We start from the raw sequence: 461,373 nt of genomic DNA, 5'->3' as shown, positions 1-461,373 counted from the left end.
TAGGATTAGGAAATACTTTTCCTACACTACTTTGCGTATTAGTTACAGCAGTTCTGGCACCTAATCCATCCAAGTATGCTCTATGACTTGAAGAGAAGGTAGAATTATTTACCAAATCCCAATTTATAGACCAGGTCATTAAACCTCTAAAACTAGGATATGTAGAACTGGTTGTATAGGTTCTTCCAGGATAAGAGGTTCCTTTAATCAAATAATCCAGTGCTTGTTGTACAACAGCTTCAGAAGTATATCCGCTTCCTGCTGCTTGTGTAGTAGCAGGTAATCCAATAGCAACCTGATCTGCTCTAAGACCAGGGAATGTAAGCCCCGTTTGAGCAACTGGGAAACCTGTAATTAACATTTCTGCCATCGCCACATGAAAATCTGCAGTAGCTGGCTGGTATATTTTTCCATCTCCCCCAAACATAGAACCTGTATTATAGTGCTGTACATGAATATAATCCATTTCATTACGTAATGCATGAATTACAGGTAAATATGCTCCAAAAATTCCAGAATAATTTCCATAGGCACCTTGTACATATGCTGTTTCCGGAGCCATACTTAATATAAATCTATTTGCACCAATATTGGTTCTAATTGCTTTTGTTGCAGCAATAAGATTCTTAATCTTTGTTGTAGTCGGATTCCTGAAATCTGAATCCCCGCTACCTAATGAAAGAGAACTTCCTTCTAAATCTATATCCAACCCATTAAAACCATAAGTATTGATAATATTGGTCATAGAACTTATGAATAAATTCTTTTCAGTATCATTATTTAATTCTACTCTGGCATTGGCGCCTCCTATAGAAATTAGTACTTTCTGTCCTCTACTTTTTACAGTAGCAACATCATCTATAAAAGCTTGAGTGTTTCCATTATAAATACTATATGGACTAAATTGCATATCAGAAGTACTTCCTCCTTTAGGCTCTGCAAATGCAATACAAATCACATCCCAGTCTCTGGATACTTCACTCAGTCTTGGAGTGGTAGATCCATTATCAAAATTATGCCAGTACCCTACCAATATTTTTCCTGGCAAGTTATTATTTCCACCATCTACTCTTTTTCTTACAGTAACAACTTCTGAAGTGGTTTGGTTATTCTCATTATCAGTTGCTACGGCAGTTAGAGAGTAACTTGCGGATTGTGCATTGGAAATTGTAAAAGAATACGGATTAGTAGTATCTTCTCCTAGTTTTGCAGTTCCATCAAAGAATTCTACTTTAGTAACAGTTCCATCATCAGTTGCTGTAGCATTAACAACAACAGAACTACCAGCAGTATATGTTGCTCCATTTGAAGGAGATGTGATATTTACTACAGGAGAGCCTCCTGTTCCTCCTCCGCAATCGCCTGTTTTTGACCAGGCATCCTGCCAATGAGCTCCAGTACCAGGTGCATAAGCCCATCCTGCTGCTGAAGAACACCATCCCGGAATATTACATTTAAATTTTTCGCCTTCATTTTGTACTTCCTGATCTTTGCTATACGAAGTACCTGCTACATATTGTGGTAATCCTTCGCAATTACCATTTCCTCCTGGGGTAGTAACCGAAATTGATACTACAGAAGAAGTTGCAGTAGCTCCACTATTATCAGTAGCTTTGGCAGTCAACGTATAATTTCCTATAGACGCATTAGAAATTGTATATCCATAAGGGCTAGAAGTATCTTCTCCTAATTTTGTAGCTCCATTATAAAATTCAACTTTAGAAATAGTTCCGTCACTATCAGAAGCATTTGCAGCGATAGAAACTGAAGCCCCTTCATTAAAAGAATCATTATTATTTGGAGAAGTAATTGCAACCGTTGGAGGAGAGTTATTAATCCCATTGACCGTAATGTTTATTACAGAAGATGTGGTTGATGCTCCTTGGTTATCGGTTGCTTTGGTAGTTAGTACATAATTTCCTGCAGAAACATTTTGCCAAACATATTCATAAGGGCTAGAAGTATCTTCTCCTAGTTTTGTACTACCGTTATAGAATTCAACTTTGGATACTGTACCATCTGCATCTGCTGCATTAGCAGTTATTGTTACAGACGCTCCTTCTTGAAATGAGCTATTATCGCTTGGTGAAGTAGTACTTACAGTAGGACTCGCATTAGGAGTACCGCCACCGCAATTACCTGTTTTTGACCATGCATCTTGCCAATGAGCTCCTGTACCAGGTGCATATGCCCAAGCCGCTGCAGAAGAACACCATCCTGGAATATTACATGTAAATTTTTCTCCTTCATTTTGTACTTCCTGATCTTTGCTATAAGAAGTTCCTGCTACATATTGTGATATTCCTGCACAGTTTCCTCCTCCGGTATCAGGAAGTGTAGTTGCAGTTGTGGTATTACTAAAACCAGATTGATTATTTGCAGCATCCTTCGCTTTTACTCTAAAAGAATACGAGGTGTTTGCTGTTAATCCAGTTACTTGATATGAAGTGCCAGTTACGGTAGCAACGACAGTATTTCCTTGGTATATATCATATCCCGTTACAGCTACATTATCGGTAGCAGCATTCCAGGCAAGATCGGCTGTAGTTTGTGTAGCATTTGATGCCCCTAAACCAGTAGGGGTAGAAGGTGTCTCTGTATCAGTACCTCCTCCATCAAAATTGATGTCACTAGTCGAATAAAATGCCTCTGGACTGTCTGACCTTTGCCAAATACTATAAATAACATGTCTACCTGTTCTAGCAGGAAGTGTTACCGGAATATTAACAATCCTTTCGGGTGCACTAGGAGATGTTCGTACCAAAAGTTCAAGACTATCCCAGGTTAATGGTTGATCAGGTGTCCAGCTTGCTTTGGTTATATAAACTTCATAATAAGCAGTTGCATGAGGAGCATGATTTGTCCAAGTAACTGTAAATGGGCCTGGAGAAACTTGTGTCGACACCCAATCAGATCTAACTTGATCCATGCCTCCATATTTATCAGGCCTGCCACCACTAGCCAGGTTTCCATCCATCACATATTGCTGATGATTACCATTAGCATTAGCTTGATTAATTTCACTCCAATCATATAATGGCTGCGTGCCATGAGAGGCTACTGCTGCAACACAAGCAGCAGAATCTGGGCTTTCGGGGTTTTCCTGAAAACAATTCCAAACACGACTTGGCGGGTATGTTACTGTGCCATGGGGGAAAACAGATAGAAATACTGTTAGAAATAAGGTCGTACAAATTAACTGCCTCCATGAGCAATTAATTGTAATAAAGTTTACTGAGTTTGTTCTTTTTTTAAACATGGTTTTAGTAGTATTTAAGTGTTATATTGAAATATACAAGCACTCGAATTGACGAATTTTGAGATTCAAAAACATCAATACGCACAATGGGTTGATAAATAGTATTCTATTCAACCCATCAAAAAATCTGTAATCGTAATTTATATAATAAGATTCTTAATAGTAACCATAAAAGGGTAGAAGAAACTCCCTTTTATGGTTTCAAAAACTATTTTAAATTAATTTGATACTTTCATCTTACCATATTCCTTTTCATTTCCTATAGTAATCGTATATAAGTACAGACCAGACTTTAAAGAACTAATATTAAATGTTTTACCATTCCGTCCATTCATCACATTATTTTCAAAATCTAATAATGTAGCTCCGCTAAGGGAATGTACTTCAAATCTAAAATTAGAGTTAGACTTTCCAGAATTTATCATCACATTTATGATACCATTTTCAGTAGGATTCGGAAATACTCTAACCGCAGAATTTCTTACTGCACAATCTCCTGTTTTAGACCAAGCTAATTGCCAATGAGCTCCTGTACCAGGTGCGTAAGCCCATCCTGCTGCTGAAGAGCACCATCCTGGAACATTACATTTAAACTTTTCGCCTTCATTTTGGACTTCCTGATCTTTGCTATATGAAGTACCCGCAGCATATTGTGGTAATCCTCCACAATTACCATTTCCAACTGCAGTTACCGAAATTGATATCGCAGAAGAAGTTGAAGTAGCTCCACCATTATCAGTAGCTTTAGCCGTCAACGTATAATTTCCTACAGATGCGTTAGAAATTGTATATGCATAAGGACTACTAGTATCTTCTCCCAGTTTTGTAGCTCCATTATAAAATTCAACTTTAGAAATAGTTCCGTCACTATCAGAAGCATTTGCAGCGATAGAAACTGAAGTCCCTTCAGTAAAAGAATCATTATTATTTGGAGAAGTAATTGCAACTGTTGGAGGAGTGTTATTAACCCCATTAACTGTAATGTTTATTACAGAAGATGTGGTCGATGCTCCTTGGTTATCGGTTGCTTTGGTAGTTAGTACATAATTTCCTGCAGAAACATTTTGCCAAACATATTCGTAAGGGCTAGAAGTATCTTCTCCTAGTTTTGTACTACCGTTATAAAATTCAACTTTGGATACTGTACCATCTGCATCTGCTGCATTAGCAGTTATTGTTACAGATGCTCCTTCTTGAAATGAGCTATTATCGCTTGGTGAAGTAATACTTACTGTAGGACTCGCATTAGGAGTACCGCCACCGCAATCACCTGTTTTTGACCATGCATCTTGCCAATGAGCTCCCGTACCAGGTGCATATGCCCAAGCTGCTGCAGAAGAACACCATCCCGGAACATTACATTTAAATTTTCCGCCTTCGTTTTGTACTTCCTGATCTTTGCTATATGAAGTACCTGCAGTATATTGTGGTATATTGGTACATCCTCCTGTATCACTAGTAACTGTTATAGAAATAGTAGTAGAAGTTGTCGTTGCATTCTCATTATCTGTTGCTTTGGCAGTTAATGTATAATCACCTGCTAGTGCATTAGAAATTGTATACCCATAAGGGCTGCTGGTATCTTCTCCTAATTTTGTGGTTCCGTTATAAAACTCGACTTTAGAGATCGTTCCATCACTATCTGATGCATTAGCTGTTATAGCTATTGATACTCCCGCTGTAAACGAATCGTTATTATTAGGTGAAGTAATATTTACTGTTGGTGGTGTATTTGTACTATTACCAACAGATATAGAAACGGCAGAAGAAGTCGTACTAGCATTACCATTATCTGTTGCTCTGGCCGTTATTGTATAACTCCCGGCAGGAACATTAGACCACGAATACTCGTATGGTGATGTAGTGTCTTCTCCTAATTTTGTGGTTCCATTATAGAATTCAACTTTAGAGATGGTTCCATCACTATCTGCTGCATTAGCTGTTATAGCTATTGTTGCGCCTTCGGCAAAAGTAGAATTATTAGCTGGTGCTGTTATACTAACAGTAGGAGAAACATTTCCTCCTGTACCGCCATTGGCAAATACTTCATTTATTTTGTTAACTAATGGAGATTTCACATTTGACCATCTTTTAAGTTTTCTACCAAAAGAAGTAGCTGTACCTCCAAGTTCCAAGTCGCCATAAACTGTCCATACTATAGTCCCGGCAAGCCCATTATCATTAATAAATTGAGCTTTAATAGCAATAGATTCTTCATCATCATAGCTTAAAAAATATTTACCATTTACCAAATAAGGAACCTTAGCTTCATTATCCCATTTTCTGGTCCAACCACTATTAGGAGATAAGGCTTTTTGTTTGATAAAAAAATAATTAGGAGTACCATCATACACTTCTTTTGGCCAATTTGTATAATCTGCAGCGGTTTGTATTGGTCCATCGGGTTGTACAGTTTCTGATCGTTTTACTGTTGTTGCATTAAGATCAGCTGTTCCTTCTGTTACTACACCTCTACCATAGAATGGAGCTCCAAAACATATTTTGTTTTTAGGAACACCTACTTCAACAAGTTTTTCTAATGTAGATTGCCAGTTAAAGAAAGGTACTTCTGCTCCTGTATACGGATATACTGGTGCATTATGTCCTGCTTTATTAGACCAACCACCATTATAGTCATAAGTCATCATGTTAAAATAATCCATATTAGCAGCAACTCCAGACCAATTAAATCCATCCAGTTTTCTTGGATCTGCAGCCATAGCCGATGTAATTAATTTTGAAGGTCCTATAGCATTACGAATTTCTTGTAGTAAAGATTCAAAATTCGCGAAATCTGCCTGACTACCTGTAAAATTCATTCCTGAAAATGGTCCTGGATATTCCCAGTCTAAATCAATTCCGTCGAAACCAATATTGATTAATCTTTTACAGTCTTCAATAAATTTTGCTCTTTTTACAGGATCGGCAGCCATCTCTGGGAAATGTTTACACATACTCCATCCACCTATAGATGCCATTACTTTTACTCCTTTTTGGTGGGCAAGATCTAATAATCCTAGTGCTCCATTTTCTTTTTTAAGAGGTAATGGCAATCCACCACTTAATCCCCAGACAGGATGTGTCCATGTACTAGCCCCTACTTCTACTTGAAAGCCTTGAGCTTCTGCGCGTGCTTTTATATCAGCATTTACATAGTTTACATATTCTAACTCCCCGAATAAGAGGTGTAAATCCCAGCTACTATATAAGTCTGTAAAAAACAGATCTGCTGGTGCTTGTGTTGCTCCATCCTGATAAATATTTTTATTTCTGTGATCTCCACTATGTAATGAACCATCTCTGGCTACTCCAAAAAATGAATAGTTAAGAATCGTGTATTTAGAATAATCAATATTAAGATGAGTCAAAGCTCCCGGAGCAGGAACTCCAGCTGTGGTGGTTTTCCATGCATCCCAGTTAGTTATATAGCCAATAACTTGTTTTTGATGATCAGAAGTCGTAGCGCTCCCTCCAGTGTTCACTTGTGCAAAAGCAATGCTCGAAATGCACATAAAGATCAAAAGCAAAGACGTTTTCAAATGCAATTTTTGAAAACACCAGGCTTTAAAAGTTTGGTTTAATTTTCTCATAATTTTTACCTTTAGTTATAAATGGTTTGTGTTATTATTTACGAAAACGATGTAGTTTTCAATGAAAAAGTAGAAATAACTAAGGGTTTAAAAAAACTAATTAGCTGAATGACTTAAAATTGTAGATTTTCAGAAGGAAAACGGGAATAAGATGCAAATTGATTATATTCTATAATTTCTATAGGTAAAAGAGGTTATTCTATAAAAGCCTTTGTAAAAAGAAACAATAAAATAGAATAAATCCGGTTACATACCCAAATAGAAAGTATGATTTATTCATTATAAAAAGAGTAAACTACATCCATTTAACCATAGAATAATTGCTAAAAAACCTATAGAATGAAAGTAAAATGTTTACTTATTGATGATGATCCGCTGGCTATCACTATTTTAAAAAAACACTTAGAATATTTTGAGCATTTTGAAGTGGTTTTCTGTTGCTATAATGCCGTCGATGCATTTGATTTTATTCGTGAAAACACAATTGATTTAATATTTGTTGATATTTACATGCCCATGGTTAATGGGTTAGAGTTTATTAAAAGTATAGACAATCCTCCTTTAATTATTATAACTTCTTCTGATGAAGATTATGCTGTACAAGGTTTTGAATTAGGAGTTATAGATTATTTAATAAAACCAATCTCTTTGAAGCGGCTAGTAAAATCTTTACATAAAATATCCAGAACATTAAATAATATAAATAAGCTATCACATTCATCTCAATTAGAAGATCACATTTTTATTAAAGTAGATAAAAAAATGATCAAAATTTATTTTGAAGACATTTTATATATAAAGAGCCTTAAAGATTATGTAATCATAAAAACGGGTCATAAAGACTATGTAACACACTATAATCTATCTGCAATTACCAGGTTACTACCAGAGTATCTTTTTATAAGAATCCACAGATCATATACTATTGCCATTAATAAAATTAAGGCTATTGATAAAAACTGTATCGAAATCGCTGATAAATCACTTCCTATAGGAAGAAACTATATAAAAAAGGTTAAAGGTAAAATCATAGATGGCGTTACCATTTAAGCAAAAAAAATCCGGGATATATACCCCGGATCTTTAGTATGTATAAATGACTAGCATCTATTCACAACATAACAAACAAAATTTTAAACGGTATACCTTTTAGTACTGTATTTTCTAGCTAAATCTTCATTTTTATCACCAACTAAATTTGCAATAAATCGAACTGTTGTTTTCATAATAATGAGGTTTTAGAGTTTATATTACAATCAATGGATCTGCCAAATCAGGGCCTTAGAATACGCTGATAAAAAAAATGCTGAGTTTGTGTTAGCCAATCAATGCTTCAAGACCCTTTATTTGGCAATTTTCTATTATTCAATACATTTCTGAGGTTCTTTAACCGCTTTTTTGGATTTATTTTTTAATTATTTTTTTGGTGATTACCTCTCCACCGATATTAATTTTATAGATATAAATTCCACTTTTCAGAGTCGATAAATCTTGTGTGAAATCTCTACTTCCACTATACTCTTTTAAAGATTTTGTATCCATTAATTTACCATAGATATCATATATATCAATTTTCACCCATGATACTTCTGGAACTGTTATCTTATACTTTATAACATCATCCACCAATGTTTGAAATGCAACAGAAGACATATTTGGATTATTATTGACACAATCTGAAACAAATTCCCAAACAGAACTACTACCTGGAGTTTCGCCTTCTGTCCACCATTTGGCTTTATAAATTTTTTGGCTATGGTATATTTGATCTCCACTATTATAAGCAATAGATGCTATCCATTGTGAAGATCCACAAAAATCTCCACCACCAGAGCCTCCGCCACAACTAGAAACAAACCCCCATACAGAACTGCTTCCCGGAGTCTCTCCTTGTGTCCACCATTTATTGGTATAGAGATTACCGTTATAACTTACTTTTTGTCCCGCTGTCGCATATATTTGATCAGATCTCCATTCTGCTATCCCATCACAGCTTCCTCCTATCACTTTTTCTTTCACAGTAAACATAACAACTGTCTCTGTAGATAATCCTTCATTATCTGTAGCTGTAATTTTATATGATACATCACCAAAAGCACCAGGAGTCCAAGCTGTAGTGTATTGAGTACCATTTGCAGATGGAGTAATTTCAACATTATTTACAATAAACTTAACAGAGCTAACCTGGGTATCATCGGTTACGGTAGCTTTTAACTGAATTGATGACAGTGCTGTTTGTTCTATAATATCTAAATCTTTTGGTTCGATTAGAGTTATTGATGGAGGTGTATTACCTCCTACTAACTTTTCTTTTACGGTAAAGACAATTGTTTTTTCTGAAGTTGCATTTTTATTATCTGTTGCAGAAGCAATGAGAGTTACTTCACCAAATGCTGCAGGAGTAAAACTGGCTGTATAACTACTCCCGTTTGCTGTAGCACTAATGTTAGTATTGTTATGCTTAAACGTAAAAGATTGAATGGTCCCGTCAGAATCTGTTGCATTAGCTTTCAATGCTATCGCAGACAATTCGGTTAATTCAATAACTTGTCCATTTGTAGGAGCTTCCCATACTACTGTTGGTGAATTGTTTATAGGATCTGTATTTCCTGCAGCTTCATTTACAGCTTTAAGAATACTTGAAGACGAATTATAATCGGTGTCTTGTGTAAGCTCCCATATAATTAATCCCTGATGTCCATATTGCTTAGAATATTTAATTTTTTCTGCGGCTAATTTTGGTGTGTTATAATATATTTTTTTTCCATTTTCTCCTATATACCCTCTTAAGTTTTTAGGATCTTTAGGGTCATAACTTGTAGCTGCATTAGCAAAATCTTTCACTATATCTTTATAAGGAACAAATTTGGCTCCGTTACCTCCATTAGGCTTCTTTTCAGAAAAATCATAACCATAAACAGGTAGTCCAAAAGCTAATTTAGATTTTGGCACATTAAATCCTCCAGAATGATTCCAGGCTGGTGGAGCAAACCCCATCCAATATTCTAATGCATCTTGTGCAGAATAAATTGGATTATCTGCTGTTTGTCCTTGATAAGTACCTTGTTCTACTTTATAAAGAGAAGAATGAGGTCCTTCTGGTGATTTATCCCATGATCCTGTAAAATCATAAGACATAAGTCCAATCCAATCCATATAGTCTACCATACCATCATCATAGTTATTTCCATACCAAGATGTTCCGAATACGGCAGATGTAATTAGTTTATTAGGTATTTTAGCTCTTAATTTCTGGCTTAATTTTCTTAATCCAATACCTGCTGGGTGAGGTCCTTTATCAGCATCTCCCCATTTGCTTCCTCTTACTCTTCCTCCCTGATCTGAGGTTCCGCTAATGGCTGGATCTGCCCACCAGCATTCCATATCCAAATCAATACCGTCCAGATCATTCTGAGTAACATAATTAGCAATTAATGTTGCAATTTCATCTAGTTTACTATCGTTGTTTTGGTATTTGGTCATTAGCCATAAAAATGCATAATCTGTAGCTCCACCTAATGCAACAGATACTTTTACTCCTTTGGCTTTAGCTTTTTGAAGAACTCCCAAATCATTAAGAACAGAATCTACTTTTCTAGATTGAAACTCATCAAAAGATACAGAAGCAAAATTTGAACTATTATAATCGTTATTATTCTGTTTAAACATTAAAAAAGAAATGTTCAGATGTGTTACTACCTCTGGATTAAATTTATTTTTGATATCATAATCGGCAACCCAGGTAGGTAAATACCCAATAATTCGCTGTTTACCAGAATAATCCGGCCCTAATCCTCCATCACCACATGGTCCTATTAGTTCCCAGGAACCAGCTCCCGGAGCATCACTGGTATAATATTTACACTTATAATTAATACTATTATAAGAAACTTCTTGCCCTTGTGTATAAGGAACTTTACTTGCATCCCATTCTGTAGAACAAGTAGGGAAATTGTATTGTGCCTGAATATACAGCGCACAAAAAAACATTAATAAAAATGTATAAAAATTTTTCATGATTAGTGTGATTAATTAATTCGAGTTTGTATATATATAATCGGGTAGTTAAGTCACAAGTAAATAACTACCCGAAAAGTTCCTTAGCAGTTAATTTTTAAGGATTTTCTCAAAATAAACGTCGTCATTTATATATATTTTAAATACATAAAGACCGTTTTTGAGATTTGACAGATCGTGTGTAAATGATTTTCCTGACTTTGTCTGGATTCCATTAAATGATTGTGTACTTATTAATTTTCCAGAAAGGTGGTATAGATTAATCTTAATCCAGGATGTATTATCTGTTTTTATCCTAAAGTTTACAATATTCTGAGTTACAGTAGGAAAAACAGAGTAATCATTTGAATTTATTTCAGAATTACTTTTAGTACAAGTTCCTGTTTTTGTCCAGGCAAGTTGCCAATGAGCTCCAGTACCAGGTGCATATGCCCAAGCAGCAGCAGATGAACACCACCCCGGGATGTTACATTCAAATTTTTCTCCTTCATTTACTACTTCATCATTTAATCCATAAGAAGTACCTGCTACATATTGAGGTACATTCGCGCAGTTACCATTACCAACTGTAGTAACCGAAACTGAAATTGAAGAAGAAATTGAAGAAGCGCCATCATCATCTGTAGCTTCAGCTGTTAGCACATAATTTCCTTCTACTGCATTAGCAATTGTATATGTATAAGGGCTACTTAGACTTTCTCCTATCTTATTTCCACTATTAAAAAAAGTTACTTTTGTAATCGTACCATCATTGTCAGACGCACTTACCGTGATAGGAATCGAAGTTCCTGCTTCAAAAGAAGCATTATCTCCCGGAGACGTTATACTTACAACTGGAGCATTATTATTTCCTCCAGTCGTTTTTTCTTTCACAGTAAAAGAAATTGCTTTTTCTGAAGTATTATTCTGATCATCTGTAGCAAATGCTGTAATTGTAATTTCTCCAAATGCAGTTGGCGTAAAACTAGCTGTATAGTTATTTCCCGAAGAGGTAGGATTAATACTAGTATTATTATATTTAAAGACAAAAGATTGAACAGTTCCATCGGTATCGGTGGCACTGGCTTTTAAAGTAATTGGTGTAAGTTCGTTTTGTTCTATGACCTGTCCATTACCTGGTGATTCCCATGTTATTACAGGATTAGTTCCATTAGAAGCGCCACATTCTTTTACAAACTCCCATACGGTATCACTTCCTGGGACATTACTACTATCTGCATACCATTTGTTTTTATAGACGCTGTTATTGTATTTTACATAGTTGTTCTTGTCTTTATAAATCCTTGAGGCATTCCATTCGGGTACTTCTTGACAATCAAGATTCACTCCATCCCAAATAATAACCTTTATTGTTGAAGTTGCTGTAATACCATTTTCAAATACAGCATTAGCGGTTAAAACGTGATTTGTATAACTAGATGGTGTCCAACTGAATGTTACTCCATCAAAAGTTTGATTTTCTACAGATGTAGTAACGCTTACTAATTTTGTGTTTTTTTCGTCTATAGATAAGCTTACTGAAATTGGAGAAAATGTAGTTTGCTCAAACATTTGATTATTCTTCGGACTAGCAAATGTTACCTGAGGTTTTTGTGCACAGGGTTCTGCTGTGAGATCAGCAGCATCTCCACCATATCTAGCCATATCTTTACATCCACAATCAGAAAGATCATGAACTCCATCCATATCGGTTCCTATATTATAAATATCAGTGAATCTTTGGTAGTACCCTATTCTATCTACTACCTGAGGTTTTTCTGTACCTTGTCCACATTCTACGCCTCCATTAATAATATTTACAGTCATCCCAAGTCCTGGAATTCTATTTTTGGTTTTATCCAACTCATTAGGGGTCCATTTGTTTACCATCACATCATGAGCCGATGGCTTAGGATATTGAGGTGTCATCCAAAACCAAATAGCAGTCTGAAAAGCTAAAGCAGCATCTTCGATTACTTTTTCCGGATTATCCAAAAGTATTTGTTTGTCTCCAAAAATAAATTCACTGGCAGGACCATAGTTATAATTGTATGATAACTGTATTGGTCCTCTTCCTTTATATGATTTCCCTGGAGTCGGAGGATAATTTGTATCTGGAGAAGCATAAGAAGCATCTGTAGGTTCTTCACGAAAGTGTAAACCCCAAGAAAACTGTCCACCCGGAGCAGTTGACCATCCCCCGGTAGTCTCGTGAGAGATATTAGCAAAAAAAGCGGTAATCTCTCTTTTTCTGGTTTCCAGACTTCCTTCTCCTAAAAAAGATCCATAATCTACTTCTTTAATAACAATTTCTTTTTCAGCATTTCTTGGTGCATCAAAATCTACATCTGTTCGAATCACTTTTGATACACCTGTAGTCTTATCTGTACGTGTAACTCTATAAGCGTTCGTACCACATCTTCTCTCAAAGGTCACTTCAATTTTACTCATTCTATTAATAGCCTCGATAAAAGATTCATAAGTATAAAAATCATCTTTAGGATCTAATACCCAAACGCCGCCTCCTGTGTCTTTGGCGCCAAAACGGTACGGAAACAAAGTATCCCATAAGTCTTTATTTATCAAGTCATTAACTTGAAATAATGGTTTTACAGTCAAAGATTTATCCGGAGTAAAAGAATAATCTGCTTTTGATATCCCGGGATATGCACTATCATTGTTAGAAAACGTTGGATTAATAGCAAAAAGTAATACAGTAAAAATCATTATCCATAATTTCCTGCATAAAATCCAATGGATTTTTGGAGTAGTGAGCTTGTGTGTCATTGTTAAGGTTAATTTGTGTTAAGTCGTTGGTTTTCTTTAAGTTATTCAAAAACTTAATTATAAAGTACTGTATTTAAGTTCTTTTGAAGAAATAAAATATACGAGTAACACTTTTTAGCACACAAAAGCCATCAGATTGGCAATAAGTGAAATTTTGTATTAATCAATTATACAATTCTATAATTATTCGTTATTGAAGAAAAAAAAGGATTGATTAATTCGAGATATTAGAACTGGATAGTTTTATTATTTTGGTATAACTATTTGGATCTGTTCCAGTAGTGTTACGGGTTCGAAAGGTTTATTTATTACTTTAGTAATGCCAGCATCTACAAAATTTTCTTTGTTTTCTGATTCAGAAATAGCTGTTAAAGCAATAATTGGAGTTTTTTTATCCGATTTACGTATTCGTTTTGTAGTTTCAAACCCATCAATCCCCTCCATCATTATATCCATAAAAATAAGGTCATATCCATTTTTCTCTGTCATTTTCAATGCTTCATAACCATCTGAAGCAATTTCACAATGATAACCGAAATTAGTTATGATTTTTCGTGTAATTAATTGATTAATCTTATTATCCTCGACAACCAAAATTTTTACATCTTTCTTTTTTTTATCGTTAAATTCTGCCTGCCCTATTTTCTGCTCTATGTGTTCGAAAGGTATTTGAAAACTAAAAATTGTACCTTCTTTTTCGTCCAATATAAAATCTAGCCTACTATTACACTGAAGAAGTAATTTATTAGCTATTACCAATTCGAGAGTAGGTAAGTTATTTTCATCTGATAAGGAAGTGAAAATTGCAGATTCGTTTTCTATAAAAGCTTTATTTAATTCTTCTTGCTTTTTCTTAGAAAAATATAAATTTTTACTCTTTAATGAAAATAAGATAGTGTTTATCTTTTCTCTTGAAAAAAGATGTTGCACAGAAAACTCTATAACACCCCCATTTACGTACCTAGACATATTTGAAAGAATACTTATTATAATTCTTGACAAATGATCAGAGTCTCCCAAAAGTTGCTTGGGTAATTTGTCATCTAATAGAAATTTAAAATCATTATTGTTTTCTCCAATAATAAAAAAATTAAGAGATTCTTTAATTGTATTAACCAACTTAACAGGATCAAAAGGGTGTTTCTTTAAAGAAGTTTTATATGCTTCGTCAGACCTGTTTAATTCTATAATATCATTAATAAATCTCAATAGATATTTCCCCGAAAACTGTAATATATTTAACTGCTTTTTTCGTTGATTTTCATTAGATTCCTTATTCTCCAATAAATGTGCAATGCCATTTATTGCATGAAGAGGAGTTCTTAATTCATGAGTAATATTATTGATAAACAATGTTTTCTGTTTATAAACTTCTTCTACCCTATTTTTTGCCTTTAATAATTCTTGATTTTTCTGTTGTAAGAGTACGTTATTTTCTGTTTTTAATCTAGAATTTTTATATTGAAGTAAGACCAAAAGAACCAGAATAACTATAATCACAATTCCAGATATCAAAAGAGATTCATTCAGTTTTAATTGAGCTTGTTGATATTTATTTTCTGCAAGAACTCTTTCATTATCCTTCTGTTTTAACTGAAGTTCTTTGTATGCTTTTATGTCTTGGGCATACTTTTCAAGGAAAATATTATTCTGTTTTGCCTGTTCTTGGATATAATCTTTATAATAATCATTAGCTAATTTATATTCTTTTTTTCGATCATATACATCTGCAATCCCAGCAAGATATAGTGTATGATTTGCATAATTACTTGTCTTTGTTGAGTCCATTTCTCGTTTGGCAATCTCTTCACCTTTTCTAAAAAAGTTAAGCGCTTCATCATACCTATTTGTTTTTGAACATGCCGTCCCGATTCGATAATATAGATATATTAACCTTATATCTTTATGATATTTTTTTGCAAGTTCAATAGCTTTTTGAGAGGCCTCATAACAGTTTTTCCAATCCGCATTTCGATAATAAATAGAAGTTAAGTTTACCAGCATATCAATACTCTGCTCCTCATACTTGTGTTTCTCTGCTCCGTCTATCGCTTTTTTTAAGAAAAAAATCGCCTTATCATTATCTTTTGATATTCTTTTATGATATAAACCCCAGAGGTTATTTATGTACATTTCACCGTATTGATCCTGTATTTGCTTTTGTAAAATAGTCGCTTTTTCGAGATAAGTTTCAAATCCTTCTAAATCCTGAACGGATATATACAACCCACTACGTAATCTATAGACTCTAGCAATATACTTTTTATTATCACTCTCTAAAGCTAATTTTTCGGTTTCATCAATTATACTAAGAGCCTTACTTATATAGCTATGATCTATCCAATATTCTATAGAATCTAAATTTTGTTTTAAAACACTTTCTTCTTCCTGTAGAGAGGGGAAATCATAAGTCTCTTTGGCATTAGCACATAAAATCAGTAATGAAATAAGAATTATTGAGGTGAATACATTTCTTTTCATAAAACGTCTTGTTTCATCTTTTAGCTTAGAGTACAACTTTATTACCTAGTATTTAAAGTCAACTTAGATATCATTAGATCATGTTTAAAAATTACATTATTCTCGATAATTGTAATCATAAATGACAAATCTTAAGTATTTTTTATGAGGCAGATATAAAACAAGAAGGGGTAATTATTTGTATTATAATTTGCATTAAGCTTGTTTACAATTAAATTTTTAACAAAAATAAGCTTTATTTTTTTAAAATTTTAACACAACCAATTTTTAAAAAATGTCTTTTAAGTAAAAGCACTACAAGAATTATTTTAATTTCTTGTAGTGCTCTTTATAGTATCTTATAATTGTTCTTATTAAAATTTTAGACTTTAATAAATATCTTTTTCTTGTATAAGAAATATGCCAATAGTGTATAAAAACCAACGACAATCAATGCATAGAAAAACGAAGATAATGGTTTGTCAATCGATGGGTATACAAAAAACGTTTCAAAAAGAAATTGATGCACCGAGGTTTGCGAATCTATTTTAATTAAATAAAAAGATTTAGCTAGTATCATAGAAGAGAAATAGATAATGATTGCATTAGCACCTACATATTTCACAAGACTACCAAAATCACGCTCTTTATAATCCATAAAATAATGAAATAACACTAAAAACAAAGTAGCATAGCCTGATGTGACTAATACAAAACTACTACTCCACAACACTTTATTGATTGGGAAGAAAATACTCCATAAATACCCTATAAGGATAAAACATGTTCCTATTATGGTCAATACACCAAGTTTCCGTTTTGTTGCACTCACTAAAATCTCGCCCACAACGATTCCCGTAATTGTGGTTACTATAGCCGGTATTGTACTAAGAATTCCTTCAGGATCATAATCCGGTTTCCAAATATGCCCTTTAAGTAATAGATAATCCAGATAATTTGCCCAGTTATTTGGGCCTCTTTCTAGTATGGGAGAGGCCCCATCGGGTAATGGAATATATGCCAACCATATCCAATACCCTATAAGAATCGTAACAGCAATAAAAATCAATTGTTTTCTAGTACAATTCAAATACAATATAGATGCTATACAAAATACAATTCCTATTCGCTGTAGTACTCCCGGGAGACGTACCGATTCTGTTTCAATGAAAGGAAAATAGGGTAAAAACACATTGATAAGTAATCCCAGTGCTATTAATTTTATACTACGCTTTACGATTTTCTTATAAATTGCCCTTTCTCCTTTTTTATGTTTGTATACAAACGATATAGATATCCCAACAATAAATAAAAAGAAAGGAAATACAAAATCTGCCAAAGTAAGGCCATTCCACTCTGCATGTAATAATGGTGTATATACATAAGACCAATCCCCTGGTGTATTTACCAGAATCATAAGCATTATAGTAAGTCCTCTTAAAAAGTCTACAGATTGTATTCGTTTAGTTACACTCACGACATTAAATTCTTTCCTATTGATTTCCAAACTCTCACCAATAAGAAACCAGAAACTACAGCTAATACTCCTATAATTGCAGCCATGACGTACTCTCCATAAAGTAAGTTACCTACAGAAAACAAACAACTATATACTAATACGCAACCTAATAACATTGCTAGAATTCCAGAAGGTACAGACCATTTCTCATTAGATTCTACTATTTCTACTCCCTCGGCATCAGCTTCATCAACAATTTTTTTCCAGCCTGGTCCACCGGGTTGAATACTTTTATAAAAAGATCGTAAAGTCTCTTTTGATTCTGGTTTAGTTAGATAAGTTGTCACAATCCAAACGATTGAAGTTATAATCACCATAGCTATAAATCTAAACCAGGAAGGAAAAACTCCTGATATTATTTCTCCAGCATCACTGGTATATCCAAATAATGAGTCACCAAGTGGTGTAAAAGTTAAAATTAATGGGATAAGCATTGCAGAGAACATTACAGATATCTCACTCCATGCATTTATACGCCACCAAAACCAACGTAAAATATATACTAATCCTGTTCCTGCTCCAAACATTAAAATAATGTCAAAAAGCTGCTTGGCATTAGTAAGATAAAGTGCAAATACAGCACTAGCCACCATAAGAACTATAGTAGTAATTCGCCCAACGTTCACCAGCTCTTTTTCGCTTGCATCTTTTTTAATTTGTTGCTTATAAAAATCATTAACGATATAAGATGATCCCCAATTAAGATGTGTAGATAATGTTGACATAAATGCAGCACCCAGAGAAGCTAAGACAAGTCCTAATAGTCCAGCCGGGAGTTTTGTTAACATCGCCGAATAAGCCAAATCATGTCCTAATTTACTAGATTCAACATTAGGAAAAGCTTCTTGAATACTAGCGATATCTGGATACATTACTAAAGATGCTAATGCTACCAAAATCCATGGCCAAGGTCGTAGTGCATAATGCATAATATTAAAAAAGAAAGTAGCACCTATTGCATGGTTTTCATTTTTTGCAGCAAGCATACGTTGTGCAATATATCCACCACCTCCTGGTTCTGCACCAGGATACCATGAACTCCACCATTGTACTGCTAACGGTATAATTAAAATCCCAATTAATGCTTCTGTATTAGAAAAATCTGGAAAAAACGAAAGTTTATCAGATACATTTGGGTGAGAGACCAAATTGCTCAACCCTCCCACTTCAGGAAGATTAACCAAATAATAGGAAGCTCCTACAGCGCCTACTATTGCGACAAAGAAAAGTACAAAATCTGTATAAATCACTCCTCTAAAACCTCCTAAAGAGCTAAAAGCAGCTGTTACCACGCCACCAATCAAAACAGTCTGTATTGGTGAAAGTCCAAGCATAATTTGCCCTATTTTGATTGCAGCAAGGTTTACCGCAGCCATGGCAATTATATTAAAAACTACTCCGAGATATATCGACCTAAACCCTCTTAAAAATCGAGCAGGTTTACCACTATATCTCAATGTGTAAAACTCTAAGTCTGTCGTAACGTTTGATTTACGCCATAATTTGGCATACACAAATACGGTTAGAAGACCTGTCAATAAAAAGGCCCACCATACCCAATTCCCGGCAACACCGTCCTGTCTTACAATATCAGTAACTAAATTTGGAGTGTCGGTAGAAAATGTAGTTGCTACCATCGAAAAACCAAGTAACCACCAGGGCATATTACGTCCTGACAAAAAATACTCTGCTGTATTTTTTCCAGATCTTTTAGACACCACAACACCAATAATAAGTGTGGTTAAGAAAAATGAGGCTATGATTATGTAGTCCAATGTTGTTAAAACCATTATTTTTATTTTAATAAATTTGATTTGTTTTTTAATATTCGTTGTTTAGCGTGAGCTGCATAATTTCTCCCTATAGGAATTCTTTTTTCTCCCACCTCAGCAAGATTCCCTTCTATAGATTTAACTTTATCTATAGCTATAGTATACGATTTATGAATTCTTATAAAATTTTCTGAAGGAAGCTCTTCACTAATACTAGTTAAAGATTTATGTGATAGAAATGTATCTTCAAGTGTACTCACCCTGATATAATCTTTAAGACTTTCAATAAAGAGTATATCGGTTAAAAGAATTTTCACCAATTTCTTATCTACTTTTAAGAAAATGTGAGCCGGTTGCACCATATTCATAGAAGGCTCATGTTTCTTTATAGCAACAAGTCTTGCTGTTAATTTATTTATAGATTTCAGAAATCGATTAAAAGAAATAGGTTTTACAAGATAATCGAGAACTTCTAGCTCATAACTTTCTAATGCATATTCCTTATATGCAGTGGTAATAATAACCTGTGGATATTCCTGTAAGCTTTTTAAAAATTCTAGGCCATTCATTCTAGGCATATTAATATCTAAAAAGACAGCGTCAATATCTCCTTGTTCTAATATAGATAATGCCTCTATTGGGTTTTTAAAAGTATCAACGATCTGAATGTTTTTAAATTCTTTTAAAAAAGATTCAATAACTTCAATTGCTAAGGGCTCATCATCAATTATGATACATTTAATAGTCATTATATAGGGATTTTAAGCAAAATCGAATACTCATTATTTTTTTGTGCTATGTTTAGTGTATATTTTTTTGGGTATAGTATTTCTAACCTTCTTTTTACATTTTTTATTCCAATTCCATTAAGTCTTTTAGTTTTAGATTCATCTTCATAGTTATTTTTAGATATAAATATCAGTTCATTTTCAAATCTTTCAAAAGAGATTAATAACTCCATTCTGTCATTATTTTTTAGCCCATGTTTAAAAGCATTCTCAATAAACGGTAAAAACAGCATAGGAACTACTTTAACATCATCAATATTACCATTTATATCAACCCTCGAATCAACTCGATCACCATAACGCATTTTTTCGAGCTCAATATAATTATCGATATGATCAATCTCCTGTAAAAGAGGGAGCTTTTTTTTACTGGTATCATAAATCACATATCTCATAAAGTTAGATAGTTTTAATACAAGATTAGGTGCCAGATCCGATTTTTTTATTGTTAGTGCATATAAACTATTAAGTGTATTAAAAAAGAAATGGGGTTGTATCTGCGCTTTTAAATATTTTAATTCTGTTTTATATTGCAATTCACTTAAGTCTCTATTCTTATTTTGCATTATCAAAAAATCGACTGTATATTTTATTGCAGAGGTTAACCCTACAACATACAATTCGCCTATAGCCACTGCTACAATATGATTAAAACCAAATGGATCCAGTCTTCCTTCTACTTCTGGCCAGATATCCTCGGTAACCAACAATAGATTAAGACCAGACCTTAATATATAATGAACTCCAAGAGACATACATAAGAAAAGTACGTAATACACATACTTTTTTTTGAATATGTATTTAGGAACCAAAAAATAAATATTAAAATAAACTAAGATGATGTGTAGAGGAAATTCTACAAGGTTCGATTTTAACGAATACCAATAATCATTAAAATAACTCCCCCATCGAATTACATTAAATAAAAAATAGATAATCCAAAAATATAGATGATATTTTCGTTTAATAGTCCTTTGCACGTTACCCCTCTCTTTTTTTAAAAAATCATTAAATAATACTAGTTAAAATCACTTTTTTAACAAAAATTTTTGAAAAATGTAAGGCTATTTGTAGAGAAAAACAAAAAAAATAAGAATATCGAATTTTAAAAAAACCGTTATCTATCAATGCATGTCGATTGTTATTGAAACGATGTCGTTTGTCTAAAAAAAATTTTGTTAAATAATTAAAATACTACTTTGAGATCATTCAAAAAACACTTATTAATATGAAACAAAAAATTTTAACCCTTACCACTCTATTATTTTTTTCTTTTATGAGTTTTGGGCAGGGAACCCAAATAACGGGTACAGTAACAGGGGCTTCAGATGGTGTACCACTACCTGGAGTTAATATTATTGTAAAAGGAACTACAAACGGAGTACAGACAGATTTTGATGGAAATTACACAATTACTGCAACTGCAGGAGATGTAATTCAGTTTTCCTATTTAGGAATGTCAAATAAAGAAGTCACTGTAGGTAGTGATACAGTAATAAATGTTCAGTTACAAGAAGATGCTGAACAATTAGAAGATGTAGTAGTAACTGCACTGGGAATTCAAAAAACCAGGAAATCACTTACTTATGCTGCACAGGACATCAAATCTGATGAGCTAACAAAAATCAAAGATGCCAATCCTATTAACAGCCTTTCTGGTAAAGTATCAGGACTTGTTGTAAACAGAAGTGCTTCTGGTGTTGGTGGATCAGTAAAGGTAACTCTAAGGGGTAATACTTCTACCAGAAACAACCAACCATTATATGTTATAGATGGTATTCCTTTATTAAACAATTCTGCTATTCAACCTAATAGTACATTTGGTGATATTGAAAACGCAGGAAACAGAGATGGTGGAGATGCATTATCTCTTATCAATCCAGATGACATTGCAAGTATTAGTGTCCTAAAAGGAGCTTCTGCTTCTGCTCTATATGGTAGTCAGGGATCTAATGGTGTTATATTAATTACGACTAAGAAAGGTAAGTCAGGAAGTTTTAGAACAAATGTATCTTCTAGTTTCACAGTAGATAACGCTGCTTATTTACTTGATTATAATGATCGTACAGAAAAAAACATAGATGACTTTTTAGAAACAGGAACAACTGCAATTAATTCATTGTCAGTATCGGGAGGAACAGAAACTGCTCAAACTTATTTCTCTTATGCAAATACACAAGCATCAGGAGTACTTCCTACTCATAATGTAAAAAAGCATACACTTAATATTAGAGAAACAGCTAAACTATTTGATAACAAGTTAACTGTTGATGCAAACATTTTGCTTTCAACTCAAAAAATACATAATAAGCCCGTTTCTGGTCTATATTATAATCCATTAGTAGGAGCAACAGCATTTAATTCAGATACAGAAACCTTAAGTAACTATAGAGTTTTTGAAGAATTTAATGTAGATAGAAATTTAATGGCGCAACGTTGGTTTAGAGGAACTTCTGATATCGAACAAAACCCATATTGGATAATCAATAGAAATGCCAGTGATGATCAAAATCAAAAAGTATTAGCCTCTGTTTCTTTAAAATATAGGTTTAATGACTGGTTATCTGTGCAAACCAGAGGAAGTTATGATAAAAACTTTTATAAATTTGAAAGAAAAATCTATGCAACTACCGATGGAACCCTATCTGCATCAAACGGTCGTTATTTATTAAATGATGTAGAGGATACTCAGATCTATGGTGATATCATAGCTACAATTAATACTCCTCTTTCAGAAAATTTAAATTTAACAGCTAATATCGGTACCAGTATCAGAAAATCTGATTTAGGAGAAAGTACCTTATTAGATTCTGGTGTTGGAGGTAATCTAAAAATACCAAATATTTTTACGCTTTCTAATTTTGTCGTTGGTACAGTAGGAGTTAATCCAATATTAAAAGAAACTAAAGCTGAGCAAAAAGAAGTACAATCTCTATTCGCTAGTACAACATTAGGGTTTAAAGATATGTTATACCTTGATCTAACTGCAAGAAATGATTGGTCTTCAACTGTTTCAGATTCTTTCTTCTATCCATCTTTTGGTATTACAGGAGTAGTATCTGAGATGTTTGATTTACCTGAAGTAATTTCTTTTGCAAAAGTAAGAGCTTCTTATGCAGAAGTGGGTAATGATATACAAAGTTTCGCCAATAATCCAATCAATACTATTGGTACTGGTCCAGGAGGGTTAAATCGTCCTACGATAAGACCGCTTACAGAGCTAAAGCCAGAAACTCAAAGATCTTTTGAAATAGGTACAGAATGGCAATTTTTTAATAACCGTCTAGGGTTTGAAATTGGATATTACAAAACCAATACTATAGATCAGTTTATGACAGTCCAGTCTGCTAGTGGTCAAACAAATGCTAACGGTCAAACAGCAGATCAATTTGCTATTAACGCAGGGGATTTTGAAAATAAAGGTATTGAAGTTTCTATTACAGCAGACCCAATACAAAATGAAAACTTTTCCTGGAATACAACTGTAAATCTAGCTAGTAATAAAAATACTATTAAGGAATTAGATTCTAGATTAGATAGAGATTTTCTAGAACTAACCCCTATAAGTGTTAACTCGTATGCCTTATTAATTGCAGAAGGTGGGTCTTTTGGTGATATTTATGGAAAAAGACTTAACAGAAATGCAAATGGATTGCCGATTCGAAATACAGATGGTAACTTTACTCAAGCAGCACCTGATGCAAATACCAGAGGTGGTTTTGATTTATTAGGAAATGCAAATCCTGATTTTTCTTTAGGATGGAATAATTCTTTTACCTATAAAAACATAACATTATCCTTTTTAGTTGATGGAAAATTTGGTGGAGAAGTAATGAGTCTTACTGAAGCTATCGTTGATGGTTTCGGAACATTAGACAGAACAGGTAGCGTAAGAATTTTTGATGAAGTTTCTGGCTCAGAAACTTCAATACCAGCTACAGAATATTATCAGGCAATTGGAGGAAGAGATAAATTTAGTGGTGAATATGTATATGACGCTACTAATATCCGTTTAGCAGAATTATCTATAGGGTATAACTTTAATCTTGGAGAGAATAGTTTCTTTAATTCGATCAATACTTCTTTAGTCGGTAGAAATTTATTTTTCTTTTATAAAGATGCACCTTATGACCCAAATATATCTTTAAGTACAGGAAATGGACTTCAAGGTGTTGATGTATTCGGATCGCCATCTACCAGAAGTATCGGTTTGAATGTTGGCTTATCATTTTAATTAAAAGGAATAGAATATCATGAAAAATATAATTAAAAAAACAATTATTACTGTTTTTATCTCGGTATTTGTACTCTCATGTACAGACGATTTCGAAGCATTAAATACAGATCCTAATGGGTTAACGGATGCACAAAGTGAAGCCGATTTTATTAATGTAGGTGGACCATTTAATCCTATCTTTTTAAATCTATATAGGTATGATCCTGCATGGCATACGCAACTACAACATAACCTAAATGCAGATACCTTCTCTGGATATATGGCTCCACCAAGACCATTTGCAGGAGGAGCAAATACCACAAACTATAATTTTATTGATTTTTGGGATCAATTCCCTTGGGATATCCCATATTCTTCTACAGGAGTTATGCAAAATGCTGCATTAGTCAAAGAGCGTGGAGAAGAAAAATTTCCATTAATCTATGCAATTGCAAAAATATTAAGAGTTGAAGGTATGCATAGAGTAACTGATGTATATGGACCAATTGTGTATTCAAAATTTGGAGTACCTGGAGCATCTTTTCCAGAATATGATACTCAACAAGAGGTATACAACCAGTTTTTTACTGAACTTGATGAAGCAATAACCACTTTATCTACAGATCCTACCAATGAGCAATTCACCAATTTTGATCTTGTATATGGAGGGAATTATGCGCAATGGATAAAATTTGCCAATACACTTCGATTACGTTTAGCTATTAGAATTTCGAAAGCAGATGCTGCTAAGGCTCAAATTGAAGGAGAGAAATCATTAGCACATAGTGGTGGACTTCTGGAAACTAATGCTGATAATTTCATCATTAAAGGTGGTGCAAAACATCCACTAACTGTTTTTAATTCTGAGTGGAATGACGTTCGTATGAATGCTTCTATGGAATCTATATTAGTTGGATATAACGATGCCAGAGGCCCCGTTTTATTCGAAGAATCTACGGTAACACCTGGATCACTAAAAGGATTAAGAAGTGGATTACCATTATTAGATGGATATACTGATGATATCGATCAAAAAGGAGATTATGTTGGATTTTCAAGATTAGGAAATTCTTATATCATTGATAAAACTCCAACTACAAATATTCAATTAATGACTGCTGCAGAAGCATATTTCTTAAAAGCAGAAGCTGCCTTAAGAGGATGGGCTGGTGCCGGTGATGCGCAATCAAATTATGAAATGGGAATCACAACTTCTTTTGATCAACATGAAGCTGGAGGAGCATCAACTTATATTACTGATAATGCCTCTACACCTATTGATTATGTTGATCCTGTTGGATCTAATAATATTGCTGCATTAAGTACGATCACTATTGCCTGGAATGCCGGAGCAACGAATGAAGAAAAATTAGAACGAATTATTACTCAGAAATGGATTGCTATGTTCCCTGACGGACAAGAAGCATGGAGTGAATTCAGAAGAACGGGATATCCAAAAATATTCCCTTCGGTAGCTAATAATAGTGGAGGTACTGTCGATACTGATATTCAGGTTAGAAGATTACCTTTCCCTGCTAGTCAACGAAGTACTAACCCACAAGGTGTAGAACAAGCAAGAACACTTCTTGGTGGTGCCGATAATGGAGGTACCCGATTATGGTGGGATATTGCTGGTGGAAATTTTTAAAAAATTTGAGTTAGCCAAATAATACTTATGAAAGAGATGGATAGAGCATTATCTCTCAACTCCATCTCTTTTCATAAAAAGCCTTAAAATAAAAAAACAATTAAAACAATCAAACTCTTGAGGAAAAATGATCCAGGAAATTGAATATAAACAGGTAGGACAGTTTGAAAAAACGAAGTTTGAGAAGATTCATAATGAAATATTCCCCGATTCGTCGATAGCTTCAAAGCTTGTTGCACACGAAATTGCAACATTAATTAAACAAAAACAACAAGAAGGTAGCCCTTGTGTACTAGGTCTGGCCACAGGTTCTTCTCCTATAAAAGTATATGAAGAATTAGTAAGCTTACATCGTTCTGGAGAGTTAAGCTTTTCAAACGTAATTACTTTTAATCTGGATGAATATTATCCAATGGATACTGCACATCAGCAAAGTTATTATCACTTCATGCATCAACACTTATTTGATCATGTAGATATTAACCCAGAAAACATCAACATTCCTGATGGCACCATTCCTGTTACAGAAATGGATCAATATTGCATTGATTACGAAATGAAGATCAAAAAGTACGGCGGACTAGATTTTCAACTCTTAGGAATTGGTAGAACAGGACATATCGGTTTTAACGAACCAGGATCACATCCCAATTCGGGTACGCGAATCATCACATTAGATCATGTCACCAGAACTGATGCTTCTTCTGATTTTAATGGTTTAGAAAATGTTCCCAAAAAAGCCGTTACTATGGGAATAAGTACCATAATGAAATCCAGAAGGGTATTACTATTAGCTTGGGGACATAAAAAGGCTACAGTGGTTAAACAGACAATAGAAGGTGAAATTACATCTAATATTCCTGCATCTTTTTTACAAGAACATAAAAATACCACTATTATCCTTGATTCTGAAGCTGCTTCTGAACTTACACGAATCAAAACACCATGGCTTGTAGATCAATGTATCTGGAAAGAACAATTAAAATTTAAAGCTGTTACCTGGTTGAGTCAAGAACTCAATAAACCTGTCTTAAAACTTACAGATAAAGATTATAACGACAATGGAATGTCTGGTCTCTTGGCTGTTGAAGGGTCTTCTTATGATTTAAATATTAAAATTTTTAATAACGTTCAACATACCATCACAGGGTGGCCAGGAGGAAAACCAAATGCAGATGATACAAACAGACCCGAGAGAGCCCTCCCTGCAAAAAAGAGAGTTTTAATTTTTAGTCCTCACCCAGATGATGATGTAATATCAATGGGAGGAACATTCTTAAGATTAATTGATCAAGGACATGATGTACATGTTGCTTATCAAACTTCGGGTAATATAGCGGTTACGGATGATGAAGCCTTAAAGTTTGCTGAGGTAGCCAATAGTGTTCATCCTAATAAAGAAGAAGATACTTTTAAAAAGGTAATTACATTTCTTAAATCAAAAAACCCAGGTGATATCGATATACCAGAAGTTCGGTTAATCAAAGGATTAATTAGAAGAATGGAATCTTTGGGTGCTACTCGGTATTTTGGATTAGATGATGATAAGGTTCATTTTTTAGATCTTCCTTTTTATGAAACCGGAAGAATCAAAAAAAATCCGTTAGGAGAGGAAGATGTAACTCTTACAGCTAGTATTATTGAAAAAATAAAACCACATCAAATATATGCTGCAGGTGATCTTGCCGATCCCCATGGAACTCATAAGGTTTGTCTAGATGCTATTTTCGAGGCTATCAACAACCTAAAAAGTAAAACCTTCATGGATGATTGTTGGGTATGGTTATATAGAGGTGCCTGGCAAGAATGGGACGTTTCTGAAATTGAAATGGCCGTACCTCTAAGTCCACACGAAGTATCCAAAAAAACTAATGCCATCCTATATCACCAATCTCAAAAAGATAGAGTGATGTTTCAAGGAGAAGATTCAAGAGAATTTTGGCTAAGAGCTCGTGAAAGAAATAGAAATACAGCGATATTATATGATAAGCTTGGTCTCGCAGATTATGAAGCGATAGAAGCTTTTAAGAGATATCTATTTTAAAATTAATTGCATTGTTTGTTAGATAAATTTTTGCAAAAAACAACCTTCCCTCAACATATGAGGGAAAGTTGCTTTTAAAAAGAATCTCTTCGCTATGCACCAGCAATAAGACAATACATAAATGATAAATAAACTAATGACTAATGATATTATTTGCAGATAGCGGTTCTACCAAATGTGATTGGGTTCTTGTTGATAATGATGGAGAACTCATTGATAAGACTAAAACCGATGGTATAAACCCTCTTTTGCTTTCTGACGATGCTATCATAAATATTGTTCAAAAAGCAGACTCTATACTCCAAAAAAGAGATCTCATACATAAGATTTATTTTTATGGTGCAGGGTGTGGTGAGGCTGATGCTAAGAAAAAAATAGCTCTCGTGCTGCAATCTATATTTAAAAATGTAACATCTACTGTTATAGAAGAGGATATCATTGGAGCCGTAAAAGCCACAACAGAAAAGCCTAGTGTAGTATGCATTTTGGGAACAGGAGCAAATTGCTGTTATTTTGATGGAGAAAAAGTTATTCAAAAATCCCCTGCTTTGGGGTACCTATTAGCAGATGAAGGTAGCGGTAATTATTTAGGGAAAAAATTGATTAAAGATTATTTCCTAGGTAAAATGCCATCCGATACAGCCTCATTATTTAAGAATGAATATACTACCGAACTTAATCAAATTCTTGATGAATTATATTGTGCTGATCATCCAAATAAGTACTTAGCTTCTTATGCAAAATTCATTTTTAGAAATCGAGGGAATGCTTATCTCGAAGGAATTTTACATCATGGTATTTCAAAATTTATAAGTACTTACCTTTTTCAATACAAAGAAGAATTATCCAAACATCCTATACACTTTGTAGGTTCGGTAGCCTACTACTCTCAAGATATTATAAAAAAATTATTAGATGACCATGGTTATCGGGTTAGAGGTTTTGTAAAAAAACCAATAGACCATTTAGTTAATCGCCTGATTATCCAAAGAATTTCTCAAAAAACAAGTCAGTAATGAGTTTACGAATTATACCTTTCTTTTTTTTAATTTTCATGACCTGTAAAAGTCCTGATTCATCATTCCCTGTTAATCAATCTTTGAGTATCACCCCCATACCTTTCAAAGTAGATCAAAAACAAGGATATTTCGAAATCAATAAAAAAACTACTTTTCTATGTAATAATAATTCTTCTGCAGTTATCGCAAGTTTTTTTATCGGAAAAATGAAGACTTTCACAGGTCATTCTTTTTCAATAGATAATGAAAATAACACCAAAAACAGCATTCAATTAATCAAAGAAAGTACGCTAGATTTTGGTGAAGAAGAATATCGTCTGTCTATATCAAAAGATGAAATAAAAATAAAAGCAAAAACCGATCAAGGATTGTTTTATGGAATGCAGACTTTTATGCAACTTCTTCCGTTATATGATGCTAATTCAAAAAATCAAATGCATCTTCCTGTTAAAATCCAGGCTCTAGATATAGAAGATAAACCTCGTTTCGGTTGGAGAGGGATGCATCTGGATGTTTCCAGGCATTTTTTCTCAATTGATTTTATCAAAAAACAACTTGATCTATTATCTCTTTTCAAGATCAACAAGTTTCATTGGCACTTAACTGATGATCAGGGATGGCGAATAGAAATAAAAAAATACCCTAAACTTACAGAGGTTGGATCCAAAAGAAAAAATGCTGATGGTTCTTTTCATCAAGGATTTTATACCCAAGAAGAAATAAAAGAAGTCGTAGAATACGCCAAAGAAAGATTTATTGATGTAATTCCAGAATTTGACACACCCGGGCATGCTATAGCAATTTTGGCAGGATACCCAGAGCTTTCTTGTAGTAAAGAAAAATATGAAGTAAGAAATTTATGGGGTGTCGAATCTAGTATACTCTGTCCAGGAAAAGAAGAAACTTACACTTTTATAGAAGATGTAGTCCAAGAACTATCGACTCTCTTTCCTTATGGATATTATCATATGGGAGGAGATGAAGTACCAAAAGATCAATGGAAAAATTCTGCAGAATGCCAAAAATTAAAAAAACGCGAAGGCCTGAAAGATGAAAAAGAAATTCAAAGTTATTTTATGGCTCGTGTAGAAAAGATCTTATCAAAATATCATAAAAAAATGATTGGATGGGATGAGATTCTGGAAGGTGGTATTACTCCCACAACAAATATTATGTCATGGCAAGGAGAAGAAGGTGGAATCAAGGCTGCTAACAAAGGGCATGATGTTATCATGACTCCTGCAAAGTATTGTTATTTTAATTTTTATCAAGGAGATTTTAAAGCAGAACCTTTAGCTTTTGGAGGATATATCCCACTGGACAAAGTATATCACTATGATCCAATACCAAAAGAAATTGAAGAAGATAAAAAGAAACATATTTTAGGCGCACAAGGAAATGTCTGGACAGAATATACATATAAAGAAGAAACAATTGAGTACCTGTTATATCCACGTATCATAGCATTAGCAGAGACTACATGGTCACAAAAAGAAAATAAAAAATTCGGTGATTTCTTAAATAGATTGAATAGTGTTTATGATGTATTAGAACATTACAATATCAATTACCATATTCCTCTTCCCGAGGGGCCTACTTCAAATAAGATCGTATTTACTGATAGTGTAAGTATTCCTTTTTCTACTACACATCCGGTTAAAATGGTATACACCACAGATGGAACAGATCCAATAGCAACTAGCACAGTATATACCGAACCATTAAATTTTAAGGAAAATACCGAATTGCGAATTGCTTCAATATTGAAAAGTGGAAAAATGAGTAGTATTCGAAAATTGAACATCACAAAAGAAACTCCCATTCCTCCTTCTGATACTGCAGAATTATCTCAAGGACTTATCAAGAAAGAGATAAAAGGTTATTTCAAAAGTATCAGTGATGTTAATGATAGTACTAAAAGTCATATATCTACTATTAAAAATATCAAAGATGCAAATACAACATATCACTGGGGTCACGAAGTAAATGAAGATAATTTCAAGGCAGTTTTTCTTGATGGGTATGTTTACATCCCAGAAGATGGGGTTTATTATTTTTCTAGTACACAAGATCAGATATGGATAGCAGATCAGCTCGTTATTGATTATAAAACTCCGTTAAAAAAACATCCAAAAGAAAGCTCAATCGCTTTACAAAAAGGAAAACATAAACTTAAGATAGTGTATCTAAACAACATAGCAAAAGGTTGGGCAACAGATTGGAATACTGTAGAATTAAAATATAGAAAAGCTTCTGAGGTTGATTATAAAGAAATAGATGAACATATGATTTTTCATTAACTGTATAATGGCCTCGCAATATTCACAAACTCTTAATTTAATACACAATGAAATTACTTAAAAGATTATCAGTCCTCTTATTCATACAGGTCTTCTTATTTTCCTGTACAAATGAAAGTTTTTTAGAAGAAGGAGCCCCGGAGGCTCAAAATTCTGAAACAAATCTAACAGACAAGGCAGCACTCACAGAGCCTATTGTTTTAGGATATTTCCCTTCTTGGTCCGAAAGCTGGGCCGGACCTGGGCAAGGATCAAAACTAAGAGATATCCCAGAACATATCACTCACGTTTTTTTGGCATTTGCAAAGCCTAATCTTCGTTATCAAAAAGGTACTTTAGATATTACCAATACAGGTATTCAAACTCCTTACGGAGGGGATACTTTAAAAGAATCTGTAGCCGCTCTAAAATCAAAAGGCATTAAAGTTATTTTATCTGTCGGTGGAGAAACGTATTGGGGTACAGATGCTGCTTATGATATAAATTATCAGCAGATCAAAGATCTGGTAGATGACATGGGATTTGAAGGCATCGATTGGGATTTTGAACCTAATGGTAGTTTTGCCACTATAGGAGAACCTATAAATGTACAACGCTTCATCGATTTCTTTACAAATTCAAGAGCTATTATGCCAAAAGGACAATACCTATTAGCCTGTGCTCCTGCCGGAGTTGGAGCTTTAGGAGGTGCAAATAATGATGATCCCTCTTCTCCTTTCGCCTATAGCAAAAGAAACACTGTAACAGGAGAGTCTGATACCAATCTATTTAATGCTACTTCTCCTAATCAAGCCATTAGCTTATTTGGTTTTGCAACTACGGGACATATGATCCCCGTAATGGAAGCTGTTGGTGATAAAATCGATCTTATTGCATATCAAGGATATAATACAGGAGCTGCCAGTAATAGAAAAGTTATGTATGATGCATATAAACACTACTCAAATCAGTATGGTTTTTCTATTGCAGCCGGAGTTCATTATCCTAATGAGCCTTGGGGACCGTATTATGAATATACCTATCAAAATATAGCAGAGCTATCTAACCATATTTCTGTAAATAACAACTCTAATGATGGAGTTATGATATGGCAATTATTACTCGGTAATACGACTTCTTCTGCATATGGATATCTTCATGTTGCAAGTCAGGTATTAAATGGTGTATCACAATCTCAGGCTATAGCTAATGCAGAAAACTATCCAGAATCTCCATACTCTGGCGATGGCGGTGGAGGTACTGGATCAGGTTGTGAATCTGCTCCATGGAATGCTTCTGCTACTTATAACACTGGTCAGGAGGTTGTGCATAACAATAAATTATATCGTGCAAAATGGTGGTCGAAAAATGATAACCCAACATCAAATTCTGGAGCAGGATTGCCATGGGAATTTGTTCAGGATTGTAATGGTACCGGAGGAGGAAACAACCAATCTCCTTCTGTATTTATCACGTCTCCTACAAATAATCAATCTGTAACCCAGGGGCAGTCTATCAATATTACAGCAAATGCTTCTGATACTGATGGGACAATTACTAAAGTTGAATTTTTTCAAGGAACTACTAAACTTGGAGAAGATACAACAAGTCCATATAGCTATTCATGGAATAATGCTGCTGTAGGAAGTTATAATCTAAGCGCGGTTGCAACAGATAATGCTAATGCAACGTCTACATCAGCAACAGTATCTGTTACAATTACTTCTGGTGGTGGTAACGGTGGTTCTTGTAGTGGGATTGCAAATTGGGCAGCATATCCAACAGTATATAATGTGGGAGACAAAGTAGTATATCAAGGTACATTATACGAAGCTCAGTCAGGGCCAATATGGGTAACCCCAGGTAGTGGTGAACACTGGTGGAAAACTATAGGAACCTGTAACTAAAAATAGTTTTTGATTGTTTAAAGTCCTCCGACACAATGGATCAGTGAAGGAGGGCTTTTTTTATATATTTATAGTATCAAAATAATTGGTTCCGTAATCAACTAATGTTTTTGCTACGCATAGAATTGAATCCGCTGTTCCTACTTTTCCTATACTTGCATTTCTATTCTTCAAATATGACGCTCCTATTTTAGGAAAATAAGTACTATTATCATTTCCCATATCCTCTACTTCAACCCATACTTTTTTAGTATTACGAAAAATCGGATACCTACTAGTCGTGATTCTCCTGTTTTTTGATTTTGATTCTGCAAAATGAAGCATCGTACATCGATTGAACCCTACTCCCAATAGAAGTATTTCGAAATTAAAATCATAAACTTTTTCGTAAGGCGTATTTTCTCCTTCTGAAATTTCTAAAGTATGAATTTTTATAATTTCAGCTGATAATTTTCCCCAGGCAGATACTGAGCTAATGGGGTGATCGCTTCGTAAAGTTTCGGGCCAGTTTCTAAATGTTTCTGGTATTGCACCCATTGTTGTTGGTGTTGTATTAAGGTCAAACACAGGTAAATGTTCTACTATTTTTGGTATCCAATTTTCTGGGATTTTGGTTTCGCCCCAATCATTAGGATGTAAACAAAATGGGGTTGCAGCAGGCATAACAATAGTTCCCTCTTTACCAATGATATCAATTAGCGCGCTCACCACTGTTTGTGCTCCTCCAATTACCCACCCTATCTTACTTAACGAAGAATGAAGCATTAGGTTCATTCCAGTCTTAATTCCTATTGCCTGGAAATCCTTAATCAATTCACTTTTAGAAATTGGCTGAAGTTCTGTCATAAAAGTTTTACTATCTAGTTATCTATCTATTGTTAATACAGTAGTAGTTAATTGAAGTACAATCTAATCTAAATATAATGTTACTTATATCTTTCCATTTAGGTTTTTAAGTCTTCCCAATTCATCAAATTCTGCAACTAATACTTTATCATTTTTTAATCCCTCAATCGTATTTTCTTCGTTCTTTATTTGAAAATCCTTGTCAATCAAATAGTTTAGAAACGCATTTTTATGATTTATCTCAATACTACTAATAAGTTGAGGAAAATTGGTTACCACTTTTTCAAGCCAGTTATTGTCTATTCGAGGTATGTCTTTACTTTTTATAGTAACAACCATTGTTCCTTGCCCATAATTTGCACAAAAGTAAGCATCAGCATTTAGCATACCACTTACAATAAGTCCCATTTTATGCTCGAACCCCTCCTCTACAGAAAAATGTCCGTTCACAAATTCTTCTATATTATTTTGCTCTCCAATACTTTTTAATTTTAAAGAGCTTTCTAATAAATTAGCAGGTATACCACTCTTTTCATTTGCCCATCCCCACATCCAGGAGAAATCATTAAAAGACAAAGAACCAATCACTTCAAAAGGAAAATTATATTCTCCAAAGGTAATAAGACCTTCATTTAGATTTATATTCCAGGAATGTTCACCTGTTATTTCGCTAAAATTCTGTTGTTTTTCAAAAGACAAACCTCCATGTAGCTCAAGCAAATCAACGAAGTTATCAAAATTTGATTTTGATAGTTTTCTAAATCCATCGGTATTCATACTTGATTCAACTTTTGATTCCTGTTTATTTCCAAATAATTTTTTGAAGATGCTCATTCTTTATTTTTAGTATTCATCTCTCAAAAATACGGTTTATTATAATTTTTACGGATATTCATTAAAATATAAGAACCTGCAACGCTACCAAATAGTAGTCATTCTGATGTTAACCTGTTTTGTATTTGGTCTTGTTTATAATTAGTACATCTTCACTAAACTCATAAAATATTTTATTAAACAATTGTTAAACTAGATTTATAGTTCTATAACTATATTTATAGTTATTACATTTACTCGATCACCATAAATCAATCATCATGAAAAAAATGTTATTATTAGCAATCATCATGCTATGCTATTCTTGTTTTACAAAAAAATCTGATGAAGGGAATTTAAATCAAGAATTAACCGAAAAAGAAATTGCTAGAAAAACCTTTTCTGATATTGAAAGTTTATTAAAAATTGACAATGGTAAATTTTGGAATAAACAATTATATGGGCCAATAATTTTGGTTAATCCTAAGACTAGAGTTTTCTTTTCTAATGAAAATAACGCAACAAAAAAATTCAAGCAAATCAATTCTATATTTTCAGATACTTTACCCAAACATATAAATATTGCAAACACTGCTATAAATTGGGATAACAAAAGATGGTCAATGGTAATCTTACCCCTTCCCGATGATAAAACGTCAAGAGATAATTTAGTAATTCATGAATTGTTTCATAGAGTCCAACCCGAAATTGGGTTCGATAGTCTTCAAGAGCAAAGTAATGGGCATTTGGATACTTATACTAATCGGATATTACTAAAACTTGAATTGGAAGCCTTAAAAAGTGCTTTGTCATCTAAAAATGAAATAAAACAACATCTCAAAAATGCATTAACATTCAGAAAAATCAGACAAAACGATGAACAAAAGAAAGAAGCCGAAAATTCACTAGAAATAAATGAAGGGTTAGCAGAATTTACCGGAATTATGCTTAGTGGGAGAGATAAAAACGAAATGAAAATTCATTTGATAAATAGCATAAATCAATTTTACACAAATTCAACATTTGTAAGGTCTTTTGCATATCAAACAGTACCGGTTTATGGTTATTTACTTTCTAATCAAAAAAATAAATGGCATAAAGATATTTCAAAGAATACTAAGCTAACAGATTATTTTATTGAATCTTTTGGGATAGATATAAACAGTAATTCCTCTTTTGAACTAATTGCACAAGAAAACAATTACAATTATAATGAAATATTAAAAGTAGAGAGCGTTAGAGAGGATAAGCGTTTGGCAAAAATTTTACAACTAAAAACAAAATTTCTTGAACAACCTACTTTAAAATTGAATCTTGAAAAAATGAAGATTTCATTTGATCCAAGAAACATAACTCCTCTAGAAAATTTTGGGACGGTATATCCAACAATGAGAATAACTGATAATTGGGGGATTTTAACAGTAAATAATGGTGCATTATTAGCTTCAAATTGGGAAAATGTAATCGTTACCCAACCAGTCGATATTGATAGTGAAATTATAATAGGTGATGGATGGTCTTTAGAACTAAACGAAAGTTGGAAAATAGAAAAAGTAAAAGATAAATTTGAATTGAAAAAGCATTAGAACCTGACTCTTTTAAACCCAGAGATATTTATCAATTTTATATGGCGTTGGACAATAGTTATTTTATTCTTTTGACATTAGTTATACTGCTTTCTATTTTAATATTGCTTAATTTTTCATAAAGGCTTTCGATGTTTTTATTTTCATTGTGTACATTTATTAAATTTTCAACTTTGTTTTTGTCAGAAGTATCATATATTATTTTTAGAATTGTTGAAGTATCACATTGTAAAAAATAATTTTGTCCATCAATAGTCATATAATCAAAAGTAGAGTTTGGAGGTATTGATATGAAATGCATTCTATCTCTTTCAGCAAGTATGCTAGGTTCTCCCTCATCTACATCCCATACATACTCAACGTCACAAGGAAAGTCTAGAGAGAAAAAATCTATATCTATTTTAGAATCCCTTTTAGAGTCTAAAACAAACAAAGAGTCACTAGAGTTATTCACTAACTTGAAAAAAACTTTAAAGTTCTGACCTTTTATTAGGTTAGTTTTTATCGTGTCAATCTCAAAATAAACTAATGGTTTAGAATTTGAAGAAGTTTTTTTTACTTGTGTAACTTTACATGAAAATAAGATTCCGAAAAAGGTAAATAATAATAAGGTATTTCTCATTTTTTTGCTTTAATTATTGCCAACAATGGAATATAGGATACATGTCCTATATTATACAAAAATAGGAGCTTTACTCTCCATTTGAGTAGTGTTTTTTTAAGAAAATTTTATAATTGTTTACCAAAATCATCTAAGACTTTTAGCACAGGAATAAGCTCTTTTCCTTTTTTTGTTAAAGAGTACTCTACTTTTTTGGGATACACTTCATAATCTTTTTTTTGAATAATACCATCATCTACCAATTCACCTAGCTGTTTGGTTAAAGCTCTTTTAGAAGCTTCGGGATTGTATTTTTCTAAATCTTTGAGTCTACAATTCCCTCTATTAAGTTCACATAATAGTGCAAGTTTCCATTTCCCAGAAATAACATGTAATGTTCTCTCCATCGGACAATCAATTTTTAAAGGTGTTTTTCTGGTGTAGGTTCTCATCTATTATGTTTCTTTAAAGTTACAATAAACATAGTGTATATGGTTAACGAAAGTATAAAAAACAGCCCTTTTATCGTGCTAAAACTAATCGTTCTCTATATTTTAGTTTTAACACCATTTACGATTTGAATTTTCTGTAATAAAATATTCTTTTTTCGCCTCTGCATCCGAATAAAGAAACCCTTTACAGAGCCTCAAAAAGGGGGAATCCTATTTAATTTTCTTCCTGTTTTTATCATAGACATTTTTATAGTACTCATAGGTCCCCTCATATTCAAAAGTATCTTTTTCCTTTTCAATTATATTTAGAGCCAAGTCAAAATACTCTTTTGCCTGCTTATTATTTTTAGTTTTCACAGAATTCTCCCCTATTTTATTGTACAATTGAGATTTTTGGGGATAATTTTTGACAGCTTGTTTATAAAACGCTACCGCTTCAGTATACAGTTCTTTTTTCTCCAAAAAATAACCAAAATCATAAAGATCATCGAGCGAAGGTGTGTTTGTATACTCTGCCCAGTTCGAAAGGTTTTTGTAAAAGTTATCAAAGTTTGTTAATACGCTTCCTGCATTCAGCATATTTTCTTTTTGTTGTTCTGACACCTCCCACTTTTTAGACAACTTTAATAATCCTCTATGTATACTTTCTGTTGGTATAGTAGCATGAGTAAAGCCATCGTATACAGAGAATTGCCAACTAAAAGTTTCTGAATTGTGATCTCGTACTAATGCATCTAATTTCTTTACTGGTGGTAAAAAATCAACATCAGGTTTTCCCTTGTTTCCTATAGTAGTAAAAACGAATTTATTCAGTTTTTTAATCTTTTCGATATTTTTCTGAATTTTTAAAATGATTTCTTCATCATCAATTTGAAGATTAGGGCTTATTGCGATGTACGCATTAAAAAGTTTTGGGTTATCTACAATGCTATTGAGAATAAAAGTTCCTCCCAAAGAATGCCCAATAGCTGTTTTAAATGAGGCAGGATGATATAAACTATCTATCATAGGGATCACTTCATGAGTAAGATGATTTTCTAAAAACTTTGCGCCGCCTAGACTTGGCATCTTCCAATCTTCATTTACCGGCTCTGGAGTCAATTCATATTGTCTATTATTCGAGTTTATCCCGACAACAATACTCTTAGGGAGTTCTTTTATTTCTATGAGGTAATCAATAATAGAAGTTGTTAGTTTAAAATACGGACTCCATTGAGCGTCAAATACATATATTACTGGTAACCGTTCTGTTGTATCATTTTTTTTGGGTAGGTGAACTTTGATCTCTCTTTGTTCTTTAAAATATTCTGAATTGATTTTGTGTGTTACATCATTTTGGTGTTGGGCTTTAAGGTTTAGCATAAAACCAAAGCAAAATAGTATACATAGTAGCTGTCTCATCTTGTTAAAAAATTTCAACAAAAATAAGACCTCAACTTATAGTTAAATTGGTGAAATGGGACATCTCATGATCAATTAAAAGTCCAAAAAGTATCTTCTGTTCCAAGGTGTTTTACATTTTTGAAAAAAGATTTAGGGTTAAACCCTGTAAGTTTCTTAAAGTGATTAATAAACTGAGACTGGTCGTAATATTCGTTTTTTAAAGCTATTTCGGTAAGTGAAGCATTATTATTTTTTAATAAATAATCAGTAAGAGATTTTCTAAACTGAATAATATCAATATACTCTTTAACTGTACAACACATATGTTTGTTAAACAACCTTAACAAGGTCTTTCTGCTCACATCTAATTCGTTTGATAGTTCTTTTACGGTAAATTTTTCTGATGATTCTATAATAATATAAATGCATTTTTTTAATACTTCTTCTTTAAAATCACAGAATTTATCTTCAAAGAACTGATCCAAAAGTGTCACTTTGCTTTCAATATTTTTTTCAATATAAATAGATTCACAGCATGCTATTAAATCATTCCCAAAATAAGTAAATGATTTATCAATAGGGTCACCAGAAATACTAGATAAAGGGACTTTTATAAAATGATTAATTCCTGTTTCCTGAAAAACAATTCCTATTTTATCAAAAGGAGCTTGGATTTCGGCTGTTCTACACTGTTTTTGTACTCCAGAATAGAGAAAACTAAAATCTGTTTCGATATCGGGTATAGTTCTGGAGTGATTACAACTGTATTCTACTTTTGAATTTCTATATATTGTTAATGCATTTTTGGAATTAGGATAATACATAAACCTATTTTGTAATGAATTATCTACAGAACAATGAAAATAGTAATATGAAATATGCTCTTGTAAAAAAGAACTATTGGGTTTATGGGTAACAAATTCTTTTTGTTTCATTATTTATACTTCAGCTCTCGGATTACTACAGAAGGTTAAAAATAAGTAATCTTTAGAAATTAAGTACTGTTACCTTATGAAGTATCATGAGTAACTATTAGCTATCCTATTACATTGTACGATATGTCTTTGATTGTGATAAATAAGTACTCTAAACGTATCTCCCAATTTTAATTTTATCCATTTCGAAATACTGATCGATGTTTTAATCTTACTTAAATCTTTATTTCTTGCTATATCTAATAATTCTAACGTCTTGTGTTGTTGCGCTATAAACCTGTCAATACATTTTTTATCCAGATCACTGTTAATAGGATTTTTATCTTTGAATGTTTTCATTTTATTCAATTTTTCTTTTGGAAGCATACTCTTTGCAAAGTAATTCCCCAAAAGGCCTGATTTAAAAACAGATGCATTTTTCCTTTTCGACCTTAGCATTCTATCTTCAATCTCGGGAAGATAATAGTCTCCATATAAATTTAAATGTTCTAAACACTCTAAAATACTCCAACTCTCTGGTGTATTTTTCCAGTTGAGTTTTTCTATCGGCAACTGATTATATTTTTCTGCTTCATTTATATTTTTTCGTGTTCTTTCTACCAAATCCTGTAGTACATCTTTTGATATCATCTTTATTTGTTTTTTATACAAAATTCCATGATTTGAAATTTTAAAACATTGATCGAAATTAAGATTTTTTAATTCTAGAAAGTGTTTCAGGTGTCATTCGTAAGTAGGAAGCAATATATTTGTTTGGTATTTCCTGAAAGAGCTGAGGGCTACGTTTTAAAACCCTGTTATATCTTTCTACAGGAGAAGTAGTCAAAATATCTCTTTCTCTTTCCATTTGTTGCAATACAAAATTTTCTAAAATCAAGTACCATGTTTTAGTATGTTCTGGAGAGGACAACACAAAGTTCATAAGATTAACTTTTTTAATCACTTTTAAAGTCGTCTTCTTTAAGGCTTGAATATAAAAATCAGATGGTTTTTCGTTTATAAATGAATCGAGAGCGGCAATAAAATTATTTCTGTAGCCAAACCTAATGGTGTGTTCTTCAAACTCGTCTATCACAAAAATTCTTAAACTACCATCTACAACCAAATATCCATTGGTGTCAACACTTCCTTTTACTTTTAAATATTCATTCCTATCCAATTTCAACTCTTTATCCCATAAATCTTGGTTATTTATTTCTTCTAATAAGGTCGAAATTGGATTCATATTTTACACACAGGTATTAGTCTATATAAAACAAAATATTCTTTAGTATAGAGATTCTTTGATTTTGTACTAAAGTAGCAAAAAGACATAAACCTATTGTCTGGTAGTGATAATTTTCTGAAAGGGAAATCAGATATTATATGCTATTTATTGTAGTTTTATTCGGGTATATATTTTTTTCCGTTTATGAATATTTCTCCGCCAAGTTCTTCTATGTCATATCCAAACCAGCCTTCTTCATTGTTTTTCCAGGTTTCTTTATGCTTCTGTGTAGTTAGTACAGTATCTGTTGTTATACCGTCTCTTTGAAACATCATTCTTTTCCATCGTTGAGATGTAAAAACAATTACACTGTCTTTTTTTAAAAATTGTATACTATCAATGTCCATTTTTATACTCAAAGTGGTATCGATTATTGCCCAATCTCTCAATGCATATTCTTTTTGTTTATCTCTTAAAATAATTTCTCCACTTTCATCATAAATTACAAGATCCTGTGGTAATCGGCTCATATAAGTTTCAATATCTTTTACCCGTGTAGCTTCAATACCTTCATCAATATTCTTTTTGACTAATTTACCAATAGTAGCTTTTTCAGATTCGGTTAGTTCTGTTGATTTTTTGTTTGAATCGCAACCAGTTGATACAATTAAAAGCAAAAATCCTATTACAGAAACAGTTTTCATTGGTACTTATTTATGGTTTAGTTCTTATCATATTTTAAACTAGCAATGCCTCCATTTGACACTAAAAACCCAGAAATTACACCATTTGGGTTTCTAAGGAATTCAATTTTCTTAAAATGTCTGTTTGATGATGTAAACACATCTTTTTTAATAGCTTTTAGTTTAATCGGATCTCTTTTAAATAGTTTTATAAAAACTGAGTTATTGTCATTGTAAAGTTGAATTGAACTATTAAGCTCTTCACTACCAAAATTACCAGTATACTCACTAATATCGAATGGGTTATATTTTAAAAACTCAATGTTTTGATTGCTATTGATATTTAATCGCATCACTTTTTCATTGTTTTCGTTTTCTTCAAAAATGACACTTACATCGTTTGTATCCGCCAACATCTTAAATTCATTATTACTAATTGGCAACAGCTTTGTTTGACTTTCTTTGGATCTATAATATATAAGTGTATCATTAACAATTTTTATTTCTCTATCATACCACTCTTTGGGTTCCCAATATTTACCACAAAATTTTGACATCTGATTTTTTGATAGCTTGATAGATTTTTTAATCCTTTTTTCATTCTTACTCTTCTTTGCTTTTCCTTTTGATTCGGATTTATAATATTCATTCAAAAAAATATCGGCGGTTTTTAATGCCAGCGTAGAAGCACGTATTGGTGTTGTATTTGCTAATATTACTACAGCCGAATTATGCTCTGGAAATCGAGAAAAATAGGCTCTAAAACTAGCATCAGAACCGGTATGATCGAACCATTCTAATCCTTTATATTTAACTCCTGTCCATTGTCCCATTGCAGCTTCGGTGATTTGACCATTATTTAAATAGGCCTGTTGATTCATTTTTGTTATTATGCCTTTACTTTCTGGAGTTGGAGTATTTAGGTAAATAGCCCATTTACATAAATCATGTACGGTAGTAAATAAATTGGTAGCCCCTACAGTAGAGAAGCTAAGTTTACTTTTTTTAATGATATTTTCCTTATTCTTGTAAGAGTACGCCCTGTTCTTTACTATTTTTTCGTAATCATCATAGAATTGTGAATTGCTCATTTCTAATGGAACAAAAATGTTATCTTTTGTATATTCAGCAAAAGATTGACCCGATACACGTGCCACAACTTCTGCTAATAAAGTAAACCCCGTATTTGAATACGATAGTTTGGTACCAGGATCAAAATTTAAAGAATTCTGTTTAGATACTAAATCCAAAATATCCTGATTAAGAATAACATCATCTTTTTTCCATCCTGCTAAATACAGGAGTCGCCACTGATCTCTTATACCACTTGTATGACTAGCGAGATGTCGTAAAGTAATCTTTTTGCCAAAATTTGGGACTTCTGGTATGTATGTTCTTATATCATCATCTAGTGATAGTTTTCCTTCTTTTTCAAGAAGCAAAATGGCATAAGCGGTAAATTGTTTTGATAATGAAGCTGCATGAAATATAGTGTTAGTCGTATTTGGAATATTATATTCTAAATTGGCACTTCCGTATGCATTACTAAAAACAACTTTTCCGTTTTTAATAACTGCAATTGCTGCACCACCAGAATCTACTGAATTCCATGCTTTAAATAATGAGTTAGCTTGCTCGACTTTAGTCAATTTACTAGTTGTAGTATGATCTTTATTGATCTGAGCGTGAATTGAACTAAATAGAAAAATAAATAAGCTACATATATAAAGAGTCGATAATCTTTTTGGATTTCGTTTCATTTCTTTTTGGTTTAACCTACTATTTTTGGGTAGTCTTTGTTTGTATTACCCAATTTTTTCAAAAAGGTTACATAAAAAGTAAAGAATGTTCTTTGTTTTTGTTTTTAGCAGCTTTCAAAAAATACAATAAGCATACATTTTTCAGAGAAATATTTCTATGAATTAGTGACAGAAACTTCAATAAAACATCAGTATCACACTTCTTGATTTTGGATATACAGTACAATTATCGGTTTCGCTTCCCATTTGATACTAAAGCAGTTCTGGATCCAACAGCAAGGCTCTCTATTTTTTTATTCTCATTTATAGTAAAGTCAATCCACCAATCGGGATCGGATTCAAAAATAAATTTGTGTTCGCTAATTGGTACAATAACAAACTTTCTTCCCTGATCTCGTTGCGAATTAAGCTGTCCGTTTTCTAATGTGATATTACGAATGGTTCCATCTTCATGAGTATAGGTCCCCGTAAATTTATTTAATACACTCTCATCAAATAATTTAACCTGTTCTAGATTAGGTAAAATTCCTAAAACATCTGAAGCTAATTGTACGGTGAGTGCTCCGGGAGAACTTCTATTTAGGTTTGATAACACAATAATTTGTAAGTCCTCTTCAAAAACCCATAACGAGTAACATTCTGTGCCGTGTACGTTTCCTCCATGCTCAACTGTGGTGTACTTACCCAGAGTTGTAGTCCACCAACCTAATCCATATTTAGTTTTTCTATCATCGTGCAGGCTTTGAGAAGTGAAAGCGTTCTGTTTTTGTTTCTCGCAAATTAATGTGTTGTTTTTTAAAGCGTCGTACCAAATGGTTATATCATCGATAGTAGATATGATACCACCATCTGCAAGTGTTCCTGGTTTTACAGCTTTTGCATGAACAATTTTATGAGGTTCTTCCTCGGCTACTTCATATCCCTTAGACAATTGCGGAACGATTTCATAAAAATCATAGAAGCTTGACTGTTTCATATCTAACACATCAAAAATATGCTCTTGAACATATGTTCTAAACTCCTGTTTGGAAACATTTTCTACAATTTTGCCTAATAAAACATATCCCGAGTTTGAGTATTTCCAGGCGGTTCCGGGTTTAAAATCAAGTGAAACAGTATTGATCACATTTACAATAGTGTCCATAGTTACCCGATCTGTACCATGATGATCATAAGAAGGTTCTACTTCTGTGTATTCTGGAATTCCTGCGGTATGCCCTAATAATTGACGAATAGTAATTTTGTTATCATGTGATTGTTTATACTCAGGAATATACTCTCTAATATCATTATCAAGAGATAGTTTCCCTTGTTCTTCTAACATCAAAATACAAACCGCAGTAAATTGCTTTGTAATAGAAGCGATACGGAATTTCATATCGGTTTGGGCTTCTACCTTATGTTCTATATTTATGTTTCCGAATGCTTTTTTAAGCAATGTTCTTCCACCTTTACGAATTAGAACAACTGCTCCTGCTCCATCGGACGGATAATATAGATTAATTTTCTCCTCTAATAACTGGTTTAATGTAGCTTTTTCTTTTGTTTTTGGAGTATCGGATTTTCTATCGGTTACACATGCTGTAAAAAATAAAATTGATACTACTACAATACTAAGGAGCGCAAAAAAATTTGATCGAAACAGGTTCATATACATATATTTTGTACTTAAGACCTTCGTTTTTTAGAAAGGTTACATTGAACTATCTATTTTATTAGATCATAATGGGCCGTATGTCTCTAACATTTAACAACGAATTGATTGTCTCCTGTTATGCCTTTTTATTTTTAGTGTAGAGTGTTCGTTATCGAGTAACTTAAGTTGTCTAAGTATCAATTCGATAATCATGTTTTTTGATTTTTATAATTTGTGATACTACAAGTTTATTTGAAACTAAATTGCTCTGATCTCATATATAATGTGGTAAATAGTTTTTTTAATTTATCATCTAAATCAGGGAACATATACTTATTCTTTTTCAGATCATAATTAAATTGATACTCGGGTAAATCAAATCCAAAATGTTCAGATGCCCAAAATGCAATTCCGTAAAACATTCCTTCAACTTGATAGTCACAATGATTTAGCTCTATTTCATTTAGAGTTATTTTGGTTGGAGTACTAATTTTCTTTTCAATTATTGAACTTACCCAGGTAAGACCTTCTTTTAAAAGTTCAATTTCAACATCTGTTAAATGTGTGGTATTAGCTTTATATTCAAAAAACAGATTGTCAGATATTTTATCTCCTTGATTACTGTTTTCAACACTGGCCGAAATTTGTACCCAAATTCCCCAACTTGTTTTTCGAATTCTATAAAGAGATGTAGATGATTTCTGCATATTATTAAGTGCTTATGTCAACTATTTATAGGTATATGTCCTAACCAGGTAAAATGTTACTTAACCAAGTAAATTAATTTGTATTTATTTTATGTCATTCACTATGGAAAAGATGGTATTTTCAGTTTAACACAGATTCTAATCTTACCATACTGCTTTTAATCAAAAGTAAGTACATCAGGTTCTAAAAATTCTGTTTTTGCTTTTTCCGAATTAAAAATATCAAAACTATAATGACTACTGATGAGTTGTTTAAAGTTGGTTTTTAGCTGCGGAAATTCAACTATAAAATCTTTAAAATTATCAGATTTTGATTGATTCATAAAATGATTCACCGCTTTGGTCGCGACAATCGTTAGTGTTTTGTTGTATTTGCCTTTTTCGCCTACAAATTCGACAAAATTCTGTAGCTGAGTTTGTATCTTTTTTTCAGCTTGATCAACTCCATGGTTACTAATATTTATCCAAGCCAGCCGTAAATGTGCTTCATGACTAAAAATTTCGGGATTTAGTGTACACTGTGTAAATTGATTTTCAAATACTTCATCTGCTAGTTCAAAATGCTTTTCCATATTGTATTTCTTTTATATCATTACTTGATACAAAGGAACGAATATGTAATTTTTTTCTCATTTACATTTGTCGATAAATTGTTTTCGTGCTCTACTTAATTGTGTTGGTGTAATGCCTAAGTAGTTTGCGATGTAGTAATGCGGAATTCGATTGATTAAACTAGGATATTCTTTTAAAAAGAGTTCATACTTCTCTACAGAATTCAAATTTAAAAGAGATACTAATCTTGATTGTAATTGATTATTGAGTTTTTGGAACTCGTTTGTTATTATTTCGGTGATATTTTTGTCTTTATTGACCCAAGACATCACTTCTGAATAATCTGCTACAGAAATTTCACATCTTTCTAAAGCTTCAACATACATTACTACATTTGTTTTTGGTATATAACTACCAATAATCATATCTCCTTCCTTATAAAAATGAGTAGTAATTTCATTCCCATCATTATCATATACAAAACCTCTCATCACTCCATTAATCAGCATACCAATTTCTATACAGGGTTTGCCATATTGAAGAAAAAAACCGCCTTTTTCTAATGATATAGTTTTATGTAAAGAATCGCTAATTGTTTTCTTTTGAGACATTTTGAGTTTTAATTGCACACAGCGTTACTTGCTTTTTTTTAATTCATCGATAATTTTAGTACTTACCCAGTAAATATCTTGATTACTTGTATAGAAGAAATATTTTCCATCTTTTGATACAAAAGGACAGAGTTCATGGTTTTTTGTATTGATTTTTTCTCCCATATTGATAGATTTTGTCCACGTACCATCAGTATTTTTGAAACTAATGTAAAGATCACCTCTACCTAATCCCTCTGGTCGTCTTGCACAAAAAATAATGTAGCTTTCCTCTGGATCAACAAAAACATCGGCTTCGTAATTTGAAGTGTTAATTGAATCTCCTAGTGTAATCGCTTTCTGAAATTCTCCATTAATACTTTTAGAGGAGTATATATCAAAATCACCCTGCTTTTTCTCAGCTGTTATTTTATTTGATGAAAAATACATTGTTCCGGTTTGTGTAAATGAAATATAGTATTCATTTTTATTGGAATTGATATTGGGTCCGGCATTGATAGGTTCTGACCATTCGTTACCTTCTTTTTCTACATACCATATATCATGATCTTGTTTGGCACCTATACCATCTAATGCTTTTTCTGATATAAAGTATAATCTCTTTTCGTCTGGAGAAAGGAATGGGTCATTAAATCCATATTTATCATGGGATAAAATAGTTCTGGGTTTGCTCCATCTGTTCTCCATGAATTCAGAATATCGTATTTCAGTTTTTCCATTTATATCTACTCCATAGAAAAATTTCGTCGCTTCGGTATTAAAAACTGAACCAAATTCTGATTCAGTATTTTTAGAAATAAGACCAGGTGCGAATATCTCCGGGTTTACAGATGGAGGTTTTTGTTCAAGATACTTAAGACGATCATCTACTTTCTGACTACAACATATTAGAGGAGTTAATAAACACCAGAAAAAACAATTAATTAGTAAACGCATATGTTTTTAAGTTTTATCTATTGCAGGTAATCTTCGGTATAAGAAACATAAGGCAGATAATAAGCAATACGTTTCAGATTGGTGCTAACCCAAATATAAATATTTTCCTCTTATCATTTTTTGTAAACGTCAAATTTTACATTTGCAAACTTCTTATTAGCTATAATCAATAAAGGGATTTGTAAAGAGCATCTAATTAATTTAATGAGTGATAAACATTTCTTCGGCTTAAAAACTACCTTTTAGTGTAGCACGATTATAAACTGTTAACTTTTAATTTGTATTTCATTTGATATGGAGTACATATGAAACAAGGTGCTAAACAAATGCATTAAAAACCTTGTTGAATGGACTAATATTTATAAACAACTTTAATTTTAATACTTAATGAAAACATTAACCCATTGGAGAGATTTTTTTCAATTTCTGAAAAAACCTGATTATTTAAAACAAACTGAAGGAATAAAAAACAAATCTATTTTGGTATTTAATTCACTATTGTTAGAAATAGTGTTAATTCTTCCTTTACTCTTAATATATGGTGTATATACTTATTATACCGGAAATATTAATGAAAGTATTACAGAAAATATCGAAACATTATACAATCCCTTTGTTTTGTATATTATGGTAGCGATTTTTGAAGAACTTTCTTTTAGAGGTTTTTTGACAAAATTTAACCCCATATTGTTTTCTACATCGGTTGCAGGAATACTATCCCTTTATTACAAAAAAATAGTGTTTAGTAACATGTTCTTTGAACCAGATGGGCTAAAAGAAACAGCTATACTATTTTTAGTATTGTTTTTTTTAGTTTATTTAATTGGAACAAAATATAAAAAGGAATTAACTGTATTTTGGAATAAAAATTTTGGTTATATCGTATATATTAGCGCTTTTATCTTTGCTTTTGCTCATTTTTTTAACTCTAAAGGTTTAGAGTTAGGATATCTAAAAACTATTATTTTTCAACTCATAGGAGCTTTTATTATGAGTTTCGTTAGAGTTAGAGCCGGAATACTTTATGCTATTATAATTCATTTTGTTTGGGATATTTTTTTATAAATAGCGAGTACATATTAGTAAGCTTTTCAGATCATATAAGTGTCCTAAAAAAGCGCAAACTTATATGATTTGCGCTTAAATATTTATTTTTCATTATAAAGTTCCATTGCCATATCAAATATGCTATGAATTTTCTCTATTGGAATATCTTTATTTGGGTCAATCATTAATAATTTTGTAAAAGTCCTTTTCCCCTGAATTAAATCTGGATGGAAAATTTTTATACCTTTTCCAATTGCTATGTAAGGAAATTGTGTTTTCTTATCTACCCATAGATAACAGAAAATTTGATTTTTATACATAAAACAAGGTAAGCTGTAATACCACCTCGATTCAAACTCAGAATTATAATCAGTTATTATAGTTTTTAAAACCAAAAGGCAACTTTTAATTGGTTCTTCTTTATCAAAGTAAAAACTGTCTATCGCTTTCATACAAATTATTTAATAGCATTACACTACCTAAACTAGGTTCAATAAAAATAAAATTTTCATACCTACTACTCTTTGGTTCTTTGATAATACATCACTATGCTAGCTTTAGCTAAAGTATTATTCCAAAGATAATAGCCTACAACTGCAGGGTTTGTATTTGCATTAAGTCCAAGTTTATCGGTTTTTAAAGCATGAACAGTAATAATATATTGATGTATACCATGCCCTTGGGGAGGGCAAGGTCCTCCATATCCACTTACTCCAAAATCTGTCATACTTTGAATTGCTTCTTTTGGAGTTAAATTTAATTTCATATTACCCGCATTTGATACTAATTCTTTAATATTTGCAGGGATATCAAATACAACCCAATGCCACCATCCGCTGCCAGTTGGTGCATCTGGATCATACATAGTTATTGCAAAACTTTTCGTGCCTTTTGGTGCATTCTTCCATGAGAGTTGAGGAGATTCATTGTTTCCGGTACAACCAAATCCGTTAAATTCTTCATTAATGGTGGCTTCTCCGCCTATAGAATTGCTCGATAATGTGAACGTTTTTTGTGCAAATGAAGAGGTTGATATTGTTAGTAGTATGCCTAAAATAAAAATTGATTTTTTCATAATGGTTTATATTTAATTATAAATACAAAATTATGAGTTATTGAGGAAGAAACTATATTTAATTTAGGTCAAAAAGTAGTGCTAAAAGTTCAATCTAGTTGATACTGTTTTGGGGTAACACCAAATTTTGTTTTAAATGCATATATAAAATTTGAAAGGTTTTCATAACCAATTTCCTGATAGATTTCTGATGGTCGTTTGGAATTATTCTTTAACATAAAAGCTGAATATTCAAGCCTCTTATCCAAAAACCATTTACTGGGTGATTGGTGAAAGTGTTTTTCAAATTCTCGTTTAAATGTTGATACACTCATATTCGATAAAAAAGCCAACTCTTTTAATGTCATTTTTTTTAGCTTATTATTTTCAACGACATTGAGGAAGTTTTGAAAGGAATTCCTCTCTTGAATCATCATTGAATTTATAAAATCTGTCCCTTTAGTTTCTACCAAATAGATCATAATCTCTTCAAATTTTGTCTGAATCATTTTTTCCTGAATACTCGGGTCTAGTCTTGAAATATCAACTAAACTATTTACATAATTTTTGATAAATTGATCATATTGAAACGAATACGCAGATTGTGGTAATGAAATTTTAGAAGTTTTAATGTCAAATTTCTGAACGAATTGCTGTATCTCTTCATTTGAAAAAAATAACAATACACTTTTATAACTTTTATGTAAAGGCGAGAGTTTTTCTGTCATTAAACAGTGTCCTGATTTCATCAATAGAAAACTAGAATTCTTGATTAAGAAAGATGAATTATTTGTAAAAATCTCTTTTTGACCTTCAATCAAAAAACTGAAGACATTTTTTGTGAGTTTTATTTGTTGCTTAGCAAGCTCTTTCGTTGATTGATAATAGTATAAACTGGTAAACATATGTTTACCAGAGTTTAAATCAATAGGAAGTGTTACTGTTTTCATAGGGTCCTTCTTACCGTCAAAGGTTTTTCATAAACCATGTATCTTATCAGAGAAATTACCTCATCATTGATATCTTCTACGCTTATTTCTATTCTTTAATGCTATTAATTTTTTCAATCATTTTTACGGCGTTCTTATTTTTCGGATTTAGCTCGAGTGACTTTTTATAATTGATTAATGCTAAATCATATTCTCTGTTTACGAAATAAGCTTCTCCGCTGCTGTCGTATAAATTTGCATTTTCCGGGAATTCAGAAATTGCTAATTCAAAAATCTTAACTGCCTCTTTAGGTTTTTCTGCACGAATTAATTCGTAGCCCAATCTATTTAACTCATTTGGGTCATCAAAAGCATAATCACCGGAGTCTATTTTCTTTAGGTTATGATAAGCTTCAATTCCTTTTTCCACATCTTCTAAACAGTCTTTTCTAATAAACTGAAATACAGATCTTTTAGGAATATTAAATTCCTTACGCAACATTATATTATATGCTTCATGTCCTAAATCCCAAACTCGATTTTTATTATTGGAAACGATGATAATGATAATATCATTTTCAAAATCATTTAAGAAAATAGATTCAAATTTGTAGCCTACTCCATTGTGTCTTTGCAATTGTTTTTCTTTAAAATATTCACCTAAAGACGATGTTTTATCTTCGGCATACGGGTTTTGAAGTAGTATATTAAAAGATTCTTGACTAATTAATTGATTTGAATTCATCGCTTTAATCCATTTGTAAAGGTCATTAGAGTCTACCCATAACCAACCACTAATGAATTCTAGCTCTGGACAAGGATTTTTTTCAAAATCATAACAAGACGTTCTATGTTTTGTGGTAGCCGGTGGATCAAAAACAGAATTTGTCATATTTAATGGCTCTATGATATTCTCTTTTACAAAATCCTGAAATGTCTTCCCTGTTACTTTCTCTAAAATTCTTCTTTGTAGAAAAACATTACTGTTGTCGTACCTAAAATTTGTTCCTGGTTCAAAAAGCAAGGAATCAGTTCCTCTAATAATTTCCCACGCTTCATTGTCATTTGGAGGTAGTTTTGGATCTATAGGAGGAATACCTCCTGCATAATTTATTAAATGATTTACTGTTACTTTTTCGGACCAAGCCGGAAGATCTAAATCGAACTTTGAGATTGGGTCATCCAATGAAAGTAACCCTTTTTCGACCAGTATCATTATTGCAACACCATTAAATTCTTTTGCTATTGAACCAATATTAAAAATTGATTTATCATCTAATTTTATTTGTTGAGTAGCATCTGTATATCCAAAAGATTTTTTATAAACGATAGTATCATTTTTAGCTATAAGAACATTTCCATTAAATAACTCCCTTTCGAATGATGTTGACATTAGAGAATCTATTTCTTTAACATATCTCGCTGTAGCTTTCTTTTTAACAGGTTTCGTATTACAACCAATATTCAATAGTATTACTAATAAAAGACTTGCTCTTGTTACGGTAATCAATATTTTCATAAATTCTATATTTCTTCTAAATGACTAATTAAACTATAACGGTTTATGTATGAAACGTAGCCTTGTACATAACAACAAGCTTTACAGATCGCATAAATGTATTAAAAAAGCACAAATTTTTATGATTTGCGCTTAATTAGCTATTCTGTATATACGCTTTGCGATAGTTTTATGTATTCAATTATATGTTTTTCTAAATTCTATGGGAGACATATCTGTTTTATTTTTGAAGAGCTTTGTAAATGATGCCGGATGTTCAAAACCCAAATTGTAAGCAATTTCACTTACCGAAAGCAATGTTGTTGATAGCTGTTCTTTGGCCTTTTCTACTAATTTATTATGAATATGTTGTTGCGTACTTTGCCCGGTTAATGATTTGAGCATACTGCTCAAGTAATTCGGAGTAAGGTTTAAACAATTAGCCACCCATTGAACAGTAGGCAGGCCTTTTTCAACTAAGCTATCAACTTTAAAATAATCTGATAAGATTTGTTCTAGCTGACTTAACACCTGGTGGTTAGAAATCTTACGAGTAATGAACTGTCGTTCATAAAAGCGTTCTGCATAATTGAGAAGCAACTCTAACTGTGAAATAATAATTTTCTGACTAAACTTATCCATATTTGATTGATACTCGCGTTGGATATTCTTCAAGAGATCCAGCATCATTTGTTCTTCTTTTTCAGAAAGGAAAAGCGCTTCATTTATCGTATATCCAAAAAAATCATAATGTGTTATTTGCGTAGCCAACGGTGAATTCCATAAAAAATCGGGATGAACTAATAGTAACCAACCTGAAGGTTTATGATCTTTAATATTAGGGTTATTTCCTAAACTCATCACCTGCTTTGGTGCTACAAATGTCATGACACCTTCATCAAAATCATACTCTTGTTGTCCATAAAAAAATTTATGTGCTACGTTTCGTTTTAATCCAATAGTATAATAGTCTTGTTTCCATTTTAGTTCTTCAATATTCGATGGATACCTAACCTGACTATAATCCACTAGACTTATTAATGGATGTTCGGGAGCGACAATATTAGCTAATTTATGATAATCACTTACTTTTTTAAAATACTTTAAATCTTTCATTATACTAAATTTATGATTTTTTTTTATGCCAACATACCTCCTGAAACTTCAATACGTTGTCCATTAATCCAGCCCGCTTTATCAGAACATAAAAAAGCAACGATTCCTCCAATATCTTCAGCTTCTCCAACACGCCCTAATGCAGTAATATTAGAAATTAAAGCTGCTTTTTGTTCATCTTTATTACTTCCTCCTGCAAAATCAGTTGCAATGGCTCCTGGTGCGATAACATTAGCTGTAATTTTACGTTGTCCTAATTCTTTTGTTAAATAGCGTGTAAAAACTTCTATACCTCCCTTCATCATTGCATATGCAGACATACCTGGCAGACTAAAACGGGTTAATCCACTAGAAATATTGATAATTCGCCCTCCTTTATTAAGAAAAGGTAATGCTGATTGGGTTAGGAAATAAGCACTTTTAAGATGTACATTCATCATTTCATCAAATTCTTCTTCTGTTGTATTTGACACCAGGTTATGTACTCCTGTTCCGGCATTATTGATTAAAAAATCAAAATTAAGATTTCCATTTTCTTGTTTTAAATAGTTGGTTACTTCGTTTATGAATTCTTGTCCGTTTTTATAGTTGGTAGCATCAAAAGGAAAAGCTACAGCTTTCTGCCCTTGTGCCTCTATTTCTGAAATAACTTCTTTTGCTTTGTTCTTATTTTTATGGTAAGAAAAGATAATATTCACACCTTCTTTTGCTAGATTGATTGCCATATCACGACCTAATCCACGACTTCCACCTGTAATAACTGCAGTTTTTTGACTCATTTTTATTGTTTTTAATTTACAATACAAAGTTGAGTTTATAAAGCAACTAGTTCTTTTCCAAATCTACTTTTATCTTGTTCTAATCTATGATATAAAGGGAAACCATTTCTAACAACAATATAAATGTAATGATCAATTACATTCGTTTGTCTAATATTACGCCTGAAATCAAAACTCTTTATCTAAAAGCAAAAAGCTACCAGATAGGTAGCTTTTTGTAGTATGATTAGAATCAAATTTATCTTACTCTCATATCGATAAAACATCTATATGACCATAGTAAGTATATTGATTATCGTTTTTTAAATATTAGATTGAGCAAAAACAGAATGATTATCGCTCCGATAGCCCCAGTAAGTATCGCACCGATCCAACCGGTACCCAGGCTAATTCCCAATCTTCCCAAAAGCCAGTATCCAACATAACTACCGATGATTCCAACTATAATATTTCCGATGAGACCTAAACCACCACCTTTATAAATGGTACCTCCTAGCCAACCTGCTACTGCTCCAATAACAATTGTTACAATTATTTCCATATTGTTAGTTTTAAATTATTAATAAAGTGTTAATATATTAAAAAAATACGAACTTATCTGATATGTTTAGCTTTTCAATGTTATAATATGATCGACCTCTTCTTATTGATAAGTCATTTTTTTAGTATTATTTTATTATCAGTCATAATAAAGATTATCAACAACTTAAGAATAAAAAAACTATTAACGACACTGTAAAATCCAGCTATATACGTGTTTTAACAGTATAACTTTTTAGTGTTCCATCGGTTATAAATCCAATTTTAGAATAAATTCCCTCACCAAATCTAGATGCTACTAAAACAACGATATCACTTAGATTTCTGTACGCTTCAAATAATAGCTTATCGGTCATAATTTTACCTAATCCCATTCCTCTATATTCTGGTAGTGTTCCTATCATATGTATCCCAGAACATCCATTTTTATCATGATATATAATTCCGCAACTTACATATTCACTGTTATGTTTACCCAAAAAAAGATGTATGTTTTTTTGGTGTTTAACTAATGAAGTTATAGTCTCGGGTAGTATCTGATATCCAAACGATTTTGACGAAACTCTTGCAAATACTATTGCCTTGTTATCATCATCAACGGGTTCTATTGTAGCAAAATCTTCTATAGGTGCAGTATGCTTAGAAGTTTCTAAAAACATTGCCTTCACTACCGATTTTAGTTCAAAATCATATTGTAATAATCGTTTTTCTATGTTTTCATTTTCAGCTACTCCTAATGAATTTGGTAAAACCCCATTCTTCATTTTTGCATGAAGTTGATCCATATTTATTATCTCTGGATCTATCCCAAAAATTTTACTGGGCCATGATTTTTTTTCGGGCTTCGTATAGGTATATCCATCTCCTCTATTTAAAAAGTTTCCTTGTATTCCTATATATCCCCAAAACTCAAAAAGGTGGTTTATTATGGTCTCATTCATGAAATTTAGTTCTGTGAAGTTTTTACAAAAGCTGCCGAATCTTCATAAAATCTATACTCTTTAATTTTTCCATCTTCAATTATGCTTATCTGGGCCCAATCACTTATAAATAATTTGCCAGTTGCTTTTACTTCGTGTGAAAATTTTCCATTTGCAAAAACGACATTTCCTTCAGAGATTACTCTTTCTACACTAAATTCTTTGGTCGTAAAAGAATTAACTATGTTGGCAATAAACTGCTTTGCTTCTTCTTTGGTTCTATATGTACCATGAAGTTGATCTTTTTTACGTTCCTGGTCACGTACGCTCACGATCAGGCAATTTTCGTGAAACAAATTTACTACTTTATCCATATTGCCATTTTGAAAAGCATTAAAATAATCATATACTACTGTACTACTGTTTTCTGTATTTTTCATATTTTTTGTTTTTATAGAGTGAATACTTATTTATTGCATTAATGTCTTAACTTCTTTGTCTAGTTTTGCGTTCTCTGATGCATCCAGAATTGATGAATTGTTTACATCAAACTTGTTATTAAAATCTCCTAAAGAGTATACACCAGATAGGTTCCCACCCCATATTGGCAAGAGTTTTTCTAAAACCTGAAGATGCGATGCTCCTCCTGTTACTCCAGGAGAAGTACTCATTAACACTACAGGTTTGTCTCCAAAAAATCGTTGATCGATTCTTGATAGCCAATCAATTATGTTTTTGAAAAAAGATGAAGGAAGTCCGTTATGCTCTGGTGAAGCAATCATAAACCCATCTGCCTTTGTAAAAAGCTGAAAAAGCTCTTTTATTGTTTTTGGAATACCTTTCTCTTCTATGACCGGACTATAAATAGGAACGATATAATCTGATAGTTGTATGAGATGTATATTAGTATGCTCATCGATTTTATTGACTGCTGCAATCAATAATTGTTGATTGATCGATTTAGGATTATTACTTCCTGAAAAAGCAAGGATTTTTTTCATTTGTACTATTTTTTAAATTATTTAGTACAAACTAACTCCTATTTGACGTTAAAAACCTTAAGGTACCTTAAGAACGGCTCATGTTGTAGTTTTTTTTCTTAATGCGCTTAAAAACTCGGGAGTCATTCCTAAATATGAAGCGATCATGTATTGCGGTACACGCTGTTCGATATCCCTATATTTTGAACGAAACTCAAAATATCGTTCTTCTGCTGTTTTACTTAAAGTATTAAGTGTACGATCTTGCAAAGCAACATATGCTTTTTCAAACTTAAACCTAAAAAAACGTTCTATTGCAGGTACCTGGTCATATAATTGGTTTAATGTATCCCGATGAATTTGAAGTATTACACTATGTTCTAATGCCTGGATAAAGTGTCTGGCCGGAGTTCTGGTAAGGTAACTATACAGATCATTAACCCACCAGCCTTCTATTCCAAATTGAATGATATGTTCCCGTGCTTCTTCATCCATATAATAACTTCTTAGAGCTCCTTCTGTTATAAATCTCATATGTAAAGAAACCTCCCCCGTATACAACAGAACTTCTTTCTTTTTTAAAGTTACCACATTAAAACATTCACTAACGCAATTGGCATCATGATCTGTAAGAACAATACTTTCTCTAAAATGTTGTATTAATTTATCAATTGGATCCATATCTACAACACTGATTTTTTCATATCAAAAGCAAGCCCGATATACGAATTGTTATTAAACTCGAATTCATCTATTATTTTCCAGCCCAATTTCTTAGTATGCGCTTTTTCAGAAATAACATTCACTTTATTTATAAATGTTATACTAATAGGATATTTTTTTATGAATTCGATTCTCATTTCTTCAAAAATCAAATTTAGCAGTCCTTTACCACGGTAATCTTTATCAATACAAACCGGCCCGTATTGAAAACTGTTTTCTGTTGAAATTTGATATCCTTCAAATGATAATTTTGGAAAACGAGATATCATAACATTAAAAATTTCCCATTGCTCAAAATATTTCCAGTTTCCGGCAAAAGCATAAGCCACAATTACATCATTATCATTTTCTGCAATAAAAATTCCGTTTTGCTTTATAATCTCTTCAATTTGATTAGTAGTAAACGGGGTGGTCACAAAACCTGTTTCTCGTTCTTTTTTGGTTAAATTACTAAACAGATTCTTTTCCTGAAGTGAAAGAATTCCTTTTATATCAGCTACTGTACCAATACGTGTTCTCATTATTTTTTATACTATTTTACTAAAGAATACTAAATCATTATTTAGGTATAATTGTCCCTGGTGAGTATATTTCTTATCCAGGTAACTAAGGTAGTTAATCTTTTATGTTTTTGAAGTAAGACGAATCTAGATTTACACGATAAATCAATTAAATTTTGAAGGTATTGTAAGTGTGTGACCTGAAACCAGGGTTTAAGAATCTATAGGAAATAATTTTAACCCTTCATTTTTACATTGCATAAGGATATATTTTTTATCACCGATTATTATACGTTCTGCAGCTTTTATTTGTATCCCATGTAGTGCAGGCAATCTCGCAGAAAAACTTAGAGGAGTTTCCTGGTTTCTATACAGAAGATATCCTTTATTGGCATCGTAGCGTATTGTTTCTACTTCGGCTTCATATAATGAGCCTACTCCAAAAATGTCATTTATTCCGTCCTTATTAAAATCTTCAACAACAAAATCTGTAGTCGGACCAAACTGAGCTTGCATAGGTAGTGATGTTATAGTAAAATCGCCTTTTCCATCATTAATTAGGATAACAGTATTAAAATCGGTAGCCGTATAATGAGTTGCTTCTTTCAGATCCTGATCTCCATAAATATCAGACAGTGATGCGTTTGCAAACTCCCCATAGGTTTTAAACTTATTCTTTAACATGGGTAATTGCTCAGAGGAGCATTGTTTCCCTCTCACGGGCAATAGTAATCCTGTTTTAGATTCTTTACTCAAAATAATATCCAAACTTTGGTTTTGATCAAAATCTTTGGTGTAGATATGCAGTGGTTTGTCTTTTGTAGGGTGAAACTTTGTATTCTGACCTATGTTTCCTATCAAATAATCTGCATCCCCATCACTATCAACATCTGCAGCTTGTATCGTAAAATACCAACCCGAGGTATTTTGTAGTGCGTCTATATCTTTCTTGATCAATATTCCTTTATCATTATCAAAAATGGTAATTGGCATCCACTCGCCTATCACTAAAAGATCTTCGTCTCCATCCTTATCATAATCCGAAAAAACTGCTCCATTTACCATGTTTACTGGTTCCAATCCTTTAATCATTTGATCAGTTACCTTTGTAAAATTCCCGCTGTCATTTCTTAGTATATATGAAGGTGATGACATAGGATATTTACCTGGGACTACCCCTCCACCTATAAAAAGATCGAGATCGCCATCCTGATCAACATCAGATGCAGCCACGGCAGAAGATATCGATTTGATCTTAGGAAATGTAGTATCTCTGGTAAAATTACCTTTCCCATCATTGGTATAGACTCTATCGATAAGCCAATCACTATTTTCCTGATCTTCATAACTTCCACTCGCTACATATAAATCCTGATCTCCATCATTATCTATATCAAAAAATAATGCCTGGTTATCTTCAAATTCTTTATCATTCTGAAAAACGGAAATACTAGAAGTCCTAAATGTGCCATCTTCTTTCTGAACATAGATTGCAGCAGGTGCTCCTTTGGCATTTCCCACAAAGAAATCATCTTTTCCATCGTTATTTACATCACCAACGGTAAGTGCTTTCCCTTTTTCGCTTTGTTTTTGCGGTAATAATAACTGAAGTTTGTAATCATCGAAATTGCGTTCGGTATTCTTGTAATGAATCCCAAATTGGGAAGCATCAATCACAGTTGAGATATTTGTATGTTGCTTTTTATTTTTCTCTACAGTTGATTGCGCATCTTTTTGATTGATCTCGAGCAATTGATTCCCTTTTATATCCTGAAGTGTAGTATATACTCCTTTAGGCCATTGTACTTGTATACTATCTATCATTGTTATATCTCCTAATCCAAAATGTATTCGTTGACTTACAGAAGATTGAAATCCTCTTACAGGATAATGCGTTTTTGACTGTTGTTGGTCTTTGGTATAGATATTAACTTTTGCTCCAATACCATTGAGGTTCTTATCACCACCAGAAAGTATAATCGATATATAGTTATTGTCCTGATTATTTTTATAGATACTTGCAGTTTCCATCTGATTGTTGAGGATAAGATCAAGATCTCCATCATTATCAAGATCAGCATAGGCAACCCCATTCGAATTTACTTTTTCTTGTAGTCCCCATTCTTTGGTAACAGGTAAAAACGTTAAATCTCCATTATTAAGAAACATTTTGTTACTTAATTTGCTAGAAGGCATCATACCAATTGCTTCGTCTAATGTTACTTTTTTTCGATTACGGATATTAGTCTTCATTCTATTTCTAAAATCCTGGTTAGAAAGATCATGAAGGATACCATTAGTCACAAAAAGGTCATTAAATCCATCATTATCAAAATCTGCCAATACAGGAGCCCAACTCCAATCTGTATTTGAAATACCAGACAATTGTCCTATTTCACTATACATACCATTCCCCAGGTTTAGTTGTAACGCATTAGACATGTATTGATGATGATACCCTGCTTCAACCAACTCGTTGAAATTTTCGGTACTCATCGATGCCATATTTTCTTTACTTCTTTTATGATCATCAGACATCATATCCAAAACCACCAGGTCAGGTTTTAAATCATTATTAATATCAGCAAAATCAGATCCCATACTATTTGCAGTGATATGGTCAAAAGTGTTAAGGATGGTATTGGTAAATGTGCCATCGTGATTATTGATATAAAGAAAATCAGATTCTAAAAAATCATTAGCTACATAAACATCGGGCCAATCGTCTTCATTAAAATCGCCAATAGAAGCACTAAGTCCCCAGGCTTTATTTAATAGTCCCGATTTTTGAGTAATATCGGTAAACTTTCCTTCGTTATTTTCAAAAAGCTGGTCGCTACTTTCGGGAAGATAATTAAATTGGATTCTTGGATCTATCGTTACATTATTATTAAAATCCGGTCTGTGATTTAAGAGGTATATATCTAAATCTCCATCTTTATCAAAATCCAAATAATAAGCCTGAGTTGAAAAAGCACTGGATGCCAAACCATATTGATCAGCTTGCTCTATAAATGTTCCATTTTTCTGGTTGATATACAGTTTATTCTTTCTTTTACCCTCATCTTTAAGTGCTCCTGATTTACATACATAAATATCTAACCAACCATCGGTGTTGATATCTATCATAGAAACACCAGTAGACCAACCTTCCTGATCTGTAACTCCTGCATTTTTTGTGATATCATCAAAGACAAAATCACCTTTATTAAGGTAAAGTTTATTAGTCCCTTGATTAGAACTAAAATATATATCTTCTAATCCATCATTATTAATATCTCCTACTGCTACTCCCCCTCCATTATAGATATATGAGTAATTAAGAAAATTGAAATATAATGTTTCTTCGATCTTATTTTTAAAACCAATAGTACTATGAGTTTCTGAAACTTTTTCAAATAGTGTTGTAATTTGCTTCGTTTCTATAACAGTAGTATCTTCTTTTTGATGTTTTGAGCAACCAGAAAAAATCAAAATTAGCACTATGAGGTAAAATATGTTCTGCATAATATTTAAAAAAATTAAGCCCTCATTTTTCGAGGGAATTTGAAAATAAGGAACATTTTTTTTTATTGTAAACTTATCCTCTAAACAGCATGCTTTCATAGACAAACAACTTGAATTAATTTATCAAATGACGACACTACACTATACATTTCTTATCATAAATAAATCTCTAAAACGTCGTACTTGGGGATATTATACAAATTATTGTACTTTGCCCTAAATATACCTTTTTGTAACGAAATGCTAAATACTTCTCGAATTATAAAATTTACCGTTTTTGCTTTATTACTATTTGTTTTTGGATGCAAGGATACTCCATCAAAAAATGACTATGCATATACCAATAGGTTGATTGATGAAACAAGTCCCTATTTATTACAACATGCACATAACCCTGTTGATTGGAGACCCTGGAGTGATAGTGCTCTTGAGGAAGCAGTAGCAGCTAACAAATTATTAGTTGTAAGTATTGGATATTCCTCTTGCCATTGGTGTCATGTAATGGAAAAGGAGACTTTTGCAGATCAAGATGTCGCCCTGTTAATGAATGAGCATTTTATAAACATTAAAGTTGATAGAGAAGAACGCCCCGATCTGGACCATATTTATATGACTGCTGTACAATTAATGCAAGGCAGTGGCGGGTGGCCTCTTAATGTTATTCTTCTTCCGAATGGAAAACCTGTATATGGAGGTACTTATCATACCAATGAACAGTGGAAAGAGGTACTAGACAAAATCATTAATTTATACCAAACTAATCCTCAAAAGCTAACTGAATATGCTGATAAAATTTCATCTGGTATACATGCTACAAATGTAATTGAACCCAAAAATGATGATACACATTTGACTAAAAACACGCTCGATCTAAGTGTGAAAAATTGGCAAAAAAACTGGGATTCTAAATGGGGAGGAGATCTCGGGGATCAAAAATTTATAAAACCTCATAGTTTGGATTTTCTTATGGACTATGCAGCGTTAACAGGTAATGACACCATTAAAAAACATGTTGAAAACACATTAGATAGAATTGCATCCGGAGGTATTTATGATCATGTTGGTGGAGGCTTTTTTAGATACAGTACTGATCCACATTGGGAGGTTCCCCATTTTGAAAAAATGCTCTACACTAATGCTCAATTAATTAGTCTCTATTCTAAAGCATATAAAGTTTATAAAAAGATACGGTATAAAACAATAGTGAAAGAGACCATCAATTTTTTAGAACATGAAATGAAAGGTCAAAATGGAGGGTATCATTCGGCGATAGATGCTGATAGCAAAGGTAAAGAAGGTGGCTATTACCAATGGAAAAAAGAAGAGCTAAAACTTCTTTTAAAAGAAGAGTATTCTCTTTTCTCTACATATTATAATTTAGGAGCTTCTAATAGTTCAGAAAAGGAAGCTTCTCTTATTATAAAACAATCTTCTAACGATAGTTTATTTAGTATTCAAAATGATATTTTGCCTGAGAAGCTAGTACACCTAAAAACTAAATGGCAAGAATTACTCTTCAACGAAAGACAGAAAAGAGTATCCCCTGCTATTGATGATAAAGTTATTACTTCATGGAATGCCTTGTTGATTAATGGGTTTATTGATGCTTATAAAGCTTTAGGAAATAAAGAGTACCTCACCAGAGCTATCGCACTTTATGATTTTATTGATACCAATAATACCAGAAATGATTTTTTGATTCATACCTATAAAAAAGGTAGTACGCAGCAAGAGGGTTTTATTGAAGATTATGCTTTTCTTATTGATGCAACAATTAATTTATATAGTATTACCGGAGAAAAAAAATATCTTGATCGGGCAAATAATTTACACACTACTACCTCTACACATTTTACTGATTCGGTTACTAAAATGTTTAAGTATACCAAAGAAAGTAAATTGATATCGACATTAATTAAAGTTGATGATGGAGTGATACCATCACCAAATGCTATTATGGCGCATAATCTCAAAAAACTTGGTATTCTAAACTATGATAACAAGCTTACAGAAAAATCAAAACAAATGTTATCTTCTATGGCGATTTACTTAACCGATAATGCTAAAGATTTTTCTAAATGGAGTGCTTTACAACTTCATACCGTTTATCCTTTTTATGAGATTGTAATCGTAGGGGAAAAAGCAGATTCTATAGCAGATATTTTTAATTCTCATTACATTCCTAATGCTATAGTTGTGGCAAGTACTCAAGAAAGTTCACTTCCTGTATTTAAAAACAAGTATATCGAAGATGAAACTTTTATTTACGTCTGCCAGGAAGGAGCGTGCAAACTTCCTGTTCAGAGTGTAGAACAAGCTCTCAAACAATTATAAAATAAAAAAGAGATCCTATATCAAGATCTCTTTTAGTGTCTGTGTCGGGATGACAGGATTTGAACCTGCGACCACACGGCCCCCAGCCGTGTACGCTAACCGGACTGCGCCACATCCCGAAAAATCAGAGTGCAAATATAACTTTTTATTCTAATTTTTGAGAATCGATTATTAACTAAAATTTTTAAATTTTTATAACGATTGCACTTTAACCTCAGCCATATTTAAGCTTTTTTTGAAGGGATATTTGTAACAAAAAAAGGCTATCAAGTTATTTTGATAGCCTTTGTGAAATTATCTTATTTCAATGAGATCCAGACAAACAAGTTTTGCCGTACACGCTTTCATATCAATATGCCAGTTACATCCTGGCGGTGGTGGTGCTAAAGGAAACATGCAGTCATCAATATCACCAATTGAAATTCTTGCTGCTCCTCCTTTTATTTCCTTTTGTTGAGTCTTACTCAAAGGCTTTCCTAATTTTTGTAAATCTTTCATAGTTGAAAATTTTATATCCAAGTATACACAATACTAGTTATGTATATCATCAGTAGTTCCTGTTAATGTTCCTAATTTCTTAATCGCCTCCATTTGTCTTGCTATCTCAGCCAAAGCTGCAGCTAAACCATCTATTCCCCCGTTAGTTTCTCTTAATTCCTTACCTGTTAAATTTCTCATTTTTTGATTGAATTTTAATTAAACATTATTTCTTTGAGTTGCTTCCTATTGAAAACTTTGGTAAAACTAATGTGCAATGATCTCAAATTATGAGACTCCAAAAAATAAGTTTTAAATAGTTAGATTTTATGACCTCTTCTTAAATCCACTACACTAGGAAACACCTATGTTTTAGGGTAAGAAATCAGTATAGAAATACAGGAAGTAATTTAAATCAAGTACCTTTAAAAGGTTGTCGGGTGATATGTATACTTATTAATCTCTTTCTAAAATCTTGATCATTTTAAATGATTTTAATAGGTGAAACAACCCTGGTAAAATAACGGTTCCTCCAATAATTAGAGTTATTCCTAAGACTTTAATAACACTATCCGGAGCTATGTTCTCTATTAAACTAATACTCCCAGTTTGGGTAATTATTATATCTGGGTAATGAGAAATCATAACTGCAAGTAAAATTAAAAACACCTGTAACCCAGCAAAAAACCTACTCCATATGGTGTCTCCCTTGGTAATAGTTTTCCACAACGGAAATAATAAAAGTGCAGAAAGTACAACAGAAATTATAGCAAAAGGACTCTTTATAAACCCTTGTACGAATACATTGCCTGAGATGTATCCATATCCAAAAGTTAACAGCCCTACAACAAAAACAATAATTGTAGCAATAGCAGATTTTCTAATATAGATATTTTCATGTCCCTCTTTAGACTCTCCTATTAATAATACTGAAGATAAAAATGCGCAAAGTGATGCAAAAAACACCCCTACCAATATGCTAAATACATTAAACCATGGCCCTACAAATGCTTCATAAAATGTTAAGGAACCAATGTCGTCTACTATACGTATTTCACCACTAATTAACGCCCCGAATACCATTCCCAAAAATATCGGAGTTATTAAACTAGAGATTTTAAACATGTTATCATATAATATTTGAGAGTTGTCAATAATAGCATCGTAATGTCTAAAAACAAAAGCTACTCCTCTTAATGTAACTCCTAATAGTATTATCGTAAGTGGAATATGTAAACTCACTACCATAATATTATAATAAACCGGAAATGCTATCCATAGAATTACAATCAAAATAATGATCCAAATATGATTAGCTTCCCAAACAGGTCCCATCACACGATAAATAGTTTTCTTAGTTATTTTCTGGTTTTCTTTTGATGAAAAAAGCTCTACAATACCGGCTCCATAATCTGCTCCTCCCAAAACTACATATAGATACAAGGAAAAAATCAAAAAGAATAATACAACGTACAACATATTTAGTGATTTGAATTATTTAACACCTTTATTTGCCTAAGCATTAACCACGTAACAGCGACCGATAAGGTAAGATATACTGCAACATAGGTATAGAAACTAAATACAATACCAGGCATAGGAGTCACCGCATCTTTAGTTCTCATTATTTTATGAATTATCCAGGGTTGTCTTCCTACTTCTGTAACAATCCAACCAGCTTCTAAAGCAATAAATCCCATTGGGGCCAGTATCACAAATAATAGCCAATACTTATGATTAGCAAACCATTTTTTCTTTTTTAGTGATATAAAATATAGGATTCCTGCAAATAATAAAAGGGTACCGATTCCTACCATGATCTGAAATGCATAATGTACCATAGGTACATTAGGTCGTTCATCTTCAGGAAAGTCGTTTAATCCTTTTACTTCTGCATCAAAATCTGAAAATGCCAAAAATGACAACATTCCAGGGATTGCAATTTTATAGTTTACTTCTTGTTTTTCGACATCTACTATTCCTCCTATATACAATGGAACTCCCTTTTCTGTATTATAGTGGGCTTCCATCGCTGCTAGTTTCACTGGTTGTCGTTCTGCAATATCTTTAGCAGAAATATCACCGCTTATAGGCTGTAATATTGCTGCTATCGCTCCGAATGTTATTGCTATCTTAAATGCTTTTTTATGTAATTCTACTTTTCTTTTTCGATATACCTGATATGCATGAACTCCCGCAACGGCAAAACCAGTAGCTGTAAAAGCAGCCAATGTCATATGCAAAGCCTGTGTAAACCAGGCAGGGTTTAACATCGCCTGAATCGGATCTATATTCAGGAATTCCCCATCTATATAGTCAAATCCTGTTGGAGCATTCATCCATCCATTAGCAGCTACTACCAAAATACCAGATGCTACTCCAGACAAACCAATAATAACTCCAGTTATCCAATGAAATTTTTCTGGCAGTTTACCCCATCCATATAAATAAAATCCTAAGGCTACCGCTTCAACAAAAAATGCTGCTCCTTCTAATGAAAAAGGCATCCCAATAATAGGACCGGCGTGTTTCATAAACTCAGGCCAAAGCAGTCCCAGCTCAAAAGATAATGCTGTTCCAGAAACTGCACCGGTAACAAAAAAAATGGCAACGCCTTTTTGCCATGATCTGGTTAAGATTAAATACACCTTATCTTTTGTTTTCAACCATTTATAGTGTGATACCACCATAAAAAAAGGCATGACCATACCAATACAAGCAAAAACAATATGAAATATTAGGGTAAATGCCATTTGGAGTCTTGCCGCATCAAGGTTTTCCATAGAATTTGTCTTTTAAATCTTCAACGTTATAAAGATACTTTTCAGGATAACAAAAGTTAGTAACATTGGTTACAAATGCGAAAAAAAATTGTTTTCCCGTAAGCTTCTTTTGGTCGTATAAAGATACGATCTAGCTCTGGTTTAATAGTTATACAAAGGCTTTATTTTTTCATAAAAATCATGCTCATAAAAGCGTTAACACCTATACATCTATAATATATTTTCTTCTAATAAATTCGGTGCGTGACAACTATTTCAACCCCGATCTCATCATAACTGTTCTACTCGGGAAAAATTGACAAGGGTTAAGGGAAAAACTACATTTTCTGGCAGCAATGATCACCGCATCTTTACACCATCAAATAATAAGCAATAATTAATCTAAAAAAATAAACATGGAAAATACAATTGAAAAAAACCTTAAACACGTTCATGAATTATTATCAAAAGGAGCTTTCATCGAAGCTATGGATACCTATTTACATGATGATGTAGAATTAAAAGAAGCAAATGATGCTCCCAAAAAAGGGAAAGCATTCAACATTAAGTTTGAGCAAGATTTTATAGATAATCAACTTTCTGAGTTTATTAGATATGATGTAAACAATTATGCAGTTAATGGAAATCATTCTTTTTATGACGCTGTGATGGAATTAAAATTAAAAGATGGTAGTACTATGCTTTCAGAACAGACTGTTGTTACAGAGTGGAAAGATGGAAAAATTTACAGAGAACGTTATTATCACGCATAATAGTGTACCCCCATACCTATATAAAACCCTTTTTATGTCTAGGCACAAAAAGGGTTTTTACTAGTTTTTAAAACAAGAATAAAAAAATTCTTTACTTTATAACTTAATTTAGTTCTATTTTAAATGATTTGTCTATATTTGCACCCTCAAAAGGGAAATATACACCTCGGGGTGTAGCGTAGCCCGGTTATCGCGCCGCGTTTGGGACGCGGAGGTCGCAGGTTCGAATCCTGCCACCCCGACTTTTAATGAATCAATTAATAACAAAAACTTGATAATCGTATGATTATCAAGTTTTTTTGGTTTTAGGACTATCATCTAATTTGAATTGATTTGTTTAAAAATGTTACCTATTCGGTTACCAAACATCAAATTATATAAAAAAGGTAACCGAGACAACTGACTTGACTTTTGTTTTTAATGTTTAATTCTTAAAACAAAAAAGTATGAAAAATACGCACACCTTCAGTATTCTGTTTTGACTAAAACTAGCAAATACCAAAAATGGAACAGCACCGCTCCATGCTCATATTATAAGCTAATGGAAAACGAGCTGAACTTTCTTTAAAAAGAAAGGTGTTAATTTCTCATTGGAACACTCATAAGAATAAACTTAAAGGATTGAGCGATGAAACTCGATTAATTAATACATATCTGGAACAAGTCCATCGTAAACTGTTTGATTACTATCAAAAATTACAACATGAAAATAAATTAATTTCTTCTCGTATTATTAAAGCACACTTTTTAGGAACTAATGAAAATCGTTTTTAAAGTGATGGATTCAGAGGCCGGATATTATTAATAATATCTATATTATTTCTTATAAAACCTAGGAGAATCCATTACTTTAAAAATGAATCAAATCCGCCAAGTGGATACGGTAGTTTTAACATTCTCATTTCGACACAAAAAGCAACAAATTTTATGGATTGTTACAATTTTGTAGTTTATTATCTATTTATTTTTTTTCACTTGCTTAGCATTTTCGATTTTACTAATGTATTCAGAAGGAGTAATTTTTTTAATCTCTTTAAATGCCTTGTAAAAGGTAGACTTGGAATTGAATCCAACTTCAAGCGCAATAGAAATTAAGGTCAACTCTTTATAATCCTTGTTATCTACTCTTTGTAAGAAATCTTTAACTCTATATTCATTGATTAATTGGTAAAATGTTTTTCCGTAAACGTTGTTCAAAAGCCATGATAAATTATTTGATGTTGTGCCAATTTGGTTAGCCAAAATTGGCAGGCTTAATCTTGGTTCTACATATCCTTTTTTATCTTCCAAAAAAGAGTTCATTAGTTTTTGAAGTTTATTTATTTCATCCTTACCTAATTTGTTTTTCTTAACAGATTTATTTTGACCATTTTCAGGTAAACGAATCTTAAATATTTTTGGTTGCTTTAGACTATAATATCCAATAACATATGCTTGAGCTCCAAATAGTAACCAGATGAGGTCTGTAAAAAAATCACCGTGAAATTTAGAAATATATCTATCAATTACGCTAATTGACCATGCAAACATGCAAGCAGACATAATAAAAAGAATTCTATTAATATATTTTGAAATTGTCTGATTAAATGACAACTCTAGTTTTTCACTTATTTGAAAATAACGCGATAATCGATAAGATTTGTAACAATAAATTGAAATAGAGATGATTGCAAATAATTCAAATAAAAAATAAGAAGCAATTAAAAATCTTTTATACTCTCTCAAATAGTCATATGTAATAATTATTAACACAGAATAAAACAGAAATATAATTGCCGGTAAATAGTGCAAAACAGTAAGATTGTAAGACCCGTTTTCAGAAAAAAGAAGCCTTCTTAAATAAGTATAAATTAATGGCCCAATGATAAAGTAAATTGCAGTTGTAATACCTCTGTAACGCATTAAGACATCCAAATCTTTTATTTTAAAAACTAAAACGCCTTCCAACAAAATACAACCATATATAATTAATAAATATTGTAAGATTTTGTTTGCACCTTTATTTCTTTGAGGAATCGACTTGAATGACAAAATTAAGTAAAGACAATGACCAATAATGATTATTAATAGCAAATCGAAACCAGTTATTTCCATTTATTAAAGAGGTTACAGTTTTGGGTTATGTTTGTATTAGGTCAATTTCTAATTATAAAGATAGATTTAAAATGTGCTCTATTTTAATAATGAGCAATATTATTTAATAATAATTCAAGAATTCTAAATGGATGAATATTCAAAAGCTCTTTACTTAAAAAGTTTAGAAAATAATTAGTCCGAAAGTATATTTTAGGACTGTTGACAATGAAAAATTGTGTTTTTTTGTATTCTCATTATCAATTAAAACCAATTTTATATTAAAGAAAATCTGTTATTTGATTTTCGTTTAATGCTTAATTTCTTGTAGTGCTCAAAAAATCGAGATTAGTAATTGAGATTATCATTATACCCAAGCAGATTCTATTCATCAATCAAATATAATTTAACTTGAAAAAATCAATCATTTTCCTACTCGTTATTTCTTTGTTTTCTTGCAAAGAATCAAAAGAAAACAATGACCAAAAAAGCACTATACAAGACCCTTCAGTCGCACAACGGGAAGCCGTGGTCAATAACTTGACACCCTTTTATTATTTAAAAGGAAAGGCCAACGTACAAACCGTTGAAGACCTGATGTCGAAATATAAGGTGCCAGGACTTCGCATTGTTTTTGTAGATAAAGGCAAAATTTCTTGGTCAAAGAATTACGGATATGCAAACCTTAAAGATTCAATCAAAATTGATGATAAAACAGTATTCACAGGAGCTTCATTAGGGAAGCCTATAACAGCTATGGCAGCCTTGAATCTAGTAGAACAAGGCATTTTAGACCTAGACGAAGATGTTAATAACAAACTTAAAGGATGGAAAGTACCGACCAATGAATTTACCAAAAAAGGAAAAGTTACGCTGAGAAGACTTATTGGTCATACTTCGGGATTTAATAGATATTATGGCGCTAATTATATGCCCTATGAAGCTTTACCGACCATTGAGCAAACATTACGAGGAGAAAACCCTTCTAAACATCCAGCTGCTAAATTAGTTTCCGTTCCTGGTACAACATATAGATATTCTAATCCTGGATATTTAGTTCTAGAAAAACTGTTGGAAGATGTTACCAATGCCAAGTTTGAAAATATCATAGATGATTTGGTTTTTGTACCGTCTGAAATGAAAAGCAGCTCATTTGAACAACCGATCTCTAAACGATTTATGGCTAGAAAAGCTACTGGGTATTCAGAGAATTTACAACCGCATCCTTATAATATTATTACGTTTAAAGCTGCTGGAGGTATATGGACAACTCCAGATGATTTAGCGAGATTTACATATACATTGCTTAACGATCATGCCAAAGGGACTCATAAACTCATCTCTCAAGACATGACCAATAAGGTATTCAATAAAGGGGGTAACCTTGAGAAACTTGGATTTACACTATTGAATTGGAATAATGATGTAGATGATATTGCTTTTAGGCATACAGGACAAAATTATGGCTTTACCTCGGTCATTTTTGGATCTGTGAATAAAGAACAAGCGGTGATTATCATGGCAAATGGCGTAAATACAGAAGACTTGTTTAATCATATACAAAGAGCTGTAGCAAAAGAATATGATTGGGATTATTTTCAACCAACAGAGTATAAGTCCTTTGACATAGGCAACAAGAACCTTAATGGATATGCAGGTCAATACGATTGGAGAAATCATTTCGTGGTGATTACCAACGAACACAATGTATTGTTTATTCAAATTGATAATGAAAGACACCAGCTTATTCCTGTGGATGAAAATACTTTTTTAGCACCCGATATTTCTCTTCTTATAATATTTCCAAAGAAACCTGGAGGAAGCTCAGTTTTCTTAGATAGCAATGGTGATTACTCACGAGTAAACAAATCGTACAAATAGCACGTATTATTTTTAATCAACAACATTATGAAAAACTTAAAAACCAAAATATTTTTCTACATCGCTAGTTTTTTTTTCTGCTTTGTAGCATCGGCACAAGTAAAATCCTATTCTTTGGCCATAGAAACGCATACTTACGACAAAAAAGAAAAATTGAAAATTTATTGTATTCGTCCTTTAAATTTTAATCCAGAGAAAGAATATCCAGCCATCGTAATATTCCATGGTGGTGGATGGTCTATGGGAGAAGCTGCTTGGGGATTTAATAGTGCCAAACATTATGCAAGTAAAGGTATCGTAGCATTTTCTGTACAATACAGATTGCAAGATTTAGATAAAAATATTACGCCGTACGAATCGGTACTAGATGCACAAAAAGCTATACGGTGGGTTCGGAAAAATGCAACTCAATTCTCTATCAACGAAAATGAAATAGCGGCTTACGGTTGGTCAGCAGGTGCTCATCTTGCTGCCTGTGCTACCGTTTTTGACAACTTGAATATTCCTGATGAAAAAATATCTAGTGCGCCCAATTTATTACTTTTAAAATCACCAGCCCTTTCTTTGCTTCATTATAGAAATTTTCAAAAAAGATTATTGGGAAAAATCAATGTAAAGAATATCTCTCCAGCAGAATTTGTATCTAAAAAAACTCCACCCACAATAATCGTAATTGGAAGAGATGATACCGTTACACCACTAAAAGGTTCTGAACTATTTAAGAAAAACATGGTTAAATATTCAAATGAATGTGAATTAGTTATCTATGATGGAGTAGGTCATTTATTTACACCATCATCAGAACCTGATGATGGATGGCCAAACCCAGATGAAAAAATAAGACTTGATGCTCAAAAGAAAATGGATAACTTTTTAAGAAAGCACAGTTATATTAAATAACGATGAAATATTAGGTCAATCAAAAACTAAATAAATGAACACTAAAATAATATACATATTAATAATTAGCATTGCATTATCCTCATGCAAAACGAGTCAAAAAGTAGGAGGAGAAGTATTTATTAGATCCTTTAATGGGAATCATATTTCTAGTTCTAAAATAGATGCTTTTATCAAACATCAAATGGACTCGCTTAATATGCCAGGACTTTCTATAGCGTTTATCAATGATGATAAAATTGTGTATCATGATGTATTAGGAGTTAAAAACATTGAAACCCAAGAAAAAGTAGATGATGCTACAATGTTTGATGCCGCTTCTATGTCTAAAACTGTATTTAGTTTTTTTGTAATGAAAATGGTAGATGATGATCTTCTCGATTTGGATACACCACTATACACATATATGGAATATCCAGATATTGATTATGATGAGCGGTATAAATCTATTACAGCAAGAATGGTATTATCTCATACGAGTGGATTTCCTAATTGGAGATATCTAGATAATCAAGGAAATTATAATCCAAAAGGTAAGCTTAGGATAGAATTTGAACCAGGAACTAAATTCCAATATTCCGGTGAAGGGTATGAATATTTGGCCAAGGTAATTGCTTATCTAAAAGGAGTTAAAAAAAATGAATTACAAGGTTTAATAAAAGCAGCCATTTTTGACCCTCTGGCAATGAATAATTCTAGTTTTGTATGGAACGACTATATAGAAAAGCATCGTGCTGATGGTCATTTTAAAGGCAAATTAAACAAAGGCTATAGCAGCAGTGCAAAAGATCCAAACTTTAAAGCATCTGCAAGCTTACAAACAGAATCTAAAGAATTTTCAAATTTTTTAATAGCACTTATGAATGCTAAAATAGTGTCAGAAAAGAACCGTAACGAGCTACTAAAAATACAATCAAGGAAGCTAGCAACTAAAAGAGCAAAAGAGCAAAAATATGGATTAGGAATTGGGATAGAAGAATCTGATTATGGTACTAATTACGCTCACGGTGGTGATAATAAAAGTCATACAGCACTTTATGTTTTTAACCAAGAAAAAAAAGTGAGTTATGTGTTTTTTACCAATTCAGAAAACAGAAATAAGTTCAATAAAAATTTACTTAATTTCCTTTTAACTAATTAGTTAAACCAAAATCAACATTCATGAAAAGAATTTTTTATTTTCTTATCCTAGTGTTAGTTCTCTCAAAAACGACCTATGGGCAACATGAGAGAATCACTAATAATTGGAAAACCGTAAGCATCAATGACAGTCGTCTAGGCGAAATTAAGTATCATGTTTACAAAAATAAAATTATTGACCATAAGCCTTTAATTGTATATCTACAGGGTTCTAAGAACTTCCCTTTGTATTGGCTAAACCCAAATGGGGGATATTCCACTAGTACCACTCTGAATTTTAAATCAATAAGCAACGATTATCATATTGTTCTTATTAGCAAACCCAACACACCTTTTGTTGACAGTATCACAATAGCTCCGTCAGGCAGAAAGTATTATCCTTTGAATGAAGAATATCGTGAGAAGTATAGTTTAGATTGGAGAGTAAATTCAGCTGACAAGGTCATTAATGATGTATTAAAAAAACTGAATATAGATAGCTCTACAATCATAGTTTGGGGGCATTCAGAAGGTTCACAGGTGGCATCAGCAGTAGCAGTAAAGAACAAAAACATTACCCATGTCATCTCGATGATGGGCAATTCACTCAATCATTTGTATGATTTTATCCTTAATGAAAGGGTTTCTGCCTTAAATGGTGAAAAATCAAATGAAAAAGCACAGTCAAATATCGATTCTTTATATACTGAATATGAAAAAATATACAATGACCCTAAATCCACAACAAAAGAATGGTTTGGAGAAACCTATTATAAGTGGAGTAGTTTCACCTTGAATTCCCCACTAGAAAATATGTTGAAGCTTGACATCCCCATTCTTTATATTGCTGGAGGAAATGACCACCATAGTATCTTGAATATGGATTACGCGAAACTTGAGTTCTTGAGGAAAGGAAAAGACAATTTGACCTATAAAGTATTTCCAAACTACGACCATTTTTTTATGGAAACCAAGACTGATGAATCAGGCAAAAAAGAATGGATTGACCATTTGAATGAAGTCAATGACTTTACTTTAGAATGGGTAACTAAAAATTTATAAATAACCTATACACCAAACCGAAGCAATTTATATGACTTTACATGTCATTTTTTATAATGTGTAAGAATTGATTATCCGTAGGCAACTAATTCTAAAAATAAATTAATAAAATTCATAGTATATTATGACACGGCACAAACAATACTTAGTCCTTTATCTGATTTTAATACCATTATTAGCTTTTTCTCAAAAAACTATATCAGACAATGAAAAAGATGCCGTGATTGAAAATATCAAAGTATTAATCGATTCAAATTATGTTTTTATTGAGAAAGTTAAGTATATAAATAACTCGTTGGATAGTTTAAATTCATCAGGAAAATATGATAATATAAAAGACTACAAAACCTTTGCTAAGGTCTTAACCGATGACCTTGTAGAGGTTACGAAGGATAAGCATTTCAAAGTTCAATACAATCCTGAATTTGTAAAAAATAGTCGTGAACAACGCAGACGACAGGCTGAACGTGAGAATGAAGAAGAACTTGAAGAAGAAGAAAAAATTGATTGGGACTTATGGTACGCAAAAAAAGAGAATTTCGGCTTTGAGAAAGTTGAAATACTTGGAGGAAACATCGGATATATAAAATATAACTTGGCACCCCTTAGAGTGGGTAAAACCAACTATTGATGCTACAATGAGATTTGTAGCCAACACAGATGCTTTAATAATCGATTTAACTGAAAACGGAGGTGGATATAGTCCTACGGATAGCTATTTAGGAAGTTATTTCTTTGATGAAGAATCCGTACTATGGTCATCGAGCTATACTAGACCAACAGGAGAGACAGAAACTGAACACACCTTTAAAGATGTTGGAGGAGAACGCTATCTAAATAAACCTGTATTTATTTTAGTAAGTGAGAGAACTTTTTCTCTTGGAGAACAATTTGCATATTGTATGAAACATTTCAATAAAGCAAAAATAGTTGGACAAACTTCTGCTGGAGCAGCACATGGAATTGATTATATAGAAGTAAACGATAATTTCATGATTCAACTTCCACTAACACATAATATTCATCCAGTAACTAAAACAGACTGGGAAGGAACAGGTGTAATTCCTAACATAAATACTAACAGTAATAGTCAAGCTATAAAAACAGCACATCTTAACGCATTAAATATACAAATCGAAAGTTTGAAGAAACAAACAATCGTTGGACCAATATTAAAGAGATATAATAAAATTAAGGCTGAGATAAACAACCACTAACACCGTGTATAATTAATTGCTTCTGCTGGCTAAGATGACGGTCCTTCCCTGCTTTTTACTGTATTGTATTACGGAATATAAATCGTGTACTTTTACGCAACTAACCATACACAAACACGTTGTAGCAAATTAAAACGAAATGAGTTTATCCAAATTAATCTTTACAGTTATCATTTCTATGACTTGTTTAAGCTGTGAATCACAAACATCAGTATCTCGAATTAAAATAGTTCAACCAAATATTGAACAAGAGGCCATGTCAATTTGGCGAACAATCAATGATATTACTTTTTTTGAAAAGCAAGGATATACTATCAATTTACCAAAACATTCGTTAATCGACTCATTGATAACAAAATCAAAGAATGGAACTTTTGGAAATAAAGACTTTGCTGCTATTTACACACTTGTAGAAACCAAAGTTTTTGACAAAAAGAATTATGAACTGGCAATACAAAAAGTTACAAATCAAACTGAACTTATTAATAATCTAATTTATGCAATAGATTCTTCTAAAAGCGAATGGGATTGGAAGTTCAATATGTTTGATAAATACCGAATTATATTCACTTTATATGGAACAGGAGGAAGCTACGACCCAGATGAAGGAATTATCACTTTATTGACTAACAAAGAGGGGAGCTTTATGAATTATAAGAACCCTGCCAACACAATAATTCACGAAATTACACATATGGGAATGGAATATTCAATTGTACAGAAATATAAACTTTCTCATGGCAATAAAGAGCGTATAGTTGATAAATTCGTTTATCTAATGTTTAATGACAAACTTCCAAATTATAGAGTTCAAAGCATGGGAAATACAAAAATTGATGACTATTTAAATAAACAAGAACATTTAAATACATTAAGTTCAATAATCTCAAAATTTGTTGACTAAAATCTTATTATTTAATTTAAATCCCTATATCATTTATCATTGTATCTGAGAATACTCAAGGTTTATATTTTTAAAGAATTACACTTTTTATATAAAGGATAACTTGTATAGATTTAAAAAAAATGAAAACAAAAGTTCTTATTATACAAGTTACCTATTCGGTTACCAAGTGAATCCAACAAAATGTAACTCTTTGATTTTCAAAAATATAATGCAACCAGATAACATTCTACCACCCCGACTAAAGAAATCCAATCACAATAGTGGTTGGATTTTTTATTCACTTTGAAAATTTCAACTTTCTATTCTACGGAAAGGGTTTTCCTGTTTTGCAGGAATTGACAAGCTTTGGAGTTGTTAGCTTTTTTACTCTATCCATTTTCTAAATTCGCTTGTTGCAGATGCGCTTGTAATTAAATGTTGTTTGTAGTTTTTGATTGAAATTGCCAATCTGTCTCCAAAGTAAGGCTCAATTTTTTTGATGAAATTGATATTTACAATTTCACCACGATTAATTTGAAAAAACTCTTTTGGGTTTAACTCTTTTATTAAATCAGATAACTTGTAGCGAAATTCATTTTCTTTTCCGTTTTCATCAATCGCGATGCATTTTCCTGAATTAGATAAAATTGCTCCCGTATTTTTTATGCTTAAAATTTTTATTTCTGTTTTTGTTTTTATGATGATGCGTTCTTTGTAATCGTTGTTTAATCCGTGAATGGTTTCTGATATTTTCTCCCAATCAATCTCTTTGTTTTGTAGGTTTTCAAACTTTTCCATTGCTTTACAAAACTTGTTATAGCTAATGGGTTTTAGTAAATAAGCTATTCCATTTACATCGAAAGCATCTTGGTAAAAAGTGTTGTAGGCGGTTGTAAAAATAATTGGGGATTTTATAATATTGGTTTTCAATAGAGAAAACACATTTCCGTCTAACAATTCAATATCAGAAAACACTAAATCTACTTGTTCATTGGTTTTATACCATTTTTCAACTTCTTCTTTGCTTTGTAACGAAGCTACAATTTCGATTTTGCCCTTGTATCGAAGAATATGGTCTGAAATGATTTCAATATTTATGGCTTCGTCTTCTATGATTAGTACTTTCATATTTCTGAAATTAAAGGGATTTCGGCAATAAATTCAGTATCAGTTTCTGTAAAAATAACGTCTTTGTTAAAATTGATTTGATATTGACGTTTTAAATAATCATTTCCCGTTCCTGTTCCGAGCGTAAAATCTACTTTGTTTAGTTTGTTTTTTATGGCAATTGTATCCTCTTTCCGTGAAAGCGAAATCAACAGTGGATTTTTTTCACTCGCTTTATTGTGTTTTATCGCATTTTCTATGCACAGTTGTAATGAACACGGAATTATAAATCCGTTTGTATTTTCAATACTATTTTCAATTTGATAAGCATTCCCGAAGCGTTTTTCCATTAAATTCATATAATTTTTCAAGAATGAAAGTTCATCTTTCAACTCGACTAATTGCTTTTTTCCGTGTTTTAAATAATAGCGATATACATCCGAAAAATCATCGACAAAACCTTCAATTTGTTCTGGTTTTTTTCTTGCTAATCCTGATAAAACACTCAAATTATTGAATAAAAAATGAGGCTCTAAATTCTTTTGTAGCATTTGAGATTGTAAAGTTGCTTTTTCTTTTTCGGTTTGTTCTAATTCTAGTGCGATTTTTTGAGATTGTCTGAAATATAAAAATGCAGAAGTAAGTGCAAAGATATCAACAAGTGCAAAAGCGACTGACAGCATATTTAAAAACCTAACCATAAAATCATATTCTTGACTACTAAATGCTATCCAAAGAACAAAATCGATAATAAGACCTAAGCTATTGAATATAAAAAAAGATAAAATATAGACCTTTACAAATTTTAGGATTGTATTTGTATTATCTATTTTGTTAATGAGTTTCCAAGAAACCAGAACCGATATTAATGAAACTATGGCGAATATTAAAAGAGAAAAGTGATCGAAATAACTATAAAAATCAATATCACCTTTAATTCGTACATTATATAAAATAAAGATTTTAATACCATTGCCTATTAACAATAGTGCAATTACTATTAAAACTTGTTTTAGATTTATTTTTTGATTGAAGACCTTCACTTCTTTGTAATTTTTAGATTTACAAAATACATTTTTACTTTAAAACAAAGCTGTTTAAAGTATCTAATTCTTTAAACAGCCTTATTGTAGATTGGTTATTTTTTTGCTCTGTTTTGCTCTTCTTCGTTTCCAGAATTACGTTGCTTAACTTTTATTTTTTTATTACCAAAGCTATAGTTTAGACCAATCTTCACACTTCGGGTATCGAAATAATTATAGTATGTTTGGTCTATTCCGTTAGTTTTGGTGTTTACACTCGTTGCCTTACGCTTTAAAATATCGTTTACGGCTACTGTACAATTTAGTTTTTTGTCTAGTAACGAAAATTTTAATCCCAGGTCTAGACTCACCATTTCAGATATTGAAAAATACATCAATTTTTGTGGCGAGGCATAAATAAGCGTGGTTTCTGCTTGTATTGTTTTTGCTTCGTTTAAATGGAATGTATTTCGGTTATACAATTGAAAATTCCATCCGCTTACTAATTCAGCGTCTAAATTAAATCCATCTTTGTATTGTGTGTCCATTTTTGATACCGTTGCTTGAGTTGTTGTATTCCACCATTTTGTTGGGTTGTATATAAAAGTTTCAGTTAACCCGTAATTATAAGCTGTATAAAAATTGTCAAATGTTACTACTATTCTTTGTTGTGCTCCATCTTCTGCTTTAATAATGTTGAAATATCCATTATCTACATAACTTACAAATGCTTTACTTATCAGTTTTCCTTTGTAAATGTGCTTTAATTCTAAATTCTCAGAAATTTGTGGTTTTAAAAACGGATTTCCTTCTTGATACGAAATTGAATTAATATAAAATCGAAACGGATTTAAACGCTCAAAACTAGGACGTTGAATTCTTCTGCTATAACTCAAATTAAACATATTTTTGCTACTTGGATTATACCCTAAAAATACAGATGGAAATAGTTTGTTATACGAATTGATATCGGTTTGATCGTTTGTTTTTGAAACTCCTTTTGTTCGAGTGTTTTCAAAACGAAGTCCGATTTTTGCTTGCCATTTTTCACCTAATGGTTTAGACATATCTGCATATATTGCATTAATATTTTCAGAATACATAAACTCATTACTTTGTGTTGGGTCAAAAATTGGTGTACCTGTAGTGGCATTGTAAAACGCTACATCGCTATCTGTTTTTGTAATTGTGGTTTTAACTCCGTAAGAAAAATTAGCCCACTTGCTTGGGTGTTCCATATCTATTCTTCCGCTATAATTTTTAATGTTTTGATGGGTGCTATTTTCCGCTTCAAAATAACTTTGGTCTGTAATAAATTGTTCACTGCTAAAACTCCTATTAGAAGAATTATTGAAATTAAAGTAATCAACATCAATAGATAATTTTCTACCAAGCGTATCTAATTTTTGAATGTAATGAGCATTTATTGAGTGGTTTTTATTTGTTGTCTTGGCATTACCTTCATTAATAGTGTACGTTCCATTACCATCATTTGTCAATGTTCTTCCACCATCGTTTATACCTTTATCTTCAAACAAACCTGTGTATAAAATTCCGACAGTAGCGTTATTTGTTAAATTGTAATCTAAACCTAGCCTGCCCGAAATCATATTTTCTTTATTTTTCATATCAAGATTTGATACGGTTGAAGCCGATGGGTAAATAATATCAAATTGATTAAATTGTGCTGTATGTCCTTTAATTCCATTTAACGAAGCAATTAAACTTACTTTGTTTTTATTGTAGTTAAATGTGTTTCCAAAATTAAATAACGGATATGTTGCTTGGGTGTAAGAAGTTCTTATTTGATTATTCCAGCTATTTTCTTTTGATTTTTTTAGAACAATATTAATAAGTCCACTATCGCCTTCAGCATCGTATTTTGAGGGTGGTGTGGTAATAACTTCAATATCTTTAATATCATCGGATGCAATGCTGTTTAAATAAGCCGTTAGTTCATTACCTGATAATTGTACAATTCTATCATTAACCATTACTCGTACATTTCCTTTCCCTACAATGGCTAAATTGTCAGTTTCTACATTTACACTTGGTGTAGCTTTTAGTGCATCAAGCGCGGTTCCACCAGTACCAGCAACTGTATTTTCTACGTTAAAAACTAATCTATCTACTTTTTGTTGAATGAGTTTTTTACGAGCAGTAATAACCACTTCTTGTAGTTGTTGTCCTTCTTCCTCTAAAACGATTGTTCCGATAGTAGGTTGAATGGGATATATTTTTTTGGTGGTAAATCCAACAAAACTAATTTCTAAATATATGTCTTCTTTAATTGGATTGATAGAAAACACACCGTTTTCATCAGAAATTGTACCTGTAATTAGTGAATTATCAGTTTTGTCTTTTGCTACAATGTTAGCAAATGAAATAGGTAGATTTTGTTTATCAATTATTTTTCCTGTAAAAGTCTGTCCGAAACTAATTGAACAAATAAAAGCGATTAAAAATGTAGTTATGATTTTCATAGGGTATAATATTTCAAGATTAATAACACTCCAAAAGTATTTTGAGAATGCAGGTTTTGAAATAGCTATGCAATGAATTGAGGGAAAAATGAAATGAATTAGGGGAAATAAAAAAGGCCTTCAACAAAATTGTTCAACACCTTTTTAATATTGCCACAACAATACTGGAAATCATCGTCTGATTTTGTCATTCACAGAATTCATAAATGACTGCTTAATCATATCAAAAAGGAAACTGAAAACAAAGAGTAACGCACCACAATAAGGTGTCCGCAATTACGGCAGAATTTCATAATAAAAAACATCTTTACATAAAAAAGCATCTAGTCTTTCGCGTAAGTCAACATAGATTTGTTACTACGATAATAGTAACTCTAAACAATAATACTAACAGGTTAGGTACTCTTTGTTTTTGATGAAGAATCAGAATTTTATGATAGAGGTATGTATCGTAGAAATAAACATTAATCAATACTATTTTAAATAGGATAAGATCAATATTGACGTATCTCTATTATAGTTTGTTTTTATCTCTCAATTCTTCAATCAATTGAGCCATTTTTTCTAATTTCTGTTTAATGACAGGTTGGCTTACCGAAGAGAAGCCCATAACCAATCCATTTTCTCCAGATTCGTTTAAAAAATACTTACTATAAGGAAACGCCACAATTTCATTTTCTCCCAAAAAGTTTGAAATTTCTAAATCATTTGTATGTTTTGGTAATTTTGCTATCAAATGCAACCCATTACTAATAGGATGAAGCTTTATGTCATTGCCGAAATGTTTTTCAAAACAATCTATAAAATATGATTTTCGTTCATTAGACACCTGTATTACTCTTCGCAAATGCTGACTTAAATAATCTTTTTCAATAAAATCAGATAACACTTTTTGAAACACAGGAGAAACAAATCGTAAAGATTGTTCATACATAGCTTTAATATCATCTATATATTTGGGAGGAACTATTAAATATCCTAATCGTATTGATGGATGTAAAAGTTTATTAAAAGTTCCTTGGTAAATAACTCTGTCTCCTTTATCTAAACCAAAAATAGAAGTAATTGGATTATCCCAGTTGCTAAATTCATGATCATAATCATCTTCGACAATTAAGCATTTTTTTTCATTAGCCCAATCTAAAAGCTCTAAGCGTCTTTTAAGACTCATTTGAACACCTGTCGGATATTGATTAGAAGGTGTTGTATAGATCAATTTGGGTTGTTTTAATTCGATATTTTTAACACTGTCTACAGACAAGCCTTCATCATCTATTTTTGCAGGAATAATCTTAGCATTTAAACTTTTAAATACTGCTATTGCATTGGCATACGTAGGATTTTCTATAATTACCTCATCTCCTTGATCTAAAAGTAAATCTCCTAAGATAGAAAGCGAATGTAAAGATCCGGTTACAATGATCACTTGCTTATAATCACATTGGATATTTCTGTAAATTTTTAAATAGTTAACTATATTCTGTCTTAAACTATCTAACCCAAGTGTATCCCGATATGATAAATCAGAAAATGTCACATCCTTCCAATAATTATTGGTCAAATTTTGCCATTGTCTTACAGGAAACACATCAAGTGGAGGTAATCCCGGTCTGAAAGCAACCCCTTTATACTCTCCTCGGTTCATTATACTCACATGCTTACTAAACAGCTTAGCTCTTTTAGAAATTTCAGGATAACCATTTAGTTCGCTACTTGAATTTGGACTATATTCTATCTTTTTTTCTTTTATTTCATTGACAAAATAACCCGAACCTTGTTTTGAACTAATATATTTTTCTAAGCAAAGTACTTCATAAGCTTTGATTACAGTAGTTCTTGATAATTTTAAATCTTGAGCTAATAATCTGGTTGGAGGTAACTTATACCCTTCTTCCAATTTTTTATTTACAATAGCTTTTGCTATAGAATTTGATAACTTCATATAGATACTTTGATCACCATCTTGATAATCAAAGCCATGAGAAAAAAGGATACTGTTTAACTTATTCTTCAAAATTGTTATACGTCAAAAATAAAAATTGGTATACTTCAAATAGTAAAGCATGTTATAATTTGCAAGGTAATAAATCATAACAATGATTTGATTACTGAATAAAAAATTAAGCAAATACGTATAAACGCAAATTTATGATCAATGTAATTCAAATAGGGCTGGGGCCTCTAGGTCAGCAGATTGGTAGATATATCGCTGATAAAAACAAAATACAAACTGTAGCTGCAGTTGATATTAACGAAGCGTTAATGAATCAGGATTTTGGACAACTCATTAACGGAAAAACGACTAATGTATCTATCAAAAATAGTATTAAAGATGCGCTTATCAATCTTCGGGAAAAACCAGATATTGCTATCTTAACAACAGTATCCAGTATACAAAAACTAGAATCACAAATAGAAAATATTGCTAAACATGGCATACCCATAGTATCAACTTGTGAAGAACTATCGTATCCCTGGGAAGAGAACCCAGAAGTAAGTGCTAAAATCGATACTATCTGTAAAAAATATAATATTGCCTGTTTAGGTACAGGAGTAAATCCTGGTTTTTTAATGGATTATCTTCCTTCTGTTTTAAGTTCGGTTTGTAAAGATATAGAGTCTATTACTGTAGAACGTATTCAGGATGCAACTCCCAGAAGAATCCCTTTTCAACAAAAAATAGGTGCAGGTCTTGATTTAAAAGCTTTTAAAGCAAAAGAACAAACGGGTACACTAAGACATGTAGGATTAAAAGAATCTGTTTATTTTTTAGCCGGAAGTATCGGTCTCAAGCTAGATAATGTTACTGAAGAATTAAATCCCGTTATTGCCGAAGATACTATAAGTATTACATCAATGGATATTAAGAAAGGTGATGCTCGCGGTGTAGAACAGATATCTCATGGATATGTAAACGGAATTTGTAAAATTAAAATGCATTTTAAAGCAGCTATCGGAGAATCTAGATCATATGATCGTGTTTCTATAAAGGGAGTACCGTCATTTACTTCAGAAATTGATACAGGTGTTAATGGTGACATTGCAACTTGTGCTATTACAATAAATAGTGCTAAAAGTATAATAAATGCGTCCCCAGGATTACATACGATGGCAACAATAGCGGTTCCTGGCTATATCAACTAGTACTACTTATTTTTGAATAAAAACTTTAACTCTAAATTCGAGAATGAACAATTTCCCAAAAAAAGTCTATTTAAATGGTAAAATAGTAGACTATAAAGATGCCAAAATATCTGTATTTGATAGAGGTTTTTTATTTGGTGATGGTATTTATGAAGTAATGCTTAAAATTAACGGAAGTTTTTTTTACGGAAAGGAACATCTCGACCGGCTCTCAAACTGCCTTCAAAAAATTAGGATAGATTTTGATATTTCAATTTTGCCGGATACGCTTATCAATGTACTTGAGGCTTCTAATTTAGAAAATGATGATGGTTTGATTTATATTCAGATAACCAGAGGAATGGCTCCAAGAAAGCATGCTTTTCCTGCTAATACCGAACCGACATTAATGATATATATGTTACCATTTGAGGTACCCGATATTAATAAGACCAATACCAAAATTATAACGATGCCAGATTATCGCTGGCATCGTTGTGATATAAAAATGACATCCTTATTAGGCAACGTAATGGCAAATGACAATGCTGTTAATCTGGGGTATCATGAGTCTGTTTTTGTTAGAGATGAACATGTGACAGAAGGTTCACACAGTAATATCTTTTTTGTAAAAGATACTATCGTTTATACACATCCTGCCAATGAATATATTCTTGATGGTATTACAAGACAAATTGTTATAGCACTATGTTCTGATTTAAACATAGTCGTTAAAGAAAAAGCGATATCAAAAAAGGATATTACTTTTATGGATGAAGCATTTTTAACCGGAACTACAACTCAAATTGCAGCTATTAAACAAATTGATGATCATTTTTTTTATAAGGATGATCAGATTGGGCCGGTTACCCAAAAATTGCAGAACGCTTTCTTATATTTAAAGAAGAAAAAATCACCGGAGCATTTTTATCCGACAGAAGAGTAATAAATCTTTGATTTGAAAAGTAAAATAAGCAAGTATTTCAAATTATTAATCTAAAGTATCATGATCAGACACGCTATTCTTTTTATAGTCCTTTTAAGTTTTTTTTCAAATTCTCATGCTCAAGACCAGCGAAAAAGAGCTAGAGATTTTGGTATTGAACCGGGTATTCTTACACCAGGTAAATGGAATGCTATCACAGACGTAAAAGGTGTTTCTGTTGGTCAAAAAACACTTATAGTTGGAGATTCAATCCGTACAGGTGTCACAGTAATTATGCCGCATCAAGGGAATATTTTTCAAGAAAAAGTACCTGCAGCAGTATTTGTAGGCAATGGATTTGGAAAAGCACTTGGTTTTACACAAATTGAAGAGCTGGGAAATCTAGAAACCCCAATAGCTTTAACCAATACGCTTAATGCTTTTCTTGTTGCTAACAACCTGATTGACTATACATTATCAATTCCTGAAAATGCCAAAATCAGATCTGTCAATCCAATAGTAGGTGAAACTAATGATGGTTGGCTTAATGATATTAGAGGGCGGCATGTAAAATACAAACATGTAATAGAAGCTATACATTCTGCTACAACTTCTAGTGTAGCCGAGGGAAATGTAGGTGCCGGAACGGGAACAAGATGTTTAGGTTTTAAAGGTGGTATCGGGACCTCTTCTCGCGTACTTCCTAAAGAAAAAGGAGGCTACACTATTGGAGTTCTTGTTCAAACCAATTTTGGAGGTATCTTAACTATAAATGGAGCCCCCGTGGGTGAGGAACTCAACAATTTTTATATGGCCAACGATGTTCCTTATGTAGTGGATGGATCATGTATGATTGTTATTGCTACCGATGCTCCTTTATCTGCCAGAAACTTAAAACGTTTGGCAAAACGTTCCTTTTTAGCTTTTGGAAAAGTAGGATCTTTTTCTTCTAATGGTAGTGGTGATTATAGTATTGCTTTTAGCACACATCCGCAACTACGTATTCCGTATAACACAAAAGACATAGAAAAAACCACCTCAGAAGTTTCCAACGACCGTATGTCTCCTCTTTTTTTGGCTGTAGTTGAAGCTACAGAAGAAGCCATTTATAATTCACTTTTTATGGCAACCGATATAAAAGGGCAAAAAGGAAGAACTATGAAAGCACTTCCTATAAAAAAAACCCTTAAAATAATGGATGCTTACAATGCTCGTAAAAAGTAGATATACGAATAAGTGACAAGTTTTAAATTCTTTAAATACACTTAAAAAATGTTTAGTAAAAAAATAGTATGCTATAGTTTGATGTTACTTATATCTTCTATTGGTATAAGCCAGGACTATCTTCCGGTAAGCAAAAACCTCTCTGAAGCCTTACAAAAAAAGTCTCGTACTACTAAAGGAATACCAGGAATAAAGTATTGGCAAAATAGTGCTTCATACGACATCACAGCAGAGATTGTTCCTAAAGAAAGAAAACTTATCGGTACAGAAATAATCAGTTATAAAAACAATAGTCCTGATTCTCTTTATCAACTTGTTTTTCATGTTTTTCAAAATTTATATAAGAAAGGAAGTCGTAGAGATCTACCCGTTCATCCAGATGATGTACATCAAGGAGTTTTGATCAAAAGCCTTAAAATAGATAATACATCCATCACAGAGTATACAATTGCTGATACACAATTAATAGTACAACTTACCAAGCCTATTCTTACTTCAGAATTGATTACTATAGAAATAGCATGGAGTTTTACGATCCCCGCAAAGAGTGATATACGCATGGGGGCTAAAGACGAAACCTCTTTTTTTCTAGGGCAATGGTATCCAAAAATTGCGGTATATGATGATATAAGTGGTTGGGATAGAAATATTCATACCGGAGGTCAAGAATTTTACTATGATTTGGGTAACTACAAATACAATATTAAAGTGCCTGATGGTTATATGGTTTGGGGTTCTGGATTGTTACAAAATGCTAAAAAAGTATTATCAAAAAACATATATGATAAATACATGCAAGCTCAAAAAAGTGATAGCGTTATTCCTATAGTAAGTACAGATGATTACACATCAGGAAAGGCAATAACGCAGGATAATACCTGGATATTTAAAGCGAATAATGTCTCGGATGTAGCTTTTGGGGTTAGCAATCACTTCCATTGGGATGCTACATCAATAAAGGATATTACTAGCAATACTATTTTTATAGAAGCTGTATATCCAGCTGAATCTCAAGATTTTACCGAAGTAGCTCTTTTGGCAAAAAAATCTATTCACTATTTCTCAACAGAATTACCATACCCATTTCCTTTTCCTGCAATGACCATATTTAATGGTACAAATGGAGCTAGTGGTATGGAGTATCCAATGATTGCAAATGATCCTACAGCAGATAACAGAGGCCGTACAGTTGATGTAACAGCTCATGAAATTGCACATAATTATTTTCCTTTTTATGTGTTGACAAATGAAACTGAATATGCCTGGATGGATGAAGCATTTGCAGCAATGATTCCTTATCAATATCAATTGAACAATGAGCCTACATTAAATCGTTTGACACGTTACGCTAAAAACATGAGTGCTTATGCCAATACAGAAAGAAATATAGCGTCTATTACCAAATCGACTATGTTAAAAGATAGGATATCATACTTCAATTTTTATATGAAACCTGCTGTAGGATTATATGTGTTGCAAGATATGTTAGGCAAAAAATTATTTAAAGAGTGTATAGCAGCTTATATAAATACATGGAAAGGAAAGCATCCCACTCCACAAGACTTTTTTTATAATGTAAACGAAACCTCTCATCAAAACCTGAATTGGTTTTGGAAAAAATGGTTTTTTGAAAATGGATATCCAGATTTAAGTATTCATCATGTTAAGGTGAAAAGCAATATGTATGAAATTACCATTAAAAAAATTGGGGATCTTCCTATTCCTATCGATCTTACTGTAATATTCAAAGATCAAACAGTACAAAACATTCATCGTTCAGCGGCTGTTTGGCAAAAAAAAGACAGTATCATTATTCCGATAAAAACAACTAAAAAAATTGAAAAGATATCTTTAGGCAACGCATATATCCCGGATACAAATCCAAAAAACAACATAACTATTATCGAATAAAATTATCTACACAAAAATAATAGTGTTGTTGCACGTTTTTTTCAAAACCAACTCCAGTTATAAGTTATACCATTTACACTTTGAATTTACTGTAAAAGAAAATCAGCTATTTTTTGTTTATGCAAACAAGAAAAGTTCAGCATAGCCATAGCTATGGTTAATTTTTATTTTGAAGCATAAGCGGAAAAGAGAATTTTATTGCGGTAAATTCAAAGTGTAAATGGTATTATTTGTCTTTACTTTTTTCACCAGGGTGATAAACGGTTTTGGCTTTTTTCTCTACATCCTCCCGATAATAAGCAACATCTTTAAAATTAACATCTACATACCGTTGTGCCTGATCATCAAAATGTGGTGAATTTGGATCTCCGCTTTGGCCGCCTGCCAGCATACTTTTGGCTTTTACTTTATCTCCAAATTCTACTACTGCTACAAAACTGTTACCTGATGTTCCGTATATTTTTTTAGTGCCATTATAAGACCTAGCTCCATACGAAGCTAAAGCTCCCCACCTACCTGAAGCCAACCCTACAGGCATACTTGGTTTTTGGTCATTAAAAGGTTGTTTGATATCTCCATTAAGTCGTTGATAACGGTTAATCTCTCCCCAGGGAATGTTCCAACTACCAAAATCATCTGTTAGTCTGGATACAGCTTCTTTAAAGATAGCGATGCGTTCTTCTATAGGTGATTCTGAACCAAAATAATTGATTCTTTCCATAAATTTTAACTGCTTGGGTGTGTTTCCCTTTCGTAAATAAATAGTACCATAGTAATGTGCTAATGACATAGCTACTGATTCTTTTGACACGGCAAAATCCCAATTTCTTAATATTTCAATAGGTTCTTTTAAAGATTTTTCTGGATTTGGAGATTGATCATATGCTGCTATTAATCCTGGAATCAATCCTTCAAAAGCTGGTAAATAGGGATCGTACGCTATTTCAATTAGCTTTTCTAATGTCAATCCATTTGCTTTTTTCAATAATCGTATGGCATGAATACCTCGAAAATTTTCACTATTTCTTGACATATACCGAGGGTAATCTTCAGTTTTAGGGCTGTATTCTGCAGCACTTGTAAAAGGCGTAGAATTACAATTTTGTATCCAACCGTTAGCTGGATTCAACAAAGTAATAGCTTCATCCACTGTATGCAATCCTTTCCAGTCGGTATCAGTATCACTTCCGTCTACCGGTTTTGTATAATCAAATTTTGTATTCCTTTTCGGGATAAAATTGCCATGATAATATGCAATATTTCCTTCGGCATCAGCATAGACGGTATTATTAGAAGAATTAGTGCGTATATCCATCATTTCTCTAAATTCTTTGTGATTGTCTAATTTGGTTCTGGTAAAAGATTGCGTTAAAGCTTTTACCGGATCCCACATCATGGCCGTTGCTACCCATTTATCATCCATCTTATGTGTAATTGGGCCATGATGTGTACGATACATTTCAAAATTCCGTTCCTTAACTTCCCCTCCTTCTTTGTATTTGAGTGCTACACCCAATGTTTCTACTGGTCGAAGTTCATCACCGTATTTATAGTGTAGTCCATCTTTATTTTTGGTTACGGTTTCAACAAAATCATCTATAATATCTGTATATGTAGAGGTATGCATCCACCCTGTCTTTTCATTAAATCCTTGATAAACGAAGAATTGTCCCCAAGTTACTGCGCCATATGCGTTTAAACCTTCTTCACTTACCACATGTACTTCTCCGCGAAAGAAAAATGATGTATGTGGATTAATGAGCAACATAGCATTACCAGAGGCTGTCAATTTTCCTGAAATGGCAAACCCATTAGAACCTCTGGGCTCATTATCAGCAAGACGTATGAGTCCGTCATTTACTTTACTGATTGAAAGTGATGGTTCTTGGTTGTCATAAAAAGTTTTGATTCCTTTTGTGGATACGCGTTCGATATCCCCCCCTATAGACCCTTCACTAAAATACATAGGCATCCAGGGTTCAAAATGTGTTAGCAATTTTGGTTTAACTTCGGGATGTGTATGCAGATAATAGTTAATACCATCTGCAAAAGCGATACAAAGTTTTTTTAACCATTCTGGGCTCTTCTCATAGTTTTCTATAGCTTCTTCTTTGGTCATAAACAATCTTGCTCTAAGGTCACTATAAAGTGCTTCTTCACCCTCAACCTCTGCCAGTCGACCGATAGCCCAAATATAATTTCTCTCCACACGATTAAAATCATCTTCGCATTGTGCATATAACAAACCAAATACAGCATCGGCATCTGTTTTTCCATAAATATGGGGAACCCCAAAATCATCACGAATAATCTCTGTATTAGTGCTATGATTTTCCCAACGGGATAATTCTGTTTCCGGTTGCTTAGTACATGCGGTAACAACAATGATTAGTATAAGATAAAAATATTTCACGAGTTTCTATAGTTTAATTGAATTTCTGAACTAATGTAAGGTTATAAATAGCCTTGTCTACGAAACTATCTAAGATTTTGTAAAGTATACCATACCAATTTTTAAAATCATATCATACCAATGTGGTATCATTTTTAACTATTCAAATAATTTAGAATTTCTTAACATTTTATCTACACATTATTTGTTACGTTTGTTTCTTATGAAAATTGGGGATTTAAAAAATTATATTACCTATATTTTTATTGTCATTTTTCTTTCTCTGAAAGTGGCAGGCTTGCATGTACTTACTCATAATGATGATGGTATAGAGCATTGTGAAGTTTGCGATCTCGTTTCTATAACCAATTTTACTCCGGCTGCTGTTAATGACACTAGCCAAAACTATGTAAGTAGTACTTTTGAGTTCTATACTCAAAAAAATGTAATAAGTCACTACAACTTCGTTTATAGTAGTGATGTAAATATTACAAATCAATTTTCGAGACCTCCTCCTTTTTTAGCATAGTTATTTTACTCTATTTTCATTTTTAACAATTAAACTCTTTCTTTTAAGTGATTACTCATCAGGTTTATGCTTGAGGTTTTTCTTTAATCAATGAGATAAAGCTACCTATAAATGCTAATTCTCATAGCTTTAAAAGATAATTAGGTTTATGTTTTCATAAGCTTTGACTTTCTTTTGTTACTCATGTTTTTAGGAGCTAAAACTTAACGATTTCCAATTTTAAGTACTCTAATTAGACTGTAATTGCATATAACCTTATGGTTATAAACATTTGGATATAAGGAATGGTTATTTTCTTATTTAAAATCTCAATTTAATTACTACCCTTAAGATTATACCTCTATTTATTAATACGGTCTCTTTTTAGAGATACAATAATACTTTAAACACAATGCTTAGAGCAAAAAACTTGTCAAAAACCTATAACGGAAAAAAAGCAGTAAACAATGTTTCTTTTCAAGTAGAACAAGGTTCTATATTCTGCCTCCTTGGTCAAAATGGGGCGGGAAAAACCACAACCATTAATTTATTTCTTGGTTTTATAAAACCCGATAGTGGGCAAATCTTAATCGGTAATGAAGAAATTAAATCCAACACTACAGCTATAAAGAAAAAAACAGCCTATATCCCAGAGACAGTTCAGCTATATGGAAACTTGTCAGGAATAGAAAATTTAGATTTTTTCAGTCGCTTGGCGGGGTATAAATACTCTCAAGAAAAATTACGCGAATTTTTGACTAAAGCTGGATTGCAAAAAGACGCACATCTCCAACGTTTATCTTCCTATTCTAAAGGGATGCGACAAAAAGTAGGTATTGCTATTGCTGTTGCAAAAAATGCTGATGTTATTTTTATGGATGAGCCTACATCTGGCCTTGATCCTAAAGCAACAGCAGAATTCACTACAACCTGTAAAGAACTTGTTAAAGAAGGTAAAACCATATTTATGGCCACTCATGATATATTCAACGCAGTACATGTAGGTACTACTATCGGAATCATGAAAGAAGGTTCTCTGGTTCAACAGATTAAAACAAGCGGCATCGATGCCAACCAATTAAACGAATTGTATTTAGAAACCATTTAAAAATTACCCCATGAAAAAATATATTTTAATTATTTTATTTGCTCTTATTTGTCTACAAAGTTTTGCTCAAATCAATATTAAAGGTAAAATTATTGACGACAAACAAAATAGTATTCTTGGTGCTACTATTTCTTTTACTACTGAAGAAAAAAAAGAAGGAACTATTTCTAATGAAAACGGAGAATTCAACTTTATTTTGCAAGAAACAGGAACTTATGAAGTTAAGATAAGTTATGTTGGTTTTTATGTGATCACCAAGACCTATGATTTTCTAGAAAATAAAGAATATGATCTCGGCACGATAACGCTAATAGAAGATGTACAACAACTTCAAACCGTAGAAGTAGTAGGGCGTACAAAACGAGATTACAATAGTGACTATTCGTTCTCTGCTACCAAAATAGCTATTGCAAATAAAGAATTACCGCAGGCTATTGCCTCTGTAACAAAGGAACTGATTGCCGATAGGCAAGCCTTTCACTTAGCAGATGCCGTTAAAGTAGTTAGTGGTGTTAGTCCATCTAGTTTTTATAATCAGTACAATATAAGAGGTATAAGCCAAAACGAAGAAGGGCAGATCATTAATGGTATGCGTACTCGGCAGTTTTATTTCTTACAGCCACTTACTTCTAACATTGAAAGAGTAGAAGTGATAAAAGGGCCTGCGAGTGCAACTTTTGCCAGTGTTGATCCCGGTGGAAGTATTAATATGGTTACTAAAAAACCTTTATCGGTAGATAGAAAAGAAGTGAGTTTGAGTGTGGGTAGTTTTAGTACTATGAGAGGGACTTTAGATTTTACAGGGCCACTTAACGAGTCAAAAACGTTGCTATACCGTATAAATGGAGCATACCAATCAGCGCAATCTTACCGTGATTTAGTAAGTAATAAATCAATCTTAATATCACCATCGTTCAGTTATATTCCTAACGAAAAAACCGCCATCAATGCAGAATTCATATTCAATAACATGAATGGCAATTTAGACCGTGGGCAACCTATTTTTGGTGCTGTAGCTGGCCAAACAAACCTTAACAGCACACCGATAAGTCTCAATTTAGGAGCCTCTAGCGATTTCTTCAAATCAAAGGAAGTAATTATTATGGGAAATATTTCTCATAAATTCAGTCCCAATATCACTTTCAATACCTCCTACATGAAACAAACCTGGACTGAAGATTTACAGGAGCATCGTACTACAAATGCATTTGCTGTAGATATTGCAAACGAGCCTATTCCCAGTTTGGTCTCTATGCGATTTGTACAACGAAAGCAGTTTTGGAGCATTGATAATGTAAACAGTTATTTCAATTTTGATTTCAAAACAGGGTCAATAGATCACAAATTATTGGTTGGATATGATTTGCACTACTGGAAAAAACTTAAAGGAGGTGGTCAAAACTCAGCAAGAGGTTATTTATTAAATGATGGTAGTGTCACCAGATCTTTTGATCCAGCAAATGCATCAGATTATCAAACCATTACTATTGGGGGGCTTACATTACCCAAGCCCAATGTTAATCATTTTGATTTGGCAAACCCATCATACACCATACAAAATATTCAAGATTACACCATCAACTCACGTATCGCAGTTCCTTCTGCATTAACCATGAGTAATGCCGTCTATATTCAGGAGCAGTTGAAATGGAACAAGTTCTCTTTATTATTGAGTTTAAGAAATGAGTGGTTTGAGGATATAACTCATTATAAGACGACCAATGAATCTTCTTTCACAAACCAAAGGCTTATTCCAAGAATCGGTATAACCTATGCTGTAAATAAGAATATTAACGTATACGGAACTTATTTAGAAGGTTTCCAACCTCAATCCAATACCGTTACCCTATTGCCTAGTACAGGTCAATTTTTCTGGGCTGATGAATCAGCTTCACGATTTAAGCCTTTGATTTCCGATTTAAAAGAAATAGGGATGAAAGCTGATTTGTTTAATAAAAAGATAACAATGAACATGGCTTTCTATGAAATTAATCAGAAAAACATTCTAATGAGTGCCAATGACCCTTCGCAACCTGATTTGTTAGTACAACGTGGAGCCGACCGTAGTAGAGGATTTGAATGGGATATAGCAGGCTACTTACTACCCAACTGGCAAATAAACGCTTCTTACAGTTATATCGATGCCGTTATCGTAACCGATGCTGATGTAACTTTGAACGGTGCCAGAAAAGAGAACGTACCAAAACATAGTGCAAATCTGTGGACACGTTACAATTTCGACAATGAGTCTATATTGAGAGATTTGGGCATTGGTTTTGGCGTACAACATCAAGGAAGTAAAGTCCCTTGGTTTACACGTGATTTTGAAGTGCCAGCATCTACCATTTTTGACGCAGCATTGTATTATAGTCCTACAAAAAGTAATCTACAGGTAGCTGTAAATGTGGGTAATTTATTCGATACAACCTATTGGCTGGGTGCACAAACATATACGCGTTTGTTTCCTGGAGCTCCTAGAAATATAACGCTTACAACAACTTATAAATTTTAAATCTATGAGAAGGTCAGTAATTATATTATTCGCCAAACAATTATGGCAAACCACTTTTAGATCCAAAGTATTACATGTTACTATGATTTTGGTGACTGTTTTAATTGCATTTGCAGCCTATAGCGGATGGGATAATTATAATACTCAAAACCGTATTCGTAATTTTTATCAGGAAGAAGCCAGACATAGTTGGGAGAGTAATCCAGATAAGCACCCGCATCGTATGGCACATTATGGATCTTTTGCTTTTCGTCTAAAACACAAACTAAGTTTGTTTGACTTTGGAATGGAAAACTATACAGGGAATGCTGTTTTTTTAGAAGCTCATAAACAAAATACCATAAATTTCTCAGAAGCAAGCCTATCTACAGGCTTGCTTCGCTTTGGAGAAGTAAGTTTGGCTATGTTGTTAAAAATCATTTTCCCATTACTCATTTTTTATTTAGGCTTTGGAGCTTTAGCTAGTGAAAGAGAAAATAACATCTTAAAAATAATGATCAATCAAGGGGCCACTTGGAGAGAAATATTTTTTGGTAAATTTCTTGGTTTAATGAGCCTTGCCATGTTTTTCTTTATCCCGGTAATTATCATCACTCTATTATTTATGGTTTTTGCAGAAGGCACTCCCATAACATCTTCTGAAATAACAAGATACTTTATACTAGTATTGAGTTATGTACTTTTTTTTGGTATCATTAGTAGTATAACCATTCTAGTTTCTGCCATAAGTAAAACTGCCAAAGATTCTTTAATAAAACTCTTAGGAATCTGGCTATTCTTTATCATTATCCTTCCCAAAACACTTCAAGCTTTTGGGCATTACCTTTATCCAACTCCTTCAAAAATAGAGTTCGAATCTATTGTAGAAAACGATTTGATAAAAGAAGGAGATAGTCACAATCCAGATGATATTCATTATAAAGCAATTAAAGATTCTGTACTTCTGGCAAATAATGTTGAATCTGTGGATCAATTACCTTTTAACTACGGAGGTTTTATCATGAGTCAAAGCGAAAAAATCAGTGCTTCAATTTACAATCAACATTTAAATAATTTACTGGCTACATATAAAAGTCAAAATGCCATCGAAAGGCTCTCTGCTTTACTTAATCCATATACAGCAATAAAACATATTTCTATGGCTTTTTCGGGAACTGATTTTGCATCCTATATTCATTTTCAGCACCAGGCAGAACGCTATCGTTATCAACTTGCACAAGAAATGAATTCGTTACAAATGAAACTCATTTCAAACAAAAAAACAGGTGCCTCTACTATTATAGATAAAAGTCATTGGGAAGCGTTTCCTGATTTCGAATATGATCATTTGTCCACCATATCTATTCTGAAAAACGAAGCTTTATCCATTTTCTCACTGATTCTTTGGAGTATGCTCTCTGTTATAATCGTAAGAAGTTTATCTAAAAAAACAAAAGTCATATAACTATGTATTCCATATTATTCAAATCGTTTATTCGAACCAAAATAGCAGCTATTTCTCTTGTGCTTCTTCTAGGGGTGGGTATAATAAGTATTTTCATCGGAAAACAATTTACCCAAAAGCAAGAAAAAGCAATTATTGAAGCCGAGTCATTTCAAGAAGAGAGTATTAAACGAAATGTAAAATATCATAATGATGATTTGGGTCTGTTACTTTATTATTTGCGTTTCTCTCTAGTCAAGAAGTCAAATAATTTAACAGGACTTTCTATTGGTCAACGAGATGTAAATCCATCGATATTAGCTGTGACCATACGAGGTCTTGAAGGGCAAAAGTATGATACCGATTTTGAGAATCCATCTCTTTTACTATCCGGAAATTTAGATCTTGGATTTGTAATCATTTACTTGTTTCCGTTACTACTTATCGCATTAACATTTAATTTGTATTCTGAAGAAAAAGAAGCTGAAACATGGCGATTGGTAACTGCTCAGACCTCCTCTCCTATTAAATTTTTATTTAAAAAGTTATCTATTAGAGTATTTTTTCTATACACAGTATTAGCTATACTTTTTTTATTGGCCATTATTATTTTACAACTACCAATTAACGAAGCTCTTCTGGCTTTTATAAGTGTTAGTATTTTGTATTTGGCATTTTGGACTTCTTTATGTTTTATTGTTATTTCTTACCGAAAAAATTCGAGTTTTAATGCGTTGACATTACTTTCATTATGGATACTACTTACCATATTACTTCCTGCCTCGGTAAACAATTATGTCATAAATAAATACCCTGTACCAGAAACACTAAAAACCATGGTAGAACAACGAGATGGGTATCATAAAAAATGGGATATGGCAAAAGAAGTTACTATGGATAAATTTTTTGCTCACTATCCACAGTATAAAAAATATCCTGTTCCCGAAGACAAATTTAGCTGGCTCTGGTATTATGGAATGCAACAGATGGGTGATGACGAATCTCTAGAATCCAGTAAAATAATGAAGGAGAAAATAAAACTACGAGAAAACGTAAGCCATGCAATATCCCTAGCAATACCTACGATGCATACTCAATTAACCTTTAATCAAATTGCGCGATCCGATTTAAATAACCATTTACTCTTTTTGGATCATTTAGATAAGTACCATGAAGAATTAAGACTATACTTCTATCCCAAAATATTCGAAAATTATCCAGTTAAAAATGAGAAATGGAAGAAATTTAAGCCCAAATATGCATCTATTTCCCACACCATTAATTGGGCTAATTCTATGCTTCCACTAGTACTAATTACAGTAATTATTTCATTAATAAGTTTTTTTAATTTGAGAAAAATCTAACAAAAGCATAGGTACAGCATATAAAATGTACTTCTATTCTTTTACATACCAGTATCTCTTCAAATATAAAGTTCAATCACAAATGTGATTGAACTTTATTATTTGTTTGCATTTTCTAAAATCTTAAATAAATAACCAATACCTTACTTATCTTAGTGAATATAAAAACCTAGCAATCAATTCAATTTTGACATAAAAATAAATTATCTGTGATTTTTTATAATTCCAAACGAATAATAAGGTAAACAACAGTTAATATGCTTTTGAATGAAGAAACATTTACTAAAACTTTAAGAAGCAATAAAGGCATTCTTTATAAAGTTGCAAATTCTTATTGTAAAAATATAGATGACAGAGAAGATCTTATTCAGGAGATAATCATACAATTATGGAAAGCATGGCCAAAATATGATGACACCTATAAAGTATCTACCTGGATGTATCGAATAGCTTTAAATGTTGCCATCTCTTTTTATCGTAAATCAAATTACCAAAGAAACAAATCTGATACATTCAATGAGGATTTAGTTTCTACATCGTATAAACAAAACCCAGAAAACTCAGAAAATATAGAACAACTCTATTATTTTATCGCACAATTAAGCGAATTGAACAAAGCTTTGATTCTTCTTTATTTAGAAAAATATAGCTATGAAGAAATTGGTCAAACCCTAGGTATATCTACTACCAATGTTGCTACCAAAATATCAAGGATAAAAAAACAGTTGAAAGAAAAATTTAATAAAAACTAAAATGAATTTAGATAATATACAAGAAGAATGGGGTGATCATTATAATACTTCAATTAACGACGAAAATTTAGTGATCCAATTATTTAAAGAATCTAAGTATAAAAAAATTGATTCTAATCTAAAACGAATGAAAGCACAAAGTGTTCTCTATATGGTTTTTAATCTATTGGTCATTATATATGCCTGGATTGTTTTGGTAATGAACTTTAAAAGTATTGGTATTTCTGTTTCTGCTGCACTACTAATATTACTATCCAAGATTGTATTTTATAAAAATGTAGCGCAACTAAATTCGATGTCCAAAATTAAGTATACAGAACCTATTGTAAAGCTTCAAAAAATTATTGAACGTCTTAAATTAAAAAGATTAAAACACAATCAGTTTATCTTCATTCTATCAAATATTTATTTCTGGTTACTTATGATTGTCTTTTTTTCTATGGATCCATTAGTTTTGATCCCAGAAATATGGAAAAAAGCGGCTATTGTTATTATTATACATGTAGGATTTTCTATATTGTGGTTTCCTCTATCATTCTGGATTTTGGGTAAATATGGTGCTCTAGCACAACGTTCTACTTTTTGGACTCGACTTGGTAAAAACTCTTTACTAACTGACGAATCAGCAAATTCTTCTTTAAATAGAACATTATCTTTTTTAGTTGAAATAAAGAATTTTGAAAAGCAATAACTACCGAATTTATAAAGTATCTCAGTTTTGTTTGTTAGTCCCAGTAAAACAACTATAAAATGACCCTATTTATAAAATAGATGTCTTACCTATAAGGGTTTTACCCAAATTGCGAATTTAAAAAACACAATCAAACTCTATAGCTGTGTGCTGAAAAATAACCTCATAAGAATAGACTACTAATGAATACATATTTTTTAATCGAAGGAACTTTATGCTTTCATTTAGGGATTGCCCATTCAATTCTTGGAGAATATTTGATTTTCAAAAACAAAAGAAGGAAAGGAAGTTTGATGCTATCAAAAAAAAGTTCTGAATTAGAAGAAAGAGATTTACGAATACTATGGGCAATTTGGCATTTGGCCTCAGTTTTCGGTTGGTGTATAGGGACAATATTAATAATTGGAAGATAATATATCTAAAAGAACATGATACTATATTACCTAAATCCCTATCCTGTCCATTATCACATCAATATATACCCATATTCTTAGAATACTTAAAAAAATAGAATATATTGTTTCTGTATTTTTGACTTTGCTTTAGTGATAAAAAATGATATACATAGCTGGTATTAGTATTGCTTTATTTATTTCTGCATTACTTCTTAATAAAAAGAATAAATCAAAATCAGATATGATTCTTTTGGGATGGATGATCCTGATCGCGGTTCATTTATATCTTTTTCATATTAATTTCACAGAGCACATTTATCAATCTCCTCACTTATTAGGGTTACATTTCCCCCTTCCTTTATTTCATGGCATATTTTTATATTACTACGTATCTGCTGTTACCAATCAATTTCCAAAAAAGAATTGGTGTGTTCTATTGCATTTAGCTCCAATTATTTTGTCTTACCTCTATTTGATTCCGTTTTTTCTCCTTTCGGGTGCGCAAAAAATAGAAGTGTTTGAAAATGAAGGTAAGGGTTATGAAACATTTATGGCTATAGGCATATCGCTAATTTATATATCGGGTATCATCTATGTACTATGGTCTAGTATTTTATTAAAAAGGCATAAAAAAAATATCCTGATACAGTTTTCTAATATAGAAGAGATTGATTTAAGATGGTTACAATTTTTGATATATGGCTTAGGTATAATATGGAGTATCCTGATTTTCACAAATAATGACATCTATATCTTCATGGGAGTTTCTGTTTTCGTAATTTTAATTGGTTTTTTTGGAATACAACAAAAAGATATTTTTAGCAGTCAAAATTTGGTATTAAAAAGAAATCAAAGAAGAATATCTAAAAAAGAAAGTAAAAAAACAAAATATATAAAATCTGGTCTTACCGATAAATTAGCCGAAGATACATACAAGAATCTAATGCAATTAATGACTGAGGAAGAGTATTACAAAGAAAATAACCTTTCATTGAATGATCTGGCTTCTAAACTAAACATACATCCTAATTATTTATCTGAGATAATTAATAAAAAGGAAGAAAGGAATTTTTATGATTTCATCAATGATTTTCGGGTAGAAGAATTTAAAAGGCTAATTAATATTCCAGAAAATCAACAATTCACATTATTAGCTCTAGCATATGATTGTGGATTCAATTCTAAGTCATCATTCAACCGGTATTTTAAAAAACATACCGGAAAAACACCTTCAGAATACCTCAAATCGGTCGTAAAATAGTTATAACGTACACCTTTCTTAAGTACCTTAAAGAAAAACAAGTGTCAGATTACAAGTTGAAGCGTGATACCGTTTTGATACCTATATGTTTGCCTTAAAAATTCAATTAAGCAAACTTTTGTAAATGAAAATCTATAACATTATCCAAACGATCATCATTGCGTTATTAAGTAGTATTCTTCTTTCTTCTTGTGCTTCTAAAATTCCGGTTTTTGTTAAAAGCAAGACTTTGAAAGAAGGTGATATTACAATAAAACGAGGGACATTTAAAAATAAGAATACTAAAAAATACCCAAAGAAAATTAAGGCCGATTACTTTTCATTAGCCGTCAAAGAAAATCGAAATAACCCCAATAGCCGTATCATTACTATACCAGTAATCAAATTACATTCTACAAGTAATAAACCAAAAGAACCCATTTTTTTATTGGCCGGAGGTCCAGGAGCTTCAAACCTATGGAAAAACCCAAGATTATGGTTACTTGATAATCATGATATAATTATGGTTGGATATCGCGGGGTTGATGGCTCTGTGCAACTTGATTCTGAAACATTTGAAAAAGCACTGATACATCATACAAAGGTCTTTTCTCCAGAACACCTAAAAAAATTAGGTCGTGTTTTAAAAAATCAATTAAAGCAGTATAAGAAAAACGGTGTTGATATTAATGGCTATACCATGATCGAAGTTATAGATGATATTGAACTTGCCAAAAACAAACTAGGCTATGACAAAATAAACCTATTTGGCGCTAGTTATGGAACACGATTAGCATATATATACGGATTAAGATACCCAAATAGCATTTATAGAAGTGCAATTGGAGGTATAAACCCTCCAGGGCATTTTGCCTGGGATCCACAAGAAATAGATAATGTTCTTGTTAAATATGGCGAATTGTGGAAAAAAAATCCTTCGAACCTTAAAAGATCACCCAACATAATTCGGACCATTCAAAATATATTTTCTGAGTTACCCGTAAAATGGAAAAAAATTAATATTGATCCAGGAAAAGTTAGGGTAGCCATGTTTAGTATGTTATACACAACAGCAGGAACAGCACAAGTATTTGATGCATTTATTGCTGCAGAAAGAGGAGATTTTAGTGGGTTAGCTTTTTTGGTTATGATGTATGATCTTCTACCTAATGTAAAAAAACTCTATTGGGGAGAATTTCTTGCAAAATCCATTACCGCTGATTACCAATCAGAAAGAAATTATACTACTGCAATGGATTCTAAAAGCAATTTACTTGGTGCCCCCCTATCAAAACTATTTGAAATAATCAATCACTCTGAATGGGATATACAAATGATCCCTAAACAATATAGAACATTCAAAACTTCAGATGTAACTACTTTACTAATCAATGGAAATCTGGATGTAAGTTCTCCCATAGAAAATGCAAAAGAATTAATTAACTATTTACCTAACGGCCATTTGGTCGTTATTACAGATAGTGGGCATCACGATTTTTATGAAAAACAAGAAGAAATCGTAAACACTATGATTAAGAAATTCTATTTAACAGGGCAGGTACATGACGAAAGAATTAAACATATTTCTGCAGATCTTGGAAAACCAAAACAAAGTCTACAGAAATTAGGGAAATCATTGTACACTTTAAAAAAATTAGGCCTGTTAAAAATAATCGTAAAATTATTCATGTAATGCTAACATTAATAATTTCTTGCCTTTTGTCAAGAAGAATTAACTAAAAATAAAATAAGTTTGAAATTGGTTCTAATCAAAGATTAATGATAAAATTATATTCATCGATCAAATAAAAACGGACAAGGAGTAAATAATTTATTTTGTACAATCTATTACACAAAAAGGATACAGATCGTATTTATAGGTATTGATATTCTTCCTGTATTTTATTTTTATAAGTGTTGATACAAGAAATGGAGTAACTTTATGGAATTTGTTGAAGGAAATTTAAATTGAAAACAATTATAATTATAAATGATTTTATAGCATGAACAGTTTAGTAGCATTTATACAACAAATTATTCCTATTACCGAAGCAAACGCTACAGATATTGCAAAATCTTTTGAATACAAAGAATTAAAAAAAGGAGAATTCATTGTTCAAGAAGGTAAAATTAGTGATGACTACTACTTTTTTGAAAAAGGCCTGTTACGAACGTATCTATATGATATTGAAGGTAATGAAGTTACTACTGATTTTTACACTTCAAATTCTGTTGTTTTTGAGGTTACTTCTTTTTTTCAAAGAGTACCTTCACAAGTAAATATACAGGCGATTACCGACTGTCAAGGATACCGATTTTCATACAAACAATTAAACACTCTTTTTCATAACAAACCAGCATTTAGGGATTTTGGAAGAGCTATCCTGGTTAAAGAATTTATTGCCTCAAAGAAAAGAACTATCTCAATGATAAATCAAACAGCAGAACAACGATACAAGGCTCTTTTACAATCAAATTCAGAAATTATTATGAATGCTCCCTTAAAATATATTGCTTCTTATTTAGGAATAACAGATAGTACTTTAAGTCGTATTAGGAAGGATTTTGCTAAAAGATAGGTATTGAATTCTTAAAACTGCTATCTTTTAAAAATAGTAGTATTACTTTATATATTTCATCTTTTTTAAGAATTCTTCTTTATATGTTTTTCCAACAGGGATTTTTTCATCTGCTATATACACCAAGTTTCCAGATACTTTATTTATTTTCTCAAAATTTACAATATAAGAACGATGAGTTCTTACAAAATTATAGTCATACAGTTTTTTTTCCCAATTGTGTAAACTGTCTAACAGTAAAATAGACTTTTCTTTAGTAATCACTTTTACATAATCTACCTCGGCTTTTAAATATAAAATATCATCAATAGTAATTTTATAAATCGTCTTGTCTGCATATAGAAAAAGCTGTTTATTGGTTTCGTTATTTGTAATCTTTATTTGATTTCTAACTCGGGTAATTGCTTTAAAAAAGCGTTCATAAGAAAATGGTTTTACCAGGTAATCCAATACATTTTCTTCAAAAGCATCTACTGCATAATCTGGATAAGCAGTGGTTACAATTACTTTTGGAGGATTGATAAGTGTTTTCAAAAATGATAAACCATTTAACTCTGGCAGTTGAATATCTAAAAACATAAAATCGACTTCTTTTAGTTTTTCTAATCTAATATCCAATCCGCTTTCATAAACTCCTAAACAGTTCACAAATGGGGTCTTTTCAATATAATTTTGCAACACCTCTTGTGCGCCGTGTTCATCTTCTATAATCAAACAATTTATCATAATGAGATAGTGAGTATTACTTTATACACATTATTTTCTTTCTTAATCTGCAATTGATATTTCTCTGGATATAATAACTGTAGTCTATTTTGAGTGTTTTTTATCCCAATACCACTTTCTTGCCAATTTGTATCAATCTCTGGTTTTTTGTTTTCATTATATGGATTTTCACAATAAAAAGAGAAGTGATCCTTTTCTAATACAGCTTTAATTATTATCTGATGGTTTTTACCTTTTAAAATACTAGTATACTTAAATGCATTTTCTACAAAAGGAATTAAGAGTAACGGAGCTATTTCTTTTTTAGAGTTATCAATATCATCAAAAAAAGTAGCTTTTATTTTGGTAGATAATCGCTCTTCCTGCAAGCTAATATAGTCTTTCACATGAGTGATTTCTTGAGACAAACTTACTTTTTCCTTTTGCCCTTCATGCAGTACATATCTAAAACTATTTGATAGCTTTAAAATCAAATCCGGAGTTTTTTCATCTTTTTTTAAGGCATTTGCATAAATATTATTTAACGTATTAAATAAGAAATGAGGATTTATTTGTGCTTTTAATGCGCTGAGTTCTGCTTGTTGTTTTTCTTGTTTTGTAGTATCTAGTTCAAGCTGTTTAGCATATAACTTTTTAATAGAATACAAAGCAAAAAAAGCCAAACTAAAGGAGAAATACGTCACCCAGCTAGAAACTACATATTTCCAGCGATGATCTTGATGATCTTTATGATCTTCTGTAAGGTGAAAAAGATTATCCGCATAATAGTGGATTAAAGCATTACTACTAAAAACAAACAGTACTAAAAAAATATACTTCTTCTTATTTTTTAAAGGAAAGAACCACAGATACATGATATATGTAGGTATCATATTGAATACCAATGTAACTAGCTCATGCATAAAACTCATAGGGTACCCTCCTTCTCTTCCCAGATACTTTATATATGGAAAAAAAAGTACCACTCCCCAAAAAAGCAGATGCAATACAGGTTCTGCTTTTTTTAGTTTTGAATACATAGAATTATTATTCACACGTTCTTTTATTAAACCTTACTAAGGTATTACTTTTATTGATGATAAATCATCAAATCCTTTATAGATGCTTTTGCTAGAATGGTTTCTTCTTGGGTGGTAGCACCACTTATTCTGAAAAGTATATGCCCTCCTAGAAGTGGATTATAATCTGTACGTTCGAAAATAATACTATCATTAAGAGAAAACCACACTTCATTTTCTTTTTTACCAATTTCTACACTAATCCATTGATTATCGTTCATTATATTTTCTTGTTTTCGGAGATGGAAATCTCGCTCCAAAGAAGAAATATTTTTGTAAAAGAATGGAGTATACCCGTGAGATTTATTATTAAATGTTACATTATAATGATTCATTTCTCTTCGCCATTCCCAAATATCTTCGGTATTAGCATTCTTTTCAGGTAACATTAATTGTATTGTTTCTGCGGTATCAGATGCAGAAAATAGTACAATTAGTACTGATGCTTTTGACAAAGCCTTTATTTTATATTGTACTATCATATCTCCCTGGTAGCTTTTAGGACTTACTAAAAAGAAGCCATCAGAGCTATCAATTTCTTCAAAAACAAATTCATGATCTTTAATCGAGGTTTTACCTTTTCCTATTGTTCTCCATTGAGAAAGTTCTTGAGAAGAGATTTTTTCTTCAACAAAATCATTTGGTTTACAACCGATTATCGTTAACATAAAAATCATTATTACCGTTGACATAAAAGAATTTATCTGCATTGCGTATAGTTTTTTACTTGTATTATTTTTTAATTGCTAGAATCGTTGTGTCTATATTCTCGCTCCTTTCTGTTTCTTGCTCTATCCTCATTTTTAAAGAGTGTATACTTAAGACTAAATAGAAATCCCAGTGTTTGTGATTGAAACTTCCAAACGGTACGTTGGCTAAATTCGGTAGTACGTGTATTTCGTTTCATTAAGTTATTGTCTAATACATCTATGACTCTTAAATTGGCTGTTAATTTATTATTCAAAAATTTTGCTCTTACCGCCCAATCAACTCTATGTCTTGGTTCTATATAATTAAAAGCATTTTGTCTCTTGGGTGTATGTCGATATGTTATATCTGTACTCACCTTTTTAGTGATTTTAAATGTATTTTTTAATTGTAGATTAGATGAGTATAATTCATCCCAGGTAACCAGATTGTTCTGATCTGTCATTGTGTAATAATAATTCCCGGTAAGTATGGTATTCCAATACTTAGTAAACTTATATTTTACAGTAGCTTCAATACCTAATGAATGATTTATTCCAATATTTTGAAATGAGATCACCTGTACATTATTATCTTCTATAGTATTTACCCAAAGAATAACATCTTTCCTGTAGCGATAAAATGTGGTAACAGACCAATTTAATTTTCTCTTATTATTTTGGTAGTTAAGTTCAATATTATCACTTGATTCTGGTCTTAATCCTGGGTTACCATCAAATCTAAAAAAAGGGTTCCCTAACTGAAAAGGATTAATATGATGCAAATTTGGCCTGGAGATTCGTTTACTATATCCTAAACCCAGTGTATTACCTTCGCTAAATGTATAGCCCATGTGTATCGATGGAAAAAGATTAGAAAAATGTAAATCTGTTGTTGATGAATTGAGTGTATTTTGAGATTTTGATGAGAAATATTCATATCGCAATCCAACTTGCCAATCTAATTTTTGAATACTAAATTTTGTAAGCCCGTAGATACCTAATAGTTCTTCTTCATAATCAAATGTGTTTAAAGTAGATATCTCATTATTTGGTCTAAAAAACTGTTGGTTTTTTGTATCACTTCTATTCCAGGATGCTCCTGTCTCTATTTTAATCTTTTCTGAAACAGGTAATGCGTAGTCTAATGATATGGCATGGATTTTATTATCTTCTTCTATTATTTGGTCAAACAAAAAAGCACTGTCTTCAAAATCAGAGGATGGATACTCATTTTTATTATCATTAAGATTATAGTCAATCTCTAAAAAATGCCCTTCCTTATTAAATCCTCTGCGATAATTAGCATTAAAAACAGAAGTAAAATGTGAATGTTCAGAGTTACGAGTATATGTAAAATCATCACGATCGGTCACATCAAAATATTGTGAATTATTATAAAAACTATGATAATCATCGGTATAATCAAATCCCAAAGAGAATTCATTATGTTCATCCACAAAAAAGTCTAATCCAATTATTCCTCTTTTTATTTTGCCATTAAAATCGTGAGGAGTAAAAATTCCCTGAGTATCGCCATTTATGAAAGATCGATTAATAGTTTGTTTACTATCCATTTCTCTTCCAGATTGCGAGACATTAAATCTAAAATTCATAAATGAGAGATTATAGTTTCCATCAATGCCATAACTATATCGTTTTGTTCCTAGTGCGCTATTGAGGTTAAGGTTGAACCCCTTATTTACATTTCTTTTTAAAACAACATTTATAACTCCTGATAATCCATCTGCTTGATATTTTGCTGATGGAGAAGTTATAATTTCTACAGTTTTTATAGAAGATGATGGGATTTGCTCTAATAACTCCACTGCGTCAAGGGAAGAAGGTTTTCCATTGATTAATAATTTCACATTATCACTACCTCTTAATGAAATATTACCAGTTCCCAAATCGGTTTGTATATCTGGGATTTGATCAAAAGCTTCGAGTGCTGTAGTGCCTGATTGTTGAAGATCTGCTCCTATATCAATAATTTTTCTATCAATTTTAAGCTGTGTGGTAGTTCGATCAGCTTCAATAACAATTTCTTCAAGAGTGCTTGCCATCGATTCTAATTGGATAGAAATATTCGTTGGATCGTCAACTTCAGAAAATTGAACCAAAGAAGTTTGATAACCAATAAAACTAACTTCAAAATAGGTAAATATCTTATCTGTTTCTAACAGAAATAGACCATCATCATTAGTCGAAATACCATCAACTAATTCTTTTTTATTATTATAAACTGCTACTGTAGCATAAGGGATAATCTCCTGGGTTATCTGATCTCTTACCGTTCCTTTCAATATTTTTATTTCCTGACCAATCATAATGGAGAATCCCATGAAAAAAAATAGTATAAAACTTACTGTTCGCATCATTTTTTTGAATTTGATATTTCAAAAGTGATACTCCTATCTTTTTTAGAAAATTTTAATCTGTGAAAGCTCTCAGTTCATCTGTTAACTGTTTAAAAGAGTTTTAAAAACAAGAAAACCTTAGAAATCATACTATTACTTTTATTTTTTACTTAAATTAAGGTTTCAAAAATGTTTTTTGAACTCTTTTAAACCTTCACTCAAGCCCCAAAGATTGGTGTTTTTGGATATTTAAATACCATAAACACATCGCTTTAAAACAAATCATAACAGAGGTACCGCAATCACTTTGAAATAAAGAAATAAATTAAAAGTGACTTTTTTAGATACGCTGTGTCTAAATTATTTAGAGGGATTATATGTAATAAAAATACAGGTTGAAGAAGACAGAACTGGATGAAAATTTAGAGGATAAAGAGCTTGTTTACAAAATAGCCAAAAGTAAGGATACTAAGCTATATGCAATTCTTTATGACAGATATGCAAAAACTATATATAATAAATGCTTGAGTTTTGTAAAATCTAATGAAGAGGCGCAAGATTTAACACACGATATTTTTGTTCTTTTATTCGCCAAGCTAAAGACATTTAAAGGAAATTCTAAATTTTCTACCTGGTTGTATTCATTCACCTATAATTTCTGTGTGAATTATGTACAGAGGGTTCAAAAAAAGAAAAAAGAGAAAATCGTATCAATCGATGATATTATCGTTGATTACCCATCAGAAGAAATAGATGATGAAGATATGATGAAATTAAAGTCCAAAAAACTAGCAATGGCACTAAAAAAAATTGAACCCGAAGATAAAATCATTTTAATGATGAAATATCAGGATGATCTCACTATAAAAGAAATTGAAAAAACTCTAAATATTGGAAATAGTGCTGTAAAAATGAGATTAAGCCGAGCCAAATCTAGATTAGTGAATTTATATAAAACCTTATAACACCTTTTAAACCTAATACCCCACAAAAAATGAAAAATCCATTTAAAAAAATTATTCAAAATGAAGAATTACCTGCTTCTATCAAGGAAAAGGTACTCGATGATGTCGAAATAGTAAAGCTATCACTAGATCTGGCTGATTTATTTGCTATAAAATATCCAAATTCTCTTGAAGAACTTTTTAAAATAGTAAGTCGTTCTAACAAAAACTAAGGACTAACCTCCAAAAATCGTATGGAAAAATTTCTAAATTTTAAATTGATTGAAAATATATTTAATGAACTATATGAGATTATGCCTAATATAATTGGCGCCATTTTGTTCATTTTAGTCGGGTGGATGATTGTAAAATTCATTCTTTTTATATTAAAAAAATCCTTGAAGCTAACCAAAATTGATACTTTGGCATCTAAAATTAGTGATAATGGGACTCTTTTTAATTCTGCTACCAAAATCGAACCTACCAAAATAATTCTAGCTTTTGTTAAGTGGTTTCTAATTCTTGTATTGGTTATTGTCGGAGCTGATATGTTTGGTTTAAATATGGTTTCGAATGGTGCAGGAAGATTAATCGATTATTTACCCAAAATATTCAGTTCGATTGTAATTTTAGGATTAGGATTATACCTGGCTTCTTTAGTAAGAAAATCTGTTTATGCTTTGCTAAAATCTTTGGATCTTAGTGGATCTAAAATAATAAGCTCTATCCTCTTTTTTAGTATTGTAGCAATTGTTTCTATTACGGCTTTAAATCAAGCAGGTATCAATACTAGTATCATAACAAACAACCTTTCTCTAATTCTGGGAGCTTTTTTAGCCACTTTTGTACTTGCATTAGGTTTAGGCTCTAGAGATGTTGTGTATAGATTATTACTAGGTTTCTATTCTAAGAAAAATTTTGAAGTAGGACAAAAAATTAGAATCGAAGGTGACGAAGGAGTTATTATTTCTATCGATAATATTAGTATGATAGTAGAAAGTAATGATAATAATAGAGTAGTCTATCCTATTAAACTTATAGTGGATAAAAAAGTTGAAATTATAAAGTAATGAATCTAAAGTGACTTTTCTTTTTTTTATGTGTCAAAACTATATAACGGATAAAATAGAAGTTTCATACTTCTTGTAAAAAGGGAAAGATGATTGTATTGATTGCTGTTCAAATCATAATACTAATAGTACTAATTATACTAATAGTTCGTAATTGGTTTGAATATACGAAGGATAAGAGACGATTACATAGTATAAATAAAGAAGAAGGAAATATTTAGGGGGTCCAAAAATGACACTGTTTCTTTTTTGGATAATTCTGTTTTTTATAGCAGGTCAGTTGATAAGGGGAATTTATATAACAACTGGCCTCTATAAAAAATGAATACTTTTTACTTCATAGTACAGCTGTATATTTTCTTCGGTATAAGAATTACTCTATCTGATCGTTAAAAAATCATAATATTCATCAACACAATCATGTTTTTTAAACCCAATTGCCTCTAGTTTCCGATATTTGAGGAAAAACAAATCTTGAAAAGAATATTTTTATTTTTAGTACTCGCTTGTCACTTTTCTGTATACTCACAATTTGACACTAAAGGAATTGTCATAAATAGTTCAAATAAACTTCCAATAGCCAATGTAAGCGTTCTTGATACAGGTAGTAATATCAAAGTTTTTACTGATACTGATGGCAAGTTTTCTATAAAATCTTTAGGCAAAATAAAGTTTTTCAAAGATGGTTATACTGAAACTTCTATAGATATTAACAAACATAACCATATTAAGAATGAATACATTGTAATAGCATTAGTTCCCATTACAAATTTAGTTGAGGTTGTGATAGAAGATTATTTTCGTCCACAAAAACATAAGTATGCAACAGAGGCTGTCTCTTCTATTACAGCTAATGATATTAATCGTGGAAACTCAATTGAGTTACACCCTGTTCTCAATAGAGTTGCTGGTGTTTTTATGCAAAACGGTACTTTAAACACCAATAGAATTACAATTAGAGGAATCGGGGCCAGAAACTTATTTGGTACAGCTAATATAAGAGCCTATTTTGGAGATATCCCATTAACCGATGGAAATGGAGAATCTTCTATAGAGGATTTAGAACTCGGTGCTTTATCCAGCATAGAAATTCATAAAGGACCTTCTTCAAGCAGTTATGGTGTAGGATTAGGAGGAACTATCTTATTTCAACCCGAATTTGCAAATACAAATACTTCTGAGAGTGAATTAACTACATCACTTGGGAGTTATGGACTAAGAAGAATTCTGGCTAAAGCTGCTATATCCAAAGAAAAATCTAATATTACAGTACTGTATAGCAATAATCATACTGATGGCTATCGAGATAATAATGAATATGATCGAAATACAGTAACACTGGCCTCTGGTTTTGATGCTGGAAAGAAAAATAGCTTTTCTATTTTAGGTAGCTATGTTAACCTTAATGCTGGTATTCCCAGTTCATTAGATCAGGAAAATTTTGAAAACAATCCAAGACAAGCCGCATTTACCTGGGGGCGTGCTCAAGGTTCGGAAGATGTAGATTATGGACTATTAGGAGTAACCTGGAAACATAAATATAATTCAAAAACATCACATAACACCAGTGTTTTTAGTTCTTTTAGAAACAATGACGAGTCTAGACCTTTTAATATACTAAAAGAAAATGCAACAAGTTTTGGTATTAGAAACCGAGTTTTAGGGAGTCATCTAATCGCCAGTAAGGAATTAAACTGGACTGCAGGTGGGGAATTATTCTTTGATTATTATACTGGTAAGACTTTTGAAAATCTATATCAGGATTTCCCTGCTGGAACAGGTAGTGTACAAGGCAATCAACTTTCTGATCTCGATGAAAAACGATACTATTACAACATTTTTGCTGAAGCAAATTATAAGATTAATAAGAAGTTTAGAGTAAATGTTGGTATAAATCTCAATCAGACTTTTTTTGATATCGATGATCAATTCTTATCTGATGGAGAAGATAGCTCTGGCAAATTCGATTTTGACCCCATATTCTCTCCCAAAATTGGAATAAATTATTCTCTAAATTCTCAATTTACGCTCTACGGAAACATTGCCCACGGTTTCTCTACTCCTACTACTTCAGAAACACTATTGCCTGATGGTCTTTTTAATCCCGATATAAAACCCGAAATAGGTTGGAATTATGAGATCGGTACCCGATATAGTCTATTACAGGATATGCTCTATGGATCTTTATCATTATATCAATTTAGAGTTAAAGACCTTTTGGTTTCAAGAAGAACTATCGATGATAATTTCTTTGCTATTAATGCTGGAAAAACCATACATAATGGTGCCGAATTAGAATTGAATTATGATATTATAAAAGTAAAGTCTGGAGTATTAAAATTCTTTTTCAATGCATCAATATATGACCATAAATTTGATGACTTTGTAGATTTGGATACTGATTTTTCGAATAACGATCTTACCGGTGTTCCTTCTGAAGTTACCAATTCAGGAATCGAATTTATAGCTCAAAAAGGGTTCTATGGTAACCTTAGTTTTCAGACTGTAGGTAAAATACCTGCAAACGATGCAAACACAACATTTAGCAAAAACTATGAATTACTACATGGCAAAATAGGTTTTAAAAGTAACATTGGATCTCACCTTAAGTATGACTTATTTTTTGGCGCAAATAATATTTTAGATACTAAGTATGCGTCTCAATTACAAATCAATGCCAGAGGGTTTGGTGGTAATTCTCCTAGATATTTCTATCCCGGTTTACCATTTAATGCATACACAGGGATTAACATAAAATATAGATTATAACTAATATTTCTTTGTATTTTTCGGGAATCAACAAAAAATCTATGAAATTCTCGTCATTTCTTATCTTTCTAACCATTGTGTTTTCGGCTTGCGCACAGCAACAAAAAGAAAATGACATTACCTTAGAAGATGATCCTAAAAACTATACAACAGAAGTTGTTGTTCCTGATTTGCAAATCCCATGGGGAATGGCTTGGTTGCCTGATGGCAGTATGCTCATTACAGAAAAAAGTGGAGAATTGATCCATTTTAAAAATGGTAATAAAACCTCGATTGGCAATGTCCCAGAAGTATATAATCGTAATCAAGGCGGGTTGTTGGATATAGAGCTACATCCTAAATATAAAGAAAACGGATGGCTATACATCACTTATTCCTCTAAAGAAGGTACCGAAAAAGGTGGTAACACAGCTTTGATTAGAGCCAAACTAGAAAACAATCAACTGACCAATATAGAAAAACTCTATAAAGGAACACCCAATACTACAAAAGGGCATCATTTTGGATCACGAATAGAATTTGATAATGAAGGATACCTATATTTTTCTATTGGAGATCGTGGTAATAGAGATGTAAACCCTCAAGATATTACTAAGGACGGAGGAAAAATATACCGCCTTAATGATGATGGATCTATCCCTAAAGACAACCCTTTTGTTACCAAAAATGGAGCAAAAAAAGCTGTTTTTTCTTATGGCCATCGCAATCCACAAGGAATGGCAATACATCCCGATGGTACAATCTGGGTTCATGAACATGGTCCTAAAGGTGGTGATGAAATTAATCCAATCATAAAAGGTACAAACTATGGGTGGCCAGTAATCACTTATGGTATTAATTATAGTGGTACATCTATTACAGATATCACTAAAAAAGAAGGAATGAAACAGCCAATATATTATTGGGTTCCTTCTATCGCTCCTAGCGGAATGGATTTTATTACAAGTGATATCTATCCCCAATGGAAAAACAACCTATTAGTAGGTTCATTAATATTTCAATATCTTGAACTGGTAGAATTAACCGATACTAAAGTTACAGGACGAAAAAAATTACTCGATGGTATGGGGCGTATTCGTAATGTAAGGCAAGGACCAGATGGATTTATCTATGTCGCAGTAGAAAATAAAGGTATTGTGAAAATAATTCCTAATTAAATTAGAAACATGTAAACGCATGAAAAAATATTTAAAACGTTTCTTCATAATAGAAATTACCATATTGATCATAAGTATTTCACTTGTTGCACAACAAGAAAAATCAGATATCGAGTATGTTCTATATCCTGTATCAAAAATTCAAGACGCAAAATTATTAGAAAGTATCGCTCGCGGAAACGAGATTTATACTGATTTCTGTATGCAATGTCATCTTCCTGATGGAAAAGGATCTCCTAATGTATTTCCGCCTTTGGCAGGATCAGACTGGTTAGTTAATAAACGAAAAGAAAGCATCTATTCTATCAAATATGGGTTAAATGGTCCTATCAAAGTTAACGGAAAGACTTATAATAGTGCGATGACGTCATTAGGTCTTGAAGACGAAGAAATTGCAGATGTAATGAATTACATTATGAATAGTTGGGGTAATACCCAGAAAAAAATGGTTACCGTTGAAGAAGTTGGTAAAGTTGAAAAATAACATCAATTATTTTTCTTTATCATCCTCTTACTCTGTATTTCTTGTTATGGGATTACAGCTTTTGATGTAACAATAGTAATCCGTTTGTGAATTTTGAATAAATAAGGTTATCTGAAAAGTAAATTTGTTGTGAAATTTCACGTTTTTAACACCAGCTATTGATGATAAAATTTAAACAATACGTTAGTTTTTGATTTAATTTTCAGATAACCTTGTTTTAATTAAAAAAATAACAACAATTATCTAAATAATGATGATTAAAGTTTAACGATAATATGCATTGATACAAGCAATATCACCACTACTTAAATAGTTTCTACCACTTTCTATCGCATTATTAAAAGGTCTACCCGTACTGATGCTTACCATATCAGATACTCCATTTCTAGTTCTAGAAGGATATAACATAATCGAATTCCAGTCAAAACGCCCATAATTATTTCCAGTTTTTCTAAAGTTACTACGGCTATCACTAGGAATTGCATTCCAATTTATACGAATATGTCGATCTCGATCTGGTCTTGAATGCTCATGGTGTAAACCAATAGTATGTCCTAATTCATGAATAGCTACACCGAGATTATTTCTACCTAAAGAGAAACTTTGTCTTCCACCAGCCATACCAACAGTAGCATAATTACCTCCTCTTGCATCGGTAAATATGTTAACATAATTACCACGACCACGACCTTGAACGAATCTAATTCGCGTTCTGCTCGAAATGTGTCTCATAGCACTTAAAACAGTATTTCTTTTGGATGAAGAAAAACCTGAAGCAAACTGATAATATATGGTACGATTAGCCCATCTCCTTGCTCCTGCCCAATTTGCCTTTACCCCCTCTTGATCACTTAAAAACTCAGATAGGTCTGTTTCAGAAACTACTATATCTCCATTATAAAGATATTCTCCATTTCCTAAATCTCCTACTGCCACTTCTTCTCCATTAACTTTTAAAATAGTTGTAGGAACATGATTATTAAACAAGACTTCTTTAGCCTCGGTATCTTCCCCTATTGCCGTTTCTACGGGAGCTTCATTCTCTTCTTGTTTTTCACAAGAAAAACAAAGAGTAGCCAAAAAGGCCATTGATAAAATTAATTTAATTGATTTCATTTTTAGTTAAGTTTGTGAGTTAAAAAAAATAATTATTGTTATTTTCTTAATATTTGTGTTAAATCGCAGTAAAACTATATGAACAAAAAACCAAATAAAAGGTAAATGTCGATATAAAAATGGTAAATATCGAAATGATGTAAATATTGGATTTTGAAATTATTTGGAGTCAATCCTATCTATTTTTTGAAATATTCTACAAAGTTAGTAGGCTCTTTAAAACCAATTAAAAAAGTTAGCTCTGTACTTTTAACAGAATGTATTAGTTTTCTTTTTGGTTCTAAGATCACAAATCCGTCAGCAAATAGCTCTAGTATCAAGTCCAACGTCATTACACTAAGAACTTAAACTACTGATTTAGAATTTATTAATAACTAACTCTGGCCTACGCCGGAATACAAAATGACTAAAAAACAATGCTTTTTGCTTGTCATTCCAGCGTAGGCTGGAATCCTTGGTCAAAGTATAGGAATGTTTTTTTACAGATACTTAACTTATACCATTTCTTATATGAAATTACTGTAATCTGAATTGAATTATTTTTGGTTCAGGTAAAAAAGAAAATTCAGGTATAGCATAGCTATCGATGCATTTTATTTTGAAACATGGAGTAAAAAGAAACAATTTTAGCAGGTAATTTTATATAAGAAAGGTATTAATAACCAAAAAGATACAGCTTAACGAAAGAACATTGGAAGAAAGCCTTCGGAGTATTTTGAAACTTCACGTTTTCAAACTTTAAACATTTACTGATGCGATCAACACCCTGTATATCAATATTTAAAAAAACAAAAAAAATAGCTGTCTAAAGAATAGATTTCCAATCTCAAACTAAATGTTCGATTTTTAGGTCTACTTTTCAGACAACTATTTTTAAAAAAAACAATAATTATTTATATATAAATAATTATTAAAATTTAACGGTAATATCTATTAATACAAGCAACATCTCCACTACTTAAAGTAGCACTATTTGAGAATAATGAAGTAGTAATAGGCTGACCATTACTTCGTCGAACCATTTCGTATCCACCACCTCTACTAACCGTAGGATACAGCATAATTGATCTCCAGTCAAAGCTTCCGACATTTTGCCCTTTTTTACGATAATCGCTGTGAAAATTTTGAGGAATATTATTATAATTTACTGTTACGTAACTATCACGATCTCTTCTTTGATGTTCATGATACAAACCAATAGTATGCCCCAATTCATGAATTGCAATACCAAGTCTATTGGTTGATATAGAAAGGCTTTGTGCCCCTCCCCTCATACCAACAGTAGCATAATTAGTTCCATTTCCTGAGGTGAAAATGCTAACATAATTACCACTACCACGGCCTTGAACAAACCTAACACGTGTTCTGCTAGAGATATGTCTCATAGCTCTTAGCATAGTACTTCTACGTCCTGAAGACAAACCTTGGGCGAACTGATAGTAAATCGTATTGTTAGTCCATCTTCTTTGGCCTCCCCAATTCGCTTTTTCATCATCACTTAAAAAACTAGACAATCCTTCTTTTGTAAATGCCATATCTCCATTAAAAAGATATTCTCCATTACCAAGATCACCTACTCGTACTTCTTCTCCATTAATTTTTAAAACAGTAGAAGGTACATTATCATTAGTTATTAGACCATGTTCTTGATCTGTTGTTGCCTCTACAGGCATAGTATTAGTTTCCTCTTGTTTCTCACAAGAAATAAACAGGGTAGTTAACAAAGCCCCTGATAAGATTAATTTAATTGATTTCATTTTATTCTAAAGTTGAAGGTTAATAAATAATTATTGTCATTCTTTGTGTTAAATCGTTACAAAACTAACCAACGTAACAAACAAACAAAAGGTGGATATTGGCATAAAAATGGTAAATATTAATAAAAATGATAATACGAGTATTGGCTCTTAAAGTTATTTGAGATTAAGCCTATCCATTTTTTAAAATTATACCAGTTCTGATTTGAATTTGCTCATAAGAAAAATATCAGATTTTTAGTTTAGGCGAAAAAGAAAAAACGAGCATAGCCTTAGTTACGGTTATTTTTTATGTTGAAGCATCAAGTAAAAAGACATGTTTTTATTGGGTGAATTCAAGTTAGAAATGGTATTAGTAGCCTCTTTAACGCCGATTAAAAAAGCTAGCTCTGTACTTTTAATACAATGTATTAATTTTCTTTTTGCTTCTAAAATCACAAAATCGTCAAAAAAATAATCCTAGAGACAAGTCTAGCGTCATTAAATTAAAGATTTAAGCTATTGATTAAAGTATAGGAATATTTTGCAAACAGTGACTTAATAATCAAGAGGATAAAGCTCAACAAAAGGATATTGGAGGCAAGTTCACGAGACGTTTAGATGAATATTGATGTAAAAATGGTGAATATTAAATAAGATGGTGGTATGAATATTGGCTCTTAAAGTTGTTTGGGGTCAAGCCTGTCAATTTTTTAAAATATTTCACAAAATTAGTAGCCTCTTTAAAACCTATTAAAAAAGCTAACTCTGTACTTTTAATATTAGAGTTTATTAATTTTCTTTTTGCCTCTAGGATCACAAATCCGTCAATGAATTGTTTTGCAGTAATCCCAATCGTTTCTTTACAAACGATATTTAAGCGCATATAGGTTATATTTAAATGTTCTGCATAAAAATCAGCGTTTCTACTAATTATATAATCTCTTTCTAAAGCCGTTATAAACTTTAGAAATAGCACTATACTCTCAGAATATTTTCCAGAAAAAGTCTGACCCCTTTTTATTTGTTCTACTTTAGAAAGTATGATAGTATACAAAGAAAATATAGTATCACTCTTATTATAACCATCTGCCTCTTTATAATATTCTTTATATAAGAGTTTTATATAATCCCCAATATTAGAACTTTCATTAACTTGAAGTATTGGCTTAAATAGATGAGGAGCAAATAAACGTATAATAGTTTCCTTAGATAAATCATTAAGTCGCATCTCAAAAAAGTCTTTTGTGAAAAGCAAAATAAAACCTTTCACATTTTCTTTAAACCTAAATGCATTTACCTGACCTTTAGCCAAATACACCAAGTTGTTTTTTTCAACCTTATGCCATACATAATCTACTAAATGTTCTGTTTCTCCTTCTGTATAATAAGCTAATAAATAAAATTCTAATTTATGTGGTGTTTCTGGAAAAGAAGATATCACACCACGATACTTTTGTATTAGATCTTCTATTAATAAGACTTCAATTCCATTTGCCCTAGGGTAACTAGGCTCGTATTTTGCGTATGGTATCTCTTCATTCATAATCATTAGAAGGTTTAAAATAACATTCTAGGCTAAGAGTAAATCACTGTATTTTAGCTAATACCGCTATAATTGATCAAACCCGATTAAAAATAAATTTTCTTATTTAGGAAATAACCCCTAAATGTATAAAACTACAAGTCTATTGTGTATAACATAACAATCTAATCATATGCTACGTTAGTATTACTTTATTATATTGCAACTCAAAAAAAGCTTTTACTAATTAAACATGACATATGAAATTCTTAGCATTCATTTCTGTATTTCTAATCATGTCCCATGGTAATGCCCAAGAAAATCCCAACACATATAGGTTTAGTTATAAATCAGAACTTTATAAGGGTACCAGATTTGATATCACTACAAAATTAAGAGCGCTAAAGAATAACTCATGGTTTACAAACATCCCTGAAGAAAAACAGGTAGAACTTGCTGGCTTATTTAAAAGAGTAAAAGATCAACCAATACCTAGATTATACCGAAAGGATGCCATTGTATTTCTTGATGCATTGTATGCGTATGAAGAGTTCTTAACCATATATGATAATGCACTTTATGAAGTAATCCAGCACCTGAAACACGATATGCGTCGTCTTGATTTTAAATTCGAAAGGCAATTTACCAAAGCTAAAATACAATTAAATCGTACACAGAAGGAAGCAAAAAATAATATAGAACGCATAGACCTCCTAAGGAAAGATTTTCATGATACTCAAATAAAACTAGTTAGCCATAGATGGATGAAGAAAAAAATGGAAAAGTATAACGGTATGAGTGCAGTTAAAAAGCCAGATAAATTAATCAAAGAGTTTAAAAAGGCTGAAGCAATGAATATCTTCACTATGATTGAAGAAAAAAAAATGGACAAAATCAATTCGTATCTTGTAGATCAAATCATTGATTTCTTTTATAAAAAGTCGCTCCCAGAGATAGATCTGGATAAGCTAGAACTAGATTATATCGATAAAATATAAATCAGGTATTACTAATAATTTATAAGTATCTTTCTTTCCTTAATAACAATTCATGACAGAACCTAATAAAGACAAAAACGCCTGGGCTTGGGTGCCTTCATTATATTTTACAGAAGGATTACCATATGTGATTATCATCACGTTTTCTGTAATCATGTATAAAAAACTAGGAATTAGTAATGCTGATATTGGATTGTATACCAGTTGGCTCTACCTTCCTTGGGTTATAAAACCACTATGGAGCCCGTTTGTAGATATTAAAAGTACTAAGCGTAATTGGTTTTTAGGTATGCAACTCCTTATTGCTATAGCATTTTTGGGAGTAGGTTTAACGATCCCTACCAATAATTTCTTTGTCCTTAGTCTTTCTTGTTTCTGGATAGCCGCATTTGCATCGGCCACAAACGATATTGCTTCTGATGGATATTACCTTATTAGCCTTACACAAAAAAAACAGTCCTTTTTTTTAGGAGTACGCAGTACTTTTTATCGCTTGGCTATGGTAACAGGACAAGGATTAATTGTAGTACTTGCTGGTTTTTTAGAGGGGTATTACGGTAATAATCAAAAAGCATGGTCTTATACCATGATTATCACTGCCGTTTTCATGATTCTATTAACAGTAATCAATCTTTTTGCAACTCCAAAAGTGGAAAATGAAACCGAGGATTCTAAAGATAATCCAATACGTTTCTTAGATGTTTTTAAGACCTTCTTTCAAAAAAAACAAATAGGTATTGTTCTCGCGTTTATTCTTCTTTACAGATTAGGAGAATCCCAATTGGTAAAAATGGCTTCTCCCTTTTTATTAGATCAGAAAGAAGCTGGTGGATTAGCATTATCTACTACCGAGGTAGGCACTATTTATGGTACATTCGGAATTATAGCCTTAACCATAGGAGGAATTCTGGGAGGTATTGCTATTTCGGTATATGGATTAAAAAAATGGATGCTTCCAATGATTTTAGCTTTAAACCTGCCTAATGTATTGTATGTTTTGTTAAGCTTCTGGGAATCATCTTCTGTAGTATCTGTTACATTAGTTGTTATTATTGAGCAATTTGGATATGGATTTGGGTTTGCTGCTTATCTTATGTTTTTGATATATGTAGCAGAGGGTGTTTCTAAAACTTCTCATTATGCAATCGCAACAGGGTTTATGGCTTTAGGTATGATGTTGCCAGGTATGATTAGTGGTTTCATCCAAGAGGTTCTTGGATATACCGGATTCTTTATTTGGGTTGCCATTGCCGCAATCCCTGGCATTATCCTTACTCGATACATCCAATATCCCGCTACTTACGGAAAGAAAGACAAAAATTAAATTAATGCAAGTAATGAATCTATCCAACCTTTCTAAAACCGAAAAAATTGGCCAGTTTTTCTTTCCTGCTGCATTTATTAATGATACGGATCAAGAAATAAAAGAAGTCGAAAAATTAATACTAGATTATAAAGTAGGAGGTCTTACCTTTTTTCATAGTAGAGCCAGTGCTGCTACCAACTTTGAGGACAAGAAAAAAGTGATTCGAAATGAAGATAGTGCTAAACGACTAGCAGAACTTATAACACATTATCAAAACATAGCTCCTACCCCACTACTAATTAGTATTGATGCAGAATGGGGATTGGCAATGCGTGTAGAAAATACCCCTCAATATCCTTATGCCATAACATTAGGAGCAATACCCGATGATCAATCAGATTTGATTACCGAAGTAGGGAAATACACAGGAAATGATCTTAAAAGTATAGGAATTCACCTCAATTTAGCTCCTGTTGCCGATATTAATGTCAACCCCAATAATCCTGTAATCGGTTATCGTTCTTTTGGTGAAAAAAAAGAACAGGTTACTCTTAAATCCTTAGCATTTTACAAAGGACTTAAAGCTTCGGGGGTTTTAGGCTGTTTTAAGCATTTCCCAGGACATGGGGATACTGCTGTAGATTCACACCTTGGGCTTCCAGTAATCTCTAAATCTAGACAAGAATTATATGATGAAGAACTGTATCCATTTATAAAAGCAATAGCATCGGGAATTGATAGCATTTTAATCGGACATCTGGCTGTACCTTCTTTAACCAAAGGAAAAAATATATCCGCTACTTTGTCAAAAGATATTATTAAAGGAGTATTAAGAAATGAATTGGGTTTCGAAGGTGTTGTTATTTCTGATGCCCTTAATATGCATAGTGTTTCTAAATTATATCCCGAAAAAGGAATATTAGAATGGAAAGCATTTGATGCAGGTAATGATATTCTATGTTTTGCAGAGCATGTAGCAGAAGGTATTCGTACCATAGAAAAAAATGCATCTGACGAGCAAATTGAAGAAAGTTTTACAAGAATCCAAAAGCTTAAAAAGGATGCATTTGAAAAGAATATCTCGAAGCCTACTTTTGATCCTGAAAAAGAAGCTTCTTTAAATAGTAACATCGCTAAAGCATCACTTACTCATTATAAGTCGGATAAAGAAAGTTTTGAAAAATTTAATATCGAAAGTTTTGAAGCTGTAGTTATAGGAAATAGTAAAAATTGTACCTTTTTCGAAGAAATTAAACAATACAAACAGTTTAATAAATCAAGATATACCCAATCTTTTTCTACTACCATTTCTGGTAATAATATTCTTATAGCATTGTTTCCACCTTCAATAAAACCAATACATGAGTTTGGTATAGACCCAGAGATACTGCAAGCTATAGAAAAGCTAAGTACCACAAAAAATGTAACTTTATATTTGTTTGGTAATCCATATGTTTTGAGAATATTACAAACTAAAAATATAAATAACATAGTACTTGTATATCAGAATTTTAAAACTTTTCAAGAGGTAGGAGCCAAACACTTTCTTGGGCAACATAAAGCCATTGGTCTATCTCCTGTACAACTTTCAATATAAAAAGATATGAGTTCGGTTAAAAATCAATACACTGCAATCGGTTTAATGTCTGGGACTTCTCTTGACGGATTGGATATCGTTTGTTGCTCATTTGAAAAGAAAAATGATACCTGGATATTCTCTATTATTAATACTGATAGTATTGATTATGACATTACTTTTAAAGAGCAATTAAAAAACACAGTACATCTCGAACCAGCAACTTTATTGGCTTTTCATAACGAATATGGAAGTTGGTTGGGTAATCAGGTAAAAAAATTCATGAATCAAAACAACATTCAGGTAGATTTTGTAGCCAGTCATGGTCACACTGTTTTTCATCAACCCGAGATTGGATTAACATATCAAATAGGATCTGGGCAACATCTGGCCAATGCATGTGAGCAAAAGGTAATCTGTGATTTTAGAACCAATGATGTTGCTCTGGGTGGCCAGGGAGCTCCTCTAGTTCCTATAGGTGATCAGTTATTATTTGATCAATACGATTTTTGTCTTAATCTGGGCGGAATTAGCAATATCTCTTTTAATAGTGGGAGAAAAAGAATTGCCTATGATATTTCGCCTGCCAATATGCTACTTAATTTTATTTGTTCGACTATAGATAAAGCATATGATAAAGGTGGGGCGATCGCTAGAACAGGTACCTTAAATCCTGCCTTACTAGATACTTTAAATAATCTATCATATTATAAGCTTCCGTTTCCAAAATCTTTGGGATATGAATGGTTTACCGAAGAAATGATTCCAATTATCGTTCATAATCAGGATACTACAGAAAATCTTTTACATACAGCTGTTCACCATATTACTACTCAAATAGCAGATGCAATTAAAAAAACTAAACATAAAAACAGTTCTATACTGGTAACCGGTGGTGGCGCAAAAAATGATTTTCTTATCCAAATATTGCAACAAAAATTAGACGGTTTTGCGACAGTAGTTATTCCATCAGAAGAGATTATTGATTTTAAAGAAGCACTGATCTTTGCTTTTATGGGAGTACTTAGAGAAAGAAATGAAATAAATTGCCTGCAATCTGTTACCGGAGCCAGAAAAGATTCTTCCTCTGGAGTCCTATATCATCCGTGATAAAATCTCTTGTATATTTCTTTGATCCGACAAAAGGTACACTATAACTTTTACGACAATAGAAATTTGATGCGCAATTACTCAAAAACAATCTTTAAATTTGTCAAAAAAATCAGAAATGCTAATTATCGGTATCGCCGGAGGAACAGGCTGTGGAAAAACTACTGTTGTCAATCAAATTGTAAATGAATTACCAGAAAATGAAGTTTGTGTCATATCACAAGACTCATACTATAAAGATACAAGTCATCTCGCGTACGAAGAACGAGTTAAAATAAACTTTGATCATCCACAATCTATAGATTTCGAACTATTAGGTCAACATTTGACCGCACTTAGAAAAGGCGAAACAATAGAACAACCTGTATATTCTTTTGTAGAACATAATCGCACTAGCGAAACTGTTAGTACAGCGCCAAGCAAAGTAATCATAGTTGAAGGAATTTTAATACTTACCAACCCAAAAATCCGGGAAATGTTTGATATCAAAATATATGTACAAACAGATAGTGATGAACGACTAATACGAAGACTTAAAAGGGATATAGCAAAGCGTGGACGTGATATGGATGAAGTTTTGGATCGATATCAAAACACATTAAAACCTATGCATCAACAGTTCATTGATCCAACCAAAGAATTTGCTGATCTTATTATACCCAACAACAACTATAATAATGTAGCTATTGATATTGTACGTACCATTATTAAAGAACGCTTGAATTAACTTTTGTACCTTTACAACGAATATTATTCTCAATTAGATTGAAGTTAAAACAATATTTTCAGAAACTAAAAAATAAACCGGCGTTGATCCCGATATTTGCCATATTTTTAAATAAATATGTGCTCATTATTCTGTTATTTATAGTTTGGATGCTGTTTTTTGACACGAATTCCTGGTTGATTCATAGAGAATTAGATGAGGAAATCCAGGAGCTTGAAGATAATAAAGAATACTATATGAAGGAGATTGTAAAGGATCAGAAGGATATTAAAGTATTAAAAGACAGTAGCGAGCTTGAAAAATTCGCAAGAGAAGAATATTTTATGAAGCGAGATAATGAAGAAATATACATTATTGAGTATGAAGATAGTGTACCTAAAAACAAAAAAGATGACTAAATCCCTATTCGATGGTTTTGAAAAAGTTTCTGCAAAACAATGGAAACAAAAAATTCAATTTGATCTCAAAGGTGCAGATTATAATGAAGCATTGATTTATAAATCTTTAGAAGGCATTGATATAAAACCTTTTTACAATGAGGAGGACAGTATCGAAAACGGTTCTGTATCTCATCCTTCTACTTGGAAAAATTCTGTAAAAATAGTAGTTAGTACAGCAATTATTGGTAACCAAAAAGCTCTGGAAGCTATTAAAAAAGGTGCCGAAAGTATTCATTTTGTGATCTCACAAGAAGATATTGATCCAAAAAGTCTTTTACAACATATTACTTCTGATACCTCTGTTTTTATAGAAACTGAATTTCTTTCTTCTTCTTATGTTCAAAAACTAAATGATATTGCCAAAGAAATTAATCTAAGTATCTATATATTAACAGATATTATTAATAATCTGGCAAGTACAGGAAACTGGTATAAGACATTAAAAGAAGATCATGCTTCATTAGATCAAATCACTAAGAATAAACATCTTAAAAACAGTATTAGTATTAATATAGGGTTGTATCAAAATGCTGGTGCTACAATGGTACAACAATTAGCATATGGATTAGCTCATGCCAATGAATACTTAAATCATTTTGAAAACGCTACAAGTACACTTTTAGAAAAAACACCTGTAGTTTTTAAAGTTGCGGTAGGTGGTAATTACTTTTTTGAAATAGCTAAACTAAGAGCTCTTAGAATATTATGGAGCACTTTGGCTCCAGAATATAACGCTACAACAGAGTGTCATATTTTAGCATATCCATCACATAGAAACAAGACCATTCTGGATTATAACGTAAATATGTTACGTACTACTACAGAATGTATGAGTGCAATATTAGGAGGTGCCGATACCATTCAAAATCTACCTTATGACGATATTTATCATCTCGAAAATGATTTTGGAACGAGAATTTCGTTAAATCAACTTTTAATTCTAAAAAACGAAAGCTACTTTGATCTGGTTGCTAATCCCGCTTCAGGATCCTACTATATTGAGAGTTTAACAAAACAAATGGCCGATAAGGCATTATCAATATTTAAAAATATTGAAGAAGGCGGTGGTTTCCTGAACCAGTTAAAATCAGGGGTTATTCAGAAAAAAATAAAAGAGAGTGCCGAAAAAGAGCAAGAATTATTCGATAATCAAGAAATTATATTAACAGGGACCAATAAATATCAAAATCCCGAAGAACATATTCCAGAATTTCAAAAACCGGTATTTCCAGAAAAAAGAGTTCGAAAAACACTTTTATCTCCAATAATAGCAAAAAGATTGCCTCAGGAAATAGAAAGAAAAACCGTGAACTCATAGCATAAGTCGTTAATTTTTCGTACTTTACAAGGAAGCAACACTTTTTTATAACTAAATATTAATCTCATGCCCCTAAAGATTAAATATACGGTTGTATTATTTTTTTTAGTTCTATTTATATGTACTACAGGTAATACTCAAGCCACTGAACAAAATTTTGACTGCCTCAAGATTGACAATCAAGGATTACTAAAACAATCTTTTGATTCCTTTGAAAAAGATTTATTTCATCATTATAAATTTAACAATGACACCATAAGAACGTACCAAACGTTTCTTAATGAAGTATATAGCTTATCCATAAACCTAAGAGAGCTTCCTTCTAAGAATTCTATACGACTAGCGCGTATATACAAGAAAAAAGCTACCGACAGAAATTCTCTTTGGGTTTTACTAAGTCAATATGATGAAGAAATGGTAGCTTCAAAAAATACTTCTGGCCCAAAAACTACTCAACAAAAAGAAGAAGAAGTTTTGACATTTAATTATCGTGGTGGGTTTATTCAATGCTTAAAAAACAATAGCAATAGCGAAGGGTTTAAGGATATTGTAAATACTTTAGAGCTTGATGGTAATGTAAGTCCATCTCTAATCGCACAAAGATTGCATGATTTACCAAGAGAAGAATTTAACACTCATGAGGTAAAAAGTTTCATCGCTTTTGATATCTATTATTCTATTTTGCTAGTAATAGAGAAAGCATTTGGGTAATTACCTAAGAAAATATAACACCTATACATAAGTCATTTAAGGTGTTATCCCCTATTTTATTTCATATTGAATTTCACAAAAAACAACGGCAATAATTTCGGATTTAAGAAAAAAACACAATAAAACGTTAATATTTGCTAACTAATTGTTAACTTCCCGGCTGAATTATAAAATTTAGCCTATACATTAACATTACTAAATCTAAATCAATGCCCCTGAAGATTAGATCTAGAATTATAGTCATAACTTTATTTATATGCATAAAGGTGACTTATTCTCAGTCTGGTTATGACTGCCTTAGTGTAGATGAAACCGGTATCATAAAAAAAGCATATGATTCTTTTGAGAATGACCTATTTGCTCACTATAAATTTGGCACAGACTCTATAAAAACCTATCGAACTTTCTTAGCCGAGGTTGCCAGTTTATCAATTGACTTAAGAAAACTCCCCTCTGATAACTCTATTAAACTCGCTCGAGAATTCAAAAAGATTGCTAATAATAAAACCTCTCTTTGGATCAAATTAAGCGAATACGAAAATCAAGAAGCTGTAAAAAAGTCTACGCCCACTACAAGTAAAAAAAATGGAGAAGAAATCTTAATTTTCAATTATAGAGGTGGATATATTCAATGCCTTAAAAACACAAGTGATAGCGATGACTTTAAAGATATTATTTCTACTCTAGAAGAAGATGGTAATGTTAGTACTTCATTAATTTCACAAAGAATCTATTATATTCCGGACAAAGAATTTTGTGCAATAGAAATAAAAAACTTTATAGCTTTTGATGTATATTACTCTATCTTAATGGTTATCGAAAAGGCATTTAAGTAATTTTTTTACTATTCTCTAAAAACTTAAACTCGAATCCGTTTTTTTTTAATAAAAATCGTTTTTAAAACCTTAATTTTATAGCCTTGTTAATTTATCATTTTAAAAAATGAGGTTTTGAGTAATGAATAGAAAAGACGTACAACATATCCAGTTATCAAAAGAAGTTACCCTTGATAAACAGCAACAGATTTCTACATTTACTACTTCAGAGGGAGTTGATATAAAATCCTTTTACGAAAAAGATGATATTAGTGATGTAGATCATCTTAATTTTTCTGCTGGAGTTCCTCCCTATTTACGTGGTCCATATTCTACAATGTATGTTCGTAGACCTTGGACAATACGACAATATGCAGGTTTTTCTACTGCAGAAGAAAGTAATGCTTTTTATCGCAGAAACCTTGCTGCGGGACAAAAAGGACTATCTGTAGCTTTTGATCTGGCTACACACCGTGGATATGACAGTGATCATGAACGTGTGTTTGGTGATGTAGGTATGGCCGGAGTAGCGATCGATACAGTAGAGGATATGAAAGTTCTATTTGATCAGATTCCACTCGATAAAATGTCTGTTTCTATGACTATGAACGGAGCTGTTTTACCCATTATGGCATTTTATATTGTAGCTGCAGAAGAACAAGGTGTAGATAAAAATCTACTTTCTGGAACTATTCAAAATGATATCTTAAAAGAGTTCATGGTACGTAATACTTACGTTTACCCTCCCGCTCCATCTATGCGAATTATTGGTGATATTTTTAAATATTGCTCTAAGAATATGCCAAAATTTAACCCTATAAGTATCTCTGGTTACCACATGCAGGAAGCTGGTGCTACCTGTGATATCGAATTGGCATACACATTAGCAGATGGGTTAGAGTATATTAGAAAAGGGATTGAAGCAGGTATGGATGTCGATTCATTTGCACCACGTCTTTCTTTCTTTTGGGCAATTGGCATGAATCATTTTATGGAAATTGCTAAAATGCGTGCTGCACGCATGCTATGGGCCAAATTGATCCAGCAGTTTAATCCAAAAAACCCAAAATCTTTAATGCTCCGTACGCATTGTCAAACCAGTGGATGGAGTCTTACTGCACAAGATCCATTTAATAATGTGGCTCGTACTTGTATAGAAGCAAGTGCTGCTGCTTTTGGTGGAACACAGAGTTTACACACCAATGCACTAGATGAAGCCATTGCACTGCCTACAGATTTTTCTGCAAGAATTGCCAGAAATACACAAATATACCTACAAGAAGAAACTCAGATTACCCGCACAGTTGATCCATGGGCAGGGAGTTATTATGTAGAATCCCTAACTAACGATATTGCCGAAAAAGCGTGGAAGCTTATTGAAGAAGTAGAAGAACTTGGAGGAATGACCAAAGCTATTGAAGCAGGAATTCCAAAAATGAGAATAGAAGAAGCTGCCGCACGTAAACAAGCTAGAATCGATAGCGAACAAGATATAATCATAGGAGTTAATAAATTTAAACTAGAAGAAGAAGAGGCTATTAGTACTCTAAAAGTAGATAATCAAGCTGTGAGAACCCAGCAAATAGAGGGGCTTAATAAAGTAAAAGCTTCTAGAGATGAGAAGGCTGCACAAAAAGCATTACATAATTTAACTATAGCAGCGACTAATGAAAGTCAAAATTTATTAGCTTTAGCAGTAGAAGCCGCAAGACTGAGAGCTACGTTAGGAGAAATCAGTGATGCCTTAGAAAAAGAATTCGGAAGATATAAAGCAGAAATCAAATCATTTACGGGTGTGTATGCAAAAGAAATAAAAGATGATGCATCTTTTAATAAAGCAAGAGAATTAGCAAATCAATATGCTAAATTAGAAGGTCGCAGACCAAGGATTATGATTGCCAAAATGGGACAAGACGGTCATGATCGTGGTGCAAAAGTAGTTGCGACCAGTTATGCCGATGTAGGTTTTGATGTAGATATTGGTCCGCTATTTCAAACCCCTGTTGAAGCTGCAAAACAGGCTGTAGAAAATGATGTACATATCGTGGGAGTATCTTCACTTGCAGGAGGCCACAAAACTTTGGTTCCTCAAATTGTCGAAGAGCTTAAAAAATATGGACGAGAAGACATAATGGTTATTGTTGGTGGTGTGATCCCCCCTGATGACTACGATGTTCTCTTTGAAGCAGGAGCAGTTGCTATTTTTGGACCGGGAACAAAAATAAGTGATGCGGCAATCACCATTTTAGAGATTTTAATTTCTGTATTTAAGTAGGTATTATCTAAATATTGAGTTAAACTTAAACAGTTGCATCTTATAGTTATAGCTTTTAAGTTTAAACAGTTTTATACGATTTGTTTGATTTTTTCTTCCCCAATTCTTGTAAACTGTTGCTTTTAAATATGTGGGAGCATACTTTTTATTTCCTATATAAGTGATATTTATAAGCCACTCTCCTTTACCTAAATCATAAATAAAAAATTCATCAGAAGAATATCCTTTTAGTTTCTCATCTGAAATACGATCACTGTTTTTTGCCCAAGAATGCTCATAAACAAAAGAATTTAATTGAGGATCTACAAATTCTAATAAGAATTCTGCCTCAGAGGTATTCCATTCAAAAACAACACGAATATCACTGGTTGACGTTTCTTCTTCTCCTTCCTCAATCTTAAAAGTTTCTTTAATTTTTGCTACATCCTTTTTTTGGGTAAACAAGTATCTCATTTCATGATAAACAACTTGTTCTATACCTTTCTCTTCTAATTTAAAACCTCTGCGTAAATATCGCATATACATATCCCAAGCATTCTGATACTCTTTGTTTTCAGAATAAACATTAGCTAAGTCGCGAAATGATTGTGCATAAGATGGTCTTAAATGAATAATCTTATTATAAACATTTAAAGCTTTCGACTTTTCACCTAATTCCTGATATTTATACGCAAGAGCTTTAAGTGCTTCTGCATTTTTATCAAACTTCATTTCCATATCTAATAACACTAACAAGGAAAGTTTCTTGTTTTCTTTTTCTTGTCTAAAGTAATTAGCTACATCAAGATAAAAACTTGATGAATTTTGATACTTCACAGATAAGGTTTTATAGATCTCATATAATTCTTTCTCACTCGTATTAGAATCTGTTTTTTTAAAAACATCTATAATATCAGATCCTTTATCTGCATATAAAAAGGCATCTTTTTTATACTGATTTTCATTGATTCCTAGCTTTGCTTTAAGTGTTTTTCGTAACATTGAACTCTTCGTTACAACGACAATAACTCCTCCCTCTCCCCTCATTCCATATTTTGTTCTTGCCGCTACAGATCTAAGCACGGCTACATATGCAATATCATCCAAATCAACATGAGGTGCCTCTTCATAAATAAAGCCATCAATATCCCAAATTGCCAGTCCGCTTCCTTCACTAAACATAGCGTAAAGCTTAGGTAATATTCTAACTCTTTTTTTACCATGTTTGACGGTAACTTCATAAATCTGAATATGTCCTCTTATCGCTTCTATCAAATCAATAGTGCCTATATTAAGATCTTCTCCTTTTATAATCTTAGAAGCAAATGGTGAACTTCTTAGATCAATTTCTCCATAAGCTGTTTTCAGTTTAGATAGTTCAGGCTTTCTTACCAAAGAGCGTTTTTTGCTACTCTCGGTTGTAACTAATACCTCATCTAGTGTATTAACATCATCAATCATCTTTATATTAAGAAATTGAGTAACATCCTCTACAATAACTTCTACCTGTTTTTTTCCTACAAAAGAAAACTGAACCACTTCTCTTTCTGACGCCTCTATATAATAATATCCTTTTTCATCTGTAGTAGTCCTTCTGTTTTTATCTTTTATTGAAATATTTACATTCTTTAGAGGGATATTATTTGAAGTAACATATCCATAGATTTTATTTAGGTTTGATTTAGACTGAGCAAAAAGGGTAGACTCCCCCATTGTCATCATGATTAAAATCATCAAAAAAGCTGAATGTTTTTTTGTGGACATTATGAGTAGAATTAAATGAAAAAATCAACCTTATAAAGGTTATTTTGAATTTGATTTTAATTCATTTTTTAACTCCACAAAGATTTTGCCGTATTTATACATAAAGACGACAAATAGTAATTTTTATGTTTTTATTAACTATTTAAGTAATCAATATTCTGAACTAGGTAGTTTTAAGTTCAATTTTAATAGTCCCATTTTATAATTTTGTCTTTTAAGTTTAAAAAGTTTGACCTCTTTAGTTTGATTGATCTTACCCCAATTTCTATATACCGAGGCTTTTATATAAGAAGGTCTATCCTTTTTATTCCCCAAATAGGTTATATTAATAAACCAATTTCCTTCGGTCAAATCATAAAGATAAAATTCATTAGAAGAATATCCTCTTTGCTTTTCATCCATAATACGGTTACTATCCTTTTCCTGAGAATGTTCAAAATTAAATGCTCTAGACTGAGGATCAACAAATTCTATTGCAAACTCTGCTTCAGAGGTATCCCATTCAAACACTAAACGAATATCGCTTTTTGAATTTTGCAATCCCAATCCTTTAATCTCAGAATTTTCTTTAATACCAGCTGCTCCCTTTTTTAGTGTGTATAAATATGCCATCTCACTATATACGACTTTTTCAATCCCTTCTTCAAGTATATAATTACCTTCTCGCAAATATTGAAGATACATATTCCAAGCTTTTTTATATTGTTTATTCTCTGTATATGCATTTGCTAGGTCTCTATATGATTGCGCATAAGATGGTCTTAATTCTACAAGTTTGATATACACATCAGCAGCTTTTTGATGTAAACCGCGTTCCTGATATGTATATGCAATAGCTTTCAATGCTTCTGGGTCTTTCTTAAAAATATCTTCAGCATCAGATAGTACCTGTGATGATAGAGAATTATTATTTTTCTCCGTTTTAAAATATTTAGAGACATCCAGGTAAAAACTAGGAGTTTCTAAATAATTAGAGGAAAGTCCCTGAAAAAATTTAGACAATGTTTCATGATCAGCAATTGTATCCAGAGTGGTAAGGAAAGGAGTTTTTGATTCTACGGAGGTATAAGGAACGGCTCCATTACTATAACCACTTTGTTGTCCTTTTTTCTTCTTTCTTTTTTTACCTTTTTTTTGTTTTGCCGATTTAGCCCCTTTCGTTCTAACAACAATTACACCTCCCGATCCTCGCATGCCATATTTTGTAGTTCCGGATATCGATTTTATAACAGTAACCTTATCAATATCTCCTACTGCCAAGTTAGGAGGGTATTCGTATACAGCACCATCTATATCCCAAATTGCTAAACTTTGATTTGGATTCGCAATAGACATATTTGGTACTATTCTCACTCTTCCATTTTCAACACTCAGATATTTCACCACGCCACTTAATGTTTCAATTAAACTAGTTCCCTGAACAGTAAGCTCTTTACCTTTAACTTTTTTTATTCTGCCATATGAAACACTTTTTTTATTGATTTTCCCATAAGCAGTTGTTATCGTAGACTCTTCTTCTTCTTCCCCATAGCGATTCTTCTTTTTATTGGTCTTAAGTACCACTTCTCCAAGTTTATTTAACTCATCAACCATAGCAATATTAAGACGTTTAGTTATGTCTTCAACAATAATCTCAACTGGTTTCATACCAATAGAAGAAAACTGTATAATTTCTTTCTCGGCAGCTTTAATTTTATAATATCCTTTTTTATTTGTAGTTGTTTTTACATCTGTATCCTTCACTATAACATTCACATTTTCTATAGGAAAATCATTATAAGTCACATATCCCGAAATTTCCTTTGTGTTTGATCTGGACTGGCCAAAGATAGAAGCACTATTCCCAATGATCACCGTAAAAAATATGATTTCAAAAACTAAACGTCTTTTAAAAATAATTTTTCTAATAAAATCAACATTATATGTTGCTATTGTGTACCGTGATAGTTGTTTAATTTTTGTAATCATAATTTCAATAATATATTCCTTTTCCCAAATAATACACACCAAAAATAGTGGTAGTGTTTTTATAAAAATACACAAAAAAAATTAGGCAATGTTATAAGAGTATGACGTATGACTTTTCTAATGATTATAGGTAATCACAATAATTAGATAATTATTTTTTAATCCCGCACTACTTTAAGCATTATAAATAATAGTATTTTAGCTAAACATTAAAAAGAAAACAAAAATAAACTATGCATGCATAGTTTATGATTATAACTTGTTATCTTAGCAGAATACTGATACAAATATGAATTATAAAGATAAAATGCTTCGTGATGGAGCACTAAAAGGAAAAAATATCGTTGTTACCGGTGGGGGTAGCGGATTAGGTAAATCTATGACGAGATATTTTCTAGAACTTGGAGCCAATGTTGCCATTACTTCACGTAATCTAGAAAAATTGCAAAACACGGCCAAAGAGCTAGAATCAGAAACAGGTGGTACCTGTTTACCGGTGCAATGTGATGTAAGAGAATATGATCAAGTAGAAACAATGAGAGACAAGGTTCTAGAAGCTTTTGGTTCGGTAGACGTATTACTTAATAATGCTGCAGGGAATTTTATTTCTCCTACAGAGCGTTTATCACATCGTGCATTTGATATCATTATTGATATTGTGTTAAAAGGTACTAAAAACTGTACACTTGCTTTTGGAAAACACTGGATTAAAAATAATTACAAAAATACTGTCGTTCTAAATATCGTGACAACATATGCCTGGACAGGTTCGGCGTATGTAGTACCTAGTGCTACTGCAAAAGCAGGAGTTTTAGCAATGACCCGATCATTAGCTGTAGAATGGGCAAAATACGGAATGCGTTTTAATGCGATCGCTCCGGGTCCTTTTCCTACAAAAGGAGCATGGGATCGCCTTTTACCAGGAGATTTGAAAGATAAGATCGATATGGCTAAACAAGTGCCTTTAGCTCGTGTGGGGGATCATCAGGAACTTGCTAATCTTGCGGCTTATTTGGTATCTGATTTTTCTGCCTATGTAAATGGCGAGGTTGTTACATTAGATGGTGGTGAATGGCTAAAAGGAGCGGGGCAATTTAATCTTCTTGAACAAATTCCTGAAGAAATGTGGGATCAACTAGAAGCAATGATCAGAGCAAAAAAAAATAAATAAGTATTTATTAACAATAATAAAAGTACGTTAGACCATCCTTAAAGGGGGATGGTCTTTTTTATTTCCTACTGTTAACATTTTTCATTTTTATAATATATAATAAATTGTATTTTTATCGCTACTAAATCCAAATCTCCCCTCATGGGTAAAATAATAGCAATTGCAAATCAAAAAGGTGGTGTAGGTAAAACTACCACCTCTGTAAACTTAGCGGCTTCTCTAGGTGTTTTAGAGAAAAAAGTACTCCTGATCGATGCAGACCCACAGGCCAATGCAACTTCTGGACTAGGATTAGATGTTGATACTATTGAAAAAGGGACGTATCAAATTCTAGAGCATACCATAAAGCCTGAAGATGCAATTTTAGAAACCAATTCTCCTAATGTGCATATTATCCCTGCACATATTGATTTGGTTGCAATAGAAATAGAGCTTGTTGATAAAGAGCAACGTGAGTATATGATGAAAAAAGCAATCGAAGGGCTAAAGTCAAAATATGACTATATCCTCATAGATTGTGCACCTTCTCTCGGTTTGTTAACTCTAAATGCGTTAACCGCTGCTGATTCGGTAATGATTCCTATTCAGTGTGAATATTTTGCATTAGAAGGACTAGGAAAACTTTTAAATACAGTAAAAAGCATACAAAAAATCCATAATAAAAATTTGGATATCGAAGGGTTATTATTAACTATGTATGACTCTAGATTAAGATTATCTAATCAGGTAGTAGAAGAAGTTCAAAAACACTTTAATGAAATGGTGTTTAAAACTATCATTCAGAGGAATATTCGTTTAAGTGAGGCTCCAAGTTATGGTGAAAGCATAATTAATTATGATGCTTCTAGTAAAGGTGCCAGTAATTACTTAAGTTTGGCACACGAAATTATTAAGAAAAATAGTTAAGGATTCATGGCGAAGGCAACTAAAAAGCAGGCACTAGGAAGAGGATTATCGGCACTATTAAAAGATCCTGATAATGATATACAATCAGTAGAGGACAAAAATGCCGATAAAGTAGTTGGTAATATTATAGAATTAGATCTAAATAGTATAGATGTAAATCCATTTCAGCCTCGTACTAGTTTTAATGATGAGACATTACGAGAACTTGCAACCTCGATAAAAGAAGTTGGCGTTATACAGCCAATCACAGTTCGTAAATTAGATTTTGACAATTATCAGTTAGTAAGTGGAGAACGTCGTTTTCGAGCTTCAAAATTAGCTGGGTTAAAAACAATACCTGCATATATTCGTATTGCTAATGACCAAGAGTCATTAACAATGGCATTGGTAGAGAATATTCAACGACAGGATTTAGATCCTATTGAAATTGCCTTATCATATCAACGTCTTATCGATGAGATTAGTCTGACACAAGAGCAATTGAGTGACAGAGTAGGAAAAAAAAGATCTACTATTGCTAATTATTTAAGATTACTAAAACTAGATCCTATTGTACAAACAGGGATGCGAGATGGTTTTATATCTATGGGGCATGGTCGTGCTTTGATAAATATTGAAGATCAGCAACAGCAACTGGATATTTATGAGAGTATTATAGGAAAATCATTATCTGTTCGTGATACCGAAAAAATAGTTAGATCTCTTAATGATAAAACAGAAAACACCCCTAATACCAAGGCTTCTTCTACTAATAATCAGCTACCAAAACACATTGCCAAAGGGGTAAAAGAGTTTTCAGACTATTTTGGCGCAAAAATTGATATAAAAGTTTCTGGTAAAGGAAGTGGAAAACTTATTATACCATTTTCTTCAGAAGAAGATTTTAAACGCTTAAAGAAACTTATAGATAGTGAAGATTAAATTCTTTTATATTATTTTTTTTGTACTACTTTCTGTTCAAAATATTCTTTCTCAAGAAAATGAAGAATTAAAAGTTATTACAGAGGAAGTTCCTGTAAAAAAGAAAAAAAGGGAAAGGAAAATACGTCCTTATGAGCCTTTGGCTCCCGCTAGAGCAGCATTTTATTCTGCAGTTCTACCGGGATTAGGGCAAGCATACACTAAAAAATATTGGAAAATCCCTATCGTATATGCGGCATTAGGAACAGGTATTTATTTCTATATCGATAATAACAATAAGTATAATCGCTTTAGGGATATATACAAACGCAGACTGGCAGGTTTTACAGATGATGAGTTTCCGAATATAACAAATGATCAATTAATATCATTGCAAGAACGTTTTCGTCGAGATAAAGAATTATCACTGTTAATAACAGTAGGAGTTTATCTTTTAAATATTGTAGATGCAAACGTTACGGCTCACTTATTACAATATAACGTAACCGAAGATCTCTCGTTCAAACCAAAAATAAATTTTAATGAGTTTAATGCCAAACCAAATTATGGCGTATCACTCAACTATAGCTTTTAAGAAATACTAATCCTTAAGAGCTTAGTGAATTAATATCAACCAAAATATGAAAATTGCACTACTGGGATATGGCAAAATGGGTAAAACCATAGAAAAGATCGCAATAGAAAGAGGTCATACCATAGTACTTAAAGTAGATAAAGGTGATACTACATATGATCTTTCTGAAGCCGATGTAGCTATTGATTTTAGTATTCCTGACGCAGCAGTAAATAATATCACCAATTGTTTTAATGCTAATGTTCCCGTAATATCCGGTACAACGGGATGGCTAGATCATTATGATGATATCCTTGAATTATGTAATGAAAAAAAAGGAGGTTTCATTTATGCTTCAAATTATAGTTTGGGCGTAAATTTATTCTTCGAACTTAATAAAAAGCTTGCTAAGATGATGAACCCTTTAGAAGGGTATGCTATATCTATGGAAGAAATTCATCATACCGAAAAACTAGATGCTCCAAGTGGTACTGCAATAACACTAGCAGAGGGAGTTATTCAAAATACAGATAAAAAGGCATGGCAACTGGATAAAGGTGATGAAAATACCATCCCGATTGTTGCAAAAAGAATTGATAAAGTTCCCGGTACTCATACCATAACATACTCTTCTCTCGTTGATGATATAGAAATCAAACACACTGCACATAATCGTAATGGTTTTGCTCTAGGGGCTGTTGTCGCTGCCGAATGGCTAAAAGATAAAGTCGGAGTTTATAGTATGAAAGATGTACTAGGTTTATAAAAAGTGTAACACTTTACAGATAAAAGGGACTTATATTAAAAAATATATTAAAAGATGATACTTACAGAATGGTTTATTTTTTTCCTGATACTACAGGTTATTCATTTTCTGGGAACCTGGAAATTATATAATAAAGCGGGTAGAAAAGCATGGGAGGCTCTTATCCCGGTCTATAATGCTGTAATTTTAATGAAAATTATAAATCGTCCATGGTGGTGGGTGATATTGTTATTTATCCCTGTAATAAATGTTATTATGCTCCCTGTTATTTGGGTAGAAACGATACGAAGTTTTGGGAAAAATTCTACCACCGATACCATTCTGGTTATCGTTACTCTTGGATTCTATATCTTTTATGTTAACTACATGCTCGATGTTACTTATATTGAAGATCGAGATCTAAAACCAAGAACCGCAACAGGAGAATGGGTAAGTTCAATTCTATTTGCAATTGTTGCTGCAACTATAGTACACACTTATTTTATGCAGCCCTACACTATCCCTACCGGTTCTTTAGAAAGAACATTACTGGTCGGGGACTTCTTATTTGTTAGTAAGTTTCATTATGGTGCTCGTACTCCTATGACAGCAGTATCTTTTCCTATGGTTCATGATACAATCCCACTGGTACGAACCAAATCATATTCTAACAAACCACAATACCCATATTTTAGATTACCTGGTTTTCAAAAAATCAAACGTAATGATATTGTTGTATTTAGCTGGCCAATAGATACCGTAAATGCTTTTCAGCAATATAGCGATGGTAAACATCATTATAAACCTATAGATAAAAAATCTAATTATGTAAAACGTTGTGTAGGTACTCCCGGGGATTCTCTGGCGGTAGTAGATGGTTTTGTCTATGTTAATGGAAAACAAACTAAATTACCAGAACGAGCTCAATTACAGTTTTCATATTCTGGAACTACAAAGGGTAGCAGTTTCAATCTTCAAAACCTATATAACCGTTATAAAATAAAGCCTAATGAGTTTGGATATAACAATTCACAATTTAGTGCTCACGGTATGACCGAGGAAGCTGCTTCTCGATTTAAAAATCATCAAAACATAGCTAGTATACAGAGAAATGTGACTCCAAAAGGTTTAAAAGATCCTAAAATCTTTCCTAATAATGGTAAAGTAAACTGGAACTCTGATAATTTTGGTGCAATTTATATTCCTGAAGCTGGTAAAACAGTGAAAATGGATCTCAAAAGTTTCTCCCTTTACAGAAGAATTATAGAAGTCTATGAAGGTTCTGAAATGGGAATTGACAATAAACTATCTGTAAATGGCACGCAAGTACTCCTTAACGGCAAACCTATAGATAGCTATACTTTTAAACAAGATTACTACTGGATGATGGGTGATAATCGTCATAACAGTGAAGATAGTCGTGTATGGGGTTATGTTCCTGCTAATCATATTGTAGGGAAACCTGTTTTTGTATGGTTTAGCTGGGATTCTAATGCTAAAGGGCTTTTTAACAAAGTACGATGGGAACGCATGTTCACTACCGTTGGAGGAAATGGAAAACCGATTTCCTATTTTAAATATTTCCTGATTGTTTTAGCTGGCTGGATTATCTATAATCAATATCGTAAAAGGAAAAAAGGAGCTTAACACCCAGTACCATAAAATTGAAAACATCCCTACTCCATCCTATGTATTTTGGATCTATACTGCAGTATGTAGCTGTAGCCAAATCTGATGTTGTTGTTTTTGAAAACGAAGATAATTATCAAAAACAAACCTACCGTAACCGTACTTATGTCTATGGAGCAAATGGTAAACTTTTATTGTCCATTCCTATTAAGCATAATCAAAAGCAAGAAAGACAATTATACAGAGATGTACGTATCGAGAATGATTTTCAATGGCAAGCATTGCATTGGAAATCTCTTGAAACCGCCTACAGGACTTCGCCGTTTTTTGAATATTATGAACATGAATTTGTTCACTTATTTGAAAAACCCAAAGAATTTCTTCTGGATTTCAATTATGAATGTATGCAAGTCGTACTAGACTGTCTTCAATTAGATACTTCTTTTTCTAAAACTACTACATATGACAAGGATCCCAAAGAAGTTACTGATTTGCGAAATCTGGTAAATGCAAAAAAAACAAAGTCATATGATCTTCAACCTTATATTCAAGTTTTTGAAGACAAATATGGTTTTATACCTAACCTCTCTATTTTAGATTTGGTATTTAATGAAGGGACCAACGCTTTGACTTATCTTGAAAACCAGCTTATCTTCTAATTCAGGTACTAAAAGAGAGATCTTTATTCTTATTTAAATAAAGTTAAAAAAAATCGCTATTTATGCACTCATAAATTAAGCCCTTTAATATCCCGACATATAGCAAATAAGAGGGTTTTTATTTTAGAAAAAAAACTGTATTTTACTAAAGTATCTGTTGAGTTTCACAAATTATATAGGTTAACCTTAAAAACAACATTATTAAAAATCAACAATTAATGGACATAAAACTATGGCTTCAGGAAAAAATCGCTGAAGAAACTGAATTACCTATAAACGAGATATCTTGTGACCTAGAATTTGTTAACTTCAATATGGATTCTCTATCCATTTTAACTCTAGCTTTTGATTTAGAATCAAAATTGAATATCGGAGAAATTGATCCAACACTTTTTTCGGAATACAACACAATAAACAAGCTTGTTGCATGGATAATGAATCAAAAATAGTTTGGAATCCGTACACTAAGGGATATTTTGATAATCCATACCCTCATCTAAAACAATGTAGAGAAGAAAACCCAGTTCATAAAGGAGTTCATAACGAATTTATATTTTTTAAGTATGAAGATGTTAGCAAAATTCTTCGTTCAAATGATTTTTATGTGTCTGAGCTCAGTTCATACCTGCAAACAAAAGAGCCATACATATTTAAAAATACAAACACATGTCCATATTTATCAAAAGGAACTCAAAAATGGCCAATGTATCTAAATGGTGATGAACATAAAAATTTAAGGGCTGTAATGGGTAAATCATTTAAGGAATTTGAGTTAAATCAAGTTATAAAAGAGTCTCTTACTATTCTAAATGACCGTTATAAAAACTCAATTACTATTGATTTGGTAGATTATTGTTCTTATTTTATTTTTTTAGTTACTGAAAAACTTTTTGGCATTAAAGATTTTGAAAGTTTTGAGAACATTAAAAAATACTCAAATATGCTTGCTAGAAGTCAGGATTTATTTATTCCGAAACAAATATATGAAGAAATCAATTCATGGTTTTTATGGGGTAAAAACATTTTTCACGACTCAAAATACAAAGAGAATATTAGGTTTTTTGCTAATAAATTAAATTTAGAATATACAGACGAAGATATCTATTCAATTATGTCCATTTCTGTAATGGCCGCTTTTGAAACGTCAAAAGACAACCTAACTATGGCTTTATTTGAAATACTGAGAGATCAAAAATTAATAAATTATGTATTACATAATGACACTAAAGAGTTAAACCTTTTGATTGAAGAATTATTCAGGTTTTCCTCTCCTCTACAATATACTGTAAGAGTAAACAATGAAGTAATAGAATACAATAATATCGTTATCCCTGCTAAATCAAAATTATACTTGTGCTTAGCTAGTGCAAATCGTGATCCAGAAAATTTCACAGCCCCAGACAAGGTAATCCCCAATAGAACTCCAAATGAACATTTGGCTTTTGGTGGAGGAAATCACTTTTGTTTAGGAGCACAAATATCTCGACAAGAAATGAGATATTGCTTAAAACCAATGGTAGATTTTTTAAAAAGATTTAGAATTGATGATTCTGTACCTACAAAATGGGCTAGGCAAATTTTTATGCGAACTACAAATTCCTTATCGATAAAATTGAAATAAGATAAACTGTAATATTCTTGTACATATGCAAAACGTAAGAATCAAAGTATATTATAATATTTAAAAAAAAACACTAAATGGTAGAGTTTAATTTACTGCTAATCATTCTGTATATTGTCTGTTCTGTAGTTCTTCTAGCTTTATTCAAAAAAGAAAATAAATGGAAAGCTCTTTTGATAACAAGTTTAGTTTTTTACTACATATTAGTTGGTTATAAAATATTGTTTTTAATATTGCTAGCCTATATTATATTTAGATTAGGTTTTGTAATACATCATAATCTTTCAAAAATTAGATTAGGAGTTCTTTGTATATTAATACCCTTAATCATATACAAAATAACTGGTACAGGTTTTCATTTTGAAAATCATCTTTCTAAAGATATTCAAATTTTAGAATTACTTAGATGGTCATCTTTATTTCAGATAATTGGCCTTTCTTATTTTACTTTTAACGGAATAAGTTACTTGATAGATATCAAAAGAAGGTATATAACACCAGAAAAGAATTTTTTTTTAATACTGTTACATTTAATCTATTTTCCAGCAATATTTTCAGGTCCTTTACATAGAACCAAATATCTAATTCCACAATTTCAAAATATTTCAATCTCAGATACTTCAATTTCAAGAGGAATGCGATTAATACTTTGGGGATTATTTAAAAACATGGTTATTGCTCAAAGAATATTTATTATAATAAATGTATTTTTAAATTCAAAAATTAGTGGTCCATACTATTTGATTTTGGGATTACTTTTCTTTTTATACCTCTATTGTAACTTTAGCTCCTTTATTGATTTTTTTCAAGGTATTTCTCAAATTTTTGGCATTGAACTTAAAGATAATTTTCGTAACCGTGTATATTTCTCTTCCTCAAGGCAGGAATTCTGGAGAGGGTGGCACATCACGCTAAATGAATGGTTTAGAGATTATTTTTTCTTTATAATTGCCAAATATGATAAAAAAAGAAAATATACAGATCTATTACTATTAATCACTTTCATACTAATTGCCTTATGGCATGAATTTACTCTCACCTTATTAATATGGGGGATTTGCAATGGATTATGGATCATAATTGAAAAAAAAGTAAACTTGCAAAAATTACCGTATCCCAAAGTAAGAAAAGCTACTGGACTTATTTACCATCTATTATTTTCATGTATTCTTGCTCTAATATTTATTTCTCCAGATTTAATGCACCTGATTAAAACAATTTTTATAAATTCTCCATTTATCCCAAAACAAATTATATTAAGTCAAACCACTAACATAGTTATAATAATCTTTGCTTTTATAATTATGGATTATCATTATAATAAAGCAGGAAACAATAGATTTGATAAATATTTACAAAGTAAACCTTTACCTAATCGATGGTTTATTTATATAAAACTTACTATGACAATTTTAGTCTTTGGATTAAATGCAGGAGTAGACAATTATTATACTCTTTTTTGATAAACATAGTATGAAAACTAAAAAATCAATTACAAAACTATTTATTCTAGGAGCAATAGTATTATTTATAATACTATTGTTTAAAAAGAACTCCTTGGATATTGATGATGACTGTTTTGCCAGTATTGCAAATGATATAGCTAACAATAAAGAAACCTCATACTATTTTATCGGTTCTAGTAGAGTACAAAATAGCATTAATCCAGAGATACTCGAAGAACATTTTGGTAATAAAAATGTATCCAATATAGGAATTAGTGGTTCAACCTTTTTAAGTAACTGTATCCTAGCAGATTTCTTACTAAAAGAAAAAACTTCAAAAGTATTATTCATTGAGTTATCACCAATAAAGCAAGAATTACCTAATGGTTTTATAGAATTTTCTAAGGAAGCTAATATAGACATCTTAGAAACTATTGATGAATTGACAAAAAACGAAAGTTTTCGTAAGAGATTATTATTTAAACTTCATATTCTAAATTATCTTTATTCAAAAAAAATTTCAGTAAAAAAAGATGTAAAAAGGATACTTAGTCAAAATGATAATAAGGAAAGAGAAATAGGTTTCATCTCTTTAAATAAAAACAATTTTAATTCAATATCTCCTTTTATCACCTATGAAGAAATTAATTCTCCTTCAATAAAAAATAAAAACTTAACCACTTATCAAAATTATATTAATTATTTATTAGAACTAAGTAGTAAGAAAAACTCTAAAATAATTTTCTTTTTACCTCTTACATATAAAAACGAAAAGGAAAAAAATATTGTAATTCCATTATACCATTCATTATCAGATAGTTTGAAAATAAAATATTCTAAACGTTTTTTGAATAGTATTGTTAATTCCAAATATTTATCAGACGAGAACCACTTAAACAGTTTAGGTGCAGAAAAATATACTAACTTACTCTCCCCTCTTATAGAGAGTTATTTTTTTTCTAAAAAAGAATAGCATATTTATAAGCAATAACCCATCAAAAATATTTTTATTAATTTATGGTTTCACCTCTCACTAAATAAGCTAATTGACTAATATGATCCGACCGATCTTACATTATGGGTTTCATTTCATAGTTCCATTATTCATCGCAGTACTCTTCTTCCCTAAACAGTGGAAGAAGGTCTATTTTTTATTTATAGCAGCTATGCTAATCGATATCGATCATGTTTTGGCCGATCAAATTTTTGACCCTAATCGGTGTAGTATTGGATTCCATCCTTTACATAGTTATTATGCTATTACAGCATATGGAATTATGTTATTTTTTCCTAAAACGAGAATTATCGGATTAGCTCTACTATGGCATATTCTTACAGATCAGCTTGATTGCTGGATGATGTAAAAAATAGCTCACACATTCCATTTTAGAAAATATTGATTACATTTAGTATAGAACTGGTGCTAAGAAACTGCTTTTAATCTATTTTTTTCTATGAACAAACTTCTATTTTTTATCGTAATTGTTAGCTTATTTTCTTGTGGAAAACAAACAAAAGATTCCAATAATAATAATACTGAACAACAAGTAACAAAAGAGGACTCTACCCCAATAGTAGAGCTTAAAAGGCTTGATTCTATTTCATTCGATCCAAAAATGGCCCGTAGACTTTCTAATAAAGAAATCGCATCAACTTTTACTAAAAGAACAAAAAGGCGGTTCGATATTGTGTCTCCTATATACCAGGCATATTCGTATAAAGACGAGTTGGGAGAATATTACCTGTTATTATCAGAACGTTTTAAAGGAATAGATGAAAAAAATGACACTTTGTATGACCAGATAAAAGCACTTAATTTATCTTATAGAAACAAACAGTTCAAAAAAAAATCTTCTATTAAAGATGATATAGATAAAGATTGGGAAACATCGATTGGGTTTTGGAACAAATACTCAAGTTTATCTGATTTAGACAATGATGGTCAGGCAGATCTTGTATTGGTTTATGGTACTATGGGACAAGATGGATATACAGATGGTAGAGTAAAGATTATTATTTATCATAACAAAAGGAGAGTAACTATTAGACATCAGAATAGTAATTATGATGGAAGGTTAACCAAAATCAGTAAAAAATTCTACACATTACCCTTACAAATACAACAGTCTGTAAAAGACAGGATGAAGCTAATGATGAAAAACAAACATGCAGTTTTCTTTGAGGATTGGGAAGCAAAAATGGAAACAAACGCTATCAGTATAGATGGATTGTAGGAATAAGAAATATAGATAACGCTAATATAAATGTAGTTAATTATAAGAGGCTATATAATTTATTTCCTTATTCATAATCATCTTCAACTATTACTGCTTTAACAGATCAATTAGAAGTTTGGCTATATAATTAATCTTTTAAGAAATTACCTACCCATGTATAGGCAACCATTCCTAAAATTGAAATTGTTCCTAGAAAAACAAGGTCTGTATAAAAAAAAGGTCCTATTATCCCTGCTAAAAAAACAGTAGCGCCAATTACATAACTTACAATTCTAGAGAGTTTATCTAATTTCAAAGCACCTTTAGATAATGGTATAATTGAACATAAAGAAGAAACTGCCGTTAACAAAAAAATATCTAAATCCAGAGAAAAATATAAAATAATCGAGCAGCTCGAAATCATTAAACACGAAAAAAAGATTACTCCTGACAGTTTATCATTTTTATCTAATAAATACTTCCCATATGAATGAAACAACAATATCATATTTGATAATGGTTCTATAATCCAACCCCCTAAGGCAAATAATAAATAAGGAACAATGATTAAAAAAACCAAGTATGGATAATCTGAAAACTGTATACTTTTCACCAAAAACCTATACAACAAGTATATCCCAATTATAAAAAACCATTGATTTTTAGTTTTCATATTAGATATCCAGAATGCATATTTCAAATATGTTCTATAAATAAAATTTTTAGCCTTTATAGCTTCTAACATTCCTTCTTGAGCATATCGTGAATTAGGATCATTTTTAAGCGATTCTTTAAAATGACTCATCGCTTCTACATGATTTCCTTGTTCCAACTGTACCCACCCTACATTAGCATGAGAAAAACTACCTTCAGGATCTTGATTTAAAGTATTACTAATTGTTTCTTGTGCCTCATCTTTTCTGTTAAGCTTTGTAAGTGCTTGAGCTCTTACATTAAGACAAAGCACATTATTGGGATCAAGTTCCAATCCTTCATTAGTAAAAGAAAGGCTTTGCTGATAATTTTTAGATTCTAAAAAAATAAGCCCTTTATAACCGAAATAATCAGCATAATATGGATTTAAAGATATTGCTGTACTAATAGAATCTATAGCTTTAGGTTTATTTTCATTATGCCAAGCGATAGCAGATTGATTATAAAACAATTCATCTTCATTAGGGTATTGAGATATTAATAATTCGTTTAATTCTCCAGCTTTTTTATAATCATTTAACTCAATATAACATCTTACCAACAAACTTTTTGCAAAATAATTCTCCGGTTCTCTTTGCAGTCCTTCTTTTAAAGTCTTAATTGCTTCTTCATATCTTTTTACCTGAAAAAATTGTAGGCCTCTCTCAAATAGTGCATCCTCCATTTATTTTTTAATTTTAAGGTAAGATAAAATTTCATCATACAAACCAGAATCATTCGCATACAATGCATAGTTCTTTGAAGTTACAAACCATTCTTTAGTGCTAGGTTTCACTTGTTTTATTGCTTTCAAAATATCTTTCGTTAATAAAGGTTTAGGAATCCCATCACTAAAAGATTTCATCAATTTTTCCTCTATCGCAATATCAATAACAGCTTGTATATCTGCTCCCGAAAATTCTTTAGAATTCTTTGCTAAAGTATCATAATCTATTTGCTCTATTGGTTTATTTTTTAACATAATTTCATAAATAGCCGATTTAGCCTTAAGATCAGGTGGTGATACAAAAATAATTCTATCAAATCTTCCAGGTCTTCGGAACGCAGGATCTAAATGCCAAGGTGTATTAGTAGCTCCAAGAATCAAAATTCCTTCATTATCACTATCTATACCATCTAATTCAGCTAAAAATTGATTTATCACATTTCTTCCTGCAGATTTATTTATGTCATTTCTATTAGCACCTAAAGCATCAATTTCATCAATAAAAATAACACAAGGAGTATTTTGCCTTGCTACCTCAAATACTTCATGAAGATTCTGTTCACTACTACCAATCCACATATCTAGTATATCATTGATTCCAATGCTTATAAAATTCGCATTAATCTCACCAGCAGTTGCCCTGGCCAAATGAGTCTTCCCGCAACCAGGAGGGCCATATAACAATATTCCTCCTCCTATTCTCTTTCCATACGCTTTATATAATTCTTTATGCTCTAAAGGCTTTATAATTTTCAAAGAAATCTGATTTTTCACTTCATCCATTCCTCCAACATGTGCAAAATTAATCTTTGGTTTTTTCAAGAATTGTTTTGCATCATCATCTATAAAATCATCATTCCGATCTATTGTATTCAACCGTAACTTGTCATCAAAATCCTTGTTTTTATAAGATCCATCAATACTAATAAGTGTCTGAAAAACGTCTTTAGCATCTTCCAAATTATTTTCTTCTAGATGACAGTAGCAGAGCAATTCCAAATAAGAAATATTTGAAATATCATATTTCAAAAGTTCTTCTAGAATAATTTCTGCAGGAGGTATTTTATTCAATTTATAGTAACAATTTGCTAGTCCATATTTGGCGTTAACATTATTATTATTTAAAGAAATTATTTCTAAGTAATGCTTTTCTGAATTAATAAAATCACCTTTATCAAAATATGACTTTGCTATTCTTAATCTCAGAGGGATATTATCCGGAGAAAAGGAAAGTGCTTCTAGTAAATCTTTAATAAAATCGTCACTCATTGAATAAAATGTATATAATTAAAATCTCATAAAAAAGATATGCCTATTCATTGCATAAAATAAAACAAAACTAAAGTTTTATTTTTGATAGTATTGGAAAATGGTCTGAAAGCTCAAGGTCAAAGCTTTTAAATCCTTGTACTTCAAATTCTTCGGGTACTAAAATAAAATCAATTCTAGCCGGAAACAATTCGAACTTAAAGGTTTTACCAAATCCCTTTCCTGCTTTCTTAAAAGTATCCTGAAGGTTTTCTGATCTAATTTTATCGTACACATATGAATATGCCGTATTATTAAAATCTCCCATCACAATATTTCTATACGGAGAAGATTTCATATGCTCTATAAGCTGCTCTGTCTGAGCTTGTTGTCTTTTAAAAGATACTCCGATGCGTTTTAATAACTTTTGAGAATCTGCCTTTGCCAAATCATCTGTTTTAGAACTAATCCTATGGGATTGCAAATGAATATTATACACTCTAATAGTGTCCTTAGGAAATATTACATCTGCAAAAATCACATTGTTAGCCGTATTCTCAAAATTTAAAGAGCCTTTATTTATAAACGGAAATTTTGAAAAGATAACCAATGCCAATTCCCTACTGTTGTGATTAAAATACTCATACTTATTTGAATATTGGCTAAAATCGATATCCGGATTATTATAATATTCCTGAGCACAAAAGATGTCTGGGTTTTGATCTTTCACCAGTTTTGAAATATCCCAGGGAATTGTTTCTGAGGTTATCCAGAAAAAACGGTTAAAGCTATGTACGTTATAACTCATCAATGAAATACCATCCTCAACCTTATCGGCTGATTTTCCTCTTAGCTTATACAATGAAGATACGTGAGAAATTCCAAGAACTAGTACAACCAGAGAAAGTATTCCTTTTTTATTGAGTTGTACTGCCCAAAATAACAGGAACAACACATTAATCACAATTAGAATTGGTACTGCCAAACTTAACACAGACAATAACGGAAACATTTTTGGAGAAACATAAGGCAGTAAATAGGACAGTAACAAGGCAGAAGCTGCCATAGCGTTCATCAAAAAGACGATCTTGCTAATTACTTTCCTCATAACTACTCCTTCCCTGCTTTAAACAAAAAATCTTTCTCTTCTTTGGTTAAGCTATCATAGCCACTTTTGCTAATTTTATCCAAAATAGCATCAATTTGTTTCTGATTAGGAGTTTTAACTGAAGAAGTCTCTGTTTTTTTAGGAGCTCTTTTATGAGTTTTTGATTTATGTACCGTCTTTAACGGGCTTTTCTTTTTTGAAGTAAACATGGTACTTAATCCATCCATAAGTTTTTCGAACCAGGAACCAATATCATTTCCTTTTTTAAGTTGAATCGCATATATATAACCAAAAAGTGCACCGCCCAAATGAGCAATCAATCCACCAGCATTACCAGATGTAGGAATTTGGATAAGATCAGAAAGCACTACGAACACCCCTATCTGCCATAATTTGATGTTAAACATAAAGATTCGCACTTCAGAATTTGGTGTATATGCAGCAATAAAAATCATAATGGCACGAACTGCAGCCGATGCTCCAATTAAATATGCTAATGTGTTATTTAAAACCGGAAATACATTATAGGCCAGTACAAATAATAATCCTCCGCAGATAGCACCTAATAAGTAAATTGTGAGAAATCTTTTTTCGGTAAATAAGTTTAAAACATATTGTCCAAACCAGTATAGTACCAGCATATTCCAGAAAATATGCCAAAAATCAAAATGCAAAAAACTATACGTGAGAATACTCCAGGGTTGTACGATCAACGATCCAGGATCAACAGGTAAAACAAGCCACTCCATCAAAGCACCAGAGTTTGTTTTAAAAATCCAGGATCCTAGTGTAGCGAATAAAAATAAAGCTACATTAATAACAATAAGCTTAATGATTACATTAGCTGTTTTAAACTGATATGATAGATTATTTGCTGTCATCGATTAATACCACCGTTTATCATTGAACGAATTCTTTTTCCAATACCACATGGTAATAAACCCAATTATAGCACCACCTATATGTGCCCAATGTGCTATATTAGTAGTACCATAAAGACTTTGACCTGTTATTCCTCCAATTAAATCTGGAACAAAATAAAAAGCCATTAGATATTTTGCTTTAACCGGAAAGGGAATAAATAATAAATGTAAAGGTCTATTCCAATACAGAATTCCAAATCCTGCAATAATTCCAGATACTGCTCCAGAAGCTCCTACCATATGACTGAAATACGCCTTAAACATATTATTTACACTATCTTCAGTTGTGTATTGCAAAATAACACTACTATATTGTCCAGTTCTCAAAAATTCTAAAATCTGATCTTTACCAAAACCTGCTTGTAAAAAACTTTGATAACCAGGTTGAAATTGTATATAATAAAATAACAATTGTAAAGCTAATGCCCCAAAGCCGGCAGAAAAATATAGAAATAAGAATTTTTTTTGCCCTATAGTATATTCTAATGGGCTTCCTAACATGAAGAGCAAAAGCATATTAAAAAATATATGTGTTATACCTTGATGACTATGCATAAACATGTACGTCAAGATTTGCCAAAAATGAAAACTATCATTGTAAGGAAACCAAAATGCAAAAAGTTCAAATGAACTATTTCCTAAAGTCATTGACCCAATAAAAAAGATTACATTAATAATCAATAAAACTTTTACTGTATCCGTAATTCTCCCCATTTATGTATTAAAATTTCTTATCGATTTCATCTACTGTTAACGTAATGAAAGTCGGCTTATTATTTGGTGTTATAGTAGGTTCGGTACATGCAAACAGGCTATTTACCATATACTGTTGTTGTTCTGAAGCCAATTCTACTCCTGCTCGCACTGCAATACTTTTTGAAATGGATCTGGCTAGCAGATCTGTCTGAGAAAAACCACTATCTGGCACTTCACTTTCGAGATCACTAATCAACTGTTCCAAAAGTTGAGCTACTTCTTTTTCTGAAGTAACCGATGGTATTCCTATGATTTCAAATTCTCCGGGGGATAACTCTCCAAAAACAAACCCTGTATTTTCGAGCTGTTCTTTTACAGTAGTAAGAAGTTCAATCTCTTTTTTGGTAAAAGAAAGTATAAGTGGAAACAATAATTGTTGACTTACAGCACTTGCCATAGTAATATTACGCAATAACTCTTCATATAATATTCTTTGATGTGCTCGGTTTTGATTAACAATCACCATCCCACTTTTTATGGTAGTAACAATATATTTTTTTCTAAGTTGATACGTTGTATGATGTCCAACTTTTTTTTCATCGGTCTCAAACAATGATCCTGTAACTTCTGCGCTTTCGAATTCTACTGAAGAAAAATCATTTTCAGTAGGCTTGATGGTTGTCATTTCAGATTCTAACCCTACATACAGATTCTCCCAGTCTCCGGCAGATTCTTTTTTATACGATGTATGGCTTTTGCCCGAAAACGAGCTGCCACCAGATACTTTTTCATCTTTAAACGGATTAAAATTACGATCTACCTCTATTGTAGGTGTCTGAGCAGTTTTGCTCTTATACTCATAAGGTGTATCCATCGAAGCATCTCTATTAAAATCTAATACAGGTGCTACATTAAATTGCCCAAGGCTATGTTTTATCGAAGCTCTTAACATGGCATACAACGCATGCTCATCTTCAAATTTAATTTCGGTCTTAGTAGGGTGAATATTAATATCTATTGATTTGGGATCCACAGTAAGGTATACAAAATAGCTTGGGTGTGCTTTATCTTTTAGCAAACCTTCAAATGCGGCATTAACAGCATGATTTAAATAAGGGCTCTTAATAAATCTATTATTAACAAAGAAAAACTGCTCGCCACGAGTACGCTTGGCATATTCTGGTTTTCCTATAAATCCACTTATAGTAACTAAGTCTGTTTCTTCTTCAACGGGAACAAGTTTTTCATTGGTTTTCCCTCCAAAAATATTTACAATACGTTGGCGACAATTTGTAATAGGCAGGTTAAAAACTTCACTACCATTGTGGTACATATCAAATTTAATAGAATGATGTGCCATAGTCACCCGATGAAATTCATCGATAATATGGCGTAGTTCTACTGCATTTGATTTTAAAAAGTTTCGCCTTGCAGGAATATTATAAAATAAATTTTTGACACTTATAGAAGTTCCTTTTGGAGTTACGCATACTTCTTGAGAAATCACTTCACTACCTTCTATATTAATCTCTGTACCTACCTCGTCTTCTTCTTGCTTCGTTTTTAACTCTACATGAGCAATCGCAGCAATAGAAGCCAGAGCTTCTCCTCTGAAACCTTTGGTATCTAATTGAAAAATATCTTCTGCAGCTTTTATTTTTGAAGTAGCATGCCTTTCAAAACTCAGCCTGGCATCGGTAACGCTCATTCCTGATCCATTATCAATAACCTGAATAAGAGTTTTACCAGCTTCTTTTATGATTAATTTTATATGGGTAGCCTTAGCATCAATTGCGTTCTCTAACAGCTCTTTCACTACTGAAGCTGGTCGTTGAACCACCTCTCCGGCAGCAATTTGATTAGCTACGTGATCTGGTAATAGTTGAATGATATCAGACATCTATCGTCGTGCAGTAAATATGGATAAATCAAAATCAATTATATACAAAAAGATGAAGATCAGGATTATTGCAATATAAATAACCTTTCTATTAATTTCACGATTACCTCGATTACGACTCGATGTACGGGCTTCTGCCCAGTGTGAACCAAAATCTATATCATTTGTAGCATCCCTGTATTTGGTAATTTTATTCTCAAAATTATAGATATTACCTCCACTTTTACCTTCATAGTACCTAGGGGTGTAATTGAATCTTCGGTTTTTCCTTCTTTTTGGGATACTTAACTTCACAATCTGCTTCTATCTTTTTGATTATCCAAATATACTTAAAAAGCATTGTAATGTAAAGTTTTTAGCATTACAATAACATCAAAATATAAATAGCAAAGATTATACCGCTTAGATTTTAGTCAGAGAATTCTTATTTATAAAAAGTTGCATCTTTACGCAACTGCGCCATTTTGATAGCTGCAATTGCTGCTTCAGTTCCTTTATTACCATGCTTTCCTCCAGAACGATCAATAGATTGCTGTAGTGTATTATCAGTAAGTACACAAAAGATTACAGGGATATCACTAGCAATATTTAAGTCCTTGATTCCTTGCGTAACACCTTCACAAACAAAATCAAAATGTTTGGTTTCTCCTTGTATAACAGACCCTACGGCGATAACAGCATCAAGCATATCAAAAGATTCTTGCATTTTCTTACACCCATATATCAATTCGAAACTTCCGGGTACATTCCAGCGTACTATGTTTTCTTTTACTGCTCCACAATCTATAAATGCATCAAATGCACCTTGAAATAACCCTTGGGTAATTTCTTCATTCCATTCTGAAACAACAATCCCAAACCGAAAATTTTTCGCATTTGGGATAGTTGTTTTATCGTATTGTGATAAATTTTTATTTTCTGTAGCCATATTGGTTTCGCGTCTTGGATTTCAGGTTTCAGCAAAAAACTGAAAATTAGAACCACAAAACTATTACTTCATTGCTTGTGCTTTACCTAGATGTACATCTGCTTGATTAGCTTCTACACTCTTAGGAAATTCTTCTTTAATTCTTTCTAAATACGGAATTGCAACTTCTGGTTTATCAAGAGATATTGCAGTAATTGCTGCTTTTAATAAAAACTTCGGAGTAGTAAAGTCATTTACCTTTGCTTTAGCCGCTTTCTCATAATACCCTAATGCTTCTTCTGTTTGATCAAGCTGAGAAAATGCATCCCCAATACCTCCAAGAGCTAAAGGACCTAATATATCATCATCACTCTTAAAACTATCAAGGTAATTGATTGCTTCCTGGTATTTATTCATATTTAGGTAAGAAAATCCAGCATAGTAGTTTGATAGGTTAGCAGCATCGGTACTACCATAATTCTCTATAATTCCTAAAAAACCATACTTTCCTTCTCCTCCATTAAGAGCTAAAGTATATAATGAATCGCTAAGTTTAGAGTTACCATTAACAGCATTATCAAAATACTGTTGTGCTGTAAACATCTCATTAGCTGCTTCTTCCTCTTTTGGTTCCTGGATAAATTTCTGAAATCCAAGGTATCCTAATATCACAACGGCTATCATTCCGACAGCACTTAGTATGTATTTTTGGTTAGCTGCAACCCATTCTTCAGTTTTGGAAGCCCCTTCATCTAAGGTATTAAATACCTCAGCAGTTGTTGAATTGTCTTCTATTTGCTCAACTTCTTCAGCTTTGTTTTTTGGTTTGTGTCCACGTTTCTTGTAAGTTGCCATAAATTTTCTTTAATGAACGGCAAAAATAAAATATTTATTCACAATTAAAAGCACAACTATTTATTATTTTTCAATAATTTGCGTCGGTTAACTAAGAATTCTATTAAAGTCGGGACTCCTTGATGATCAATATTTTATGATTTTAAATTCTCTTTCTTTACTTAATTATAAAAATTTCGAGTCCATCAATTTTGAATTTGACGATAAAATAAACTGTCTTGTTGGAAATAATGGGGTCGGAAAAACAAATATTCTAGATGCTATTTATCATTTGTCATTTGGTAAAAGCTATTTCAATCCAATTACTAGTCAAAACATTAAGCATAATGCCGATTTTTTTGTTATTGATGGTCTTTACACAAAGGAAGGTCGTGATGAAAAAGTTATTATTAGTGCAAAAAGAGGGCAGAAAAAAGTAATCAAACGCAACGCAAAAATATATGATACTTTTAGCGAGCATATTGGTTTTTTACCTTTGGTAATTATTTCTCCCGCAGACAGAGATCTAATTACAGAAGGTAGTGATACTCGTCGCAAATTTATAGATGGTGTGATCTCCCAAAGTGATCAATCTTATCTAAAAACATTATTAAAATATTCTAAAATTGTATCACAGCGTAACTCTCTATTAAAGTACTTTACTGCCAATAATACTTTTGACCCTACTACACTAGAGGTATACAACCAGCAAATGCATGAGTACGGTAGTATTATCTATGAAAAAAGAGCAGCATTTCTAGAGGTTTTTATCCCTATTTTCGAAAGCAGATATCAAGCAATTAGCTCTGGAAAAGAAAGTGTTACTCTTTCTTATCAAAGTAAGCTATCCGAAACTAATTTACTAATTCTTTTAGAACAAAGTCTTTCTAGAGACAGAATGCTACAATATACTAGTGTGGGAGTTCATAAAGATGATTTGTCTTTTGAGATTGAAGGATATCCTATTAAAAAATTCGGAAGCCAGGGACAGCAAAAATCGTTTCTTATTGCTTTAAAACTAGCTCAATTTGATTTTATTAAAAAACAAAGTAAAGTAAACCCCATACTCTTGCTTGATGATATTTTTGACAAACTCGATGAAAAACGTGTAGAACATATTATAAAATTGGTAGATGATCAAAATTTTGGACAATTATTCATTAGTGATACTCATGCAGATCGGACAGAAAGTGTGGTAAAAAAGATATCGCAATCATACAAAATTATTAAGTTGAAAAATAACGAATTAGAGAAATAGAGATTATTAAAATTTCTTCTGATAAATAAAAAACACTCAGATAAAATATGCGACGAGTTTTATTTTGTATAGTACTTCTATATGTCACTTCCTGTACAACCACCAACCCAAAAGAGTATATTCAATATTTGGATGGGTATTGGGAAATTAAAAAGGTAGTATTACCTGATGGAAATAAAAAAGAATATGTATTCAATCAGGATATTGACTTTTTTGAAGTTAAAGACTCAATAGGAATACGCAAAAAAGTACGACCTCGACTGGATGGAAGTTTTATAATTACCAATAATCAGGAAATATTCACTATAGTTATTGAAAATGATAGTGTAAGGCTGTATTATAAAAACTCGTTAGCGACATGGAAAGAAACCATTATTTCTGCAAAAGAAAACGAGATAGTTTTCAAGAATGAAACAGGAAATGTTTACTTTTATCAACGATATCAAAAGCTAAAATTATAATGGCAAAACGTCATCAAGAACATCAGAGTATGGAAGAGGCTTTAAAAAGTTTTGTTTCAGACAATAATCTACAAAAAGGATTGGACAAGGTTGCTGTACGTGATGTTTGGGAAAAAATAATGGGGCCTGCAATAACAAAATATACACGGAATATTAAACTTGAAAGAGAAACTGTGTATGTTGAACTTACATCATCTGTATTAAGAGAAGAACTTAGCTATGGCAGGCAAAAAATAATAGACAACCTCAATGATGAACTAGGCAAGGTATTAGTCAAAAAACTAGTTCTGAGGTAACTCCTCTTTTTCATGTATAATCTTAGTTTTACCATGTGATACTGGTTTTCCATTGACATCAAGATTAACTACCGTTATATTCTCTACCTTAATAATTGTCTTATGCGTTAATTTATTTCTCACTTCACATTTAAGAATCAAAGAGGTATTTCCGAATTTCACAACGTCCATTCCTATTTCAATAATATCACCTTGTACTGCAGAGCTTACAAAATTGATTTCAGACATAAATTTAGTCACTACTCTTCTGTTTTGTAATTGTATAATTGCATACAATGCCGCTTCTTCATCTATCCATTCTAATAACCTACCTCCAAATAAGGTTTCATTAGAATTTAAATCGCCTGGTTTTATAATTTTTCTGGTGTGATACTTCATGACTTTATTTTGTTTACCACAAAATTATCAAAAATATCGTGTTCTATACTCGATAAAAGAAAAGGATTTTACAGTTAAGATGTATTACTATTTAACGCGTTGTCATTAACAATGTACAGAGTGATTAGGGAACTATTATCTCGTCACAAAACTTTATACCATCAGGGCAATTTGGAGTTATTACTTTAGCACATACATTATTTGTACCTTGATCCAAATTAAACTCTATTACTCCTGCACTTAACAGCGAGTTTTCAATAAAAACTTCATTTACATACCAGCCTATAGTAACATCATTACTCACCCCTGTAACAGAGGGGTTAAATTTATATGTATTTGTACCTGTAACCCGTTCGTTAGTAAATGTAATACCTGGGCAAATAGGTTCTACCACAATTTCTTTACAAGCAATCGTCCCGATAAGGCAGTTAGTGGTAATCACTTTTATACAAGTTTCATATGTTCCTGGAGTAAATTGCCTTGTAAATGGGTTTCCATCAACAACCTGATCAGCAATTATCTCTCCATTGATTTTAAAAAATAGTTGATATCCATTCATAATCTCAATATCAGGAATGAATCTATACTCATTATCTTGTAAAGGTTGGATTTCAAATCGTATTGCAGGGCAGCCAATACAATTATTTATGATTTCATAAAACTCATAATATGTCGATATTTGAGTCGGTTTAAGATCTGGAGTAACTAGTATTGATATTGGAAATTTAAAATTTGGCTGATAAATAGCTCCCTGATCCGTAAGAAAACGATTAAAATTTTCCTCACTATCAATATTAACTTCTTTATTTTCTTTATCACTTAGGGTAATAGGATATTCAAACTTAAAACATTGCTTATATAAATGATCAAAAACATCTCTGAATGTTTTTATCTGGCATTCTCTAAGTACACTAATCAAAGAATCTTCATTTTCTACAAGAAGAGGGTCATTAGCTCCTTTAAACATTATCTGAATAGGAAATTGTAACCCGGTTATATTAAAATTTGCACTTTGCCCAGAAATTACCCCAAGTAATCCTTTATAATCATCAACTCGTATGGTCGAATCAGTATTATAACCAAATATCAATGGATATTTAAAGGTAAAACACAGCTCTTCTTCATTTATTATCGAATTTCTTGTTTTTATATCATTAAGGATAGATACGATTGTTGTAGTTGATGTAATCTTAGCATCTATACTATCAGGAAAAAAAGAGTCATCATTTACACAAGAATATGCAAACATTACCAATGCTAGTATAAAACCTTTACAATATGTACTTAATTTATTCAATATGAAACTGTTCTAGATATATTTATAACGTTTACAAATTCATTTACCCTACCCCATTTCTCTATTTAACATGGATGAATGTATATAAAATAAAATTAGAATCAAAAGACTATCTAAATACATCCTATATAATTAAGAACAACAAAACAACTCGATAAATTTTAGTTCATCTTTGTTATTATCAAAAAAACATTACATATTAAATCACAATTTTAGATAATCTTCGTTTTATAAATTACACGGTTTAAAATGGTTTAAAACTTCTTTATAAAAAGAAAAACCATATTTAGTCGTCTTTTTAAGTTACCCTTACAATTTTCTCGTTAATTTTTTGTTAAAAAAACATTATCCTTATTATCCTGTAATTTTTCTTAATAACCTTGCTTACTAACAAAAATTAACATGCAATAATGAAATTATTAACAAAAAACATGCTAATACTTCTAACGGTATTAGTGACGCAATTTTCTGTTGCGCAAGAAACCCCTATTACAGGTAAGGTCACAGATGATGGTGGCATGCCATTACCTGGTGTAAATATTATAGTAAAGGGTAGCAACAGTGGAGCTCAAACAGATTTTGACGGGATGTATTCGTTACAAGCTTCTGAAGGAAGTACTCTTCTCTTCAGTTACCTTGGTTTTGCAGATCAGGAGGTTATTGTAGGCGCCCAAAAAACTATTAATGTACAATTAGAAGTTACGGCTTCTCAATTAGAAGAGATAGTAGTTACGGCTCTTGGTATTTCTAGAGATAAAAAATCTTTAGGATATTCTACACAAGAAGTTGATGGAGAAGATTTAACTAAAGTGAAAACTGCAAATTTTGTAAACGCACTTTCTGGAAAAGCTTCTGGTATTCAAATTAGAAAAAATAACAATATAGGTGGGTCTACCAATGTTGTTATTAGAGGTAATGCTTCTTTAACTGGTAGTAACCAGGCTTTATTTGTTATTGATGGAGTTCCTATCAATAATACAAATAGTAATTCTGCTGGTCAGGGGCAAGCTCAAGGAGGGTATTATGATTATGGTAATGCTGCATCAGATATTAACCCTGAGGATATAGAATCTATAAACGTTCTAAAAGGTGCTGCTGCATCTGCTCTTTATGGTTCAAGAGCTGCAAATGGTGTTATTATGATTACTACTAAAAAAGGAGGTAAATCTAAAGGACTAGGAATTACAGTTAATTCTGGAATGACATTTGGATCTATTGATAAAAGTACATTTGCAAAATACCAAACACAATATGGTGCTGGTTATAGTCCTGGTTTTTATCAGGAAGATATATTGGGAGATGGCACAGCAGATGATCAAACAGTTAAATATGATGATGATGCTTCTTATGGATCTGCTTTTGATTCAAGTGTATTAGTATACCAATGGGATTCTTTTGATCCTGCATCGCCTAACTACAGAACAGCAACTCCATGGGTAAACGCTGAGCATGGTCCTATTTCATTTTTTGAGACTCCGATAACAATTACAAATTCGTTATCATTAGACAAAGGATATGATCAGGGTTCTTTTAGATTAAACTACACGATGTTTGATCAAACTGGTTTGATGCCAAACAGTTCTATCAAGAAGCATAACTTTTCTATGAGCGGAAGCTTTAAGCTTAGTGATAAATTAACTGCAACTGGATATGCTAATTATATCAAAACAGATGGTTTAGGTCGTAACTCCACAGGATATAACGATAATATTGTATCTAATTTTAAACAATGGTGGCAAACCAATGTTGATATAAGACAACAAGAAGATATTTATTTTGCAACAAGAAGAAACGTAACTTGGAACCCTGCTTCTGCAGATGCCGGTTCTACGCCAATTTATTGGGATAATCCATATTGGAAACGTTATGAGAATTATCAATCTGATTCAAGAAATCGTTTTTTAGGAAATGTTTCTCTAAATTATGTAATAACAGATTGGTTTAATATTACAGGTAGAGTCGCTACAGATACATATTCTGAATTACAGGAAGAAAGAAGAGCTAACGGTAGTGTTCCTACTCGTTTTGGAGTTAGTAGAGGTAATGTAGATTCTGGATATGGAAGAAGGGATATTCGAAATACAGAAACCAACTATGATTTGATGCTTAATTTTGATAAAAACTTAAGTGATGAATTTAATATTAAAGGAATTTTAGGAACTAATATCAGAAGAAATCACTTTCAATCTATTTATGCATCTACCAGTGGTGGGTTAAGTGTTCCTAGATTATATTCATTACAAAACAGTAAAGGACCTCTTCCATTACCGGTAGAAAGAGATGAAAAAATTGGAGTTGATGGTGTGTATGCCAGTGTATCTCTTGGATATAAAAATATGTTGTTTTTAGATGGTACCATAAGAAGAGATCATTCTTCAACGTTACCAAAAGGTAATAGTACTTTCTACTACCCATCTATTGCAGGTAGTTTTGTTTTTTCTAGCCTTTTGGATACAGATATTATTTCATTTGGTAAATTAAGAGCCAATTATGCAGAAGTAGGTAATAGTGCTCCTTTTGATTTTTTATATGATAGTTATAATGTGAACACTCCTATAGGAAGTGCAAGTACTTCTGTAGGAAACGTAAAAAAGAATCCTAATCTAAAACCTGAAAGAACAACAAGTACTGAGATTGGTTTAGAAATGAAACTTTTACAAAATAGATTTGGGTTTGATGTTGCATATTATGTAAACAACTCTATTGATCAAATTTTTGGAGTACCTGTTAGTAGAGGAACTGGTTATACTTCTAAAATTCTTAATGCAGGAGAAATTGAAAATAAAGGTATAGAAGTATCTGTATCTGGAACCCCAATAAAAACCGACGATCTATCCTGGAAGGTAAATGTAAACTGGTCAAAAAATAAAAATAAAGTAGTTTCTTTAGAAGATGGTATAGAAAATCTTCAATTAGGTGATTTTCAAGGAGGTGTTACAATAAACGCTACTGTAGGTCAGCCATATGGTGTTATTTATGGTACAGATTACACTTACATAAATGGGCAAAGAGTTATAGACCCTTCTAATGGACAACATATAAAAACTACTGCATCCAATAATGTAATAGGAGATACTAACCCAGAATGGTTGATGGGTATTTCTAATAAAGTTAATTATAAAAACCTTTCTTTTAGCTTTTTAATTGATATCCAAAAAGGAGGTAGCATATTTGCATTGGATCAGTATTATGGTCTGGCAACTGGTTTATATGCCGAAACAGCTTTTATCAATGATTTAGGAAACCCTGTAAGAAATACTTTAGCCGATGGCGGTGGTTTTATCAATCCAGGTGTAAATCCTGATGGAGCTACAAATACTACGCGAATCAGAGCAGATCGATTTGGTGCTCAAGGATATCGTAGAGGTTTACCTGATGCTGCTTTTGTATATGATGCTAGTTATGTAAAATTACGTGAAGTCTCTTTAACATACACTTTTCCTAAAAAATTAATTGACTACACTTTCTTAAATGATGTATCTATAAGTATAATTGGATCAAACCTTTGGATTATTGACAAAAATACTCCTCATGAAGATCCTGAAGGAGGTTTAAGTTCTGGTAACCTACAAGGGTACTCTACTGGGTCATTACCAACAACCAGAGATTTTGGTTTTAACTTAAAATTACAATTCTAAAAAAATTAAGATGAAAAAAATATTAATCCTAATTACCGCGGTAATTATAGCCTCTTGTTCGGATAATCTCGAGAGTCTGAACGAGAATATTAAAGATCCATCTTCTGTTCCTGGAGAAACCTTATTTACAGGTGCACAGAAGAATCTGGTTGATCAAATAGTAGATCTAAATGTAAATAACAACAATACAAAACTTTTTGCTCAATATCTACAAGAAACAACCTATACAGATGAAAGCAACTATGATCAAACTAGTAGAACTATTCCTGCTACACATTGGAGTATTCTTTATAAAGATGTCTTAAAAGACCTGGATGAAGCTGCTAAGATTATAGAAGACACACAGTATTCGCTTCCTTCAGATATTGAAGTTAAAGCGAATAAGCTTCAAGTAATAGAAATCTTAACTGTCTATACTTATAGCATATTAATAGAAACTTTTGGAAATGTTCCTTATACAGAAGCTTTAGATATTGATAACCTATTACCTGCATATGATGATGGTGAAACTGTATACAAAACATTGGTTGGTAGACTTACGGTTGCTATTGATGCATTAGACACAAGCAAAGGAAGTTTTGGAGTTGCAGATAATATTTATGGTGGTGATGCATCGCTATGGAAAAAGTTTGCTTCTTCTTTAAAACTTAGAATGGGTATCTTATTATCTGATGTAGATAATGCATTTGCTAAAACTACCGTAGAAACGGCAGTTACAAGTGGTGTATTTACCAGTAGAGCTGATAATGCCAATTTTACATACTTAGCGGCTTCACCAAATACAAATCCTATTCATGATAATTTAGTTTTAAGTGGAAGGCATGATTTTGTTGCGGCGGTTACGATCGTAGATATGATGAATACATTGAATGATCCCAGAAGACCTTTATATTTCTTAGAAGTACCAGGAACGGGTACTTATGTTGGAGGAGGTATTGGAGCTACGTCAAACTATTCTTCACATTCTCATGTATCTGCTCAAGTAGAAGCGGCAACAACTCCAGGCGTAATTTTTGACTATGCTGAAGTTGAGTTTCTACTAGCTGAAGCAGCTGCAAGAACTTTTGCAGTTGGTGGTACAGCAAAAAGTCATTACGATATTGCTGTAGTAGAATCAATAGAAAGTTGGGGAGGATCAAATGCAGATGCAGTAACATACCTTGCACAAGCAACTGTAGATTACGATACTGCTTTGGCAGCAAGTACTGCAACTACTCCTTGGAAAGAAATAATCGGTAATCAAAAATGGATAGCTTTATTTAATAGAGGTATCGAAGCCTGGACTTCGATCAGACTTTTAGATTTTCCAACATTAGCGACACCAGCTGAACCTGTTTCTGGTTTCCCAAATAGATATACATATCCTATAATAGAACAAACCTTAAATGGTACGAACTGGCAAGCCGCCTCTACAACAATAGGTGGAGATCTTGCAGAAACAAAACTTTTCTGGGATTTAAATTAGCCAATATTTAGCTAAATTATTAACATAGTTTATAGGGGTGAGATAGAAAATCTCACCCCTATTTTTTATACCAATGTTATGCTTAGTTTTTTAAATAATATTCCTTCGTTACATATCCAGCAACCTTTTACCTTCCGAACAAGGAGATTTCTATTAAACATTTAACCACAAATCTAAAGGAGTGTTTTCTGAATAAAAGAAATAAAAAAACAAATCATTTATCTCGCATATCCCCAGGGGTTGTAGAAGAAGGGTTGGAAAGATCTCTACAATTTTCCTTCTGTTATTTCTAGATTTTCGATTTCATTCTAGGTAGGATCACCTATAAGTCATTACAAGAAACACTTTATTTGACGGCTTTTTTCTTTCAATCCTTATATTAAATTCTATGATTTGATTTCACTTTCAGAAATCGCTAACTATAAATAATAGTACATCGTAATCTTATAAATAAAGATTCCCCGAAAGCATGGCCTCGCTTCCAGGGAATCAACCTAATTAATCTAACCTAACTAACTTTTATGTTCTTTATAATCTATAAGTGAATAGAAAATCAATAGTATTACTCAAATTCTACAATCTTACAATATGAAATACCATTTGGGCAACTTGGTGTTTCAATCATTAAGCATACTTCATATCTTCCCGGTCCATCAAATTCATAATAAAATGGATTGTTGTGAGGAAATTCTGGTGATTTACCTACATATTTTCCGTTAACGAACCATTCTAGAGTAACATCATCGATTCCTTCAAATGCGCGAGGATAAAAATGATATGCAGCTTTATCTCCATCTCGTTCTGGTTCAAAGAACAGATCTGGGCAATCTCCTACTCTTATCTCTTTACAATATTTCACTCCTTCTGGACAATCAGGAGTAATCACTTTTAAACATACTTCATGAGCTCCAGAATCAAATTGATATACAAGAGTTCTATTTCCTGTCTGTGGATCATTTTTTGGTGATTCAACATCTTTCCCATCAACATACCACAATATTTGACTTACTTCGTCTGTACCTTCTATTTTTGCTTCAAAAGTATAGGTGCCCACGGTTCCCGGTTCTATTTCCTTTGTAAAAGAAACTTCTGGACAAACCAAATCTGATTCTTCAACCTCTATAACTTTACAATAAGAGACTCCTTCTGGGCAATTTGGTGTTTCTGTTTTGATACACACTTCATATCTACCTGGTTCTTTAAAATCCCAAATCAAATAATTATCTTCATCAGGTGCAGAATCTTCTACCAATCTATCATTAATATACCATCCATAAGATACTTCTTGAATCCCTCTAAAGTCTGCGAAAAATTTATAAGTAGATCGTCCCTGGTAATGTTTACTTCTAAAAAACAAATCAGGACAAGGGTTATTTTCATCTACCTCTACCTCTATATCAGCACAGGCTTCTATTGTTCTTTCCTCGGTTATTATTCTTACACAAATTGTATGTTTACCAGGCTCAAACAAATAATCCAAAATCTGATTAATAATATTTTCTTCATCTTCTCCTTCTATATCATTTCCATCTACAGACCAAATTGTCTGTGCATCATTGTTAATCCCACTTGTCTTAGCTTCAAAACTATAAACCGCACTTCCATCTTTGTTATCTATAACAATCTTAACCTCTGGATCATTATTAAAATCTTCAGTTTCGCAAGAACTAAATCCTAATAGAAGCGTAAACATCAACGTATACCAAATACCAAGTTTTTTCATCGTAAATAATTTTAGGGGTTACTAAATTTTCTTCAGAAGCTTTTTAAACCTCTCTTAAAATGAAACGGTTTAAAAAAAAATTACCCTACCCCCCCTACTTTCATTTTTTATTCTTTGATAGCTTGAAAAAAAAATCTAGATTTGAAAATATATTTTTATTCCCCTAAATGTCTGACAACAATAATTCTACATGTAACGAGCAAGTCTTTGACGAGTTTTTCAAAAGTAACTCCAAACTTTTGAGGAATTATATATATTACAAATTTGGAGATCTGGAACAAGCAGAAGATATTGTTCAGGATGCATTTATTAAACTCTGGAACAATTGCTCTAAAGTGTCGATAGATAAAGCCAAAAGCTATATTTATACTATTGCTACCAATCTTGGAATTAGCGTTACACGACATCAAAAAGTAAGGTTTAAATACAGAGATTATATTACACAACGTAAAACAGATATCAATCACGAATCACCAGAATTTATTGCTCTTGAAAAAGAGTATATGGAAAAATTAAAAAACGCAATTGCGGATTTACCAGAACGCCAAAGAGAAGTGTTCCTGCTGAGTCGAATAGATAAAAAAACATATAAAGAAATTGCAGAACTATCGAATGTTTCTGTAAAAGCTATAGAAAAATTGATGCATAAAGCATTATTAACATTAAGAGGAAAAATAGGAAATATTTAGAGTAAACCTATTAGCCTGAAAAACTTTTTAATAAAAAGAGGTAGGGTAATTTAAAAATAAAACGTTCACATATTATATGCCGAAGTTATGTTAGACGATAAAAAAGACGATATATTCTTATCCAGATGGATTAGCGGAGAGCTTTCTGAGGAGGAACTTCGTGAGTTTAAGTCTCATCCTGAATATGAGTATTATGTAAAAATAATGGCTGGTGCTGATGCTTTGGACCTAAAAGATTATGATGTAGAACAAGAACTCTCTACTTTAAAATCCAAATCAGGTTATACAGCAAAAGAAAATTCTAATTCGGTTATAAAATTATGGCCCTATATTGCAGTTGCAGCTTCAATTGCAATTATTCTGGGAATCTTTTTATTTAGCCCCAATGAATCTTTCAACACTAATTTTGGAGAACAATTATCCGTATTATTACCAGATGGATCAGAAATGATCTTAAATGCTAAATCTATTGCAAGTTTTGACAAAGAGAATTGGAAAGAAAATAGAATGGTAACATTAGAAGGAGAAGCCTTTTTTAAAGTAAAAAAAGGAAGTAAATTCACTGTTACTACCAAAAATGGTGAAGTTTCTGTACTAGGAACCCAATTTAATGTGCAATCTCAAAATACTTTTTTCGAAGTTACTTGTTTTGAAGGTAAAGTTAGTGTTGCCAATAAGGAAAATGAAGAAATTCTAACAGCAGGAAAAGGATATAGAAATCTAGAAAATACTGTCCCAGAAAGTTGGACTTTCGACACTCGGGAACCATCCTGGCTTAGCAATACAAGTTCGTTTAGAAGCATACCAATCAAATATGTATTTAATGAGCTTGAAGAACAATATGATTTAAAAATTAAAGCAACAGAGATAAATCTCGAAACTATATACACAGGAACTTTTCCTAATAATAATAAGGAAGTTGCTCTTAGAACAGTTTTTAGTACCTTAGGCATGAAGTATAGCTTATCGAAAGATGGCAAGACCGTGGTATTAGAAAAGTAATAGAATGACAAGACTTCTATGTGTATGTATTTTTTTATGTAGCATATCTGTTTCTTCTCAAGAAGAAGCAAAAGTCATTACTATCAATAATAGACCGCTACCAGAAATAATTCCTATAATCGAGGAATTTTATAGCCTTAAGTTTTCTTACATCGATACTTTTATAAAGGATAAAAATATTTCTATAACCCTAAGTCCTCAACTCTCTCTACAAGATTTAATTAAAAAATTACAACAACAAACGAAATTACAATTTAAAATCACTGGAAAAAACTTCGTTACCATTAGTGTTTTAAATAAAAGAGATACTATTTCTGTTTGTGGATATATTCTAGACGAAGAGCAAAAGCCTCTTAAGGATATAGGAGTTTTTTTTAAAGCTAATCGTACCAATGTTACCACAGACAACAAGGGGTATTTTGAAAGTGATCAGGTACCATACAACTCAGTTATTTTAATTAGCGCCCCCGGGTTTCGTCAAAGAATTCTGAATTCTAAATCGTTTTTAACCGACGAGTGTATCAAAATATACCTTACCAATGCACATGAAGAAATTCTGGATGAAGTATTTATTCAGGAATATTTGGCTAAGGGAATTACCCAAAACAAAGAAGTTATTCATATTGATTTAAATAATGTAGAAATTCTTCCCGGGCGTACAGAGCCAGATATTTTACAAACTATACAACTCACTCCTGGTGTTAATAATCCTTTTGAGACTGCTTCTGGGTTATTTGTAAGAGGAAGTTCTCCTAATCAAAACCTAGTACTGTGGAATGGTATAAAAACCTACCATCAGGGGCATTTATTTGGTATGCTATCTGCGTTTAACCCATATGTAGCTAAAGAGGTAAATTTTTCTAAAAGTGGAGTCAGTGCCAAGTATGGGGATAGAATTGCAGGAGTTGTAGATATTAAATCCGAAAACCAAATTGCAGAACGTTTTTCTGGAGGGGCTGGCTTTAATATGATCAATGCAGATATAGTAGCACATATTCCTATCATACGAGACAAAATATCACTTCAGGTATCAGGAAGAAGATCATATACCGATGTTTTAGAAACATTTACCTATAAACAACTCTCTGATCGCGTTTTTCAGAATACTAAAATTGCCGAGACCGTTGCCCTTAATAATGAAGATAATGATTTTTTCTATATAGATTATAATGCGAATTTAATTCTACAGCCTTCAGATGGTGACAAAATTGAAATTAATACAATTTATAGTAAAAATGACTTAGATTTTAGAAGAAGTGATGCTATCGAGTCCTTTAATGATGACCTTACTACAGAAAATGAAGGGTATAATTTTAAGTGGAGTCACACATACAGTAAAACTTTTAATACCAAAGTAAGTGGGTATTACACCAAATATCTTTTAAATTATCAGTTTATTACCCGAAACCTAGGAACAATAACCGAAATCGAAAGTAAAAAAAATACTGTTGGGGATTATGGTGCAGAACTTGGATTAAATTATGAACTATCAAAATATCAAAACATTTCTGGAGGTTATCAATTATCTAACAATACGATCAGATATGCCTTTGTTACTGCTACTCCTAGTTATGAACTAATTCTGGATGAAGATGATCGTTTTTTAAACACACATGCTGCATATGCAGAATACACATTCGATACTCCAAAAAACTTTTATGTTTCTGCTGGATTACGTTTCAATTTTTATGCAGAGCTTGACAAAACTTATATAGAGCCTCGGATTTTTGCTCAAAAATATATTACCAAAAATTGGGAAATCAATACTAGCTTAGAATACAGAAGTCAATCAACCAGCCAGATACAAGAATCTATCGTGAGCGACTTATCTCTTGAAAATCAAATCTGGACATTGGCAAACAATGAGCAGTTTCCCGTGATTAGTAGTCATCAATTTACATTAGGAAGTAGTTTTAGAAAAAATAAATGGTACCTGGATATCGATGGATATTATAAAAAAATTGAAGATATTACCACATTAACCGCAGGTTTTATTAACCCCATAGACAATGTTCACCATGTAGGAGAAAGTAGAATTTTTGGCGTCGATCTTTTTCTAAAAAAAAGGTTTAAAAATTACAAAACCTGGGTTAGTTATTCTTATATCAATACCCGTAATACATTTGAAGATATTAATAACAATGAATCTTTTCCTGGTAATTGGAATATTGAACATACAGTAAAATGGTCTCAATTTTATAAAATTAATAATTTTCAATTCTCCCTGGGGTGGATTTGGCATACAGGTAAAGCCTATACCAATGTATCTGGAGTAGATGAAAGTGGTGAAATCATAATCTTAGAATTTGATGAAATTAACAGCAATAATCTTCCAGAATACCATAGGTTAGATTTCTCTGCTATTTATGATTTTAAAATAGGATACAATCCCAATATCAAATACAGAATTGGGCTTTCTGTTCTAAATTTATACAATAAAAAGAATTTACTAAACCGAGAGTTTAGAACAACAAATTCTCTTAATAACCAGTTGATCAATTCTGATATATTATCGCTGGGGATTACTCCTAATATTAGCTTTAGAATTTTTTGGTAAATAACTACTCTATTTTTTTAGTTGAGTTTTCCTTATTTATCTATTTTCTTGTACCTTCATTGCCTACAAATCATATAACTAAAATGAAAAAACTCTTTTTTATTAATTGCATGTTTCTATTTTTATCTATAGGATATGCTCAAGAAACACATCCCGATTATAGTATAACAGATGAAATATCTCTTAAATGTAATCCTGTTATTAGTCAAGGAAAAACAGGTACATGCTGGAGTTTTTCCACCACCTCATATATCGAATCAGAAATTGCTCGTCTAGGACATGGAGTTCATGATTTATCAGAATTATTTCAAGTCAGAAATACATACACCGATAAGGCCCGAAATTATATATTAAGACAAGGTAAAGCCCAGTTTAGTGAAGGAGCACTTGCGCATGATGTTATAAAATCTATTCGTAAGCACGGAATCATTCCTAATGAAACTTATACAGGTTTTGCCGGAAGTATTGCAGACCGTCATGATCACAGTGAACTAATTAAATTATTAACCAATATGGTTGATAACGCAGTGAAACACAAAATTCTTTCACAAAACTGGTGGAAAAGTTATGAAGCAATGTTAGATATCTATCTTGGAAAAAGACCTGACACCTTTAATTATAATAACAAAACCTATACCCCTATTGAGTTTGCTAAAGAACTTGGGATAGATGCAAATAACTATATCACACTAACATCTTTCACTCATCATCCAATGAATAGTGATTTTATTCTGGAAATACCAGATAATTTCTCTAATGGTATATATCATAATATCCCACTTGATGAGTTACAACAGGTAGTTGATCATGCTTTAAAAGAAGGGTATACTGTAGCTTGGGATGGAGATGTAAGTGAAGTAGGGTTTTCTCAAAAAAACGGCTTAGCTGTTCTTACTCATAAGAAAGAACGTAAAGATGCATTTAAAGAATATATCAAAGAAGAAAAAGTCACTCCCGAATCTCGACAAAAAGAATTCGAAAAGTACAATACTACAGATGATCACTTAATGCATTTAGTAGGGAAAGGCATTGATAAAAAAGGAAAGATATATTATAAAATCAAAAATTCATGGGGAATTAAAGGAGCTCAACATGGGTATCTTTATATGTCTGAAGCATATTTTAGAATGAAAACTGTAGGGATTTTACTTCATAAAGATGGTATTCCTAAAAAAATAAAAGAAAAGGTATAATCAATTTATAAAACACAAAAAAGCTGTCTGTATATACAGACAGCTTTTTTTGTAATAAGAAATATATCTTTTTAAAACTGCTCTCTTCCAGAAAAATGAAAAGCTCCTTCAATAGCAGCATTTTCATCACTATCACTACCGTGCACAGCGTTTTCACTAATAGAAGTAGCATACTTTTTACGAATAGTACCTTCTGCAGCTTCTTCAGGATTTGTTGCACCTATTAAGGTTCTGAAATCTTCTACAGCATTTTCTTTTTCTAAAATAGCCGCTACAATTGGACCACTTGTCATATACTCTACTAATTCTCCGTAAAAAGGACGCTCTTTATGAACTGCATAAAATGCTGCAGCATCATCTGTAGTAAGTTGAGTTAATTTCATTGCTACAATTCTAAACCCTGAAGCAGTAATTTGCTCAATAATTCCTCCAATGTATCCTTTTCTTACCGCATCCGGTTTAAGCATTGTAAAAGTTCTGTTTGTTGCCATTGTATGTTTTTGTTATCTAACACCTCTTATAACCAGAAGTATTTCAAATTATTACTTAGGTATATAAAACCCGATTTTTAAAATTTTTGTGCAAAAATATATATAAAAGCATCAAAAACAAGAATTATTATATGAAATGAGTATTATTAAGAATCAATTATTTACATCCGAATAGATTTATTCTTCCTTTTATAGGTAAAGAAAAGTACATTCAATAACTAGATCTCCAAATCTATTTTTTAGGGTATTGTCGTTTATACTCTTGTAATACAATATTATTTTTACCTCGAATCTGCATAGTTACGGTATAAGAATCAAGATCAAATTTTAGCACTCCAAAACTTGGAGTTGAGATTACCCGACCGATTCTGTACTTATTAGATTCTCCTTTATATGCGGCATATGAATGTGTTAAACCACTAGATGTAAAATCAATTAATGGATACTTAAGCCCTTTTACCTTATTCATAGAAAATTCAGAAATATGCCGATCTCCACTAAGCATTATAGCATTTCTTACTCCATTATTTATTAGCATATCATTTAACCGTTTTACTTCGTGAGGAAAATTCCCCCAAGTTTCAAAACCATGTTCTGATGACAAAAATTGAATACTACTCACAATAAGAACAAAATCAGAATAATTGGATGCCAGCTCTTTTTCGAACCATTTCCATTGCGCTTCTCCTAATACAGTTCCTTCATTATTTTCATATGGTTCATACCGTCTTCCTTCTTCTGTACTCTTTCTTAAAGCAGATCTAAAATATCGAGTATCCAAAACGATCACTTTTATGCTTCCTTTTTCAATTTCAAAAACTCTTGATGTATAAACCCCATCCTGAACTCTTAGAGGATCATCCTTTCCTACTTCTAAAAAATCTAGAAATAACTGCTGGCTCTCTTCTTTTTTATTCCACTCTACTCCTGCATCATTTTTACCATAATCATGATCATCCCAGGTAGCCATTACAGGAACTACTTTCTTTAATTTTTGATAATCCGGATTACTATTTTGTATCGTATAATCACTTTCTATTTTGGACATATCATCAGAATCTGCATAGATATTATCTCCTCCCCAAATAAATAGATTAGGAGTGTTTTTTAAGATTTCATTCCAAAAAGGCTGAGGGCTGTTCTGCTTATTGCAACTTCCGAATGCTATAACAAAATCTGAAGATGATGCCGCTTTATCTTGTGAAAAAGTGAATTGAATTACACAAAAGAACATAACTAGAAAACTATCAATATATCTCATGATTCTTAAATTTAATGACTCAACAAAATTAATTGTTCTAATATTACTAAAATATTATTTATTGTATCTTCGCTGACCTATGAATACTAATGAAACAAACAAGGTAAGAAGACTTCTTTCTTCTACAAAAAATATTGTAATTGTAACCCATAAAAATCCTGATGGTGATGCTATAGGTTCTAGTTTGGCATTATATCACTATCTTATTTCTTTTGGACATGATGTTACGGTTATTACACCAAATGATTATCCTCTTTTTTTAAAGTGGATGCCTGGTGAAGATACTATTCTTAAGTATGATAGTGATATTAAAACTGCGTTATCCAAAATCGAAAAAGCGGATCTTATTTTCACTTTAGATTTTAATCACTTTTCTAGAAGTGGTGATATGGAGCATATTTTAGCAAAAGCCAAAGCTACCTTTATTATGATTGATCATCACCAACAACCCGATGATTACGCAGAAGTAACTTATAGTGATCCTGGTATGAGCTCTACCTGCCAGATGATATATCATTTCATAGAAAAACTGAATGATCTGGATAAAATCACCCCAGAGGCCGCAACCTGTATTTATGTTGGAATAATGACAGATACCGGATCTTTTAGATATAGATCTACAACAAGTACTACTCATAAAGTAATAGCAGATCTAATCGATCGAGGAGCTGATAATACTAGAATCCATGAAAGCATTTATGATACTAATACACTATCCAAAATTCAATTAAAAGGTATTGCTTTAAATAATCTAAGAGTACTACCAGAATACAAAACAGCATACATTACTTTATCTCAAAAAGAACTGGATCAACATGGTTTCAAAAAAGGAGATACTGAAGGCTTTGTTAATTTTGGGCTTTCTATAAAAGGAATCAAATTTGCTGTTATTTTTATAGAAAACAAAGGAGAAGAAATTATTAAAATCTCCTTACGCTCTAAGGGTGATTTTTCGGTAAACGAATTCTCAAGAAATCATTTTGAAGGAGGAGGCCATAACAATGCTGCAGGTGGGAGAAGTAATCTATCATTATCTAATACCGTTGAAAAATTTATTAGTATCTTACCAACTTATAAAAAAGTCCTGAATCAATGAGATTAGCCCTTCACACGCTCTGTCTTCTTTTTTTATTTTCTTCTTGTAAAACACCTGAAGCCCGAAGACCAATAAGTATAAAATCTGGTTCTTTTATTAGTGAATCTATTAATCGCAATAAAGAACTTGCAGCAAGAGAAGAGGCTAGAATTCAAAAAATTATTAATGAAGACTCTACTAATAATTATATAACCTCAGAAACAGGATTCTGGTATTTCTACACTAAAAAAGATACCGTATCTACTATCACACCGCAATTTGGAGATATTGTAACCTTCGATTATAATGTAAAAGATTTAGGCGGCACTGTAATTTATTCAGAACAAGAATTAAACACAATTACATACCGTATTGATAAAGAAGAACTTTTTTTAGGTCTTAGAGAAGGATTAAAGCTTATGAAACAAGGTGAAATGGTGACATTTCTGTTTCCTTCTTATCAAGCATATGGATATTATGGTGATGATAATAAGATTGGCACAAATATTCCGTTAATAGCAGAAGTAACACTTAACACAATTACAAAAGAATCAACAACAGAAAATTAATTACCAACAAAAATGAAAAAATTAAATTTATTATTCTTAGCTATTATTGCATTAGCATTCAACAGTTGTAATGAAAAATATCCAGATTTACAAGAAGGTATTTATGCCGAAATCGTTACAAATAAAGGAACAGCAGTAGCAAAATTACACTATGATCTTACGCCTATGACGGTTGCCAACTTTGTTTCTCTGGCAGAAGGCACCAATACTATGGTTGATAGTACTTACAAAGGAAAAAAATATTATAATGGAATTATATTTCACAGAATAATCAAAGATTTTATGATCCAAACCGGAGATCCTCTAGGAACAGGAACAGGAGATCCAGGATATAAATTTCCGGATGAGATTGTGGATTCACTTTCTCATAAATCAAAAGGAATCTTATCAATGGCAAATTCTGGCCCAAATACCAATGGTAGTCAGTTTTTTATTACGCTAAAAGAAACTCCATGGTTAAATGGAAAACATACTGTTTTTGGAGAAATCGTTTTAGGACAAGACATTATTGATAGTATTGGTGTTACAAAAACGGTTCCTGGAGACAAACCAGAAGCAGAGATAAAAATGATGGAAGTTAATATCATTCGCAAAGGTTCTGAAGCTAAAGCTTTTAATACAGAAACTGCGTTTACAGACAAGATAAAAGCTGTTGAAGAAGAAAAGGCTGAAAAAGAACGATTAGCAAAAGAGCGTAATGAAGCTATTGCTGCAAAGTTTAATGAACAGAAAGGTACAGCAACAAAATTAGAAAGTGGTCTTGAAATTATACATGTAAATCAGGGAGATGGACCACAACCCAAGCCGGGAGAAACTGTAGGTATAAATTATGCAGGGTATTTCACAGATGGAAGAGTCTTTGACACTAATATTGCTGAAAAAGCAAAAGAACTAGGAGTTTTTAATCAGCGTAGAGCTGATGATCCAAGAGGGTATGCCCCTGCACAAATGCCATATTCTGCTGAAGCAAAAATGATTGCCGGCTTTAAAGAAGGTATATTACAATTAAAAAATGTAGGTTCTAAAGCTATCATTTTTATTCCTTCTCATCTTGCTTATGGAGAAAGAGGGAATAGAGGGATTCCACCAAATACTGATCTTATTTTCGAGATAGAATTAGCTAGTATCCCAGGTCAGGCAGAAGAAAAAAAATAATTCCTATTGTATTATCACAATAGTCAAAAAACAAAAACATCCCGAATTAATCGGGATGTTTTTGTTTTGTATAATATCCTCTCAAAATTCTCATTCTGTAGAAGTTAAAAGACCTTTACAACCGTTTTGCTTGTACTTCTTCTCCATTATCAATAAGAGTTAAACTTTCTATTTTACCACCCTCATTCTTATTAAATCGAATATTATAAAAAATCATAGCTCTTATTGTTCATTACTGATTTACTAAAATGTTCCTTTATATCTATATCAGTCATAGGTTGTAAAACTCCATATACTATCTCTTTATAAATTTTATTTGTTAAGGAATTAGGAGATAAAAATTTTGATCCCATTACGTATCTAGCTTTATTAATAATTTCTTCAGAAAAATGTGTCGAAAAATACTTTGCTACTACAGAGGCTTCAAATATTTTTTCTAATGATGTCTTATTTCCTTTTTCAAAATTTGCTATTATAGTTCCCGCATTCTCGCATAGCATGTATCCAGTTTTATATTTTATCATTAACTCCCCAAGGCTATCAAGGAAGTTTTCTGACTCAGATAACTTTTTATCATTCTTGATTTTTTTTTGACTAAACGCTTTTAAATGCAAAATCACGCAGAACGCTGCTCCTAAATAAGAACCAGGTACCAGTGCCTGGAACCATGATCTTTGATAAATTAAAAGCTCACATCCATCTTCATTTGTAATATCTAATTTAATAACATTAGTGCTACTCACTACTAAATTCTTGAACGTAACTGATTTTGTAAACGAGCCTTTCATTGTATCTCCAAATACAGCATCTTCAAATTCAATTTTATCATCATTTGCAGGCAGAAAAAATACTGCCTTAGTCCCATTAGTTAATGTTGCTGTGAATACTAAATAATCCGCTACACCAGATAATGACATATATGGGGCCCGACCATTTATTATATAAAAATTTCTTTCTTTTTGCGCCACTATATCTTTGTTACCAGAAACCTCTTTAAAAGTTCGTACCGACCCGGTATTGGCAATCAATATTTGTTCTTTTTCTATCTTTTTTAGTAAAACTTCTCTTTTCCAATATTGTATACTTTTCTTTGGAAAAGGGAAAGAAGATAATGATGCCAGAATATAATAATGCATAGATAAAGCAACAGACACAGGAATTGATATTTCGCCAATCCTGTGCAAAATTCTGAAACATTCTTGATAAACTGTTTCTGTATTTTTCTCATAACAAGGAATAAAGGGTAGCCTTGTTGTTTTTATAAATGCATAGAATTCTTTATAGTTTTTGGTCTTCTCAACTTCATAGAGTTTATCGCACACTTTTTCCAGTTCGGTTTTTCTGTTAATTTTTTGATTATCAATTATCATATTCTTCATTTCTAAATATCGATTAGTGGATTACATACATATCTTAAATGCGGGGAAGCCACATGCTCATGGTTGCAGCAAAAATTCCAATACCGGTTATGATGGTCAGAAAAAAAAGAAGGGTTGTCATGGCCAGCTTACCTGGAGCACCACTTCGGTCTTGTACTCGAAGATAGAGTTCTAAAATAGCTAGTGGCACTAGAAATTGTCCAAAATCCAGGAAAACGAGAAACGGTCCTCGAAACGTTTCTAGATCAAAACCAACCGGGCCACCATTAATAAAAAGCCAAAACATTAACCCGATACGAAAAAACCAGACACCATTAGATACCAAAAACAATCTAAGTGCCCATTGCCTGTGGGTATTAAAATCACGAGCAACAGCTGTACGCCAGGACATAATAGCAAAAAACATAATCAAAAAAGCATTAATACTAACACTTACTTGACCAACAAGCCCACCTATATTACCACGAGTCCAGATCATATAAAGCCCATCAACGCTAATCAATAATGCAGTGAAGATATATATACGGCCATTCCATCGATGAAAAGCACGAGCATGGATACGAATTTGGGGAATAAATTGGAGTGGCCCACCTACCATGATAATGATTGCTAATACAATATGTAATGCAACAGCTAAATTACCCATGGTTTCTCCGGGAATATATCCATGTGGAAGAACTTCATTCCATTTCTCAAAATCTCCATTTATTGCAGAACTACCATAAAAAAAAGTTACATAATATGCAAAGATCCATTGACCAATAACAGCCACAAGGAACCAAAACGTTACCGCCGCATCCAAAGCTTTATCTGCTTTTACAGTTTTAGGTTGTGCTATACTGGCACTACTATTTTCTGATTTCATTTTATTCGTTTTTTGATTGATGATGATATGATTAATACTTATTTAAAAAAAAAAAAAAATATGAAAGGCTTTCTTTGATTATAGAAAAGCAGTCATTTATTCTTTACATTTTCTTATTATACAACTAGTCATTATTAGACTAGCTCGTAAATAATTGTAATCGAATTGAGTTTTTTAATACTAAACTTGTACTGTTAGAAATAATTGATTAGAGCTTATTGTAAGGAATAAAATCATTCTTGTACTGTAGTCAAAAATTGCCAACAAGAGTAGTATTAACTGTATTTGTCTGATCAATTTCTTAATCTATTCCTTTTTCATTAAAGTTAGCTTGTTCTTACTTTTTTTGAGATAAGATATAACATACCTGTCCTCACTATTTTGTAAGTAATTATAAATATAATAGTCAATAAAACCCCGATTCCTGTTGGCAAAATTACTCCAAACGTATATGTCATTCCAATAACAAAACCCAGTAAATGCTCTGACCTGTATAGTGGAACAAAAAATGAAACTAGACATAATCCAATCATCATATATCCTGGAAAATCCGAACCAATAGTAAAAAAGAAAGAGATCAATATCCCAAATGAAAGAGCTCCAATAAATCTATATATGATTCTGGTCATATTTTGAGGTAATCCCAATCTCTCTTTATTAACTAATCTTTGATGGATGCGATATAGTAAATACCAAGTAAGTAATGGGAGGACAATTACACCCCACCAATTTGATATCCCAGGTAAATCTTCGCGATGGAGAATATGGTGGGTTGGCACACCTTCATGGTAATAGTCCCAAATTAGATGTGTTCCTACCAATAGAGTTATTATACCAGTAAAATAGATTCGAATTTCTAACTTCTTTTTTTCATTTGATTTCATAACTATTCGTTTTCTGATTGATGATGATTGATGATAAATGTCAAATTTTTAACTTCTAATAAAAATAAGTTCGATATAGATTACCTAAATCTAAAAAGTTCCTTTATGTAGTTTTTAAAGACGTATCCCCACGGAATAACAATAAGGTCAATAGGAATTGCCATAAGAAATGGTTTAAGAAATTCTTCTGAGGTCGAATCTAATTGACCAGAAGACCATAAAGGATATGCAATACCTATGGCCCATACCGACTTATAAAATAATTGCAGTAAAAGCAAAGGCAACATTTTTAATGGATATCGTATTCCTAAGCCCATTAAAGTAGCATATGCGGCCCAGAAACTATAGGTAACTCCATCATAAGGGCCCCAAACTTCGCTAGGGTTGATAATTTCTGACCATGTACTATGCCCCAAAGTTAAAAAGGTAAGGAGGTAAATAGCTCTCATAGCATACAAATAGAACTTTGGTACTTTTTTAGTTTTTACAGAATTGTTTTCTAACGTGTTTGTGACATCGTGTTTTGATTTCATAATTGTTCGTTTTTTGATTGATGATGATTGATGATTTCTTAAAATTTAAAATGTTTAGGTTTTAAACATTTTATTTCGATATTTTATCCGGATAGATATATGTCTTAGTTGTTAGACATATGAGTTGATTTGCCCTTTTTTATCCCCATAATTAATAACCATAGACAAGTACCTATTTCCCCTATACTCGCAGGGAGCATAACAAAGGAGGGGATTTCATAATTAGGAAAAAGTAGTCCTCCGCATACCGCTATCAAATAGCTAAAACAACCAACCATCAACAAAATGCCTAATACTTTAGGAAGAAAACCTGATTTAAAAACCAAATATCCAAAAGGAAATAGCCAAAGTCCCCAAAAAACCTCAACAATAAGAATTCCATTATCATAAGACTCTAAAAGCAACATTACCTGCGCTTCTAACTGTTCTGCAGTATACATCTTCAAATATTCAGCATTGCCAATTAAAGACAGAACATCAACTTTATTTTGTATATTTAAGTAAGAGATAGGAATACTAATGATCGCAAATACTACCATTAATACTGCAGAATTTTCATGTACTGGTTTAAGTAATTTGTATAAAACTATTGGTAACATTATATAACATACATAGCAAATCAATCCGCTTAAAATTCCTATTCGAAATAACATTTCTGATGTCACTATATTGTTAAATGTAATTGAGGCATCATCCCATACTATAAGTTTTGAGGGCACATACATTAGAGTAAAAATTCCACTTAACACAATACTTAGATAAAACAACCCTGCTATTCTCGCTGTCTTATTTTGTGTCTTATAATCTTCGTTTTTTATTAAATCCATAGTGTTCATTTTTTTGATTGATGATGATTATCTTTTGAAAATATTGGAAACAAAACTCCCATAGTAAAAAGTAATATCTATACTTAATACTGTTCTTTTATATAGTAGGTTATAGGATAAAAAGTGTGCGTTTTACAACTATATCGCTACTGTAATTTATTATGGATGTTGTTTCTAAGCTTCCTGCTTAGGCCATTTCAAGGCATGGCCAATGATTAACATACTCAGAGCGATTTCTATTATCCCCAAAAATGTATAATACATTGTCCAGGGTGTAGGGTTTATCATAGTAAGAACCACTATAATAGTATAAAGGCTACCGACAATGATATTCAACCAGCGATTTATGCTTGGTTTTAGTAATAGAGATACTAAAATCATCATTGCAGGAATAGCCATACTTATTGCAAAAGCCAGAATTACAGTAGGAGTTGTCTCACCAATAGGGGTGACTTTAGCTATCATATCTTCTATTGCTCCGGGTACGAATAAGGAGAAAAAATCTCCATAAATATAACATACTATAAGTGAGGTCCACAATGCAGAAAGTTTTAGCTTTACATTGATTTTATAATCTTCTAATATTCTGTTTTTTTTGATTAAATCCATACTATTCGTTTTTTGATTGATGATGATAATTTAATTTTCTTCTCTATTGATTAGTTAGAGAAATCAATTTCATTCGTATTCCCTTTTAATTTTACATTAGATCCAGGAGTAGCAGAGCATTTAACCGACTCATATGACAGTTCGAGATTTCCATTACTATCATCTGTAAATTCCAGTATTAAATCTTTTCCAGAAACTGTTCCTTTTGTTTCGAAATATGATTCTGAGTTCACCTGTAGTGAATCCAATTGATGATTAGAAACAAATATTCTCACGGTATCTCCTTTTTCCTCTCTCTTTGTTTTTTCTATGATTAATTTTTTATCCTTCACTTCAGTTTTGATATGTATCAATAAATTTTCTGAGGCTTCTACTTTTACTTCAGTTATACTATCTTGTTTAAAAAAAACTTCAATACCATGACTAACCGATATCTTGCTAAACGCAGAAACAATTCTTGTTTCAGATATCATATTCTCTGTATATCGAATTGCATTCTCTCGAAGTTCTCCTTTCCTCACATTATCATGTATAGAAAACTGAAAAGCCAGAAAAAAAAGAATAACAGCTCCTAATGCACCTATTACAATCCAATTACTTGTTTTCATGATCTATATTATTTAGATATTGATTAAATGAGTCTTTTACTTCTTCAAATTTTATATCAAGCAGTCCCATTTTTTTAAATATATCCGGAAGAAGTTCTTCCATAAATTCTTTTCTTTTAATATCGAGAACCTTGTTGTATCCATTTTCTGAAACAAAATACCCTATCCCTCTTTTGTTATAGATTACCTCTTGTTCCTGCAAATAGGTAAAAGCCCTTATCGCAGTGTTAGGGTTTACCTCTACCATAACAGCAATCTCTCTCACAGAAGGTATTCTTTCATCCTCCTGCCATCTTTTTACAAGTATATTCTCATAGAAAAAATCTACGATTTGTAAATAAATAGGTTTGCTGTCATCAAAATCCATCCTTATACTTCCTTTTCAACTATCTTAAAATAACTTGCCAATAGCATTAATGGCACAAAAATGCCCATAAAAAATCCTTTTCCCATTCCAGAAAAATCTTGTCCAGTCTTATCAAATGCTTCTGAAGCTAGTCCTTCTCCCGAAAATACATCATACCCATAATTGAGCATCCCGAAAAGCATCATATTGAGTACTACCAGCCCAAAAACAAATAATACAACTACAAGTAATGTTTTTCCTACTCTATTTTTATTAAATGCGATAGCACCATAAAGAAATACGGGTTGTATGACAAAATACACCTTAACCAGTTGCCAGTAACTTTCTGAAAATATAGGCAACAGGTGAAAATTCGTTTCAGAAAACATGCTACCAAGTATAATTGTTATTTGTCCGACCAAAAAACCAAGGAATGAAAATACAAGAGTATATACCACAAAAGTACTAAGCCAGGCTGCAGCTATTCTCTCATAAGATGAAACGGGTAATGAAAAATATAAATGGTTTGATTTTTGGTTATGCGCTTCTTTAAAAGTTGAAAAAATGAATAGTACTCCTAGCCCTACATAAAATTTACCAAATATGCTCATAAATTCGCCACTCGAAATCTGATGATCTCCTCGTAAACTAAACAAAAAGACAATAAAAAAAATAGCGCTGGCAACAGATAAAGTAGTAAGTATTGCTCCCTTTAGAAGTATGATATCTCTATATATAAAACTGCCTATTCTCTTAATGTTAAATTGCTCCATCATGAAATGTATTTAAGGCATTATTAATTCTATTAGACTCGCTTAAAACGGCATTAAATAATAATTCGAGATCCACTTCTGTCTCATCTCTATCTTGTCTAAAAAGCATAGCTTTTCCTCCAAAAGATGTTTCAGAATAAATAATAGATTCTTTTGCATCTCGTGTAGGTTTTCCAAACCATAAATGTTCAGAAACATTAGACAATGGTTGATCAAATGCTACTTTAGATTGATCCAATATCACTACATGATTTATCAAACTATGTAAATCCCGGACCTGATGGGTAGAAATAATAATACATTTTCCCTCATCAACCGCCAGAGCCATAATCTTCCTAAATTGACTTTTTGATGGGATATCCAACCCATTAGTTGGCTCATCCATAAGCAGGAGCTTCGTATTTGTTGCAATTCCAAATGCAATAAGTACTTTCTTCTTATTACCAAAAGAAAGAGTTGATATATTTTCATCGGCCGAGAGCTTAAACTCTTCTATTAATTTATAAAATTGATCCCGAGAGAACCCTGGATAAAAAGGAGAATTTACTTGTTCATAAGTAGAAATCTTAAGTCCTGGTAATTCAAAATCTTCTGGTACCATAAAAATATCCTGAAGACATTTTACATTTCTTCCTGAAATATTTTCACCCAAAACCCGATAATAACCCGCTTTTGGGAATAACAATCCAGTCATTATCTTCATTAATGTACTCTTTCCTTCACCATTCTTACCAAAAAGCCCATAAATGTTTCCCGGGATAAAATCTAAAGTGATATTATCCAGGATTATTTTGCTTTTTGGGTAATAGAACCGTAAGTCTTTAATTTGAATCATGGTTAGTGTATTAGTCATCTAGTACACTGCAAATATATCTAAGAGAAATCAATAAACCAAAGGTTTTTTATTTTATTGATTATCTGCCAGTTAACCTATTAAAATCAAAACAACGCTTAGGCCAGATATAGTAAAGGTTTTCGGAATATTACATTTTTAGAATTATAATATTGAAAATTGACGCTCTTCTAATTAAATATTCCAATTTTTAAAGAATTTTTAAAGTTATAGAAGGTCATTATGCTGTCTTATGGGCTTTCTTTTTTTCTATAAGCAACAATTCTTTTTCCATTTTTCTAAATATTTTTTTCATAAAATATTTATGAAATGGTTTCACAAAAAAGAAATATATTTTTCCCAAGGTATTATGAATTTTCACCACAGTTGCTAGTTCTATTATCGTGTCTTTCTCCTCTTTATAGCTAATAAAAGATAGTTTAAAATCTAAATGTTTATCTGTTTGTCCTGTTAATAATTCTATATCATTCTTATCCAGTACATCAAATATTGCAATACTATCCCCAATATTACCTTCAAATTCGTTCAAATATGCTTCTCTTTCTATATGGGTTAGTTTAGTTGCCGTTTTTAGTCCCATTTTTTTGGCTATTTTCTCTCTAGAGAGTAATAGTTTTGTAAAAAACGGTGAGAAGGATTTAAAGAATGCCACCATGCAATCTTTTGGTTTAGGCACTTCATTTAATAATGTGGTTCTTAATTGAAAAACATCACTATAACTTACTTCTTTACTTTGTTTAGTAATTAGATATTCTTTATTTAGTTCTATCTCTATTATTTTCATTTTTTAAAAACTAAAGTCACATTATTATTCTTTATTTACTATTGTTATAGCATACTACTACATCTTTTTATTTAAGATATAATACCTATGTTCATCCCAAATTTTATCATTCTTAATAATTGCCTTTTGGAATATTCCTTCTTTTTTAAATCCACTTTTTTCGAGAACCCTCATCGAAGTAGTGTTATATTCAATAATTCCTGCATATATTCTAATCAGGTTTAATTTTTCAAATCCATATTCGGTTATCTGGTCTACGGCTTTTGTAGTAATTCCTTTACCCCAATATGGTTCTCCCAGCCAATACCCTATTTCTGCAGATTTTCTATATATATCATTTTGTAACATAAGAGATATAACTCCGCAAAGTTCCCCTCTAAACTCTATCCCGAAGCTTACCGCAGGATCCTGTTGTATTGTCATCTCAATAAAGGATTTAGCATCCTTTTCATCATAAGGGTTAGGGAAATAATCTCTTAAATTATTTGATATATTACTATTCTTGGCAAGTTTTGCCATTTGTGATTTATCAGATTCTTCAAGCTCTCTTATTTTAATTTCTCTATTATCCATAATTCATTAAGTTATTGATAAACCCAAGCAATGATATGGCAATTTATGAAGGTAATTTTCATTCTGCACTTATTTTTTCGACATCAAATATTCTTTTAAACTACTTTTAATAAAGTATTCCCAGCCTCCTATACAGCTCTCTCGTGCAAATTCTGGAATGTCTGATGGAAAACTGTGTATTATTTCGGTTATCAACCTAAGTTTTACATGGTTCTCATTTTTAAACAATTCGAATGTTACGAATGAATCTCCACTATATTCTTTATATCTCCAACCATATTTTATTTTCTGATATGGTATTACTTCTGTTATCTTCCAGAGGTGTGTAAATTTTCGATTTTCGACCTCGACAACAAATTGTGTTTCAAATCCTTCTTTTGCTTCAAACGATTCAATTTGTTCAAAAAACCATTTTTTCATTTGGTCTAACTCTGTTATGCTTTCCAAACATTTTTTGGTGTTGTCATATAAGTTTCTTCTACTACAATTGGTACATCTGTATTTTTCATATGACAAAATATTTTAACTATGCATTTTATTTTCTCCTCTCTTCTATTGAGCAGCTTTTGTTTTTCTCATCGTTTTCTAATAAAATGAACTTTTGATATTAAATCGTTTTCAATTTCATAGATCACTACTACTTCATTAAAACCAACTCCTTTTCTACCAGTTACTTGTTCTCTATCAATTACTTTGTTCCCAAATACTATTCTATTTGTAATAGTCGCTCTAAGTTTTGGAGAATTCTCAAAGACATCTTGATAAACTTCTTTTAGTTTTGAAATATTATCGATAAATGGTTCTGACTCAAGAAAATTATAAATTTTGATATCAGCAGTATAAAAAGATAAAAAATCAGGTAAATTTCTATCATTATATGCATCTAATTGGTCTTGTACTATTTTTTCTGGATTCATTTTTATCTATCCTATTTTTCTATTAATGTTGGAAAATTGTCAAGATCAACATCCGGTATTTTTTCATTGCAATTCTTTATTATTTTCCCAAGTAAATAAGGGCCCGTTTCTTTTTCATACCCCAGCCGAATATAAGTATAACAATCATTTTCTCTTAGATCTGTAAATTCTGTTGAAAAATAAGAAATACCCGTTTTATCACTTGTATCAGATTCATCTCCAAAATAGAAGCTTGAAGCTATATCTGCTTTTCCATTTTGAGTATGATTTGATTTATCAAATTCTGTCATCTCAATTTTATAATCGATTGTAGTATAGTTAAGTCTTTTAATTATAACGGCAACTGCAAGATTACCTTTTTTACCCGTTAATGTTATTCGACGACCTATTTCTGGAGTTTCGGGGAAATAAATAGTATCTGTATCATTTAAAATCAACAGATTATCAGAAAGTGTGATCTTCTTCTCTCTTAATTTTTTGAGTCCATCAATGAATTTATCTGAATAGTCAGACTTATTTTTAATACTTATTTCTGTTTCTTTTTTATCAATATCATTTTCCTTATCATCAGAAAGATCTACTCTCTTATTAGTATATGAACTACCTGTAGCTATTGTTTTTGTTGTATCTACAAGAATCGAAGATGCTTTTTCATTCGTCTGTGAGTTACTACACCCCAATACACTCATTATGATTAGAGTTGTTAATATATTTTTTGTCTTTACTATTTTAAGATGATTCATAATAATTCTGTGGTAATTATTTAATTTAAAAAAGACAAGAGGCGTTTTCTACTGTAGTTTAAAAGTAATTAATTCAAGTGAATATGGTAAGAAAATTCTACAACAATGAATTAAAGTTATTATAAAATGATCTTAATACATACTTCTATAAACCAATAGGTCTATCTTACTTATACCAGACGTCGTGCCCTTGTATAAGTAAGATAGACCTATATGCTATCAATACTTTGATTAACAGTTATAGTCAAAAAGACAATTACTGTTTCTTTGGAGTTTCTTTTAAGATTTCTTTTACGAATTTCCAGTATTTTTGTACTGATGAGATGCTTGTTCTTTCATCTGGTGAATGTGCTCCCAAAATTGTTGGTCCAAACGATATCATATCCATATCTGGATAATTCTGCCCCAGGATACCACATTCTAGTCCTGCATGACAGGCAGCTACGTGTGCTTTTTCACCATTAAGGTTTTGATACAATTCATCCATTACTTTCAAAATTGGAGAATTCATATTAGGAGCCCAACCGGGGTAATCCCCACTAGTAGTTACTTCACATCCTATTAATTCAAAAGTAGCTCTCAACTTGTTTGCAAGATCCAACTTAGAAGATTCTACACTACTTCGGGTTAGACATTCGATAGTGATATCTCCTTTTCCTATCGTTATTTTAGCAATGTTATTAGAGGTTTCTACCAAGTCAGAGATTGAAGCGCTCATAGTATACACTCCATTATGTGCAGCATACAATGCCTTTATTACTCCTTCCTGAACACCTAACTCCATTACCTGTGTTGGTAGATCTGTAGTATTAATTTCTATAGTAAGATCAGGGTCTGCGATAGAAAGTTCATTCTGGATTGTTTTAGATAACTCTCCTATTTCGAATTCAAAAGCTTTTGCCTGTACTGCATCTACTACAATTATAGCGAAGCTCTCTCTTGGGATTGCATTACGCAAGCTTCCTCCTTTTACTTCACTAATCTGTAAGCCAAAATTCTCAAAACCATCAAATAACAGTCTATTCATTATTTTATTAGCATTCCCTAATCCTTTATGAATATCCATACCAGAATGCCCTCCACTAAGTCCTGTAATAGCAATAGTATACCCTACTTTACCATCTGTAACTGGTTCTTCTTTGTAATTTCTTTTTGCTGTAACATCAATTCCGCCAGCACAACCAACTCCTATTTCATCATCTTCCTCGGTATCCAGGTTTAATAATATATCTCCATGTAACCATCCTCCTTCTAATCCCATCGCTCCTGTCATTCCTGTTTCTTCATCAATGGTAAATAATGCCTCGATAGCAGGATGTGCAATATCTGTAGATTCGAGAATTGCCATAATAGTAGCTACTCCTAATCCATTATCGGCACCAAGAGTTGTTCCTTTGGCTCTTACCCAATCTTCATCGATATACATTTCTATACCTTGAGTATCAAAATCAAAATCGGTATCTGAATTTTTTTGATGCACCATATCCAGGTGAGATTGCATCACTACCACTTTGCGATCCTCCATTCCCGAAGTAGCCGGTTTTCTAATTAGAACATTACCAACCTTGTCTATCTCGGTAGTTAATCCTAATGATTCTCCAAAATCTTTCATAAACGCAATGACACGTTCTTCTTTTTTTGAAGGTCTTGGAACCGCATTAAGATCTGCAAATTTATTCCATATCACTTTGGGTTCAAGGCTTCTTATTTCTGAATTCATAATTGATGTTTAAATATTGTCAGCGTTATATTATAGATATTTAGCAAAATTCTAAATTTTAAATCAAGTATCAAAGCTTAGAGCTATCAAAGTCATAAAGTTTCTAAAGTCAACGAATAGATCCTAAAAAAATTCTTAATTCTTCATTCTAAATTGAGAATTGTAAATATCTTTATCCCATGCAATCTAAGACAAAACTTTATCTTACAATATTACTTCCTATTCAAATCATTCTTATTCAGATCCTTTCTTTTTTTCCTGAGGTTATAGAACAGTTATATAGTAATGGCTTGTTTGTTTATATCTCCAAGGCTTTACGATATGTATTTGGATGGCTTCCATTTTCTTTTGGAGACATTTTATACTGTGTTTTAATTATTATGCTAATACGTTTTTTATTTAAAAAGGTATTTAAGAAGCATTTGTTATGGAAAGAAATAGTATTGGATATTGGCGCTACTTTATCAATTGTGTATGCGTGTTTTCATATCCTTTGGGGAATGAATTACTATAGATTGCCCTTACATGAGATATTACAATTAGATGATAAATATTCTGAAGAAGAACTGGTTACCGTTTCAGAAAAATTAATAATTCAAGCCAATTCTTTACATCTACAACTAGAACCTAATGATTCTCTACCTATACGCATACCATATTCTAAAGAAGAAATATTTCAAAAAACAATTCCTGCTTACGATCAGTTACATCAAATATTTCCTGTATTACAATATCACCCTAAAAGTATTAAAACGTCTATATTAAGTCTTCCTCTAACTTACATGGGGTTTAGTGGGTATTTAAATCCTATTACCAATGAAGCGCAAGTAAATGGATTAATACTTAATTACAAGACACCTACCACTAGTTGTCATGAAGAAGCACATCAATTAGGATTTGCCAAAGAAAATGAAGCTAATTTTATAGCTGCATTGACCACTATGAATTATGATGATGTATATTTTAACTATAGCGGAGCTACCTTTGCCTTAAAATTTTGCTTAAACGATCTTTATCTTCGTAATGAAGAAAAAGCAATTTGTCTTATCGAAAAGTTAAGACCTGGTATTAGAAGAAATTATATTGAAGTAAATGAGTTCTGGGAATCTTATGAAAATCCCCTGGAACCCATTTTTAAAAGTACTTATGATAGTTATTTAAAAGCTAATAACCAACCTGATGGTATGGATACCTATAGTTATGTCGTAGCGTTATTAGTTAATTATTATAAGACCAGATTATAGAGTAACTATAGGGTATTATAATAACCCACAATTCTAATTAGATCATTTTCTTTTTTATAATTAAGTCCTTTTGAGGAAACGTACTTTTCGATTTCGTTCTTTTTATCTTCCAAAACTTTCAATATATCTTTCTGTTTTAATTTGATTTTAAGTAAATCACCTCCAGCCTTCAATATGAAATAACTACGTTTTTCTATATATTTATCATTCGTTGTCTTTTCATAAGCATCAATTGCATTTTGACCTTGCTTTACCTTCTTTTCTACCTTCATAACCAAAGAATTCTTCCCTTCTTTTAAAAAGACAAAGAACTGCTTTGTTCCTTCATAATCTAACATCTTATAAACATATCCTTCGTCCAAAACAACTCGGATATTCTCTCTTTTCAAAACATTGAATATTTCTGTAACTTCAATTTCATCATTTATAGTATTATATCTAACATAGGCTCTACGCATTTTTTTTCCGTTTACGTATACTGAAGCAAGCTTATTTTCATTTTCATAGTACTGATGCCCAAGAACAGTGTTCTTTAGAGGCTTCTTAACAACTACTCGAGTCCCATAAGCACTCATATTTGCTGTTTCTTCAGCTCCAGCAACCTAACCAATTTTAGTTTGTCCGATAACCAGACAATTTTGCAATAATAAAAGCACTACAAACAATTTTTTCATTCTCTTTAATTTAAATTTTCCCGGAGTAAAGAAACAACTTTTACACATAATATCACCCTTTGTTAAAAATACCATTTAACAATCTAATATATTACATGTCAATTCTAAATTCAGATAAAATTAAATAGATAAGTCAATTATAAAGTTATAAAGTATTATAATAGTTAATAATCTTAATCAGGTCTTTTTCCTTCTTAAAACTTAGTTTTTTTGAAGAGGCAAACTTTTCAAGTCCATCTTTTTTATCCAAAACTTTAAGAATGTCCTTTTTCTTAAGTTTTACTTTTTGAACCTCTCCTTTTTTATTGTTAATTATAAAGTATTTATTATTCTCAATATACTTTGAAGGAGTACTAGCATCATAACTGGTTACCGCTTCTTTCCCTTGTTTTATTTTCTTCAATGCTTTCACCCCCAGAGAGAATGGTCCTTTATTATACACAACAAAAAATTGTCTATCTCCTTCATAATTAAATAATTTATAACTATACTTTTTAAGAGCAACTTCTAGGTTATCTACTTTTAGCATATTAAATCTTTTATTATCATCTACATATTCTAGTTCTCCATTAAAAGCATTGTATCTAACTAAACATTGACGTACTTGTTTTTTATTCACATATATTGTTGCCATTACATTATTCTCTTCAAAATACTGATGCCCCTTAATAGAAGCGTTTCGAGCTTTTTGTCTTACTATAATTGTTGAGCTAAAAGGCCCTATCGCTGTCTTACCCCCAGGATCTGAGGCTCCTCCTCCAAAGGTTTCCTGCCCAATCATTACAGTACTACTCATCAATAAAAAAAGAATAAAAAAGTTTTTCATTATTATAAATTTTGTTGTTAATATTTTGGTAAATTTCTAAAAATTCATAAATATACTAGTACAAGTGATGTTAAAACAATCTTAATTAACAACCTCTTTTTATTTCAACCATTATCTTTAAAACCAATTCAATTTTACTTTACACTACACTTATGAAAAAACTTCTATTATCGCTTACGGTGATATGCGGAATTTTAAATTCTTACTCTCAGGATTATTTCCCCAAAAATGATGGGGTTAATACTACAAATTCTAATTATACCGTATTTAAAAACGCAACGATTCACACAACGCCAGATACTGAGATCAAAAATGGAACTCTAGTTATCCAAAAAGGTAAAATTGTACAGGTAGGAAATTCTATTTCCGCTCCTGCCAATAGTGTGATAATTGACCTTAAAGGAAAACATATTTACGCTTCTTTTATTGATCCGTTCACCAATTTTGGTATCGAAAAACCTAAACGAAAAGGAGGAAGTCCTTTTAGTGGTAACCCACAATATCAAGCATCCCGAGAAGGCTATTACTGGAACGATCACATTCGTCCTGAAACTAATGCCTTAACCTCCTTTAAATATGATGCCAAAAAAGCAACAGAATATGTAAAAGAAGGATTTGGAGTACTTAATACTCATATGCCCGACGGTATTGTAAGAGGAACTGGGTTATTGGTAGCTCTAAATAATGAAGGTACAGAAGGTGATCGATTATTAAGTGATCGCTCATCACAATTCTTATCTTTTTCTAAGAGTAATAAAAGTAAACAGATATACCCTACATCCTTAATGGGAGCTATGGCACTTCTAAGACAAGTATACCACGATGCCGATTGGTATGCAGGTGGTAATGCCACTAACAAAGATCTATCTCTGGAAGCTTTAAACAGGAACAAAAATCTTCCTCAAATTTTTGAAGCGGGAAGCAGAATAAATGGTTTTAGAGCTGATAAGGTTGGTGATCAATTTAAAATGCAATACATACTTGTTGGTGGTGGAGATGAATATGCCAGGATCGACAAGGTAAAAGCTACCAATGCCAAATATATAATTCCTCTGGATTTTCCTGAAGCCTATGATGTTTCAGATCCTTTTATGGCTAACCTGGTAAGCCTAGGAGATATGAGACATTGGAACCAGGCCCCAACAAACCCTTCTGTATTATCAAAAAATGGAATTACCTTTTCTTTGACTACACATAAATTAAAAAAGATAGCCGATCTAAAAGGCAGAATTGCAAAAGCAATTGAGTATGGCTTGGATAAAAAAATTGCCATTGCAGCTCTAACAACCATACCTGCACAGATTTTAGGAAAAAGTAATCTTTTAGGAAGTATTAAAAAAGGAAGCTATGCCAACTTTCTAATCACCAAAAGTGAATTATTTTCAAAAGACAATATTATTTATGAGAACTGGGTGCAGGGTCGTAAAAATATAGTGAATGATATGAATGTTACCGATATTAATGGTAACTATGAGCTAACCGTTGCCGGAAAAACGTATGATATGTCAATTTCTGGAAAGCCCACAAAACCTAAAGCCGAAATAAAACTTGGTGACATAAAATTAGGGTCCAAAATAAACTATAAGAATGATTGGGTAACTATTACTTTTACCGATACAGACACTACTAAGGCTAAATACACTAGGATTGTATCCAGTATTGCCGGCACTCCTAATTTTTGGAGTGGTAAAGCTATTCTTCCTAATGGAGCACAAACTTCTTTTTCTGTTAAAAAGAAACCCGAAAAGGCTTCTGAAAAAAAGGATGAAAAATCAACCGATAAAAAAGAAAAACCCGAAGTTCTTCCTGTTGTATATCCTAATATAGCATATGGAAATTCTCAAGTACCAAAATCAGAGTCGTTACTATTTAAAAACGCAACAGTTTGGACCAATGAAACCGATGGAGTTTTAACAGAGACCGATGTATTAGTCAAAAATGGTAAAATCTCTGCTATTGGTAAAAACCTTAATGATAGTAACGCCAAAATAATTGATGCTACCGGAAAACATCTTACCTCTGGTATTGTTGACGAGCATTCTCATATCGCAGCGGCTGCCATTAATGAAGCTGGACATAATTCTTCTGCCGAAGTAACTATCGAAGATGTCGTATCTCCCGATGATATTGATATTTATAGAAATCTGGCCGGTGGTGTAACCTCTATTCAGATTCTTCATGGTTCTGCAAATCCAATAGGAGGACGTTCTGCAATCATAAAATTAAAATGGGGACAGAGTGCCAATAACCTTATCTATCCCAATTCACCTAAGTTTATCAAATTCGCATTAGGCGAGAATGTAAAACAAAGTAACTGGCAAAGTTTTAGCCGTTTTCCACAATCAAGAATGGGAGTTGAACAATTATATATAGATTACTTTTCTCGTGCAAAAGAATATCATAAACTTAAAACAAGTGGTAAACCGTATCGCAAGGATACCGAAATGGAAACCTTAGCAGAAATTATAAACGGTCAACGTTATATTAGCTGCCATTCTTATGTGCAAAGTGAGATCAATATGTTAATGAAGGTTGCCGAAAAATTTAATTTTAAAATTAACACCTTTACCCATATCCTCGAGGGATATAAGCTAGCAGATAAAATGGTAGCTCATGGTGTTGGAGGATCTACCTTCTCTGACTGGTGGGCATACAAATACGAGGTTAATGACGCCATTCCTTATAATGCAGCTATTATGCATAAACAAGGTGTAGTTACTGCAATTAATAGTGATGATGGAGAAATGTCTCGTCGTCTTAATCAGGAAGCTGCAAAATCCGTAAAATACGGTGGTGTAAGTGAAGAAGATGCGTTGAAATTTGTAACTCTTAACCCTGCCAAACTATTACATATCGATGACAAAGTAGGGAGTATTAAAATAGGTAAAGATGCAGATTTAGTATTATGGACAGATCATCCACTATCTATATATGCTAAAGCAGAAAAAACTATAATCGAAGGAGCCGTGTATTTTGATCTTGAAAAAGATAAGGCTATGAGAAAATCTATTGCAGCAGAAAGAAATAAGCTTTCTACTATGCTTTTAAAGGCAAAAAACAGCGGTCTTAAAACACAGCCTGCCAAGAAGAAGGAAAAGCAACATTTCGAGTGCGAAACTTTAGAAACTATTAATTAAACAAAATATAGATCAGACTAAGCTTGTCGAAGTCTAAAATCATAAAGAATATGAAAAAAATAGTATTCATAATAGCACTGTGTATTATTTCCTTTGGAAAAGTAACAGCGCAGCAAACCCCAGCAAAAGTTCAGAGTGAAGCAATAACGATCACTGGTGCTACAGCACATATCGGTAATGGAGAAGTTATTGAAAATAGTATTATCATTTTTGAAAATGGAAAGATAACAGCAATAGATACTAATGGAAGTGCCTCTGCAAAAGGAGCCGTAATTGACGCTTCTGGAAAACATATCTATCCTGGTTTTATAGCTCCAAATTCTACCTTAGGATTAGTAGAAATAGGTGCTGTTCGTGCTACAGATGACGATAGTGAAATTGGAAATTACAACCCACATATTCGAAGCATTATTGCCTACAATGCAGAGAGTAAAATTGTCGAAAGTATGCGTCCTAATGGTGTTTTAATGGCACAGGTTACCCCTCGTGGTGGTAGAATTTCGGGAACATCATCGATTGTGCAATTAGATGCATGGAATTGGGAAGATGCAACTATAAAAGTAGATGATGGTATCCATATCAATTGGCCAAGTTCCTTTACAAGGGGTCGTTGGTGGCTTGGTGAAGATCCAGGATATAAACCCAATAAAAAATATGCAGAACAAATAACAGAATTGGTAGATTTTATACATCAATCCAAGGCTTCCGTTAAATCAACTAAGACAACAGGAAATCTTCCTCACCATGCAATGAAAGGTGTTTTTGATGGATCAAAAACTTTGTTTGTACATGTAAATACAGAAAAAGAAATTTTGGATGTGCTTAGTTTTTCTAAAGAAAATAATATCAAGAAAATAGTTTTAGTAGGCGCCTATGAAGCTTATAAAGTTGCAGCACAGCTAAAACAAAACAATGTTCCAGTTCTAACTACAAGAACACACTCTACTCCCAGACAAGAAGATGAAGATTATGATTTACCATATAAAAACGCAAAATTATTGATGGATGCTGGAGTGCTGGTTGCATTACAGAATAGCGGGCAAATGGAGCGTGCTAATGCACGTAATTTACCGTTTCAGGCAGGAACCGTTGCTGCACATGGATTAGATAAAGAAAAGGCTTTACAACTCATTACTGGTAACAGTGCCAAAATTCTGGGTATCGATAATAGTACCGGAACTCTTGAAGTTGGTAAAGATGCAACTCTATTTATTAGTATAGGTGATGCCCTTGATATGCGTACAAATCAATTAGAGAAAGCTTTTATCCAAGGACGTGATATTAGCTTAGAAAGCCATCAGACTAAGTTATGGAAACGATACAGTGAGAAATACACTAAATAATAGTCCTAAATACCCTTATTAGAGAAGTAAAATCTTTTTAGTTAAAAAGATTTTACTTCTCTAATAAACTATCTGCCAAAAGTATAACTACAGAAGAAATAATACTTTATAAATCAGTTTGGGCAATATTCATCAATAATTGCTATAGATTCTATATCTCCTAGTTTTACCAACTTTTTAATATCTTGACAGAAGTCCGTATCCCCTTTAGCCAATTTTGCACCCACTCTTGTTTTTAAAGCTTTTATGTACTCAGGGAAAATTGCTATTGCTTCAGAGGTATAAGAAATTGCTTTATCATAGTTTTTTTTCTTATAATGTATATCCCCCAGATTGTTATATGCCATATATGAATCTTTGTTGATCTCTATACATTTTTCGTAATATATTATTGCCTCATCGTAGTCTTTTTTATCACTATATAAATTACCTAATCGAAAGAAAGCGAGACTCCAATTAGGTCGTAATTTCAGTGCTATATTCAGATCTTCTTTTGCTGCATCAAAATTTTTAAGTTTTGTATAAATTTGAGCTCTATCTAACCAAGCCATTTCATAATCTGGTTTTAGCTCTATAACTTTTGAAAAATCATCTCTCGCTCCTTCTAAATCGTCTAATCTTTCCTTTACAGCTCCCCTAACATAATATGAAATCATTGTATTAGGGCTAATCTCAATTGATTTATCTAAATCTGATAATGCTGATTTCCAATCGTGGATTACTGCTTTATATCTACCTCTTTTAAAATAATGTTCGGCTTTGGGCCATCTGTTGATAAAACGGGTTTCCATTTTAATATATTTCCTCACAGACTCCCATGACGAAGTATCAGGTAATTTGACAGTATTCGGAATTTCCTGTTCCTGAGCAAAATTATTAGTACAAAAAATTAAAACAAAAGCTATATTAATAAACTTGAAATGTAATGTCATACTCTCTTAATTTTATTTTGATTCCTAAACCTTGTTTTCAATTAAGTTTTCTGTCATTACAACATACATCATTTACAAAGTTTTACTCTCTTCTATATTAGGTTTTTTAAATAATGAATTAGAAACTTTTTTCTTATCTATTTTAGCATTTACAAAATTCATTTCACTTTTAACCTCTCCTACTACACCATCTTTATAAGCTCTCCATTTAAGAGATGTAGGAAGCAATACTCCATTTACATCATTCCAATCTGCATATTCTATGAGGCTTATTTTTTCGCTAGATTCTTTACTGAAAAATGTAACTGTATACCCTAGAAATTTCATTTTCCCAGATACTTTATCATAATAAAGAAAATAATTGTCTTTGGGCGAATCTCCTACACCATCTCCATAAGATATTTTATAGCCTGCATACGAAATATCACCCACCTTAAGGTCATCTACTTTTTGATATGAAATTCCATCATCACCCAACACAAAAGGCATTGCATAAAAATAGAACATCAAATTATGATAGAAACGAGGATTTCCTTTGAAATAAGTAGAATCCTGCTCTAACCAAGCTTCTTTACCATCAAATCCTAAAACGAATTTATCTGTTTCTACACGTGCATAACGGGTTTTAAGATCGATAGTGTGCTTTTCATTTCCTTCAGGCTTAGCTATCTCAAAAATCATGCTATTCATTTGATCAAACGCATTGATACCCCCATGAGCTTTAAAAACAGCAGCAATATCTTCGGGAAAATCTCCAGATCGATCTGGTATAACCTCTTCTTTTTGTTCTTCCTGAACTTTGGTTTCTTTTTCTGGTTTTACTTCTTGTTTACAAGAGATAATAGTTGTAATCAAAAGTGATACTAGGATAAGATTTTTCATGATTAAGATTTGTAAATAAGTTAATTCTAGACAATGTAGTCGTATTACTTAAATTACCTTACAATACTGTATCACCAGCTTTTTGATTTTTTTAAAATTTCTCCAGATTCATAAACATGGTTTTTATCTGAAAAAGTATAGTTCTTATCATTGTACCTAAAAGTCTTTGCATCTGCGCCATCAACAATTTGTCCATGAAAAAAAACAAGGCTATCATCTTTCACATAGCCATATCCTATTTCTTCAAGAGTTGACGCATTGGCTTTTTCAAGAATTTTCCCTTTATAATAAATATTATCATCTATTTTAACAATAGAATTATCATTGTAAAACTGTATTTGATCAGCATTTTTAAAAGGAATGCGAACTATTCTATCCTTAACATCAAGATCAATGTTATCGGTATGAATATATACATATTCATCATCACGAATACAAAAATAAGCTAAATCAACAACCTGAGATACATTTACTTCTGTTCTATATAATGGTTGTTGATACCAATAATAATATACTCCATTTTTATCTTTACAAAACTGACTATTCACTACACCAAAAGACTCATAATCAACTCCTTGCATTTTTTCGTTATTTCTAAAGATAAAATTCTTATCCTTTGCAAAATCATAATTTAGTTGTTCATATGTTTCAGGATCTGCATCTTCTAATATTTTAAAACCATCGCCAGTATCACTAATATGATAATAATTATCTACAAGGACATATACATGATTTTTATCTATAGGAACATAACCAGCTTTTACATCAAAAGAAGGCACATCTACTCCAAAATCAATTATTTTTGATTTAAAATATGCATATTCTTTATCTTTTGCATAATCTCTTCCTAAAACTTGAAAAGTAGTAAAATCAACATCCATTTCATGCTTCCCTAAAGAAAACCAATTTCCCATAGGGCTGTATATAATTTCATCACCACCCCGTGTATAAAAGTAAGAATCAGATTTCTCCTCATTTATCAATTTCCCGAATGGATTTAAAAAACGATAGACTCCATATATACCCAGTGTAGTTAGTAGTAGAAAAATCGCGGCTAATATCATTAATACTTTTTTTATCATTTTGCTATAATATGCTTCATTGTGTCATGAATCAAAAACAAAATTATAAAAAATGATACGTAAATTCATCACTGTAAACCGTGATTAGGAATGTAATATTGCTATTAGGTTTTCTGCTTTTTCTTTTTTGCAGCAGGAAAGAGCACATTGTTTAGAATTAAACGATATCCCGGTGAATTAGGATGCAGTTCTAATTCTGTCTTTGGATCGCCAACTCTATGTGTATAATCTTCGGGATCGTGCCCTCCGTAAAAAGTAAAGAATCCTTTTCCCTTAATACCATGTATATAGCGAGCTTCTGAATTGGTTTTATTTTCACCCAGTACTAATACATTAGATTTAATCTCATTAGGATTATATGCTGTAGTTTGCCCCATAAATCCTTTGACCAAAGACGTATGATTCTGGCAAAGCATAGTTGGGATAGGGTCCCATTTTGCAGAGAAATCCATCAGCGTAAAATAATCTGTTGTTTTGGGGATACGGCGTTTTCTAGTCATATCTATTGAAGAAAACTCATATACATTTGGGCTACGCTCTAGTGTAAAGTTCTTAAACGCAAAAGTCTTACTATAATCTATCTTAGATTGGTATCCCGGTTCACTAGGATCTCCATCAAACATGGGCTCACAAACATCAACCCCTTCTGCAGCTAAGGCAATCTCAAAACTATCTGTAGCACTACACATGGCAAACATAAATCCACCACCAACAACATAGTCTCGAATTTTTAAAGCAACTCCTAGTTTCTCTTGCGAAACTTTTGAATATCCAAGTTCGGTAGCTAGTTTTTCTGCAGCGGCTTTTTCTCTAATATACCATGGAGCAGCTCTATATGTCGCATAAAACTTACCATATTGTCCTGTAAAATCTTCGTGATGCAAATGTAACCAGTCATATAAGATCAGGTTATCTTCTAGAACCTCTTTATCATAAATTGTTTTGTAGGGAATTTCTGCAAATGTCAATACCATAGTAACCGCATCATCCCAAGGTTGATTTCCTTTGGGAGAATACACTGCTATTTTTGGTGCCTTTTCTAAGACTACGGCCTCCATATTCTGTGAAGGACTACTTATTTCTTCTAAAATTTCGTTAGTTTCAGCATCACTAAGTACTTCATACGAAACACCTCTAATGGTACATTCTTTTCTAATATATTCTGTATCTGGCAGTAAAAAAGATCCTCCTCTATAGTTTAGCAACCATTTTACTTTAAGATCTTTACTTAATGTCCAATATGTAATCCCATAGGCTTTCAGGTGATTTTGTTGGCCATCTGCATCCATCGGAATTAGCACATAAGATGCATAAGATTGAAATGTAAATAAAAAAACCAATATAACTACACCAGGGCGAAGCCATCTTTGTTGTAGTGTGAAAGATTTAAATATCTGCGTTATTTTAGAAAGGTACTTCGTCGTCATCATCGCTAGAGTCATTTATGCTACTCCCAAAGGCTTCATCTGCACTAGGAAGATGACTTGTACTAAGTGGTTCATCTTCACTACCATCATTCATTTTAGAATGAAATTCGAAAGGAGTACTAAAATCATCTAAGTTATCAAATTTACCCAAGTGACCAACAAATTTTAACCTAATATTGTCTAAACCACCATTACGGTGCTTTGCTACAATGAATTCTCCTTGCCCTTGAGTTGGTGATCTTTCTTCATCATCCCATTCATCAATTTTATAATATTCTGGTCTATAAATAAAAGATACAATATCTGCATCCTGTTCTATCGCTCCAGATTCACGAAGGTCACTAAGTAGTGGTCTTTTACTTCCACCACGGGTTTCTACGGCCCTTGACAGCTGTGATAATGCAATTACTGGTACACTTAATTCTTTTGCCAGAGCTTTCAGGTTACGAGAAATAGTAGAAATTTCCTGTTCCCTATTTCCATTTTTCCCTGTACCTCCTGCTGTCATCAACTGCAAATAATCAATGACAATCATTTTTATACCATGCTGAGATGAGAGACGGCGGGCTTTTGCTCTAAGGTCAAAAATTGAAAGAGATGGAGTATCATCAATAAACAACGGTGCTTTTTCCAGGTCTTTTACTTTTACATTAAGCTGTTCCCATTCGTGTTTTTCTAACTTACCAGTACGCAACTTCTCTGAAGAGAGGCCGGTTTCAGAAGATATCAAACGTGTAATCAGCTGTACTGAAGACATCTCTAATGAAAAGAATGCTACAGGAATATTTTGCCCTACAGCCATATTTCTGGCCATAGAAAGGGTTAAAGCTGTTTTTCCCATACCCGGACGGGCAGCCACAATGATTAAATCACTTGGCTGCCAACCCGAAGTTAATTTGTCTACCTTATCGAAGCCAGACGGGATTCCACTTAATCCTTCTTTGTTTGAAATTTCCTGTATTTTTTTCTTTGCCTGTATAACCAGATTTTGTGCAGTCTCTGTAGATCGTTTTATATTTCCTTGTGTTACCTCATACAATCTGGATTCTGCCATATCGAGAAGGTCAAAAACGTCTGTAGTCTCATCGTAGGATTCTTCAATAATTTCATTCGAAATTTTAATCAAACTTCGCTGTATATATTTCTGAAGAATTATTCTGGCATGAAACTCTATATGCGCAGAAGATGCCACTTTTTGGGTTAATTGTACCAAATAATAATCTCCTCCGGCCAATTCTAATCTCGAATCCTTCTTTAGCTGGCTAGAAACCGTTAATAAGTCTATTGGCTCAGAGTTTTCGAATAGTTTAAATATTGCTTCAAAAATGTATTGATGTGCTTCTCTATAAAAAACATCGGGATTAAGTATGTCAATAATTTCGTCGACCCCTTTCTTATCAATCATCATTGCTCCAAGCACAACTTCCTCTAAATCAACCGCTTGAGGAGGTATTTTTCCTTTTTCAAGCGAAATTACGTTCCCCCGATCGTAATTTATTTGCTTAGTTTGCTTTACTTTTTCCATGACTACGAATGTAAAAAAATTGTAAAAAGATGTACCTAAATACAAAGATACGAATGTCCACCAGTCTTCAACAAATGAACTGTTAATAACTTAATTTTATTGTTAATAAGCATAAAAAAATCTGAAGCTTACAACTTCAGATTCAGGTAGTAAGTGATTCCCTTTAGGGGTTAGTCTTTAAAGACTCCCATATTAGCATACTTTTCCATTCGCTTTTCAACCAATTCTTCTGGTGATAAGTTTTTTAATTCTTCAAAAGACGCTAATATTTTATCTCGTACTGTTTTAAAGGTAGTTTCTCGATCACTATGTGCTCCTCCAAGTGGTTCTTTAACGATTTCATCAACCACCTTAAGATTAACGCTATCTTTTGCTGTAAGTTTTAATGCTTCTGCTGCTTGTTCTTTCTGATCCCAGCTTCTCCATAATATAGAAGAGCAATTTTCTGGAGATATCACAGAATACCATGCGTTTTCGAGCATCAATACTTTATCTCCTACTCCTATTCCTAATGCTCCTCCACTAGCTCCTTCTCCTATAATCACAACAATAACCGGGACTTTTAGACGAGTCATTTCCAGTATATTACGAGCAATTGCTTCTCCTTGACCACGTTCTTCTGCTTCTAATCCAGGATAAGCTCCAGGAGTATCAATAAAAGTAACTACCGGAATATCAAATTTTTCTGCACTTTTCATTAAACGAAGTGCTTTACGATATCCTTCTGGGTTTGCCATTCCGAAATTACGGTATTGTCTGGTCTTGGTATTGTATCCTTTTTGTTGACCAACAAACATAAAACTTTGGTCTCCTATTTTTCCTAAACCACCAATCATGGCTTTATCATCTTTCACATTTCGATCGCCATGCAGTTCTAAAAAGGATTCACCACAAATTGCATCTACATAATCTAAAGTATACGGTCTAGAAGGGTGCCTTGACAGCTGAACTCGTTGCCATGGCGTAAGGTTTTTATATATTTCTTTTTTAGTTTCTTTTAGCTTTTTTTCAATTTGCTTACACGTATCGGTAACATCGACTTCGCTTTCTTCACCGATAGCACAAGCCTTCTCAAATTGTTCTTCGAGTTCCTTAATGGGGAGTTCAAATTCTAAATATTCCATATCAAGAATATATTTTATATTAACTAGGGTTAGCCGACAAATATAAAAACTTTACTTCGTAATGTTATGCAAAGTTCCTTCTCTTTTTCTTTTTTTAGCATTTTTGAATATTCCGTTTAAAACAACTGTGCTAAGAATAATCGCTGCACCATAGTAGAACTGGGGGTTCATCTTTTCTGCCTCTCCAAAAATCAGAAAAGCTAATAGTATTCCATATACAGGTTCTAGGTTGGTCGTTAACATTACTGTATATGGAGTCAAATATTTCATTACCTGTACAGAACCTATAAAAGCATAAGCAGTACAAACCGACGCCAATAATAACATATACATCCAATCCGAAGTTGTTAATTGAAAAAACGAAACTGTAAATCCTTCGGTTGTTGTGCCAAATATTGTTACCCCTAACAAATATACAGTTACAATCCCTACACCACTTAATAATTCATAAAATGAGATTACAGATGGATTATATTGTTGTGCTACTTTACCATTTATTAAGGAAAAAACCGACGATAAGAAAGCAGAACACAATGCATAAATAATGCCTATAAAGTAATCCCCTTCAACTTTAAAAATAATATACAGTCCTGTAATCACTAAAAGTCCAAAAAGAATCTCATACCATATTACCTTTCTTTTATAAAAAATGGGCTCCAAAATCGAAGTAAAAAAAGCTCCAGTAGACATCATGGACAGTGTTATAGATACATTAGAAACTTTGATTGCTGCAAAAAAAGTAATCCAGTGTAACGCTATAACAATTCCAGCCAAAAAAAGTGTAAAAAATAATTTTCTTGAAACCGCTAATGGTAATTTTTTGAAATAAATGTAAACATAAATAAATACCGAAGCCAGAAGCATTCTATACCAAACCAGCGGTAATGCTTCGATAGATATCAATTCTCCAAGAATAGCAGTGAATCCCCATATAAACACTATAAAATGTAAATGCAGGTAATTAAAAAGTTTAGCGTTTGGCATTGTATAAAAGATAAATAGCTAAGATTCCAAAGGATATATTAGGAAACCATACAGCAACTATTGGTGGAAAATCAGATTGGTTGGCCAATGTACCTAAAACTTTATCAAAAAAGATAAAAACAAATGCTAATGAAATACCAACAGCCAAGTTAACTCCCATTCCTCCTCTTCTTTTCATAGAAGAAACAGCTACACCGATAATGGTAAGAATAAATGCAGACACTGGTATACTCCATCTTTTATAAGCTACAACTTTATATCTATTAATATCAGACGACCCTCTTTTACTTTCTTTTTCGATAAACTTACTTAACTCTGCATAATTAAGAGTCTCTGCCACATACGTAACTGGGGTAAATTCATCTATATTAAAAGGCAAGACAGTATCCTTTGTTTTAGCCTTTTCAATAATATCTTTATTTTCTAATACAGTTCGTTTTACATAACCTCTCAATTCATAGATACTATCTCTAAACACGATTCTTCTTGCCGAAATCTTTATCTTTAATCTATTACCATCAAAATATTCTAATGTAAAATTAGTAGCCGATTTATCTAAAGGTTTAAAGTTATTGGCATATAAAAACATACTATCATTAAGTTGTCGATATACGTTTTTAGTTTCCTGTACTTTTTTACCTTTTTTAAGGTAAGAATATTTAAATTCATTAAATCCCTGACTGGCTTTTGGAGCCAAAAACAATCCCATAGCTAATGCTCCAAAACAAATAATAATCGCACCTATCATATAGGGTCTAAGAAACCTCCAGAATGAAACTCCTGAGCTTAAAAAAGCTATAATTTCTGTTTTGTTAGCGAGTTTAGAAGTAAACCAAATTACGGATAAGAATACAAAGAGAGGAAATAGCAAATTGGCAAAATAAACGGTAAAGTCAAGATAATACGCTATTACAGCATCCAGAGGAACCTGATGTTCTAGCATATTATCAATTTTTTCTGAAAGATCTACTATTATTCCAATAGGGATAAAAAGCAGAATCATTGTAAAAAATGTTCCCAGATATCTTTTAAGTATGTACCAGTCCAGTATTTTCAATCTATAATCTTTTATCCATTTGTTTAACCATCATATTCTTCCAGGAATTAAAATCACCGGCTAAGATATGTTTTCTAGCTTCGCGAACCAACCATAAGTAGAAACCTAAATTATGTATTGTTGCTATTTGTTTTCCTAATAATTCATTTACTGAAAAAAGATGTTTTAAATATGCCTTAGAATACTCTGTGTCTACAAAAGTGATAGCCATGTCATCTATTGCCGAAAAATCATCTTCCCATTTTTTATTTTTTATGTTAATAGTTCCATGTGCTGTAAATAACATCCCATTACGTGCATTACGTGTGGGCATTACACAATCAAACATATCTACACCAAGAGCAATATTTTCTAAAATATTAATAGGTGTTCCTACTCCCATTAAATACCTTGGTTTATCTTCTGGCAAAATATCCGTTACTACTTCTGTCATCGCATACATTTCTTCTGCCGGTTCTCCTACAGACAGCCCTCCAATTGCATTACCAACTGCTCCAGCATTCGCTATATATTCTGCCGATTGCTTTCTAAGATCTTTATATGTACTTCCTTGTACTATCGGAAAAAAAGCCTGATCATACCCATACTTAACCGGAATTTTTTCTAAATGTTGCATACAACGATCTAACCATCTGTGTGTCATATGCATACTTCTTTTTGCATATTGATAATCACAAGGATAAGGTGTACACTCATCAAATGCCATGATGATATCTGCTCCAATAGTGCGCTGAATCTCCATTACATTTTCTGGAGTAAACACATGAAATGAACCATCAATATGGGACTTAAACTTCACTCCTTCTTCTTTTATTTTTCGATTAGCAGATAAAGAATATACCTGATAACCTCCACTATCGGTAAGGATATTTCGATCCCAGTTCATAAACTTATGTAATCCTCCTGCTTTTTCTAAAATAGGAGTTTGAGGTCGTAGATATAAATGATATGTATTTCCTAAAATAATATCGGGATTAATATCGTTTTTTAATTCTCTTTGATGTACTCCTTTTACGGTAGCAACTGTTCCTACCGGCATAAAAATTGGTGTTTCTATAACACCGTGATCTGTACTTATTTTACCTGCTCTCGCTTTACTTAGAGAGTCTTTGGACAAAAGGTCAAATTGCATAATTCCTGTTTGATGGAGCGCAAAGATAACTAACTAAAATCACATTGATCAACTTAGGTTTTCTAAAACTTTTTGTTATTAACATTAGTTTCTTAATTAAAAGCAGTCTATACATTTTGTCACCGCATACAAAACCTGTACTTTTGGGGCTTTATTATCAAGAAATTAGCAATATAATGCCAAAAACAAAACAATTAGAGGATTTTGCAACACAAGTACGTAGAGATATTTTACGACAAGTACACAAAGTTAATTCTGGTCACCCAGGAGGGTCTTTGGGCTGTACAGAATTTTTTGTTGCCCTGTTTCAAGAAGTTTTAGATCGAAAAGATGATTTTGATATGAATGGTATCGATGAAGATATCTTTTTCTTATCCAATGGTCATATTTCACCAGTCTATTATAGTGTATTAGCACGAAGTGGATATTTCCCTGTAGAAGAGCTAAACACGTTTAGGCTAATTAACAGTAGATTACAAGGACATCCAACAACTCATGAAGGGCTTCCTGGTATTCGTATTGCTTCTGGATCATTAGGGCAAGGGATGTCTGTAGCTTTAGGTGCTGCACAAGCAAAAAAATTAAATAATGATTCTCACCTCGTATACAGCCTGCATGGTGATGGAGAGCTTCAAGAAGGACAAATTTGGGAAGCAGCTATGTATGCTTCTGGAAAAAAAGTAGATAATCTTATCGCTACCATTGATTATAACGGTAAACAAATAGATGGTTCTACAGACGATGTTCTTCCGCTAGGAGACCTAAAAGCAAAATTTGAAGCTTTTGGTTGGGATGTTATGGAAATTAAAGAAGGTAACAATATTTCTGCCGTTACTGAAGGGCTTAAAGAAGCAAAAAGCAGAACAGGTAAAGGAAAACCTGTTTGTATATTAATGCATACTGTAATGGGTAATGGAGTTGATTTTATGATGCATACACATGCATGGCATGGTAAAGCTCCTAATGATGAACAGCTAGAAATTGGATTAGCACAAAATCCTGAAACTCTAGGAGATTATTAATTTACCAAATTAAAAAGAAAATGAAAAAATATATAGACACAGGAAAAAAAGATACTCGTTCTGGTTTTGGAGCCGGTTTAGAAGAATTAGGTAAAACTAATGAAAATGTAGTGGCATTATGTGCTGATTTGATCGGTTCTTTAAAAATGGATGCTTTTATCGCTAATCACCCCGAACGTTTTTTTCAGATTGGTATTGCTGAAGCAAATATGATGGGAATCGCAGCAGGGCTAACTATAGGTGGTAAAATTCCTTTTACAGGAACGTTTGCAAATTTCTCCACTGGACGTGTTTATGATCAAATTCGTCAATCTATAGCGTATAGTGATAAAAATGTAAAGATTTGTGCTTCACATGCTGGTTTAACACTAGGAGAAGATGGAGCAACACACCAAATTCTGGAAGATATTGGTCTTATGAAAATGCTACCAGGAATGACAGTAATCAATACATGTGATTATAATCAAACCAAAGCTGCTACTCTGGCAATAGCGGATTACGAAGGTCCGGTTTATTTAAGGTTTGGAAGACCAAAAGTTGCTAATTTCACTCCAGAAGATCAAAAATTCGAAATCGGAAAAGCAGTTCTGTTACAAGAAGGAACCGATGTAACCATAGTTGCTACTGGCCATTTGGTATGGGAAGCTTTACAAGCTGCAGAATCGCTACACAAACAAGGAATCAGTGCAGAAGTCATTAATATACATACAATAAAGCCACTTGATGATGAAGCAATTCTAAATTCGGTAAAGAAAACAGGATGTATGGTTACTGCAGAAGAGCATAATTTCTTAGGAGGTTTAGGAGAAAGCGTTTCAAGAGTTTTAGCACTGCACAATCCCGTACCACAAGAATTTATTGCAACAAATGACACTTTTGGAGAAAGTGGGACACCAGATCAGCTAATGGAAAAATATGGCTTAAATGCAGAAGCTATAAACAAAGCTGTGTTAAAAGTCGTAAAAAGAAAATAATACTTTTTAAATACTATTAAGAAAACCTTCTGATTTATTTCAGAAGGTTTTTTGTTTTTATAAAAAATAAAACAAGAAGACATTCGTTCTCTATAGACTAGCCTTTATACCAAAATCACTCAAATTATTTATTAATCTTTAAATCTAGATTACGCAATAGATCATCTATTACAGTTTGAAGCGACTTCAAACCCTGATAATGCTATACCATGTTTTTTTAGTGTAAATACATCTAACACTATGCAAACTAAGAAAGCATCAGGTTTTATTGCATTTTGAACCCTAATAACAAAATTCTATTACATAATACTGATTGAAGCAAAAATTATTTTACAATGAAAAATGTATTTATCTTTTTTATGTTATTTACTTCTTGCGCCATACTTGCACAGGAAAAAAGAGTAACTTTTGGAGTAAAAGGAGGGCTTAATTATGGGGATAATGGTAAAATCGAAATTACCGATGTCACAAGAACAACAGCAGATGATAGGGTTGGGTATCACTTGGGAGTATTCTTAAGAGGAAAATTAACCGATAATATTTATCTCAAACCAGAATTACAATACACCGTGAACAACAGCACATACAAACTTGCAAATGCAGAGCTCGATTACACGATTAAGAAGTTAGATTTACCCATTCTTTTAGGAATTTCTGTTTTGGGACCAATACATGTCTTTGGAGGCCCAGCATTACAGTATATTGTTGAAACAGACTTAGAAGATGTAAGGCTTGGTGATGTTAAAAACGAGTTTACTGTTGGATTACAATTTGGTGCTGGTGTGCAATTTGGCAGATTTAATGCAGATATCCGTTATGAACGTGGGCTTAGCAAAAATACCGCAGAATCAATAGATAAAAGCATAAGAGTAGATTCTAGACCAAATCAACTCATTATAGGCCTTTCTTTGGACTTATAGGTCTAAATTCGTTAAAAAAAACTCCGATTTTTCAATCGGAGTTTTTTTTATTCATTTTTTAAATCTCTATCATCAGCATCCAGATGATTCTTTATACCATCGCCATCATCATCATAAAATGTAATTTCATCCGGAGTAATAAATCCATCATTATTAGCATCATTAACCGTTATTTCATCTCTGGTTAGTGTACCATCTCTATCATCATCATTATCTACATAATCTGGAGCAGAATCTTTATCTGTATCATCATCTATATCCAATACCAAACGATCACCATCTATATCTTCTAAATAAGACGGTATACCATCTCTATCATGATCAGCCTGGTTAACTTTATACAATTGAATGTTAAAAATTAATGGCGAATATGAAGGGATACTTGAACGAGCTTCATTAAAATAAGCTAAGCCAGAAGGCATAAATACCACCAGGTTTCCATAACCCGTATGTGTAACTGAACCATCACTATTCTGAACAAAACTCGAAGCCCCTTTAAAATCTACTAATGATTCTCTAAAGCCCTCTACAACAGACACCAAATCAAACCAAACAGGATTTACTGCGCTATCAAACACCTTATCAAAGGTCTTTGGCTTATACAACAACTCTCCCTGATATGTCACCAGAGTGGAATCTGCAAAAGTTGGTTGATGTGTACCTTCGCCTTTATTTAAGTTTAAAACATACAACGTGTATTCAACATCGTTCCTTGTAATCTTTTTAGTTGTTAAAAGAGGTGAATCCAAAATAGATTGTTCTCCTATATTGGCATCAGCAATTGTATCTAACTTTGCAAGTTGGTATTCTGCTATAGCATCATTATTTATAAAAACATCTTCAAGAGTATAAAAATGTGTTCTCAAATAATCCTGAAGTGCTGCATCATCAGTTATTTGTTGTTCTCCTCTATCTCTTGCAGGAACGGCAGTTGCACCACCATCATCATCATCTTTTTTACAAGCATATAAAACCACCAAAGCTAGCACAATGGCACAGCTATATTTTATTACATTCATGTATTTACTTTTTTGAAGGCGCAAGATACGATTTTCTTGTACTTTTGTTTCACAATTATTTAATATAAAAACGCATTTTAATTATTTTTTATGCGAGTTGACAAATATTTATGGTGTATTCGATACTTTAAAACCCGAAGTATTGCTACAAAAGCATGTAAAGATGGTAAAATCCGTGTTAACGGAAATATCATCAAACCTTCCAGAGATATCTATCCTATGGATAAAATAACTGTTCGTAAAAATCAAATTAATTATGAACTTATGGTACTCGATACACCAGACAATCGAATTGGAGCTAAACTCGTCGATATCTATCGTAAAGACACTACTCCAAAGGAAGCGTTGCAAAAATTAGATCTTTTAAAATATTCTAAAGATTATTATCGAAAAAAAGGTACCGGCAGGCCTACCAAAAAAGATCGAAGAGATATCGATGATTGGTATTCTGATGATGAAGTAAATGATGATGAAATAAATGATAGTGAAGAATGATCCCAGATAAAGAATATTGGAAATATCGCTATCAAAATAGACAAACGGAGTGGGATATTGGTTTTGCTTCTCCTCCCATAACCAATTATTTTGATCAGTTGAAAGATCGTGATCTTAAAATTCTTATTCCGGGTTGTGGAAATGCCTATGAAGCAGAATACTTATTTAATCTGGGATTTAAAAACATCTATATATTAGATCTTGTAGAAGATGTATTACAAAGTTTTAAACGACGATTACCTGAGTTTCCTTCTGAAAAATTAATTTGTGCTGACTTTTTTAAGTATAAAGGGACATTTGATTTAATTATCGAACAAACTTTCTTCTGTGCTTTATCACCAGAACAGCGAAGAGATTATACGCATAAAATCTCAAACCTTCTTTCTCCAAAAGGAAAACTGGTCGGAGTTTTATTTAATAAATATTTTGAGCATAAAGGGCCTCCTTTTGGAGGGAGTAAAAAAGAATATGAGCTCTTGTTTTCTGAGTGTTTTACTATAAAAACATTAGAAAACTGTTATAATTCTATAGAACCACGTATGGGTAACGAACTCTTTTTTATATTTGAAAACCCGTTATAAATTTTTATAAAACTCTATTTATAATTAAAAACAATCATTAGTAATAGTTTATTTATACTATTATAAATAGCAATCAACAATTCTGAAATATGCAAACCGACAACAATATAATTCTTACCCACGAACAAATACAACACAAAATAAAACGTATTGCATATCAGATTTATGAAACTAATGTTGATGAAAAAGAGATTGTAATTGCAGGGATAGCAGAAAACGGATATATATTTGCCGAACGCTTAAAAGTCATATTAGAAGATATCTCTGACTTAAAAATAACGTTATGTGAGGTTACAATGAATAAAAAGTCTCCTCATAACACTGTAAAAACTTCAATCGACGCAGCTGAGTATCAAAACAAACCTGTAATTCTTGCAGATGATGTACTTAATTCGGGTACTGCTCTTATTTATGGTGTAAAACATTTTCTTGATGTTCCTCTTACCAGATTTAAAACTGCGGTTTTGGTTAACCGAAACCATAAGAAATACCCAATTAAGGCCGATTTTAAAGGAATCTCTTTATCTACTTCATTACATGAGCATATCATTGTAAAGTTTGGAGATGAGGACCTTGCTATTTTAAAATAAAAAAGTTTTAATTTCTTCGCTTATTTGATCCTTACTTTTTTGATCAGTGATTACTTTGTAATCAGCTTGATTATAGTAAAAAGATCGCTCAAACAAGTGTTTACGGACAAAATCTTTAAGTTCGTTTGGTGTAGTAACATGAGAAATCAATGGTCGTTTGCTTCGTTCTGCAAATAACCTTTTTGTTAGTTCATCTAACGAGGTTTGTAAATATATACTTTTTGCATTTTCATTATTTGCTACAATTTCTAAGTTACCTGCAAAACAAGGTGTACCTCCACCAAGAGAAATAATAGTGTTTTTATATGTCTCTAACACCTCATTAAGGTATAAAGATTCCTTTTTTCTGAAATATATTTCACCTTGATCATCAAAAATCTTTCTAATTGATTTTTTTTCTTGAATTTCTATAAAATCATCCAAATCAAGATAACTCAATTTCATTTTAGCAGCCAAGTCTTTGCCTACCAGGGATTTTCCGCTTCCCATATACCCCATTAAAACTATATTCATACCGTAAAAATTAAATAGATATTACTCAAAAAAAACATCATTTTAAACAAAATGCAAATTTATATGAATTTCTTCTTGAAAAATAAATTAATGATAGTATATTTGCACCCGCATTCAAGGAAAAAAGAATGTCTGACCTGGTAGCTCAGTTGGTAGAGCATCTCCCTTTTAAGGAGAGGGTCCTGGGTTCGAGCCCCAGCCCGGTCACAAATAAATAATAGTTGATTATTATTTATTCAGTTCTTAAAAATATCTGATAATGAAATTATCAATGACCTGGTAGCTCAGTTGGTAGAGCATCTCCCTTTTAAGGAGAGGGTCCTGGGTTCGAGCCCCAGCCCGGTCACTAAAAAGTATCGTAATTTTTACGGTACTTTTTTAGTTTTATGTTATATTGTAGTATTCATACTGCCCAGGTGCTGGAACTGGTAGACAGGCATGGTTGAGGGCCATGTGTCCATTAGGGCGTGCGGGTTCGACTCCCGCTCTGGGCACACTATACTATTATAGTGCACATCATTAAAAGTAGTAAATACACAATATTCTTTCTTTCTTAGAGAATTACATTCTTCAAAACTACCAATACCTTTTTTTATTTATCAAAATATTCAATCACAAGAAAACCCTTTCTCTTTTAGTTCACATTCTTCAATATAAAATTACGTATTTCCACGTATTTGGAAAGACAACAACTCTAATTACCTTTGATTCATAATGTTATGATTAAAACTCATAACTGCAACCAATTAAATATTCAACACTAAAAAAAATATTATGAATCTTTTTAGAACCAAATTCAGATTTAACTTCAGAGTAGTACTTAGTTTTTTATCAAGCCTTCCTGGGGCCTGTAGTCATGCTATTCATAGATAAGCTACTACGCTTATAAAGAATAGTTTTTCCGCATCTAATTTATATAACACTAAAACGATCAATCATGAAAACTAACCTAAAAATTAATAGTTATTTCTTTGCAAAACTCTGCCTATTATTTAGTGTAGCTTCACTTCTTGCTGTTATAATGATGATTTAAAAAATAGGCAGGGATAAGTTTATCCCTGCCTATTACTGTATTAAACTAATAATACAAACTCAACTATAGGCTAAAATTAATTCTTGCAAATAAGAATCTTCCGGTATATCCAAATTGTGATGTTCTTCGAGAATACACAAACTGATCACCAGCAGTTCCTCCTGCTCTATTTTCATCGGGATATACATCTAATAAATTGTTAGCTCCTATGGTAATATTAAGGTTTTCAAAAACCTTTGCAGAAACAGAAAGGTCGGTTATCACTTTTCCTCCATAAACGGCATCATTACTAACTACTGTTCCTTCGACTCTTTGGTCTCCATTAAAATCATCTGGATCGGTTACCTCTCCAAAAAATACGTTTCTTAATAGTACATTATATCTTCCGATAGATAATGCATTGGTAAGGCTTAATTTTGTTCTTGGTTGTGCCAATGTTAGAAAAGCTTCTTCCTGTGCATCAAAGAAGTTACCTCCCTGACCCGCACTAGCAATTCTAGCCGGAATTCTAATCTCCTCTACCTCGGTTTCTGCAAATGTGGCAGACAGATCACTTTTTAAAGTTGCATTTTCCCCAAAGTCGGCTTTATGAGAAACCACAACATCTATACCTTGAGACTTGGTATCAATTGCATTAACAAAGAAACGTGCACTGGTAGCTCCTGCATCCTCAAATATCTGAGTAAGCTCTGCATCGCCTCCGTTTCCAAAACTACCGCTATACACTATTCTATCGTCGATAGTAATCAAATAGGCATCTGCAGTGATTGTGAAATTCTGAATTTTTGCTGTAAATCCAAGACTATAACTATCAGAGGTTTCTTCCTTTAATTTTGCTATCCCAATTAAAGTCGCTGCTCTACTATCATTGGTAAATGTACCTTGTTCAAAAGGTTGATTATCCACAAAAACTGTACTGGTTCTACTAAAAAATTGCTGATGTAACGACGGTGCTCTAAATCCAGTACTATTGGCCCCTCGTACAGAAAAATTATCTGATATCTTATATCTGGTTGCTAGTTTATAGTTAAAAGTATCTCCAAAATCAGAATAGTTTTCATATCTCCCTGCCAAGCTAACTAACCATTGCTTTGTAAAATCAACTTCCAGATCGATATAGCCCGCAATACTATTTCTATATTTATCGGTTTCGTTATTCGGGTCATATCCTCTAAACACTTGTGAACCTCCGCCAAGTACAGCTCCCGTGAAATTATTTCGAACTAATTCATTATCGGGAGTAGTACTGGTTACGGGGTTTCCGTTAATATCATAACTGGTATAAGAAGCTTCCTCCCCTGCTGTAATAGAGTAGTTCTCTACTTTGTACTCTGCTCCCATTGCAACATTAAATCCTTCAAAAATATCTTCATGAAATTTGCTAATATCCAGATTAGTAGTATTCTGCATAAAACTTAATGATCCTGCATCAAAGGTTCTTGGTGTTGCAACGCCCAAGGTTCCATTACTAGAATTACCAACAGTGATATCAAAAGTATTGATCCCATATGTATTCGAGAAATCCACATTCCAATCCTTAATCTTACCTTTGATTCCCAGTGCGATAGATTTGTCAACAATATCTGTTCCTATATTAGGTAAGAATCCATTAGGAAATGCTGGTGTATTAGCTCTGCCATCTCCTTGTGCTGGTCTTCTGTAAAATCCAGATGCCAATCCTTGTCGATAACTAATACCACCAAAACTATAAATCTCGGTATCATCACTTAGCGGGATAGACATATTGGCAAAGAATTTCCCTTCTCTTAATTTGGCTGTACCTACTTTAAATCTAAAATCTGTACGGGTTAATCCGCGAGCTGTCAATTCTGCCTCATCGACATCTATATCCAATAATCCTCTGAAGGTATCTACATCTGCAGGGTTATTAACATCTAAAGCCGCAATCTGGTCCTTAACACTCTGATCCAGGTATGTGATTCCTTGAGCAGCGGTTTGATAATCTGCAAGTGTCATTTCTGCAACATTTCCTCCTCCTGCTGCAAAAACACGTTCTGCTCCATGAAATCCTTTAAAAATATCTCCTTGATAATCGCGATTACGTAACGCTGGTTCCCTGGTAGAAAGTGATCCTGTAAAATTGATAAATCCTCCATTTTCTCCTAAAGCTAACCCATAATTTGCTTCTAATTTTACTTTCTCGCCATCACTACCTCCATCAAACTGATTAGAGTTTTCGCTAAAATTAGCTCCTGTAGTAAGCGTAAGATCTAATTTACCCGTCGCTTTTTTTAGTACAATATTAATCACACCAGCAATGGCATCAGATCCATATTGAGCAGCAGCTCCATCTCGTAACACTTCAATTCTTTGAATAGCAGCAGTAGGAATTGCGTTCATATCCGTACCTACACTACCCGCTCCAACAGTACCATTTACATTAACCAGTGAAGTATTATGCCTTCTTTTTCCATTAATTAATACCAAAACCTGATCGGGTCCTAAACCACGTAAAGAAGCTGGATCGATATGATCTGTCCCATCAGAAACAGTTTGGGTCTGTGACGTAAATGAAGGAGCTGCATAATTTAAAATTTCATTAATCGAAGTCTGTGGTCCCTGAGTAGCCATCTGAGTGATATCGATAACATCAATTGGCACCGCAGTTTCTGTAGCAGTACGACTAGGGTTTCTAGACCCTACAAGAATTACATCATCTAATTGTGCAGCAGCATCTTGTAATACTATCTCAATAAAATCTTTACCGGTTACATCTACCTCTGTAGTTTCAAAACCAATATAAGAAACAATCAAAGTATTGTTTTCGCCTGATAAATTAATCGCAAAATTACCGTCAAAATCTGTTTGAGCTCCAGTTGTAGTTCCTTTAACCAACACATTTGCCCCTGGTAATGGATTTCCATTAAAGTCTTTGACATTTCCTTTAATCTCACGTTGTAACTCTATCTTCTCTTTAAGTAAATGAGTTTTTTTCAATATCACTTGTTTCCCGATAATAGAATATGAGATATCTGTTCTATTAAACAAGAGTTCCAGAACTTTATCCAGAGTTTCTTTATTAACCTGGATTGTAGTCTTTTGACTTAGATTTACCTCATCATTAATGTAAAAAAACTTATATGATGTTTGGTTTTTAATTTCTTCAATGACTTCAGATAATGGTGTTTCCTCAAAATCAAGTTCTATTTTGCCTTGTGAAAAGCCCGAAGTTGCCATCATCTGAAAGATGGAAAAACTAAATAGAACCAGTGTAAGTTTCATTTTTAATACAATTGATTGGTACGCTACGTGTGAAAATAGCGCATGATTACCCTTTTTTTTCATATTTTTGAAAAGTTTGATTGTTAAGTACTTTGTTAAATAATAATCGAATCAGTAAGGGAAGTGTAGCAGCACTTCCTTTTTTTTTACGGATTGATTGTAATGTTCTTACCTTTTATTTCATATGTAAATTTTAAAGTTTCTGAAAATGTTCTCAGGATTTCTTCGATATTCTCTACATCAAATTCTCCTGTAAAATGTGTATTGTTTAATGTTTTGTTATGACTTGTTATCGAGACATCATAGCTGCGTTCTATCCTTTTAAATGCATCTACAAAAGATTCGTTTTGTAGTATAATCTTTTTATCCATCCAAGAAGTATATAAGGATGTATTTACCTTTTGTTTATGCATAATTTTTTTATGCTTACTAAAAATTGCCTGATCGTTGGGTATTAGTCGCAATGAGCTTGTATTCTCATTTTGATCGTTGACAACCACAGCACCTTCTACCAATGTAGTTTTTACCGTAGCATCTTCGGCATAAGAAGATACATTAAACTGGGTTCCTAAAACTTCTACATCTACATTTTCTGTTTTTACTATAAACGGCTGCTCTTTATTTTTGGTAACATCAAAGAAAGCTTCTCCTTTTAGATAGACCATTCTATTTTCTTTTGTAGGCATAAAATGCTGAGGGAATTTTAAACTACTCGCTGCATTTAGCCATACTTTAGTTCCGTCGGATAATGTGAGCTGAAATAATTTTCCTTTAGGAATAGAGATTTCAATATACTTAGCTTCGGTTACCTCAGTACCTGGCTGAACAATAAATTGATTCTGATCTTTTTTACCAATCAAATTACCACTAGCATTTATAATATCTGCTTTATCATTAAAATCAGTATATGTAACTGTACCATCTGCCTGAACAATTTTGATTTTATCTACAGGTTGAGTATTTGCTTCAACAACAGTAGGGTTTGTTTTAACAGCAGTAACATTCTGAGTGGTATAATAATACCCTCCTAGAAGTACTCCTCCCAGAACTGCAACATATTTTAATACCGCTGACCAAGATTTTAGGCTAATCACCTTAGCCTTCTTTTCCTCAATAGTGTAGATAAAACGTTCATAAGCAGAGTTTGGATCTGCTGGCAACTCTTTGTTTGTGCCATACCATTTCTTTATTTCTTGCTTAAAAAGGATTTCATGATCAGGATTTTCAGCCAACCATTGTTGTAATGCCTGTTTATCTGAGGACGAAATGTCTCCTTCTAAGTACTTCTTAATTACTGTTAAATAATTATCCATTCTTCATTTTTTCTATTTAAAAGATGCAGAAAAACCATAAATCCCTTACTTTATTTTATTTTTTTTAATTTAGTCGGTGATTTTAATAATGAAAAAAGATAGTCGGGACATAGAAAAATTACTGATTCAGGGGCTTACAGACGGAAATCAAGACAGCTATAAAATAGTGTTTAATCAATACTATTCCTGGCTGTATAACTACGTTTATAAGCTTTCTAACAATTCGTCATTGTCTGAGGATCTGGTGCAAAATGTTTTACTTAGGCTTTGGGAAAAAAAATCAACTTTACGAATTACTTCATCCTTAAAAAATTATCTTTTCAGATCTTGTCATAATGAATTTCTAATGCATCTACGGCAACAAAAAAAAGAATACGATGCATTAGATTCTCTAAGATGGGAAGCCATATTCGAAATGTATACTAGTGAAGAAGAAAACCAATTAGACTTAAATTGGATAAAACTTGAAAAAGCTATTGAGCAACTTCCAAAAAAATGTAGAGAAGTATTTAAACTTAGTCGTTTAGAGCAAAAAAAACATAAGGAAATAGCCGATATTTTAGGTATTTCTACTAAGACCGTCGAAATACATATTAGTAAAGCTTTGCGTTTCTTAAAAACTAATGTTTCTATTTTTTTCTTTTAAATCTTCTACTGTAGAATACACAATGAAGTAGTATCAAGCTATATTATATACTAAGTATCACAAAACTATATTAACACCACACTATCAACCTCTTATCATTAACAAATTGATAAAAAATGTTTGTTTTTTAACAATTAACGGTACTATTTTAACATTTTTTGAAAAAAAAAGTGTTTTCTTTTCCTTAGTTTTGTTTAACAATTTCTAAAAAAAAGTGAACAATATTAAACAAACATTTAGTATTAAAGATCTAGAGAATCTTTGTGGTGTAAAAGCGCACACCATAAGAATATGGGAAAAAAGATATAATCTACTTTCTCCTGATCGTACTGATACCAATATAAGAACATACAATTTAAAAAATCTTCAGAAACTACTTAATGTTACTTACCTGGTAAACAGTGGTTACAAAATATCTAGAATTTCTAAATTAGGCACACAAGAAATTAATGAATATGTAAGAAGTATCGTATCTGACAATAGCACCAAAAACCAGGCTATGAACTCCTTTAAAATTGCGATGTTGAATTATGATCTTGAGCTATTTTTAGAGACATATTCACAACTAGAGAGCAAAAGAAATTTTAAAGAAATATTTGTTGATTTTTTTATTCCTTTATTAAAAGAAATAGGATTATTATGGCAGACAGATACAATTAGCCCTGCACATGAACATTTTATCTCTAATTTAATAAAGCAAAAGCTATTACTAAACATTGAAAAACTTCAATATTCTAAACCCACCAAAACGGATAGAGCTTTTATTTTATTTCTTCCAGAAAACGAAATACATGAATTAGGTTTATTATATATTAATTATGAAGTACTCTTACATGGATATAAGGCTATTTATCTGGGTCCAAGTATTCCTTTAGACAGTCTGCCTAATATGCTTTCTTTTCATGATGATGTGGTGTTTATATCCTATTTCACTATCAGACCAGAAAAAGATAATATAAAAAAATACCTTGAGGATTTTAATACAATTGTATGTGCCAATAGAATCAATGAGTTATGGATATTAGGCAAACAAATCATGCATATTCCTAATAACACAGGACACAACCATCGTTATTTTGAATCAATTAGCTCATTAATTTCTGAGTTTTAATTTTATAATTATTTCAGTTATGTCTAAAAAGATAGCAATCATCGGTTCTGGATTTTCATCGCTTTCTGCTTCGTGCTATCTGGCTAAATTAGGATATGATGTAACTGTTTTTGAAAAAAACGCGACTGTAGGTGGCAGAGCTGGTCAATTAAAAAAAGAAGGATTTACGTTCGACACTGGTCCTTCTTGGTATTGGATGCCTGATGTGTTTGAACGTTTTTTTAGGGATTTTGATACATCAGCCTCTAATTATTATACGTTAGACAAACTACACCCTGCATACAAAGTTTTCTTTAAAAACAATGAAAGTATCACGATAGGTGATTCATTAGAAAAAATATATGAAACCTTTGAAGCAGAAGAAAAGGGAAGTTCGGTTAAACTACAAAAGTTTATCAAAACTGCACAAAATAATTATGAAATTGCAATTAAGGATTTAGTCTATCGACCAGGAGTTTCCATATTAGAACTGGTAACAAAACAAACAATTCTACGAGTAGGTCAATTTTTTAGTACCATTTCTAAAGAAGTTCGTAAAGAATTTAAAAGTAAAAAGTTAATCCAAATTCTTGAGTTTCCTGTATTGTTCTTAGGTGCTAAACCAAGTGATACTCCAGCTTTTTATAGTTTTATGAATTATGCTGATTTTGGGTTGGGAACCTGGCATCCCAGGGGAGGAATGTATAGTGTAATAGCGGGGATGGAAGAATTAGCCAGATCACTCGGTGTAACAATTCACACCAATGCGACTGTCGAAAAAATAGTAGTAGAAAACGGTCATGCAAAAGGCATTATTGTAAATGGTAAAAAAATAGATGCTGATGTTGTATTATGCGGAGCAGATTATCATCATGGGGAAACATTATTAGCGCCAGAATATCGACAATATTCTGAAAAATATTGGGAGCGTAAAACTTTTGCTCCTTCTTCTCTACTCTTTTATGTAGGGTTTGATAAAAAGCTACAAAATATTAACCATCATAATTTATTTTTTGATACCGATTTTGAGCAACATACAAGAGATATTTATGACATCCCTAAATGGCCTGATGATCCATTGTTTTATGCCAATTTCACTTCTTTAACAGATCCAGAATCTGCTCCTAAAGGCAAAGAAAATGGGTTTTTCCTTATCCCGTTAGCTCCAGGAATAGAAGATACCAACGAACTAAGAGAACGTTATTTTGATAAAATCATGACTCGTTTTGAAGCACTTACAAATCAAAATGTTAAAAATAGCATTATCTTTAAAGAGTCCTTTTGTATTAAAGACTTTATAAAAGAATATAATTCTTACAAAGGAAATGCCTATGGAATGGCTAATACACTTTTACAAACTGCATTCCTAAGACCTAAGTTAAAAAGCAAAAAAATACAAGATTTATTTTTTACCGGGCAGCTTACTGTTCCTGGTCCGGGTGTACCTCCATCTTTGATTTCAGGAAAACTAGTAGCTGGATTAATCGAAACTCATTATAAATATAACAAGACGTTAAAACCTAGTACAACAGTATAACAAACTCAATTAAACCTTAAATCCTATCTTATGAAGTCTATTTTTGATACTGTATCGCAAAGTTGTAGCAAAATTGTTACAAATTCCTACAGTACATCATTTTCGCTTGCTTCAAAAATGTTATCAGATTCTATACGGCAGGATATTTATAATATTTATGGTTTTGTAAGGTTTGCAGATGAAATTGTAGATACATTTCATGAGTATGATAAAGAAAAATTATTTAATGATTTTGAAGAGGAAATGTACAAAGCAATTAAAAATAAGATTAGCTTAAATCCTATTCTTAATTCTTTTCAAAAAACAGTTCATCAATATAATATTAGTCCGGAGTTGTATGAAGCATTTATGAAAAGTATGAGATTAGATTTGCATAAAACCAACTATCTAACAGATCAAGAATACAAAGATTATATTTATGGATCGGCAGATGTAGTTGGATTAATGTGTTTGAAAGTTTTTGTGAATGGGGATGCCGAAAAGTATGCTGATTTAAAGCAAAGCGCAATGCATTTGGGTTCTGCTTTTCAGAAGGTTAATTTCTTACGGGATCTAAAAACAGATTTTGAAGATCTTAATAGAACCTATTTTCCGAATCTAAATTTAAATGAACTTGATGAAGAATCTAAACTTAAAATTATCAAGGAAATAGAAGAAGATTTTGATAAAGCTTTACAAGGTATTTTAAAACTTCCTGTTGAAGCAAAATTTGGAGTATATACTGCATTTATTTACTATAAAAAATTATTAAATAAGCTTAAAAAAACTCCGTCTTTAGAAATAAAAAACACACGTATACGAGTATCGAATTATCAAAAATTTGGATTATTAGCAAAATCCTATTTTGACTATCGATTAAACTTAATTTAGCCTTATTTTTGTATAAAACCTATTTTGTGAAAGTTGTTATCCAAATATTAGTTTTTCTTGCCGCCTTCTCTATTATGGAGTTCATGGCTTGGTTCACTCACAAATATGTAATGCATGGTTTTTTGTGGTCATTACATAGAGATCATCATCATAAAGATCATGACAGTTGGTGGGAACGCAATGATTTATTCTTTGTATTCTATGCTATAGTAAGTATGTCTTGTATTTTGTTTCATGATTCACAGACATTTTGGATCGGAAGAGCTATAGGTCTAGGCATTCTAGCTTACGGTATTGCCTATTTTGTTGTACATGATATTTTTATACATCAGCGTTTTAAAGCATTCAGAAATACGAGCAATTGGTACGCCAAAGGAGTACGAAGAGCTCATAAAATGCATCATAAAAATATAAAAAAGGAAAAAGGAGAATGTTTTGGTATGCTAGTGGTTCCTTTCAAATATTTTAAAAAATAGATTTTATTCGGCTAATAGATTATCTATAGTTTCTCTCACTTTTGTACTATTCCAGTTTGCAGCATTCGTTTTATCTATAATAATATTTCCTTTTTTATCAATAAGATATGTCTGTGGAATAGGGCTATTTACAAAAGGTTTTGGGTGCTCTGATAATGATCTATAGATAGGGTAGCTATAGTTTTTATTCTTCATAAACTTATTTAATTCTGGATCATCATCTGTAGTTACAAAGAGAAATACTACTTCATCTTTATAATCATTATACAATTTTTGCAATGAAGGCATTTCTGCTATGCAAGGAGGGCACCATGTAGCCCAGTAATTGATTAATACAACTTTATCTTTAGCTGTATTAAAATTAGTAGATGCTGTATTTACTCCATGTAATTTCCAGTCATATGATGCTACTTTTGCTCTTTCTTCTACTTTTACTATCCCGGGGCTAAAAGAGAAAATTCTGGTTAAAAATATCTGCATCATCCCTCTGGTATTAGGAATAAAAAATAATATCAATATGATTGCAAAAATCACATTTGAAATGTTCTTTTTATTAAACTTCATCTATCTAAATATTTTGATTTTTTAGAACTCATATCATGAATTCATTTGATTTTTTCATCTATTGTCACAGATATTTTGATTAGTAACAAAATCCTGAAACACCTTACAAAGTTATATAAATAAATGGCACTACATCTAAGGTAGATATAGACTTAATTCTTAAAATACAGTTTTCTTAAATTAATAAAGCGCAATCAAAGATTGCGCTTTAAAACTAACAAAAAATAACAATGAACTATTATCTTGTTACACTTCCGGAAGGAAATGAAGCACTATTAAGCTCAAAGGTATAACTAGTAGGTGCGGTATCTGTACCTGCTGTACCAACCAAAGGTTTCAACAAAAATGGTGCTGCTGCATTGTCTGGAAATGGTTCTACAGAAATCACAACCGTTTTTCCTCTAACATCTAATGGAAATGTTACTCCGTCTGGAGCATTTCTAAAAAAGTCTTCTCCTGGTAATTGTGGTCCATTAGAAGCTGTCTCACTAAACCCATTAAGGTTTCCTGCATTATCATCTGCTGTATTATTCATTGTAAATGTTCCGGTAGAAACGGGTACTCCATCTGCTACTACCCATCCTTCATATTTCCATCCTGCATCAAGAACCGGTAAGGTTAAATTTGCTGCCGGAGGCATTCCTGGAGTACCAAACCATACTCCAAATTGATCATTACCATTATTAGCAGTTCCCGAAGCCTCATCTGTTGGGGTTCTTAAGAAAAACCCTCCTGCTGAAGCTGAAAAATCTCCTTCTCCTACAGGCCCTAACCCTACTGTTGCCGTATTACCGGTTCCGAAATCACCTTTTAATAGTTTTGTATCTGATGGTGCCGGGTTTGGATCTGGATTTGGTTCTATTGTTAATACAAAAGCCGCCGCTGCCTTAAGCGATTCTGTATTTACCATAAAAGAAGTACTAGATAATTCTCCCGCACTATTTACAGAAAATGTTCCTGTAGAAACTGGAGCTTCATTAACGATAATCCATCCTTCATAAAGGTAATCACTCCCTAAGTCTTCTAATCCACTAAGATTAAGTGTTACATTTGATTCTGTAGGTACATTACCAGAGTCATCATCATTGTTACAAGAAGAAACAATACATCCGATAATCAGAGTACCTATAATTGTTTTTTTAAACATTGCTTTTTTTTTATGATTATTAGACCATAAAATTATTAACATTGAAGTTTTTAAAATGTTAGCCACCTAACATTAAGCAACATTTTTTAAACGAATCTCTTTTCTATTAAAATCTATGACGTTAGATTCCTTTAATTCGTTTAGAATAATATTTAAGGTTGGTCTCGATGTACCGATAAGATGAGCTATGTCTTTTTGGGTATAAGGATGCTCTATTACCATATCTCCTGTATAAGGACAACAGTGCCCGTAGTCTTCTTTAAGCTCATTTAAGAACTCTAATAATCTTGTTTTGGTATCTTTAAAGAGAAGTAACTGTAATCTTCTTTCTAAGCGTTTAAATCGCATACCTATAAATTTATAGATTCTAAGGCTAAAAGATTGATTCTCGCGCATAAGTCCATGCATGGTTTCTACACCGATGGGACAAATAGAAGTTGTATTATCGACAGATTGCGCAAACTCTGTTCTTTTGTTTTCTCCAAGAATAGCTTTTTCACCAAAAATCTCTCCCCGAGTAAGAATAGCTTTTATTACCTCGTATCCATCTTCTGCATAGTATCCAATTTTTACCTTTCCTTTTTCTATAAGGTATACTTTGTTTGCAGAATCTTCTTCAAAATAAATATAGTCGTTCTTTCGGTAAGCATCAAAGTCGTGATCCTTTTTATACCTTTTAAACTTATGAGGGCATAATACCTTAAAGAGATCTGAATCCTCAAAAAACCAGATTGCACTCATGATGATTATGTTTTATGATGTTAGTTTATCTACTTATGTCGTAAAACACTCAAATCCCTTACATTATTGTATTAGAAACCCCTTAAAAGCTTAATTTTAAGGGGTTTTGTGAATTTCATGATATAAACTTAATTTATTGAGCAATTCTTTTACGAATCGTAAACAAATTATCTTCTATTAGTAACTCTCCATCTTTAAAAACAGTTTTTAATAATCCTTGATTTTCTTCTTGTTCAGAAACCTGATCTTTATACACTATTTTTCCTTGTTCTTCATATAATTGAATACGCCCTTTTGCAGATTTTTTAGTCCCATCATCTGTGATCGGATCTTTAAATATTTCTCTTCCTTCTCCCTGTACTTCTACATAAGTAGCTTTCATTGCAAATCCAAAAGTATCTCGGGTATTGTATTGATATGTAAAACTCCCTATTCCCAGAACCACATTAGTAGAAGCAAAACCTTTAGCTTTTAACTTTTCACAAATCTGGGTTGCTCTTTCTATTGTAATACTATCTCCATAGATAGCTCCGATTTTTGGATTCAACACTTTGTATCCCTGATCATTTATAGTTCCTCCAAATTCATCCCAAAGTAATTCTATAACACCCTTAGCAACTATTGGATTCTTATGATCACATCCACAAATAATATCCACAGGATCACCAGAATCTGGTCTAATGACAAGTTTTCCTTCTCTGTCGAGGATTTCATTTTTTAGTTTAGGCAAATATTCTGTTAGCACTTTCCAAAGATCCCAGGTATCAGATACTACAGATAATATTCCCGTTGGATATGTCTCTAATAACCTTCTAAAGGTTCCTATTTCATCATCTTTACTTCCTGCACACATCACACTATGCTCTGTAGCATTTACACTACCAATAACTAATTCTTTGGTAACATCTGCATTATAATATGTTTCAAAAGCTTTTGCTACAGGCAATGTATCACTCCCAGAAAATGATAATGCATGTCCCATACCGCTAAGAATTGAAGATTCTGTTCCCGACATTCCTCGCATCGAAAAATCGTGACCCTGCCAGGTAATAAACTCTATATTATTACGATCTGTTTCTATTGCAAAAGAGGATAAAATGCTTTGATATTGTTTTGCAATAGTAGCAGAAGTACAAGGTTGCCAAATAATATTAGACAATAAAGTTTCCAGGTAATTGGTAAGCCAGAAAAATTCTGGTTTAGTGTTCATTACTGTAAACATCGGTACTCGAATAGGAACTTCTGTTCCCTCTGGTAAGGATTTGATTTTAATCGGTAAATATCCTAAATCGTGTAATTCTTCGATATGTGCAATATCATAATCTATACCCAGATAATGATCTACATATTTTTTATATTCTGCAGTCACTTCTTCTTTGGGAAGATTGAAAAACTGTTCGTTGAATTGTTTGATTAAATATTCTTTAATAAAATACTGCAACCCAAAAAACACTACATTATCAATTCCTTCTATTCTACTTTTCCTAGGTGTCCAGTTAGAATACACAAAAGTAGTTCCGTTTGGATATTGCTCTTTATGTCCTAATTTATAACCGTCTGTTAATAGTAATGGATTCATCTTTATTCTATTTTGCGTTATTTATACGCAAATATAGTTTTTATTTTTAAACTGATAAAATCTTAAAAGAATTTTCTTCTGGATTATTTCAAAAACTGGTAGAAAACATGTTAGTTTTCATACTTGCGATTCATGAATTCCTTAAATACTTTTTGAAAACCACTAAGATCTACTTTAGCATTTTTAACTTCAGAACTGTCTTTGTATTCTATGTAATATGTGTTTCTCGGTTTCTCAAAGAAACGTATCCCCTCTATTATTTTACCATTATCTCCTGTGAGAATGTATCCTCTAAAAATTTCAGGATCTTCTGGACGTTGTTTATCTTTTTTATGCATTTCATTAATGATGGTCTCTATAAACTCATCAAAAAAAGATTGCATATTCTTATTGATAAAAATCTCTGGTTTCTCAAAATAGATTTTCTGTATGTCTACCAAATCTAACTTGGTCGAATATTCCTTAAAACCACTGGTTCCATAACCATATGTTCCATCACTTTGATCATATATAAACATGGTGCTATTCGCAGGTAAAACATCTACATTTCCTTTCATAAAATATTTAGCACCAATTTCTTTTTCATTTATAGTATATGAAGCTTTCCAACTCTTATTTTTCCTGAATAATTGTATTTCCAACTTCTCCCCTGCTGCAGCTAAGGTAGGCGATCCTATAATAATACTATCTCCTTTCTGAATTATCAAAGTTCGCTGATAATAGTGCTTAGCAAATATATCTATATGTAATGCTGTATATTTTTTATTCTCTATTTTTTTAGAGAATATTCCCGAAGGCACTTCTTCATATTCATATCCATCTATTATTTTACCATTCTTATAAACAGATTTGATGTTTAATTTTGGTTTATACAAATCTCTTATGTATACTTCATAATCTTCTTTACTCATCACTTCTCCTAGTTGCTCTTGTAAGCCTTCTATTTCAGAAGTTTCTGGTGCTAATGCCATTTGATAAACATCTAAAGAATATTGAAATTTTGCTTCTCCATTCTCATAATAATCAACTCTGGGAAATTCATCGTTTCCTTTTGAAAAATATCCATTATATGGTTTTCCATATTTATAAAATCCTTTGTATATTTTTTGAGGTTTTTCGACAATTACAAAAGAATCTTGATCAATAACATTATCCATATTTTGAGATTTTACAAGATTAAATGAAAGCATGCACAATGACAAGAGTAAAATAATCTTGCTACTCCAGTTAATTCTATATCTTAATGAGAATTCGATCTTAATCATTACAAAATTTTAGAAGATAAAAATAGATCCAATTTCTGTTAAAAACTACCCTGTTTCCCGTTAAAGTTAGAAAGATTTAGTTTCTTCCTTTTTCATCAGGGTATAAAGAAGGCAATGGATCACTTTGCCAATATTTTTTAGTATCAATATCTAGTATGGTAAGTTTTCCCTTGAAACCTGCTCCTGTGTCTATATTCCAGAGATTATAAGCTTTTATAGGAGTATCTTTACCATACTCAATGGTAGGCGTATGCCCGATATAAATCTCAGAATAATGACTAAACCGTTTTGGTGGATCATCTTTTAAAGCTACTTCTCCAACTTTATCGGCAAGTAATGCTGATTCCCATAATGTTCGATCCCAATAATAATTAGAATCATACTCCTCTTTTCCTACGCCATGCATAGATGTAAATCCTGCATGTACAAAAAGCCTACCCTCTTTATCCAGATAGTAATCTTCCAACATATTAAAAAATGCTTTATGAGTTTCTTTGGTAAGTAATCCTGATTGAATATAGCTATGGATTGTTTCTTTTCCTCCATGTGCCAGCCATACAGGGTTGGTTACTCCTTTTTCTAGCCATAACCCGCACCACAGGTCATGATTTCCTCGTATAAAAACACATGTATTGGATGTAGAGAGTTTTATAAGTTCTTGTATTACTATAGCCGATTCACTCCAACCATCTACGTAGTCTCCCAAAAAAACCAGGGTATCTTCTGACGTTACATTTGCTCGTTCTAAAACCTGAAGTAAAGCCCTATGACCACCATGTATATCTCCAATTACCAGGGTTCTCATCTTACATTTCTTTGCTCAACCTATTAACAATATTATTCATCCAAGAATATTCAGGTAATTTCTTTAAATTATCTTTCAAATATTTAGGTATACCATTATAACCAATATAAGTTCCCACTATTTGTCCAGTTATTGAACAATTCGTATCCGTATCTCCGCCACTATTTATAATTTCATCAAAAATGAGATCAATAGGTTTTTCTTTTATCATATTTGCAGAAAAAATCGAAAAAGGAACTGAATTAACAACATATCCATCATTCCCTAAACTAGCAATTTCAGTTATTGATTTTGTTTTAGATAAAATATCTAATTCTAGTAACCTATCTTTTACATTTGAATCTGGTAAATCCGAAGTAATTAATTTCATTAAACTTATTTCATTTATCCAATTCTCTTCTATAATGGTTTTAATTGCAAGAACTACTGCTAAAGCTCCAATATATGCCTCAGAATTATAATGTGTTATGGAACATATTTGTTCTATTCGTTCTCTTGAAATATTTTTAAAAAAAGCTATTGGAGCAACACGCATTGCCGCTCCATTACCTGCAGAGTATTCTCCTCTTCTACCGGTTTGACTCCAATCCAAGCCAATTTGGAGTTCCCTAATGGCCTTTAACGTTGATGCTCCTATTCCTGTAATCATTCCATTAGTAAAATAAGAAACAAAATAATTAGATAGTATTTGTGGATCCAAAAAAAGATCTTCAATCAATGCTTCACAAGTCGCTAATGTTAATTGCGTATCATCTGTAATATTCCATTCAGGTATTTTCTCCTCTGGTTTTCCAAAAGGGTAAAAGATATTCTCTTCGATTTGTTCTACATTTTCATATCCGCTCCCGATAGCATCACCAATAGCTCCTAAAAACATAGAACCAAGAAATCTTTCTTTTTTAGTAATCATTTTATTTTGTTGTAACACATCTTTAAACTCTATCACTACAATAGTCTATACATTATATCTGTTCTTAAGACATATTTAGTTCCTTTAATAATAGGCCTACCTTCATGTCGTAACGGATGATGAAATACTAAAGCATCACCTAGTTTTGGATTAACTGTAATCCCTTCTTCAAAATAAGTTTCTCCTCCTTCGAAATCATCGTTAAGATATATCAAAAATGAGAAGAAACTGCATTCATTTTCATTTCGTTCATAACTTCCATCTCTATGCATTTTAAAGCGTTGTCCTTCGCCATATTTGTATATCCTAAACATTTCATTAAGGCCAATCGCTCTGTAATTTCCAAAAGTTTCAACTGCAAGGGGTTCTATTTTTGACCATATTTTTTTTCCAAGTATTTCATCCTTAAACAAAATACGTTGGTTATTTCGAATACCCTTTACCATTACCTGCTTGCCATCAATATTAACTTTTGCTTCTTCAAATGAAACCTGTTCTCCTTTTTCAATAAATTGGTCACATATTTCTTTAGAGAGAAAATTTTCAATGAGAAATATTTCTGGATGTAACTCTTTCCTTTTCATTTAGATTATTCTTTATAATTGTTTAAGACCTCACAGGTTTTAAAAACCTGTGAGGTCTGGATATATTATGATTTAAACTCAATATATTCTGGAGCTACTACATCGGTTAGCCACACTTCATTATCCGATTGATAAAACTCTATTCCTTTGGCATACATTTCACCCGATCTCACAGTTAGAATAATAGGTTTCCCTCTTCTCGATCCTACTTTAATAGCCGTTTCTCTTTCTTTACTAAGATGTACATGATGCCTGTTCATTTTTAATAACCCTTTTTCTCTAATGGCATCCATAAATTTAGCCACTGTACCGTGATACAAGAATTCTGGGGGCTGCTTTGGTTGATATTCTAAATCTACCTGTATTGAGTGACCCTGACTGGCTCTAATCCTCGTATGATCTTCGTTAAAAGCAAAGCGTTGCTTATCACAGGATGCTACAACTTCTTCTAATACATCCATACTTAATTCAGGCCGGTGCCTTTTTACTTTTTGTAGTAATTCCTGTACATCTGTCCAACCCTTTTCATCGAGTTGTATCCCCACTTTATCAGGGTTATGCCTTAGAATAAGGCTTAAAAATTTACTTATATGTTTATTATTTGTTTTCATTTTTTAATAATTCATTATACAGCTCAAAATTTTCCTGATCAAAACAAACAAAGACTATCTCTTCAATCTTATTTTGATCAAAATTTTTAGCCACTTCGACAGCTATTCTTGCCGCAACATTTTTAGGGAATTTATAGATTCCTGTACTTATATTTGGAAAAGCTATCTTTTTTACTCCATTCTCAATTGCTAATTTTAATGAATTGATATAGCAGTTTCTCAATAGTTCTTCCTTTTCTTTTCCTTCATTATTCCAAACTGGTCCTACGGTATGAATAACATAATTTGCAGGAAGATTACCTGCTGTCGTGATCACAGCTTCTCCTGGATTACATTTACCTTGCCTAGCTCTAACAACTCTACAAGCTTCCAGGATAGCAGCCCCACCTTTGCGATGAATCGCTCCATCCACTCCACCACCTCCCAAAAGAGAAGAATTTGCTGCGTTGACAATAGCATCGACTTTAATCGTAGTGATATCAGATTGGATTACTACTATTTTCATTTTAGTTTCAAATATGTATTCAATTTTTCATCCTTAAATATCAATGGTTTTTCTGCTGGAATAACCAGATTTTCCAAATCTTTATTTTTCACAAATTTATATTGCTCACTAACAAAATCAGAAACATCTTCAATCTCCAAAACATCATCTTTTGCATATGACTTTATAAACTCCTTTCTTAATCCAATCTGGATGGCTCGTCTTTCTAATTTCACTCCATATGGATCATGATCGGGATCCCATTGCAATCTCACATTAGAATTTGCAACATCTTCCTGCCAGGCTTCATACGACACATATAATTCTGGTTTAAACGATGAATACACAGCATTTTTAACATAGCTCTCAAAAGCTTCTTTTTTAAGGTGTATGGCCAATACGACTTCTTGTCCTTCTTTTGTCCCCCAACCATTTCTGTACATCATCCACAAGAAATTAGGTTTAATCCATGTCATTCTGTCTAAGCTAAAAGCTCCTCCAAAAAATTGATTTTTTACGGCAAAACTTCCTATTTCGAGACGATAAGATTGGTATACTATTATTTTCTCGTCATCATATTGTGCCATGATATGATACCCGCTTTGGGGCCATTCTTTCTCTTGTTCTTTATATTTTTTAAGTTGTAATTTCATTTTAATTTTTTCTTTACTTCATTAATCAATTCCTCCAAACTATTCACTTTTTGTACTCCGTACTGCTCACAGACAACATCTACATTTCCTTTTCTCCAAAATCCTTCTGGGCAGCATACTATCAATTTATTACTCTTTGCATATAACCCTAACTCTAGTAGTGTTATAGGTGATTTTGTGTTTTTATCAAAATACATGATGATCATGTCTGCTTTTTCTAAAGCTTCTAACTCCCAAAGTACTTGTTCTTTAAAAACTGGATTATCTATCTTTTGTTCCCAACTGGCATCCCAACTCGATCTTCTGGGGTTTAACAGTGTGACATTTTCTTCTGTTAGTTTCTCTACCACCTTATCCTGCCATCTTTGAGCTACATCTAATTCTATACTTCCTGCCAGAAAAACACTTAGGTTTTTATTCAATTCTGGGGTAATTGGTGGTACTATTAAATTCATTTTTTGTTATTTTAGGATAGTATTCATTATTCACAAAATAGGTTCTGGTCTACTCTGGAATAACAGGAATTTGTACTACCTTTTCTTCATTTATATCTCTAAAGGAATTTGTTGTAAAAATGGTATCGAATAATTTGGTTAATTCTTCATACCCTTTACTAAAAATACCATGACTGATAATCAAACTTAGTTTGCCTGCATTCTTTTCTTTTAGTGCTGTTGCTAATCCTAAAAAAGTTCCTCCTCCGTCACAAATGTCATCAACAATTACACAATGTTTTCCTTCTAAATCATCTTCATATACTCTAAAACCAGACAAGGCTCCTGTTTTTACATCTCTTTTTTTAGAACATTCTACCACTTCTACTCCACCCAGAAATTCAGATACTTTATAGATTTTTTTTAAAGCTCCCCCATCAGGAGAAATCAACACTACTTCTTCTTTGATAAAATCTAAACATTGTTTGACAAATTCATAATTCTGAATCACTGTTACACGATCTAATAACGCCGGAGTTACCTCTGAATGTGGATCAAAGATTGTTACCTGATTATAGTTTTGCGCGTTAATACTATCTGTATATACTTTAACACTAAGCGATTCTCCTGCAACCATCACCCTATCTTGCCTAGCAGCAGGAAAATATGGAATAAACACATCAATCTCCTTTACATTCATTCTACGTAACGCATCGGTAGCGATCAATAATAACCCTAAGTCATTAAACGAATTGATTCGTTGCGTAATCGTGATACTGTTCCCAATATTTTTATCTAAAATATTTATATGCGGTTCTCCTCCATTAAAAACAAATGATTTAAAATCAATAGATTTCTCAAAAGGTGTAAATGATGGGTCCAAATGTAAATATTTCATAATTGTGTCGTTTTTACGCAAATTTAGAATAGAAAAATGATACTACAAAATATTTTGCGTAAAATTTACATTATTTTAATATAATGCACCTTCAAATATATCTTTCTGAAAGCCAGCGGTATTGATTGTAGTGATGATAATTACTTAATATCAAATAGAAACCCCTCTTCTTTAAGTTTGAAGTATTGTTTTTTATTGAATTTAAAAAGGTTTGCCGGTCTACCTCTTCCTTCAGAGATTTTTTCGTCTAACTCCTCCAGGATTCCGAAGCTTAGTATTTTTTTTCTAAAATTTCGACGATCAATTACTTTTTGCAGAATAGTCATATATAGCTTTTCGAGATCCGAAAACAAAAACTTATCGGCAAGTAAATCAAACCCTACAGGTTCATAAGTGAGTTTATTTTGTAATCTCTTTTTTGCTGTTTCCAAAATACGAGTGTGGTCAAATGCCAAATCCGGAAGTTCGGTCATATCAAACCATGCAACATCTTGAGCGTCGGTGTCTGCTTTGATTGCATAGTGTTCTGGTTTTACCAAAGCAAAATAAGTAACACTAACTACCCTATTTCTAGGATCTCTCCCCGGGTCACCAAAAGAATACAATTGCTCTAAATAGTCTATGGTTACATTAGTCTCTTCCTTAAGCTCTCTAACCACTGCTTGTTCTAAACTTTCGTTTTCCAAAACCAAACCACCAGGCAAGGCCCAAGAACCTTTAAAAGGGTCTATATCTCTTTTTATCAATAGGACATTAAGTCTCTTGTCTTTATATCCAAAGACCACAGCATCAACAGCTACTTTTATATTTTGGCGTACCATATACGCAAATTTACATATTTCTGTTTTGGAATAAAAAAACTTATCAAGTTATATTAAGAAATAAAGAAGTCCAATGTCAAATTATTCTTTTTTCAAATTATAAATGGTATACATTCTTCTTCAAAATTAGCATTATGATAATACCAGCTATATCAATTGAATACAAAAAAGTAGTATTTTTATAGGTAAGCTCATATCCTGAGAGCTCTATAAAGTTCAGGATTATTACACAAAAGATTATGAAAAATACACTTTTAAACCTAGGAAAAGGCTTATCCAGAAAAGAACAAAAACAAATTAATGGTGGTGGCAATCCATGTGATACATACAACGGCCCAATAGTTGTTACCTGTAGTCAATACGAACAGCTTCCTCCTCAACACAAATTTTGTGTTATGGTTAGTGTAGAGTGTTTCCCACGCTAATACGCCTTAATACAAAAAATAAAAAAACTCCCAAAGAGATTAACCTTTGGGAGTTTTTTTATTTAAAATTGCTCTTTTATGGTGTCTTAGTCATTCTGCTTCTTAATTAAGTTTAATGCAGAACCTTCTTTAAACCATTCAATTTGAGAATTATTATAGGTATGATTTAACATCGCAGTATCTTTAGATCCATCTGCATGAACAATTTCTAATGTTAATTGTTTTCCTGATGCAAATTGGTTAAGATCTGTAAAATTAAAAGTATCATCTTCTTGTATCAAATCATAATCACTTTCATTAGCAAACGTTAATCCAAGCATCCCTTGTTTCTTAAGATTTGTTTCGTGGATACGAGCGAATGATTTTACAATTACTGCACATACACCTAAATGACGTGGTTCCATTGCAGCATGTTCTCGTGATGAACCTTCTCCGTAGTTATGGTCTCCCACAACAATAGTAGGTACTCCTGCTGCTTTATATGCTCTTGCAGTATCTGGTACACCACCAAACTCTCCTGTTAATTGGTTTTTAACAAAGTTTGTTTTTTTACCAAATGCATTTACAGCACCAATTAAACAGTTATTAGAAATATTATCTAAATGACCTCTATATCGTAACCATGGTCCTGCCATAGAAATATGATCTGTAGTACATTTACCAAATGCTTTTATTAGCAATTTAGCTCCATTAATTTCACTACCTATTGGTACAAATGGTGTTAATAACTCTAATCTTTCTGAAGTTGGGCTTACTTTCACTTCTACACCACTACCATCTTCAACCGGAGCTAAATATCCATTATCTTTTACTTCAAACCCTTTTGGAGGTAGTTCCCATCCTGTTGGTTCATCGAACATTACCTCTTCTCCATTTTCGTTAATTAACTTATCGGTTAAGGGGTTGAAATCTAGTCGACCTGCAACTGCAATTGCAGCAGTTAATTCTGGTGATGCAACAAAAGCATGTGTATTAGGGTTACCATCAGCTCGCTTAGCAAAGTTTCTATTAAAAGAATGTACGATACTATTCTTCGGAGCATTTTTGGGATCATTATATCTAGCCCATTGTCCAATACAAGGTCCACAAGCATTAGTAAATATTTTAGCATCTAGTTTTTCAAATATCCCAAGGATACCATCTCTATCTGCTGTATATCTTACTTGTTCAGAACCTGGGTTGATCCCTAATTCTGCTTTCATTTTTAAACCTTTATCCAACGCTTGTTGTGCGATTGAAGAGGCACGAGATAAATCTTCGTAAGAAGAGTTTGTACAAGAACCTATTAGTCCCCATTCTACTTGAATTGGCCAATCATTAGCTTTTGCTTTTTCTGTCATTGCACTACCAACTGCCGTCGATAAATCCGGAGTAAAAGGCCCATTTAACAATGGTCCTAATTCAGATAAATTAATTTCGATTACTTGATCAAAATATTGTTCTGGATTTGCATATACCTCAGGATCTGCTGTTAAGTGTTCTTTTACTTTGTTTGCTGCATCTGCTACATCTGCTCTTTCTGTTGCTCTCAAGTAACGTTCCATGGACTCATCATAACCAAAAGTAGATGTTGTAGCCCCTATTTCGGCACCCATATTACAAATAGTTCCTTTTCCTGTACACGACATTGATGTTGCCCCAGGTCCAAAATATTCTACTATTGCACCAGTTCCTCCTTTTACCGTAAGGATTTCTGCTACTTTTAAGATCACATCCTTAGGTGCAGTCCAACCAGATAACTTGCCTGTTAATTTTACTCCTATTAACTTAGGGAACTTCAATTCCCAAGCCATACCAGCCATAACGTCTACCGCATCTGCTCCACCAACACCAATTGCAACCATTCCTAAACCACCTGCGTTTACAGTATGAGAATCTGTTCCAATCATCATTCCTCCGGGGAAAGCATAGTTTTCTAATACTACCTGATGAATAATTCCAGCTCCTGGTTTCCAGAATCCGATTCCATATTTATCAGATACAGATTCTAAGAAGTTAAATACCTCACTACTAATATCATTAGCATTTTTCAAATCTGTTGCTGCACCATCTTTTGCCTGAATCAAGTGATCACAGTGCACTGTTGTTGGTACTGCTACTTTATTTTTACCAGCTTGCATAAACTGTAATAATGCCATTTGAGCTGTCGCATCCTGACAAGCGATACGGTCTGGTGCAAAATCAACATAATCTTTACCCCGTGTGAACGCTTTTTTTGTTTTTACGTCCCACAAGTGTGAATACAAAATTTTCTCTGCCAAGGTTAAAGGTTTACCTGTAACTTCGCGTGCTGTATTAACGCGGTCGGCTACCTGACTGTATACCTTTTTTATCATATCGATATCGAATGCCATCTCTAATTATTTTTTAGTATTGAAAAGTCTTGCGAAAATACGAATTTTAAAGGATTTTCTTAAATGAATACATTTAATCCCTTCTTTTTGCATTTTTAAAAAAATATAAGGCTTCATTTATTGAAATTCACAAATTAGAATTACGAAAATTACAATATCACTAAAAATTAAGATAAGAAAATACTTCGCCATTTCTTCGATTCACGAAAACGTTATAGTCATTCTTCAAAAAACGATCTAAAAAAGATAAAAAGTGGCATAAAATAAAAAAGTGAAGCCGTATAGCTTCACTTTTTACAAATTAAAAACTTCTAATTTTGACACTAATCTTTTCTTTTTCTATGTTTTCTCTTGTTATGTTTTCTTTTTCTTATTTGCTCATATTGTTCTAATTGAGCTTCTGAGAGCGATGCTTTAAACTTTTCATTTTCATCTTTCATAATTGCTTTATGATTTTCACGCATCTCTTTTTGCGCCTCACTAAGGGTAAGCTTCAATGCTTTTCTTTTTCCCTTTCTAGAAAGATCTTCATTTTTTACAATTACCAACTGTTCTTTGGTAAAACTGGCATGCATCACCTTTCTTTGCTCTTTTCTAAGTTCTTTTTTGTTTTTTAATTCATTTTTTTGACTCTCAGAAAGACTTTCATAAAATTCTTTTCTTAATTCCTTGCGATCCATATGATTTTCCTCGGGTTGGGCTGATACCACTATAGCTCCCATAAACAAAACCATGGCACATATTATACTATTTTTCATTTGTTTCTTTTTCAATTTTTCTATATTAAACAATATTCTCTGTTGAACGTTCAATACTATGACCATTAAATATGAAAAAGGTTTAATATTAATAAAGAAAAATAATTTCTGATTATACAGGATTGATTATACACGCCGCCTCTATTGAAGATTAACTATATCAGAAATCAACAAATCCTTTGAAAGCTTTTTAACTAAGTAGTTGTTAAAACAGGCTATTAATCACATCTTCTACGCTAATGCCTTCTGCTTCTGCTTTGTAGTTTTTAATGATACGATGACGAAGAATACCCATAGCTACAGCCTGTACATCTTCTATATCTGGAGAATATTTGCCTTTGATAGCAGCATTAGCTTTGGCTGCCAGGATTAAATTTTGAGAAGCTCGCGGTCCTGCTCCCCAATCTATATAATTTTTTACTAATTCTGTTGCTGTTTCTCCATCAGGTCTTGTTTTACCTACCATGCTTACAGCATATTCAATTACATTATCTGCCACCGGAATACGGCGAATCAAATGTTGAAAATCTATAATCTCCTTAGCAGTAAATAGTGGATTAACAGTAGCGCTTGTATCTCCTGTAGTACTCTTCACAACATCAACCTCTTCCTGAAAGCTTGGATATTTAAGCTCTATAGCAAACATAAATCTATCTAGTTGCGCTTCTGGTAATGGATATGTTCCTTCTTGCTCGATTGGGTTTTGGGTTGCAAGAACAAAATATGGTAAATCTAAATTGTAATGGTGTCCAGCAACTGTTACAGATCTTTCCTGCATTGCTTCAAGAAGTGCTGCCTGGGTTTTTGGCGGAGTACGATTAATCTCATCTGCCAGAATGATATTAGAGAATATAGGTCCTTTAATAAATTTAAAATGTCTTGTTTCATCCAGTATTTCACTTCCTAATATATCACTAGGCATCAAATCAGGAGTAAACTGAATTCTTTTAAAATCTAATCCTAAAGCTTGAGAAATGGTATTAACCATAAGAGTTTTAGCAAGCCCGGGAACACCAATTAATAATGCATGACCGCCAGAAAAAACAGAAATAAGTATCTGATCGATAACTTTTTCTTGTCCAATAATGACTTTGGATATTTCTTTTTTGAGTTCTGAATGTTTTTTTACTAGTTTTTCTATAGCCGCTACGTCGTCTGACATATTATTTTATTTTTTTAACCAGTTACCACTATATTCACAGTCTCTATACTCTCCGTTTATTTTTATATAGGTATCCATTATTTTTTCGCTCTGCCACTTACGAATCGCATCAATTTGTTTTTTTCTTAATGCCAATTCTTGTATTTTAAGATAGTCATTTGCGTAATCAGCTATATGTTCATCAAACCGGTTAAGTACTGTTATTAATTTATACTTTTTTCGGCCTTGACGATCCTGATCAGGAATTACCAGAGAAACTTCATTCATTTTTAGTTTAGATACTTGATCATACAATATAGGGTCAATTTTGGTAAGTTCAAAACGAGTATCTCCTGTGGTAGGATTAAGTAGTTGCCCTCCATCTTCACGAGTTTCTTTTTCATCACTAAATTTTCTTGCTGCCTCTTTAAATTTAATAGAACCCGAAACGATACTTGTTCGTATAGAATCTATTAATCCTTTGGCTTCATCAACTGTTTTCCTTGTTACTTCGGGAGAGAGTAGTATGTGTCTTACGTCGATTTCTTCTCCTCGTATTTTATCAACTTTTACAATATGCCATCCAAAATCAGTTTTAAATGGTTCGCTTACTTCTCCTTCTTGCAAGCTAAAAGCTACATCTTTAAATTCTTTGGCAAAGTTTGTTTTACGATCAAGAGTATATTTTCCCCCAGTAGATTTAGAACCTGGATCCTGAGAGTACAATACTGCTTTAGTAGCAAAGCTACTACCGTTCTCTACAATATCTTCTCTAAATTGATTTAATCTATCGATTACTTTTTGCTCTTCTTCCTGAGGTATTTCTGGTTCTATTACAATCTGAGCTAATTCAAGTTCTGTCCCAAAAAGTGGTCTTTCTTCTTTTGGAATGTCATCAAAAAATTCTCTGATTTCTTCAGGAGTAATCTCGATATCTTTGATAATCTTAGTTCTCATCTGTTCAGATAACCTATTTGACTTATTGATTTCAAAAAGTTCTTTTCTGAAATCTGCAACATTATCCTTTTTATAAAATTTTAATACTTTTTCTACAGTTCCCAACTCATTTGTCATATATGCCAATTGCTGGTCAACCATAGAGTTAACTTCTGCATCTCTAACTTCTATACTATCCTGAATAGCATGATGAGCATACAATTTGGCCTCAAACAAACTACCTGCAAGTTCGCAACGGCTTACATCAGAAGCAGAAACTCCTTCACTAATCAACTGTCTATAGGCAATATCTACATCACTATCCAAAATTACATTTTCTCCAATCACCGCAGCTACGCCATCTATTTTGGTCTTTTGAAACGGTACTTTTACAGTTTCTATTGGCGTATTTATAGAATCATTTACCATGGCGCTATTCTGCCCATTAATGGTATCCTGAGTTACTATGGAATCTTGTGCTACTTCTTCAATAATCTCTTGTGCATAAAATTGTGTATTTATACTAAAAGTAAGTATAGCACAAAGTACTGTAGTTTTAATCATAAACTTCAAATTGTTTGTTCTCAACTGCATCTCTTGTAATGTCTTTTTCTATTTTTTTTATTAGCTCCAACTTTCTCTTATTCAATATAATCTGCCTTATTGTAGGCTTAATATATTCTAGCGGTGCTATTTCATTACGCTTTAATACGCCTTCTATTTTCACCATATATACTCCTGTAGAATCTCTAAGTTGCATATATTTCCCATTTTTTAAGAGTTTTGACCTATCTTGTTTTTTGAGAATTGGAATCTTACTTAATACCTGATCTAACTTGATCCAAACAGAATCATTTAAAGAATATGTTAGGTATTCTATCTTTTTTCCTCTCAACTCTTCTATATCCTCTTCATTAAAACGATTGAATTGTTGCTTCGTTGCAACAATATTCGCGTAATCAGGTGGCAAATGTAAGTAACGTAATTTTACTAACTCCTCATTAAGATTAAAATTTTTCAAATTTTGATCATAATATGATTGAAGATCTTGTTCTGTGATCTCCATATTAATAGATTTATTTATCACTGCATTCTTATAAGCATTGATATATAAGGTGCTTTGATAGTTTTCTACCAAATCATTAAATTCTTCAAGTTCTTCTTGGGTAAGATTTAGTTTAGCCTTGTCGATAAACAATTGACGAGTAGCCCATGTATTAATATAATTATTAACAATATTAGTACTATCGCCCGTAGACACATCCTTTGGTACTAGTTTTTTAATATCATCTTTATATAGGTAGGTATCATTTACTCTGGCAATAGCTTCTTTTTTAATTTGATTCTTAAATTTTTGGCAAGAAACAACAACTAGCAATAGCAGTATTAATTTATAATATTTCATCTGTTTATATATAGTATTCTTTAGACGATCAGACTTATGCTGGTATAGATATGTATGAAATAACCATTTAGCTTGTAAAAAGTTATAATCATTATATCTTATTCACACATTCTCATCTTTTGAATTATCCGTAAAGAAATTAATAACAGCATCCAAGAGCATATACAATTGTATTGCTCTCTAATTAAAAATTTATTAATTTTTTAAATTGATAATTCTTTTTTAGCTTTTTTTAAGATTTTCTCATTAACCTTTACCGGGTATTTTACTCTTAAATGATCTAGCCATTTATTTTCTATACTTTCCTGAAAATCATTAATCACTTCGCCTTTGGTTTCTTCAAAAGTTTTAATTCTTGAAGGTAAGATTTCTCTAACCATAATCAAAGTCTTAAAATTCTCTTCTTCCAGGAACACAATCTTCCCTTTTTCTGCAGAAAAATCTTTGGGTAATATCGCGTCTCCTTTAGCTAATTCTTCTTCTGAAAAAAGGACTAACGCTACATCTCCTTTATTGACTTCTGTTTTTATTTCTTTAATCGACTTTTTCTTCTTCAGTAATTTCTCAACCGTACTAATTGCTTCTTGTTTTGATGAAGAAGCCTTAAGAACTTTATACGCCTCATTTTGTGTATACTTATTTTTTTGAGTCTCATAATATTTTTTAAGCCCTATAGAATCTGTTTTAGATACATTCCATATTTTAGATTCCATAAGATCGAAAAGTAAAAGTCCATCGCGATACTCTCCTATTACATTTGCAAAATCTTTATTATCTTCCTCAAGGTGCTCTTCATAATATCGAAGTAAGGTTGTTGATTCGAATCGGGTATACATTTCTTCAACAAAAGCAGAAACATCTGCATATCCTTCTATTCTTATTTGATTACTCTTCAAAAACCCAGCAAAGTCCTTATATATATATTTCTCTTTTTTAAGATTAAAGAGTTCTTTTTCTAGATTTTTGTCTTCAGGTATGTTCCATTCCTCTTTAGAAAATGTAGCTGGAAGTATTTCTTTAAAATATGCAACTGCTTTTTCATTCTTGGTGATAGCATATTTTTCCTTTAATGAATTAATAAATGAAGTAGTCACTAATTTGGACCTGCTATCTCTTTTTACTTTTTTGGTAAGTTCGTTTTTTTGTTCTTCAAAACTCTTGAGCGGGTGTTTATCTATAAGTTGGATGATATGCCAGCCATACTTAGTTTGTATTGGTGCAGAGATTTCGCCTTTTTTTTCTAAATCAAAAGCAGTTTTCTCGAATTTCTCAGAATTTAATGCTCCTTGTCCAAAACGTCTAATCTTACCTCCCTCTATTGCTGTACTTGGATCATCACTATATTGTTTTGCTAATGAAGCAAAAGAAACTCCTTGCTGAAGTTGCTGATTGATTTCCTTTATCCTTTTTTCTGCTGCTTCTGATGTTCTATTAGTATTAATAGCTACCATAATATGAGCTACAGTAACTTCTCCTAATTTTTTCTCTCTACCATTAACTTTTACAACATGGTAACCAAATTGTGTTCTGAACGGTTCTGAAATCTCCCCAACTTTAGTTACATATGCAGCTTTTTCAAATGGATACACCATTCTGAACGCAGAAAACCAACCTAAATTTCCGTTGTTTTTAGCAACAGAAGGGTCTTGACTATAGGATTTAGCAACAACATCAAAAGGTTCTCCGTTTATAATCTTATTTCTTGCTTCTACAATTTTTTGATATGCGGCGATAGTATCTTTTGCTAATGCATTAGGCTTTACCATAATCAAAATATGACTAGCATTTACTTGCTCAAGAGAGCGATCATAAGCTTCCTTTATTAATGCATCAGAAGTTCTGGTATCTGTAAGATATCCTTTTGCCAGTTGTTTTCTATACCCCTCTAATTCTTCTAAATACGTTTGTTTTTTGTCTAACCCAAGGTGTTTTGCTTCTCTTAACTTTAACTTATAATTAATAAACAAATTAAGATACTCGTCTATATTCTTTTGTGAATCGTCTTTAACTAAATCTATATTTTTAAGATACACTCTCTTAAACTCTGATATATACACAGGAGATTCGTCAATAGTAAATAGCACATCCTTTGATTGTTGTGCATTTGCAAGTGTAAACAAAATACTTCCTAAAAAAAATAACAGCCCCTTTTTATACATAATTTCTATATGATGAAGTTCTAAATCGAACAAAAATAATAATATTAAAATGTTTTACAAGTTCCTTGTTCTAACGATGTAAACACCCCCTATAGTATTAGCTTTTAAAATTTTTATGATCTATGTATATTGTAGCCACATTACAAAACTCACTAACAACAATCTCATCATGGAATATACACTCGACATCGAAATAAAATTACCTAGAAATCAAGTGATTGAAAAATTTAACAATGAAGAAAACATAAAACACTGGCAAAAGGGCTTTGTAAGTATGGAGCACTTAAGTGGTGTAAAAGGAAAAACCGGAGCAATCTCAAAGCTTACCTATAAAATGGGCAAACGAGAAATTGAAATGATAGAAACAATCACTTTATTCGATCTTCCTGAGTCGTTTCACCTTACTTTTGATGCGAAAAACGTATATAACATTCAGGAAAATTATTTCTAAGAACTCTCAAACGGAAATACGAAATGGACCTCTAAAAACGAATTTAAATTTAATGGTTTCATGAAACTTATGGGATTTCTTATGCCTGGTGCTTTCAAAAAACAATCATGTGCATACATGGAAGATTTTAAAGCTTTTGCAGAAGAAGGAAAAAGCGTATTAGATAATTAATTCACAAAAACATTTTTGACGTCTATAAAATTGACGATTATTTTGGAAAGAAAAATAAAATTAATTTGGGATTTTAGAGGCCCTGTTGCAAGTAAAACTGCACAACATCACGAAATCCATCTTAAGGAATATATTACTTCAGAAAAACTAGCTCTTGATATTACGGGATATCAGGATCTCAATGACCTACACAGTTTGGCATATATGGTTGTTACCGATTCTGAAATGAAAAAGGTACGTGATGCTTTAAAACCTCATCGGGGACAACTCTATGAAGGATAGATTTTTAAAAAAAATAATTCGTGGCACGTATATTGTCTAAGACCTTATATATTTGCAAAAATTAGAAAATAAAAAAACAAAAAAGTAAAATGAAAAAAATAATATTATCAATCTTAATATTGATCGTTAGTTTTCAATTAAATGCACAATCCAAAACCGGAACTATAGATTCTGAGTATATTCTTTCTCAAATGCCAGAACTTACCAAGGTTCAGGAAGATTTAAAAGCCTATAATGGTAAAATGGAAGGTGATTTAAAAGTAAAGGTAGAAGCATACCAAGCTAAAGTGAAGGAATATCAAGACAAGGTAGCTTCTTTTACCGAGGCTATTAAAAAAACAAAGCAGGAAGAAATCATTGCTTTAGAAAATGATATTGCAAAATTTCGTCAGAATGGTAGTAAATTAATACAAATAGAACAAAATAGATTACTACAACCTCTATATCAAAAAATTGGACAAGCACTAGAAGAAATTGCTAAAGCCGAAGGGTATGCTCAAGTATTTACTATTACCACAAGTGGTTTAGCATATGTTGATCCTAAATTTGACGTAACTAAAACAGTAATGACAAAATTAGGAATCACGATAAAAGAAGCTCCTAAAAAATAAAATACAGTATTATATTATTATAAAAAAAACGTATCAATTGATACGTTTTTTTTATAACTCGTTACTAGCAATTTCTTTTAGCTTATCCTCTACCTGCATCAAGTATATTTCATTATATACTTCTTTATAAGGATCAGAAGCCTTGTATCCTTGTTTGATTAGTTTTTTTGATTGTTCTATTGCCAATATTGCTTCTTCTTTATTGTCCATTTCTAATAAAGCAAGTCCCTTATAGTAATATCCCATAGAAGATTTATCATATAGCTTGATCGCCATATCAAAATCGGCAATAGCTTCTTTGTACATTTTTTGATGCGTATAACTAATTCCTCTATATACGTAGGCAGATACTTTTACATAATCTCCTTCTTCTTCTATTGCATTCGTAAATTCTAGTATTGCGTCTTCATGTCTTTCTAACGCTTGTAACACTTCTCCTTTTAATGAATTAACATTCTCTCCCCAGGCATAATCCGTCTTATCCGGAGTATAGTCATCATATTGATTAAGGTATCGTAAGGCTCGATCATAATCTTTATACAAATCTGTCATTAGCCAAGATGTGTAGTATAGCGTTTCTTTTGGATCAAGTTCCATTGCTTTTTCAAGTAAAGGAATAGCGATATGATAATCTCCTATCTTACTATTTGCAATTGATTTTTCGATGTAATAATCTGCAATATCAGGGTTTAGAGTAATTAATGTATCTAAATATGCCTGTTCATTTATCGCTCCTTGAAAAGACCATTTCTTTTCATACTCCAAACGTTTAGTTTCTTCGGACTTTTGTTCTTCTGTCCATTCTGAATAGTCTACAACTTTCCCCTCTCGACAAGAATACATCAAACTGATAAGACAAACATTAAGGATATATACGAATAATCTTTCCATTTTTAATTCTAAAACTTAAGTAAATATAGGTATCTATGTCTTTGTCACTTTTTGGTTTCCTACCTGGTACCCAATCCTGTAAGCCTTTTGTAATTTCAAGAATCTGATTAGCTACTTCTGCTGAAAACTCCTTATGTTGGTAATTAGTATCAAATGCCTGTGTTTCATACATCCCAGCCTTTCCTTCGCAATTAACTACAAATCGAACCTGAAATATCCCCGATTCTGTATTCCCATCGGGCTCCTTATAGTTCTCTTTAAAAATCTTTCTTATATGATAAAGACCTCCTTTATATGCTGTTCCCTGATAATAATATCTATCTCCAGGAAAATTCTTGTTAATGTACTGATTACAAAGCTGAAATGATACTGGTTTCATCTCGGTATCTGATCTTCGAACAGGTGTGTATTGTATTTTTTTAAACTCTCCATCCCTAAAACCAAAAGTATAGATACCATCTTCATCATATGAAAGTACTTGTTCCCAAAACTGATAATTCTGATCACATGCTAATTGATTTCCTTTTTTGATAAGAAATAAAGCATTCTGAAAAGTAATGAATTCATAACAATAAGTATAATACTCATAACTATTGGCATTTATGAATTGTAATTTTTTTTCTTCTTTACTAAATCTAAAAATCCCAGTTTCTTCATTTATTTTCCAATCTTTGGATGACAAAAAGTCTTCAAACTCCTGAACATTAATAGCCTTTGCAGCAATCAAACGATGTGCTTCGATTTTATCAAGAAAATTTAACTGATCATTTTTTATATGAAATTTACGAACAGGGTAAGAAGTCGTATCTAGTGTAATAGAATCCTTAGAAAATTGTATACTGTTTTTAAAGAATATAGTACCGCTCAATTTTTTGAAGTGAAGCGTATCCTTTTTAAATTCCAGCACATAATTACTAGGCAAATAAAAATCCCTATCATATTTAAATGCTCCTCCTATCCAAGTCCCCTGAATCGAGTTTTCATCAATAGGTAATATTTCTTTTTGCTTACATGAGTTTAGACCAATAATAAATATTCCTAAAAGGAGATATATTATTTTGTCTTGGTATTTCATATTTAGCTATTATCTTCTGCTATAGTTAGGTGCTTCTTTGGTAATAGTTACATCATGTGGGTGACTTTCATTAATACCACTAGCAGTAATCTTCACGAAACGACCATTTTCCTGTAGTGTAGAAATATCTTTTGCTCCGCAATATCCCATACCAGCACGTAATCCTCCTATAAATTGATGTATACTCTCTACAAGATCTCCTTTATAGGCTACTCTACCTACTATACCTTCTGGAACCAGTTTTTTAATATCGTCTTCAACATCCTGAAAATATCGATCTTTAGAACCTTTCTTCATAGCTTCTACAGACCCCATACCTCTATAGGTTTTAAATTTTCTTCCTTCGTAAATCACTGTTTCTCCCGGAGATTCTTTCGTTCCTGCAAGAAGTGAACCTAACATAACTGTATCTGCTCCTGCAGCTATAGCTTTTGGAATATCTCCCGTATATCTAATACCTCCATCTGCAATCACAGGAACTCCAGATCCTTTTATCGCATTAGCTACTTCTAATACTGCAGAAAACTGGGGAAATCCTACACCTGCTACTACTCTTGTAGTGCATATAGATCCAGGACCAATTCCTACTTTAACTGCATCAGCACCTGCTTCTACCAAATATTTTGCAGCTTCTCCAGTCGCAATATTCCCTACAACTACTTCTAATTCTGGGAACTTTGCTTTTACTTCTTTTAATACTGCAACTACACCTTTGGTATGCCCATGTGCTGTATCAATAACTACAGCATCTACTCCAGATTTCACTAAAGCTTCTGCTCGTTCAATAGCATCCCCGGTAACTCCTATTGCCGCTGCTACACGCAAACGTCCTAACTTATCTTTATTTGCATTTGGTTTTAAAGTCAGTTTAGTAATATCTCTAAAAGTAATCAAACCAACTAATGTATTCTCTTTATCTATTACAGGTAATTTTTCGATCTTATTATTTTGCAAAATTACTTCTGCTTGCTGTAATGATGTTCCTTCTCCTACTGTAACCAGGTTTTTACTAGTCATTACTTCGGATATAGGTCGTTGATCATTTTTCTCAAAACGAAGATCTCTATTGGTAACAATACCAATCAATTTATAATGATCATCTACAATTGGAATCCCACCAATGCTATGCTCTCGCATATTGTTTTTGGCATCAATCACCTTAGCATCCAGAGGTAATGTTACCGGATCGATAATCATACCGCTTTCTGCACGTTTTACTTTGCGTACTTTAATTGCCTGTTCTTCGATAGTCATGTTTTTATGTAACACTCCTATCCCACCTTCTTGAGCCATAGCAATAGCCATACGACTTTCTGTAACAGTATCCATTGCTGCAGAAACGATAGGAACATTAAGTATAATATTTTTTGTAAACTTAGTCCTGATACTCACCTCTCTGGGTAGAACTTCAGAAAAAGCAGGGACTAGAAGAACATCGTCATAGGTTAAACCTTCTCCAACGATTTTGGATTCATGTGCTGTCATCGCAATTAAAATTTAATTGCGTGCAAATGTACGTCTTTTTTAAGGAATATTAACCCTATACCTTTTTATTTTGATAATCAAGATCACTTATACTACCGGTTTACTTTAATAAGCAGTATACAGAGTAATCTACAAAATGTTAAAGTACTAGTATTTTTATAGCAATTGTTAATTATTTATTAACAAAATGAATTTTATTAACATAATTTTAGTAATTATACAGTATATTTATTTTGTTAGGTTTTTTTGATATCAAGTATATCAAAACTATCTACAGCCCCAAAAAGAATTATTGTATGAGAACTATGCTAACCCTGGCATTGATATTTTTATATATCAATATTGCCAATGCTCAATTTACTGATGCCCCATTTACCAATTCAACATTTACGAATTCTAGTCAGATAGAATTTAAACCAGAGAAAACTTTATTTAGTAAAAGAATCATACCCGTAGCGTTAATTGCTACTGGTATTCTTTTATCTACAACCAGCTTTGAGAAATCATTTCAGAAAGATCTTAGAAATATGGTCGGTGATGATTTTTATTTTGGCATGGATGATTACACCAGATATACTCCCGTTGTAGAAATGTATGCTGCCGATATTTTAGGAGCAAAGTCAAAAAGTCATTGGTTTGACCAAACCAAAAATCTTATTCTTTCATCTCTCATAAGTAATGGTGCATCTTCATTATTAAAGAGAGAGGTTCACAAATACAGACCGGGAGGTTCTACAAATGCTAATTCTTTTCCATCGGGGCATACTACTACAGCATTTACTACAGCCACGGTATTATATGAAGAGTTTAAAAACACCAATCCTCTTTTAGCATATAGTGGTTACTTTTTTGCTATTACTACAGGAAGTTTAAGAATGCTTAATAATATGCATTACCTCTCTGATGTTTTGGTTGGAGCTGGTATAGGAATATTGTCTGTAAAACTGGTATACCATTTTAATCATCTTATCTCCTGGAATCCTTTCAAAAAAATGGATGGAATAGCTTTTGCTCCACAATTCAGTGAAAAATCTGTAGGGTTTTATCTTTCGAGAACTTTCTAAGATAAGAGAAGTTCTTATAAAAAATGTAAAGATTCTAAAAAAACAAATTCCACATTGTTTTAATAAGTCAAAATAGTATATAAAATGTATCATTAGTATGCACTTTGGTCTTAATTATTACATCATACAATTATGGATGATCCATCCAACAAGGGGTAATATCCCCTACTCAGAATCCGTGTTTTCCCTCTATTTTGATAACACCTAATACACTACTTTTGAATAAACAAAACAGTCTAACTCATATTTCAAAATTTATAAAAATGATTGTTTCACACAAAGTAGAAAGTTATAGTCTTCAAATTGTTAGTAATTATGCTGGCGGTGGCGGTTACCAAATGGGGTTCGTATACCTTTATGGACAAAGTCAAGAATATGTAGGGCATTTAGCTATTATTAAAGACGAAAAGACATTACCCGAAAACAAACAACATGGTAATGGCACTATAGTACTCTATTTTTATGAAACAGAATTACAATCTATTCTTGAAACCCTTAGAAGCGAAAGTCCTGTATCAATTAAATTTAATACTAGTTCTAAATGGGGATCAATCGAAACAGGCAAAGAAACAGTAGGAAATGGGGAGCTTGCTGCTTAGTACCCAAAAGATCTGAAAAAACAAAGTACCATTACTCTCAATTAACACATGGGCCAACCAGAAATGAGAGTTCTAAAAAATACAAATTGTGAAGAATGTAATTGGTTCGCAATCTGGTGACAGTGGAAGTGTGTTAAATTAAATGGAATCTACAATTTTTCAGGTCTTTTGGATACTTTATCTTCTAATAACGGATAGGTTCTTTTCTAAAAAAAATGTTATACATAAAACCATTCTATTTATTCCAATATAAATTTAGAGATACAATTTCTTAATCAATTGGTTATATTTACAAAAATCATTTTAATTTATAACCATGATACATCAAAGTGAGTTCTTTTGATGCTCTGTTTTTTATAATATTTCATGATATATAATCAGTATTCTTAATGCAAACAACATTGATATTCTGATATAGTAAATACAACCTAATCTTACACTCTGTAGAATGAAAACACAAACTACAAACTACCGCATAATCACAATTATGTTAACTTTAATTCTATGTGGATGGTTATTACATTATAATATAGAAACTACTAACACTAGAGAAGAACATGAGGCATTTTTGAATAACACCTATCAAAAAGCACATGTAACACAAGGAGAGTTAAACAGTAAGAAGCCTGACAGACCAGATTTTGCTGCACTTCACGAATATCTTACGACTCTAGATCCTGCAACAAAAAATGTTCCCAAAGAACGTTTATTAAAGTCATATCAATTTACCAAAGCACAAGCACTTAAAAGTAAATTATTAAAGAAAAATAGTAGTGATCAAATACAATGGGAAAATATCCCTGCTAATATATCAGGTAGAATTCGAAAAATAGTTTTTGATCCTTCAGACGTAACACATAAGAAAATATGGGGTGGATCGGTTACTGGTGGGCTATGGTATAATAATGATATCACAAATCCGGAATCTTCCTGGAAAAATGCATCTGGTTTTTTTGAAAATCTAGCGGTAGGTGCTATTGCTTTTGATCCCGACAACAGTAATATCATGTATGTAGGAACAGGAGAATCCTATACTGCAGTAAATATCTACCGAGAATCTTCTGGTCGGGGTACAGGTATATGGAAATCTATAGACCATGGTGAAACTTGGCAGCTTTTATCATCAAGCACTGATTTTGCTTATATAAATGATATTCTGGTTAGAAATGAAGCAGGTACAAATGTACTCTATGCCGCAGTTGCTTCGGGAACCTATAAAGGAGCTCCACATGGGTCTAATAGTACTAATGGGTTGTATCGATCAATAGATGGTGGTACCAATTGGATACAAGTGCTTCCTAATATAGTAGGAGATACTACACCATATGCTCCATCAGACATACAAGAAGTTGATGGAGGAAAGCTTCTCGTCGGTACAATGCGAAATGTAGATGAAAATGGAGCAGGCGTTATACTTAGTTCTTTAAATGGAACTGATTGGACTATTGATGATTCTTTTGCAACAAGCAGATTTGATCCCTTAAGTGATCTTTACCCAGGTAGAATAAAATTTGCAGTTGCTCCCTCTAATCCAAAGAGAGTTTATGCTATTATAAGTGGAGGATTCAAATTTCCATCTGGGTTTATTAGAGATTCTAGTAGCTTCAGTATCCTTTTACAATCTTTTGATGCCGGTAGCACATGGTCAGAATTTGCGGGTCCAAGTAGAGATTTAGGCTGGGGAAGCTGGGGAACGCTTACCTGGCATGCCATGGCTATAGGAGTAGATGCCAATGATGAAAACACTATCATAATTGGCGGTTTAAATAGTTTTAAATTAACAGGAACTGATACTGCTGATACTACAGATGCTAGTGCATTACGCTGGCAATCGATTTCTTACTGGGTAGCTAATCGTCATGATTTTCCAGAATATGTTCATGCAGATCAACACACAATTATGTACAGGCCAGGTTCTTCTGATGAAGTTCTTATTTCTACAGATGGAGGTGTATTTTATTCTAATAATATTACTACTTCTAATGTAGCCGAATTCGGCAACTTTTTAAATGTATTTCCTTCCTTTTTTGAAGTAAATAAAGGCTTGAATACTATTCAATACTATACCGTTGGTATTCATCCTGGAAAAGGAACTGATTTTTATTTTGGAGGAACACAGGATAATGGCACACTACGATATGATGGTAATCCTATTGATGTGACCGATATGGTGAGTGGAGGAGATGGTGTATTTGCATTTGTTGATAAAAACGAACCTAATATCATGATCACTTCTGTGTATCATAATCAATATTTTATTTCTAAGGATGCCGGTAAAAATACTACCTACGTTGGGCCATTGAGTGGTACTTTTATCAATGCCACCGATTATAACTCTCGAACTAATACCATTTTTGCAAATGCTATGGGGCTTGGCGGTGCGATTACCTCTACAGACAACCAACATATTGATGAGTTACTAAGAGTAGAAATAAAAAGTGATACTATACTTTCAAAATTTACACCGCTAAACACAGGGTCGACTGTGCCCTATTCTAGTATAAAGGTATCACCATATAATAAAACAAGAACTTCGACATTGTTTATTGGTACTCAATCTGGTAAATTATTTAAAGTAACAAATGCACAGAGTGATATCCCTACTGCTACAGAGATCGGCAACAACTCATTCCCTCCTGCTACTATATCCAGTATTGATATCGGTGAATCGGAAGAGGAAATTTTGATTACTTTTTCTAATTATGGTATTAGTTCGGTTTGGTATAGTGATAATGGAGGGTCTTCATGGACTGAAAAAGAAGGCAATTTACCCGATATGCCAGTACGATGGGGACTGTTTAATCCTTTTAATCGATCACAAGTGTTGTTGGCTACAGAAATCGGAGTATGGGCTACAGATGATATAAAATCAAGTGGTGTAGAATGGTTTCCAAAAAATGAAACCCTTGCTAATGTAAGAACAGATATGATTGCCATACGAGAATCAGATGCAAAAATTGTAGCAGCTACTCATGGTCGGGGAATGTTTGAAGCAACGTTAAATGTAAAAGACAATCCAACTAGTCCTCCTATTGTAGAGAAGGAGATTTTTTCTATTTACCCTAATCCAACTCAAAACACATTTACAATTAGCTCAATACAAAAAAATATTGTTGTATATCAAGGTGAAATTTTCACGGTTGGTGGTAGACTTGTAGAGAAGTTTACATACACTTCTGGTGAGGAAGAGAATATTGACATTAGTCGTTATAGACCTGGGATTTATCTTATAAACATTGAAGGAAATGATGGTTCACAAATTGTAACTAAAATGGTAAAACAGTAGAATTGATTTTTACAGTAACGGGTATTGCATTGGTTCTTATTTCATTATCCTCTTCTGTCCTTTTTTTCATAAAAACAAAAAAACGGAGTAAGTACTTAAACTTACTCCGTTTTCAAAAATGGTTTACGTTTAGTTATATAAAATGCAATTATAACTAAGCAACAAATATAGTTTTTTATCAGGAAATCATATAAAAATACGACCTAAGGAAGAAATAGTAAGTGTAATTAAGCTTTATTATATAGGCTATAAACACATTACATTAGTATATATTTCTATATTTCATCGAGCAAGAAGTGTTGTTGAGAGAAAATAATAGCCCAATACCCATAATTTAACGATATTACAATCTATTTTATCCTGTTTGGGATATACCAAAATGCATCTACATTAATATGACAACTTCTGTATTTTTTAAAAATCGAACCATAAAGCATATTGTTTTTTGGATTCTTTATTTATTAATATGGGTCCTAATGGATGTAATGTATGGTGCTTCTTTGATAAAAGCTTCTTATAAATACTTAGGTTGTTTATTAGAAATCCCTTTTTATTACTTACATATGTATTACTTGTGGCCTAAGTATATTAGTACTAAACGCTATGTATATTATTTTCTGGCTTTTATTCCACTTCTTATTATAAACGCATTACTTGTAAAGCTTTTTCAATATTACTATGTTTACCCTGTTTTATTAGAAATACCAAAACTTCCTTCCGATTATTTTTCTTTTCCCAGAATACTAGATTTTGCAAGAGCAATATTATTATGGTTTGGTCCTCCTACTGCTATTAAGATTTTACAGGATTACTACGAAAACAAGATCAACTTAGAAAAAATAAAAAAAGAACAAAAGATCAGTGAGCTAAATTTTCTTAGATCTCAGATGAATCCTCATTTCCTTTTTAATACATTAAACAATCTGTATTCATTATCATTAAAAGGTTCAAAAAAAACTCCAGAAGCCCTATTACAGCTATCAAACCTATTATCCTATACCTTATATGAGGGCAGTGAAGACAAAATTTCTTTAGAAAAGGAAATACATCACTTGCATGATTATATTGAATTAGAGAAGTTACGTTTTGGGAATCGTTTGAATCTACAGATGGAAATTACAGGTAATTTTAGCGGTGTGATGATTACTCCTCTTATTCTAATTCCTATAGTCGAAAATGCTTTTAAACATTGTTCTTTAAATGAAAGAGGAGATGTGGATATACAAATAAAAGTGGCAGTTAACAATGGTGAATTACACATCAGCACTGTTAATCCTGTAGGAAATTCTGTAAAAGAAGGTAATAAAAACGGAATAGGTGTTCAAAATTTATCTAAAAGATTACAGATTATTTATCCTCAAAAACATACCTTTAGGTTAGAAGAACGTGCGCATAAGTTTTATGTCGACCTAAGTATACAACTAGATAATTGATGAGTACTATAAAATGTATTATTGTAGATGATGAGCCATTAGCTCAGGATGTTATTTCTGATTACATCAGCAGGTTAGATTTTTTATCCGAAGTTGGAAAATTTGATGATGCTTTATCTGCTATTGAATTTTTGAATACTGAAACAATCGATCTTATTTTTCTAGATATACAAATGCCTATGCTAAATGGGATCAATTTTTTAAAAGCCATCTCTTCTCCTCCTAAGATTATTTTTACTACAGCACATCGCCATTATGCTGTTGATGGCTTTGAGCTTAATGCTGTTGATTATCTAATAAAACCAATTCCTTTTTATCGTTTTGTTCAGGCTATTGAGAAAATAAGAACACATACAGATCAACCCATAAAAATTCCAGAAACTTCTCCTGGTGCTGCTTTTTTTAAGGTAGATAACAAAAAAATAAAGGTGTACTACACCGATATTCTTCTAATTGAAAGCTTAAAAGATTATATCAAAGTAGTACTAAAAGACAGGTTTTTTGTTACTTATCAAACCCTTTCGGGAATGTTAGAACTATTACCATCGTCTCAGTTTGTGCAGGTTCACAAATCTTTTATAGTAAACTTTCACTATATAAGTGTTATACAAGGAAATGTATTAGAAATAAACGATCATACCATTCCGATGGGAAGAAGTTATAGAGATCAGGCTTTGGAAAAAATATACCTGACCGGAAAAAAGGTATGGAAATAAACCTGTCATCTACTACAAATAGTACATATGATCACATTTTAGCTTTAAAATTGTTTAAGTTCTTCTGGTACAATTTTACTTGTTTATCTTTTCTATGTTTTGCAATAGCTACGGCTGCTTCATAATATTTTAGTGCCTGCTTGTTTTGTCCATTTTGTGCTAAAACTTCAGCATAGCTATCTTGTGCATTCGGAGAATCAGGAAAAAGGATTGATCCCGCTCTTAGAATTGCCAAGGCAGCTTTTATATTCTTTTCCAGATAATTATATCCCATATCGTTAATCATAAAACTCTCCATATGCCCTCTTTTTAATATCAATTGTAGAAGTTCACAAACAGTTTTTTCGTCTTGTTCTGTATACTCTGTTTTTTCTAAAACCTTTTCTAGTTGTCTAAAAGGTTTTTCTCTATATTTTGATGCACTTACCTCGGCTATTTTTTTTGCCTTTTCAAGCGCATCATTAGCAGAAGATTTAACATCGGGTATCACTCCAACACCTTCCCAATTTGTATTTGTTACTGGGTTGATTGATCGTGCAATTGGAACAATAAGTCTATATCCCAATGGTAATCTTATGAAATTTACAGGATGCGCACCGCCACCGGTGTTTTCTCCTACAATTGTAGCTCTTTTTCTCGCTTGTAGGTCATATGCAAAAGCTTCGGATGCAGAAAAGGTTCTGCTATTGGTTAATATAAATAAAGGAACATCCAGTCTTTGCATACCTTTTACGGGTACTGTACTATAGTTTTCCATACTATCTGTTCTTCTTGTGTATACACTAGTTAATGGTAGGTTTTCAGGAAGAAAATAACTACTTAAATTAATTCCAACAGGACCATTACCACCACCATTTCCTCTCAAATCTATAATTATAGCATCTGCAGTGGATAAATATTTCATTAGTGGATCTACTTTTATAGTGTCTTCTACTCTAAATCCTTTTAGGTGAACATATCCCACATTTCCTTCAAAAAAATTAACCTCTCCAAATCCTCCCATACGAAAACGTTCTATATTTTGTAAATGTCTGGGAATAAAACTCAAGGGGTTACTTTGAGCACTATTTCTTGGTCTAGGCGGGGCGATATTAAGATGTTTATCATTTGTGATTTTTTGCATCTCTTTTGTCAATGCTTTTGCAAAATCCTCTGGCTTTTTAAAGGTATCAAAATACTTCTCTTCCATTAATTTATCCAGATGTTTATTTACTTCCTGTGCCTTATCCAGAAAAACATAGTTTTTGATCATTAACCCTTCTATTCTTTTTATGACATCAGTATTTGATTGCGCTAAAAGAAGCATTGGTGTTAAGGCAATCAGGATAAATATTGATATTTTATTTTTCATTATTTTAATCTGTATTATAATGTACCGTAGGTATGATTTTTATTTATTTTAATTTGGATATCGATCTACATTCTTATACTGCCAAAGTAAATTTATGATTTGCCATTGGTTATTTGTTTTTACTAAATGTAAATACTCTACCCAATTGTCTGAAATCAATTTAACAGTAGCCATACGGTTATAGATATCTAGTATTTTTATTTCATTACTTGGTTTAGGTGGAAACTTGGTTCCAGACTTATTCCATGATTTTGCAAACTCTATCATCTGTTCATAACTGGTTTCTCTAATCACTTCTTTTTGTTTTTCTCGGTCAAAACCCATCGTTCTCTTTGCTAAATCTTCATGAAACACTTCTTTCATAAGATCAGGTTTTAATTCTTGTAGTGCTATTAAATACCCTAACGCTCTTTCCTTGATCTCTATAGTATCTTTTTTACTTACCGCACTAGCCATTCTTACATGAGTAACAGAAGGAAAATCTCGTTCGTGCGTCAGTTCATTGTTTTCGTCAAACATTGCTCCTTTTATGAGGTATCCCTTATCATCAAATTCTTGGCTGTTCGCTGCAAAATTCCACTGATTTTTAGTTAATTCTCCTTTTGCATTGTGATAAGAATATCTAACATGATTTCCTTTTTCATCATAAGTATCTTCATAAGAGGCCACTCCTATTGAGTTTTCTTGAACTTCTAACTTCTCATTAAGATTATAATTAGCTTTTGGAGACCCGTCTTTTCTATATAAAATTCCTGTTATCCCAAATTCAAAATATGGTGAAATATTAACAGGAGTATTTTGTAAATCATATCTCTTTTCAACTATTAATTTTTTGTTTTTTGACCACCTATAATTCGCAATTTTCCAATTAGATTCCATAGGGTTACCATTCAGATCATAGAAATCCAGCGCATTTATAAATCCTTTTTTATCATATTGATATACTTCTTTATACACTTCGCGATCATTGATCATTCGATTTCCTTTCTTATCAAAAAAAACACGGGTCTCTACCCCATTAGTGTAATCAAAAACTGTCCTATAGGCCCCTATTGTTGCTAAGGGGTGTTTTCGCTGATCATGATAGTGATAGTTAATAATCTCTGTCAACTGTTTTTTTTCATTATACTTAAACACATAATGAGAAGTACGTTGAGCTTCTTGATGATTTATTTCATGAATTCCTTTTATCTTTACATGTGGCGATACATGATTATACCTCATGTGTCTAAAATATTGTTCTGTAACAGCGTGCTGAGCATTAGATTTAGGAAAGTGCAATACTGCTAATAGCAAAAATGAAGTTATTAAAAGGAGGTTGTTTTTCAGTATGTTTTTCATAAATATATTTTTTAGTGTTTCTATATATTGACACTTCTTAATTTGTTTGATCAATACACCTTATCTAACCAATGTATTAGATTAAGTAACAGTTGATAATTTTCAGCAGCTTCTGCAGAATTCATCCCAACCTTAACTCTATCTCTACCGGCAATTTGCGCAGTAAACATGGCTGCTTCTCCAAATACAGCTATCCTACCTTTTCCATATTCTAAAACAGCTCCTTGTGATAAATTTTCTGCAGAGATTCTAGGTGTGTTTTCATTAAAAACCCACATCGTATCTGTTATAAATACAGTATATTCTTTTTTTAAATTCAAAATTGAAGTAGCTTTTTCTGGTGTTTTAAATCCTTGACCGGTAAAGGTCCTTATGCGATTTATCCGCTCTTTAATATTTCTACCATTTGTTATCATATTATGACTGAGCATTTTATTTTTTCTGGAAAAATCAAAAATGCCTTTATCATCTGGATCCATTACAAAGCCGTCATAAAATGTAAAACCAAATGCTTTTGCAAGATTCGCAGAGGCACCAGCAAAAGGCATATGATCAGCAATCAAAAAAAGAGAACCACCATTTTTAACCCATTCTTTTACATTATTTATCTCATTTTTTGAAAAGGCACTTTCTGTAGGTGCTACAAAAGGAGGTCTGCTGTTTTCTGATAAAGCATTAGAAATTACTAATATCTTAAGATCATTTAATTTATCTTTTTCGAATTTTCCTTCAAAACCAGCAACTTTATAACCGTCCTTTGCTACTAATTTTGCAAAAGGCAAAAACCTGTTGTCCTTTGTATGAAAATTGCGATGTCCTTGATCTATATGTATCGTAGTACCAGATTTTTTTGGATACATTTTTACTGTTACTTCAGGACTATAAATTGTATCTGGTATTTGTTGAGAAAATAAATGGCTTATAGTTAAAAGACTAATTATAAGCATGATTTTTCTGTTCATTGTTTTTTGATTTTTAACTGACAAAAAGGGTAAATTACTTTATGAGATCGTATGACACCTATTAGCAGTCATTAATTCTGTTCTATGCATCAAGGTAATACAATCATAATCTTGCAGTTAAATATTTTTGCTGAACGGTAAGATCATACCTCTATATTAAATATCTATCTCGACATTCTGCCAAAAGTTAAATATTTGTATTTCATCGAGAAGTAAATGTTGTTGAGAGAAGATAATGAACAACTTTATACCAAGATCAGGTATATCTTAGGTAAGTAATCCATCAAAATAAATAAGTTTACATTGTATATCTACTTAGCTTTTTAGTTGTTTTCCGTAGTCACAATCATCTGCTAACCCTTTTGAATAGCTGGTCTTTGTATTTAGATCCATGATAAGATATACTTTTTTCTTTATGAATATGGTTACATGCTCTTCTTGCCAATGTATTTTTATATCTTTCTTTTTAAGATTTTTAACATAACTGTATCGATTAGCATATAAGGCAGGCAATGGTGCATCTCTTCTTTCTAGGATATTTTTATGTGAATTTACACCAGAAAATTTTGGATCGATTACCGCACATAGAAAGCCATCAAAATCAATATCTTCTTTATCTGTGCTCAAGAGGTAAGCCCAAACAGCATAGGTTTCTTCTTCGATCATCAATGTTCTGCCGGAATTAGTATGTGTATCTGTCATAAAAATTTTAGCAGTACTCTTTTCTGGCTTCTTTTCTTTGGTGTTTACACTAAATAATCCATCAAAAATAGATAGTAATTCAATTTTCATTTACAAATTTTATTTTTGGGGCCCGCCGTAAGCTAGAGCTTAATATATTGGACGCAATCTCACCACAACGGGTAAGATGTAGAGTTTTTATTTTTACTTATTTCTTATTCATTTTCTGGCACTTTATTACACTAAGATATGCCTACATAGAGTACTAATTCTTAAACTATGAAACTGTAGTTGGTTACAAACCTATTTGGTAAGATTAAAAACTTCATTATCATACGTGTAATACTGCTAACATAAGTAATTATTTTTAAAGTTGTTTACGGTTTTCCACAACAACACCTAGGGGTTTTTTCCCCTGTTAAAGCCTCGTACTCCCTATCAATACTCAAAAAAAATTCGATAAAAAGATTCAAAAAAAAATGAAAAAAAATGGAAACAGAGACACATAAATCAAAATCAAGTACTTTTCACAGGTTTTTCTTATCATCCTGATAGTAAAAAACCACTTTATAGGAGGTCAAAAACTTCTTCCTATTCCAGAAAATAACATACTTTTTACTTTTTTTTCATCATAGATAATGTAAATCCTCCTAGCAATAGGATCACAATACCCATTATACCCCATAACCAGATCTTATTAGCAAACAAGGGTTCTGTTACAACAGCTTCTTCTTGGTCAATAGTCTGTTGTATTTCGGGAAGTAGCGTTGTCATCTCACTCGGGATTTTGGCAGATACATGATTAAGATCATACGAAGGTTTTTTCATTTTATCATTTCCATAAACAAGATAATATGTTCCTGGATTTGCAAAACGTGTAACAAGTTCGTGTTGATATCCTTTAACGATGACTTTATTAATTTTTAAAGGTTGATTATCATGATTATCGATCACTATTCTAAAGTTCTGAGCAATTGTACTCGTATTGGTAAATACATTATCTTCTATAGAATTAAGCACTCCCGAACCAAGCTCTCTATAACGGGGTTTCCAACTATCTTGCTTAGTTTGTATGCTATCTGCTATATATCGAATAGATATAGGACGATAATAATCAAAAGTCTCCTGTACTTCGAGACCAATATAGCTTACAGGGACTGGTACTTTAAGATTAACATCTATAATGGTATTTTTGGTCCCCTTAGGATTCTGGATATTTAGTCTTTCTATGTTATACTTCTTGTAGTTTGCTTCTTTAACTTCATATCTGGTTACACTAGCCGATTGTAAAACGGGTTTTTTAATACTTTTTATAAGTATCCTAAAATAGTGATACTGCGCATTAGGAAATCGTACTGTGGTGAATTGATAATCTGTAAGTTCATTTTTTATAGAAAGTATACGGTAGTCTTCCTTTATGGTATACCATTCTTTACGATCTTGAGTTCCTTCTAAAGTAATCAACCAATCAAAATTTGATTGCTCAAAGTCTAGATGAATTTGATTAATTGATTGCTTAGTTGGAATCTCCATTGTAATATATGTCCCTTTCTCATTATATGAAGTATTTAAGATGGTAAAAGGTACTTTATTAAAGGATTTTTTTTCGGTTTTTAACCGTAAAAGATAAGGTGCTTCTATCGTGTCTTTCTTGTTTGTGATCCCAAAAACTCTAATATCTGATAGGTTTGGCGAAACCTTACTAAACATTTCATCGGGTAGACTAATTGCATGCCAGGTATCTGTTATCTCTGGCAATATATTTTTATAAGCATATTGATCCATCTGGGCATAGGTCCCAAAATAAACCAATAATGCCAGGAATATTATAATTTTCTTTTTCATGAGTTTAATTCTTTTTAATTATCTGCAAACAAATTAAGAACACATATAATCACTGCGTACTCACTTTAAAGATTTTAAACATATTCTTATTCTTTATGAAGAGATTTTTAAAACTAGTTACTATTTGTTTCATCTGCTATAATATGTTTGTATTTATTGTATAAAAATGAAATAATTAAAAGAAGCACTCCTAAAGCTAAGAATACAATAGTTTTGGCAATAGTTTCCATATGTGAAATATCATAAAAGAATAATTTTATAAGTGTAATTCCAAATACTATAATTGCTAAGATTCGTAGATATTTTTTTCTTTTCCATATTCCTAAAACAATGAGTAACAAAGCATAAATACCCCATAAAATACTCAATCCAAGTTTATATGTCTCTGTATACCCCGACAGGTCTAACCAATGTACTAATTCACTACTTACTATCCAGATTAATGTACAATGCAGTATAATTTCAAAAGCTATTTTAAAGGTTCTACCAAGAAATTTTTGTCGTACATATTTATAAAAAGTAAATAGTAAACCAGCCACGAATACAAAAGAAATGTATCGTATACCTATATTGGAAAAGGCTTCTGCACTAAATTCTGTTTCTTTTAATTCCAGATAATTAGCTCTAAACTCACTTAACAGGTATAATCCTCGAGTTAAAAACCCAAAAAGAGCAAACATCATAAAACCAAGAGTGATATATCCAAAAACGTTATTTTTGATTTTTTTGATATTTACAAAAGACAAAATAACCAGAAACAATAAACTATAATTAATGAGCCAAATGGCTTTAAAATTTCTGGTATCTGATAATACTGTATACTGCTCTGTACTATTGATATTTTGAGAAATATATTGGTGATCTATATCTTGATAAACCTGGTTCCAATAACTATCTATTTCTATCCAAAATGTAAAGTAAGTGGTACATATCAATAGTAATGCAAGACCTATGGTAAGCATTGTATACAACCAAGGTTGTTTTGGCCAGGGAAAAGATAGTTTCTCTTTACGATGTGTGATATAAATAAATGCAAAAGACACAATACACAATATTGATGTCATAAGATAAATATTAAACACCGGTATTAATTTGGTTTCTGGTAGTGTTGGGCTATATCGATAATACACTACGATCCAATCATGTAAAAGACTAAAAAAAGTTAAGGCCCACAATGGATACGAAAGTATTTCGTATATCGGTACTTTTTTGGTTCGCCCAATCCAAAATAACAATGCCGCTTCTCCTGCCCATAACAGTGTAACCCAATTTCCATCTAGTTGTACAGGAAATGCAATTGTAATAAAAATCAAAACCATACCTGACACAAAATAAAACAGGTTACGATCAGCTAGTTTTAATCTATGCACAATAACGCTAACTACAAAATGAATCACTGCATTCGCCAATGTAAATACACCTAATAAATCCTTACCATATTCGTGATTGTTTAACATCGAAAATCCAATACCATAAAAGATAAATGAATTAGATAACTGTAGAATTACATCAATGGTTTTAAAGCTTTCTTTTTTTCTGAGTTTGTATACCAAAAACATAAGATAGAATGTGATAAAAAATACAGTAAGAAATATAAAGCCAAGAGTAAAATGTTCTTCTATAGTGTATTTACCTGCATACCATGACATAAAAATGATCCAGGTAAGCAAGAAAGACAAAAAATAAAGAGGTTTCCAGTATTTTTTGATGGCAATAATGAGAATACCTATATTAATAATCGCCATGTAACTAAATAAAACCAATACTCTACCCGATCCATCACTTAATAAAAAAGGAACCGCATATGCGCCTACGAGCCCGATATGAGCTATGATTTGTTTATTATACTGTATTGCTGCAAAAACAGTAAATGCCGTAAATAATAACATAAGAATAAATGTCGGAGTCTGCGGAATTAGTCCGTACAAATCATATGCTAAAAAGGTTATAAAATATAATATAGTCATAGCACCACTAACCAGTACAGCGCTAAAATTTTCATATTTTTTCTTTAGCTTCATTCCAATTCCTAAAAGCCCCAATCCTGTTAGATATCCCAGTATAATCCTAGTTAATGGCCCTATTAGATCATGTTCTATGGTATATTTTGCTCCAATAGCAACACCAATTATAATAATGATGATACCTATTTTATTGATTAGATTTTCTCCAATAAATTTTTCAAGGTTAGATTTCTTTTTTGGTATACTAGTTTTGGCAATAGTAGTTTTTTCTTCTTTTACTAATGCTGGTGATACATCCTCAGGTTTAACAGAAGAGGGTGTAGTTTTGGCACTTTCTTTTGTAATTTCTGCTATAGGTGAAACAGGGGTTGGGTTTTCTGTTTTTATATCTGGCTGCTTGGCTGAAGATATTTTTATCTTATATATTTCATCTTTAAGATCTTGTATTTGAGTTGAGAAATCTTGTTGTCTTTTCAGTAGAATTTCTAGCTTCTCCAAAAGCTGATGTATCTGATCTTGGTTGTTTCCCATATTACAATATTATTATATTTACCTAATACTAAGTATTCTTCAAAGCTTTTATAAATTAAGATACTACAAAATATAACAAGGTTACATTTAAAGCTATATCATCACCTCTAAGAGTAAATACCACTATCTAAATCAAAAATTCAAAACCTGTTTCTTTTCAAAACTAAATATGTAGCATACACATTTTGAATAGTAAACAAATATCTATGATACACTCAATTTATAGTACACTGTTTCCCGTGAAAAGTATTATTTATATTTCACATGGAATTACAGAATAAAAAACATTCATTCTGAAAAGGTAAAAAAGTTTTTCTAAAAAGGCACTATCTTAGGATATAATAGATGTTTGTTTTATTTCAAAATACGAGCAATTTTATCTTTTAGAAACTGTCTTTCTTGTTTAGACTGGGTAAGTTGTATTGCTTTTTGGTAGTATGATGATGCTGTACGATTATCTTCTAATCGCTGATAGATTTCACCCAAAGTTGCATGGTATAGATAATATTTTTCTAGTAACTTATTGTTCTTTACATTTTCGAGTGCTGTTAGTGCTTCTTTTGGGCCTCTGAGTTCTAGAATAACCAGACATCGATTTAAAAAAACGATAGGATCGTTAGCGATTTTTAATAAGAGTTCATAATACTCTAATATCATTTTCCAGTTCGTATCTGCATATTGCTTTGCGCAGCAATGTTGATATGCAATAGCAGCTTCGAGATGATATGTTGAGAGTTCGTCTCCAAAAGCAGCTTTGTTTAGATACTGTCCACCAGATTGAATGAGTTTTGCATCCCATGTTCTACGATCCTGTTCAGAAAGTAAAATAAGTCTTCCTTCTTCTGTTAGCCTACTATTAATTCTTGAAGCGTGAAAACACATTAATCCCATCAAAGCATATACCTCGGGTAATTGTGTACGTTTTTCTGATAACAGAGATTTACATAAAAGCATTGCCTGACTAATTAGATCTTTACGAATCAACTGATCGGCATGAGTAGAATTATAGCCTTCGTTAAACATGAGGTAGATGGCATTAAGAACAGTTTTAGTTCTTGGATTTATCTCATCAGAAGTCGGGATCACAGGGCGTATCTTGTGTTTTCTAAAATATTCTTTGGTTCGATACAACCTTTTAGAGATAGTATCTTCATTACTAAGAAAGGATCGCGCAACCTCTTTGGTACTAAATCCACATAACGCTTTAAGAATAAATGTAATTTGATTTTCTTGCGAGATATCGGGGTGACAGCATGCATACATCATTCCTAAGAAATCATCTTTAATATGCTGTTCCTGCCAATAGTTATCCATTGTAGTGGTTAGTGTATACCCCGAAGTTAGAAGTTGTTTTTCGGGATCAGAAAAATCGATAACACGACTATGTTTATTATGCCTGATAATATCTATCGCTTTGTTTTTAGCTGTACGATATAACCATGCTCTTGGGTTATCTGGCATTCCTCTAAATTTCCAGGTTTCCAGAGCTTTAACCAGAGCATCTTGCACCACGTCCTCGGCTAATTCTATATTTTCGATACCGAATATTTTAATCAATACAGAAACCATCTTTCCTGACTCTTGTCTAAAAAGATGGTTTAATGTATGATCTATGTGATCTCTATTTTCCAAAAAGTTATTCCATTGGACTTATTTCTCGTACTTCGACGCTGCATCCATATTCAAAACCTGGACAATCCTTAGCTATTTGTGCTGCATGGTCCAGAGAGTTTGCTTTAATTAACAAGTATCCACCAACCAGTTCTTTACCTTCTGCTAATGGACGATCGGTTACCTTTTTACCACCTTCGGTTAATGTTTTGGCTTCGTTCATTAATGGTTGACCACCAACAAGTTGTTCTGATTTCTCCAAACCACCCATCCATTGTTGCCAATGTTGCATATGTTGCTGCATCTCTTCTGGTGATCGGTTAGCATCATGTCCGCCACGGATAATATACATAAACTCTTTCATTACTATATCTTTTTAATATTCTATTATCTTAATCCTCTGGCCATACTTCTCTTACTTCTACATAAGAATTCCATTGCAATCCAGGGCATCCTTTTGCCATTTCGGTAGCATCTTCTATTTTATCTGCTTTTATGATCAAATATCCACCTACTAACTCTTTACCTTCTGTTAGAGGTCTATCGGTTACTTTGGTTCCTCCGGGATGAATTGTATTTCCGTATGAAAATAATCGTTCGCCTCCAACGAATTTTTCTTGCTGGGCCATTTCGCCAATCCATTGTTGCCATTCCTGCATATGCATTTGCTGTTCTTCTGGAGATTTAGAATCCCATACGTTATCATCTCCTCTAAAAAGAAACATAAATTCTTTCATTTGTCTGTTTTTTTAAGTGATTATTTATTTTTTACACTACTATGACGAACGCTTTTTTGATTTTTGGACAAACAACATGATATTTTTTAATAAAATACTCTAAAAGAGTATAACAAGGTGATATTTGTAGCTTGATATTGTATTGTTTCTCGGCAATTAAACTTATCTATTCGTTGACGGAATTTACGAATAATCCTCAAAAAAATAACGAGTATATTTTCATATACTCGTTACCGTTTATAAAGTTTTGTGATGTATTGTTGTTTCAAAAAACACTCATATTGAGCTATCTCTTATTTTTTTAGAGATTTATTATACCACTCTCTCTTTTTATTTATATATAAAAAAAGAGCATTTTCTGTGGCTTCATAATATATACATTCTGAACTACCGATACACACTTCACGTTTTTTTGTATCTACAGACCACGTATTTTGTGTTGTCTTTGTTTTAGACTTTTCTACTACTGTTTTATCTGATTTGAATATGATAATTGTTTCTGGGTCATCTTTTTTAACCCATTCTCCTATCAATTCTGTCCCTGAAGTAACCTGATCAATTACAGTTTCTTTGGACTCTAATATCTGATCTTGTTGTACAGGCTTAGTCTTAAAACCCATTAACGTTACAGCTAAAATAACAATTGTAAAAATTACGGATATAGATTGGGGTCTTTTCATAATTTAAATTTTTAATAAAATAAGGATATAAATTTAATGTTTTTTTGGTAATATATAGTTTTGATATTTTTTAAATGCTCAAAAGTTGATAAAATCATCAATTCTTTTACTCTATCAGCAAATTTTATACCATTACTATATTATTATTCTTTAAATCTGGCATAATGAAGTTTCATTTCATTCATGGTAATCTCTAGCATATCTTCTCTTAGCACATATTCTAAACACATTTCTGTGCCTCCTTCTACCGATGTAGCTTTTAAGCATAGCTTGCTGTCTTTTAATAACCAGTATCTTTTTAAGGGTTCTCCTAAGGATTTTTCTATGACAGTTCCATCTGATCTCAATTCTATATAAGTATTAGGATCACCATCCATTACCCATTTTCCTATTAATTCTTTTGGGCCTCCCTGATATATACCACTAGCATTTTCTTTTTCACCAACAGTCTTATGATGTTCAGGGCTATTTTTAAAGCTGCTCAATGTTAGCATTGCTATACTAACTATAGTAAGAATTAATTTGGATTGCATAATTTGGGCATTTAGGTAGGCTAAATTTAACGTTTTTTTTGGTTTTATCCCTAATACTATGTTATTAAATATCTTTCTTTATACATGATAAATGCAATACAATTCATTCAAAACAATACAATTTACCAGAACTCCTATTCTAATTTTACTATCATTCGGGTTCTTATCATCGAGATATCTTTAAAAATTTTACACATATTCTGTTTATCAGTTTTTAAGTTGAGAATTTCAAATATCATTTTAAGAAATTAATTGAGGTAGGGTATTATACTATATAAACGTTCTATTATAAAAACGCCCGTAACTTATCTATTAACGTAAATGGCAAAAGGGGAACACTATTCGTATGTGTTCCCCTTTTTAATTTTAGAAATTTCTAAAAATTACATTCTTTCTATTTTACATATAAAACAACCAGCTTCAGCATTTCTAGCATGTAAATACGTTATATCGCTGTGGTTATTAAATATTTCTGGAATCAAAAGATCTACATCATCATCCCCTACCAATTTTGTAAATATCATATTTTGTTTCTTATCATACCCAATCAGTGATAAAGGAAAATTTTGTTTATCTGCTTTGATTTCTGGTGGAAATTGATGGCTATTCTTATAAGGTTCGACTTCTTTTTTGTGAACAAAAATTGGACCTGGTTGATTAAATGCATTTTTAATTTCAAAAGGACTATGACTAATCAATAATCGGGTATCTTTTCCCGGGTCAAACTTTTTTAAGGAAATACGACAAGGCCCATAACCTGTAGCAATTTGTTCAACAATTGGGTAGCCAAAATAATCTACTCTTGTTTCTTTGATTCCTGATACATATTCTTTTGTTAATGGGACAATTCTAAATTTTTGCATATTCTTATTTTATAATTTAGTCCAGATTATACCATAGAAAATTCATTACATAATTCTGATTTAACAAAAGTGATCAGAATCTAAAAAGCAAAACACCCGAATCTTGCTTAGTTATGAATTAATTTTTGCTGCTTCCCAGCCAATTATAGCTGTTTTGCGTGTATTGCCCCAATGGTATTGTCCTAAATCACCTGTAGATTGGATTACCCGATGACAAGGGATTAAAAATGCAACAGGATTACTACCTATAGCGGTTCCTACAGCTCTGGATGCTTTAGGTTTATGAATGTGATTGGCAATGGATCCATATGTTGTTAACCCACCCTTCGGGATCTTGAGTAATGTTTCCCAAACTTTTAATTGAAAATCAGTTCCTTTAAGGTGTAATTTTATTTGATTCAGTTTTTTCCAATCTTTTGTAAAAATAAATAAAGCATTTTGCTGAGGTCTATCTACTATTTGAGTAAATTTTGCTTTTGGAAAACGTTTTTGTAATGTTGTAAATGCATGTTCGTCATCTGCAAATGTCATATGACAAATACCTTTTGAAGTAGAAGCCACCAGCATTTTACCAAATGGGCTTTCGGCATAGCTATAATTGATATCAAGGTTTTGACCCCCATTTTTGTATTCTCCAGGTGTCATTCCTTCTATTTTTATAAAAAGATCATGTAACCTTCCTGTTCCAGAAAGTCCAGTCTCATATGCCGCATCAAACAAAGTGGTTTGTTGATCTTTTAAAATGTTTTTTGCATATTCTAGACTGGTATACTGCAAAAACTTTTTGGGGCTCACCCCTACCCAATCTGTAAAGAGTCTTTGAAAATGAAAAGGGCTGATATGTACCTTTTCTGCAATCTCATCCAGATTAGGTTGATCTTTAAAATTTTGCTTAATATACGTTATCGCCTCTGCAATACGATTGTAATGAAACTGATTTTGTTCACTTATCTCCATAATACTTTAATTTTAAAAACAGTATAAAAGTATTTAACTCAAGGTATTTTTAAAACCCAGAACTTGCTTATTTCAATACAGAGTAAAAATAATAGTATTTTATGGTTAGAAAAATTATGCTGTAATAACCGATTTAATCCATTATAAAGCTAAATCCTCCAGAAAACAAACTAGAGCTTAGTCCAGAGTCACGTTCATATTGTCTAAATCGAAGATCAATACTTTTTAAACCAAGTTTCCATATATGTAATTTTGCAAAGATATCTGTATAACTAATACCAAAACCATACTGATTCGCATCAAATCCAGACAAATCATAATCAGAGGTATAGAATTGCTGTGTAGATAGATGTTGATTAAACGGGGCAAAATAATCCGCTTTTGTTTGTGTATAAAAACGATATGAAGGGTACAGTGTAAATTTATCTGTAATTTTAATAGGTACTTCTATACTTGCAGTATGTGAGTTAATCCCCCAATCATCTGTATAATATCTATAAAATGTTCGTATTGTAAAAACTTCATTAATATAATAATGTAATCTTCCTCCCGCGGCTATTTTAAATCTAGAATCTGGTAATCTTTCTACATCATCACCGTATGTAAATTCTTCAATAATTACGTCGGCCACATCGGCAAATTGCACTCGTTGAAACGGTGTTGACAAAAGGCCTTCCTGTTGAATAAAATCCAATGCGAGGGATCCTTGTAATTTTTTAGACAAAATTTGTGAGAACCCAAATCCTACAGAATACGAATTACGAGATTCATCATCAAACTTTGTAAACGTAGGTTGATCCCTTAATTCTGTGGGATATATTGCTTTCCATGTATCCAGAAACACATTCGCTTTTACACTTAATTCTGTATTTTTCTCATTGAAAAGTCTAGAATAACTACCTCCAAAACCAACAGAAAAATAATCATACTCGGTTGCAACCGCTACATTGGCAGACCATACACTATTTCGATCATCACTACTATGACTATAACTTCCTGATATTGTTGTTAACACATCTTTTTTTGATGCTCCAGAAGAGGCAACAAATGGACTTGCAGTACCATTACCATCAAAAGGATTAACATTACTAGAAGAAGCTGATGAATATGCCGATATTCCTGCATCTATTGTCAATACATCATCATCATTTAATGGGATAGAAACAACTATTGTAGGTGTAAGATCAGTAAGCTCTTCTGTACCTACACCACCTGTCACCGCAGCATTATCTCCATCCTGAGTGTAATAACTCATCAAGAAATCTACTTCTGCAGATTCTAATACTCTTTTTTTGTATGTAGTGGTATCATCTTGTTGTTGCTCCTGTGCGGTTACAATCACTACCGACAATATTGCTATTATTAAGGGAATTTTTTTCAAGGATCTTTACTTTATAAAATTGTATAGTATATTTTAATATTCTTTATTAATATGGTTATTGGTCACTAATTACAACCACACCCTCCTCCGGTTTTTCCTCCATTTGCTCCAGCAGCAGATTCTCTATAGGCTTGGAAATTGGTTTCGAAGCGATCAATTTTTTTAAGAGCTAGCTCCATATCCGGATCATTGATTTGTACTTTTTCATATTCTTTTACAGCTACACATGAATTTAGAGAAAGTAGTAGTAATAAAAGTATTGGTATTAACTTGTTCATAAAGTACGTTTTATAAAGATTATCGTTATTGGTTATCTATCTTAATATGATCAGAGGTATAAATATTTCCTTGGTCATCAATGATGATACATTCAATCCCTGTTAATTGATTTATTCTATTTAAACCTATCTCAATCCCCATTACAAAAACAGAAGTTGCTAAAGCATCTGCCAACTCTGCTTTTGGAGCAAAAACTGTAGCACTTACTATACCAGTAGATGGATATCCTGTTCTGGGATCAATAATATGAGAATATCGCTTATCATTAAAAGTTACATATTTTTCATAATTCCCAGAGGTTACTACTGCTTTATCTATTACGGGTAATAATGCAAATGCATTATTTTTATTTAAAGGATTAGTAATTGCGACTTTCCACTCGCTTCCGTCGGGTTGTTTCCCCCAGGTATTCATATCTCCAGAGGCATTTATAATTCCGGCACTTACTTCTTTACTCATTAAAAGATCTTTGGCTCTATCTGCTGCATATCCTTTACCAATAGCTCCAAATCCTATTTTCATCCCTTTTTGTTTAAGAAATACGGTAGATTTTGCTTTATTCAAAATTATATTTTGATAACCCACCTTTGCCACCGACATCTTTATTTCTTCTTCAGAGGGCATTTTTTTCATGCTATTATCAAATTTCCAGATTCGATCCATCGAGGCATAACTAATATCGAATGCGCCATCTGTTAATTTAGATATCTGAACAGCTCTGTCTATTAAGTCGAAAAGTTCTACATCAACTTTCACCGGATTAATCCCGGCATTATCATTAATTAATGAAGTTTGAGAGTTCTTATCCCATGAAGAAATCAATTTTTCGATTCTCTGAATTTCTTCAACGGCAATATCGATATACTGATTAGCTGTAATTTTATCTTTATCGACAACAGTAATATCAAAACGACTTCCCATCAGTTTTAGAGTACGTTTATGTATTTGTTGCGAGAAACTACTACTTATTGTAGCTAAACATAAAAATGTAAGGAGAAGTCTCAAAATATTATTTGGTCATTGTACTTAGTATTTCTAAGTACGCATTTGGTGTTACTTTTTTATAACCGGTCTCCCCAATTTTTTTGCCATTTTTATCTAAAACAACAACTAATGGAAAACCTCCGCTTTTATTATATGTCTCTGCTAATGTTTTATTCTGGTTTTGAAGCGCTTCTGGTAATTGGTTTTTTTTCTTTCGGGGAAAATCTGCCTTTAGTAATACATAATGTTTTTTTGCATACTCCTGAAATTCCTTAGTATCTAGAATCTGTTTTTCCAATTTAATACATGGTGCACACCAATCTGAACCTGCAAATACTAAAATTATATTTTTATTATTCTCTTGTGCACTCTTTTTTGCTTCTTCAAAATCGGTCAACCATTCCTGGGCTCCTGCTAAATTAATTCCCAAAAACATCAGGAATATAACTGAAATAATCTTTTTCATATCAATGTAAATCTACTTTATAGTAACTGTTTAATTTGTTAATTAGTCCTTAAATTTTGTTTGAAGATCATAATACGTACTAAGTCTAAATAATCATTATTAAAAGAGCAATTATTATACCTAAGTGGTATCTATTTTTAATTATATACTACTATCTATAATTTTACTTCTATTTACTATACAGTTATATAGAAAAAATACCCCGCAATAAATAGTTGTTTTTTTAAACAAAAAGCCAAAATTACTCAAAAGTAATTTTGGCTTTTTGTTTAAAATTTTAGTCGTTGTATAATTAACTAAAAGAATAGTTACCTATAGTTTAGGACACCTTTTGCAATTGGTTTTTCCTTTCTTTTTATACTTTTTACAGCATTTTTTCTTTTTCCCTCCACAGGCTATTTCACAATTCATAGCCTGACAAGGAGAATATAATGATGGAGTACCTGAACTTTGCACTGATATAATTTTTATTAAATCTAAATAAGTGCAAAAATATAAAAAAAAGATTCCCGAAAAAAGAATCTCAATTTTATCTTTGTTAACTTATTAACAATTACTTAGCTTGTTGTGCAGCAACTTGAATAGTGTTAATATCTCTATCAAATAAATAATGACCAGATTTATCTTCACCAATAATTTTAAGTTTATCTAATAGTGTACGTGCTATTGCCTCTTCTTCTAATTGTTCTGCTACATACCATTGCATAAAATTATGTACATTATAATCTTTATGCTCCAGACATTCATATATAATATTATTAATTTTTTCTGTAACAAATTCTTCACTTTTCAAGAATGTTTCAAAAAGCTCCATCAACGATTCAAAATCATCTCTAGGTTTATCTATTGCAGGGATAACAGCATTACCACTTCGCTCATTAATAAACTTAACCAATTTGGTCATATGTACTCTTTCTTCTTCTGATTGCATATAAAAAAATTCTGCTATACCATTATACCCTCTGGTATCTGCCCAACTAGCCATCGAAAGATATTGTGCAGAAGCTTTTGCTTCATATTTTATTTGATCATTTAATAGTTGTTCTATTTCTTTTATCATGTTTATTTAGTATTGTTCGATAATATCGAACTAAAATACATAATTCTATTATAACAAGAAACTATTACATTACCCTCCTTTACAGGTTTCGGTAATTAATCTTCAAAAAAAGTTATACAGGTTTTAGATCTAAATCTAATCTCATCAAAATATGTCTCAAGCTGCTTTCTCAAAAGCAATGTAATTGACCAGTTTACCATGTTTATCATGAACTGGAAACCCTTTAATGAGACATATATAAGGAGTTTTATCTTTTTTGTAGTTTAAGATTGATACTTCAAAAGAGATTTCATTGTTTATAGCATTTCTTATTTTTGATGATGTCGTAGTACATGTATCTTCCCCTTGAAATATCTTTGGTGAATTACCTATAACTTCACTAGGTGAATATCCACTTAGTTTTTGAATATTTTGTGATGCATATACAATTTTAAGATTGGGATTCGTGATAACAATAACAGATTGTTCTTGGATAAATTCTTGGTAGTAATCTCTTGTAAAATTCCAGTTTTTGGTAATTTTTTTTAGTGCACTAAAATCTTCTTTAAAGCTTTCTAATACTGTATGATGCTCTCCATAGAACTCCCAAGAAACTAATGGTAATACGTGATTAGATGTTTTCTCATAATACTTTGCCACCATATTATCGTACCCAAAAAACTCATTCATTATACTATCTTTTTTCAAAAATATAGAATTAAACCCATATTTTTCTTTGAACAAAAGTTAATTCTAGGATTAAAACTTTAGTTTCTTTTCTGGCGAAGTTTTTTTATTTTTTTTGAAATAGTTGCCAAAATGCCAAGATAGCTCCCATACTAAAAGTGGCTGTCATCAATATCCCAGAGAATATTACTACATATTTCATCCAACTTATCCCTATCCACATAAAATAGATGCCTCCAAAAGTCAAAATAATTGACAAAAAAGGTTCTACCATTAAGAAGAGTTTTAGTTTTTTATGTATTGAAGTTACTGCTAGTATTCCTCCTAATAAGAAGAAGATAAATGACATAGATAAAATATGGGTATGAATAATGGTAAGCATTTCTCTTTCCCCTTTTTTAAATTTCATTACTTCTGCATCCTCATCATCTTCATTACCCAAATAGTTCTCTTCAATTCCATTGGGATCGGTAGTCGAAGTTTCATTAACAAACAGCAATCCGGTAAAATATCCTATACTTAAAACAATGATAAAAACTCCTATAAACAATTTTATCTCTTTAGGAAAAGTATGTATTAAACCGTGAAACTGCATCAAATTATTTGGTTTAAATGTAATGCTTTTATACTTTTTAACAAAGTATCTAAAGCTCTGGTCATGGATCTCACAGAGATTGTAGCTCCAGAAATTGCATCAATATCTCCAGGAAAATTAATTTGATCATCCATAGATTTCCCTATAAATTGTTTTAGCCAACGTTTGCTTCCTATCTCTCCTCCATATTCTTCTCTATAGATTAAAACTTTAGATTTCACTATAGAAAATTTTTCATCAAAAATTACCAGGTAATCAAAAGTAGCTGTCTTACTTGGCGCATTACCGATATACGCATAGCCTAATAAACTATCTGCGCTTACTATCTTTAACAGGTTATCTTTTCCAAACTCTGATTTTACAGTACTATTATCTGCATCAGAAATTTTTATAACCTCGGTAGAAAATTCTTCTGTACCAAAATAATTAGTAATTTCTTTATTTACCTTTTTCTCTATTTTTTTAGAGTGATTTGTAAATGAAGTTAATGTAAAAGTTACTACTAATAAAACAACAACAGACATTCTAATTTTCATCTTGCAAAAGTATTTAAAAACTCGTATTCATAAAGCAAAAAACAGGCCAAATTTATAAAGCGTTAAAACCTCATAGGTCTTGGCAAAACCTATGAGGTAAAAAACACTTTTCAATCATCAAATATTTAGAACCAAACTCCGATACCGAAGTTTAGTCGGTTCTTAACATCACCTCCGGATAAGGCATTATCTCTTAATTGATAATCTCCTTTTAGTACCACACCAGGGGTGATATGGTAACTTAATCCTGTGGTAATATCAGTACAGTTATATGCGTCATTTCGTTGTAAACTACCCGCAGTACTTGCATGAGTATCATATTGTTCATAACGTGCAAAAGCAAATAGTTTTTGTTTATTCATCATAGGTAATAGGTTAAATGCTCCTTCTACATACCATCCCATTAAGGCACTACCTAAATCTCTACCTGTTAATGAATTATAATCATCTGTATCAGAAAGTGATGCGTAAATAAATTGTCCTCTGGCAGTGAATCTTTGATATGCATATCTAGCATCAAAACCAACCATAGAAATACCAACATTAGCTCCATCCAAATCTTCTACATCGTCTTCTGCTTGTGTTTGACCAAAATATCCTGATAAACCTAAACGTAATCCAGGTAATCCATAATAATCTAATTTTGCTGAAAAAGTAGGGCTATCTACCGTAGATTGGATTGCTTTCTGGCGACCACTACGTAGTCCATTAGATCCTTTTAAAAATCCATTCACTCCTCCTTCTCCATCAGACTCTGTAGATTTGAATCCATTAAAAATATAAGCTTGGTATCCTAATGAGATATTATCAAATCTACCATTAACTCCTATACCTAGTTCTCTCCAGGTTGTAGGAACAATAGCATTATCAACAGCAGGACGCTCGGTACCATTAAAAGTAGTAGGCTCATGAAACTCATTGATAAGTCCCATAGGTACTAACATCAAACCACCTCTAAGGTTTACATTATCGGCAACGTTATAGTTAACAAAAGCTTGTTCTATAAAAACTTCTTCTACGTGTTCAAATTCTACTTCTGTTACGAATTGTATTTGATCATTAAATCGATACCCAAAAAGTAATACTAATCGTTGCACATCTAGTTCTCCATTATCTCCTTCAGGCTGGTTATATAGCATTTCTCCATATGCACCAACAGTTACTGCCTTACCAGAATTACCAGAAAGGATACGTTGTGCGGCGTTGATTTGTTTTTGAGGATCCAATTGTATAGAATCTTGCCTAGTCTGAGCAAAACCTATAAAAGTAATGGTTAATAATAGTAATGTTAATTTATTCTTCATCTCTTTATTTAGACTTATTACAAATAATTTGTTTATTTTGACCGCAAAGGTATTCATCAAAATGAATTTGACAAAGTTTATTTATACTAAATCTAAATTAATTTTAAATTTCAGTAAAGAAAGAAAATTACTACACTGATATTAAGCCTGATACAGGCTAATGATATAACGAAAATATTTTGGTAGCCTCATTATGAGAAGATTCAAAACTTAGCGTTCTGATATTCGTTTCGGCATTCACCGTTGTGAAATATGAGATCATACGCTCTGTAGGCATATTACCTGTTAATTCATCTTTTGCCATTGGACACCCTCCAAACCCCTGAATTGCTCCATCAAACCGTCTGCACCCCGCTTTATATGCAGAATCTACTTTCTCAAACCAGGTCGTTGGTGTGGTATGCAAATGTGCTCCAAATTCAATCTCTGGATAGGCTGGAATTAAATTCGAAAACAAATAATCAATAATTTCTGGTGTAGAAGTACCTACGGTATCTGATAACGAAAGAATTTTCACTCCCATCTCGCTCAGCTTTTCGGTCCACTCCCCTACTATTTCTACATTCCATGGATCTCCATAAGGATTACCGAATCCCATAGAAAGATAAGCCACTACTTTTTTATTTGCTTTATCAGCGATATGTAATATTTCTTGTAACGTAGCTACAGATTCTGCAATAGTCTTATGGGTATTTCTCATCTGGAAATTTTCTGAAATAGAAAAAGGGTATCCCAAATAATCAATAGCTTCGTGTTGTACTGCATCGTTAGCCCCACGTACATTAGCAATAATAGCCAACAATTTGCTTCTGGTATCAGAAAGGTCCAATTGCGATAAAACCTGGGCAGTATCTACCATTTGCGGTATCGCTTTTGGCGAAACAAAACTTCCAAAATCTATAGTATCAAAACCACATCTTAGTAAAGACTGAATGTATTGAACCTTTTTTTCGGTAGGGATAAATTCTTTTATACCCTGCATAGCATCACGGGGACATTCAATAATTTTTACGTTTTCGGTCATTTTAGAGTAGCAAACTAAGAAATATTCAATTGTGTGTATAAAAGTATGATTATTTTTTAAAATTTAAAGTGTTTCGACGTTACATGATATGAACACCCGACAAAAGGATTATAATAATTTAACTCAAATTGTGTATGAGAAAATCTTTTATGATATATGTAACATCAATTGGTTACAAATCTTATATCTATAAGTAATTGATTTATTTATAATTGCTATATTTAAAAAGTCAAATTAAAAACATGAGAAATTTCTTTCCTCTACTTTTTTTAATCCTCCAAATAAATTCTACCGCTCAATCGATTTCTACAAAGCCTATAGAAATTACTAGTAAAGACAGTATTTATATGCCTTTAGAAGAAGTAGCTCTTTACAAAGATTATTCTAAAGAACTTAATTTTAATCAAATTACACTCCAGCCATTTAAATCTATACTTCTTTTAGATTTTAAAAATTCTGAACCAAATGCTTTTTATTGGTATAAATTTAAAATAGATCTTAAAACAGATGCCAAAATATTATATTTTCTAACCTTTATTAGTGATGCTTCAGATTTTTATATACCTCTTAAAAAAAAAGGTTACAAAAAATATGAAACCGGGACATTTATTAAAAAAGGAAAGATTACTTATGATATTGAGCAGGCTTCATCACTTAGTTTATCTATAGATTCGATTGACTTTTCTAAACCTTTTTATTTTAATAAAAAACCAATCTCCAATGCCGGAAAATCAAGTATCAGAGAATCTTTTGGGATTATACTTGTTGACCATAAAAGTGTTGTTGGTGATATAATTAGAGAGGTTTCCGTAGCTAAACATCAAGAGTTTTATACGGGTGCTATATTCATTGCTTGCTTACTTTTTCTTGTAAGTTTTTTTATCTCTAGAGATAAAAACTTTTTGAACTATAGTATTTACTTATTTTTTGTGACCGCAATTTTTGCTCCAAATACTCCATTTACTTTTTCTGTATTGAACAGTATTCATCCTATGCTTTTTCATTATATAAAACAACTTAGCATTATTGGAGCTTCCTTTTTTTATTTTTATTTTGTTTACGGGATCTTAGAGTTTAAAATAGTCCATAAACGATTATATAAATTTTCTAACTATTTTTTATTCAGCATTATTCTTTTCGCTATTATTAACTTAATCATAACTATAGTTGATCCACATTTAAATTATCGTATTGGTATTTTCTTCACATTTAGAATATTTTTTGGTAGTACAGCATTAATTGTCTTTGTATATCTATTCTCTGTGAGAAAAGATTTGATATCAAGGGTTGTACTCATAAGTAGCTTTTTACTTATTATTGGGAATATTGCTTCTATAATTACAGGTAATGGTTTATACTTTTTAAATACTGTACTAATTGAGATTTTAATTTTTTCAGGAATTGTATCGTATAATAATAAAAGAAATGTTGAATATAGAATTAAAGGCCAGTATGAGCTGGATAATGAACGAAAAATAAAGACTGAACTTATACAACTAGACAAAGCAAAATCAAACTTCTTTGCTAACATATCACATGAGCTTAGAACTCCACTTACCTTAATATCTGGACCCATACAAAATAAATTAATGAATGAAGATCTTAGTGAAAAAGATCGGGTTGATTTTGAATTAGTTTTAAACAACAGCAACAGAATTTCTGATTTGGTCAATCAATTATTAGATATCTCCAAAATTGAAGCCGGTAGCATGACTTTATCTTTGCAAAAGGTAAAACCAATACAACAAATTAATGCTATCGTTAAAGATTTTGAGTATACAGCAAGTTTAAAAAACATTAATTTTCTAACGTATTTAAACAATCATGAAGAAGAAGGCTGGTTGGATCGGGATGCCTTATATAAAATTGTAACTAATTTAGTGTCGAATGCTATAAAATATACTCCAGAAAATGGTTCTATTATCTGCAATGCTCATATTAAAAAAAATAAACTCCTAGTTGATATAAAAAATACAGGAGAAGGCTTGACCAAAGAACAACAACAACTGGTTTTTAAACGTTTTTATCAAACTCATAGTTCTCAATCTGGCACAGGTATTGGGCTAGCTTTGGTTAATGAACTTGTAAAATTACACGAAGGAGTAATCACTGTGGATAGTAAACCAGAGGAATGGACAAGCTTCAGCTTTGCAATCTCCCTAGATAAAAAGGTCATAAAAAATGCTACAGTTATAGAAGAAAACTCAGTACCTATTACTCATTATCATACAATTCATGAAATTTCTGACACCACTACAACTGAGTTAGAATTGGGCAACAAAAATGATGAACTCCCTATTTTATTAATAGTTGAAGACAATACCGATTTAAATAAATTGCTTCAGGATAATTTTAAAGATCAATATCATATTATTAGTAGCAATAATGGAGAAGAAGGATGTGAACTGGCAATACAACACATTCCCGATATCATCATTTCTGATATTATGATGCCCAAAAAAGATGGAATTGAGCTTACTAACGAATTAAAGAATGATGAACGTACCAGTCATATTCCAATCATTTTATTAACTGCAAAAGCCGGTGAAGAAAATGAATTGTCAGGATTGCAAATAGGAGCTGATGAATACATGACCAAACCTTTTAATCAAAAAATACTGGCTGCCAAGGTTAATAATCTTTTGATGATTAGAAAAAAATTGCAATTGCGATATAGCCAGGAAGTATTTTTGACTCCAAAAGACATTACCATAACCCCTATGGATGAAAACTTCTTAAACAAAGTACAAAAGGTAATGGATGAACAATTGATAGAATCTTCTTTTAGTGTAGAAGAATTTAGTAAAGTCATAGGTATGAGTCGAATGCAACTACACAGAAAATTAAAGGCCTTAACTGGCTTAACATCTTCAGAATTTATTAGATCTCAACGTCTTAAATTGTCCGCACAACTACTCAAAAATTCTGATACAAATGTATCTCAGGTTGGATATGCTGTAGGTTTCAATGATCATTCTTATTTCACTAAATGCTTTAAAGAAATGTATCAATGTACTCCTTCTGAGTATGCTACTAAAGAGAGTAAATAATTCTTTTATCTTCTTATCACCTCTTAACAAACACCCCTAAAAACAAGGGGGAATCCCCCTATTCTCTTAATGTTACATAATTCATAGTCTTTGTTACATACCTCATAACGATCTCCTTTTACATATCCTAGTTTTACCATCAAGTCTAAAAACAAAGTTTGATTTATTGATTGATCATGCTGGCATGAATAAAAAAAGAAAAAGTTATAAAGGGCAACTCAATAGTTTTTCGACGAACAGCATACATCTAAATATAAATCATTTAGAAGACGGAACCTACACGTTAAAAATCATACATAAAAACAAAATAATTAAGGAAGTAAAATTTAAGAAGTAAGAGTATCATCTATCAAATTTCTGTTTTTGTTGAAAGCTTGATTTTTTCTAAAAAAATTATGAAAAATATTCATAATAGAGGTAACAATATTCTTTGTATAGTGATTTGAAGATGTAAAACTTTAAAAAGTAAAAAAATGAAAACAAAAGCTTTTAACACACTACTGTTAGCCATCCTTACGGTTATCCTTTTTTCATGTAACTCAGATGATGATGATAATAATACATCTTTCCGTGGAGGAGAACCTTCCTTAACCTTTACAGTACAGACCGAAGAAGATCAAATGGGTGAATTTGCAGAAGTTGCCATGGCAATTTTTGATGGGAAAATTTATGCTGCCGGAGGTTATAATTCATACGGTGGTTCTCAATTTCATTTCCTCTGGTCCAGTAATAATGGTATTAATTGGGGTACAATGCCTCTTTCTAGCACTACACCCTTAGGGAGCTTTGCAGCTTTTCGTACAGGAACTACATTAACAACGTTTAATGATCAGCTTTGGCTTATAGGTGGTAAAGACATTGCAGATGTTCCATATACGAATATATGGCATTCAACAGATGGGGAGTCCTGGAGTGAATTATCACCTCCTTTTGGAGCATTACTCACACACGAAACCTTGGTATATGACAGTAAAATGTATGTAACAAAAGGTAATCGTACAACTAACCAAACCGAGGTATGGTCAACAATAAATGGTTTAGACTGGATACAGGAAACCGATAATGCGTTCCCTGGAAGAGCAGGACAAAAAGGTATTGTTTTTAATAATGCAATGTATCTATTAGGAGGAGAAGATATAGCCGGTAACAAAGTAAATGAAATATGGACCAGTACCAATGGTAGTTCATGGGCAGAAGTTAACCCCGCTACTCTATTTTCTGAAAGGAATGCACATTCTGTAACAGTTTACAACGATAAAGTATGGGTTATTGCTGGTAAAGATAACCTTACCGAGTTTAACAACGAAATATGGTATTCATCAGATATGATGACCTGGACCAGATATGAAGGACCTAGACCCGCTCCTACAGAAGGCATCAATAGTCACACAGCATTAGTATTTAATGACGAGATATGGCTTTTTGGAGGCAATCAACCCGATGGTACAGGAGGTTCCCGAAGAACCGGTGAAATACGAAGCTTCAAAGAAGATTAAAAACTTCTTGATCAAAAAAATAAAGCCGAAGAATAGCATTTACTAAAATCTAAATCTCAAAAAATGAAAACATCAAAATCTATTTTATATACATTTTTATTATCGCTATCGATTACCATACTCTTGTCTTGCTCTAACGATGACAACAATCCTGGAATAGATCCAAATCAAGAAATCATATTAGCAACATTTGATTATTCTAATCTTAGTGTAAACAGTTTACCTAATATGATCATCGCCAACAATGCAGAAGGTGAACTATTAACCAGCGTAGAAACCAACAAAATACCAGGGATTTACACACTAACAGCAAAAGGATATGCCTCAAATAGTTTTATGCTTACTACCCTTTTAGAGACAGATAGTTACAAAAGTCTTTCTACAACCAAAGACGTACCTGTAGGCAGTAGTGCAATTGCTCCTAATCACCACCCCACTAGAAACGGTAGCATAAAATTTACGCTAAACTTAACTGGGGCTACACGCATCAGGCTTTCTGTTTATGGACTAAAAAACAGAACTGTTACCGATGGAACCGATCCCTTAACCGGTGCTCCTACCAAAACCTATGAATATAATAAAGAAGGTTCTGGTGATAAGATTTTCCTAAAAGTAAGGTATAAGCCAAATGATGTAGATCCCATAATTTATGCATATACATGGATCGATAATTATAAAGAAACTGAAAATAGAGATTTAAGTTTTGCAGATTTCACTATAGTACCCACAAGCACTATAACTATAAATGATACTTCAGATGATAATTACACTGACCTTTCTGCTATTTATGACACCAACAGATATGTTAATCTCGAAAGTAACTTTCCTCAACACTTGGAAATTACAGAAGGATTTGAGTATTACTTAACAGCATATGGAGCATCATACCCCGATGGAGTACACCATAGCAAAGCAATTAAAACTGATGTTTTACCTGAAACAGTATCCGTTAGAAAACCTGATTGGAATTTTTCGTACACTTCAACATCAAACATCCTTCAATTACAACCTTCTGGTGATTATTTATATACCAATATTGATACTCGAATTATAAATCCTGCCGCCAAAAATCTTTCTTGGAACATTACTATTCCAAATAATGGTGCTAATAAAGTAACACTTCCACAGTTACCAGAAAGTCTTTCTGATTATACCGATTATTTTGAAGATACGTCTCGTTTCGAAGATAATTATGTACGCATGATTAATTTATCTAATAACCTCAACTATGTAGATTATATACAAGATTCAATTGATAGAACATATAATCTGGCAGATCAAAATGGAGAATCAATTTCAATTAACATAAATCCATAAAACCATCATGACGCTTATCAAAAAAATGAAGTAACGATTAATAAAATAATCTATGAAAAATATCGCTTTTTTAATTGCAATACTGGCACTCACATCAGTTCATGCTCAGAACAACAATTGCAGTAAGTTTTATGCTAGTCAGGAAGGTAAAGAACTAATCATTCATCAATATGATAAAAAGGAACGTCTTTCTACTATAACCGAATTTAAGGTAACCGATGTAAAAAACACAGCTACTCAAAGTGTTATTACTATTGCCATGAATCTAAAAGATGGTAGAAACAATAAATCAATTGTCACCTCATCATTTAAAGCTCGTTGTTCGGGAAAAACGACTCGTTTAGATCCTGAATCTTTTATTGCTCCTGGTATACTTGATCAATATAATGACATGGAATATAGTATTCGGGGAGATGATATTTCTTTCCCTAATAGCTTAGCCATTGATCAGGAATTACCCAATGCATCTGTACACATGTCAGTAAATGCAGGAATCATGAACATAAACATGACTACCAATATGTTAAACAGAAAAGTAATTGCAAAAGAGCAAGTCACTACTCCTGCGGGGACTTTTGATTGCTATGTAATTACCTATACCAACGAGTTAACCATGGGAATGACCACGACACAACATTCTAAACAATGGATAGCAGAAGGTGTCGGTATGGTAAAAGAAGAAACACGCAAAGCAAACGGAAAACTAATCACAAAAAGCATTTTACATCAAATCAACTAAAATTAATTCATTATGAAAAAAGTAGCCACATTAATCGTATCATTCATTTTTATAGTTTCATCCCAGGCACAAGACTCTGGATTTGACGCCAAAACAAAGGGGAGTTTTATTGCTAACGGAAGTGTTAATGTTTATTTCACCACTCGAAAAAGAAATGATGACAAAGCAACCGCATTTACCACCAGAATAACGCCAAAAGTAGGATATTTTGTAATCGATAATCTTGCCGTGGGTCTCGAATTAGGTATCAACACAAACAAAGAAAAGCAAGATTCAGATTTTGGAGATATAGAAACGACCACTAATGGTTTTGGCATAGGACCTTTTGCCCGTTATTACCTACAAAACAACATCTATTTCGAAGGTCTTATTGGAATAGGAAGCTCTAAAACAACTACTGATGGAGGGTTGCTTGGCTCAACAGATATAAAATCAAATATTTTTGGATTTAGAGTTGGGGCTGGTTATGCTTTTTTTCTCGGAAATCATGTTGCCATCGAACCCAGTGTAAGTTATTCCTGGGAAGATATTAATCCCAATAATGCCCCATCTGGTTACAAAGAAAGTCTGTCCTCTATTTTTCTGGGTATTGGTATTTCTGCCTTCTTTTAAATATACCATATAAAAAACCTAATTATAAGAGTGATATCAATTCATTTGATAACAGACATAACAAAATGGCCAATAATGATTCTATACTAACACTTACAAAAATCAATAAAACTAATACGTATAAACAGATGAAAACAATAAAAAACAGTATAGTTATATTGCTAATACTAGTGCTAACAAGTTGTAGTAGTGATGATAATGGCAATACACCTCCAGTAGTACTACCAGTAGCAACTCTAAGTAGTATAAGCCCTATCAGTGGCCCAAAAACTACTATTGTAACCATCAACGGTAATAATTTTGGTGAAGATATCAGTAAGGTGCACGTATTTTTTAATGAAAAAGAAGGTACTACACAATCAGTAAATAATAACCAAATCAAGGCAATTGTGCCAGCCAGAGCATTTACAGGACAGGTAACCCTATCTGTAAATGGCACAACACTTACCGGCCCAGAATTCACCTATACTATTACCGAAGTAAATGTAAGCACTATAGCAGGTAGTACGCAAGGTTATGTAGATGGAACAGGTACCGTTGCCCAATTTAATAACCCTACAGGCATTACAGTAGATACAGATGGTAATCTATATGTTGTAGACATACAGAATCATAAAATTAGAAAGATCACAGCTCAAGGAGTAGTAAGTACCCTAGCTGGTAATACTCAAGGAAATGCAGATGGAACAGGTAGTATGGCTCAATTTAATTTCCCTACAGATATTACAATAGATACAGAAGGCAATCTATATGCGGCCGATACCTGGAACCACGCAATAAGAAAAATAACGCCTCAAGGAGTAGTAAGTACTATCGCAGGAAGTACTCCTGGTTTTGCTGATGGAATTGGTAGCATGGCTCAATTTAATTTTCCTTATGGGCTCGTAACAGATACTCTAGGAAATATATTTGTTGCCGATTCTGGGAACGATAAAATAAGAAAAATTACACCACAAGGAGTAGTAAGTACCATAGCAGGTAGTACTACAGGTTATACAGATGGAACTGGTGGTATGGCTCAATTCAATTTCCCTACAGGTATTGCAATAGATAAGAATGACACCCTATATATAGTAGAACGAGGTAATAATAAAGTCCGAAAAATCACGCCTCAAGGTGTAGTGAGCACTTTCGCAGGTAACACCTCTGGTTTTGCTGATGGCAATGGTACCGCGGCCCAATTTAACTCCCCTACAAGCATTATTATCGATACAGCTGGAGTTATCTACGTTGCTGATGCTGGGAATGACAAGATAAGAAAAATCACGCCTCAAGGTGTAGTAACTACTCTGGTAGGAAGTACCTCTGGTTTTGCAGATGGCACAACAGTATCTGCTCAATTTGATTCTCCATTTGATGTTACAATAGATACCGATAATCATCTTTATGTTTCCGATTCTAGAAATCATAAAATTCGAAAAATAACACAAGAATAAATACTCACTTAACATCGAAATAATGAAAACAATACAATTCATTTTACTCATTCTTGTTGCGGGTATTTGTATACGATGTAGTAATGATGATAATTCGAACACCATAGTACCAGAAACAAAAACAATTGATGGATCATGGGAACATACCAGTGGAATCATTCTGGATGGGTCCATAAAATTCATATCAATTGATAAAGAAAAAGGAATATTAATCATGCTATTCGAAAATGAGTTCGGTTTTAGAGGTATCAAACAGTATAATGTTACAATAGATGAAAATAACATCAATTTTTTAACTCCCACCGAAATCTCAGAATTTGGATATACTTTAGACAAAAATGAACTTAAAATCACTCTTCGCAACAATACTGCAACCTTCAAGAGATTAGACACTGATCTTAATTTGGATAACTGGGTCAAGACATTAACTATTTTGCAAAATGCAGTAGTACCTTTTAAAGATATTGATATCGCATTTGATGGGAGTTCAATTATAGGATATAGTGAAGAAGATAGAGGGATTATAAAAATAAACCCAGAAACATTAGCTATTGAATCAGTTATTGCAACAACACTAACTCCTAAAGCTGTAGAAATCGAAAAATCTGATACCAATCCACTTCTTTTTCAGGCGGATACCGGAAACATTTTTCGGGCATCGTTTTATAGTACCGGAGAAACATTCTATACCTCAATAGATAATGGAGGTTTTATAACAGGATTAGCATCAGAAAAACCTGGTTACATATGGGTTGCCACCAATAATAATGATTATATAAATCGCTATAAATCTAATGGTTCTTTAAATCCTGGGGAGATCTTACAACAAATTGATTTAGGGTTCTATTCTATTAATGGCCTTGATTTTCAAGGTGGGTATTTGTATGTCGCAGGTGGGCAGTATTTATACAAATGTCAAGTTATTCCGGAATTTGAGGTTATTGAGGCTTATAGAATACCTGGATATGCTATGAAAGGAATTGCTTTTGACGGTACTAACTTCTGGCTTAATGCCCAGGGAGAAGACAATGCTTTTCATTTATTAAAATCTGACTTGACATTATAGAATATAGGGGTCATTAAAAAACAATAAAGTAAGAACACATGAAAACTTTTTTTAAACACTTTAATATCATCATTTTAGTGCTTTTAACACTACTACTAGGCTGTAAAAATGATGATGATCGACCTATTGTACAATTTGAACTTGGGGAAATTACACTTTCTACGCCAACCACCGATGAAACTCTTTTTCGTATTGATGGAGAATTATCATGGGATGCTTTTGAGAGTAATGAATCTTTTGGCTATGATATTTACATAGGATTTGACGACAACAATATGAGTAAAATAGCCACCGTTACAACCACATCATACACTATAGAAACTCCTCTTGAAATTGGAGCTATTTATAAATGGAAAGTAACTGCAAATAATGGTGTAAGAGATATTGGTACATCTGCAATCAGGGCCTTTACCACAGAACATATCGCACCCAGGCTACTCACCGACAATGCCGCTTTTCCTAAGCGGGCATATTCAACTACAGTAGCTTTTAATGATAAATTATGGGTTATCGGCGGTCAAAATGAGACAGGAGATCCTTTGGGAGATGTTTGGTCAAGTTCTGATGGTATTACTTGGGTATTAGCACAAGATGCCCCTACGTTTGGTGCTATTCATCAACACTATGCTATCGTATTTAATGACAAATTATGGGTGTATGGAGGTGTGCGAGGAGCAATTGTATCTAGGGCAATTTATAGTTCTGAAGATGGTATTACCTGGACAGAGGAAGCTGAGATAACTCCATTTAACCAATATAATAATATGACTATGACCGTGTTTGATAACAAATTATGGCGTATTGCAGGTTACAATGGTAATGTTGCCGATCTTTCTAATGAGCGCCATGTCTACAGTTCTACCGATGGTCTTAATTGGATTTTGGAAACCAATAATCATGGTTTTGCAGTCAAATATGGGATGGGTATTGCAAATTTAAACAATACGTTATATGGTGTTTTAGAAAAAGGAGATCCAAGTAACCGAAGTGTAACTATACGAACAAGCACAGATGGAGCTACATGGGATGAACTATCAAATAACACAACGATAAACTTCTCATACAATCCAACACTTACTGTCTTAAACAATAGGCTTAATATAGTATCAGGCTCTAATCTTACTAATTATTATCAATCAAGAAACGGGATTGATTGGGAGCTCGCTACAAACAGAAGTACAATAACCGGAAAATTAAAATATGCTTTTGCAGTATTAAATGGAAAATTATATGCCGTAGCTGGTGGTTCTTCACCGGGCCTAGCAAACAATTCTGTTTGGATTCTTAATTAAACAGATCATTAAAACTTGAAATTATGAAAACAAAAAAATTAAAACTAAAGTATTTTCTTTTAATACTCATTACGCTATTAGCATTAGGTTGCTCTGATGGAGAAGACGGTGCCGTTGGGCCAGCTGGTCCACAAGGAGGGCAAGGTATTGCGGGGGACAACGGAACCAATGGACAGGATGGGAATGCAAATGTTCGATCTTTTACGTATGATCTCTCTACGGTATCAGGTTCATTTTATGACCAATCTATACCAGAATTAACACAAGAAGTAATTGACAATGATGCAATTTTGGGATACTTAAAATTAAATGGAAGCCCTCGTTTATACCCAATCCCAAATACTAACTTAACTCCACTAGGGATTGATATCAGGACCTTTATAGAATTGGAAAAATATTCTATGGATTTCTATAATAGAAATCTAAATACTGTCTTCTCTGTTACTGCTGGGCAACTCGACGAACTAAGAATAGTAATCATAGCATCAACAAATAGGAGCGGTAAGCAGGATGACATCCTATCCAAACTAAAAGAAGAAGGAGTTGATATCAATGATTACTATGCTGTAATGAAGCATTTCAATAAATAAAAACCGCTATTATTAAGTAGTAGTGTATTATAACTTACCCCATTAACACCCATTACCTAAATAAAAACCAAGGTATAAATAATGTCTTGGTTTTTTTGATTAGCAAATTGTGTCTTATATTATTTTCCGGGAAGAAGTAAAAATTACTCATAAGTCGGTTGATAATCAAGATGACCTGTCTGCCAAAAAGCAAATGAAAAGATATCTGCCATTTCTTCATTATATTTTTGATCAGAATCATTAACTCCGTGTCCTGAGTTAAAATCAACCTTTAAAAGAATTGGTTTTGGTGATCCGTTAAATTCCTGGAGTTTGGCAATAAATTTTCCTGGATCCCAAGCTACTACTCGTTGATCTTTTATACCCGTAAGGATTAATGTTGCCGGATATTCTCTTCCTTTTTTGAGGTGTTGATAAGCATCCATTTCGAGGAGTGCTTTAAACTCTATTGAATCTTTTATTGTCCCAAATTCTTTTACATTATTAGGGCCATTAACCTGAAATTCTGATCGTAATAAGTTAATTGACGGAACTACACCAATAGCTACACTAAATAAATCCGGGCGTTCTGTTATAGCTCTACCCACCATAATCCCACCTGCACTAATTCCATAAATTATAGTGTGATCTGATGATGTGAATTTCTCATTTATCATATATTCTGTACATGCAATTGCATCTTTCCAAGTATTTTTCTTTGTAGTTTTAAATCCTGCTTTGTGCCACGCATCTCCTTTTTCGCCACCACCACGAACATGAGAAACTGCCAGTACTCCCCCTTCGGATATCCATGTTAAAAAAGCAGTAGAGAAGAAAGGAGTATAAGAAGCTCCATACGACCCGTATCCTAATAGTATTGTAGGGTTTTTATTATTTAGCAATATGTCATTTTTGTAAATAATAGATAACGGAACTTTTTCTCCATCATAAGAAGAAACCTCTACCTCTTTAACTACTATATCATTATATTCCTCATAACTAACTGAAGGTGATAAATTAGCCTTTGTAAATGTCTTCTCTATTAGATTATACTTATACAATGTATAAGGAGAAGTCCATCCATGAGTAGAAACATAAAAATTCTCTCCATATGAAGCTACAAAACTTTTACCAGAAGCTATAGGTAATGTTATCTCTTTTTCAATACCATCATTAATAACAAATAACCTTGATTCTACGCCATTTTTTAATGTTGTAAAAAACAGTCCTTCTTTTCTATATTCAAAATCCAAAATGGACCTGTCTTTTTTTTCTTTGACCAGGATTTTTGGGTTTTCGAAATCAGGGTTTATAATTGATGTTTTGCAAATCCTAAAATTTGAAGCCCCTTTGGCAGTTAGATATATTATATCTTCGTTTTCAATAACAAATAATTTAATCTTATCTGTCTTTTTAAATAATGGTGACCATCGAATTTTTTGATTTTTTATATCCGTAGTTTTAGCATAAAAAGTATCTTCATATACATTTACACCTGCAATACTTGCAAATATATACTCCCCTTGGTTAGAGTGTCCCGAAACATAAGGGAAATCTTCGCTCTTTATATCTATTTCGGGGTTATTAGTTTTTGAAAATAGTTCTGTAGTCGTTTTCGGATCTGTTCCTATTTCATAATATACTGCAACAGTATTAAGATAAAAATTCTCATCATTTATATCTATGATAGGTAAATATTGATAAATAAATCCAGAGTTATCATAAAGCCAATGTATCCCATTTAATCCAGATGGGTCACAATTAGTTATTATTTTAGGCGAAATTGCTTTTGTGGCAACATCCATAACTATTATTTCAGAAACTTCTTCCCCTTCTTTAGACAGACTAATTGCTATCTTTTTTCTATCCCGGCTTGGTTTTATATAATTGATAATATATGAATACCCTAAATCAGGCTTGTACTCTTTGGGGTTATAGAGTAATATTTCTTTTTCAGCATCGTATGATTTTTTATGATATAACATAAATACATTTTCTCCTGAATTTTGTTTTAAAAAAAAATACTCCCCTGCCGATGTTATTCTAGAATTTTTAACTTTATAATCTCCTCTACTACTTGCTTTTTGTAATTTCTTTACTAAATCATGTTTTTTAGAAATTCTATTCAAAACGGTTTGTGTATACTCTTGTTGTTCATGAAACCAATTGATAACTGTAGAGTCTTTTAAGTTTTCAAGATTTCGATATGAGTCGATTATTGTCTCTCCAAAATATTCATCAACTATTTCTTTTTTAGGAGTTATTGGTGGGCCGCTAAGGGCCTTATTTTTATTTTGACAAGATACCAATATTATAAAAATTAGCGAGGGTAGTATTTTTTTACACATTACTTTATATCTCAAGGTTGACAATAGATAACACTATTATTTTTATGCGTTACATGGTGTATTAGTATTTGTTTCAGTAGGGCAATCGGGTCTATGGCTTCTTACCCCAGTGCCGTCATCAATGATTATAATATCCCTCCCTCCTCTGATCAAAGAAATGTTCTTAATTTTAGTGATCCGTAATTTTTTCATTTCCAATTTACTGTTACTTTTACTAGTTTTCATCATATTAGTTTTAAAAGTTGAGTGAATAAAAGTATAACTTTAATCAGCTGTTTAATAGCATTTTATATTCATTGTAGTCTTGTTTCCGGAAACCAGACCAAAATAAATAACGAAAAGTAAAGTAATTAGGCTTATCGTTGAATTAACCCGTGTATTCTTCCATTTTTTTTATAAAATAAGAAGGGTATAATCCGGTTTTTTTATGAAAATATTTTGAAAAAGCTTCTGTAGTATTAAAACCAATTTCATTGGCGATAGCCTTAATTGTGTAGTTTCTAAATTTTTTGTTTGTTTTAAGTTCCTGTATTACATATTCTAATCTTAAATCATTAATATAATTGGTAAAGTTCTTTTCTTTATATGTATTAATTATTCTTGAAATATATTTACTATTCGTTTTAAATTGTATTGCTAAGCTAGTTGTAGTAATATTAGGTTTAAGAAATTCTAAATTCTCTTCAAATTTTTGAATTTTATACAAAATATCTTCTTTAATATCATCTGATATTTTAAGAATTCTTTTTTTAGATTTTATCGAGATGTTATTATTATTCTTTTTTGTGCTGTCATCTTTTTCTTCTATCAATGCTTTAAAACGTTTTGAATATCGTTTTCTCCTCTGATATTGATAATAAAAAAGAGCACTTATAACAATAACGGCTACAATTAAAAACCAGATAAATCTTTTGAAATATGAGTTTTTACCATGTATAGATTCTATTAACTTTTCCTGTTCTGCTAAAAGTTGTGCCGTATCATATTTTTTTATCAGTTTTTCATTTACCAGTATATTATTTTGATGTAGAATACTATCAAACTTGAGTAATCTTTCTACATATAACAATTGATTTTTATAATCTTGATTTACTTTATAATAGTTAATAAGAAATGAATAGCTCTCTCTTACCTCCGGAGTTATATATCTTGTATTTTGAAATATAGAATCTATTTTTTTATAGAAATAATTTGCTTCACTTTTATTTGCTATAGACTCATTTATTCTTCCCAAATAGAAATATGCATTTACAGTATGCCTCTTATCCTCTAACTTGGACAAGTATGGTAATGACTCCTTTATATTAAATTCGGCTTTGACATACTCTTTCTTATAATAAAAGTTGACTCCTTGATTAAAAAGAAATCTATAGTAAAAGCCATTATTATACTGTTTAGATAAAGAAAACCCTCTTTTCAAATAGTAATCTGAAGAATCTATCATACTATTTTTGGTATACGTTTCTGCTAAGTCTACAATGATTTCCATATAGTCAAGAGTATCCCTAATCTTCATTTTTTCTTCATAATCAAGACATTCCTTAAAAATATCTAGGGCCTCTTGATGCTTACCCAATTTACTTTTTATAATTGCAATATTATGTTGAGTCAAATATTGAAAATCTGTATTCTTATTTTTTTTTGTGAATTTTAAGGCCATTAGATAATTATCTAATGCCCGCTCATAATCCCACTTATTTAAGTAAAACCCTCCTTTACTAGAATACGGAAAAGCAGGATAAAAAAGATGATTCTTATTTTCGCTTAGTTTGATGGATTCATCCAAATATTGTATTTTAACTTCATCATCTTCGACAAAATAATACAACAAACCGTAGGCTCTTGCCATTTTTATACTGTCTCCATCCTCTCTTGCTTTTTCAAGGTATGTCTTTAAATAAATCTGGGATTTTATTGTATCTCTACTAGTATTTCTATATTTCTTATAGATCTCGGCATAAGATCTATGTTTTAAGGAATCTGGAATTTCAAAACGTCTCTCGACTTGTTGTGAAAATGAAAAGTAAGTACTAAATAAAATAAATACTAGCTGTATTATTTGCGCTATTTTATTCATGTTATTCTATGTCGTGTAATATATCGTCTTTATGCTTTTAAGCAAACAGATTGATTTTAAAACTGATAAATCAATCAGAGATGTATAGAACAAAAATGAATTCATTTTTAATATTCTATAGGATACACAATCGCTATTTTGTTGGTTAATACATAGTAAATATACTATTTTCTTGTTTAGTTCCTATTTCTTTGCTGTTTTACCACATCATATGCTTAAAAAACTAACAACCAGACATTTACAAGAAACCACACAAAGTCTGATTTCCCGAATCACTACTCGCCATTCCCGAATACAGAGTTTAGTTTCTTGTTTTTAAGAGTGTTAGGCCACTATCTTTGGTTCAAGAAATTTATTCACACAATAATTATTAACCTATAGTAAAAAGGGGCATCATGACATTAAAACTTAATACTACACTTTGTCTTACTATACTATGTATTTCGATTGGTCTAAGTCAGAATAATATGGATAATCCAGAACTAAAAAAACTTTATATCGAGGATCAGGCAGATAGAAAAACAGAAAAAGCAGACTGGAAACTAATTTCAGAAAGAGATAGTCTACGCAGAAAAAGAGTTTATGAATTGCTCGATAGTGATAAAGTAAAAACCGCTAATGATTACTCTAATGCTGCCATGATTTTTCAGCATGGTAAAGATTCTATTGCTTTTGGAATGGCAGTGAAATTAATAAAAAAAGCAGTGTCGTTAGATACTACTAAAAGTAAATGGTTACTTGCTGCTGCTATAGATCGTGAGCTTATGAGTCGTGATCAACCTCAGATTTATGGAACTCAATTTGTTAGGAAAGGAAAAAAAGATTCATGGCAATTGTATAAGATGGATCCTACAAAAATATCTGATGAAGAGAGAATTGCTCATAAAGTAGAGACTCTTGCTCAACTCAAAGAGCGAGTAAAGCTGTTAAACAAAAAGCCAATCTCTGAAGTATTGGAAACAGAAATATCTATTGAAGAGTTCATACAATTCTGTAGGAGAGAAAAAACGCAAAAGGAAGAATCAAAATATAATCTTACCGAAGTAGCAATAAACAATTACGGGTACGAGCTTATGAAAAAAGACAAAAATAAAGAAGCTCTTGCCTTATTCAGACTAAATGTAGAGCTATATCCTAATGCATTTAACACATATGATAGTCTAGGAGAATGTTTATTAAAACTTGATAAGACAGAAGAAGGGTTATCGGCTTACAAGAAATCATTAGCATTAAATCCCGAGAATAAAAATGCCGAAAAAGTCATGAAAAGACTTAAAAAATCAGGGACTAAGTACTAGAGAAAATTTCAAATTCATAAAAGTAATATTATCATCTATTTCTTGTCAAAAACAAGAAACACTACTCCCCTTTGCTTTTAAACAAAAAAATGAAATACCAAAATTTAGAAAATATTTGTCGCGCAACAGATAGGCGGAATCCGAAAAGCCTTAATAGAGTAGGTACATCAATTTAAATATTTACACAATGAAAAAGTTTCAAAAAATTTCAGAAACAAAATTCAATCAAATTCCTGAAGATCAACTATCTAGTATTACTGGTGGAAGATTAGCAATTACACTTTGCGATATCCGTGATACTGAGTATACTGATGGATCTCAAAGAATGGATGCTGAAGTAGACCAAGAGTAATTCTGGTTTTACGGTTAGGTCATATACAGCTGACACAAACACACCGTTGTGTTGGCTGTATATCTTCAAAAAACCTAATTTTTATTGTAAAAGCCTATAACAATCAAAAAATAATGATAATGAAAAAGTTTCAAAAAATAAACCTAGAAAAATTTAATCCAATATCCGAAGACAAATTAAGAAGTATAACCGGAGGAAGTAAAGAAATAGAACTGTGTAACATTAGAGATAGTGTGCAAGGAGATGGCTCAACCGACATTGATGCTGAGATAGATAGTGAATAAATCTTCAAGAAGAAGATTACAACTATCCTATACACAATGAATTAAAAATCCAATCACCTAAATACCAAAGAATAATGATACTAATAGTAAGTCAACATGCAGGAGAACACTCTACCGAAGAAGTAATTGATTGGTTGGATCATAAAAAAGCAGATTACTTCAGGTTGAATGGAAATGACCTGATAGAACATTGCAATTTCAAAATCGATGTGGCAAATAATAAAGCCACACTTAGTTTTCCTGAAAGAGAAATTGAACTTTCTAAGGTTAAAGCTTTTTGGTATAGAAGGTGGTTATCGGGAGCATATCATTACTCGAAATACGAGGAACTCATGGATACCCCATTTAATAAAATGAGGTTTTCACAAAAACTAAATAGTGAATTGCTTAAAATCAAAGAATATTTAAGATCCTCTCAAAAAGATAAACCTTGGTTATCTAACATGGAAAAGGTAAAGGTTAATAAACTTGATGTACTTCAAAAAGCAAAAAAATATGGAATAACTATTCCCGAAACGATAATAACCAATAGTAAAGAAGAGGTCATCAAATTTAAAAACGAACATGGATCAATAATCGTAAAAGCAATAAGCGAAGCCATGATGTTATCAAAAAATGGAACATCGTATTCTGCTTATACAGCAATCTTAACGGATGAGATTATCGAATCTTTACCAGATAAATTTTATGCATCATTACTTCAAAATACGGTCGAAAAGGAGTATGAACTCAGAATTTTTTATCTGGAAGGAGACTTCTACGGAATGGCTATTTTTTCTCAAAATGATAACCAGACTTCTGTAGATTTCAGACAATATAATCACCAAAAACCTAATAGACGAGTTCCTTTTAAATTACCCAAATCGATAGAAGATAAATTAACTCTTTTAATGAAAGATCTTGATCTTAACACAGGTTCTATCGACTTAATAAAAACAAAATCAGGAGATTATGTTTTCTTAGAAATTAATCCAGTAGGACAATTCGGAATGACCTCAGGGCCTTGCAATTACTATCTTGAAGAAAAAGTAGCAGATTTTCTAATTAAAAAAAGTGCATAATCTTTCTCTTATAACCGGGCTTATTTCAGAACATCTGATCTAACTAATAAAAAATGAACACATGAAGCATCAAAGTAAAACATCTGACAAAAAAAAATTGATAGACGATTTTAACGAAGAACAAAAAGAGTTGTTACCGCTTTCGCTTTGGGTCATGAATGAGGCAGAAAAAAAACTACCACATAATTCAGAGAGTTCAGGTTTTTATCGATCAGATTCGTCATACACTATATATTTTCATAAATCAATATCCAGAACCTTAATTTATTAAAACATGAAAAACTCAGACAAATTCTTTAAACTGTATGCTTCATGTTTACCGGTACTAGGGGCTAATAGGAGTACTATCTGCGATGTAGAGAGAAATAAGTTACATTTTATCCCCAACATTTTATGTGAGATCTTAATAGATCATGCTACAAAATCAATTGAAGAAATTAAGCAATTCTATAATAATGAGGCAGATGATATTATAGACGAGTATTTCGATTTTTTAATCCAACATGAGCTCATCTTCTTTACAGAAGAACCTGATTTATTTCCTCCTCTTGATCTTACGTGGAAATCACCTTCTATTATCACCAATGCTTTGATTGATGTAGATTCTACATCTGAGCATGATTTTTTAAAAATATTCAAAGAGCTCGATGAGTTTAATTGTAAAGCATTAGAAATTAGGTTTTTCGAAGAAACTTCTATTTCTAAAGTGAATCAAATTTTAACAATCTGTAAACACGGAAGACTTAGCAGTATTGATTTGTTATTAAAATATTCTGATGAAATTCAAAAAAAAGAATTAGAACATCTGTCCAACACATATAAAAAAGTAACCAGCATAACAATTCATACTGCACCAGAAAAAGATCAATATTCTTTTCAAACGGGGTCAATGGCTACTAATATATTGTTCACTACACAAAACATAAATTCATCAAATCATTGTGGGGTTATTAGCACCCATTACTTTTCTGTAAATCAAGAATTCTTTTTAGAATCACAAAAACATAATTCCTGTTTAAATCGAAAAATATCTATTGACACTCAAGGAGATATTAAGAACTGTCCATCAATGCCAAAAAGTTATGGCAACATCAATACTACTTCTCTAAGTGAAGTAGTACAAAAAGATGGCTTCAAAAAATACTGGACCATCACTAAAGATCAAATAGACATTTGTAAAGATTGTGAGTTCAGACATGTTTGTACAGATTGTAGAGCTTATACCAAAAATTCTAATAGCCTATTTTCAAAGCCATTAAAATGCGGTTATGATCCATATACAAATGAATGGAAAGAATGGAGTACAAATCCATTGAAGCATAAATCTATAGAAGAGCATAGTCTAGTTAACCTTTAAATCTAAACAAATTGGTAAAGTTTCCACACTACAAACAAGGTGATTTTAAAGATTGCGGACCTACTTGTATTAGAATCGTAGCAAAATACTATGAAAAAAATATTGCCATACAAGTACTTAGAAAGCTAAGCGAAACCACCAGAACAGGAAGTAACCTCCTCTCTATTAGTCATGCAGCAGAAAAAGTTGGATTTCGAAGTCTAGGAGTTAAAATTTCGTTATTAGAAATTGTAGAAGCCCCATTACCCTGTATTCTACACTGGAATAGAAATCACTATGTTATTTTATACAAAATAAAAAAAAACAAATACTATATTTCTGATCCTGCTCATGGATTACTAGTATATAACAAAGATGAGTTTTTAAAACATTGGATCGGTTCTAATGTTACAGAAAACACTCAAGAAGGTCTGGCATTATTACTAGAGCCGACACCTAAACTATTTGATCAAAATTTTGATGAAGAACAGAAAGGTATTGGGTTTTCATTTATTTCCAAATATATATTACGGTATAAAAAGTTTTTGGCACAACTTATTTTTGGGTTAATTGCAGGAAGTCTACTTCAACTCATTTTTCCTTTCCTTACCCAAAGTATAGTAGACGTTGGGATTAAAAATCAAGATTTAAACTTTGTATATCTCATACTCATCGCTCAGGTATTTTTATTCATTGGTAGAATAAGTATCGAACTGATAAGAAGTTGGATATTACTTCACCTTAGTACACGTATTAATATATCATTAATATCTGATTTCTTTATTAAGCTAATGAGTTTGCCTATTTCCTTTTTCGACACCAAAATGACAGGAGATATTCTACAACGTATCAACGATCATAGTCGCATTGAGCGAATTCTTACGACTTCTTCACTAAATGTACTATTCTCAATGGTTAATTTATTGATATTTGGCGTTGTACTGGCATATTACAGTCTGAAGATAGTTGCAATTTTTCTTCTGGGAAGTGTACTATATTTTCTTTGGATTTTAATTTTTCTAAAAAAAAGAGCTGATCTGGATTACAAAAGGTTTTCACAGGTGAGTCAGGAACAAAGCAAGGTAATTGAGTTAATAAATGGGATGCAGGAAATAAAACTGCACAATGCAGAAAAGCAAAAAAGATGGGGTTGGGAATTTTTGCAAGCCAGGCTATTCAAAATTTCTATAGATGGCTTAGCATTAGAACAGTATCAAAATGTTGGTTCAGGTTTCATAAATGAATTAAAAAACATTCTTATTACCGTTTTCTCCGCACAACTGGTTATTATGGGAGATATAACACTTGGGATGATGCTTGCTATAACCTATATTGTTGGCCAACTTAACTCTCCTATTTCACAGCTCATTGGTTTTATAAGAGAATTACAGGATGCAAGAATATCTTTGGATAGATTAAGTGAAATCCATAGTAAAGATGATGAAGAACCCAGAGATGAACAAAAAATCAATTATACTTCTGAACATACAGATTTTTTAATTAAAGACGCTACTTTCAGGTATATCGGAACTGAAAAACCTGTTTTAGAAAATTTAGATCTCAACATTCCTGCAAATAAAGTTACAGCAATAGTAGGCGTAAGTGGTAGTGGTAAAACTACTCTGGTAAAACTACTATTAAAATTCTATGAATTAGAAGAAGGTGAGATTTATGCCGAAAATTATAATCTAAAAAATATATCTCAGCAATTCTGGAGAGCTAACTGTGGAGTTGTAATGCAAGAAGGTTTCATTTTTAATGATACAATAGCTAATAACATAGCGATAGGAGAAGATTTTATAGATAAAAAGAAACTAGAACACGCAGTAGACATTGCTAATATTCAAGGCTTTATAGAATCCCTTCCTTTATCCTATAATACAAAAATCGGTTCGGAAGGCGTAGGTTTAAGTACTGGACAAAAACAACGTTTATTAATCGCAAGAGCTGTCTATAAAAACCCGAAAATCCTGTTTTTTGACGAAGCAACCAGTGCATTGGATGCTAATAACGAAAAGGTAATCATGGAAAATCTTAATCGTTTTTTCGAAAATAAAACGGTAGTCGTAGTAGCTCACAGGTTAAGCACTGTAAAAAATGCTCACCAGATCGTGGTTTTAGATAAGGGTAAAATTGTAGAAAAAGGAAATCATCAGGAACTAATAGAACAACAAGGAAACTATTATAACCTTGTTAAAAATCAACTAGAATTAGGGCAATAACATGGCAAGAAAAATCGATGAAATAGAACTAAGAAGTGAAGAAGTTCAGGAAATACTATCTAGTGTACCAAATTGGATGATTCGATGGGGTAGCTTAGTATTATTGTTATTAGTAATTATGTTATTACTCATGTCTTATATAATCAAATATCCAGATATTGTTAGTTCTGAAAGTCTAATAACCACAGAAATTCCTCCGGAAAAAATATTTGCAAAAACGAATGAAAAAATAGAAGCTATATTAGTGCATGATAATGCTATTGTAAAAGAAAAAACTCCCTTAGCAATATTAAAAAGCAATGCCAATTACAAGGATATTTTCTTGTTAAAATCAATTATAGATACTATTAATCTGGGTAATGATGTTTTTCATTTTCCTTTTGATAAACTTCCGATACTATCCTTAGGCGATATCCATACAGATTTTATATTATTTGAAAACAGTTATTCTAAATATATTTTAAACAAAAAACTACAGCCATTTGATAATGAACAAATTGCTAACAAATTTTCTATGATAGCACTACAACAAAGGTTAGGTAATACTATTACACAACAAAGACATAGTGAGAAAGAGATTATGCTTAAGAAAAAAGAGATACTCCGGCACCAAAAATTATTTGATAAAGGTGTGATATCATTACAAGAGTTTGAACATAAAAAGTTAGAGTTTCTACAAACAGAGCGAAACTATGAAACTATGAATATTTCGATAACACAAATAGAACAAGCTATTAGTACTCTAAAAAAGAACACAAAAGGTACAGAAATCAATAAAACAAAAGAAGAAATTACTCTTTTGCAAGATGTAATTCATTCATTTAATCAATTAAAGAAGTCTATAAATAGTTGGGAATTACTTTATGTTTTAAAATCAAATATCGAAGGTAGAGTATCTTTTTTAAACTACTGGAGTACATCTCAGACAGTGTCTTCTGGAGATTTAATTTTCTCAATAATCCCTAGTGAAAACACAAAATTAATAGGAAAGTTAAAAGCTCCTTCTCAAAACTCTGGTAAAATAAAAAATGGTCAAAAAGTAAATATAAAATTAGAGAACTACCCACATAATGAGTTCGGGATTATAGAAGGTACTATTAAAAAAGTATCATTGCTTCCTGATCCAGAAGGTTTTTATTTAATTGACGTCTCTCTACCTAATAAATTAATTACCAGCTATAAGAAAGAAATTGATTTCAAACAGGAAATGAAGGGTTCTGGAGAAATCATCACCGAGGATCTAAGATTAATAGAACGTTTTTTCTATCAGTTCAAAAAACTGGTAACACCTGATCGTTATACCTATACAGGATCAGAAGATGACAAAGAAGATAAAGCGTAATACGAATTAATTCAAATATCTTATTTCTCTTAAAGAAGAATAAAGACGCCTATCCCAATAAAGACAATAATCTGAAGCCATTTTAGAACAACCCCTATTCTTGAACTCTTTTTTAAATACTCTGCAATAGATCCTGCCAGAACTGCTACCAAACCAAAAATAACAAACGAAACCACAATAAAAAGAAATCCAAGTATATAAAACTGTACTACGTTACTTATTGTATTACTAAATAAAAACCCTGGGAAAAATGCTAAAAAGAATATAGATACCTTAGGGTTTAACACATTCATTACAAATCCCTGTTTAAATAATTGTCCGAGGCTTTTCTTTGGCATACTATTTTCTGAAAGACTTACTGAAGCTTCACTTCTAAATACTTTATAAGCCAGAAAAAACAAATACAACGCTCCGAATAGTTTAATGATAAAAAAGAGCATTTCACTCTGTTTAATAATTGCAGATACACCAAAAGCAACCAATGTAGTGTGTATTATACACCCAGACATTAGACCCGTTACCACAGCTAACCCATACTTTTTGCCATTTACCACACTTTGCATTAATACAAATATATTATCGGGCCCTGGTGAGAGTGCCAATGCAGATGTAGCAAGAACAAAAGTGTAGAGAATTTCGTAGTTCATATGCTAAAGGACCTAGTTACTAAGTAGTGCTTTATTAATATCCTTGATTAATTTAGGCCCTTCATATATAAAACCAGTATATATTTGTACCAGACTTGCTCCAGCTTCTAATTTTTCTATAGCATCGGTAGCACTATGTATTCCTCCTACTCCAATAATCGGAAACGCTTTGTTACTTTTTTCTGACAAATATTTAATTACCTCTGTACTTCTATTTTTTATAGGTTGACCACTCAATCCGCCATTACCTATAGTTTCTAATCTATTTTTAGAAGTCTTTAGTCCTTCTCTGGACACAGAAGTATTACTAGCGATGACACCATCTAAATTAGTCTCGGCTACCAATTCTATGATTTCGTCCAATTGATTTGTATTTAGATCCGGTGCAATCTTCAATACAATAGGTTTTTGTTTTTCGAACGTTCTATTTTCTTGTTGTACTGCTACTATTAATTCGTTTAAATATTCTTTATCATTTAGCTTGGCATGACTCCCTACATTTGGGCAACTCACATTTAGAACAAAATAATCTACATATGGATGTAATATTCGAAAACACTCTAAGTAATCTTTGGTATAATTCTCTGGTAACGTATCTGTATTCTTTCCTATATTTCCTCCTATAATAAGTTTGCCTTTATTTTTTCGAAGTTGATTTACAACTGCTTCAAGACCTTTATTATTAAATCCCATTCTATTGATAATCCCCTGATCTTCTTTAAGTCTGAACAGCCTTTTTTTTGGATTACCTACCTGACCTTTGGGAGTCACCGTTCCTATTTCAATAAACCCAAATCCAAAATTAGCTAATTCATTATATAAAACTGCATTCTTATCAAATCCAGCAGCTAGTCCCACAGGGTTATTAAATTTTAATCCAAAAACTTCTCGTTCTAATTTTGGGTCATTTACCTTATATAAGTTTCTAAAAATTGATGGTACTAAAGGAATTTTTGAAAAAACCCGAATCATTCTAAAAGTAAAATGGTGTACATTTTCTGGATCAAACAAGAATAATAGAGGGCGTAGTAAGAATTTATACATTAAATATAATTTTGCTTGTGCAAAAATAAGTTATCCAAGGTTCTAATAAAAGTGTATTTTTGAATTCTTCAGATATTAAAATAGTAGAAGTGATGATTTCAAAACAGCATATCATAAATAGGTTTATAAGTTATGTAACTATTGATACCGAAAGTGACCCCGAAAGTAATACAACTCCCAGTACCAAAAAGCAGTGGGATCTTGCTAATAAACTAGTCGAAGATTTAAAAGATATTGGCTTAGAAGACGTAAATATAGATGAGCATGCTTATATCATGGCTACATTACCATCTAATATTGATCAGAAAGTGCCTACTATTGGTTTTATATCGCATTTTGACACTAGCCCTGATTTTACTGGTGCAAATGTAAATCCACAGATTGTAGAAAATTATGATGGTAAAGATATCACACTAAACGCATCAGAAAATATTATACTCTCTCCAGATTATTTTGAAGATTTAATACAGTATAAAGGTCAGACACTTATTACTACAGACGGCACAACACTTTTGGGAGCCGATGATAAGGCGGGGATTACAGAAATAATAACCGCAATGGAATATCTTATACAACATCCTGAGATTAAACATGGAAAAATTCGAATAGGATTTACTCCTGATGAAGAGATTGGTCGTGGTGCTCATAAGTTTGATGTTTCAAAATTTGGCGCAGATTGGGCCTACACCATGGATGGTAGCCAAATTGGAGAGCTTGAATATGAGAATTTTAATGCCGCTGGTGCTGTGGTAACAGTAAAAGGAAAAATCGTACATCCTGGTTATGCAAAAGGAAAAATGATTAATAGTATGTACATCGCACAGGATTTTATCAATTCATTACCAAGAATGGAGACTCCCGAGCATACAAGCGGTCGAGAAGGTTTTTTTCATTTGCACAATATAAAAGGTAATGTCGAAGAAACTCAATTACAGTATATCATCAGAGATCATGATAAAGAACATTTTGAAGCCAGAAAAAAGGTGATGATAAATCTGACAAATGAGATTAACACTCAACATGCCAAAGAGGTTGTACATATAGAAATTAAAGATCAGTATTTTAACATGCGAGAAAAAGTAGAGCCTGTAATGCATATTGTAGATATTGCAGAAGAGGCTATGAAATCTCTTGATATTACTCCGATTATAAAACCAATACGAGGAGGAACCGATGGATCGCAATTAAGCTTTATGGGATTGCCATGTCCAAACATTTTTGCGGGAGGGCATAATTTTCATGGGCGATACGAATATGTTCCTGCAGAGAGTATGATTAAAGCTGTCGAGGTAATCGTTAAAATTGCCGAGTTAACAGCAAAGAAGTAAGTTAGCAATTTACCAGATTAAAAGTTGCTGGGATATTGTTTTCCTATGTATTCGTCTTTAATTATTATAGAATATAATTAATACATATATAAAACAAAAAAGCGCGGTAAAATTAAATTAATTTCATCGCGCTTTTAACAAGTAGGCTAGTTATTACTTCTTATCTGCCGGTTGATTTAATTTCTGACTCATCTCCAACGAAATTGCAGACTTATCATAAGTTAATTTACCCGATCCTGTTTCAATAATAATAGCATTATTTTTTTCACTGAAGTCAAAAACTTTACCATGAAGGCCGCTTTTTGTTACTACACGATCTCCTTTTTTAAGATCTTCAGCAAATTTTTTCTCCTTTTTTGCTTTTTGCATCTGTGGTCGTATCATAAAAAAATACATTACAACAAATATTAGTATAAAAGGAAGAAATGATTGTATTTGATCCATAAATTATTCGCTTACTGGTGTTCCACTTACAGGTTTAGCCTTTGGAGTTACCATAGCTTTAATTTTAAGAATTTCTTTTCCAGCTTCTGTGTTAGCAGTTATAGTAACTTGCTTAGCTTGCTGATTTGGTTTTCCGTTAGAGTTAAACTTAACTAACATCTCTCCGGTAGCTCCTGGAGCAATTGGATCCTTTGGCCATTCTGGCACAGTACATCCACAACTACCTTTTGCACTTACAATTACCAAAGGTGCTTTACCAGTATTGGTAAATGCAAACTTATGCTCTACAACATCTCCTTCGTTGATAGTTCCAAAATCGTGTTCAGTTTTAGTAAAAGTCATCACAGGATAATCTGCATTCTTTGCGTCACGATCTGCTGCTATTTCTACATTTTCTTCTTTAACTTTTTCTGCGGCATTGTCTTTACAAGACATAACTGTCATAGCAAAAACTCCGGCTAAAATTAAGATTCCTTTTTTCATTACTTGGGTTTTTTAATTATTTGAGCGTTAAAAATACTATTTTTTCTAAATATTACATTAATCCACGACCTACTTTGTTTAATTTCCCGTTTTCTTGGTACTCTTTAGAGATTTTATCTAAAATTCCATTGATAAAAATACTACTTTTAGGTGTACTATATTCTTTTGCTATTTCTAAATATTCGTTAATTGTTACTTTTACCGGTATTGAAGGGAACTTTACAAACTCGCAAATAGCCATTTTTATGATAGCTTTATCCAACTCAGCAATACGATCTTGATCCCAATTAGGTGTTTTACCATCAATTTCTTTTGCAAACTCTACACTATTAAGTGTTGTTTTTCTAAAAATATCAGTTGCAAATTTTTTATCATCTATATCTTTATATAGCTTTGGTAGTATCATTTGCTCATCATGAGACGGCTTAACTTTTCTAAGCATTTTGATAATAGAAGTATTTACCAGTGGTAGATCATCAATCCAAGTTAACTTTTTATCTTCAATATATTCGTAAAGCTTATCATTGGGAGCTATAATCTCTTTAAAAACATCGAGTATAAAATCCTTATCTTCTCTAAAAGAGCTAAGCTTAGTACTCATATAATCTTCATACAACTCACTTTCTTTAATCTCTTTCCATAATATAGCCACATACTCATCATCCAATTCCCAGCAATTCAGTTTTTTCTTCTCAATTTCTGTTTTGAGTTGAATATTTTTTTCTAACAATAACAGAGCTTCGTTATTGATAAATTTGGTGTTAGGATTTTTTTCTTCGGAAGTAGCAAGATATTTTTTTTGGCTTTTTGCCAAAAAATCTTCTGCGTGTTTTCTAATTTCTATCAGAAGCTGAAGATTTATAATAAATAATTCATACATCTGATCAATACTAAAAAGAAGAAATTTCTCTTCTTTTCCTAGATTGTCACTTTGCGTCTGCTCCATCGAATAGAGAGACTGCATTACTTTTACTCTAATATGTCTTCTGGTTAACATAGAAAATTACAAAGAACTTTATATTAAAAAAGGGCAAAAGTATATTTTAACTTTTGCCCTGCAAAAATACTATTATTTTTAATCGTACCTACCTTAAAGCTTCTTTTTTTATAAGGTAATTGTATTTTAAAAATTTATCGGTTTCTCCTTGGTTCTATAACAATTGAGAACCAGTTTTTTACTTATTAAGGATGGTAACAAACAATTATGGTGATCAAAAATTCACTTTTCTTGTGTTACAAAACCGTTTTTAATTTTTTAAAGATATGCTTACTTTTCTTTTTTTCTAGCTGCAATTCTATCTTCTGCTATACTAATTGCTGCTGTATTTGTGGTTACGTTGGTTGCTTTTGCTTTATTTAAAATATCTAAAGTAGTATCGTAAATATTCTCGGTTTTTGCTATTATTTGATCTCTACCATATCCTTCTATCTCTGCATATACATTTATAATACCTCCTGCATTAATTAGGAAATCGGGAGCATACACAATTCCTTTCTTTTGTAATAACGGGCCATGAATATTTTCATTAGCTAATTGATTATTTGCCGCTCCGGCAATTACTTTTACATTTAGCTTATTAATTGTTTTATCATTAACAGTCGCACCAAGAGCACAAGGAGCATAAATATCTGCTGTTTCTGCATATAGATCATCTCCTCTATAAATATCAACACCATACTTAGTACTTACTGCTTCGAGTCTTTCTTGGTTGATATCGCTAATTATTACTTTAGCTCCTTCTTCAGAGGTTAAACGTACCAGTTCTTCTCCTACATGTCCAATTCCCTGAACCAAAATTCGTTTTCCTTCCAATCCATCGTTTCCGTAGGCAAATTTACTAGCTGCTTTCATTCCCATATACACGCCATAAGCTGTAACAGGAGAAGGATTTCCTGCCCCTCCTTTTGATTCGGATATTCCTGTTACATAAGGAGTAACTTCTCTTACGGTATCCATATCAGAGGTTTCCATACCTACATCTTCTGCAGTATAGTACTTACCACCCAGAGTATGTACAAATTTCCCAAAGCGTTTCATTAGCTCTGGTGTTTTTATTTTTTTCGGATCTCCGATGATTACAGCTTTTCCTCCTCCAAGGTTCAAACCTGTAATAGCAGCTTTATAAGTCATTCCTCGTGATAACCTCAATACATCATTAAGCGCATCCCACTCTGTTGCATAGTCATACATTCTAGTACCTCCTAAAGCAGGTCCTAAAATTGTGTTATGTACACCAATTATTGCCTTCAATCCTGTATCTTTGTCCTGACAAAAAACAACTTGTTCGTGATTATCAAAAGATAGTTGACCAAATACTGGAGCTTCTTTTTTAAGTTGATTTGCAGTAAACACTTCGGTTATCATGTTATAAAATTTTTTAATATTACAATTATATTATACTCAAAATAAGGGTGCTAAAATAGCATATTTTTATCAATTTGAAATTTAACACTGTTAAACTTTACGGATTTATTAATAAATCTGCTTTTAAATATTAATCTTTTATGCGCGCATTACGCCATCTGAACAAATACTTTTTAAAATACAAATACCGACTTATTATTGGGTTGGTGATTACCATAATCGCAAGAGTTTTCGCTACAATAGTCCCTACGTTAGTTGGCGACTCTGTAGATGTTGTAGAACAATATATTAATAATGAAATTACTGATATCGCCGAAGTAAAAAGCGGACTTATTATAAATATTCTTCTTATTGTAGGAGCATTACTTATTTCTGCATTATTCACTTTTTTAATGCGTCAAACTTTTATAGTAGTTTCTAGATTTATTGAGTTTGATCTTAAAAATGAGGTATTTCAACATTATGAAAAACTATCTCTCAATTTTTATAAGAAAAACAGAACAGGTGATCTTATGAATCGTATTAGTGAAGATGTATCCAGAGTTAGAATGTATGTTGGTCCTGCGATTATGTATAGCGTTAACACTATTACTTTATTTGTTGTTGTGATAGGATATATGATCAGTATTGCTCCTGAGCTTACTTTATATACTGTTACTCCTTTACCCATATTATCGGTATCCATTTATAAATTAAGTGTTGCTATTCATAAACGTAGTACTGTAGTACAAGAGTTTTTATCTAAACTAACCACTTTTACTCAAGAGTCCTTTAGTGGTATCTCTGTAATTAAAGCATACAGTCTGGAATCTCCTACTCAGAAAAATTTCACCGAATTATCTGATAAGAGTAAGGATAAGAATCTTGACCTGGCCAAAGTACAGGCTCTATTTTTCCCTCTAATGGTTTTACTTATTGGTTTTAGCAATATTTTGGTTATTTATATCGGTGGAAAGCAATTTATCGATGGCACCATACAAGATCTCGGTGTTATTGTAGAATTTATCATTTTTGTCAATATGCTTACCTGGCCTGTAGCGACTGTTGGATGGGTTAGTTCTATTGTTCAGCAAGCAGAAGCCTCGCAAGTAAGAATAAACGAATTTCTTAGTCAAGAACCAGAGATCACTAATACAGTAACTCAAAAAACACCAATTACAGGAAATATTAATTTTGATAATGTTTCTTTTACTTATGATGATACTAATATCACTGCTCTAAAAAACATAAGTTTTGAAGTTAAAAATGGAGAAACAATTGGTATTATAGGAAAAACAGGTTCTGGAAAATCAACAATATTAGATCTCATAGGCAGGCTTTATGATGTTTCATCCGGAGAAATACGAATGGATGGAGTTCCTCTAAAAAACCTCAACTTAATCAACTTGAGAGAGAGTATCGGTTATGTCCCACAGGATGCATTTTTATTTAGTGATAGTATACAGAATAATATAAAATTTGGTAATGAGAAAGCTACCGACGACCAAGTATATGAAGCTGCCAAAAATGCTGTAGTCCATAAAAACATAATAGGTTTTAGTAAAGGGTATGATACTGTTTTAGGAGAACGAGGAATCACATTATCTGGAGGTCAAAAACAACGTGTTTCTATTGCAAGAGCAATACTTAAAAATCCATCTGTACTCCTTTTTGATGATTGCTTATCTGCTGTAGATACTGAAACAGAAGAGGAAATTCTTAACAATCTTCATAAGATTTCTAAGAATAAGACTACTTTTATCGTAAGTCATAGGGTATCTACTGCAAAAAATGCAAATAAAATTATTGTCTTAGAAGATGGTAAAATAATCCAGCAAGGCACTCATAATCAACTAATAAGCACTGATGGATATTATAAAGATCTCTATTTAAAACAACTTAGTGAAAAAGAAATTTGAGTTTTTTTTGTGAGGTTAACAATTTTTTTGGATTTTTGAAACCATCATAACATATTAATTAATTAATAAATACGGATTATGAGTGATAATGAAATGATGGATAAAGAAGAAATTTTCTCAAAAGTTTTACGAGCAGGAAGAAGAACATACTTCTTTGACGTAAGAGCTACAAAAGCAGGAGATTATTATCTAACAATAACGGAAAGTAAAAAGTTCACCAATGATGATGGATCTTTTCACTATAAGAAACATAAGATTTACCTTTACAAAGAAGATTTTGTTGGTTTTACAGAGATCTTAAATGAAATGACTCACTTCATTGTCGATGAAAAAGGAGAAGAAGTAATAAGTGAACGACACCAGAAAGATTTTCAGAAATCATATGAAAAAGATGAAGTTGATAATAACGTTACAGAAGAAGTTACTGCATCTACAGAAAGCTTTACAGACGTAAGTTTTGACGACATCTAGAATAATACTATAAGACTTTAAGTTAAAGTTATGTAAACCGCTTCATTCACTGAAGCGGTTTTTTTTATATTCACCCATCAAAAATAATTACCAAAAAATAAAACGCATGAAATATATCTTTACTGTTTTTTTTGCATTATTAAACTTTGTTTCTTTCTCTCAAGATGATCTATCATTAGGGTATTATCTTCCAAAAAATGTTACTTACAATCCTGAGATTCCTACTCCGCAAAGTGTACTTGGTTATGTACCTGGGAAATGGCATGTAACCCATGATAAGCTTGTTAGCTACATGAAAACTCTTGCCAAAGCATCATCCAGAATAACAATTGAAGATAGAGGAAAAACTTTTGAAGATCGCCCTATATTATTACTAACGATAACCTCAGAAAAAAACCACCAGAATCTTCAGGAAATACAAAAAAAACATATAGAACTCACCCAAAATGGTTCTGATGTATTAAATATAGAAAACTTACCCGCAATTGTATATCAAGGATTTTCTATTCATGGTAATGAACCTAGTGGTGCCAATGCATCGTTAGTAGCAGCATACTATCTTGCTGCTGCACAGGGAAAAGAAATAGACGACCTTTTAGACAACGTTGTTATTTTACTTGATCCCTCATTTAATCCTGATGGTTTGCAACGTTTTGCTTATTGGGCAAATACAAATAAAAGCAAAAACATTAGTACAGATCCTCAAGATCGTGAATACAGTGAAGTATGGCCTGGAGGTAGAACAAATCATTATTGGTTTGATATGAATCGCGATTGGTTGCCAGTACAATTACCAGAATCCAGAGCTCGCATCAATACTTTTCATAAATGGTATCCAAATATTCTTACCGATCATCATGAAATGGGATCTAATAGCACTTTCTTTTTTCAACCTGGAATTCAATCACGAACACATCCTTTAACTCCAAAATTAAATCAAAAACTCACTAAAAAGATTGGTAATTATCATGCCAAAGCATTAGATAATATTGGTTCGCTATATTATACCGAAGAGAATTTTGATGACTTTTATTATGGTAAAGGATCTACTTTCCCTGACATTAATGGGAGTATTGGTATTTTATTTGAGCAAGGTAGTTCTCGGGGTCATGCCCAGCAGACTGATAATGGATTACTTACTTTTCCTTTTACCATAAGAAATCAATTTACCGCAGCACTTTCTACATTAGAAGCTGCAAAATCTATGCGTAAAGAGTTATTAGAGTATAAACGAAGTTTTTACAACAACGCAAGAAAAGAATTAACTAAAAATGCTTATGTTTTTGGTAACGAAAAAGATGCAGCTTCATCTTACCATCTTGCTGAAATTCTTAAAAGACATCAAGTCAAATTATATGAACTTAAACAAGATGTAGCCATTCAAGGCAATTTTTTCAAAAAAGAATATAGCTATATTGTCCCTAAGAATCAGCGACAAAAAAGATTATTAAAAGCTATTTTTGAAAAAAGAACAACATTTCAAGATAGTCTTTTTTATGATGTTTCTGCCTGGACATTCCCTTTGGCCTTTAATTTAGATTATTCTGAAAACGCAGCTATTTCTAATATAGGTAATGAAATATCAGACCTCACATATCGAAAGATCAAGTCCGTTAACAAAAGTAATTATGCATACTTAATACAATGGCATGAGTACTACACACCAAAAGCTTTATATGAGATTCTAGCGAATGGATTGCGAGCCAAAGTTGGGATGAAACCTTTTTCATTAGAAAATAACGATTATGACTATGGCACAATTTTAATTCCGGTTCAGAATCAAAAATTAAATAAAGAAGAGCTACATAAATTATTACAAAAAATAGCTGCCGAGAATCATATTGATATTACTAGTGTTTCTACAGGTCTTACCAAGGGAATTGACCTTGGAAGTAATCAATTTCGTGCTTTATCACTTCCTAGAATAGGTTTGTTTACCGGTAGCGGAATCACACCTTATGACGCTGGAGAAATCTGGCATTTAATGGATCAACGTTATGATATTCCTATTACAAAATTAGAAACGGGTAGTTTTGGTAGACTTACATTATCAAAATATACACATATTGTATTACCAAATAGCTGGAGACAGTCTTTTGATAAAGAAAAAGCAGAAAAGTTAAAAACGTGGGTTCGCAATGGCGGAACACTAATTGGGTATAGAAATGCCGCCCAATTCTTTAAGAATAATGAATTCATGAAAATCGAATTTGCTACTCCAAAAAATGATGCGAAAAATATATCCTTTGAGCAAAAACAAGATTTTAATGGGGCACAAGTAATTGGCGGGGCAATTTTTGAAGCCGAAATAGATCGTTCTCATCCCATTAATTTTGGATATAAGAATGATAAGATTTCACTATTCAGAAATACAAAATTATTTATTAAACCAGATAAACAGAGTTACAACAACCCAATTCGATATACAAAAAAACCATTGCTGAGTGGATACATTAGTAAAAAGAATTTGGATTCATTATCTGGTACAGTTCCTTTTAGACATAATGATCTAGGAAAAGGAAATATAATCCTGTTTACCGATAACACCAATTTTAGAGCTTTTTGGTATGGAACCAATAAATTACTAATGAATGCTATTTTCTTTAGTGATGAAATGTAAGAAGTATGAAGCGAACTACTCATCTTGATTTTTTTCATACTGTAGCTATACTATTCAAAAAAGGTATCATATGGATTAAAAACTTTGGATTTTGGCAAATAGAAAAAAATCAAGATGAGTTCTAGTGTTTAAAATTGTGAATCACTATTGTAACTAAGGTCTGTTTTTGTAGACTTATATAGTATAATATTGTAATTTCGAAGTTCTCAAAAACAGAAAATCATGGCTCGTACTCCTTCTAATATGTTACCTCTTGGTACTATTGCACCCGATTTTACGCTTGTAGATTCTATTACCAATAATAAGTATTCTCTAAACGATATAAAAGGTAAAAAAGGAACTGTGGTTATGTTTATCTGTAATCATTGCCCTTTTGTGATTCATGTTAACGAAGAAATAGTACGTATTGCTAATGACTACCGGGTTCAGGGGTTTGGTTTTGTTGCTATTAGTAGTAATGATATTGAAAAATATCCTCAGGATGCTCCTAAAGAAATGTGGAGAACCGCTCAAAAAAACAAATATACGTTTCCATATCTATTTGATGAAACTCAGGATATCGCCAAAGTATACGATGCTGCCTGCACCCCTGATTTTTATCTATTTGACTCAGAATCAAAACTCATTTATCGAGGACAACTTGATGATTCCCGACCTGGAAACGGAATTCCAGTAAATGGTCGTGACCTGCGTCAAGCACTTGATGCAGTACTTCGTAATGCCAAAGTTTCTGAAGAACAAAAACCTAGTATAGGTTGCAATATAAAATGGAAAGAATAAATCTAATCTAGAAAAATTACTACAACTATCGTAGCTTTAAAATATGCAAGAAGTAGTTTTTAAAAAATGCTCTGCTAATGACATCAATGAGTTAATAAAAATAAGTCAACAATTCTACCCTGAGCACTATGCTCATATCTGGAAAAATAATGATCCTAGTTATTATGTAAATCTAAGTTTTAATCAAAAAGCTTTTAAAGAAGATTTTGAGACAGCCACCATTACCTATTTTTTGATTCAAAAAGCAAATAAATCTTTGGGGTTGTTAAAAATCAAAAAGCACCAGGCTATTAAGGGTTTTGATGCAGCTATAGTATTACAACTAGAGAAAATATACCTTTTAAAAGCATCTACGGGCTTAGGAATTGGCAAAAAGGGAATTGAGTTCATTAAAAACTATGCAATTAATGTCGGTAAAAAAATAGTTTGGCTAGATGTAATGAGTACTAGTCCAGCACTAAGTTTTTATAAAAAAATGGGATTTAATACGGTTTCTTTTTATGATTTGGATTATCCTGGTCTAAAAGATGAACATAGAGAAATGCAAAGAATGGTATTATCTCTTTAAATTAGAATTGGGCTATACTTTGTAAATGTGCAAAGTGATGATTACCATGCCATGCATAGATACCTATATCTTCTCCTAGTGAAATTGTAATATCTCCTTCTGGGTGTATAAACTCTTTTTTAAGATCATGAGTAGATAAACCTTTTAAGAAATACACCCATTTAGCATGTAAAGCTTGTATCAAGTCTAAAGACAAATGAATTGGCGCTGATTTGGTATCAAATAATTCAGCCCATAATTGCTGATCATACGCCTTTATCATAGGCCTATTTTCTGTTAATGCCCACTTAAATCGAATATATCCATTATGGTGACTATCGTGAATATGATGTATTACTTGCCTGGCGGTCCACCCCCCGTCGCGATACTGTGTTTCTAATTGTTTTTCACTAAAAGTGGAAACTAGATTTGATAATTTCGCAGGTAATTCTTCTACATCAGATATCCATTTTTCGATATGATCCGAAGTTATAATTTTCGGACATTCAAATTTTCCAATAGGATATCTTAAATCCATAGTTTAAAAATCATTCTACTTTAGCATAAACAAACTCTTCTTTAGAAAAAAGATCTGTCAATGTAAGCATATTATCATTTAGGTTATCGATTTTATATCTATAAATACGGTCATCCATAGGGAAAAAACAAACCAATACTCCTCCATCTTCTATTCTGGTTTTCAAACGATTTGCAAATTTACCATTGTAAAAATTAAATCGAATCGTTCCTTCAAAAATCAAATAATCATCTGTATTCTGAATAAAAAGCCATTTTCCTTGCAATGCATCATAAGTCCCTCTATTATAGAATTTGTTATCCAATAGAGCTTTCATTTTATATGCATACTTGATAAATTCTTCTTCGGGCTCCATACCATCCAAAGGCTGGCCGATTTCCTTTTTTTCTAATTCTTCATCATTCCTAAAAAAATGCTTCGACTCATATTTGGTAAAAGCACTAGAATAATCCATAATTCGTTGACCACTTTCGTTCTTTGTTTCCAAATATGGTCGTTGTTTGTAGTTTACATGAATAAGTTGATCATTCCAAAAGTAAAATGTAGTTACAACATCTGCTGTTCTGGTACCAACTTTTCTAACAATCTTTTTGAGACGTTCATGTTCATAATATCCGTTAAGTTCTGCGCCATGATCAGCCATCTTATCAAGAAACTCTTCTGGGTCTAAGAAAAAAGTTTCAAATTCTATATAACCATCTATCATCTCTATTTGATCATTGATGTTTACCAGAATATCCGCTTTATCTTGACCGAGAGCAAGATGAATATTACACAGAATAAAAAAAGTAATAAGTCCTTGTTTCATATCTAGGGGGTATGCAATTTGGGTTAAAATATAAATAAAAGAGGATTTAAACCTCCTAATATTCTTTTTTAACAAAATGATTTTAAAAAAACCGCAATGTTAAAAATAATAAAAAATAATGTTAAAAAAAATACAATTCATTAAAAATAAAGCTTTTAATATAAAAAACTACTAAGGATATGATAATTTACATCTATACTATTATCACATTATTATCAAATAATAAATATGGAGAGTCTATTTTTATATACTAGATAAAAACAAGCAATAAAAAAGTCCCTTTGTTAGGGACTTTCTAAATTTTATATGTAATGAAACCAAAGTTATTTCACTTCTACCAACTCAACATCAAAAATAAGTGTTGCGTTAGGTGGAATAACTCCTCCTGCACCTCGATCTCCATATCCAAGGTATGGTGGAATCACAAATCTTGCTTTATCTCCTACTTGTAACAGCGCAATGCCTTCATCCCATCCAGGAATTACTTGTCCCACTCCTAATGGAAAGTCAATAGGCTGATTACGTTTATATGAAGAATCAAATACCGTGCCATCGGTCAAACTCCCTTTGTAATGCACAGAAACAGTCTTTTCTTTTTCTGCCTTTACTCCATCTCCATTTTGAATAATTTTATATCTCAAACCACTATCGGTTTTCTCAAATCCAGCAGCAAGTTCTTCTAATAGATCGTCAGTTTTTTTTCTGGCAGCAGCTTCTCTTTCTGCTTTAGCTCCATTAAAACTTCTAAAAGTTTCAACAGCATTAAAACTTTCGGCTTCTGTTCCTACTCTCTGGATCTCTATAGATTCGATTTCATCGCCTTGTTCTATAGTATTTACAATCTCTAACCCTTCTACTACCTTACCAAAAACAGTATGTTTTCCATCCAACCAAGATGTTTCTACATGAGTAATAAAAAACTGACTTCCGTTTGTTCCCGGGCCAGCATTAGCCATAGATAATACTCCTGGACCATCGTGCTTTAAATCTGAATGAATTTCATCATCAAATTGATATCCTGGTCCACCAGCTCCAGTTCCTTGAGGATCTCCTCCCTGAATCATAAAATCTGCAATCACTCTATGAAATTTTAATCCATCGTAATATGGTTTTCCTTGAGGGATAGCCTGATTTTCTATCGATCCTTCTGCGAGGCCAACAAAATTACCAACAGTTCCTGGTGTTTTTTTATATTCTAGATTTACCAATATACTTCCTTTTGAAGTATTGAATTTTGCGTATAATCCTTCTTGCATAACAGCGTGTTTTTTAGCTTTTTAATTTTAAGTTGCAAAGATAAGTAATTGTTAATGGTTTTAATTTAAAAACAGAACAAAGAAATATTTTTTTTACAGCTCAAAAAAGCCTTTAAAACAAGGCAATCAAACAATTAACAAATAATTAAGGGTAACATTAATCTATAAAAAGATATAAATAAGTAGACATAAAACTTGAATGTCTTTAAACAATCAAGAGAACATAAATTCTTAAAACTAAAACCATGTTAAAAACCATTTTAAAATTAAACGGGGTACAGGCAATGAGTAAAAACAAACAAAGCAAAATTCAAGGAGGTTTGGGACGTCACCGCTGCTTTTGGGATACAGACGCTATCTGCTGCGGAACTGCCAATTGGCAATGTGGAATAGGCCCACACAGCGGTGGATATTGGGTTGGGGGTATATGTAATTGTGCCTAAACTATTGATTAAATCATAAAACAAACCTATCAAAGAATGAGACTGTCTATAGCTTTTATATAGGCAGTCTTTTTATTTAAGTTTAAACAAATTGCAAACACAGGAAATTGTAGGTGGTTTATTATAATATTTTGTGTTCTTAAAAAGAAAATGCATTAAGTTTTAGAAAAACTAATGAATTAGTACGGTTCTAACAATATTCTTAGCTTAAATTTAAATGAATATTTATAATCATAATCTCCGATCATCCTGAATAACATCAATATTTTTGAACACAACGACACATTTAATAAGAATATAACATAAAAACAAGGTAACATTTTACATTATTACTACATTATATAGTAAACACATTTATTAACCATATCTGTACCCCTATATCTATTAAAAAAAACCAAAAACGGAATATCAAGTTAATAACACGCTCTAAGTCTAAGAACAATTCGAAGTAACAAATCAATAAAAAAACCTTTTCTTTTGACGCAAAACCATATTTTTTTAAAAGAAAGTTCCAGCACCTCCAAAATACTAGTTCATATTGGGAATGAGCATATTGCAGTGGATATAAATGACATTATTAAATGTGAGGCAGATGGCAACTATAGTCTTTTTACAGCATCCAATAAATCAACTTATTTAGTTTCGAAATCTTTAAAATATTATGAAGGCTTATTATCTAAAAAAGGATTCTTTAGAGCAAATAGATCAACATTGATTAATATTAACCAAATTCACTCTATATACAAAAAAGAAGCTATCACTCTGAGCAATAAAGAAAGAATAGTTGTTTCTATACGTAATAAACCAAAGTTAATAGAATTAATAAAAAATCTCTCATAAATTAATGTAGAATAATTTTTTCACATATATAGAGCTCTTTAAGTTATTTTCTAAAACACTTGATGTCGAAAACTTAAGCCAGAATCTTAATCAAGTAACTGAAAATAAAAAGACTGCCTAAGTATTTTTAGACAGCCTCTTATCAAATGATTAATACCTTCTTACTTAATCACTTTCACTATTACAAAATAAAGTAACAGGATAGAGGTTTTATTATGCGCAAGGGTTAACAGACATACAACCTGCAGGAACTCCGGGAATACCTACACAATAAGAAAGTTCTAAAGTAGGAACAGTAGGACGAGAATCTCTACCTCCAATTATTTTTGAACTATTCAATTTAGAGATCGTTTTTTTGTTTAAATTTAAATTAGATAACTTCTTTTTTTTCATGATTAAAAATTTTAATTGTTATTAAATAAATAAGTATTCTTCATAAATATTTTCACTTGCTTTCTACTTATCAAAAATGGTATGGATCTATTTTAAGGCATCAGACATACCATGAGCTAAACTGAGATTATAGCTCTGCGTACCTATGATTTCATCTAATACCCGACAGCTTTTTAATTCCGTTTTCCTCTTTTATTGATAAGTACTGCAGGTGTTTCAATAATTCCAACAAGAAATCCATATAGAGAGATTTTATTTTTTTTTGTATTTTTTAACTGTTTCTCTAATTTATTTATACAATTCAAAATTTCGTATATAGTTAAAAAAAATTAATCCCTCAATGCTTTAATTTCTCAGATACAATGGATGATTTAATTTATTTCTCACAAACTAATTACACTTATATCGTATAAAACATAAAATCCTATATAAATATATGGTTAGTAGACAAAAACCAAATTAACATATTGGTGAGTGTAGTAGATTAATTGATAAGCGCTAACAAAATTAGTTTTAACGATTCATTTAAATTTTGAAATAAGTGTTTTTCAGTTAGTCTTCGAGATTTTTTATAAATAAACTGATTTGGAGTAAGGCAGTAAAAAAGGCTTTGGGTAACTCCAAAGCCTTTTTCTATATTGTATATCATATTCTAATTCGCTACATCACTAATAAACTTAATACGATATAGACGTAATTCTTCATCATCATAGTCACCATCAAATTCTTCTATTGCTGTATCTATTTTATCATTTTCGGCTTCAATAAAATACTCATGAATCTCTTCTTGCTGGTCTTCATCAAGAATTTCATCTATCCAATACCCAATATTAAGTTTAGTACCGCTATAAACAATAGCTTCCATCTCTTTTATAAAAGCAGTCATATCCATCCCTTTTGCAGCAGCTATATCATCCAAAGGTAGTTTTCGATCTACATTTTGTATAATATATAGCTTTAGACCACTATTGGCTCCTGTACTTTTAACTACAAAATCATCGGGTCGCATAATATCATTTTCTTCTACATATTCTGCAATAAGAGCTACAAATGCAGGGCCATATTTCTTAGCCTTACCTTCACCTACTCCATGAACATTTGCCAGTTCTTCGACAGTAACAGGATATTTAAGAGCCATATCATCTATAGAAGGATCCTGAAATACTACAAATGGAGGAACTCCGAGTTTTTTGGATACTGTTTTTCTTAAATTACGTAGCATCCCAACTAACTTATCATCACTACCTCCCTTAGCTCCAGACTTTGCTGCAGTTATTATAGAATCATCGGTAGTTTGATTATATATATGATCCTCGGTCATCATAAAACTTATCGGGTTGTCGATAAAATTTTTCCCCTCTGCAGTAATCCTAATCACTCCATAAGTTTCGATATCTTTACGCAAATATCCTTTTACCAACACCTGGCGTGCAAGAGCCATCCAATATTTGTCATCTCTTGCTTTACCACTTCCAAAAAAATCTTGTTGATGTGTTCTATGAGAAATGATCAAGGCATTGCTTTTACCAATAAGTGTATTAACCAGGTCTTTAGATTTATATATCTCTCCTGTTTTACTAACGACTTCAAGCAGTAACTTTACTTCATCTTTGGCTTCGTGCTTCTTCTTTGGATTACGCACATTATCATCCATATCAGCACCATCCCCTTTTACATCATCAAACTCCTCACCAAAATAATGCAATATAAATTTACGTCTGGATATAGAAGTTTCTGCAAATGCCACTATTTCTTGTAACAAAGCGTGGCCTATTTCTTGTTCGGCAACAGGTTTGCCGCTCATAAACTTTTCTAGTTTTTCTATATCTTTATATGCATAATATGCCAGGCAATGTCCTTCTCCCCCATCTCGACCGGCACGTCCTGTTTCTTGATAATAACTCTCTATACTTTTAGGCATATCATGATGGATCACAAAACGCACATCTGGTTTATCGATTCCCATTCCGAAAGCAATTGTAGCTACTACTACATCTACATCTTCCATCAAAAACATATCCTGATGCTTAGCTCTGGTCTTGGCATCTAATCCTGCATGATAAGGAACAGCTTTTACTCCATTAACCTCTAATGTCTGCGCCAACTCTTCTACTCTTTTTCTACTAAGACAATATATAATACCACTTTTACCACTATTTTGTTTTACAAAACGAGTAATGTCTGCATCTACATTTTTTGTTTTCGGGCGTATTTCATAAAACAGATTAGGGCGATTAAATGATGCTTTAAACGTTTTAGCATCACTCATTCCTAAATTTTTAAGAATATCTTCCTGTACTTTTGGAGTTGCAGTTGCGGTGAGCCCTATAATAGGGATATCTTCTCCTATTCTTCTAATAATATTACGTAGATTTCTATATTCGGGTCTAAAATCATGCCCCCATTCACTAATACAATGCGCTTCATCTACAGCTAAAAAAGAAACCTCCTGAGATTTTAAAAAATCTACATATTCTTCTTTAGTAAGTGATTCTGGAGCAACATATAACAACTTGGTAACCCCGCTAATTATATCTTCTTTTACCCTTTTTACCTCGGATTTATTAAGAGACGAATTAAGCACATGGGCAATACCCTCTACCGAAGAAATACTGCGAATAGCATCCACTTGATTTTTCATTAATGCGATCAGGGGTGAAACCACAATAGCGGTCCCTTTACACATTAAAGCGGGCAGTTGATAACATAGGGATTTACCCCCGCCTGTAGGCATTATTACAAATGTATTTTGTTTTTCCAAAATACAATGTATTACCTTTTCCTGTAGTCCTCTAAATTGACTAAAGCCAAAATGTTTTTTTAAAGCACTTTGCAAGTCAGTTTCATTCAAACTCATTAAATCATTTAACTTTTATATACCAATTAAATAAAGATTCACTAACACTAAATCTATTTCCCCAAATACAGACTTAGTGGATGTTTCGTTTCTAATTTTAGCATGCCAAAGATAAACAAAGCATAAATTAATACGCTTTTTTTTATCACTATTTAAAATTAATAAGGTATTGTATACCTTTGCGTAAATTAAAGATAATAAAATCTTTATTTATAACACGAAAATTTTTTAAATTTTGAATACCCAAGACACTATAATCTCATATGCCAAAAAGACTGTTGCCGAGGAAGCTCGCGCAATTGCATACCTAGAAGAGCTCATTGATAAAGAATTTTCTGATGCCGTAGAAACCATACATAACTCAAAAGGTAGAGTTATTATCACTGGTATAGGCAAAAGTGCTATTATTGCCACCAAAATTGTTGCTACAATGAATTCTACAGGTACACCTGCAGTTTTTATGCATGCTGCCGATGCCATTCATGGTGATTTAGGAAATATTCTCGAAGATGATATCGTTATTTGTATTTCTAAAAGTGGAAATACTCCAGAAATAAAAGTTCTGGTTCCGTTGATTAAAAATTTTAAAAACCCTTTAATTGGTATTACAGCTAATAAGGAGTCTTTTTTAGGTCAGGAAGCTGATTACGTATTGCATGCTTATGTAGAAAAAGAAGCATGTCCTAATAACCTAGCTCCTACTACAAGTACTACTGCACAACTAGTTATAGGAGATGCACTGGCAGTTTGCTTATTACACCTACAAGGATTTTCTAGCAGGGATTTTGCCAAATATCACCCAGGGGGTGCATTGGGAAAAAAATTATACCTTCGAGTAAGTGATATTACATCTCAAAATGAAAAACCCGAAGTATCTCCAGAATCTAATATAAATAGTGTAATTGTTGAAATGACAGAAAAAAGACTAGGAGCCACAGCAGTTACAGAAAATGGAACTATCCTTGGCATTATAACAGATGGGGATTTGCGTAGAATGTTAACAAAAGGAACTTCTTCTTTTGAAGGCTTGATCGCTAAAGATATTATGTCTCCTAATCCCAAACGTATTGATAATGATGCCATGGCAGTCGATGCTCTTGAGAAATTAGAGGAGAGCTCAATAACTCAATTATTAGCAGAAAAAGATGGTAAATATGTGGGACTGCTACACATTCATGATTTAATGAGAGAAGGTATTTTATAATGGCTGACAACACTACTCAAAAAAACCCTCAGTCTATGTCTTTTCTAGATCATCTAGAAGAGTTACGCTGGCATTTAATTAGAGCTACTGTTGCAGTACTCATTGCCGGAATCATAGCTTTTATATCAAAAGAATTTATCTTTGACGTCTTAATTTTTGGTCCAAAAAAACCAGATTTCCCTACCTATAATGGTCTCTGTAATTTATCAAAACTTTTAGGTTTAGATGAAAGCTTATGCTTTAAAGAATTACCTTTCAGTGTACAGAGCAGAAAAGTAGCCGGTCAGTTCTCTGTTCATATCTGGACCTCTATAACAGCAGGTTTTATTATAGCATTTCCTTATGTACTGTATGAATTCTGGAAATTCATTTCTCCAGCATTGTATGATAAAGAGAAAAAGAATTCTAAAGGATTCATTATTATCTGTTCCTGTCTATTTTTTCTGGGAGTACTTTTTGGATACTACGTGATCACACCATTATCTATTAATTTCTTAGGAGGATATCAAGTGAGTAAAGAGGTTCTTAACGAATTCGATATTGACAGCTATATAGCACTGATAAGGGCTTCAGTAATTGCTTGTGGACTAATATTCGAACTTCCTATTATTATGTTTTTCCTTACTAAGGTAGGATTGGTTACTCCAGAGTTCTTAAAAAAATATAGAAAATTTGCTTTAGTAATTGTATTAATATTATCTGCCGTAATCACACCACCCGATATTGCTAGTCAGGTTATTGTTGCTATTCCGGTTTTAATATTATATGAGGTAAGTATTTTTATATCTAAAACTGTTATAAAAAAAGAAAAGAAAAAATTACAAAAACAATCTAAATGAGTGATATAGTTGACGAATTCAATAGCTACAGAGAGAAAATGAATTCTCGTATTCTGGAGGATAATAATAAAATAATCAAGAGAATCTTTAATCTGGATACCAATGCCTACATGGAAGGTGCTCTAAATGTAAAAACCAAAGAATTATTAGGGCTAGTGGCATCTATTGTGTTGCGCTGTGACGACTGTGTACGCTATCATCTTGAAACCTGTCATAAAGAAGGGTTAACAAAAGAAGAAGTAGTTGAATCCCTTAGCATTGCTACACTAGTAGGAGGCACTATTGTTATTCCTCATTTGCGTCGTGCTTATGAGTTTTGGGACGCACTTGAAGCAAAAGCTTCATAAGTTTATAGTGGTTAAAAAGAATAGTGTAAATTTACGACCTTATTTTAGCAACACCCACTATATAAAGAAGTCATTCTGATATGAAGTTAAAAGCAGATAATCTTGTAAAATCATATAAAGGTAGAAAAGTAGTAAAAGGAATTTCTCTGGAAGTTAATCAAGGAGAAATTGTTGGACTTCTAGGGCCTAATGGTGCCGGTAAAACAACTTCGTTTTATATGATTGTTGGTTTAGTAAAACCTAACGGAGGGAAAATTACATTAGAAAACACAGATATAACCAAATATCCAATGTATAAACGTGCACAAAATGGTATTGGTTATTTGGCTCAGGAAGCTTCTGTATTTAGAAAATTAAGTATTGAAGATAATATATTAAGTGTACTTCAACTTACTAAACTTTCTAAGAAAGAGCAATTACATAAAATGGAAGCACTTATCGAAGAATTTGGTTTAGGACATATCCGTAAAAACCGTGGTGATTTGCTAAGTGGTGGTGAACGTCGTCGTACAGAGATAGCACGAGCACTGGCAACAGACCCTAATTTTATACTTTTGGATGAACCTTTTGCCGGGGTAGATCCAGTAGCCGTTGAAGATATACAACGTATCGTTGCTCAATTAAAAAATAAGAACATCGGTATTCTGATTACAGATCACAATGTACAGGAGACCCTTGCAATAACAGATAGAACGTATCTGATGTTTGAAGGAAGTATCCTAAAAGCAGGTATCCCCGAAGAATTGGCCGAGGATGAAATGGTACGTAAAGTATATCTGGGACAAAATTTTGAACTTAGAAAAAAGAAGTTAGACTTCAATTAAACCAACTTATTCTTTAAGAAAACCGACATCAAAATATAAAGTAGTATCACACATGGTATTGCTATAAATTTCAAGAGTACAATTAATATAACGGTAAGTATTATAAAAATATAACGAACTTTATTTTCTGCAAATCCCCAGCTTTTAAATTTTAAAGCAAATAGAGGAATCTCTGCATTGAGCAAATAACAGCTTAGTAAGGTTAAACCAATCAAAAACCATTTATTAAGGATAATCTCTAAAATCCAAGGTTCTTGCTGAAACTTAAGTATTAATGGTAAACTAATAATTAATAATGTATTTGCTGGTGTTGGCAAACCAATAAATGAATTGGTTTGGCGAGTGTCTATATTAAATTTAGCCAATCGATATGCAGAAGCCAAAGTTATCAACAAGCCAAGCAAAGACATGTAAGACATATCAAAACTCGCTAAAACCTGTTCTGCATCCCAAGAACCGGGAGTTGCATAAAAGGGTTTCCCAAAAACTTGTGATAATAATTGGTACATCACAATACCAGGGGCAACCCCACTGGTAACCATATCTGCCAAAGAATCAAGCTGTAAACCCAGCTCACTCTTAACATCTAATACTCTAGCTGCAAAACCATCAAAAAAGTCAAATCCTATACCCAACATTACAAATAATGCCGTAAACTCTAGTTGCCCCAAAACAGCAAAAATAACAGCAATACATCCACAAAAAAGATTAAGAAGCGTTATGAAGTTTGGAATTTGTCTTTTAATAAGCATGAAGTTTGATTTTGTGCAAAAATAGTAAACTATTTTCTCTAATGAACACTTAAAAATATGCTTTTTAGCCCTAAAGAGTAATTCCCCGAGGCAGAGCCTCGGGGAATTCTATAGTAAAATGGAAATTTGGAATTATCACCTAGAACCATCTACCTATAGTACATGACATACATTATTATAAATTATACACGAATCCGGTTCATCAATTGGTGGACAAATTGCATGATGGTAACAATTAACTGGTCTTCCTCCCTTAATTTGCTTTTGTTGAGTTTTGGTTAAAGTTTTACCCAAGTTGAAAATGTAATTTTTCATAATATAAGTTTTAAGATTATTTTTTACGACAAACATTTTAAGACACTCATCGTCTGTGTCTATTATCAAGTATATCCTATTTTGGCATAGAACTTTACATATAAGAGTTGTACTATTCTATTTTTGGAGATTGCATTCACCAGATATAAGATTTTCTGTATTAATTATTTTTTGTTCCGCTTTGTCTAAACTTTTCTTAAGTTTAAATTTGATCTTTCACACTCCAGTAATTAAAGTGGACCTGGATTAAGTCCGCAATTTCCATTAATACATGCATATGCATCTTCTGGTCCAAAAAAATTTGCTGCCTCCCAACATTGAAATGCATTTTGACATCTACCGCCACTAATCTGTTTTTGTTGAGTTTTGGTTAAAATTTTACCCAAGTTTAAAATGTGATTTTTCATGATGTAAGTTTTAAGATTATTTTTTACGACAACCGTTTTAAGACACTCATCGTTTTCTATAAGTAAAGGAAAATGATTTGCCTAAACACAACAAAAATCGTTTTGTAAAGTACCCAGACATCTACCTCCTGGAAAAGGAGCCCCCCAAGATGTCCCACTTGCCGAATATGAACATGAACCGTCAGAATATAATTCATATTCAGAGCTACAAGGACAAGGGTTAAAATCGCCTCCATTAATCTGTTTTTGTTGGGTTTTGGTTAAAATTTTACCCAAGTTTAAAATGTGATTTTTCATGATATAGGTTTTAAGATTAATTTTTACGACAACCATTTTAAGACACTCATCGTTTGTGTCTATGCTTTTTGAAAAGAATATTGTCTATAATACAAAAGCCATAAAAAGCATTTTATATTTTCATATATAGAATGAAGTACTAATAACGGGTTGTTTTCTTCCAAACTCATAATAAAAAAAAAGTAAATCCACTATTAAAAAACTATATCAAAATGGATTTCAGCCTTTAGTTTATTCTAAGTTAAGTTGAGGAGGTGGGGTAACAAAACACAACGAATATAATATATCTTATTGAAAAACAGTAATTTATATTCACTTTTGATTTTTTATTATGTATTTAGAAAAACTTTAGTAAGTTCTTTAAAAAAAGCTGAGTTGCTTTTTAGTAAAAGCAACTGCAGCCAAGTTATCAATAACCTACAGTAATATGAACTTAAAACAATGATTGTTTACTTTTAAACATATAAGTTGTAGAATTAATTTTATACTCTACCTCCCTCCAGGATCATGCATACATACATCTGTACATATTGGTCCCATAAAAATATAGCATGGGTCTCCTAGTGAACATAAATATGGGGCAATTCCTCCATTAATTGATTTTTGTTCTGCTTTACTTAAAGCTTTTCCTAAATTCAAAATTGATTTTTTCATTTTAGAATGATTTAATTTTTAACAACATTTAAGATAATTGATATCAGAAGCCGATGATCCATATTTACAAGTTGATTCGTTCCATCCTAATTCTTCGCAAGAGGCTTCCATACCTCCACCATTAATCGTTTTTTGTTTAGCTTTATTTATAACTTTTCCTAAATTTAAAATTGATTTTTTCATAATTTAAATATTCAATATTTACATTTGTGATGAACATTTTAAGACACTCACCATATGTGTCTATTCCTCGCGAGAGAATATGTTTACATTCAAAGCTCATTTTTGAGCTTTGTTTTTTTATACTACTACTTATATTTCTTTTACAGAAGTCATTGGTTGATATGCTTTTTCTTCTAAATCTTCTATAAAGAAAATCAAATTTGACAGGTCATAATTTTTTGGATATGATTGCCCATTTACTAATATTTATAAGATAAAATTGATCGTGTTTTTACACATCAGATATATTGCTTCTCTAATTGAAACGTGTACTTTTCTTTTCCCTAACAATCACTCGATTGTATAAAAAAAGGTATTAGCAACGGAATCAAATATAGAACAAAGGCTAGTAGAGATACAAAGAAAATAGCTCTATATTCCTGAAAATGAGGTATAAATTTATAAATTTTGACTACTACTATATTTCACAAATACTAAACCACCAAAACATAAAAAAAAGCCTAGAAGAGGTATTAGAAAAGTAACTCTATATCCCTTGAAATGAAATACAAATTTTAAGTAATGAACTTATAAATATCACATTGCGTGGAATTATACCGAATCGCTGGTTTGAATACTTAAAAGGTTATCCATTACCAAACGTTACAAAAAAGAAACATTCAATTATATTATTTGTAACTAAATAAGTTTAATTTCGTTATTAATAAGGAAGCTTTTTTTATGAGAAACATCATTCTGTCTATTATTTCGGGTCTCCTGCTTGCCATTAGCTGGCCAACTTATGGTTTTCCTTTATTTTTATTCTTTGGGTTTGTCCCCCTTTTGATTGCAGAATATAGTGTTCGCAAACATAAATACAGCAAAAGTCAGATTTTTGGTCTTGCTTTTCTTACTTTTTTCATTTGGAATATGATTACCACCTGGTGGATTTATAATTCTACTCCATTCGGTATGTGGTTTGCAGAAATTGTAAATAGCCTCGTGATGACTTTGGTGTTTTTAATCTACCATATTGTTGCTAAAAGAACTACATTTACAATTAGCAGTATATTTCTTGTTTGTTTTTGGATGTCTTTTGAATATATGCATCTACAATGGGAATTCTCATGGCCCTGGCTTAATCTGGGCAATGGATTTGCGAGTTTTACCTCTTGGATACAATGGTATGAATATACAGGGACTTTTGGTGGTACACTTTGGATTTGGATTATCAATATTAGTGTTTTTAAAAGTGTACTACTTTTTAAAGAACACAAAGATAAAACTATTCTATACAGATCTGCCATTCGCAATGGGTTGATCATTCTAATTCCAATTATAGTATCATTTATTATTCTAAAAACTTATGAAGAAGAAGGAAGTGATATTGAAGTGGTTATTCTACAGCCAAACATAAATCCATATACCGAAAAATACAACACCACAGATAATCGAATAGGTAAATTATTAGACTCGTTAACGAATACCGTTGCTACTTCAAAAACAGATTTTATTATTGCCCCAGAAACTGTTTTTGCAGATAACAACAGACTTACTAAATTCTCTAGTTCTATTGCTAAAAAAACTGCACATCGAATACTTAACCAATACCCTAACGCAAATGTATTATCAGGGATATCATTAATTGATGTATTTAATGATCCAAATAAAATTCGTAGGCAAACGAATACTTATAAAGAAGGTATTTATTATGATGACTATAATTCTGCATTTTTTGTTCGCCCCGATGGTACTGGTGATTTATATCACAAAAGTAAACTCGTTGTTGGTGTAGAAAATTTCCCGTACCAAAGTGTCTTAAAACCTATTTTTGGAGATGCTATGATTGATCTTGGAGGAACGGTCGCTAAAAAAACTACCCAAGAAGATCGAGAAGTATTCTTCTCTAAAGATAGTATTGGAGTAGGAACTTTAATCTGTTATGAAAGTATATATGGAGAATTTGCTACAGGGTATATTAGAAATAAGGCAAACTTTCTGGCAATTATTACCAATGATGCCTGGTGGGGTAATACTCAAGGACATAGACAACATCTATCTTATGCTAGACTAAGAGCCATCGAAACCCGAAGAAGCATTGCACGAAGCGCTAATACAGGAATTTCTGCTATTATTAACCAAACAGGAGATATCGTAGCAAAATTAGATTATGAAAAACAAGGAGCACTAAAAGGAACTCTTATCGCAAATAACAAGACCACATTTTATGTAAAAGCAGGGAATTACCTGGCTAGAGTTTCTATATTTCTTTCGATTTTTATATTCCTTTTTTCTGTGACCCGACGGAAAAGAAAAATGACAACCTGAAAATCAATACCTAAATATAATATAATACTTCTGTACTTTATAACTATGTTAGTACACATCTTTGTACCTTTGCAGCTTTATAAAAAATTGTGAATTACGTATCAGTAGAAAATATAGCTAAAGGATTTGGAGAACGTATCCTTTTTAAAAACATTTCTTTTGGAATCAACGAAGGGCAGAAAATTGGTTTTGTTGCCAAAAACGGAACTGGAAAAACCTCTCTCCTTGATATTGTTGCCGGTGATGAAGAGCCAGACGAAGGGCAAGTTGTATACCGCAAAAATCTAAAAGTAGCCTTTTTACCTCAGGAACCTAATCTGGATCCTACTCTTACTATTGAACAAACTATTTTTGCTTCAGACAATGATATTCTTCAAGTGATTAACACTTATGAAAAAGCATTGCTAAATCCTGATGATGTAGAGGGCTATCAGCTAGCATTTGAAAAAATGGATGCTATTAATGCCTGGGATTTTGAAACGCAGTATAAACAAATACTTTTTAAACTTAAACTAGACGACCTCAACAAAAAAGTAAGCGAATTATCTGGTGGGCAAAAGAAACGATTAGCTCTGGCAAATATATTATTAAGCAAACCCAATCTATTATATCTTGATGAGCCTACCAACCATCTGGATTTAGAAATGATAGAATGGCTAGAAGAGTATTTCGCCAAAGAGAATTTTACGCTATTCATGGTAACTCATGATCGTTATTTTCTAGAAAATGTATGTAATGAGATTATAGAATTAGAAAATGGTCAACTCTATAGCTACAAAGGTAATTATGCTTATTACCTGGCAAATAAAGAAGCTAGAGTTGTAAATGAGCAAATTACAACAGATAAAGCCAAGCAACTTTACAAAAAAGAATTAGACTGGATGCGTCGTCAACCAAAGGCACGTACTACCAAATCCAAATCTAGAATTGATGATTTCTTTGAAATCAAAGAACGTGCTCACAAACGTCGTAATGATCACGAAGTTCAACTCGAGATTAATATGGAGCGCATGGGGAGTAAGGTTCTCGAGCTTCATAAAGTCTCTAAACGTTTTGATAAACTTATCTTGTTAGACCAATTTGAATATGTTTTCAAAAAAGGAGAACGTATTGGTGTCATTGGTAAAAATGGAACAGGTAAATCTACTTTTCTAAACATGATTACAGGTTCGATCACTCCTGATCATGGGAAAATTGTGATAGGCGACACTATAAAATTTGGATATTATACACAAAGCGGTATAACAATCAAAGAAGGGCAAAAAGTTATCGAGGTAATTCGAGAATTTGGAGATTATATTCCTTTAAAAAAAGGACGACAAATTTCTGCACAACAATTGCTCGAGCGTTTTTTGTTTGACCGCAAAAAACAATATGATTTTGTAGAAAAATTAAGTGGAGGTGAACGTAAAAGGTTATACCTATGTACCGTTTTAATTCAAAATCCTAATTTTTTGATTCTCGATGAACCAACCAATGATTTAGATATTGTAACACTTAATGTACTCGAAAATTTCTTGTTAGATTTCCCTGGATGTTTGATTGTAGTATCCCATGATCGTTATTTTATGGATAAGATCGTAGATCATTTATTCGTGTTTAGAGGCAATGGTGTTATTCAGGATTTTCCCGGTAATTATACCGATTATCGTATTTATGAAGACAGTAAAGAAGTCGAGGTAAAAACATCGGATATTACTGCAGATACAAAAGCCAAAAACACCTGGAAAAAGGATAATAAAGTTGCTCTTTCTTATAATGAGCAAAAAGAATTTAGTAAAATTGAACGAGAGCTTAAAAAATTAGAGCTGCAAAAGAAAGAAATCGAAAGTCTTTTTGCCGAAGGTAACCTAGATGAAGAAAAAATAAATACTGAATCTCAAAAACTCCAGAAAATCATTCAGCAGATTGAAGAAAACGAAATGCGGTGGTTTGAGCTTTCTGAAAAAATGGAAGAATGACATGATTAATAGTGTCGGATTTTTGATTTAGACTAAAAAATGCACTTCAAAATAAAAGCATACCTCAGATTTCTTTTTAAATCTACCAATCAACATGGTGTGCATTCACCTTTTGTATATAATTTGATCACCAGATGTTTTTATAACACAGAAAAACGAAAAGCATACCTATCTATAAAATCAGTATATAAAAAAGCAGATAAAAAAATTCCTGTTAGATATCGCACTGCTAAACTTCTAAATCGTATAGTCCCATATTTTGATCTTAAAAACGTTCTTATTTTGACAGATTTGGGTTTTATATCAGAGGTTTTATCAATAGAGAATTTGGTTTCGATTGATCATATTATACAATCCAAGAAAGATTACGACATGATTTATCTCGATATAAACCAGTTACAATGTCAATTAAATACAGAATTATTACTATCTAAGGCCCATAACGACAGTGTTATCATACTCAATTCTATATATGAATCTGAAGCCAATATCATTTTATGGGAAACAATAAAAAAACACCCGAAAATCACCGTAACTATTGATACTTTTCATCTTGGTTTTGTGTTTATCAGGAATGAACAAGCAAAAGAACACTTTATAATCAGAGCATAAAAAAACCTAAAGACTAAATTAATCTTTAGGTTTTTACATCTAAACATAAACTAAATCACATGAGTTTTACAACTCACACAAAATTTTAAAAAAGTAATTATTGTATCATAAATATCATTATACATTATCTAAACATTCTTGAAAATATCGTTCTTCGTTTATGATATTGTAAATCTTTTGGATCATAGGGTTTTGTCTCTCCAGACAAACAAATTTCCTCAACAAACTCATCATAGCTCATTCTTTTTTCTTCTAGAAATCCAATTAGGTATTTTTCTGCAGTATCTACACCACTAGCCTCTTCAATAGCCAAAAGTTTCTTATAAAGATTATCAATTTTTTCAATTGTCTTTCTAGGCGGAGCCTTTCTTCTCGCAAAGAAAGAAGTGATCTGTCCATCATCATCTAGTTTTACATCAAAATCTGTAATTACCCAATAATACCTACCGTCTTTTGCCAGATTCTTAACCAAGGCATGTATATTTTTCTTTGCCAGCAAATGTTCCCACAACCACTTAAAAATAACTTTAGGCATATCGGGGTGACGAATCACATTATGAGGTTGACCTATTAATTCTTGTTCTTCATATCCACAAACTTGCATAAAATAATCATTCGCATATTCTATTATTCCTTTAGGATCAGTTTTACTCATGATTGTTTCTTTAGGATCTAAGACAATCTCTACATTGATGGGTTCGGGGCGTTTTAGTGCTTTCATATTTATTATTGTTAGTTAAATTCCGAGGCAAAATTAACCGTAACATGAAATGCAAAAAATGACAAAAATCATAGTATTATTAAGAGGGTTAGAGGGATTTATTTTTTAACTTACTTTTAACCACCAGCCCATACTATAGCAATACATAGAGTTGATAAAAGAACATTTTACAATTAGAGTGTAACAACTTTTTATCTGCTGCGTCATATAGTCTAAAATTGTATCTTAACAATCTGTAAAGATTACTATATGGGAAATGTTATAGAAATTAGAGGAATTATCAGAAACTTTCAATTAGGACAGGAAACTGTATATGTACTTAAGGGTATTGATCTTGATATTGCTCGTGGAGAATATCTGGCAATAATGGGCCCTTCTGGTTCTGGTAAATCTACTCTAATGAATCTTCTGGGATGTCTTGACACACCAACTGGTGGGACTTATAATCTAAACGGAAACGATGTTAGTAAAATGACCGATAATGAATTAGCTGATATTCGAAATCGCGAAATTGGTTTTGTATTTCAAACTTTTAATTTATTGCCTAGAACTACTGCATTAGATAACGTTGCATTACCCATGGTCTATGCGGGTGCTTCTAAAAAGGACAGAGCAATTAGAGCAGAAGAAGTACTCACAGATGTTGGTTTATCTGATCGAATGGATCACAAACCTAATCAACTCTCTGGAGGTCAGCGACAGCGTGTAGCTGTTGGTCGAGCCTTAGTAAATAAACCTTCGATAATATTGGCTGATGAGCCTACCGGAAATCTGGATTCCAAAACGTCATTAGAAATTATGCAGCTTTTTGATGAAATTCATGCTGCAGGAAATACGGTTATTCTTGTTACTCACGAAGAAGAAGTTGCCACACATGCACATCGTGTTATCCGTCTTCGTGATGGGATAGTCGAAAGCGATGTAAGGAACAAATAGTTTTGATTTTTGGTTTACCATTACTGGTTAATTTGTATTTTGGGGACTCATTTTTAACCGAAATTCATGCAACCATTACATATCCTACTCCTTATTGCGGCTTATTTTGGAATTCTTCTTCTCATCTCTTATTTCACAGGTAAAAACTCAGGAAATGATGCTTTTTTTAAAGCTAATCGACAATCCCCATGGTATATCGTAGCTTTTGGAATGATTGGAGCATCATTAAGTGGTGTAACCTTTATTTCTGTACCAGGATGGATTGAAGCTTCACAATTTAGTTATATGCAAGTAGTATTAGGGTATATTTTGGGATATACTGTTATTGGTACAGTACTGCTTCCTCTTTACTACAAACTTAATTTAACTTCAATTTATACCTATCTGGATCAACGTTTTGGTAATTACTCATATAAAACCGGAGCTTCGTTTTTCTTACTATCACGAGTAGTTGGGGCAAGTTTTAGATTGTTTTTGGTTGCTAATGTTTTACAATCTATTCTTTTTGATGCTTTGGGGGTGCCTTTCTGGGTTACTGTTATCATAACTATATTATTAATCTGGCTATACACTTTTAAATCAGGAATTAAAACGATTGTATGGACCGATACTCTACAAACATTATTCATGCTTATTGCAGTAGGCGTAGCTATATATTATGTATCAGATGATTTAGGGATTCAAGGATCAAACCTACTGGGTTATGTATTAGAAAGTGATCTCTCGAAAATGTTCTTTTTTGATGATTTTAAAAGTGCTAATTATTTTTGGAAACAATTTTTATCAGGTGCATTTATTGCAATTGTTATGACGGGGTTAGATCAGGATATGATGCAAAAAAATCTTACCTGCCGAAGTTTGAAAGATGCACAAAAAAATATGTTCTGGTTTACTATTGTATTAACTATTGTAAACTTTATATTTTTAGGTCTTGGATTACTACTTACCCAATACGCATCACAAAATGGAATTGATGCTCATAAGGATCAGCTTTTTCCTGTAATTGCTACACAAAGCGGATTAGGTTTTGGTATCGCTATCTTTTTTGTACTTGGTCTTATCGCAGCGGCATATAGTAGTGCTGATAGTGCATTGACCTCATTAACCACATCATTTAGTATAGACATACTCGATATTGAAAAGAAATATAATCCAACAGATCAGGTTAAGACCAGAAAAAAGATTCATATTCTATTTTCTTTTATATTGGTATTGGTCATAATTGCTTTTAAGTATCTTATAAAAGATGAAAGTGTAATCGCCAAACTATTTGTCTTTGCAGGATACACATACGGTCCTCTATTAGGTTTATATGCATTTGGATTATTTACAAAACTAAAAGTGAAAGATAATTTAGTGCCGATTATTGCAATCTTATCTCCAATTTTATCCTATATCATTAGCGAAAATAGTGATCTATGGTTCGGTTTTAAATTTGGTTTCTTTATCCTAATTCTTAATGGGTTTTTGACCTTTTTAGGATTATTATTGTCTGCTATTTTAATATTGATTCGTAGAAAGTAACACTAGCGTACAAGCAACCTCGACTTCTATGTTTGCCGCTTTAAGTTTTTGATAAAATTCAAGGTTTTCTGTTCCAGGATTAAAAATTACTCTTCTAGGGTTTAGTCGTATGATATCATCATAATAAGGTTGTTGCCTAAGAGGATTTAAATACAAAGTAATTGTATCTATATTTTCTGCATTATGTATAGCTGTCACAATTTTTATCCCTGCAACTTCTCCTTTTTTTAATCCAACAGCTGCAACCTCATGACCATGGGTTACCAACTTATGAATAGCAAAGTTAGAATATCTATTTGTCTTTAAGGATGCTCCCAGAACTAATGTTTTTTTATCCATAAATATTATTTGAATTTAAAATAAGAAAAATAGGTTTATTAGGACACCAAATAAAGGCTTAAACGTTAAAAATAACCAGAAAAATGTTAAAAATAAACGATGAATGTAACACAAATCAAAGCACTTCGTCTTACATATAAAAGGATATGAATTTTCATAAATTTAGTTAGTTAGTTACTTTATAATAATCAAATTTTATTCATAGTTGATGGTTAGTGTTACTATTTGGTTATTATAGAAAACCGCCTCTAATAATAGAGGCGGTTTTTAATTATCTAATATTTTGTTAAAGTCAAAATAAGGTGTAACAGAATGGTTTTACCGTCGTCTTACACTTACAACACGATTAATCACAGTGTCAATTTTGAAAACAATCACGTATTTGTATTAGGCAATACAAAGTACAATGCATAACAATTATCAATCAAATAAACGTTCAGATGAAAACAATTAATCAAAGAGTTATTTTATTTTTTCTCTCATTTTGGTGTCTATTTCTAACAGCGCAACCAAGTAATGAAGCTGTAGTGGGTACCATACAAGGAAAAGTAATAGACAAAAACTTACAGCAACCCATACCCTATGCTACTGTAGCAATTCATGATGGAGCAGATAAAATTATAAGCGGAGGTATTAGTACCGATGATGGTAACTTCTTAATTTCTGATATCCCGAAAGGAAGTTATACTTTAAAAGTACAATTTATAGGATACAAAACGTATTCTCAACCTATCGAGATCTCTAGAAAAAATAAGGATATCAATGTTGGCACTGTATCATTAGAAGAAGAAGCCGAATCTCTAGACGATGTAACTATAATTGCCGAACGAACTACAATAGAACAAAAAATTGACCGTAAAGTTATAAATGTTGGAAAAGATCTTACCACAACTGGAGGTACTGCAGCAGAAATCATGAACAATATCCCCTCTGTTAATGTAGATCAGGATGGTAATATTGCTTTACGCGGAAATCAAAATGTACGTATCCTCATAGACGGTAAACCTACCAATATTGATGCTACACAATTATTGAAACAAATCCCTTCTACTTCTATTAAGAAAATAGAATTGATTACTAATCCTTCTGCTAAATATAATCCTGAAGGAATGAGTGGTATCATTAATATCGTATTACATAAGAATAGTAATATAGGTTTTAATGGTAATCTCAACCTAGGGCTTAATTTTGATAAAAACGCCCGTTTCAATAGTTCTATAGATTTAAATTACAGAACAGGAAAAGTGAACTTTTATGGTAATTATGGTAACAATATTACCAAACGACAAAATGCAGGAGGTGTATTTAGACAAGATCAAAATTATCAAACAGATTTTAAATTCATAGATAATAATAAGTCTCACCTATTCAAAATAGGCTTAGATTATTTTATTGATGACCATAATACCATCTCTGTATATACTAATCAAAACTTGTTTGACGGACTTACAGATGGAACTACAGATATTACTTTTTTCAATAATGATCAGAATAATTTATCCCAAAAACTATTAAGTGATAGTGATAATCAAGGTTCTACATATAACTTCGATTATAAACATGATTTTAAAAAAGAAGGACATAATATTGAATTAGAAGTTGATTATAATGTTTTTGAAAGTGATAGTGATGATCGTTTTAATTTTGTTGGAGGAGACGGATCGTTCACAAATTATAACGACCTTATTAATAATGAGCGAATAAACACCACAATAAACCTCGATTATGTAAACCCATTATCAGAAAAAACTAAATTAGAGTTAGGATATGAAACTCGTTTAAGAAGAACAGACAATGACTATCGTTCTACACTTTTCGCAAATTCAAAATATAATTATGACCGAAACATACATTCTTTTTATGGTACATATGGTCAAAATTTTGAAAAATGGGCATATCAGCTAGGTGCACGTCTCGAAAACTATGAAGTTGAAGCTGTTTTTGATGGAGAAAAAATATTTGAAGATGATATCTTTACTGTATACCCTTCTGGTTTTATTAGTTATACTCCAGGAGAGAAAAACAGCTATCAATTAAGTTATAGTCGACGAATTGATCGACCTGGATTAAATCAGGTAAACCCCATACGTGAATGGAGTACACCAAGAATAGTTTCTATTGGAAACCCTGAGTTGAATCCTCAATTTACTAATTCTATAGAAGCTAATTACACACGAAAATTAGGAAAAGGATCAATAACCGGAGGAGTATTTTACCGAATTATCAATGATGAAATAAGTCAGGCACTTATAGAAAATCCAGATGTTGAGGAAGGCCAGATACTAACATTCAAAAATTTTGATAATAATTCTTCTTATGGAGTTGAGATATCTAGCAACTATAAAGCTACAAAATGGTGGAGTTTTAATGCTAGCTTTGATCTGTATTCGCAAACGCAAAAAGGTGTGGTCGATAATATCAATAGAGAAGTAGATGCAGTAGTTTACAATTTTAGACTCAATAATAGTTTCAAAGCGACAAAAAACTTGACTTTTCAGGTATTTGGATTTTATAGAGGAGAACAGGAAGGCATATTATTTAAAACTAAACCATTCTATTTCGTAAATACTGGAGCTCGTTATAATTTCTTAAAAGGTAAAGGTACCTTTAGTATTAACTTTAACGATATTTTTAACACAATGCGTTTCAGATTTTCTGCAAACAATCCATATCCGCAAAACGGAGAGTTTCAAGGTGAAACACAAACTGTTTTCCTAGGTCTATCCTACCGATTCGGAGGTGGAAAAAACAGAAAAGCTTCAAGAAAACGAAGAGATAACAATGAAAAATCTGGCGGAGGAATACTATAATTAGGTTTTCTTTAAAAAAAATGTTAATATCATAACTAATAACTCAGATATTTGTTAAATTTAATATGGTTTTCTTAAAAACCTTATTAAAGTTAAATAAATGCAAAAAAATAACAAATTCTGTAACACTTTACAATTTACAACGTTTAATATAGTATAGTCATGGTTATGATTTATTTGAATTAGCCTTTAAAAAATTAATAACCGAGTTATTAGATAAAAAAACGCGAAGCTTAATTGCTTCGCGTTTTTCATTTTTTTACTTTACTAGGTTACCATCTAATAATAGCACTACCCCAGGTAAACCCGCTTCCAAAGGCCGCTAAGACTACTAAATCTCCTTCTTTAATTTTACCTTGCTCCCAAGCTTCTGTCAATGCAATAGGAATAGATGCAGCTGTAGTATTACCATATTTCTGAATATTATTATAGACCTGATCATCAGATAATTTAAATTGTCGTTGCACAAATTGAGAAATTCTCAGGTTTGCTTGATGTGGTATTAACATATTTATATCTGTAGCCGATAAATTATTGGCCTGTAATCCTTCATTAATTACTTCAGAAAAACGTACTACTGCATTTTTGAACACAAATTGACCGTTCATATATGGATAGTAAGGAATATTTTCTTGAGGGTTCTCTGAAATAATTTCTGGCACCCAATGTTCTGTACTAGGACCTTCTAGAGATAGTTCTTTGGCATGTGCACCTTCACTATGCAAATGTGTAGACAAAATCCCTCTACCCTCTTCTTCACTTCTCGTTAATACAGCAGCTCCTGCTCCATCGCCAAAAATTACAGAAACTCCTCTTCCTCGAGTTGTCATATCCAAACCACCGCTATGGTTTTCACTTCCGATTACCAATACATTTTTATACATACCTGTCTTGATGAACTGATCTGCTACCGATATAGCATATACAAACCCGCTACATTGATTACGAACATCCAATGCCGGAATAGTTCTCATGTTCATCATTTCCTGAACTCTTACTCCACCTCCAGGAAAATACATATCAGGACTAAGAGTTGCAAAAATGATAAGTTCTATATCATCTGTAGTAAGTTTAGCTCTTTCTAAAGCAATTTTAGCAGCTTTAACCCCCATAATAGAAGTACTATTACCATCTCCCTTTTTGATGTGACGTCTTTCTTTTATACCGGTACGTTCCTGAATCCATTCATCATTCGTATCCATCACCTTAGATAGATCATCATTAGTTACGACATTTTCGGGGACATAAGACCCTAAACCTGATATTTTTGAAGTATACATGTTGTTAATTTATTGTGTGTGTTGTGAGTTATTTTATACTTAACTAAAAGTTATCACACAATATATGTATTCTTAACATTTTGATAAAAGAAACCCTAATCATATTATATGCACGCATAATAAAAAAATCTTAAACAACTGTATTGCAAACCCCTAAGCTAATCCAAAATACAGACTCTCCATATTTTCAACTTAATATCTCGAATAGGGAATAGAAAAACACGCCAAAAACGTCTATAAAAAAGAGACTACTAATTAAAATTAGTAGTCCCCATTCCCCAATCTTCCTAAAACTAGAGTTTTAGAAATTTCTTTATCACTACCTCATTATCATCACGTACCTTAATGGTATACATTCCTGATGGAAAGGAGGTAAATGAAATTGTATTTTTAATCGACAAATTTTTGTTCCCTACAATTAAATGCCCTTTTAGGTCGAAAACTTCACAACTAGCATTAGGTATTTCAGTTTTACAATCAATATAAACCTCCCCTTTTAAGGGATTTGGATAAACCGAAAATGAACTACCTCTAGAACTATTTATTTCAGTAATAATATCCTGCATCGACTTTATTTCTTTTCTATTGTCAAAATCAAAAAGATTTCTATTCAACTATTATATGGACAAATATATAGATATTCATCTCCTCAAAACATACGTAGCCCCACGTAATTAGGCAACAATAGCAAGTACATTAAAGTTAGAGTAGTAATTGTTTATTTTTCTGAGACCAGATAAGCAAAGCATTTGGTTTTTGCTCAAGAGTAAGTTTTCGGATTATATTTGCTCTATGTTTTTCGACTGTTCTCACAGAAATACTCAAAAGATCTGCAATCTCTGTGCTTGTCATCTCTTCTGCAATGCGTTTTAGGATTTTAACTTCGGAAGGAGTCAGTTTTTCTATGTCCGGATTACGCTCTGAAACATTCGTAAAACGTTTGTATATTTTTTCGCTAAAATATGGCTCTCCTCTACTAACGCTTGCTATACACGCTTCAATCTCTGTTAAAGCAAATTCTTTTAACAGGTAGCCATGAATATTATATTTTACGGCATCTTCAAAAAACTTCTTTTCTTTATGAAGAGTAATCAAAATGATTTTGGTATCGATATGATGTCTCTTACAGTTTTTAGCGATATCTATACCGGTTAGATTAGGCATTTCGATATCTAAAATAGCGATATCCGGTTTATCTTTAATGATTGCATTATATGCAGAAAGCCCATCAGAATGAGTATTTATGATGTTATATTTTCGTTCTTTCAAAAATTCCTCTAGCCCTCTTAATAATAAAGGGTGATCATCTGCAATAAGTATATTAGGTTTAAGCATGTTTCGGAATATTAAATATCAGCGTAGTCCCCCGATCAATTTCAGACAGTATATTGAAAGTAGCTTTCAAAAATTTTGAACGCTCATTTAATGTTTTAAGACCTATTTTAGAAATTGATATTTTTTCTTTAGAAACATCAAATCCCCTACCATTATCTTTAATAATTATTTCAACATCATTTTCTTTATTAATCACTTTAATTTCTGCAGATCTTGCTTTAGAATGTTTAATAATATTATTAAAGCTTTCTTGCACCAATCTATAGATATTAACTTCTTTTTCTTGATCAAACACTTGGTCAATATTATCTATTTCTGCCGAAACAAAAATATCATAATTTTCATCGATCATCTCCACACTACTTTGTATGGTTACCGTAAGACCTAGTTCTTCTAACTTAAATGGATGTAGACTTCTTGATATTGCACGTACTTCATCAATTACACCATCTACCACAGTAGCTGTCTTTGTATCTTTATTCTGTAAAATTCTATTCTTAATGAGTAACAAACTTTGACCAACACTATCATGAAGATCTTTAGATATACGTTTACCAACGCGCTCCTGAGTTTGTAAAAGTTCTTGTAAAAATGATTGTTGTAGTTTTTTATTTCGAATCAGAAATATTCTATTTCTATATAAATAGATCAATAAAAACAAAAGACTTAGACCTATACCGCCAAATATCAATAGGTTTTTCTTTGCTTTATCCTTTGCTTCAAGCATCTCAATATTAGCTTTCTGAATTGCAATTTTACTATCTCTTTTTTCGGCCTCATAGAGCGTTTGATAATAAATAACACTATTAGATCTGGTTAAATTATAGATAGAATCCTTCAATAATTGATACCTATCCAAATGGATTATAGCCTCTGGTAGTTTATTTAGATTTTTATTTGCTTCATAAAGTTCTTTTTCTAAATGTACCTGACCACGAATGTCATTCGAATTCTTAAAAATCTTGATCTCTTCTTCAAAAATCGGAATTGCTTCTTTATACTTACCCTCTGCAACTTTATACCTACTTAGTGCTTTTAAATAAAATATTCTATCATACGGGCTATTTATCAAATCAGTAGAAAGCTCGAGAGTATCCAAATACTTTTTGGCAATATCGGGCTTGCCTTGCTTAGAATAAAACTCTGAAGCATATGCCCTTAATCTAAACATATTGGCATAACGTCCCTTCTCTTTTCTCAACAATTTAAGTGCCGTAAGATAGGCTTCCTCTTCTTTTTTGTATTCTTTTTTCTTTACAAAATCACGAGCATCATTTACACTTAACTCAGATAATGCTTGAAAATCTTTATTTTTTTGGCTATTCAATAATACCCTAATCTTCTGTCTTTCTTCAAAAGACTTTTCCAAAAGATAAAGCTGACTAAAAATTCCGGATACTGCCAATCCGCTATATGCTATATAAGCAGTGTCCTTCATTTTAGTGTATAATAGATTAGCTTCCTGAAATTTTAAAATTGCTTTAGAAAGTTTACCTAATCGCTCATATGTTTGGCCATTAAAATAAATTGCATCTGCCTCAAAAATAGAATCTTTGGTCTGATGATATATTTTCTCTGCATTAGAATAATCTACAATTGCTTTTTCTAAATTATCAATTTGATAATTCGCTCCTGCTCTCTTAATATAAAGATGCCCCAGATTAATTCTTTTTTTAATTTTGAGGCTATCTTTAATACTATTATTTACAATAACCAATGCAGAATCTGGTTTACCAACTACTTGAAGATAGTGAAACGTAAGTCGCGAAGTCTTAAAAGCTGCCAGATCAAAACTATCCAACTGTTTAGCCAAATCGATATATTGGAGTGTATATTTCGGATAGTTTTGTTTATAAAACTCAAAATCCGAATTCCTCCTTTCGTTTAATACACTCGATAGCGAATCTAATAAATAAAGCTTTTCTTCTTTATTTGTTACATTTTCTACTTTATCAATTAATTCTAAAACAGTCTCTTTCTGCTGCGAAAAAGCATAAAAATGAAATGCAGCAACAACAATAAATATGTATATTTTGCTTCTTAACATTCTAGGGATTCTAATTGTGAAGATACATATAATTGTATTTTCAAATTGCATGATAGCTCTCAATTTTTTTGTATCAAAACCTCTTTCTTATTCAGAATTTAAAAAAACAATAGATAGCCACATACCAAACCTCTTTCAAAACATCTCATTAAAGCCTAAAAATCAACAACATAGAATGATATCAAAATCCCTATTGTATTCCAAAAAAATGATTTCAATTCCTTGATTTACCAAATTTACTACACCAGAAAATCCCTACAAAACCTTAATCAAATGCTGCCATAAAACAGTAATAATTCGATCAGTTGTTTTTACCTCGCTTTATATATCAAGAAACATCATACCTGATATAAGTAGATTTTACTATACACTTAATTTCATCATTATTTATAGCTTTTCGCTTAAAACGATAAGAATCTAAAACGAGAAAGATGCGCCAACCACAGCGCATCTTTCTAACAACCTAACCAATAAATAAACAAACCAAGCCAGTCGGGTGACTGACTATAGTACTCTTCAAAATCTCTACTTTTAAATCAAGTAACAGATCATGTTTTCAAAAAATATATGATTGATATATTTTTAAATATTTTATTCTTCAGTCTTTTTTTTAAACTAATCATCCTGATGGCGATAGTAAAAACCATCGCCAAATCAGAATTTATATTGTTTATAACTCAAGGGTATTTATTCTCATAGCAAAGTTTCTCCCTTCTAAATTGGCTATGTATATCCGACCAATACTCATAGCACTTATATATTGAGTTGTAAACAAATTATATACTTCAAAAAACTTATTTATATCCTTAGTCCATTGTGTCAACAAATCATTACAATAGATATAAAAAAAACTTACTTCAATGCCAGTTTGGCAGATACATACTATTGGTATTTTTTTTGAATACACCACACCATAAGATGACAATTAAACTAAAAACAATATAAAATGGCAACAGGAAGTATTAATGTATCTGTAGAGAACATTTTTCCATTAATTAAAAAATTCTTGTATTCTGATCATGAGATTTTTTTACGAGAACTTATTTCGAATGCAACAGATGCAACTTTAAAGCTAAAACATTTAACAAGTATTGGTGAAGTTAAAGTAGAATATGGCAACCCTCTTATCGAGATTAAAGTCGATAAAGACAAAAAACAACTACATATTATCGATCAGGGAATTGGTATGACTGCAGAAGAAGTTGAGAAATATATTAATCAAGTAGCTTTTTCTGGTGCTGAAGAATTTCTAGAAAAATATAAGGATAGTGCTAAAGATTCTGGAATAATAGGACACTTTGGTCTTGGGTTCTATTCGGCCTTTATGGTGGCAGACAAAGTAGAAATTATTACAAAATCCTATAAAGGTGAGCCCGCAGCCCATTGGATTTGTGATGGATCTCCAACCTATAGTATAGAGGAACATGATAAAACAGAAAGAGGAACAGAAATCATTCTACATATTGGCGAAGATGATACCGAGTTTCTTGAAGATGGTAGAATAAGTGAATTATTGGTGAAATACAATAAATTCATGCCAGTATCTATAAAATTTGGTACTAAAACAGAAACGTTACCAAAACCAGAGGATGCTAAAGAAGAAGATCCTGCACCAACTCAAGAAGTTGATAACATTATCAATAATCCTAATCCTGCATGGACAAAACAACCTGCTGATCTAAAAGATGAGGATTATAAAGGTTTCTACCGCGAATTGTATCCTATGCAATTTGAAGAGCCTCTTTTTAATATCCACCTTAATGTAGATTATCCTTTTAACCTAACCGGGATTCTGTATTTCCCAAAACTGGGTCAGGATATGAATATGCAAAAGGATAAAATCCAATTATATCAAAATCAAGTATTTGTTACTGATAATGTAGAAGGTATTGTTCCAGAATTCCTTACCATGCTTCGTGGTGTGATTGATTCTCCCGATATCCCTCTTAATGTATCCCGATCTTATTTACAAGCCGATGGTAATGTAAAGAAAATATCAAGTTACATTACTCGTAAAGTAGCCGATAAACTAAACTCTATGTTTAAAAACAATAGAGAAGATTTGGAGCAAAAATGGAATGATATTAAAATTGTGATCGAATATGGAATGCTTTCTGAAGAAAAATTCTTCGAAAAAGCTGACAAATTTGCATTATATCCAACAGTGGATGGTTCTTTCTTTACGTTTGAAGAATTACAAGAAAAAATTAAAGATTCTCAAACTGACAAAGATGGTAAGCTCGTTCTTCTTTATGCTTCTAATAAAGATGAACAACACTCGTACATCTCTGCTGCAAAAGATAAAGGATATGAAGTACTCCTTTTAGACTCTCCTATTGTTTCTCATTTGATCCAAAAATTGGAAACTAGTAAAGAAAATATTTCTTTTGCACGTGTAGATGGAGATCACATTGACAATCTTATCAAAAAAGATGAAGAAACTATCTCTAAGCTATCAGATGAAGAGAAAGAAACTCTTAAAACTGATCTTGAAAAAGTAGTTCCAAAAGAGACATATACTGTACAATTAGAAGCAATGGATAGCAATGCCTCTCCATTCATGATTACTCAACCAGAATTTATGCGTCGTATGAAAGAGATGCAACAAACTGGTGGTGGAGGAATGAACATGTTTGGTAATATGCCAGAAATGTATAATTTGATTATTAATACAAATCATGAACTTATTGGGCAAATTGCTGCTACCAAAACAGATAAGAAAAAAGAACGCTTAATAAAACAATCTCTGGATTTGGCCAGACTCTCTCAAAACCTATTAAAAGGAGAAGAATTAACAGATTTTATTAAACGTAGTTACGATATGATAAAGTAGTAGTTAAGACTACTAGTACATATAAATATTGGACCGCTTCATTGTTAAACACATTGAAGCGGTTTTTTATTTTTGTTTATAACATTTAGTTCAATCCTCAATCAATTTTATAGTAAGCTTGCCATATCGCTGGGCAGAGTCGTTAACTCCTATTGCATAAGTATACTTCCCCGGAGCCAATTTAGCTTCTCCTACATAATCAATAGGTTGGATTGTAAATATCTGTCCATTGATTTTTAACTCTACAAATGCATATCTGTATGCAAAATCAAAACCTCCATACTTCGTGGTCTTACTGGCAGAAATACTTCCATAATTGTTTTCTCCTCCATTAGTATTTACCAGAATACCCGAATAATTATATTGACTTGTATTCTTTATTCTAATTTGAACCGCACCTATAGTTCTGATTTGTACTTCATCAGAAGTTGAAGAATCGTCATCCTGTGAGCAATTAAATAACAAAAACTGAAACCCAGTTATAGTAATAACCAAAATAATTCTTCTCACATCCATAACATAATCAGTTGATTTTCTACCTAATAGATATATCATTTTACTATAAGTTGCGTGCATCAATGAACTTTAACATCGATTCTTCATTTTTTTTCAGATTTTAAGCAGTTTATATTTTATTACCTTTGTGATATATAAAAGTATAGCAACCGTTTCATGTTTATAGCATCAAAAAATGAGAACTAAAAATTACATTTTAATCATTTTACTATTTTTTTATGCAACCATACATAGTCAAGATGGTGTTTCGGGATATGTGCATATTGAAGATCCAGAAAAATGGGAGCAAAAAGTTTATTTAAGTCAAATTCAACTCGAAGAAAACACGAATACCTATAATACAACAGCCATTGCATCGACTCTCTTAACAGAGGATGGTTTCTTTGCTTTTAATAAAAATTTATTTACTTCAAAAGATCATATTTATAAGGTGCAACTTAACCCTATATCTGGCGAAGAGAAAAATAAAATTTCAAACAAAATAAAGAATTTTCAACTATTTATACTATCTAAAAAAGATACTGTTCACTTTACTAAAGGAGAAAGAATGTTTGGGGAGTATACCACAAATAATACAGCAGATTTAGAATGGCAAAAATTAAAAAAATTTGAAGCTAAATATGAAAATCTAACCGATGATTTTGATCCTAAACAATACCTCATAGAGACCAAAGGGTATGTAAAAGATTCTCTGCAGATACTTTTGGTGAAACTTATTGGTATTAAAAAACTAGATGACCAGAATCTATTAGAAAAAGATGCTAAAGCCAATCCTGAATATTACCTGAGCTTTCTAGAAGAATTGAAATCCAGCGAACTTGACCCCTCTACCTATGCTTATCTTGAAAATAAGCTCAACTTTATTACTCAAGAAATCGTTAATCATAAATACAAAGTAAGTTTATGGGTTAATGGTGCAGCTTCTTTGGTTATTATTTTATTAATCGGGTTTATTCTAAAATCTAGAAGAACCATAAAAGTCCTCGCTCCTATTCCTTTAAGTAAGCAAGAAAAAGCGGTAAAAAACCTTATCATATCAGGAAAAAGTAATAAAGAAATTGCAAATGAATTATTTATCAGCTTAAGTACCGTAAAAACACATATCACCAATATTTACAGTAAGTTAAACATCTCTAGCAGACAAGATTTATTACTCAAAAAATAAAATCATACCGGTACTAGCACCTTATTCAGCTTGGTATAATTACTCTTTTTCTCGATTTCAATAGTTATTTGTTTCAAAAAACAATGAAGCGAATTATATATTTCTCATTCCTGTTACTCTCTTATATTGGATATGGGCAATCAGAATATTCATTATCCGGAGCCGTTTTAGATCAAAATAATACCCCGGTAGAAGCTGGAGATGTCATTCTTTATGACAAAAATTCAAATCTTGTAAAATATACTTTTATAAAAAATGGGAAATTTATTTTTGACAGATTAAAAGCTAATGAATATACTTTATCTATAATTGCGATAGGATATACAGAAAAATCAGAAGTAATTCTACTAGACAGTAACAAAACCATTACTATTGAACTCAAAGAAAACACAGTTATATTAGACGAAGTAACCGTTAAAACTATTAAAAACAATATAATAGTGGGAAATGGTAATTTGAAAATAAATATTGAAAACTCTGTTTTAGAGTCATTACCATCAACAGTAGATATATTATCTAAGCTTCCAGGAATTCAAATCAGCCCCAATCGAGAATCTATTTCTGTTGTAGGAAGAGGGGCTCCTCTAATTTATATAGATAACCAAAAGGCTGACTTAGATCAACTTAAATCGTTATCTGTAGAAAACATAAAAGATATAGAACTTATCGATAATCCATCTGCAAAATATGAAGCAGAAGGAAGAAGCCTCATCCTAATCACTAGAAAACATAATTCTGTAGATGGTTACAAGATTCAATTATCAGAAATTATTTCTTTTAAAAAGCGATTTAATAATTATTTAGGAATACACTCAAACTATAAAAACAATAAATTAGAATTACGAGGTAATTTTAATTACAATCAACTTGGTCCATGGGAAGGTGTAGACTCCAGACTTAACGTTTTAGATCAAGGTATTAAATCTCAATATCAAGTAAGAGCAACCGGTCCCAGGCCACAATTTATCACTGGAGGTGGTTTCTTTTATCAACTCGACAAAAATGATTATATCTCGGGACAAGTAAATCTGAGAGCTCAAACTGACAAGTTTCCAATCAAAACAAATACACTTCTGCAAGATCAATTTAAAGAAGACCATATTATCAGTGAAGGACAAAATGATGAGAATAGAAACTTTTTAACTAGTAATATAAATTTCAATAAAAAAATCACTCGTACCTCGAATTTGTTTTTTGGGCTTCAGTATTCAAATTATATCAGACACCTTAAAAGTCATATTTTTAATAATATAAATGAAACCGGGTTAGAATTATCACAAAACAGAAATCAGAAATACGAAATTAGTGTCTTTGCCAGTAAAATTGACATTGACAAAAACTTTAATGATCATATAAAATTAGAAGTTGGTGGTAGTCTTTCTAATGCCAATGGTCTTGCATTTTCAGATTTCGAATTCATAAATCCTATAGACAAAAAGGTTTCAAAATACGATTACCGAGAATCTATTTATGCATCTTATATACAGCTATCAGGAAATCTAAACAAAATAGAATATTCTACTGGCATAAGATCCGAAACAAATATTATAAAAGGTGGTTTTAGAAATGCCAGTGAACTATTAGTAGATAGAAAACAAACACGTCTTTTTCCTAAAATAAGGATAAATATCCCCATAGATAGTACCAAAAGTATTGCTTTAAATTATGGTACAATTATAAATCGACCTAATTATCTTAATGCCAGTTCTATTAGTACATTTATCAATCCATTTGTAGAATTTTCAAGAAATGTTAACTTAAAATCTACTACAATTGAAGAAATATCAACTACTCTTCAATACAAAAAATACACTTGTAACATCAGCTATTATGAGGAAAATGATCCCGTTTTTTATAACGTAGCATATGATAGTATTGAAAACAGAGTTATATCTTCTCCTCAAAACTTTGAAAAGGAATCCGGATATCAAATCCGATTTACTAACACTGCTACTTATAGGTTTTGGAATACTACAAATTCACTAACAGTAGTTCACAATAGAATTAAAAATCCAACAGCAGTTATTGGAGAAAGTAAACCATATCTCTATTATTATTCAAATAATGAATTTAAACTTGCCTCAAAAACTACTCTTGGACTAAATTTTTGGGGATTCACCGAACGAAACCAAGGTGTTTTTAAAAGAAATGCGCTTTTTATTATGAGTGCTTCCTTTTCAAAAACATATTTTAAAAATTTACAAATTGCTGTAAATTTTAATGACATTTTTAAGAACATGACCTATAAAGACAAGTATACTTCTAATAATATTGATGTTCAGAATACTTTTTATGTAGATGGAAACGAAATTTCATTTTCTATCAAATACGCTTTCGGTAAAGTCAAAAAGCTATCCTTCAAAAATAAAGATGTAGATGATAACCTGGATCGAATACGGTAATAAATCACTGATTTCTTATTCGTTATCGTACAACTTTTATAGTGTAGATACATGAATAAACCACTCTTTTTGTATAAAAACAATAAAAATCTTTTTTTTAGTTAGGATTCCTTACTATATTTGCGTTGCAATTTTGCATAACCTTAAAATATATACAAATGAGTAAATCAATTTTTTATCATGCTGGATGCCCAGTATGCATTAGTGCAGAACATGATATTGTTAATCTAATCGGATCAGACAATGTAGAAATTGTTCATTTAGGAGAAGATCGTTCTCAAATCAAGAATGCCGAAACGGCAGGAGTTCAATCTGTTCCTGCGCTACTAACATCTAATGGGAATGTGCTACATATCAACTTTGGGGCTTCTATGGCAGATGTAAAAGGGTAATTTTTTTAATCTAAATAGTTAGGATTCCTAATTACTTAGATCAACTCTAAAATGAGTCAATTATTGATAATTATTGGCTCATTTTAACTAACAATACAACACAAAAAGATGAAAAACACAATTATAACTATAGTATTCATGGTACTTAGCAGTACTCTAACTGCCTGCGATGAATGTAAAAAATATAATAATGATGATTTACAGATAGTAAAAGCTTCTGTTATACATAATACCGATATTAATAGTACCATTTGGGAAATTAATGTCAAAGGAAACGCAGGAAAAACAACTCCGGTTCCAGCAGGACAATTACATGGCGCTCCTGTATTGGGTTATGTTTTTCCTACTACTCTAAAACCAACCGATGTAGGGTTTAATGATACTCAGGGTATTGTAGCATTGGCTTTAACGTCTCACCCCGACTTTGATGATACTCCACTATGGGATGAGAATAATGATTTTGCCTATGATAACGATGGGATTATATGGCATCCACATTGGGTAGTTCTTCATAAAGATGACCGGGTTGATGGTGGATTATCTGTAAAGCAATTTAAAAAAACAGATACATCTGTAAAATTACCTCCCACTAATCCAGGAATGCCTATGTATATGGATTCTCCAGGATTTCAGGTCATTACCAATAAGACCAGCATTAAAGTAGTAATACCAGATTATAGAATAAACAACAAAACCGATTTTAAGTTCGATGCTGTTTCTGCCTATATGCAAGTAAATACTGAAATAAAGGATAAACCTATGCTTGGTGTTTATAAGGTATATAGTGTTTTAAGCACCGATTTATCTCTTCCATATACTGTACAATCAAAATAATATTATAATGACAAAAATAGCCGTTTGGGATACTTACGTACAACGAGATGATGGGGTTATAATGCATTTTGACATACTCGTTCCCGATTCTATAACAGATCAGGATATTGTGTTTAAATTCGGAGAAAACTATCTGGAAACGAAACCCTTTAAAACAGAGAAAATTACCACTAATGAATGTAAGCTATGTCATATCGAACAAGCGACTCCAGAAATGAGTAATGATATCAAAACCAAAGGATATTCGATTATCGAAATGGAAAATTGCTAAAAAAGACAAATAAATAATTAGGATTACTAACTTTGCTTAAGAGAAAGTGGTACTTTCTCTTAAGCATTTTATATGAGCAAGAGCATTTTTGACATATCATTTCAACATAAAGATATCAATAGCAAAATTGTAATTGGCCTGGAGCGTATTTCTGAGGTCTTTAGAACTTTGTTATGGGAACATGCAAAAACTGCTGGCCTAAGTCCAATACAGATACAGATTATAATTTTTATAGCATACCACAAAGAAGATTTATGTACAGTGAGTCATCTTGCAAAAGAATTTAATGTAACTAAACCTACGATTAGTGATGCTGTTAAAGCATTAGAAAAAAAAGAAATGATCTTCAAAAATAAAACTTCGACAGATAATAGAAGTTATTATATAAGCTTAACTCCAAAAGGTCAAAAAAATGTTTCTGAAGCCGAAAATTTTGCAGACCCCATTAAAAAGCAACTTTTAAGTTTTAATACAGAGGAACAAGAATCTTTGTTAAAGACCATAAACATCTTAATTTATCAGCTAAACAGATCAGGAATATTATCCGTACAAAGAACTTGTTATGCTTGTAAGTTCTATAAAAAAGACAAAAACAATCATTATTGTAATTTTATACAAACAGAGCTTGAAGATGTAGATATCAGATTAGATTGTGCTGACTTTGAAGAGAGATCGTAGGAAATTTATCGTGTAGATGTATTACACTTCGCCCCTAATCATGAATATGTTTTAAAAGATTTTTCGGTCATTGGTAACCAAAGTCGAATATAAACGTCATACAAATACATCAATTAAAATAAGTATTATGATAACTACAAAACATCGACTAGGGATTACATTTTCGTTACTATTATTATGTATTGCTATACCACTAACTTCTTTTTCACAAAGTATTGAAGAAAAATTTGATACTCTCCTACAAGAAAGATATAAACCAGATGGACCAGGAGCTACTGTTTTGGTAGCCAAACAGGGAAAAATCATTTACCATAAAGCTTTTGGGCTTGCTAATATGGAACTCCAAGTTCCTATGAAATCCAATAACGTTTTCGAAATAGGTTCTATTACGAAACAGTTTACCTCTGTTGCTATCCTAATGCTTATGGAACAGGGTAAGCTTACCATCCAAGATGAAATCACCAAGTTCATCCCAGACTACCCTACACATGGAAAAAAAATAACAATACATCACCTCTTAAATCATACCTCGGGGATTAAGAGCTATACCTCTATGAATTTATCAGAGATAGCCGCAAAAGATATGACCCCTACCGAGTTGATTAATTATTTTAAAAACGAACCTATGGATTTTGATCCTGGTGAGAAATGGCTATATAACAACTCTGGATATATTATCCTGGGTTTTATAATCGAAAAAATTTCAGGGCAATCCTATGAAGATTTTGTAGAGCAAAATATTTTTACTCCTTTAGCGATGAATAATTCATATTACGGCAGTAAAAGAGAGGTAATCAAAAACAGAGCTTCGGGATATCAAACTCGAGAAGGATATGTTAATTCTGCATACCTAAGCATGACATTACCCTATGCCGCTGGTTCATTGATGAGTACCGTAGAAGATCTACATAAATGGCAAAATGCAGTTAACACCAATGTCTTGGTTAAAGCAGAGACAATTAAAAAAGCATTTCAGAACACAACTCTAAACAACGGAAAACCTACTTATTATGGATATGGATGGAGTGTGAACGAGATCAAAGGAATACCCACAATTGAACATGGTGGAGGAATCTTTGGATATACATCTTATCAGATTTATATTCCCGAAGAAGATGTGCATGCAGCAATATTAACCAACTGCAACTGCAATAGTCCTACAGATATTACAATTCGTATTGCGGCAATAGCAATAGACAAACCATATGGTAAAGAGAAAATAGCAGATGTTTCTGCCTCAGCATTAAAAAAATTAACTGGTGTATATGAATTCGAAGATGGTGCGGTAAGAAGTATTAGCTTAAAGGATGGTCAATTATACAGTCAAAGAGATGCTGGTAAAAAGTTTAAAATTTTTCCTAAAACAGAAAACACATTTTTCTTCGAGGATAGTTTTTCTGAAATCTTGTTTAATACAGATGGTAAAAAACCAGAAGCTATTTTTAAAAACAGAGCTAAAGAATCTAAAGGTTTCAAAACAAACGCACCTATCCCTGCAGACAAAAAGGCAATTACTGTATCAGAAAACATACTTAGCCAATATGTAGGTGTTTACCAGATTAAAGAAGGATTTAACCTTGCAATATCTTTAGAAAACGGACAGCTAATTTCACAAGCAACGGGTCAAAAAAGCTTTAAAATATACCCAGAAAGCGAAACTGTATTTTTTGTAAAAGAATTCTCTGCTTCTCTGGAGTTTATAAAAGAAAATAATAAGGTTGTTAGAGCTGTCCTTGAACAAGGAGGCAAAAAAACTCCTGCCAAACGTATGGATTAGTTTTATATAAAGTTAGCATATCTTCTGTTACATTTTTCATAAAAACTGTTTTTTGAAGTATTGGTTTTAGTAATTTTAATACTTGTAACACAAATTATTATTTATGAAAAACCTATGGATTTTTATTATGGCTATTATCATTTCAAGCTGTGGCAACAATAAAAAGCAAGAAAATCAAACTACAGATGCTACAGATAACAAAACTGAAAAGATTCCAGTAGAACCGGATGGTGGTATGGGGGATGGTGCTGTATCCATTATGGATCATCATATTAAAAACATTGAGAAAGCGCATAAAAAAGCTGACTTCCTAAAACATAAAGCAGTAAGCTTTAGCATTGCTATTTCCTTTGGCGGTAAATTACGTCTGGATGGTAAAATTACCATGTTAACCAATTCGACAAAAATTAGAATCGACAAAAAAGACGAGAGTAAATTGATCTATACTGGCGAAAAAGTTTTTTTGTGTCCAGAAGATGCAAACGATAAAGGAGCTCGTTTCGATATCTTTACCTGGACTTATTTCTTCGGAATGCCATATAAGCTAAATGATCCTGGCAGCAAATTAGAGCTTGAAAATATGAGAGCTTTAAACGAAGTAGAATATCAAACAGCTAGGCTTACTTTTGAAAAAAATATTGGGGATTCACCCGATGATTGGTATATTATTTATACAGATCCCAAAGACCACACCTTACAAGCGACGGTCTATATTGTTACATTTGGAAGCAAAGGCGATATTACTAAGGCAGAAGATGATCCACATATTATACAATATCAGGATTTTAAAACTGTAGAAGGAATCCCATTTGCTACTAAGTGGAAGTTTTATGGTTGGACCGAAGAAAAAGGAATAACCAATGAATTGGGAGAAGCGATTATTACAGATATTACTTTTCTAGAAGACGAAGGTTCTATTTTTGAGACTCCCGATAATGCTAAAGAGATAAAGTTTTAATATAGCTTGAATATTAAAAATTCCTCCAGAACAAGTTCTGGAGGAATTTACTTTTATACTACTCTTTTATAAAAATGCAGTTTAATTTTTTGCTACATCGTTAAGATGAGGTACATCTTGAGTACTTGATGATTTTGATGAACCACATTGTCCTATTCGAGTCCAACTACTAGAAGTTCTTTCATACAAATATCCTCTATATGTTACACGATCTCCTACCTGGTAATTTTGCGAACTAGACCAAGGAGCCACTCCATCACAAATATCATTTCCGCCACCGCCAGGGTACATCGTTTTTATTCCAGCGATATCTCCGCTAGAAAGCCCATTCCTTTGTGCATTATATGTAGATCCATTTTTTTTCACAATAGTAGGTTGCCCATTTGCAGAAAAAGCATAAGAACCGTATAACATGATCGAATTAAAATCTAACGAATTAGTATACTCATCACCATCATATCCTTGTTGAGAATACGTCTTAAAATTGAAGTCTCTATTAGCTTGTATATTCTGAAAATTGATTGTGATATACTGATCTCTGTCTTTTCTGCTTTGCTCATGCCATAACCCAACAGCATGACCTATTTCATGAATTGTATTCCCTGTAGAGCATCCATTTGCCAGATTGATATTTTGTCTTCTTCCAGTGCGACCTACAGAAGATGAACAACCACCACCTGTTCTAAAATAGATATAAGCAGTCTGGTTTGTTCTTTTTACAAATTTAAGACTGGTATTTGCTTCCCAATGCGCAATCGCATTAGTTACCCTTGCTTGATTTGGTAAACTACTTTGTATTTCATAATACACTGTATTGTTTGGCCACCTACTCCCGGTACGCCCTGTACTTTTACCATTTTTTGATGATATCATATCATCAGGAATAACATGCATATCACCCCCCATAATAAATTCACCATTAATTTTTTCGACTTCAACAGATTGCCCATTGAGTTGAATAGTGACGACTTCTCCTTTTTGACCAGGATAAGCTTGTTCCTGTAAGAGTCTTTTTTCGACTGTTGTCTGGTTTTCTAATTGTTCGTGAGAATTGTCCTGATCATTCTCGCATGACGTGAAAGTTGTGCACGCAGCGAATGCTAAAGCACCTAGTAAGGTGCTTTTAAAAACTGTTTTCATAATTAATATTTTTAAGTTTGTGTTATAAGTTTAACTATGATTTTCTCGTTTTTATTGTTCTGTAATAAATAATAATTATAAGTAATTAAATCTACATAAAGAACTGATGTTTATCAACTTCCAAAACATCTTACATATAAAATGACAGGTTTTTTTTGTATCTTTAAAAGACACAAGTTTTGTTCTAAAATTTATTCTCATGACACCACTCTTCAAAAAATTACAATTACCGTTCTCACTAGATGAGATATTGATTCTTAATGAACCCGAAGGGTTTTGTGAAGACCTTGATTGCCTTAAAGGTGTAAATGTTAAAGAATCCTTGATTCAGGTATCAGAAGTTGATTTTGCCGTTATATTTGTTACCGAAAAGAAGCAAATAGAAAATCGTATAGAAACCGTATATCCAAAACTAGTAGGAGATGCAATACTTTGGTTTGCATACCCCAAAAAAAGTTCTAAAAAATATACTTCAGAAATTAATAGAGATTACGGTTGGGGAGTTCTTGGAGATTATAACCTCGAAGCTGTAAATCAAGTTTCTATTAATACAGATTGGAACGCTCTACGTTTTAGAAAAATAAGTTTTATTAAAATGATGGCTGGTAACAAAAATCATGCACTAAGCAAAGCTGGTAAAGAAAAAACTACTGAGATTTAATGAGTTGGCATTTATATATTTTATCATTCATTTTTGGTATTGCAGGAGTTTTTCATCTAATCCGTCCTAAGGCATTCATGAGAATAATGCCATTGTATATTCCTTACCATAAGCTATTGGTATATTTAAGCGGTATTGCAGAAATTTTTGTAAGTCTTGGTCTGTTATTTACCCCAACCAGAACATTTTCTGCATGGAGTATAATTTTTATGCTTATTCTATTTTTCCCGGTTCATATACATATGCTTGTACATAAAAAAGCTAGTTTAAATTTTCCAAAATTCGTTTTGGTCACTAGATTATTACTCCAATTTGGTTTAATCTATTGGACATATCTTTACCTTTAATTTTTTTGTTCACTTCAAAATGTTATCGATACTTCATCAAAAAAACCCTTACATTACTGTAAGGGCGCTTTTAACATCAAACAAAATTAACTTATGAAAAAAACCTCTCTGCAAAGAGGCAGCTATTTTTTATATCTTATGATATGACTTGGTATGAATCTTCATCATAGTTTATAGAGTTCATGTCATAATTATCTTTCTTTAATAGTACTATAGCAATACCACAAAAAACAAGATGAGCAAATGCAAAAAGTAGGCAATCTGCATCAACTAAAAACAAAGTGAAAAAAGTAAATAGTATGATGACAGTGATTAAAGCTTTTCTGATGAAAATCCCTAAAATCAAGAACATTCCTATTACAAATTCCTCAAAAGGTACTAATGGAGCAAGGGTTTCTATAAATGCTATATTAAATACTGTAACATTACCAAAATATATATCTAGCCTTTCTAAAAACTCAGAATACCTAATTACATTATAAGTACCGCTCAACACCAGCAATACTCCAAATACCACTCTAGTGAGATGATATAAATAAATTCTAATTTTCATGATAGATTTGTGTGTAATTTTGAGCGGCAAATTTAAATCTTACCATGATTCTGATTCTTGTATAATTTTGTATATAACTTGTATAAAAATCGATGTAATCGATTAATTATCAACACAATCAAATGTATTTAACCAAAAATACTTGTACAAAAGAATTCCTGTTTTATTGATTTTATTTTTGTAACTTTAAAATGTTAAAGAATTGTTTATGAACCGTTATACCTTGAATGAGACTTTTGTAGTACATCAATATGCTATTGATGAATGGGAAGCGGAACCTCATAATCATAATTATTTTGAAATCATTTTTATTGAAAAAGGAAATGGATATCACACCATTAATGATATACGTTTTCCTTATAAAGAAAACAATATCTTTTTACTTGCACCAGAAGATACTCATCACTTCGAAATTGAAAAACGCACTAATTTTACTTATTTCAAGTTCACAGAACTTTTATTTTCTAGTAAAGTCAATCTTCCTGACAGGAAATATTGGCTACAACGTATTGAGCAATTATTACACCAACCCAATATTATACCAGGAGATGTAATTTCTCATGAAGAAGATCGAAGTATTATTTGGGATATTCATAATGTTGTCTTAGAAGAATTTAAAAATGAGAAAGTATATTATCAAGAAATCATTTCTAATGCGATAAGTACTATCCTAAGTATAATAGTTCGTAATATCTCTGAAAAATATAATTCACATCAAAAAAAGATGCTTGTTTCTCACAATAAAATAGATTCGATCTTGAGTCATATTAGACAACATGTTTATGACAATGATCTTACCAAGATTAATTTTTTGGCAAATAAATTTAATATGTCTCAGAGTTCAATTAGCACATATTTTAAGAGAAAAACAGGAGAATCTATACATCAGTACGTTACAAAGTATAAAATGAAATTGGTAGAGTATCGCTTACAACACACCGAATTTACTATTGCAGAAATTGCATATCAATTGGGATATACAGATGAGAGTCACCTTACCAAAACTTTTAAAAAGCATTTTTCGATGTCTCCCAAACAATACCGTAACGAGATTTCTATTAGTTAATAGTAGTATTATCCAAAAATTTCATTTAATATTTTGGCCAGTCGTATTCCTCCTTTTTGTAATTGAGAGCGTACTATAGGAAAATAATCATACATATATTTATAGCCAAGTTTTTCACCTACATTTGCTGACCCATAAACCTGTTGTGCAAGCTTTTGAGATTCGTCTATCCAGTCTACTATGCCACCGTTTTGAATCGTTTTAACCTCATCATTAGATAAATTTGTCTTGTTTATAGATAACTCTGTATAACTCATCCCATAATAATCTATCATATCACTATCCCAAACTCTATGCAAATTAGATCCATCTCTAAACCAACGTACTTGGATATCATTTCCTCCTTTATCCTCTCCCCTTCCTACATGAAGTGGTTGATGTAAATCACCAACAAAATGCACTAGCATTTTAAGATGAAATATAATATCATCTTTAGATGATTTTTCATCTTTTAATACCGATACACATGTATTTATTCCTTTTACCAAGTCACCATATTCACTAGGTTTTTCTTCTCCATATTTCTTATCAAATGGAAAATTAACATAATGCCAAGGGCTATAACTTCTATATTTTTCGTTACTTTTAATTTCATCAGCAAATGTTGAAATCAAGGCAAGACTCTGACCGTTAAGAAGTTTTGCTATATTACGCTTTGCTTTCTTAGTTAGATATGAATCTGCGATCTGACCTGTAGCTCTATGTCCCGTTTTTCCCCAATCATAATCTGCAGAAAATCCAGATAAAGAAATTATGAATAAAACAAGTAGCAATTTATATTGAAGTTTCATTTATATATATTTTGAAGCAAAGATAAAAAAGGGTATGTTAGTGATTCGTTAAAAATGATTAATTGCGCATAAATAATATTAAAAATAACAAATAGTAATTGTCTCAAATCAAAATATGCTTTCAGATTTGTCGTTTTAGCTGTTTATGTATGTAGTGTTTACTTATCAAACACAATTCAATTCATATTAAACATTTAGCCAATATCAATTTGATTATTATTCATTTTTTATTTGCTATACAAAAAAACCCTACGCTACTATGAAGAGTAAACTTTATTTATTTATGATCTTGATTTCTGCATTGAATTTTGCTCAAAAAAAAGAATTTAACTCTGCAGTGGTTAAAATCAATAGATATATAGAGGGTTCTCTGGTCACGCCTTATTCTGAAGATAATGTTCCTTTGGTTATTTTTATAATGGACGCCGGAGCGATTAATAGAGATGGTAATGATCGAATGTCTAAAAACGATACTTTTAAGCAGCTATCCTATGAACTTGCAAAAGAAGGCATTGCAACTTATCGTTATGACAAAAGGCTTTTTAAGATGGATGGTTTAGGGATTAAAGAACATGAAATTTCTTTAGATCATTACATTGAAGATGCGATATCAATAGTAGATTATTTCAATAAAAACGGAAAATATAAAAAAGTCATTATTGCTGGTCATGGTCAAGGTTCTCTAGTTGGTATGATTGCTGCAAAAGGGAGAGCAGATGGTTTTATTTCTATTACAGGAAATGCCGTATCAATAGATCGGGTAATTATAGAACAAATTGCGAAGCAAGCTCCTGGTTTGGATAAAAGTGCTTCTGTTGCTTTTAAACAATTAAAAGAAAATGGTAGAGCTACCGATTATGATCCAGCACTAGAATCTATTTTTAGATATAATTTACAACCATTTATGAGTTCCTGGGTAAAATATAACCCTTCTGAGGAAATTTTAAAATTAGAAATGCCAATTCTTATTATTTACGGTGATAAAGATATCCAGGTAGAATTGGTACAAGCAGAAAAATTTAAAGAGATTATACCACAAGCCGAATATCTATTTGTTATGGATATGAATCATATTTTAAAAGAAATTAAAGGAGGTCGACTAGAAAATCACAAATCATATAATGAACCCCATAGAAAAATAATGCCAGAAGTTCTGACCGGGATTACTAACTTTGTGAATCAATAGTTTATTTAAAAAATTATATAACCCTAATCCAAAACACCTAATGCCACATCGCATTATATTCTCTGATATTGATGGAACGCTGTTAAATTCTGAAAGAGAGCTTTCTGAACTTACGATTTCAGAAATTAGAAGAGTTAAGAACACTATACCTGTAGTTTTAATATCTTCCAGAATGCCAGATGCTATGAATCATTTGCAGGAAGAGTTAGATATAAAAGACCAACCTATGATATGTTATAATGGAGGGTTAATTTTGATAGATCAAAAACCTGTTCATTCTACTTTTATACCTCCTGATATTATAGAAGAATTAAATAATTTTAATAAAGATCAAAAATTTCATATAAGTTTATATCACAATAATGATTGGTTTGTTCCCGAGATGGATTTTTGGGCAAATCGAGAAGCAAATAACACCAAAGTAAATCCGGTGGTAAAACCAACTCAACATGTGATACAAGAATGGAAAGCCGATAACAAAGGAGCCCATAAGATTATGTGTATGGGTGAAGAATCCTATATAGATCAAGCTTATGCTTTTTTAGAAGATAGTTTCAAAGACACTCTTCATTTATACCGTTCTAAACCAACATATATAGAGATTGCCCATAAAAGTATTTCAAAGTTAACAGCTATAGAAATTCTGCTTGACTCTTATTTTAAAATTCCAATTTCTGAAGCAGTTGCATTTGGAGATAATTATAATGATATTGCAATGCTCCAAGCAGTAGGAACTGGTGTAGCTGTAGCAAATGCAAAACCAGAAACGTTACAAGTAGCAAATGTTATTACGCTTTCAGGAAAAGAAAACGGAGTAGCAACGTATATTCAAAAAAACATTTTATAACTGTGCAAAGAACAATTCATACCATAAAAAACCTAGTATTTGCATTTGCTATATTTAATCTGGCTACTGGTTGCAAAACCACACAACATCCTGTTACATCTAAAAACGTATCTACTATACGCGCTTCTATTGATCTTGTTAATGTAACAGATGATAAAGTTAAGGTAGAAATCCAAATCGATAACTTAAGTCTGGATACAATAAGTTACTACTTGCCAAAAATTGTACCTGGTACTTATCAAAATAACAACTTTGGAAAATATATTGATGATCTTAAAGCGTTTGATCACGAGGGCAATTCTATTTATGTTCAAAAACATGGTGACAATCGTTGGAAAATAACCAATGCCAAACAATTAGATAAAATTACATATTGGGTAAATGACACTTTTGATTCTGAAAGTTCTCATGATGTTTTCTCACCAACAGGATCTAATATTATAAAAGATAAAAATTACATTCTAAATCTATACGCGTTTGTAGGTTATTTTGGTGGGATGCAAGAAAATAAATACAAATTATTTATTAAACATCCTTCTTTTCTGGAAGCTTCAACTTCTATCGAGGAAATACTTTTTGATAATGCAACAAATACTTCTAAAAACGATATCGATTACTTTGCGTTTAAAAGATATGCCGATGTAGTAGATAATCCAATTATGTACTCTATTCCAGATAAAGCAAGCTTTAAAATCAATGACATAGAGATACTTCTAAGTGTTTATTCTAAAAACAAAACCCACAAAGCGGCAAGAATAATGCCCCAGATGGAACGCATGATTAGAGCACAAAAGGATTTTCTGGGCGATATTAACTCTACAAAAAAGTATAGTATATTACTTTACCTTTCTTCTGCAAAATCAGATGACGCACATGGTTTTGGAGCTTTAGAGCATAATACTTCTACGGTAGTTGTATTGCCAGAATCCCTATCTCATGAAAAACTTAATGAGGCACTTATCGATGTTGTTTCTCATGAGTTTTTTCATATTGTAACGCCATTAACCATCCATTCTAAAGAAATTCACAATTTTGATTATAATAGTCCAAAAATGTCCGAGCATTTGTGGTTATACGAAGGTACTACAGAGTATTTCTCAATGCTATTTCAAATTACACAAGGACTTATCACTAAAGATGAATTTTTTGAACGAATCGTTGGTAAGATTGAAGCATCTTCCTCGTTTGATGATTCTATAGCTTTTACAACTATGAGTAAAAACATTTTGGTTGATCCTTATCGTAATAGCTACAGAAATGTTTATGAAAAAGGAGCATTAATCTCTATGTGTCTGGATATTATAATGCGTGAAAAAAGTGACGGAGTTTATGGATTGCTTGATCTTATCAAAAATTTATCGGTTCGATATGGTATTGATGTCCCTTTTGATGATAAAGAACTTATTAATGCAATAGAAGAAGATTCGTATCCAGAGGTGAGTGCATTTTTACAAACACATGTTATGAACAACACTCCTATTGATTATGAATTTTACCTTAATAAAGCCGGAGTGCTTTATGGAATAAAGAATGCGCCTTCTTCTTATTTTATTTTTAAACAAGACCCCTTTGTAACTGGTTCTGAAGTTACCAAAGAAGTTATTTTCACATCAGACATCCCATTTAATAGCTTTCTAAAAGAGCTTGGAATTTTAGAAGGAGATGTTTTGCTAAGTATTAACAAAAAAGAATATAATCTTAATAATATATATGATCTGTTTGGTGATTCTAATAAATGGAAAATAGGAGACGAAATTACATTTAGGATTAAGCGTAATAACGAGGTTATGACACTTAAGTCCAATGTAACCAAACCTACTATAGAGAAGATAATTTTAGAACAAGACCCAAAAATTTCAGAACAACAAAAGATGTTATTAAAAAAATGGATTAATGATTAGAAACTTCTATTTTGATATCATTTTTGACTTCTTCAAATTAAGTGTATTTTGCGAGGTATCTTTTTTAAAACTAAATAATTAATAATGGAGAACATTCCTTTTTTTACAGATGACACCATAGTTTTTGGAATTTTAATGCTTTGTTTAGGGTTCGTTTTTTATACATCTTCTATTCGTAATAATTTCTGGAAAACCTTCTATAAATTTGTTCCTGCACTACTGCTTTGTTATTTATTACCTGCAATATTCAACTCGTTAGGAATTATTTCTCCTCAATGGAAAGAATTAGATGCAGAAGGAGTACTAGTAGAAAAATCTTCTAATGTTTATTATGTTGCCAGTAGATTTTTACTTCCTGCTTCTTTGGTATTAATGACATTAAGCATCGATCTCAAAAGTATTTTTAATTTAGGTCCAAAGGCGTTAATTATGTTTTTAACAGGAACCCTTGGTGTCATTATTGGTGGCCCTATTGCAATCCTGCTTATTTCTCTCGTTTCTCCAGAAACTGTTGGCGGAGCTGGATTTGATGCCATTTGGAGAGGTTTATCTACCTTAGCTGGTAGTTGGATTGGTGGAGGAGCAAATCAAGCGGCTATGCTAGAAATTTATCAATATAATCCTGAGAAATATGGAGGAATGGTATTGGTAGATATTGTTGTTGCCAATATATGGATGGCTATATTATTATTGGGTATCGGTAAGAGTGATAAAATCGATCGTTGGTTAAAAGCTGATAATAGCGCTATCGAAGCCTTAAAACAAAAAGTATCCAGTTATGCAGAAAGCATAACCCGAACCCCTACTCTATCGGATTATATCATTATGCTTTCTATTGCATTCACCGTAGTAGGGATTGCACATTGGGGAGCAGCAGGGGTTTCTAATTTATTGTCTGATAATTTTGAAGTTTTTAATGATAAGAGTTCTGCATTATCATCGTTTACTTCTAAGTTTTTCTGGATGATTACCATTGCTACTGCAATTGGAATTCTGTTATCATATACCAAAGTCAAGCAATATGAAGGAGCAGGAGCTAGTAAACTAGGAAGTGTTTTTATCTATATCCTGGTAGCTACCATAGGGATGAAAATGGATATTGGTAAGATTTTTGAAAACCCGGGACTTATCGCCATCGGACTTGTTTGGATGGCCATACATGTTTTACTTCTTATCGGAGTAGCAAAATTGATCAAAGCTCCTTACTTTTTTCTTGCCGTAGGCAGTAAAGCTAATATAGGAGGAGCAGCATCTGCACCAGTAGTTGCAGCAGCATTTCACCCTTCACTGGCAACAGTAGGTGTGCTTCTTGCCGTTTTTGGATATGTTGTAGGAACATATGGAGCCCTTTTATGTACTATTCTTATGCAAATAGCTTCTGGAAGCTGATAAAAAAGAGAGCACGTTTTACCCATTAGATTCTATTTTTTTGTTTCATTTAAAATAAAACTCGCATCTTTGTGGCCCTACTAAAAAACAAAAATCAGTACATGAAGTATTTTTCTATTCTATTATTTTTAACTGTATTATTAACGAATTGCAGTTCACCTACTAAGAAAGGGAATGTAACAGTAATAGGTAACATCAAAGGATTAAAAAAAGGAAAAGTATACTTACAAAGAATACAGGATACTCTATTGGTGAATGTGGATTCTGTAAGTATTGATGGTAATTCTGAATTTGTACTTACATCCGAGGTTAAAGAACCTGAAATTCATTACCTATACCTTGATAAAAACGACGGAAAACAATATAATGATCGTATCGACTTTTTTGTAGAACCAGGAGAGATCTCCATAACCACTAATTTACTTGATTTTGAAAATGATGTAAAAATAAAAGGTGGGAAAAATCAAGAGAAATATACTGAATACAAAAAAATGCTTAAACGATTCAATGAAAGAAATCTTAGGATCATTAAAGAAGATTTTGAAGCCAGTAAGCAAAAAGATGACGAAAAACTCATTGAAAATGATAAAGCTTACAAAAATTTAATGCGCCAAAAATATTTATATACTATTAATTTTGCTGTAACAAATAGAAAGTTAGAAGTCGCTCCTTATATCACACTTAATGAAGTTTTTGATGCTAACATAAAATTTTTGGATACCGTTGCCAGATCTTTAAGTCCTAAAGTAAAAAAATCTTTATACGGAAAACAATTGATTAAGTATATTGATGATCGCAAAGCCAAAGAAGCAGAAGCTACTATAGAAGAATAACTTTCTAAAATTCTGTAGATTTTCTAATATTTAAAGTGTCTTTTGATTCCTAAAACCATAAGTTTTCGGTACAAGAACTACTAAGTAAATTCTTGGTTAAATTCTATAAAAAATTTGAAATCATAAAAAAAGAAAAGCGAACCGAAGTTCGCTAAATTTTATGGCCAACATTTTGCTGGACATGTATTAAAACAACTAATCTCACTTGGGCCTGGACAACCTCCTGTTGCTCCTCCTTTAACTTGCGTTAACCCTAATTTAGAAATAGATTTTTTGTTAAGTTTTAACGACTTCAGATTCCTTTTTTTCATGATATATATTTAAAGGTTAATAATCAAACCAAATTAAGAAAATATCTATGTGCAAAAGTTAAAAAATGATTAAGAAAAAGAGAAAAAAGACTTAAAACACAAAAATCCATAGTTAAAAAGACTGTCTAAATTTGAGAGGAGTTAAAGTTACTCTCTTTTTAAAAACTCTGTTAAAAGCAGCTTCAGATTGATAACCAACTTCGTTGGCTATCTCCCCTACCGGCTTATTGCTCTCTATCAAAAGTTCTTTTGCCTGTAACATTCTCCATTGTGTGATATAATTCAATGGGGTTTCTCCCATTAAGTCCCTAAATTGATTACTAAAGCTTGTTCGCGACATTCCTGCGATTCGTGCTAGTGAAACCAGTCTCCAATTCATTTCTGGAGCACTATGAATAGCCTTTAGCACCTTACCTATCCGTTCGTCTTGCATAGCTGCTACAAACCCTTTTTTAGCTTTGTTTCTCTGAATATAAGCCCTTAACGTATGAATAAATAAAACCTCTCCTAGTTTATCTACAATGACCTGACTTCCTGGTTGTTCATTTCCAGCTTCATGAATTACAAGATTAACAATATTTTCTAACCATGAGAATTCTTTTTTCTCTGCATCAGGTATATGGATAATTTTAGGCATTTCTTTTATAAAAGGATGCTCTATACTTCTATCAAACTCAAAATGACCACATAGTAATGTTGTAGCTATATTATCTCCTTCGAATAAAGGCTTTCCTTTTAAAATAGCTCGTACTACATCCTGCCCGTTTTGTCGTTTACTTGTCTCTAAATCTGCCAACCAATGATTTGTCCCTAAAGGAAAAACAACAATATCACCCGCAAATAGTTGAATAGATTTATCTTTTGTTTTAAGTATACATTGACCCCGTGTTACAATATGAAACTGCGCGAAAGGCCCCTTAGGAATATCCATTCCCCATGGAGAAGAAAAATTTGATTTAAAATATACAGCACTCGATAATTTTACTTTTTTTAAAACATCACTAAATACATCCATAACACAATTTTGTACTATTGAGCAAATATAATTGTTTTTTAAGCACTAAAAACACAAATTATGATTCTATTTTTGTACTAATTATTAATCTACAAAATTATTTTCAATGAAAAAAATGATCTTAACTCTAGTAATTGCTATACTTGGAACAAGTCTGGGAGTAGCTCAAAAAGTAAACGTGAACAAAAATAATGTTGCTAATAATGGATATGATGTGGTCAATTACTTCACAACCAATACAGCAATGAGAGGAAGTATCGAGTTTTCTACTACATACAATGAAGCTACTTATTATTTTGCAAATGCAGAACATCTAAAAGCTTTCAAAGCTAACCCATCACAGTATCTTCCTCAATTTGATGGTTATTGCGCATTTGCTGTAGCGAAAATGAATAAGAAGGTACCTGTTGACCCTAATACATTTAGAGTCGATAATGGAAAACTATACCTCTTCTACAATGATTACTGGGAGGGCAAACCTTTTAATACAATTATACCATGGATTGGGAATGAATCTGAAATGGAAAAATTGGCAAACACGAACTGGAAGTCTCTTAAGAACAAATAATTATGATTTCATAAGATGAGTTCGATCCATTGGTATAAATGCCTTATCGCAAAATGTTAATTGAGGTATTACCGTATATCATCGATATGTATTTTCCTTAATTTAGTGATGAAACTTAAAACTTAAACATCATGTTAAAAACCATCTTAAATTTAAAAGGAACAAAAAGTCTTAAAAAAAGTGAACAAAAAGGAATAAACGGTGGTCGTATTCCGGTGCTTCGAAAATGTTGTAATCCTGCATTACGATGCTGTACTACTTCTCATGTAGCATTAAACAATCCTAGTTGTGGCGCTACTTATATCCCAGGATGCTCATATCATCCATCAAATGGTTGCTGTATCTAGATTTTTTTAAACAGAATAATTCATTCTGTTTTAAGACATTTTGAATTCATTCTCTATTTAGAAAAAGAAAAGTCCTAAACATAAGTTTAGGACTTTTTTTTAAGAGCCGATAGAGGGACTCGAACCCACGACCTGCTGATTACAAATCAGCTGCTCTAGCCAGCTGAGCTATATCGGCAAAAACGGTTGCAAATATAATTTCTACAACCGTTTTTACAAATATTTTTTAAAGAAAATTACAATGCATTTACTTTTTCAACTAAAGCCTTAGCTGTTTTTTCTAAATCCTCACGAAGAGATTTGAAATGTTTTTTAGGGTTTTCAAGTTTTCGTTCATTAGCCCTAGCCATAAATCCATCAAAAGATGTAATTGCTTCATCAATGATTGCTTCTCCAGATTTACCATCTTTACCAGGATTTTCTAATTCCCACATATAAACTTCTTCTATAATATCTCCTAAAACGTAATTTATATCTTTTTTAAGGTCTCTCTTATTTGCCATATCTAATTTGTTTTGTGCAAAATTAGTGTTTTCAATTCAATAATGAGTATGTAAAAGGCGAACTCCTTCTCAAATTTTTATTTTCAGAAAGAGTTAGTTACTCATTTACCATTTCTTTTATTTTTTCTATTACTTTATCTAAATGTTCTGAAGCTTTCATACTATTAAATTTTAGTTGTATGATTCCTTTTTCATCTATCACATAGGTTTCTCTTCCTGGCAGTAATCCCAATAATTCTGATTTCACGTCAAAAAGTTTTCTTAATTCACCTTTAGGATCAGACAAGAACATAAAGGGAAGTGCATATTTACTTTTAAATCTCGCGTGTGATTTTATACTATCGGCACTTATACCTATCACTTCTACGCCTAGGGTTACAAAATCAACATAATTATCTCTAAAGCTGCAGGCTTCTTTTGTACAACCAGGAGTAAAGTTTTTAGGGTAAAAATAAAGTATCAGATTTTTTTTTCCGATAATATCAGAACTTAAAAATTGTTCTCCTTTATCATTCGTAGCGATAAACTCAGGAACCTTATCACCTACTTGCAACCCCATATTCTATTCTCCTTTATAGATTACAAAATTGCGAGGGGTTTCATATAGGGTAACTTCAATATCGTATTGTGAAGCTATCTTTTTACGCAATCTGTTCCATATTACAAAGGCTATATTTTCTACAGTAGGATTTAAACTCTCAAACTCTTCAACCTCTTCATTAAGATTTTTATGATCCATATAGTCTTCGACTTCGGTTTTAATGTACTCTTTTAAAATCTTAAGATCCATCAAAAACCCTGTTTCTGGGTCTGTCTCTCCTATTACTGCCACGATAAGTTCATAGTTATGGCCGTGATATTTTGGATTGCTACACTTGCCAAATATCTGAAGGTTTTTTTCATCACTCCAATCCTTTCTATACAATCGATGTGCTGCATTAAAATGAGCTTTTCTACAGGCTTTAATCCTCATAAGGTTATGTGTGAATAAAATTTTTCAAAAATGATTTTAAACCATTCTGTGTATTGTTCGGGATGCTCTAATATATCGTGTTTAACAGCTTCTATAGGCATCCATTTCCAATCGACTACTTCTTCAGTATTAATGACAGGATCTTCTTCATATTCTCCTAATAATACATGATCGTACTCATGTTCTGTAAGTCCATTATCAAAAGGAGCTTTATATATAAACGAGACAGAATCTTTTAATGAGGTGGTAAATCCCATTTCTTCTTGTAATCTTCGTATTCCTGCTTCTACGTTAGTTTCTCCTTCTCTTTGGTGACTACAACATGTATTAGTCCATAAACCAGGTGAATGGTATTTATGGTGCGCCCTTTGCTGAAGCATTAATTCGTTTTTACCATTAATAATAAATACCGAAAAGGCTCTATGTAATACAGCTTTTTGATGTGCTTCTAGTTTAGGCATCAACCCGATTTGCTCATCATTTTCATTAACCAGGATAACTTTTTCTTCTTTCATTGCTTTTAATTGCTCCAAAATTACAAAATCATAAGAGTAATTCATAATCCATCCAGTTTATAGATGTTAATTTAGCTGTATCTGTTCTTAGTGAAAACTTTACTATAAAATTTTTAAATAGTAAAGCAAAAAATCTGCCATATCTCAGAATTGGCTTTAATATTTATTTTAAACTTATTATCCTGTAGTTTTTCAAAAACAGAATTTCTTCAATAAAAAACGCCTCAACAGTATGAGGCGTTTTTTATATATGTATAGAATTTATCGCTATAAAAATTATTTAATGATGATAAATTCGCTTCGTCTATTTAATTGGTGTTTATCTTTTTTACAATTCGATTCATTACCACAGTCATTAACCAATTGTGTTTCTCCATATCCTTTTCCTGTTAATCGATCTGCAGATATGCCATTATTGATCATATAATTTACTGTAGCTTCAGCTCTTTTTTCAGATAAATACAAGTTATACTGATCTTCTCCATGACTATCTGTATGTGATCTAATTTCTAGTTTCATATCAGCATATTGATTCATCACTTCAATCACTTTTGCTAGTTCTACTTTTGCATCAGAACGTATTGTATATCCATTAAAGTCAAAGTAAATTGGCTTAAGCGATAATATCTTTGTTAAGTCGTCTCCTACATCTGCAGATTTAATTTTCTTTTCTAATGCAAGTGGAGTATCTATCGTTTGAGATTTATCGGATGTATTCACGAGCTTCTCCAGAGTGTTATACTCTTCTTTCTCTGCTCTTACAAAGTAACTGGTTTCACATTCTACTAATTGTGAATAGGTAGCCTCATCACCCATAACAAAACTTTGTATTAGGTTATTATTGCTATCATATATAGATACTTTGGTTCCTGGCAGTAATTCGTTAGTATCCTTATCAGTAACCAATCCTGCAATTGTAGTTTCACAGAAATCTTTTAAATCTTCTAGCTCTACGAAGCTATAAATATCATCACTTCCTTTTCCTCCTTCACGATTAGATGAAAAGTATCCTTTCTTGGTGTTTTCATCAATTATAAACGCAAAATCATCTTTAGGCCCATTAATTGGTCTACCAACGTTAACTACTAATTTTTCTTTGTCTGTTTGCGGATTAATCTTTGTTACGTATACATCTAATCCTCCTAAACCTACATGTCCATTAGACGAAAAATATAATTCGTTGTCCGCTCCTATAAATGGGAATGTTTCTTTTCCTTCTGTATTAATTCTATCTCCCAAATTTTTTGGCTCTCCAAAACTACCATCTCCATTAATAGCTACTTCATACAAATCAGAAAGTCCTTTTCCTCCAGGCATATCTGACGAAAAATACAGTGTTTTTTCATCACTACTCAATGTAGGATGTGCTACAGAATATTCATCACTATTAAATGGTAAATTTTGCGGTGTTGTCCATCCTCCTTCAGGATTTTTATAGGAACGATATATTTTCAACTTATTTGTTCCTCTTTGATCACGACCTAGTTTTCCTTCTTCAAAATTATTTCTTGTAAAGTAGATAGTTCGTGTATCTTTTGTAAAAACAGGTGTTGACTCGTGAAATTTGGAATTTATTTTTCGGTCAAACCTTCTTATTTTCGAAAAGCTATTATTTACAGAGTCATATTTTGCTTCAAAAAGATTTAGGAAAGCCTCTCCATTCCATTGATGAATAGCCTTTTTAAATGTTAATGTATCTCTAGAAGAGCTAAACACTATACTTTTTCCATAAAAAGCGGTTCCAAACTCAACAAAAGAAGAATTCACTGATGCATTTTCTATCTCAAATCTACCTGATTGAAAATCGATACGTTTTAGATAATCAGATCCGTCTAAAAATAATTTTGCACGTTGGTCATTTCCATTAGCTGCTGCAAATTTTTGCATGTACGTATCAGAATCCTGGTACCTTTCTACTGTTTTTAGAGTCTGCGCATATCTAAAGTAGTACTCGGGCTCAACTTGATCAGGATAAGAATTCATTAATTCTTCATACCATTTTAGTGCCTCTTCAAACTGGCTATTAAAATAATAACTATCTCCCAGATTCATAAAAAGATCCGCACTTTTATATCCTTTTCTAGCTACTTTAAGATACGTTTCCTGTGCATCAATGTATTGATACTTATCGTATTGCTCTTTGGCTTTTTTGAGTTTTTTTTCTTGAGATAAAAGAGTATTGTTCCCGAAAAACAACAACATAAAAATCAATAATGATTTAAGTAAATATTTCCCCATTTTTTTACTATTACTTTTTAAATACTTAATTAAAAGAAACGCGGTGTCAGCATTCTATTATATTTTTTGAAAAGTTCGAATCGTAGCATTACCTCATAACTTCCATCATTAAATTGTGACTGTCCTAACTCCGTTGTTTCTCGATCATAGGCAAATCCAATCATCATTGAGTCTGATATCTGAAAACCTACCATACCACTTAGTGCTGCACTCCAACGATATGCTGCTCCTAAGGTTAAACGGTCATACAACAAAAAGTTTGCAGATACGTCTACTTGCAATGGCGCTCCAAATACTAGTTTGCTTAAAACGGCAGGTTTAAATTTTATATCATCACTCAAATCAAAAACATGACCAGCTATCAAATAATAGTTGATTCGTTCTTCTGCCAAAAAACTCACTGCCGTACTATTGACATCTGTAGTACTTTCATCAAAATGATCTGTTTCTAATAGATTAGGAGCACTTAGTCCCACATAAAAACGATCTGTATGATAATAGACTCCAACTCCTACATTAGGGCTAAATTTATTATCAATATTGTTTTCGAATAAAGCATCATTACTATTAAACCGGTTTAATTTTTGAAAATCTACATTTAACAAATGACCGCCCGCTTTTAATCCAAAACTTAGTTTTCCTTGTTCTGAAGTAGGAATAGAATAGGAAAAATCAATATCAAAATATGTCTCATCGGTAGGGCCAATCTCATCATTAACAATAGATACACCTAAACCAAGGCGTTCATTACCTCCTATAGGAGTATTAAGAGTAAGTGTTTGAGTACGTGGCGCACCATCTAAGCCAACCCATTGACTACGGTGAAGTCCCATAATACTTAATACTCCACGACTACCGGCATAGGCAGGATTAACACTAATCGTATTGTACATGTATTGGGTATATTGAGCATCTTGTTGTGCGCAAATAGAAGTTGTAGCAAAACCTAAAACTACAAGCATAAACATTATTGACGATGTATTCATAAGTATTTAATTCGATTTAGGGAATAACAAATATATGATATTCCAGATACATTTATCTATTTATATACAAGTAACCAGCTTTGGACATGTTGATTCCACTAGCGTTTTCATATTCTAAAACATAAAAATAAGTCCCTACTGGCAGTTCTTTATTACGGCCTATTGTAGCTCTTCCTTCGCTAATCCCTTCAAAGAATCTAGTTCCGGATTGTTCATATCGATCCTGTTCAAATATCTTAACTCCCCAACGATTGAATATCTGTAATGTATTATTAGGAAAATTATCTAATCCTACTATTCTAAACTGATCATTAATACCATCTCCATTAGGAGAGATCCCGGTATATACAATAATTTGATCATCAACATCCGCAATTACAATAAATCCATTATTTTCTTCTATTGTTATTCCGGTTCCTATTACAGTTACTGTTGTTGGGTCGGTTCCTTCTGTTTGTAAACTCCCTAACGGAAGTGTTGTATTGTCGATATCTACTATAGTTGCTCCTACGGGAACATTCGCAATATAATCTCCGTTTAGATCTGTAGTTACGATTTGCTCTACCCCATTAACATCGATAATATTAACATCTACTCCTTCTAAGTCTGGCTCACCAATATCCTGTGTGCTATTATCATTTAAGTCACTATACAAATGACCTGTTATAGTACCATTTGGAGCAGGAACTACTGTTATTGTAATCACTGCATCATCACAAGCTAGTGGGATCGCTATACTACATAGGGTATAGATAATGGTATAGTCACCCGGTGGAGTATTTGGTAAAACTGTAACTTCTCCTGTAGTTGGGTTTAGGCTAACACCATCTCCTGGATTGGGATCTGCGACTGTTGTTATCGTAACATCCACACCTAGTGTAACCCCATTTCCATCTAAAATATCATTGTCATTAACAACATTGATAGAATTACCTCCTGTATCACCATCTATAGTCACCGTATCATCATTTGCTATCAAGCATGATAAAGGTATATTAACGGATAGCATTCGTTTACAACCATTAACCGCTGTTGCTGTAACATCAATGTTTACTCCTGGGGTTATCCCTTCAATACTCCATACATTACCAGAAATATTGTTTACGGTCCCCGAAGTACTGGTCACTGTACCTGAGCTTACAGTTACCTCCAGGGAATATGTTGTTGAATCGGCTGAGCAAGTTGGAGCACTTGTCACGCTAATAGTTGGCGCAGCATTAACTGTAAGTATTCTTTCTTCTGAAGTTTTAGAATCACATGCATATGTCGAACTGGAGACAATTACTCGATATCGATTTCCATCATCAGATGCTGAAGCATTTGTAATTGTTAATGTATTGGTAGTTGTAGTGCTATGAATACCACTATTTGTTAAATCATCCCAGGAACTACCATTAAATAATTGCCATTGATATGTATCTGCATTAGAAGTTAATATGGTAAACGTAGTATCTGTTCCTTCACATATTGTAGAATTAGATGGCTGCGTAGTAATGGTCGGAGCAACTCCAGCAGTAATAACATTAGTATTTGTCCCGGTATACCCGTCACTTCCCGAGGTAACTAAGCCATTTCCATCAACGGTAAGTCCAGCTCCAAAAGTACCATTCCCCAAAAGGCCATCATCATCATCATCTGTAAATCCTGCTTCAATAACATCATTACAATTATCCCCATCACTGTCTAGATCGTGATAATCTGGAATTCCATCATTATCTGTATCAGTACTTTTACAGGTAAATACTATTAATTCTAAACGATCATATCCTATTCCACTTCCACCAACCTGAATAAATTGGAGTGTAAAAGAAGAAACCGCTCCTTGTATCTGTAAAGAACCAGATGCAGTTCCATCGGCATCATTCATACTACTTTCTCTTGTATAAATACCTAAAAAAGCAGAATCCGCTCCCCCATCTCTTGCAGTTGTTGATGTTGTATGAAAATCATTCGTTCCTCCTAGTTTTCTCCATGTTAATCCTCCTAGCAGAGTAATATCTGCAGAATTTTGGGTAGGCCCACTAAATGATCCAATACGATCTAAATGTAGTATTGGATTATCTACAATTACAGGATTTCCCAAAGCATCTTCAAAACTAATAGTTAGTGTTGAGTTCCAATTATAGTCACTTTGTAATGAAACATCTCCAGCCAAATTTTCTGACCAAAAACCTGCACCTATAGGGTTGAAATTTCCATTAGAAAACGCCGTGGTTGTATTTGTAGTAGCTCTAAGAATTAAATTTGGAGCAATAGTCGTTGTATTATTAAAACCGGTACCACTCCAATTTCCAGATTGTACTGGAGTACATATCCCTTCTTCTGTATCTAAAATACCATCGTTATCATCATCATTATCACATATATCTGAAACAGTATCCCCGTCTGTATCAATGTTTCCTGAAATTGTAGAGTCACATGAATCAATTACAGGACAACAAATACTATAATCTTCTGATATCCATATTGTTTGATCTAAGCCAATTCTTGCTACTCCTGCGGCATAGGAAATTACTAATTTATCAATCGCATTTCCATTAGAGTTAACCAATACAGATCCATTATCATTAGTACTCGATGGATTATCCGATTGTCCGTCGGCCGTTTGTCCAATAATCGTAAAAGTTGGTGTATCTCCAGCTGCAGTAAGTATTAAAGGAACATTTACACCTCCAACAGATGCGGTAAAAGTAACATTATCATCAAAAGTAACATTATAATCAATATCATCTACCTTAAAATCATTGATCGTAACAGGCGTAGAAAAATCTATAGTAAGACTTGCTTGATCTCCTACAGCTACATCTCTTATAGCCATTTTATATCGCTTATTGTCGATTTCTGTTCCACTAGTACTTAAAACATTATCAGGATCTTGTAATGTTAATGTTAATGTTGCAGGAGCCGAACACACCGAAGTCGTATAAGTAGAGCTTAGAACTGTGGTTTCATCCCATGGATTAGGAGTCAAAAGACTCCAATCAAAAGTTTGAGAATTACCAAGACATTGTGCTTTAACACCTGTGAATGAAGTACTAAAAAAAAGAAATAATACAAATACTTTAATTCTGAATGTTGATCCAGAATTTCCCCCAAAAGTAATTTTTTTCATATGACGAACATTTATAATATCATTTGCAAAAACTCTACGAAATAAATTTTTACAAATTATTTATAAAACATAATTAATATCACACAATAAAACCGTAATAAAAATACGGTTTTACCATAATACGATTACAAAACTAAGAAAATAAATTTCTTAACTATTTAATAAAATTTATTTTCCAATTTTCTCGATGCAAATCACTTTTAACCGGTGAAATACACATGCTCGCCAAAGTTTATATATATATTTAAAAAAGGAATCCCCTCCTTGTTGTTTAATTCTAATTACGCTTAATATCTCTAATTCTATAAAGCCAAAATCTTCATTTTTCAAGCAAAACATAAGAAGTTTTACGTATATGCCATTAATCAATTCTCCCCAATAACATCTTAATAATTACGAAACTAGATATAAATCTAATCGTTTTAACATTTAACTTTATATCAAATTTTAAAATAATCGATAAAAAATTATTTTCATCGATTAAATACATACAGACAAATCTTCAAATCTATTTTTTCGTACCAGACATTTCAATGTTCCTACACTATGAAATCGTAAGAGCTTTATTGTCTATTTTAATATTATATTTGCATCCTCATTTAGATATAAGGGCAGATAATAAACATATCATCAAACTTATAGGAATCATAAAATGAATAGGCGGCTAAAAGCTTATTTTGATAAGAAATTTGGTGCTATTGAGAGTGTATCTAAATATTTAGAATAATAAACAAAATAAAATGAAATTTATAGACGAAATTGGGAGAAGAAGAACCTTTGGGATCATCTCTCACCCTGATGCAGGTAAGACTACATTGACCGAAAAATTATTACTTTTTGGAGGTGCTATTCAAGAAGCAGGGGCCGTAAAATCAAATAAAGTTAAAAAAGGAGCTACCAGTGATTTTATGGAAATCGAACGTCAAAGAGGTATATCTGTTGCTACCTCGGTATTAGCTTTTGAGTACAAAGGCATTAAGATTAATATTCTGGATACTCCCGGGCATAAAGATTTTGCCGAGGATACCTTTAGAACATTAACCGCTGTGGATAGTGTAATTGTTGTGATTGATGTTGCAAAAGGTGTTGAGGAACAAACCGAAAAGTTAGTTTCTGTTTGTAGAATGAGAAATATTCCTATGATTGTTTTTATTAACAAACTGGATCGTGAAGGAAAAGATGCCTTTGAACTTCTGGATGAAATAGAACAAAAACTAGGCCTTACCGTTACTCCATTAAGTTTTCCTATTGGAATGGGATATGATTTTAAAGGAATTTATAATATTTGGGAGAAAAATATTAATCTTTTTAGTGGAGATAGTAGAAAAAACATTGAAGAGACTATTGAAATATCTGATTTATCTTCTCAGGGTCTTAATGACATAATCGGGGATACTGCTGCAGACACATTACGTGAAGAATTAGAATTGGTAGAAGGTATATACCCAAAATTTGAAAAAGAACAGTATCAAAATGGTGATTTACAACCTGTGTTTTTCGGATCGGCATTAAATAATTTTGGTGTTAGAGAATTATTAGATTGTTTTGTTACCATTGCTCCCCCACCAAGACCTAAGGAAAGTGATGTACGATTAGTGCATCCTGAAGAAAAAGATTTTACAGGGTTTGTGTTTAAAATCCATGCGAATATGGATCCAAAACACAGAGACAGACTGGCATTTATAAAAATTGTATCAGGAACCTTCGAAAGAAACGTTCCGTATCTTCATACAAGGCATAATAAAAAGCTTAAGTTTTCTAGTCCTAATGCTTTTTTTGCCGAAAAAAAGGAGATTGTAGATATATCATATCCAGGTGACATTGTTGGATTACACGATACCGGAAATTTTAAAATTGGGGATACTCTCACCAAAGGAGAAATTTTGCATTATAAAGGAGTCCCTAGTTTTTCTCCAGAACATTTTAGGTATATCAACAATGCAGATCCTATGAAGTCTAAACAACTGGCAAAGGGGATTGATCAATTAATGGACGAAGGAGTTGCTCAGCTTTTTACTTTAGAATTGAATGGAAGAAAAATTATAGGAACAGTTGGTGCTTTACAATATGAAGTAATTCAATATAGGTTAGAGCATGAATATGGTGCAAAATGTACTTATGAGAATCTTAATGTTCATAAGGCTTGTTGGGTAGAAGCTAAAGATCAGGACAATGATGAGTTTAAAGATTTTAAACGTGTAAAAAGTAAATTTCTGGCAAAAGATAAACATGATCAATTGGTATTTTTGGCTGATTCTTCTTTTAGTCTACAAATGACACAACAAAAATATCCGTCGATCGAGTTTCATTTTACCTCAGAGTTTTAATCGTCTCTATAGACTGTATCCGAAATTTTTGTAACTTTTTTATGACTCTTCCTGGTATACTATATCTAAAATTAAGGCAATAATATACTGAACTCGGAGGATTGGCTAACTTTCTACATAAGTTATCAATTCATCCAAAGGTTTATTAAAATCCGAAAACATAGGATCATTTGGAGAGTTCCCCCAACCAGATTCATGGTTTAATAGCTGTCTAACAGTAATTAATTCTTTATTAGAATTGGCAGGTTATCGTTAGCTGCTTTTTTACTAATTATTTTATTAGATTAGCCAAAAGAATTCACATACACAGGCTTTTCATTTCTAATAACTGCGATACTGGCACCAGGAATATTATATGTAACCATTTGATTTTTTACAACACTATCCAATCCTTCAAAAATTGGATTTGAATTGACAGGTAAATCATCATCTTTTTGGCAGTTAACAAATAACATAAGACTAATTAATCCTACAATCAACCGAATTGATAATACCTAGACATTCATAGAAGTGTTTTATACTATGATTTCTATAGATCTAACCATTTATTTCTTAGGTGTTTTTCTGTAAAAAAGAAGCTGTACAACCAACGAATTATATTCTAATGAAGTATCCTAGAATTCAATTACCGTCTAAGCTTCTCCTGTAGGGCCAAAATTCATAGGAATAGGTGCTTGTTCATAATCTTTAATTTCTCCATGAGCAGCTTCAAATCGATTTACATTATCACTAAGCGCTTTTAATAATCTTTTGGCATGCTGCGGAGTTAAAATAATTCTGCTTTTCACCTTACTTTTTGGTCTACCCGGCATAATGTTTACGAAATCAACTACAAATTCTGAAACTGAATGGTTAATAATTGCAAGATTACTATATACACCATCTGCAACATCTTCATCTAGCTCTATATTCAATTGATTTTGTTTCTGATTTTTATTATCTGCCATATCTAATTTTATTTTAGAATCGTTTGATCAAAAAAAAGCCTGCCTAAAAAGGCAGGCTATTTATATTAGTTATAATTAACTTCTTGTCGCTGTTCCATTCGTTCTTCAAACTCTTCGTTTGAACCAACAATGATACTTTCATAGTCTCTCATTCCTGTTCCTGCTGGTATTCTATGTCCAACAATCACATTCTCTTTAAGACCTTCAAGGTCATCAATTTTACCGCTTACAGCAGCTTCATTCAATACTTTTGTTGTTTCCTGGAATGATGCTGCAGAGATAAAGGACTTGGTTTGTAGCGAAGCTCTTGTAATACCTTGCAGTATTGGAGTTGCTGTAGCAGGAGAAACATCTCTTGCAGTAACTAAGTTTTTATCATCTCTACGTAAAGCAGAGTTTTCATCTCTTAAATCACGTGGAGAAATTATCTGTCCTTCTTTAAGGTTTTCGCTATCTCCAGAATCTTCAACAACCTTCATTCCGAAGATCTCATCATTTTCTTCGATAAAATCAGCTTTATGTACTAATTGATTCTCAAGGAAAATAGTATCTCCCGGATCCTGAATTCTTACTTTACGCATCATTTGACGTACTACTACTTCAAAATGCTTATCATTAATTTTCACACCTTGTAATCGATATACTTCTTGTACTTCATTAACCAAATACTGCTGTACTGCAGAAGGGCCTTTGATTTTAAGAATATCTTCTGGCGTAGTAGATCCATCTGATAATGGCATTCCTGCACGAACATAATCATTTTCCTGAACAAGAATTTGATTAGAAAGTTTCACAAGATACTTTTTAATTTCTCCTATTCTGGATTCTACGATAATCTCACGATTACCACGTTTGATTTTTCCAAATGATACTACACCATCAATTTCACTAACTACAGCTGGGTTAGAAGGATTACGCGCTTCGAATAATTCTGTTACTCTTGGAAGACCTCCTGTAATATCACCTGCCTTAGCAGATTTACGAGGAATCTTAACCAAGATTTTACCTACCTTAATCTTATCATTATCATCCACCATAAGGTGAGCTCCAACTGGTAAGTTATAAGAACGTAGCACTTCATCTCCTTTTCCTAATACATGTAATGTTGGTATCTTTTTCTTATCACGAGATTCAGAAATTACTTTTTCCTGGAAACCGGTTTGTTCATCAATCTCTACTTGATAGGTAATACCTTGTTCAATATTCTCATATCGTACTTTACCAGCAAACTCAGAGATAATTACTCCATTATATGGATCCCACTGACAGATTACATGATCTTCACCTATTTTATCTCCGTCCTGAATAAATAATTGAGAACCGTAAGGAATTAAGTTTGTACTTAAGACAATTTTAGTTTTTGGATCAATGATCTTAACTTCTGATGTACGAGAAATTACTACATCGATCTCATTACCCTCGGTATCTTCTCCTTTAACAGTTTTAAGCTCTTCAATTTCAGCTTTACCGGCAAATTTAGATTTTAATTGATTTTCTTCTGAAATGTTACCTGCAATACCTCCCACGTGGAATGTACGCAATGTAAGCTGTGTACCAGGCTCTCCAATAGATTGAGCAGCTACAACACCAACGGCTTCACCACGCTGTACTGTTTTACCAGTAGCAAGGTTACGACCATAACATTTTACACAAATTCCTTTCTTTGCTTCACATGTAAGTGCAGAACGAACTTCTACAGATTCTACAGGAGAATTCTCAATAATCTTAGCAACTTCATCATTAATTTCTACACCAGCTTCTGCTAATACTTCTTGAGTTAATGGATTAATAACATCCTGCAACGAAGTTCTTCCCACTATTCTAGCAGCAAGTCCTTCTATGATTTCCTCATTTTTCTTTAACGGAGTTACTTCTACACCTCTAAGTGTGCCACAATCTTCTATATTAACAATAACATCTTGAGCAACATCAACCAAACGACGTGTAAGATATCCTGCATCCGCAGTTTTAAGAGCGGTATCTGCAAGACCTTTACGAGCACCGTGAGTAGATATAAAGTACTCAAGGATAGAAAGTCCTTCTTTAAAGTTAGAAAGAATTGGATTTTCAATAATTTCTCCACCAGCAGAACTTGCTTTCTTCGGTTTCGCCATCAATCCACGCATTCCGGTTAACTGACGAATCTGTTCTTTAGATCCCCTTGCACCAGAGTCAAGCATCATATACACCGAATTGAATCCTTGTTGATCTTCTCGAATACGCTTCATAGACAATTCTGTCAACTCAGCATTTGTAGAGGTCCAGATATCAATTACCTGATTATAACGCTCATTATTGGTAATAAGACCCATATTATAGTTTGCTACAATATTGTCTACCTGAGCATTTGCATCAGCAATCATGGTATGTTTCTCTTTAGGAATAATAATATCTCCTAAACTGAATGATAATCCTCCCTGGAATGCAAAATTATATCCTAATGTTTTGATTTCATCTAAGAATTCTGCTGTTTCAGGAACACTTGTTACTTTCAAAATATCTCCGATAATATCCCTAAGTGATTTTTTCGTCAATACTTCATTAATATATCCAGCTTTTTCAGGAACTTTCTCATTAAATAAAACTCTACCTGTAGTAGTTTCTATTATTTTAGTTACTAATTCTCCTTCTTCAATATCTTGAGTTCTAACTTTGATATTAGCATTAATATCTAATCTCTTTTCATTATAAGCTATAACTACTTCTTCTGGAGAATAGAATGTTAAGTCTTCTCCTTTTATTTCTAATTCTGGAGTAGATCTACGAGACTTGGTCATATAATAAAGACCCAAGACCATATCCTGAGAAGGAACTGTTACTGGTGATCCATTAGCAGGGTTAAGAATATTGTGTGATGCTAGCATCAACAACTGAGATTCTAAAATTGCTTCTGGTCCTAATGGTAAGTGTACTGCCATTTGATCTCCATCAAAATCGGCATTAAATGCAGTACAAACCAATGGGTGTAACTGTATTGCTTTACCTTCAATAAGTTTAGGTTGAAATGCCTGAATACCCAGACGGTGAAGCGTAGGAGCACGGTTTAGTAATACAGGATGTCCTTTTAAGACATTCTCTAAGATATCCCAAACTACAGGCTCTTTTCTATCTATAATTTTCTTTGCAGATTTTACTGTCTTTACAATACCACGTTCGATCAGTTTTCTGATTACAAATGGTTTATAAAGTTCTGCAGCCATATTCTTTGGAAGACCACATTCGAATAATTTCAATTCTGGTCCAACGACAATCACAGAACGTGCTGAATAATCCACACGTTTACCAAGTAAGTTCTGACGGAAACGCCCTTGCTTACCTTTTAAAGAATCAGATAATGATTTTAACGGTCTGTTAGAATCGGTTTTAACAGCAGAAGCTTTACGTGTATTATCAAATAATGAATCCACAGACTCCTGAAGCATACGTTTTTCATTACGTAAAATAACTTCTGGAGCTTTGATTTCCATCAAACGCTTCAAACGATTATTACGAATAATCACACGACGATACAGATCATTTAAATCTGAAGTTGCAAAACGACCTCCATCAAGTGGTACCAAAGGACGTAATTCTGGTGGAATTACCGGTACAACTTTTAGAACCATCCATTCTGGATTGTTTTCTCTATTTTTATTTGCATCACGGAAAGACTCAACAACCTGAAGACGCTTTAATGCTTCTGTTTTACGTTGTTTAGACGTTTCGTTATTTGCTTTATGTCTTAGTTCATAAGATAGTGCATCAAGATCAATTCTTCTTAAGATCTCGATAAGGCACTCTGCTCCCATCTTTGCGATAAACTTATTAGGATCTGTATCATCAAGATATAGATTTTCCTGAGGAAGGCTATCTAAAATATTTAAATATTCTTCTTCTGTAAGGAAGTCCATTTTCTGAACAGCTTCACCTTCTTCGTTTTTGGCAATACCAGGTTGAATTACTACGTAACGTTCGTAGTAAATAATCATATCTAATTTCTTAGATGGAAGTCCTAATAAATATCCTATTTTATTTGGTAAAGAACGGAAATACCAGATGTGTGCCACAGGAACAACTAAGTTAATATGTCCCACACGATCTCTTCGTACTTTCTTTTCGGTAACCTCTACTCCACATCGATCACAAACAATACCTTTGTAACGAATTCTTTTATATTTACCACAAGCACATTCAAAGTCCTTTACAGGTCCAAAAATACGCTCACAGAACAAACCATCACGCTCGGGTTTGTGAGTACGATAATTGATAGTTTCGGGTTTTAACACTTCTCCCTGAGATGCCGCTAAAATTGACTCAGGAGATGCTAAACCTATAGAGATTTTATTAAATCTCTTTACTGTATTCTTATCATTATTTCTTGCCATAATATATGGTTGCTAAAGAATTATTGTAATTTAAAATTGAATAGTTTTATGTTTCATTCGTACCCTTCGACTTCGCTCAGGGTACGAATTAGCATTTACTATTCTTCTAACCTGATATCCAGACCCAGACCTTTTAATTCGTGCATTAATACATTAAAAGATTCTGGTAATCCTGGTTCTGGCATAGGCTCACCTTTAACAATACTTTCGTATGTCTTAGCTCTTCCTATAACATCATCAGATTTTACCGTCAATATCTCACGTAAGGTTGCAGAAGCACCATAAGCTTCTAACGCCCAAACTTCCATCTCTCCAAAACGCTGACCTCCAAATTGAGCCTTACCACCAAGTGGTTGTTGAGTAATCAACGAGTAAGGACCTATAGAACGTGCATGCATCTTATCATCTACCATGTGACCAAGCTTAAGCATGTAAATCACACCTACAGTAGCTGGCTGGTGGAAACGATCTCCCGTTCCTCCATCATAAAGATAGGTATGTCCAAATCTTGGAATTCCTGCTTCATCAGTAAATTCATTAATCTGATCTAAAGATGCCCCATCAAAAATCGGGGTAGCATATTTTCTACCTAATTTTTGTCCGGCCCATCCTAATACTGTTTCATAAATCTGACCAATGTTCATACGAGATGGTACCCCAAGTGGATTTAATACGATATCTACTGGTGTTCCATCTTCTAAGAATGGCATATCTTCTTCTCTTACAATACGAGCAACAATACCTTTGTTACCGTGACGACCTGCCATCTTATCACCTACTTTTAGCTTACGTTTCTTAGCAATATAAACTTTAGCAAGTTTTATAATTCCAGAAGGTAATTCATCTCCTACAGAGATTGTAAATTTCTCTCTTCGAAGATTACCTTGTAAATCATTTTCTTTAATCTTGTAGTTATGGATAAGATCCGCAACCATACTATTTAAAGCATCATCGGTAGTCCATGTTCCTTTGGTAAGGTGAGCATAATCATCAACACTATTAAGCATTTTTTGAGTATACTTTTTACCTTTAGGAAGTACTTCTTCTCCTAGGTCGTTCATAACTCCCTGAGAAGTTTTACCACCAACGATAGCAAATAGTTTGTCTACCAATTCAGATTTTAGTAATTCGAATTTTGTGTCGTATGATCTTTCTAAAATCTCAATATCTTCTTTATCCTGAGAACGTTTTCTCTTATCTTTTATAGCACGGGCGAATAATTTTTTATCAATTACCACACCATGTAAAGAAGGAGAAGCTTTTAAAGAAGCATCTTTAACATCTCCTGCTTTATCTCCAAAGATTGCTCTTAACAGTTTCTCTTCTGGAGTGGGATCACTTTCTCCTTTTGGAGTAATTTTCCCAATAAGAATATCCCCCGGTTTGATTTCTGCACCAACACGGATCATTCCGTTTTCGTCAAGATCTTTAGTAGCTTCTTCTGAAACGTTAGGAATATCATTAGTTAATTCTTCATTACCTAATTTAGTATCTCTAACCTCAAGAGAATATTCATCAATATGAATTGAAGTAAAGATATCTTCTCGTACTACTTTTTCAGAAATCACAATCGCATCCTCAAAGTTATACCCTTTCCAAGGCATAAAGGCTACTTTCATATTTCTACCAAGTGCAAGTTCTCCTTTTTCTGTAGCGTATCCTTGACATAATACTTGACCTTTTTTAACACGATCGCCAACATTAACGATTGGTTTAAGGTTTATATTAGTACCTTGATTCGTTTTACGGAATTTTATTAATTCATATGTTTTAGAATCACTATCAAAGCTTACCATTCTCTGCTCCTCTGTTCTATCGTATTTAATGGTAATCTTTTGTGCATCTACATATTCAACAACTCCTTCTCCTTCTGCATTAATCAATACTCTAGAATCTGAAGCTACCTGACGTTCTAGTCCTGTACCTACAATAGGAGCATCAACTCTTAATAATGGTACTGCCTGACGCATCATGTTTGATCCCATCAATGCACGGTTTGCATCATCATGTTCTAAGAACGGAATTAAAGATGCAGAAATAGATGCAATTTGATTAGGCGCAACATCGGCATAATTTACATTAGTTGGATCAATTACCGGGAAATCACCTTCCATACGAGCAATTACCTTATCCGCAGTAATATTTCCTTCATCCGTCATAGGGATGTTAGCTTGCGCTATCAATTTCTCCTCTTCCTCTTCTGCACTTAAGTATCTATATTCTGCTACATCAACCTTACCATCAGTAACTTTACGATATGGAGTTTCTAGGAATCCCATAGAGTTTACTTTAGCAAAAACGGCTAATGAGGATATTAAACCAATATTTGGTCCTTCAGGAGTTTCAATCGGACACAAACGACCATAATGCGTATAATGTACATCTCGAACCTCAAATCCAGCACGTTCTCTTGATAAACCTCCAGGTCCAAGAGCAGAAAGTCTACGCTTATGCGTAATCTCTGCTAATGGATTTGTTTGATCCATAAACTGAGACAGCTGATTTGTACCAAAGAACGAATTAATTACAGATGATAAGGTTTTAGCATTGATCAAATCAATTGGTGTAAATACCTCGTTATCTCTAACATTCATACGCTCACGGATGGTACGAGCCATACGTGCCAAACCAACACCAAACTGTTGTGATAATTGCTCTCCCACTGTTCTAACACGACGGTTAGAAAGGTGATCGATATCATCAATCTCAGCTTTAGAGTTAATTAACTCTATTAAGTATTTTATGATGGTAATAATATCTTCTTTGGTAAGCACTTGCTTATCCATTGCGATATCAAGTCCCAATTTCTTATTCATTCTATAACGACCTACTTCACCAAGGTTGTAACGTTGGTCAGAGAAGAATAACTTGTCAATAATACCTCTTGCAGTTTCTTCATCAGGCGGTTCTGCATTACGTAATTGACGGTATATATGTTCTACCGCTTCTTTTTCAGAGTTGGTAGGATCTTTTTGTAAAGTATTATGGATAATTGCATAATCTCCTTTTTGATTATCTTCTTTATGAAGCAAAATAGTTTTTGCTCCAGAATCTATAATCTCATCAAGGTGATCTTTATCCAAAATAGTATCACGGTCTAAAACGATCTCGTTACGCTCAATAGATACAACTTCTCCTGTATCTTCATCCACAAAATCTTCATGCCATGTATTCAATACACGAGCAGCTAACTTACGTCCTAAAACTTTTTTCAATCCGGATTTAGAAACTTTTACCTCTTCTGCAAGGTCAAATATTTCTAAAATATCTTTATCACGTTCAAAACCAATTGCACGGAAAAGTGTAGTTACCGGTAATTTTTTCTTTCTATCGATATAAGCGTACATTACACTATTGATATCGGTAGCAAATTCTATCCAAGAACCTTTAAAAGGAATTACTCTTGCAGAATATAATTTAGTTCCATTGGCATGGAATGATTGTCCAAAGAATACTCCTGGCGAACGGTGTAATTGAGATACGACTACTCGCTCTGCTCCATTAATACAAAAAGTACCGCTGGGTGTCATATAAGGAATTGTACCTAAGTACACATCCTGAACAATAGTCTCAAAATCTTCGTGTTCTGGGTCTGTACAGAATAATTTTAGACGGGCTTTTAAAGGTACACTATAGGTAAGACCTCTTTCTATACACTCCTGCAGATCATATCTAGGAGGGTCTACAAAGTAATCTAAAAATTCTAGTACAAATTGATTACGAGTATCCGTAATCGGGAAGTTTTCCATGAAGGTATTATATAAACCTTCGTTTCCTCTTTCTTCAGATTTTGTTTCTAGTTGAAAGAAATCCTGGAAGGACTTGATCTGAATATCTAGGAAGTCAGGATAATCAGGTCTATTCTTTACAGAAGAGAAATTCAATCTTTCAGTTTGCGTTGCTAACATCAATGGACGGAATTAAATTAAAATTTAAAAAAGGGTGCGTATTTTACAACTTAATGTTTATATACGCAAAATGGTTTAGACCTCATCAGGCATCATTGCATGATGGGTCTAAACCTATATGTCAATATATGGTAAGCTTACTTAAGCTCAACCTCAGCTCCAGCCTCTTCTAATTGTGCTTTAAGAGCTTCTGCTTCATCTTTAGATATTCCTTCTTTGATTGCTTTAGGAGCTTCATCAACTAATCCTTTAGCATCTTTAAGACCAAGACCAGTAAGTTCTTTTACAAGTTTCACAACAGCTAGTTTAGCACCACCTGCAGCCTTAAGGATTACATCAAATTCTGTTTTTTCTTCAGCAGCATCTCCTCCAGCAGCACCACCACCAGCAGCAACAGCTACTGCAGCAGCAGCAGGTTCGATACCATATTCTTCTTTTAATATACCAGCTAATTCATTAACTTCTTTTACTGTTAAGTTAACTAATTGTTCTGCGAAATCTTTTAAATCTGCCATTTTCTATCGTTTTAAATAATTTTTTTTAATTGAAATATAATTGTTAAAAAGTGCGTACACTACTATTAATTATCCTTCTTTTTCGGATAATGTTTTAAGGATACCGGCTATAGTACCACCACTTGATTTTAATGCTGAAATAACATTCTTAGCAGGTGACTGTAATAGACCAATAATGTCTCCGATAACTTCTTCTTTAGATTTAATATTAACTAAAGCGTCTAAGTTTTCATCACCAACATATACTGCTTCTTCTATAAATGCTCCTTTTAATACAGGTTTTTCGGATTTCTTACGAAACTCCTTAATAACCTTTGCTGGTGCATTACCGGTTTCAGCAAACATAATGGATGTATTACCTTTTAATGTCGTTGGTAATTCTCCAAAATCTTTATCTGAATTCTCCATTGCTTTTGCAAGGAGTGTGTTCTTAACTACTTTTAATGATACATTAGCTTTAAAACAAGCTCTACGTAAATTTGAAGTTGTTCCTGCATCTAATCCTGAAATATCAGCTAAATAGATATTAGTATTATCAGCTAACTGAGCAGTTAAGTCATCAATTACTAGTGATTTTTCTTCTCTTGTCATAATTACCCAGCATAGTTTTTAGTATCAATCTCTACACCAGGACTCATTGTAGAAGATATATATATTGACTTAATATATATTCCTTTTGCAGTCTGTGGTTTCAACTTTACTAATGTTGTTAATAATTCTTTAGCATTTCCAGCTATTTTATCGGCGTCGAAAGAAGATTTACCTATTGCCGCATGAACAATACCTGTTTTATCTACTTTAAAATCAATTTTACCAGCCTTTACATCAGAAACTGCTTTTGCAACATCCATAGTTACTGTTCCTGTTTTTGGATTAGGCATTAATCCACGAGGTCCTAATACTCTACCTAATGGTCCTAATTTACCCATAACACTAGGCATAGTGATGATTACATCAACATCTGTCCATCCGCCTTTGATTTTATCAAGATATTCATCAAGACCAACGAAATCAGCGCCAGCTTCTTTTGCTTCAGCTTCTTTATCTGGTGTTACTAATGCTAATACTTTAACATCTTTTCCTGTTCCGTGAGGTAATGTTACCACACCACGCACCATTTGATTTGCTTTACGTGGATCTACGTTCAGACGAACAGCAAGATCTACAGAAGCATCAAAATTTACGTTTGTTATTTCTTTTATTAAAGAAGAAGCTTCTTCTACCGAATATGCTTTGTTGCTATCAACCTTAGCTTTCGCTTCTTTTTGCTTTTTAGTTACTTTTGCCATTTTGTAAACGTTTTTGGATTAAAAAGGAGCTTGTCCTTTTACAGTTACACCCATTGAACGAGCGGTACCAGCAATCATTTTCATAGCAGACTCTACCGTAAATGCATTTAAATCTTGCATTTTATCTTCTGCGATTGTACGAACTTGATCCCAAGTAACACTAGCTACTTTTTTACGATTAGGCTCTCCAGAACCTTTTTTCTGTTTTGCTGCTTCCAGTATCTGAACAGCTGCTGGTGGAGTTTTTATAACAAAGTCAAAAGACTTGTCTGTGTACACATTAATTACAACTGGTAATACTTTACCCGCTTTATCTTGTGTTCTACCATTGAATTGCTTACAGAATTCCATGATATTTACTCCGGCAGCACCTAAAGCAGGTCCAACTGGTGGGGATGGGTTTGCCGCTCCTCCACGCACTTGTAATTTTACTACTTTACCTATCTCTTTTGCCATTTTTCTAATTTTAAATTAGAATTGTTCTATAAGTGGAAGCAAAAGAACAACTCTGGATCTATAATGTAACAATTATTATATTTTTTCTACTTGCATATAACTTAATTCTAATGGTGTCTTTCTTCCGAAAATCTTAACCATTACCTCAAGTTTACGCTTCTCTTCGTTTACTTTTTCAACAGTACCATTAAATCCATTAAATGGCCCATCGATAACTTTTACTGTTTCTCCTACTGTATAAGGAATGGCAACATTATCAGTTTTAACTGCAAGTTCATCAACCTTACCTAGCATTCTATTAATTTCTGCTTTTCTTAGTGGAACAGGATCTCCTCCTTTTACTTCACCAAGAAAACCTATTACACCATTAATAGATTTAATTATATGTGGTATTTCTCCAGAAAGGTTAGCTTCTATCATAACATAACCAGGAAAATACACTCTTTCTTTATTTATTTTTTTTCCATTACGGATTTGCACTACTTTTTCTGTAGGAACAAGAATCTGAGAAACATAATCTTCAAGTCCCATATGAGCAATCTCGCGCTCAATATAGTCTTTAACTTTATTTTCCTGACCGCTTACCGCTCTTACCACGTACCATTTCTTCGTATTATCTACTTCAGCCATTTTAAAAATTTAAGATTTAACTAAAGAAAAATAATATTCTATCACATTACTAAATGCAGTATCTATACCCCAAATAACTAAGGAAAAAATAACCGAAAAAATGATTACAATCAAAGTAAGTCTTTGTGCTTCTGCCCAAGGGGTCCAAGTCACATGATTCTTTAACTCGTTATATGATTCTGCAATGTAATTTACTAGTCCAGCCATCTTATTTATTTTTTAAACGAATTAAAAGCAAATTTTAATTTCGTTATAAAACTCATTATTATAACAATCTATATTATATATAAACAATATTGATTGACTTTGCACGGGTTGAGAGACTCGAACTCCCGACACCTGGTTTTGGAGACCAGTGCTCTACCAACTGAGCTAAACCCGTAACATAAGTCAAGGTATTCGTATCAACGAATACCTTAACTTTTATTATACTATCTTGTATTAGTCTAAAATTTCAGTTACCTGACCGGCACCTACTGTTCTACCACCTTCACGGATCGCAAAACGAAGACCTACATTCATTGCAATTGTCTGAATTAGCTCAACAGTAATTGTTAAGTTATCTCCAGGCATTACCATTTCAACTCCATCAGGAAGAGCAATATTTCCTGTTACATCAGTTGTACGTACATAAAACTGAGGACGGTAGTTATTATGGAATGGAGTGTGACGTCCACCTTCTTCTTTCTTAAGGATATACACCTCAGCTTTGAATTTTTTATGTGGAGTTACAGAACCAGGCTTAGTGATTACCATACCACGAGAAATTTGAGTTTTCTCAATTCCTCTTAATAAGATACCAGCATTATCTCCAGCTTCACCTCTATCAAGGATCTGACGGAACATTTCGATACCAGTTATAGTAGAAGTAAGCTTTTCAGCTCCCATACCAATAATCTCTACTGGATCTCCAGTATTAGCGATTCCTGTTTCTATACGACCTGTAGCAACAGTACCACGACCTGTAATAGAAAATACATCTTCAATCGGCATTAAGAAATCTTTCTCAACATCACGCTTTGGTAACTCGATCCAATCATCTACAGCAGCCATTAATTCCATTACAGTATCTACCCATTTTTGCTCTCCATTAAGAGCTCCAAGTGCAGAACCAGATATTACAGGACCGTTATCTCCATCATACTCATAGAAAGAAAGAAGATCTCTTACTTCCATTTCAACAAGTTCTAATAATTCCTCATCATCAACCATATCCACTTTATTAAGGAATACAACGATTCTAGGAATACCTACCTGGCGACCTAAAAGTATATGTTCACGTGTTTGTGGCATAGGACCATCTGTAGCAGCAACTACCAAGATCGCTCCGTCCATTTGAGCAGCACCAGTAACCATGTTCTTTACATAATCGGCGTGACCTGGACAATCAACGTGTGCATAATGACGATTCTCCGTTTGGTACTCAACATGAGATGTATTAATAGTAATACCTCTTTCTTTTTCTTCAGGAGCGTTATCGATTTGATCGAAATCTCTTGCTTCAGAAAGACCTGCATCTGCTAATACTTTAGTAATCGCAGCAGTTAAAGTCGTTTTACCGTGATCAACGTGTCCAATAGTACCAATATTTAAGTGCGGTTTGGAACGATCAAAAGTTTCCTTTGCCATAATTAATTTATTTAATCTAAGTTATATATTAGTGTTCAATTTAAAATTCTGAACCTAGAGCCAATGACGAGATTTGAACTCGTGACCTCTTCCTTACCAAGGAAACGCTCTACCCCTGAGCTACACCGGCTTTTTACACGAGTATAATGACAAATCAGAGCACTTTCATTACTATAAGAAAGGAATCCGATCAATCATTACATTTATGTTAAAAATCCAATCTTAATTAGTTCATAATTAAGATTTGCTCTATTTTAAAGCTAAAAACCTCAAAAATAAGGCTTCACTCTCTATGCAAGTTTTTCATCCTGCTTTCTTTTACCGAGTATATAAAATTCAAAGAAAATCATTTATCGGTTAAAGAAAATTCTTAGAGCGGGAGACCAGGTTCGAACTGGCGACATTCAGCTTGGAAGGCTGACGCTCTACCAACTGAGCTACTCCCGCTTTTAGCTCTGAACATAAAAGATCAGAACCGAATTTTATTTTTAACTTCTAAAAAAAAGCATCTTTAATCAATGCTAATTTTTAAATTATGTGGGGAGAGCAGGATTCGAACCTGCGAAGACGTAGTCAGCAGATTTACAGTCTGCCCTCGTTGGCCGCTTGAGTATCTCCCCAATTAAAAAATTCAATATTTCAAAATGAACTTATTGAATTTTGAGTGCGCAAAAATAGTCATTTATTTTACAATTCAAAATTCTATTCAAAAAGCTTTCTTTTTTATTAAAAAAATTAGCTTTTTTAGAGCCGATGGAGGGACTCGAACCCACGACCTGCTGATTACAAATCAGCTGCTCTAGCCAGCTGAGCTACATCGGCTTTTCACTATGTTTTAGAACATAAAAAAGTCCGCTATTTCTAACGGACTGCAAATGTATAGAATTTATTTCTTTCACAAAACTATTTTTCAAAAAAAATAATCAAACATGCGTATTTAATTTTTCTTTACGTTTTCTAAGTTGTCTTTCTAAGGAACTAACACACTCATCCACACCTTCTTCGAAGGATTTATTAACTTTCTTGATTATAAATTCATCTCCTGGCACACTTAATAAAATCTCTGTAATTTTATTTTCTTTACCACTTGTATTCATAACTTTCAAAAATACATCTGCGTGAATTATTCGATTAAAATGAGTCTCTAACTTATCTAATTTAGTTTGAGTAAAATCCACCAACTTTTGATCTGCATTAAAATTTACGGACTGCAAGTTCACTTTCATAGGTTGTTAGTTTAATTAGGTTGAACAAAATTTTAAGCCAAAAAAGATTGATAAAGCTAACAATTCATCTTTTATTTTTTATTTCTTGGATGAGATTGCTTATATACTTTTGTTAACTGAGCTACACTATGATGAGTATATATCTGAGTAGCAGCTAAACTGGAATGACCAAGCAATTCTTTTACAGCATTTAGGTTTGCTCCTTCATTTAGCAAATGTGTCGCAAAAGAATGTCTTAAAATATGCGGACTCTTTTTTACTTTAGAAGATGCCTTACTAAAATAACTATTTATAATGCGATACACAAGTGTTTCGTAGATTTTAACTCCTTTTTTTGTCAAAAGTAAAAAGGAAGGTTCCTGACTTGTAATCAAATCAGATCTTACAGTCAAATACAGTCTTAGCGTATCACAAACCGACGAAAGAAGCGGTAAATATCTTTCTTTATTACGTTTCCCTAAAACTTTTATCTGCTTCCTATCTATATCTATATCCGACAGCTTAAGATCCACTAATTCAATTCTCCTTATCCCCGTGGCATAAAAAAGCTCCACAATCAACCTATCTCTAACACTCTCAAAATCCTGATCGTCTGTCAAACCTTTCAAAACATCTTCTACTTCTTGTGCAGAAAATGGTATTTGAAGCTTTTTAGGTGCTTTTAAAGCTTGATGTTTTGCCAGAGGGTTCTTATCTATTTGTTCTGATTTAAGCAAAAACTTATAATACGTTTTTAGAGAGGATACTTTTCTATTAATCGTTCGATTAGAAATATCACCATTAACAAGACTAACAATCCAGGAACGAATCTGAGCATAGTTTGCTTCAGCTATCTCAGAAGTATTATATTCTATCTGATAGAACTCTAAAAAAGATAGCAAATCTGCTTTATAAGCCGTCACTGTATGCTTAGAATAATTTTTTTCGTGAAGTAAGTACTCTATAAATTCAGAAATGAACATAAAAAAACCGTTAGAAAACAAAAGTATAAAACTTTTGGTATCCTAACGGTTAAAATTTATACTGAAAAACGGTATCTAGTTTCTTATGGTAAAGAAACATTATAAAGACAACGTTATTTACTTTTAAATTTCTTCTTGATCTCTTAAGTGTTGAATATATTGCGCTTTTTGAATCTGCGCTCTTCTTTCAACAGAAGGTTTTGAAAACGCTTGGCGTTTACGAAGCTGACGCATCGTTCCTGTTCGATCAAATTTTCGCTTAAAACGTTTTAACGCTCTATCTATATTTTCTCCGTCTTTAACTGGTATAATTAACATAGTGGCACCTCCTTTCTTTAGAAATAATTAGTGTGCAAAGATAATACAAAACTATTATCCACAAAGTTTTCTTCAATAATATTTAATATTATTTCAAAGACCAAACAGAATAGCCTTTTGGTGGCGCCTGAATCTTAACCCATTTACCTCCCTGAGTAGTCGGTTCCCATCCCGAATGCCCCGTATAGTCTTTAATTTTCTTATTTGACCAATTTGTCTGGATCCATCTTTCTTGCCATGAATTTGAATTATTAATATAAACCACTAAACCATTTTTACCACTTCCTCCATTTCTTCTAGCAATATACTCGTCATTATCTGTCCAAAGGTTTGTTGTACTTCCACCTGCAAGATTGTTATGAATCCAAATTAGATTATTCATTTTATTTTTATCTAACCAGTGTTCATAATCTCTATAAAAAATTGCGGGGTACCCTTCATGGGTCAAAATGTATGCATAAGCCAATATTTTGTTATTAATGATTTCATCAGTATCATGATTAGCAACAAAGGTAACTGCTCTAGAAGCATTTCTTTTCCATAGCATATCTCCACTAAGTGCGTTTAAGTTATTTCCGTGAAACGCATCTTTCATTTTGTAATAGCATCCAAAATCAAATGCAGACATTTGCGCTTGATCTGTCCACCATTTTAATGTATTTACATTTCCATCCCAATACTCCCCTACAGCAAACCCTCCTACTGCATTTCTAAATTCTTTTGGAACCCAAGGTTCGAATCCTTTTACATAATCAAATCTCCAACCATCAAATTTCATTGTATTTTTATAATACTTAGCTACAGAGTTAGGTTTTTTCCATAGCCAATCCTGTACATAAGGTTTCTTATGACTTAAATCAGGGAAACCTCCAAAAAAACCACTGTCAGAGTTATACTCATCATTTGGATGAAAATCATATTTAGTTCTATTAAATTTACCAGATAATGGTGTAAACTTGGTATACGTATCTTTTCCTGCAAATTCATTCGACTCTAGATTTCCACCACTATTATGGTTAAGTACCATATCAGCAATTACACTTAAACTATTATTATGTGCAGTAGTAATTAAACTGGTTAATTCTGAGCGCGAACCAAATCTGGTTTCTGTACTTCCCATTTGGTTATACTCACCAAAATCATAATAATCAAAAGGGTCATACCCCATAGATAACCCTCCATTCATTGCCTTACTAACAGGTGGCAACCAAATAGCATCAATACCTGCATTGCTCCAGCTTCCTACTTTTCCTTTTACAACATTCCACCAGGTACCGCCCGCAGGCACATCCCAATAGAAAGCTTGCATCATTACTCCCGAGCCAATTTGTTTTAGTGCTTTTGAAGAGACTTCTTCTTGCAGATCTACAACCTCTGGCTCTGCTGTGTCTAAAACTTCGTCTTTACTACAACTTATAAACAAAAACGTTATAGTGAGAAACCCATAAAAAAATGTTTTGATTTTCATAATTAACTAATGTTTGTGTTAAATTTTTATCAAATTAAGTATTTTATAAAAGCCGAAAACGATTGAAATTTCACGCAAACGTTTGCGTGTTGATAAAATTTTGAACTTCATTATTTTTTACAAGTAAAAAATATCAACCTACATTATATATTCCAAAAACAATAAAAAAACCTCGAGATTTCCCCGAGGTTTTGGTATTTAAAGTTTTATCTAAAGAATCTATATTATCTACGTTGCAGCTTTATATTCTTTTTTATCAATTATAATCTTAGCAATTACTTCTCTTAATATCTCAGAAGTCCCACCTCCTATTGGACCTAATCGACTATCTCTAAATAGTCTTGCCATTGGGTACTCTTCCATATATCCGTAGCCTCCCAATAGTTGCAGACATTTGTATATTGCTTCATCAGCAATTTTGGTAGAAATTAACTTAGACATACTGGCTTCTTTAACCACATATTTTCCATCATTAAGTCGCTTAGCTACAGAGTAGTTAAATTCTTTACACATTTCTACCTCACTTGCAATATCTGCAACAGTGTGTCTTAATGCCTGAAATTTATCAATTGTCTTCCCAAAAGCTTCTCGCTCTGACATATATTTTATAACATATTCTAATGCATACTCTGTTCGTGCATGTGCATTAACTCCCATTATCAACCTTTCTAAAGCAAAATGCTGCATAATATATGAAAACCCTTTGTTTTCTTCTCCCATTAGGTTATGCGCAGGAATTTTTACATTATCAAAAGCAATTTCTCCTGTATCAGAAGCTTTCCATCCTAACTTTTCTAATTTGGTAGCAGACACTCCAGGCGTATCTCTATCAATAACAAAGATGCTTATTCCTTTATTTCCTAATTCGGGATTTGTTTTTGCAGCAATAACCATATAATCACTATAAACTCCATTAGTAATAAAAGTTTTAGATCCATTAATTACATAATGATCCCCTTCTTTTACTGCCGTAGTTCTCATTCCTGCAACATCAGAACCTCCAAAAGGCTCTGTAATACCTAAACATCCTATTTTCTCACCAGATATACTGGGTTTTAAGTACATTTCTTTAATTCTATGATCACCTTCTTTGTTTATATGGGTCATCGCTAAATATGCATGCGCCCATATAGCAGCAGCAAAACCGCCAGAATTAATCTTTTGAAGTTCTTCTAAAAGTATTATAGTATAAAACAGATCAAGATCTAGTCCACCGTATTCTTCTGGATATGCAATTCCAAAGTATCCCATTTCACCAAACTTCTCCCAAATAAACCGATCAATATCTCCAGTTTTTTCCCATTTGTCTATATGTGGTGTTACTTCTTTTTTCAGAAACTCCCTGAGACTTTGTCTAAATAATTCGTGTTCTTCTGTAAAATACATACTATTCATATGACAACCTTAATTTTTTTTAGTTAACCTATTACTGTGTATAATGATTTGTTTCCTTAATACAATAAAGTCAAAATCCATAAAATGGGCTTATGAATAAATTATCATTTTAGTGATTTATCAAAATTCGCAGTAATTTTTTACTGATTCTTAATTTAATGTCAAATATAGCTTTATTCTATCTATTTTTTTGAGAGAAAAACCTTCAATTTTTCCTAATTCATTAAAGTTTAATATATTCCCGTTGTCTTCAATAAATTCTTTAATATCCAATGCCGTTTCAAAATCAAAATAAGGTATTTCTACTAATTCATTAACCGATGCAGTATTGATGTTTACTTTTTTTATCTTTTTAGGAGTTTTAACAGTAAACATAGATAAAATTTTATCTTTTTGATACTCATACAGACCAGGGACATCTTCAATTTGAATATCTAGAGAAAAGCCCCCTATAGTGTTTCTATATTTAATTATTCTGGCTGCAACAAAATCAGGCAAACCAATACTTTGCTCAAGCTCTTGATTAGAAACTGTGTTTAAATCTTTTTTTTGATCATATGATTTAACAGGGAATTTCTTTTTAAGGTATTTTCTATTTACTGTAGCATTACTCTTTTTTGTCCATTCTGGGAATTTAAACAAAGGAGAGATAATCGCAAGAACTGAATCCGAAACTTGAGTTACTTTTTTAAAATCAGCAATAGAATTGATCCATTTATCATCTTTTCTGTACGCATGAAGCCTATCTAGCTCTCTTGTAGAAAGCCCTAGAACATATCCTTTATAGTCGGAAATGAAATTTGGATTAAAAGATTGTAAGCGATATTCTTTTTTTTGTTGTTCGGCAACATTCTTAAGGGAGTCTACCTGTTGCTGAAAAGAGATCAGCTCAGCAAAATTATGCTTTAACGAAGGAGATTTTGGATAAAAATAATATCCTACAAGCACAACAAATAGGATAATTGATAAAATAAAAATCCCATTTCGAAAACGTGAATGTATTTCGAAATGGGATTTTTTATAATTCATAAAGAATTGCTTTTTTTAGCTTTTAGATGCTTTTATTGCTTCAAAATATCGTGCCAGCTGTTTTTTAACTACTGGAAATAAGAAGAATAAACCTACCATATTTGGAAACACCATCGCAAAAATCATTGCATCAGAGAATGCCCAAATAGAGTTCATACTCGCCGCTGCTCCAACTACAACAAAAGTCAGAAATAATAACTTATAAACTAAATCTGCGGTCTTACCTCTACCAAATAAGAATTTCCAAGATTGTAAACCATAGTACGACCATGAAATCATAGTAGACACCGCAAACAATACTACTGCAATAGTTAAAAACACATTAGAATATGGTATATATTTTGCGAATGCCATAGAGGTTATTCCCGCTCCTTCATAAGATACTCCATCAATGAAAACGGCCCCAGAACCATCTCCTCCATACTCAAATGCTCCTCCAAAATTGAAAATAATAATTACTAATGCTGTCATTGTACAGATGACTACAGTATCAATAAATGGCTCTAGTAAAGCAACAAGTCCTTCACTGGCAGAATATTTAGTTTTTACTGCTGAATGTGCAATAGATGCCGAACCTGCTCCTGCTTCATTAGAAAATGCAGCTCTTTTAAAGCCAACTAATAAAACTCCTATAATACTTCCTACTCCAATAGCTGTTGGATTAAAAGCTTCGCTAATAATCAAACCAATAGCGTCATCTACTAAAGAGAAGTTACCAAAGATTATATATAAACAAGCTAACAAATATAAGATAGCCATAAAAGGAACTACCTTTTCTGTTACCGAAGCGATACGTTTAATTCCTCCTATAATAATAATTCCTACAAGAATTGCCAGAACTATTCCAATCCAAAACCCTGCTCCTGTACTTTGAAGATCTAAAAGTTCTTTTAAAACAACTGTAGCCTGATTAGATTGCGCTGCATTACCACCACCAAAAGAACCACCTATACAAAATACAGCAAATATAATTGCTGCAATTTTTCCTAGAACTTTGAATCCTCTTTCTTTTAATCCTTTGCTTAAATAGTACATAGGGCCTCCGTATACAGTACCATCTTCTCCTACATCTCTATATTGAACTCCAAGAGTACATTCTACAAACTTGGTAGACATTCCTAATAATCCACAGACAATCATCCAAAATGTTGCTCCCGGACCTCCGAGGGCAATTGCCAAAGCTACTCCGGCAATATTACCATTACCCACCGTACCAGAAACAGCAGTTGCCAATGCTTGAAAATGACTAACTTCTCCTTCTTTTGATTCATCACGTATGGTATCTCTAATATCTCCTTCTACTATATTAATTTCTGGTTTTCCTTCAATACCGTGCCCTTCTACATCATCATATTTACCTCGCACTACATTAATTGCTTTTGCAAAATACCTAAAATTAGGAAAGCCAAAATAGAGTGTAAAAAACAAGGCACTTAATACCAATAATATAATAACGAATGGAGCACCGTCAAAAACTTCAAAAAAGATTACTGCAGAGAAAAAGTCAGATACAGGCTTGAAAGCCTCGTCGATTTTTTGATCTAGACCTTTTTCTGTGGTCTCTTGTGCAAATGTTAAAAATGGAATGATAAGTGCTAAAAGTGAAAGAAGAATTCTCTTCATGATGTTGTGAATTAATTGAATTTAATTGTTAAGAGGTGGGCAAGATGGTAAAAAAAACATTTGTTTACAATTTTTTTAGATGTTAAATATTTCTAATTCTCAAATATCGAACTCCTTATTTAAAAGATTAATTTGTTCTGGGCGACCTAAAACTACTATCCTAGAACTTGGTTTTAATAAGGTATTAGCTTCTGGGTTTACAATATATTCTCCGTCTGGTGATTTGTAACCTATAATAGTGCATCCCGTTCTGGATCTCATATCAATATCAAGGATGGTTCTTTCTATTTTATCATCAAACATATCTTCGAAAGAAATTTCTTCAATATTTATAGATTTTTTGCCTACAATAGAAAGGTTATCCAAAAATTCTATTAAATCGGGCACTACTACTAATGACGCCATATGATCTCCCCCTATACGATCTGGCATAATAACATTATCTGCTCCAGCTAATCGAATTTTCTTATAAGAAGCATCTTGAGAGGCTCTACTAATTATTTTAAGCTCTTTATTAATTTGTCTTGCAGAAAGTACAATAAACAGGTTATCTGCATCTTCTGGCAATGTACATATTAAACAGGCAGCTCTTCTTATACCTGCTTCTGTTAACACTTCGTCTTCTGTAGCATTACCTTTTAGGAAAAACAGATTTTCATTTTGATACCTTTCTATTACTGCTTCGTCTTTTTCGATAATAACAAATGGCTTATTGTATGCTAACAATTTGGCAGCAGCTTGTTTACCATTACGGCCATAACCAATTATAATAATATGATTCTCAATATGATGTATCATTTTTTGTGTTTTTCGGTATTGAACTCTTCTGGGGTCATTTTTACTTATAATATACTCTGTTATTACGGATACAGAATATGCAAATATGGCTACACTAGTCGAGATAAGAAATACAGTGAATAATTTTGCATTATCATCCAGAGGCTGAACTTCTCCAAAACCAACGGTAGATAAAGTAATAACCGTCATGTATAAAGCATCTACCCAGGAATAGTTAGAAAAAAACCGAAACCCCAGTACCCCGATAGCAATTACTATAATTAATAAAATTAATGCAATATATATTTTTGGCACTCCCCATCTATACATCTTTTTCATAGGTCAAATACTGAAGTTCGTTTAGTATAAACCAAGTCTTTTAATTTTAGCCAAAACGCTAGGTTAAGGTATATTACAAAACCTAAACCTACGGTAGCAAAGGTTAAATAAATAAAGAACAAGCGTACATTTTTAGCTCGCATCCCTAACCTATCGGCTAACCTAGAGGAGACATAAAATCCGTTACGTTCTAAAAATTGTCTTAGATTATAAAGCATATCGCAAAATAATTATATTATCCTAAATTCTATTCACCATTTAATAAATAATTCCCGATTGCACATTTTAAACATGCTTTTTGGTCACAGTATGTATTTTTAAGTTGAATCATAGCTTGAGAATGCATTGCATTTTCAATTGGTACTTTTAAGTCCATAAAATTGCTAATAATGCTGTTTTTTTCAAAAGGTAATTTAGAAATTAATTCAAAAATATCTTCTTCAGGATTTTGTCCTATACTTCTGGCATAAACAAATTTTATAGGAATAATCGTATTGATCAACAACAAGTCAATAAATGATTTTGTTAGTTTCTTCTTACTTGTCTTTGATTCTTTTTCAAAAGTATAATGGTTTTTCCAAAATTCGCTTGTTTCTATACTGAAAAGAGTATAAAAATCATCTATAGTATTACTATTGATCACTTTACTGAAAAGTTGATAGTTTTTAAAATATAACATTGCCAACTGCGACAATCGTATAGTTGGAAAATTAGGCGGTCTCAACCTAAAAAAATGTAATGGTTCTACTCCTTTAGCATTCAATTTAAATTTATTTTTCAAAAACTGATACTCATTCTTCAGGGTATTGAAATACGGTTCTTTTATATCATTTTCTAAGAGACCTGCCTGACCAAAAAACAAGGCTTCCAATTCTTCCAGGTGATCTGTACATTTCCTAAGTACGGTAAAATCTATTGAATTCGCCAAACTCAAAAAAGCAGCTCCATTTGTTTTTAGGCCAAAATTTTTGGACAGCAGTTTAAACAAAACGGCTTCCCAATTATTTGCAGAGTCCTTTAGAAGTTTCAAAATTAAAGTCGATTTCTTTTCTAGTCGCTCTAAATACAACCTTTCTTGCCAATTCGACAGCATAAAACCAGAAACTTCTGGAAGTTGCTTGTCACAACCAATCCATTGTTGAGCACTTTTATTAAAGAGTTTTTTATAGCCAATCATTAACTCTTCTCTCACATACTCCTTAAGTTGTAATGTTGGTATAATCGAGTTGTTTTTTCTATAAACTTCTATATCATCTTCCCAAACCACATGAAGAATTACATTATCATATGCAGGATCATTCTCGTGGTTATGAACATACCAATCACTTGATCTAATATGCACTTCTACATTCCCTGCCCATTGCTGACCTTGAATAATGAGTCTTGCATTAAAAAAATCAGGTCCAGAGTTTTCTATATTATGAGTCCCTACTTGCTGAAGTATAAGCTCCTCATGCCTTGTTGTTTTAAGGTCTACAAACCCGAATTTTTTATATTTCCAAAGGTATTGTAAGAAATCCTCAGTCATATATTCTATATATTATTTATAATTATCAGACCTACCTGTAAACCAACAGGTGGAATTAGCTATTATATATTTCGGGTAGGATAAAAAATAAGGAGAATAGCTTTTCTAAAATTTAGATTATGAAAATACTAAAATTTATTAGAATCTTGTAAGCTCTATCGAATAACATTGACTAATTCTTAAACCAGCATATAAATGACCAATGTTCTAAAGTCTATCTTCATATCTGTTTTCCCTGTAATTGCTCTTTACTTTGCTATTGACAGTGTTATACATCTTATTAATCATGGAGTATCCTATAGATATATAGGGCGATTACTAATTTCGTTTTCTATTGCAACACTTTTCATTTTGTTTTTTATAAAACCTGTTGCGCGAACTGATGCCAATCTAAAAAAATACACACTTCCTATAGCTATTGGTTTTCTAATTAGCCTACTATTTGGGGGTGTTATTGAACAAGATTTAAATGGATCTCTACCAGGAATCGGTTTGTTTTTAGGATGGGTATTATATATAAGATGGTATTCTACTTTTAATAATAGAGAACAAAATACAGTTATTAAAGTAGGTAACCGGTTACCAGAACTCGAATTACAGGATCCAGAAAAAAATAGTGTAAACACTTCTAAGTTTATAGGTAGCTCATCAATTTTTCTATTCTATCGCGGAAATTGGTGTCCATTATGTATGGCACAAATCAAAGAAATTGCTTTGCAATATAAAGAACTTGAAAAAAGAAATGTAAACATAGTTCTCATTAGCCCCCAGCCTCATAAGCATACCAAGTCTCTGGCAAAAAAATTCGGATTAGATTTCAATTATTTGGTTGATCAAGGAAATAAAGTTGCTAAGCAATTACAAATTTTTTCAAAAAATGGTCTTCCCATGGGTTTCCAGGCACTAGGATATAATAGTGATACTGTAATGCCAACAGTAATCATAACGGATAAAGAAGGAAAAATAGTCTTTGCAGACCTCACTAATAATTATAGAGTACGACCAGAACCAGAAATATTTTTAAAAATTCTCGACCAACAAGATCTTTAATTTAAAATACTAACATTAGTTAGTACCCCCCCCCCAAAAAAAGAAGGTTAAAGTTGTTATAAAGACAAAAAACACAGAACTAACTCTATTTAAATAGTACGATTACTACTTAATATTCTTAAAATCAAGTTAATTCCTTACAAAAATGTACTATTGGTAAGATTTTATGTATTAATGGAAAACTTAACCACAAATTCATTTCTTTACTTTGTTATGAATTAAAGGGAAAATTAATTCATTCAAAAATATTAAGATTACAAAACATTAAGATTACAAAACCCTAAGCTAAGTTGAGTTTGTGTTAGGTTATTGATGGTTGCCATTTTTGGCGACCATCTTTATTTTTACACATATTCAAAAAAAATAAGGAAATCAGAATCCAAGCTTTACGAATTCATATCAGGATAAATATCAAACTTATTAAAAAATGCTTTTTTAAATTTTGAAGAATTAGAATAATTAAGCGTATCCATTACTTCACGTATTGATAATCCTTCTCCGATAATCATATTATATGAGATCTCGAGTCGTTTATTATTAAAAAATTCTAATGGAGTCTGATTATGAATTTCTTTAAACATGTTAAAAAAATTCGTGCGACTCATATGTGCCATAGCTGCCAATTGATCAACTCCTACAAAAGGTTCTTTAAGATTATTTTTGAGATAATCACTCACTTTATAAATATTACCAACTTGCCCACAATTGATACTAAAAGGATTACTTTCTGTCTCCCATCGTAATACATCTTTCCAAAAAGTTTCTAATAACCGTACACCTCGAGAAATAAAATAAAGATAGTTCTCTATCTTGTCAACATCAGGTTGTACAATCTGATCAAAAAGACTTGATTGCTTATAAGAAAGGTAAAACTTATTAATATGCTGATGAGAATAACGAATATAATTATCAAGCTTTTCTGCCATATCGTTATTCTTTATAAAAAAAGGCTTGGTATATGAGCTTTTTAATATAATCATAGTAGATTTTACTTCTGCTCCTTTTGGAATAAAGACTTGCTCTCCTTGTCGAGCATCCATACACCTCATATTACCTGGTGTATAACTATCAGAATATCGGCTTATAATCTGATCTTCTTCTAACTGATGATCTAAAGCATATTTCCTAAAGTGAAGTATAATATCTTTTTCATTGATTGGCCGTCTAACATATTCAATATCCGTATTAGCTTTATAATTGTTTATGATAAGAAAAACCTCTGGAGATATTTTATAATACAATAAATATCCTTCTCCAATTTCAGGAGGGAAATAAATTTGATCAGTAGAACTACCTGGGCTTAATTGAGATCTAAAATAGTCACTTAGTTTGTCAATATCAGAAAAATCAAACAAATATTTACACATACCACCATCATTTTACACTTATCTTTTTTAGTCCACGTAGATGTATTCCTGGCAACTACAAAAAATAAATAGACACAAAAACAACCCCTATATTAGCTTACAGAAAAGCTAATAGAGGGGAGAATTATTATTTAAATATAAGAATTTATTTTATATGGCTAATAACATCATACTTTGTTATGATGTGGTGTTTTCCGTTTTCTAACTCTACCAAAACAGCAGAACTTCCGTTTTTAATAAGCTTGGATATCTCATCAAGTGAAGTTTTAGCACTTACAATCGGAAAAGAATCTTTCATAACATCTTTGATTGGTGTACTACCTGTATTTTTATCATCCAAAAAAGCAGTAAAAAGAGCACTTTCGTCTACAGAACCAACAAATCCGTCACTATCAACTACTGGTATTTGCGAAATTTTAAATTTACGCATACGCTCGATAGCATGTGACACCAGTTCTTCTGTTTTAACAGTAACCAAAGGTTTTTCTATATGATTTTTTACTAAATCATCGGCTGTATATACTTCCTCATCAAGAAAACCTCTTTCTCGCATCCAATCATCATTAAACATTTTCCCTACATACCTACTACCATGATCGTGAAATAAGACAACAGCAACATCATCTTTGGCAAAATGCTTTTTTAATTGAAGTAATCCTTTTATAGCTGCTCCTGCACTATTACCCAAAAACATTCCTTCTTCTTTTGCAAGTCTTTGAGTATATACCGCAGCATCTTTATCTGTTACTTTGGTAAACCCATCGATAACTGAAAAATCTACATTTTTTGGTAAAATGTCTTCTCCAATACCTTCTGTGATATAAGAATAAATTTCGTTTTCATCAAAAATCCCGGTTTCATGATATTTTTTAAAAACAGAACCATAGGTATCTATTCCCCAGATTTTAATGTTTGGATTTTTTTCTTTTAGATATTTCCCAACACCAGATATAGTACCTCCAGTACCTACTCCAACAATAAAATGTGTTATTTTACCATCAGTTTGTTTCCAAATTTCAGGACCTGTACTTTCATAGTGTGCTTGTGCATTTGAAGGGTTATCATACTGGTTAACATACCATGAATTTGGAGTTTCTTCTGCCAATCTCTTAGAAACCGAATAATATGATCTTGGATCATCTGGTTCTACATTAGTTGGACAAACCATTACCTTTGCTCCTACTGCTCTAAGGATATCCATTTTTTCCTTAGACTGCTTATCTGCCATTACACAAATCAGTTTATACCCTTTTATGATAGCTACTAAAGCTAGCCCCATTCCAGTGTTTCCAGATGTACCTTCTATAATGGTCCCACCTGGCTGTAATCGACCATCTGCTTCTGCATCTTCTATCATTTTTAAAGCCATTCGATCCTTCACAGAATTCCCAGGGTTAAAAGTTTCATATTTAGCCAACACTAAAGCATCTACATCTTTCACCAGTGTATTCAATTGGACTAATGGTGTATTACCAATAGTCTCTAGTATGTTTTTTGCGTATTCCACTCGATATAATTTACAACCCCATTGGGTATTTTAACATGGCAAAGATACGACCTAGATTATCGATTGGCAATTTTTAAGAAAGAATAACAAATTATTGAAAACGGATTGACTTTGTCGGTGATATCTTTGCAATAATATATGAAGGGATAAGTAGCATTAACAAACACAATAACATTGTTCCTAGATTAAGTAACACAATATATCCTATATCAATATAAACCGGTGCCGTACTTACATAATACGTCTCTGGATTAAGCCCTACAACCCCATACTGCTCTTGTATAAGGAGTAAACCTATACCAATAAGGTTACCCCAAAACAGTCCTATCAAAATCAAATATGCAGCATTATAAAGAAATACTTTTCTTATACTCCAATCACTAGTTCCTAAAGCTTTTAAGATCCCAATCATAGGAGTTCTCTCGAGGATTAAAACCAACAAAGCAGTAATCATATTGATACCGGCAACCAAAATAATAATCCCAATAATCCCAATAATATTGAGGTCGAATAGTTTTAACCATTCGAAGATTGTGGCATATTTTAATGAAATTGTCTGGCTATCCAAGGTAGAAGGAATATTTTCATAAATTTCCTGTCCTTTTTTATCTATTTGATCAAAATCATCAATAAAAACTTCAAAATTACCAACCTCATCTGGTTTCCATTTATTCATTTTTATCACATGTCTGATGTCCGCAAAAAGAAAAGTTTCATCAAACTCTAAAAATCCCGAATTATAAATCCCCACAATCTCAAAAGCTCTAATAAAAGTTTTTGAGTTTGAAACTGTGTTCTTTTTCAAAAAATATGTGATTACTTTATCTCCAATACTAAACCCTAAACGATTTGCAATATGTGAAGACAACAGAATTTCTTCATTAAGCTCCCCTGTAAAATCGGGTATTTTTCCTTCTACAAGATATTCTTTAAAAGAATCCCAACTATAATCTTTACCTACTCCTTTAACCACCACACCATCAAAATCCGATGTTGTGCGTATAAGTCCCATTTTGGTTGCTACACCTTGCATATGAACAATTCCTTCAACTTCAGAAAACTCTGGATAGAAATTTTGATTAGAGGATATAGGTATAAGAGATTCTACACTACTGTTATTATCAAAGCTGGAAATTAATACATGTCCATTAAATGCAGCAACTTTTTCTCTTATTTTGCGTTGTAGTCCTACACCAGTAGCAACCGTAATTAGCATCATGACCATACCAATAGCAATAGCAAAAATTGCAATTTTTATAATTGGAGTCGAAATACTACTTTTATGTTCCTTACCTTTGATGAGGCGTTTGGCAATAAAATACTCGAAATTCAAGCTTAACTATGGTTTTTGTTAGAAATGCATTCAAAAATACATTTTTATTCCTTTTCATAATTTTTATTTCTTGTGTAAGTGGAATAAAAACAACTTCGCCCCCTTCTTCTCTAAAAATTGAAAACTCGATATCTGCGGCATATATTGCTCAAGATACTACAAAAATTCAAGAATCTATAGTAGTTGGGGCCAATCTTACGGATGATTATATTCCGATTTTAGAAAATAAAAAAGTAGCTATCGTAGGAAATCAAACTTCTGTTATTTTTAAAGATAGTACTACTAGTCAAAATTATGTACATCTTGTTGATTCTTTATTGTCTAGAAATATTAAAATTCAGAAAGTTTTTGCTCCAGAGCATGGTTTTAGAGGTAAGGCAGATGCAGGAGAATTAGTAGCTGATAGTAAGGATATTAAAACCGGGCTTCCTATTTTTTCTCTACACGGAAAAAACAAAAAACCGTCTAAAGAAGCTTTATCCAATATCGATATCGTTGTTTTTGACATCCAAGATGTAGGAGTTCGCTTTTACACCTATATTTCGACATTACATTATGTAATGCAAGCATGTGCAGAAAATAACATTCCAATTTTAATACTAGATCGCCCTAACCCAAATGCACATTACATTGATGGGCCTACCTTAGAATCTGAACATTCAAGTTTTTTAGGGGTACATCCAATACCATTAGTTCATGGTATGACTATTGGTGAATATGCTAAAATGGTAAATGGCGAAGGTTGGTTGGGAAAAGATTTAACCTGTGAGATCAATATTATTCCTGTTAAAAACTACACTCATACTACTTCATATAGTTTACCAATACGACCTTCACCCAATTTACCTAATGATAAAGCTATCAATTTATATCCTAGTCTTGGTTTTTTTGAAGGCACAACCTTAAATGCAGGTCGTGGTACCGAAACACAGTTTCAAATTTTTGGTTCTCCCGACTTGGTTATAGAAAAATATGATTATGCGTATATTCCCAGGCCAAATTTTGGTTCTAAATACCCAAAACATAGAGGAGAAGTATGTTATGGAAAAGATTTAAGAAAAAATGAATCGTTAGATTCTATAAACTTAGAATGGTTAATTAATGCTTATAAGCATACCAAAATCAAAGAAAAGTTTTTTAACACCAAATCATTCACTATTCACGCAGGGACAAAAAAATTACAACAACAAATTGAACAAGGTCTTTCTTTTCGAGAAATTAAAAGCACATGGATAGAAGATCTTGAAAAATTTAAGGTTAAAAGGGCGCAGTATCTCATCTATCAATAGCATTATTTAACTCTAAAAAACCCCTATTTTCAGGGATGTCAGTATACAGAAGAATTGATACATTTGTATATGTTAAAATTTTTACATCTATCAATTGTGTATGGTATATTCATCCTGCCTTTTATCCTGGGAGCACAGGTAGATAAGAGTAGTATTCCATTTATTCCCGGAAAAGAAAGAAGTATAATTAAGGAAATTCAGCTTTTAATCAATACTCATGGCAAAGAAGAAGAGGCCTATAAAAAAGTTCACCATCAACTCAAGACAAAAGCATTAAAAAGTGGACAATTTAAGGCTGATTTAAACCTGATCCTAACCTCTTATTTTAAAAAGAAAGCTTTAATTGATTCATCTTTCTATTATGCAAAAAGGGTATTGACAATTAAGCATTTCAAAAATGACACTATAAAAAACGAGATTTATGGCCTAACCTACAACATGTTAGGGATACTAAATTCTAAAATAGGCCTTGAAGAAAAATCCAAAAAATGGCATTTAAAAGGAATTAACATTTCGAAAAAATACAATGACAGACGTATCTATTATATTAATTCTTTTGGTCTAGCAAATGCTTATCTATCAACAAAAGAGTATGATAACTCACTAAATCTTTATAAACAATGCCTAGAATATACAGAAGTTCCTGAAATGGTCTATGGAAGCTATGTCAATATGGCTAATATATATGGTTATTTGGAGAATTATGAAGCAACTATTCTATATCTAACAAAGGCACGTGAGATCTGTAAAAAATCCCAAAGTTATCGTTGTATTGGCATTATTTCAAACAATATAGGAATTACTTATAGAAAACAAGGTAACATGGAGCAGGCCTTGATAATGTTTGATGAGGCATTAGAAATTGCAATCACCCATCAATATCCTGAAATAGAAATCACTGGATATCTAGAAAAAGGTCTTGTACTAAACCATCTAAAAAAACATGAAGAAGCTGAGAAGATTATTCTTTTAGCTTTAAACAAGTCAAAAAAACTTGGATTTTTAAACAAACAAAAAAGCATTTTTTTTAGACTAAAAGAGATATCAATTTCTCAAAATAATTATAAGAAAGCACTTTCTTATGCCGAAAAATTCTATGAGCTTACAGATTCTATTTATTTTTTAGAGAATGATAAAGAAATTAATGAATTAGAAGTAAGATATCAAACTCTTCAAAAAGAAAAAGAAATAAAAGTCCTGCAGGTCGAAAATGCAAATCGAGAATTAGATTTAAGGAATCAAGAAGAAGCTCTCAAAAATCTTAGATTACAACAAGAGATTGAAAAAAGAGAAACTCAGAACAAGATTTTATCATTTCAGAATGCTTCAGAAAAAAAACTTAATGAGATTACATTACTAAAAAAAGATCAGGAGATTCAAGAATCTAAATTAGCCAGACAAAAAAGTATTAAAAATAGTATCTTGTACTCTTTTTTGATTCTTCTTATCCCAGTTATTGGTTTATTGTTTACATACTATCAAAAACTTCAGACTCAGAGTGAATTAAATAAAAAGCAAGAAGAAATAAGTGAGCAAAAAATTTCTTCTTTAATTAAAGATCAAGAGTTAAAACTAATTAAAGCGTCTATTAAAGGTCAGGATAAAGAGAGAAAACGTATTGCACTAGAGCTACACGATAGCATTGGTGGTAATCTTGCTGCTATAAAATTACAACTAAATAATACTGTGTTTTATGGAAATAAAAAAACAATAACTACAATTAACAACCAATTAGATGACACTTATGAACAGGTACGTAATTTATCGCATAACTTAACACCTAAAAAATTTAGTGAAAATAACTTTTGTGATGTACTTGAAGAGTATTTTAATAATATTGGCGGTACGACTAGTCTAAACACTTCTTTTGTAGCATACCCAAGAACAGAAATTGATGTTCTAGATGAAACTTTACAAATCGAAATTTTTAAAATTATTCAGGAACTTATTACCAACACTATTAAACATGCCAAAGCTACTTCTATAGAACTTCAATTAAATCTGGTAGAAAATATAATAAATGTACTATTCGAAGATAATGGCATTGGTTTTAACGCAAAAAACAAGGCTACCGGACTTGGGTTTGAGAATATAAAAAATCGATTAAAAAAAGTATCTGGTACTTTTCATATCGATTCCAGAATTAGTCGTGGTACCATTATAGATATAGAAGTTCCGGCATTAACATCAATTAAAGATAAAGTGAGCTACAATCACTAAATCAATCCTAGTTTACCTGATGATAAACAGGATTAGAATTATGCATAGCAAATTTTATCTAAACCTAATTACAAAAATAATAAACCAATGAAATATAATTTAATCATAGCAGATGACCATAAAATGTTTTTGGATGGTTTACTAAGCATTCTTAACTCAGAAAAAGAATATAATATTTTATTAACTGCCAAAGACGGTAAACATATTGCTAAATACCTGGAAATTAATCCCGATGAAAAAATAGATCTTATCATCACAGATATTTCTATGCCAGAGTTAGATGGTATTTCTCTAAATAAGATTATAAAAGAAAGAAAGAAAAGTATACGGACTTTGGTAGTTAGTATGCATAATGATGCTGACATGATTGATAATCTTATTGAGCATGATGTAGATGGGTATGTACCCAAAAATGCTGAAAAAGAAGAGCTTTTAAAAGCTATAAAGACTATACTTAAGGGAGAGAAATACTTTTCAAAAGAAATAAAAGATATTTATTTAGAAAATAAATTTGCCAAAAAGAAGAAGGAAGATATCAAACTTACTCAAAGAGAGATTGATGTTATTACACTTATTGCGCAAGAGTTCACGACACAAGAGATCGCCGATCAATTGTTTTTGAGTAAACATACCATCGAAAGTTATAGAAAAAATCTAATTGCTAAACTTAATGTTAGAAATCTGGCTGGATTGACTAAGTATGCTTTAAAAATGAAGTATATAAAATCTTAATAAAACATAATGATAGACTAATTAATTCGCTATTGAATCTTAGTCTGATTATTATCCTTTATTATTAAATCCATCTCCTAGGCGGTAACTTAGTATAATTCCATGTGTATTATTAATAGGAGTATCTCTTAGTGTTTGATTGTAATTATATAATAATCGTAAGTGGTTAGAAATATAAAACCCTGCAAGAAAATTCATCGAGGAACTCGTTCTGTATCCAGCACCAATTTCAATTTTATTTTTGTAGTTCACTGTCGTATTAATATCTACCTGAATTGGTGCTCCAGAAACATATTTAGCCAAAACGCTGGGCGTTATTAATACTTCTTTAAAGCGCGTTGCAAAAAAACGATATCCCGTATACGCATAATATGGATTCTCTAAATTAATATTGTCTTCAGAAGACAAAGAATCTCCTAATAAATTAGGTGCAGAAACACCAATATAAATATGCTCTCTATTATACAAAACACCTACTCCCAAAGTAGGGATAACAGTATTGATATTATTTGCAAAATTAGGATCATTCTGAATACCCAATTCTAATAAATTTTCATTATAAATCATTGCGCCTCCGGTAATTCCAAAAGATAATACGTTAGGGTTATAAGACCACCATCGTGCCTGGTTATAATTATGGTCAAAAACTATTTTATAGGCATATGCCCCAAACAAGCTTGTAGTTGTAGTTACTCCTACCTGATCACTATAAACTCCTGCCCCTAATCCCATATTTTTAGAGCGTAATGGCGAATTCACTGTTAACCCAATATTTCTGGGGCTACCATCCAATTGATTTAAATATCCTCTATTTGTGAGGGTGATATCAGAATCGGGGTAAAAACCGGCATGTGCTGGATTAATTACTACTGTATTGTAATTATAATTTGCAAAGACCGGGGTTTGTTGCCCAAATATTGAGCATAAAAATCCTTTAGATAGTATTGCAACTATCAATAATATATATACTTTTTTCATAAATTAACGCTTTAATACAAGGAAACCGGTTTGCTTTTTTAAGTTATGTAAGCCTTCTATTTTGATAGTAAAGAAATATGTCCCCTCGGGTAATTTATCTCCTCCCAAACTTCTCTTTCGATTAGCAATTCCTCTAAAAACTCTTGAAGTATTATTATATCCATCAACTTCAAAAACTATATCTCCCCATCGATTATATATCGATACTTTATTGTCAGGATAATTTTCAATATTATAAATCTCCCAATATTCATTGATTCCATCACCATCTGGTGAAAAACCATATCGTGTTTGATCTTCTTCTTGTGCTTCTACATAAACTGTGACTGTATCTTCTTCAATACATCCTAGATCACTAGTAAAAAGAACAGTATAGGTTGTCGTCTGATTTGGGTTTGCTACTGGATTAGCAATATTAGTATTAGTAAGACCAGTTGAAGGTGTCCAAACAAATGTTCCATTATCAGAAGTGGTAGCATTTAATTGTACTTCCTGCCCTTGTATAATTTCTTGATCCTCCCCTGCCTCTATAGTACATATTACAAGGTCGTCGTTATCTTCTATAACAACATCTTGCGCTGTAGTCGTTCCTAGGCTAATACCTGTAGATGGATTACTAATCGTTAGTGTAGCCGTCTCTGTACCTTCTACAAGAGCATCATCAACAATAGTAAAAGTTACTGTACCTGTGGTCATCCCATCAGGAATAGTAATAGTCGTATTACTTAAGGTAAAATCTGAAGCTGTAATTCCTACTCCTGTGGTAGCAAGATCAATAGTTTGAGCACCTACCACAGCTATCGAAGAAGTAGCTGTAACCGTTATTATTGTCCCTGCTGCTTCTGTGCCTGCATTTGCCGAAACTGAAAGACTCACTGTAGGGATAGGTGCTGAATCATTATCCGTAATAACAACATCTTGCGCTGTAGTTGTTCCTAAGGTAATACCTGTAGATGGATTACTAATTGTTAGTGTAGCCGTCTCTGTACCTTCTACAAGAGCATCATCAACAATAGTAAAAGTTACTATACCTGCGGTCATCCCATCAGGAATAGTAACAGTCGTATTACTTAAGGTAAAATCTGAAGCTGTAATTCCTACTCCTGTGGCAGCAATATCAATAGTCTGAGCACCTACCACAGCTATCGAAGAAGTAGCCGTTACCGTTATTACTGTACCAGCAGCTTCTGTGCCTGCATTTGCCGAAACTGAAAGACTCACTGTAGAGATAGGTGCTGAATCATTATCCGTAATAACAACATCTTGCGTTGTAGTTGTTCCTAAGGTAATACCTGTAGACGGATTGCTAATCGTTAACGTTGCCGTTTCTGTACCTTCTACAAGAGCATCATCAACAATAGTAAAAGTCACTGTACCTGTGGTCATCCCATCAGGAATAGTAATAGTCGTATTACTTAAGGTAAAATCTGAAGCTGTAATTCCTACTCCTGTGGTAGCAAGATCAATAGTTTGAGCACCTACTACAGCTCCCGAAGAAGTAGCCGTTACCGTTATTACTGTACCAGCAGCTTCTGTGCCTGCATTTGCCGAAACTGAAAGGTTAACTGTAGAGGTAGGTATTGAATCATTATCTGTAATATCAATATCTTGCGTTGTAGTCGTTCCTAGGCTAATACCTGTAGATGGGTTACTAATTGTTAGTGTAGCCGTCTCTGTACCTTCTATAAGAGCATCATCAACAATAGTAAAAGTTACTGTACCTGTGGTCATCCCATCAGGAATAGTAACAGTCGTATTACTTAAGGTAAAATCCGAAGCTGTAATTCCTACTCCTGTGGCAGCAATATCAATAGTCTGAGCACCTACTACAGCTCCCGAAGAAGTAGCCGTTACCGTTATTACTGTCCCTGCTGCTTCTGTGCCTGCATTTGCCGAAACTGAAAGACTCACTGTAGGGATAGGTACTGAATCATTATCTGTAATATCAATATTTTGCGCTGTAGTCGTTCCTAGGGTAATACCTGTAGATGGATTACTAATTGTTAGTGTAGCCGTCTCTGTACCTTCTACAAGGGCATCATCAACAATAGTAAAAGTTACTGTACCTGTAGTCATCCCATCAGGAATAGTAATAGTCGTATTACTTAAGGTAAAATCTGAAGCTGTAATTCCTACTCCTGTGGTAGCAAGATCAATAGTTTGAGCGCCTACTACAGCTCCCGAAGAAGTAGCCGTTACCGTTATTACTGTACCAGCAGCTTCTGTACCTGCATTTGCCGAAACTGAAAGGTTAACTGTAGGAGTAGAGATAGGAGTTCTTACTTCAAAACTACACTGAGTTTCTTTCCCACTATTATCGGTTACAGTTATGGTAACTGTTGTATCTGCTGTAAATAGAGTTCCTGCAACAGGGTCTTGAGTAATCTCTAGATTGGTATCACAATCGTCGGTGGCTACAACATCACCAGTATAATCAGGTAACGGAGATCCTGAACTTAAGGTTTGATCACCTGGGCAAGTAGTGATCCGCGGAGCTTCTGTATCCTTACTAAAGCCTCCAAAAATTATATGTGTATTTCCTATAACTTGATCAAAAACATCCGGTATTTCACCAACAATGACATCATCAAAACCATCACCATTAAAATCTCCAATATTACTTACCGAAGCACCTATATGATGATCACTTATATCAAAATTATTTCCAATGTTCAATCCATTAAAGCCATCTAAATTGTCCAAAAACAGCGTATCCTCCCAATTTTCCTTTCCAAAGACAATATATGCATCACCTCCTCTACCCCAAGGGCCTCCTAGAATTAAATCATCTATCCCGTCATTATTAAAATCACCAGCGGTACTTGAAGAATATCCTGCTTGTCCTATGAATTGCCTTCCATATATTATTGCTCCATTGGTACCATCAATAGTATTGAGGTCAAATGCAGCAGGATACCCTGAAGGAGTTCCAAATATTGCATAAATAGCCCCATGAATGCTTCTTCCATCTACATCAAAACTTGCTTCTGGAGCTGTAACAATAATATCTTTCATATTATCATTGTTGATATCTATTCCTCCTGTTACTGAAGCTCCCAAACGCCCTCCTGGGCCTACAGCATTTATAATAAACCCATTAGTTCCATCTAAAGTAGAGATATCTACCTCTGAAGAAGCGGTTACTCCTGGGCTAAATACAACATACACCTGACCTTCTCTACGAATTCCATTCGGTTCAGCATAAGGAGCTCCTATAATAATATCGTCAAAATTATCTCCATTTAGATCACCAGCACCAGATATATTTATACCAAATTGATCTATAGTATTTTCTTCATTCATAAAAAAACCATTGGTTCCATCTAAAGAATTTAGATTAAAAAAGGATGGAGGAACTCCTGTAGTAGGGTTTCCAAAAACAGCAAAAACTTTTCGAACACCACTTAGTCTTCCTGAAATTAATACATCATCGATATTGTCATTGTTAAGATCTCCTGCAGCACTTACATCAATAGCTGAGAAATTATTTGTAGATATCTCAAACCCATTAGTCCCATCCAGATTAGCTATATCGAATGTAAATGGGAAATTACCATTAATTCCATAAATTAAATACAGACTACCAGAATCACCTATAATCAAATCATCGATATTATCGTTGTTAAAATCACCAACAGCATCAACCAGAAAAAACTCATTGGCCCTTCCATTGGCAGAAGACGGTTGTTTGGTTATTTTAAACCCTTGAGACTCTACTAAAAATAATAAATCAAAGGTAGATGGAAATGGGTCATCAGTTCCATATATAACATACGCTTCTGATTGATCATTTTCTAATCTAAAACTATTGATATCAAAAACACTAGGTTCATTATCCCTAATACACACAATAAAGTCATCTCTCCCATCATTATTTATATCTCCTGCCCCGCTAACAAAAGTTTGACCACGGGGTCCATCCACTACATAAGGGCTTGATAACGTAAAACCGTTTAAACCAGATATTTCTGAAACATCAAGTGGACCCGAACACGGAGGTTCAGCAATATCTTGTAAGATAATTGTAAACTCACAATTTGTAGTATTACCTCGTCTATCTGTTGCAGATATAGTAACTAACATTCCGTCAGAAACAGGAGTTCCTCTAGGAGGGATTTGAGTGATCGTAAGGCTATTATTAGGCTGGCAACTATCTGTAATATTTTCGAATAACGGTTGAATATATTCTGGCAAGGTTACATCAGGAGCTAGTGTTTGATTCCCTGGACAGGCTATAGTAGGTGGAGTGAAGTCTATGCTTCCATTTAAGGTACCTCCATAAATTACATATCCTCTCCCTGTAAGATTATAAGAAAATATCGTTTGTGATATTGCTCCAATTATTAAATCAGTTGCACCATCTCCATTAACATCTCCAGCTACACTTACAGCATGCCCAAATCTCTGTCTACTAAATCTTTGATCATCAAATATTTCTATCCCATTAACCCCATCAATCAAGTTAGTTTCAAAAACAGGATTCCAACTTGTATTTTTACCATATACTACATATGCAGCTCCACCCGATCTTACTCCGTAGGCACCAATAATAATATCATCAATATTATCACCATCATAATCTCCTGCTGTACTTACTGAATGACCAACATTGCCGAAAGCTTCGTCTCCTAAAATTGTAAAACCGTTATTCCCATCAAGAGAAGAAATACTCATACTAGAGGCATATCCAGTTGTTTTTCCGAAAAGAACATATGCCTTTCCTGCTGATGAAAAAGTATCAACTTCTGCTAAATACGCACCTATAATTACATCATCAATTCCATCATCATTCACATCTCCAGCATATGCAACAGAATATCCAAATCTATCTGAATCTGCTTCACCTATAATTTCGAAACCATTTGTTCCATCCAAATCAGAAAATGCTAAGCTAGATGGAAATATAGTATCACGTCCAAATATCACAAAAGCAAGTCCTGTATTTTCAGTACCATTAGAAAAGTCTGGAAAACCAACTATAATATCATCAATATCATCACCATTTAGATCCCCAGCAGTATTAACAACTCCTTTTCTTTGACGTAAAAGAGTCCCAGATGAGCTTTTATTAATTACAAAACCATCTGTGCCAGTTAAGGTTGCTACATCGAGAACATTGGGAAACGAAGAAGATCCAAAAACTAAATAAACTTTTCCTGCAAGGGCAAGGGTGTTATCTCTGTTTTCAGAATAAATAATAATATCATCAATTCCATCATTATTTATATCTCCGGCAGTATTTATATTAGATCCAAATGTAACATTATCACTTGATCTCAATCTAAATCCAGTAGTTCCAGAAATATCAGAAGTTCTTATTAATGCAGGAAATATACTCCTACCAAAAAGTACATAGACACTATCATTACCAGGTTCTCCTATAATTATATCATCAATACTGTCATTATTAAAATCTTTAATAGCTGCTAAAGAAGTTCCTAGCTTACCTAATCTGCTTTCCCCTCGTATAGTAAAACCATTAGATCCATCCAAAGTTGACAATTCAAATGCCAGGTCAAAGGGTGCAGTTTTACCAAATACTATATATACTTCTCCTACATCTTGTTCTACATCATCAACCAAATAAGCACTTATTAGTAAATCGTCAATACCATCTCCATTGATATCGCCCGCACTACTTACGTCAAAACCAGCTTCGTCATCTTCAGAAATACCTTCTAGTGTAAATCCATTAGTCCCATTAATGTATGACAATGGTATTTCAGGACACTCATAAGGAGCATTAACCTGTGCAATTGACAAAAAAAAGTTCCCAAAAACAATGTATATCACCATATAAAACTTTAGTTTGTCTATATCCTGAGCTATATTATTCCTCATCTTTATAATATTATATTGATTACACCTCTCTTTACACAACAAAACTATATTTCTCCTTAGGATTAATACTCACTATAAGTAGGGTTTTACCACATGTAAATACCCCCCTGTTTTCAGGGTGCATATTTTCACCAGAAAAGGTGTATTTCTCAGCAATTGTATCTCTCATCTTTGTACTGTGCTTTTTGGTCTTCAAAACATGTATCAAAAAAAATAGATATAAGAAGTCAATTATAAAATCACAAAAAGAAAAATAAGTACTAACCCTTTAAAACTAAAAATTATGATCTGGGGAATCACATTAATTCTATTAAGTATTATAGCAGTACCATCATTATTGTTATCTAAAAAACCAAACGCGAAAGAACTTTTAGAAAAAATCGAACCGTATCAAGGTTGGATCGGACTTGTATTTTGTTTCTGGGGAATATGGGGAATCATTTCTTCAATCCTTGGTATAGGCTGGCTTGCAACATTCCCTATTCGATGGGTAACCTTTTTGGCAGGTAATATTGTTTCGGCAGTACTAGGATTCATGTTAGGTTTTGGTATGATTAATAAACTTGTACTATCTAAAAATGAAGCGGCCAAAGAGAAAGCCAACCAATTAAGAGCAAAATTAGCTCCAAAACAAGGTAAACTAGGAATCCTTGGTTTAATTGTAGGTGCTGCAATGATCGTATTATCATTTTTGCCTTACTAATATTAACACCTCTATAAAACTTGTTTTTATAGTACTTACAACAGTAACAACTGCCATTTAGCAGAAAAAATCCAAAACATCATGATCATATTTGGAACAGGTTCTTCAACTATTCATCCCACAAAATTAGAAGGAGGAAATTGCCCATATTGTAATACAGAAAACAATATGTGGATACAAGGATATGGAAAATATATTCATGTGTTTTGGATACCGTTCTTTCCTATCGGGAAAAAAGTATACTCGGTTTGCGGTCATTGTAAAGGAGCTTTTGAAGAAAGAGAGCTTCAGAGTCAGCAATTGATACAGAGTTTTAAAGATTATAAAAACAATCAAATAAAAACTCCATGGTATCACTTTACAGGACTTACGATTCTGGTTGTGTTTATCGCATTACTTACTGTACTGCCTTATTTGGTAAAATAGAAACAACGTAAATCATATAATTTTTTAAAATGAAAAAACTCGTTTTTATAATGTTCCTAACGTTTGCATCAGCTATTTCGCAAGAAAATAGTGAGACCCTAACTATTGTAGGAGAAGCGAACAAGAAGATAGAAGTTAACAACTATTATCTTACCATTTCGCTAAAACAACTCGTTGCAAATGGATATCAGCAACTTGAACCCAAAAGTTTATCGCAGGTTAAACAATTATACAGTGATAAGTTAAAGACTATAGGAGTTGATTTTAGTAAGTTTCAAAAGAATGTTCTCTATCAACTGTATGCATCTTACTCAGAAGTGAATGATATTTCATATTACAATTATGCAACAACTTCTGAAGAAGAGGTGATCAAAATCACCAAACAAAGGATGAATGGTTTAACAATTATGCAGGTCGAAGCAGTAGCCAAAGAAAAAAACAATACAGAATGGGCTGCTTTAACACTCACTGCAATTGAAGATGCAAAAGTGAAAGCCAAAAAAACTGCTGATCATCTCAATAAAAAATTGGGGGATATTATAAAGATCGAAAATTCTGATTCCAGAACGCAATACATAAACATGCATAAACCAGGAGAAATTCAAAAACATCTTGTAAAAGTAACTTTTACACTAGAATAATAACGGTGTATATCAATAAATAAATTAACACATAAAATCAAAAAAATGAAAACAAAAATTTTAATCTTAGCTGTTATCCTTGCTTTTGGAAGCAATCTAAATGTCCAAGCTCAAAAATTAAAAAAGTTTGGTAGTTCTATCGAAAAAAAGATAGGTCCAAAAACCATAAAAGTGCCTTATACAGATGTTGTATCTTATATGGGATATGCTGCATCTGGTAATGAAGATGAAGTAAAAGATGGTAAGAAATTCTATTACATTTATGTATGGATTCCTGCTGTTGCTCCAGAAATTGGTGTAAGAATGATGTCTCCTGTGGGGAAAACCAAAATCAAAAAAGCAACACAATCAGCAGCATATACAGAAAATGCAAAATCAACTGATTATTTTGACACCTATATTACTTTAGAGCGTTCAGATATTATTAGTAAAGATAATATTAATGAAGGTGCGGTAAAAAGCGCTAACTGGGTTACTCTAGAACGTAACGATGATAGCAGCGAAATGCCAAAGCAACCAAGCGGAAGCAGTTATAACTCTCTATTAAGATATAAAAGCGAAGCAAGTGATCCTCTTAAAGCACTAACTGTTGGACTATATCGTATCGGTTTTACTACATACAAAACTGGTGAGGTAAAAGGTACTTTCCTAGCAGAAGTTGCAGCTCCTATCAAATTACCAGGAGTAGTAATGGCAAAAACTATCGAAGACTTGAAAAAGGGGCTATAAAACGTAAATTGGAATAGTGGCACCTACGGTTATTCCTATGCTTTTTGGTTCAAAAAACATGGGAATAACCTCTTTTCGAATGTCTTCTCTCTAAACTACCAATTTTAAGATGCAAGAAAACGACGATAAACAAAATCCTAAAGAAGAAAAAAAAAATCTTCTCGATGATATCCTGGCCAATGCACTCTCTTCTACAAAAAAACATGAAGAAACAAATGCAGGTCTTGAGACCAAACGATGTAAAAGCTGCGGAGCAGCAAGACCCGAAGACACAGATCTTAAATACTGTGATTTCTGTGGAGACCAATTTTACTAAAAATAATAATCTTTTAGAAATATGTCAATTAATGAAACACAAAATAGATGGGATGGATTCCTTAAAAAAATCAAAGATCGATTCGAGGAGATATTAGAAAAAACAGAAGCTGTATTGCCTTTATTATTCGAAGCAACTGATTTTGAAACCACTACATTTCACAATGCCTGGCAAGGAATTTATTCTCAAGCCAATGAACTTATCTGGAAAATAGATAGTACATGGGAAGATAAAGTCGAAGAAGCTTTTGAAGATGCAGGAGCAGAATTTGGTTCTAAAAAATTTATACAAGAAAGAGATAAAGGTTATCTAACAAAATTTGAACTTGAACAAAAACTTAAATCATACGAAGTGAAAATTTTTGCAGATGCTGCAAAAAAATTACTACAAGAAGTAAAAGATACTTTATCCAAAGATTTTTGTTGTACCCAATGTCAAGCTAAACTCCCGGTAAAAGATAATTTTTTCAGATCCTATTACAGTACTTGTGAATATTGTCAGACTGTAAACACATTCGAGCCAGGAACTAAAGCCAGAAACATCGAACATTTTGCTATCCATGCTCTTGGAGAAGAAGCTGCTTTAGAACATTATCTGCATTATGAAGAACTTAAGTTTCAAAATTATGTACAAGACTCAGAAACGTATGGTACCGAGGAATTAGCAACTCTATATCAAAAATATGTAGAAACCTACTTAAAGAAAAGAATCGAAATCATACCAGATTATAAAGATAGGTACGAAAAAGATCTCAAAGCTAAAACTGCATTCTTAACTAACTATTAGTAATCCTAAAAGAAAAAAATATGTCAAATTCATTTAGAAGTCAACTACGTTCGGTAATCGAATGGCAAAATCCTAAACCCGAAACTCTTTTTGAAAAATGGACAGAAAACGGGGACGAAATTAAAAATGCTTCAAAATTAATCGTAGGGCCTGGACAAGGATGTCTTTTTGTATACGAGGGCAAAGTAGAAGGCGTTTTTGAAGAAGAAGGGCTTTACGATCTTAAAACGGGTAACATTCCTTTTTGGACGACCATCAAAAATATCATGTATACCTTTGAGTCTGCTCATAAAGTAGGGATTTTCTTCTATAGAAAAGCAGAAATGCAAAATATACGCTGGGGAACCCCTTCTCCTATCACCTATAAAGATCCTGTTTATAATTTTCCTGTAGGATTAGGTGCTTTTGGTAATTTCTCTTTCAAAATCACTAAACCAGTCGATTTTTTTACCAATGTTATTGCAGGTGACGACTACTATCCTGTAAAAGCGATACAAAAAGTTATCTTATCCAGAATTACTCAACCTATCAGTGATTTTCTTGCCAACGCTTCATTTAGTTATGTAGAAATTGATAAACATCGTAATGAAATCGCATCATTCTCTCAGAATTCGAGTGCACAAATCTTCGATGAATTAGGTTTTGAATTACTTGATTTCAGGATAGAAGGAACCAGTTTTGATGAAGAAACCAAAACAAGAATTGGTCGAATTGCAGATATGAGTGCCGAAGCTCAGGCAATGAAAGAACTTGGTGTAAGCTACCAGGATTACCAGCAACTTGAGGCATTAAAAAATATGGCAAAAAATGAAGGTGGTGGTAATATCGGTATGCAAATGGGTGCTGGATTAGGAATGGGCCAAATGCTCGGAAATATGATGAATAATCAAGGACAGCAATCTACACCTCAACAAAATACTCCTCCTCAATCTGAATCTCAACCCCAAAACGACGACCCAGTACAAAAATTAGAAAAACTTAAGAAAATATTTGATGCTGGCCTAATCGACGAACAGGAATACAAACTGAAGAAACAGGAAATATTATCTCAATTCTAAAAACAAAAATCAATCTTTAAAAATTATACATTATGAGTACAACACATGAATTTACAGATCACGACAAAACAGAACAAGGTCAAAAAGCAATTACACTAGGTATTCAAATAAAAAACGGCGTTGGTTCTGAGAATTATGATTATACAAATCAGGAAGGAGCGGATTTTTCCTGGCCAAATATAGATCAAGATAAAATTGGTCATATTGAGCCTTGGTTATGTTATCAAAAAAACGCTGATAATACAATAGGAGGATGGGTAGATTTAAACAAATTCTCTAATGGAAAAGAAAGAAAACTTAATGCATGTTTATTAAGGTTAGGATTTCCAAAAGAATTAGGGCAAGATCATGAAGAAGCCAAAGCCATAGTAAAAGAAATTCAGAATAATGAAGATTTTGAAGCCGCTGCTCAAAAGTATGGGTTTAAAACTAATGAGCAATTTTCAATTAGAGATCATGTAGAATCAGCCAATATCAAATTAGAAGAAGCAGAATCCCAAGCATATGATGATGCTGACAACTTTTTAAAAGAACAAAAAGCTAAACTGGATGCTCAGATGGATGCTCATGTAGAAGCAGCAGAAGCTGGTGGATTATTAGATCCTATTAATGGCATTGATATGGAAACCTGGGCCGCTGCTAATGCAAAAATAGCTGGAGGTATGGGCTTAGAAGAAGTACTTAAAATTGTAGGAACAGAAAAACCAATCTGGGATGAAGTATCTGCAGAATGGACTGCAAGAATGTCTCAGGATACAACTTTTGCGATTTCTAAGGTATATGGTGATGCTTTTATGAATTCGAACATTGGCAAATTTGCAGATGCAGGAACCGATCAAGAATCTGAAACTGGTTCTCCTGCCGGAAACAATGATATTTATGAAGATTTCGAACTTTATATTAAAGTTATGTGTCATCAAAATATGGGAGCGGCTCAAGGAAAAGATGCTGCTTCAATCTTGCAAGAATACGGACTTACAGTTACCGATTGGAGTTCTGTAGGTATGCATTGGACTCCAAAAATGGCAACAGATACTCGTATGGCATTAAAAATGGGAGAATTAATGGAAAAATATAATGCAGAATTTGCTTCGGAAAAAGCAGGAGACGATATCGATTTTTAAAAGAAATAGAGTTTTATGTAAGATGGCCTGGGATTCATCTGCAACCCAATTACACTACATTGCAAATCTGATGAAATCAGGTCATCTTGTTTTTAAAAACAAAAAATAATTATGGAAAATAATATCAAACAATTCGGAATACATATTAAGAGTAAAGATAGTTACCTGGCATTTGTAACGATTAACAATACCAGCTTTCCAGAGTTTAGACATCTTAACAAGGTTCCATCTGTACTAAGAGAAAATGATCAAATAGAGCTTATTGTATATCTTCAAAATTTTGAAAGTGGATATCTGGTAGCTCAAGCGAGAAAACTGGCTTTGGGAGGGTTTAATGAAGATATAAATTTCAATATAGAGCCTTTAGAAAAAGAAAACATGTATAAGCTTACTACCGATACCACAATACCTGATGGTAGTTTTTTATTTATTTCTACAGGGTGGAATGAAATCTTAACTGTTTTTCTTGGAGATAGTGAACAAGAAGCCATCACTTTCTTTTCTGATACTAATTTAAGGCCAGCATACGCTGCTGTTCCTGATCTTGAAGAAACTATTAAAGCTTTTCCTAATTCTCAGGAATTAATAGACTTATTACCAGGATGGAAAGAAATTAAACAATTAGAGCGGCAAGAATTAGAATATAAATATGTTGAAGAAGCATGGCAAAAATATCAGGAAACCGAAAAAATTTCATTAAAAATAAGATACCTTAAAGATATGCAAATGGCACTTAATGGTTTTCTTGCTAATCATCCCGAAAGTAATAAATCTGAAGAATGCAGAGAAAGACAAATCGAAATTGACACCAAGCTTCCTGAGTTAGAAAAAATGATCTAGTATCTCGATAATTTATAAAAGATAGTTTAAAAAAACTTCAAAACCTATACCTATCATCTTTGTAATGTGAATTTTAGGCTTCAAAATAGGGATCAAAAAAAAATAGATACAAAAAATCATTTATAAAATTAAAAAAATAAGTACTAACACTTTAAAACTAAAAATTATGACCTTGGGAATCATATTAATTGTATTAAGTATTATAGTAGCAGCACCATCATTATTGCTATCAAAAAAACCAGAGGTAAAAGAATTTTTAGAAAAAATCGAACCGTTGCCAAGCTTGATCAGATTTATGATCGGACTTATATTCTGTTTCTGGGGTGTATGGGGAGTAATTTCGGCAATTTTAAATATAGAATGGATAACAACCTATCCTATCTGGTGGATCACCTTATTAGTTGGGAATATTATGGAAGCTGTATTAGGTTTCATGTTAGTTTTCCGCTCAATTAACAAGTTTTTCGTATTCAAAAATGGAGCTACAAAAGAAAAAGCAAATCAATTAAGAGGAAAGTCAGCATCAAAACAACGTAAGTTAGGAGTTTTAGGAATCATTATTGGCTGCTTGCAGATTGTAGCCTCTTTCTTATTCTATATGTAGTAAGAACATAGAAATAAAGAACAAGTAAATCCTGTTTTACAACCAACAAAATCAAACTGTTTTGTTAAAATTGAGAACAATTTCATAATCAATTTAATACGTATCTATAGCAATATAATTAAATGTAAATAAGATATTTAGCTCTAATAATAAACGCTCATATTTTGCAACTAGATTATAAACTATCACAACACTAATCTATAGAAAAAAACATTATGCAATTAAACATCACTACATTCATCCAAAAACAACTTAAAGAAATTATAGATCAAGCTGTTGCTTCAGGAAAAATTAATCCAGAAAAGTTACGAATGATTATCATTTCGCCCAATAAAACTTTTGATGTACTTAAAGTAACCTATAACAACGCCTGGGACGAATATTATTATGGATCCGAATATGATGATGCATCGGATATTGGTACAATTTCAATATCCGAATGGTTAGATATTGCAGATACAGCTTTTGAGAAAAGAGAAGGGTTAGATGCTCTTTATATAGATCGTGCGGTAGAACATGACAGAAAATATACAAAGATAAAGCCTGCGCTTACTTTTGACCATATATCTGACCAACTATATAAAAGCTATTTAATATGCTTGCGCGAAGAATTGATTTTACAAATTGAAAATGCTATAAAAAATGTAGCCAGTTCTTATACTCAAAAAGATTTCAAACATGTTGTGGGTTTTGTCACACACAAACTAACTTTTAAACAGGACGATAATGTAAGAATACTGGCTTTTAATCACCCTAATGGTTCTGGTCCATTTTATAATGTGATGCTTACCTTGCCTCAATCAAAATTAACCTATCCATATTTAAAGTTTTATGACACTGGTTTTTATTTGTTTTATCCCAAAAGCAATATATACGAAGGCTCTCAAGAAGAAAGCAATATATACACCTATGACATCAAAAATATCGAGTATGGCTTTATACAATCCAAACATAGAGAAAAAGCTATTTTTAGATTAACCGATGAATTTGAAGATTGGAAACTAGATGGAGGACATATCGAAGAAGAAGAAGGTGATTTACCAGAAGAAGCTTTTTTTAGTGCCTTTGATAAATTCATGGTTCAGTTTCCGGATAAAATAATAGATCCTTCACAGGTTCCAGATCCTATCAATAACGAACCTGACTTCACAAAATGGCTAAACACTATACAGGAACATAATCTGGATATCTCATACAAAGCAGAAGAAAAGCTTTATAACTATGGTGAAGAAGCTTTCAGAAAAACATTAAAACTCTTACCTGATACCAATAAAAACTATTCGGATCTTCAAAAATTCCTAACAGCCAGGTTATTTTCTGAAGGGCGATATGAGGAATCAACAGCAATCCTTAAATCTATAAAACAATTATCAGATCATTATAAAATACATCTGCTAGAAAACTTATATTTCCTGAATCGCAAAGAAGAATTTGACGAGTGTTATGCTTCAATTGAAAGCAAAAGCGCCAAAAAAGATGCATTATTGTCAAAGTGGTTATTTGATATCAAGCTATATCAAGATCAGAAGGATGAACTTAATAGACTAAAAGACGAACTCATTTCTTTTATGTCAGAAAACAAAGGATACACTTCAGCAGCCAGAGCAGCAATAGTATTAACCAAATTATATACAATTCTTGGAGAAAAAGATAATGCTTTATATTGTTTTCAGAGAATTTCTTTCTCTAGTGATATCCACAATACCATATTCAAAAAAGAATTTGCCAATTCTCCTTATATGCTTCAAGTGTATAATGATTATTTAGTAAAAGAGAAAGAAAAAGAAGATTTTAAATCCAGAGTAAAAGTATCTTCTCTTGTTATTCCCGAAACTGATAAACAAGAAATAAAAAAAGTCCCATATGAAGATTGTTATTATCTATCTCATAAAATCGAAGATGTTGATTTAAGTTGGGCCGTGCCTATTAGCAAGAATCAATTCATCGCTGTAAATGATGATAAAGAACTTTTTATAGGAGAAATTACAGATACTTATGAGATCATAAAACATACTATCATTGAGTTAGACAAGGAAAAAAGATATCACTATTCTTATCATAACGAAGTAGTATATGTCTCGGTCTATAATGAAGGAATAGTAAGATACCAAATCCAGGAAAATTCTATTATCCCTATAGAGGGTAGTATTAAAAATATTGAAAAAATACCACAATACGGTAATCTTAATATTTCTGATGGCCACTTGTATGTTTGTAATAATGAATACCTTGAAATCTTTGATCTTTCTAACCCGGATGCTAATCCGATTTCTTCAGACCTATTTATAGAAAGCGGATATAGTCTTCATGTTAACAATAATCTTCTGGTTGTTGGTGCCGGTGCTGGCTTGGTTCTTTTACTGGATATTCAGGATAAAAGCAATCCAACTTATTTATCCAGTATTATAGAAGATAAGACACCCGGAGATATGCATATAGAGTTTTTTGAGCACTATATGGTTACTCGATCTGTAATAGATATAAGTAATCCTGCTGATCCGAAATTTATCTGTCATAACTGGGACGACCTTGCTCCTATTTACTATTTTTCAGAAAAACCTGATATCCCATTATGTAGTACCGGTAATGAGTTTCTATTTACCACGTTATCTAAAGAAGACAATGGTAAGATTACACTTGTAAATTGGTTAGAAAGTCTAAACAAGGAAAATTTATATTGCGAACGATTAACCAGTAATATAGCAACGATGTATGATGGAGATACTGTTATTGGTTTTACTCCATATGATATCTGCATTTTAGAAAAAGATAAAAACCTTGCTCAACAGAAACAGGAATTTAATATTCAGGATATATTAGAAAAGATGGCTATTGAGTGTTTTGAGTATTTGGTAGAAAATTATCCCGATTTCAGTATCGGAAAAGTAGTTATGGAGCACAAACCAGATTATGGAGTGATATCACTTTCTTTTCAGGAGTGCTCAAGCCCTGCGGTAGTATCTAGTTTTTATGAGGAATCTCAACTCCCCATGGTCTATTCTAATTTTAATATTTACCAATATTTCTCAGGTACTTTGGATATGAATTTTGATCCTCAGATCATAAAAATGAACTATGATCTTAATAGTATCATAGATAAAATTATCTCGTATGATAGTTTTAATAGAATGACTGCAAAACATGTTTCAATACTTATAAATAATGAATCCCGATACTTAGAATTCCCTGATCATGACTGGAATCCATATCGTGAAATTAGTTCATCACAAGACCCTGAAACTGCCGAAGGCATTATACTTAGTGGTAATGAAAACTTGATCAAGCAGTTAGAAAGCAGAATGATTACCGAAGAAGGTGTTTTTAAAGAGTTGATATATATACTTAATCTGAAAAAACCTGAAGATGAAATTAGAAATACTTCTGGTTCTTTGAAAAATGGAAAATCTATTTCAAGCAGTTCACCAAAAATCAAACCATCATATATTCAGGGGCCCGCTTTTGGGCCAAAACAAGAAAACGATGATTCAAAAAACATTAATAAATTAAAAAACGAAGCTATTAGAATCATTTCTTCCCATCCTGACCGAAAAATTGTTAGGAACATCATATTTAATGGAGCAAAGTATAGTATCCCAAAACCAGTGTTAGAAAAAACTCCAAATGCTTCTACTATAAAACAAGGTTATATATCAATTCTGGTAAATAATTGGTATGGCCTATGGGATGAATTTTCTGAAGATCCTGAAATTAAAGCATTCTTATTAGATACTTTGGATACCCTAAATGATGAATTCCTAATGGCAAAGTTGGCCTATCGTTATAAAATGTATTCACATGAGTCTATCCACAATCATATCAAAAAATTGTTGACCGATACGTATGATGTTCTAGATTATTATAATTATATCGGTGATGAAGACAGAAATATAATTAATATTTCTAAGCTTCCATTGGTAGCTATAAAACCATTTGAAAAGGAGTTATTAGAAATTTTTGAGCAATTTGAATCTGATACAGATGAAGAGCAAAATCATCGTATAAAAAATATGATCATACCTGTATGTGATATGCTTATCAGGTTAGGCCACGAAAAATTCCCAGAGGAATTGATTTCTAAAGCAAATTCGGCTAAACGATATAATGAAGAATATGATGACGATCTTTTTGGAGATGATGATTATGAAAACGAAGAAACATTTCTATTACAATTATATCGAAAACAACAAGTTAAACACATACTACAAAGTTTTGAATCTGAAGAAGAAAAACCTATTTGGAATAACACTATAGAACCTGAGCCTTATAAAAAATCATGGTATACTACTATAGATGTATTATTTGAACAAGGAGAACATATCTATGGCGAAGATTTTAAAAAGATATTCATCCAAAAACTATCTAATAATATAGCCAAAGATGAAAATTATGATCACGACAGGCTATTAGCTTTCAACTTCATTCATTACACCTATAAACATATACAGAAAAGACCAGAATTGGCAAGTATAGCAGAAATTATTGTTGAAGCTATCACTCAGAACAAAGACAAATTCTCTGAAGAAATTGATTTATACAAAATCAAGGAAAAAAGTAAGTTTGCATTGCTTCAGGCTGCCTGGAATGATTTAAAAAACAAAGATCTCGAATTGGCAGAACAAAAAGGGGATGCTATTCTAAAAATAGATCCAGAATTTGGTCAGGCTTATTTTCTAAAAGCACGCTTGCTTTGGTTAAAAAAAGGAATTCCTGCATATCTTGAAAAACAAGAGGAGTATATTAAAAAAGCTTCTCATGATATAGCTACACTTGCACGGTTATACAATCTAACCGGTTGTGCATTAGATGTAGAGAAACGCTATGAAGAAGCATTACCTTATTTTAAAAATGCTGCACTAACTGCAACCAATGAGCCCATGTATCTTGCCAATATTGCAGAGATATATTATAAGCTTAAAAATCCAAAAGAAGCGTTAAACTATGTGCAAAAAGCTAAACAAAGTGGACATTCTTCAGAAATGATGGATGAAATCTCTACTAATAAAGGAATCATTAATTAAAAAACGCCATGAAGGTACTTATTAGTTTGTTGTTTTTTTCATTAAATATCTTATTCATGAGTTCCCAATCTACATCTCTCGAAAAGGAAATACTAAAATTAAGGAAGCTAGGAAAAGATCATATTATTCAACTAGCTTTAAAAGAATTACAATCAACATCCAAACCAGAAATAACAGAAGATAATTTTCACTTCATACAAGTAATGGCCAGTAACAAAAGAATCAAAGTTCATTTTGGATACAATGTAATCTATTTCCCAAAAAACAGTAGTTACAATACAGACATCATTGTAGAGTTTCCTTCTAAATTGATCTCTATAAACAGTGACAATAATGAAGGAAAGAGCACTGCTTTTTATCATCCCACATCAGAACATATGGATGTCATCAATTTTATTCTAAATCGTAATGACACCAATAATGATGTGTTTAACAAAGGCAATAAATCATCTGTTGTTATCTCTATTTATGAAAAAGAAAATCATTATCTGGTATACACCACATCCAGAAACCCTGATCAAGGTGGAATTGAATATATTGAAGAAATACATAAAGAAACCGGAGAAATTCTTTCTACTCTTAGCGGACATTATGATCCCGCACCAGAAACTCCTAATTTAGAAGAAGAAAAACTTATAGAAATAAATAACAAATAAAATAACTCTACGCATTTTTTAACTTAAAAATGAGATTCAAAATTAAGAAGTCAAAACCTACTGAAACACAGAATTCATTATTAGAATAGAATGATTAAATACAATAAATCATTCTATTCTAACAATAAACTCTCATATTTGTATCCAAATTGATAATCGTAGATTATCGCAAAACTAACCTATAGTGTTAAAAAGTGTGTGTGTCTTTATCACTAAAATCAAATCAATTATTTATGAAAACAAAAATCTTAATTTTACTAAGCATATTTGCTTTAGGAACTTCTGTTGATTCTCAAGCACAAAAGCTAAAGAAATTTGGTGGTTTAACCGAAAAAAAGATCGGTCCAAAAACTATAAAAGTGCCATATACAGATGTTGTATCTTATCTTGGATATGCAGCACCTGGTAATGAGGATGAAGTAAAAGATGGTAAGAAATTCTATTACATCTATGTTTGGGTTCCTGCTGTTGCTCCAGAACTTGGTGTAAGAATGATGTCTCCTGTTGGGAAAACTAAAGTTAAAGGAGCTACTGCAGCTGCAGCATATACAGAAAATGCAAGTTCTAGCGATTTTTTTGATACTTACATTACTTTAGAGCGTTCTGATATCATAAGCAAAGATAATATTACAGCAGAAGGAGCAAAAAGTGCAAACTGGACTGTTTTAGAACGTAATGATGATAGTAGTGAAATGCCTAAGCAACCTAGCGGAAGTAGCTATAATTCTTTATTAAGATATAAAAGTGAAGTTAGCGATCCTCTTAAGGCATTAACTGTTGGATTATACCGTATTGGTTTTACAACATACAAAACCGGTGAAGTAAAAGGTACTTTCTTAGCACAAGTTGCAGCTCCAATTAAATTACCAGGAGTTGTAATGGCTAAAACTATCGAAGAGTTAAAAAAAGGACTATAATATATACAACCTAATTTAATACACACACCTACGGTTATTCCCACATGTTTCTTAAAAGAATATGTGGGAATAATTGTTTTATATATTCATCTATAAAGGTATTTTAGACTTCATTTTTTCTACAATATTATAAGCTGCAGGACAAATTGTTACATTTTTCAATGTTAAATTAGATATCTGTTGAAACTTTTTACGATCTGTATGTGGATATTCTCGACATGCCTTTGGCCTTACCTCATAAATTACACAGTAATTATCAGCCCCAAGAAAAGTACATGGAGTTTGTTGTAATATCAAATCTCCATCCTCATCTGTTCTCAGGTATTGTTCTTCAAACTGCCTGGGTTTTATTTTAAAAAATTTCGCAATACGCTCTACATCTTTATCTGTAAATAATGGTCCAGTTGTTTTACAGCAATTCGCACATTCTAAACAATCTGTGTTACTAAACTCTTCATCATGTAACTCCTGCATGATATGATCTAGTTTTTTAGGGGGTCTTTTTTTAAGTTTAGCAAAGAACTTTTTGTTCTCGTTATGTTTATCTTTGGCCAGTTTTGGTAATTGGTCTATGAATTCTTGCATAGTACAAAAGTAAGACTTTTGGGAGTTCTGATTACCAATTACTAACATATTCAGTTTTAATAAAGACCAATTAGAATCTTTAAAAATATTTTAATCCAATACCTAAAAACGTTTTCCATAATCATAAACCGCACCTCATGAATACAGATATCTTCGGAAAAGCCATTAAAGATTTTTATAATAAAGAATACACTGAAGATATTATTGTACAGGCAAATGATTTTGATGATGATCATATTCCTATCCCCTACCTATTTAGAGCTTATGCTGAAATGCCAGAAATAGAACAAAAAGCATTAAAGCTTTCATACGGTAAAGTACTAGATGTAGGTTGTGGTGCCGGAAGCCATAGTTTGTTTCTCCAAAATGATCAAAAGTTAGACGTAAAAGCTATAGATATATCCGAAGGTGCTATCGAAGTTTGTAAAAAAAGAGGAGTACATCATGCCATGGCACAAGATATTTATGATCATAATAATGCCACATATGATACCATACTATTACTAATGAATGGTAGTGGTATTGTTGGTACTTTAGATCACATTGATCGATTTTTTTCTCATATTAAAACACTTATCGCGCCGGGAGGTCAAATTTTAATGGATTCATCAGACATTTCATACCTTTTTCAAGATGAAGATGGAGGCTTTTGGGTAGATGCCTCTGCCGGATATTATGGAGAAATGAAATATAAATTAAAATATAAAAAACAAGAATCAGAATGGTTTGATTGGTTATATATTGATTATAACACACTTCAAAATGCTGCTAACGCCAATGGTTTACTATCAGAATTAATAGTTGAAGGAGAAAATAATGATTATCTGGCGAGATTTACCTTAGCATAATAGCAAAAATCCTTATAATATTATTGATGGTACAATCTTTGTGGCAAAGAAATCATTTAACAAAACAACGTTAAAGTAGAAATAAGACGCGATGTAAATTCGTTTATTTACTAGTCATACCAATTATTGTTTGAATTTATCATAAAAGAAAACAGTAAATGGTATTTTAACCCCTTTAAAAAGAAATCCTGTGCAAATAACAAAGCTGTTTGGTTACCTATTGATCTCTTCTTTTATTCTCATTGGATGTTCTGATGATGACGATACACCAGTTACAAACACCTTACAAGCAAACAATAAAAAACCTCTGGGTAGTTCTGCAAATGATTTACTAAGCGCAACCAATTTTAATAGTTTAACTATTGAGATTATAGCTGTACAAGGGTTCGAACCTACCTCACAGGCAATACAAGGGTTTAGAGAATTTTTACAAGATCGATTATTTAAACCCGACGGAATTACGATCACACAACGTTCTATACCTTCCTCTGGCAAAGCTCCTTTTTCTATTGAAGAGATAGTAGAAATAGAAAACACCACCAGGACACTATTTAATAAGGAAGACGATATCACTGTATATGTATATTTTGCTGATGGAAGCAAAGAAAATGACACCAATGAGCAAGTAACTTTAGGTTCTGCATACCTAAATACTTCGATGGTAATCTATGAAGGTACATTACGGGCATTAAGTACAAGGCCAAATTCTCCATCACTTAGTACTGTAGAAACTGCCACCCTAAATCATGAATTTTCTCATCTAATGGGGTTGGTAAACCTAGGCACTCCTCTGCAATCCGAACATGAGGATCCGGATGCCAGTAATCATTGTAATGTATCAAGTTGTTTGATGGAAGCCGCTATAGAATTTGGGAGTGGGATGATGGGTATGGGTAATGTAATTCCAGAACTAGATGCCCAATGCATTGCTGATCTGCAAGCAAATGGAGGTAGATAAAATAAAAAAGCACCACCTTTTTATTCTGATGATGCTTTCTTGAAAAAAATCACTGGCATTCCTAAAAGTTAATCTTTCTCTTTTCTAATCTGCTTATTTTCTTATTGTCGGCTATCAGAATCAGCCAATTTCACTAGTGAGAATGCTCCTATTGCCATTACAATATCTCTTACCGCTACATCAATATAATGTCCTCCAAACAGTAGAGTTAATGCTATAACTATTAACCACCCCATGACTACATATCCACCTATCTTGGGGCGATAAAGCACCATAATACCTGCTATAATTTCGATTACTCCCACGATAATCATAAACGTTCTGGCTTCAAAAGGCAATATACCCGCGAATCCAGAAGAAATATACTGACTCCAGTCTGTAAGTATATTGGTAAATTTATCTAACCCAGCAACTATAGGCACAAGACCGTATGTGTATTTTAATAGGGTAAAAACTGTCTTAATCTGCGAATCCATAATTTCAAATATTTTTTTGTTATTCGGTTTTTAGATAAAAAATCGATCTTTTGGTTACAAAGTTTTGTAACTTTTTGTGCAGTTTTTCATCTAAGCTATAAATAACAAGCTATGGAGCCCATTAAAATCAATGACTATAAAACTCATAAAATATCAGATTCTGATGTAATATGCCGTATTCATTCTGGAGAAAAAGAATTGTATGAAATCTTGCTAAGAAGAAATAATCAAAAACTATATCGAGTTATCCGAAGCTATATTAACGATCTGACCGAAATTGAAGATATAATGCAAAACACCTATCTCAAAGCCTATGAAAAACTCTACCAATTTAAGCACAACTCGCAATTCTCTACTTGGTTAATCCGAATTGGAATAAATGAAACTCTTGCTCGATTAAAAACAAAAGGAAAATATCATAACGTATATAAATCAGAAAATAGCGTATCGAATGATTTTATTCTCGAGATTCCTGATGCTGAACAATTAAATCCCGAGAAAAAAATGATACGACAAGAAGCAAAACAAATCTTAGAAAAAACTATTGATCTATTAGATGTAAAATACCGAACCGTTTATGTTCTTAGAGAGGTTGAAGGGATGAGTATGGCAGAAATATCAGATTGTTTAGGGCTAACAGTTTCTAATGTAAAGGTTCGTCTACATCGCGCCAAAGATATGATTAGAGAAGAACTCTATGAACTCTCCCTGGATACTGATATTTTCGAATTTGGATTTAGCAAATGTGATACTATCGTAGATAAAGTAATGAATGCTATCTAGTACACCTTTTCTCCGTCAATATAAGTAGCTTTCACTTTTATATTTGGGATTTGATCTTCATCAATTTCCATAATATTATCCTCAAGAATTACAAAATCCGCAAATTTACCTGCAGTAATACTTCCTTTTTCATACTCTTCAAAGTTACTATATGCTGCCCAAAGAGTCATTCCTTTTAGGGTCTCTTCTCTACTAAGTGCATTTTCTTTTTGAAAACCACCTTCTGGATATTGCTTTAGATCTTTTCGGGCTACTGCTGCATAAAAAGTATAGAATGGACTCACATGTTCTACAGGATAATCTGTTCCTAAAGCAATTCTACCTGTTTTTTCTAATAATTTTTTATAAGCATATGCCCCTTTTATACGTTCTTTTCCCAATCGCTCATCTGCCCAATACATATCGCTTGTAGCATGAGTTGGCTGCACACTCATTACCAGATTATTATTAAGGATTTCAAATTCTTCAGAAGCAACAACCTGGGCATGCTCTACTCTCCATCTTCTATCCGATTTATTTTGTAGCACATCATAATACGTTTTCATTACTACTGCATTGGCAGAGTCACCAATAGCATGAGTATTCATTTGAAAAGGTGATCCTGCTAATCGTTTTGCCAGAGTTTTAAATTCATCATTTCCTATGACCATAGCTCCATAATGATTTTCCTTATCTGCATATGGTCGTTTTAATGTAGCTCCTCTAGACCCTAATGCACCATCGGCATATACTTTGAAAGAGGAAACATTTAACTTGTCTGTTTTATGCACCCCATTCTTTAGGTAGTGATCTACATATTTGGGTACATTACTTACCATAGCATACATCCTGATTTTAAGCTCATTCTTTTTCTGTAAGCTATCTACCAGTGTAATTACTTCGGGGCTCAATCCCGCATCATCTACAGTAGTTAATCCATAACCAAAATTAATTTTTTCGGCATCTTTTAAAGCCTGTATTTGCTCCTTTACTGTAGGTTTAGGGATAACTGCACCAATCAACCCCATAGGATTATCGATCAATACACCAGTAAGTTTTCCATCTTTTTGAAGTATCTCCCCTCCTGCTACTTTAGTATCTACAGTAATTTTAGCAAGGTCTAATGCTGTTTGGTTTGCTATCATTGCATGACCATCTACCCGGGTTACCGCTACAGGGGTATCAGGAAACAAACTATCTAATTTTTCTTTGGTTGGAAATTCTTTTATTTCCCAGTCATTTTGATCCCATCCTCGCCCTGTAATAAATGACACATTTTTTTCTTTCTGAAAAGCTACAATCCTATCCAATACTTCTGCATAACTTTTGGTGCCCATAAGATCAACTTTTTGTTGTTGTAATCCAAGACCATAAAAATGACAATGTGCATCAATTAATCCTGGTACTATTGTCTTTCCATCTGCATCCAAAGTATTGGCAGCTGTATATCCCTTTAAGATTTCATCGTTACTACCCACGGCAACAAATTTACCTTCCTTTATTGCAAATGCCTCTGCTTTTGGACTTGTATCCTCTACAGTGTATACATTTGCATTAATAACCAATAAGTCTACTGCAACCGGTTTCTTGCAAGAAAAAAGTAATACAGTAATAACCAATAGTAGAGATAATCTTTTCATTGTTGTCGAGTTTTTAGAGCTCTAAATGTAAATATATCTAATGTGTGTAGTGGTTAAGGTTTTCTTAATATAATCTGGAGTACTAAAAAGCATATACATTCAAACTCTTTTTTAGCAACCCAACATCATAATGAAATTGAAAATAAAAACTTAAATTTCATAAAAATAAAAATATAAAGATCATGTACAACAAATTATATTATATCTTAATACTATCGGTATGCATTAGTTTGAGTTGTAATTCTCAAAAAGATCTAAAACAACTAGATACTCAAGCCATTCTTCAAAAAAGCATAAAAACGTACGACCCCGATAATCATTGGTCGATAACAAATCTAAAAATTCATATACAAGAACCTCGTATATCTAACCCTCACAGATATTCTATCTTAAAAATGGATAATAAAGATAATAGCTTTGAATTAACAAGAAATAGAGGTCAGCATATTTCTACACATATAATTGATGAAAAAGGAATCTCCAGAACACTTTTAGATGGAGAGATTAATACGGATAGTATTCAAATAAAAAAATATCGACTGCAACCGGAGCGAAATCTTAGCTACCAAAAATTTTATCAGCATTTAATTGGTTTGCCCATGTCTTTAGATAACGCTACAGTTGATACTTTTGGCAAAACAAGTAAAACTATATTTAACGACACAGATAGCTATAAAATTGAACTTGTGTTGAAAGAGGTTATATTTTCTAAATATTGGAATATATATATTTCTCAAGAAGACTATACTCTATTAGGTATCGAAATTGTATTCCCTGATGATCCAACAAAAGGAGAACGCCTTTATTTTTCTGGCAACATTGTTATAGATGGAGTTACAATCCCAAGAATACGGCATTGGCACGAATATGATACCGATGCATATTCGGGATCTGATATCATAGTGAAAGAGGCTGTTAACAACAAGGAACTTCATTAATAGAATACAATAAATTTCTTAAGAGAGGCCTTAGGACTTCTCTAAAAAAGACAATAATGCATTTCGATATGTTAAGCTTATCGGGATATGTCTTTTTTTAATTTCTACATACTCTTTGGTATATGTTTTTATTTTCTCGGTATTTACAATATAAGATCTATGTATACGCATAAAGGAAAGAGAAGGCAATCGTAATACAAGATCACTCATCTTTTCATAAACGACCAAAGTATTCTCTATTGTATGAATTTTGACATAATTACTTAAGCCTTCGATATACAGTAATTCTGAAAAATTAATTTTAACCATTTTTTTATCAGCTTTCACAAAAATATGATCAACTACAGGTGCAGGCGTAACAGTAGTAGTTGATAAACTAGGATTAATTTTTTGAATGGATTTTAAAAACCGATCAAAAGAAAAAGGCTTAAGCAGATAATCAATTGCACTTAAATCAAATCCTTCTAAAGCAAACTCACGATGTGCGGTTGTAAATACAATTTTAATTTTATTCTCTATGATTTTGGCAAGATTTAAGCCCGATAGTTTAGGCATTTCAATATCTAAAAACATCACATCTACCGAATGATTCTGGATATAATCCAGGGCTTCGAGAGCATTTTTAAATTCTCCCATTAGATCCAAAGTAGAAACATCTCCAATATATTTTTTTAAAATATTTCTTGCAGTTTGTTCATCATCTACAATAATACATCGAAGCTTCATCTGTTTATTTTATTTTTTGCAACTTCCATATTAGATAATAATTCTTAATACAATAGTATACAATCTTTCTTCATCTTTAATATCTAATTGATACCGATCATTATATATGATATCTAATCTTTTTTTGATGTTCTGTAAACCAATTCCTTTTAGTGAAGAATCATCTATAGTATCTTCTGGTTTCGAATTTATAACTTCATAGATTAGTTGACCATTTGTTACCTCTAATTTAACAATTATATGAGCAATTTTGGTTTCGTTTTTTAAACTATGTTTAAAAGCATTTTCTACAAATGGCACCAAAATAAGAGGAGGTATAGATACCGGATCTATATCTTTGGGGATAGTAACCTGCACATCTACTCTATCTTCGAATCGAGATTTTTCTAGATCAATAAAATCATTTAGCAAACTGATTTCTTTTTCTAAAAGAATAAACCTTTGAGAACTCTCATATAAAGAAAAGCTAAGGAAATCTGATAATTTGAGTATAAGTTCTGGGGCTTTTTTTGAGCTTTCCAAAGATAATCCGTAGATATTATTTAAGGTATTAAAAAGAAAATGAGGATTAATTTGTGATTTTAGATACTTCAATTCTGATTGCAATTTTTCATTTTCAAGGGTTTTAGCCCTCTTTTGCAATTCTGCTACTTTCCAAATAACCGAAATTCCAATAATAAAAATCAAAGGAGAAGCTATGATCATAGAAGCCTGTAAAAACTTGTATGGTAGCCACATTCCAGAATCTGTCATATTAGGATAGAGAATGGATAATATCTCATAATTAATAATTCGTTGAATAAATCCAGAGACTATTAATGTGAGTATAGTATACACAAAATATTTTACCGTTTTGCCTTGCAATAAGAGTTTTGGTAATAGAACAAAATAATTAAAATACACAATAATAAGTCGCATGGGCAAATTCATAAGCTCAAAAGCTAATGCTTCTGTATATTTCCCTTTATAACTAGCTTCAACTACGGTGAATATAGCAGTATATACAATCCAAAAACCAATATGAAACCAAATGCTTTTAATCTTCATCGATAACAAAGCTATAGGATTTTTGGTTTTCAGTCCTATCAAAATCCATAATTTATGTAAATCTATAATCTACTTATGTGTAATGAACTGGCATAAGTAAAAAGCGATTACACATCAAAAAAGAGGAGTTTAATATAAAAACGATCTTCTCAATTCCTTTATCAAATACATTCGTTAAAAAGAAAAAAACACTAAGTAATACCAATCTCACATATTTTATTTTTAAAACAAAATAGATGAAAACAGTTTTTTATATCATTTTTTTTACCGGATTCGGTTTTTACGGTATCGCACAAAAACCAATTAAGCAATTAAACAAAAGTTTTATAGCTTATACGATTCCCGAAAAAGACATATTACCAGAAAACGTCGCTTACGATCCTACGGATGCTTCTTTTTATATTGGTAGTACCCGAAAAGGAAAAATTATAAAACGAACCAAAGATGGGGTATATCATGATTTTGTAAAACCACAACAAGACGGTTTACATATGATCATTGGGATGAAAGTTGACCCGGTTCGAAGATATCTTTGGGTATGCAGCTCTGGAGGAAATAACCTTATTGGATATAGTAGAAAAGATAAAAACGAAGGGCGCCCAGCAGGGATTTTTAAATATGATCTGCAAACAGGAAAACTCATCAAAAAATATTGGATCGATATACCAGAAGAGGTTCATTTCTTTAATGACATTGTTTTGGATACATCCGGAAATCTGTATGCTACACATATGTTTTCTAACCCAATACTATATACAATCCAAAATGATAACGATGAATTAAAAGTCTTAACCCCTCTTTCTGAAATAAAATATCCTAATGGCATTACTATTTCTGATAATAACACTTATCTATTTATAGCACATTCTGAAGGAATTCTTCGTATACATATCAAAACCGGAAAAAAACAAAACATACAACATCCCGAAAATAATATAACCGGTAGCAAAAGCATAGATGGGTTATACTTTTATAAAAATTATTTGATTGGTATACAACCGGATAAAAACTCAGTCAAAAAATTCGTACTCAATGCAGAGCAAAATGCTATTATAAAAACAATACCTCTAGAATACAACCATCCCATGATGAACAATCCTACTACAGGAGTTTTGGTAGATAATGAATTGTATTATATCGCAAACGCTCAATTCGGAAGCTTTAATAAAGACGGATCACTATTCTCTATGGAAAAATTATATGAACCCACCATTTTAAAAGTAAAACTAGATGACTAATAACATCTTATAAAAACATTAATTATGGACAGGAAACAATTTTTAACTACAGGTGTATTAACCACTGGATTATATATTGTAGCTCCTTATGCGATATTTTCGCAAGAGCAAGAAAAGCCACAATTAGACAAAAAAATAGTCCAGAATTTTGTTGGTGCCGGGCATAAAAGTTTGGAAACTGTAAAAGAATTATTAGCAGAACACCCTACCTTGATCAATGCTGCACATGATTGGAGAGGTGGGGATTTTGAAACATGTTTGGGAGCCGCAAGTCATGTTGGATATAAAGAACTGGCTCAATACCTATTGGATCATGGAGCTCAAACCAATGTGTTTACCGCTGCTCTTTTCGGGAAGATCGACATCATCAAATCGATACTAGAATTTTCACCTGGAACACTGCATGCAAAAGGGCCACATGGGTACACACTTCTTCATCACGCAGAACGGGGTGGTGATCAATCAAAAGAAGTTACTGAGTATCTAAAGTCTTTAGGTCTAAAAAAGACAAAAATAGACCTCTTTTAAACAATCAAAAAACGAACATAAAAATCAAATGAGGTCTATTTTTATCGTATGTATGCTGGTGAGCGTATTATCATCGGCACAGGAAGCTATTGATGTTCCTTTAGGGAATGGCACTATTATTTTGGATGGAAAATTAGAAGAGAATGCATGGAGTGACGCCTTAGAATTTTCTGATTTTAAGCAAATAGATCCCAATATAGGAACTCCTGCATCGGAACAGGTAATAGTAAAAGTTTTATATGATGAGGAGTATCTCTATATAGGAGGAGTTATCAATTTTAGAGACCCTTCTCAGATATTCGCAACAACATTAGAAAGAGATATTGCTCAAGTAAAAGATGACTATTTTCAAATACATCTCGACACTTATAATGATAAAATAAACACACTCATTTTTAGAACAAATCCATTGAGTGCACGACAGGATATGGAAGTAAGCCGTAATGGCGAAGAATTTAATACTTCGTGGAATACCTTTTGGGATGTTAAATCGATTATTACAGAAAAGGGATGGAGTACAGAAATGAGAATTCCGTTTTCATCTTTACGATATGAAAAATCTTCTGAGAATATCATGAGGTTTAAAGCAACTGTAAAATACAAAGAGATCAATGAGCGTATAACGTCTCATCTCAAAAATATCGATATCGGTAACGCATTACATCATTTTACAAATGCTCAGGAAATACGCTTTACAGGTTTATCGGTAACAAAACCACTATATATAACTCCGTATATAAAGGCAAATGCTATTCGGGAAAACCTCATTAATGAAGAAGGAACAGCGTATGAAAGCAATACTACAATCTTAGAGCGTAAACAATATGCAGATCATGAAGTATTAGATAAAGTGTTAAGTAATTTGGGGTTGGATGTAAAATTTAAACCTAATGCAAATCATACAATAGATTTTACCTTAAACACAGATTTTGCAGAGGTAGAAGCAGATGATCGAATAGTTAACATTTCTCGTTTCCCGATATTTTTAAATGAAAAACGATTGTTTTTCCTTGAAAATGCAGATATATTCAACTCTAATCAATTTGATCATCGCTTATTTCATTCCAGGCGTATTGGTATTCAAGATGGTGCTTCTATTCCTATTATAGGAGGGGTTCGATTTACAGGTGGAAATACAAAATGGCAATACGGGCTTTTATCAATGCAAACACATGAGGTAAATGAAGTAGCGGCTTCTGCTAATAAGAGTGTAACCCGAATTAAAAAAAACATAGGAAAACTGGGATCATATATTGGTTTTATAAATACCAATTCACTAAGTAGTGAAGATCATAACCATTTGATGGCAGTGGATGCTAATATTCGTTTGACCAACACCATTAGAACACAATTAACAGTGGGTGCAACCTTTGATAAAGAAAAAGGAGATTGGAAACCAATGTATGGTGCTTCAATAAACACATTTAAAAACAATGGTTTTGGGCTGCAATACAGGTTTCGGGAATACACAGAAAACTTCGACCCTAAATTGGGTTTTGTCTCTCAACCTAATACCAAACGTTTAACATTAAACCATGGTTGGAGAAAATCATTTACCAATCATTCATTCTTGCAATTCTTTTCGATAGGTCATTATTTTAGAAAAAACTGGTTGTCTAATTCTGGTCATCACGATTTTTTTCAAACGAATTTATACATGACAGCGATACATAAAAAAGGGCATCGTTTAACTATGTTTTTCCCTATCTATCAAGAAGATAATTTATATAGTGATTGGGAAATAGCAGAAGGAGTAACTATCCCAGCTACACAGTATAAGATGTGGAAATTTAATCCTATTTTTATTTCCGGGAATGCAAAACCATATAAAATCACACTAGATACAGAAATAGGAGAATTTTATGGAGGAAACCAGTTTACTATGTCATATAATGTTTCTTATGATTTTAGCAAACTCTTTCAAGCTCAATTAGGTGGTACATACAATAGTCTTAGGTTTCCCGAAAGGTATGTTGATGAAACATCTAGAAAATTAAATTTAAGTAGGTATTTTTCAAGGTTGAAATTCAATTTATCTTCAAAAACCTCTTTAAACTCTTTTGTACAATATGACACACGAAGTGATCAATTAGGGTGGAATCTTAGGTTTAGGTTTAATCCTATAGAAGGTACTGATTTATATGTCGTATATAATCATAATGCCAATACCAACAGGAATGCATTACAACCTAGATTGCCTTTTACAGATAATCAAATACTTATTATCAAATTTTCTAAAACCTTTATACGATAAAAGATTTTAATCTATTCTAAAAATTTATCGCTTACCGCTACCCCTATCTCCTATTTTCCATCGAGGATAAGTTTTAACCACCTCGATCGTTCTGGGCTCAAATAAATTTCATCATGATATTCTGGAGCTAATTGCACTGATAGTTGTCCTGGTTTTATTGGGGTTAATTTCTTTATGGCATTTATGTTTACCAAAAGCTGTCTGCTTAATCGAATAAACTCTTCTGGGTTAATCATAGTTTGTAATTGATTTAAAGAATCATCCAAAGGAAATAATTTTCCATCCAAAAGTTTTGCAAAAACTAATTCGTCTCGATAGAAATATGCTATATCACTTATCTTAACCGGGGTCATACTATTTCCCGATTTTAGCAAAAAACGTTCTTTATACTCAGGTTTTTCTTCTTTTTGTATAAGTTGAAGTAAATCTATATTTCTAATAATCCATTCATCTGCTTCTTTAACTCGGTTTTTAAAGAATTTTCGTAATGCATTTTGTAAATCTTCTTTATTGATAGGTTTTAGTAAATAATCGATTCCTGTTGTTTTAAAAGCTCGTATGGCATATTCATCATAAGCGGTAATAAAAATAATAGGAGCATCGATGGTAACTTCTTTCAATATATCGAAAGAAATCCCGTCGGATAGGTGAATATCCATAAAAATTAAATCCGGATGTTCATTGGATTGAAACCAATCTATACTTTCTGTTACCGTAGAAATTGAAGCAATAACAGAAATATTTGTACTGATCCTAGCAATTAGTTTTACTAGATGATCTCTGGCAGTTGCTTCATCCTCTAATATGATAGTTCTAATTTTCACACACCTAATTTTTTATAATCCATTGATACTAAATGAAAAATTTTAAACATTGCTGTTTGTTTCATTGGTTGTTGGTAGTAAAGGTATAGACACTCTAAACTCATCTTTAGTATTCGAAATAATCACCTTATTCTCGGTTAGGAAATCATATCGTTTTGTTATATTTTCTAATCCAGTGCCAGTAGTACCAGCTGTACGTTTAGGATTATTATTATTTATTACTGTAAAGTAGTTTGCTGTTACTTCAAAGTGAATGTGTAACGGTGATTGTTCATCTATTCTATTATGTTTTACGGCATTTTCAATAAGTTGTTGTAACACCAATGGAGGAACACTTTTATATTCAAAAAACGCTGAATCTACTGCATCATGTACTTTTAGAGCAGTTTTATAACGTTGTTCAATAAGTAAAAGATATTGTCGTGCCATCTCGTATTCACGTGATATAGGTATAATTGCCTTTTCATTATTCTGGAGAATATATCTATATACCGATGCTATATTTTTTAGAAATCTTTGTGCCAGTGCACCATCTTCATCAATTAAGTAATATAACGTATTAAAGTTATTGAACATAAAATGGGGATCGAGTTGATTTTTTAGAATTGATAAATTTGCCTTTATAATTTCCTTTTTAAATTGTTCATTTTGTATATGAGAAATATAGTACTGATTTTTCCAGTTGAATGTCAGTAAAATTAGACCAAAGATCATACAAATTGCTAGCCCGGTCAAAGCAGAAAATATCACATGTTGTATCATAGGAGGTTCACTATCCAGGATTAAATAGTCTAACCATTTATAAAAATAAAAAAAGATTGTATAGATAACTGTTCCTCCAAAACTACTCCCTAAAAAGATCCAAATAGAGTTTAGGTTTTTTTGCACCAACTTTTTCTGAAGCCTATGAATTACTTCAAAACTTAAGTAAATAATAGACATCCATAACAATAAAAAAAGGAGATTAAACTTAGGAGCTTCTCTAAATTTTGATGCAATAGCTATAATGCTAAACATAACTATCCCCACAATAAAAACGATAACAAGTCGCCATCCCAGTGATAATTTAGGTGTTTCTATATTCATATCGAATCATTTTGCACTAATAAAAATAGGCAATTGAAGACAAAATCTATTTTATGAAAGCAGATTTACTTTACTATTCTATAATCTTGTCGCCATGCTCATATCCTATATTGCATAGTTTATCCTTTAAAAAAATAAGTTTAAAGGTATAATATTAGGGTTCATGATATTCTTCAAAAAAACACAATACAAACGAAGTATTTTTGAGGTATCAATCTCAAAATAATATACAATGAAAACTATATTTTCTTTATTTCTAAGTATTACCTTTTTATCTACTGCATTCATATACTCACAGGATAAAATTGATTTATCAAAGTACAGTTTTCAGATAGAAGACCTCAAAAATGATACATTTCTATCCTTCACAAAACAGAGATTAGAAAACAGTCAATTTGTATTTGTAGGAGAACAGCATGGTATTAAAGAAGCCGGGATTTTTACAAATACAATATACGATATAGCTCAACCTTTTGGTTATCATACACTCTGTATAGAGACAGATGCCATAGCTGCAGAAAAAATAACGACCATAGCCTCATCTAATGACCCAATCGGTAATGCAAAAAAATTACATCAGGAGTTTCCTTTTGCCATTCCTTTTTATAATAATGAAGATGATTATGATCTGTTTACTAATGTGATTAAGAAGAAAGGAACGCTCTGGGGGATTGATCAGACTTTTATGGTTCAGTTTCGTCTTAATTTTGATTATATTATTTCTATTACAACCAATAAACCCTTAAAAGAAAAACTAAAGGAATTAAAAAAGGAGGCCAATGAGGGTTATCGATATGCTATAGCTAATAAAAAGTATGGAGCTACTTATATTTTTAAATATAATGAAGCTATACATAAATCGTTACTAGAACTAGCTACAGATGCTAAAGAAATCGAAATTTTAAAACAACTCTGGAAAACTAAAGAAATATACGCCTACAATATGATTACCAAAGAGTATTATAAAAACAATAATACACGGAGTCAATTAATGAAACGTAATTTTTTAAACTATTACAACACAGTAAAAGTTGATAATAACACTCCAAAAGTAATCTTTAAACTAGGTGCCAATCATACAGCAAAAGGGTTAAATCGAACTAATATCTATGACATTTCTAATATGGCCAGTGAAATGGCAATTACCAATAAAATGCACTCGTTGCATTACATTGTGATGGGTATAACTGGAAAAGCAGCTATGGGAAATCCATTTACTCCTAATCCTGTAGTGCCATTTGATAATATTAAAGATTTTCCAGAAGAAATTCAGAAGATAATACCAACTATAACCAAGAAATATTATGTTCTGGATTTAACTTCTTTAAGACCTTATGCCTATTCCAATTTTTCTGATGCTTTTAAGAAAACTATATTTAGATATGATGTTCTTGTCCTGGTGCAAAATGCAGAGGCATTTAAGAGTTTTTGATATTATGGCCCTATATTTTATTCTGTGGATTACTTCTATACTAATTAGTGCTTTCCTTTTTATCATTCAAAAACCAGAATTGAATCCTATCGAATTTATTAAAAAAACGCGCATAAATTTATGCGCGTTTTTTATTTTATGAATCAAAATACTTTTCGAGATCTAATTACTTATTTTTTGAGATCCATGTATTGATTTTATTTTCTAACAATGCCAATGGTACACATCCGGTTTCTAACACTTGATTATGAAACTGGCGAATATCAAATTTATCTCCTAGTGCTGCCTTGGCTTTGGCACGAAGTTCTCTTATTTTTAATTGCCCAATTTTATAAGATAATGCTTGACCTGGATTGGCCATATAACGTTCGATTTCTGAAGTAATCCCTGCTTCTGATTCTGCTTCATTATCTAATGAATATTGAATTGCCTGCTCTCGTGTCCAGCCTTTAGAATGCAATCCCGTATCTACGACAAGACGAACAGCACGATGCATCTCTGCTCCTAACATCCCAAAATACTGATATGGATCGGTGTACAAGCCTAGTTCTTTACCCAAAGATTCACTATATAATGCCCAACCTTCACCATAACCACTGTACCATAATGTTTTTCTAAATTTTGGTAATTCTTCACTTTCCTGAGTTAATGAGATCTGATAATGATGTCCTGGTATTGCTTCATGTAAAAACAACGACTCATCACTATAAGTATTATACTTGGCTACTTCTGGAATCGGTGTATAAAAGATCCCAGGACGCGTACCATCTAATGACCCTGGATTATATTCTGCACTAGCTGAGTTCTCACGAAAAGCTTCTGTTCTACGTACTTCAAATGGTGTTTTTGGTTTTACATCAAACAGTTTTTCAATCTGTGGCTTCATGCGATCATGGATTGCATTAAAATTGTCAATTACTTGCTGTGGTTCTGTAAATGGCATCAATTCTTTCTTAGTACGCACATGATCAAAAAATGATTTTAGATCTCCGGTATATCCTACTTGCTCTTTAATTTTTTCCATTTCAGAGGAGATTCTGGCAACTTCAGAAAGCCCTAGCTTATGAATCTCATCGGCTGTCATAGTCGTTGTTGTGTACAACTTAATTTGATATTGATAAAACTCTTTTCCGCCAGGAATACCTTCAATACCAGAACTAGCTCTACCCACTTCCATATAATCTGTACTCATAAATTTATGAAGGCTTTTATAGGTAGGAACAATTTTTTCGGAAACCATTTTGCTGTAAGCTTCTGTTAATTGTTTTTTGTCTTCATCAGAAAAATCTTCTGGAAAATTCTTTACAGGAGTATAGAAAAGATGTTGATCCAAGTTCTCAACCGTTAATGCTTCTAATTGTGGAAGCACTTTTACGATCAATGATTTTGGTAACACATACCCTGCAGCCATACCTTCTTTCATTTTTGCTTCCGCAGATGTCATCCAATCAATATATCCTTCCAGGCGTTTTAACCAATTATTATAATCTTCGACAGTTTTAAAAGGTTGTGCACTTGCACCGCTAGCCAATTGTCCCGCAACAAGATTAATAGACCACATTTGATCGATAGGAAAATAGTCTTGCTTAAAATTAAAACTTTCTAAATTCATATCACATTCCCAGTTGAGAATTGCCTTAGTCATCTTCTCGCTTTCTGATAATGTAGCATCATCAAATTGCTCCAATTGCTCTTTATATTTTTTAAAATAAGCTTTAGCTTTACTTACTGTTTCATCTGCAAGAGGGTTAGGGAATTGATCGTTAAATCTATTATCCCCGGCAAAGGTAGCTTGTACCGGATTGAGCTGCAGGCCTTCTTCATAATAATTATCTAGCATCTCATTAAATTCGGCACTAACATCTACCTTTTCTACAGGTTCTTTGGTAGTAGTAGCTTCATTTTTACAAGCTGTAAAAATCATAGCAAAACAAGCTATAGAAAGCATCTTTTTGATCATGATATGGTATATTTTTGATTTAGGAATGAAAGATAGGAAAATTAGCATGAAAATAAATGCACCTTAACACTGTAGTAACTTCTCTAGATAAGCGTTGCCCTCACAAGTTTTATGAACTTGTGAGGGCAACGATCTATTGGATTCTGGTAAGTTTTTGGTATGCTTATTTTTCTATGAGTAAAATAGCTTGTTTTCTTTTTCTAACTGAAAATTTCGTTTTTGACATAATTATTTCTTTAAGGCTCTTTACACAAAATACAAAACGCTCAAATACCAGAGAGTATAACATTACATTAAGGACTAATCCTCCTATAACACCGTAGATTCCCTTAAACATTTCTGAATATCCTATAGTATTTGTAGGAAGGTTAACTATAGAATGTAATTTTAGTAAAAATTCTGTTGTGGGAGTTAAAACAAGTGTTTCTTCATTATTGGCATATCCAATTAGACTACATATTGCTGCTAAAACATAAAGTAAAATAAATGTAACAATATATGTATGTATATTAATCTTTTTCATCTGTATATCTGGTATTAAAAGTTATAATAAAACTGTTCCTAATACTGTGCAAGATATAGCCGTTTAAGCGTGTATAAAACACCGTAAACGATGAAAATTAGGGTACTGAAAACAGGGATGTTTTATACCCCATTTACTGGTATGTTGTATTTAGAATCTATCAAAAATCAATTAGTATGCTCTAAGGTATTTCTCTTTTTCTTTAAGTGCAATAGCTTGTTTTCCTCTTCCGGTCAGGAATTTTGTTTTTAAGGTAATTCTTTCTTTTAGTCTTTGAAAAAATACAATGAAGTGTAAATGTGGCCCTGTAGCCCAACCTACATCACCACTATATCCTATAAATTGACCTATCTTTATCTCATCTCCGATGTTTACCTGTGCTCCATTTTTTTTAATATGGGTATACTCGGCAAAAGTACCATCACTATGATAGATAAGAATAAAATTGTTATACTTGGCACACTCGGCAGAAGTACAACTTTTACTAAAACTTTCTTCGATATCTACAACTACTCCATCCCGTGCTGCATAAATTTTAGTTCCTACTGGCATTTTAAAATCTAATGCATTTTCATTTTGGTGAGAAGTAGCTCCATTATATCCTTGGGATAACCAATATTCTTCTCCTTTTTTAAATGGTAAGTAATATTTAAAACCGGTATCGTATTTTTTTTGGTTATGATTTCCATGATTATAGATAGATTCATATCCCAGTTTTATGCGTTTTTTTCTATCAATTACCTTTAGGTCGGTAATCGTATGTCTTTTTGTTTTTGCTGGTACTACAAAAACTTTATTGCTCCCATTAGTTGATGTTAGATTTTCTAATCTGAAGTCTATTTTTGCAGATACCGGAGTATATTCATCATTATCCGCTAGGATCTTAAACCCATTTTCTGTTTCTTCATAATAGAGTTTAAAGTTATCCTGGGAAAACATACTCATTGAAAACAGGCAAAAAATAAGAAGTAAAGTACCTTTCATAAGTTTTATTTTATCTAAACAACTACAAAAACTATACCGATAGCAATATGTTAATCAATCAATTAACAAGATATCACCGGTAAAAAACCAAATCATTCTACATCCAATATATGGATAAATGAATGGTATTTTTATTACTATAAGGTACCAAAAATTTTAAATTTATCTAATTCGGGTTAAATTAGTAGTTAAATTTGTATGTAACTCCTCCCAAAACTTGTATATCCTGAACAGGGAAATTCACCCAACGCTCATAATTATCTCCTGCCAGATTGTTTCCTTTAATGAAGAAAGATAGTTTATCACTTAATCGATATCCTAAATTTACATTAGCATCAAAATAGGAATCCAGAGTTACGACAGACTCAGGAACTGTAGGTAAAGAAATGACTTGATTATTAATATCTTTTCGTTCACCAACATAAAACAACTGTGCACCTACATACCATTTCTTATTGATTTGGTAATCCATAAGTACTGAAGCTTTTAGCTCAGGGAGATTCCATGCTTCTTGTTCATCTTCTGAACTATAATTAAAATATTCTGCAGAAGCTCCTAATTTAAACTTTTTGCTAATTTCGAAATTTAGCTCTCCATACCCTACTAGTGTATTAACATCATCATAGCGATACGAGAATGAGTTTCCATAATCAAACCCTTCTCGTTGTAATGTTGGTCTAACGTTATTAACAAATAAAGGTTTTTCATCTTCTGAAATATAACTTCCTCTGAAATTATAACTTACTACATCAGATATTTTCCCTTTCAATCCTATATAAGCATCATATAACATATTTGTAGGTTCTATAACCAAAGTTGGGGATACAAAAGGGTTTTTTTGCACTGCATCCCGATATGTATTTTGTTGTAAATCACCTTCAAGTCCGCCATAGGCAATAACAGCTTCTTCTAATAATCTATAGGAAGCAGTTACTTTAGGATAAATAAAGAAATCATTATCACTATTCTCTGTATCAATACTATAATACACTGCTGCTCCAAGATTTAAGGTAAGGTTATCTCTTAATATTACAAGACTTGGATTGACCCCAACATTTAAAACGCCGTACTCATTTGGTGTCTGGAACGCAAGATCGCGTTCGAAACTTCCTTTTAAATAATCTGCAATAAAATTGGTTGTGATTAGGTTGTCTCCAATTTCGAATTCAAAAGTAGGTTTCGCTATCACATGGTGCTCTACAGAACTTAAAGCATCTCCAAAATACCTATAGTTTAATACTGCTTTCTTAAAATACAAATCATCAAATTGAAGTTTCCCTCCTAATTTTGCTCCAAAATAATTTTGTTGTGGATCAATTGCATTAATCTGTTCTTGTGTTAGTGAAGGAATGTCTGGTAATCCATACCAATTGTACAATTGGTGCTCTGCACCTACTTCTATCCCATATGTATAATTTCTTGTACGAGATGTATAATTAAGGTCAAGAAAAGTATTATAAAATTTATCATCTAATTGCACCTCTTCTATGCCTCCCTGTGACGAATTATGATGCAAATACAATCCAATATTATCTGATCGGTTAAGTTGAAAATTACTATAAAACTCTGCAAGAACCGATGTAAAATTCCCAAATCCTAGTGTAGCATAGTTATCATAGATATCTATGGGTTTTGGTCTATCGATATTGGCTGCCCTTCCTTTTGCAGGTGTATATGTAGATGCTACTGGTACCGAAAAAATACTATATCGTATTTGTTTTTTCTGCTGTGTCACAGAATCATTAAGAACAGGAGTCGATTTTACTTTAAATGCATCACTAATTGTTGGTGTGTACGCTTTTACAATAACTACACGTTCTGTCTCCAGAGTTTCATTTTCTTTTTCCTGAGCGAAGCCTTTTATTCCAATTATAAAAATAGGCGCAAAAAGTAATACTCTGGACCTCACAAGTCCTGAAGACTTATGAGATTTGTTTATTTTCTTAAAATATGTAAACATATAACACAACTCGTTTTAATAACTGATTATTACTGCTCGGTTTGGATGGATGAATTTGTTTTTGCCTCTTCGGCTTTGATTTTTCTGAGTTCGGTTTGTGCTTCATCGATAACCTCAGGGAAATCGGTGAAATTTTTAATTACACTTTCCAAAATATATGTGGCTTGATACGCATCTTTAAGTCCGTAAAAGTTTTTGGCCATAAGCACCAGACCTTTAGAACCATACAATCGATATCCAGGAAAATCTTTAGACAATTTTTGAATGGTTTCATTAGAAACCTTGTAGTTCCCATCTAGGTTTTTAAAATACGCATTATAGTATAATGCTTCGGCAGCCAATTCTCCTGTAGCAATTTTTTGTACCTCGGCATATGCTCTCTTTGCACGTTGCATATCTACAGTCTTAAATGCTGCGCGGGCAGTAAAAATCTTAGCATCACTTTTTACATCATTTTGAATTTTTGGATTCGCCAAAACCTTATCAGCATATTCGATAGTTTTTTGATAATTCAACAATTGATAATAAGACTTCATCAGATTAGATTGTGCAAAAATGATATTTTGTGGATAATCGGCATCACTTTCTAAACGTTCTAACACCGGGATTGCTTTTTCATATTTACGATTCTCCAGATATACTTGTGAGAGTCTTGCCAGTGCTTGTTCTGTAAACTCGGTTCTATCCTGTTGCAATACAAATTCGTAATGTGGGATTGTTGCATCTTTATTTCCTTTTTTGAAATACAGCTGCGCCAGGTGAAAATGACTTTTAAGAGCGTGCAAACCATTAGGGAATTCATTGAGGTATTTCTCAAAACCGCTAATCGCACCATTATCATTATTTTCTACAAATTGTTTTTCTGCAGCTTCAAAAGCCGTATTATCCAGATCGGCATCACTAACATCTACAAAACTTAATCCTTTTACCCAGCTAGCATACTCATTTGTTCTTCCTAAATCTACGTAGATTAATCGTGCAGTATTCACAGCCTGGATTGCTTCATCAGTACCGGGATATTCTGCAACTACCTTTTTAAATTTAGACAAAGCTCTGTCTCCTTGATTTCCATTATAATAAATTAGTCCTTGCTTTAGTAATGCTTTTGGCACATATGAACTTCTGGGTACATCTCTAATTAGACGATCATAAGCATCAATACCTCGCTGTGTTTTATTTTCAGAGACATACACATCTCCAAGAGCGAACATAGCATCATCACGATATGTTGATCTGGGGTACATTTTTAAGAACATCTCTAGATCCTGGATCTTTTTATTATGTTTATTCACAAAACCATAACTAATTGCTTTTTGATAATGTGCATAATCAGAATCTGGTCCATTTTTTTTGATTGCCAGATTATAAGCTTCCATTGCCGGCCAGTATTTACTAGAAATAAAATGGCTATCTCCTAACCTTAGATATGTATCTGTTTGTCTTGCTTCATCGGTTTTGTTACTCTTAGAAAAAGTTTCAAAATATTGAGCTGCCTGGGGATATTGTTTCAACTTAAAATAAGTATATCCCATATTATAATCTATATGCTCATACTCACTGGTCGATGAAGCTCCTGTACTGCCTTTAAATCGTTTAAATCCAATCAAAGCATCATCAAAATTGTTTAGTAAGTAATCACTCTCAGCTTTCCAGTATATAGCTTTTGCTGTAAATGCCGGATCCACTTGTTCTTTTAGAGATTTATCAAAATATACTATTGCTTCTGGGTAATTATTTTCAGAATACAATTCTATCCCACGGTAAAAAGCTACTTTTTGATACACTTCTTTATCTGCAAAGTTTCTACTTCCTTCAAGCAGATCCATCGCTTCTTTATAATTCTTTGATGTAATATAAGAGCTGATGAGCAGTTCTTTGATTTCTTCTTCAAATTCTGTATTAGGATATTGATCTAAATAGGAAAGTAAAACTTTTGGGGCACTCTCGAAAGAGTTTCCTATTTCATAGCTTAATTTTGCATAATTATACGTAGCATCTTCTTTGATTTTAGCTTCAAAATCCATTTCAGAAGCGTTCTTAAAAGCATTTAGTGCTTGTTGTTTTTGATCTGTTTTAAGATAAGATTCTGCCAAATGATAATACGCATTTTGGGCTGTTGCATTACGTCCATCTACAATTTTATTAAATTCTGAAATTGCATTCTGATACGCTCCTTGTTTATAATAAGCATATCCCAATAAATAATAATCTGTATTGTTCCATTTGCCTTTTCGTCCTTTATATTCTTTAAGGTATGGAGTTGCTTTATCATACTCACCAAGATTAAAATAACTCTCTCCTATAATTTTATTTAACTCAGATCTTTCTGATCGTTTCGATTTAGGTAATTGTACTAATCCTTCATTAATAGCTTCTTCAAAATTTCCTGACTTGAAGTTCATATCACTCTGGAAATATGATAAATTCTTATTGTATTGATCCAGATCCTTTACCTCGTCAAACAATTTATCGGCTTCTTTATAATTATCTCCTTCGTAGGCTATAAATCCAAGGTAATACTTTGCTTTGGCACTATATTCTGGAGAATCTTCTACACGGTTTAAAAATTTCTTAGCTTCATTAAATCGTTGAATTTTGAAATAGGCATACCCATTATTAAAATTATATTTCTCCTTTTCTGCCCGGCCTAAATTACCTTCATCAACTTTGTCATACCATTTACGTGCGTATGCATACTTACCATTATCAAAATAGTAAGTCGCTGCATCAAGGTATGCTGCATTACGCTTAATACTTGTAGGGTATTGTACTACAAAATCTTCTAAAAGTTGATCTGCTCCTTTTTGATTTAGCCATACTGCACAATTTGCAATATAATAAGTACAATCAGCATCGATATTCTCATCTGTAGAGGCATCTTTGACCTTATCAAATAAGTTTTGAGCGGCCAAAAATTGTTTATTATTATACAATTCGAGAGCCTGATTATACAGTACTAATTCATTGGTGTAAATTGCGGATTGCTGTGCAGACATATATGTAGACAGAACAATCACAAAAAGCATCGAGGTGATGTATTTGTTCATTTAAGTAAGTATTACAATCTAAAAAGTAAATATCGTTTCCCGCGAATAAATTTTGTGTTAAAGATACCCTAATCTTCTATTTTAATAACGAAATATTTTAGATATAATTACATAGTAAATTTAGAATTGTGAATACTTTATGAATATTAAAACTTTACTTTTGGTGTAATTTACCCTATACAGATCAATAAAAATGATAGTTTTGCCTTCAATTTAAGGTTTGGGTTTTATAGAAATTAAAATATTTATTATGAAACTCTGTTATTTGTTTAGAGTAAATGAACTCATTTAATTTTTTTCCATACCTGATTTTTTTTAACAGAAAACTTTTTACTTTTACCAAGTATATTAATTCAGAACCATAAACTATGTCTAATACGGTATTAAGCCTCAAAAATGCTTCAATTTATCAACGCGAAAGTTTAATTCTTTCTGATGTCAATGTTGAAGTAAATAAAGGAGATTTTGTATATCTTATTGGTAAGACCGGTACAGGAAAAAGTAGTTTTATGAAAACATTATATGGAGATCTTCCTTTGTTAGAAGGTGAAGGGAGTATTGTTGATTTTGATTTACCTACCCTTCAAGAAAATCAAATCCCTTTTTTACGCAGAAAATTAGGGATTGTATTTCAGGATTTTAAATTGCTTAATGACAGAACAGTAAAAGGCAATCTTTTATTTGTCCTTAAAGCTACAGGGTGGACAGATGAAAAGGGAATGGACAGTAAAATTGATGATGTATTGGATAAAGTAGGTATGAAAACTAAGGATTTTAAATATCCATATCAACTATCAGGAGGAGAACAACAGCGTATTGCTATTGCCAGAGCATTACTTAATGATCCCGAGTTAATATTGGCTGATGAGCCTACCGGAAATCTGGATCCACAAACATCTGTCGAAGTTATGGAAGTTCTAAGGGATATCAATAAAAATGGTAACACCATACTTATGGCAACTCACGATTATGCTTTATTGCTTAAATATCCATCTAAAACATTAAAATGTGATGGAAATAAAGTATTTGAAGTTGTACAAAGAAAAGGGTAAAAAAGAAATCTATAGGTTTTAATAAATCTAGAGCTTCAAGTTAATTTGTTATCTGTTTTCTACATAAATATTAAGAAGCATACATTTACTTTAGCTAGAGTGACTACCCTACTCGCAATCCATTTTTAACCTTTAAATCAGGACTTAATAAAGTTACTTCTTTATCTTCTCCTACTGCACCTAAAACTAAACATTCACTCATTATATTAGCGATTTGTTTTGGCGGAAAATTGACTACAGCTATAACTTGTTTTCCTATGAGTTCTTTGGGTTGCTGGTAGAGTTGCGTAATCTGTGCAGAAGTTTTTCGCTCTCCCAGTTCTCCAAAATCAACAATCATTTTATATGCTGGATTTCGTGCTTCTTTAAAGATTTCTACATTTATTATGGTCCCCACTCGCATATCCACATTCATAAATTCTTTCCATTCTAAATCTCGATCCATTATTTTTTATTTCAAATTATTTCTTAAAAGTATTGAAGTTCTTTTAAAAAATAACACTTTAAGTATTGATCTTTCAAAAGAGCAGTAAAAACCGTATTGAAACAATGTTTTTTGCGTATTTGACCGTTGTTAATTGTATTTTACCGATATTTTATTGTTTTTTACAAGCTTAGTTACAGGAATTATTCTTACATTTGTACCACACAAGTAAAATATTGTATACGATAATTCGCCCCAAAATATAGAATTAGCCCCAAATACCCCAATGCATACCCCAAAATATCGACGATAAATCCCGAGTTAACTCGGGATTTTATTTTTAACACCAGTTATAGTTTAAACTTACTGTAATAAAAAAACCCCCGAGTTAACTCGGGGGTTTTTTATTTTTATATGTCTACCTATAAAAGAGTTTAAACGATTTTATTTCGTTTACGTTCAACTTCTGTTAAGTAGATTTTACGCAATCTTAAAAAGTTAGGGGTAACTTCTACGTATTCATCTTTTTGGATATATTCTAAAGCTTCTTCTAATGAAAACTTGATCGCAGGTACAATCTTAGCTTTATCATCTGCTCCCGAAGAACGTACATTTGATAATTTCTTCGTTTTGGTGATATTAACAGTCATATCATCACCTCTGGAATTTTCTCCAATCACCTGTCCTTCATAAATATCTTCTCCCGGATCTACAAAGAATTTCCCTCTATCTTGTAACTTATCAATAGAATATGGTATTGCCGAACCTTTTTCCATAGAAACTAATGAACCATTAATACGTCCAGGAATATCTCCTTTAAGTGGCTGATATTCTTTAAAGCGGTGCGCCATAATTGCCTCACCTGCAGTTGCTGTCAATAATTGATTACGCAAACCAATAATTCCTCTAGATGGTATCATAAATTCACATACCATACGATCTCCTTTGGCTTCCATACTAAGCATTTCTCCTTTACGCATAGTTACCATTTCTACAGCTTTTCCTGATACATTTTCAGGTAAATCAATAGTTAATTCTTCAATTGGTTCACATTTAGTACCATCTATTTCTTTAATGATTACTTGTGGTTGTCCAATCTGCAATTCATATCCTTCACGACGCATGGTTTCAATCAATACCGATAAATGCAGTACACCTCGTCCGAATACCAAAAACTTATCTGCACTATCTGTATCATTAACTCTAAGCGCTAAATTTTTCTCCAGTTCTTTTGCTAATCTTTCTTTAATATGTCTGGATGTTACAAATTTTCCATCTTTTCCAAAGAAAGGAGAATCATTAATTGTAAACAACATACTCATGGTAGGTTCATCGATAGCGATAGTCTTTAACCCTTCAGGGTTCTCTATATCTGCTACAGTATCTCCAATTTCAAAACCTTCAAGTCCTACCAATGCACAAATATCACCAGCTTCTACTTTTTCTACCTTCATTCTTCCAAGGCCTTCAAAAGTGTGAAGTTCTTTTATTTTAGATTTTTTTATCGTTCCATCTCGTTTTACCAAAGAAACCTGCATTCCTTCGGTCAAGGTTCCTCTTTGTAAACGTCCAATAGCGATACGTCCTGTAAATGATGAAAAATCTAACGATGTGATCAACATTTGAGGAGTTCCTTCTTCAATTTTTGGAGCAGGAATATGCTCAATTACCATATCAAGCAGAGGTTCGATATTATCTGTTTCGTTTTTCCAGTCATCACTCATCCAGTTATTCTTAGCAGAACCATATACTGTAGGAAAGTCTAATTGCCATTCTTCTGCACCAAGTTCGAACATCAGGTCAAATACTTTTTCATGAACCTCATCTGGTGTACAGTTTTCTTTATCTACTTTATTAACCACAACACAAGGTTTTAACCCAAGGTCAATTGCTTTTTGCAACACAAAACGAGTTTGTGGCATAGGTCCTTCAAAAGCATCTACCAAAAGTAATACTCCATCTGCCATATTCAATACACGCTCTACCTCTCCTCCAAAATCGGCGTGACCAGGAGTATCAATAATATTAATTTTGGTTTCTTTATAGATAACCGAAACGTTTTTTGAGGTAATGGTAATTCCTCTTTCGCGCTCCAGGTCATTATTGTCCAAAATTAAATCACCTGTGTTTTCATTTTCACGAAATAATTGACAATGGTACATAATCTTATCTACCAACGTAGTCTTACCGTGATCTACGTGAGCAATTATCGCAATATTTTTTATAGCTGTCATAAACGCCTCATTTTTAAGGCTGCAAAGGTACGAGATATTTTGACAGGTTGTATGCGAAAATTTAATTATTAGAAAAGCTCAGTAATTGATTTCATAAAGCTGATCCATGAAACTCCTTTAAATTCTATATTTTAAGCAGTTAGAAGTAAATTAAAGATGATGAATATTGTGTCATTCAACTCTAATAATAAGGTAGTATAAATTAAAAAATAACGATAAGTGATTTTTGCTAAACATTTTTTTTATGAATGATTTGTTTTTTAATCAGACTTCTTGTCGTTATCACTTTTACTAATAATTCTTTCCTTCAAATCCTAAAAGACTTATCTTTGCCTTCTTAAAAAAAACATATGGATCTTTCTGAAATAAAAAACTTAAAAAATCTTGATGCAAATAACTTTTTTCTTCTGGCTGGCCCCTGTGCTATTGAAGGAGAAGAGATGGCATTGCGTATTGCAGAAAAAGTAGTTACTATTACTTCTAAACTTAAAATTCCTTATGTTTTTAAAGGGTCATTTAAAAAGGCTAACCGTAGTCGTATTGATAGCTTTACAGGGATTGGTAATGAGAAAGCATTAAAGATTTTACGTAAAGTTGGAGAAACTTTTGAAATTCCAACGGTTACTGATATTCATGAAAATGAGGATGCAGCACTTGCAGCCGAGTATGTAGATATTTTACAAATCCCGGCTTTTTTGGTACGCCAAACAGATCTTGTAGTGGCTGCTGCAGAAACAGGAAAAACAGTTAACCTAAAGAAAGGACAATTTATGAGTCCTGAAGCTATGCAACATGCTGTAAAAAAGGTAAAAGATAGTGGCAATAATAATGCAATGATCACGGATCGTGGAACTATGTTCGGTTACCAGGATATGATTGTTGATTTTAGAGGAATCCCAACGATGAAACAATATGGTACTACTGTACTTGATGTAACACATTCATTACAACAACCTAATCAATCTAGTGGTGTAACCGGAGGAAGACCTGACATGATAGAAACTATCGCGCGTGCAGGAATAGTGACTGGAGTAGACGGTTTATTTATGGAGACACACTTTGATCCTGCTAATGCCAAGAGTGATGGTGCCAATATGTTACATCTTGATCACCTAGAAAAGCTATTGAGCAATTTGGTTGCCATTAGACAAACGGTTAATCAGTTATAAATTTTTCATTTCTAAAAACATAAGCCTCATTAAGGACTTCTATAAGTACCTGATCATCGATATCCTCTATGTTTTGGTATCGAAGAGATTTTACATATTTTCTTTTATCAGATTCTAGTTTTTCCTGGTGTTTGGTAAAATACTGCGCGCTCCAAAATCCTACATCTACATAGCCTTTGGTTACATTAAGATAACAGATCGGACTTTTGCCCACATAATAAAAAGGAACTCTCCATTTAAACAACAACTCAACCTTTGGTAATGTCGTTTCAACCACCACCTGTAGATGAAGTAATATAGAT

The 461,373-nt window shown here is 32.3% G+C and carries 403 protein-coding genes, 11 tRNA genes and 1 pseudogene (2 of these 415 running past the window's edge); 183 read left to right on the top strand and 232 right to left on the bottom strand.

The window, feature by feature from the left end:
* Together AAFU52_RS16510 and AAFU52_RS16505 are read right to left on the bottom strand one after the other, a co-directional pair.
* A protein-coding gene (locus AAFU52_RS16510) for an Ig-like domain-containing protein (protein WP_438422684.1) crosses the window boundary here: on the bottom strand, positions 1–3,259 show its 5' portion. 239 nt of this gene lie to the left of the window's left edge; 3,259 of the gene's 3,498 nt are visible here — the first part of the coding sequence; it begins with the start codon at positions 3,257–3,259; its stop codon lies off the left edge, out of view.
* Positions 3,260–3,477: 218 nt separating this feature from the next.
* On the bottom strand, positions 3,478–6,849 hold the full coding sequence (locus AAFU52_RS16505; RefSeq protein ID WP_438422682.1) for an Ig-like domain-containing protein: 3,372 nt from the start codon (positions 6,847–6,849) through the stop codon (positions 3,478–3,480).
* 339 nt (positions 6,850–7,188) lie between these two features.
* On the opposite strand from AAFU52_RS16505, the gene AAFU52_RS16500 reads away from it, so the two are divergent.
* Positions 7,189–7,899 carry a LytR/AlgR family response regulator transcription factor gene (locus tag AAFU52_RS16500; protein ID WP_438422680.1) on the top strand — a complete coding sequence of 237 codons (711 nt, stop codon included), beginning with the start codon at positions 7,189–7,191 and terminating at the stop codon, positions 7,897–7,899.
* A gap of 354 nt (positions 7,900–8,253) precedes the next feature.
* Here AAFU52_RS16500 and AAFU52_RS16495 read toward each other — a convergent pair whose 3' ends face one another.
* The 7 genes from AAFU52_RS16495 to AAFU52_RS16465 all read right to left on the bottom strand — a co-directional run bounded on the left by AAFU52_RS16495 (position 8,254) and on the right by AAFU52_RS16465 (position 20,950).
* Positions 8,254–10,866: a glycosyl hydrolase family 18 protein gene (locus AAFU52_RS16495; protein WP_438422678.1), complete on the bottom strand. Its 2,613-nt coding sequence runs from the start codon at positions 10,864–10,866 to the stop codon at positions 8,254–8,256.
* 90 nt (positions 10,867–10,956) lie between these two features.
* The gene (locus AAFU52_RS16490; protein WP_438422677.1) at positions 10,957–13,632 is read right to left on the bottom strand and encodes a glycoside hydrolase family 19 protein; all 2,676 of its coding nucleotides are present in this window, start codon (positions 13,630–13,632) and stop codon (positions 10,957–10,959) included.
* 246 nt (positions 13,633–13,878) lie between these two features.
* On the bottom strand, positions 13,879–16,113 hold the full coding sequence (locus AAFU52_RS16485; protein ID WP_438422676.1) for a response regulator: 2,235 nt from the start codon (positions 16,111–16,113) through the stop codon (positions 13,879–13,881).
* Between the two features lie 361 nt (positions 16,114–16,474).
* Positions 16,475–17,569 (bottom strand): acyltransferase family protein, encoded by a 1,095-nt coding sequence (locus AAFU52_RS16480; RefSeq protein WP_438422674.1) that lies wholly within the window; start codon positions 17,567–17,569, stop codon positions 16,475–16,477.
* Complete coding sequence (locus AAFU52_RS16475; RefSeq protein WP_024770313.1) at positions 17,566–19,401, bottom strand: sodium:solute symporter family protein; 1,836 nt, start codon at positions 19,399–19,401, stop codon at positions 17,566–17,568. The genes AAFU52_RS16480 and AAFU52_RS16475 overlap by 4 nt, the downstream gene beginning before the upstream one ends.
* A gap of 5 nt (positions 19,402–19,406) precedes the next feature.
* Complete coding sequence (locus AAFU52_RS16470) at positions 19,407–20,132, bottom strand: LytR/AlgR family response regulator transcription factor (protein ID WP_024770314.1); 726 nt, start codon at positions 20,130–20,132, stop codon at positions 19,407–19,409.
* Positions 20,132–20,950: a sensor histidine kinase gene (locus AAFU52_RS16465; RefSeq protein ID WP_241461412.1), complete on the bottom strand. Its 819-nt coding sequence runs from the start codon at positions 20,948–20,950 to the stop codon at positions 20,132–20,134. The genes AAFU52_RS16470 and AAFU52_RS16465 overlap by 1 nt, the downstream gene beginning before the upstream one ends.
* A 449-nt stretch (positions 20,951–21,399) precedes the next feature.
* On the opposite strand from AAFU52_RS16465, the gene AAFU52_RS16460 reads away from it, so the two are divergent.
* The 6 genes from AAFU52_RS16460 (at position 21,400) to AAFU52_RS16435 (ending at position 33,284) form a co-directional block, all read left to right on the top strand.
* Complete coding sequence (locus AAFU52_RS16460; RefSeq protein WP_024770316.1) at positions 21,400–24,405, top strand: carboxypeptidase-like regulatory domain-containing protein; 3,006 nt, start codon at positions 21,400–21,402, stop codon at positions 24,403–24,405.
* 19 nt (positions 24,406–24,424) lie between these two features.
* Complete coding sequence (locus tag AAFU52_RS16455) at positions 24,425–26,035, top strand: RagB/SusD family nutrient uptake outer membrane protein (protein ID WP_438422671.1); 1,611 nt, start codon at positions 24,425–24,427, stop codon at positions 26,033–26,035.
* A 127-nt stretch (positions 26,036–26,162) separates the two neighbouring features.
* Complete coding sequence (gene nagB, locus AAFU52_RS16450; RefSeq protein WP_024770318.1) at positions 26,163–28,079, top strand: glucosamine-6-phosphate deaminase; 1,917 nt, start codon at positions 26,163–26,165, stop codon at positions 28,077–28,079.
* A gap of 143 nt (positions 28,080–28,222) precedes the next feature.
* Complete coding sequence (locus AAFU52_RS16445; RefSeq protein ID WP_024770319.1) at positions 28,223–29,095, top strand: N-acetylglucosamine kinase; 873 nt, start codon at positions 28,223–28,225, stop codon at positions 29,093–29,095.
* Entirely contained in the window at positions 29,095–31,398 is a 2,304-nt protein-coding gene (locus tag AAFU52_RS16440) for a family 20 glycosylhydrolase (protein WP_438422666.1), read from the top strand. The genes AAFU52_RS16445 and AAFU52_RS16440 overlap by 1 nt, the downstream gene beginning before the upstream one ends.
* 47 nt (positions 31,399–31,445) lie before the next feature.
* A complete protein-coding gene (locus tag AAFU52_RS16435) occupies positions 31,446–33,284 on the top strand; it encodes an Ig-like domain-containing protein (protein WP_438422665.1) in 1,839 nt (612 codons plus the stop codon).
* Positions 33,285–33,344: 60 nt separating this feature from the next.
* On the opposite strand, the gene AAFU52_RS16430 is transcribed toward AAFU52_RS16435, so the two are convergent.
* Both AAFU52_RS16430 and AAFU52_RS16425 read right to left on the bottom strand, forming a co-directional pair.
* Entirely contained in the window at positions 33,345–34,130 is a 786-nt protein-coding gene (locus AAFU52_RS16430) for an aminoglycoside N(3)-acetyltransferase (RefSeq protein WP_438422663.1), read from the bottom strand.
* A gap of 84 nt (positions 34,131–34,214) precedes the next feature.
* Positions 34,215–34,964 carry a DUF6882 domain-containing protein gene (locus tag AAFU52_RS16425; RefSeq protein ID WP_024770323.1) on the bottom strand — a complete coding sequence of 250 codons (750 nt, stop codon included), beginning with the start codon at positions 34,962–34,964 and terminating at the stop codon, positions 34,215–34,217.
* Positions 34,965–35,224: 260 nt separating this feature from the next.
* Between AAFU52_RS16425 and AAFU52_RS16420 the strand changes: the two genes are divergently transcribed.
* Positions 35,225–36,529 carry a hypothetical protein gene (locus AAFU52_RS16420; RefSeq protein ID WP_438422661.1) on the top strand — a complete coding sequence of 435 codons (1,305 nt, stop codon included), beginning with the start codon at positions 35,225–35,227 and terminating at the stop codon, positions 36,527–36,529.
* 58 nt (positions 36,530–36,587) lie between these two features.
* On the opposite strand, the gene AAFU52_RS16415 is transcribed toward AAFU52_RS16420, so the two are convergent.
* The 13 genes from AAFU52_RS16415 to AAFU52_RS16355 form a co-directional block, all read right to left on the bottom strand.
* The gene (locus tag AAFU52_RS16415) at positions 36,588–37,151 is read right to left on the bottom strand and encodes a hypothetical protein (protein ID WP_024770325.1); all 564 of its coding nucleotides are present in this window, start codon (positions 37,149–37,151) and stop codon (positions 36,588–36,590) included.
* Positions 37,152–37,258: 107 nt separating this feature from the next.
* Positions 37,259–37,582, bottom strand: coding sequence for a winged helix-turn-helix transcriptional regulator (locus AAFU52_RS16410; protein ID WP_024770326.1), 324 nt, complete (start codon positions 37,580–37,582; stop codon positions 37,259–37,261).
* A 210-nt stretch (positions 37,583–37,792) separates the two neighbouring features.
* The gene (locus tag AAFU52_RS16405) at positions 37,793–38,983 is read right to left on the bottom strand and encodes an alpha/beta hydrolase-fold protein (RefSeq protein WP_084050317.1); all 1,191 of its coding nucleotides are present in this window, start codon (positions 38,981–38,983) and stop codon (positions 37,793–37,795) included.
* Between the two features lie 71 nt (positions 38,984–39,054).
* Complete coding sequence (locus tag AAFU52_RS16400) at positions 39,055–39,900, bottom strand: helix-turn-helix domain-containing protein (protein ID WP_438422660.1); 846 nt, start codon at positions 39,898–39,900, stop codon at positions 39,055–39,057.
* 84 nt (positions 39,901–39,984) lie between these two features.
* Positions 39,985–40,530, bottom strand: coding sequence for a DinB family protein (locus AAFU52_RS16395; RefSeq protein WP_438422659.1), 546 nt, complete (start codon positions 40,528–40,530; stop codon positions 39,985–39,987).
* 58 nt (positions 40,531–40,588) lie between these two features.
* The gene (locus AAFU52_RS16390; protein WP_438422658.1) at positions 40,589–41,125 is read right to left on the bottom strand and encodes a Crp/Fnr family transcriptional regulator; all 537 of its coding nucleotides are present in this window, start codon (positions 41,123–41,125) and stop codon (positions 40,589–40,591) included.
* A 158-nt stretch (positions 41,126–41,283) separates the two neighbouring features.
* Positions 41,284–41,811, bottom strand: coding sequence for a hypothetical protein (locus AAFU52_RS16385; protein WP_438422657.1), 528 nt, complete (start codon positions 41,809–41,811; stop codon positions 41,284–41,286).
* Between the two features lie 17 nt (positions 41,812–41,828).
* Positions 41,829–43,550: a serine hydrolase domain-containing protein gene (locus tag AAFU52_RS16380; protein WP_438422656.1), complete on the bottom strand. Its 1,722-nt coding sequence runs from the start codon at positions 43,548–43,550 to the stop codon at positions 41,829–41,831.
* Between the two features lie 226 nt (positions 43,551–43,776).
* Complete coding sequence (locus AAFU52_RS16375; protein ID WP_438422655.1) at positions 43,777–45,201, bottom strand: serine hydrolase; 1,425 nt, start codon at positions 45,199–45,201, stop codon at positions 43,777–43,779.
* 233 nt (positions 45,202–45,434) lie between these two features.
* Positions 45,435–45,893: a hypothetical protein gene (locus AAFU52_RS16370; protein ID WP_024770334.1), complete on the bottom strand. Its 459-nt coding sequence runs from the start codon at positions 45,891–45,893 to the stop codon at positions 45,435–45,437.
* Positions 45,894–46,051: 158 nt separating this feature from the next.
* Positions 46,052–46,465 carry a hypothetical protein gene (locus tag AAFU52_RS16365; protein ID WP_438422654.1) on the bottom strand — a complete coding sequence of 138 codons (414 nt, stop codon included), beginning with the start codon at positions 46,463–46,465 and terminating at the stop codon, positions 46,052–46,054.
* 57 nt (positions 46,466–46,522) lie between these two features.
* A complete protein-coding gene (locus AAFU52_RS16360; protein ID WP_438422653.1) occupies positions 46,523–47,056 on the bottom strand; it encodes a Crp/Fnr family transcriptional regulator in 534 nt (177 codons plus the stop codon).
* A 24-nt stretch (positions 47,057–47,080) separates the two neighbouring features.
* Entirely contained in the window at positions 47,081–47,992 is a 912-nt protein-coding gene (locus AAFU52_RS16355; protein ID WP_024770337.1) for a TolB family protein, read from the bottom strand.
* A 387-nt stretch (positions 47,993–48,379) separates the two neighbouring features.
* Between AAFU52_RS16355 and AAFU52_RS16350 the strand changes: the two genes are divergently transcribed.
* Positions 48,380–49,057 (top strand): CPBP family glutamic-type intramembrane protease, encoded by a 678-nt coding sequence (locus AAFU52_RS16350; protein ID WP_438422652.1) that lies wholly within the window; start codon positions 48,380–48,382, stop codon positions 49,055–49,057.
* An 83-nt stretch (positions 49,058–49,140) separates the two neighbouring features.
* Here AAFU52_RS16350 and AAFU52_RS16345 read toward each other — a convergent pair whose 3' ends face one another.
* The 13 genes from AAFU52_RS16345 to AAFU52_RS16285 form a co-directional block, all read right to left on the bottom strand.
* Positions 49,141–49,491, bottom strand: coding sequence for a DUF1801 domain-containing protein (locus AAFU52_RS16345; RefSeq protein ID WP_438422651.1), 351 nt, complete (start codon positions 49,489–49,491; stop codon positions 49,141–49,143).
* 65 nt (positions 49,492–49,556) lie between these two features.
* Positions 49,557–50,114: a YbhB/YbcL family Raf kinase inhibitor-like protein gene (locus AAFU52_RS16340; RefSeq protein WP_438422650.1), complete on the bottom strand. Its 558-nt coding sequence runs from the start codon at positions 50,112–50,114 to the stop codon at positions 49,557–49,559.
* 89 nt (positions 50,115–50,203) lie between these two features.
* Positions 50,204–51,043: a helix-turn-helix domain-containing protein gene (locus AAFU52_RS16335; RefSeq protein WP_438422649.1), complete on the bottom strand. Its 840-nt coding sequence runs from the start codon at positions 51,041–51,043 to the stop codon at positions 50,204–50,206.
* A gap of 88 nt (positions 51,044–51,131) precedes the next feature.
* Entirely contained in the window at positions 51,132–52,541 is a 1,410-nt protein-coding gene (locus AAFU52_RS16330) for a serine hydrolase (RefSeq protein ID WP_438422648.1), read from the bottom strand.
* 177 nt (positions 52,542–52,718) lie between these two features.
* The gene (locus AAFU52_RS16325; RefSeq protein WP_438422647.1) at positions 52,719–53,636 is read right to left on the bottom strand and encodes a helix-turn-helix domain-containing protein; all 918 of its coding nucleotides are present in this window, start codon (positions 53,634–53,636) and stop codon (positions 52,719–52,721) included.
* A 23-nt stretch (positions 53,637–53,659) separates the two neighbouring features.
* Entirely contained in the window at positions 53,660–54,415 is a 756-nt protein-coding gene (locus AAFU52_RS16320) for an SDR family NAD(P)-dependent oxidoreductase (protein ID WP_024770344.1), read from the bottom strand.
* A 292-nt stretch (positions 54,416–54,707) separates the two neighbouring features.
* Positions 54,708–54,956 (bottom strand): GlsB/YeaQ/YmgE family stress response membrane protein, encoded by a 249-nt coding sequence (locus AAFU52_RS16315; RefSeq protein WP_024770345.1) that lies wholly within the window; start codon positions 54,954–54,956, stop codon positions 54,708–54,710.
* A 205-nt stretch (positions 54,957–55,161) separates the two neighbouring features.
* Positions 55,162–55,896 (bottom strand): GNAT family N-acetyltransferase, encoded by a 735-nt coding sequence (locus AAFU52_RS16310; RefSeq protein WP_024770346.1) that lies wholly within the window; start codon positions 55,894–55,896, stop codon positions 55,162–55,164.
* A 5-nt stretch (positions 55,897–55,901) separates the two neighbouring features.
* The gene (locus AAFU52_RS16305) at positions 55,902–56,315 is read right to left on the bottom strand and encodes a nuclear transport factor 2 family protein (protein WP_024770347.1); all 414 of its coding nucleotides are present in this window, start codon (positions 56,313–56,315) and stop codon (positions 55,902–55,904) included.
* A gap of 30 nt (positions 56,316–56,345) precedes the next feature.
* Complete coding sequence (locus AAFU52_RS16300) at positions 56,346–56,876, bottom strand: NADPH-dependent FMN reductase (RefSeq protein ID WP_438422646.1); 531 nt, start codon at positions 56,874–56,876, stop codon at positions 56,346–56,348.
* Between the two features lie 78 nt (positions 56,877–56,954).
* Complete coding sequence (locus tag AAFU52_RS16295) at positions 56,955–57,536, bottom strand: Crp/Fnr family transcriptional regulator (RefSeq protein WP_024770349.1); 582 nt, start codon at positions 57,534–57,536, stop codon at positions 56,955–56,957.
* Between the two features lie 2 nt (positions 57,537–57,538).
* Positions 57,539–58,099 carry a GNAT family N-acetyltransferase gene (locus AAFU52_RS16290; RefSeq protein WP_024770350.1) on the bottom strand — a complete coding sequence of 187 codons (561 nt, stop codon included), beginning with the start codon at positions 58,097–58,099 and terminating at the stop codon, positions 57,539–57,541.
* Positions 58,100–58,291: 192 nt separating this feature from the next.
* Positions 58,292–61,585 (bottom strand): VCBS repeat-containing protein, encoded by a 3,294-nt coding sequence (locus AAFU52_RS16285; protein ID WP_438422645.1) that lies wholly within the window; start codon positions 61,583–61,585, stop codon positions 58,292–58,294.
* Positions 61,586–61,825: 240 nt separating this feature from the next.
* Here AAFU52_RS16285 and AAFU52_RS16280 point away from each other — a divergent pair, with 240 nt between their 5' ends.
* Positions 61,826–63,919 (top strand): thioredoxin domain-containing protein, encoded by a 2,094-nt coding sequence (locus AAFU52_RS16280; RefSeq protein WP_438422644.1) that lies wholly within the window; start codon positions 61,826–61,828, stop codon positions 63,917–63,919.
* 44 nt (positions 63,920–63,963) lie between these two features.
* Here AAFU52_RS16280 and AAFU52_RS16275 read toward each other — a convergent pair.
* From AAFU52_RS16275 to AAFU52_RS16255, 5 genes are all read right to left on the bottom strand, one after another.
* Positions 63,964–64,038 (bottom strand) — tRNA-Pro (locus AAFU52_RS16275).
* Positions 64,039–64,213: 175 nt separating this feature from the next.
* Entirely contained in the window at positions 64,214–64,417 is a 204-nt protein-coding gene (locus tag AAFU52_RS16270; protein WP_024770353.1) for a hypothetical protein, read from the bottom strand.
* Positions 64,418–64,450: 33 nt separating this feature from the next.
* Positions 64,451–64,597, bottom strand: a complete 147-nt coding sequence (locus AAFU52_RS16265) for a hypothetical protein (RefSeq protein ID WP_159025531.1) — start codon at positions 64,595–64,597, stop codon at positions 64,451–64,453.
* Positions 64,598–64,852: 255 nt separating this feature from the next.
* Positions 64,853–65,875, bottom strand: coding sequence for a cytochrome d ubiquinol oxidase subunit II (locus AAFU52_RS16260; RefSeq protein WP_438422643.1), 1,023 nt, complete (start codon positions 65,873–65,875; stop codon positions 64,853–64,855).
* Between the two features lie 2 nt (positions 65,876–65,877).
* The gene (locus tag AAFU52_RS16255) at positions 65,878–67,179 is read right to left on the bottom strand and encodes a cytochrome ubiquinol oxidase subunit I (RefSeq protein ID WP_024770355.1); all 1,302 of its coding nucleotides are present in this window, start codon (positions 67,177–67,179) and stop codon (positions 65,878–65,880) included.
* 395 nt (positions 67,180–67,574) lie between these two features.
* On the opposite strand from AAFU52_RS16255, the gene AAFU52_RS16250 reads away from it, so the two are divergent.
* From AAFU52_RS16250 to AAFU52_RS16240, 3 genes and pseudogenes are all read left to right on the top strand, one after another.
* A complete protein-coding gene (locus AAFU52_RS16250; protein WP_438422642.1) occupies positions 67,575–67,931 on the top strand; it encodes a hypothetical protein in 357 nt (118 codons plus the stop codon).
* A gap of 167 nt (positions 67,932–68,098) precedes the next feature.
* A tRNA-Pro gene (locus tag AAFU52_RS16245) sits at positions 68,099–68,173 on the top strand.
* A 310-nt stretch (positions 68,174–68,483) separates the two neighbouring features.
* Positions 68,484–68,705 (top strand): annotated as a pseudogene (locus AAFU52_RS16240) (site-specific integrase); the annotation flags it as partial.
* A 183-nt stretch (positions 68,706–68,888) separates the two neighbouring features.
* On the opposite strand, the gene AAFU52_RS16235 reads toward AAFU52_RS16240, so the two are convergent.
* Positions 68,889–70,025 carry a helix-turn-helix domain-containing protein gene (locus AAFU52_RS16235; RefSeq protein ID WP_438422640.1) on the bottom strand — a complete coding sequence of 379 codons (1,137 nt, stop codon included), beginning with the start codon at positions 70,023–70,025 and terminating at the stop codon, positions 68,889–68,891.
* A gap of 390 nt (positions 70,026–70,415) precedes the next feature.
* Here AAFU52_RS16235 and AAFU52_RS16230 point away from each other — a divergent pair, with 390 nt between their 5' ends.
* The 7 genes from AAFU52_RS16230 to AAFU52_RS16200 all read left to right on the top strand — a co-directional run bounded on the left by AAFU52_RS16230 (position 70,416) and on the right by AAFU52_RS16200 (position 77,087).
* Positions 70,416–71,885: a serine hydrolase domain-containing protein gene (locus tag AAFU52_RS16230; RefSeq protein ID WP_438422639.1), complete on the top strand. Its 1,470-nt coding sequence runs from the start codon at positions 70,416–70,418 to the stop codon at positions 71,883–71,885.
* A 27-nt stretch (positions 71,886–71,912) separates the two neighbouring features.
* Positions 71,913–72,785 carry an alpha/beta hydrolase gene (locus AAFU52_RS16225; RefSeq protein ID WP_438422637.1) on the top strand — a complete coding sequence of 291 codons (873 nt, stop codon included), beginning with the start codon at positions 71,913–71,915 and terminating at the stop codon, positions 72,783–72,785.
* Positions 72,786–72,819: 34 nt separating this feature from the next.
* Positions 72,820–73,926 carry a serine hydrolase domain-containing protein gene (locus tag AAFU52_RS16220; protein ID WP_438422635.1) on the top strand — a complete coding sequence of 369 codons (1,107 nt, stop codon included), beginning with the start codon at positions 72,820–72,822 and terminating at the stop codon, positions 73,924–73,926.
* A gap of 20 nt (positions 73,927–73,946) precedes the next feature.
* The gene (locus tag AAFU52_RS16215; protein ID WP_438422633.1) at positions 73,947–74,966 is read left to right on the top strand and encodes a hypothetical protein; all 1,020 of its coding nucleotides are present in this window, start codon (positions 73,947–73,949) and stop codon (positions 74,964–74,966) included.
* A 124-nt stretch (positions 74,967–75,090) separates the two neighbouring features.
* A complete protein-coding gene (locus tag AAFU52_RS16210) occupies positions 75,091–75,597 on the top strand; it encodes a hypothetical protein (protein ID WP_438422631.1) in 507 nt (168 codons plus the stop codon).
* Between the two features lie 7 nt (positions 75,598–75,604).
* Positions 75,605–76,183 (top strand): S41 family peptidase, encoded by a 579-nt coding sequence (locus AAFU52_RS16205; protein WP_438422630.1) that lies wholly within the window; start codon positions 75,605–75,607, stop codon positions 76,181–76,183.
* Positions 76,184–76,322: 139 nt separating this feature from the next.
* On the top strand, positions 76,323–77,087 hold the full coding sequence (locus AAFU52_RS16200; protein ID WP_438422629.1) for a hypothetical protein: 765 nt from the start codon (positions 76,323–76,325) through the stop codon (positions 77,085–77,087).
* A 366-nt stretch (positions 77,088–77,453) separates the two neighbouring features.
* Here the strand turns inward: AAFU52_RS16200 and AAFU52_RS16195 are convergent, their stop codons facing one another.
* The 4 genes from AAFU52_RS16195 to AAFU52_RS16180 all read right to left on the bottom strand — a co-directional run bounded on the left by AAFU52_RS16195 (position 77,454) and on the right by AAFU52_RS16180 (position 83,623).
* Entirely contained in the window at positions 77,454–78,197 is a 744-nt protein-coding gene (locus AAFU52_RS16195) for a LytR/AlgR family response regulator transcription factor (RefSeq protein ID WP_438422628.1), read from the bottom strand.
* Entirely contained in the window at positions 78,194–78,877 is a 684-nt protein-coding gene (locus tag AAFU52_RS16190; RefSeq protein WP_438422627.1) for a sensor histidine kinase, read from the bottom strand. Before AAFU52_RS16190 ends, AAFU52_RS16195 begins: the two co-directional genes overlap by 4 nt.
* A 437-nt stretch (positions 78,878–79,314) precedes the next feature.
* A complete protein-coding gene (locus AAFU52_RS16185) occupies positions 79,315–81,681 on the bottom strand; it encodes a TonB-dependent receptor domain-containing protein (RefSeq protein ID WP_438422626.1) in 2,367 nt (788 codons plus the stop codon).
* 514 nt (positions 81,682–82,195) lie between these two features.
* Positions 82,196–83,623 (bottom strand): PLP-dependent aminotransferase family protein, encoded by a 1,428-nt coding sequence (locus AAFU52_RS16180; RefSeq protein WP_438422625.1) that lies wholly within the window; start codon positions 83,621–83,623, stop codon positions 82,196–82,198.
* Positions 83,624–83,829: 206 nt separating this feature from the next.
* Here AAFU52_RS16180 and AAFU52_RS16175 point away from each other — a divergent pair, with 206 nt between their 5' ends.
* Genes AAFU52_RS16175 through AAFU52_RS16160 form a run of 4 tightly spaced genes read left to right on the top strand, consistent with a single transcriptional unit; the run spans position 83,830 to position 88,864 of the window.
* Positions 83,830–84,825: an NAD(P)H-dependent amine dehydrogenase family protein gene (locus tag AAFU52_RS16175; protein WP_438422624.1), complete on the top strand. Its 996-nt coding sequence runs from the start codon at positions 83,830–83,832 to the stop codon at positions 84,823–84,825.
* Between the two features lie 43 nt (positions 84,826–84,868).
* The gene (locus tag AAFU52_RS16170; RefSeq protein ID WP_438422622.1) at positions 84,869–85,750 is read left to right on the top strand and encodes an aminotransferase class IV; all 882 of its coding nucleotides are present in this window, start codon (positions 84,869–84,871) and stop codon (positions 85,748–85,750) included.
* A gap of 60 nt (positions 85,751–85,810) precedes the next feature.
* Positions 85,811–86,953 (top strand): DmpA family aminopeptidase, encoded by a 1,143-nt coding sequence (locus AAFU52_RS16165; protein WP_438422621.1) that lies wholly within the window; start codon positions 85,811–85,813, stop codon positions 86,951–86,953.
* A 48-nt stretch (positions 86,954–87,001) separates the two neighbouring features.
* A complete protein-coding gene (locus AAFU52_RS16160; protein WP_438422620.1) occupies positions 87,002–88,864 on the top strand; it encodes a M1 family metallopeptidase in 1,863 nt (620 codons plus the stop codon).
* A 226-nt stretch (positions 88,865–89,090) separates the two neighbouring features.
* On the opposite strand, the gene AAFU52_RS16155 is transcribed toward AAFU52_RS16160, so the two are convergent.
* On the bottom strand, positions 89,091–91,277 hold the full coding sequence (locus AAFU52_RS16155) for an acylase (RefSeq protein ID WP_438422619.1): 2,187 nt from the start codon (positions 91,275–91,277) through the stop codon (positions 89,091–89,093).
* A 202-nt stretch (positions 91,278–91,479) separates the two neighbouring features.
* Here AAFU52_RS16155 and AAFU52_RS16150 point away from each other — a divergent pair, with 202 nt between their 5' ends.
* The 11 genes from AAFU52_RS16150 (at position 91,480) to AAFU52_RS16100 (ending at position 103,828) form a co-directional block, all read left to right on the top strand.
* Entirely contained in the window at positions 91,480–91,785 is a 306-nt protein-coding gene (locus tag AAFU52_RS16150) for a hypothetical protein (RefSeq protein ID WP_438422618.1), read from the top strand.
* A gap of 391 nt (positions 91,786–92,176) precedes the next feature.
* On the top strand, positions 92,177–92,872 hold the full coding sequence (locus AAFU52_RS16145) for an ABC transporter ATP-binding protein (RefSeq protein ID WP_024768628.1): 696 nt from the start codon (positions 92,177–92,179) through the stop codon (positions 92,870–92,872).
* 10 nt (positions 92,873–92,882) lie between these two features.
* Positions 92,883–95,384: a TonB-dependent siderophore receptor gene (locus AAFU52_RS16140; RefSeq protein WP_438422617.1), complete on the top strand. Its 2,502-nt coding sequence runs from the start codon at positions 92,883–92,885 to the stop codon at positions 95,382–95,384.
* Positions 95,385–95,388: 4 nt separating this feature from the next.
* Positions 95,389–96,828, top strand: a complete 1,440-nt coding sequence (locus AAFU52_RS16135) for an ABC transporter permease (protein WP_438422616.1) — start codon at positions 95,389–95,391, stop codon at positions 96,826–96,828.
* Positions 96,829–96,830: 2 nt separating this feature from the next.
* Positions 96,831–98,171, top strand: a complete 1,341-nt coding sequence (locus AAFU52_RS16130) for a DUF3526 domain-containing protein (RefSeq protein WP_024768630.1) — start codon at positions 96,831–96,833, stop codon at positions 98,169–98,171.
* 257 nt (positions 98,172–98,428) lie between these two features.
* Positions 98,429–98,923, top strand: a complete 495-nt coding sequence (locus tag AAFU52_RS16125) for an RNA polymerase sigma factor (RefSeq protein ID WP_438422615.1) — start codon at positions 98,429–98,431, stop codon at positions 98,921–98,923.
* 1 nt (position 98,924) lies between these two features.
* On the top strand, positions 98,925–99,614 hold the full coding sequence (locus AAFU52_RS16120; RefSeq protein ID WP_438422614.1) for a hypothetical protein: 690 nt from the start codon (positions 98,925–98,927) through the stop codon (positions 99,612–99,614).
* Between the two features lie 182 nt (positions 99,615–99,796).
* Positions 99,797–100,027 carry a hypothetical protein gene (locus AAFU52_RS16115; RefSeq protein WP_024768633.1) on the top strand — a complete coding sequence of 77 codons (231 nt, stop codon included), beginning with the start codon at positions 99,797–99,799 and terminating at the stop codon, positions 100,025–100,027.
* A 142-nt stretch (positions 100,028–100,169) separates the two neighbouring features.
* A complete protein-coding gene (locus AAFU52_RS16110) occupies positions 100,170–101,270 on the top strand; it encodes a helix-turn-helix domain-containing protein (RefSeq protein WP_024768634.1) in 1,101 nt (366 codons plus the stop codon).
* A gap of 124 nt (positions 101,271–101,394) precedes the next feature.
* On the top strand, positions 101,395–102,942 hold the full coding sequence (locus AAFU52_RS16105) for an alpha/beta fold hydrolase (RefSeq protein WP_438422613.1): 1,548 nt from the start codon (positions 101,395–101,397) through the stop codon (positions 102,940–102,942).
* Positions 102,943–103,252: 310 nt separating this feature from the next.
* Positions 103,253–103,828 carry a Crp/Fnr family transcriptional regulator gene (locus AAFU52_RS16100; RefSeq protein WP_024768636.1) on the top strand — a complete coding sequence of 192 codons (576 nt, stop codon included), beginning with the start codon at positions 103,253–103,255 and terminating at the stop codon, positions 103,826–103,828.
* A gap of 42 nt (positions 103,829–103,870) precedes the next feature.
* On the opposite strand, the gene AAFU52_RS16095 is transcribed toward AAFU52_RS16100, so the two are convergent.
* From AAFU52_RS16095 to AAFU52_RS16080, 4 genes are all read right to left on the bottom strand, one after another.
* A complete protein-coding gene (locus tag AAFU52_RS16095) occupies positions 103,871–104,554 on the bottom strand; it encodes a LytR/AlgR family response regulator transcription factor (RefSeq protein WP_051473659.1) in 684 nt (227 codons plus the stop codon).
* On the bottom strand, positions 104,551–105,573 hold the full coding sequence (locus AAFU52_RS16090) for a sensor histidine kinase (protein ID WP_024768638.1): 1,023 nt from the start codon (positions 105,571–105,573) through the stop codon (positions 104,551–104,553). The genes AAFU52_RS16095 and AAFU52_RS16090 overlap by 4 nt, the downstream gene beginning before the upstream one ends.
* 50 nt (positions 105,574–105,623) lie before the next feature.
* Positions 105,624–106,280 carry a hypothetical protein gene (locus tag AAFU52_RS16085; RefSeq protein WP_024768639.1) on the bottom strand — a complete coding sequence of 219 codons (657 nt, stop codon included), beginning with the start codon at positions 106,278–106,280 and terminating at the stop codon, positions 105,624–105,626.
* Positions 106,281–106,351: 71 nt separating this feature from the next.
* Positions 106,352–108,679, bottom strand: a complete 2,328-nt coding sequence (locus tag AAFU52_RS16080; RefSeq protein WP_035090454.1) for an outer membrane beta-barrel family protein — start codon at positions 108,677–108,679, stop codon at positions 106,352–106,354.
* Between the two features lie 374 nt (positions 108,680–109,053).
* Between AAFU52_RS16080 and AAFU52_RS16075 the strand changes: the two genes are divergently transcribed.
* The 6 genes from AAFU52_RS16075 (at position 109,054) to AAFU52_RS16050 (ending at position 115,082) form a co-directional block, all read left to right on the top strand.
* The gene (locus AAFU52_RS16075) at positions 109,054–109,623 is read left to right on the top strand and encodes an RNA polymerase sigma factor (protein WP_024768641.1); all 570 of its coding nucleotides are present in this window, start codon (positions 109,054–109,056) and stop codon (positions 109,621–109,623) included.
* Positions 109,624–109,652: 29 nt separating this feature from the next.
* Positions 109,653–109,835, top strand: a complete 183-nt coding sequence (locus AAFU52_RS16070; protein ID WP_024768642.1) for a hypothetical protein — start codon at positions 109,653–109,655, stop codon at positions 109,833–109,835.
* A gap of 21 nt (positions 109,836–109,856) precedes the next feature.
* On the top strand, positions 109,857–110,672 hold the full coding sequence (locus AAFU52_RS16065) for a mechanosensitive ion channel family protein (RefSeq protein WP_438422611.1): 816 nt from the start codon (positions 109,857–109,859) through the stop codon (positions 110,670–110,672).
* 474 nt (positions 110,673–111,146) lie between these two features.
* Positions 111,147–113,441, top strand: coding sequence for a TonB-dependent receptor domain-containing protein (locus AAFU52_RS16060; RefSeq protein WP_024768644.1), 2,295 nt, complete (start codon positions 111,147–111,149; stop codon positions 113,439–113,441).
* 41 nt (positions 113,442–113,482) lie between these two features.
* Positions 113,483–114,598 (top strand): PQQ-dependent sugar dehydrogenase, encoded by a 1,116-nt coding sequence (locus AAFU52_RS16055; RefSeq protein WP_024768645.1) that lies wholly within the window; start codon positions 113,483–113,485, stop codon positions 114,596–114,598.
* A gap of 19 nt (positions 114,599–114,617) precedes the next feature.
* Positions 114,618–115,082, top strand: coding sequence for a c-type cytochrome (locus AAFU52_RS16050; RefSeq protein ID WP_438422610.1), 465 nt, complete (start codon positions 114,618–114,620; stop codon positions 115,080–115,082).
* A 264-nt stretch (positions 115,083–115,346) separates the two neighbouring features.
* Here AAFU52_RS16050 and AAFU52_RS16045 read toward each other — a convergent pair whose 3' ends face one another.
* From AAFU52_RS16045 to AAFU52_RS16035, 3 genes are all read right to left on the bottom strand, one after another.
* Entirely contained in the window at positions 115,347–116,198 is an 852-nt protein-coding gene (locus tag AAFU52_RS16045) for a M12 family metallopeptidase (RefSeq protein ID WP_438422609.1), read from the bottom strand.
* 917 nt (positions 116,199–117,115) lie between these two features.
* Complete coding sequence (locus AAFU52_RS16040; RefSeq protein WP_024768648.1) at positions 117,116–117,955, bottom strand: M12 family metallopeptidase; 840 nt, start codon at positions 117,953–117,955, stop codon at positions 117,116–117,118.
* 628 nt (positions 117,956–118,583) lie between these two features.
* Positions 118,584–119,480, bottom strand: a complete 897-nt coding sequence (locus AAFU52_RS16035) for a helix-turn-helix domain-containing protein (protein ID WP_161635237.1) — start codon at positions 119,478–119,480, stop codon at positions 118,584–118,586.
* A 239-nt stretch (positions 119,481–119,719) separates the two neighbouring features.
* Between AAFU52_RS16035 and AAFU52_RS16030 the strand changes: the two genes are divergently transcribed.
* The 10 genes from AAFU52_RS16030 (at position 119,720) to scpA (ending at position 130,735) form a co-directional block, all read left to right on the top strand.
* Positions 119,720–120,457 carry a hypothetical protein gene (locus tag AAFU52_RS16030; RefSeq protein ID WP_024768650.1) on the top strand — a complete coding sequence of 246 codons (738 nt, stop codon included), beginning with the start codon at positions 119,720–119,722 and terminating at the stop codon, positions 120,455–120,457.
* Between the two features lie 52 nt (positions 120,458–120,509).
* Positions 120,510–121,781 (top strand): MFS transporter, encoded by a 1,272-nt coding sequence (locus tag AAFU52_RS16025; protein ID WP_438422608.1) that lies wholly within the window; start codon positions 120,510–120,512, stop codon positions 121,779–121,781.
* Between the two features lie 4 nt (positions 121,782–121,785).
* Positions 121,786–123,360 carry a glycoside hydrolase family 3 protein gene (locus tag AAFU52_RS16020; RefSeq protein WP_438422607.1) on the top strand — a complete coding sequence of 525 codons (1,575 nt, stop codon included), beginning with the start codon at positions 121,786–121,788 and terminating at the stop codon, positions 123,358–123,360.
* Between the two features lie 6 nt (positions 123,361–123,366).
* Entirely contained in the window at positions 123,367–124,449 is a 1,083-nt protein-coding gene (locus AAFU52_RS16015; RefSeq protein ID WP_438422606.1) for an anhydro-N-acetylmuramic acid kinase, read from the top strand.
* Between the two features lie 118 nt (positions 124,450–124,567).
* On the top strand, positions 124,568–125,176 hold the full coding sequence (gene udk, locus AAFU52_RS16010) for a uridine kinase (protein WP_438422605.1): 609 nt from the start codon (positions 124,568–124,570) through the stop codon (positions 125,174–125,176).
* Between the two features lie 119 nt (positions 125,177–125,295).
* Entirely contained in the window at positions 125,296–125,574 is a 279-nt protein-coding gene (locus AAFU52_RS16005; RefSeq protein WP_438422604.1) for an FtsB family cell division protein, read from the top strand.
* Entirely contained in the window at positions 125,567–126,934 is a 1,368-nt protein-coding gene (locus AAFU52_RS16000; RefSeq protein ID WP_438422603.1) for a methylmalonyl-CoA mutase subunit beta, read from the top strand. The genes AAFU52_RS16005 and AAFU52_RS16000 overlap by 8 nt, the downstream gene beginning before the upstream one ends.
* Positions 126,935–127,000: 66 nt before the next feature.
* The gene (locus AAFU52_RS15995; protein WP_438422602.1) at positions 127,001–127,645 is read left to right on the top strand and encodes a hypothetical protein; all 645 of its coding nucleotides are present in this window, start codon (positions 127,001–127,003) and stop codon (positions 127,643–127,645) included.
* A 266-nt stretch (positions 127,646–127,911) separates the two neighbouring features.
* Positions 127,912–128,481 carry a hypothetical protein gene (locus tag AAFU52_RS15990; RefSeq protein WP_024768658.1) on the top strand — a complete coding sequence of 190 codons (570 nt, stop codon included), beginning with the start codon at positions 127,912–127,914 and terminating at the stop codon, positions 128,479–128,481.
* A 121-nt stretch (positions 128,482–128,602) separates the two neighbouring features.
* A complete protein-coding gene (gene scpA / locus AAFU52_RS15985; protein ID WP_438422600.1) occupies positions 128,603–130,735 on the top strand; it encodes a methylmalonyl-CoA mutase in 2,133 nt (710 codons plus the stop codon).
* Between the two features lie 3 nt (positions 130,736–130,738).
* On the opposite strand, the gene AAFU52_RS15980 is transcribed toward scpA, so the two are convergent.
* Together AAFU52_RS15980 and AAFU52_RS15975 are read right to left on the bottom strand one after the other, a co-directional pair.
* The gene (locus AAFU52_RS15980) at positions 130,739–132,478 is read right to left on the bottom strand and encodes a carboxypeptidase-like regulatory domain-containing protein (protein ID WP_438422598.1); all 1,740 of its coding nucleotides are present in this window, start codon (positions 132,476–132,478) and stop codon (positions 130,739–130,741) included.
* A gap of 150 nt (positions 132,479–132,628) precedes the next feature.
* Complete coding sequence (locus tag AAFU52_RS15975) at positions 132,629–134,446, bottom strand: carboxypeptidase-like regulatory domain-containing protein (RefSeq protein ID WP_438422597.1); 1,818 nt, start codon at positions 134,444–134,446, stop codon at positions 132,629–132,631.
* Positions 134,447–134,735: 289 nt separating this feature from the next.
* Here AAFU52_RS15975 and AAFU52_RS15970 point away from each other — a divergent pair, with 289 nt between their 5' ends.
* The 13 genes from AAFU52_RS15970 (at position 134,736) to AAFU52_RS15910 (ending at position 146,330) form a co-directional block, all read left to right on the top strand.
* On the top strand, positions 134,736–135,617 hold the full coding sequence (locus AAFU52_RS15970; protein WP_438422596.1) for an SDR family oxidoreductase: 882 nt from the start codon (positions 134,736–134,738) through the stop codon (positions 135,615–135,617).
* A 141-nt stretch (positions 135,618–135,758) separates the two neighbouring features.
* Positions 135,759–136,523, top strand: a complete 765-nt coding sequence (locus AAFU52_RS15965; RefSeq protein ID WP_024768663.1) for a ParA family protein — start codon at positions 135,759–135,761, stop codon at positions 136,521–136,523.
* 6 nt (positions 136,524–136,529) lie between these two features.
* The gene (locus AAFU52_RS15960) at positions 136,530–137,444 is read left to right on the top strand and encodes a ParB/RepB/Spo0J family partition protein (protein ID WP_438422595.1); all 915 of its coding nucleotides are present in this window, start codon (positions 136,530–136,532) and stop codon (positions 137,442–137,444) included.
* The gene (locus AAFU52_RS15955; RefSeq protein WP_438422594.1) at positions 137,434–138,018 is read left to right on the top strand and encodes a DUF5683 domain-containing protein; all 585 of its coding nucleotides are present in this window, start codon (positions 137,434–137,436) and stop codon (positions 138,016–138,018) included. Before AAFU52_RS15960 ends, AAFU52_RS15955 begins: the two co-directional genes overlap by 11 nt.
* 46 nt (positions 138,019–138,064) lie before the next feature.
* A complete protein-coding gene (gene dapB, locus AAFU52_RS15950) occupies positions 138,065–138,763 on the top strand; it encodes a 4-hydroxy-tetrahydrodipicolinate reductase (protein ID WP_438422593.1) in 699 nt (232 codons plus the stop codon).
* 54 nt (positions 138,764–138,817) lie between these two features.
* On the top strand, positions 138,818–140,389 hold the full coding sequence (gene lepB, locus AAFU52_RS15945; protein ID WP_438422591.1) for a signal peptidase I: 1,572 nt from the start codon (positions 138,818–138,820) through the stop codon (positions 140,387–140,389).
* A gap of 17 nt (positions 140,390–140,406) precedes the next feature.
* Positions 140,407–141,030: a WbqC family protein gene (locus AAFU52_RS15940; protein ID WP_438422589.1), complete on the top strand. Its 624-nt coding sequence runs from the start codon at positions 140,407–140,409 to the stop codon at positions 141,028–141,030.
* A 218-nt stretch (positions 141,031–141,248) separates the two neighbouring features.
* Positions 141,249–141,479 carry an acyl carrier protein gene (locus AAFU52_RS15935; RefSeq protein ID WP_438422587.1) on the top strand — a complete coding sequence of 77 codons (231 nt, stop codon included), beginning with the start codon at positions 141,249–141,251 and terminating at the stop codon, positions 141,477–141,479.
* A complete protein-coding gene (locus tag AAFU52_RS15930) occupies positions 141,458–142,651 on the top strand; it encodes a cytochrome P450 (protein WP_438422586.1) in 1,194 nt (397 codons plus the stop codon). The genes AAFU52_RS15935 and AAFU52_RS15930 overlap by 22 nt, the downstream gene beginning before the upstream one ends.
* A gap of 77 nt (positions 142,652–142,728) precedes the next feature.
* Positions 142,729–144,114 (top strand): MBOAT family O-acyltransferase, encoded by a 1,386-nt coding sequence (locus AAFU52_RS15925; RefSeq protein WP_438422585.1) that lies wholly within the window; start codon positions 142,729–142,731, stop codon positions 144,112–144,114.
* A 10-nt stretch (positions 144,115–144,124) separates the two neighbouring features.
* The gene (locus AAFU52_RS15920) at positions 144,125–145,069 is read left to right on the top strand and encodes a hypothetical protein (protein ID WP_438422584.1); all 945 of its coding nucleotides are present in this window, start codon (positions 144,125–144,127) and stop codon (positions 145,067–145,069) included.
* 82 nt (positions 145,070–145,151) lie between these two features.
* Entirely contained in the window at positions 145,152–145,460 is a 309-nt protein-coding gene (locus AAFU52_RS15915) for a DUF6122 family protein (protein ID WP_024768669.1), read from the top strand.
* A gap of 90 nt (positions 145,461–145,550) precedes the next feature.
* Positions 145,551–146,330 carry a M949_RS01915 family surface polysaccharide biosynthesis protein gene (locus tag AAFU52_RS15910; RefSeq protein ID WP_438422583.1) on the top strand — a complete coding sequence of 260 codons (780 nt, stop codon included), beginning with the start codon at positions 145,551–145,553 and terminating at the stop codon, positions 146,328–146,330.
* Positions 146,331–146,460: 130 nt separating this feature from the next.
* On the opposite strand, the gene AAFU52_RS15905 is transcribed toward AAFU52_RS15910, so the two are convergent.
* The 9 genes from AAFU52_RS15905 to AAFU52_RS15865 form a co-directional block, all read right to left on the bottom strand.
* On the bottom strand, positions 146,461–147,690 hold the full coding sequence (locus AAFU52_RS15905; protein ID WP_438422582.1) for a tetratricopeptide repeat protein: 1,230 nt from the start codon (positions 147,688–147,690) through the stop codon (positions 146,461–146,463).
* Entirely contained in the window at positions 147,691–149,001 is a 1,311-nt protein-coding gene (locus AAFU52_RS15900; protein ID WP_438422581.1) for an AAA family ATPase, read from the bottom strand.
* 70 nt (positions 149,002–149,071) lie between these two features.
* Positions 149,072–150,088, bottom strand: a complete 1,017-nt coding sequence (locus tag AAFU52_RS15895) for an endonuclease/exonuclease/phosphatase family protein (RefSeq protein ID WP_438422580.1) — start codon at positions 150,086–150,088, stop codon at positions 149,072–149,074.
* A gap of 2 nt (positions 150,089–150,090) precedes the next feature.
* Positions 150,091–150,969, bottom strand: a complete 879-nt coding sequence (locus tag AAFU52_RS15890) for a rhomboid family intramembrane serine protease (RefSeq protein WP_438422578.1) — start codon at positions 150,967–150,969, stop codon at positions 150,091–150,093.
* A gap of 3 nt (positions 150,970–150,972) precedes the next feature.
* The gene (locus AAFU52_RS15885) at positions 150,973–151,659 is read right to left on the bottom strand and encodes a rhomboid family intramembrane serine protease (RefSeq protein ID WP_438426644.1); all 687 of its coding nucleotides are present in this window, start codon (positions 151,657–151,659) and stop codon (positions 150,973–150,975) included.
* Between the two features lie 73 nt (positions 151,660–151,732).
* Positions 151,733–153,607 (bottom strand): DNA mismatch repair endonuclease MutL, encoded by a 1,875-nt coding sequence (gene mutL / locus AAFU52_RS15880; protein WP_438422577.1) that lies wholly within the window; start codon positions 153,605–153,607, stop codon positions 151,733–151,735.
* The gene (locus tag AAFU52_RS15875) at positions 153,608–153,904 is read right to left on the bottom strand and encodes a hypothetical protein (protein ID WP_035090467.1); all 297 of its coding nucleotides are present in this window, start codon (positions 153,902–153,904) and stop codon (positions 153,608–153,610) included.
* Between the two features lie 127 nt (positions 153,905–154,031).
* On the bottom strand, positions 154,032–154,535 hold the full coding sequence (gene ribH, locus AAFU52_RS15870; RefSeq protein WP_024768676.1) for a 6,7-dimethyl-8-ribityllumazine synthase: 504 nt from the start codon (positions 154,533–154,535) through the stop codon (positions 154,032–154,034).
* Positions 154,536–154,598: 63 nt separating this feature from the next.
* Positions 154,599–155,369, bottom strand: coding sequence for a tetratricopeptide repeat protein (locus tag AAFU52_RS15865; protein ID WP_024768677.1), 771 nt, complete (start codon positions 155,367–155,369; stop codon positions 154,599–154,601).
* A 136-nt stretch (positions 155,370–155,505) separates the two neighbouring features.
* Between AAFU52_RS15865 and recF the strand changes: the two genes are divergently transcribed.
* From recF to AAFU52_RS15850, 3 genes are read left to right on the top strand one after another with little or no spacing between them, the layout of a single operon-like run.
* Entirely contained in the window at positions 155,506–156,606 is a 1,101-nt protein-coding gene (recF, locus tag AAFU52_RS15860) for a DNA replication/repair protein RecF (RefSeq protein ID WP_438422576.1), read from the top strand.
* 47 nt (positions 156,607–156,653) lie between these two features.
* Complete coding sequence (locus tag AAFU52_RS15855; RefSeq protein WP_438422575.1) at positions 156,654–157,067, top strand: hypothetical protein; 414 nt, start codon at positions 156,654–156,656, stop codon at positions 157,065–157,067.
* A complete protein-coding gene (locus AAFU52_RS15850; protein WP_024768680.1) occupies positions 157,067–157,363 on the top strand; it encodes a DUF721 domain-containing protein in 297 nt (98 codons plus the stop codon). Before AAFU52_RS15855 ends, AAFU52_RS15850 begins: the two co-directional genes overlap by 1 nt.
* Here the strand turns inward: AAFU52_RS15850 and AAFU52_RS15845 are convergent.
* Entirely contained in the window at positions 157,349–157,741 is a 393-nt protein-coding gene (locus AAFU52_RS15845; RefSeq protein ID WP_024768681.1) for an acyl-CoA thioesterase, read from the bottom strand. The two genes, AAFU52_RS15850 and AAFU52_RS15845, sit on opposite strands and share 15 nt — an antisense overlap.
* A 124-nt stretch (positions 157,742–157,865) precedes the next feature.
* Positions 157,866–159,038 carry a hypothetical protein gene (locus tag AAFU52_RS15840; RefSeq protein ID WP_438422573.1) on the bottom strand — a complete coding sequence of 391 codons (1,173 nt, stop codon included), beginning with the start codon at positions 159,036–159,038 and terminating at the stop codon, positions 157,866–157,868.
* A gap of 410 nt (positions 159,039–159,448) precedes the next feature.
* On the opposite strand from AAFU52_RS15840, the gene AAFU52_RS15835 reads away from it, so the two are divergent.
* Together AAFU52_RS15835 and AAFU52_RS15830 are read left to right on the top strand one after the other, a co-directional pair.
* Entirely contained in the window at positions 159,449–162,676 is a 3,228-nt protein-coding gene (locus AAFU52_RS15835; protein ID WP_438422572.1) for a SusC/RagA family TonB-linked outer membrane protein, read from the top strand.
* A 10-nt stretch (positions 162,677–162,686) separates the two neighbouring features.
* Positions 162,687–164,141 (top strand): SusD/RagB family nutrient-binding outer membrane lipoprotein, encoded by a 1,455-nt coding sequence (locus AAFU52_RS15830; RefSeq protein WP_438422571.1) that lies wholly within the window; start codon positions 162,687–162,689, stop codon positions 164,139–164,141.
* A gap of 562 nt (positions 164,142–164,703) precedes the next feature.
* Here the strand turns inward: AAFU52_RS15830 and AAFU52_RS15825 are convergent.
* Positions 164,704–165,864, bottom strand: coding sequence for a hypothetical protein (locus AAFU52_RS15825; RefSeq protein ID WP_438422570.1), 1,161 nt, complete (start codon positions 165,862–165,864; stop codon positions 164,704–164,706).
* A 167-nt stretch (positions 165,865–166,031) separates the two neighbouring features.
* On the opposite strand from AAFU52_RS15825, the gene AAFU52_RS15820 reads away from it, so the two are divergent.
* From AAFU52_RS15820 to AAFU52_RS15805, 4 genes are all read left to right on the top strand, one after another.
* Entirely contained in the window at positions 166,032–166,553 is a 522-nt protein-coding gene (locus AAFU52_RS15820) for an RNA polymerase sigma factor (RefSeq protein ID WP_438422569.1), read from the top strand.
* An 87-nt stretch (positions 166,554–166,640) separates the two neighbouring features.
* A complete protein-coding gene (locus tag AAFU52_RS15815) occupies positions 166,641–167,555 on the top strand; it encodes a FecR family protein (RefSeq protein WP_438422568.1) in 915 nt (304 codons plus the stop codon).
* Positions 167,556–167,559: 4 nt separating this feature from the next.
* A complete protein-coding gene (locus AAFU52_RS15810; protein WP_438422567.1) occupies positions 167,560–170,112 on the top strand; it encodes a TonB-dependent receptor plug domain-containing protein in 2,553 nt (850 codons plus the stop codon).
* Positions 170,113–170,195: 83 nt separating this feature from the next.
* A complete protein-coding gene (locus AAFU52_RS15805; RefSeq protein WP_438422566.1) occupies positions 170,196–171,305 on the top strand; it encodes a C1 family peptidase in 1,110 nt (369 codons plus the stop codon).
* 71 nt (positions 171,306–171,376) lie between these two features.
* On the opposite strand, the gene AAFU52_RS15800 is transcribed toward AAFU52_RS15805, so the two are convergent.
* Together AAFU52_RS15800 and AAFU52_RS15795 are read right to left on the bottom strand one after the other, a co-directional pair.
* Positions 171,377–171,796 (bottom strand): nucleoside-diphosphate kinase, encoded by a 420-nt coding sequence (locus AAFU52_RS15800; protein ID WP_024768690.1) that lies wholly within the window; start codon positions 171,794–171,796, stop codon positions 171,377–171,379.
* 232 nt (positions 171,797–172,028) lie between these two features.
* Positions 172,029–173,057: an alkaline phosphatase D family protein gene (locus AAFU52_RS15795; protein WP_438422565.1), complete on the bottom strand. Its 1,029-nt coding sequence runs from the start codon at positions 173,055–173,057 to the stop codon at positions 172,029–172,031.
* 79 nt (positions 173,058–173,136) lie between these two features.
* Between AAFU52_RS15795 and AAFU52_RS15790 the strand changes: the two genes are divergently transcribed.
* The 3 genes from AAFU52_RS15790 to AAFU52_RS15780 are packed head-to-tail and all read left to right on the top strand — an operon-like array spanning position 173,137 to position 175,856.
* A complete protein-coding gene (locus AAFU52_RS15790) occupies positions 173,137–174,153 on the top strand; it encodes a DHH family phosphoesterase (RefSeq protein WP_438422563.1) in 1,017 nt (338 codons plus the stop codon).
* Positions 174,150–174,701, top strand: a complete 552-nt coding sequence (gene gldI, locus AAFU52_RS15785; protein WP_024768693.1) for a gliding motility-associated peptidyl-prolyl isomerase GldI — start codon at positions 174,150–174,152, stop codon at positions 174,699–174,701. The genes AAFU52_RS15790 and gldI overlap by 4 nt, the downstream gene beginning before the upstream one ends.
* A gap of 12 nt (positions 174,702–174,713) precedes the next feature.
* Entirely contained in the window at positions 174,714–175,856 is a 1,143-nt protein-coding gene (locus AAFU52_RS15780) for a peptidylprolyl isomerase (RefSeq protein ID WP_024768694.1), read from the top strand.
* A gap of 203 nt (positions 175,857–176,059) precedes the next feature.
* On the opposite strand, the gene AAFU52_RS15775 is transcribed toward AAFU52_RS15780, so the two are convergent.
* The 16 genes from AAFU52_RS15775 to AAFU52_RS15700 all read right to left on the bottom strand — a co-directional run bounded on the left by AAFU52_RS15775 (position 176,060) and on the right by AAFU52_RS15700 (position 188,270).
* On the bottom strand, positions 176,060–177,235 hold the full coding sequence (locus tag AAFU52_RS15775; RefSeq protein ID WP_438422562.1) for a hypothetical protein: 1,176 nt from the start codon (positions 177,233–177,235) through the stop codon (positions 176,060–176,062).
* A 34-nt stretch (positions 177,236–177,269) separates the two neighbouring features.
* Positions 177,270–178,100 carry a DUF2306 domain-containing protein gene (locus tag AAFU52_RS15770; protein WP_438422561.1) on the bottom strand — a complete coding sequence of 277 codons (831 nt, stop codon included), beginning with the start codon at positions 178,098–178,100 and terminating at the stop codon, positions 177,270–177,272.
* Between the two features lie 326 nt (positions 178,101–178,426).
* Entirely contained in the window at positions 178,427–178,984 is a 558-nt protein-coding gene (locus AAFU52_RS15765) for a hypothetical protein (protein WP_438422560.1), read from the bottom strand.
* Positions 178,985–179,064: 80 nt separating this feature from the next.
* Positions 179,065–179,517 (bottom strand): hypothetical protein, encoded by a 453-nt coding sequence (locus AAFU52_RS15760; RefSeq protein ID WP_152538452.1) that lies wholly within the window; start codon positions 179,515–179,517, stop codon positions 179,065–179,067.
* Between the two features lie 104 nt (positions 179,518–179,621).
* Positions 179,622–180,344 (bottom strand): DUF4386 domain-containing protein, encoded by a 723-nt coding sequence (locus AAFU52_RS15755; RefSeq protein WP_438422559.1) that lies wholly within the window; start codon positions 180,342–180,344, stop codon positions 179,622–179,624.
* Between the two features lie 174 nt (positions 180,345–180,518).
* The gene (locus tag AAFU52_RS15750; RefSeq protein ID WP_438422558.1) at positions 180,519–180,953 is read right to left on the bottom strand and encodes a DUF6326 family protein; all 435 of its coding nucleotides are present in this window, start codon (positions 180,951–180,953) and stop codon (positions 180,519–180,521) included.
* A 50-nt stretch (positions 180,954–181,003) separates the two neighbouring features.
* Entirely contained in the window at positions 181,004–181,561 is a 558-nt protein-coding gene (locus tag AAFU52_RS15745) for a GIN domain-containing protein (RefSeq protein WP_024768701.1), read from the bottom strand.
* A complete protein-coding gene (locus AAFU52_RS15740) occupies positions 181,548–181,928 on the bottom strand; it encodes a GntR family transcriptional regulator (RefSeq protein WP_024768702.1) in 381 nt (126 codons plus the stop codon). Before AAFU52_RS15740 ends, AAFU52_RS15745 begins: the two co-directional genes overlap by 14 nt.
* Before the next feature lie 2 nt (positions 181,929–181,930).
* Complete coding sequence (locus AAFU52_RS15735) at positions 181,931–182,683, bottom strand: hypothetical protein (protein ID WP_438422556.1); 753 nt, start codon at positions 182,681–182,683, stop codon at positions 181,931–181,933.
* Positions 182,667–183,515 (bottom strand): ABC transporter ATP-binding protein, encoded by an 849-nt coding sequence (locus AAFU52_RS15730; protein ID WP_438422555.1) that lies wholly within the window; start codon positions 183,513–183,515, stop codon positions 182,667–182,669. Before AAFU52_RS15730 ends, AAFU52_RS15735 begins: the two co-directional genes overlap by 17 nt.
* Positions 183,516–183,753: 238 nt before the next feature.
* A complete protein-coding gene (locus AAFU52_RS15725) occupies positions 183,754–184,317 on the bottom strand; it encodes a DUF2867 domain-containing protein (RefSeq protein WP_438422553.1) in 564 nt (187 codons plus the stop codon).
* Positions 184,318–184,374: 57 nt separating this feature from the next.
* Positions 184,375–184,890, bottom strand: a complete 516-nt coding sequence (locus AAFU52_RS15720; RefSeq protein ID WP_438422552.1) for a GNAT family N-acetyltransferase — start codon at positions 184,888–184,890, stop codon at positions 184,375–184,377.
* A gap of 69 nt (positions 184,891–184,959) precedes the next feature.
* A complete protein-coding gene (locus AAFU52_RS15715; protein ID WP_438422551.1) occupies positions 184,960–185,337 on the bottom strand; it encodes an SRPBCC family protein in 378 nt (125 codons plus the stop codon).
* A 128-nt stretch (positions 185,338–185,465) separates the two neighbouring features.
* Positions 185,466–185,807, bottom strand: coding sequence for a nuclear transport factor 2 family protein (locus AAFU52_RS15710; protein ID WP_024768708.1), 342 nt, complete (start codon positions 185,805–185,807; stop codon positions 185,466–185,468).
* A gap of 11 nt (positions 185,808–185,818) precedes the next feature.
* Positions 185,819–186,550: a hypothetical protein gene (locus AAFU52_RS15705; RefSeq protein WP_438422550.1), complete on the bottom strand. Its 732-nt coding sequence runs from the start codon at positions 186,548–186,550 to the stop codon at positions 185,819–185,821.
* Between the two features lie 256 nt (positions 186,551–186,806).
* Positions 186,807–188,270: an aminoacyl-histidine dipeptidase gene (locus tag AAFU52_RS15700; protein WP_438422548.1), complete on the bottom strand. Its 1,464-nt coding sequence runs from the start codon at positions 188,268–188,270 to the stop codon at positions 186,807–186,809.
* A 179-nt stretch (positions 188,271–188,449) separates the two neighbouring features.
* Between AAFU52_RS15700 and AAFU52_RS15695 the strand changes: the two genes are divergently transcribed.
* Positions 188,450–189,514, top strand: coding sequence for a DUF3810 domain-containing protein (locus AAFU52_RS15695; protein ID WP_438422547.1), 1,065 nt, complete (start codon positions 188,450–188,452; stop codon positions 189,512–189,514).
* 5 nt (positions 189,515–189,519) lie between these two features.
* Here the strand turns inward: AAFU52_RS15695 and AAFU52_RS15690 are convergent, their stop codons facing one another.
* Positions 189,520–190,089, bottom strand: a complete 570-nt coding sequence (locus AAFU52_RS15690; protein ID WP_438422546.1) for a hypothetical protein — start codon at positions 190,087–190,089, stop codon at positions 189,520–189,522.
* 244 nt (positions 190,090–190,333) lie between these two features.
* A complete protein-coding gene (locus AAFU52_RS15685) occupies positions 190,334–191,014 on the bottom strand; it encodes a hypothetical protein (protein WP_024768713.1) in 681 nt (226 codons plus the stop codon).
* A gap of 152 nt (positions 191,015–191,166) precedes the next feature.
* Between AAFU52_RS15685 and AAFU52_RS15680 the strand changes: the two genes are divergently transcribed.
* Both AAFU52_RS15680 and AAFU52_RS15675 read left to right on the top strand, forming a co-directional pair.
* Positions 191,167–194,151: an amidohydrolase family protein gene (locus AAFU52_RS15680; RefSeq protein ID WP_438422544.1), complete on the top strand. Its 2,985-nt coding sequence runs from the start codon at positions 191,167–191,169 to the stop codon at positions 194,149–194,151.
* 50 nt (positions 194,152–194,201) lie between these two features.
* Positions 194,202–195,494: an amidohydrolase family protein gene (locus AAFU52_RS15675; protein ID WP_438422543.1), complete on the top strand. Its 1,293-nt coding sequence runs from the start codon at positions 194,202–194,204 to the stop codon at positions 195,492–195,494.
* Positions 195,495–195,607: 113 nt separating this feature from the next.
* Here the strand turns inward: AAFU52_RS15675 and AAFU52_RS15670 are convergent, their stop codons facing one another.
* The 9 genes from AAFU52_RS15670 to tgt all read right to left on the bottom strand — a co-directional run bounded on the left by AAFU52_RS15670 (position 195,608) and on the right by tgt (position 205,639).
* Positions 195,608–196,426 (bottom strand): tetratricopeptide repeat protein, encoded by an 819-nt coding sequence (locus AAFU52_RS15670; protein WP_024768716.1) that lies wholly within the window; start codon positions 196,424–196,426, stop codon positions 195,608–195,610.
* 72 nt (positions 196,427–196,498) lie between these two features.
* Positions 196,499–197,308, bottom strand: a complete 810-nt coding sequence (locus AAFU52_RS15665; RefSeq protein ID WP_438422542.1) for a hypothetical protein — start codon at positions 197,306–197,308, stop codon at positions 196,499–196,501.
* A gap of 71 nt (positions 197,309–197,379) precedes the next feature.
* The gene (locus AAFU52_RS15660; protein WP_438422541.1) at positions 197,380–198,372 is read right to left on the bottom strand and encodes a DKNYY domain-containing protein; all 993 of its coding nucleotides are present in this window, start codon (positions 198,370–198,372) and stop codon (positions 197,380–197,382) included.
* 122 nt (positions 198,373–198,494) lie between these two features.
* Complete coding sequence (locus tag AAFU52_RS15655; RefSeq protein WP_438426643.1) at positions 198,495–199,817, bottom strand: asparagine synthetase B; 1,323 nt, start codon at positions 199,815–199,817, stop codon at positions 198,495–198,497.
* A complete protein-coding gene (gene dnaB / locus AAFU52_RS15650) occupies positions 199,795–201,342 on the bottom strand; it encodes a replicative DNA helicase (protein ID WP_024768720.1) in 1,548 nt (515 codons plus the stop codon). The genes AAFU52_RS15655 and dnaB overlap by 23 nt, the downstream gene beginning before the upstream one ends.
* A 170-nt stretch (positions 201,343–201,512) precedes the next feature.
* Entirely contained in the window at positions 201,513–202,466 is a 954-nt protein-coding gene (locus AAFU52_RS15645) for an acetyl-CoA carboxylase carboxyltransferase subunit alpha (RefSeq protein WP_024768721.1), read from the bottom strand.
* 51 nt (positions 202,467–202,517) lie between these two features.
* The gene (locus AAFU52_RS15640; protein ID WP_438422540.1) at positions 202,518–203,450 is read right to left on the bottom strand and encodes a DMT family transporter; all 933 of its coding nucleotides are present in this window, start codon (positions 203,448–203,450) and stop codon (positions 202,518–202,520) included.
* Entirely contained in the window at positions 203,437–204,507 is a 1,071-nt protein-coding gene (locus AAFU52_RS15635) for an LptF/LptG family permease (protein WP_438422539.1), read from the bottom strand. Before AAFU52_RS15635 ends, AAFU52_RS15640 begins: the two co-directional genes overlap by 14 nt.
* 1 nt (position 204,508) lies before the next feature.
* Entirely contained in the window at positions 204,509–205,639 is a 1,131-nt protein-coding gene (tgt, locus tag AAFU52_RS15630) for a tRNA guanosine(34) transglycosylase Tgt (RefSeq protein WP_024768724.1), read from the bottom strand.
* 176 nt (positions 205,640–205,815) lie between these two features.
* On the opposite strand from tgt, the gene AAFU52_RS15625 reads away from it, so the two are divergent.
* The 3 genes from AAFU52_RS15625 (at position 205,816) to AAFU52_RS15615 (ending at position 208,555) form a co-directional block, all read left to right on the top strand.
* Positions 205,816–206,661 carry a transketolase gene (locus AAFU52_RS15625; protein WP_024768725.1) on the top strand — a complete coding sequence of 282 codons (846 nt, stop codon included), beginning with the start codon at positions 205,816–205,818 and terminating at the stop codon, positions 206,659–206,661.
* 20 nt (positions 206,662–206,681) lie between these two features.
* Positions 206,682–207,635: a transketolase family protein gene (locus AAFU52_RS15620; protein ID WP_438422538.1), complete on the top strand. Its 954-nt coding sequence runs from the start codon at positions 206,682–206,684 to the stop codon at positions 207,633–207,635.
* Positions 207,636–207,970: 335 nt separating this feature from the next.
* The gene (locus AAFU52_RS15615) at positions 207,971–208,555 is read left to right on the top strand and encodes a porin family protein (RefSeq protein ID WP_438422537.1); all 585 of its coding nucleotides are present in this window, start codon (positions 207,971–207,973) and stop codon (positions 208,553–208,555) included.
* A 47-nt stretch (positions 208,556–208,602) separates the two neighbouring features.
* Here the strand turns inward: AAFU52_RS15615 and AAFU52_RS15610 are convergent, their stop codons facing one another.
* Positions 208,603–209,574 (bottom strand): FKBP-type peptidyl-prolyl cis-trans isomerase, encoded by a 972-nt coding sequence (locus AAFU52_RS15610; protein WP_438422536.1) that lies wholly within the window; start codon positions 209,572–209,574, stop codon positions 208,603–208,605.
* Positions 209,575–209,664: 90 nt separating this feature from the next.
* On the opposite strand from AAFU52_RS15610, the gene AAFU52_RS15605 reads away from it, so the two are divergent.
* The 3 genes from AAFU52_RS15605 to AAFU52_RS15595 all read left to right on the top strand — a co-directional run bounded on the left by AAFU52_RS15605 (position 209,665) and on the right by AAFU52_RS15595 (position 211,240).
* Complete coding sequence (locus AAFU52_RS15605; protein ID WP_438422535.1) at positions 209,665–210,069, top strand: RNA-binding S4 domain-containing protein; 405 nt, start codon at positions 209,665–209,667, stop codon at positions 210,067–210,069.
* Positions 210,066–210,650: a methyltransferase domain-containing protein gene (locus AAFU52_RS15600; RefSeq protein ID WP_024768731.1), complete on the top strand. Its 585-nt coding sequence runs from the start codon at positions 210,066–210,068 to the stop codon at positions 210,648–210,650. The genes AAFU52_RS15605 and AAFU52_RS15600 overlap by 4 nt, the downstream gene beginning before the upstream one ends.
* 89 nt (positions 210,651–210,739) lie before the next feature.
* Positions 210,740–211,240 carry a phosphoribosyltransferase family protein gene (locus AAFU52_RS15595; protein WP_438422534.1) on the top strand — a complete coding sequence of 167 codons (501 nt, stop codon included), beginning with the start codon at positions 210,740–210,742 and terminating at the stop codon, positions 211,238–211,240.
* Here AAFU52_RS15595 and AAFU52_RS15590 read toward each other — a convergent pair.
* Entirely contained in the window at positions 211,232–211,753 is a 522-nt protein-coding gene (locus tag AAFU52_RS15590; protein WP_438422533.1) for a shikimate kinase, read from the bottom strand. The genes AAFU52_RS15595 and AAFU52_RS15590 overlap by 9 nt on opposite strands.
* A 134-nt stretch (positions 211,754–211,887) precedes the next feature.
* Here AAFU52_RS15590 and AAFU52_RS15585 point away from each other — a divergent pair.
* The 3 genes from AAFU52_RS15585 to AAFU52_RS15575 all read left to right on the top strand — a co-directional run bounded on the left by AAFU52_RS15585 (position 211,888) and on the right by AAFU52_RS15575 (position 212,247).
* Positions 211,888–211,960 (top strand) — tRNA-Lys (locus AAFU52_RS15585).
* 66 nt (positions 211,961–212,026) lie between these two features.
* A tRNA-Lys gene (locus AAFU52_RS15580) sits at positions 212,027–212,099 on the top strand.
* A 64-nt stretch (positions 212,100–212,163) separates the two neighbouring features.
* A tRNA-Leu gene (locus AAFU52_RS15575) sits at positions 212,164–212,247 on the top strand.
* A gap of 602 nt (positions 212,248–212,849) precedes the next feature.
* Here the strand turns inward: AAFU52_RS15575 and AAFU52_RS15570 are convergent.
* Together AAFU52_RS15570 and AAFU52_RS15565 are read right to left on the bottom strand one after the other, a co-directional pair.
* Positions 212,850–216,092, bottom strand: a complete 3,243-nt coding sequence (locus AAFU52_RS15570; RefSeq protein ID WP_438422531.1) for a TonB-dependent receptor domain-containing protein — start codon at positions 216,090–216,092, stop codon at positions 212,850–212,852.
* An 83-nt stretch (positions 216,093–216,175) separates the two neighbouring features.
* Positions 216,176–217,342 (bottom strand): FecR family protein, encoded by a 1,167-nt coding sequence (locus tag AAFU52_RS15565; protein WP_438422530.1) that lies wholly within the window; start codon positions 217,340–217,342, stop codon positions 216,176–216,178.
* An 88-nt stretch (positions 217,343–217,430) separates the two neighbouring features.
* Between AAFU52_RS15565 and AAFU52_RS15560 the strand changes: the two genes are divergently transcribed.
* From AAFU52_RS15560 to AAFU52_RS15540, 5 genes are all read left to right on the top strand, one after another.
* Positions 217,431–217,988, top strand: coding sequence for an RNA polymerase sigma factor (locus AAFU52_RS15560; RefSeq protein ID WP_438422528.1), 558 nt, complete (start codon positions 217,431–217,433; stop codon positions 217,986–217,988).
* 214 nt (positions 217,989–218,202) lie between these two features.
* Entirely contained in the window at positions 218,203–219,099 is an 897-nt protein-coding gene (locus AAFU52_RS15555) for a MerR family transcriptional regulator (protein WP_438422527.1), read from the top strand.
* 19 nt (positions 219,100–219,118) lie between these two features.
* Positions 219,119–220,615, top strand: coding sequence for a phytoene desaturase family protein (locus AAFU52_RS15550; protein ID WP_438422526.1), 1,497 nt, complete (start codon positions 219,119–219,121; stop codon positions 220,613–220,615).
* 30 nt (positions 220,616–220,645) lie between these two features.
* Positions 220,646–221,485, top strand: coding sequence for a phytoene/squalene synthase family protein (locus AAFU52_RS15545; protein WP_024768739.1), 840 nt, complete (start codon positions 220,646–220,648; stop codon positions 221,483–221,485).
* 26 nt (positions 221,486–221,511) lie between these two features.
* Positions 221,512–221,961: a sterol desaturase family protein gene (locus tag AAFU52_RS15540; protein ID WP_024768740.1), complete on the top strand. Its 450-nt coding sequence runs from the start codon at positions 221,512–221,514 to the stop codon at positions 221,959–221,961.
* A gap of 3 nt (positions 221,962–221,964) precedes the next feature.
* Here AAFU52_RS15540 and AAFU52_RS15535 read toward each other — a convergent pair whose 3' ends face one another.
* The 14 genes from AAFU52_RS15535 to AAFU52_RS15470 form a co-directional block, all read right to left on the bottom strand.
* Positions 221,965–222,525, bottom strand: coding sequence for a TlpA family protein disulfide reductase (locus AAFU52_RS15535; protein WP_438422525.1), 561 nt, complete (start codon positions 222,523–222,525; stop codon positions 221,965–221,967).
* 238 nt (positions 222,526–222,763) lie between these two features.
* On the bottom strand, positions 222,764–223,672 hold the full coding sequence (locus AAFU52_RS15530; RefSeq protein WP_024768742.1) for an anti-sigma factor domain-containing protein: 909 nt from the start codon (positions 223,670–223,672) through the stop codon (positions 222,764–222,766).
* 72 nt (positions 223,673–223,744) lie between these two features.
* Positions 223,745–224,413 (bottom strand): Crp/Fnr family transcriptional regulator, encoded by a 669-nt coding sequence (locus tag AAFU52_RS15525; protein WP_024768743.1) that lies wholly within the window; start codon positions 224,411–224,413, stop codon positions 223,745–223,747.
* 133 nt (positions 224,414–224,546) lie between these two features.
* The gene (locus AAFU52_RS15520; protein WP_024768744.1) at positions 224,547–225,992 is read right to left on the bottom strand and encodes a nicotinate phosphoribosyltransferase; all 1,446 of its coding nucleotides are present in this window, start codon (positions 225,990–225,992) and stop codon (positions 224,547–224,549) included.
* A 110-nt stretch (positions 225,993–226,102) separates the two neighbouring features.
* The gene (locus AAFU52_RS15515) at positions 226,103–227,257 is read right to left on the bottom strand and encodes a hypothetical protein (protein ID WP_438422524.1); all 1,155 of its coding nucleotides are present in this window, start codon (positions 227,255–227,257) and stop codon (positions 226,103–226,105) included.
* A 76-nt stretch (positions 227,258–227,333) separates the two neighbouring features.
* Complete coding sequence (locus AAFU52_RS15510) at positions 227,334–228,062, bottom strand: metallophosphoesterase (RefSeq protein WP_438422522.1); 729 nt, start codon at positions 228,060–228,062, stop codon at positions 227,334–227,336.
* A 1-nt stretch (position 228,063) separates the two neighbouring features.
* Positions 228,064–228,972 (bottom strand): ADP-ribosylglycohydrolase family protein, encoded by a 909-nt coding sequence (locus AAFU52_RS15505; protein ID WP_438422521.1) that lies wholly within the window; start codon positions 228,970–228,972, stop codon positions 228,064–228,066.
* 35 nt (positions 228,973–229,007) lie between these two features.
* Positions 229,008–229,556, bottom strand: coding sequence for a prolyl hydroxylase family protein (locus AAFU52_RS15500; RefSeq protein ID WP_438422520.1), 549 nt, complete (start codon positions 229,554–229,556; stop codon positions 229,008–229,010).
* 65 nt (positions 229,557–229,621) lie between these two features.
* Positions 229,622–230,167, bottom strand: a complete 546-nt coding sequence (locus AAFU52_RS15495; RefSeq protein WP_438422519.1) for an RNA 2'-phosphotransferase — start codon at positions 230,165–230,167, stop codon at positions 229,622–229,624.
* Positions 230,154–230,672, bottom strand: a complete 519-nt coding sequence (locus tag AAFU52_RS15490; protein ID WP_024768748.1) for an O-acetyl-ADP-ribose deacetylase — start codon at positions 230,670–230,672, stop codon at positions 230,154–230,156. The genes AAFU52_RS15495 and AAFU52_RS15490 overlap by 14 nt, the downstream gene beginning before the upstream one ends.
* Complete coding sequence (locus AAFU52_RS15485; RefSeq protein ID WP_438422517.1) at positions 230,669–231,304, bottom strand: DUF4291 domain-containing protein; 636 nt, start codon at positions 231,302–231,304, stop codon at positions 230,669–230,671. Before AAFU52_RS15485 ends, AAFU52_RS15490 begins: the two co-directional genes overlap by 4 nt.
* Complete coding sequence (locus tag AAFU52_RS15480) at positions 231,301–231,759, bottom strand: nucleoside 2-deoxyribosyltransferase domain-containing protein (RefSeq protein ID WP_024768752.1); 459 nt, start codon at positions 231,757–231,759, stop codon at positions 231,301–231,303. The genes AAFU52_RS15485 and AAFU52_RS15480 overlap by 4 nt, the downstream gene beginning before the upstream one ends.
* 49 nt (positions 231,760–231,808) lie before the next feature.
* Positions 231,809–232,636 (bottom strand): ribose-phosphate diphosphokinase, encoded by an 828-nt coding sequence (prs, locus tag AAFU52_RS15475; RefSeq protein WP_438422516.1) that lies wholly within the window; start codon positions 232,634–232,636, stop codon positions 231,809–231,811.
* Positions 232,637–232,776: 140 nt separating this feature from the next.
* Positions 232,777–233,457 (bottom strand): NUDIX hydrolase, encoded by a 681-nt coding sequence (locus AAFU52_RS15470; protein WP_438422515.1) that lies wholly within the window; start codon positions 233,455–233,457, stop codon positions 232,777–232,779.
* A gap of 239 nt (positions 233,458–233,696) precedes the next feature.
* Here AAFU52_RS15470 and AAFU52_RS15465 point away from each other — a divergent pair, with 239 nt between their 5' ends.
* Entirely contained in the window at positions 233,697–233,882 is a 186-nt protein-coding gene (locus AAFU52_RS15465) for a hypothetical protein (RefSeq protein WP_438422514.1), read from the top strand.
* A gap of 86 nt (positions 233,883–233,968) precedes the next feature.
* Here the strand turns inward: AAFU52_RS15465 and AAFU52_RS15460 are convergent, their stop codons facing one another.
* The 6 genes from AAFU52_RS15460 to AAFU52_RS15435 all read right to left on the bottom strand — a co-directional run bounded on the left by AAFU52_RS15460 (position 233,969) and on the right by AAFU52_RS15435 (position 242,668).
* Positions 233,969–236,236, bottom strand: coding sequence for an aconitate hydratase (locus AAFU52_RS15460; RefSeq protein ID WP_024768755.1), 2,268 nt, complete (start codon positions 236,234–236,236; stop codon positions 233,969–233,971).
* Between the two features lie 323 nt (positions 236,237–236,559).
* On the bottom strand, positions 236,560–236,994 hold the full coding sequence (locus AAFU52_RS15455) for a hypothetical protein (RefSeq protein WP_438422513.1): 435 nt from the start codon (positions 236,992–236,994) through the stop codon (positions 236,560–236,562).
* A 205-nt stretch (positions 236,995–237,199) separates the two neighbouring features.
* Positions 237,200–238,156 (bottom strand): AAA family ATPase, encoded by a 957-nt coding sequence (locus AAFU52_RS15450; RefSeq protein WP_024768757.1) that lies wholly within the window; start codon positions 238,154–238,156, stop codon positions 237,200–237,202.
* Between the two features lie 6 nt (positions 238,157–238,162).
* The gene (locus AAFU52_RS15445; RefSeq protein ID WP_438422511.1) at positions 238,163–239,635 is read right to left on the bottom strand and encodes a peptidylprolyl isomerase; all 1,473 of its coding nucleotides are present in this window, start codon (positions 239,633–239,635) and stop codon (positions 238,163–238,165) included.
* Positions 239,628–240,476 (bottom strand): hypothetical protein, encoded by an 849-nt coding sequence (locus AAFU52_RS15440; protein WP_024768759.1) that lies wholly within the window; start codon positions 240,474–240,476, stop codon positions 239,628–239,630. The genes AAFU52_RS15445 and AAFU52_RS15440 overlap by 8 nt, the downstream gene beginning before the upstream one ends.
* 203 nt (positions 240,477–240,679) lie before the next feature.
* On the bottom strand, positions 240,680–242,668 hold the full coding sequence (locus AAFU52_RS15435) for a peptidylprolyl isomerase (RefSeq protein WP_438422509.1): 1,989 nt from the start codon (positions 242,666–242,668) through the stop codon (positions 240,680–240,682).
* A 136-nt stretch (positions 242,669–242,804) separates the two neighbouring features.
* Here AAFU52_RS15435 and AAFU52_RS15430 point away from each other — a divergent pair, with 136 nt between their 5' ends.
* The 3 genes from AAFU52_RS15430 (at position 242,805) to AAFU52_RS15420 (ending at position 244,150) form a co-directional block, all read left to right on the top strand.
* Complete coding sequence (locus tag AAFU52_RS15430) at positions 242,805–243,086, top strand: SRPBCC family protein (RefSeq protein WP_438422508.1); 282 nt, start codon at positions 242,805–242,807, stop codon at positions 243,084–243,086.
* Between the two features lie 213 nt (positions 243,087–243,299).
* The gene (locus AAFU52_RS15425) at positions 243,300–243,539 is read left to right on the top strand and encodes a hypothetical protein (protein WP_438422507.1); all 240 of its coding nucleotides are present in this window, start codon (positions 243,300–243,302) and stop codon (positions 243,537–243,539) included.
* An 89-nt stretch (positions 243,540–243,628) separates the two neighbouring features.
* Complete coding sequence (locus AAFU52_RS15420) at positions 243,629–244,150, top strand: OmpH family outer membrane protein (RefSeq protein WP_438422506.1); 522 nt, start codon at positions 243,629–243,631, stop codon at positions 244,148–244,150.
* 51 nt (positions 244,151–244,201) lie between these two features.
* On the opposite strand, the gene AAFU52_RS15415 is transcribed toward AAFU52_RS15420, so the two are convergent.
* From AAFU52_RS15415 to guaB, 3 genes are read right to left on the bottom strand one after another with little or no spacing between them, the layout of a single operon-like run.
* The gene (locus AAFU52_RS15415) at positions 244,202–245,041 is read right to left on the bottom strand and encodes a tetratricopeptide repeat protein (protein WP_438422504.1); all 840 of its coding nucleotides are present in this window, start codon (positions 245,039–245,041) and stop codon (positions 244,202–244,204) included.
* Complete coding sequence (locus AAFU52_RS15410) at positions 245,013–246,116, bottom strand: hypothetical protein (RefSeq protein WP_438422502.1); 1,104 nt, start codon at positions 246,114–246,116, stop codon at positions 245,013–245,015. Before AAFU52_RS15410 ends, AAFU52_RS15415 begins: the two co-directional genes overlap by 29 nt.
* 9 nt (positions 246,117–246,125) lie before the next feature.
* Positions 246,126–247,601: an IMP dehydrogenase gene (guaB, locus tag AAFU52_RS15405; RefSeq protein WP_024768766.1), complete on the bottom strand. Its 1,476-nt coding sequence runs from the start codon at positions 247,599–247,601 to the stop codon at positions 246,126–246,128.
* Between the two features lie 296 nt (positions 247,602–247,897).
* Here guaB and AAFU52_RS15400 point away from each other — a divergent pair, with 296 nt between their 5' ends.
* The 5 genes from AAFU52_RS15400 (at position 247,898) to AAFU52_RS15380 (ending at position 254,699) form a co-directional block, all read left to right on the top strand.
* Positions 247,898–248,665, top strand: coding sequence for a phosphatase PAP2 family protein (locus AAFU52_RS15400; protein ID WP_438422499.1), 768 nt, complete (start codon positions 247,898–247,900; stop codon positions 248,663–248,665).
* A gap of 263 nt (positions 248,666–248,928) precedes the next feature.
* Positions 248,929–249,264, top strand: coding sequence for a hypothetical protein (locus AAFU52_RS15395; RefSeq protein ID WP_438422498.1), 336 nt, complete (start codon positions 248,929–248,931; stop codon positions 249,262–249,264).
* Positions 249,265–249,751: 487 nt separating this feature from the next.
* A complete protein-coding gene (locus AAFU52_RS15390) occupies positions 249,752–252,550 on the top strand; it encodes a T9SS type A sorting domain-containing protein (RefSeq protein ID WP_438422497.1) in 2,799 nt (932 codons plus the stop codon).
* A 476-nt stretch (positions 252,551–253,026) separates the two neighbouring features.
* Positions 253,027–253,983, top strand: a complete 957-nt coding sequence (locus AAFU52_RS15385) for a sensor histidine kinase (RefSeq protein WP_438422496.1) — start codon at positions 253,027–253,029, stop codon at positions 253,981–253,983.
* The gene (locus AAFU52_RS15380; protein WP_438422495.1) at positions 253,983–254,699 is read left to right on the top strand and encodes a LytR/AlgR family response regulator transcription factor; all 717 of its coding nucleotides are present in this window, start codon (positions 253,983–253,985) and stop codon (positions 254,697–254,699) included. Before AAFU52_RS15385 ends, AAFU52_RS15380 begins: the two co-directional genes overlap by 1 nt.
* A gap of 31 nt (positions 254,700–254,730) precedes the next feature.
* On the opposite strand, the gene AAFU52_RS15375 is transcribed toward AAFU52_RS15380, so the two are convergent.
* From AAFU52_RS15375 to AAFU52_RS15265, 23 genes are all read right to left on the bottom strand, one after another.
* Positions 254,731–256,050 (bottom strand): S41 family peptidase, encoded by a 1,320-nt coding sequence (locus tag AAFU52_RS15375; RefSeq protein ID WP_438422494.1) that lies wholly within the window; start codon positions 256,048–256,050, stop codon positions 254,731–254,733.
* A 48-nt stretch (positions 256,051–256,098) separates the two neighbouring features.
* Entirely contained in the window at positions 256,099–257,391 is a 1,293-nt protein-coding gene (locus AAFU52_RS15370) for a nuclear transport factor 2 family protein (protein WP_438422493.1), read from the bottom strand.
* Positions 257,392–257,441: 50 nt separating this feature from the next.
* A complete protein-coding gene (locus tag AAFU52_RS15365; RefSeq protein WP_438422492.1) occupies positions 257,442–258,353 on the bottom strand; it encodes a hypothetical protein in 912 nt (303 codons plus the stop codon).
* Positions 258,354–258,668: 315 nt separating this feature from the next.
* On the bottom strand, positions 258,669–259,145 hold the full coding sequence (locus AAFU52_RS15360) for a hypothetical protein (protein ID WP_438422491.1): 477 nt from the start codon (positions 259,143–259,145) through the stop codon (positions 258,669–258,671).
* A gap of 504 nt (positions 259,146–259,649) precedes the next feature.
* Positions 259,650–260,879 carry a DUF3999 family protein gene (locus AAFU52_RS15355; protein WP_438422490.1) on the bottom strand — a complete coding sequence of 410 codons (1,230 nt, stop codon included), beginning with the start codon at positions 260,877–260,879 and terminating at the stop codon, positions 259,650–259,652.
* A 113-nt stretch (positions 260,880–260,992) separates the two neighbouring features.
* On the bottom strand, positions 260,993–263,374 hold the full coding sequence (locus AAFU52_RS15350; RefSeq protein WP_438422488.1) for a DUF2339 domain-containing protein: 2,382 nt from the start codon (positions 263,372–263,374) through the stop codon (positions 260,993–260,995).
* Positions 263,375–263,728: 354 nt separating this feature from the next.
* Positions 263,729–265,006 carry an RNA polymerase sigma factor gene (locus AAFU52_RS15345; RefSeq protein WP_438422486.1) on the bottom strand — a complete coding sequence of 426 codons (1,278 nt, stop codon included), beginning with the start codon at positions 265,004–265,006 and terminating at the stop codon, positions 263,729–263,731.
* A gap of 4 nt (positions 265,007–265,010) precedes the next feature.
* Positions 265,011–265,337 (bottom strand): YciI family protein, encoded by a 327-nt coding sequence (locus AAFU52_RS15340; protein WP_241461385.1) that lies wholly within the window; start codon positions 265,335–265,337, stop codon positions 265,011–265,013.
* A 40-nt stretch (positions 265,338–265,377) separates the two neighbouring features.
* Complete coding sequence (locus AAFU52_RS15335; RefSeq protein WP_438422485.1) at positions 265,378–265,722, bottom strand: YciI family protein; 345 nt, start codon at positions 265,720–265,722, stop codon at positions 265,378–265,380.
* Between the two features lie 293 nt (positions 265,723–266,015).
* Positions 266,016–266,402, bottom strand: coding sequence for a hypothetical protein (locus AAFU52_RS15330; protein ID WP_438422484.1), 387 nt, complete (start codon positions 266,400–266,402; stop codon positions 266,016–266,018).
* A gap of 143 nt (positions 266,403–266,545) precedes the next feature.
* On the bottom strand, positions 266,546–266,935 hold the full coding sequence (locus AAFU52_RS15325) for a hypothetical protein (protein WP_024768782.1): 390 nt from the start codon (positions 266,933–266,935) through the stop codon (positions 266,546–266,548).
* A gap of 383 nt (positions 266,936–267,318) precedes the next feature.
* Positions 267,319–267,798: a DUF1203 domain-containing protein gene (locus AAFU52_RS15320; protein ID WP_024768783.1), complete on the bottom strand. Its 480-nt coding sequence runs from the start codon at positions 267,796–267,798 to the stop codon at positions 267,319–267,321.
* A gap of 111 nt (positions 267,799–267,909) precedes the next feature.
* On the bottom strand, positions 267,910–268,755 hold the full coding sequence (locus tag AAFU52_RS15315; protein ID WP_035090523.1) for a bifunctional helix-turn-helix domain-containing protein/methylated-DNA--[protein]-cysteine S-methyltransferase: 846 nt from the start codon (positions 268,753–268,755) through the stop codon (positions 267,910–267,912).
* Positions 268,756–268,888: 133 nt separating this feature from the next.
* Positions 268,889–270,136 (bottom strand): DUF3570 domain-containing protein, encoded by a 1,248-nt coding sequence (locus AAFU52_RS15310; RefSeq protein ID WP_035090524.1) that lies wholly within the window; start codon positions 270,134–270,136, stop codon positions 268,889–268,891.
* 65 nt (positions 270,137–270,201) lie between these two features.
* Positions 270,202–270,414, bottom strand: a complete 213-nt coding sequence (locus AAFU52_RS15305; RefSeq protein WP_024768786.1) for a DUF4266 domain-containing protein — start codon at positions 270,412–270,414, stop codon at positions 270,202–270,204.
* 25 nt (positions 270,415–270,439) lie between these two features.
* The gene (locus AAFU52_RS15300) at positions 270,440–271,420 is read right to left on the bottom strand and encodes an FAD:protein FMN transferase (RefSeq protein ID WP_438422483.1); all 981 of its coding nucleotides are present in this window, start codon (positions 271,418–271,420) and stop codon (positions 270,440–270,442) included.
* Between the two features lie 4 nt (positions 271,421–271,424).
* Positions 271,425–271,865, bottom strand: a complete 441-nt coding sequence (locus tag AAFU52_RS15295; protein ID WP_438422482.1) for a thioredoxin family protein — start codon at positions 271,863–271,865, stop codon at positions 271,425–271,427.
* A gap of 553 nt (positions 271,866–272,418) precedes the next feature.
* Positions 272,419–272,925 carry a ferritin gene (locus AAFU52_RS15290; protein ID WP_438422481.1) on the bottom strand — a complete coding sequence of 169 codons (507 nt, stop codon included), beginning with the start codon at positions 272,923–272,925 and terminating at the stop codon, positions 272,419–272,421.
* A gap of 156 nt (positions 272,926–273,081) precedes the next feature.
* Complete coding sequence (locus AAFU52_RS15285) at positions 273,082–273,594, bottom strand: PAS domain-containing protein (RefSeq protein ID WP_438422480.1); 513 nt, start codon at positions 273,592–273,594, stop codon at positions 273,082–273,084.
* A gap of 103 nt (positions 273,595–273,697) precedes the next feature.
* Positions 273,698–274,186, bottom strand: coding sequence for a hypothetical protein (locus AAFU52_RS15280; RefSeq protein ID WP_024768792.1), 489 nt, complete (start codon positions 274,184–274,186; stop codon positions 273,698–273,700).
* Positions 274,186–274,722, bottom strand: a complete 537-nt coding sequence (locus AAFU52_RS15275; protein ID WP_438422479.1) for an FMN-binding protein — start codon at positions 274,720–274,722, stop codon at positions 274,186–274,188. Before AAFU52_RS15275 ends, AAFU52_RS15280 begins: the two co-directional genes overlap by 1 nt.
* A gap of 125 nt (positions 274,723–274,847) precedes the next feature.
* Positions 274,848–276,026: a porin gene (locus tag AAFU52_RS15270; protein WP_438422478.1), complete on the bottom strand. Its 1,179-nt coding sequence runs from the start codon at positions 276,024–276,026 to the stop codon at positions 274,848–274,850.
* 157 nt (positions 276,027–276,183) lie between these two features.
* Entirely contained in the window at positions 276,184–277,050 is an 867-nt protein-coding gene (locus AAFU52_RS15265; RefSeq protein WP_438422477.1) for a hydroxymethylglutaryl-CoA lyase, read from the bottom strand.
* Between the two features lie 242 nt (positions 277,051–277,292).
* Here AAFU52_RS15265 and AAFU52_RS15260 point away from each other — a divergent pair, with 242 nt between their 5' ends.
* From AAFU52_RS15260 to AAFU52_RS15220, 9 genes are all read left to right on the top strand, one after another.
* Positions 277,293–280,100: an ATP-binding protein gene (locus tag AAFU52_RS15260; protein WP_438422476.1), complete on the top strand. Its 2,808-nt coding sequence runs from the start codon at positions 277,293–277,295 to the stop codon at positions 280,098–280,100.
* Positions 280,101–280,573: 473 nt separating this feature from the next.
* Positions 280,574–281,596, top strand: coding sequence for a Kelch repeat-containing protein (locus AAFU52_RS15255; RefSeq protein WP_438422475.1), 1,023 nt, complete (start codon positions 280,574–280,576; stop codon positions 281,594–281,596).
* 63 nt (positions 281,597–281,659) lie between these two features.
* A complete protein-coding gene (locus AAFU52_RS15250; RefSeq protein WP_438422474.1) occupies positions 281,660–282,913 on the top strand; it encodes a hypothetical protein in 1,254 nt (417 codons plus the stop codon).
* 52 nt (positions 282,914–282,965) lie between these two features.
* A complete protein-coding gene (locus tag AAFU52_RS15245; RefSeq protein ID WP_438422473.1) occupies positions 282,966–283,652 on the top strand; it encodes a TapB family protein in 687 nt (228 codons plus the stop codon).
* A 12-nt stretch (positions 283,653–283,664) separates the two neighbouring features.
* Complete coding sequence (locus tag AAFU52_RS15240) at positions 283,665–284,264, top strand: autotransporter outer membrane beta-barrel domain-containing protein (RefSeq protein ID WP_438422472.1); 600 nt, start codon at positions 283,665–283,667, stop codon at positions 284,262–284,264.
* 128 nt (positions 284,265–284,392) lie between these two features.
* Entirely contained in the window at positions 284,393–285,700 is a 1,308-nt protein-coding gene (locus tag AAFU52_RS15235; protein ID WP_438422471.1) for an IPT/TIG domain-containing protein, read from the top strand.
* 22 nt (positions 285,701–285,722) lie between these two features.
* Positions 285,723–286,766, top strand: a complete 1,044-nt coding sequence (locus tag AAFU52_RS15230) for a hypothetical protein (RefSeq protein WP_438422470.1) — start codon at positions 285,723–285,725, stop codon at positions 286,764–286,766.
* Positions 286,767–286,804: 38 nt separating this feature from the next.
* Positions 286,805–288,058 carry a kelch repeat-containing protein gene (locus AAFU52_RS15225; protein ID WP_438422469.1) on the top strand — a complete coding sequence of 418 codons (1,254 nt, stop codon included), beginning with the start codon at positions 286,805–286,807 and terminating at the stop codon, positions 288,056–288,058.
* Positions 288,059–288,081: 23 nt separating this feature from the next.
* Entirely contained in the window at positions 288,082–288,648 is a 567-nt protein-coding gene (locus AAFU52_RS15220) for a hypothetical protein (protein WP_438422468.1), read from the top strand.
* A 143-nt stretch (positions 288,649–288,791) separates the two neighbouring features.
* On the opposite strand, the gene AAFU52_RS15215 is transcribed toward AAFU52_RS15220, so the two are convergent.
* Together AAFU52_RS15215 and AAFU52_RS15210 are read right to left on the bottom strand one after the other, a co-directional pair.
* Entirely contained in the window at positions 288,792–290,936 is a 2,145-nt protein-coding gene (locus AAFU52_RS15215) for a prolyl oligopeptidase family serine peptidase (protein WP_438422467.1), read from the bottom strand.
* A 406-nt stretch (positions 290,937–291,342) separates the two neighbouring features.
* The gene (locus AAFU52_RS15210; protein WP_438422466.1) at positions 291,343–293,052 is read right to left on the bottom strand and encodes a helix-turn-helix domain-containing protein; all 1,710 of its coding nucleotides are present in this window, start codon (positions 293,050–293,052) and stop codon (positions 291,343–291,345) included.
* 395 nt (positions 293,053–293,447) lie between these two features.
* Here AAFU52_RS15210 and AAFU52_RS15205 point away from each other — a divergent pair, with 395 nt between their 5' ends.
* From AAFU52_RS15205 to AAFU52_RS15170, 8 genes are all read left to right on the top strand, one after another.
* Positions 293,448–294,350 (top strand): tetratricopeptide repeat protein, encoded by a 903-nt coding sequence (locus AAFU52_RS15205; protein WP_438422465.1) that lies wholly within the window; start codon positions 293,448–293,450, stop codon positions 294,348–294,350.
* A 187-nt stretch (positions 294,351–294,537) separates the two neighbouring features.
* Complete coding sequence (locus AAFU52_RS15200) at positions 294,538–294,702, top strand: hypothetical protein (RefSeq protein ID WP_160112159.1); 165 nt, start codon at positions 294,538–294,540, stop codon at positions 294,700–294,702.
* A 119-nt stretch (positions 294,703–294,821) separates the two neighbouring features.
* On the top strand, positions 294,822–294,986 hold the full coding sequence (locus AAFU52_RS15195; protein ID WP_438422464.1) for a hypothetical protein: 165 nt from the start codon (positions 294,822–294,824) through the stop codon (positions 294,984–294,986).
* Between the two features lie 74 nt (positions 294,987–295,060).
* Positions 295,061–296,047 carry a grasp-with-spasm system ATP-grasp peptide maturase gene (gwsG, locus tag AAFU52_RS15190; RefSeq protein ID WP_438422463.1) on the top strand — a complete coding sequence of 329 codons (987 nt, stop codon included), beginning with the start codon at positions 295,061–295,063 and terminating at the stop codon, positions 296,045–296,047.
* 61 nt (positions 296,048–296,108) lie between these two features.
* Positions 296,109–296,318, top strand: a complete 210-nt coding sequence (locus AAFU52_RS15185) for a hypothetical protein (RefSeq protein ID WP_438422462.1) — start codon at positions 296,109–296,111, stop codon at positions 296,316–296,318.
* A 3-nt stretch (positions 296,319–296,321) separates the two neighbouring features.
* Positions 296,322–297,404: a grasp-with-spasm system SPASM domain peptide maturase gene (gwsS, locus tag AAFU52_RS15180; RefSeq protein ID WP_438422461.1), complete on the top strand. Its 1,083-nt coding sequence runs from the start codon at positions 296,322–296,324 to the stop codon at positions 297,402–297,404.
* Between the two features lie 11 nt (positions 297,405–297,415).
* Positions 297,416–299,605 (top strand): peptidase domain-containing ABC transporter, encoded by a 2,190-nt coding sequence (locus AAFU52_RS15175; protein WP_438422460.1) that lies wholly within the window; start codon positions 297,416–297,418, stop codon positions 299,603–299,605.
* A 1-nt stretch (position 299,606) separates the two neighbouring features.
* Positions 299,607–300,947, top strand: a complete 1,341-nt coding sequence (locus AAFU52_RS15170) for an HlyD family efflux transporter periplasmic adaptor subunit (protein WP_438422459.1) — start codon at positions 299,607–299,609, stop codon at positions 300,945–300,947.
* Between the two features lie 29 nt (positions 300,948–300,976).
* On the opposite strand, the gene AAFU52_RS15165 is transcribed toward AAFU52_RS15170, so the two are convergent.
* The gene (locus AAFU52_RS15165; protein ID WP_438422458.1) at positions 300,977–301,594 is read right to left on the bottom strand and encodes a LysE family translocator; all 618 of its coding nucleotides are present in this window, start codon (positions 301,592–301,594) and stop codon (positions 300,977–300,979) included.
* Between the two features lie 12 nt (positions 301,595–301,606).
* Positions 301,607–302,638 (bottom strand): quinone-dependent dihydroorotate dehydrogenase, encoded by a 1,032-nt coding sequence (locus AAFU52_RS15160; RefSeq protein ID WP_438422457.1) that lies wholly within the window; start codon positions 302,636–302,638, stop codon positions 301,607–301,609.
* Between the two features lie 92 nt (positions 302,639–302,730).
* Between AAFU52_RS15160 and pepT the strand changes: the two genes are divergently transcribed.
* Positions 302,731–303,966, top strand: coding sequence for a peptidase T (gene pepT / locus AAFU52_RS15155; protein WP_024768810.1), 1,236 nt, complete (start codon positions 302,731–302,733; stop codon positions 303,964–303,966).
* A gap of 153 nt (positions 303,967–304,119) precedes the next feature.
* On the opposite strand, the gene yajC is transcribed toward pepT, so the two are convergent.
* From yajC to AAFU52_RS15135, 4 genes are all read right to left on the bottom strand, one after another.
* A complete protein-coding gene (yajC, locus tag AAFU52_RS15150; RefSeq protein WP_024768811.1) occupies positions 304,120–304,410 on the bottom strand; it encodes a preprotein translocase subunit YajC in 291 nt (96 codons plus the stop codon).
* A 3-nt stretch (positions 304,411–304,413) separates the two neighbouring features.
* Positions 304,414–304,893 carry a DUF1573 domain-containing protein gene (locus AAFU52_RS15145; protein WP_024768812.1) on the bottom strand — a complete coding sequence of 160 codons (480 nt, stop codon included), beginning with the start codon at positions 304,891–304,893 and terminating at the stop codon, positions 304,414–304,416.
* A 52-nt stretch (positions 304,894–304,945) separates the two neighbouring features.
* Complete coding sequence (gene nusB, locus AAFU52_RS15140; protein WP_024768813.1) at positions 304,946–305,890, bottom strand: transcription antitermination factor NusB; 945 nt, start codon at positions 305,888–305,890, stop codon at positions 304,946–304,948.
* A 270-nt stretch (positions 305,891–306,160) separates the two neighbouring features.
* On the bottom strand, positions 306,161–307,258 hold the full coding sequence (locus AAFU52_RS15135; RefSeq protein WP_024768814.1) for a Glu/Leu/Phe/Val family dehydrogenase: 1,098 nt from the start codon (positions 307,256–307,258) through the stop codon (positions 306,161–306,163).
* Positions 307,259–307,398: 140 nt separating this feature from the next.
* Here AAFU52_RS15135 and AAFU52_RS15130 point away from each other — a divergent pair, with 140 nt between their 5' ends.
* The 5 genes from AAFU52_RS15130 to AAFU52_RS15110 all read left to right on the top strand — a co-directional run bounded on the left by AAFU52_RS15130 (position 307,399) and on the right by AAFU52_RS15110 (position 313,595).
* Positions 307,399–309,156 carry an ABC transporter ATP-binding protein gene (locus AAFU52_RS15130; RefSeq protein WP_438422456.1) on the top strand — a complete coding sequence of 586 codons (1,758 nt, stop codon included), beginning with the start codon at positions 307,399–307,401 and terminating at the stop codon, positions 309,154–309,156.
* 78 nt (positions 309,157–309,234) lie between these two features.
* The gene (locus tag AAFU52_RS15125) at positions 309,235–309,627 is read left to right on the top strand and encodes a PUR family DNA/RNA-binding protein (protein ID WP_438422455.1); all 393 of its coding nucleotides are present in this window, start codon (positions 309,235–309,237) and stop codon (positions 309,625–309,627) included.
* 106 nt (positions 309,628–309,733) lie between these two features.
* Positions 309,734–312,247: a M14 family zinc carboxypeptidase gene (locus AAFU52_RS15120; protein ID WP_438422454.1), complete on the top strand. Its 2,514-nt coding sequence runs from the start codon at positions 309,734–309,736 to the stop codon at positions 312,245–312,247.
* Positions 312,248–312,469: 222 nt separating this feature from the next.
* Positions 312,470–313,027: a thioredoxin family protein gene (locus AAFU52_RS15115; RefSeq protein ID WP_438422453.1), complete on the top strand. Its 558-nt coding sequence runs from the start codon at positions 312,470–312,472 to the stop codon at positions 313,025–313,027.
* A 43-nt stretch (positions 313,028–313,070) separates the two neighbouring features.
* The gene (locus AAFU52_RS15110) at positions 313,071–313,595 is read left to right on the top strand and encodes a GNAT family N-acetyltransferase (RefSeq protein ID WP_438422452.1); all 525 of its coding nucleotides are present in this window, start codon (positions 313,071–313,073) and stop codon (positions 313,593–313,595) included.
* A gap of 1 nt (position 313,596) precedes the next feature.
* Here AAFU52_RS15110 and AAFU52_RS15105 read toward each other — a convergent pair whose 3' ends face one another.
* The 3 genes from AAFU52_RS15105 to AAFU52_RS15095 all read right to left on the bottom strand — a co-directional run bounded on the left by AAFU52_RS15105 (position 313,597) and on the right by AAFU52_RS15095 (position 316,176).
* Positions 313,597–314,112, bottom strand: a complete 516-nt coding sequence (locus tag AAFU52_RS15105) for a YfiT family bacillithiol transferase (RefSeq protein WP_024768820.1) — start codon at positions 314,110–314,112, stop codon at positions 313,597–313,599.
* Positions 314,113–314,122: 10 nt separating this feature from the next.
* On the bottom strand, positions 314,123–314,920 hold the full coding sequence (locus AAFU52_RS15100) for a hypothetical protein (protein ID WP_438422451.1): 798 nt from the start codon (positions 314,918–314,920) through the stop codon (positions 314,123–314,125).
* 323 nt (positions 314,921–315,243) lie between these two features.
* Positions 315,244–316,176, bottom strand: coding sequence for a peptidylprolyl isomerase (locus AAFU52_RS15095; RefSeq protein WP_024768822.1), 933 nt, complete (start codon positions 316,174–316,176; stop codon positions 315,244–315,246).
* 920 nt (positions 316,177–317,096) lie between these two features.
* On the opposite strand from AAFU52_RS15095, the gene AAFU52_RS15090 reads away from it, so the two are divergent.
* Entirely contained in the window at positions 317,097–317,459 is a 363-nt protein-coding gene (locus AAFU52_RS15090) for a LytR/AlgR family response regulator transcription factor (RefSeq protein ID WP_024768824.1), read from the top strand.
* A gap of 213 nt (positions 317,460–317,672) precedes the next feature.
* Here AAFU52_RS15090 and AAFU52_RS15085 read toward each other — a convergent pair whose 3' ends face one another.
* Positions 317,673–317,852, bottom strand: coding sequence for a class I lanthipeptide (locus AAFU52_RS15085; protein ID WP_024768825.1), 180 nt, complete (start codon positions 317,850–317,852; stop codon positions 317,673–317,675).
* A gap of 652 nt (positions 317,853–318,504) precedes the next feature.
* A complete protein-coding gene (locus AAFU52_RS15080) occupies positions 318,505–320,709 on the bottom strand; it encodes a RecQ family ATP-dependent DNA helicase (protein ID WP_024768826.1) in 2,205 nt (734 codons plus the stop codon).
* Positions 320,710–320,944: 235 nt separating this feature from the next.
* On the opposite strand from AAFU52_RS15080, the gene AAFU52_RS15075 reads away from it, so the two are divergent.
* The 4 genes from AAFU52_RS15075 (at position 320,945) to lptB (ending at position 323,923) form a co-directional block, all read left to right on the top strand.
* Positions 320,945–321,913 (top strand): KpsF/GutQ family sugar-phosphate isomerase, encoded by a 969-nt coding sequence (locus AAFU52_RS15075; RefSeq protein ID WP_438422450.1) that lies wholly within the window; start codon positions 320,945–320,947, stop codon positions 321,911–321,913.
* Positions 321,914–321,948: 35 nt separating this feature from the next.
* A complete protein-coding gene (gene tatC / locus AAFU52_RS15070) occupies positions 321,949–322,752 on the top strand; it encodes a twin-arginine translocase subunit TatC (RefSeq protein WP_394331053.1) in 804 nt (267 codons plus the stop codon).
* Positions 322,749–323,099 (top strand): carboxymuconolactone decarboxylase family protein, encoded by a 351-nt coding sequence (locus AAFU52_RS15065; protein ID WP_024768829.1) that lies wholly within the window; start codon positions 322,749–322,751, stop codon positions 323,097–323,099. The genes tatC and AAFU52_RS15065 overlap by 4 nt, the downstream gene beginning before the upstream one ends.
* 80 nt (positions 323,100–323,179) lie before the next feature.
* A complete protein-coding gene (gene lptB / locus AAFU52_RS15060) occupies positions 323,180–323,923 on the top strand; it encodes an LPS export ABC transporter ATP-binding protein (RefSeq protein ID WP_024768830.1) in 744 nt (247 codons plus the stop codon).
* Here lptB and AAFU52_RS15055 read toward each other — a convergent pair.
* The 5 genes from AAFU52_RS15055 to AAFU52_RS15035 form a co-directional block, all read right to left on the bottom strand.
* Positions 323,920–324,675, bottom strand: a complete 756-nt coding sequence (locus tag AAFU52_RS15055; RefSeq protein WP_438422449.1) for a CDP-alcohol phosphatidyltransferase family protein — start codon at positions 324,673–324,675, stop codon at positions 323,920–323,922. The genes lptB and AAFU52_RS15055 overlap by 4 nt on opposite strands.
* Positions 324,676–325,220: 545 nt before the next feature.
* Entirely contained in the window at positions 325,221–325,397 is a 177-nt protein-coding gene (locus AAFU52_RS15050) for a hypothetical protein (protein WP_158237218.1), read from the bottom strand.
* A gap of 81 nt (positions 325,398–325,478) precedes the next feature.
* Entirely contained in the window at positions 325,479–325,694 is a 216-nt protein-coding gene (locus AAFU52_RS15045; protein ID WP_024768832.1) for a hypothetical protein, read from the bottom strand.
* A gap of 489 nt (positions 325,695–326,183) precedes the next feature.
* Positions 326,184–326,348, bottom strand: a complete 165-nt coding sequence (locus tag AAFU52_RS15040) for a hypothetical protein (protein ID WP_438422448.1) — start codon at positions 326,346–326,348, stop codon at positions 326,184–326,186.
* 18 nt (positions 326,349–326,366) lie between these two features.
* Complete coding sequence (locus tag AAFU52_RS15035; protein WP_159025749.1) at positions 326,367–326,531, bottom strand: hypothetical protein; 165 nt, start codon at positions 326,529–326,531, stop codon at positions 326,367–326,369.
* A gap of 720 nt (positions 326,532–327,251) precedes the next feature.
* Here AAFU52_RS15035 and lnt point away from each other — a divergent pair.
* The 3 genes from lnt (at position 327,252) to AAFU52_RS15020 (ending at position 331,411) form a co-directional block, all read left to right on the top strand.
* Positions 327,252–328,838: an apolipoprotein N-acyltransferase gene (lnt, locus tag AAFU52_RS15030; RefSeq protein ID WP_438422447.1), complete on the top strand. Its 1,587-nt coding sequence runs from the start codon at positions 327,252–327,254 to the stop codon at positions 328,836–328,838.
* Between the two features lie 89 nt (positions 328,839–328,927).
* The gene (locus tag AAFU52_RS15025; RefSeq protein ID WP_024768834.1) at positions 328,928–330,799 is read left to right on the top strand and encodes an ABC-F family ATP-binding cassette domain-containing protein; all 1,872 of its coding nucleotides are present in this window, start codon (positions 328,928–328,930) and stop codon (positions 330,797–330,799) included.
* A 39-nt stretch (positions 330,800–330,838) separates the two neighbouring features.
* On the top strand, positions 330,839–331,411 hold the full coding sequence (locus AAFU52_RS15020) for a hypothetical protein (RefSeq protein WP_438422446.1): 573 nt from the start codon (positions 330,839–330,841) through the stop codon (positions 331,409–331,411).
* A 124-nt stretch (positions 331,412–331,535) separates the two neighbouring features.
* Here the strand turns inward: AAFU52_RS15020 and AAFU52_RS15015 are convergent, their stop codons facing one another.
* On the bottom strand, positions 331,536–332,132 hold the full coding sequence (locus AAFU52_RS15015) for a PAS domain-containing protein (protein WP_051473665.1): 597 nt from the start codon (positions 332,130–332,132) through the stop codon (positions 331,536–331,538).
* A 249-nt stretch (positions 332,133–332,381) separates the two neighbouring features.
* Here AAFU52_RS15015 and AAFU52_RS15010 point away from each other — a divergent pair, with 249 nt between their 5' ends.
* Together AAFU52_RS15010 and AAFU52_RS15005 are read left to right on the top strand one after the other, a co-directional pair.
* Positions 332,382–333,068, top strand: coding sequence for an ABC transporter ATP-binding protein (locus AAFU52_RS15010; RefSeq protein WP_024768837.1), 687 nt, complete (start codon positions 332,382–332,384; stop codon positions 333,066–333,068).
* Between the two features lie 66 nt (positions 333,069–333,134).
* Complete coding sequence (locus AAFU52_RS15005; RefSeq protein WP_024768838.1) at positions 333,135–334,592, top strand: sodium:solute symporter; 1,458 nt, start codon at positions 333,135–333,137, stop codon at positions 334,590–334,592.
* Here AAFU52_RS15005 and AAFU52_RS15000 read toward each other — a convergent pair.
* Entirely contained in the window at positions 334,569–334,931 is a 363-nt protein-coding gene (locus AAFU52_RS15000; RefSeq protein WP_438422445.1) for a CoA-binding protein, read from the bottom strand. The genes AAFU52_RS15005 and AAFU52_RS15000 overlap by 24 nt on opposite strands.
* Before the next feature lie 440 nt (positions 334,932–335,371).
* Here AAFU52_RS15000 and AAFU52_RS14995 point away from each other — a divergent pair, with 440 nt between their 5' ends.
* On the top strand, positions 335,372–337,741 hold the full coding sequence (locus tag AAFU52_RS14995) for a TonB-dependent receptor domain-containing protein (RefSeq protein WP_035090529.1): 2,370 nt from the start codon (positions 335,372–335,374) through the stop codon (positions 337,739–337,741).
* A 272-nt stretch (positions 337,742–338,013) separates the two neighbouring features.
* Here AAFU52_RS14995 and AAFU52_RS14990 read toward each other — a convergent pair whose 3' ends face one another.
* The 4 genes from AAFU52_RS14990 to AAFU52_RS14975 form a co-directional block, all read right to left on the bottom strand.
* Entirely contained in the window at positions 338,014–339,021 is a 1,008-nt protein-coding gene (locus AAFU52_RS14990) for a 3-oxoacyl-ACP synthase III family protein (protein ID WP_024768841.1), read from the bottom strand.
* Positions 339,022–339,314: 293 nt separating this feature from the next.
* Positions 339,315–339,635 (bottom strand): T9SS type A sorting domain-containing protein, encoded by a 321-nt coding sequence (locus tag AAFU52_RS14985; protein ID WP_152538463.1) that lies wholly within the window; start codon positions 339,633–339,635, stop codon positions 339,315–339,317.
* 88 nt (positions 339,636–339,723) lie between these two features.
* Entirely contained in the window at positions 339,724–340,356 is a 633-nt protein-coding gene (locus AAFU52_RS14980) for a response regulator (protein WP_024768843.1), read from the bottom strand.
* Positions 340,349–342,403 carry a tetratricopeptide repeat-containing sensor histidine kinase gene (locus AAFU52_RS14975; RefSeq protein ID WP_161635241.1) on the bottom strand — a complete coding sequence of 685 codons (2,055 nt, stop codon included), beginning with the start codon at positions 342,401–342,403 and terminating at the stop codon, positions 340,349–340,351. The genes AAFU52_RS14980 and AAFU52_RS14975 overlap by 8 nt, the downstream gene beginning before the upstream one ends.
* 946 nt (positions 342,404–343,349) lie before the next feature.
* Here AAFU52_RS14975 and htpG point away from each other — a divergent pair.
* A complete protein-coding gene (htpG, locus tag AAFU52_RS14970; RefSeq protein WP_438422444.1) occupies positions 343,350–345,236 on the top strand; it encodes a molecular chaperone HtpG in 1,887 nt (628 codons plus the stop codon).
* A 90-nt stretch (positions 345,237–345,326) separates the two neighbouring features.
* On the opposite strand, the gene AAFU52_RS14965 is transcribed toward htpG, so the two are convergent.
* Entirely contained in the window at positions 345,327–345,791 is a 465-nt protein-coding gene (locus AAFU52_RS14965; protein ID WP_438422443.1) for a hypothetical protein, read from the bottom strand.
* A gap of 136 nt (positions 345,792–345,927) precedes the next feature.
* Here AAFU52_RS14965 and AAFU52_RS14960 point away from each other — a divergent pair, with 136 nt between their 5' ends.
* From AAFU52_RS14960 to AAFU52_RS14925, 8 genes are all read left to right on the top strand, one after another.
* Positions 345,928–346,917 carry a response regulator transcription factor gene (locus AAFU52_RS14960; RefSeq protein ID WP_024768848.1) on the top strand — a complete coding sequence of 330 codons (990 nt, stop codon included), beginning with the start codon at positions 345,928–345,930 and terminating at the stop codon, positions 346,915–346,917.
* An 83-nt stretch (positions 346,918–347,000) separates the two neighbouring features.
* Positions 347,001–349,319: an outer membrane beta-barrel family protein gene (locus tag AAFU52_RS14955; RefSeq protein WP_438422442.1), complete on the top strand. Its 2,319-nt coding sequence runs from the start codon at positions 347,001–347,003 to the stop codon at positions 349,317–349,319.
* A gap of 158 nt (positions 349,320–349,477) precedes the next feature.
* Positions 349,478–349,711 (top strand): thioredoxin, encoded by a 234-nt coding sequence (locus AAFU52_RS14950; protein ID WP_024768850.1) that lies wholly within the window; start codon positions 349,478–349,480, stop codon positions 349,709–349,711.
* Positions 349,712–349,819: 108 nt separating this feature from the next.
* Positions 349,820–350,545, top strand: coding sequence for a hypothetical protein (locus tag AAFU52_RS14945; RefSeq protein ID WP_438422441.1), 726 nt, complete (start codon positions 349,820–349,822; stop codon positions 350,543–350,545).
* 7 nt (positions 350,546–350,552) lie between these two features.
* Positions 350,553–350,816 carry a DUF2024 family protein gene (locus tag AAFU52_RS14940; protein ID WP_438422440.1) on the top strand — a complete coding sequence of 88 codons (264 nt, stop codon included), beginning with the start codon at positions 350,553–350,555 and terminating at the stop codon, positions 350,814–350,816.
* 72 nt (positions 350,817–350,888) lie between these two features.
* Complete coding sequence (locus AAFU52_RS14935; protein ID WP_438422439.1) at positions 350,889–351,494, top strand: MarR family winged helix-turn-helix transcriptional regulator; 606 nt, start codon at positions 350,889–350,891, stop codon at positions 351,492–351,494.
* A gap of 127 nt (positions 351,495–351,621) precedes the next feature.
* Positions 351,622–353,271: a serine hydrolase gene (locus tag AAFU52_RS14930; protein ID WP_438422438.1), complete on the top strand. Its 1,650-nt coding sequence runs from the start codon at positions 351,622–351,624 to the stop codon at positions 353,269–353,271.
* A 103-nt stretch (positions 353,272–353,374) separates the two neighbouring features.
* Complete coding sequence (locus AAFU52_RS14925) at positions 353,375–354,229, top strand: DUF6503 family protein (protein WP_438422437.1); 855 nt, start codon at positions 353,375–353,377, stop codon at positions 354,227–354,229.
* A gap of 81 nt (positions 354,230–354,310) precedes the next feature.
* Here the strand turns inward: AAFU52_RS14925 and AAFU52_RS14920 are convergent, their stop codons facing one another.
* Positions 354,311–355,369, bottom strand: a complete 1,059-nt coding sequence (locus AAFU52_RS14920) for a M12 family metallopeptidase (protein ID WP_438422436.1) — start codon at positions 355,367–355,369, stop codon at positions 354,311–354,313.
* 199 nt (positions 355,370–355,568) lie between these two features.
* Here AAFU52_RS14920 and AAFU52_RS14915 point away from each other — a divergent pair, with 199 nt between their 5' ends.
* Together AAFU52_RS14915 and AAFU52_RS14910 are read left to right on the top strand one after the other, a co-directional pair.
* A complete protein-coding gene (locus AAFU52_RS14915; protein WP_438422435.1) occupies positions 355,569–356,030 on the top strand; it encodes a hypothetical protein in 462 nt (153 codons plus the stop codon).
* Positions 356,030–356,377 carry a DoxX family protein gene (locus AAFU52_RS14910; RefSeq protein ID WP_438422434.1) on the top strand — a complete coding sequence of 116 codons (348 nt, stop codon included), beginning with the start codon at positions 356,030–356,032 and terminating at the stop codon, positions 356,375–356,377. The genes AAFU52_RS14915 and AAFU52_RS14910 overlap by 1 nt, the downstream gene beginning before the upstream one ends.
* Positions 356,378–356,513: 136 nt before the next feature.
* Here the strand turns inward: AAFU52_RS14910 and AAFU52_RS14905 are convergent, their stop codons facing one another.
* Positions 356,514–356,930, bottom strand: a complete 417-nt coding sequence (locus AAFU52_RS14905; RefSeq protein WP_024768860.1) for a MauE/DoxX family redox-associated membrane protein — start codon at positions 356,928–356,930, stop codon at positions 356,514–356,516.
* Between the two features lie 208 nt (positions 356,931–357,138).
* On the opposite strand from AAFU52_RS14905, the gene AAFU52_RS14900 reads away from it, so the two are divergent.
* On the top strand, positions 357,139–357,996 hold the full coding sequence (locus AAFU52_RS14900; RefSeq protein ID WP_024768861.1) for a helix-turn-helix domain-containing protein: 858 nt from the start codon (positions 357,139–357,141) through the stop codon (positions 357,994–357,996).
* An 8-nt stretch (positions 357,997–358,004) separates the two neighbouring features.
* On the opposite strand, the gene AAFU52_RS14895 is transcribed toward AAFU52_RS14900, so the two are convergent.
* Positions 358,005–358,787 carry a S1/P1 nuclease gene (locus tag AAFU52_RS14895; protein WP_438422433.1) on the bottom strand — a complete coding sequence of 261 codons (783 nt, stop codon included), beginning with the start codon at positions 358,785–358,787 and terminating at the stop codon, positions 358,005–358,007.
* Between the two features lie 259 nt (positions 358,788–359,046).
* Here AAFU52_RS14895 and AAFU52_RS14890 point away from each other — a divergent pair, with 259 nt between their 5' ends.
* The 5 genes from AAFU52_RS14890 to AAFU52_RS14870 all read left to right on the top strand — a co-directional run bounded on the left by AAFU52_RS14890 (position 359,047) and on the right by AAFU52_RS14870 (position 364,943).
* The gene (locus AAFU52_RS14890; RefSeq protein ID WP_438422432.1) at positions 359,047–359,973 is read left to right on the top strand and encodes an alpha/beta hydrolase; all 927 of its coding nucleotides are present in this window, start codon (positions 359,047–359,049) and stop codon (positions 359,971–359,973) included.
* A 40-nt stretch (positions 359,974–360,013) separates the two neighbouring features.
* Positions 360,014–360,820, top strand: coding sequence for a Cof-type HAD-IIB family hydrolase (locus tag AAFU52_RS14885; RefSeq protein WP_438422431.1), 807 nt, complete (start codon positions 360,014–360,016; stop codon positions 360,818–360,820).
* Positions 360,821–360,822: 2 nt separating this feature from the next.
* Positions 360,823–362,721, top strand: coding sequence for a M61 family metallopeptidase (locus AAFU52_RS14880; protein WP_438422430.1), 1,899 nt, complete (start codon positions 360,823–360,825; stop codon positions 362,719–362,721).
* An 84-nt stretch (positions 362,722–362,805) separates the two neighbouring features.
* Complete coding sequence (locus AAFU52_RS14875; protein WP_438422429.1) at positions 362,806–364,110, top strand: DUF819 family protein; 1,305 nt, start codon at positions 362,806–362,808, stop codon at positions 364,108–364,110.
* 101 nt (positions 364,111–364,211) lie between these two features.
* Positions 364,212–364,943 carry a DUF4369 domain-containing protein gene (locus AAFU52_RS14870; RefSeq protein ID WP_438422428.1) on the top strand — a complete coding sequence of 244 codons (732 nt, stop codon included), beginning with the start codon at positions 364,212–364,214 and terminating at the stop codon, positions 364,941–364,943.
* Between the two features lie 158 nt (positions 364,944–365,101).
* On the opposite strand, the gene AAFU52_RS14865 is transcribed toward AAFU52_RS14870, so the two are convergent.
* On the bottom strand, positions 365,102–365,254 hold the full coding sequence (locus AAFU52_RS14865) for a hypothetical protein (protein ID WP_438422427.1): 153 nt from the start codon (positions 365,252–365,254) through the stop codon (positions 365,102–365,104).
* A gap of 112 nt (positions 365,255–365,366) precedes the next feature.
* On the bottom strand, positions 365,367–366,269 hold the full coding sequence (locus AAFU52_RS14860; RefSeq protein WP_024768868.1) for an AraC family transcriptional regulator: 903 nt from the start codon (positions 366,267–366,269) through the stop codon (positions 365,367–365,369).
* 106 nt (positions 366,270–366,375) lie between these two features.
* Here AAFU52_RS14860 and AAFU52_RS14855 point away from each other — a divergent pair, with 106 nt between their 5' ends.
* On the top strand, positions 366,376–366,837 hold the full coding sequence (locus AAFU52_RS14855; protein WP_024768869.1) for a YHS domain-containing (seleno)protein: 462 nt from the start codon (positions 366,376–366,378) through the stop codon (positions 366,835–366,837).
* Between the two features lie 131 nt (positions 366,838–366,968).
* A complete protein-coding gene (locus AAFU52_RS14850) occupies positions 366,969–367,184 on the top strand; it encodes a hypothetical protein (RefSeq protein ID WP_024768870.1) in 216 nt (71 codons plus the stop codon).
* Positions 367,185–367,288: 104 nt separating this feature from the next.
* Here the strand turns inward: AAFU52_RS14850 and AAFU52_RS14845 are convergent.
* The 8 genes from AAFU52_RS14845 to AAFU52_RS14810 all read right to left on the bottom strand — a co-directional run bounded on the left by AAFU52_RS14845 (position 367,289) and on the right by AAFU52_RS14810 (position 375,511).
* Positions 367,289–367,362, bottom strand: a tRNA-Thr gene (locus tag AAFU52_RS14845).
* Positions 367,363–367,420: 58 nt separating this feature from the next.
* Entirely contained in the window at positions 367,421–367,687 is a 267-nt protein-coding gene (locus tag AAFU52_RS14840) for a hypothetical protein (RefSeq protein ID WP_024768871.1), read from the bottom strand.
* A gap of 97 nt (positions 367,688–367,784) precedes the next feature.
* Positions 367,785–368,246, bottom strand: a complete 462-nt coding sequence (locus tag AAFU52_RS14835; RefSeq protein WP_438422426.1) for a peroxiredoxin — start codon at positions 368,244–368,246, stop codon at positions 367,785–367,787.
* A 3-nt stretch (positions 368,247–368,249) separates the two neighbouring features.
* Positions 368,250–368,660: a 6-pyruvoyl trahydropterin synthase family protein gene (locus AAFU52_RS14830; protein WP_024768873.1), complete on the bottom strand. Its 411-nt coding sequence runs from the start codon at positions 368,658–368,660 to the stop codon at positions 368,250–368,252.
* The gene (gene idi, locus AAFU52_RS14825; protein WP_438426642.1) at positions 368,657–369,175 is read right to left on the bottom strand and encodes an isopentenyl-diphosphate Delta-isomerase; all 519 of its coding nucleotides are present in this window, start codon (positions 369,173–369,175) and stop codon (positions 368,657–368,659) included. Before idi ends, AAFU52_RS14830 begins: the two co-directional genes overlap by 4 nt.
* 276 nt (positions 369,176–369,451) lie before the next feature.
* Complete coding sequence (locus AAFU52_RS14820; RefSeq protein ID WP_438422425.1) at positions 369,452–371,413, bottom strand: OmpA family protein; 1,962 nt, start codon at positions 371,411–371,413, stop codon at positions 369,452–369,454.
* Positions 371,414–371,442: 29 nt separating this feature from the next.
* A complete protein-coding gene (locus AAFU52_RS14815) occupies positions 371,443–372,399 on the bottom strand; it encodes a PorP/SprF family type IX secretion system membrane protein (RefSeq protein ID WP_438422424.1) in 957 nt (318 codons plus the stop codon).
* Positions 372,400–372,451: 52 nt separating this feature from the next.
* Positions 372,452–375,511, bottom strand: coding sequence for a gliding motility-associated C-terminal domain-containing protein (locus AAFU52_RS14810; protein WP_438422423.1), 3,060 nt, complete (start codon positions 375,509–375,511; stop codon positions 372,452–372,454).
* A gap of 740 nt (positions 375,512–376,251) precedes the next feature.
* On the opposite strand from AAFU52_RS14810, the gene AAFU52_RS14805 reads away from it, so the two are divergent.
* A complete protein-coding gene (locus AAFU52_RS14805) occupies positions 376,252–377,838 on the top strand; it encodes a peptide chain release factor 3 (protein ID WP_024768879.1) in 1,587 nt (528 codons plus the stop codon).
* Between the two features lie 284 nt (positions 377,839–378,122).
* Here the strand turns inward: AAFU52_RS14805 and AAFU52_RS14800 are convergent, their stop codons facing one another.
* The 26 genes from AAFU52_RS14800 to AAFU52_RS14675 all read right to left on the bottom strand — a co-directional run bounded on the left by AAFU52_RS14800 (position 378,123) and on the right by AAFU52_RS14675 (position 402,241).
* Entirely contained in the window at positions 378,123–378,293 is a 171-nt protein-coding gene (locus tag AAFU52_RS14800; RefSeq protein WP_161635242.1) for a hypothetical protein, read from the bottom strand.
* A 177-nt stretch (positions 378,294–378,470) separates the two neighbouring features.
* On the bottom strand, positions 378,471–378,785 hold the full coding sequence (locus AAFU52_RS14795; protein ID WP_438422422.1) for a DUF3467 domain-containing protein: 315 nt from the start codon (positions 378,783–378,785) through the stop codon (positions 378,471–378,473).
* 65 nt (positions 378,786–378,850) lie between these two features.
* Positions 378,851–383,149 (bottom strand): DNA-directed RNA polymerase subunit beta', encoded by a 4,299-nt coding sequence (gene rpoC / locus AAFU52_RS14790; RefSeq protein ID WP_438422421.1) that lies wholly within the window; start codon positions 383,147–383,149, stop codon positions 378,851–378,853.
* A 98-nt stretch (positions 383,150–383,247) separates the two neighbouring features.
* A complete protein-coding gene (gene rpoB / locus AAFU52_RS14785) occupies positions 383,248–387,057 on the bottom strand; it encodes a DNA-directed RNA polymerase subunit beta (RefSeq protein WP_024768882.1) in 3,810 nt (1,269 codons plus the stop codon).
* A 137-nt stretch (positions 387,058–387,194) separates the two neighbouring features.
* Positions 387,195–387,572: a 50S ribosomal protein L7/L12 gene (gene rplL, locus AAFU52_RS14780; RefSeq protein WP_024768883.1), complete on the bottom strand. Its 378-nt coding sequence runs from the start codon at positions 387,570–387,572 to the stop codon at positions 387,195–387,197.
* Between the two features lie 69 nt (positions 387,573–387,641).
* Positions 387,642–388,163 (bottom strand): 50S ribosomal protein L10, encoded by a 522-nt coding sequence (gene rplJ, locus AAFU52_RS14775; RefSeq protein ID WP_024768884.1) that lies wholly within the window; start codon positions 388,161–388,163, stop codon positions 387,642–387,644.
* A 2-nt stretch (positions 388,164–388,165) separates the two neighbouring features.
* Positions 388,166–388,861, bottom strand: a complete 696-nt coding sequence (gene rplA / locus AAFU52_RS14770; protein WP_024768885.1) for a 50S ribosomal protein L1 — start codon at positions 388,859–388,861, stop codon at positions 388,166–388,168.
* An 18-nt stretch (positions 388,862–388,879) separates the two neighbouring features.
* Positions 388,880–389,317 carry a 50S ribosomal protein L11 gene (gene rplK, locus AAFU52_RS14765; protein WP_024768886.1) on the bottom strand — a complete coding sequence of 146 codons (438 nt, stop codon included), beginning with the start codon at positions 389,315–389,317 and terminating at the stop codon, positions 388,880–388,882.
* A 75-nt stretch (positions 389,318–389,392) separates the two neighbouring features.
* Complete coding sequence (nusG, locus tag AAFU52_RS14760; protein ID WP_024768887.1) at positions 389,393–389,947, bottom strand: transcription termination/antitermination protein NusG; 555 nt, start codon at positions 389,945–389,947, stop codon at positions 389,393–389,395.
* A gap of 9 nt (positions 389,948–389,956) precedes the next feature.
* Complete coding sequence (gene secE / locus AAFU52_RS14755; protein ID WP_024768888.1) at positions 389,957–390,154, bottom strand: preprotein translocase subunit SecE; 198 nt, start codon at positions 390,152–390,154, stop codon at positions 389,957–389,959.
* Between the two features lie 102 nt (positions 390,155–390,256).
* Positions 390,257–390,329 (bottom strand) — tRNA-Trp (locus tag AAFU52_RS14750).
* Between the two features lie 59 nt (positions 390,330–390,388).
* The gene (tuf, locus tag AAFU52_RS14745; RefSeq protein ID WP_024768889.1) at positions 390,389–391,576 is read right to left on the bottom strand and encodes an elongation factor Tu; all 1,188 of its coding nucleotides are present in this window, start codon (positions 391,574–391,576) and stop codon (positions 390,389–390,391) included.
* A 58-nt stretch (positions 391,577–391,634) separates the two neighbouring features.
* Positions 391,635–391,706, bottom strand: a tRNA-Thr gene (locus AAFU52_RS14740).
* A 244-nt stretch (positions 391,707–391,950) separates the two neighbouring features.
* Positions 391,951–392,023: transfer RNA gene (locus AAFU52_RS14735), tRNA-Gly, on the bottom strand.
* 91 nt (positions 392,024–392,114) lie between these two features.
* Positions 392,115–392,196: transfer RNA gene (locus tag AAFU52_RS14730), tRNA-Tyr, on the bottom strand.
* Between the two features lie 128 nt (positions 392,197–392,324).
* Positions 392,325–392,398 (bottom strand) — tRNA-Thr (locus tag AAFU52_RS14725).
* Between the two features lie 101 nt (positions 392,399–392,499).
* On the bottom strand, positions 392,500–392,802 hold the full coding sequence (gene hpf / locus AAFU52_RS14720) for a ribosome hibernation-promoting factor, HPF/YfiA family (protein WP_024768890.1): 303 nt from the start codon (positions 392,800–392,802) through the stop codon (positions 392,500–392,502).
* A gap of 71 nt (positions 392,803–392,873) precedes the next feature.
* On the bottom strand, positions 392,874–393,764 hold the full coding sequence (locus tag AAFU52_RS14715) for a tyrosine-type recombinase/integrase (protein WP_438422420.1): 891 nt from the start codon (positions 393,762–393,764) through the stop codon (positions 392,874–392,876).
* A 123-nt stretch (positions 393,765–393,887) separates the two neighbouring features.
* Positions 393,888–394,082, bottom strand: a complete 195-nt coding sequence (gene rpsU / locus AAFU52_RS14710; protein ID WP_024768892.1) for a 30S ribosomal protein S21 — start codon at positions 394,080–394,082, stop codon at positions 393,888–393,890.
* 88 nt (positions 394,083–394,170) lie between these two features.
* A complete protein-coding gene (locus tag AAFU52_RS14705; protein WP_438422419.1) occupies positions 394,171–395,550 on the bottom strand; it encodes an alpha-amylase in 1,380 nt (459 codons plus the stop codon).
* A gap of 228 nt (positions 395,551–395,778) precedes the next feature.
* A complete protein-coding gene (locus AAFU52_RS14700) occupies positions 395,779–396,945 on the bottom strand; it encodes an acyl-CoA dehydrogenase family protein (protein ID WP_024768894.1) in 1,167 nt (388 codons plus the stop codon).
* Between the two features lie 150 nt (positions 396,946–397,095).
* Entirely contained in the window at positions 397,096–397,974 is an 879-nt protein-coding gene (locus tag AAFU52_RS14695; protein WP_438422418.1) for a ComEA family DNA-binding protein, read from the bottom strand.
* Between the two features lie 15 nt (positions 397,975–397,989).
* Complete coding sequence (locus AAFU52_RS14690; protein WP_438422417.1) at positions 397,990–399,597, bottom strand: alanine/glycine:cation symporter family protein; 1,608 nt, start codon at positions 399,595–399,597, stop codon at positions 397,990–397,992.
* A 99-nt stretch (positions 399,598–399,696) separates the two neighbouring features.
* Complete coding sequence (locus AAFU52_RS14685) at positions 399,697–400,713, bottom strand: potassium channel family protein (RefSeq protein WP_438422416.1); 1,017 nt, start codon at positions 400,711–400,713, stop codon at positions 399,697–399,699.
* Positions 400,710–400,931, bottom strand: coding sequence for a PspC family transcriptional regulator (locus tag AAFU52_RS14680; protein WP_024768898.1), 222 nt, complete (start codon positions 400,929–400,931; stop codon positions 400,710–400,712). Before AAFU52_RS14680 ends, AAFU52_RS14685 begins: the two co-directional genes overlap by 4 nt.
* A 29-nt stretch (positions 400,932–400,960) precedes the next feature.
* Positions 400,961–402,241 carry a DUF2851 family protein gene (locus AAFU52_RS14675; protein ID WP_024768899.1) on the bottom strand — a complete coding sequence of 427 codons (1,281 nt, stop codon included), beginning with the start codon at positions 402,239–402,241 and terminating at the stop codon, positions 400,961–400,963.
* Positions 402,242–402,436: 195 nt separating this feature from the next.
* Here AAFU52_RS14675 and AAFU52_RS14670 point away from each other — a divergent pair, with 195 nt between their 5' ends.
* On the top strand, positions 402,437–403,291 hold the full coding sequence (locus AAFU52_RS14670) for a peroxiredoxin family protein (protein WP_438422415.1): 855 nt from the start codon (positions 402,437–402,439) through the stop codon (positions 403,289–403,291).
* Between the two features lie 386 nt (positions 403,292–403,677).
* On the opposite strand, the gene AAFU52_RS14665 is transcribed toward AAFU52_RS14670, so the two are convergent.
* The 3 genes from AAFU52_RS14665 to AAFU52_RS14655 form a co-directional block, all read right to left on the bottom strand.
* Complete coding sequence (locus AAFU52_RS14665; RefSeq protein WP_024768901.1) at positions 403,678–404,658, bottom strand: helix-turn-helix domain-containing protein; 981 nt, start codon at positions 404,656–404,658, stop codon at positions 403,678–403,680.
* 145 nt (positions 404,659–404,803) lie between these two features.
* Positions 404,804–406,165 (bottom strand): pyridoxal-phosphate dependent enzyme, encoded by a 1,362-nt coding sequence (locus tag AAFU52_RS14660; RefSeq protein ID WP_438422414.1) that lies wholly within the window; start codon positions 406,163–406,165, stop codon positions 404,804–404,806.
* Between the two features lie 91 nt (positions 406,166–406,256).
* Entirely contained in the window at positions 406,257–407,498 is a 1,242-nt protein-coding gene (locus AAFU52_RS14655) for an ABC transporter permease (protein ID WP_438422413.1), read from the bottom strand.
* An 8-nt stretch (positions 407,499–407,506) separates the two neighbouring features.
* Between AAFU52_RS14655 and AAFU52_RS14650 the strand changes: the two genes are divergently transcribed.
* The 3 genes from AAFU52_RS14650 (at position 407,507) to AAFU52_RS14640 (ending at position 411,739) form a co-directional block, all read left to right on the top strand.
* Positions 407,507–408,787, top strand: a complete 1,281-nt coding sequence (locus tag AAFU52_RS14650) for an exo-beta-N-acetylmuramidase NamZ family protein (protein ID WP_438422412.1) — start codon at positions 407,507–407,509, stop codon at positions 408,785–408,787.
* A 69-nt stretch (positions 408,788–408,856) separates the two neighbouring features.
* Positions 408,857–411,007: a tetratricopeptide repeat protein gene (locus AAFU52_RS14645; RefSeq protein WP_438422411.1), complete on the top strand. Its 2,151-nt coding sequence runs from the start codon at positions 408,857–408,859 to the stop codon at positions 411,005–411,007.
* An 87-nt stretch (positions 411,008–411,094) separates the two neighbouring features.
* Positions 411,095–411,739 carry a response regulator transcription factor gene (locus AAFU52_RS14640; protein ID WP_024768906.1) on the top strand — a complete coding sequence of 215 codons (645 nt, stop codon included), beginning with the start codon at positions 411,095–411,097 and terminating at the stop codon, positions 411,737–411,739.
* A gap of 51 nt (positions 411,740–411,790) precedes the next feature.
* On the opposite strand, the gene AAFU52_RS14635 is transcribed toward AAFU52_RS14640, so the two are convergent.
* On the bottom strand, positions 411,791–412,717 hold the full coding sequence (locus AAFU52_RS14635; RefSeq protein WP_024768907.1) for a PorP/SprF family type IX secretion system membrane protein: 927 nt from the start codon (positions 412,715–412,717) through the stop codon (positions 411,791–411,793).
* A 3-nt stretch (positions 412,718–412,720) separates the two neighbouring features.
* Positions 412,721–418,558 carry a gliding motility-associated C-terminal domain-containing protein gene (locus tag AAFU52_RS14630; RefSeq protein ID WP_438422410.1) on the bottom strand — a complete coding sequence of 1,946 codons (5,838 nt, stop codon included), beginning with the start codon at positions 418,556–418,558 and terminating at the stop codon, positions 412,721–412,723.
* Between the two features lie 283 nt (positions 418,559–418,841).
* On the opposite strand from AAFU52_RS14630, the gene AAFU52_RS14625 reads away from it, so the two are divergent.
* The 13 genes from AAFU52_RS14625 to AAFU52_RS14565 all read left to right on the top strand — a co-directional run bounded on the left by AAFU52_RS14625 (position 418,842) and on the right by AAFU52_RS14565 (position 432,376).
* Entirely contained in the window at positions 418,842–419,261 is a 420-nt protein-coding gene (locus AAFU52_RS14625; RefSeq protein ID WP_024768909.1) for a hypothetical protein, read from the top strand.
* 81 nt (positions 419,262–419,342) lie between these two features.
* Positions 419,343–419,687 (top strand): zinc-ribbon domain-containing protein, encoded by a 345-nt coding sequence (locus AAFU52_RS14620; RefSeq protein WP_024768910.1) that lies wholly within the window; start codon positions 419,343–419,345, stop codon positions 419,685–419,687.
* A gap of 50 nt (positions 419,688–419,737) precedes the next feature.
* A complete protein-coding gene (locus tag AAFU52_RS14615; protein WP_024768911.1) occupies positions 419,738–420,328 on the top strand; it encodes an SIMPL domain-containing protein in 591 nt (196 codons plus the stop codon).
* Between the two features lie 45 nt (positions 420,329–420,373).
* Positions 420,374–421,057 (top strand): Lipl32 family lipoprotein, encoded by a 684-nt coding sequence (locus tag AAFU52_RS14610; RefSeq protein WP_024768912.1) that lies wholly within the window; start codon positions 420,374–420,376, stop codon positions 421,055–421,057.
* 109 nt (positions 421,058–421,166) lie between these two features.
* Positions 421,167–421,373, top strand: coding sequence for a hypothetical protein (locus AAFU52_RS14605; protein ID WP_024768913.1), 207 nt, complete (start codon positions 421,167–421,169; stop codon positions 421,371–421,373).
* A gap of 21 nt (positions 421,374–421,394) precedes the next feature.
* A complete protein-coding gene (locus tag AAFU52_RS14600; protein WP_438422409.1) occupies positions 421,395–422,159 on the top strand; it encodes a hypothetical protein in 765 nt (254 codons plus the stop codon).
* A gap of 20 nt (positions 422,160–422,179) precedes the next feature.
* Positions 422,180–423,217 carry an SPFH domain-containing protein gene (locus tag AAFU52_RS14595; RefSeq protein ID WP_024768915.1) on the top strand — a complete coding sequence of 346 codons (1,038 nt, stop codon included), beginning with the start codon at positions 422,180–422,182 and terminating at the stop codon, positions 423,215–423,217.
* Between the two features lie 32 nt (positions 423,218–423,249).
* A complete protein-coding gene (locus AAFU52_RS14590) occupies positions 423,250–424,341 on the top strand; it encodes a DUF6620 family protein (RefSeq protein WP_438422408.1) in 1,092 nt (363 codons plus the stop codon).
* A 111-nt stretch (positions 424,342–424,452) separates the two neighbouring features.
* Entirely contained in the window at positions 424,453–425,181 is a 729-nt protein-coding gene (locus AAFU52_RS14585; protein WP_024768917.1) for a hypothetical protein, read from the top strand.
* Positions 425,182–425,347: 166 nt separating this feature from the next.
* Positions 425,348–425,785: a hypothetical protein gene (locus AAFU52_RS14580; RefSeq protein WP_024768918.1), complete on the top strand. Its 438-nt coding sequence runs from the start codon at positions 425,348–425,350 to the stop codon at positions 425,783–425,785.
* A 215-nt stretch (positions 425,786–426,000) separates the two neighbouring features.
* Entirely contained in the window at positions 426,001–430,803 is a 4,803-nt protein-coding gene (locus tag AAFU52_RS14575) for a hypothetical protein (protein WP_438422407.1), read from the top strand.
* Positions 430,804–430,859: 56 nt separating this feature from the next.
* Positions 430,860–431,459, top strand: coding sequence for a hypothetical protein (locus AAFU52_RS14570; protein ID WP_438422406.1), 600 nt, complete (start codon positions 430,860–430,862; stop codon positions 431,457–431,459).
* A 233-nt stretch (positions 431,460–431,692) separates the two neighbouring features.
* A complete protein-coding gene (locus tag AAFU52_RS14565; protein ID WP_024768921.1) occupies positions 431,693–432,376 on the top strand; it encodes a Lipl32 family lipoprotein in 684 nt (227 codons plus the stop codon).
* A gap of 90 nt (positions 432,377–432,466) precedes the next feature.
* Here AAFU52_RS14565 and AAFU52_RS14560 read toward each other — a convergent pair whose 3' ends face one another.
* Positions 432,467–432,961 (bottom strand): YkgJ family cysteine cluster protein, encoded by a 495-nt coding sequence (locus AAFU52_RS14560; protein WP_024768922.1) that lies wholly within the window; start codon positions 432,959–432,961, stop codon positions 432,467–432,469.
* Positions 432,962–433,098: 137 nt separating this feature from the next.
* Here AAFU52_RS14560 and AAFU52_RS14555 point away from each other — a divergent pair, with 137 nt between their 5' ends.
* Both AAFU52_RS14555 and AAFU52_RS14550 read left to right on the top strand, forming a co-directional pair.
* Positions 433,099–433,809 carry a class I SAM-dependent methyltransferase gene (locus AAFU52_RS14555; RefSeq protein ID WP_024768923.1) on the top strand — a complete coding sequence of 237 codons (711 nt, stop codon included), beginning with the start codon at positions 433,099–433,101 and terminating at the stop codon, positions 433,807–433,809.
* Positions 433,810–433,999: 190 nt separating this feature from the next.
* Positions 434,000–434,767 carry a hypothetical protein gene (locus AAFU52_RS14550; RefSeq protein WP_051473667.1) on the top strand — a complete coding sequence of 256 codons (768 nt, stop codon included), beginning with the start codon at positions 434,000–434,002 and terminating at the stop codon, positions 434,765–434,767.
* Between the two features lie 101 nt (positions 434,768–434,868).
* Here the strand turns inward: AAFU52_RS14550 and AAFU52_RS14545 are convergent, their stop codons facing one another.
* Entirely contained in the window at positions 434,869–435,243 is a 375-nt protein-coding gene (locus tag AAFU52_RS14545) for a hypothetical protein (protein WP_024768925.1), read from the bottom strand.
* Between the two features lie 111 nt (positions 435,244–435,354).
* On the opposite strand from AAFU52_RS14545, the gene AAFU52_RS14540 reads away from it, so the two are divergent.
* Positions 435,355–436,026 (top strand): RNA polymerase sigma factor, encoded by a 672-nt coding sequence (locus AAFU52_RS14540; protein ID WP_024768926.1) that lies wholly within the window; start codon positions 435,355–435,357, stop codon positions 436,024–436,026.
* Here AAFU52_RS14540 and AAFU52_RS14535 read toward each other — a convergent pair.
* The gene (locus AAFU52_RS14535; RefSeq protein WP_438422405.1) at positions 436,023–437,645 is read right to left on the bottom strand and encodes an amidohydrolase; all 1,623 of its coding nucleotides are present in this window, start codon (positions 437,643–437,645) and stop codon (positions 436,023–436,025) included. The two genes, AAFU52_RS14540 and AAFU52_RS14535, sit on opposite strands and share 4 nt — an antisense overlap.
* A 182-nt stretch (positions 437,646–437,827) precedes the next feature.
* Here AAFU52_RS14535 and AAFU52_RS14530 point away from each other — a divergent pair, with 182 nt between their 5' ends.
* Entirely contained in the window at positions 437,828–438,583 is a 756-nt protein-coding gene (locus AAFU52_RS14530) for a DUF6503 family protein (RefSeq protein WP_438422404.1), read from the top strand.
* A gap of 30 nt (positions 438,584–438,613) precedes the next feature.
* Here AAFU52_RS14530 and AAFU52_RS14525 read toward each other — a convergent pair whose 3' ends face one another.
* Together AAFU52_RS14525 and AAFU52_RS14520 are read right to left on the bottom strand one after the other, a co-directional pair.
* Complete coding sequence (locus AAFU52_RS14525) at positions 438,614–439,309, bottom strand: LytR/AlgR family response regulator transcription factor (protein ID WP_438422403.1); 696 nt, start codon at positions 439,307–439,309, stop codon at positions 438,614–438,616.
* A gap of 30 nt (positions 439,310–439,339) precedes the next feature.
* The gene (locus tag AAFU52_RS14520; protein ID WP_438422402.1) at positions 439,340–440,356 is read right to left on the bottom strand and encodes a sensor histidine kinase; all 1,017 of its coding nucleotides are present in this window, start codon (positions 440,354–440,356) and stop codon (positions 439,340–439,342) included.
* Positions 440,357–440,592: 236 nt separating this feature from the next.
* On the opposite strand from AAFU52_RS14520, the gene AAFU52_RS14515 reads away from it, so the two are divergent.
* The 3 genes from AAFU52_RS14515 to AAFU52_RS14505 are packed head-to-tail and all read left to right on the top strand — an operon-like array spanning position 440,593 to position 444,376.
* Positions 440,593–441,594, top strand: coding sequence for an SMP-30/gluconolactonase/LRE family protein (locus AAFU52_RS14515; RefSeq protein WP_438422401.1), 1,002 nt, complete (start codon positions 440,593–440,595; stop codon positions 441,592–441,594).
* A gap of 24 nt (positions 441,595–441,618) precedes the next feature.
* Positions 441,619–442,122 (top strand): ankyrin repeat domain-containing protein, encoded by a 504-nt coding sequence (locus AAFU52_RS14510; RefSeq protein WP_024768932.1) that lies wholly within the window; start codon positions 441,619–441,621, stop codon positions 442,120–442,122.
* Positions 442,123–442,150: 28 nt separating this feature from the next.
* Positions 442,151–444,376 (top strand): DUF5916 domain-containing protein, encoded by a 2,226-nt coding sequence (locus tag AAFU52_RS14505; RefSeq protein ID WP_438422400.1) that lies wholly within the window; start codon positions 442,151–442,153, stop codon positions 444,374–444,376.
* Between the two features lie 50 nt (positions 444,377–444,426).
* Here AAFU52_RS14505 and AAFU52_RS14500 read toward each other — a convergent pair whose 3' ends face one another.
* The gene (locus AAFU52_RS14500) at positions 444,427–445,200 is read right to left on the bottom strand and encodes a LytR/AlgR family response regulator transcription factor (protein ID WP_024768934.1); all 774 of its coding nucleotides are present in this window, start codon (positions 445,198–445,200) and stop codon (positions 444,427–444,429) included.
* 42 nt (positions 445,201–445,242) lie between these two features.
* Positions 445,243–446,286 carry a sensor histidine kinase gene (locus AAFU52_RS14495; protein ID WP_438422399.1) on the bottom strand — a complete coding sequence of 348 codons (1,044 nt, stop codon included), beginning with the start codon at positions 446,284–446,286 and terminating at the stop codon, positions 445,243–445,245.
* Between the two features lie 232 nt (positions 446,287–446,518).
* On the opposite strand from AAFU52_RS14495, the gene AAFU52_RS14490 reads away from it, so the two are divergent.
* Complete coding sequence (locus AAFU52_RS14490) at positions 446,519–447,718, top strand: hypothetical protein (RefSeq protein WP_438422398.1); 1,200 nt, start codon at positions 446,519–446,521, stop codon at positions 447,716–447,718.
* A gap of 166 nt (positions 447,719–447,884) precedes the next feature.
* Here AAFU52_RS14490 and AAFU52_RS14485 read toward each other — a convergent pair whose 3' ends face one another.
* The 5 genes from AAFU52_RS14485 to AAFU52_RS14465 all read right to left on the bottom strand — a co-directional run bounded on the left by AAFU52_RS14485 (position 447,885) and on the right by AAFU52_RS14465 (position 456,192).
* Positions 447,885–449,678, bottom strand: coding sequence for a DUF885 domain-containing protein (locus AAFU52_RS14485; RefSeq protein WP_438422397.1), 1,794 nt, complete (start codon positions 449,676–449,678; stop codon positions 447,885–447,887).
* A 163-nt stretch (positions 449,679–449,841) separates the two neighbouring features.
* On the bottom strand, positions 449,842–450,201 hold the full coding sequence (locus tag AAFU52_RS14480) for a hypothetical protein (protein ID WP_024768938.1): 360 nt from the start codon (positions 450,199–450,201) through the stop codon (positions 449,842–449,844).
* Between the two features lie 171 nt (positions 450,202–450,372).
* The gene (locus tag AAFU52_RS14475; protein ID WP_438422396.1) at positions 450,373–451,185 is read right to left on the bottom strand and encodes a M23 family metallopeptidase; all 813 of its coding nucleotides are present in this window, start codon (positions 451,183–451,185) and stop codon (positions 450,373–450,375) included.
* A 181-nt stretch (positions 451,186–451,366) separates the two neighbouring features.
* On the bottom strand, positions 451,367–453,145 hold the full coding sequence (locus AAFU52_RS14470) for a TonB-dependent receptor (protein ID WP_152538469.1): 1,779 nt from the start codon (positions 453,143–453,145) through the stop codon (positions 451,367–451,369).
* Between the two features lie 29 nt (positions 453,146–453,174).
* Positions 453,175–456,192 (bottom strand): tetratricopeptide repeat protein, encoded by a 3,018-nt coding sequence (locus AAFU52_RS14465; RefSeq protein WP_438422395.1) that lies wholly within the window; start codon positions 456,190–456,192, stop codon positions 453,175–453,177.
* Between the two features lie 368 nt (positions 456,193–456,560).
* Between AAFU52_RS14465 and AAFU52_RS14460 the strand changes: the two genes are divergently transcribed.
* Complete coding sequence (locus tag AAFU52_RS14460; protein WP_024768942.1) at positions 456,561–457,244, top strand: cell division ATP-binding protein FtsE; 684 nt, start codon at positions 456,561–456,563, stop codon at positions 457,242–457,244.
* Between the two features lie 103 nt (positions 457,245–457,347).
* Here the strand turns inward: AAFU52_RS14460 and AAFU52_RS14455 are convergent, their stop codons facing one another.
* Positions 457,348–457,689, bottom strand: coding sequence for a tRNA-binding protein (locus AAFU52_RS14455; protein ID WP_438422394.1), 342 nt, complete (start codon positions 457,687–457,689; stop codon positions 457,348–457,350).
* Between the two features lie 413 nt (positions 457,690–458,102).
* Entirely contained in the window at positions 458,103–459,902 is a 1,800-nt protein-coding gene (gene typA / locus AAFU52_RS14450) for a translational GTPase TypA (protein ID WP_024768944.1), read from the bottom strand.
* Positions 459,903–460,252: 350 nt separating this feature from the next.
* Between typA and kdsA the strand changes: the two genes are divergently transcribed.
* Complete coding sequence (kdsA, locus tag AAFU52_RS14445; protein WP_438422393.1) at positions 460,253–461,071, top strand: 3-deoxy-8-phosphooctulonate synthase; 819 nt, start codon at positions 460,253–460,255, stop codon at positions 461,069–461,071.
* Here the strand turns inward: kdsA and AAFU52_RS14440 are convergent.
* A protein-coding gene (locus AAFU52_RS14440) for a DUF1801 domain-containing protein (RefSeq protein ID WP_024768946.1) crosses the window boundary here: on the bottom strand, positions 461,058–461,373 show its 3' portion. 47 nt of this gene lie beyond the right edge of the window; only the last 316 of its 363 coding nucleotides appear in the window; its start codon lies off the right edge, out of view; the stop codon is at positions 461,058–461,060. The genes kdsA and AAFU52_RS14440 overlap by 14 nt on opposite strands.

Source organism: Aquimarina macrocephali, assembly GCF_051627225.1.
GTDB classification, from domain to species: domain Bacteria; phylum Bacteroidota; class Bacteroidia; order Flavobacteriales; family Flavobacteriaceae; genus Aquimarina; species Aquimarina macrocephali.
The sequence above is the reverse complement of the archived record's forward strand: the minus strand, read 5'-3'. Positions and strand labels throughout refer to the sequence as shown.

Excerpts from the sequence above, each read along its gene's own strand:
- udk (WP_438422605.1), top strand. The coding sequence starts at position 124,568 with ATGCTAATTATCGGTATCGCCGGAGGAACAGGCTGTGGAAAAACTACT.
- AAFU52_RS15505 (WP_438422521.1), bottom strand. The coding sequence starts at position 228,972 with ATGATTACTAAAAAAGAAAGATTTCTTGGTTCTATGTTTTTAGGAGCT.
- AAFU52_RS15525 (WP_024768743.1), bottom strand. The coding sequence starts at position 224,413 with ATGAGTGCAATCTGGTTTTTTGAGGATTCAGATCTCTTTAAGGTATTA.
- AAFU52_RS14950 (WP_024768850.1), top strand. The coding sequence starts at position 349,478 with ATGAGTAAATCAATTTTTTATCATGCTGGATGCCCAGTATGCATTAGT.
- AAFU52_RS15285 (WP_438422480.1), bottom strand. The coding sequence starts at position 273,594 with ATGAATGAGTTTTTTGGGTACGATAATATGGTGGCAAAGTATTATGAG.
- AAFU52_RS15845 (WP_024768681.1), bottom strand. The coding sequence starts at position 157,741 with ATGAAGTATCACACCAGAAAAATTATAAAACCAGGCGATTTAAATTCT.
- AAFU52_RS15280 (WP_024768792.1), bottom strand. The coding sequence starts at position 274,186 with ATGCAGTTTCACGGTTTAATACATACTTTTCCTAAAGAGATAAAATTG.
- AAFU52_RS14900 (WP_024768861.1), top strand. The coding sequence starts at position 357,139 with ATGAACCGTTATACCTTGAATGAGACTTTTGTAGTACATCAATATGCT.
- rplJ (WP_024768884.1), bottom strand. The coding sequence starts at position 388,163 with ATGACAAGAGAAGAAAAATCACTAGTAATTGATGACTTAACTGCTCAG.
- AAFU52_RS15775 (WP_438422562.1), bottom strand. The coding sequence starts at position 177,235 with ATGAAGAATATGATAATTGATAATCAAAAAATTAACAGAAAAACCGAA.
- AAFU52_RS14690 (WP_438422417.1), bottom strand. The coding sequence starts at position 399,597 with ATGAAGAGAATTCTTCTTTCACTTTTAGCACTTATCATTCCATTTTTA.
- secE (WP_024768888.1), bottom strand. The coding sequence starts at position 390,154 with ATGGCTGGACTAGTAAATTACATTGCAGAATCATATAACGAGTTAAAG.
- AAFU52_RS14695 (WP_438422418.1), bottom strand. The coding sequence starts at position 397,974 with ATGAATTATAAAAAATCCCATTTCGAAATACATTCACGTTTTCGAAAT.
- AAFU52_RS15800 (WP_024768690.1), bottom strand. The coding sequence starts at position 171,796 with ATGGCAACAAACAGAACTTTTACAATGCTTAAACCGGATGCGGTAAGA.
- AAFU52_RS16160 (WP_438422620.1), top strand. The coding sequence starts at position 87,002 with ATGTTTAGTAAAAAAATAGTATGCTATAGTTTGATGTTACTTATATCT.
- AAFU52_RS16375 (WP_438422655.1), bottom strand. The coding sequence starts at position 45,201 with ATGAACCTGTTTCGATCAAATTTTTTTGCGCTCCTTAGTATTGTAGTA.
- yajC (WP_024768811.1), bottom strand. The coding sequence starts at position 304,410 with ATGGATCAAATACAATCATTTCTTCCTTTTATACTAATATTTGTTGTA.
- AAFU52_RS14830 (WP_024768873.1), bottom strand. The coding sequence starts at position 368,660 with ATGAGGATTAAAGCCTGTAGAAAAGCTCATTTTAATGCAGCACATCGA.
- AAFU52_RS14995 (WP_035090529.1), top strand. The coding sequence starts at position 335,372 with ATGAAAACAATTAATCAAAGAGTTATTTTATTTTTTCTCTCATTTTGG.
- AAFU52_RS14715 (WP_438422420.1), bottom strand. The coding sequence starts at position 393,764 with ATGTTCATTTCTGAATTTATAGAGTACTTACTTCACGAAAAAAATTAT.
- AAFU52_RS15810 (WP_438422567.1), top strand. The coding sequence starts at position 167,560 with ATGACAAGACTTCTATGTGTATGTATTTTTTTATGTAGCATATCTGTT.
- AAFU52_RS15480 (WP_024768752.1), bottom strand. The coding sequence starts at position 231,759 with ATGAATTTAATAGTACCACCAATTACCCCAGAATTGAATAAAAACCTA.
- AAFU52_RS14590 (WP_438422408.1), top strand. The coding sequence starts at position 423,250 with ATGAGTACAACACATGAATTTACAGATCACGACAAAACAGAACAAGGT.
- AAFU52_RS15695 (WP_438422547.1), top strand. The coding sequence starts at position 188,450 with ATGCAATCTAAGACAAAACTTTATCTTACAATATTACTTCCTATTCAA.
- AAFU52_RS15495 (WP_438422519.1), bottom strand. The coding sequence starts at position 230,167 with ATGAAAACAAATAATAAACATATAAGTAAATTTTTAAGCCTTATTCTA.
- AAFU52_RS16070 (WP_024768642.1), top strand. The coding sequence starts at position 109,653 with ATGAAAAATCCATTTAAAAAAATTATTCAAAATGAAGAATTACCTGCT.
- AAFU52_RS16305 (WP_024770347.1), bottom strand. The coding sequence starts at position 56,315 with ATGAAAAATACAGAAAACAGTAGTACAGTAGTATATGATTATTTTAAT.
- AAFU52_RS15010 (WP_024768837.1), top strand. The coding sequence starts at position 332,382 with ATGGGAAATGTTATAGAAATTAGAGGAATTATCAGAAACTTTCAATTA.
- AAFU52_RS15625 (WP_024768725.1), top strand. The coding sequence starts at position 205,816 with ATGCCAAAAACAAAACAATTAGAGGATTTTGCAACACAAGTACGTAGA.
- AAFU52_RS16080 (WP_035090454.1), bottom strand. The coding sequence starts at position 108,679 with ATGATGCGAACAGTAAGTTTTATACTATTTTTTTTCATGGGATTCTCC.
- AAFU52_RS15660 (WP_438422541.1), bottom strand. The coding sequence starts at position 198,372 with ATGATATTAGCCGCGATTTTTCTACTACTAACTACACTGGGTATATAT.
- AAFU52_RS15365 (WP_438422492.1), bottom strand. The coding sequence starts at position 258,353 with ATGAACAGAAAAATCATGCTTATAATTAGTCTTTTAACTATAAGCCAT.
- AAFU52_RS16120 (WP_438422614.1), top strand. The coding sequence starts at position 98,925 with ATGAATTTAGATAATATACAAGAAGAATGGGGTGATCATTATAATACT.
- AAFU52_RS14795 (WP_438422422.1), bottom strand. The coding sequence starts at position 378,785 with ATGGCAGATAATAAAAATCAGAAACAAAATCAATTGAATATAGAGCTA.
- AAFU52_RS14840 (WP_024768871.1), bottom strand. The coding sequence starts at position 367,687 with ATGGCAAATAAGAGAGACCTTAAAAAAGATATAAATTACGTTTTAGGA.
- AAFU52_RS16405 (WP_084050317.1), bottom strand. The coding sequence starts at position 38,983 with ATGAGACAGCTACTATGTATACTATTTTGCTTTGGTTTTATGCTAAAC.
- rplK (WP_024768886.1), bottom strand. The coding sequence starts at position 389,317 with ATGGCAAAAGAGATAGGTAAAGTAGTAAAATTACAAGTGCGTGGAGGA.
- AAFU52_RS14650 (WP_438422412.1), top strand. The coding sequence starts at position 407,507 with ATGGTTTTTGTTAGAAATGCATTCAAAAATACATTTTTATTCCTTTTC.
- AAFU52_RS15655 (WP_438426643.1), bottom strand. The coding sequence starts at position 199,817 with ATGACGACGAAGTACCTTTCTAAAATAACGCAGATATTTAAATCTTTC.
- AAFU52_RS16380 (WP_438422656.1), bottom strand. The coding sequence starts at position 43,550 with ATGAAACGAAATCCAAAAAGATTATCGACTCTTTATATATGTAGCTTA.
- AAFU52_RS16295 (WP_024770349.1), bottom strand. The coding sequence starts at position 57,536 with ATGGATCCAATTGATAAATTAATACAACATTTTAGAGAAAGTATTGTT.
- AAFU52_RS15005 (WP_024768838.1), top strand. The coding sequence starts at position 333,135 with ATGCAACCATTACATATCCTACTCCTTATTGCGGCTTATTTTGGAATT.
- AAFU52_RS15120 (WP_438422454.1), top strand. The coding sequence starts at position 309,734 with ATGAAATATATCTTTACTGTTTTTTTTGCATTATTAAACTTTGTTTCT.
- AAFU52_RS14700 (WP_024768894.1), bottom strand. The coding sequence starts at position 396,945 with ATGAATAGTATGTATTTTACAGAAGAACACGAATTATTTAGACAAAGT.
- AAFU52_RS15850 (WP_024768680.1), top strand. The coding sequence starts at position 157,067 with ATGGCAAAACGTCATCAAGAACATCAGAGTATGGAAGAGGCTTTAAAA.
- AAFU52_RS15375 (WP_438422494.1), bottom strand. The coding sequence starts at position 256,050 with ATGAAAAATAAAATATCAATATTTATCCTGATTGCCTTAACACCAATG.
- AAFU52_RS15015 (WP_051473665.1), bottom strand. The coding sequence starts at position 332,132 with ATGAAAGCACTAAAACGCCCCGAACCCATCAATGTAGAGATTGTCTTA.
- AAFU52_RS16180 (WP_438422625.1), bottom strand. The coding sequence starts at position 83,623 with ATGAAGTTATCAAATTCTATAGCAAAAGCTATTGTAAATAAAAAATTG.
- AAFU52_RS15490 (WP_024768748.1), bottom strand. The coding sequence starts at position 230,672 with ATGAAAATAGTAGTAATCCAATCTGATATCACTACGATTAAAGTCGAT.
- AAFU52_RS15255 (WP_438422475.1), top strand. The coding sequence starts at position 280,574 with ATGAAAACAAAAGCTTTTAACACACTACTGTTAGCCATCCTTACGGTT.
- recF (WP_438422576.1), top strand. The coding sequence starts at position 155,506 with ATGATTTTAAATTCTCTTTCTTTACTTAATTATAAAAATTTCGAGTCC.
- AAFU52_RS15710 (WP_024768708.1), bottom strand. The coding sequence starts at position 185,807 with ATGAATCCAGAAAAAATAGTACAAGACCAATTAGATGCATATAATGAT.
- AAFU52_RS15780 (WP_024768694.1), top strand. The coding sequence starts at position 174,714 with ATGAAAAAATTAAATTTATTATTCTTAGCTATTATTGCATTAGCATTC.
- AAFU52_RS15185 (WP_438422462.1), top strand. The coding sequence starts at position 296,109 with ATGAAGCATCAAAGTAAAACATCTGACAAAAAAAAATTGATAGACGAT.
- htpG (WP_438422444.1), top strand. The coding sequence starts at position 343,350 with ATGGCAACAGGAAGTATTAATGTATCTGTAGAGAACATTTTTCCATTA.
- AAFU52_RS15270 (WP_438422478.1), bottom strand. The coding sequence starts at position 276,026 with ATGAAGAATAAATTAACATTACTATTATTAACCATTACTTTTATAGGT.
- AAFU52_RS15230 (WP_438422470.1), top strand. The coding sequence starts at position 285,723 with ATGAAAACAATACAATTCATTTTACTCATTCTTGTTGCGGGTATTTGT.
- AAFU52_RS15440 (WP_024768759.1), bottom strand. The coding sequence starts at position 240,476 with ATGAAATATTATAAATTAATACTGCTATTGCTAGTTGTTGTTTCTTGC.
- tatC (WP_394331053.1), top strand. The coding sequence starts at position 321,949 with ATGTCTTTTCTAGATCATCTAGAAGAGTTACGCTGGCATTTAATTAGA.
- AAFU52_RS14800 (WP_161635242.1), bottom strand. The coding sequence starts at position 378,293 with ATGTTATTTGTTAACTGCCAAAAAGATGATGATTTACCTGTCAATTCA.
- AAFU52_RS15265 (WP_438422477.1), bottom strand. The coding sequence starts at position 277,050 with ATGACCGAAAACGTAAAAATTATTGAATGTCCCCGTGATGCTATGCAG.
- AAFU52_RS14920 (WP_438422436.1), bottom strand. The coding sequence starts at position 355,369 with ATGAAAACAGTTTTTAAAAGCACCTTACTAGGTGCTTTAGCATTCGCT.
- AAFU52_RS16025 (WP_438422608.1), top strand. The coding sequence starts at position 120,510 with ATGACAGAACCTAATAAAGACAAAAACGCCTGGGCTTGGGTGCCTTCA.
- AAFU52_RS14680 (WP_024768898.1), bottom strand. The coding sequence starts at position 400,931 with ATGCTTTATAATCTAAGACAATTTTTAGAACGTAACGGATTTTATGTC.
- AAFU52_RS14475 (WP_438422396.1), bottom strand. The coding sequence starts at position 451,185 with ATGAAAGGTACTTTACTTCTTATTTTTTGCCTGTTTTCAATGAGTATG.
- AAFU52_RS15170 (WP_438422459.1), top strand. The coding sequence starts at position 299,607 with ATGGCAAGAAAAATCGATGAAATAGAACTAAGAAGTGAAGAAGTTCAG.
- AAFU52_RS16105 (WP_438422613.1), top strand. The coding sequence starts at position 101,395 with ATGAAAATCTATAACATTATCCAAACGATCATCATTGCGTTATTAAGT.
- AAFU52_RS14605 (WP_024768913.1), top strand. The coding sequence starts at position 421,167 with ATGCAAGAAAACGACGATAAACAAAATCCTAAAGAAGAAAAAAAAAAT.
- AAFU52_RS16215 (WP_438422633.1), top strand. The coding sequence starts at position 73,947 with ATGAAAAGAATTTTTTATTTTCTTATCCTAGTGTTAGTTCTCTCAAAA.
- AAFU52_RS14580 (WP_024768918.1), top strand. The coding sequence starts at position 425,348 with ATGACCTTGGGAATCATATTAATTGTATTAAGTATTATAGTAGCAGCA.
- rplL (WP_024768883.1), bottom strand. The coding sequence starts at position 387,572 with ATGGCAGATTTAAAAGATTTCGCAGAACAATTAGTTAACTTAACAGTA.
- AAFU52_RS15320 (WP_024768783.1), bottom strand. The coding sequence starts at position 267,798 with ATGCAAAAATTTAGAATTGTCCCATTAACAAAAGAATATGTATCAGGA.
- AAFU52_RS16085 (WP_024768639.1), bottom strand. The coding sequence starts at position 106,280 with ATGTTAACGATAATCGGTTGTAAACCAAATGATTTTGTTGAAGAAAAA.
- AAFU52_RS15205 (WP_438422465.1), top strand. The coding sequence starts at position 293,448 with ATGACATTAAAACTTAATACTACACTTTGTCTTACTATACTATGTATT.
- AAFU52_RS14820 (WP_438422425.1), bottom strand. The coding sequence starts at position 371,413 with ATGGGGAAATATTTACTTAAATCATTATTGATTTTTATGTTGTTGTTT.
- AAFU52_RS16320 (WP_024770344.1), bottom strand. The coding sequence starts at position 54,415 with ATGAGTCAAAAAACTGCAGTTATTACAGGTGGAAGTCGTGGATTAGGT.
- AAFU52_RS14910 (WP_438422434.1), top strand. The coding sequence starts at position 356,030 with ATGAGTTGGCATTTATATATTTTATCATTCATTTTTGGTATTGCAGGA.
- AAFU52_RS15200 (WP_160112159.1), top strand. The coding sequence starts at position 294,538 with ATGAAAAAGTTTCAAAAAATTTCAGAAACAAAATTCAATCAAATTCCT.
- AAFU52_RS15135 (WP_024768814.1), bottom strand. The coding sequence starts at position 307,258 with ATGATAACCGAAGTGTTTACTGCAAATCAACTTAAAAAAGAAGCTCCA.
- nagB (WP_024770318.1), top strand. The coding sequence starts at position 26,163 with ATGATCCAGGAAATTGAATATAAACAGGTAGGACAGTTTGAAAAAACG.
- AAFU52_RS16290 (WP_024770350.1), bottom strand. The coding sequence starts at position 58,099 with ATGAGAACACGTATTGGTACAGTAGCTGATATAAAAGGAATTCTTTCA.
- AAFU52_RS15745 (WP_024768701.1), bottom strand. The coding sequence starts at position 181,561 with ATGAAAACAAGTAATTGGATTGTAATAGGTGCATTAGGAGCTGTTATT.
- AAFU52_RS15885 (WP_438426644.1), bottom strand. The coding sequence starts at position 151,659 with ATGACTTTAGGAAATAGTTCATTTGAACTTTTTGCATTTTGGTTTCCT.
- AAFU52_RS14805 (WP_024768879.1), top strand. The coding sequence starts at position 376,252 with ATGAAATTTATAGACGAAATTGGGAGAAGAAGAACCTTTGGGATCATC.
- AAFU52_RS14455 (WP_438422394.1), bottom strand. The coding sequence starts at position 457,689 with ATGGATCGAGATTTAGAATGGAAAGAATTTATGAATGTGGATATGCGA.
- AAFU52_RS14915 (WP_438422435.1), top strand. The coding sequence starts at position 355,569 with ATGACACCACTCTTCAAAAAATTACAATTACCGTTCTCACTAGATGAG.
- AAFU52_RS15965 (WP_024768663.1), top strand. The coding sequence starts at position 135,759 with ATGGGTAAAATAATAGCAATTGCAAATCAAAAAGGTGGTGTAGGTAAA.
- AAFU52_RS14930 (WP_438422438.1), top strand. The coding sequence starts at position 351,622 with ATGATAACTACAAAACATCGACTAGGGATTACATTTTCGTTACTATTA.
- AAFU52_RS15770 (WP_438422561.1), bottom strand. The coding sequence starts at position 178,100 with ATGAAATCAGAAAATAGTAGTGCCAGTATAGCACAACCTAAAACTGTA.
- AAFU52_RS15995 (WP_438422602.1), top strand. The coding sequence starts at position 127,001 with ATGCCCCTAAAGATTAAATATACGGTTGTATTATTTTTTTTAGTTCTA.
- AAFU52_RS16055 (WP_024768645.1), top strand. The coding sequence starts at position 113,483 with ATGAAATTCTCGTCATTTCTTATCTTTCTAACCATTGTGTTTTCGGCT.
- AAFU52_RS16100 (WP_024768636.1), top strand. The coding sequence starts at position 103,253 with ATGAACAGTTTAGTAGCATTTATACAACAAATTATTCCTATTACCGAA.
- AAFU52_RS14490 (WP_438422398.1), top strand. The coding sequence starts at position 446,519 with ATGAAAACTATATTTTCTTTATTTCTAAGTATTACCTTTTTATCTACT.
- nusB (WP_024768813.1), bottom strand. The coding sequence starts at position 305,890 with ATGTTAACCAGAAGACATATTAGAGTAAAAGTAATGCAGTCTCTCTAT.
- AAFU52_RS16185 (WP_438422626.1), bottom strand. The coding sequence starts at position 81,681 with ATGAAAATCATAACTACATTTTTAATCGCTTTTATTTGTTCAATTAGT.
- AAFU52_RS16050 (WP_438422610.1), top strand. The coding sequence starts at position 114,618 with ATGAAAAAATATTTAAAACGTTTCTTCATAATAGAAATTACCATATTG.
- AAFU52_RS15225 (WP_438422469.1), top strand. The coding sequence starts at position 286,805 with ATGAAAACTTTTTTTAAACACTTTAATATCATCATTTTAGTGCTTTTA.
- pepT (WP_024768810.1), top strand. The coding sequence starts at position 302,731 with ATGATTTCAAAACAGCATATCATAAATAGGTTTATAAGTTATGTAACT.
- AAFU52_RS14460 (WP_024768942.1), top strand. The coding sequence starts at position 456,561 with ATGTCTAATACGGTATTAAGCCTCAAAAATGCTTCAATTTATCAACGC.
- AAFU52_RS15380 (WP_438422495.1), top strand. The coding sequence starts at position 253,983 with ATGAGTACTATAAAATGTATTATTGTAGATGATGAGCCATTAGCTCAG.
- tuf (WP_024768889.1), bottom strand. The coding sequence starts at position 391,576 with ATGGCAAAGGAAACTTTTGATCGTTCCAAACCGCACTTAAATATTGGT.
- AAFU52_RS15415 (WP_438422504.1), bottom strand. The coding sequence starts at position 245,041 with ATGGAAAGATTATTCGTATATATCCTTAATGTTTGTCTTATCAGTTTG.
- AAFU52_RS15290 (WP_438422481.1), bottom strand. The coding sequence starts at position 272,925 with ATGATAAAAGAAATAGAACAACTATTAAATGATCAAATAAAATATGAA.
- AAFU52_RS15220 (WP_438422468.1), top strand. The coding sequence starts at position 288,082 with ATGAAAACAAAAAAATTAAAACTAAAGTATTTTCTTTTAATACTCATT.
- AAFU52_RS16015 (WP_438422606.1), top strand. The coding sequence starts at position 123,367 with ATGAGTTCGGTTAAAAATCAATACACTGCAATCGGTTTAATGTCTGGG.
- AAFU52_RS14525 (WP_438422403.1), bottom strand. The coding sequence starts at position 439,309 with ATGAAGCTTCGATGTATTATTGTAGATGATGAACAAACTGCAAGAAAT.
- AAFU52_RS15095 (WP_024768822.1), bottom strand. The coding sequence starts at position 316,176 with ATGCAAGAAGGATTATACGCAAAATTCAATACTTCAAAAGGAAGTATA.
- AAFU52_RS14705 (WP_438422419.1), bottom strand. The coding sequence starts at position 395,550 with ATGAAAATCAAAACATTTTTTTATGGGTTTCTCACTATAACGTTTTTG.
- AAFU52_RS14560 (WP_024768922.1), bottom strand. The coding sequence starts at position 432,961 with ATGCAAGAATTCATAGACCAATTACCAAAACTGGCCAAAGATAAACAT.
- AAFU52_RS14835 (WP_438422426.1), bottom strand. The coding sequence starts at position 368,246 with ATGGGGTTGCAAGTAGGTGATAAGGTTCCTGAGTTTATCGCTACGAAT.
- AAFU52_RS15430 (WP_438422508.1), top strand. The coding sequence starts at position 242,805 with ATGGAATATACACTCGACATCGAAATAAAATTACCTAGAAATCAAGTG.
- idi (WP_438426642.1), bottom strand. The coding sequence starts at position 369,175 with ATGAAAGAAGAAAAAGTTATCCTGGTTAATGAAAATGATGAGCAAATC.
- AAFU52_RS16250 (WP_438422642.1), top strand. The coding sequence starts at position 67,575 with ATGGAAAATACAATTGAAAAAAACCTTAAACACGTTCATGAATTATTA.
- AAFU52_RS15275 (WP_438422479.1), bottom strand. The coding sequence starts at position 274,722 with ATGAAAATTAGAATGTCTGTTGTTGTTTTATTAGTAGTAACTTTTACA.
- AAFU52_RS14505 (WP_438422400.1), top strand. The coding sequence starts at position 442,151 with ATGAGGTCTATTTTTATCGTATGTATGCTGGTGAGCGTATTATCATCG.
- AAFU52_RS14515 (WP_438422401.1), top strand. The coding sequence starts at position 440,593 with ATGAAAACAGTTTTTTATATCATTTTTTTTACCGGATTCGGTTTTTAC.
- AAFU52_RS16165 (WP_438422621.1), top strand. The coding sequence starts at position 85,811 with ATGATCAGACACGCTATTCTTTTTATAGTCCTTTTAAGTTTTTTTTCA.
- AAFU52_RS14875 (WP_438422429.1), top strand. The coding sequence starts at position 362,806 with ATGGAGAACATTCCTTTTTTTACAGATGACACCATAGTTTTTGGAATT.
- AAFU52_RS15370 (WP_438422493.1), bottom strand. The coding sequence starts at position 257,391 with ATGAAAAACATACTGAAAAACAACCTCCTTTTAATAACTTCATTTTTG.
- AAFU52_RS15935 (WP_438422587.1), top strand. The coding sequence starts at position 141,249 with ATGGACATAAAACTATGGCTTCAGGAAAAAATCGCTGAAGAAACTGAA.
- hpf (WP_024768890.1), bottom strand. The coding sequence starts at position 392,802 with ATGAAAGTGAACTTGCAGTCCGTAAATTTTAATGCAGATCAAAAGTTG.
- AAFU52_RS15830 (WP_438422571.1), top strand. The coding sequence starts at position 162,687 with ATGAAAAAAATATTAATCCTAATTACCGCGGTAATTATAGCCTCTTGT.
- AAFU52_RS16315 (WP_024770345.1), bottom strand. The coding sequence starts at position 54,956 with ATGGAAATAATTGTAACAATTGTTATTGGAGCAGTAGCAGGTTGGCTA.
- AAFU52_RS15105 (WP_024768820.1), bottom strand. The coding sequence starts at position 314,112 with ATGGATTTAAGATATCCTATTGGAAAATTTGAATGTCCGAAAATTATA.
- AAFU52_RS15820 (WP_438422569.1), top strand. The coding sequence starts at position 166,032 with ATGTCTGACAACAATAATTCTACATGTAACGAGCAAGTCTTTGACGAG.
- AAFU52_RS16170 (WP_438422622.1), top strand. The coding sequence starts at position 84,869 with ATGAACAATTTCCCAAAAAAAGTCTATTTAAATGGTAAAATAGTAGAC.
- AAFU52_RS15685 (WP_024768713.1), bottom strand. The coding sequence starts at position 191,014 with ATGAAAAACTTTTTTATTCTTTTTTTATTGATGAGTAGTACTGTAATG.
- AAFU52_RS16325 (WP_438422647.1), bottom strand. The coding sequence starts at position 53,636 with ATGAAAGATTTAAAGTATTTTAAAAAAGTAAGTGATTATCATAAATTA.
- rpsU (WP_024768892.1), bottom strand. The coding sequence starts at position 394,082 with ATGTTAATTATACCAGTTAAAGACGGAGAAAATATAGATAGAGCGTTA.
- AAFU52_RS16095 (WP_051473659.1), bottom strand. The coding sequence starts at position 104,554 with ATGATAAATTGTTTGATTATAGAAGATGAACACGGCGCACAAGAGGTG.
- AAFU52_RS16235 (WP_438422640.1), bottom strand. The coding sequence starts at position 70,025 with ATGGAAATAACTGGTTTCGATTTGCTATTAATAATCATTATTGGTCAT.
- AAFU52_RS16495 (WP_438422678.1), bottom strand. The coding sequence starts at position 10,866 with ATGAAAAATTTTTATACATTTTTATTAATGTTTTTTTGTGCGCTGTAT.
- AAFU52_RS15330 (WP_438422484.1), bottom strand. The coding sequence starts at position 266,402 with ATGAAAAGACCCCAATCTATATCCGTAATTTTTACAATTGTTATTTTA.
- AAFU52_RS16370 (WP_024770334.1), bottom strand. The coding sequence starts at position 45,893 with ATGCAGAAATCATCTACATCTCTTTATAGAATTCGAAAAACAAGTTGG.
- AAFU52_RS14935 (WP_438422439.1), top strand. The coding sequence starts at position 350,889 with ATGAGCAAGAGCATTTTTGACATATCATTTCAACATAAAGATATCAAT.
- AAFU52_RS14600 (WP_438422409.1), top strand. The coding sequence starts at position 421,395 with ATGTCAATTAATGAAACACAAAATAGATGGGATGGATTCCTTAAAAAA.
- AAFU52_RS15755 (WP_438422559.1), bottom strand. The coding sequence starts at position 180,344 with ATGGATTTAATAAAAAACGAAGATTATAAGACACAAAATAAGACAGCG.
- AAFU52_RS14925 (WP_438422437.1), top strand. The coding sequence starts at position 353,375 with ATGAAAAACCTATGGATTTTTATTATGGCTATTATCATTTCAAGCTGT.
- AAFU52_RS14620 (WP_024768910.1), top strand. The coding sequence starts at position 419,343 with ATGATCATATTTGGAACAGGTTCTTCAACTATTCATCCCACAAAATTA.
- AAFU52_RS15485 (WP_438422517.1), bottom strand. The coding sequence starts at position 231,304 with ATGAAATTACAACTTAAAAAATATAAAGAACAAGAGAAAGAATGGCCC.
- AAFU52_RS15465 (WP_438422514.1), top strand. The coding sequence starts at position 233,697 with ATGAAAAATACACTTTTAAACCTAGGAAAAGGCTTATCCAGAAAAGAA.
- AAFU52_RS14940 (WP_438422440.1), top strand. The coding sequence starts at position 350,553 with ATGACAAAAATAGCCGTTTGGGATACTTACGTACAACGAGATGATGGG.
- AAFU52_RS16030 (WP_024768650.1), top strand. The coding sequence starts at position 119,720 with ATGAAATTCTTAGCATTCATTTCTGTATTTCTAATCATGTCCCATGGT.
- AAFU52_RS14980 (WP_024768843.1), bottom strand. The coding sequence starts at position 340,356 with ATGCTTAAACCTAATATACTTATTGCAGATGATCACCCTTTATTATTA.
- AAFU52_RS15615 (WP_438422537.1), top strand. The coding sequence starts at position 207,971 with ATGAAAAATGTATTTATCTTTTTTATGTTATTTACTTCTTGCGCCATA.
- AAFU52_RS15720 (WP_438422552.1), bottom strand. The coding sequence starts at position 184,890 with ATGGATAATAGAGAAATTAAAATAAGAGAGCTTGAAGAATCTGATAAA.
- AAFU52_RS15760 (WP_152538452.1), bottom strand. The coding sequence starts at position 179,517 with ATGAAATCAAAACACGATGTCACAAACACGTTAGAAAACAATTCTGTA.
- AAFU52_RS15470 (WP_438422515.1), bottom strand. The coding sequence starts at position 233,457 with ATGGTACGCCAAAATATAAAAGTAGCTGTTGATGCTGTGGTCTTTGGA.
- AAFU52_RS15130 (WP_438422456.1), top strand. The coding sequence starts at position 307,399 with ATGCGCGCATTACGCCATCTGAACAAATACTTTTTAAAATACAAATAC.
- ribH (WP_024768676.1), bottom strand. The coding sequence starts at position 154,535 with ATGGCTACAGAAAATAAAAATTTATCACAATACGATAAAACAACTATC.
- AAFU52_RS15680 (WP_438422544.1), top strand. The coding sequence starts at position 191,167 with ATGAAAAAACTTCTATTATCGCTTACGGTGATATGCGGAATTTTAAAT.
- AAFU52_RS15305 (WP_024768786.1), bottom strand. The coding sequence starts at position 270,414 with ATGAACAAGTTAATACCAATACTTTTATTACTACTACTTTCTCTAAAT.
- AAFU52_RS16445 (WP_024770319.1), top strand. The coding sequence starts at position 28,223 with ATGATATTATTTGCAGATAGCGGTTCTACCAAATGTGATTGGGTTCTT.
- AAFU52_RS14815 (WP_438422424.1), bottom strand. The coding sequence starts at position 372,399 with ATGAATACATCGTCAATAATGTTTATGCTTGTAGTTTTAGGTTTTGCT.
- prs (WP_438422516.1), bottom strand. The coding sequence starts at position 232,636 with ATGAAATATTTACATTTGGACCCATCATTTACACCTTTTGAGAAATCT.
- AAFU52_RS15665 (WP_438422542.1), bottom strand. The coding sequence starts at position 197,308 with ATGAAAAATCTTATCCTAGTATCACTTTTGATTACAACTATTATCTCT.
- AAFU52_RS16335 (WP_438422649.1), bottom strand. The coding sequence starts at position 51,043 with ATGAAAACAGTAACACTTCCTATTGATTTAAACTCTGGTAAACATATG.
- AAFU52_RS15110 (WP_438422452.1), top strand. The coding sequence starts at position 313,071 with ATGCAAGAAGTAGTTTTTAAAAAATGCTCTGCTAATGACATCAATGAG.
- AAFU52_RS15930 (WP_438422586.1), top strand. The coding sequence starts at position 141,458 with ATGGATAATGAATCAAAAATAGTTTGGAATCCGTACACTAAGGGATAT.
- AAFU52_RS15055 (WP_438422449.1), bottom strand. The coding sequence starts at position 324,675 with ATGCTTATTAAAAGACAAATTCCAAACTTCATAACGCTTCTTAATCTT.
- AAFU52_RS16065 (WP_438422611.1), top strand. The coding sequence starts at position 109,857 with ATGGAAAAATTTCTAAATTTTAAATTGATTGAAAATATATTTAATGAA.
- AAFU52_RS15045 (WP_024768832.1), bottom strand. The coding sequence starts at position 325,694 with ATGAAAAATCACATTTTAAACTTGGGTAAAATTTTAACCAAAACCCAA.
- nusG (WP_024768887.1), bottom strand. The coding sequence starts at position 389,947 with ATGGCTGAAGTAGATAATACGAAGAAATGGTACGTGGTAAGAGCGGTA.
- AAFU52_RS16045 (WP_438422609.1), bottom strand. The coding sequence starts at position 116,198 with ATGAAATCAATTAAATTAATTTTATCAATGGCCTTTTTGGCTACTCTT.
- AAFU52_RS14630 (WP_438422410.1), bottom strand. The coding sequence starts at position 418,558 with ATGAGGAATAATATAGCTCAGGATATAGACAAACTAAAGTTTTATATG.
- AAFU52_RS16140 (WP_438422617.1), top strand. The coding sequence starts at position 92,883 with ATGAAAAAATATATTTTAATTATTTTATTTGCTCTTATTTGTCTACAA.
- AAFU52_RS15725 (WP_438422553.1), bottom strand. The coding sequence starts at position 184,317 with ATGAAAATAATAGAGATAGAACTAAATAAAGAATATCTAATTACTAAA.
- AAFU52_RS14885 (WP_438422431.1), top strand. The coding sequence starts at position 360,014 with ATGCCACATCGCATTATATTCTCTGATATTGATGGAACGCTGTTAAAT.
- AAFU52_RS16505 (WP_438422682.1), bottom strand. The coding sequence starts at position 6,849 with ATGAGAAAATTAAACCAAACTTTTAAAGCCTGGTGTTTTCAAAAATTG.
- AAFU52_RS16330 (WP_438422648.1), bottom strand. The coding sequence starts at position 52,541 with ATGAAAATATTGATTACCGTAACAAGAGCAAGTCTTTTATTAGTAATA.
- AAFU52_RS15400 (WP_438422499.1), top strand. The coding sequence starts at position 247,898 with ATGAGAACTATGCTAACCCTGGCATTGATATTTTTATATATCAATATT.
- AAFU52_RS16345 (WP_438422651.1), bottom strand. The coding sequence starts at position 49,491 with ATGAAAGCGATAGACAGTTTTTACTTTGATAAAGAAGAACCAATTAAA.
- AAFU52_RS14810 (WP_438422423.1), bottom strand. The coding sequence starts at position 375,511 with ATGAAAAAAATTACTTTTGGGGGAAATTCTGGATCAACATTCAGAATT.
- AAFU52_RS14545 (WP_024768925.1), bottom strand. The coding sequence starts at position 435,243 with ATGGATTCGCAGATTAAGACAGTTTTTACCCTATTAAAATACACATAC.
- AAFU52_RS15085 (WP_024768825.1), bottom strand. The coding sequence starts at position 317,852 with ATGAAAAAAAAGAAGTTATCTAATTTAAATTTAAACAAAAAAACGATC.
- AAFU52_RS16110 (WP_024768634.1), top strand. The coding sequence starts at position 100,170 with ATGATATACATAGCTGGTATTAGTATTGCTTTATTTATTTCTGCATTA.
- AAFU52_RS15890 (WP_438422578.1), bottom strand. The coding sequence starts at position 150,969 with ATGACAGCAAATAATCTATCATATCAGTTTAAAACAGCTAATGTAATC.
- AAFU52_RS14890 (WP_438422432.1), top strand. The coding sequence starts at position 359,047 with ATGAAGAGTAAACTTTATTTATTTATGATCTTGATTTCTGCATTGAAT.
- AAFU52_RS15080 (WP_024768826.1), bottom strand. The coding sequence starts at position 320,709 with ATGAGTTTGAATGAAACTGACTTGCAAAGTGCTTTAAAAAAACATTTT.
- AAFU52_RS15920 (WP_438422584.1), top strand. The coding sequence starts at position 144,125 with ATGAAAACTAAAAAATCAATTACAAAACTATTTATTCTAGGAGCAATA.
- AAFU52_RS14495 (WP_438422399.1), bottom strand. The coding sequence starts at position 446,286 with ATGAATATAGAAACACCTAAATTATCACTGGGATGGCGACTTGTTATC.
- mutL (WP_438422577.1), bottom strand. The coding sequence starts at position 153,607 with ATGTCTGATATCATTCAACTATTACCAGATCACGTAGCTAATCAAATT.
- AAFU52_RS15520 (WP_024768744.1), bottom strand. The coding sequence starts at position 225,992 with ATGAATCCATTACTATTAACAGACGGTTATAAATTAGGACATAAAGAG.
- AAFU52_RS16220 (WP_438422635.1), top strand. The coding sequence starts at position 72,820 with ATGAACACTAAAATAATATACATATTAATAATTAGCATTGCATTATCC.
- AAFU52_RS15340 (WP_241461385.1), bottom strand. The coding sequence starts at position 265,337 with ATGTATATTATCCGTGGCGGACATGATGCTAACCGATCACCAGAAGAG.
- AAFU52_RS15445 (WP_438422511.1), bottom strand. The coding sequence starts at position 239,635 with ATGATTAAAACTACAGTACTTTGTGCTATACTTACTTTTAGTATAAAT.
- AAFU52_RS14530 (WP_438422404.1), top strand. The coding sequence starts at position 437,828 with ATGTACAACAAATTATATTATATCTTAATACTATCGGTATGCATTAGT.
- AAFU52_RS16420 (WP_438422661.1), top strand. The coding sequence starts at position 35,225 with ATGAAAAAAATGTTATTATTAGCAATCATCATGCTATGCTATTCTTGT.
- AAFU52_RS15855 (WP_438422575.1), top strand. The coding sequence starts at position 156,654 with ATGCGACGAGTTTTATTTTGTATAGTACTTCTATATGTCACTTCCTGT.
- AAFU52_RS14565 (WP_024768921.1), top strand. The coding sequence starts at position 431,693 with ATGAAAACAAAAATCTTAATTTTACTAAGCATATTTGCTTTAGGAACT.
- AAFU52_RS15550 (WP_438422526.1), top strand. The coding sequence starts at position 219,119 with ATGTCTAAAAAGATAGCAATCATCGGTTCTGGATTTTCATCGCTTTCT.
- AAFU52_RS15765 (WP_438422560.1), bottom strand. The coding sequence starts at position 178,984 with ATGAAATCAAATGAAAAAAAGAAGTTAGAAATTCGAATCTATTTTACT.
- AAFU52_RS15750 (WP_438422558.1), bottom strand. The coding sequence starts at position 180,953 with ATGGATTTAATCAAAAAAAACAGAATATTAGAAGATTATAAAATCAAT.
- AAFU52_RS16410 (WP_024770326.1), bottom strand. The coding sequence starts at position 37,582 with ATGAGAACCTACACCAGAAAAACACCTTTAAAAATTGATTGTCCGATG.
- AAFU52_RS15730 (WP_438422555.1), bottom strand. The coding sequence starts at position 183,515 with ATGATTCAAATTAAAGACTTACGGTTCTATTACCCAAAAAGCAAAATA.
- AAFU52_RS15455 (WP_438422513.1), bottom strand. The coding sequence starts at position 236,994 with ATGAAAAATAGTATAATATGTGCCATGGTTTTGTTTATGGGAGCTATA.
- AAFU52_RS16280 (WP_438422644.1), top strand. The coding sequence starts at position 61,826 with ATGCTAAATACTTCTCGAATTATAAAATTTACCGTTTTTGCTTTATTA.
- AAFU52_RS16125 (WP_438422615.1), top strand. The coding sequence starts at position 98,429 with ATGCTTTTGAATGAAGAAACATTTACTAAAACTTTAAGAAGCAATAAA.
- dnaB (WP_024768720.1), bottom strand. The coding sequence starts at position 201,342 with ATGGAAAAAGTAAAGCAAACTAAGCAAATAAATTACGATCGGGGGAAC.
- AAFU52_RS16490 (WP_438422677.1), bottom strand. The coding sequence starts at position 13,632 with ATGACACACAAGCTCACTACTCCAAAAATCCATTGGATTTTATGCAGG.
- AAFU52_RS15915 (WP_024768669.1), top strand. The coding sequence starts at position 145,152 with ATGATCCGACCGATCTTACATTATGGGTTTCATTTCATAGTTCCATTA.
- AAFU52_RS15360 (WP_438422491.1), bottom strand. The coding sequence starts at position 259,145 with ATGAAAATTGAATTACTATCTATTTTTGATGGATTATTTAGTGTAAAC.
- AAFU52_RS15865 (WP_024768677.1), bottom strand. The coding sequence starts at position 155,369 with ATGGCAACTTACAAGAAACGTGGACACAAACCAAAAAACAAAGCTGAA.
- AAFU52_RS16265 (WP_159025531.1), bottom strand. The coding sequence starts at position 64,597 with ATGAGAAATTTAACAGGTAAGGAATTAAGAGAAACTAACGGGGGAATA.
- AAFU52_RS16150 (WP_438422618.1), top strand. The coding sequence starts at position 91,480 with ATGAAAATTGGGGATTTAAAAAATTATATTACCTATATTTTTATTGTC.
- AAFU52_RS15545 (WP_024768739.1), top strand. The coding sequence starts at position 220,646 with ATGAAGTCTATTTTTGATACTGTATCGCAAAGTTGTAGCAAAATTGTT.
- AAFU52_RS16425 (WP_024770323.1), bottom strand. The coding sequence starts at position 34,964 with ATGAGCATCTTCAAAAAATTATTTGGAAATAAACAGGAATCAAAAGTT.
- AAFU52_RS15315 (WP_035090523.1), bottom strand. The coding sequence starts at position 268,755 with ATGGAGATAAGTGAACAAAATCAGTTTCATTACAATCGTATTGCAGAG.
- AAFU52_RS15515 (WP_438422524.1), bottom strand. The coding sequence starts at position 227,257 with ATGATTAAGATCGAATTCTCATTAAGATATAGAATTAACTGGAGTAGC.
- AAFU52_RS15910 (WP_438422583.1), top strand. The coding sequence starts at position 145,551 with ATGAACAAACTTCTATTTTTTATCGTAATTGTTAGCTTATTTTCTTGT.
- AAFU52_RS16270 (WP_024770353.1), bottom strand. The coding sequence starts at position 64,417 with ATGAAAGATTTACAAAAATTAGGAAAGCCTTTGAGTAAGACTCAACAA.
- AAFU52_RS15600 (WP_024768731.1), top strand. The coding sequence starts at position 210,066 with ATGATCCCAGATAAAGAATATTGGAAATATCGCTATCAAAATAGACAA.
- lepB (WP_438422591.1), top strand. The coding sequence starts at position 138,818 with ATGATACTTACAGAATGGTTTATTTTTTTCCTGATACTACAGGTTATT.
- AAFU52_RS15895 (WP_438422580.1), bottom strand. The coding sequence starts at position 150,088 with ATGAGGAAAGTAATTAGCAAGATCGTCTTTTTGATGAACGCTATGGCA.
- AAFU52_RS16475 (WP_024770313.1), bottom strand. The coding sequence starts at position 19,401 with ATGGTTTTAACAACATTGGACTACATAATCATAGCCTCATTTTTCTTA.
- AAFU52_RS14960 (WP_024768848.1), top strand. The coding sequence starts at position 345,928 with ATGAGAACTAAAAATTACATTTTAATCATTTTACTATTTTTTTATGCA.
- AAFU52_RS16200 (WP_438422629.1), top strand. The coding sequence starts at position 76,323 with ATGAGTTTATCCAAATTAATCTTTACAGTTATCATTTCTATGACTTGT.
- AAFU52_RS15335 (WP_438422485.1), bottom strand. The coding sequence starts at position 265,722 with ATGAAAGAATTTATGTTTCTTTTTAGAGGAGATGATAACGTATGGGAT.
- AAFU52_RS14895 (WP_438422433.1), bottom strand. The coding sequence starts at position 358,787 with ATGAAACTTCAATATAAATTGCTACTTGTTTTATTCATAATTTCTTTA.
- AAFU52_RS15035 (WP_159025749.1), bottom strand. The coding sequence starts at position 326,531 with ATGAAAAAATCAATTTTAAATTTAGGAAAAGTTATAAATAAAGCTAAA.
- AAFU52_RS14855 (WP_024768869.1), top strand. The coding sequence starts at position 366,376 with ATGAAAAAAATGATCTTAACTCTAGTAATTGCTATACTTGGAACAAGT.
- AAFU52_RS15900 (WP_438422581.1), bottom strand. The coding sequence starts at position 149,001 with ATGAGTGACGATTTTATTAAAGATTTACTAGAAGCACTTTCCTTTTCT.
- AAFU52_RS14595 (WP_024768915.1), top strand. The coding sequence starts at position 422,180 with ATGTCAAATTCATTTAGAAGTCAACTACGTTCGGTAATCGAATGGCAA.
- AAFU52_RS14610 (WP_024768912.1), top strand. The coding sequence starts at position 420,374 with ATGAAAACAAAAATTTTAATCTTAGCTGTTATCCTTGCTTTTGGAAGC.
- AAFU52_RS14535 (WP_438422405.1), bottom strand. The coding sequence starts at position 437,645 with ATGAAAAGATTATCTCTACTATTGGTTATTACTGTATTACTTTTTTCT.
- AAFU52_RS15975 (WP_438422597.1), bottom strand. The coding sequence starts at position 134,446 with ATGATTACAAAAATTAAACAACTATCACGGTACACAATAGCAACATAT.
- AAFU52_RS15420 (WP_438422506.1), top strand. The coding sequence starts at position 243,629 with ATGAAAAAAATAATATTATCAATCTTAATATTGATCGTTAGTTTTCAA.
- dapB (WP_438422593.1), top strand. The coding sequence starts at position 138,065 with ATGAAAATTGCACTACTGGGATATGGCAAAATGGGTAAAACCATAGAA.
- AAFU52_RS16260 (WP_438422643.1), bottom strand. The coding sequence starts at position 65,875 with ATGTTGTACGTTGTATTATTCTTTTTGATTTTTTCCTTGTATCTATAT.
- AAFU52_RS16035 (WP_161635237.1), bottom strand. The coding sequence starts at position 119,480 with ATGAATGAAGAGATACCATACGCAAAATACGAGCCTAGTTACCCTAGG.
- AAFU52_RS14850 (WP_024768870.1), top strand. The coding sequence starts at position 366,969 with ATGTTAAAAACCATCTTAAATTTAAAAGGAACAAAAAGTCTTAAAAAA.
- AAFU52_RS15670 (WP_024768716.1), bottom strand. The coding sequence starts at position 196,426 with ATGACATTACATTTCAAGTTTATTAATATAGCTTTTGTTTTAATTTTT.
- AAFU52_RS15065 (WP_024768829.1), top strand. The coding sequence starts at position 322,749 with ATGAGTGATATAGTTGACGAATTCAATAGCTACAGAGAGAAAATGAAT.
- AAFU52_RS14965 (WP_438422443.1), bottom strand. The coding sequence starts at position 345,791 with ATGATATATCTATTAGGTAGAAAATCAACTGATTATGTTATGGATGTG.
- gldI (WP_024768693.1), top strand. The coding sequence starts at position 174,150 with ATGAGATTAGCCCTTCACACGCTCTGTCTTCTTTTTTTATTTTCTTCT.
- guaB (WP_024768766.1), bottom strand. The coding sequence starts at position 247,601 with ATGACAGCACATGAATCCAAAATCGTTGGAGAAGGTTTAACCTATGAC.
- AAFU52_RS15590 (WP_438422533.1), bottom strand. The coding sequence starts at position 211,753 with ATGAATATAGTTTTAATGGGGTATATGGGAAGCGGAAAATCCCTGGTA.
- AAFU52_RS14990 (WP_024768841.1), bottom strand. The coding sequence starts at position 339,021 with ATGTATACTTCAAAAATATCAGGTTTAGGGTCTTATGTCCCCGAAAAT.
- AAFU52_RS14640 (WP_024768906.1), top strand. The coding sequence starts at position 411,095 with ATGAAATATAATTTAATCATAGCAGATGACCATAAAATGTTTTTGGAT.
- AAFU52_RS15805 (WP_438422566.1), top strand. The coding sequence starts at position 170,196 with ATGAAAAAACTCTTTTTTATTAATTGCATGTTTCTATTTTTATCTATA.
- AAFU52_RS16115 (WP_024768633.1), top strand. The coding sequence starts at position 99,797 with ATGAATACATATTTTTTAATCGAAGGAACTTTATGCTTTCATTTAGGG.
- AAFU52_RS16355 (WP_024770337.1), bottom strand. The coding sequence starts at position 47,992 with ATGCGTTTACTAATTAATTGTTTTTTCTGGTGTTTATTAACTCCTCTA.
- AAFU52_RS14905 (WP_024768860.1), bottom strand. The coding sequence starts at position 356,930 with ATGAAAATTAGAATTTATTTATATCATCTCACTAGAGTGGTATTTGGA.
- AAFU52_RS14555 (WP_024768923.1), top strand. The coding sequence starts at position 433,099 with ATGAATACAGATATCTTCGGAAAAGCCATTAAAGATTTTTATAATAAA.
- AAFU52_RS14635 (WP_024768907.1), bottom strand. The coding sequence starts at position 412,717 with ATGAAAAAAGTATATATATTATTGATAGTTGCAATACTATCTAAAGGA.
- AAFU52_RS14615 (WP_024768911.1), top strand. The coding sequence starts at position 419,738 with ATGTTCCTAACGTTTGCATCAGCTATTTCGCAAGAAAATAGTGAGACC.
- AAFU52_RS16385 (WP_438422657.1), bottom strand. The coding sequence starts at position 41,811 with ATGAAAACTGTTTCTGTAATAGGATTTTTGCTTTTAATTGTATCAACT.
- AAFU52_RS16145 (WP_024768628.1), top strand. The coding sequence starts at position 92,177 with ATGCTTAGAGCAAAAAACTTGTCAAAAACCTATAACGGAAAAAAAGCA.
- AAFU52_RS15115 (WP_438422453.1), top strand. The coding sequence starts at position 312,470 with ATGGCTCGTACTCCTTCTAATATGTTACCTCTTGGTACTATTGCACCC.
- AAFU52_RS15450 (WP_024768757.1), bottom strand. The coding sequence starts at position 238,156 with ATGTCAGACGACGTAGCGGCTATAGAAAAACTAGTAAAAAAACATTCA.
- AAFU52_RS15620 (WP_438422538.1), top strand. The coding sequence starts at position 206,682 with ATGAAAAAATATATAGACACAGGAAAAAAAGATACTCGTTCTGGTTTT.
- AAFU52_RS15235 (WP_438422471.1), top strand. The coding sequence starts at position 284,393 with ATGAAAACAATAAAAAACAGTATAGTTATATTGCTAATACTAGTGCTA.
- AAFU52_RS15500 (WP_438422520.1), bottom strand. The coding sequence starts at position 229,556 with ATGAAAAGGAAAGAGTTACATCCAGAAATATTTCTCATTGAAAATTTT.
- gwsG (WP_438422463.1), top strand. The coding sequence starts at position 295,061 with ATGATACTAATAGTAAGTCAACATGCAGGAGAACACTCTACCGAAGAA.
- gwsS (WP_438422461.1), top strand. The coding sequence starts at position 296,322 with ATGAAAAACTCAGACAAATTCTTTAAACTGTATGCTTCATGTTTACCG.
- AAFU52_RS16130 (WP_024768630.1), top strand. The coding sequence starts at position 96,831 with ATGTATTCCATATTATTCAAATCGTTTATTCGAACCAAAATAGCAGCT.
- AAFU52_RS14480 (WP_024768938.1), bottom strand. The coding sequence starts at position 450,201 with ATGAAAAAGATTAATATACATACATATATTGTTACATTTATTTTACTT.
- AAFU52_RS14670 (WP_438422415.1), top strand. The coding sequence starts at position 402,437 with ATGACCAATGTTCTAAAGTCTATCTTCATATCTGTTTTCCCTGTAATT.
- AAFU52_RS15530 (WP_024768742.1), bottom strand. The coding sequence starts at position 223,672 with ATGTTTAAAAAAACAATTATAGGTACTCTGATTATCGGATGTATTGTT.
- AAFU52_RS15000 (WP_438422445.1), bottom strand. The coding sequence starts at position 334,931 with ATGGATAAAAAAACATTAGTTCTGGGAGCATCCTTAAAGACAAATAGA.
- AAFU52_RS16210 (WP_438422631.1), top strand. The coding sequence starts at position 75,091 with ATGACACGGCACAAACAATACTTAGTCCTTTATCTGATTTTAATACCA.
- AAFU52_RS14540 (WP_024768926.1), top strand. The coding sequence starts at position 435,355 with ATGGAGCCCATTAAAATCAATGACTATAAAACTCATAAAATATCAGAT.
- AAFU52_RS15735 (WP_438422556.1), bottom strand. The coding sequence starts at position 182,683 with ATGATGGAGCAATTTAACATTAAGAGAATAGGCAGTTTTATATATAGA.
- AAFU52_RS14860 (WP_024768868.1), bottom strand. The coding sequence starts at position 366,269 with ATGGATGTATTTAGTGATGTTTTAAAAAAAGTAAAATTATCGAGTGCT.
- AAFU52_RS15165 (WP_438422458.1), bottom strand. The coding sequence starts at position 301,594 with ATGAACTACGAAATTCTCTACACTTTTGTTCTTGCTACATCTGCATTG.
- AAFU52_RS14570 (WP_438422406.1), top strand. The coding sequence starts at position 430,860 with ATGAGTTCCCAATCTACATCTCTCGAAAAGGAAATACTAAAATTAAGG.
- AAFU52_RS16040 (WP_024768648.1), bottom strand. The coding sequence starts at position 117,955 with ATGAAATCAATTAAATTAATCTTATCAGGGGCTTTGTTAACTACCCTG.
- AAFU52_RS16500 (WP_438422680.1), top strand. The coding sequence starts at position 7,189 with ATGAAAGTAAAATGTTTACTTATTGATGATGATCCGCTGGCTATCACT.
- AAFU52_RS14870 (WP_438422428.1), top strand. The coding sequence starts at position 364,212 with ATGAAGTATTTTTCTATTCTATTATTTTTAACTGTATTATTAACGAAT.
- lptB (WP_024768830.1), top strand. The coding sequence starts at position 323,180 with ATGAAGTTAAAAGCAGATAATCTTGTAAAATCATATAAAGGTAGAAAA.
- AAFU52_RS15605 (WP_438422535.1), top strand. The coding sequence starts at position 209,665 with ATGCGAGTTGACAAATATTTATGGTGTATTCGATACTTTAAAACCCGA.
- AAFU52_RS15350 (WP_438422488.1), bottom strand. The coding sequence starts at position 263,374 with ATGGGAAACAACCAAGATCAGATACATCAGCTTTTGGAGAAGCTAGAA.
- AAFU52_RS16460 (WP_024770316.1), top strand. The coding sequence starts at position 21,400 with ATGAAACAAAAAATTTTAACCCTTACCACTCTATTATTTTTTTCTTTT.
- rpoB (WP_024768882.1), bottom strand. The coding sequence starts at position 387,057 with ATGTTAGCAACGCAAACTGAAAGATTGAATTTCTCTTCTGTAAAGAAT.
- AAFU52_RS16395 (WP_438422659.1), bottom strand. The coding sequence starts at position 40,530 with ATGATATCAAAAGATGTACTACAGGATTTGGTAGAAAGAACACGAAAA.
- AAFU52_RS16340 (WP_438422650.1), bottom strand. The coding sequence starts at position 50,114 with ATGAAAAAATCAATTTTTATTTTAGGCATACTACTAACAATATCAACC.
- AAFU52_RS15250 (WP_438422474.1), top strand. The coding sequence starts at position 281,660 with ATGAAAACATCAAAATCTATTTTATATACATTTTTATTATCGCTATCG.
- AAFU52_RS15295 (WP_438422482.1), bottom strand. The coding sequence starts at position 271,865 with ATGAAAAAGATTATTTCAGTTATATTCCTGATGTTTTTGGGAATTAAT.
- rpoC (WP_438422421.1), bottom strand. The coding sequence starts at position 383,149 with ATGGCAAGAAATAATGATAAGAATACAGTAAAGAGATTTAATAAAATC.
- AAFU52_RS14470 (WP_152538469.1), bottom strand. The coding sequence starts at position 453,145 with ATGTTTACATATTTTAAGAAAATAAACAAATCTCATAAGTCTTCAGGA.
- AAFU52_RS15700 (WP_438422548.1), bottom strand. The coding sequence starts at position 188,270 with ATGAATTCAGAAATAAGAAGCCTTGAACCCAAAGTGATATGGAATAAA.
- AAFU52_RS15395 (WP_438422498.1), top strand. The coding sequence starts at position 248,929 with ATGATTGTTTCACACAAAGTAGAAAGTTATAGTCTTCAAATTGTTAGT.
- AAFU52_RS15610 (WP_438422536.1), bottom strand. The coding sequence starts at position 209,574 with ATGAATGTAATAAAATATAGCTGTGCCATTGTGCTAGCTTTGGTGGTT.
- AAFU52_RS14575 (WP_438422407.1), top strand. The coding sequence starts at position 426,001 with ATGCAATTAAACATCACTACATTCATCCAAAAACAACTTAAAGAAATT.
- AAFU52_RS14685 (WP_438422416.1), bottom strand. The coding sequence starts at position 400,713 with ATGAAAAAGATGTATAGATGGGGAGTGCCAAAAATATATATTGCATTA.
- tgt (WP_024768724.1), bottom strand. The coding sequence starts at position 205,639 with ATGCAATTTGACCTTTTGTCCAAAGACTCTCTAAGTAAAGCGAGAGCA.
- AAFU52_RS16285 (WP_438422645.1), bottom strand. The coding sequence starts at position 61,585 with ATGCAGAACATATTTTACCTCATAGTGCTAATTTTGATTTTTTCTGGT.
- AAFU52_RS16020 (WP_438422607.1), top strand. The coding sequence starts at position 121,786 with ATGCAAGTAATGAATCTATCCAACCTTTCTAAAACCGAAAAAATTGGC.
- AAFU52_RS16415 (WP_024770325.1), bottom strand. The coding sequence starts at position 37,151 with ATGAGAAATACCTTATTATTATTTACCTTTTTCGGAATCTTATTTTCA.
- AAFU52_RS15460 (WP_024768755.1), bottom strand. The coding sequence starts at position 236,236 with ATGGCATTCGATATCGATATGATAAAAAAGGTATACAGTCAGGTAGCC.
- AAFU52_RS16440 (WP_438422666.1), top strand. The coding sequence starts at position 29,095 with ATGAGTTTACGAATTATACCTTTCTTTTTTTTAATTTTCATGACCTGT.
- AAFU52_RS15510 (WP_438422522.1), bottom strand. The coding sequence starts at position 228,062 with ATGAGAACCCTGGTAATTGGAGATATACATGGTGGTCATAGGGCTTTA.
- AAFU52_RS16310 (WP_024770346.1), bottom strand. The coding sequence starts at position 55,896 with ATGAATGAGACCATAATAAACCACCTTTTTGAGTTTTGGGGATATATA.
- AAFU52_RS15825 (WP_438422570.1), bottom strand. The coding sequence starts at position 165,864 with ATGAAAAAACTTGGTATTTGGTATACGTTGATGTTTACGCTTCTATTA.
- AAFU52_RS15925 (WP_438422585.1), top strand. The coding sequence starts at position 142,729 with ATGGTAGAGTTTAATTTACTGCTAATCATTCTGTATATTGTCTGTTCT.
- rplA (WP_024768885.1), bottom strand. The coding sequence starts at position 388,861 with ATGGCAAAAGTAACTAAAAAGCAAAAAGAAGCGAAAGCTAAGGTTGAT.
- AAFU52_RS16485 (WP_438422676.1), bottom strand. The coding sequence starts at position 16,113 with ATGAAAAGAAATGTATTCACCTCAATAATTCTTATTTCATTACTGATT.
- AAFU52_RS16430 (WP_438422663.1), bottom strand. The coding sequence starts at position 34,130 with ATGACAGAACTTCAGCCAATTTCTAAAAGTGAATTGATTAAGGATTTC.
- AAFU52_RS15640 (WP_438422540.1), bottom strand. The coding sequence starts at position 203,450 with ATGCCAAACGCTAAACTTTTTAATTACCTGCATTTACATTTTATAGTG.
- AAFU52_RS15970 (WP_438422596.1), top strand. The coding sequence starts at position 134,736 with ATGAATTATAAAGATAAAATGCTTCGTGATGGAGCACTAAAAGGAAAA.
- AAFU52_RS15195 (WP_438422464.1), top strand. The coding sequence starts at position 294,822 with ATGAAAAAGTTTCAAAAAATAAACCTAGAAAAATTTAATCCAATATCC.
- AAFU52_RS15535 (WP_438422525.1), bottom strand. The coding sequence starts at position 222,525 with ATGAAGTTTAATAAAAAGAACATTTCAAATGTGATTTTTGCAATCATA.
- AAFU52_RS15795 (WP_438422565.1), bottom strand. The coding sequence starts at position 173,057 with ATGAGATATATTGATAGTTTTCTAGTTATGTTCTTTTGTGTAATTCAA.
- AAFU52_RS15675 (WP_438422543.1), top strand. The coding sequence starts at position 194,202 with ATGAAAAAAATAGTATTCATAATAGCACTGTGTATTATTTCCTTTGGA.
- AAFU52_RS16205 (WP_438422630.1), top strand. The coding sequence starts at position 75,605 with ATGAGATTTGTAGCCAACACAGATGCTTTAATAATCGATTTAACTGAA.
- AAFU52_RS16400 (WP_438422660.1), bottom strand. The coding sequence starts at position 39,900 with ATGAAACAAAAAGAATTTGTTACCCATAAACCCAATAGTTCTTTTTTA.
- AAFU52_RS14645 (WP_438422411.1), top strand. The coding sequence starts at position 408,857 with ATGTTAAAATTTTTACATCTATCAATTGTGTATGGTATATTCATCCTG.
- AAFU52_RS15040 (WP_438422448.1), bottom strand. The coding sequence starts at position 326,348 with ATGAAAAAATCAATTTTGAATTTAGGAAAAGCTTTAAGTAAAGCAGAA.
- AAFU52_RS15905 (WP_438422582.1), bottom strand. The coding sequence starts at position 147,690 with ATGGAGGATGCACTATTTGAGAGAGGCCTACAATTTTTTCAGGTAAAA.
- AAFU52_RS15410 (WP_438422502.1), bottom strand. The coding sequence starts at position 246,116 with ATGAAATACCAAGACAAAATAATATATCTCCTTTTAGGAATATTTATT.
- AAFU52_RS15390 (WP_438422497.1), top strand. The coding sequence starts at position 249,752 with ATGTTAACTTTAATTCTATGTGGATGGTTATTACATTATAATATAGAA.
- AAFU52_RS15595 (WP_438422534.1), top strand. The coding sequence starts at position 210,740 with ATGCAAACCGACAACAATATAATTCTTACCCACGAACAAATACAACAC.
- AAFU52_RS16365 (WP_438422654.1), bottom strand. The coding sequence starts at position 46,465 with ATGGAAAAGCATTTTGAACTAGCAGATGAAGTATTTGAAAATCAATTT.
- kdsA (WP_438422393.1), top strand. The coding sequence starts at position 460,253 with ATGGATCTTTCTGAAATAAAAAACTTAAAAAATCTTGATGCAAATAAC.
- AAFU52_RS15100 (WP_438422451.1), bottom strand. The coding sequence starts at position 314,920 with ATGAAACAAGGACTTATTACTTTTTTTATTCTGTGTAATATTCATCTT.
- AAFU52_RS14955 (WP_438422442.1), top strand. The coding sequence starts at position 347,001 with ATGAAGCGAATTATATATTTCTCATTCCTGTTACTCTCTTATATTGGA.
- AAFU52_RS15815 (WP_438422568.1), top strand. The coding sequence starts at position 166,641 with ATGTTAGACGATAAAAAAGACGATATATTCTTATCCAGATGGATTAGC.
- AAFU52_RS16360 (WP_438422653.1), bottom strand. The coding sequence starts at position 47,056 with ATGTCTCAAAAGAAAACAATTAGCGATTCTTTACATAAAACTATATCA.
- AAFU52_RS16225 (WP_438422637.1), top strand. The coding sequence starts at position 71,913 with ATGAAAAACTTAAAAACCAAAATATTTTTCTACATCGCTAGTTTTTTT.
- AAFU52_RS14510 (WP_024768932.1), top strand. The coding sequence starts at position 441,619 with ATGGACAGGAAACAATTTTTAACTACAGGTGTATTAACCACTGGATTA.
- typA (WP_024768944.1), bottom strand. The coding sequence starts at position 459,902 with ATGACAGCTATAAAAAATATTGCGATAATTGCTCACGTAGATCACGGT.
- AAFU52_RS16000 (WP_438422603.1), top strand. The coding sequence starts at position 125,567 with ATGACTAAATCCCTATTCGATGGTTTTGAAAAAGTTTCTGCAAAACAA.
- AAFU52_RS15565 (WP_438422530.1), bottom strand. The coding sequence starts at position 217,342 with ATGGATAATTATTTAACAGTAATTAAGAAGTACTTAGAAGGAGACATT.
- AAFU52_RS16435 (WP_438422665.1), top strand. The coding sequence starts at position 31,446 with ATGAAATTACTTAAAAGATTATCAGTCCTCTTATTCATACAGGTCTTC.
- AAFU52_RS15125 (WP_438422455.1), top strand. The coding sequence starts at position 309,235 with ATGAGTGATAATGAAATGATGGATAAAGAAGAAATTTTCTCAAAAGTT.
- AAFU52_RS15645 (WP_024768721.1), bottom strand. The coding sequence starts at position 202,466 with ATGGAATATTTAGAATTTGAACTCCCCATTAAGGAACTCGAAGAACAA.
- AAFU52_RS15260 (WP_438422476.1), top strand. The coding sequence starts at position 277,293 with ATGAGAAATTTCTTTCCTCTACTTTTTTTAATCCTCCAAATAAATTCT.
- AAFU52_RS15560 (WP_438422528.1), top strand. The coding sequence starts at position 217,431 with ATGAAAAAAGATAGTCGGGACATAGAAAAATTACTGATTCAGGGGCTT.
- AAFU52_RS15050 (WP_158237218.1), bottom strand. The coding sequence starts at position 325,397 with ATGAAAAATCACATTTTAAACTTGGGTAAAATTTTAACCAAAACTCAA.
- AAFU52_RS14585 (WP_024768917.1), top strand. The coding sequence starts at position 424,453 with ATGGAAAATAATATCAAACAATTCGGAATACATATTAAGAGTAAAGAT.
- AAFU52_RS16135 (WP_438422616.1), top strand. The coding sequence starts at position 95,389 with ATGAGAAGGTCAGTAATTATATTATTCGCCAAACAATTATGGCAAACC.
- AAFU52_RS15355 (WP_438422490.1), bottom strand. The coding sequence starts at position 260,879 with ATGAAAAAGAAAATTATAATATTCCTGGCATTATTGGTTTATTTTGGG.
- AAFU52_RS14665 (WP_024768901.1), bottom strand. The coding sequence starts at position 404,658 with ATGTGTAAATATTTGTTTGATTTTTCTGATATTGACAAACTAAGTGAC.
- AAFU52_RS15325 (WP_024768782.1), bottom strand. The coding sequence starts at position 266,935 with ATGCAATCCAAATTAATTCTTACTATAGTTAGTATAGCAATGCTAACA.
- AAFU52_RS15145 (WP_024768812.1), bottom strand. The coding sequence starts at position 304,893 with ATGAAAAAAGGAATCTTAATTTTAGCCGGAGTTTTTGCTATGACAGTT.
- AAFU52_RS15020 (WP_438422446.1), top strand. The coding sequence starts at position 330,839 with ATGCACTTCAAAATAAAAGCATACCTCAGATTTCTTTTTAAATCTACC.
- AAFU52_RS16090 (WP_024768638.1), bottom strand. The coding sequence starts at position 105,573 with ATGTATTCAAAACTAAAAAAAGCAGAACCTGTATTGCATCTGCTTTTT.
- AAFU52_RS15245 (WP_438422473.1), top strand. The coding sequence starts at position 282,966 with ATGAAAAATATCGCTTTTTTAATTGCAATACTGGCACTCACATCAGTT.
- AAFU52_RS15960 (WP_438422595.1), top strand. The coding sequence starts at position 136,530 with ATGGCGAAGGCAACTAAAAAGCAGGCACTAGGAAGAGGATTATCGGCA.
- AAFU52_RS16470 (WP_024770314.1), bottom strand. The coding sequence starts at position 20,132 with ATGACTATTAAATGTATCATAATTGATGATGAGCCCTTAGCAATTGAA.
- AAFU52_RS14865 (WP_438422427.1), bottom strand. The coding sequence starts at position 365,254 with ATGAAAAAAAGGAATCTGAAGTCGTTAAAACTTAACAAAAAATCTATT.
- AAFU52_RS15980 (WP_438422598.1), bottom strand. The coding sequence starts at position 132,478 with ATGTCCACAAAAAAACATTCAGCTTTTTTGATGATTTTAATCATGATG.
- AAFU52_RS14465 (WP_438422395.1), bottom strand. The coding sequence starts at position 456,192 with ATGAACAAATACATCACCTCGATGCTTTTTGTGATTGTTCTGTCTACA.
- AAFU52_RS14945 (WP_438422441.1), top strand. The coding sequence starts at position 349,820 with ATGAAAAACACAATTATAACTATAGTATTCATGGTACTTAGCAGTACT.
- scpA (WP_438422600.1), top strand. The coding sequence starts at position 128,603 with ATGAATAGAAAAGACGTACAACATATCCAGTTATCAAAAGAAGTTACC.
- AAFU52_RS15160 (WP_438422457.1), bottom strand. The coding sequence starts at position 302,638 with ATGTATAAATTCTTACTACGCCCTCTATTATTCTTGTTTGATCCAGAA.
- AAFU52_RS15240 (WP_438422472.1), top strand. The coding sequence starts at position 283,665 with ATGAAAAAAGTAGCCACATTAATCGTATCATTCATTTTTATAGTTTCA.
- AAFU52_RS14675 (WP_024768899.1), bottom strand. The coding sequence starts at position 402,241 with ATGACTGAGGATTTCTTACAATACCTTTGGAAATATAAAAAATTCGGG.
- AAFU52_RS15385 (WP_438422496.1), top strand. The coding sequence starts at position 253,027 with ATGGATGTAATGTATGGTGCTTCTTTGATAAAAGCTTCTTATAAATAC.
- AAFU52_RS14485 (WP_438422397.1), bottom strand. The coding sequence starts at position 449,678 with ATGATCAAAAAGATGCTTTCTATAGCTTGTTTTGCTATGATTTTTACA.
- AAFU52_RS16190 (WP_438422627.1), bottom strand. The coding sequence starts at position 78,877 with ATGGTTAGGTTTTTAAATATGCTGTCAGTCGCTTTTGCACTTGTTGAT.
- AAFU52_RS15210 (WP_438422466.1), bottom strand. The coding sequence starts at position 293,052 with ATGAATAAAATAGCGCAAATAATACAGCTAGTATTTATTTTATTTAGT.
- AAFU52_RS16390 (WP_438422658.1), bottom strand. The coding sequence starts at position 41,125 with ATGAATCCAATTTCGACCTTATTAGAAGAAATAAATAACCAAGATTTA.
- AAFU52_RS16455 (WP_438422671.1), top strand. The coding sequence starts at position 24,425 with ATGAAAAATATAATTAAAAAAACAATTATTACTGTTTTTATCTCGGTA.
- AAFU52_RS14625 (WP_024768909.1), top strand. The coding sequence starts at position 418,842 with ATGATCTGGGGAATCACATTAATTCTATTAAGTATTATAGCAGTACCA.
- AAFU52_RS15690 (WP_438422546.1), bottom strand. The coding sequence starts at position 190,089 with ATGAGTGCTTATGGGACTCGAGTAGTTGTTAAGAAGCCTCTAAAGAAC.
- AAFU52_RS15835 (WP_438422572.1), top strand. The coding sequence starts at position 159,449 with ATGAAATTATTAACAAAAAACATGCTAATACTTCTAACGGTATTAGTG.
- AAFU52_RS16255 (WP_024770355.1), bottom strand. The coding sequence starts at position 67,179 with ATGGAAAACCTTGATGCGGCAAGACTCCAAATGGCATTTACCCTAATA.
- AAFU52_RS14520 (WP_438422402.1), bottom strand. The coding sequence starts at position 440,356 with ATGAAGATTAAAAGCATTTGGTTTCATATTGGTTTTTGGATTGTATAT.
- AAFU52_RS16300 (WP_438422646.1), bottom strand. The coding sequence starts at position 56,876 with ATGAAAAAAATCCTTGCTTTTTCAGGAAGTAATAATCCTAAATCGATC.
- AAFU52_RS15790 (WP_438422563.1), top strand. The coding sequence starts at position 173,137 with ATGAATACTAATGAAACAAACAAGGTAAGAAGACTTCTTTCTTCTACA.
- AAFU52_RS15705 (WP_438422550.1), bottom strand. The coding sequence starts at position 186,550 with ATGAATCATCTTAAAATAGTAAAGACAAAAAATATATTAACAACTCTA.
- AAFU52_RS16350 (WP_438422652.1), top strand. The coding sequence starts at position 48,380 with ATGAAAACATTAACCCATTGGAGAGATTTTTTTCAATTTCTGAAAAAA.
- AAFU52_RS15570 (WP_438422531.1), bottom strand. The coding sequence starts at position 216,092 with ATGAAAAAAAAGGGTAATCATGCGCTATTTTCACACGTAGCGTACCAA.
- AAFU52_RS14975 (WP_161635241.1), bottom strand. The coding sequence starts at position 342,403 with ATGTTAAGAAGCAAAATATACATATTTATTGTTGTTGCTGCATTTCAT.
- AAFU52_RS16195 (WP_438422628.1), bottom strand. The coding sequence starts at position 78,197 with ATGAAAGTACTAATCATAGAAGACGAAGCCATAAATATTGAAATCATT.
- AAFU52_RS15740 (WP_024768702.1), bottom strand. The coding sequence starts at position 181,928 with ATGGATTTTGATGACAGCAAACCTATTTATTTACAAATCGTAGATTTT.
- AAFU52_RS16175 (WP_438422624.1), top strand. The coding sequence starts at position 83,830 with ATGATCAATGTAATTCAAATAGGGCTGGGGCCTCTAGGTCAGCAGATT.
- lnt (WP_438422447.1), top strand. The coding sequence starts at position 327,252 with ATGAGAAACATCATTCTGTCTATTATTTCGGGTCTCCTGCTTGCCATT.